The organism is Gimesia chilikensis (assembly GCF_007744075.1).
GTDB classification, from domain to species: Bacteria; Planctomycetota; Planctomycetia; order Planctomycetales; family Planctomycetaceae; genus Gimesia; species Gimesia chilikensis_A.
In genome coordinates, this window is sequence record NZ_CP036266.1 from 57672 (window position 1) to 519044 (window position 461373).

Genomic DNA, 461373 nt, shown 5'->3' on the forward strand with positions numbered 1-461373 from the left:
TCATTGGCCATCACTTTCATCGAATCGGGAGACCAGACAAAAAAATATTGTTGATCCGCCGGTTGCGATTCCTTATGGTTAATAATCGGAGAAATCCTGCCTGCTCGCATAGCCTACCTTAACAAGGGACCCACCTGATGAGAATCACAAATGTGCTGCGTCTGCTGTTTTTGTCTGGAGTCATTTTCAATGTCGTTCTGCCCGCGAAATCATCCGCCGCTGATCCACCCGCCCAGGGTACTTCAAAACAAATCGATCTGGGAGCAGACGTTTCACTGGAGGTCCTGTATATACCACCGGGCAAATTCATGATGGGCAGCACCCCGGAGGAAAAAGCCTGGGCGACCGGAATTGAAGGGGGCGCGACACCGGGCACCGTGCGCGAGTCCTACGAAGGAGAAAAGCCACGTCCGATGCAGGTCAAAGACGGTTTCTGGATGGGACGCACCGAGGTCAGCGTCGGCCAGTTCAAACGCTTTGTCGAAGAGAGTGGCTACGTGACCGATGCCGAGAAGCCGGATGGAGAAACGCAGGTCTTTGATCCCAACTGGAAGATCACGGCCAAAGCCCCGCCGCACCCCTGGATTTCGGTAAAAGGCAAAAGCTGGCGTGACCCGGGTTTTGGTTTTCCGCTCCGCGACTGCTATCCGGTGGTCTGTGTGAGCTGGAATGACGGCCGCGCGTTCTGCAAGTGGCTGACTGAGCGCGAGCGTAAAGCGGGACGCCTGCCGGAAGGTCTGGAGTACCGACTGCCTACCGAAGCCGAGTGGGCATATGCCTGTCGGGGGGGAAGTACCGAGAGCCACTATTTCTGGTGGGGCGATGATCTGCGGGATGGCGAAGGGCGTCTGAATATTTCCGCAGTCGACTTTCTACCCGGCCGCAACAAAATCTGGCCGCTGGCGAATGCCCCTTGGAGTGATGGCTTCGCGTTTGTCTCTCCCGTCGACCATTATGGCGAGATGGGACGTAACGGTTTCGGACTGGCCGACATGTGTGGCGGCGTCTGGGAAATCGTCCTCGATCATTTCGATCCCACGGGAGGCCATGAAGAAGTCTATCTGGTAGACCAGAATCGCCGCCCGGTCTGCCGGGGTGGGAACTACTACGACGTACCCGGCAATGCCCGCTGCGCCGTCCGCCTGGGACTCAAGAGTGATTATTATTCCGATTCCCGCGACGGCTTTCGCATCTGCCTGGGCGTACCCCGGGGGTAAGTTATCTACCTGCCATTTGCTGGATAGGAGCAGAGGATGCCTATAAGAATTCAGTTACAGGATCAGCTGTTTCCTGTCCAGACATTTTTTAATGCGATCGGTGACCATGAATTCTGGGACATAATTCATGGTCTCAAAAACCGGGTCAGCTATGGTTTGGATGTTTGTTTCTGTGAATTTCCTGAGTCTCTGGATTTTGATGAAGAGCCCTTTGAAGGTGTGCGTTTCCGGATCTATGAGGATGAGGTCATTATCACAGAAGCAGAATTCGAAAAGCTGCTTCAGAAGTTAGCCACCATTCAGGTCTGTCGGTTTCCCGATCAGGTTGATTTGTATCAAGCGTATTTTGTTCCTGAAAAGACCTGACGAATGAGGTCATAGAAACCACGCTGCCCTTACTGCTCCTGAGTCGCGTCGCACTTCTCCAGAAACGTTTTGAGATTTTTTACAGCGCAATTATCAGGGTCTGCAGTTTCGAGTGCAGGCTTCAACTGCTCACGGATCGTGCAAAGCTCTGGTGAGACCTCAATTCCGCGGCCAATGCGAATCAGCAGCAACTCCCTGGCTTCAAAGCGGATGGCTTCGCTCTGGTGGTTCATCAGTTCCAGTGCAGTGAGATCGACCTCAGCCGAAGGATGAAAGACGTTCCGGAGCGTGCTGATTGCGTGTAGTCGTACCTTGAGGCTTTTGTCATGGAGCGCCAGGTTACAAAGTGCGGTAATCAGTGGCTGACTGCTTTCCTGGTGAGAGCCAACATAGGCACCGGTTGCGCTGATGGTGATAAATCGGGTGTTGGTATTTTGGTGAGCCAGGTATTCCTGAAGTACCGGAATCGCCTCTGGGCCTGCTGAGCAACTCGTATCATAGGCCATTCTTCCCAATTGATTCTGTAGTTCAATTCGCAGAATCCAACTGGAGGGTGCCAGATGCCAGAACAGAAACAACGCCACAGGGGCTCCGATGATCAACAGCAGGCAACCCAGTCCGCTGCGATTGTATTTGAGGTAGAATTTTGATGGTTTCATCGGGGCACCTCGATCCACTGCAGATCGTCGGTTGCCAGATCGAGTGTGGCGACGGTGAAGACTTTCGCCCGGAACAGAGCGCCCGGGTTGATGCGGCGAGTGGTGCCTTCATGGAAGTCGTGGGGCTGGTGGGAATGGCCGGTGAGCAGGTAATCGGGTTCAGCGGCCAGCAGGGGTTTGAGATCGCGGCTGATATGACCGTGAACCAGGGCAATGCGTCTTTCGGCCAGTTTGACTTCGCCGCCCCAGCGCAGACAATGAACGTTCTGTTCCCGTGCCGCCTTTTCGAGTTGAGGGACAGAGTCGGCGTCGTGATTGCCAAAAGTAAAATAGAACGGGAGTACTGCGCAGGCAGAGACGATCTCAGGTGTTGCCAGGTCACCACAATGAAACAGCGCCTCGGCACCCGCTTCCTGCAGCAGCGCGACGGCGCGTTCGGTCCGCTCCAGGTGATTGTGTGAGTCTGAGAGGATGCCGATTTTCACTCTGTCTGTCCTCGGTTACGTCGACAGCGTGTGCTGCAGTACTTGACTTCCTCCCAGACGCGGGCCCACTTTTTACGCCAGGTAAAAGGCCGCCCGCAGGCGGCGCAGCGCTTTTGTGGCAGCTCTGACTTGCGGTGCGTCATGGGTAAAGGCCCCCGTTTCCAGAATTGATGATCTTACTGGATTCTAGGGGGCACCCCATGTTCAGACCAGTCGAAAATATCAGACGGGGCCATCAACGCAACCGAATTCAGACTGCTATCCTACAGGAGCTATTTACTGTCACGATCATGCACATGAGCCGGCGGAGCCGTGGCCTCGACTGCGACGAACGGTTCCAGGATCCGATAGCGGTGAACCGCATGTTTCGGCACCAGCCAGCTTTCGCCCGGGTTGAGCAGCAGCTTCTGGTCTTCCAGTTCCAGTTCAGCCGTCCCTTTGATGACGAATCCGACGACTTCATAATCCCGGCTCATCGGTTGCGGGTCGACCGATCCAGGTGATTCTTCCCAGAGTCGCATCGAAACCGAAACTCCGGATGCCAGGTATTTTTGTCCCATCGTTCCTTCGGGGGAATGGGCTGAGTCTACTTTTTTGACAGTGGTATCATTCATTTCTGAATTCCTTTCTGCTGAAATGGGCGTGAGCCACGCCAGTTGCTGACGCGGCTCACTGAAAGTGAAACGGTGTTGTAAAGCGGTTGGATGAAATCAGTCGCTTTTCACCACCAGTTCGTTATCAACGAGCAGGGCGCCCCCTTCGTAAGCGTTTTCGGTGGAAGCCCTTCTTTCGCTCCAGGAACTGACCTGCCCTTTGAGGGTCGCGATACCGTCATCCACGGAGACCTTGATCTTCTCGGAACTGACAAACGGACTCCACCAGAGCTCATCCTGAATGTCATTTTTAATTTCCTTATCCGACTGGTAAGGTGACCTGCGGTCATAGCGCACCAGGGCATCCTGATCGATGAAGAGATCATCAATGTAGGGATCGGAAACGTAGGGCCGCTGTTCCGCGACACTCAGGAAGTTTCTGACATCGACGATGCCGGGAACCCGTGACGCCAGATCATCGGCGCGGTTCTTTTCATACTGCGAGTCGACCTTCCCATACAGATACGCGGTGTCGTTCAGGACGGTGACATTAATGTCGAACCGTTCGATATAAGGATCGCGATAGAAGGTGTCGCGGACATCCGCGGCGATGGCTGAATCTTCACGGTTCTGATTGAACCTCGTTTTCAGCCGGTTTTCCACGTAGCTGACGCCCACCGTATTTTTCGCATCCCGGGCGGCTGCACGACGGGCTTTGAGGTTGTCGACCGTTCCCCGCAGGGTCACGGTACGGCCTGATACTTCGGCATCGACGTTGAAGGATTTCACACGTGGATCCCTCATTAAAGCATCCTGCACGGCGCTGCTGATTTCTGCTTCTGATTTGCTCACGAATTTATTGCCGCGCAGTTTTTCTTCATGTATCCAGGGATCGACTTCCAGATGTTCTGTGTCCACATCGTCCACGCCTGCGACCCAGGCATCGGCTTTCGCCATCCGTACTTCGGCAGCGCTACCGACAACCCCTGCGAGCTTCACCTGACCCTGATCGACGGTGACGGTAATCATGTGGTCGTTAATCTGTGAATCCCAGCGGAGGGTTTGCTGGACTTCTTCCTCTATTTCCTGGTCCGGACGTTCATCCTTGTAAAAGACGTGAATCTCTTCCTGCAGATCAACAACACCGCGTACTCCCTGGGCCACCTTCTTAACCAGATCCAGTTCCTGATACGATTCCACCTTTCCCGTCAGCTTGACAGCGCCTTCATTCACGCGGACATCAATCTCCCGGGCTTCCGTTGCTGGATCGGTACGCAGTGCCGTCTTGATATCCTTCTTGATAGCGGCATCTGTTCTGAGCGGCGAGGGTTTGACTTCAATCCGATTGACCACGGCCCGAACCCCTTTGACGGTTTCAGCAATCCGCACTGCCCGCTCCTTGGCCAGGATGTTATTGACCTGACCGGAGAGCGTGACGATGCCATCTTCGGTCTGGATGTCGAGCCTGGTCGAGACCACACCCGGGTCGAGCAGCATCTCATCACTGATCTTGTCACTGATGGTCTGGTTGGTCATTTCGGGTTCCGCTCTGACCTCACGGCGTGGAACGCATCCCACGAGGAAAGTCAGTGTCGCCAGAGCACAGAGCCAGGTTCTTCGCTGTCGAGGGTTGAGTAAAGCCATTGCTGCCTCCTTCTACATGCGAGTTTATGATACAGACTGCTTCTAGTGCTGATCGTCTCAGGCGTATTCAGTGGTGAAATCTGAGGCAAGAGAATCTGCCTGAGTGGGATTCGGTGAGAATGCACGCGTTGTTGTGTATCAAATGCCGCAAAACCTATGCCAGTGATGTACTGATCACGGCAGCGTTTGCGTCAAAGTGTTGGTAGTCAGGCAGGTAGAAAAATGTGCGTTTTCTGTGAGATACCGTTGCATCTGAATGCTCAGCCCCCGGTTTGCGCGGAGAGCCACCGATCAGTAAATTGATCTTCCCGTCCCCGTAGAGCATAATGAATCAACCAGACAAACGTTTTTTACCTTCCCGCTCAGAATGACCCACCGTACAGGACTCCGCTGATGAACTCACCCCGTTTACGTTCCCTGAAAATTCTATTGCCGTTGTGCTGCCTGCTCTTGCTGCTTGTGACCTCTGCCCGGGCTGAGCATGAGGGCAAGATTCAAATCCTGCTGCTGGGCGACAGCACAACCGAAGGCAGCATTCCCCGGCGGTTGAAACCGGAAGGACCGCATCTGGAATCGGTCATCGAACAGCTGCTGGCCGCGGAAGGTGATCTGCCGGCCTGTCATGTAATCAATTCCAGCTTGAGCGGCGAATACATCAAGCGGCTGTTTGATTCGGGCCGCTACGATCGAGATGCGGGCAAGTTGCCGGGCGTGGATTATATCTTCATCCGCTATGGGCTGAATGACCGGGCGAAGCGGGAAAACTTCACGGAGAACTTCCCCAAAGATTTCCATGCCCTGCTGGACCGTCTGCGCAAAGACCATCCTCAGGCGGTGCTGATTCCCATGACGGTGATTCCGTTTGCCAATGAAGAGGTGAGCAAAGAGATCAACGATCTGATATTCGGCGTCGCGAAAACAGAAGGGCTGGAAGTGTTCGATATTTTTCCACGGTATGCTGCTGAGCTCAAACAAGGCTTTAACATGCTCAATTACCGCCGGTATCCCGTGGAGAAAGTTCCCGAAAAATATCAGGCTCTGATCAAACCCTTTATCTCGGGAGGCCGGGTGGTCGTGATGGCTAATGAGCTCGATCCGATCCTGGGACATCTGCCCGGCTGGTATTCGGACCGGCACCCGAACCTGGCAGGTTATAATGTCATCGCTGACGAGACCGCGAAATATCTCGCACCCAAACTGCGGGCCCGCAAACCAGCGCAGGAATCAAAACAGTAATTCACCGAGGATCAGAGGAAACCGACGATGCGAAATTCGATGCCACGTGTTACAGCCAGCCTGATTTTGCTTGCGACTCTGTTTTTCATGGCGACACCCGGCGAATGCGGGCTCTCCGCGGGAGCAGCCACGGTCGATGTGACGCCGCCTACGTTGCCGGCGATTCAGAACGGGTTGTTTCTGGAACAGAATCAGGACAAAGTCCTGGATCGACTCAAAGCCCGCTGTTTTGTCCTGCAGAATGACCGGGCGGCGATTGCCATCGTCGTCGTCGATTCCTGTATGATTCCCCGCGATGTCTGCGAGCGGGCCAAAGTGCTGGCCAGTAAACAGACCGGCATTCCCATTCATCGGATGTTGATCGCCTCCACGCATACGCACTCTGCTCCCAGTGTGATGAACTTTTGCCTGGGCACCCGCAGTGATCCCAGTTACGAGCGTTTCCTGCCTCCGAAACTGGCAGAAGGGATTGCACAGGCATACGCCAACCTGGAGCCGGCACGCGTCGGCTATACCAGCATTGATGCACCCGAACATACGCACTGCCGGCGCTGGTTACATGACCCCGAGCAGTACGGCGTCGATCCCTTCGGCGATAAAACGGTCCGGGCAATCATGCACCCGGGCTATCAGAATCCCGCCTTCATCGGCCCCGCCGGCCCTGTTGATCCGGGACTGTCTCTACTCAGCATTCAGTCTGCGGATGGCAAACGACCCATTGGTCTGCTGGCCAATTACTCGATGCACTATTTCGGCGCGCGGGGCGGATTTTCGTCCGATTACTACGGCCGGTTCTGTAACGAGCTGGAACAGAAAGTCGGTACAAAAGGAGAGAAGCCGTTCGTGGCCGCCATGTCTCAGGGAACCTCCGGTGATCTGCAGTGGATGAATTATGGAGCGCCCCGCCGCACCGATTACTCGATCGACCAGTATGCCCGCGAACTGTCCGACATTGCCTGGAAGGCGTTTCAACAGATCGAGTACGACAGTTCCGAGTCGCAGCTGAAGATGGCGGAATCGTCGCTGCTCATCAAGCGCCGGCTGCCGAACAAGGAGCGGCTGGCCTGGGCAGACAAGTACAACCAGGCACGGGGCGAACGTCGTCCGAAATCGAAAGAAGAAGTTTATGCGGAACAGGCACAGTGGATTCACGAGCATCCACAGGAGCAGATCGTGCTGCAGGTGATTCGGATCGGCGACCTGGGGATCACGGCGATACCGAACGAAGTCTACGGGATTACCGGGCTCAAGCTCAAAGCCCAGAGTCCGTTCAAGCAGACCTTCAACATGGGGCTGGCCAACGGAGCCGCAGGTTACATTCCGCCTCCCGAACAGCATTACCTGGGAGGCTACACCACCTGGCCCGCCCGCACCGCCGGCCTGGAAGTTCAGGCGGAGCCGCAGATTGTCGACAAACTGCTGCAGTTGATGGAAACCCTGTCGGGTGAAAAACGTAAGCCGTTAACAACCGATTTCTACAACGACCAGCAACGAACAGCGATCAAGAAGGCCCGCGCGGAAGATAATAACCGGGTGAATCGTGGGGAGTGACTTATTTGCTACGGCAGTTTTTGGAATCAAATGGAAATGATGTCAGATTTGTCAATCACTCAAATGTAAGTGTACCTCATTGAGAGTTCAGGTTTGAGGCCAGTGATTTTCGAATGCCTGTTGTAGAACAGTGTCCTGACAGCACAGGGGGCACCATTCAGGGGGAGGATTGAGCTGTTCAATCTCGGCCCAGACTCCCTCTTTACAGCGTTCCCACTCCTCATAACTCCAGTCTAAACTTGAGATATAACTGGGAGATTCCCAGCGGGAAAAGACATCAATCCGCCTCTCGCGCACTTTTTTGCCCATACTCCAGCCGGATCTCATGAACTGACAAAAACTCCGCACGAGTGCTTCCATGAATGCTTCGCGCAGCTTTCCTTCTCGTTCAGCATCAAGGTAATAAACTTCGATGAAATGTCGCAGACAAATCGAATTCGCACCCTCTTCTCCTGCCGCTTTATGAATCATACCATACATTTTCCCGAAAGACATTTCCTGATGAGAAATCACATAGTCAAAGGCATGATCGTATCCCATCTGTTGAATGATATTTCGAAACCGGTCCTGCCAGCCTGGGCACCATGGTCCTGATAATGTCATGAAACCTCACAGAAGGAAATGATTAAGCAAAGAATGAATGTTGGCCATGATACTCGCCTGCAAGAATTAATGCCTGTTTTTAATGGACTTTCGTTTGTGTTTCCCAACTGAATACATCCCCTTCCGGCAGAGGTTGTACGCCCGAAAGCCGAAGCATATAAAGTACCTGGGCGCGGTGATGCATGCTGTGGGTGATGATGTGAGCCAGGGCGGTGCCGAACGGTTTTTCCTTGGGTGGGTCATTCAGGATGTCGATCCAGACCTCATCCCAGCCGTTTTCTGCTTTGACTTTACTGGCGATTTTCTGGAGCCTGGCTTCAGCAACGATGAGGCGACGCAGCATGCCTGAAACCGATTGAGTTGTTTGCCGTTCGATGGGTTCTCCTGCCATCAGTAACGACCAGATTTCCATATTGCTGATGATATGGTGCAAGGTGGCTCTCAAAGAGCGATGCCCAATGTCAAATTCCTGATCGAGCTGTTCGTCCGAAAGCGTTGCGCATATTTCCAGTAACTGACGAGTGGTCCAGGAATCGTGTCCCAGTAAGCGATCGAGCAGGTCCATGTTGTGGCGTATCCGGTGAAAGGAATATCATTTTCAGATCGGTTCGTCAAACGCTTTCGCGATCGAACCGGCCAGTTGTTCGAGGGAATAGAATTTCGTGGCGACGTCGCGGATGTGCGAGACGGTGGCGGATTTGATGAACATCATCTTTGCCAGGTGGCGCGAGTCGTTCTGGGTGCTCTCCACGCGATGCTGGCGGCGTTTGACATACAGCGCGAGGGCATGTTCCAGGAACTGCGTATTGGTGCGGGAGAGTTCATCGGCCAGAACTGCTGCAGACTCCATTGCCATTGAAGCTCCAATACCGGCGGTGGGGAGGAAGCCAGCTGCCGCATCACCCAGCAGCACCACGCGGCCGCGGGTCCACTCTTTGGCTCGCACGTCGGAGAGTTTCCAGAAGAAGAGATCTGAATTGTCATCGGGAAGCGACTCCAGGCAGGTCTCGACCAGTTCTCCCATCCCGGCGAACCGGTCTCGAATTCTCTGATTGCGACCCGGCCCCGGCTGACTGAAGTCGTCGGTCACCGGCGCGCCGGCATAAATGCCCGCGCCTTGAGTTGTGGGGTAGATCCCGAAGAAGCGGCCCGCGCCCCAGTGTTCGATGAAGGTTTCCTGCGGCACTTGATCCAGGCCGACCCACCAGACCCAGCCACCCCAGTTAGTGTGGTAATAAGGTTGATCGCCGAAGATCATCTGTCGCACCTTCGAATGAATGCCGTCGGCTCCGACGACGAGATCGAATGTTTCGGTTCGGCCATCGCTGAATGCAACGGTTGCCGTCTCGCCGTCGTCGTAAAGCGTATCCAGAGTGGTATTGAAACGGAGATCGAGATCGTCGATAGCCGAATGCAGGAGCTTGATCAACTGGGGACGCGTGCAACTCAGGTTGGGACCGAAGCGATCCGAGATCGGTGCCATCGACCAGTGCTTGACGAGTTCGCCATGATTATCGCGGACTTCGTAATGTCTGCATTCGAGAGTCTCGGCGGCGAACTGTTCATAGAGACCCAGGCCATGCAGCACCCGATAACCGAGGGGCCAGAGTCCCAGCATGTAGCCGGCGTGTTCAAAATCAGGGGCACGTTCGATGAGTGTGGGATGATATCCACGCTGTTTGAGCAGCGCCGCCAGCGTCATCCCTCCGATACCGGCTCCGACGATAAGTATTCGCATGGATTAACTGCTCCGAATGAGAGAGGAATCGGCCGGTGATTGAAACCGACCTATTTAGCCCGCTTCAAAATCATTTCATATGAGTACGAGTCATTGTAGCCTGAAGCGCGTCTGGCTGTCACAACTTCCCAGCCTTGTTCACCCAGGTCATCGAGTTCCTCAATGATGACGGAGTCTTTAGGGGAAACAATCTTATATTCCCACTGGACTGATGCAGGCATGTTGAGCCGGATACTCAGCAATTGAATGACAAGTATAGCAGCCACCAGTCCAATCAGCACGAATGTAAGTGAATTTGACCTGGAGGCAGACGCTGGTGCCTGGGGGACAGGCGTCTCCTCTTTCACAAAATCCTGAGGAGGCGGAGCGGCACTCGACTCCTTCACCACGGGTTGGGGAGACTGCCGAGGAGGGGCAGGTGGTTTGGCCTGGACCGTTCCCATCGTCTGACAGCTAAGGCAGCGAGCTTTTTTACCAATATATTCTTCGGGTGTTTCTTCGGTATGTCCGCATTCGGAACAGATAAAAATAGCCATCAGGATTCCTCTTTGATCTAAAACTCTTATGTGGTTATGAGTTTCAGTTTAGTTATATGTGCACAAGTGATCAAGCACTTTGGTCTGCTGATGTGGATATCCATTCCAATGACATTCATTTCCCTCCTGCCTCTTTTCTCCACGAATTAAGGGCTTCCCAAAATCAACAAGCTGAGTAGAAATAGTACGTTAAGATCTTATCTCTCCTCAGAAAGTCCACAGTATGCAAACATACCGCCACGAATTTCCGTCCGTTGAAGACTACCTGCACCACCGGGCCCCTTATTTGATGGTCGATGACATCCAGTCGATTTCGGACAGTGAGATTGTCACCTCCCGGCGAGTCACGGGTGAGGAGTATTTTCTGCAGGGGCACTTTCCGGGGGCACCCGTGGTGCCGGGAGCGATGATGCAGGAAATGACCACGCAATCCGCGGGTATCCTCATCGCGGCACGCTATAATCCGATGCCGGAATATAACACTCACGATCCGCACTTTAATGAGTATGCCCTGGGTGTGCTGGTCAAGGTGGAACAGGCCCGCTTTAAAGGCTTCGCCCGCCCCGGTGATCAGCTGGAAATCCGGGTGAATCTGAACGAGCGGTTGAGTGGGATCTTCGATTTCCGCGCGACAATCGCTGTCGGGGACAAGATCATCATGCGGAACCGCTTTCAGCTGACGAACATCGAATCCAGTGTGTTGACCGGTCCGGTCGGGGTGTAGCAGGCTGAGCAGAGTCTCTCAACGACAGGCAGCCAGCAGGCGCTGGGCGGTGGAATAAAACCAGAGACCGGCATCGTTGCGGAGCATGTGGGCTACTTCGCTCATGCCACGGAACTTTTCCTTGCCGATCTGGGTGCCGTTCAGCCGCTTTAACTCTGCTGCCAGGTAGGGTAGCGGAAACCAGTGTGACTGGTAGAAAGTTAACAGCTGTCGTCGCCACCAGGAGAGGTAGAATTCCTGGGTGACCACGTCTGCGACCAGGTAACTGATGATGAACGTAACGCCGTTAAAGAGCAGCAGACAACCTGCGATCAGCAGAATAGCGGAGATCGAGTCCGATTTATTCAGCGCGAAGAGCAGGCCGACGATAATCGAGACCAGGAAGATCAGCACGAAAGCCAGTGTGGGGATCTTCACCGCTTTGCGATACTCGGCGCCTTCCGTTTCGGCAAACAGTTGACCGGCCAGACGGTGAGTCTGTTCCGGTAAGGTCGCCGGATCATCGGGGGACCATTCGGTGTCGATGCGTTCGGAGACATCCGCGGCGATGGTCTCCCAGAGGTAGATCACGTTTTCACAACCCCGGCTGGGCACATTGAATTCTTTCAGCAGTTCATCCCTTTGTGAGACCAGCGTCTGCTGACATTCCAGAAACCGGCGGTCTGCAACCTGTTCGCTCTGGGTGCAGTAGTCGATGATGGTTTGATCGATGAGCTTTCTGATCGGTCCACCTTTTAAAAACTCCTCGCGCTGTTCCCGGTAGCTGCGAATCAGAAACAGGAATTCGTATTCGAGTTCGAGCCAGTACGACATCCGTTCGTGGTATTCGTCGATCTGGGCGAGAATCATGCGAATCCAGTCGGGGTCCGCTTTCCAGAGACCCGCTTTGAGCAGATGCACGTAGAAGACCAGCATATGATCGACTTCGTGATCGAGCAGGTTCGCTTCACAGGCCTCCAGAACCTGGCGAAACTGATTAAAGGGAACTTCCCTGAGCAGACGGTCCCAGGCGTTTTCCGTGAGATAGTAGAAACGGTCGTTACGAATGACCCGCGCCGTCTCGACCAGCAGCTTGCCCAAACCCTTAACGGTCTGGTCGGTCAGAAAATACTGGTGCAGCAGTTCAAACAGGGCCGGCTCTTCCGGATGGGCTTTCAGCCCTTTCAGCAGCCAGAAAGGAAACGACAGCTCCTCGTCAGTAATCAGATCCGAGATCAATGCGAGTGCATAATAATCGTAGGGGGTTTTGTGCGGCAGGGACTTGAGTTCCTCGTAGATGTCCGGCAGCGGTTCCTGCTGGACGCGTTCGTAGAGCTCGGGGAATTCAAGCAGCGGTGTGGACTCTGATTCCGACTCATCGTGATCGATGTCCGAGGGAGGCAGGATGGTCTGTTCGTCGGGAGGCTCCTGAGTCTGGTTGCCGGGAGCGGGCGGGGCTGACCAGTCAAACTGCGCCTGGGGTGGTAAACTGCCCGGATTCCGTGTTTCTCCATAGCGGAGTGCATCGTTCAACCTTTCGAAAGCGGCCCGGATCCGCTGGAATTCTTCGGGGCATTTCTCCGGCTTAAAGCGTTTGATCAGCGCGTTGTAGCTGCGTTTCAGGTCGCGCACATCGTAATCGCCGGACAGGGAAAAAAACTGTTCGGGGTCATCCGGTAACAGGTCCCACCGTGGTTCGTCAGATTCGCTCATGCCAGTCTCCGGAATCAGCCAGTGAGAGTTTCAGGAAGATAGAACAGCGCAAGCAGCAGGACCAGACCGATGGAGGCGATGATCAGGGCATACAGGACATTGACCGTGCGATTGATTGAAGACCGTTCCCTGCCCGAAACGGCGACCTGGTTCAACCAGTATTTTTCCAGTTCATAGAGTTCGGGGAATTGTTTTTGAACGACTTCCGCAATGCGCTGGTACTCGCGTGGTGTATTCAGATCAAGATCGGCCAGCTCTATGCTGGTGGACTCCCCATTACGAGTGCGGAGTCGTTCCGCCTCTTCCGGAGATGCGACCACCAGCTGAGTGAACTGATCGAAAAAATTTTCAAAGCAGGCATGGTGTTGTTGCAGACGTGCGAATTCGCCTTTGAGCCGGGCAACCTGTTGCAGGCGACTGACGGAAAAACCCAGTTCGGGAAATTCGTGGACATCCAGTTTCTCGAGCTCCGCCAGCAGTGATTGTGCATTGACCTGCCAGAAATTCCTGCGGATGGTCTCTAACTTTTTTCTTGCTCGCTGTTTGCGATCCAGAAAATTCAGATCCACATCAGCGAGGAATGGGTGCTCCGCCGAATGGGAATGCAGAAAGTGGTGCCGCCGTGCCAGAATTTCTTCGGTACAACCCAGGGGATTCATCTGCAACAGACGGCTGAGATAGTCCTGTTCGCTCTCGCGCGCTGTTGTCATGATTCGCGTTCCCGGCCTTCCTCTTCATCGTAGTGGAACCCCAGGGCTGCCAGGGAGGTTAACAGATTCTGACGTACGGAGTCGAAATATTCGCGATCGCCCGAAGACATCGCATGCTCGAACTGATCGATCATGGATTCCAGATCTTCTCGCTGGTAAGGGCTGACTTCGCCGATGACCCGCTCCGCAAAGGAGAGCAGATGCTGATTGCGCACATCGTCCCGCGGGTAAAATTTGAGCGCCTGCAACTTCTTCACGGCCGACTTGATCTCTTTACTGGAGGAGAGCCGGGCGTGTTGAGTGAGTATGAGCGTTGATTTCTTACCGGTTTCCGGGACGTAGGCTTCGACCTCCAGAATGCCGTTTAAGTCATACGTGAACCGTAGATGCACGGGTTTGCCGGCTGGTCCGGGGGGAATCCCTTTGACCTCCAGTTTGCCCAGGAAGAGATTGTCTTCGACTTTGCGCGATTCCCCCTGGTAGACGCCGACAGCAACCTGCCGCTGATTGGGTGAGACGGTAAATACTACTTCTTCGCGGGAGACCGGAATGGTGGTATTTCGATGAATCACGGGCAGGAAATAGCCGTCCACCTTTCGCTGGCCAAATTCCTTGATGACCTCCGTTCCCAGCGTGAAGGGACAGATGTCGGTCATCACCATGTCGTCGACGGCCTGGTCATCCTGGATCAACGCTGCCTGCACTGCAGCGCCGAGTGCCACAACTTCGTCCGGGTTATAAGAACAGAGAGGCTCGGTGTCGAAGAAGGAGCGCACAAACGAGCGGACCACTTCCATCCGGGTGGCACCGCCGACCAGGATCACGTCTGTGAATTCTTGAGGCGGAATCCGCGAATCCCGAACGGCCCGGGCGATGGGCCGCGAGAGCCGTTTGATTAATGGTTCGCTCAGTTTCTGGAACTGTTCCTGTGAAATCGTAATGACCGGAGACTGCTCGGTAATTTCGCCCTGCACATCAGGGAAACGAATTCTGGCTTCCGAAGCTGTCGCAAAGGCATGTTTAGCAGCCTCGCATTCCTGCTTGAGTCGTGCGACGAGCAGGGGGGCTTTCATTTCAGCCACCTCCAGTTGCATTTTCTGTGTGCTGAGTGTCCAGGCCAGAATGCGATCGGTAAAGTCTTCGCCACCCAGCATGCTCTCGCCTGCAGTGGAGATGATTTCCAGAGTTCCTTCGAAGACTTCCATCGCGGTGACATCGAACGTGCCGCCGCCGAGGTCGATGACAATCAGTCGCTTGTCGGCTCCTCGATCGTGAAAACCATAGGTGAGTGCTGCTGCCGTCGGTTCATTGATGATACGTCTGACATTCAGACCGGCCAGCTCTCCGGCCAGCTTGGTGGCATTCCGCTGATGATCGTTGAAATAAGCGGGAACCGTAATGATGGCATCCTCCACCGGGGTTCCCAGATAGGCTTCTGCATCCTGCTTGAGTGACTGCAGAACCAGGCTCGACATCTCCGGCGCGGTGAAGGTATGCGTGCCGATTTTCACGCTCTGCTCGGTCCCCATGAGTCGTTTGAAAACCCACGCACAGCGTTCGGGTTGCGTGACCCGCATCTCCTTGGCGGCAGCGCCCACGAGCACGCGATTGTCCTCCGAAACACTGATGACAGAAGGCGTCAGAAACGAGTTAAGGGCGTTAGGGATGAGCCTGGGCTGACCATCTTCAAAGACGGCACACAGGGAGTTGGAGGTTCCCAGGTCGATACCAATCATATGTGTCATGGCAAAAGAATCTATCTCGATAGCGTGTTGGAATCTACACGCGGATGTTGGAAACAGGATCACTGATTAACAGATTGTAATCTTCCGTTCAGGCTCTTTCCATACTCAATTCGGGCAACTTAAGAGACGGGTTCAATCTTCTGTAATGAGTTGGGTTAAATAGATTGAATGGACTGACACAGTTCGAATGGTCGAGGTTCTACAGGCCTGGCGACAATCACGATTTATTCCAGCGTGAGCGTGCCCAGGTCAACGGGGTCTTTGTTGCCCGACTGGTCCACGGGAGGGACGGTGAAGATGTGATTGATAAGATGACCAGGAAAGCCGGCTTTCTTCTGTTCGTAGCAGTGAGCACTTAAGGCGTAATTACCGGGCGGTACATCATCAATGCGGAAGGAACCGTCGGTAGCAATGCTGGCTTTGAAGTGGGGAGTTTCAGACAGCAGTTTTTCCTGATCTGCCGTGTATTGCTTATAAATCGCTTTCTCATCTGCATAGCGATTCGAAGCCTTCCAGTTTTTATACCAGGTCTGGTAATTCTGCGGATGCTTTTGCATTTCTTCGACAGCCAGCATCCCGGGAGGGGGATCGAGAAAACGATGTCCGTTAATCAGGGTGAATTGCCAGAGTACTTTCCCCTTGTGATTTGCGGGGGGAGCCAGTTTCCCGATCACAGGACGGCCCGTGCCACCCAGGTTCTGTGCGACTGTTTTACCTGCTTTGAAATCCAGCGGCAGCAGAATCGACGAGATCGGATCGGAAACGCCATCATTTACCATGAAACTGATCTCACGACCAAGATAGCCTCTACCTGGCCAGACGCGCTCAAATAGAAACTTGCCATCGGAGCCGGTACTGGTGCGATGTTGAATGGTGATACTGGGGCCATCATCTCCATAGGGGAAATAATTGTAGCTCTGGATCTCCAAAGGTACTTTCGGTGCCGGTGTCTTACCGATCTGGAACTGACCTTCGACCCGTGCCCAGGGAGTCAGTTTAAGTGGATCAGGGAGTGGACCGGAGTCTGATTTATAATGCGCGAAACCGGTCGGATGTGTGATGATTAACTGGAATGGCCCATTTGGGGCGGGTGTGTGAAAGCGTCCTTGAGCATCAGTGCGGACAAATGTGGCATAAGTGGAGTTCTCGCGAATGTCCCCGTTTTGAATGCGGATAAAACTGTCTTTCACTCCCACGGCGACTTTGGATTCTTTAGCGGGTTGGTGATCCGGAGTCAAAACCGTTGCTGCAATATCTTGTGCGGGCTCAAGTTCGAAGTCCACCTTGACGGTGCCTTCATCGTTTTTCAGCTGACGCGAAACGGCCACTCGATAACCGAGAGCCGCCAACTTGATAAAATGAGCCGGTTCATCTCGGGTGATTCGCACCTGGTAGCTGCCGCCCTGTGCTTCGAAAGCATCAGTTGTATTCCAGATCACACGGGATTGAGGGTGTGAGTCACGAAAGCCGGTGGTTACTTGAAACTTTTTGATCGGCTCTTTCGTTTGGGAATCGATGACACGTCCTGAAGCAACCAGCGCTTGAGGAGGAGTAAATACATATTCCTTCTCACGAGCTATCAACGTCTGTCGGCTGAGGGACATTCCACCTGGTCGGTAGATGTCGGCCTGGAATTCATCGACGGGTGCCTCATCCCATTCCCAGACGCCGTTTTTATCCGTGTATTGATGGACGTAGCTAAATTCAAAAAAGACACCGAGCCACGAGCCGCGCCACTGCTGGAAGAAGATACGTGCCCTGGGAATTCCCTTCCCCTGTTCATCAACCACGCGGACCCGGATTTTTCGACCTGGTACCAGTTTAAAATCAACCGGATCCATGTCGGGTTTTACCCGAACTTCCTGCACTTCCGGCGCACGACCTTTGGCTGAGACGACGACCCTGGTCAGACGCGGCTCACAACCGGTGAGTACATAGATTCCATGTTCGTCCGTGGTGGCTTTTCGAATGTCATTCATAAATTTCGTTCTGACGAGGGCGCCGGAAATGGGGGCACCTTTTTCGTCGGTCACACTACCTGTGATATCAAGGCCCCGCTGTAATTCGACTTTCGCAGAGGGCCCCCTGTTTTTCCTGACTTCGAATTGATCACGCGAGATGCGCTCTCTCCAGGGACTGAACTCCGGGTGATTGACGGAGAGAAAGACCTCTGATTCTGATTGAGGTACATAATGAAATTGCCAACGCCCTTTGGCATCGGTGGTGATCCTTGTGCCAACATATAATTCACTTGTATCACCGGGCCGTTTTTTATATTTCACACCGGGAGAAACCTGGGCACCTGCAATCGGCTTACCGGCTTCGTCTACCACAACGCCTCCCACCGACCAGCCTGCGTCGAGTTTTGCGGTAAACTTCCCAGGTATAGACTCAGGATGATTACTGGTACTCCAGCCGGCCCAGTAGGGGCCGAAGTCTGTTTTTTTAATACTGAGGTTGAATCGCTTCATCCTCTGCGGAATTTTGAAGAACAGTTCCCCCTGTTCGTTCGTTTGCGCGAAAGGACCGTAGGTCGCTTCGCGCAGAAATTTGCCGCGGACGATCTGCTCTGCTGTGGGCGAAGGATCGCTGCGAATTTCGACCGTCGCATGCGGCACTGGTTTACCGGTGGAGTCGACAACCGTCAGTTGAAACAGCCGTTCTGTGTCCTTGACTGCTCTTGTGTCCGTTTCCGGTTTCGTGTCTTGTGATTCAGTAACGGTCTTTTCAGGGGGTTGTTCCTGCTCTGCTGTTTGCGCCGTGGTGGAAGTCAGAAACAGAAACACCGGCAGGGACAGCATCAAGAACAAAAGGGTACAGAAGCCCACTCGCGAGACGGGCAGCGGTTCATGGAGCGGTTCTCCAAACAGGCGCGCCACGCGACGGCGGATTTCGGAAGGCGATTTGCCGGCAGCAGAGAGCGAGGTCAGCTGCGGTTCGGAAAGGCGGCTGCGATACGCCAGTTCCGCAACCCGGAGCAGGGCTGTGGAGTAGACGACGCGGGCTGTCTCGAGTGAACGGTGATCCTCGGCTTCAATCCGGCAGGTCATATCGTCACAACAGTATTCTCGCAGGAGACTGATTCGCTGGCTGAGATACCAGAGTGCGGGATTGAAAAAGAGGATGACCTCCGCCATGCGCTGCAGGAGATTGATCCAGAGATCATATCGTCTGATGTGAGCCAGTTCGTGGGTCAGAATCAGTTCCAGTTCACCGGCTGAGAGACTGCTGATGACGGACACAGGTAAAAGGATCGTCGGGCGGAGCAGGCCTGTCACCTGTGGAACGACGATCTGTTCGGCACAGGTCAGCGCGGGGCGGACCTTCAGGTTCCATTGTTCCGTCAGACGGGTGAGAAATTCCACGCAGGGACCTGTCGAGACTGGTGTGGCTGCGGCACGCACACGGGCGATGCGTAAATGGCCAGCCAGCAGTCGCAGCAGCATCAGCACAACGCCTGCCAGGTAGAATGCAACGAGCCAGGGAGTCAGTACTCTCCAGTCAAACGGAGTCGGTGTGATGAGGAGTCGACCTGTTGCCAGGGATGAAGTTGTGCGCTGATTCGGGGAATCGGCTGTCTCTGTGAATGAAGCCCGGGGCGGTACAGGCAGCGGCTCTGCTGGTAATTCCAGTTCCGGGCTGGCGGCAGGTAACCCGGAGGGCACAGACCCGGAGACTGCCGGGGTGCCTGACTGGCTGAGTTCAGCCTGATTGGTGTCCGTCACTCGCAGCCATTGAAAGTTGATCGGCAGCGAAAGGCAGGCCAGCACCAGTGCCGAAACATAAAGTGTATAACGCTGTTCCACGGCCAGCGATTTCCAGAGCCGGTCAATGCACCAGACCAGCAGGGCCACCAGGGTGATCTGCCAGAGGGAGTGCAACAGTGTCAGGCAGAGGCGGCTGCTTAATGTCGGATCGATCAGAGGGTGCCAGCTCATTCTTTCAGCTCCTTTGCCTTGCGCGTGATCAGCTTGCGGAGTTCGGCCAGTTCGTCGGAATCGAGCTCAGCCGTTTCGAGGAGATTCAGCACCAGGTCGCTGGAAGAACCGTCAAACACGCGGGTCAACAGATCTCCCATGATGCTGCCTGTGACGGTCTGCTTTTCCTGGGCCGGAGAGAACTGAAACGATTTACCGGCCTTCTCGCGTTTTACATAACCCTTGCGGTACATGATGTTTAAAATCGTGATCACAGAGCTGTGCGTCAAAGGGCGGCCGGCACTGGTTTCAAGTTGATCCCTGACTTCCCGCACCGTCAGCGGCGAAGTAGACCAGAGGATCTTGAGAATTTCCAACTCCAGATCGGTCGGATGTTCGGAGACGGGACGTGCCATCATTCTGCTCCCCGCAGGCAGGTCGAGTAGACCTGGTGAGTGATTCAGGAATTAATTTTAATTCGTTAAAAGATGGTAACTGCGGCAGAGCAGCCCGTCAAGAAGTGTTTTTAATTTATTAAAAGTTGTGTGCTGGCTGGAGCACAGGGAGTAACAGACTCATGCGCAGGGGATATGTCAGAGTTGCAGTTGCCTGGTCAGATCCCTGGCTGGCAAAAGCATACAGCTGAAATGCTTAACTACCGTTCTGGTCGGCGTTGCCCTCCAGATAATCTTTCACGTAAAGTTCCTGGACGATGACTTTGACTGCTGCCAGGAAGGGAGAGGCGATGATGGCTCCCAGAAAACCGAACAGGACGCCCATAATGGCCTGGAACGAGATCAACAGTGCAGGGGGGAGCGAGACCTGCTGCTTTTGAATCAAAGGGGTGATCACGTAACTCTCCAGCAGCTGTAGTCCGATATAGGCGGGGATCACGAGTGCTGCCGTAGTGGTGCCTTGTGGGAGCGCCACGAGGATTGCCAGAATAAAGGAGATCGCGGCACCAATATTGGGGATGAACGTCAACAGTCCAGTGAGGAACCCCAGCGTACCCGCCATGGGAACGCCGATCAGCAGCAGGACCAGCCAGGCACCCAGGCCGGTCACCAGCATCGAACCGAAGCGGCCGATCAGCCAGTGCCAGAGCGTGTCTCCCAGCTGGTTCATGAGTTGCCGGATCCGCTCGCGACGCTCTGGAGCAAACAGAATGACTACGCCGTCTCGATAGGTCGCAGGTGCTGTCGCCAGAAAGAGACCGACAAACAGAATCAACACCGAATTGACTACGAGTCCAAATGTCGTACGGAACATCTGGCCGACAAAGGAAGCCGCCTGTTTTGCAGGCTGCGCCAGTGAATTCAGATCGGTCTGCTGTGATTTTTCGGATTTCTTTTGGGGGGAGTCATCTGTCTGCTCAGGAGATTTCGAGTCTTCAGATGGACTGGAATCGTGTTTCTTCTTTTGTGAATCGGATGCAGGTAACAGTGACTGAGATAAATACGGGGTCGACTGAATCACGGATTTGACCGTCGTGTACTCTTCAGCCCATTTCTGAATTTTCTCTGTACCGCGTTCGATCTGTTGACTGGCCTCCTGCACCTGATGCTCGATCTGTACGAAGAATAAGGCAGTGGTTCCTGCGGAAAGCAGAACCAGGGTCGTCACGAGTAATGCCAGACTTCCCTGGTAAGGGATCGGTAAGACCCGGCTCAGACTATTACTGGCAAAGGTCAGAAAGACAGCGAACAGGACTGCCAGGAATAACGTTAAGATGATTTCCCAGGTGATGACCAGCGCAGCGGCTAAGACGACGACCACCACCAGAGTGGTGATCGTCCTGCTCAGCATCACTGCAGTTGATGAAGAAGCTTCGGGTTCTGTCATGGAACAGTCTATCAGGTACCACTGAAGGCTGGATTATCAACGACTACCCATTCATCGCCTGAATTCCAGGGGCCGCTGGAATCTTCACCCAGATCACCGGATTCTGTCGAGTCGTTGAAGTACTTGTCAACCCACTGGGAATCGGGTTCCAGTTCGCCGATTTCCAGCGGTTGCTTATCCATACTTTCCAGTGCCTGACCGAAGGCCTTAAGGTGAGTGATTTCCCGGGTCATCAGGAACCGCAGGGCATCCTTGGAACCTGGATCGTCAGTATGATCGATGAGGCGTTCATAGACGATCTTGGCCCGGGCTTCCGCCGCCATGTTGGAACGCAGATCAACCTCGAGCTGACCGGTCACGGCAATATAGTCGGAAGTCCAGGATGAGCCCTGCGAGTTACTCAGCGACACACCACCGCCACCGACCACTGCAATTAGTGGGTCGTCCAGAGCGGCATCTCCCGCTTTTCGTAACGGTTTCAGGTGCAAGCGGGCCAGCGCACCGATAACCTCCAGGTGGCTCAATTCTTCAGTACCGATATCCATCAACAGGTCTTTGCGGGCCGGGTCTTCGCAGTTCATACCCTGAATCGAGTATTGCATGGCTGCGGCCAGTTCGCCATTCGCACCGCCGAACTGTTCGAGCAGCATTTTCCCAAAGCGGGGGTCGGGATCTCCCACATCAACTTTATACATCAGTTTTTTAACATGATGATACATGCCTGGTCCTTTCGTAAATCGTGTCGATAACAGACTGATTACGGGGACAGCTTTGCAACCTACAGACTTGGGCGGGCCATCGCCGTCTGTCCCTCGAGTTCGAGATAATTCTAAGCAGAGATTCGCAAACTGCATGCCAAAGTGTACTGGAACCAGAGATTGTGACTCTGCCTCGACTTTCATTCATTCAGGTACAGTGACGATTAAAGAATCTTTGCAGTTGTCATCTGAAAGCGGTGCCTGACCGCGCAGCATGAACGCTGGGGAGTCAGTTTGATCTCGGAAAACAGACAACTCAGGGCTCTTCAGGAGTCTCTTTCAACTCTCGCGCCGAATCTACTGCATCGCTGGCGTCTTCCTGATCACCGCCATCCAGGTGCGGGCCTTCCTGGGTGACTGCGGCTTCAGGTTCGTGGCTTAATTCCACCAGCAGGGGAAAATGATCGGATCCGATGGAAGGTAGCGTACCGAGTTTCACAATGCGAAAATCATCCGAATGAAACAGATAGTCCAATGGGTAACGCCAGATTGAAGAGGTGGCGTCATATGTCGGATAGAGTCCGCGTCCTTTACGGGGATCGAGTAGACCGCTGACTTCCTGAAACAGGTTTGTCGTGCGTGACCAGCCGACATCATTCAAATCACCCAGCACGATAGCACTGGGGCTATCGCGTACTTCGCGTCCAACCAGCACGAGTTCGGCATCACGTTTGGTTGTATCTTCACCCGGACGGGGTGGATTAGGATGTACGGCAAACAGGCGTACGAACTGTCCTGAGGGAAGTTTGACGCGGGCATCGATCGAGGGGATCTCCTGCTTGATCATGGACCGGATGCGGGCACTCTCCAGGGGAAGCCGGGAATACACGGCGATACCGTAGGTATTTTCGAGTGGATGCGTTAATCGCCAGCCATAGGATTTTTCAAGGGGTTTCAGGTCGCGAATCCAGCGCGCGTTGACTTCACACAGCACGACGATATGCGGTTGTTCCTGCTCGATCAGAGACAGCACCGCTTCAGCGTTCTGGTTTTCCTGATAGACATTCGCCGTCATAATCCGCAGGCGGGTTTGCGGATCAGCAGACTCTGCCCACTCCACTTCATGGGGGGCGAAAGGCAGGTAGGGAAAGATCCAGAATAATTGAATGCTGCAGCTGATTGTCAGTAGGAAAACCCCTGTTTTTGCAGCAGTTTTATGCCAGAAGGGGAAGAGTACCAGCATGACGACGACATAAGCAAACAGCAGTTGTACGCGGGGAAAATCGCCGATGCGGACCCACCACCAGTCAACGGGAAGCAAGGGAAGCAACGCGGTCAACACCGCGACGCCGGCCAACAGGATGACGCACCGGTAAACCCACTTGCGAACGGGCGATTCCGTCGAGCTGCCAGAATGCTCTTCAGTTATTGTTTCGGTTGGGACCAATTTTTGATCTCCCTGTTGCTGGAAGACAATCATGCGTACTCGGGTTTACGATGCAGCGGCTGCGCGTTCCCGGGTATTCACATTGACGTTATCACTATGGTATAGCAATTCTGCCCCGACGACGTTCTCAAAAAACTCCGCTTCCAGTTTGACATCGGGATCTTCGGAATGCAGCACGGAAATGTCTCCCGTTGTTTCAAAGACGACAGCCAGAACATGTTCATAGTTCAGGGCGTTGGCTGCGCGGAGTTTCCCATACACGTCCGTCCGGGTGACGTTTGCTTTGCGAAGATTTTCTTCCACCATGGACCCGCCATGCATTAAGAGTAACGGTTGATTATCGATGAGTCGGCTGAACCAGTGAAATTTCTTTCTCGAGATTGCCAGCAGCCATTGCCCGACAAACAGCGTTGCCATTGCCGTCAGACTGATTACCAATGTGGGGTTCGCTGATGAGATCGTGGACGCAAAGATGGAACCGACGGCCAGAGTCATCGCAAAATCACCTGCCGACATTTTTGAGAAGCTTCTCAAGCCGGTAAAACGGGTATAGGCGATGATCACAGTATAAGTAATGAAACACGACAGCAGGACCATGGGAATTTCAGTCCACTGTGAAGTAACCCATTTTTCGAACATGGTTCTCGCTTTTCTGAGCTGAAACAGGGTGGAAATACAAAACGGATCTGTGACTCAGACTAAGCAGATTACGTGCCAAACTGATTTGGCTGCCATTCAGCGGTCAGTTGGATTCACTGTTCATAGACATAGGAAATCCGTTCGTTCTTGGTCTTTCCTTTGACGGTCCAGTCCAGATGCAGTGATTCGTTTTCGAGGTGCAGTGTGGCCGTATAGAGGTCTTCGCTGCAGACATGCGGCTCGATGGAATCCCAGCGATCGGCTGCGGTCTGTTGCAGATCAAACAGATACACCGGATTCGCATTTCCAAAACGCAAGTGCTCCAGCCGCAACTGTTTCTGTTCCGGATAGGCACACCAGCGATAGACATTTGTAAAACGCAGCGACTTTCCTTCCGGCGGTGACCAGTTTCCGGCTTCGTGAAAGAGCAGCGTCTGGTCATCGATTGATTCAACTAATACCGTGCCAACCCCCGTACCATTCCAGCCGCTACCGGAACCAAAGGATTGAGCCGTGAACGTCAACGAGTTAATTGATGACAGACGACTCCAGAGTTCTGACAGGTTGAGGTCGGCAGGCATTGGGAATAAAATCCTCAGCTGGATCAAGGGATGGTGGCGGTTATGAATCGATCAGGAAGTCGGGTATTCCTTTGAGATCATTGCAGAGAGCGTTGGACTCCGTCTCATCCAGATCTGTCAGCATGGTTTTGGCTCGGATGAACACCCGGCGGAGGACCTCGCACTGCTCGGTGTGCAGCCGCCAGTACGACTCAGGGACAGAGAGTACCGCGTTCAGCAGATCACCGGCGTAAAAGTGTCCCTCAGACAGCGGATCTTGATCAAGAGTTTCCAGTGCCAGTGGAACGAGGAAAAACAGACTGATCTTCTGGCCGATCATCATTCGCAGATTTTCGGTGGTGAAGTCTTGCAGGGGGACGCGTCGTAACCACATGCAGGTTTTGATCAGGCTGGAATCGGAGACCTCCGGTTCTCCCCAGTCTTCGCCTTCAAGTTCCTGCAGGCTTTTGCGACGGTCGAAGTTTATGTTCATCATTTCCTGCATTTACGAATAAAATTCGGCAGAAGCCAGCTTGCCGAATTCCAAAATCTACCCACGTTCAGTCAGTTTATCCCCGGCAACGGCAGTGAAAACGAACATCTTCTGTAAAACTGTGAGGTCCCCAGCCTTCATTAACGTAGCTGCTGCAGGTGAAGTGTTCAAACACCGTTTCAGAGAAATGGACCGATTTCTGATGACAACAAAGCCCCCAGTCCGCATTCCAGGGAGCAAAGAAAGCACAGCCACCACACTGAAATCCATTCTCATAGAGCTGGAGGCTTTCCGGATTAGCGGGCCAGTTTTCAGCATACTGTTGCGCAGATTTCTCGTTAGAGAATTCATTGATCACAAGCTTGTTTCGATTCATGGTATTCTCGCTGGCGGTTTTTGATGGAGCCTCTCTCTGAACTTGGAAGCTGTCGCTTTAAGCTCAGAGGAGACACAATCTGGAACTACGGGTTCGATTCTGCTGACCGGAAACCGCTCAGGGCTGCTGCCACCTGTGTAGCATTTCCCACAAATCCCAGGCCCGTCAGAACCTGCGCCAGCTGTTCTTTGAATCGGTTCAGTTCCTCCTCGGCAGCTGTGATGGCATTTCGTAGATCAGCGGGATCGACCATCCAGCGCGCCTCCGGATCATCAGACTCGTGCAGGTCACTCAGAACCAGCCAGGGCTGCTGAAATTTCACGGACAACCAGGGATGTCCGATCCACAGCATCTCCCAGGAGAGGCCTGTGTATCCGGCTGCGGTCTGCCAGCTTTCGAGATTACTGAGATCACTGCAGCAGGTGGGCAGGACGAGGATCCCATGCCGGTAAGCACTTAAAGCGAGACCTCCGCTCAAGATTGGTCGGGAATCAGCATCGTGCAGTTCCGCCAGCCCTCCGCAGTCTTCCAGGAAGACAGGCAGGGCTCGTGCCAGTTGTTCCGCGGTGATCTCAGAAGTGGCAACATAACAGGACCCGCGTTCAATGGGATTGAGTCCTTTGACGCCGGAGTCTGCCAGACAGCTCTTCCAGTATGGTTCCCATTCTGTGCACGCAGCTCCGCCATCGGGCATCTTACGGTCTTGCCTGGAAAAGTCCGTCGGAAAGAATTCAATGACCGGTGTCAGCTTGATTCCGTTTAATTCGATCAGGTTTGTCAAGTGCGATTCCTCTGTCATTCCGCAGCAACTCCCCACGGCCCTTCATCTCTAAAATGACAGACGCTCCCGCTGATCTGAACCGGATTGCATCGGACTCCTATTGTCGTCAGACTTTCTACTAACTGCTGCACGACTTGCCGAAGCTGCATTTCATTCTGGGCAACAATTCGCCATTGGCAGGTGTCTGGGTGCTCCTCATCACCGTTGTAAAGGAATGAAACAGCGACACCTTGCCCCAGGTCATGCCGAGTGAGTTCGCTTGGCCTGCTGGTCGCATCCGCGACAACTTCAGATAGCTCCCGGGTTTTGAATATTCTCATTACCGACTCCATTGCCGGATCCAGTTAATTATTGTGTCGGTAATTTCCAGCCAGCCATGACGGCGAAGCCGAACCTCCTAAAAAATGTATCGCACCGAGACAGCCCCGCCTCAACGAAACGCGCGAGATGCCAGTCGATGGTCGCGTATTGATCAATAGACATTCTCTGCAGGGCTGCAGTCCACTCCACATCGTCTGTTCCCAGTTCGCGCGCCTGTTCCTCATGCATTGCCCGATAAACGTCAGTGTGCCAGGGTGTCGGACCTGCTACCTGATCGGCGTTGATAAATATGCCATCGCTGATCAGTGCCTCGGAGACGCGATGAAAAAGACGGGCCTTTTTCTCGTCGGATAAGTGATGAATTGCCAGACTTGAAATGATTGCATCAAACGGGCCGGCTGGTAACGCTTCATCGAATGAGCCTTGTACCGCTGTGATGGAATACTTTTGCAGTCGAGTCTGTGCGACGTCGAGCATTTCTGCAGACTGGTCTAACAGAGTCATTTCAGCGGAGGGTGAGCGGCTCAGAATGAACTCGGAGAGAATACCGGTACCGCAGCCCAGGTCGAGGATCCGAGCCCCCTCGGGTATCGTCATCTCGACGAGTGTTGCAGCAGTTCCATAAAACGCGTCAAAGTCAGGCACGAGCCGCCTTCGCGGTTCATCATATGTTTGGGGATTCCAGGTTGATTGATGGTCCATTTTTTTCACAAATTCAGGTTAGAAGAAGCGAAAACTCGCAAGTTGCAGGAGAGACACTGGTTTCTATATTGTTCCTCGCAGAGATTTCAGTATCCATTATCACATGTTTTACTCAGGTGTATTTCTTTCAATGTCAATGATTCCACTATTCGCAGGATCTATGATTGCAGTGAATTCCGAATTCGGCAACCGAAGGTCAAAAGGGATGTCATCAATCGGAACCTCATAAGGGATGCCTCCGTCAGCCAGACCTTGTCCATACCCGATAAATACAGTCAGAAATCCGGGACGCAGACTGGCAAGCACTTTCGCAGGAAATTTGGAGGGGGTATCAAACTGACCACTCATTTTCACTCCTCGATAATCTTCACCAGAATACGCTCCCGCCGGCGGCCGTCAAACTCATAATAAAAAATATGTTCCCAGGGTCCCAGGTGGAGCTGGCCGTCGGTGATGGAGACGGACGCGGTGATGTGCATCGCGTTCCCCAGGCACATTGCATTACACAATGACTTTCTAGATTAAACAAGAAAACAGGAACTCCAGAATGTCTGACAATCATCTTCCAAAAGGGATTAAATTAGACTTCTCTTAACAATCGGGTCATATCCATACGGTTGAAGAATGTAACGGAATTCAAGACAAATGAAATATCTGAACCTTCAAGCCAAGAATTCCAGACTGTCTGTGCAGAACTGTATCCAGCGATAACGACGCATGTATATTCTTCATATCCAAAAATGGGGCCAAGTTGAACTAAATGATCTCCTTCATAAAGGCGTACTTCCAAGAGTGGACATCGTGTTTCTCCGACTGACCCGTGTCCTCTGAATATAAAAAAAGTATCTCTAGTACTTCCATCATTCGAGATACCGAAAGATCCAGACAGACCGGTATCATCGATATACGGCTTGTACCCTTGATTTACAGCATCTTGAAACAACGATTCGAGATCCTTCTCGATTGGCAAGCTTTCTGATTCTGACCAAAATCGTTTCTCCATAGCTCACTCCCCAATAATCTTCACCAGAATCCGCTTCCGTCGGCGGCCGTCGAACTCGTAATAAAAAATGTGTTCCCAGGGTCCCAGGTGGAGCTGGCCGTCGGTGATGGCGACGACGACTTCGCGGCCCATGATCTGGCGTTTGTGGTGGGCGTCGGCGTTGTCTTCGCCGGTCTGGTTGTGTAGATAGCCGCCGGAATTGGGGTCGCCGCCTGGATTGAAGGGGGCCAGCTGTTCCAGCCAGCGATCGTAGTCTTCATGCAGGCCTGATTCGTTATCGTTGATGAAGACGGACGCGGTGATGTGCATGGCGTTCCCCAGGCACATTGCATTACGCCATCTCTTTCATGACAGAGGGTGTCACGGAACCGGGAGGCTACCATGCTACTCCCCAATAATCTTCACCAGTATCCGCTTCCGCCTGCGACCGTCGAACTCGTAATAAAAAATGTGTTCCCATGGTCCCAGGTGCAGCCGTCCGTCGGTTATTGCAATGACAACTTCGCGTCCCATGATCTGGCGTTTGTGGTGGGCGTCGGCGTTGTCTTCGCCCGTGCGATTGTGCAGATACCCGCCGGTATTGGGATCACTGCCCGCATCGAAAGGAGCCAGCTGCTCCAGCCAGCGGTCGTAGTCGGCATGCAGCCCTGACTCGTTATCGTTGATAAAGACCGACGCTGTGATATGCATTGCGTTTATAAGAATCAAACCATCGGTAACACCACTTTCTTTGACCAGATCTTCAACATCTTGGTGGATAGAAACTATCTGTCGACGCTGGGGGATATCCATCCAGAGCTCTTTGGTTAGTGACTTCATTATGGCATCCGACTCCATATTATTTTGGTTTTTAAAATCTAAAGCATGAATTGCTTAATCATAACGATATAAGTATGTGGGGCTAGGTATGTACAACCGAAAAGCGGTTATCCCTGCCGCCTGCCCCATTTATTTAAAAGGGAACTGTAAAGGGGAAACAGAACATGATTAGACGGAAGAAAGTATCTGCCAAAAAGACGATCGAGCGAATATTCACACCTGGAGATGCCTCAAAGTATATCACCCATGATGGAATCCAACAGGGGGACCAGGTTGTATTGTACTGCCGAGTGTCCACGCGTCAGCAAAACCACAACGGTAATCTTGATGCCCAAGAGCAGTACCTAAGAAACCAGATGGGCAAGAGAGATGCAAAGGTCGTGCATGTAGTTAGATATGTAGGGTCTGGCTTTGAGCCACTACGTCTACCTTTAGCGGTAAGATTCGCTAAACAACATGGTGCCAAGATAGTTGCCCTTTCTACAGATCGTTTTATTCGCCATGAATCTTTTAAGTCAACAGGGTCAAAAAAGGCACGTAAACTCAGAGTAAATACACGTGGACTTGAAGATCTGAGAGAAATAGCAAAAGGCGTAGAACTGGTTACATTGCTGGATCCCAATGCAAGTTTAGAAGATTGTATAAAACTACAAAGCGAAATAGGGCAGCAGGCCAAATTTAATAAAGGAGGAAGGCCCTTGAAGCGAAAGCCGGGTTATAAGAAACAACGCCGTCTAAAATTTCTAGAAAAAGTAATACAACTACAAGAGCAGGGGAAGAGCATACGTGATATAGAAAAAGAACTTAAAATCCCTTCATCCACCGTGCATTCTTGGGTGTCCAGTTTTTTTAATGGAGACTAAAGTCAGTTGTTAATTTGTTCTAGGAAACAAGGGATATTTTTAAATCTAACTGTGTAATGAGCATAAATAACCCCTACTACAAGGTATTGGGGGACTAAAAGCCTACCTGCATCGCTTAAAAAAGTATTCAACATGAGTGGCATAGGGATTCCTATTTTTTTAGCCTGAAGTCTTCTTTGATTTCATATATGGGAACACTATTTAAACCAACATGCAAACAAGATCGGCCTTTTGATTCGAGAATTCCTTATCCTGAAAATCCTTTACACAATTGCGCAAAACGATTCACAACGCATACAGGACAGGCCGCTAGACACACAACACCACCGAGGATTGCACAGATGGACCCGTGACGCGTTTTAACCTTGTGAGATGACCAAGAGACAACGCGAGGTGCAGTACAGGGGCGAGGCCGCGTCTGTGTTTGACTTACGGACTTACTCGATGTCTGGTGATTAGCGACTATAGGTCTTCGCCTTAACCGATTTGTTCTTTGTTATTTTTTTCTGCGACCGCGAGAGGCCATCTCCTCCGTAACGATATCTACGTTTGCTATTGTTGAAAAGACGAGCGGAAACTTGAGCAACAGTTGGTCCGATTTCTTAGTGATGGCATCTTTTATGACTCCGGTCCACAAGTCATTGGGTAGATTGTCAGCCAAATATGCGTCCTCAGCTTTGTGGAGTGCTTCATCGCAGTTGCCCTCGCTGATGCCTGCTTGATAACGGAGATCGCTATGTTCTTCGGGAGGAATGTATCGGGGAGGGTATTCGAGGATATGGGACCAAACGAGACTGTCGATTACTGCCACAATGTCGCGAGGGTCAGCGTCAATGTCGTGAATGTACTTTCCTGTTTCGTTATGAACAGCAGGCTCGTCTTGGCCACACCAAATAACCTGGTCTTCACTGACGAGGTCATACAACCGCTGTTGCTTTAACGATGTTTTGGGGTCATCTGTGTATGTGCCATGAGAAAGTTCGATCGGACCACAAAATGTTCGTAGGTCGTATCCTTGAAGAGTCGACACTCGCACTCGAATCCTCCGTGAGATTTTAATTCAAAACACGCGGCGTTGGTGGCTTCACGTGCATCGAATTATTATGCTTTTTTTTTGCGTTTAACCACCACGCCTTGCAATTCGTTCAGCCAATCGGACACGGGAAGACCATAGTCGAGTACTAGATGAAATGAAGGATGTTCTAAGTAAGAGAGATAAGATTCTTGATTTAATCACTAAGAGTTTAATTACTGATTCGCAAGCCGAACAAAAACTATTAGATTTGAATGAACTTGAAGAAGAATTAAAACAACGAGCAGATCAGTTAGACATTCAAATAGGAAATCATCCAACAAAAGAAGAACTAAAAAGACTATCGCAATCCGCGGCACAACAATTTCGAAAGAGGGTAAGTGCTAAGGCAGTGGTAGCAAGAAGAAGTAAGAAGGGGATGACGTGGCAGGACAAACGGGAGCTTGTTAAACATGCGTTTGACGGTGATAGTTTAGACGGTCGACCTCATGGAGTTTATATCCACGTTATCGATGGCCAACAAAAAAATCGCAGAAAGCGTTGGAAAGTTATTCTGCATGGCCAACCAATGATCGAGGGCGATAGTTGTGTAACGCAATGTGCTTCGGGTTGACCAGGCACAGGCCGTCCTGGACGCCGCTTTCTGTGACCAGTTGTTCGACGTTTTTATGGATTGAAACGATCTGCCGACGGTGGGGGATTTCCATCCAGAGTTCGCGGGTCAGTGATTTCATAGTGTGTTTTGCTCCTGAAAGTTGGTTATGATGCTGACGTATCATAACGCATTTGGTGCCTGATGCGAATCAGGATCTAGCCGATGATCTGTTTGCGGAAAATTCCATTCGAAAGCCAGGTTTCAATATGCCAGATTCTCCCAGACAATTGCCAGTGGGCTTCAACTGGTTGACCTGTGCGATGCTGGCGCTGGTTACCAACCTGGGTTGTGATCAACAGGGGAATGCTCCTGAAACAGATTTAAAGCAGGGGGCCGTCCGGAAACCGGATGCCCGTGCTGCAGAACCAGGCGTGATTCCTGCACCGAACGCGGCGACGTCTCCTCTCCCACAATGGGAGACTCCCGAGGAGTGGGTGAAGCTGATGTCGGAAGCACGAAATCTTCCTCAAGCACAAAGTGGGAGGCCCCGTAGTTCAGGCCAGCCGAAGCAGGCCCGCAGGCCGATCACTGTGGGCAGCATGCTGGGACTGGATGAGGGGGAATCAGAACAGGAAACTGAGCCAGACCTGTTTCCACAGTATTACAATCTGGCTGCTACTGGCTCGAATGCTGAGTTCGACGGTACCATTCAGAAAGTGGAAGCAATTCCCGATGCGGGTCAGCGGGCGGTCGCTTATTGCGCGATTGCCCGGGCCTTGCTGGCTGAGGAAGCCTTTGAGCGGGCGAAACCCTGGCTGGTTGAAGGCGAGAAATTACTTCCGCAGTCTCGAGATTCCGCAGGGCATGAGCAACTTCTGCATCTGTATGCGAAAGCGTTTGCGCGGTCGGGAGACGGTAACAAGGCTGTCGAAGTGGCACAACAGATCGCGAATCTCGATCTCCGTGAAAAAACGCTGATTTCCATTCCAGGGCAAATTGCGAAAACCGGAGATGTCAAGCAGGCTCTGAACTTTGTCGAGACTATTCCAGATCGGAACTCTCAATCGCAGGCGCTCCGGCAAGTAACACTGGTTCTAGCCAGGTCAAATGCCTGTAACCTGGCGCTGTCGTTGACTGAGCAGATTACCAATGAGGAAATCCGATTCCGGGCACTGGAAGGGATTGTGCTGGAGCTCGCGAAAGCAGGCAGGGGCAAGCAGGCATTGGACGTCGTTCGGCAGATTCTGTTTTTACATCGTCGGCCCTGGTTTTTACGTGCACTGGCGAAATCGCTGGTGGGGACAGGCCATCTGAATCAGGCCCTCGAAGTGGCTCCATTGATTGAGGGTTCTGGTGAGCAGTCAACCTACCTGATGGAAGTGGCGATCGCGGTCGCAGAGCAGGGTAAGTCAAAACAGGCACTGGAGGTCGTGCAGCAAATCCCCCAGCGAGAGACGAAGGAGAACGCGCTGGCCAAGGTTGCTTCCGCGCTATTGAATGCAGGCGAGGCCGACGGTGCGCTCAAGGCGACACAGCGGCTTCAATATGACAATCAGAAAGTCCGCCTGTTGTACCGGGTCGCCTCCGCGCTTCATTCTCGGGGAGAGGATGCTCGAAAAATTGCGGTGCTCAAAGAGGCTGTGGCGGCCTCCCAACGGTCTGGTGAGAAGCCGCCTCTGTTTTCAGTGATGGGGGTTCTGTCGATGGAGACAATACCGACCGAACAGGGGACCTCGACTCAACTCAAATCGTCCTTTAGCCCTGAAGAGCGACAACTGGCAGAATACTTTCTGCAGGCAGCACAACAGAAAAAGTGACGACGGGAATTAAGTCGCTTAGCCCAGTTTCTCGTATGCTGAGAGAATCAGCTGTTCGGTTTCGTCCCAGTCGATGCATTCGTCTGTGACGGAGACGCCGTACTGGAGCTGGCTGAGATCTTCGGGCAGGCTCTGATTGCCGGCATGCAGATTACTTTCCAGCATCAGGCCGATGATCGTCTTGTTGCCGCCGACGCGTTGATCAATGACTTCGTTCCAGACTTTGCCCTGGTTGCGATAATCCTTATTGGAATTCGCGTGGCTGCAGTCAACCATGAAGCGGGGAGAGAGGCCGGCGGTTTCCAGGCTCTTTGCAGCTGCTTCGAGATGTTCCTGCTGGTAGTTCGGGCCGGAGCGACCGCCACGCAGAATGAGGTGACCCCAGGGGTTGCCTGTGGTGTTGACCACGCAGGTCTGACCTTCGGCGTCGATTCCCAGGAAACTGTGGGGACTCTGGGCGGCGAGCATCGCATTGAGCGCGACGTCCAGGCTGCCGTCTGTTCCGTTTTTGTAACCGACGGGCATCGAAAGTCCGCTGGCCATCTGGCGGTGCGTCGGAGATTCGGTCGTGCGTGCGCCGATGGATGCGATGGAAATCGCATCTGCGATGTACTGCGGAGTGATCGGCTCAAGCATTTCCGTGGCGGCCGGCAGTCCCAGTTCACCGATCTGCAGCAGCAGCTGGCGGGCGATTTTGAGACCTGAGGCCACATCGAAGGTGCCGTCCATGTGAGGGTCGTTGATCAGACCTTTCCAGCCGACGGTCGTCCGCGGTTTTTCGAAGTAGACCCGCATTACCAGGAACATGCGGTCTTTGACTTTCTCGGAAAGTTCTTTCAGTCGTTTGGCATATTCGATGGCGGCCTGGGGATCGTGAATGGAGCAGGGGCCGACAACGACGATCAGTCGTGAATCTTCACCCGAGAGGATATGCTTGATCTGTTCCCGTGATTCGCCGACGGTTTCTGTCACTTTGTCAGTGCGTTTGATGGTCTCTTTCAGTTCCTGAGGAGCAACCAGGCGAACCGAATCGATGATGTTGACGTTTTGAATGGGTAGCATCTTGTTTAAATCGTTTTCGTTTACTGGGGGAGAAGATTCAGTTTTGTATCAGTTTCAATTACAGAGCCAGCTGCTGTCGGATCAGTGAGACGACTTCTTCAGCCGTCAGCGGCGAGGCTTCGATTTTCAATTGTGCATATTGTTCATACAGTGGATACCGGCTGTCATACAGGTCGGCGAGGCTGGAACCCGGTTCGATCAGCACGCCCCGATCGAAGGCATCGACAAACCGCTGCTCCAGGATATCCGGCTTCACATCCAGCCAGACTATCGTACCAAGACCGGCCAGATGATGCATGGCTTCACTGCTGTAACAGACACTTCCTCCGGTAGAAATAACGGATCCTGCTGATTGAATCGATTGGATGTAGGCCGCTTCAATCGCGCGGAACCCTTCCGGGGAATGATCTGCAATAATCTCGGCCAGCCGTTTGGATTCGCCAGCCTCTATTAATGCGTCGGTATCCAGAAAGGGAAGGCCTGTCTGTTCAGACAGTAGTCTGCCCACCGTCGATTTTCCGGAGCCCGGCATGCCTGTCAGAACGACTCCAGTTTTGACAGGTTCGCTGTCGGCGGTCATGCGGGCACTCCCGGGAGAAAAAGGTGCACTCTCCAGGGTGATTTCCTGCGGACAGGGGCAACGAATGGCAAAATATAAAAAGTCGTATCTGTATACATTTCAAAGACTTCGGTTCGCTTCCTTCCCCGGAGCCTGGAAAAGTTTTAAAATCCAGGGAAAAGGAAAACAAATCATATCTCAAATCAGGTCTAATAGGAACTATGTGACAATTCAGGTGAGAATTAAATTGTGATTTTCCCCTGAAGGGTAACACAAGCATGGAACAGATGTTTGTATGAATTTCACAGGAATTTTACTTGTCAAAGATCCGGGCAGTTCTGTCAGGACAGTATCGTTAAGCTCTTTAGCGATAAGCTGAGTGTTTTCAAACGCCAGAAGAATCGAATCGGACCGTGGATAAACTGTCGCCAGCCAAATTTGCAGCGCAGATAAGATGCTGTGCCAATGATCTGCAGGATCATGGGGTGGACCGCCTGGGTCCGCTGTACGATTTGACATCGGAGCGATTGCTGCGCTATGCGGTGACAGTGACCCGCAACACTCCCGATGCGGAGGATGCGATTCAGGCGACCATGGTGCGGATTGCCATGCGACCCAAAATTCTGGCGACCGCTCAGCAGCCGTGGGCCTACCTGTTACGGGTGGCCCGGAACGAAGCGCTGCGGATTCTGCAGAAGCGGAAGCCGCTGCAGATCTTCGCCCAGTGCAGACAGCTCTGGTCGCGAGATGAAGAAATCGTGGAAGAGAATGATCAGGCCCAGGTGATTCGGCAGGCATTAAAGCGGCTGCCGACGAACCAGTCTGAAGTGGTGGTGCTGAAGATCTGGGAGGATATGACGTTTGCGGAAATTGCCAGTGTACTGGATGAATCGCCGAACACCGTGGCCAGTCGTTACCGTTATGCACTCCAGAAATTAGATAATTACCTGCGTCCCATGGCGCGTGAGGATATCAATGTTTGAATTTGAAGATCACCATTTTCTCGAAGAGCAGATACTCAAGGCCGGCCAGGGGGCGGTCCCCGCGCACAGCGATCATCGCCAGCGGGTACTGGCTGCCGCCCGCCATGCGGAAAATCGCAAGGTGCAGCGCAAAACGCTGCTGGTCTGCTGCACGCTGTTTCTGACATTCACACTGTTGTTTCTAACCCGGGATTCAGGAGCCGACCTGCGTGTCGCCTCCGATGCGGAATCCGGCTGGTCCCGTGCACTCTATTCCAAAGGGAGTCGTGTGCTGGGAATCTCGGCCGCCACACCCGGAGAAAAGAAAGTTCAAACCGATTGGAATACCGTGCAGGCCACACTCAAACAGTCCGGCGAATGGGGACTGGTTGACGCCGTCGTTCGTTTTCGGAATGAACGGGCCGGAACGATCGAGCAGATCTTTACTCGAGGCGATTGATGCAGGAGACCTTGTCCCAACAGTTTCAGGATCAACTGCCTGACAAAGCGGAAAATCATCCCGAGTATGTGACGGAGCTGGTCGATGTGATCTTAGGCCAGGCACAGGCTATCAATGCCAGCGACATTCATCTGCTGCCCACCGAAAACCGGATGCGGATGGACTGGCGCATTGACGGCGTATTGCACCATGTCGCTGACTTTTCCCAGGTGCTGGCGCCCCGGATCACAGCCCGACTCAAAGTGCTCTCGCAACTGCTCACCTATCGTACTGATGTTCCCCAGGAAGGGCGGATTCATCGGGATGGAGAGCAGGTGGTCGAGACCCGCATCAGCACCTTTCCGACCCTGTATGGCGAAAAAGTCGTCGTGCGGCTGTTCGTCGGTTCGGGACAATACAAACATCTGGAAAACCTGAATCTGCCGGAAGAGATTCTGAGCGAAATGCGAGGTCTGTTACGACAGACCGGCGGCGTGGTGCTGATGACCGGTCCTGCGGGAAGCGGCAAAACGACGACGATTTACGCCTGTCTGCGGGAGATCATTCGCGAGTCACGGGGGGCCCGCAGTCTGGCCTCTCTGGAAGATCCGATTGAAGTCGTGGTGCCCACCGTGGCGCAGTCGCAGGTCAATCCGGCAGCGGGTTTTGATATGGCACTGGGTCTGCGATCCCTGTTACGGCAGGATCCGGAAGTGATCATGGTGGGAGAAATCCGCGATCGCGAAACCGCCGAGACAGTCTTCCAGGCTTCGCTGTCCGGGCATCTGGTGATCACCACATTCCATGCAGGCAGCGCGACCGAAGCGGTCAGCCGCCTGTCGGATATGGGAATCGAACCGTATTTACTGCGGAGTGGTCTGCTGGCGATATTGAGTCAACGGTTGTTGCGTCGACTCTGCAGTTGTGCTCAACCATCACAGGCGGAAGAAGATCGACTGGGTCTGCCTGTCGAACAATGGAAAACCGCGACGGGTTGTGCAGACTGCGGACAGACCGGCTATCAGGGCCGCCTGGTTCTGACCGAAATGCTGCTGCCCGATCAGGGGGCCGTGGGGCAGGCGATTCTGGACCAGGTTGATGCGACCGAGTTGCACCGGCTGGCAGTTGAGTCCGGACTACGGACGCAGTGGAATCGTGCGCTGCGGGCCGTGAATGAAGGATTGACCAGTCCCGCGGAAGTCCGCCGTGTACTGGGTATCTCGCGGAGTGAAACTTAACGGTGCACCGGCAGCACTGATTTAGAGACATTGACTGAAATCGTTTCTGTCTGAAGAGAGTGTGAGCATGAACGCAAGAGACGATTCCGACGCCATACCGACACGGGAAACCCGCTTCGAGCTGGATGAGCTGATCGCCTTGAACGAGGAAATCATTTCACTCGTGCAGGCCGGGATTCCGCTGGAACTGGGGCTGCGGGAGATGGGCAACGAACTTCCCGACCGACTGGGAAAGATCAGTTCGGACCTGGCGGTGAAGATGGAGCGGGGCAGTACGCTGGCTGAAGCGATGAAATCCGAAGGCTCACGCTTTCCCCGCGTGTATCGGGTGATTGTAGAAGCGGGGGTCAAGTCGGGAAAGTTGACCGTGGCACTGGAGGAGATGTCCAACTATGCCTGGGAACTGTTTCATCTGAGGCGACAGATCGGCATGGCGCTGATCTATCCTTTGATTGTCTTCAGCCTGGCCTATGGACTGTTTCTGGTCTTCCTGTTTGAGATGCTGGCACGGTTCAATTCCGCGTATGAAGTGTTCCGCCTGGGTGAGACCCGCCCTCTGCAGGCATTGAACTTTCTGGAATCGACCATGATCTACTGGGCACTGGTACCCCCGCTGCTGCTGTTTGTGTTCGCCCTGATCTGGATGCGGACCCGCAGCTCTCAGTTATTGAATTTTAAAGGCACCAGTCGGCTGATCGGCTGGATTCCCGGCGTGAAGCGGATTGCCAGTTATTATCGTTACGGAAATTTTGCCGAGCTGATGGCATTGTTGATTCAGCAACAGATCCCGTTCTCGGAGTCGATAATACTGGCTGCTGAAGCGACCGGCGATGACCAGTTGGTTCAATCGGCAGAGCTGATGGCGGATCGACATGCCCGCTCGCAGCTGGAATCGGGGGAATCGGCGAAATTTTATGGCTGGCCTCCGTTACTGACCTGGTTATTAACGACCAAGAATCACGAGGGAGAATTAAGCCTCGCGCTGAAAAATGCTGCCGATATGTATCGGCGGAAGGCGGCTCATTATACCCGCTGGTTCCGCGTGATCTTTCCGATCTTCACGGGAGCGATTATCGGAGGTGGCACGGTTTTATGTTATTGTCTGGTATTATTTCTCCCCTTTACCGACATGCTTAAACAATTAGGGAACCCTTGAGGGTCATGACTGAGACAGTGACCAGATGCTACAGACAGCTGGACACAATGATTATGATGATTTGAGTGACGGGATGATTCTCCAATGAACTGGTATCGCTATCAGGGCGTTAATTTAGAAGGCAAGCTCATCAAGGGGCGGATTCACGCTGCCGACCGGGATGAAGTTGCCAGCCAGCTACAGGATCAGGGGATCAAAATTGAACGGATCGAGCTGGAAGAGGAAGGTGAACTGGCGTTTGCCGCCCGGGAAGCACCTGCCTCCGGCGCGACGACCAGGCTCTCCTCCCGTGATTTTGAACTCATCACCGATCATCTGTCCGATTTGACACGTGCCCGGCTCCCGCTCTCGTCGGGGCTGGAAGCGGTCTCTTACGAAATTGAAAACACTCGGCTGCGGACCGCGGTACAGGATCTGGCGACCCAACTGGAGTCAGGCGATGACCTGGAAACGGTGCTGGCCAATTCCAGGGCGCCACGCGAGCTCTGTGCCCTGGTGCATGCCGGCAGCCGTTCGGGCAAGATGAGTGAGATTCTGGCCGACTATGTGGCACATACCCGTCAGCTCTCCGAGATGAAAAGCCAGTTACTGATGGCCCTCTGTTATCCGCTGATTCTGATGTTTTTCGCTTCGTTAATGTTCCTGGCGATCATGCTCTGGATCATTCCCTCGTTTGAATCGATCTTCGTGGACTTTGGAATCGAGCTCCCCTGGGTAACCGATTTCATGTTTGAGGTCTCCGTGTTTATCCGAACGCAATGGTGGTGGTATCTGCCCGGCACGCTGCTTTTGCTGCTGGGCTCTGTCGCCCTGTTCCGAACGGAAAGAGGCCAGGCGCTGGGGCAGCGCATCCTGTTTCGGATTCCCCTGCTGGGGGGGCTGTTGAGTGGGATTTCCGTCTCCCGTTTCTCTCACTTGCTGGCACTGCTGGTCGATAATGACGTTCCGTTTCTGGAAGCACTCAAGCTGACAGGGGAGAGTTCAAACAACTATCAGATTCGCAAGGCCTGTCGCAAATTTTCCGACTCCGTCTCCTCCGGGGAGATGCAGATTGAAGCGTTGACCTCGTTGAAGTTATTTCCCGCTACGTTTCTGCAGACACTGGCGACGCAGTCAGGCAATTCGAATCAGAACAGTCCTCGCTACTCGGTTGAAATTCTGAATGCGCTGGCGGATATGCTGAATGGCCAGACCCGCGTGCGGATCACGTTCTTCGCGACCGTTGTGGAGCCGATGATCATCATTGTCTGTGCGATTACGATGGGCTTCCTGTTTTTATCCCTGCTGGCTCCGTTGTTTAAACTGCTGACGATGCTGTCCTGAGTGGTCATGCAGCATTGCATTTCAATCCGTTTTCCTGAGATTCATTTCTGTTAAAAAGCGACTTCCCGTTGATGAATAAGCCGTCCCGTTTTAATACTCTGAATCAGTTGTGGCGTTGGGGCAACCGTCCGCTCCTGCGTGGGCCACGCTTGCTTCCGGGACGTGTCACCCATTCACAGCAGATGGCGCTCTTGAGAATTCTGGCTGTGGCGACAGAGAAACAGCTGTCGTTGATCGATGTGCTTGAGACTTTCGAAAAAGACGTGCATGGCCGTTGGAGACTGCAGATTTCCCGACTCGTGGATTTGCTCCGCAGTGGAGTTCCCCTGGCGGATGCGATTGAAAAGGTGCCGGACCTGCTGCCAGCGAATGCGTTTTTCCTGGTGAAAGCAGGAGCGGAATCGGGCACGCTGCCCTCGGCGCTTTCGCTGGCTTCGGAAGTCTGCATGGCGGAACGGACTGAGCAGGTGCGGAGCCGTGCAGGCGTTCTGCTTTATATTCTGGCGGTCTTCCTGGTTGTCGCGCTGAACCTGTTATTTATCGGCTATTGGATCATCCCTAAGTTCAAAAAGATCTTCTATGATTTCGAAGTAGAACTGCCGGGCCTGACGCTGAATATTATTGAAGCCAATGACTTTGTCATTGAATATTTCTATGTTCTGCCTGTTGCGATTTTACTGTTGTGGATCATGCAGAAAATACTGATCCGCCGTGGCTTTCTGGAGAACGGCTGGCGTCCTGCGTTTGTCTATGGCCTGCTCTATCCGCGGGGCAGGGCACCGGATGTGCTTCGATTTCTGCACGTCACAACTGAATCGGGGCGCCCTTTAATGGGGGCATTCGAGACCCTGGCACACACTTCGAATAACCGACTGCTGGCAGAACGGTTTGAAGCAATACTGCAGGATGTTCACAAAGGCAACGACTGCTGGACGTCCCTGCATGATTATGGTCTGTTAACGCCCAGTGAGGTGCGGCTGCTGCAGTCGGCCCAGCGGGCGGGGAACCTGAGCTGGGCATTGAAGGCGATCGCGAAAAGCATCGAACGGCGGATAAATTATCGGATGATGCTGGTACGCGAATATCTGGAACCAGCGTTTATTGTAGGGCTGGGAGCCCTGGTTGGAATCATTGTGATTGGTTTGTTTTTACCATTGATCAGCCTGGTTCATCACCTGGCGTAATCCCACGGGCATGGGTTGCATAGTGCGAATACAGTATCGACAGAAACAGGATTACTCAGCGGTGACTCGGCCGAAGCTGTGTTGGCGTCGGGGATTCACGCTGATTGAAATGATGGTCTCGGGAGTTCTGCTGACTACCGTTTTCATGATTGTGGTGCCCTCGATTTACTGGGTCCATCGCGAACAGAGACAGTCCGAGCAGAGACAGGTCGCGCTGGTCGAAGTGGAAAACCTGATGGAACGGACCGCGGCTCTGCCATTTCCGGAGATGACCCAGGCGACAGTCGACAAGTTCGCACTCTCGGAGAGTGCCTTGCAGCAACTCCCTGACGCCGACCTGAAGATTCGCATCCAGGAGACGAAAGATTTACCGCTGATGAAAAAAATTCAGATTCAGCTGGGCTGGCGTGATCAGCGTGGTCTCATCCAGCAGCCTGTACGCTTAACTTCCTGGGTCTCCCCAAAGGGTAAGCAGTAATGCGACGACGTGGATTTATGATCTCGATCAGGCAGCACGGCATTCCCCCCGGAATATCCCTGGTGGAAGTCGTCGTGGCCATGGCGATTGCGACTGTGCTCATGGGGCTCAGCATGACCACGCTGCACACCATCATGCGGGCCGAGCGGGAATCGAGTCAGGCGGTCTGGCTGGGGGCCTCTTTCCAGCGTTTCTCAAGACTGTTCCGTGATGACATTCATGCTGCAGAATCAGTGCAGCTGGAACCGGAGAAAGTGGCCAACCCGAAAACACTGGTTATCCTGAAGCCGGGTGGGGAACAGATTACCTGGCGGATTGAGGAGTTCCGCATCGATCGCGTAGTCAGCCGGGAAGGGAAAGTTCTACACGAAGATATGTTCTATGTTCCCGCGGGAAGCGAGGCGCATTTTATCCAGCAGCAGCGGTTGAATCAGGCAGGCATCAGCATTCGGGAGACCGGTTCACCGGTCCTGCCGGACAAGGAGAGTGGGAACACGCAGGAGAGTCGCCCCCGAGCGGCTCACGAACTTGCCGTGCTCTCAACAATTGGTCGTAATTATCGGCTGACACAAATTTCTTTCGAGCAATCGGAAAAAGAAACAAACCAGACAAACTGACAGGTCAAACTCATGCAGAATATAGTCAATCGACAGGCTCCTCAGAGCCGACAGGCGACCCGTAAGGGTGCGGTCCTGATTCTGGTGATGGTCTGTCTGCTGATCGTCACCATGCTGCTGGCTTCCTTATTAAAGTCAGCCCTGATGCAACGTCGGCAGGTCATCCGGGAGCAGCTACGCGTTCAGGCAGAATGGCTGGCTGAGTCAGCCCTGGAGCGGGCCGTCGAACAGCGATTGAAAAACCCGAACTATAAAGGCGAGGTCTGGGAAATCAGGCCGGAAGATCTGGGGACCCGCTATGCTGCTTCTGCTGTGATTCAGCTCAAGCCGGCGGAGAAAACAGATCGGCTGTCGATTGAAGCCCGCATCCGCTATCCGGAAGACGAAACGTTCAGCGTCACCCGGACCCGAAAAATCATATTATAAGCGTTACTTTTTCTTTTGAATCGAATGTCATAGATCATGCTTTATAGAACATCATTGAAACTACAATCCGGGGAATTGAAATGAAGAACGAAGTTCCTTTCAGATTTCGCAGCGCCCGTGAACGGCGGCGACCTGGCTTCACCTTGATTGAGCTGCTGGTGGTCATCGCCATTATCGCGGTTTTAATCGCACTGCTCCTGCCTGCGGTTCAGCAGGCCCGTGAAGCAGCGCGACGGGTTAGCTGCAAGAACAACCTCGTCCAGATCAGCCTGGCGCTGCAGAATTACGAGATGGCGTACGAAATGCTGCCGGCGGGTGTCTATAACGATACCGGTCCCATCAAAAATGAACCCAAGGGGTATCACATGAACTGGCTGTCAGGGCTGATGCCGTATCTGGATCAGCCGGCTGTGTTCGAGCACATCGACTTCAAGCAGAGTGTGTATGCGCCCGCCAACAACGACGTCCGCGAAGTGGAGATGGTCGTTTTGCATTGTCCCTCCGACCCGATGAACTATTACACGTACGCAAGTTCTGAAGAGGGCGTCCCATTGTTTCAGACCAACTACGGTGCCTGTTACAACGGTACTGAAGCACCGCTGGACAGCGAGAATAACGGCGTGATGTTTCTCAACAGCAGTATCCGTTATGACCAGATTACAGACGGCAGTTCCAACACGATTTTTGTCGGCGAACACTTCTATACCAAAGACAATCTGGGGTGGTTATCCGGCACCTCCGCAACATTGCGGAATACAAGCTCTATCAATGGGGACAAACCGGGGAGAGACAACAGGTACACCCAACCACCCGGGTTGGAGCCGGATTCGGATGCTGATTCTGGGAAAGACAAAGGGGACCCGCTACTGAAGATGGGAGGCTTTGGCAGCTATCATGCGGGGGGCGCCCATTTCGGATTTGGAGATGGCAGGGTGCAGTTCATTTCAGAGAATATCGACGCGCCGCTGTTGCATCAGCTGGGAAACCGCGCGGATGGAAAGCTGATGAAAAAAGCGTTCTAACCCGCCGCGTGCATCAGCCACGGGGATGATACATCTGGTGTACCGCTTTGAGGCGACTGTGATCCACGTGGGTATAAATCTGGGTCGTGCGGATATTCGCGTGTCCCAGCAGTTCCTGCAGCGCGCGGATCTCGGCGCCGCCGGCCATCATGTGGGTCGCGAAACTGTGCCGGAGCGTATGCGGGCTGACCTCTTTACTGCAGCCGACCCGGGCCGCGTTTTTCTTGACGATGTTCCAGACCATGATCCGGGAGAGCTGTTTACCGCCTCGGCCCAGGAACAGTGCCTGCTCTGCCGGGTTGCGTCGGGTCAGATCGGGACGCTCATACTTGAGGTAGGCTTCCACGGCCGCCACCGCGACCGGGTTCAGTGAAACCATGCGTTCCTTGTTCCCTTTACCTACACAGCGTGCATAGCCTTCCGCCAGTTTGACGGAGTCCAGTGGGAGATTCACAATCTCACTCACGCGACAGCCGGTCGCATACATCATCGCCAGAATCGCACGGTCGCGGAGCGGATACTTATCGGCGTTGCAGGGAGCCATCAGCAGTTCGTTGACTTTCTCAGGGCTCAGGACTTTCGGCAAGTATTTCCAGAGCTTGGGAGAATTCAAGAGATCGGCGACGCTCTCTGCCAGGATTCCTTCCAGAACGAGATAGCGGAAAAACAGCTTGATTGTCACCAGGTGTCGCGAAACGGTCGTCGCGGCCAGTCGGCGTTTATTGAGGTGTTGCAGATACCCGCTCAGAAACTTCAGATCGACCTGGCTCAAGGGGCGGGAGGGCTGACTGCGGTACCAGTCCAGAAACTGCGTGATATCGGAGCGATAGGCAGAGACGGTGTTGGCCGCCATTCCACATTCGGCTTCCAGGTAATTCAGGAACGGTTCCAGATGCACGCCGGGATCGGCCGGTTTGCGAACCTGGAATTTTGAATTTGCCGGCGGTCGCTTTCGGGGAGGCATGCAAGTCCTTCGCTTCAGATGAGTCCAACGTCGCTGCTGCGCAGATGTCACTGTCTGCTACTTCATGTTTAACAGACGGCGCAGCGGGGACCAGAGGCTTTATCGGAAGGAAGCATCAGATGCCATGAACGCGGGGCCGGTTAGCGCAGTCCCAACGGTTGTAGCGGACAGTGGGCGGCGACGAAGGTCTGACCCTCTTCCATTTCGTCGAATAGCACGGTCACCATGCGTTTGCGGGCAAAACCGCTGATGCCCATGACGGTACCGACTCCGTACCGCGGATGACGCACCCGCATGCCCACCGAGAATCCCTGCGGGAGTTCGGCTGCTTCGGGGGTCTGCTTCAACAGGTCAGCCCCGGTCATCAGCAGAGGCTTTTTCTGGGGAGTCGCCGCCTTCAGTGCCTCGGTGTCGACCTCACCCCGTTTAACAGATTCGACGAAATCATCGAAATGCGAGCGGTGCTCACCCAGGAAATCGGTCATGTCTTTGACTTCGACATCGATCTCTTTCAGGAAGTCACTGGTGATCGTTCGCCAGGGACGCCCGCGCAGTGAGCGTTCGCGTGTCTGTGTCAGGTACAGACTCTGTTCGGCCCGAGTGATGCCTACAAAGAACAGCCGTCGTTCCTCTTCCAGACCATCACGGAGCTCTTCGCGGAGCACTCGCTCGTGAGGAATCAGATTTTGTTCGACGCCGATAATAAAGACGACCGGATACTCCAGCCCCTTCGCGGCGTGCAGCGTCATCAGTGTCACCTGTCCCGATTCCGCATCCAGCTGATCGGTGGCACTGGCGAGAGTACTGACTTCAAGGAACCCCTCCAGCGTCGTCTCGTCACCAAAGATCTGGTCGTACTTCCGGGCGGTGGAGACCAGTTCGTTCACGTTGGCGATCCGCTGTTGATCGTCTTCATCCGGACTCTCTTTCCAGCTGTCGATCATCCGGGTGCTGTCGATGACCACTTCCATCAGTTGGGCCACAGACCCGGTGTCGGCCAGTGAGAATCCGGAGATCATTTTAGCGAACCGGGCAACCATCGTCGCGGCCCGCTTGGACAGCGTCGAACAGTCTGCAGCCTGATGTGCGGCTTCGAGCAGACTGATTCCTTTCTCGTCGGCCCAGCGGATGAGTTTTCTCTGTGTGGTTTTGCCGATCCCCCGCAGCGGCTTATTCACGATCCGGCCAAACGCCACGCGGTCATCCGGATTGTTAATCAGCTTGAGGTACGCCAGCAGGTCTTTGACTTCGGTCCGTTCGTAAAATGCGACACTGCCTGCGAGCTGGTAAGGAATTTTATGACGGGCCAGCGCCAGCTCCAGTTCGCGGGAGAGCGAGTTCACGCGGTAAAAGATGGCAAAGTCGGTGTATTCAAATTCGCCCCGGTCGACGGCGCGGCGGATATGCAGGGCGATCTCTTCCGCCTCCTGTCGCTCGTCATTATAGGTGAGCAGTTCGACCGGTGTTCCCTCCGGGTTCTCGGTGAACAGCGTTTTGACTTTTCGTCGCTGGTTGTGCACAATCAGGCTGTCGGCGACGCGCAGAATTTCTTTCGTACTGCGAAAGTTCTGCTCGAGCCGAATCGTCTGACAGTCCGGGAAGTCGCGTTCGAACTGCAGAATGTTTTCGATCTTAGCGCCACGCCAGCCATAGATGGACTGATCCGGATCGCCGGTGACGCACAGATTGCGGGTATTCAGTGAGAGTCCCATCACGATCTGATATTGTGCCAGGTTGGTGTCCTGGTACTCGTCTACCAGAATATATTGATAACGTTCATCGAGGGTGGCTCGCAGTTCGGGCGAACCTTTAAGCAGGCTGGCAACGTGTAGCAACAGATCATCAAAGTCGACGGCGTTCGATTCGAGCAGCAGTCGCTGATAGACGGGGTAGACTCGTGCGGCGACCGCCTGCAGATGATCGCCGATCGATTCCTGAAACGCTTCCGCATATCGCTCTGCGGTGATCAGGTCGTTCTTCGCACGGCTGATCATGCCTGCCATCGTCGAGGGATTGTAGGCTACCGTGTCGATGTCCAGTTCATTAAGCACGTAACGAATTAGCTGTTGCTGATCGCTCGTGTCAAAAATCGAGAAGTTACTGTCGAGGCCAACGGCTCTGCCGTAGCGTCTCAGAATGCGGACGCAGAATTTATGGAAGGTCGAGATCTCCACGCGGATGCCGGGGATCAGTTGCTGGACCCGTTCGCCCATTTCATCCGAGGCTTTATTGGTGAAGGTGATTCCTAATATCTGATTCGCGGGCACGCCTGCCTGGATCAGCGAGGCAATCCGGTGAGTAATCACGCGCGTCTTTCCCGAACCGGGTCCAGCCAGTACCAGCAGTGGTCCCTGGTGATGGCTGACGGCAGCGTATTGTTCCGGTGTGAGGACCTGCTGAAAATCCAAGTCAAAATCCTTTTCAAGCGAAGCTGAATGGTTCCGTTTCTGAAATCATCAATGTAAGGGCAGGGGGCTCAAATTCCAAATCGAACCGTCAGTGATTCCCAGTTTTCACACTGAGAAAGAGTCTGTTTCGAGAGCAATTTGACATCTAATGCAAAAAATGCTTGAGAAATCAGGCCAGATTTAGAAATAATAGTGAACTTTCGTACGTTTTGTTAATGTTGTGAGTTCAAGGTGCTTTGGTTGATTGCACAATATTTGCGGGTCTACTAGACTGCGCTAAGATGGAATGATGATCTGGATCTCTCCTGAGTTAAAGCAGAATCAACCTCAGACTCTAACGATTTCAGGGACTGGGGAATATGCCCGGAGTTTTCAGCTCAAATTCGCTCCAATAAAAAACGCCAGATTTCGATCTGCGGAACATTCTATTTCTGGAAATTGCTTCCAGACAGGGTTTTGCAGGTTATGAAGCTGGTTTAGTTGAATGCCGGTTGGGATGTAGGAATTCAACACACTCCTGACCGGTAAATGACGATAAATTATTTTACAACGGTAGTTTCCACCACCACACGAGAGAACGCGGGCCTGACAGGCCCTGTTTCCGTTTAACGGTGGCCACCGTGATTCGAGTCCTTTTGCCGATGGAGTGCGATCAGACATGCTTCTCAAGGAATTCAAGCCAGCCAGAAAAAGCTCGCTTTATTATGGTATGGTCAGTTTTGCTGTACTGGGTATCGCCAGCCTCGCGCTGGTTGTCACAACCACTCTGGCTGTTGAAGATAAGAAGCCAGAAAAAGCGGATGTCGGACTGCAAGGCATCTTGCCAGCCGAAGTTCCTGAAGGAATTTCCGAGGCCCCCGAAGGTCTCGAGGGAAAATGGGCCAAGTGGAGCACACAGGTTTCTGACCTGCTTGTAAAACTCTACGAATCGGACCTGCCCGTTGCACAGCAGCAGGCAACTCTGAAGAGCCTGCAGGCGAAGATCGACGAAGCCAAGGGTCAGCCGGCCCTGGCTGAATACGCCAGCAGCCTGCAGCGTCGCGTTGATATCGCTGATGCCGCTCTGAAAACTTTGAACGTCAACATCGCAACGATCAAAGCAGCCCAGATGAAAGCCAGGCAGAACCAGGTTGCAGCTGCTGCTACAGCACTCAAAAAATACCTGGGTACTCTGCAGAATGGAAATGGCTGGGTCGACTACCTGCAGCTGAACCAGTTGCAGAAAGAGCTGAAAAACAGCTACTCTGAAGTCGAACTGATGGATCTGCTCAAGGCTCTGAAAACCAAATTCCAGAACCGGGGTGCTCTTGAAGATGCCGAACAGCGGAAGTTCTTCAACCGTGCTCAGTTCAAGGACCTGGAAAAATCGATCAACGCTTTCCTGGCAGAAGCCAAGCCAGGCAAAACCCAGATCAACAAAGGCAAGATTCGCGAACAACTCGCTGCCCTGGTTGAAAACCTGGAAGAATACGAAGTCACCCAGAACAGCAAGTATGCTTTCGAAGCCCGTAAAGCATACGCTCTGCTGCGTGAAGAACTGGAAGGTGGTCTGGAGCCGCTGACGACTGCTCTGCGGAATAACTACTTCAACTACAACCTGCGGGTTATGGTCGCTGAAGACTTCATGAACCGACTGATCAAAGACAGCACCTGCGAAACCGGTCCTGTTGTTGACTGTATCCTCGGTGCTTATGTTACCGGAAACCAGGCGACGACCACTGAAGTTGGCGTTGACTTCCAACCCAGCGATGCGACTCTGCGTTTCGCTCTGACTCTGAACGGTGTCACCAACAGTGAAACCTCCGGTCAGACCAGCCAGGCTACGATCTACACCTCTGGGCACCACCAGTTCTGGGGTGCAAAGGATATTAACTTCAACGGTGACCTGTTCACAACACAGCCCGCCTGGGTTGATGTGCAGGCCAATAACACCACTGTGGGTGCTTCCACCAAGCTGGATGGCATCCCGCTGCTGGCTGGCCTGGGACGCAAAATGGCATACCGCCGCACTGAAGAACTGCGTCCTGAAGCAGAAGCCATCGCTGCTCAGCGTGTTCGCGATCGGGTTCGTCCCCGCTTCGACGAAGAAGTTGACGAACGCATCACCAAAGCCAACGAGGAAGTCGGTCAGAAGTTCAACAAGCGTCTGCGTGACAACGGCCTGTTCCCGTCTGCCCGCAGCTATGCGTCTACCGATACTCATCTTTATGTCCGCACCCGTCTGATGGATACCGGAGAACTGGCCGCTAACTCGCCGCCACTCTCGATCGCTTCCGACGAGAGCGTTGTCCTGCAGATGCACGAATCGCTGATGAACAACAGCCTCTCCCGGATGAACCTGGAAGGCCGGAAAATCTCCGATCAGGATCTGATCACCGAGTTTGAAAAATCGATCGCCGATGTTCTGGGCCGCAAGGTCAAGCTGCAGCGTCCACCCGTTGATCCTGACAAAGGTCCCAACATTCTGGCATTCGATGATCATGATCCGATCCGGGTTAAGATCAGTGATAACACACTCAACCTGATTTTACGCTGTGGGTTTGAGCAGAAAGGCGAAACCGCCGTTCCGACTCAGGAAATCACTGTACCTCTCAGCTTCAAAGTTGAAGGCAATAAGATTTCCATCACACGGGGAACCATCAAATCGTCTCCCGTTGAGCGGCCCAAGAGCGTTGCTTCTCAGATCGCCCGCTCTGGCGTGGTTCGCAACAAAATGGAAAAGGCATTTCCGGATCGTGTTGAAGACGCACAGATTAAGGCCAAACTGGAAAACCGGACCGTTTATCTGCACATCAAAGATATTGTTGCCAACGATGGCTGGTTGACCCTGACCATCGGTAACGACCTGACCGTGGAGAAAAACGAGACAGAACTGCCACCACCAGTTGAGAAAACCGCTTCGGTTAAATAAACCATCGGTTTTCCACTGAGTTGAATTTAAGCCGGGAGGCGAATCATCTGGTTCGCCTCCCGTTTTTTGTGCGCGATACTCAATGCACAACTGCTGACCCGGGAAGACAAATTCTCTTGAGACCGATCAGTAGTATCGGCAGGGGCGCGAAGCGATCAAGGCCGGATTACGGACTTTCGATCAATAATCGATGTCGTCGGCTTCAATCGCCTCTTCCATGATCAGATCATACCGCTGGCTGGCGTCTTTACCGAACAGCTGGGAGAACGTTGCGTCGGCATCCAGCTGGCTGTCGATGTCGACTTTCAGGAGCACCCGCTTTTTGGGATCCAGGGTCGTCTCTTTCAGTTCCTTCGCGGTCATCTCACCCAGACCTTTGAAGCGGCCGATTTCGTATTTACGATTTGCCGGCAGAGACTCGATGATCTCTTCTTTCTGTACATCATCCTGGGCGTAATATTTTTCGTTCCCCACACTGATGCAGTACAACGGCGGCTGAGCCAGGAACAGTTTGCCCTGTCGGATCAATTCCATCATGTGCCGGAAGAAGAAAGTCAGCAGCAGTGTGCTGATGTGGTAACCGTCGCTGTCGGCATCCATCAGGAGGATGATGCGGTTGTAACGCAGGTTGCGAATATCGAAGTTCGCACCGATGCCGGTGCCCAGTGTTTCGACCAGGTCTTTGATTTCCTGGTTCCCCATGATTTTGGAGACGGCCAGCGATTCGGTATTCAGTACCTTACCGCGTAAGGGAAGCACGGCCTGAATGCGGCTGTCACGCCCCATCGCTGCGGTACCACCGGCGGACAGACCTTCGACCAGGAACAGTTCGGACTCTTCCGGCTTGTTGGACCGGCAGTCCAGCAGCTTGCCCGGCAGGGTCGACTTGCGGTTGGAGGGTGTCTTGCGTCTAACTTCTTTCTGGGCATCGCGGCTGGCCATCCGGGCCCGGGCCGCCAGAACGATACGTCCCACAACCGCGTCGGCGATTGAAGGGTTGTTGTTCAACCAGGTTTCCAGAAGCGGACGGACAATCCCTTCGACAAAGCCACTGACTTCCGGGTTATTCAGCTTCTCTTTGGTCTGCCCCTGGAACATCGGATCGTTATGGAACACCGAGATCAAACAGAGCACGCCTTCGCGGATGTCATCCGTCGAAATCTGGAGCCCCTTGTGCTTGATGTTATGCACGTCCATGTAATTCTTGACCGCCTTGGCGATCCCCGACCGCAGCCCGCTTTCGTGCGTTCCCCCGGCATGGGTGCGGATACCGTTCACATAACTGCGAACCTGCTCGTCGGTCGCGTCGGTCCATCTCAGGGCCAGTTCCACGCGAATATGTTCGTCTTCTTTTTCCGCGTAAAACAGTTGTTCGTGAACCGGCTTCTTCTGCTGTTCGGTTGCCAGCTTGTCCAGGTAACCACGAATCCCTTCCGGATGTGACAGTTCGTGTGTCTCTTTTTTGACTTCATCCCGGAACGTGATTTTCAGCCCGCCATGAATGAAGGCGATGTCTTCCAGATGCTGACGGATCGTATCGGCGTTGAAGTGCACACGGCGGAAAATGCTATCATCCGGGCGGAAATGGATTTCCGTTCCATGCCCGCGGAATGGTTTGACCTTCTTTACCGGGGTCGTCGGCTTGCCCTTTTTATAACGTTGCACATACTGGTGCCCGTCCCGGTAGACGGTCGCTACCATTTCCGAAGACAGCGCGTTGACCACTGATGAACCCACACCGTGTAGACCACCGCTGCGGGCATAGTTCTTGTCCGAGAATTTACCACCGGCATGCAGGGTCGTCAAAATCAGTTCCAGGGCAGACTTCTTGGTCTTGGAGTGCTTGTCGACCGGAATCCCACGACCGTTGTCTTTGACACTGCACGACGCACCATCTTTATGCAGCGTGACCACAATCGTGTCCGCTTCATTGGCCAGGTATTCGTCGACCGAGTTGTCCACGATTTCCCAGAGCAGGTGATGCAGTCCGCGAATGTCTACACCCCCGATATACATCGAAGGCCGTCTGCGGACCGCTTCGAGCCCCTCCAGAACTTCGATGTCATCAGCGGAGTATTTTTTAGCGTCAGATGATTTTGCTGCCGTTGCCATAATTTTACTGGTCGTCTTTTCTCAATGAACTTGTAATTGAATTGTTTGTCTGCTCGCGATGGGAACGTCGCCCCGCTGCAGGCTTATTCCTGTTCGATCTCGTCCCAGTCCACCACTTCAATAGGCGGATAGAGGATCTCGGCGAACCCGCTCCGCTGGCTGGTTTTGACCCCTTTACCGCCGCGGGATGTGACGCCGTACTTCATCTGGCCGAAAGTCATTTTCTTGCCACTGGTATTGATGACCCGCAGACAGTCGCTGGGCCGCGTGAGCTGCAGGGCACCCATGACGGAGTCCCCTTTTTCCAGCTTGATCCCTTTAACCCCTTTACCGGGATTCGAGAGCAGAGCTGCTTCTTCGATCTCGCAGTGTAACACACGGGCATCTTTGGTTGCGATAAACATCGTTTCCGCCTCATCCACCAGGCCGGCATAGACCACCCGGTCGTCTTTTCCGAGCCGACAGAATTTACGGCCCGCTTTCGTCGATGCCTGGCGGAACAGGCTGAACGAAATCCGCATGATCTGCCCCTTTTCAGTGACGATCAGCAGGTGCGGCGTAGGAATCGGCTCTTTCTTCGTCGCTTTATCTTCCGGTGTGAACCGGGCGTCTGTGGTAATCGCAGCCACCAGGCTCGCCCCATCCCCCATGCGGGCATGTTTTGAAAGCGGCTCGCCGTAACCCGAGGAAGCCGGAACCTGCTCGATCGGCAGCGTATAGGCGACACCATCGCTGGAGAAGAACACCACATGATCCAGGGTGCTTCCCGGTGCGACATCCAGCACGCTGTCTCCCTCGCGGACACGCGTCTTAGCGAGCTCTCTGGTATCGCCTTTGGTCTGCAGCCGTCCGACGCGCTTGATCCATCCCTCGCGGGTGACCACCACGTTCGTGTTTTCTTTGACGATATACGCCTGCGGATCGAACTCGGTGATTTCGTCCGAAGAACCCAGCTTCGTCTGGCGTTTCTCGGGGAATTCCTCGCCCAGTTCCTTCAGTTCGGTTTCAACCACCTTCCAGAGTCGTTTATCGGAAGCCAGGATCTTGCGAATCCGGTCCGCTTCGGCCCGTTTCTCTTCCAGTTCCTCGCGGATCGTATTGATTTCCAGTTTCGAGATGCGGTACAGCTGCAGCTCCAGAATGGCCATGGTCTGGATTTCATCCAGCGGAAATTCGGCCATCAGCTTCTGAGCGGCATCCTGTTTCCCGTTACTGGCACGAATCAGTTTCAGGGCTTTATCCAGCCCGTTGAAGATGATTTCGAAACCTTCCAGGATATGGATCCGGCGTTCCAGCTGTTCGAGCTGATATTCGAAGCGGCGGCGGACCGTAATGAAACGGAAGTCCAGGAAGTACTGTAACATCTCCCGCAGATCGCAACGGTGGGGGATCAGTACATCAGAATCATCGGGAACCAGGCAGGTCAGGTTGACGGCGAAGTTCTGTTCCAGGTGCGTGTGCTTATACAGGAAGGCCATTACCGTTTCAGGGTCGGCATCCGGCTTGATCTCCAGGACGATCTTCAGACCGTTCTTGTCGTCCGTTTCATCGGCGACATCCAGCAGCTGGGGCAGCTTCCGTGATTCGACAATGCCCCCGATTTCCGACAGCAGAGATCCGGTTTCGACGGCATAAGGTACCGAATAAACGATCAGCCGCTGGGCATTTTTCGAACTGGCTTTTTTGTCTGTATCGATCTTCCACTCGCCCCGGATCTTGATCGGTCCGCGGCCATCTTTATAGACATTGGTGAGAGAGCGTTTGTCCGTGACGATCCGGCCTCCCAGCGGGAAGTCGGGACCTTTAATGTATTTCATTAATTGGGCCACGGTCGCATCGGGATGATGAATCAGATGCGTGCAGGCTTTGACTACTTCGCCCAGATTGTGAGGTGGAATGTTCGTCGCCATCCCGACGGCGATCCCGTGTACTCCGTTAACCAGCAGGTTAGGGAAGCGGGCCGGCAGGACAACCGGCTCATTGCGGGTACCATCATAGTTGGGACGCATTTCGACGGTCTGGTATCGCAGTTCATTCATCAGATGCTCTGCGATGCCGGTCAGACGGGCTTCCGTATAACGGGCAGCAGCGGCCGGCAGACCCATAATCGAACCGAAGTTCCCCTGGCCATTGACCAGAGGGTTCCGCAGGTTGAAGTCCTGGGCCAGACGGACCAGGGCATCATACACGGAAGCGTCACCGTGAGGATGGTAGTTACCCGTCGTATCACCACAGATTTTAGCGCATTTACGGGGCTTCGCATTGGCCACCAGACGCAAGTCGTGGTACATCACATACAAAATGCGGCGTTGTACCGGCTTCAGACCGTCCCGGACATCAGGCAACGCCCGGGAAGTGATGACTGACATCGCGTAGTTCAGATAGCGACGTCGCGTGACCTCACTGATGGGAACATATTCAATACGGTCCGTTTCAACGCTGGCATTTCCGTTGGTGCCATTCTCTGCGCCGTTACTGGCTGATTTTCGTTTCGCCAAGAGTCTCTCCAAAAACTTCGATTACCCGTCCCGATTGAAGGTCAGCAGACGACCATCAGGTTATCGATCTCACGCGGGCTTATTATTCAGAATTCGGGTCATTCCCGCTGGTAGTTTAAGAAAAATGTGTCGGATTTTCTGTTTGTGAAAACATTGAGGATTGTATCTGTTAAAACGATTATTGAACAGATGAGGCCACTCGTAACCCGTTAAATAGACAATAATTCGGGAAAATAGGACGAATCGTCATCGTAGTTACAAAATGACTCATTCCGACGATTCCTGCCAGCCGAAATTTGGACTAGTGGCTTTCTTTTCGAGAGGGTCGCAATCTGGCGATTGAAACATACAAAATTGACCGGAACTCTGAAAAGTGAAAATTCATCTATTTCGGGGCTCGTTGCGGTCTTTGTGACATGACTCAGCCACAACGGGGAACCAGTACCGGTTCAGACACAAGACATTTGAACATTATAATTGACTGACGGAGGTCCGACGAGCCTTCGCCGCAGTCTCATTGGTGGATTAACCACAATAAAATCCAGGGAGGGATTGTTATGGCTCAGACGAGTCTGAAGGTAACCCTGCTCACAGGACTGTTACCGGCGTTTATTCTGATGGCGCCGGCACTACATGCTGCTGAGCCAGGTGCGGTCAATAATGCCGTTGTGCAGCAGGAAGTCCAGTCGAGTACGTCTAAATATAATCCGGTCAGCTGGTTCAAAAGAACATTCAGCCGCTCCAAGGATCGGTCGGCTGACATCAAGCAGGTCGCTCACGAACAGCAGGCAGCTCCCCAGCAGTCCAGCCAGAAAGTGTTCGTCAAGCGTCCTACTCTCGGACGTCGTGCTTCGGGATACGGTCCGATTCAGCAGGTCAGCAATCAGCCGCGGATCATTACCTCCACACCGGCTCCCTTTGACAATGCTGTCCAGGCACGACCCATCAGCCACGGACACTTCAAAGACCATAAACATTACAAAGCCGCTCAGCCCATGCCTTCAATGGCTGGTATGAACGTCCTGCCCGGATACCCGCAGCTGGGAGCTCCCATGTATCCCAGTCCCAAACCGGGGATTCCCGATTACGTCGGACGGACCATTATTACCAACCAGGCGTTCTCTCCGCATGAGATGCTCTATCCGCATGAGTACAACGCCATGTATGGCCCTTACTTCTACAACGTTAAAGGGGGCTGGATCTGGACTCCCTTCGGTATGCGTTCCCACGAACGGTGGGAACTCGAAGGTACCCGCGTCAACGTGAAGTACAAATCAGATTTCGGATTTTTCCCCAAGTTCATTCCTCCTATGGTGAGATAACGGCCTCTCACGGAGCGTTGTTGCAACCGGAAAACGTTTATCACGCTGAGCCATTCACTCAGAGATACGATCAGGAAGTTATAAAATGCACAAGTTAACTTATAAAATCGCAGGGCTCGTCGCAGTCGCCGGCATCGTGACGGTTCTCTCTGCTCAGGGCCTGCATGCAGGTGAGCCTGGCGGCCTGAAACTGAACCAGAAACAGGCTGCTCCCATCCAGCAGGTGGGCTACCTCAATGATAAATGTGGTTGCAAACACAACCATGTCTACTCCTATTCGAATGGTGCTACCTACTCGGGTGGTGGTGACTGTCCGCACTGTCGGACTTCAGCCGGCATCGGAAAACGCGGATCGCTTCGCGAATTCTTCCGTTGCAAATTCGGTTATTTCATTCCCACCGGCTGCGGTGGTAAAGGCTGTGCTCCTATCGGACACTACAAAATGACTTACGCCGTCGATCCTTACTACTTCGATGGTCGCGACGGACAGCTGTATGGTGCTCAGGGCTATGGCGTTCCTGTGGCTGTGCCTCTGGCTCCGACCGTACGTCAGACTTACAACTACGGATGGGGCGTTCCCTCCAGCCGCATTACTCCCATTTCTCGCATCGTTCAGTAATTTAAAACCCAGTAGCCTTTATCGGGTCCAGGAAGATTCACATGAAAATCTTAAGCGTGCAAAGCCTTGCGATTCTGGCAGTAACCGGCGTCATGCTCCATACTGTGACAGCAAGTGCTGAAGAGAAAACAACCGCCGGCGCGGGACAGATCCAGCAGGTCGGTCATCACGTGCGAGGTGGTGGCTACGGCTATAACTGCCCCCCCGGCTATTCCGACCGCTTTGACGGGGACGGCGTCTATCGCAATTACAACTCACGCGAAGGCTGGGCCTTCCTGAGAAAATGTCATACTTCACCCGGTCATGGCTGGTGCCCTCCTTCCGCTCAAATGATTCAACGCACCCCGGTGCAGTATCAGCGGTACTACTCGAACCAGTACATGGGACAGCCCGGCCCCACCGGACCGGCAAACTATCCGCAGATCTACATGCCCACCGATACCACTCAGCTCGGTTTCTACTACCAGAGTGTACCGACCTGGCAACCACGGGCCGGCATGATTCCGCCGCCACCAGATCCAAGCATGTACCACACACGTGACTGTCGTGCCTGCCGCGGACATGGCTGCAAGCACTGTCGCGGTCATAACCACTACGGACAGGGACCGGTTTACTACTCCACCGGTGCCCCCGTCGAAGCTCAGCCGGAAGCCGCTCCTCAGCAGCAGGAAGAAACTCCTGCTGTACCGCCAGAGCCTTCCAAGCTGAACCAGGCTTCTTACGAGAAGTAATTCTGAACCCCAATTCAGAAACGATTTCGTTAACATCAGACACCAGAGCCACTCCTGAACTTCAGGCAGTGGCTCTGGCTGTTTACCGGGGGTGCAAACCTGCTCTTGACGACACCCCGCCACCACGTATCCTCTTCCCCTTCTGGCTCGCGCGCGAGGCAGGTCCGCGATCACCGGAACACGTCGCACCAGTGACTCATCACCACCGGAATCACCCTCCATTTTCACCCCCTCTCCACTGGAACATCTCGCACCGCTGTTCTCTCTACAGTGAATAAACGCCTCAATGTTCAGGGCAATTCGAGACAGAACCGGGACGCAGCAGGACAAAATCCCGGACCAATCAGGACAAAATCCGGTCACACCAGGACAAAATTCTGTCTTGACGCCCCCGTCCCCTTCACGATGATGCAACAACATCAGACAGCCTCCCTCCTCTCCATCGTGAGCGGCAAAGCACTAGCTGCCGGTAATACGTTTGGGTAAAGACGGATGACAATACGACCTCGCCCAACAGACAATCCACAGTCAATCAAAACAGAGCCACGCAACATCACAACAGAACTTTCCCCACGCCAGAACGTAAAAAAATTGCACACCCGCATTCTACTCGATATCATCGCACAGACTGGAGATGAACAGTCCGCAGCATCTCACCAGACCGCTGTTCGTTAAGCACTACTTATACCGGCACCTCATCTCCCCGGGCTCAGGCACACCCGGGGTGGTGAAATGAAAACCTCGTTCCATCTTTTAAAAACGTCACACATCATGTCTCAGCTCATTACCGTTTTTCTACGTGCCTTGAACCGCGTCGGCAGATCGCCTTTCGCAATGCACTTACTCCTCCTGTCAATCACACTGCTGGCGCCCTTACAGAGTCGCGCCGACAACCCGCGAACTCCCCTCCAGCAGACAATCCAGGGCTCAGTGGTTGACGCACAGAATCAACCCGTCGCCGGGGCCAGGGTCTTCATCGAGTCGCGTGACTGGTTCGAGTTAGACCTGCCCAACCTCGAAACCACCACCGATGCCCAGGGACGCTTCAAGTTAACCGACGACCTCTGGCACATTCAGGGACAGACCCTGCAGGCCAGAGATTCGCAAAACAGGATGGCACAACTCTCTCTGCCCGGCCCTTCCTTAAGGGAACCGAAACGGCTTGAATTGAACGACCTCCGTCTACAGTTGACACCACCGAAGCGCATCGAGCTGGAAGTCGTCGATGCGAAAGGCAAACCGGTTCCCGCAGCCCTCACGGGCATCATGGACTTCGTGAAGAACTGGGGAACGGGCAAGACCGACAGTGCAGGAAAAATTACGTTTCAGATCCCCCCGGATGTCGATCTGAAATATGTCGCTGCCCTCCGCGATGGCTACGGGGCCGACTATTTTGTCTATACCACTCAGCGGGAAGCGAATTCTCCCCCGGAATTCAGACCGGATCCCAAGATTCCGAAGTTCCCCGACAATCCAGTGCGACTGACGCTCGCTGGCGCACAGCCCCTCAAAGTCAAGCTCGTATCAGCCGAGGGCCAGCCGCTGCCAGGTATTAAAATCGCCCCCTGGATTGCACACAAATCCGACCAGTCCAGGCCCATGCCTCTGCCCCAGATGTTCTACGCAACCCAGCAGATCACACAGACGACCGATGCCCAGGGCACCACCGTCTTCGCCTGGATCCCCCATTGGCAGAAGCAGCGGATGTATCTGGTTCTCGAAGAGAGGAAATATATTCCGCACCGCATCTTTTACGATCCAGCCAAAGACAAGGGCACCTTAACAGTCCAACTCACCCCCAAACCACCGGCGCCAGAACAAGACCGCAAACCCTGACCCAGGTCTGCCACCAGGCCATTTTCGTGTCTTTCGAGCATTTCGTGGTAGCAAAAAATCAAACTGGTTACCACGCACGTAATCGGTGGTAATCACAGACCTCAGGAAACAACACGCTTTCAGTTTTCAGGATTCTAAGTAGGACTATCTGAGTGCGATTAAGTGATGCTCACCGGTTTCGTCGTAACCGGTTCATTTTCACGCTTTTCGTGGTAGAAAATCGAAACCACCAGAAAAGATTTGAACCCCTGTATCCCATTCGCTATCATCAGAAGTGTCGGCAACGAACCGCGGGTAGCGTCTCAGATTCCCCCGGTCAGTGACACCACTCACGCCGACCAGCACACCAGCCGGGCTCAGGCACACCCGGGGATTGTGAACTGAGAAACCATTCTCTACTCCTCTCTCGCGAGTTCTGTTGCCATGGTCCATTCAACGCTGCTCAGTCGTTGCACATTCAATCGTTCACAAAATCGCGCCCTCAGATTCCTCTGCTCCCTGTTGCTGTTATCAACACTGCTGGCACCCGTCGTGTTACACGCCGCGGAGCCCGCTGAGGAGACCGAACTGACCATCAAGGGTACCGTCGTTGATGCACAGGATAAGCCCGTCGCCAACGCGCAGGTCTTGATTGATTTCTCAGTCCAGAGCTTCCCCGACAACTCCAATATTGAAACGCAGACCGACGCCCAGGGCCGGTTCACCTTAAAAGGCAAACCCCTTCGCTTGCGCGGTCAGACCATCCAGGTGAGTGCCCCCGATCAGCAGATGGCACATTTTCGTCTTCCCTGGCAGACCATCGAAGAGGATTCCTCTCTGAACAAGCTGCGCCTGCAACTCAAACCGCCGCGGCGTCTGGTCCTGGAAGTGGTGGATGGCGACGGAAAACCCTTGCCCGGAGCCACGACAGCCCTGCTCGCCAACTACCGTGGCTGGGGCTCGCAACAGACCGATCAGACCGGCAAAGCAACCTACCTGCTGCCTCAGGATCTGGAAATTGAAACCATCTTCGCGTTCAGCGACGGGCACGGTCTCGACTACCGGTCTTATGAACTCTCGCGCGAACAGTACGGCGATCAGCAGGCCAAACGGCCGGAAGTCCCCGACCATCCCATCCGCCTGACCCTGGATGGCACACAGCCACTGTCGATCAAAGTCGTTGATAGCGCCGGTAAGCCGCTGACCGGCGTCGAAGTTGCCCCCTGGTATCTCAAGAAAGAAGGTCAGCCCCGCGATGTCAATCTCTCGTATTTCTATAACCTGATTCAGGCGAAAACCGATCAGTCAGGCACGGTCAACTTCGACTGGATCCCGCACTGGCAACAGACGCCCATTACCATGTGGCCCCGCGGGAAAGGATACGCGCACCTCCGCACCATGTACGACCCGGAGAAAGACAAAGGCAAGCTGACCATGCGCCTGCAGAAACTCGTCCCGCTCTCGGGCAAGGTCTCCCTCCCCGATGGATCGCCGGCGGCAGGCATTCCGATTTCTGCATCCGGTGAAGGCTATATGATCGATTCCTTCCGCGGCACAACAACCACCGATGACCAGGGACACTATACCATTGAAGCTGCCCCCAACATGGTTTACCTGGTGACCGCCGGAAATGAGAAATGGGCCACAGCGCCCCAAACCGGCTTCGCCCTCCAGCCGGACCAGCCCCGTACCAGTCTCGATTTTAAGCTCCGCCCCGCCACCCGTCTCTTTGGTCGCGTCACGACCGGCAAAGACAATCAGCCGGTCGAGGGACAGACGATCTACTCCTACCAGTACGGTCAGGCCGCCCACAATATGAAAGACGTCGATCTGCCGAACCCGGAGAAGAGCCGGAAATCGGTGCGCCCCATGATCGTTCGGCGCACGACGACCGATAAAAACGGCGACTTCGAACTGTTCGTAGGCTCCGGCAAGTTCGATCTGCGCGGCCCGTCACAAAACAAGATCGAGAAGTTTGATATCACGACAGAGACCGAAAAAGAATTCAATTTCCATACCGTCCGTCCGGAGAAAGGCATCCTCAACGGCACAGTCGTCGCAGGCAATCCAGCCCAGCTCGTACCCGATGCTTCGGTCTCCGGCATTTATCGCCACGGTCTCGCAGGTCGTGACATGCAGGCCACGACCAACAAAGCAGGGAAGTTCGAAGTCGAACGTGAACTCCACAAGGTGGTCATCTATGCCCGCAACAAAGATAAAACGCTCACAGGCGTCGTGGAGATCGGACCGGACGACAAAACCGTGACCATCCCCCTCCAACCCTCAGGATCAGCCTTCGGCACTCTGATTGATGGCGCCAGCGGGGAACCCTTGAAAGGCCGCGAACTACAATACGGCGTCAGAGTCTATCTGGGCAAAGATCGTTTCTCTCCCTTCCGAACCGCGTATGGGGGCAAAGTGACCACGGATGATATGGGACGCTTTGAATTAAAGGATCTGGTCGTCGGGCAGAATTACAATCTCTCCCTGGTCATCCGTCCGGACAAGAATCCTGCCAATATCTCCTGGCGTACCGCAGGTGAAATCAAGGTGAAAGACAGCCAGCCGGTCGACCTGGGTGAAGTCGAAGTCAAACCGCCGTCCAAACCGTATGTCCCACCTACGCTCGACGAACGCATCGCTTCCGCGTTCGGCGTCACAGGCACGCCCCTCGAACGCTATCAAAAAAGCGAACGACTGGGCGGCCTCACCAGTCAGTATCCCATGCTGCTCTTCGGCGATCCCCAATCGAAAGCCATCAAAGAGTTGATGAAGCTCCGCTACGAAGACAAGGACGTTCGCAAAGAGCTCTATTCCTTCCTGGTGATGGCCATCAGTGACACGGGCGAAAAACGCGCAGCCGCCCAGGCCCTCGCCGACAAATGGAACCTCAAACTCGACCCGCAGCAGTTCGAACTGCTGGTCACAGACACGCACGGCAAACAGCTGGCCCGCATCACGCAGTCAGAACTCGCCGTCGATGGCAAAATCAATCAGGAGAAGCTGCTCAAGTTTCTCAAAGCCAATCAGTACCCGACCCGCGACGCGAACGAATTACTCGAAACCGCGCTCAAGCAGGCGAAGGAACAGAACAAACGCGTCATCGTGCAGGAAACCGCCACCTGGTGTGGTCCCTGTCGGCTGCTTTCCCTCTACCTGGATCGCGAACGCAAAATCTGGGAGCGCGACTACATCTGGATCAAGCTGGATCACCGCTGGACCGGCTCCAGTGAAATCATGAAGAAAATCCGCGCCGGCGCACAAGGCGGCATTCCCTGGTGGGCCATCCTCGATGCCGACGGCAAAATCCTGGCGACCTGTAATAACGACGAAGAGGACGGCCAGAACATCGGCTTCCCCAGCTCAACCAGCGGCCGGGAACACTACCAGAAAATGCTGGAGAAAACCGCAATCCGCCTCAACAGCATGGAAATCAACGAACTCGTCGAAGCTCTGAAAAAGAAAGACGACTGATCGTCGCCCCCTCAACGTTGATCAATCACATACGTAGGGGCGACCCTATGTGGTCGCCCGCAACCCCTGAACGACACACGAAGCTCCGTACTGAAAGCACGTCTCGCATGAAATATTCGAAATCGGTCACCTGGTTCTTCCTGCTGACAGCATTGCTGGCGCCGGTTGTATTACACGCAGCCGATGCTGACAACCAGCAACAGCTGACCATCAAAGGTGTCGTCATTGACGAACAGAACCAGCCGGTGCCCGACGCAAAAGTCTACGTCGACCATTACCAACTTGGACGGGATCGGATGGAAACGCGTACGGACAATCAGGGAAAGTTCGCTTTAAAGGCAACAGCGGCGCGTTTCAGTGGTCAGGTACTGGTCGTCATGTCTGATTCGCTTATGGCGCAATACCTGCTCCCCTGGCAGAACATCGCAGCTGATTCCTCGTTGCAGAATTTAAAGCTGCAAGTACGGCCCCCGAAGTTGGTCGAACTGGAAGTCGTTGATCAAAATGAACAGCCAATCGCAGCCGCCCACGCAGGTATCATGGATCACGACCATGCCTGGGGAACCGGGACTACGGATGAGCAAGGTAAGATTGCCTTTCAGGTGCCATATGATGTCGAGATCAAATTCGTCGGTGCGATCAGCGATGATCATGGTGCCGACTATCGAGCTTTTACTCTGGATCGGGATCAGTCCGGCGATCAACTTACAAAACCTCCCGCATTTCCCGATCATCCGGTCCGCCTCAAACTGGATGGCACCACTCCACTCAAGGTTAAAGTTCAGACACCCGACGGCAAGCCCCTGGCAGGTATCAAAGTTTATCCCTGGCTTCTCAACAAGCCGGGAGAGCCACGGGAACTGAATCTGGGTTCTCTCTTCTACGGCAACCATCTGCTCGAACAGACAACCGATGCCGAGGGGATTACCGTTTTCAAATGGATTCCCCATTGGCAGAAACAGCAACTGGTCATCTGGCCTCATACCGAAGACTATAACAACGTAAGAGGGACCTACCACCCTGCGACAGGCAAGGGATTGTTGACCATGGAACTCGATCAACTGGTTCCCATCTCGGGGCAGGTTCGTCAGGCAGATGGTACTCCTGCCAAGGGAATCACAGTGACTGCAGTCGGAGACGGATATCAGGCCGATACCTTCCGTGAATCCGTCACAACGGACGATGACGGACGCTATTCACTCAAAGTTTCCCCCTACATGGTTTATCTGGTCGTGGCAGGCAATCAGACACAGGCGTCAACCCCGCGGACTGACTTCGCGGTGATGCCAGAACAACCGGTGACCGACCTGGATTTCAAACTCCGTCCCGCGACACGCCTGTATGGACGCGTGACATTAGGACCACAACGGAAACCGGTGGCGGGGCAAGAAATTCATATCTTCCATCGCGGTCGTGGCTCAGTCAAACTTAAAGAGAAGCAGAAACCCTCTATCCAGGCTCGCACTTTCAGCGCACTTCCTAACATCGTGCATAGACTTACGACAGATAAAAATGGTACCTACGAAATATTTGTCGGTTCGGGTAACTTCACGGTGCGGGGGCCCTCACAGACGGAGAATCAGCGGTTTACCATCGGACAGGAGCGCGAAAAGGAAGTCAATTTTCACATGGAGCGCCCCGAGAAAGGATTTTTAACAGGCACGGTGGTGACGGGAAATCCTCCTCAGCCAGTACCCGATGCCAGGATTACAGGGATCTACCGTTCGCAGAAAGCTGGCTTCGGTTTGCAGGCGGTGACCGATGCCTCGGGCAAATTCAAAGTAGAGCGTGAATTGTTTAACACGTTGCTTTGTGCCCGCACCCGGGATCAAAAATTCGCGGGACTTGTCGAAATCGGTCCTGATGAGAAAACGGTTACCATTCCACTGCAGCTGGTCGGATCAGTCCGCGGTCAGTTGATCGATGAAGAGAATGATCAGCCACTCAAAAATCAGGAGCTCCAGTACGGCGTGGAAATCCGGATGGGGAAAGAATTTATCACCTATCGCAACGGTTTTGGGGAAACTCTGCATGCCGATGCAGCCGGAAAATTTGAGCTGAAGAAGCTGGTCGTCGGGCAGGAATATAAGCTGTCGATCATCATCCATCCCCAGGACAAGCCGCGCTCGACCCTCTATCGACGCGTCAAAGTGTTCACGCTCACTGACAGCCAGCAGTTGGACCTGGGAAAACTGAAAGTAAAACCGCGCTATACCCCCTACAAGCCACCCACCATCGACGAACGCATCGCTGCCGCCTATGACACCAAGGGGACACCTGAAGAACGCTACGCAAGCGCTGCAAAAATAGCGCGCCTCACGAATCAGTACCTGCTGATCCTGTACGGCGATCGCTCTTCAGAAGCCGTCCGGCAATTCATGACGCTGCGATATAACGACAAAGAGATTCGCAATCTCATGCCCAGTTTCCGGCTTCTGGTCAGCGAGGAGGGAGAAGCTAACACCCTGTCCGAAAAAGCCCGGGAGATCCAGAAAAATCTGGGGCTGGAATCAACTGCACCGCAGCCAGGTTTATTCATCTTCGATGCGCAGAGCAAACAACAAGCAGAAAGCAGCTTCGCCAAACTCTCAACCGACGGCAAAATCAATCAGGAGAAGCTGCTCAAGTTTCTCAAAGCCAATCAGTACCCGATACGCGACGCGAACGAGTTACTCGAAACCGCGCTCAAGCAGGCGAAGGAACAGAACAAACGCGTCATCGTGCAGGAGACCGCCACCTGGTGTGGTCCCTGTCGCCTGCTTTCCCTCTACCTGGATCGCGAACGCAAAATCTGGGAGCGCGACTACATCTGGATCAAGCTGGATCACCGCTGGACCGGCACGCATGAGATCATGAAGAAACTCCGCAACGATGCCCCGGGTGGAATTCCCTGGTGGGCCATTCTCGATGCCGACGGCAAAATTCTCGTTACGAGTAACAACGATCAAGACGAAGACCAGAACATCGGCTTCCCCAGCTCAACCAGCGGCCGGGAACACTATAAGAAAATGCTGGAGAAAACCGCCATTCGCTTGAACGATACCGAAATCAACGAACTCGTCGATGCCCTGAAACAGAAAGACGACTGATCGTCGCCCCCTCAACGTTGATCAATCATATTCGTGGTAGGGGCGACCCTGCGTGGTCGCCCGCAACGTGACCGAAAGCTATAATCGATTCCGTCGTTTCAAAAACCAGGGTGAGCCCGAATGCAATTCGGGCCGAGCGCAGCGAGCAGGCAACTGACAGTGTCTGCGCTCGAATTAAAAACAGGATCTCCCATGCGCTCACTCACCATGCCGACGCTTCTTTGCTTCAGCCTTCTCGTCTCCGTCACCTCCAGCCGGGCACAAAACAACCAGCCCTTTCCAATGGTCACCGCCGGCCAGTCGATTCAGGCGGCCCTCGATGCCCAGCCCGGGCGGATGCTCTTCCTCCCCGCCGGCGATTATGAGATCTCGGAAAAACTGGTCATCCGCAGTGATGGCAGTGGCCTGTTTGGTCCGGGACGCATTATTCAGACGAATTCCGCAGCTCCGTTCATCGAAGTCGAACATCGAAAGGGCGTCCAGTTTCGCGACCTCGTTCTCACTCGACCGGAGGATAAACAGACGACCGCCATCGAAGCCATCAACCTGCGCGACTGTCAGGATCTGGTCCTCGATAACATCACGGTCCTGAATCATCGCACCCGTTCCGGCGTCTTCTATCTGCTCAACTGTCGCAACGCCACCATCCGCAACTGCACGATCACGAATTACATGCGGATCGCCGTCGACGACCGCACCGCGTCCCCCGACTGGGGCTACGCCTTTCATTGCATCGACGGTACCGGCATCGTCGTCAACGCCAGCACAGGCACCCTGATCCAGGGCAATCGCATCACTGAAACCGAACTGCTGCCCACGCCGGAGGTGCAACAGCAGCACCAGCTCGGCCAGTTCGTCAAAAAGAACGAGACCAAAGGGACCCTCACCAGCCAGGAAACCTGGGAACGCGAATCGGTCAAAAACTGGCACCAGGGGTCGGCCATCATTGTCACTTCACCCACCGCCAGCGATCGCACGCAGATCCTGGGCAACACCATCGAAAACGGTGCACAGGGCATCGACCTGCACTCCGACCACGTGATTGTCGCACAGAACATCGTCTCCAACTGTTTCGTCGGCATGAAAGCGATGCACGGCTCCCGTAACGTGGTCATCATCGGCAACCAGTTCATCAAAAACGATCTCTGGAGTATCGGCCTGATGCCGGGCGCCGCCTCTCACGCGGCCCGTCAGGAATCACCCTCAGAGTCGGCCCGCGTCGATAACGGCGACGGTGGTTCGATCATCGCGAACAATATCATCTCCCAGTTCGGCTTCGGCAACGCCCACTGGATCTGGGGCAGTCAGGGCAATCCGATTCTGCTCGACGAAGGTCAAAAGCCAGACAACCCGCCATTGGCTGACGTGATTATCCAAGGGAACATCGTCCAGAATTCCGGCCGCTTCCACCCGGACAAAACAGAGCAGGGACCGCGCTACGTTTACGCCATCCGCATCGCCCGCAAAGCGACCGGCATTCATCTCTCGAATAACCTCTTCGACCCGGGCCGCGAAGGCATCAGCAATGTGGAGTTGAAGCCATAGACAGTCTGACCCGCATTTACGCATTCTCATTGAAGATAGACTGCACACCGAGGGAGTTGTTGCAGTGGCTGATTGAGCAGCAATCGATGTATCGTTCCTCAGAACTTCCCGACTCAGCGGGAAAGCCTGGGCTGTTGTGTACGGTGCTTCCCCGCAATGAGAAACACAGACTCGCAGTTCAACATAAGTATGGTATCGATCCGAACATCATTCTCTGGTGCGAAGTCGAAGAACACAAAGATCACGGCCTCGGTCGGAAGCATCTGGTCCAACTGGCCGTCTCCTTACTGGTCTGGAAGCGAACCTCGGGAGTGCTGGATCTGGTGCTATACAGTGTCGGCAGTAAATCGGGGGGAATCCTCTTATGCAGGGACAATCAGATCGATGCCGACTGCTCGGACTCGGACTGGGAGAAAACCTGGACCACCGCCTTTGACAAAGCCCGTCTACCGTTCAAACATCGCAGACTGCCCTCACTCATGACAGATTCCACACATGAATGAAGTGCACCATCCTCATGCAGATGTTAAATCCCGCTTCCACTTCTCAAACTTCTGGTAACCAGTAATACACCACAGTGTCTCACTGCAGCAGCGAATACCAGACGATGTTCAATCCCAGTTTCACGGCGTCTTCAGCCACATAGCCCGGGCAGGCGATGCGGTCGCCGTGTTCGATAGCGCAGCTCAGATCGTGGCGGCTATAGAGCACCGCCAGTCGACCGTCGATTTCAATCCCCTCGATTTCAGGAGCGATGCGTGTCACACGTTCCTCATTGGTTTTCGTCTGCAGATCAATCGGGTGACGGAAACGAACTTCCCGCAGCTCAAATCCGGTATTGCGCGAAAAGAGTTCGTGGTCGACGGGAATCCGTTTCAGGCGTTGGCCCGGAAACAGCTGTTTGGCCAGTCGTCGGAAACTCTGATCGAATTCGTCCGCTCCGCAACAGGCATCCGCAAACAGCACGCCCCCCTGCTTGAGGTAGGTGCGCAGCTTCTGCTGTTCGCCCTGATCGAGGGCGAATCCATACCGGCCATGCAGATAGAGCAGGGGATGGGCAAACAGTCGCTCGTCGGTCAATGGCAGCAGTCGCGGTTTCGTCGCGACCTGCACCGCAGACACCTGGTTCATCGCCTGTAGCAATTTCTGGAGAGCCCGCGGGGCAGCATCCCATTCGCCCGAATGACGGATGCGGGCGATGTTCAGCAGCCGATGTTCAACCCGCTCCGCGTCGGTCTGCTTCCGCTCGGATGCGGTGCGCGGCAGCTCACGGATCAACGTCCGTCCCGCCGCCAGGGCGCAGACATTCACGCCCGTCTGCAGCGCACGTGTGAGATACTTCTCGAACGGCGCAGACCGCTCTGCTCGCACCACCGACGACCATTTTTCCCAGAGACAGGTCAAGTCTTCCGGGGCATAGATAATCGCGGTTCGGCAGCCGGTCTCAGCCCCCCAGAGTTCCACCAGCGGTGCACCACTCTGGCGATCACTCAGCGGAAATTCGCTGCGATAGACGGGGTCTGATCCGTCCAGCTTCCGTAACTGCGTTTCACCTTCCGGATAAAGCCTCGCGACCAGCGACTGCATCGCCAGGTCCGGTGAAGGACTTCGGCAGCCTCCGACGGCAAACAGAAATCCGCCCTGCTGGAGATAGTCCCGCAACAGACGCGTCTGCGGTTCGGTCAACAGACCAGCGTCTGCAACATCGAGCACCACAACCGGCGCCAGTCCCAGATCCTCAGGCCCGGCCCGTTGCATGTCGATCGACTGCCAGGTCAATCGTTTCGGCCAGCCCTGGAGTCGACTGGTAAACTGCGCCAGGTTCCAGGCCGCCGCCGGCGTGTTATGTGCCGACCCCGGGAGGTCGGACTGATCCGCTCCCGTTCCCGTACCCCATTCCAGCCGACCGATGAGAATCGGCGTCAGTCCCCGCGCGAGGAAATGCAGGGCATAACTGGTCGCCAGGATCTCGCAGTCTTCCAGCAGAACAGGCGCCCCTTTCCAGGCGCCTGTAATCGGATTCTGATGTGCGACCAGATACGCTGCCCCCTCGGAATACCAGTCGTGCTGTTGTCCGGTACTGCTGATGAAATAACGACGGCCCGTGAGCCGACCCACCCGTTCCAGGCAGTAAAGATAATAGAGGTAGCCGACCGAACCATCGGCCAGCGGGTCGGTACTGGGATTGTGGGTCACTGTGAAATGATCACCCAGCCAGCGGCACCCCGCTTCAACCGCCTCATCGCGGAATGGCGGACCACAGCAGTCCGGTTGACCCACAGCATTCAGATCGGCCTGCGCGGCGCGGAGCCGATGCTGTGTCGAAACCAGGTACGCGATTCCCGCTGCAGTGATTCCGCCCCGGCTGTATTGGCTGTTCTGAGAACCCCAGCCCCCATCGGCACGCTGTCGCTTCAACCAGTGTTCTCGTGCCCGTTGCCAGGTCGCAGATTTCACAGCCACTCCCTGCTGCGCCGCTTCATACAGTCCCAGTGCCGCGTAGTGCGCGTAGTTCTCCTCTGTATTCCCAAAGCTCCAGGCACCGTCATTGGTGCCCTCGGAATGGCCGGACTCCAGTTTCTCGGTGAAACGCTTGAGCAACACGAGGTCCTGCGGTTCACCCGCGGTGGCCAGCGTCTCCAGCATCAAGGCGATTTCATGCGTCTTGACGGGATCCTGCTGACGGAGCCACTTCAACCCCCGCTGAATTTCCGGCGCTTCCGGCGTCATCCCAGCGTGGAGCAGGGCGTGCAGCGTGAAGCTCGTCAGTACCAGCGTCTGTTGCGGACGCGCTGTGAGTTGCCAGCTGCCGTCGTTCTGCTGTTGTTTCAATAAGTAGTGGCGCGCCTGTTCGATCGAGTTCAGCACCACATCCCGCGTAACCGGTTCCGCAGCCCGAACCGGGACAGACAGCGATCCCCCCGCCACCAGGCAGACGCATAGGAACAGAACAAACAAGCGAACAGCGGTAAAGCGATCAGGCATCAATACGAACCACGTGAAAGGTGACTGGCGACAGCTGGTCCGGCAGAAGAGGGGAAGTCAAAGCGGATATGCTAAGTACTATCCTAATTCTGAGTCAGGGGGAGCGTCAATGTGCGTTTCCTCCCTGAAATAGAGCCTCAAATCGACGCGGAACGCCGTTTCTAGGAAAATCTCAGTTTTTTTCCCGAAACCGCGTGAGATTCCAGACGGGACACCGCCTGAATGATATCAAGCCACTTTCAACCTTTTAGAACAGGATGTCAGAATTATGAATACGTCAGTCACCCAGCCTGCTGCTGAAATCGCCGCCTCGAACCGCAAAACACTGGTCATTCCGCTGCTCATCATCGCCATCGGCACCGGCTGGTTACTGACGACACTCAACATCGTGCCCGGACTCAACTGGATCTGGATTCTCGGCCTGGCAATCACCGGTCTGACCTCCTTCGCCGTCAGCGGAATCGACAAGTCCTCCGTCCTGATCGGCCCCTTCTTCCTCATCGCCAGCACCCTCTCCGTCCTGAGACAGATCGGCTACGTCACCTTCAATATCGAAATCCCGATCCTGGTGATCGTCATCGGCTGCCTGCTGCTCATCGCCCGCAGTCCTTCCATCCCACTGCCCAACTGGATGGTCTTCGATTCTACAGGCCACAGTGGAAAGTAAGCACAGCCTGTGTGCTGTTGCGTTGATTCCAGTAAATCACTTAATTTGTATATAAACATTAAACAAATGATGGTAGGAGTATACTCTATCGAGAAAGTAGTTCACTCCAGTCAAATGTGGAATACAAACGGTTGTGAAATGACTGACATGTTTCGTCTCGATTATAAAGTGCTCGCGATGGTTCTGGTTCTGCTGCCCGGAACATCCTCACTCGCAGCTGACCAGCGGCTTTCGACACTGATTCACAATGTGTCTGACCAGGAACAGCGTTACCAGAATCTGGAGTTCTATCGGCAGTGGAAACTTCAGTTGAAGCTACCCGGTTCGCTTTTAAAACAAAGAGATGACACGAATCTGTTTCGAGAACTCCAGCGCGATTCGCGGCACGTCTATCAGGACGGGTGCTTTACGATTCAGGAACAGATTTCAGCAGTTTCACTGACGGGTGTGAAATCCAGTCACAAGATTCGCATCAGCTATGGTGGCCAGCAGACGCGACTGGTGGAAGACGGCGTTGTCAGATTCGAACCGGGCAAAGATCTGAACTGGCCCTTACGCAAACCTCACGTCTTTCTACTGGATCGCCTGGTTGAAGAGCCGACCCTTTCCAGGTTGCTGACCAGTCCGACAGCCAGAGGGTATTTTCTCAGCATCGCTTATGAAACAGAAGAAATCATCAACGGCTTGAACTGTCACCGGATCCGCCTCGAAACCTGGGTCAAAGGCCAACAGCAGCATGATTTTATCCGGATCTGGCTGGCCCCGGAACGCAACTGGATCCCGATTCGCACAGAAGGCTACGCCCTGGGCTATAGTGATTCGATCCCGTTACAGATCAGCGAAATCACAGCGTGGCATCAACCGGCTCCCGGACTCTGGTTCCCGCACAAGATTCGGGACATAACCCATGATGAACAGTCCGCAGCACAGGGAAAAACAGTGATTTCGTATGAGAGTGAAACCTCACTGACGAATATCTCCTTCAGTCCAAAATTCGATCGCAAATATTTCCAGGAGGTACCGCTGCCGATGGAAATAGGATTACAGAGGGACCCGACAGAGTAATTGCTCAGACACTGCCCAACTGGATGATCTTCAATTCCACAGACCACAGCGGAGAGTAAGCTGCGAGCTCACAGCACAGGAATTCGGCTGGCGTACAGTAAATACCAGAAGAAGATCGCCGCCGCAAAGTTGACCGCATACGATATCAGGCAGAGTCGTGCTTGACCTGCCGGATATGGAATCGAACCGAACAATATCAGAAAAGCAAAGCCAAAACAGACACACAGCATGGGAACCAGCGAAATACAGGTATCCAGAGCAGGCAGGAGAGGTCGTACCGTTTCATAAGGACCCAGGAATCGCAGCCCGCCATGAAACAGGCAGAACAGAAACAGGGTCAACAAACACTGCAGATAGATCAGACCGCGTAACAGAGTCTGGGGATGCAGCAGCACCGCGCGGATTTTTCTGCAGAGTACGACGAGATGCTCCAGAGAAAACGGTTTTTGAGCCAGCAGAGTCTGCATAATTCGCATCCGAAATGAAGTAAGCCCGCTACCGTAAATCCTATCAATCAGTCTCAGACGATTCTATGGGAAATGTCTGAATCCCCGCAATATTCATTCGTCCTCCCGCGGGGCAGCGTGCTATCATAACCAGACCTGCGCTGAGTTATGAAATCTGTTTCAGGGAGGGAATCATGTTTCGGTTGCGCCGCTCTTCTGTCTGTCTCGTCTTGTTCACAATCATCATGCCGCCGCTCTGTCTCACAGATGCCGTTCAGGGTGAAGTCACGCGCGACAGTCAGGACTTTACAATCGAGGGCATCAAGTATCCCACCGGTAGTGAGATCGAAGTCATCGGGCCCCTGCTATATAAAGGTCGTCCAGACCGGAGTGATGTGAGAGGTGCCGTGCAGGGGACCTGGATCAATGGCAAGGCGAATCTGAATCAGGTGCGGTTTCATCTCGGCAGTGAGAAAAAGGGAGGTTGGCCGACCTATCAGGATATACAGGCACTCGAACGGGAAGCGTTTTACAAAGTACGCGGCCAGATCGTTGACGGGCGGATTGAAGAGGAAAGAACGTCCATCGTCCTGATTGTCAGGCATCTCGAAAAAATCGAACCCCGCCCGATCATGTTTGCCGATCTGGTTGATCGAAATACGACGTTTACAGGAACCGCTGCGGAGAATGGTACCTTCGTCACCGAACAGGGGCAGGCGAAGCTACAGGGTCTGGAGCAGTGGCCCCAGGCGGTGCAGGGCCAACAGGTCTTTGTCCGGGGCACACTCCGTCAGCAGCCGAACGGTTTTCAGATTGAACAGGCCATCTGGCATCCTGCCGATCTGGAACTACTGGTCGATAAGCCGGTTGCTCTGGAAGGAACTCTCTGGGATGAGAACCATCCCAGCTTTATGAAGTACGAGAAAGAGTTTCTCTATCTCTCATTTCCCCCCTCCCGCAGGGCAATGTTCCTGCAGAAATATCAGCACAGACGCGTTCCCGTGCGCGTCTCGGGCACGCTGGTCAGGGAGTCGCGTCCACCACTCAACTGGAACGGGCCCGATCTGGAAGCGCCATTTCAAGCCTGTTACGTCATTCGCGATGCACGGGTTGAATATCTGCTCCCGGCCGATTTTGAATATGACGAGTACAAAGCCATCTATTCCCGGCATCCTGTCAGTCAAGGGGTGCCGGAACTCGTGGCAGAATATCCCTTTCCCGGAAACCGACAGGAAGATCCTTCCGATGCACAGGATTTTGTCTGGCGGAATGAAGCGACGATACAATCTATTTTGACTGGTACGACTCTCCGGACGCGCAATGTCCTGACAGAGCGGATGCAGGATCCTCAACAGCCTGCAGAGTTACGTAAGATCTATGCAGCGATGCTGGCACATCTGAATGACCAGCGGGGAAGAGATTATCTGCTGAAGTCACTGGAGGATCGTAGTCCGGATGCATTCGATGATACGGTGTTCTGTCTCGGGACGTTTCCTTCACTGGGAACGGGAAAGATTTGCAGACAAACGGATCTGGATTGGGCTGAAGCTGCCATGGTGAAGTTAATGAGTGATCAGACTCTCATCAATATTTCAAAGTTTCACGGTCACGACTACCCGTACGGTGTTCATTTCGTAACAGTTGCCGATGCAGTCATGCTCTATTCAGAGATTCCGGCAATCATGGTGCAGATCAATTCTGCAGCAACCAGAAAAGCGTTAATGGATTACCAGTTTTCGGAGGTTTATCACAGTCGGGATTCTTACCGGAGTCTCAATCTGATCAATACCTGGCTCCATTCAACTGCATCGTTTACCGTGCAGGAACTGTCCATGCTGGAGAACAAACCCACAGGATCGATTGGCGGGGGATATGACCGGAAACAGATTTTATCAAGATATCTCAAACTGGAAAATTATTCTGTGCTGCAAAGATTCTTACAGGAAAAGGATTCCAGCGAATATTATGACGCGCTCCGTGAGCAGCTGACTCCCGAACTGGTACAAGCCCTGAAAACCCTGCTTCCGCAACTGCAGGGAGAGGCCCGGGAAATGGTAGAGTTGCTGCTGATCGTCAATGAACCGGATCCGGTGCCGCTGATCATTCAAAAGCTCGAAGCTTCCGCCTGGGAATCAAAGAATCTTGCTTTGTATGAACTGATTCGGCTGCAAGACCGACGTGCTGTCACGCCGCTGGTCCGTATTTTGCATACAGCTCCTTCAAATTATTTCACAGCCGATTCCTGGCACATCTCTGACCGTGCCCTGGATCGCGCTTTGAATGTGATTGCGCTGGCAGGGCCCTCCCGAGAAATTCATGAACTGATCGAACTCCTGTCCGTCGATCTTTCACGATTCGTAACGCACTCTGATCGCGCGTACTACCAGCAAAAAATCGCCCTGCGCCTGATCAATCTGACCGGTGTTTCCTGCGGCGTTGATCAGGCTGCCTGGCGTGCCTGGGAGCGGGCGGAATTGATGCCCATCAGCCCCGAAGTGCATGGACTTGTGGGCCAACCGTAAGCAGGTGCAAACCTACTTCGATTCCAGGTCGAAGTTGATCGTATTTTCGCCTGGTTCAACGGTGGCTTCCAGGGTGGTTTTCTTGTTGTATTTTTCGGGAACGGTTTCGCTACCCTGGTCGCCGAACGGATCGTTGGCTTCGTCGAGGGTTGAAATCTTGACACTGTGTTTGCCGGGGATCGCCCCCATTTCGTCGCGAATGTAAACCAGTTCGTAGGTGCCCGAGTCATCCGTTTTGGCAGCAGACGCCCGTCCGGCTTCCGGGTAAAACCGCACATTCGCATTGGGCAGCGGTTTGCCATCCATGGTTACCACGCCGGAAACCGTACCCAGCTCGGGCTGATCATCGGGGGCGCCACCACAGGCGGTCAGCAACAGGGAAAGTGTCAAACCAAACATCAGCAGCAGCGTGTGTTTTGTCATCTTGAAAATACTCTGGATTGAGATAGAGAAATCAGGGAACGACTGCAGTCCCGCTCGGGCTGCAGTAAAAGAGGCACAACGGCTTTCAGTTGAAAACCGTTGTGCTCAAGAAAGTAGATATCACGAAATTGGTGACGGGTGGTCGTCGAGGCAGGCGTGCTTAGAACTCGCCCAGTACCTTCCCGTCTTTTTCGTTATTCAGCCATGTGTAGGTATTCACATCGATGTTTTCCGACAGGAAACGGACCGAACCGTCACCCAGCATGACATGCACACCACCGACGTGGGGGCTCGACAGAGCAAACCGGTCGGCAGGGTCGCGGGCACCACCGTTGATGAAGTCATCCGGTGCGTTGTAGCCGATGAAGTAGACGTCTTCGGCTTGTAATCCCCGTTCCCAGCCCCAGGAGGCAGTTCGGGCACCGATCCAGAGTTTACCCATGAATTCATTACAGGCCGCACCACCACAACTGCCGGTCGAACCGGTCTCGTCCTGTGTGGTTACTTCGCCGACCAGAATCGTGTTGGTGGTTCCGTCGCGGAAGTCTCGGATCTGCAGCTTCTTGTTGACGCCCATCAGCAGACGCTCGGTTCCATAGTTGGATTTTCCATAGCTTCCCTTGTCGATATTGATGCCACCCATCGGATCGGAAGGGCAGTTATACACGGGGATTACGGTTTTGGCGGATGGGATAGATGTCGAACCGGTATAGCCGATGTGCCAGTTCATGGTGAAACCGTTGGTCTCGGTGCCGATCTGATTGTAGAGCGGAGTCTGATCCATGAAGGGCAGAATCATCGTGCCCCAGCCCAGACCATTCTTGTTGGCAGTTTCAGATGCGTCAGCCAGCGTCTGATCGCCGTCGATCCAGCCGGGAGGGAAGGTGCGGTGTGTGTCGTGATAGTTGTGAAAGGCAACGCCCATCTGCTTCAGATTATTTTTACAGGTACTGCGGCGGGCAGCTTCGCGGGCCTGTTGTACGGCTGGCAGCAAAAGGGCAATTAAGATAGCAATGATGGCGATAACAACCAGAAGTTCGATCAAGGTGAATCCACGCCAGCGAACGCCGCAGATCACACTACTGTTCCTCTTCATAAAGACATGACCTCAAATTTAATAGAAATGTAATTGGGAATTATTTGAGACGCTTCTTTATATTAGCCACACTGCCTGCAAGAATTCAATAATTTTGTTAATAAAGAAAGTGCTTCCTAAGAGAAATGTGTTTACTGCAGGAGGCTTGTACCTGTCAGGAGAAGGGGGACCTGGCGACTGCTTCAGCATTTCTCAGGTAGAAAATATAACGTAAGCCTTGATATATATAAGGTTACGCTTATTTGTGATCGGCCGGCGTCAGTTGACGCTGCGCACGACCGTGTCGGGGCTCCCGATCCAGGCAGGCCTGAAAGTCAGCCTGGGCTGCCTCCGTTTTTCCCAGTGCGAGCCGAATCAGACCCCGGTCATACCATATCTGGGGATCTGCGGGGTTCAGGCTGAGTGACTGATCGAGCAGGGCTTCCGCCTCTGCGAGCTGATTCTCGCGGTAAGCCAGCATCCCTTTGAGCCGCAAGGCCCGTGCGCGAGCCGCCTTACTTGCCTCCGCCTGGCCCGCCTGATTGAGGATGTCCGCAATCTGCTGATGCAGCTCCGGATCTTTGGTCAGCAGCGCCGCCCGCTGAGCCAGCTCTGCAGCCTGATCCCACTCGTCCTGCATCCCCAGAGACTGCGCCTGGTAGAGCAGTGTCTCGGCGTTGTGGATCTGCAGGTCGTTCAACTGCTGAATCGTCTTGCCGATCTGCTCGGGACGTTTTCGCTGCAGATTCACTTCCGCCAGCCGCATCAGGAAGATCGGATAATGGGTCGTGGGGCGGTTATCGAGCAGCGCGATCAACTGCTCCAGTTCGCCCGCCAGCTCATCCAGTGTGCCTCCCGAAATCCGCTGATTGAACTCTTCCACCCGTCGATCGATGCCATACTGCATTCGATAGGGCTCGATGAAATCGGAACCCGGATGCAAAGGGACTGAGTGCTGGGCCCGCGCCAGGGCGAGGGCACTCCGGTTGACCGCGTCCATGTCGCCTTGTCTGCGATATGCCTGCAGTTCCAGTTCCCGGAATTTGAGTGACTGGGGAACCCGCTGTAACGATTCCTGAATCAAAGGCAGCGCTTCCTCAATGCGGTCCGAGCGAATCAACAATTTGGCCAGCTGATAACGGGCCGGCAGGAAACCAAGGTTCTCGCGGAAGATCGCCTCCGCTTTGTCGGTCTGTTCCTCGCGCAGATAATTGCGACCGATTTCATAGCGGATCTGCATCCGCTCGCGATCGCCTTCGCGCCCTTCCTCTACGGTTTCCAGCAGACTCAGATACTTGTCGGTACTCTCCGAGGTTCGCCCGGTCCGTTCCAGGCAATATGCGATGCGGCTCTCGGCCAGTCGGCTCGCGGGCATCAGCCGGGCGACCTGTTCAAAACAGAGTGCCGCATGACTGTAATATCCCTGACCCAGTAGTGCTTCACCCAGCTGCATCCAGTCGTAAGGCGCATTATTTTTCTGCACCTGCGTGACCAGTGGTTCGACATCCTCTACAAACAAAGGATCCATCAGCCGCGTTTCGGGCAGCATCGGTTCCGGTCGTGCAGCCCGCTGGTAGAACAGATAACCGCACCAGGTGCCTTCAATGATCAATAGCAGCATCAATGCACGAAATAACATCAGCGTCCCCCCTCCGCACGTTGCAGCCAGGCCGAAACCCGTCCGATGCGATCAAAGGGTTTCCGCATATTCAGCGCACCGGCAGCGATGTCGGGCAAGCCGTCCTGGTTCAGGTCGCCCGTTGCAACCGTGACGAGGTGGATCGGCTCACTGTCGATCTGCCAGCTTTTAAAGTTCTGCTGACCGTCATTTTCCAGCCAGACCAGGCTCGCATTCCCCGGCGTGTACCAGTCGTTCGTCATACTCACCAGCACAACATCCAGGTCGCCGTCGCCGTCCAGGTCGGTCACATCCCCCGCATACGTGCCTCCCAGGTTTGAAATGCGGTGCTGCTTAAACTTCCAGTCGCCCGTGTTCTCAAACCAGTAACATCCGTGGTAGGGCTGTGGGTAGGCATCGAAATCTTCGAGGTTGTCGCCCGCGGGGAGAATCAGATCCTGATCGCCATCCTGGTCGAGGTCGGCGTGAATCAGACCGGCACTGCCCAAGTCCATATTGGGTGTCATCCACAGGGACCGGGTTTTGAATTTTCCCTGGCCCAGATTTTCAAAGGCCACGAGCTCTTCTTCTTCCTGCGAGACGATCGTTGCGATATCCAGATCGCCGTCCCCGTCGAAGTCCGCCACGGGAACATGAATCGTTCCCGGTGCCCGATGCAGCAGGTGATCCACAAACTGAAAGTTGCCCTGGTTCTCCAGCCAGAGGACTTCACCACGGTTGTAGCCGAAGACAGCCACAGCCAGGTCGAGGTCACCATCCTGGTCGAAGTCGCCCGGCTGCACATCGGCGACGCGGCGGACGTCATCCAGAATCACATGTCTGACAAAGCCGTCTTGCGTCTGTTCAAACAGCTCGACTTTGCCCACGACTCCATCATCGGGTTGAATATTGCCCAGCACCGAAATCACCAGATCCAGATCGCCGTCGGCGTCAATATCCACGGCGGTCGCATGCGCGGGCGCAGCCACATCTTCAATCAGCGTGCGCGACGTCTGGACTCCCGCTTGATCAATCGAGATCAGCAGCACCCGGTTATTGCCGGCATCGCAGGCGAGAATCTCGTTTTTTCCGTCCCCGTCAAAATCAAGAATCTGCACGTTGGTAATCAGGGGCAGTTCTTTTGACGAACCCTCCGCACTCGCGGTCTGCAGACTCCCGCTGCGATCGAAGTGCAGGGGGGACGCCGGGTACGAAGTGCCTCCCGTGTAGAGTTCGGGCAGACTCCCCAGCGGCGGAACCAGGGGTAAGACAAACCAGGTCGCCAGCGGCAGCAGAATGACGGCCACCAGCATCAGCAGCGTCAAACCAGTGCGGTCCGGAATATTCGGCTCTGGGTTCGTTTCGGGGGAAGGGCTGTTCTCGGCGGCAGACATAAGCTCGGGCAGGTCAACGCGGAAGGATTAATACGAGTCTAATATCGCGACCGTATTAGCGCTGCAGTCGCAATCATGGATCAATGCTAGTCCGCGCGCCGGGGAGTGTCAACAGGCGGTCCCGCGTCTGGCAAGCCCGAAATCGCGATCCCCCGCGAATTTGACAGACTGTGAATAGAATAGACTCGCGTATCATGTGGACTTATGTATGATAGAAATAGACCCTTTCTCATTGCACTTCTGCGGAGTTGATTTCCATGATGGTTCGCACTGTTCTGCTCGCCGGCTGTGTCAGTTTTTTCTGGACCGGACCTGTCCAGGCCGGGATGCCCAGCGTCTCACTCGACCTGACCGACATTGCCCAGCTGCGTCTGCAGTCCATCTCCTTCTTCCTGATGGTACTGCTGCTGAGCGCCCTGATTCTCAAGCTCTGCTGGAATCTGCTGGCGAAAGATTTCCCGAAACTGCCCCGCATCTCGTATAAAGGCGCGCTCGGAGTCTCGGTGCTCTGGGGGCTGATGTTCCTGTTTGTGTTGACGATGATCTCGGGCGCACGCGAACTGCTGACCCCCGGTGCCTGGGAAAAGAGCGGACGCACGTATCGGCTGGTGGAAGACAAACAACCGGACGACGCCTCCCTGGCAGCAGAGACCACACTCGACGAGCGACGCCGCAAGCTGGGTGAACTGCGGTCGGCACTCTTCATGCACGTCGCCACCCACCAGGGCAAATTCCCCAAGAAAGCAGACGAGACCACCTTCGCCGAAGAGTTCTGGCTGCAGCCCGGTCCCCTGCAGGCCCGCTACGGCTATGTCGCGGGCGACAAGCAAGCAGACCCTTCAGAGCCCCTCGCCTTCGAGCAGGCCATCTACGGCGACGATCAACAGCTGATCCTGTTCACCGATGGCGCCATCAAGGTGCTTCCCACCACCAAAGCTCAGGTTGTACTCAATGGAAAGTGAAACTGGAACGACAACCCGGAAAACGAAACGCTGGCCAAAAGTGCTGGTCGGGTTCCTGCTTGGCGCAGTCGTAGTGTCGGGCTGTCTGGGTATTCTGTTTCCGATACAGACCCTCTTCTACCTGGCTGGGGGATGGTTCCTCTTTTTAAAACGTGTGCTTCCCTCAGTGTCTGTTTCCCTCTCCGGGATCATCACAGCGTTTGCGTTTCTGGTTTTAATGGCGGTAATCATCCAGTTACTCGGCACTTTCCTGATACGCAATGTCAGAATGAAAACTGATATGACTCCATTATCCGGCTGGCGTATCCGCTGGACCGGTTTCTGTCTGCTGCTGCTCGTCGTCGCCTTTACGGGTGGGTTCGCCGTGGTTGGAGTAGCGCACCAGAGTGCCTGGATTGTGACGGCTTCGGAGGGCATCATCGGCTTAGCTTCAGGACATCGCGGGCCAGGTAGGAAAGAACGTTCCCAGAGAAAGCTCAAAAATATTGCATATGAGACGATCAACTTTGCATCAGGGGCAGAGGGGAATAGATTCCCGGGGGGAAGCATCTCATCCACCGGACTACCGTTGCATAGTTGGGAAACAGAATTGCTGCCTTATTTGGGACGTTTGAAATATTATCAGCAGATCGACAGGTTTCAGCCTTGGAATTCAAAAACCAATGCGAAACTGTTTCAGAAACCAATTCGGGAATTCCTGATGCCGGGCTCGGAATGGCCAGAACAGAATAATCAGGGCTTTGGTCTGTCTTATTATACCTTGAATAGTCACATCAGTGGTCTCAAGGAGCGTGCCAGCCTGAATCGCATTCCGGACGGGGTATCCAATACATTGCTCGGAGGCGAAGTCGTCAGTCAACTGCGTGCGTGGGGCGATCCCGTCAATTTTCGCGATCCCGCACTGGGCATCAATTCACATCAGGAAGGCTTTGGTGGTCCCTGGCAACAGCGGCGGGGGGCGAACATGGTCTTTCTCGATGGCAGTGCCCGCTTCATCAATGAAAATATCGACCCCGAAATATTGAAAGCCCTGGCGACGCCCCATGGTGGCGAGGATGTCAGCACGTTCCTGGAGGGGAGGTAATGCGATGATAACCGACCCGGAAACAGCAGAACCCGGATCCAAGGACTCAGAGCAGTCGACTCCACAGAAATCGGTAGACTGGATTGCGCGGGGGATCAGCGTCTTGACGCTGGCGGGATTCATGGCCTGCCTGGGAGTTATGTTGCCTTTCGTGATCGGCTTTCATCTCCTGTTCGGCTGGGTGGCCTATCTCAAACGCGTGATGAGTACGCAGACCCTGGTCGTCTCACAACTGGTCTGGTTGATTGTTTTTCTGGCGTTGATCGTCGTGACCCTGCATCTGCTGCTGAAACAGGGATATCGCTGGTCACAACGACTGCAGTCGGCCGATCCGGACGCCGCCCCCCTGAACTCCTGGCCTAAACAGTGGACCTGTTCGGTGTTGCTGTTTCTGTTGATCCTGGCCGGGAGCGGAGTGGCCGTGGTGGAAATCGGCCGACAGTTCTGGTCGATGACCACCGGCGATGAGAAACTTGTGACAGCCTATAATTCGTATAATGCAGCCAGACGTAGTGCTTCCAAAAACAATCTCAAACAGATCGGCCTGGCGCTGCATAACTACCACGACCTCCATGATCGCCTGCCACCCGGCGGAATTTTCAATCAGACCGGAAAGCCACAACACAGCTGGATGACGCAGATCCTGCCTTATGTAGACCAGGCACCTCTGTATAACAAGGTCGATTTTCATCAACCCTGGACCGCCGCGGACAATCGTGACATCTTTACTACAGAACTGGATGTTTATCAGATTCCCGGTCCCCGCTTGAACAGGAAAGAACCGGAGCTCCCCCACGGATACCAGCCAGCCGGATACGCGGCGAACGCACGTGTCCTGAATGTGAACTCGGGGCTGAACTTCAAAGAGATCAAAGACGGTCTTTCCAACACTCTGCTGGCGGGCGAAGTCAATTCGCAGCTCAAAGCCTGGGGCGATCCGACCAACTTCCGCGATCCGGCGCTGGGAATCAATGCTCACCCGCGCGGCTTTGGTGGTCCTTTCAAAGGCGGTGCCAATTGCCTGCTGGGAGATGGTTCGGCCCGTTTCATTAATGAAAACATCGACCCGGCCGTGCTTAAAGCACTCGCGACACCCAACGGCGGCGAAGACATGAGCCGTTTTCAGGAGGACTGGTAAAGCCATGTCGAACGAAACGAAAACCGTTCCCCGTCCTGCCCGCGGCCTGGGCTTCAAACTGCTGATTGCGGCTGGCTGCCTGATGATCCTGTTTGCGCTGCTGGTTTACTGTTTCTTCCTGCTGCTGTTGGGAGTCATCTATCCCTTCCGTGTCGGGTATCACCTGCTGGCCGGCTGGTATCTGTATCTGCAGCGCGTGGGGCACAGCTTGAGTCGTTCTCCTACGCAGGTCGTCTGGGGTGTTGTCATTCTCGTTTTCATGAGCGCCGTCCTGCATCTGTTATTAAAACGTGGCTATCGCCTGCGATTTCAGTCAGAGAATTCATCCGCCGCTGCGCAGACACAAACAGTCTGGCAACCACGGTGGACCTGTACCATCCTGGCGTTGTTGCTGCTGCTGTTGGGCAGCAGCTTTGCAGTGACCGAGCTGACACAACAGGTCTGGGCGCTGGTCACCAGTCAGGAACGAATCTCATTCGCGTTTGACAGTCAAGGCGGCTGGAAGCGTGAGCAGTCCGGCGATCAACTCGAAGAACTCGGGCTGGCGCTGCACAGTCACCAGGATGTCTATGGACACTTTCCGGCAGGGGGCACCTTCGATCAAACCGGTCAGCCACAGCACAGCTGGCTCACACACCTGCTCCCCTTCCTGGGGGAAGAGCGGCTCTATCGTCAGATCGACCTCGGCCAGCCCTGGTCAGCCGATGCTAATCGTCTCCCCTTTCAGCAGCCCTTGTACTACTGCCTGAATCCCGGTCTGCGGGAGACCTACCGCGGGGGAACCGAGGGCGAACCGACTTCCGCAGGCTACCAGCCCGCGCAATACGCGGCTAACTCGTATGTCATGAATGCGAATGCGGCGCCCGGTTTTCAGGAGATCAGTGACGGCAGTTCGAATACGCTGCTCGCAGGAGAAGTGAACGCGCAGTTCAAGGCCTGGGGCGATCCAACCAACTTCCGCGATCCAACGCGGGGCATCAACGCCGACCCCCATGGTTTTGGCGGTCCCTTTCAGGGCGGAGCCCAGTTTCTGATGGTCGACGGCTCCGTCCGTTTCATCAATGAAAACATCGATCCCGCCATCCTCAAAGCACTGGCAACACCCGACGGCGGCGAACCAGTGGGGGAGTATTAAGCGATGCAGGAAAACAGCGCCACCAGCAAAACGGAAACACAACCGTTGACTACACTGCAGCGGTTCTGGGTCGCGCTGGCAGGCGGCCTTATGTTGCTCGGTCTGACTCTCGGCCTGGGACTGTTCTTTCTGCCGCAGACAGTGTACGCACTGATGATCGGCTGGATCAGTTATCTCTGGCGCGTCGTGCCCACGTTGACCCTTTCAATTTCAGGGACACTCTGGTTCCTCTGCACCCTGAGTCTGTTCCTGATCGGAGTCCATCTGGTGGGTAGAAAACTGTATCGAGGAACGCCGGACACTGTGAAGCGGCCCGAGTCAACGACGGGCGTTTCGCGGTGGAGACTCCGTTGGACGGTGACCCTGGTCGGCCTGTTTCTGGTTCTGATCACCAGTGGCATCTGTCTGATTGGAATCTCGCATCAGCTATGGTGGATGGCCGCTGGAGATCAGAGAGCTCTACTCAGAGAGCGTCCCCTCTCCCTGTTTTATCCGGTTGCTTTCATCGAAGGTCAGAGACGTCGGGCTTCTCTCAGCCACCTCAAGCAGATCGGCCTGGGAATGCACAATTATCATGGGGAGCATCACCAGTTACCGATAGGGGCAACCGTCGATGCCACCGGCAATCCACAGCACGGCTGGGCGGCGCGGATCTTACCCTACCTGGACCAGCCGGATCTGTTCCAGCAGGTCGACTTCAATCAACCCTGGACGGCCGAGGAGAATCGTCAGGTTTTCGAAAAGCCGCTTCGTGTATTGGTGAATCCGGGCTTGAGCTACGACTTCAAACCAGGAGACATTCAACAGACTGATCGCTCAGGTTACAGGCCGGCACATTACGCGGCCAATCAACGACTGCTGGGCCTCAATGGCGGTCTGAGAATCCGCGACATCAAGGATGGCACATCACAGACGATCATGGGAGGGGAAGTCAAAGCGGGCATTCGAGCCTGGGGCGATCCCCTGAATATCCGCGACCCCGCGCAGGGCATCAACCAGGGACCTGGAACGTTCGCAGGGCCCTTTGGTCCCGGAGCGAATGTCTTAATCGCGGATGGCAGTGTTCGCTTCCTTTCCGAAGACATCGATCCGGCTGTGCTCAAGGCGCTGAGCACACCTGACGGCCGGGAAGTGCTGGAGGAAATTCCATCTCCGTCAGGAAACACGAAAGGAGGGCAGCGTGAGCACTGAATCAGAACCTTCTACCAAAGTACAGCGCGCCTCCCTGTCTGCCATGGCACTGGTGACGTTCTTTTTTCTGGTCTCTTGCGCGGGAATGGCTTTTCTCGTTCAGACACTGTTTCAGCTGGGAACCGGCTGGATTCCCTATCTGAAACGAACCCTGCCCACGCTGACGGTTTCGGCTTCCGGCGTGTTATGGTTTCTGTTCTGTCTGGCCCTCTTCGTAACCGGACTGCATCTGGCCTGCCGGGGTGTCTATCGTGGGAAACAGGAAACCGCGGCCGCAGAGGAGAACCAAGGCTGGCAACTGCGCTGGTCGTTCTCACTGGTGATACTACTGCTGGTTCTGGTAACCAGTGGCATCTGTCTGATCGGCGTTTCGCATCAACTCTGGTGGATGGCGACCGGAAAAGACAAGCTGGTGTATCAGGGGGGCATGACTGCCGCCCGTCGCTCGACTTCCAAAAATAATCTCAGGCAGATCGGTCTGGGCCTGCATCTTTACGAGGACGCGCATGACCGTTTACCCGACGGGGGTACTTTCAGCGAAACGGGTCAGCCTCAGCATGGCTGGGTGGCGCAGTTGTTGCCTTTTATGGATCAAGAAGACCTGTATCAGCAGATCGATTTCGACCAGCCCTGGACGGACGAGGTCAACCGTAAAGCTTACGAAACCAGGTTACCTATGCTGATGAGCCCGGGGATGATGTCTGATTTTATTCAACAGGAAGTACCGCGGGCAGACAATGATCGTTATCCACCCGCCCACTACGCCGCCAACAGCCGCGTGCTGGGTATCAATTCCAGAATGAGTCTGCGCGATATCACCGATGGCACTTCCAATACCATTTTCGCAGGGGAAGTCAGCGAGGGGATTCGTGCCTGGGGAAGCTCCCTCAACTATCGCGATCCCGCACGGGGGATCAATCAGCAGCCAGACAGCTTCGGCAGCCATTTCATTGTGGACAGCAAAACCGGTGCGCAAATGCTGTTCGGTGATGGATCGGTGCGATTCGTTTCTGATGACATCGACCCCGAAGTACTCAAAAGGCTGAGTACGCCTGCAGGTGCTGAAGTGACCTGCGAGGACTGGATGGAGGGGAAACCGGTGACAGGCAGGCAGAACAGACATGATTGAAATCGTCCGCATCCCGCATACGTATCCGCCACGACCGGAAGAAAAATATCGCTTTGAGGGATATTTCATCTTTATCGTCGTCCTGCTGATCGGCTTGCCGATGCTCTGCATGGTTCCGGTTCTACCTCTGCTCTATGTGTGCGAACGCTGGACCGGGCAGGAGAATCTGCTGCTGAATCGGCTGGTACTGCTCGGTGCCGCCGGCCTGGGTCTGGCGGGGGGATTCTGGTATCTGTTCAAACTCCGTGCCGAGGACCTGCAACGCTGGAAAACCAGGCAGGAAAGTCGCCAGCGGGATGCCGCGGATAGCGTGGCGGAACAGGTGACGATCCGCAATATCTACCAGTACTGGTCGGTCACATCCTACGAGCCTGCGGCCGGTTTTTTAATCCATACCCGCGAAGGTGAGTGGTTCTATCTGTTTGATCAACAACTGGATGATTTTGAAGAAGATGCCTTTCCCCGCAGCGAAGTCACGCTGCTGAGAGCCCCGCATTCCAGAACGATTCTAGAGATCAAGACCGCCGGGGATGAGGTCGATTTCGTGGATTTCGTAGAAGATGAATTCATTCATGAGCATGGCGGCGATCACGGGTTCGGCTCATTGGAGCCCACGGTCTGTGAGTCGCTAAAGCCCGACAGAGACCAATCAGAAAGGTGATACAAGACTGTGGTAGATCGTCTGCTGGCCATTGGTGATATTCACGGTTGTCTGACCGCGCTGGAACTGCTGCTAGACATGAACACACTCGTGGAAGATTAAACCGTTTCCCGCAGCTGGTAGAACGAGTTGACTGCCGGCTGACCGGTAAAATTGGGCCCCGCCTGATCCGAAGCACCGGCGTAACGACAGGGAAAGCGGATGTCTTGCTGTCCCGTGCAGGTCACCAGGTGTGTCCGCGAATGGTATTGAAAGAATCGTCGCCTCAGAAATTCCCGTTTGTCTGCAGTCGTCCATGTCCCTGCCACGGTTTGCAGATTCTCCAGATCCAGATGAGCCAGGAATTGGCCTTCGGAAGCAAGCCAGCCCGCGGCGCGGGCCAGTAGCGAAAGTTTATCGCCCACATAATGCAGACCATGCACGCAGGTAATCAGATCGAACCGTTCAACCGTATTCCAGTCATGCAGGGAGGCGGTCTGCAGACGAAGTGCATCACCAGCTTCGGGGGCAGGCAGAAACAGATTTACCAGATCGACGCCTCGAATCTGAACCTGTTCGCCCAGTCCCGCTTGTTGGAATTGTTCGTAAGCCTGAATCAAGGCCCGTCCCGATCCACAGCAGAGATCCAGCCAGCGTACGGTCTGTCCTGCCTGGATTTTTTCGGTCAGAAATTCGAGGGGATTGAGTTTCAGGTCGGCGGTGTAGCTGTTAGTCCCCGTGATTTCGCGTTCGCGATTCATGCGGCAGTTCGCAGCCACATCCGACCATTCAAGTTCTTCATTTGTCAGCAGGCTGCTTTTTTTCTCAGCGGTCATTTCTTAATCTGTGCTTCGAGTTCACGATACTCTTTTTTCAGATCGACATTACCAAGTTCGGGATAAAGCAGGCGGGTCACGCCGATCAGTTTTTTTGCGGCGTCCGTGTCGCCCGATTCATACAGGGAGCGAATTACATGCAGGCGTGCGTCGAGCCAGGGCACGGTGCCCGCTTTCTCGGCTGCTTCCAGATCGCGCCATTTGGGAATCGCCTGTCGCAGACATTCCTTGGTGCCACACCGTTCGAGCAGCAGTGCGACCTGCCTGATCAGCGCGGTGTCGCGGGGCGACTGTTTCAACAGGCTCTGGTAATACTCCAGGGCGCGGATCGGTCGATCGACGGCGAGATAGGCTTCCGCCAGGCAGAGGTCGAGCTGTCGTGCCTGTTGTGGCGTGAGTTCATCGCGACGAATGGCCAGCTTTTCGGCCGACTGCAGTTGCAGCATGCCCAGTTCCCTGCGGACCGACGGGCTGAGATCCAGGTCAATCTGCGAAACCCCATTCAATACGGAGAGCAGCTCGCTCGTTCCTGCATTCTCCAGGCTGGCTACCAGCGAACGTGCTTCAGACGGTTTTCCCTGACCGGCCAGCGCGATGATCTGCAGCCGGAGTGCCTGGCTGGAAATCCGATTCCAGCCCTGGATGGCCCGGGTCGTCTGGGCTACGCTCTCGGGCGATTGTTCGCTGTTCCGCTTCAGTTCTTCCGGCTTGGTCTCCGCAGTGTGGATGAGCAGATCCAGCAGACGATGCGCTTTGTCGTATTCGGGAGGCGAGTCGTTGAGATAGATCCGCGTCAACCGAAGTGCGATTTCGGACTGCGACAGCAGAATGGCGTCATCGCTTTCCTGGGGATAGCGTGCCAGGTATTTTTCCAGCACGTCCATCGCCTCCTGTCGCCAGGCACGCGTCGGTTTATCGAGGGCGGCGAGTCTGAGCAGAATCTGTTCGTAACAGCGGGCGACACCCAGGTGCGCATCGGCTGCTTTGGGATGATTCTCTGGAATTTCTGAATAGAGGACGAGCGCCTTGGAGTACTGCAGGCGGGACTCCTCCAGCCGGGCCAGCATCCAGCCGGCTTCGTAATAGGCCTTGTCCATCGAAAACATCTTGCGGACATTTTCCAGCGCGTCGGTATAAGCCAGGCGACGCGACTTGGTGCGGTTCTGCGAATAGAGCTGACCCAGGCACCAGGCGGAAAGCAGACTCGCATCGGAGGCTTTCGCCACCCCGCTGAAACGCTGTGCCAGCGACTGGAACTGCTCTGCTGCTTTCGCATACTCTTTTTGATTGAGCTGTAGCGAGGCACTGGTGAAACCCAGCTCGAAGGCCAGATCAGTCTTGCCTTCTTCAGCCGCCTGCTTGGCTGTTTTCTCGTAAGCGGTAATCGCTTCGGGAATTTTACCTTCCGCATAGAGCAGCTGGGCACGTTGCAGACTGTCTGACAATCGGCTGCCATATTCCTGGATCTGCTCCTGGCGACTGACCAGCAGCTTCGCCCGTTGTGACCAGTAACCCGGGTGGGCTTCGGCGAGTTGTGTGGACCTTTGTTGAATCTGTCGCCAGAGCTCGTCGGCGAGTTCCTGCTGTTGCTGATCGGCGGCGATGTGGTGCAGCTTCAGCAGGGCATCGATTTCCAGGAAGCCGAGCTCACTGGAGAAGTGTCCCTGCTTCTGTCGGTGCTGAATGATCTGGGTGGCTGCCTGCTGGGGCTTATTCTGGGCGAGCAGAATCCGCATCGATTCGAGAAACACAGACTCATCCAGATAAGGCGGGTGCTGGTCCTTGACCAGTCCCTGAATCGCACGCTCGGCGGCGTCAGCATCGCCTTCCAGTCGTTCGCATTCGATGAGCGCGAGTCTGCTATCCCAGGTGATCTTGAGAGTCGTCGCGCGGCGGGACAGCGGTTCCAGCCAGGTCCGTGCCGCTGAGAGACTCATTTTCCGTTTGGGACTGTCGGGGTGATACAGGCTGGCCAGCAGCATGTCGGCCCGTGCGATCAGCAGCTGATACTCAAGCAGGCTGTCCCGCACCGTGGCGACGGGGAGTACTGTAAAATCCTGTTTGGCGCCCGCTTTGTTGAGCAGTTTCTGAATCTGCTGTTCGGAGAGTGTCAGCTGACCGACGGCTCGATCCAGCGCGTCGATGGCGCTATCGCGAAGCGATTCATTCTGTGGTATCGCCTGTGATTGCCAGTAGAGCAGTGATGCCTGCAGAAAGGTAATCCGCGCGCGCTCGGCCCGAAACACAGGCAGGTCCGACCAGCGGGGATAATCGCGTTCGATCTGCGCAATGGTCTCCTCGGCCCGTTTCCAGAGTTCGGGTTGTTCGGCGGGAGTGGCAGCACTGGCGTGGGCAGCCAGCGTGCGAATGAGCTCGAGGGAATAACGGGCCCGCTCCGGATCAGAGAGACGCTGGCGGGACAACTCGTTCAGACAGAAGCCTTCTGCGATGCCAAACAGGTGGCGGGATCTGAGTCCTTCAAAATAGGTACGCGTCGGATCCTCAGCCTGGCAGAGACCATTGAGCGTACAGAGCAGCACGATCCCGTAGAGCCATCTGCAGAGCGCACCGGTTCTGCGCGGTGTATAGGCAGAGCGGGTGGCATGTGGTGATCGCTGCGGCATGAACTCAATCGAATTAGAACAGGGAAATCAGACGTGAGGACCGGCGATGGTGTTCCTTCTACAGGTCATCATATACGGAATGCTCCAGTTCTCCCAGAGCTGATTTTCTGCAGCAGACCTCCTTTAACAGTGGCTGCTTAATCGATTTTCGGGACTTTGGTATTCCGCGGCAGTTCCGGCAGAGTAATCAGGTCGGCACCGGCATTGGTCCGGTCCACGGCGGTGATCGTCGGGCTGCCATCAGTGGGTTGCGTGAACTGAAGTTGTGCGGTCTGCAGCTCGGCACAAGGTGACTTGATCAGTTTCTCACGATCGGCGAGCCAGGGGATGCGCATCTGCAGATTGTTGACATCGGAAGAGAGCCCCCAGATGTCTTTCCAGTCCAGCGCGTCGAGTGACAGTGCGCCGGTGGTTCCCTGCTGAGACTGAATCGTCCAGTAGGTTTCGAAGCGGTCAAAGTAATTGTTCGAACCACGCCAGGTCAGCAGCTTCTGACGGAAATCGTTCTCGTTGGTGTTCCCCTTCATCAGCACGAATGGTGCATCACTGCGTGAGAAGAAGATATTATTGCGGGAAGAAACATGCAGCGGAATCAGTTCGCGGGGAATCGAGCCGCTGTCCATCACCGCCAGACCGCGGCCCAGCAGGAACGTGGAGTGGTTCAGCACCAGTTCCAGGTGATCCCCTTCCATCGGTTTGTTACTGCAGCCGACCAGGTCGATCAGTGACTGACCAATCATCAGGGCCGAGTTCGTAATTTCCAGGCGGGTAGGGGCTGTCTCGCGCACCGAGAACGCCTGCCCGTCGCAACGGAGTACGGAGTTGATGATTTCGATGAACGTCGATTCTTTCACCGGGCGTTTGCCCATCATGGAATCATCGTCGAGGCCCTGGTTGATGGGCTCGTTCATTTCGAAGATGGCGACCTGCTGATTCGTATTGTTGGCACAGGTAACCGTCACCTGATGCAGGCGAATATCGTGTGCATTCTTGAGCGAGAAGATGGCCCAGGAATCGGTATTCAGATCTTTCACGTCGACCACGATACTCACATCAAACAGTTCCAGAGAACCGTTGGCGATGTGAATCATGTGTGTCTGATATCCTTCGGCAGGTTCTTCCACAGATTCAAACTGGAGAACCGGCTTGCGGTCTTTCGCGGCCCGGATGCGGACCCGTTTGTTGTTGATGTGAATCGGGGCTTCTTTGCGGACGCCTGTGAATCCCAGTTCGATGATGCTGCCATCTTCGGCAGCGGCACAGGCGGCGTCGAGTGTTTTGAAATCCTGGCCGGCGGTTCCATCCGGATTGATGATCGTGATCGCTGGAATCTCGATTTTCCGAAATTCGTTCGCGTCTTTCCGGGGGAACGGATCCGGTTCCGTCTCGGGTTTCACCTCGGGGGTGGGCGCCAGCGGAACCATGGTCTTCCTGGGTTCCGGAGTGTTGGACATGGCCAGTTGATTCTCGGGCTTGTTCTCTCGCAGGACCTTGTTCGTCACGGGTTTTTCGGTTTCGATCAGATCCTTGATGGAACCGGGGGCAGAGAGCAGGGGCATGTCGAAGATGCCGCCTAGTTCCTTACCGCCGGGTTCATCGAGATTCATCTGAGCCAGCGGAGTTTCGCTGCTGTTGTCAGCCGCACTGCTGTTTTTGTTGTTCGAACTGGTGCCGGTCGGCTGTTTCTCTTTGCCGGCGTCGGTTGATGTCGTCGAAGCGACCACAGGGTTCTCTGTCAGTGAGCCCACCATCGTCGTGTCGGGTTCGGGCAGAGGTTGACTGGCTTCGGGACTGATCACGTCTGATGCGTTGTCTGTCGTCGTGCCTTTGGTGCCTGCCTGGGGAGCCGGGTTTTGTGTCACTGTCACGGAACTGGGGTCGAGTGATGGATAACGGTCGAGCAGGATCACCACGATCAACAGCACAGCCGCAGTCGCGATCCAGCCGACATGCTTTTCCAGGAAGCTGAGTCGCGAATTCGTGGGGGATGTCCAGACCAGACCTTCGGGGTTCACGCCGCGGAGATCCAACTGGCCGGCAACCTGCATCAGGTGATACATCAACTCTTCGGGAGTCTGGAACCGTTCGTCCGGATCACTGGCCATCATCTTCTGTACGATAAGTGAGAGTTCGCGTGGAATCTGCTTGTTGATGGTCGCCGGGTCGGGAACGTTCTTGCCCGAGTGATCGAGCAGCTTCTGTAACACGGTCCCTTCGCCGTAGGGAGGTTCCCCGGTCAGCATGTGATACAGAGTGCAGCCCAGCGAATAAATATCGCTCCGCACATCCACGTTCCGGGGATCCTTGGCCTGTTCGGGTGAGATGTAGTCGAAGGTTCCCAGCGTGGTGCCGGCGGTGGTGAGGTCCGCGGAAGCGTTGTCGCTGTCCTTACGGGCCAGACCGAGGTCCACCAGTTTGGCGCGGCCGCCGGGCGTAATGATAATGTTGGATGGTTTAATATCGCGGTGAACCACGCCGGCCTTGTTGATGTGCTTCAGCGCTGAAGCGATCTGCAGGGCGTAGTTGACCGCTTCCGCAGCCGGCAGGATTCCGCGTGACTGAATGATCTCGCGGACGTTGGTTCCCTTCACGTATTCGAAGGCGATGAAGTTCAGACCCTGATCTTCGCCGATGTAAAACACGCGCGAAATATTTTCGTGGTCCAGTCGGGCCGCTGCTTTGGCTTCGTTCTGAAAACGTTTAACCGAACCTGCATCCCGGGACTGACCAGGGCTGAGCACCTTGAGTGCCACCACGCGATCCAGGCGGGTATCGATCGCCCGGAATACAGCGCCCATGCCTCCCCGGCCGATGCGCTCACGAATGACAAAATGTTCCAGTTCCATGCCGGACGGACTGGTTGTCTCGACTTCCACTTCGGGATCATCCGTGGTGGGAGGAAACAGGCGGTTCCAGATGGAAGAGCGGGCCATGTTAGGCTGTGAACCTGATTGCGGACGGTTCGCATCGGGAGCCGGGATCGGCTCCAGCGGACTGATGATGGTCTCCGGACCGTCACCCTGAGGAACCGGTCGCGCGAAGAACTCGGGCAGCGATTCCTGGCTTGTCATGGATCGTTCTGATTGAGAGTCGGAACTCATGATCTAAGGTTCACTTAAAAATAGCTTAAATTCAACGTTTGAGATGATATCGAAGGCTTTGCCGACCAGGCAACTGCGTTATCCAAATTCACAATGATTGTTGGAAAAGAATGCCCGCTCAGAGCGCCTCTAACGGCACCTGCTCAATCACAAATTGCGTCTGTTAATGCAAAATAAACTTAACCTGTTTCAAGATATGTGGTTAAGCGCTTTAAGTCGTGTTCGGACTCGATTCAGCTCGTATCAGACTCAGACTGGTATTAGTTAGGAAATGAATAAAAAATAAGAGCTGCATCTATTTTACGTGTTTGAGGCTCGATTCGTTCTGAGAAAAATCGGATTTCGGCGATTTTTCAACCAAATTCTCAGGAGGCGGTCTCAGTTCCCGCAGCAGACGAGGAGCAGCACGACTTGCAGAGTTGAGACGTTCTCCCGCAGAACAATGCGAAGACTCTCAAAGCAGACGCCGATAACGGCGAAGTTGGCTGGCCCGTCTGATATGCGATCAGAATTCAATAATCTTCGTTTTGTATTCCTTATGAAAGCCAACCTTATCGATCTTGAGGCCGAAGTTTTCCCCAATTTTGACCGCTTCACCCAGGCAGTAAACCTGGTTGTTGATATACATTTCCAGGGGATCTTCGCAAGCTTTGTCGAAGGTGATCAGCGAGCCCGGGCAGATGGAGAGCAGCTGGTTCATTTCGATTTTTTTGGATGCCAGTTTCACGATCGCCTGTACGGGCAATTTGGTGATGCGGTTCAGCGGGTTTTGACCACTGGACATCGCTGCCGCGGGAGCAGCCGCAGCATTCTGAGCAGACTGAGTGGCGGCCGGTTCAGGCGCCGGATCGGGTTCCGCGGATGCGGTTTCTGCAACTGGCACGTTCGTCAGGGGCCAAATTACAGGGATCACAGCACTCGGGCTCTGGCCGTCACTCTCTTCTGCTTCGGTTTCCGATTCACCCGGAAACACATTCATGCGCAGTAATGCTGCCCAATCGGCGGGAGCACCCTGCATGACTTCATTTAATAAACTCTCAACCGCGTAAGCTCTAAACTCTTCAGCTTCACCTGCATCCAGCGGGATCAGGTTCATGGACCATTCCATCGACAGCGTCTGCAATCGTGAAGACTGCGACTCTCCCGGGGACGTGTACCAGTCTGGTAAAGGCAGTCCTTCCGGGATCAGACCCAGCATTGCCTCGTCGCCAATGCGAAATAAGACAGCCAGTCCCGGCCCGCGAAATGTATCGTCCAGCTCTTCGGGAGACCACATGCCCGACTCACCCAGCTCGATTCGATAGCTGGTATCGAAACACTGATTGAGAGAATCGGAAATCGCGGCCATACTTTCACCCGCCTGGGCGAAAATGGCTTCGACATTCTCCTGGCTGAAGCCCGACATTTCTGCTTTACAAAGTCCTTTAAATTGATAACTTGTTCATCAACTCAGACACGTTGATGATTTTCAGGAATCAGGATTCCTTAGATCATACAATCGACTACTTAAAATTCAGTTCTTCACTCAAAATCGGCAAACCTCGCTCATTCGGAAAAGATTGACACCTTTTGAGCCCCGGAGAACAGATTATTTGATCTGCGCAGCCCCGATCCACGTTCCTGAACCTGCCCTTCAACATCAATTATGCCAGTCGCTGGCACTATTTAAGGATATCAGCATGCAATGCCACGAAGTTGACTACGAGATCTTTGGTTCCGACCTGCAGATTGTGGAAATCATCCTGGATCCGGGGGAATCGGTGGTCGCCGAAGCGGGCAGCATGAATTACATGGAAGACGGGATTCGCTTTGAAGCCCGTATGGGCGATGGTTCCCGCCCCGACGATGGGTTTTTGGGTAAACTGTTTAAAGCGGGCAAACGGATGCTTTCCGGTGAATCGCTCTTCATGACTCATTTCACCAATGATGGTCGGGGACAGAAACGGGTCGCATTCGCTGCCCCCTATCCCGGGAAGATCATCGCCATTGATATGAGTAAGATCGGCGGCACGATTACCTGTCAGAAAGACTCCTTCCTGTGTGCGGCACTGGGTACGGAAGTCACGATGGCGTTTAACAAACGCCTGGGCTCCGGCTTTTTCGGCGGGGAAGGTTTTATTCTGCAGCAACTCAGCGGCGACGGGATGGCGTTCGTGCACGCTGGTGGAACGGTCATCAAAAAGAAACTCCAGGGGGAGACGCTCCGCGTGGATACGGGTTGCATCGTCGCTTTCACGGGGGACATCGATTACAGCATCGAGAAAGCAGGGAACCTGAAATCAATGGTACTCGGCGGTGAAGGCCTGTTTCTGGCGACACTTTCGGGACATGGTACCGTGCTGCTGCAGAGTCTGCCTTTCTCACGGCTGGCAGATCGAGTGCTCGCACATGCGCCTTCCGCCGGCGGTTCATCCCGCGGGGAGGGCTCTGTCCTGGGAGGCCTGGGCGATATGTTTGGTGACAGCTGAGCCTGTCTTTACCGACGTTTGGAACTTTCACGGCAGACTGAAACACGGAATCAGGGGAAAGGAAAGGTGGCATGAATAGCAGACATAACCGAATGACCAATGTCGGCCGCAAGCTGGTGATGTTCCTCGGATTTCTTTTTATCTTCGTGGGTTACATTTTAGCTTACGAGAAGGGCCTGCCGCTGCTGGATCGCGCCAAAGCCAGCAAAACCTGGCCGACCGTGGAAGGGGTCGTTCTGGAATCGCGGGTCGAGTCACATCGCAGCAGCAACTCCAGTTCGTCAACTTACTCACCCCACGTCGTCTATCGCTACCAGGTGGAAGGGAAAGACTTTGAAGGGGAGACCGTCTGGTTCGGGAACGATGTCTCGACGTCCGACCGCACCATGTCGGAAGAGACGATCCGCAAATATCCCGTCAAGCAAAACATCACCGTCTATTACGACCCGGCGGATCACGCGATCGCGGTGCTGGAACCCGGGGTTTTTAAAACCACGTATTTCTTTTACCTGTTTGGCTGGCTGTTCCTCGGCCTGGGAATCCTGATGGCCAGCAGCGTTCTGTTCCGTTCCCTGTTACGCCTGTTTCGGGGTGGGGCAGAAATGCAGACACCGGCAGAGTCTGCCGGTTGACGGGCGATTCAGGCGGCAGGTGGAAATCTGGTCTTGCCTGAATGCGGGGACTGAGATATATCGCGTCTTCCTCTCTTTCCCCTCGTTCTCCCAGGCAGATCCTGAACATGTCGCTCCCAGACTCTCCGCTGAAGCTGCGTCCCCGGTTTTGGGGATTGCTGGCCAGCCTGCTGCTGACCTGTGCTACCGGCTGCGCAACGACTCCTTATGTCTACCAGCCGCCGTTGATCACAAGCCCGGAACTGGATTTCTCCGAGCAAGAGCCCCAGATTGTCCGCGGTAAACCACGGCCCGTGATTGATGGCATCGGCTGGGTCGTCAGCATTCCCGGGAAAGTTCTGCTCTGGGATCGCCGGATCGATAATCACAAGATCTCCCCCGAAACGGAAGCAGCTATCGCGGACTACCTGGAGAAAAACGGCCTCGATCAGGTTAAGGTACGCCTCAATGAATATGATCCGCTCGGCGAATGGAGGCGGCTCCGCAGGAACAAGGCCGTCGGCTGGGGCTGGCGGTATACTGCAGGCACGTTAACTGCGCTGTCTTACACACTCCTGCCCGGTCGCATCATCGGCGGTGATAATTACAATCCTTTCACGAACACGATCAGCCTCTATTCGGATCACCCCGCCGTCGCCCTGCATGAAGGAGGGCACTCCAAAGATTTTGGTACCCGTAAATGGAAGGGAACGTATGCTGTGGTGACGGCTATTCCCGGTGTCTCACTCTGGCCTGAAGCGATCGCTACCGGCGATGCCTTGAGTTATCTGGAAGCGGAACAGAATTACTCCGGAGAAGCGGATGCCTACGAAGTGCTTTACCCGGCGTATGCGACTTACATCGCCGGGGCTGCGACTCCCTTTCTGCCTTTTAGCGATCTATTGATCAAAGCGGGGGCTGTGATTCCCGGGCATCTGGTCGGACGCTGGAAGGCGCGCGAAGTCCAACAGGAAGCAGTGGCGCGCAAGCAATCCACGTCAGAGATTCAGCAGGTACACTGGGAAGAACCGGCCTCCCCCGCCGCAGCGGAGGGGAGTTCTGATCAGGGAGAGATTCAACAGGTCGGAGGGCCGTGAATCAGTTGGAAGGCACGATGGAGGGGCCGCCCAGTTGAGTCAGACGCTCAACCGGTTCATTACAGAGCGGATAACTGCTGGTTGAGGAATTCAGGATATCGGCCAGCGTAGTATCGCCGAAAGCCGTTTCCGTTTCCTTCATGGCGTCATCCAGCTTACGGTGCAGCGGGCATAAATTCGCACCGTGGCCTTTCAGTCCCAGCGGGCAGGTGGTAATGCGGCAGATCGGATCCACGGCGTTCACGACTTCCAGCAGGCTGAGTTCATCGGGACGCTTTACCAGCGAAATGCCACCCCCGATGCCACGCTGAGAATGCACGACACTGGACTGCCGCAGGCTTTGCAGCACTTTCGAAAGATACGCCTGGGGAACCTTGGTTGCCTTGGCGATTTGCTCGGTGGTGCAGGGGTTCGGAGCCTGATCCGCCAGGTGAACAATTGCTCGAAGTGCATATTCAACAGTCTGCGAAAACATAGGAAAGTCCTTATAGCTGATAATTGGACATTGATGTCTATTATCGGGTCTGATAGACTCAGTTTCAATCAAATTCTGATAATATTCAGAGTTCTTGTCAGTTTATTATAGGCGTCTCTTCGCAGAGGAAACCTGCATGAAGCACATTGATGAAGAAAAACTGGAAGTTGATCTGTCTTACCGGTTCCAGTATCTCGTGGAATTCATTGGGATTACGGAAGACGATCTGGGGGCCGTTCATGGTGCGGCGGGCATTCTGGCACCTCTGGTACCGGCCCTGGTTGATGCCGTATATGATCAACTCTTCACATATGATTGCACAAAACGACATTTCGTGCCACGCCAATCCGGGTATGAGGGGGAAATTCCCGAAAGCCTCGAAACGCTGACCCTGGACCACGAAATGATCCAGTTTCGCAAACAGCATCTGGCCCGCTACCTGGAATCGCTGGTCACCCGGCCTTACGACGCAAAGATGGTGGAATACCTGGACATGGTCGGCAAAATCCACACCCCCAAAGCGGGCAGCAAAGATCTGGATGTGCCCCTGGTGCAGATGAACGCACTGATGGGGTTCGTCTCAACTGCGCTGATCAGCACGATTCTGGGCCTGAATCTGGATCGTGAAACCGAAGTCAAAACCCTGGTCGCGTTCAATAAGCTGCTCTGGGTACAGAACGACCTGATCACCCGCCATTACCAGGCGTAGGGAAGGTGTGATATCGCGGAAGGACACCCATCTCGCGAAAGAACTAGCGGGTGGGCTTATTCCGCAGGTCCACACAGGCCAGGTTTCCGGCTGAGTCCCGGCAATAGAGTCGGCCGTCACTCAACACGGGGACCGTCCAGCATTGATGGTCGAGCACCTTGAAGCGGGAGATTTCCTTGAACGCTTCGGGGGTGGCTTCCGCGGTCACCAGCATCCCTTTATCCGAGAGGATAATCAGCTTGCCAGCGGCGATCAGCAGGGAACCGCAGCCGAAGCCCGCCTCCCGCCATTTGACTTTCCCGGTCTGATGATCCATGCAGGTCAGGCGTACGATGCGTCCCAGATTCGAGTTGCCGTCCATGCCGTATAAGTGTCCCTGGTAGAGCACACTGTTGTTGAAATGGTTCTTCAGATCCCGATTCGTGTAGCGGGACTTCAGCGTTTCATTGTCGAAGTCAAGCAGCGCACAGCCTTTGCCATAACCGGAAGATATGAAGATGGTCTGGCCATCGATGATGGGGGTGGTCGAATTCGTATTGAAGGGGGAAGGCCAGGCAAATGAAGCGACTTCTTTACCGTCCTCTTCACGGGCGATCGACAGACAATCGTTATTCAGAATTGCCAGGTATCGGGTGCCTTCATTCTCGAACGCGGCCGGCGTGCCATAGCCCGGCATGTAGGCTTTTGATTTCCAGATTTCCTTACCCGACTGTTTCTCCAGCGCGACCAGACGTCCCGCTTCGACATACAGGCGATCTCCGCGGATCAGCGGCGAACAGGTAAAGCCCCACTCGGGGATCTCCATGTCGTACACTTTCGGCAGGATTTTCTCCCAGACTTTCTTACCGGTTTCAATCTCAAAGCAGATCAAACGTCCGTCGCGACTGTTGGTATACAGGAACGCGCCGTCGATGGTGGGGGTCGCACCCGGACCGCCTGCATTCAGGTTGTCGATCAGTTCCGCGGGATACGATTGCTGCCAGATGACTTCGCCCGTGTCGGCATTCAGGCAGTAAACGGTTTCGTTGCCCTCTTTGTGCCCCATCGTGTAGATGCGGCCATTCGCTGCGGAGATTGAGCTGTAGCCGATACCCACATTTTTTCGCCAGGACACGTTCGGCGGCTCTTTGGACCAGTCGGCGCGCCAGTTGGTCTCCGGGGAGATGCCGTCATAGTTGGGTCCCAGCCAGTGAGGCCAGAAGCCAACCTGGGGAGTCGCCTTGGTCTGGGCGTCCTTAAACGAAATCTCCGTGATCACCTCGGGAAGTGGTTCTGCCGAGGAGTCCTGCGCTGCCTCTGCGCGTGGCGTCATCGATTCGGATGTCGCTTCACTGCACGCCCACAGGCTCAGGCCTGCCAGACAGAACAGAAACGGGGTGACTGACTTCATGGGTTTCTCCTTGATGCGAGTCACCCCATTATGCACGGGATCGACTTATTGGGGAATGTCAACTTTGATCCGCAGATCACGCAGCTGGTGCGGATCCACTTCCGACGGTGCACCGCTGAGCAGGTCGGCCGCTTTCTGAGTTTTGGGGAACGCGATGACGTCGCGGATGTTGTCGTTACCGCAGAGCAGCATCACCAGTCGGTCCAGGCCTAAAGCGGCCCCGGCGTGCGGTGGTGCCCCGTAACGCAGTGCCTGCAGCAGGAAGCCGAAACGTTCTTCCGCTTCATCGGCTGAGATCCCCAGCAGGTCGAAGACGGTCTGCTGGACTTTCTGATCGTGCACACGGACGCTACCGCTGGCTGCTTCATAACCATTGATGACCAGGTCGTACGACTGGGCACGCACCTTGGCAGGATCACTTTCAAAGTACTGCACGTCTTCATCAACAGGCTGACAGAACGGGTGATGCTCGGCGTCCCACCGCTGTTCGTCTTCGTTGTAGTTGAGCAGCGGGAAATTGACGACCCAGCAGCATTTGAAGTCACTCGGATCGTACAGCTTGAGTTCTTTACCCAGGCGGTTACGAAGTGCCGCCAGGGCAGCGGAGGTGACCGCACACTGGTCGGCGACGAAGAACAGCAGGTCGCCGACTTCGGCTCCCATCGCGTCCATGATCTTCTGTTTGTCTTCATCCGAGAAGAACTTGGCGATCGGAGAGTGCAGACCTTCGTCAGTCACTTTAAAGAACGCCAGGCCTTTGGCTCCGTATTCTCCCACGTATTCGGTCAGACCGTCGATGTCTTTGCGGCTGTAGTTGTCGGCGGCTCCTTTGGCGTTCAGGCCACGTACGCGACCGCCCGATTCCATGGTCTTTTTGAATACGGCGAAGTCACAGTTGCCAGCGATTTCTCCAATGTCGACCAGTTCCAGGCCGAAGCGGAGGTCCGGTTTGTCCGAACCGTATTTTTCCATCACGTCGGCATAGTCATACCGTGGCAGCGGCAGGGCCATTTCTTCGCCCCGCAGCTCTTTCAGGAAGGTCGCCATCAGCCCGTCGATCAGCGTCAGGATGTCTTCCTGTTCGACGAACGCCATCTCGATATCGATCTGGGTGAACTCCGGCTGACGGTCGGCACGCAGGTCTTCGTCACGGAAGCAGCGGGCGATCTGGAAGTAACGGTCGTAGCCCGAGATCATCAGGATCTGTTTGTAGATCTGCGGCGACTGAGGCAGGGCGTAGAACGCACCTTCATGCACGCGGCTGGGCACCAGGTAATCGCGGGCCCCTTCCGGTGTGCTGCGTCCCAGGATGGGCGTTTCGATTTCCAGGAACTGCAGGTTGTCAAAATAGTCGCGGGTCAGTTTCATCAGACGATGACGTACCAGCATCGCGTGCTGCAGACGTTCGCTCCGCAGATCGAGGAAGCGGTAGGTGAGCCGCAACTCTTCGTTGGGCAGTTCGGACGTACCCGGCTCGAACGGCGGTGTTTTACTTTTGTTGAGGACTTTGAGTTCATGCGCCCGGACTTCGATTTTCCCGGTGGCCAGCTTCTCGTTTTCACGGTCGTCCCGCAGCACGACTTCGCCGCTGACCTGGATTACATCCTCGGCACGCAGGGTACGAGCCAGCTCGTGCATCTCGGCATCACGATCCGGATTGAACACAATCTGGGTGACCCCGTAGCGGTCGCGGAGGTCGATGAAGGCCAGGCCCCCATGATCGCGACCACGGATGACCCAACCCGCCAGAGTCACAGTCTGTCCAACATGGTCTGTTCTCAGTTCGCCACAGGTATGTGTTCGTAACACCTTACTAAGTCCTTGGTTAGAAAACGTTCGTTCTCAAAAAAAGTTGTGTCGGGGAGCAGCAGGCTCCGGATATATATCGGGAACTGGCTGACAAAGTCAGTTCCGGCCGGCAGACTGATGCACGTTCCCGGTTCTGATCCACTCTGGGTGGGCCGGGTTCGCGCAACTGGTGCGCCGGGCTGAAATCAATGACGCTGATCTTATTAGAGCAGACCACCGCCCGCAATGAACAGCAGGCGGATACACCTTACCCCGCCGGTATCTTTTTCCGGATTGTCCGATTATTCAGACCTGAATACAGGAAAAAAGCTCCGGCGGGTGATGTTATGTGCAGTTATCGACGAAATCGCAGACGACCGAACAGACCGCGACGTGGTTGCGGCTGCTGAGCCGGTTGACATTCACAGTTATTTGCGGGAACTGCTTCCGTTTCCGGAACTGGTTTCATCTGGGGTTCAGCAGTCTTGGCGGGTGCTGCCGGCTTTTGAGGCGCGGCGGCAACTTTCTTAGCGGGTTTGGCAGCCGGTTTCTGCTGTGTCACTTTTTTCTTAGTCGCTTTTTTTTTAGTGACGTCCACAAACTGTTTGTAAGCGTCAGCCACGTGCCCCTGCTTGGTATCTCCCGAGTGAATGTAGAGACCGTATTTCAGGTTCATCTTTTCACCCGCTTTGAGGTGCTTGTGGTCGGCGGGCTGTTTCTTGTTGGTATAAGCGTGATCGCCGAACGGGCTGATGGTAAACAGACCGTAGTTCCGCACGTGGTAACGGGACTGCTTGTAGTTCTGAGGAGAATCCATCAGGGTGACGCCGTAAACTTTTCCGTTCAGCGGACCGTAGTAATCGATCCATTCGGTGGGCTTACCCCAGGTGTCTTTGGTCCCTTTGACGCCTTTGCTGTTGACGACCGAACCATCTTCTTTTTCACGCATGCCGTTGGGCAGACGAATTCCGAACAGGCCTTCTTTGGTGTCTTCGAAGACAACTGGTTTTGCACCTGCGGTAAAGGTGATGTTGTATGTCATCAGACGATTAGCGTAGATCGAGATCAGGGTATTTTCGGTAATGATCGGCTTGTTGTCTTCGCCGAGCCACTCGTTGGTAACTTTCATTACAGCCGGATTACCTGAGGCTTTGACGATTTTCACACCGGTGTTTTTGATTTTGCCTTTCTCGGCCCAGAAGTCGACGGTGTTGACTTCATCGACGGCGACCCAGATCCCTTTGTGGTGCGGGTGATCTTCGGGATCGACGAGCGAACGGGTAATCACGGTGCCGTCAGCGGCGCGGACCGGTGAGAAGAAGGGCTTTGGCAGGTCGGCACTGGTGTTGTAGGTCGCAAACGGTTTCCCATCGATGGTCACACTGAACTTGCTTCCATTTTTCTTGATGTCGACGGTACCTTCTGCGGCACTCACAGTGGTCGAGAGGCCGACAAACAGACAGAGTATGCTTAACACGGTTTTCACAGCGAAATTTCCTCAAAAAACAGTCATTCCTGAACGGTTTGTTAATTACTGTCAGTTATTGTGTCCTGAACGGTGTGACTGCGCCAAGTCGCAGGGGCAATTTCAGCGGTTTTTTCTCGAACTGAGGGGAAACACAGTTTGCGAATCACACTTTTAATCTGTTATTCTAGATAACTTGCGACATGTTGAATTTGTGGGCTCTCAGCTTGAAGACTTTTTAGAAACAATGACGAAACGAAGACGGACAAGTACAGAATCCAATTTGAAATCCTATCCCGAGAAAGCACGTTCACTCCGCAGTTTTGTGCCTCAGGATAAAGAGCCGGACTGGGAAATCTCACTCTCGGGAGATCTGGGAGACAAGGAATCCGATCTGGTAGCCAGGCTGGTTGACGTCCCGCGTAGCAGTCGGGGTACAATTTATTTCGACTCTCCCGGTGGTTCAGTCTATGCCGGTCTGACACTGGCCAGTCTGATCCGCTTGAGGCAGCTTAACGTGGCTGGCGTGGCTTTGGGTGAATGCTCTTCCGCTGCCATCCTGCCGTTTGCCGCCTGTAAACACCGCTTCGTTACCGCATACACCACGCTGCTGTTTCATCCGATTCGCTGGCAGAGCGAAGACGAGGTTCGCCTCGAAGAAGCAGCAGAGTGGGCACGACATTTTAAAGTACTGGAAACCGATTTCGATCGTCTCCAGGCACAGCTGTTTGGTTGCCGACAGAGCGTTCTCGATCGCTGGACGCGCCCCGGACGCTTCGTCTCCGGACAGGAACTGGCCGATGCAGGGCTGGCACAACTCATCGATCCTTTTTCCACCGAAGACCAGTGGAAGGTTATCGAGGCAAGATAGCGAATCTGTAGCAGGCAAGCAGCCGGGCTGACGGGAGATTGTTCGATCTCCGGGAACAGGAGCGGCGTGGCCTGCGTCATACAGACCGCGGGTCGCAGGGAATTAGTCGCTCTGCATGTTCCCTTGACCATTTCTAACCTGGAGGGAGTCCGATGAAGTCTACGAAGCAACTGAAAATCGTTCTGCTGGCAGTCGCCTGCGTCTGGGCCAGCACTTCGCTGGTACAGGCAGACAAGAAAAAATCGAAGTCTGAAGCCATTACCGTCGAGAAAATTCTGAGTGTCTCACACCAGCTGCAGAAATCCAAACCGCCTACGCTGATCCTGGATGTGGTGGGTGAGGTTCCCACCGGCGGTTACACCGACGTGCATCTTGATCGAGCCGTGTATGTCAAACCTCCCGAAGACGGCATTCAGGATTATTATCTTAAAGCCAATCCGCCGACCGGTATCGCGATTACGGTCATCTCGGAAGTCAAAGCCTCGGATGTCTGGACCGATCTGCCCGCCTGGGTCAAAGGAGTTCGCGTGCACGGTAAGAACCAGGGTGTCAAAGTCATCCACTTCGATCAGGGGCACGAAATGGAGCCGATTCGCAGAACATTTACCGGCGTCTCTTCGAAAGGCTCGTTTGAAGAAGCCCTCTCGACCGCGCTGGCCAAACTCAATCGCGCACTGGGTGAAGGGGGCGTGATGGATGCGACTTCCAGCTGGAAAGTCGTCCGTACCTCAGGCCAGACGGGTGGAATCGCCGGTTTGAATCAGATCAAGGTCGTGATCTCAGCCGAACGTCAGCCCCCCTGGCAGAAAGAGCAGTCCCGCAAGCAGGACCGCAAAATCAAACCGGTCGGGAAAAATCAATCGACCAGGGAAACTAAGCCTTTGGCGCAATAATCCCGGTTTCGGGACTGGAGGCCGTGGCGTAGAGCTTGCGGGGAATGCGTCCCGCCAGGTAAGCGTCGCGGCCGGCTTCAATTGCGTTTTTCATGGCTCGGGCCATGCGGACGGGATCCTGCGCGCCGGCGATACCCGTATTGAGTAACACGCCGTCACAACCCAGTTCCATGGCGATCGTCACATCGCTGGCGGTTCCCACGCCCGCATCGACAATCACCGGATAGTCCGGGTCGTCCTCTTTGAGGTACTCCAGACAGATGCGGATATTGTTCGGGTTCAGAATTCCCTGACCACTGCCGATCGGGCTGCCTGCCGGCATGACCGAGGTTGCCCCTGCGTCCTTCAGACGCTTCGCGGTGATTGGATCGTCGGTGGAATAGCAGAGCACTGAAAAGCCTTCGTCGACCAGTTGTTTTGTCGCTTCGAGTGTGGCGACCGGGTCGGGGAGCAGGGTTTTGGTATCGCCCAGAACTTCAATTTTGACCCAGTCGGCTCCCGGGTTTTCGAGGCCCCGCAGAATTTCGCGTCCCATCCGCGCGACACGCACGGCATCGTCTGCGGAGAAGCAGCCGGCGGTGTTCGGCAGGATCGTGTATTTATCGAGGTCGATGAAGTCCAGAATGTTCCGGCCGTCGGCGTCGATCAATCGCTCGCGACGCACGGCGACGGTAATCACTTCCGAACCACTGATTTCCAGGCTTTCCTGCATCAGTTCGTACGTGGTGTATTTACCCGTGCCGACGATCAGTCGGGAGTTCAGATGATGTGTGCCCAGTACCAGGGTCGATTCGGTATCGCCAATTGTTGCCATAATAGTTATCCACCGCCTACCAGCGTTACGATTTCCAGACGATCCCCGGCCTCCAGCTGACAGTTGGCATGTTCTTCACGGGGAATCAGGATCAGGTTCCGTTCAACAGCCAGATAGCGGGGCTGCAGTTCGAGCTGGGCCAGCAGTTCAGCCACTGTAAAAGCATCGGGAACCTCGCGGGGTTCGCCGTTGACCTGAATTTGCACCTGTGCAGCTCCCTGGAAGAATTTCATATCAGACGAAGCAAACGAGAGATCGCGGGAAATCTGATCTTTCTCAAAGATTGTTTGCAAAAAGCGAGTTTAGAAGTGATACTGCCAGTCGTCAAGGAATGGCCCGAATCTGTCAGCCGTTATTTCGCTTCGCAGCGGGATTCGCTTCTGAACAGAAGCTACCACGGCGGCCTCCCGCGGTCACTTTCCGGTTTTCATCGTTTCTTTACAAGTCGTTAATATACTTCTATATAACTGACGATGGATCAAAACCCCTTACCGCTGTTTGCTTATTTTCGTGGAGATCAGATCAGATGTCGTCGATGCGTTCCGTGTGTTTTCTCGTTTTCTGTGCAGGATTAACTCTCGTGTCAGCCGCAAATCCCCTCTCAGCCGTCGAAATTGTGGGACACCGCGGTGCCTCATTTGATGCCCCGGAGAACACGCTCTCCTCTGTGAACCTGGCCTGGGAACGCAACGCGGATGCCGTCGAAATCGACATCTATCTCACCAGCGATGGTAGGATCGTCGCCTTCCACGACAAGACCACCAAGCGGATCGGCGGACGCAATAAGGATGTGGCAAAACAGACGCTGGCAGAACTCCAGACCCTGGACGTCGGTGCCTGGAAGAATGCTCAATACCGCAACGAGCGGATTCCGACCCTCCCGCAGATTCTGAAAACGATTCCCGCAGGCAAGCGGCTGTTCATCGAAATCAAATGCGGCCCCGAAGTTCTGCCGCAGCTCAAGGCCGATCTGCAAGCGTCGGGCAAAGCAGCCGACCAGACGGCACTGATCGGTTTCGACTACGACACGATGCGCAAGGCCAAACAACTGATGCCCGGGCTCAAAGCCTACTGGGTCTTCAAAGTCAAGCAGAACAAGGTCACCCGTCGCTGGGAACACAACGCAGACTACTACATCCGCAAAGCCAAAGCAGCGAACCTGGATGGCCTGGATGTCGGCTATAACGGGTTCCTCACCGCCGATTTTATTCAGAAATCGGAAGCCGCCGGCCTGCCTGTCTTTGTCTGGACCATCAACGACGTCAAAGATGCGAAAAAGCTGGTAGAGATGGGGATTACCGGCATCACCACCGATCGCCCCGGCCTGATGATGGAAACACTCAAACAGGCAGAATAACGCCTGTTCCGGGTTCTCACATAAAGTCTCGTATTGATTTCCACTCTGGTTTGTTCGAAAATGGAATGAAGTCGCCCTTGAAAAGACGCACTTAATTCCAGAGGTACAAACCAGATGAAATCATGTTTCGCAACCCTGCTCGCGGGAGCACTGGCCCTGTCACTCATCACGACCGGTTCGCCTGCGTACTCACAGGAAAAAGAAACAGTAACGCTGCCGCAACAGGCCGTTGACTACATTCTCGATCTCCAGAGCGATGATTATCAGGTCCGCCAGAAAGCGACCCAGGAACTGCCTAAGTTTGGCGAACAGGTTGTGCCGCCATTGCTCAAGGTAACCCAGGGGGACAGCCTCGAAGCCGCGGTCCGCGCGATCCTCGTGATCGAACAGGTCTACATTCTGGGGAAAGCCAATTCGGTTGGACCTGCCGAAGACGCACTCGAGAAACTGACGAAGGCGAAAAATCCTTCGGTCGCCATTCGCGCCGAAGAAGCCATTGACCGGCATGCCGACATTCGGGAAAAACGGGCCGTCCGCGAAATCAAAAAAATGGGCGGCACGGTCAAACTCTGGACGCCTGAAGACATCGCCAGGACAGCACCGGGCGGCAGTGTGGAGCCCGGACAGGTACGTTATGTGGCCCTGGGCTCCAAGTGGACCGGAGGCGAAGACGGCCTGCGGTTCATCAAGCGGGTCCGGAAGTTTCCGGTGCTGTATCTGATCAAAGGACATCCGATTCCGGATGTCGCGATGGAAGATCTGATGCGGGCACTCCCCGCGACTCAATTCCAGACTCGCGACAGTGATGCCATGCTGGGCATCACCCACATGACCGGCATCCGGGACCAGGGGGGCTGTCTGGTCGGCGAAGTCTCCGATGGTCTGGCCGCTCAGAAGGCGGGGATCCGATCGGGGGACTTCATCCTCAAGTTCGACGACAAGCCGGTTGAGAACTTCGATGCCCTCGTGAAACTGATCGGGGGGAAATCAGCCGGCGATGTGGTACAAGTCGAACTGCTTCGTGACGGGATGATCAAGAAACTGCCCGTCACCCTCAGCAGCTGGCTCGACCGCTAAGCGTCACGACTCAGTTGTGTAACTCGCGCAGCAGCTCCAGGGCCGTCTGTCGGATTTTGGTCTCGGCTTCGATCTCCAGGTAACTGCTCCGCGCGGGCCAGGTTTCGTAACCGCCTAACGCATGCTGTGTGGGTGTGGGCAGATAACCGCTTGATCCATTGGCCAGTTCCATGGAGAAGGTGGCACCGAAAGGACTGCCCGCTTTGATCGCCAGCCCGGTTTCGGTAAAGACTTCACAGGGGAGACTGGCGATGCCCAGGTCGCCGATGCGAATGGCCTGCAGCTTGATGGTTTCCGTCGCCGGATACTTGTTGAGTTCGACCGCTTCGGTTGCGTAAATTTTCGACCAGGGGTGCACGGTTTTCTGTTTCGGATTCGCCAGGATCTCCTGTGCCCAGGCCAGGCGTTCCTCATCCGGCTTACGGATCGCCAGTTCAATTTCACGCTCGACCATCTCCACCGGAACCTTGCGCTGGTACTGCAGCTGTGCCAGGACCTTGATGGTCTGTTCGGCGAACTGCTTTCCCGATTCGTCAATCCATTCAAACGGCTGATACTTACGCTTGTCCTGTTTCATCACCGCACCCACATTCCCGCTGGTGCCGTTTGAGAGCATGCCCACAAACGGGGGATGGGAACCGTTCGACTTCAGTTTCTCTGCGAGATATTTCGCATACACACCAAAGTAATCCGCGCTGATTTCTCCCTTCCTGTAACCACCACAATAATGAATGCTCATATTACCCAACACTGCCAGTGGAGTACCGTCAGCGTGTTGCACGGAGAGAATCGAACACTGGGGGTCAATGTCAGCCGCGGGTTGAATGATCTGTTTGCTGCGTCCTGATACCGATTTGATCTGCTCCCCCGCGACACCAAACGGATTCAGCGAGACGCTCCCTTTCTCTGCGAGGAAACGCCGACACGCGGCATAGCGACCCGCATCGAAGGACCCCCAGGCAATCTGGGCCGGCGCGAGATTCTGCTCGGCAGTAATGATCGCCTCAGCCATCTTCTGGATCAGCGCCTGATAGTAGACATCGTCCTGCTCGCTCGCGCGGCCATAGGGAACGCGAGGCGCCGCATGTGTGTGCGTGCTGGTCATCAGCATTCGATTCACGGGCAGTCCGGTCTTCTCAAACACAATCTGCTTGGCCCGGTCGAAATAACTCCGTTCGACCATGCAGAGGTCATTCACGCAGATCGCAACCCGCGTGTTTCCATCGTCGAGGACCAGCGCGCGGGAGTAGATCCGGTCATGCACTCCTGTCACGGGACCATTCTTGGAAATCACGCCGTCCAGTGAAACGCCGGGTTCCGGGGTAATGTCGATTATCGCGGCCCCGGCACGCAGCGCCGCCTGTTCCGCGTAAACTTCATTCACACTGAGCGAAAGCATCACGAGTGCAGGCACAAATAACAGCAGAACAGAGAATCGCGAAATCATGACAGTCCTTTCCGAGGAGCTCAGAGGTCTTGTTTGATCATTCCTTGAGTGCGCATACCGGGGTGTGTTTCAAAGTATCGCCATCAGCAGAGAACGCTTAATCCTGTTTCTGCTCAGCGGCGTTGGCCCGTTCGTTGAGCCACTGTGCCATTTCGTTAGAGACGATGAAGGCCATCGCCCCGCCACGAGCGTCATTGCCGAGAATCGCCATGCGGTCGAGATAGCCGCGGAGGTTCTTCTGTTTCCCGGTCCCCGTGCAGACATCGACCAGGGTTCCGTTCGGCGCGACCCGGGTTTTGATCCCTTCCCAGGCTTTCTCGATGAGAGGCGTATAGACGCTTTCGTCCAGCCAGCCTTCCCGCACGCCACGAATCATGGCGAAGGTAATCATGCAGGTGGATGTCATTTCGCGGTAGCTTTCCGGATGATCGATCACCTGGTGCCACATACCCGTCGGATCCTGGTGTTTGCTGAGCGCCTCCAGGTGTTGACGATGTCCCTCCACGAACTGTTCCCGCAATGGCGAATGCACGGGCAGTTCGGTTAAGACCAGCGCCAGTCCCAGCGCGGGAAAACCATTTCCACGACCCCAGGCAGCATCGCTGAGGGGAGAATTCCGATAGATGCCGTCCGGTCGCTGATCCAGCTTCTGGATGAAGCGCCAGTGTTTCATCGCCATGTCGTAGTATTTCGAATCCCCGGTCAGCCGACCTACGACCGCGAGAATCGGGCATGACATGAAGACCGCATCGCTCATCTCGACATGGTGCGGCATCGACTCTTTCATCTTGCCTTGCGCGTCAAAGCCCAGATCCGCCGCCTGTTGGGCGTACTTGAGGTAATCCCGGTTGCCGGTCGCTTTGGTCAGCTCGGAAAAGAGCAGGTGACCGGCGATGACCGAGCCGCCCCCCTTGTTTTCGAGGGGCTGGGGATTCTTCTTCAGATACTCCTGTGTGATTTTCTCGACGTGCGGCAGACGACTCTGATCGTTCGTCAGTTCCCCCAGTCGAATCTGGCTGATGAGTGAAAGCACGGGCAGATACGAGAGTCGTCCCAGATCGTTGCCATACACTTTCGAGAGCTGCGTGGCGACCTGGATCGGCGTCCGCTGTTGACGCTGAATCAGTTCCTCACGCGCGGGAGAGGGCGCTGGAAACGATGTTTCCTTAAGTGCCTTGAGCAGTGTGGGGAGGAACGCAGACTTCTCTTGAGTTGAGACTTCCAGACCCAGGGCAGGGATCGGTCCGATCAGAGATGGGGACTCGGTATTCAGGGCCGCAGCCAGTTCCCAGCCGGTCTTCGCGGTTTGCACAGGTGACAATTGCGGCTGCAGTCCGCGCACTTCTTTGCGAGCGGTTTTCGGGATGAACCACTGTGATTGCTGACCTGCGCGGACATCAACCACCAGATCCGGGGCATGCATGCCGATCCACCGCCACAGGTATTGAACTTCCGGTTTCTGAGCATCGTGATAAGCAGGCCCCTGCGGTGGGTAACCTGTGGTCGGATCGCCGCCTGATGCATTTTTAGGTCCCTGTTGCAGTGCCCAGCCATCCGGATTGGCAATCGGGGCCGCGGAGAGTGAGAACTGTTTCCGCAGCGGTGCTGCTGCTTCGGATCCATAGAACCAGTTGACGGCATCAATCACCGCATCAACGGATGTCTGTGAACCGTCCAGTCCTCCGATCAGCAGGACGCGCGTTTTGTCTGTTTCAAAGTTCAGGTCATCGGCAGAGAACACGCAGGGAATCGGCGTCTCCTGACGAGTGACACCGAGAGCAGAGTGAATCAGTGCCTGCTGTTTTTTGAGAGACGCCAGTTGTTGCGCGACTTTGCCTTTGAAATCGACGGTCGATGATTCGGTTTTCTCATCGGCGGCGGAGACAACAGCAGCGGGCAGGGAGATCAGGGTTAACAGGCTGAGACACAGGGGCAGCAGGTGCGCGTTCATGGCAGGCAGGTTCCCGGCAGGTATGTTAAAGGGATGAAATTCGAGTTCGAGGAAGCTCTCACCCATTGTAAATCTGCAGGGAGTCAATTGCCAGCAGGGAATGCGATTGCAGTCTCTGAATTGATCATGAGAGAAAGGGTGGGCACGAATGCAATTCGTGCCGAGCAGAGCGAGCAGGAGGTCGCAGATCTGGCCTGCAAGTTAGAGTTGAACTGTCAACCAATCTGGATCAGACAACATCAGGTGCGTCGATTCACAATCCACCGTGCACTCTGCTACCTCCGGTTGCCTGCGGCAATCCCGGATTTTAACCGGGACCACGCAATTACTCTCTCAATGAACCGGGGTAGGGGTAGCCCTGTGTGGCTACCCGCAGAGCGAGTCTGTCTGCGTTTTGTAATTCGGATGGTTGAGAAAGCTGCCTTCGTGTCCATATGCCAGACAAACCTCGCCAGGCGGGCGGACACACAGGTACCGCCCCTACGTCTGATCTCGTAACACAATAAATAAAGAGATCGAATTACGGTTCCACCCGCACATGCAGCCGTGTCTCTGCTTTCACGCCATCCTCGCGGCTGCGTTCGACCTTCACCAGGTAATCGCCGGGTTTCTGATAAGTGTGTTTTGTGATCGCGTAACCATCTTCATTCAGCGGGTTCACATTACCGTCTGATTTGACCCGGACTTCAGGTGTGCCATCACCGAAGTCCCAGACCTCTTCGCCGAATGTATTGTTGAATGACCGGACCTTGAAGGTGATCGGTTCGCCTACTCTGTTCTTGAGCGAAGGCCAGTAGCTCGCATGAATCCGGGGCACGTAATGTTCTTTGTCTTTAGGATCCAGGACCATGACTTCCGCGAAATCATAATCGACGTTCCCCGCTTTGTCGGTGATCTTAAGCGTTTCACAATAGATGCCGGGAGAGTCATATTTGCGTTCGATCGCCGGGCCCCGTGTGGTCGTGCCGTCACTGAAGATCCATTCGTAATCAACGATGCTGGAATTAACACTGTAGGACTGTAATCCGCTCAGCATGACCGTGTCACCCGGCAGGACAATATGTTTGCGACGCGTATTTGCGACCAGTTTGGGATGGTACTGATTGCGGTAAGCTTCCCAGATGAAAGCGTAGCCTGCCTGGGTGCCCCACTTGCCCGAGGGTTGGCGGCTTTTAATTTCAAAGTGCAGATGCGACCAGCCGCCGCTGGCCCCTTTCTTTCCGAGGATACCGATCTCTTCGCCCTGTTTGATCAGTCGTCCCGGGCGGATGCGATCGTTGATTTGGTGCAGGTGGCTGTAACGGTAATACCAGCCCCGGGCATCCAGCAGATAGACGACGTCATACCGCTCCGCGACGGGTGTGTCTTTTTCATGACCGTTCAGCACGTCCGTTCCGGAAGAGACGACGATCGCATCGGTGGCCGCGATGACCCGCGTCAGTTTTTCGGCACCGCCGATATCCAGACCGCTGTGATAGTAAATCTTCGGCAGGATCTCATGTCCGCCGTCTACCGGTTCATTGTCGTACCAGGTGCGCGTGGCGAACCAGCGTTGATCGACGGGATAAATAAATGAACCTGGTTTGAGCAGCGGCGAACCATTCGGCCACAGGCGGAGCCGGGCATCCTTGTCGAGACCCCAGAATGACGGCGTGCCGTTGGAGTTGTAGCCACTGGTGATGGAACAGTCGATCTGCACTTTACCGATTGTCTGCGGCAAATTATACATGCCCGATTCCAGTTCGATGGTATCGCCGTCCACTTCCACGGTGACGATCGCACTGCGCACTGCGTTGCGGATCGGATCGCGAGTCTCCTTGAGGTCACAGAGTTTGACTTTGACCTGTTCCCCATTGCTGAGCGTGACCGTCGTCGTTTCACCCACATTCAGATCAACAACCCGCACGATCGGATCCAGGGCCGGTTTCTCTTCTGCAGCGTATATCGAGTGTCCTGACAGAGAGCTGCCGATAAGGATAAACAGAACGCAGAGCAGAGTACGGGGGGACAGATTCAGCATGGCGGGAGTCTCTCGTTATGGGGTCAACTTTCGGAGGAGGAACGCTGCTGGTCGGCGATCAGGCCGGCGATGAAACCAGCTTTGAAGCCTGCATTGATATTAACCACGGTCACATTCGCGGCACAACTGTTGAGCATGCCCAGCAGCGCCGTCAGGCCGCCCAGGCTCGCGCCGTAACCGACGCTCGTCGGCACCGCGATCACCGGGCAGGAGACCCAGCCACCGACCACTGAGGGGAGTGCCCCTTCCATGCCGGCAGCCACGATGATGGCCGAAACGTTCTGAATGCGGGGCAACTGTTCGATCAGGCGATGCGGTCCTGCGACGCCCACATCCACGATCAGGTCGGGCTCGTAGCCCATCCAGATCAGCGTTTCCATCGCCTCTTCCGCGACCGGACGATCGCTGGTGCCTGCGGTCAGAACCGTGATTTTGCCCTTGGTCAACTCTTCGTCGAAAGCAGCATCTTTTTCCGGGATGCGAATGGTCCGCGCCACCTGGTTGTAGATCGCCTGGGGAAACTGCTTGAGTACGGTCTCAGCCTGCTCTTCGGAAATCCGTGTGCCCAGGCAGCGCTGTTTTGATTCGAGCAGCAGCGTGAAGATTTCGACCAGCGCGGTGGACGTCTTGCCTTCACAGTAGATGACTTCGGGATAACCGCAGCGGGAACTGCGATCAAGGTCGATGTTCGCAGAAGAGAGCATTCCCGATTTGTGATGTCCCTGGCTCTCCGCCTGCTCGACCGCCTGTTCCACAGAGAGCGTTCCCTGTTTTACCAGTTCAAACAGTTGAGAAAGTTGATCATCCGCCATCAGAGTGCCTCTATTTCCAGTGAAAAAAGTCAGTGTATAAAGAAAGAGCAGGATGGCCGAAAGCGACCATCCTGCAAAATTGGTTTTGTGCCGCAGGGCACATTATAGATAACGGGGACCGAAGTCCGCGAGTCTTAGTCCTCTTTCTGTTTCAGATTCGCGATGACGTTGAAGTCTTCCAGCGTCGTGGTATCGCCCGTGCTTTCCCGACCGGCGGCGATGTCACGCAGCAGACGTCGCATGATTTTACCACTGCGGGTTTTCGGCAGAGCGGCAGCAAAGCGGATTTCATCCGGTGTCGCGACCACGCCGATCTGAGTTCGCACGTGCTGTTTGAGTTCGTTTTTCAACTCATCGCTGCCATCTTCTGTCGTCAGGGTGACGAAACAGCAGATGCCTTCCCCTTTGATTTCATGGGGGAAACCAACCACGGCTGCTTCCGCAACTTTGGGATGTGCCACCAGGGCGCTTTCAACTTCCATCGTGCTCAGACGGTGACCGGAAACGTTGATCACGTCGTCGATACGACCCATGATCCAGTAGTAACCGTCTTCGTCGCGGCGGGCACTGTCGCCGGCCAGATAACAACCTTCAATGGTGCTGAAGTAGACGTCTTTGAACCGCTCGTGGTCGCCGTACAGGGTTCGCAGCATGTGCGGCCAGGGTTGACGCATCACGAGCAGACCGCCCTGGTTGTCGCCCAGGCTTTCGCCTTCTGCAGTCACGATATCAGGCACAACGCCGGGCAGGGGAGTCGTACAACTGCCGGGCTTGGTCGCGGTGACACCGGGCAGTGGGCTCATCATGATGCCGCCGGTTTCGGTCTGCCACCAGGTGTCGACGATCGGACAGCGTTCCTGTCCGATGACGGTGTGGTACCACATCCAGGCTTCGGGGTTGATCGGCTCACCCACGGTGCCCAGCAGACGCAGGCTGGAGAGATCGTACTTGTTGGGCCATTCGTCGCCCCACTTGATGAAGGCACGAATCGCGGTCGGGGCCGTGTAGAAGATGTTGACCTGGTACTTCTCGATGATTTCCCAGAAGCGACCTTCATCGGGCCAGTTGGGAGCCCCTTCGTACATCACGGTAGTCGCACCGTTGGCCAGGGGGCCGTAGACGATGTAGCTGTGACCGGTGATCCAGCCGATGTCAGCGGTACACCAGTAGGTGTCGTCTTCTTTGAGGTCGAAAACCCACTTGGAGGTCATCATCGTTCCCAGCAGGTAACCGCCGGTGGAGTGCTGCACGCCCTTGGGCTTACCGGTACTTCCGGAAGTGTAAAGGATGAACAGCGGGTGTTCGCTGTCGAGTTCCACCGGATCGCATTCTGCGGAGACGTCTTCCATCAGGTCGTGCCACCAGTAATCGCGATCGGGAACCATATCGACTTCACAGCCGGTGCGACGGTAAACCACAACCTTTTCCACGCTGGGGGATTTTTCCAGGCTCTGGTCGACGGCTTCTTTGAGCGGGATATTCTTACCACGACGCCAGCCACCATCGGCGGTGATGACCAGTTTGGCCTGTGCGTCGTTGTTGCGGTCGGCGATGGCGTCGGCACTGAAACCGCCGAAGATGATCGAGTGAGTCGCCCCGATGCGGGAGCAGGCCAGCATGGCGATGGCCAGTTCGGGAACCATGGGCATATACAGGGTGACGCGGTCGCCGGTTTCAACGCCCAGCTTTTTCAGGCAGTTCGCGAACTTGCAGACTTCGCGGTACAGGTCCTGGTAACGCAGCACGCGGGTATCGCCCGGCTCGCCTTCCCAGACGATAGCGGCCTTGTTTTTCCGCCAGCTGTCGAGGTGCCGGTCGATGCAGTTGACCGAAGCGTTAATCTTGCCGCCCGTGAACCATTTGGTATCGGGCATCTCGCCTTCGAGAACCTGATCATAAGGCTGAGACCATTCCAGTCCCTGAGCCAGATCGCCCCAGAAACCGGCCGGATCGTCTTTGGCCCGGTTCCAGAGCTCTTCGTACTGTTCTTTGCTCGAAATATTGGCCTGTTCGACGAACTCGGCTGGCGGCGGAAATGATCGAGTTTCCTGAAGAACACTTTCAATGTTTTCGTTAGCCTGGTCACTCATCGTTGTCATTCCCCTTTGCTTTATTTGGCGAGCGAAATAAGAACCGAAAAATGCTAATCAACGACCTGAATTTTCAGGAGCGTAGATTCGATTCTCTCCCTGTGTCTTGAAGTCGAATTATTAAACAATGCTAAGTTAGCGATTTTAGGGTGCTGTTTTTTTGAAGTCAACAAACGGCCAATCGCTTCCTCTCAGAACGGAATTATGAAAGGTAACCACTTATCTAAGCGTCAAAACAGGGAAAATCAAGCAGAACGGGGTACGGAAGTCACTTTAAATCACCGGAAAGTAACGCAGATTCCCGAATTCTTCCCGAATCGGTCCCTTTTGACGCAGAACCGACCACTGGCGACTATTTGAACACCTTCCCAGAGGCCGGGAGCGGGAAATACAGCCGGATCAGCTTGCCTGCGACTCCATCAGGGCCCGTGCCTTCTGATAAGCGGCTTTCATTTCAGGCGAATCCTGTGTGTGTTCACCTCGAAAGACCATCAACAGACCGAGCCGCGGATGATCGCTGACATTGGGATCGCTGAAATGAATGGTCTGACAGTGATGGATCAGCACATCCCCGGCTTTCAGCAGTGCCGGCGTTGCTATTGCGGCATCAACGTCTTCCGCCAGACCGAACGAATTCCCTTTGACGCCTGATGGCGTATGTACCTGCAGTCCTGCCTGATGCGAGCCACCCACGTATTGTACCGGTCCGTTTTCCGGCGTGACCTCATCCAGGGCCACCCACACCGTAAGCACGTCCGGCGGTTCCTGGCAGAAGTAGGCATTGTCCTGATGCGGCGGTACACCCGAGCCGACTTTCGCCGGTTTGTTAAACGTCTCAACTCCCATACAGAGGGGCGTGCCGTTGACCAGGGCAGCGATCAGGGGCTGCAGTTGTGCTGCCTGCGGAAGTTCCGCGAAGAACGGATCGTGGATCTGCATCCGCCAGCAGTTGCGAATCGCGGTCCCGTCCGCTTCAAAGACCACATCGTTCTCAGGCACTCCGGGAACGACTTCCCGATTGTAGCGATCAACCGCAGCACGGATCCGGGCCAGCTGTTCGGCAGAATAGAATTCGGGAATGTGCACAAATCCCTGTTCCCGGTATTCCTGAACGATGGCGTCTTCAGTCATGGCTTTCTCCTCATAGGCAGCCTGGTCAAAATCAGCGCGCTTGCAAGATGCAGATCCCTTTCAATCTAATGAGTTGAAATCGGTTTTCCACGATTTTTTCTCAGATTCTGCAAGATGCCCTGAAACCGGTACCGGGATGCCGATACAGGAATCGCTTGTGTCGGAACATCAGAGAGGATCAGGCACTGCAGCCAGCTGAGAGTCAGCGGCGCATCAAAGTTTGGCGGTGACTCTGCTGGCGAAGCGGGCGGCGGGAAATTTCCTGCCAGTGGCGAATGTCAATTTCATACGGACCGTGTGGCCGATCGAAGCCGCCGTAATCCCGATGGTATTTTTCCAGCTTGCCGATCTTTTGATCGACGCGGAGCTCTCCCCGCCGCTGGCTCTTGGGAGACCGGCCCCAGACAATCTCTGAACCGCCTGCGGTGATCAGCCGGAAGATCAGATCGTCCAGCGAAATGGCTTCGCTCAGGCGGGGAGGCGCGGCGATTGCAACGATCTCCAGTTCCTTCCAGTGCGGCGAGAGTGCTTCGGCCAGCTGGGCAGCACCGGTGACGGTGACATCGCCCCAGGCATTTCCGGGAGGTCCGGCGGGAACCGATTCAATGCCGGTAATCACCGGGTAGCGACGGGCATCGGAGACCGAAAAGTCTTCCGGAGGCAGCAGGACGCCCGCGTTGTCGACGGGTAACAGTCGCTGTTTGAATTCCACCATCGCCGCCGGCTTACGGAACTGCAGCTCGACTTCAACCGTGCTCGTCTTGCGAACCGAGACCACTTTTTCTACCCAGGGATGTTTCTGGAATGCTTCTGCGACCTTGATGACCAGATCCCGATCGAGCAGCGAGACCTTCTCAGGCAGCTGATTGCGCTTGATTACCTGGTCGACCAGATCAATGGGGACGTAGTGGGGCGGGGCGGGAATCAGCGACAGACTGCGGGTTTCAATCTGGTACTGTTCCTGTTCTGCCAGATCAGGGAGCTGATCCTTGAGCTTCTGCGAAAAGAACCAGACGGTAATTCCCACCGCCAGAATCAATAGCACCTTGGGACGAAACAGCAGGCGGACCAGTCGCGCGGGGCTCAGTGCAGACCGTTCTTCGTCCAGCACGTCCTCTTCTTCTTCGATCTCTGCGATCTGTTTTTTAGCCGGGACTTTTTTCTTCGTCGGCTTCTTTTTAGATGCTTTGCGACTCATGGGCTCTGATTGATGTGTTCCATTCTGGTGCGCGCGACGCAGCCTCAGCGCACCGTCCCCTGCATTAACATTATCGCAATCTCAAGCAGCGCGAGTTGTGGCACACCACAGAAAAGTCCAAATTCCCGCTGGGCACAGGCCGTCTGGGTAAACTTTATCAGTTTTGCGGGCGGGTGGTGACTTTCGCCAGGCGGCTGAGCAGGACCCGTTCGCACAATTCGCCAAAGTCGAGACCCGCCTGAGCGGCTGCTTTGGGGACCAGCGAATGGTCGGTGAAGCCGGGAATGGTATTCACTTCCAGTACCCAGGGCTGCTGAAAGCGATCCAGCAGGATATCGACCCGGACGATGCCGCTCGTTCCCAGTGCCTGGCAGGCACTGACGCCCGTTTTAATGATCGACTGAATCACGTTCGTGGGCTGCTGGAATTCGAAGTGATACTGAGTCGAATCTTCCAGGTACTTGGCTTCGTAGTCGAAGAACTCGTGCGGCGTTTCGATCTGAATCAAAGGCAGCACGTCGTCGTCGACGAGGCTGACGGTCCATTCCGTACCCGCGATCGCCGACTCCAGAATGCCGAAGGAGTCATAATGAAAACAACGGGCCAGCGCCTGCGGCAGTTCTTCGGGCGATTTGACAATCGTCACCCCGAGGCTGGAGCCCTGGGCGTCCGGCTTGACCACCAGTGGATAACCCATGCTGCGGGCATGCTGTTCGATGCGCTGGGCATCGTCTGATTCGTGAATCAATACGTAGGAAGGCGTGCTCACATTCTGCTGAATGAAACGTTCCTTGGAGGCCGACTTGCTGAAGGCCAGCTTGGAAGTGGGCGCATCGCAACCGGAGTACGGAACACCTAAGCGTTCGAGTGTGGCCTGGATGGTGCCGTCTTCGCCATAAGTTCCGTGCAATGCCAGGAACACGACGTCGCAGGTTGACCAGTCATACGTTTCCAGATCGACCAGGGAAGGATCGACCGTCACCACCTGATGTCCTCGCGCAGTCAACGCGCGCGACACGCTCTCGCCACTCTTCAGGCTGATGTCACTTTCGGCAGATTCCCCGCCGGCAAGTACCACAATGTTTAAAGGGGTCGAGGGTTGTGCTGGTGAATGGCTCATCGGGTCGCCTCCTTGCTTCCGGCCACAATATCGCTTGGATTTTCAACGTTGAAATTCTGAGATCTTCAAAGATTCGCGGGATTCTAGCAGTTGGTCACCAATCTGCAAATGGTGATCTTCTAATAATAGTGAATGTTAAATCAGGCAAAGAAGGTGTGCTGGGGTGTGGTTTATTGCAGTAACCGAAAGGTCTTGCGCAGACCGCGATAAGCCTTTTTTCCCAGGGATTCCGGGGCAACCACGATTTTGGCCTGTCCGGAAGCGTGAATCACGGGTTGTTCGTTTGTCACATCCAGTTTGACCCGCACCAGGTAGGAAGTGCTGCTGAGCCGCCGCTTGCCCTCGGCATCGACTTCAGTAATCACCTCTTCCCGATGAATCAGGTTGGGGTGCAGATCTTCGAGATCGATCTCCGCGATGTCGTCGATCGTGCCTGTAATGACCTGATCCGGATATTCGTCGAGCAGAATCCGCACGGTCTGTCCGGCCTGTACATACTCGACGTCCTCCTGATCCACAATCAGGCTGGCCTCTAGCGCGCGGGGATTTCCCAGCGAACAGAGCCAGGTCCCCCGCTTTAGAAAGCAGTGCTGGTTATCCGCATCAAAGGGAGAGCCGACCCAGTCGGGCAGCTCCGCTGTATCGGCAGGTGCGGGTGTACGCGGAGCGGGAATCAAAGTTCCTTCCACGGGGGCAGTCAGGGTGAGCCGGCGTTGATCGGTGAGCCGTTGTGCGAGCTGGTCCTTGAGATCGGTCAGCTGCTCCTCGGCGGTGGGCAGTTCGCGGGCGGCATCGGGATCGTCGACCTGGCGCGTCTTGAGCGTGGTGATGCGAATCTGCTGTTCGCTGATCTGTCCTTTGAGCTTGAGAATTTCCAGATCGATCTGATCGTTCTGCAGGCGGGCAATGAGAGCCCCCGGTTCGACAATTGTTTGCGGCCTGGCGATGGAGGCGACAAACCCCGGGGACGTGACATAGACGTGCTTCGCGTCCTGCAGTTCAATCAACGCCGGGGCGGAGATGCGGTGCGGGAAGGGAATCAGCAGCAGCCCCATCAGGATCAGAATGACCAGTGCCGCACGCCGGACAAAGCGACCGCCGTCGATGCGGCCTGCGTTCGCGTAAGTCTGAATTTCCTTGATTCCGGATTTGACGGGCACGATCAGCATTCCCAAAAAGACAAAGGTTCCCAGGACCTGCGCGATGATTTCCAGGCCGTAGGGTTCCAGTACATAATAACAGACGGTCACAATCAGAAACACAACCAGCCAACGGTAAATCGCCGAGGCGACGCCGTAGGCAAACAGAAAACGCCGCAGCCGTCGCGGTTCGCGGAGCAGGGTGTCTGCCTTGTGTCCGAAGAAAAAATGATGCACGCGGTTGGAAACAATGGTCTGGGCCCGCTGCCTGAGGTTCGGCACTTCGACCAGGTCCAGCAGGATGTAGTAGCCATCGTAGCGGAGCAGCGGATTGCCGTTGAGCAGCAGTGTACTCACCGAACAGACGAAGACAATATTCAGACAGAGCGAATGAAACAGGCCGGGATACGTAAACCACCAGAGAAACACGCAGAGCGATGAGATGACCAGTTCTACGAGGATGCCCGCCGCGCTCACGATGATCCGGTGCCACTTCTGCGGCATCGTCCACGCATCGCTGACGTTGACGTACAGGCAGGGGATGAAGGCCAGCAGCATGACACCCATTTCGCGACATTCCCCGCCAAAGTGTCGGCAGGCGAGCGCGTGACCCAGCTCGTGCAGGATCTTGACCAGCGCCAGACTGACGCCGAGCAGAACCAGGTTCTTCGCTTCAAAAAAGGTGGTGAACTCGGGCAGTTGGGCGACAACAGCGTCGAAGTGTGTGAAGACGAGTGTCACGGCTGAGAGCAACAGCAGCAGCGTCGCCAGCAGAAACCAGGGAGTAAAACAGAGTGCCGCGACCGGCTGCAGCCAGGTCAGCAGTCGATGAGGGTCAACGCCCCGGAAGCGAATGGCCAGCGGATTCATCCAGCGGGCCCGCCGAGCCGCCTGCTGTTTCTGTGTCTGACGTTCCAGCAGGATTTCACCCTGCCCGAGGGCATCAGCCAGAATCAGACCCGCTTCGTGCAGTCGCGATAAGAAGCCCTGCAGGTGTGAGGCTTCCAGTTTCTGAGGCAGGAACTTTTTTTCGTACTGCCTGCGGATGCTTTCGAACGAGGCTACGCCATCCAGCTGTTTGAGGATGAAGTATTCCTCGTCCCTCAGCTGATAGTACTGGAGCGAAAACGGATCCTTGATGCCCCAGTACGTCTTGCCGCCAAACTGGAGCGGCTGCACCTGCAGGTCGGCCCGCATCCGCAGGTGCAGGGGCTGGTTCGAATAGTTCTGGGCACCGATAGACATGAGGGAGGACCGCCTTCTCAGTCGCGGAAGTTTATTGAATGATCAGCGAGGCACGCATGCCCGGTTTCAGTTTGAGGTCCGGGTTTTCAATGTCGGCCCAGACACGGGTCTGGTTATTGACCGCATTGATCTCGGGACTGACGAAGGAAATTTTGCCCTGGAACTTCTGCTCCTGCTTCGTGCCCGGGTTGACCAGCAGTACCACGGGACGGTCTTTCAGATCCCGTTCCTGCAGCAGTGACAAGTTGATCAATCCTTCTGCCCGCAGACGATCGAGCTTCAGCAACCGCATCACGGTTTCACCTGGACGCACCCATTCCCCGGTCCGGGTCATGATCTGCACGACCATCCCGTCAATCGGCGAGACCACTTTCCGCTTTTCCACAGCCAAAGCTGCGATCTCTTCCGCGTTCCGTTTCAGTTTCGCTTCCAGTTGCGCGGTCTTCGCTTCTTCGGTTGCCTGTTCGATTTCCAGCTCTGCTTTCTCTGCGGTCAACTGCAGACGATCCAGTTCGGTTTTCGAGATGCTCTTCGGATACTTCTGGATCGAATCTTTCGCCCGCTGCAGTTCCGCGTTCGCCACTTCATGCGATTTACGGGCGAACCGAAGATCGACGTCGTTCTCCGCTTTGAGCTGCGCGGTTTCATATTCCAGTTGTGCCTGCTTGAGCAGCAGCCTGGCTTCAGAGTCTTCAATCTGGGCCAGCAGGGCGCCCCGTTCGATGGTCATGCCTTCCCGGACTCTGAGGTTGGTCAACTGCCCGACTTCCCGCGCGGGGACTTCGACCTGCTCGATGACGGTCACCAGCACCGAGTCGATGCGCAGCGGCGCGTCCGTTGATGCACGCTCATCCGCGGACAGGGCCAGCGGCGCGGCGATTTGCAGACCAGCCAGGGTGGTGAACAAACAGATTGAGGCACACAACCGGTTCATGGTGATTCTCTTCCTTTTATCAGGAAAGCAGTGAGCTTGAATTCTGCTAACGTGAAACAAAGCACCGAAAACATACGTTTTCCGGCGGAATTGTCTCATATCACATTCACTGCTTAAAGACCATCTTAATCGGGGGCGGACCGCCCGACTGGAGGTAAACTGAGCAGCCTGGCGTGGAGAACATTGTCAGAATACCCTATTTTTTCCGATCCGCAATTGAGGTGACCACATTCCGTCCGTTAAGATCAGGTGGATGGGCCCTCCTTGTCTTACGTGAACCTCACGTATTTTGCCAGAAATCTTTCCCGATTCAGGTCGTCTGCTCATGACTCAACGTTCCACCGCTTGTTCTGCTCACATTGATTCCCGCCGCACTTTTTTGAAAACCGCCGGGGCCGCGGTTGCCGGCAGTTTTTTTGCTCCCGCAATTCTGGGGGCTGACGACAAAGCAGGCACTAAGCCGCCGCTTGTCGGAGAAGGCGCGTTTCAGTACGAAGTCACGCACGGGTGGGGCGGTACCCCGAAGCACATCAAGTGGGGAGAGACACACGGCGTCTGTGTCGACGAGGCCGGTCTGATTTATATCAAACATCGCTCCCGCGCAAAGACGCCCCTGGATGCCATCGTGGTGTTTGACGCCGATGGGAAATTCGTCCGCTCTTTCGGAAAGGAATATCACGGCGGCGGTCACGGCATTGATGTCCGCAAGGAAGGCAACGAGGAATTCCTGTATCTCTCTGATGTGAAGCACGGTATCGTTGCTAAAACCAGTCTCACAGGGGAAGTCGTCTGGAAGATTGGACGACCCGCTGCGCCCGCGCATTATCAGGACGCCAAACAACGCTACAGTCCCACCAACATTGCCTTCGCCCCCGATGGGGGATTTTATGTCGGCGATGGTTACGGCTCCCACTACATTCACAAATACACGAGCGACGGGAAGCCCGAGTTTTTCTGGGGAGGCAGCGGCACCGAAGCGGGCAAAATGAAAACACCGCACGGCATGTGGCTTGATACCCGCGATGGCACACCTAAGATCGCCGTCTGTGATCGGGCCAATCACCGGCTCCAGTATTTCAGCCTGGATGGTAAACACCTGGGCTTTGTCAACACGGTCAGTTTCCCGGCAGACATCGACATCCAGGGAGACATCATGCTGGTCTCCGATCTGCATGCCCGGGTGACCCTGTTCGATAAACAGAACCAGGTAATCACTCACCTGGGCTACGATCAGGACTGGACGAACCGCGTGCTGGATGGCTTTAAGATTCGCACGCAGCCCAAGCAGTGGGAAGCCGGTCGCTTCGTGCATCCCCACGATGCCTGCTTCGATCAGGTGGGTAATATTTTTGTCACCGAATGGGTCTCAACGGGCCGTATCAGCAAACTCAAGAAAGTCAGCTGAACCGCCTTTGACTCTAAAGTTCACACTCGCTTTAATCTCTTCACCCTGGTTGGAACCTGATGAATTTTTCTCACGAGTTCGATGAGCAGCGCTTCTTCGAAATCTGGACGGCAGTACGGATTGAGCGTCCCGTGAATTTCTCCCTGTTTACGTTTGGAGATCAGCAGCTTCCTTATTACCTGGTGACCGGCGCGCCCGAACCCGGGGCGACGGTCAAGGTCCGCAAAGGGGAAGTCCTGATCACGCGGGCGATGATCATCACTCCCGATTCGATGGAGCCCGAGTTTCGTAACTTTTTTGAAGAGCAGGAAGAGGCGGACCTGGCCGCGTTCCTGCTCTCGCGGACGGCAGGCTTTTCCAATCTGAAGTTCTCCAACACCAGCGGACCCGAACGGATCGTCAGCGACAGCGTCGAGGAAGCAGTCGACAAGCTGAATAAACAGCTGGACGACGAAGAGGAAGAGCACACCGCGATCCTCAGTGCACCGCCCGGCATGGGAGGCATCGCCATCATGCGTTACGCCGCCGAACGGGTCTGGGAGAGTGCCCCGGGCAACATTCAGGAATTACGCGAACGGGGTTTTCTCAATTAACGCGATCATTGTCATTTTGAATGTGGGTTGCACTTCTCGTGATGAAATCAGGCGTAGGGGCGGTACCTGTGTGTCCGCCCGCCTGGCGAGTTTCGACCGTTATGCAGGCATCGAAGGCAGCTTTCTCAAATATTCGTACTACCAAACGCAGACAGACTCGCTCTACGGGTAGCCACACAGGGCTACCCCTACGTGATAGAACATACTGCTGCAGGCAACAGGAAGCTGCCAGGGTCGACGCACACGAGTAGTTCCAGGATCTCTTTTACTTTTTCGGAATCTTATTGAGCGTATAGTAAGCCTGTGGATGCAGCAGTGACTGACCGGCTTTGTTCTTCACACCAGCGGCGACCAGTTCGTGCACATACAGCTCCCGCAGGTCGTTCACTTTGAGGTGGACCCGGGTGCCATCCTCCGAGACCGTGATCTGTTCAAGGGGGAGTTCCCGGTTCAGAATCTCGTCGCTGCCGTAAGAAGAATGATAAGTATAAGTGTAACTTTTCATCTGATACGACCGGGGATCCATCGCGGTTTTCGGATCGACGGGTTGCGTGAAGACCAGTTCGAAGCCGTCGGGTTTCGCCCGCATCTCCTTGATTTCAAAGGGCGTCTTACCCGTCCAGACCAGACGCTGTAAGCCGTAGGACGCCGTCCCGAGACTGCTCCAGCCCCGATTGGTCAGACCCACGAATACGCTGCCATCGGTTCCCTGTGCCAGACGCAGGACCGCAGAAGCGAAGCCTTCCCGGAAGGGGAAGCAGGCGCCCTGGTATTCGCCGTCGACCTGTTCCAGGAAGACGCGGTTGATGGCAGCCTGGGTGAATTCGCCGACAAAAAACTGACCATCGAACGGGCCGAATTTGCCGCCACTGTTATCGAGCATCACATCGGTCGTGGACTGTCCCGCTTTCTTATAAGGGAACCAGACCGCCGGTGGTTTGAGTTGCGGCATCTGTTTGATCGCCTCGGGCAAGGGGAGGCCGTTGGGAATCGCTTTCACACCCTGAATGGGTGAGCCCGGGAGGCCCATCGAGGCGAGTGCTTCCACATGATGAAAGAAGGCCCCTTTGCGCATGTGATGCAGCGTATTCGTGGCGACCCAGTTCCCCTGCTGATCGGTGTAGAACACATCGCCGGCCCGGTTCACACCAATTCCCGCAGGCGAACGCATGCCGGCGCAGACGGGAACCAGTTCTCCGTCGGGGGTGACCTTCATCCCCCAGCCGCGCCAGCGTCCCTGGGCAAAGCCGAGCGTCGGATCTTTGACGGCCCGGGCCTTGTGTTCTTTTTTCAGTCCCAGTCCGATATTGAGTGTCAGCCACAGGTTGCCCTCGTGATCGAGCTTTGGTCCGTAAGCGTATTCGTGGTAGTGCCCGGTGACGCCCCAGCCTTTGGCGATGGTCAGATATTCATCGGCGGTCCCATCGCCGTCGGTATCGCGAATCCGCGTCAGCTCGCTCCGTTGCACCGTATAGAAGGCGCCGTCTTTCCAGATCAGTCCCAGCGGCTCATGCAGGGCGGTGGCGAACCGTTTGTAAGTCACGTTTTTGGGTGGCTCGTCATAGACGCCGTCCAGAATCCAGATTTCCCCCTTGCGGATGGCAACCGCGATACGCTGATCGTCGAGGACCGCGATGCCGCTGACTTCCAGCACCAGGTCACCGGGGGCCGGCTTCCAGTTCTGTGAACGCGACTCGGTCTGCGCTTTGGGGGTCATGATGGAGACGATGCGGTAATAATCGTCTTCACTCTCCGCATACGCGTTGGTATCCGTCAGGACGCTGGTCAGACAGAGCAGCGTGAGCAGGCAGAAAATGTATTTTACCATTGGTATGTCACCTCAATCGTGGTGTCTTCTGTCAGGGGCACGGGGATCAGCCATTCGCTGAGCTTGTCCCGGGTTCGTTCTTCACCTGCTTTGGCGAAGGCTTCTGCAACGGAGACACGCAGGCCGTTTTCGTTTTGTCGCGTGCTCGGATCAACGGTTTTCAGGTTCTTCCCCGTCAGACTGCGGAACCAGAGCGTGCCGGCAGACTTGGCTTGTGAGCCGGCCTTGATGGTGAGCCGTCGTTTCAGTGTCTGTTTGGCAGTCGCTTCCAGGCGGTCTTCGATGTCGATTCCCTGGTAGCGGTAAAGAAACGTGGGTACGCCCTGCTTGTCGATGCGATAGCCTCGGAACTGCAGCGTATTCTCGCCCGGTTTGGATTCAGGCCAGGCTTCTTCTGTCTGTTTGAGGAACGCGACCGGTGGCCCTGAAGGAAACTGCATCAGTGCATCTCCCAGCGGATCTGCCGGTGGGGCAAAGCGGATGAACCAGGTTCCCTGTGCGTCGAGGAAGCGTCCTTTCCAGGCCAGGGCAGGGCGAACCTGTTCGGCGTCAAAGGCAACATGGACTTTCTGCGGGAAGCCCACGGCGATCGCATGTGTGCCTGCCTCTTCCATAAAGGTTCGCAGGATGATCGGTTTTTTGTCGGGCACCAGTTCGTAGTTTTTCGACTTGGCTGCGAGAATCTTTTCCGGCAGCGGCTGTTTGTCTCCCGCTTTCAGGTACGCCCAGATCGCGGCGATCTGTTGTTCTACATCCCCTTTGAGTACGTCCTTGTTCTGGCTCTTGCCATCAGGGAAGAAGGTTGGCATGCGGGTGCGCTCTTTGAGAGATGCGGGATCGAGCAGGAAGTCATGAAACCACTGGGCATGCACGCGGCTGGTGACCTCACCCAGGTCCGTACCAACCACACCAGGCATACTTTCGCCCCGGATCGGATGACACTGAATACAGCCGGTCTCCAGCATGCTGCGACCGGCGGGAGGCAGCTGCGCATGTTGAGGGAAGACATCGGCTTCAGATCGCTTTTGTGGACGATCGACTTTCTCAAACTGGTTGGGCAGCGCTGCAATCTCCTTACCAGGGAAGATCGGCATGCGGGCGTGCATGTGCGGTCGAATATCCCCTTTGCCTTTGAGAACCTTCGATAGCCAACCCTTCTGCAGCTTGAAGCCGATGCCTGTCAACGTGGGAGGAATCCGACCTTCATCACCCAGGTCGACATGGCCGGCGGTTTCAAAGTACGGTTTCCGGTTAAAGCCGACGCCACCCTGCTTATCGCGCTCATGGCAGGCATAGCAGTTGAACTGCAGGAGCTGAAAGGCCAGCTGGTTTGCTGCAGCTGGATTTTGTTTTTGCTTCAGAGCGGCGAGAGATTCTTTGATCGCGGTCTGCTGGAGTTCATCCAGAGGATAGGCGGGCATCTTCTGTTGGGGATTGTGAAAACAGCTGGCAGCGGCGGTCGGCTGTAACTGGCTCAGAGGCCGGGCAGAGAATGTCGGTTTCAACTGGTCGACCTGATGGCAGTTTACGCATCTGAGTTCGACGAACTGTTTCTTGCCGGCGGCGATCAGTTCTGCAGATTCACTGCTGGTAGCAGCTGTCGCGGATCCTGGTTGCTGATCTCGGAGCAGGTAGGCGGCGATGTCTGCTGCTTCCACGGCGGCGAGTTTCAACTGGGGCATGCGACCGGCGGGGCGCGTCTGTTCCGGATTGAGCAGGAAAAAAGTCAGAGCCTGTGGCGTGTACTTCGCCGTGAGATCCGGGTGCGGAACCGAATTCACCGGACGGACTGCTGCAGCGAGTCCGAGCTCTTTGATGTCTTCCGGATCGAGCTGGGCCAGGAGTTTGTCATTGGGCGAAATTTTGGTTTCGCCGGGTTCGTAGTTCGCATCGGTTTCATGACAGGCGACGCAGCCGACTTTGTGATAGAGTTCGCGGCCCCGCGCCACGTTCCCTTTGTTCCAGAATTCGTAGGGGACCGGATTGGCGCCGGTGGCTTTGATCGTGGGAAACGGTTTCTGTTGGGACATCAGAAACGCGGTCAGGGCCTGGATGGTGGATTCTTTTTCATTCGCAGGCAGACCGTGCAGGACGTCGGGCATCGTGGTGCCGGCTTTGGTGACATGCGGGGCGGACAGGAATTCTGTGACCCACTTCCGCTGCAGACGGTTGCCGACGCCATCGAGTCGGGGGCCGCCCTTGGGTTGCAGAGCAGACTGTGATGTGGGGTGACAGGCGGCGCAGCTCAGTTCGCTGATCAACAGTCGGCCTGCGGTCCCTTTCGGAAGTTCTGCATGACGTCCGAAGCGGTCGAAGCCGGAAACAAAGGGGGCTGGATCGGGAGCGGCAAGCAGGGAGTGGCCCATGATCAGGCACAAAAGTCCTGTCACCAGGCAGGTCCTTCGTTGATTCATTGAACGGTCTCTTTCTCTGTGGGCTGCAGTCGGGGCCGGTTCTCAATGTGATGCGCGAATCGCAACTGTAATTCAGGCAGGTACTTCGATCATAAAGCAGCGGCAGACCGGAAGCAATCAGAGAACGCGTTCATTTTGTATGGGTTTGCGTCGTGCCGGGCGGAGCGAGCGTGCTTTGACCGCGGGCCCAACCCTTTAGACGACTGAGACGCTTCGCGCCACGCAGAAAATATTCCTGGTTCAGTGACTCCAACTGTTCCTGTCGCAACCGGTCACGCGTGGTCTGCCAGTCGGGAGGGGAAGCGATGAACTGCAGGTCGCACATGGTTTCATAGATCGCATCGGCGATCAACTGATGGCCTTCGATACTGGGATGCACATGATCGACGAGCAGTTCGCTACCGGGAATGCCGTCCGGGGTTTTCTGTTCGAACAACCTGCGGGCATCGATGACGGGGACATCGTACTGTTGCGCCAGACGGAAGAGAGTATCGTGCATCGGTTCGAGCATGCGGAGCGGGCAGATGTCTTCCTCTTTGGCCTTGATGAACCAGCTGCGTGCGTCGTCGTACCGTTTCAGGTATTCACAGGTTTTTCCCACGCTATACAACAGGCTGGCGTGTGTGTCATCTATATTCAGGGCCTGTTGCCAGTAGTTCATTTTCTGCTCTGCCTCGTCCCAGCTGCATTCATCTGCGGACTTCCAGAGGGCATTCACCTCGTCGCGCTCTGCTGCGGTGAGGCGGGAAGCGAATTCGCTTTTAAAGGGAATGCAGTTTTTCAGATTGCTCACCGGATTGACCAGCAGCAGCGGAACGCCAGCCTGCTGCGCCAGCAGAATCATCTGACGCATGTTGAATTCATAGTGGACCATAATGGCCCGGCGATGTTCCGGATCGCGGTGGTACTGTTCCAGTCCCTGTCGAAAGTCGAGCAGCGCGTTGACATCGGTTTCGAGTACGTTTTCTGATTTTTCCGTTGCCTGCGTTCTCTGTTGTGAGTCGGGGAGCAGGCTTTGAATCACCGATGCCAGTCGCAGGTCCAGCAGGGTACTCTCGGTCTGCAGCAGCAGTTCGGGTTGATCTTTCAGACGGGAGTAGGAACGGTCTTCCAGAAATTCATTGTGTCCGCTGTAGACGATGAACAGGTCGGGTTCGTAGCGCAACGCTTCTCGCAGGATGGGCACCAGGCGATAGCTGGCATAAGAGACGCCACCACAGTTCACGACTTCAAAATTCCGCGTGGGGGCCGCGGCCTGCAGATTGATTTTCAGCCAGTTGGTAAAAGAGGTTTCGACGGCATACGGACGTCCCTGGACGGTCGATCCGCCGAGAACGAACACGCGGTAGGTGTTTTTTCCTTTGTTGACCGGGAACTGCTGCGGACGGAAGAAGTCGCTGCGGTCGGCTGAGGTCTGGTAAGTGGTTCCGTCAGCGTTTTTGACAAACAGGGTCGAGTCTTCGCTGAAAGAAATGAAAGGATCCTGGCTGTGCGGGAGTGGCTGAACGCCACCCAGGCGGAGCCCCCCTTCCAGCAGACCGATGAAGATGAGCCCCAGGAGCACCGCCAGCGTGCGAAACAGCACGGGGTGCCGAGACTTTGGCTGTGCGGGACGCGGTTCGGGTTGTGGATCGCCTGTCTGGTTCATCGGAGTGTTCTTGAGCGGCAGATGATGCAGGGACGCAGAAAAGCAGAGAGTTCCCTCATCGTACCCGACGACAAACCGTGGGTCCAGAACGAATGTCAGCAGGGGAATCCTTTCCGGCGCACAAAAAAGCGATGCCCCCGGGGGAGCATCGCCTGTGTGTTGCAGTGAAACGACTTCGGGAACCGGTTTGACTCTACTTGGATTCCAGATCGAAGTTCAGGGTATTGTCTCCCGCTTTGACTTCAGCAGTCAGTTTCGAGTTGGCGTTGAATTTGGCCGGGATCTGATCCTGGGTATCGTTGGGGGTCCCGGGTTCACCACGCTTGCTGATGCGTACGGTATGAGTTCCCAGTACTGCCCCCTGATGGTCCTTATTAAAGACTAGTTCGTAATGCCCGGAGGCATCGGTCGATCCGGTAGACAGAGTTCCGGTCTGGGGTTCAAAAGTGACACTGGCGCCCTCCAGCGGTTGTCCATCCAGTGTAATCGTTCCTGAGACCTGCCCCAGTTCGGGCACATCAGAATCCCCTCCCGAGCAGGCTGTCAGCAAACCGACCGTCAGGAGGAAGAAAACTCGTAAAACAGGTAGATGATAGAGCTGCATTATATTCATGCTTTCCTTAAAGACTAAAAATCGCTGATGACTTCACCACCGCCGATACTCGACAATGCTTTCTGTAAATTGAAGTCCACGTTTTCACTCAGGAATCGGACTGCTCCATCACCCATCAGGACATGGCATCCGCCGACATGCTCACTACCTGGAGAATACCAGATGACCCGATTGGTGCTGGTGTCGATCTGGTTCATCTTACGATAGCTGCCACTGACGGCTCCTGTTGCAACATAAGCAGACCAGAAAGGACCACGCAGATCACTATCTTTTTCGAGTGGAGTCTCCATCATGATCATCGTATTGCTGGTCCCGTCTTTGATGTCTCGGATGCGGGCAGCACCGTTATGGCCAAAGGCTGACTTTAAGGCTTTCGTATTATAAGCCTCGTAGGAAGTGCCCATATTATAGGTGGGATACATCACACTGTAGCTGGTCCGGTAGGCATTACGAACTGCATAAGCCCCGGAGGTAGTGGTATAAGGTCCCGGAGAGTGAGAGTCACTGGGGCAGAGGAAAACTACAATCTTTCGCTCTGTTGCCGTTTGATAGCCGCCACCCCCATGGGCAGGAGGACCATCTGCATTTCCGGTCGGTAAGGAGAAATTGATTTCGTTGTAAATCGCACTCTGATCAATGAAAGGTAAGAGAAACATGTAGGCAGTAAAATTACGCACTGGAGCACCTGATGGCATCCATCCAGAATCATATCCGCCAGCATTCACATCTCCCGGAGGAAAAACGCGGTGGGAATCATGGTAGTTGTGCAGCGCCAGTCCCAATTGTTTGAGATTGTTTTTGCAGGTTGACCGACGAGCGGCTTCGCGAGCCTGTTGAACTGCAGGTAACAGCAAGGCGATCAGAATCGCGATGATCGCAATCACCACCAGTAACTCGATGAGGGTAAAACCTCGTTTTGAATATTTCTTGAACTCAAGTGCCATGGTTCAGAATTCCTTCCAGTGATTAAGAAAAGATTAGTAAGAAATGAAAAAGAAATTTAAGCGCATTAATTATTCTAATCGGCCATTAGTCAGAATGGCAAGAACATTCTGTTGTAAATCCAATATGGATAAGGGATTTCTTATTTGAAGTGGAGCCAGGAGCAAGGAAAAACCAAACGGAGGCTTCGTATAGAAGAGAGGTAAACGCCTCGTTCTCCAGTAGTTACCAGAGAAAGATTCGGCGAGAGGAGGGTAACACTCAAGGCTGCGGAAGCGGCGTGTTACCGGGATTGCAGGTTGAGCGCCTGCTCGTCGAGCGCTTTCTGCAGCGTCATCGAGTAGGCCAGGTACTTGCGATCCAGTTCATCGTAGGAGAGCCCCGTCAGTTCCGGAAGGCTCTGCGCGTTGTTGCGAAGCCGCGAGTTTTCGCTGTAGAGTTGCGTCATCTGTTGAATGAACGCGTCCCGGTATTCTCCCTGGTTGGCGTGCATGAAGAAATGCGAGAGTCCCGACGCCTGGCTGTAGTTGGGGCTGATATTGGGACTGCCCTGAAAGGCGGTGCGTCCCATGGCGGCGAATTTTTCCAGGGGGACGTAATACTGGTCTTCCAGCAGACGATAGCGGGCCGCATTGAAGCGGATATGATTGGGATTTCCGGCTTTGAACTTCTTACCTTTTTTCTCGAATGATTCCATGTAGCAGGCGATGCCTTCGATGGCCCAGAAATGATTCTTTTCACCGACCTGTCGGCTGCCTCGACTGTTGCCGGTCTCATAGAACAGCTGATGGGTGGCTTCGTGATACAGCGTTCCCAGGTCTCCCTCCGCTTCCGGATTATAATAGAAGTGGGAGATGCGATCGCCGAACAGGTAGATGCCGTGGGTGAGAGCGATCTGGGGAATCTCTTTCTGCAGTCGCTGCAGATATTCCTGGCGGGTACTGTAATAGTGCATCACATGCTGTTGTTGATTCTGGCGGCGAAACGGATTGCGGGAGCCTTGAAACATTCTGCGCAGCTGTTCGGGAGTGTTGAAGAACCCGGCGAAGGTCTGATGGAAGTAGCGATAGAATTCTTCCATTTCCGTTGCGAGCTTCACACCCATTTCCAGGCTGTGATTCGTTTTGATCAGAAAGTGTTCGGTTTTGATTTCCCAGGCGTTACGGAAATCGCGGCGGATCTCGGCTTCCTGGGCGGCTGACATCCAGCGTCCGTTGACATAGCGTTCCCCGCGTTCATAACGGGCGATATGCGTCGTGGGGAGCCAGCCGAATTGAGGATGCCATTTCTGTCTGTGATCCTGCATCTCTTTTTCGAAAGGCGTCATCCATTCATCGCCGTTCCGCACGTATCCCAGGATCTGTCTGACCGAACGGTGATCCGGATTGTGGTAAGCGGTTTCCCGAATCAGGTCGTAGGCAAAACTGGGGAAGCCGGCATATAGCACTTTGCGGGAGAAGACGAACAGGTCGTTGGCCTGATCTTCCTGCAGGTTCTTTAATTTGAGTCGCCACATACGTTCCCCTGCAGGCAGACTGGCCGGCAGGTCTGGCTGAACTTCGCGGGGCAGCGTGTAGGAATCGGGATCAAATTCGCTCCACTCCTGGATGAGCGTCGCGATGGCCTCGGTGCCTTCGGGCTGCTGATTCTGCTGACAACTGGTTGCCAGTTGTTTGAGTTGATCCTGAAACTGATCCCGCAGTGCATTGTACTGCTTGTGGTAGACTTCCAGGGCCCGTGCATTCTGTGCCCATCCGGCGCCGGGGGTCAGTACAAGCAGAGCGCAACATAACAATAGCCCCTTGACCGCAGTTCGCAGGGAAAAGACAGTCTGCCGGCACTGACGGGGGAACTCCCCTGAAGGGATTGCAGCAGATTGTCGATTCACATCAGGCATGGTCTTCGGTGTTCCTTAGGGGACAGTTTAACAGGCTCTCTTAATACGATTTTAGGCGAGTCAGGCAGAGGAAAAAAGGAATTTATCGGCAATTTGAGGTGGGAACCGATCAGGGAAGTCCCTGTAACCCGGTTACGCCGTGTAATGTGACGCGATCGTAAGAGGGGGCGAATTCAATCTGCTGGGCCTGGTTAGGCGCACTGGGAGTTTTGCCGGTACGCGAATAGCGGCGGATCGTGGCTTTGCGATTGCCAAACGAACGCATCATGTAGAGGTCTTTGGATTCGTCATAGCTGATCGTATCCGCGCGGGCAATGAACGACTGGTTGGTCGGTGTCTTCTTGTTTTTGACCAGGGCGTTGCCTTCGAGTTCGGCGTTCCCCTTGGCCAGCATCGAGATGAATTTCTTCTTCTGTCCTTCAATGTCATGTTGAATCAGTTTCAGACTGTTGCTCCGCATCCAGCCTGCATTGGGAGGCAGTTGATCGGGGTTGATCGTATCCAGCGGACGTTTGACGCCCCCGTAGGTAATCTGCACGCGATCGTCGAAGGTGGTGCTCTGCTGCGAGACATTTCCGGACATCTTGCCGTTGAAGTCGATGCGGGTGTAATTCCAGCTGTCGGTATCGGTTTTCTGCGGCAGGTTGGCCTGCGAGACCCGGGATTCGGGATTGGATTCCTTGGAATTTTCACGTCGCCAGAGAATCAGCCAGCCGGGACCGCGGGCTTCTGCGTTACCGGTTTTTTTATCCACGTTCATCTGCCAGAAGCTGGCGCGACGGATACCGATCAGCCGGTTGTCCTGGTACTCGTTACTTTCCACTTCCACGCCGTCCCGACAGGTAATGAAGTGCACCGTCGGTTTCTGACCTTCGGGTTGTTTCTCGGTGAACGAGACCCGGTCGGAGAGGATGACTTCCATTTCCTGGCACCGCAGGCGATTGTCGCCCATGTTGGTACGAACCTTACCGAAGAAGTTCGCGGTGATGCCATCAAAGACCATTTCCTGATCCCAGTGAATTTCGAGCAGGTTCTCCTGGTCGTTACCCTGTTCCTGGACCTCACCGGTCAGACCACGTTCCTGGGTGATTCCCTCCGCGCCCGAGAGCAGACCGGCGGCTGATTTCTTGCCCCCTTTGACCGGGAGCAGCAGTAATCCTTTGCCCTGGACTTCCGCCCGGTTGGCCAGTCGATACAGGAAGATATCATCCCCTTCGATCTGGGATTCACCGCCATTGATTTTCGCCGGAGTGCCCATCACGTGCAGCACCTGGTCGTTTTCGCCTTTATTCTGAATGTGCATCTGGTTGCCGGTGATGTGCATCGGCTGTTTCTGCGTTTCATTCAGCTGTTTGACGGAGACGTTGCCTTCAGTCCAGACTTCAGAAACTTCGGCTTTGCCTGCTTCGTCTTTCTGCATGCGCAGTTTGATCAGGTCGGAGACGACCATTACCGGCTCAGGTTCTTTCTTTTCCGGGCCCAACGGAGCTCTGCCGCCCTGCTGGCCAGCCGGTGTGTCATCGACGGCAAACGCCGCCGGTTGGATCGCAGATTTCTGTGGTGCGACGGATTTGCTGACGGGGGCATTCGGAGCAGATGTCGGCACGGTGGCTTCATCGAACCAGACTTCCAGCCGCTTCGTTTTCCCGCGGAGCTGGGGACTGTAGATGGCGACGTCCTGTGTGGCGATCATCTTGTGCGGATCGACTTTCTGCGCGGTCTTTTTCGCATTCTCTTGACGATCCTGCTGCAGCATGTCTTTCTGTTTCAGTGCGCCCAGATCCCCTTTGAGCCAGAGACGAATCTGTTGTGCTGCCAGTGCAAATTCCTCAGCCGGCTGCCGGATGATACACTGCTGTTCCAGTTCCACCATATCGAGTTGTGTCTCGGGATCGCGCGATTTTTTCATCAGCTTTGCCCACTGGGCGGCGACGGTTAACTGGCCCGTACTCGGATCCACGTAATCCACCTTGCCGGCACCTTCACAGAGCACGGTTTCCACGCGTCCCTCATCATCCTGGTGGATGGTGATCTTGGGACACTCGAGTTTCGACGCCTGTTGATAAATTTCGACCGAGCGTTCATCGGTCAGCACGATCGTTTTTGTTGCTTCGTTATACGAGAGACGCGTCATGCGGCCTGAGAACTGGTTTTCCTGCGAGACCAGCGCAACATTTTCCCCTGTAGCGACGAGCTCCTGGAACTGCAGCTTCCCGGAAGCGTGGCCCGGTTTCTTATCTGCCTCCGGTGTCGGATTGTCGGGGTCTTCTTTTCTGACAAACTGGAGTTGCAGCTGATCGCAGTCCAGCGTATCCGCATGCTGAGGACCAGTGGGATGGTAGACGCGGACATCTTTATGGAATGTACCCTGGTTGGTTTCCAGGTTGAAAGTAAAGCTTCCAGCGCTTTTGACTTTGGCGAACCGGCTGCGGTTATTTGATGCGTGCTCTTTGTCCTGCTTCAGCGCCAGCTCCATATAGACATCGCGTCGCAGTACGATTTCGCGAATCCCGTCGGCTGCAGGTTTGAGTTCTTTGGGTTTCACGGCTGCGGGGATGAGCTTCATCTCAATGCCCCGCGCGCGACCGCGGTGTTCTTCGTAGGCGAAGCGGACTTCACTGTCGCTCCAGATGTTCATGGAAGATTCATCGTAGAAGAAGTTACGTCCGTAAATGATCAGGCCGTTGGGTCCTGTAATTTTTACAAAGCCCTCCAGCGAGCCTGCGATCATATGGCCCGGATCGGTCTGTTTGATACCAAACGGCTGCTCGAAGCGGATTAGTGCTTCTTCACTCATCAGTGCGAAGGGCTTTTCCGAATCCTTTTTCTTGGGATCGAACATCAGCATTGCGAATGGTTTCAGACGGGCGGCCCGTTTCTCCTCTTCCTGCTGCCAGCGTTCGGTGTAGATGAAGACGTTTTCATCCTTGAACTGGTAGCGGGCGTCGGCCGCCCAGGGGATTTCCGGCAGATACGTTTTGGCGTGCTCGTTATTGGCAGACGCGTATTCGGGAGACTGAAAGACCTCTTCGGGAAACTCCTGCCGCACGACCGTACCATTAATGACCTGTTGCAGGACCTGCGCGTAGACCAGGTACGACCCTGTCAGTGACAGCATAGTCACCCAGGTCAGCAGCGTCCGGTTGGCGATCAGGCGATCGAACAATCCATTCCTGTTATATCGAATGGTTGCGGTCATGTATGAAAGGGAATCGTTTCTTACTTAAGTGAGATGAACAGTCGAAAGGGAAATGAACTGATAAGGTGTTATCCCGCCTGGCGATCAACCGAGGCGGCTTCGGGTTGCCAGCCGATGACATCGGTAATGTCAATCAGACCGGCCAGCTGGTTTTGGCGATCGACCACGGGCAGCTCGCTCAGCTTACGTGCCTTGAGGAGATCGACGGCGGCCTGCAGTGAAGCATCGGCCTGAATGGTTGTGGGCTTAAGGGTCATCACTTCGCAGATGGGGCGGTCGAGCTGATCGTCGCGTCGTTCTTCCAGCAGACGGGCCAGGTCACTGTCTGTGAAGATGCCGGTAACGCGATCGGATTCATCGACGATGATCACGGCACCGCTCCGGCGGCCGGGAGAACTCAGTCGGACGAAGGCATCGCGAATGGACGTTGATTCCTGTGTCACCCGCACTTCGGCGCGGGGACGCATCACTTCGTTGATTTGTGTCAGTTGTCTGCCCAGGCTGCCGCCGGGATGAAAGGTGGCAAACTGCAGCGGCGTAAAACCGCGGGCCTTACTGATGACCAGTGAGAGGGCATCGCCCATCGCCAGCATCGCGGTGGTGGTGGTGGAGGGCGCCAGCTGATGCGGGCCCGCCTCTTTGAGATCGCCCAGGCAGAGTACGACCCGGGAAGCACGACCGAGGGTGCTGGTCTCGCGGGCGGTAATTCCAATGATGGGAAGATCCATTTTCTGAATGATCGGCAGGAGCCGACGGAGTTCTTCCGTCTCTCCACTGTTGGACAACGCCAGTACGGTGTCGTCCTGGTGCAGGCAACCGAGGTCGCCGTGAATCGCTTCCGCGGGATGCAGAAAATGGGAACGGGTTCCCGTCGAAGAGAGGGTGGCACAGATTTTCTGTGCGATCAGTCCTGCTTTGCCCATGCCGGTCATGATGACAGCTCCCGGTCGGGAGAGGATCAGATCGACGGCATCACAGAGTTCGGTACCCAGCGCGCTACCCATCTGGCGCAATGCCGCGGCTTCGCTGAAAATAATTTCGCGCGCATCTCGTAACTGATCAAACTGGGAAAACTCAATCACCGACCTTGCAGGCAGGGAACTCATCACGCCATTCCTTTATCGCATCCTTGCGGGCATGTGTGGGGGAGCGGGAGTATAAGGCGCTGCGAAAAACGGGTCAATCCGTTTTTATTCGGGTAGTGGGGCTGTAAGTGACCAGCCTGCAGCGGTTTATGATGAAAAGATTCCGCGGGACTCCGCTCGCTAATTTCAAAATCTCTGGCGAAGTACTTCGATCAACGGGCTTTGTTGCAGATTGATATCAGAGGACCTCGTATTTTCCGCTTGAACTTTTACAATGTAAGGTTCGATGCCGCACGCATTTCCCGGGTTCTTCTTATCGAGTTCGGGTGTCCAGATACTGGGCTCCCTGAGCTGAGACAGCATTGATTTTTACGATGAACCGGCGAAGATAGAAGCGGCGGATCGCTTTGCAGGGCTGCCGCTGATGCGTTGCAACCCTTGATTTCATCACCTGTTAGCTGACTGATAGTAGTAGACGAAACCCATGTTTGTTGATCGCGTTGATATTTATTGTAAAGCCGGAGACGGCGGAGATGGTTGTGCCAGTTTCCGAAGAGAGGCCCACGTTCCGCGGGGCGGCCCGAATGGTGGCGATGGCGGCAAGGGGGGCGATGTCGTCGTGCTGGCGGATGAAAACGTCAACAGCCTGGCGAATATTATTGGTCACAAGCACTGGAACGCCGAACGGGGCGGCCATGGTCAGGGGAGCCTGAAAACCGGTCGCAACGGGGAAGACATTGTGATCATGGTGCCTCCCGGGACACTGGTGCTCGACACCAAACGCGGGCACCTGCTGCGTGATATGAAAGAGACCGGCGACCGAGTGGTTGTCGCTAAAGGGGGCAAGGGAGGCCGCGGCAATCGGCATTTTGCTACCGCCACTCACCAGACGCCCCGTGAATTCGAGAAGGGGGGACCGGGAGAACAACGCGATATTTCCCTCGAATTAAAGCTGATTGCAGACGTCGGGCTGGTCGGGAAACCGAATGCCGGGAAATCGACGCTGCTCAGCCGACTCTCCAAGGCTCATCCGGAAATCGCCGACTATCCCTTCACGACCAAGTACCCGAACCTGGGACTGGTGCGGGTCGGCTTTGATCATCAGTTCGTGATGGCCGACATTCCCGGGTTGATTGAAGGTGCCCACGCGGGGATCGGGCTGGGACATGAATTCCTGCGGCACGTGGAGCGGACCCGGGTGCTGGTGCACCTGGTCGAGCCAGCTCCCATGGATCAGACCGATCCGATCGAGAATTACCGTCAGATCCGGGAAGAAATGCGGCTCTATGATGCGACGCTGATGGATCGTCCGGAAATCGTGGTTGTCACCAAATGTGAACTCCCCGATGCGGAAGCGGTCACCGAGCTGTTGTCTGAAGAACTGGGGCAGCCGGTGTTGCAGATCTCCTCTGCCACCGGAGAGAGCCTGGATCAGCTGGTCAGAAAGATCGTCAATACACTTCAGGACCTGGAAGACGAGGTTTAGCAGACGTGACTGCCGAACAGCCCCCGTCCGAAACCCCCGAACCCGAAACATCGAAACCGGAAACCGGGACTCCCCTGCCGAAAGAGGATCTGCCCACGCCGGGCGAAGTTCGCGTCCGGTTCGGCCTGTATGGGGCGGGAGTGATGATGGTGCTCTGCTTTATGTTCCAGGCATTTTTTCATGTGACGGGCAGTGAAACGCAGCGTATTACCGAGTTGGGGCTGATCATGCTGGCCGGTTTTATCGCGGGCTGGGTCTTCGCCCGGCTTCGCTTTTAAACCGCATTTTTGCCCCTGCTGAGGCGATTGTAATTTTTGCATTTCCCGCAGCGCGTCAGACGGATTTGCAATATCTACAAGCATTTCTGGTGAACATCTTCGGCACGCACCGGCGTGTTTCGAATTTTTTGGGAAATGCGTAAGCTGTATTCTGACAGCGTTTTAGCGAGTACGAAATCTAGCACATCCCGGTGGGTTTCTAAACTCAGCTTGCCATTGGTCTTTTCTTTGCAATAAGATCCTCTGCCTGTCACGACCCGCATCGGTCTGAATGGAATTCACCGATATCCGTTACAGGACCCCCGATCAATTCTCAATCCCCAATTCGAGTGATCGACCCAAAACTATCCCGTAACCAACTACCGAGTGTTTGTCAGTCGTCATCCCGCCGACGACTGCAACCAAAAGGAATTAGAGGGCATGGAAGCTCAACTCTATCGCTGTTGCGTACTATTGCTGGCTGCGTTTTTCTCGCTGGGTGCCTCATACAAAACCCCCAATTTTGTGACCCACGCACCGACTCCCGAAATTGCCAAACAGGTGGGTGATGCCGCCGAGGTGTATCGCAAAGAACTCGCGATTGCCTGGCTGGGACACGAACTCCCCAAATGGTATGCCCCCTGTCCTATTAAAGTCAAAGTTGGTAACTATGGTGCCGGCGGTGCGACCACCTTCTCGTTCGATCGTGGTCACGTGTTTGGCTGGGACATGCAGATCCAGGGTTCTCTGGAACGCATCCTCGATTCTGTACTGCCTCACGAAGTCAATCACACCATCTTCGCCTGTCACTTCCGTCGTCCGCTTCCCCGCTGGGCCGATGAAGGGGCTGCGACGATTGTGGAACACGAATCTGAAAAACGTCGTCAGCGACTGCTAAACCGCCAGGTGATGGGCACCAACAAACGCATCCCGCTGCGTCGTCTGCTCTCCATGACCGAATACCCCGAAGAGATGCAGCAGGTCCTGACACTGTATGCCGAAGGTTACTCCCTGGCAGACTTCCTGCTGCAGCGTGGTGGTCGCAAACGCTACCTGATGTTCCTGCAGGATGCCCATAAGAACGGCTGGGATGAAGCCGTTGCCAAAATGTATCAGTTCAAAAATGTGGATGAGCTGGAACAGAACTGGGGCAGCTGGATCATCGCCGGCAGCCCGGATCTGAATCAGCCCGCCGGTCAGCAGCTGGCCAGCAATCAGCCTGAGCCTGCTACCGAAAACAAAGACCTGGTCATCCGGTCGCAAAGTCCTGACCAGGAAGGACCACTCCAGAACGAAGCTGATTTTGCTGCCGCAGATCAGAACAATGCACTGCCTCTGGACCAGATGGCTTCCGAAGAGAATTCCCGTAGATCGCGGCCGCTGCCCATCGATTCCCGGGTTCCCTTCAGTGGCCGTCCTGCAGCCGGCAGTCAGCCTGCGGAAGACATCGCTCTGGTTCAGGAAAACCAGCGTCGTCCCCGGACTTCGCTGCACCAGGAATCACAGCAGCAACCAGCACGTTACGCTGCTCAACCGCAGCGGGCTGCGAACAACAGCCGACCTCAGCGTCCAGCAGCAAACCCCCGTTATCAGCGTGAACAGAGCCCGGGACGCGGAATCGATCTCGGTCAGTCCGCCGAAATCGACTTCTGATAACCGACCGGTTTGAATCAATCCTGAACGGTGTCGCTCAAAGCAAGTGACTCGTTCAGGATTTTTTTTGTGGTAGAACCGCTACCCGGTAAGAGTGATGCTCGCCGGTAGCCTCGAACGCCTGTGTGACTTCTTCCAGCGAATAGCTCTGATCGCAGAGTTTCTGAAACGGATATGTGTGCTGGTAGCGTTCGAGGAAATTCAGGGCATTCGCCAGATCGAGATCGACATAATTGTGAATGCCTTCGATCTTCAGCAGCCTGCGGACAACCTGTTCCGCGGAGACTTGCAGCGGACGGGCCGGATAGACCGAGCCGACCAGAATCATTGTTCCACCAATGTCCAGCGCTTCCAGACCGCTTTCGATCACATCGGGAACGCCGGTCATGTCGAAGACGAAGTCCACGCCCCGCCCCTGGGTCAGATGATGAACTTCAGAGTGCAGCGGCTGATCTTTTTTGACCAGGATCGAATGGGTCGCACCGAATTCCAGTCCGCGCTGGACGCGTTGCGGGTTGATGTCGCTGACGATGACAGAAGCAGCACCTCTGGACTTCGCCACGGCGGTTGCCGTAATACCCAGCATACCCGCTCCCAGAATCAGAACGCTCCGATTTTTGATCTCACCCGCCAGCCGAAAGGCGGCCATGACGGTCGCAGTGGCACAGTTGGCGGGGCTCGCAATCTGATCGGGGAGTGACGCGGGGACTTTGAAGATCGTGGTCCCTTTGACCAGGTGACAATGACTGGCCAGGCCGCCACTGAGGTAGTTCTCGTCAGTCAGTTTCTGGTGACCGTACTTGAACAGGCTCGTGCATTTCTGGGTCAGTCCCCGGCGGCAGTACTCACATTTCTGACAAGCGACCGCCACCGACCAGGTGATGCGATCTCCTGTGTTGACCGGCCGATTGAGAAAATCGACGGTATGATGTTCCGGATGCAGATCGACAACGCGTCCGACCATTTCATGTCCCAGGATGGTCGGGCAGGGAGTGGAACGCGTACCTTCGTAGGTATGCAGATCACTGCCGCAGATCGTGCAGCACAAGATCTCAACCAGGACTTCGCCAGGCTGGAGCCGGGGTTGTTTGACTTCAGTACGCTGCAAGGCAGGTGTGTCACCTGTCAGGATGATCGAGACGCAGGGATCGCTCATAATGCTGTCAATTACGTTTATCTAAAAGCCGTCAGAATCGGTCGCAGTTTCGGACGGGCTCTGAATATTATCCGGATACGAGAAGAACTCTCTTAATTAGAAAAGATATTTTTTTATAAACGGCCCGCATGAAATCGGAAAGTGTACCGATTTTCTTTTCAACTGATCTTAACCTGATGTGGTCTGTCCAGATGTAACCTGCATTTCAGCCAGGACCAGTTCGATCTGGGCGACCAGTTGCTCCATGTCCTCGGGGAAAACATGGCCGATGTTACCGATGCGGAACGTCTCCGCCTGGCTGATTTTACCGGGATAAATTACATACCGACGGCGTTTGAGTTCATCGTAGAAGTGGTTAAAAGAGAAGCCGTCGAATTCAGGATAGTAGAAAGAAGTGATGATGGGTGACTGCAACTCCCGGGGCAGCAGGGTGCGCAGTCCCCGCTGTTCCATTTCCCGGACGAGCGTCGTCTGATTTTCGACGAAGCGGGCATGCCGGGCGGTGATGCCCCCCTCAGCATCCAGTTCGTTCAATGCCTGCAGAAACGCATTCACGACATGCGTCGGGGAAGTGTAGCGCCATTTACCCCCCTTCTGTTCCATTTCGTTCCACTGATCATACAGATCCAGGCTCAGCGAGCGGGCATAGCCTTTCGTCTGTTCCAGCTTCTGCTGACGGGCAATCACGAATCCGAATCCGGGGACTCCCTGAATACATTTGTTGGCAGATGAAATCAGGTAGTCGATGTGAAACTCTTCCATCGTCAGCGGGATGCCGCCGAAGGAGGACATCGCATCCAGGATATAATCGCGACCTGCGTCCGCGACGATCTGACCCACTTCCCGGGCCGGGTTCAGCATGCCGGTGGTCGTTTCACAGTGTACCAGAGCCACATGCGTGATCGAGGCATCGTCGGCCAGGGTCTGGCGGATCTGATCCAGATCGGGGCTCTCGGTTTCCGGGCAGGAAATGGTGACGCGTGCAATCTTCAGGCAGTCGGCGATCTGGCCAATGCGATCGCCGTAGGCACCGTTGGAAATCAGCAGCAGTTTCCCATCAGGGGGTATGACCGAGCCGATGGTCGCTTCGACGGCAAACGTTCCACTCCCCTGCATCAGGACTGATGTATAACCGGGCCTGATTGTCGCCAGCTGCACGAGTCGTTCGCGGATTTCCACCACGTGCTGGTTGTAGTCCACATCCCACGTTGAGTAGTCAGCCAGCATCGCCTCGCGGACGGTTCTGGTTGTCGTCAGGGGACCGGGGGTCAACAGTAAGTAAGGAATATCAGCATCCATAGGGCACACTACCTGCTTCAATCTGGTCAATGATGGCGGACAGCCCCTCAAGTGTCGGGATGACAAAGTGAGCGCCTGCGTTTTTGAGTTTAGTTTCGGCAGCCTGTAATCGCTGCTGTTTTTCTTCTGGAGTGAGGGCCTCCAGTTCGGAGACACTCAGTCCCACTTCGCTGCCGGTCTGGGTCAGACCGACCGTCCAGGTGCCCGCATTCAGGCCCGCTTCGATATCAGGAACCGTGTCTCCGACTTTGATCACTGCGCGCGGGGGATAGACGCCGAGCGTTTCCATGTTGCGGTAGATCATCCAGGGGGCAGGGCGGCCTGCGGGGACCTCGTCGGCACACATGGAAAAGTCGGGAGAGTAACCCTGCTCGCGTGCGGACATGAGAATCGGGTCGGCCACTACGCGCGGGTAACCGGTTGTGGAACCGATTTTAATTCCCCGTTCCTTGAGTGGCGCGAGTGACGCACACAGGCCGGGGACCAGCTCGGTGTAGAGTTTTGCTTCCTCGATCTGCAGCGGCATGAACGTTTCATAGATCTGTTTCACATCGTCTTCAGACCAGGGACGCTGGTGGAGTGCTTCCCACTGGCTGGCGATTTCGTCGAGCTGGAACAGACTGCGGATATGATCCTGTTTATGCAGGCCCATCGGTCCGCGTGCCTGTTGCGGGGTGACCTCGACACCACAGGCCTTGAAGGCTTTGATGAAGGCGGAGATCGGGGCGAAACAGCCATGGTCGATGGTTGTGCCGGCCCAGTCAAAAATCACGAGTTTAATCTGTGTCGGTTGCATGCTGACTTTCAATCAGTTGAGGTCCACGGGATGCTCCAGCACCCGTTGGACAAAGGTTAAAAAATATTCCAGATCCGGCGTTGCCAAGCCGGGAATTTTGGCCGCTTCATCCCAGGTCCGCAGGCGGAGCGCTTCCTCGTACCAGGGATTGTTTTCAAACTGTTTCTGTTCGCGTGCATCGAAGGGACCGCCCTGCAGTTCCAGGCTCAACACGGAAGCGGGGGACAGGCGGGACAAGTATTCTTCGTCGGTGGCACAACGGTATCGTTTGGCATCCACGTGCAGGCGGATGGGTTCGGTGACCGCTTCCGGAAAGTGCTGCTTCAGCCAGGCGGCACCAATGCGTTCGTGCAGATCATCAATGCCCTGTATGGCACAGTCTGCGGAGTGCTTGTGCAGCAGGTGACCCACATCGTGCAGCAGGGCTGCGGTGATCAGTTCCGGTGATGCCTGTTCCTGCTCGGCTGCGGAGGCTGCCTGCAGGGCATGTTCCGTTTGTGAAACAGGTTCGCCGGCATACATGTCGTTGCCCTTATCCGCGAAGAGCGTACGGATCTCATCCAGAATTTCACGCGTCTCAACCAGGGGTGACATCGTTTGCCTCCGGGGGATTGATTTCGGACAGGGTTTGCGCCAGGTTCATTTCACGTTCCTGGATCATCCAGTAAATGACGCCGGCAATGATGGCGGTACAGCAGATGCCGGCCAGTCCGCCGAAGGCCATCTTCCAGCCGTAGTACTGGGCAATCATGCCGACCGTATGTCCGGACAGGATGGCACCCAGGTAGCCGGCGGAATCGACGAGTCCCGCGACGGTCGAACAGCCCCGTTTGCCTCCCAGGTCGATGGCCATCACGCCGGACAGGAAGGAATAGGGGGCCATCAGGAAAAATGCGACGAGTGACAACAGCGTTAATGCCAGGTAAGGCTTGCCGGTCACATCGACAGTGCTCAACAGGGCCAGCGAGAGCACGAGTAGAATCAGGCTGGGTAACACGACCCGACCGTGGCGGCCCCGCAGTCGATCCGAAAGAATTCCGGCCAGCAGGGCCGAACAACCGCCTACCAGCGGAAACAGCATGCTGCCCACCGCCGCCGATCCGATATCGAATTGTGCTACTTCATTCAAAAAGGTCGGTGTCCAGAAATTAAACGTTTCACGGACCAGCGTCAGGCTGAAGTTCATGACGCAGATCAGCCAGAACAGCGGACTGGCGACCAGGGGCTTGAGTACCTCTTTGATCGAAATCCGCTGCGCGTGGTTACCTTCTGCCCCAAAGACGTTGAGCGGGTTGGCTTCCGGTTCTTCCAGGCCGACATCGATGGGGCTCGACTTCAGGGTGAAGTACACGAAGACCGCGATCGCCGTTAATGTCCCTGCGGCGACAAAGAAGACGGTGCGCCAGTTGGCCATAAAACTGAGTGAACTATATTTCTCTCCGAGCATGATCAGGCTGCCGAGGTAGACGCGGGCGAAGGCATCGCCAAACAGAAACGAGAGCGAAAGAATGGCCATCACTGTTGCATGCCACTGGACGGGATACCAGCGCGATGCGGTTTTGACCAGAGCCACCCAGCCCATGGACTGCACAAAGCGGTTGCCGGCCCAGATGACGATGAACAGGGCCAGCCCGCCCGCCAGTCCGAAAAATACGGAAAACAGAATCGAACAGAGCATGCCCGTCAAAAACATCTGGCGACCGCCGAGAAAGTCGGCCAGGTAGCCGTTGATGATTTTTCCAAAGGCATACAGCATGACACCGACCGAGGCGACGGTGCCGATCTGGATTTTAGTGATGCCCAGACCGGTTTCTTCATCCAGCAGCAGTGGCGTGGCGACGGCCAGGTTAGACCGGCAGATGTAATATCCGACGTAGCCGAGAAACAGGCTCGTCAGAGTCATGAGCTGCCAGTTGCGATTGGGGTTCTTGGACATCAGGTGCTGCTTTTCAAAGAGAGAGTTGACCGATATTTTCTTTTGCCAGACCTGGTCCCGTCGTCATTCCTTTGCCGCCGATGCCGGTGAGAAGCTGAATGCGCTCGCCCTGCTGTTTGTGGAACAGGCCTGCAGACTTCTCCTCAGTATAAATGCCGCACCAGCGGTCTGTGACCTGAAAATCCAGTTTCATGAACATCTTTCGCGCATAATTTATGATGAGTTCTTCCACCTCAGCCGACATGCGTTCGGGAGGGGGATCGACCGAGTACGCATGCGAATCGCCGAGGATGAATTCGTTGTCCTGGTTCTGTGTCATCCAGATCTGAATGCCATGTTCCTGCAGCGTGGGTTCGGGGCCCGCCAGATTGATACCCTGCAAAAACTGAGCGTTCAGGAATGCGGGATACCTGGTCAGCGCGATTGGTGAGGCGATACTGGTACCCAGTGTGCGGTTTTCCGGATTAGAAATTTTGAGCATCTGCAGCTTGCAGTACTGCACGTTGCGTTCGATGTACGCTTCGGGAAACAGTGTCTGCAGATCAGCGCCGGAGCAGACAATCACCTGTTGTGCATGAAAGGTTCTGCCGTCTGCGATTTTGACCTGGCAGTGACTGCTCCGTTCCCGCACCGAGACCGCCGTGGTTTTCGGCAGGTAATCGCAGTCCGAGGTGCAGGCAATCCAGTTGATGAGTTCGCGAAAAAACTGGCCAGGGTCGAGTTGCAGATCCTGGGGGAAGAAGAGACTGCCCGTGCAGAATTCCGGATTCAGACAGCAGCTCGAACGGATGGTCTCCTCGGCGTTGAGGAACTTCGCGGGACAGAGAGTGTCCTGTTGCGTGTCAGCGAGTTGTTTCAGGAAGTCGGCTTCCGCTTCCGTGTGTGCCAGATACTGTGTGCCCGCCTGTCGCAGGGGGATCCCTAGCTGGCGGGTCAGCTCTTCGTAAATTTCCGAGGAAGCCAGAGCACGATCGCGCCAGATTCCGGGGGGCATGGCACTGGGAATGATCAGGCCAAAATTACGGACGGATGCCTGCTGGGGAAAGATGTCCCGTTCGATGAGCAGGGTTTTCCAGCCCCGCTGCATGGCAAAGTACGCATGAAACGCACCAAGTACGCCACCGCCGATGACGATGACATCATATTTTCGCTGGTAAGTTTGAGTCGACATGGTTTGCTATCAGTGAAGCCCGAACGAGAGAGTCGCTTGAGTTTCCCATCGGGTGAAGGTCAGGAAGTTCGCGGCCTGGCGGGCAGACAGGAACTCTACCCACCAGGCACTGTCAAACTTCAGTGTGCCAAACTTAAAGTTAAGTATTGCCAAGTATCGGGATCAGAGTGCAGAATACAATGATAATATACGCAGTTAAATTGACAATATTTACATGGGCTTCACGGGTTCTTTAACATTAGCTGACAGAGTGTCGGTTCATAGAACGCTGGTAACGCCAATACCTGTTTGTTGTAGAAGTCGTACGATGAGATTTCCTGAACGTCGAAAAATCGCACTCCTGATCCAGACCTCCAGCGACTGGAGCCGCCAGATCATTCAGGGTATTGCCGACTATGCTTTCGAGCAGGGGGGCTGGGACTTCTGGATTGAATTCCGGGGGCTCAAAGAACGACTGCAGATTCCCGCCTCGTGGCACGGGCACGGCACCATCTGTCGATTGACCGACGCACGCATTCGTCAGTCGATTATCGGGCGGCGTCTGCCCGCGGTGAACGTCTCCTGGTTGGGAACGCATTCCGCCCGCATTCCGAAAGTCGTTTCAGACGAACGCGCCTGTGCCCGCATGGCGGCGGACTTCTTCCTTAACAAGGGCTTTCGTTCGTTTGGCTATATTGGTGCCGACCCCAATCTGAAATACCCTCCCACCATTCAGCACGATTTTGAATCGGCAGTCAGCGAGGCAGGGGGCGTCTGTTATGATTTTCCTTATTACGAACTGACGAAGGAAGCCGACTACGAACAGCAGCAGCATCGACTCAAAGAATGGTTGCGGGAGCTGCCCAAGCCGGTCGCGTTGCTGGTCTGGTCGAGTAAAGTGGGACGCGAAGTGGCAACGGTCTGCGTGAACCATCATCTGGAAATCCCGGACCAGGTGGCGATCCTCAGTATCGAACACGACCCACTGATGTCGGCGCTGTCGCCGGTACCATTGTCCTGCATCAACCAGGGACCGCACGTTGTCGGTCATGCCGCGGCGCAGTTGCTGGATCAGATGATTCAGGGGCAGCCCGCGCCGAAGAGGCCGGTGCTGATTCCTCCCCTGTCCATCGAAGAACGGGCTTCCACAGATACGCTGTTCGCCGATGACGATCTGGTTCGCGAGGCGATCCAGCTGATTCGTCAGCAGGCACATCTCCCCCTGCAGGTCACCGATCTCACGCAGCGGCTGAATGTCTCGCGTCGTATTCTGGAACATCGTTTTCAGAAGGCCCTGCATCGCTCGCCGGCCAGTGAAATTCGCCAGGCGAAGCTGAACCGGATTACCCGCCTGCTGAGGGAGACCAACCTCACGATCTCGCAGATCGCGGAACGCTGTGGCTTTCAGCATCAGGAAGCGATGATTCGCATGTTCGGGCGCGAGATGGGCATGTCGCCCCGGGAATATCGTCAGTCGAGTCATACGCTGCGCTGAGTGTTTCCGGACGGTCGGCAATTCCTTGCGAATCTGACCACTGGTTTGATGGCGATGGGGAACCGCCGATGGTACGATCAAAGAAGAGCAACAACTCTGTTTTATATCCGCTGTTCTGTCTGAGGAAGATCACCATGATTTCAACGTTCTCACGTGTGTGGCTGCTGCTGGTTTTTACCACTCTGCTCGCGGTGCCTGTAACTGCTGCGGAAGACGATGCCGGTTCGATTTTTATCGAAGGCTATACGAATCAGTTGAGCTATCAGCCCGGCGAGAAGATTCAGTTCCACCTCAACAGTTCCGAACCGCAGTATTCGATTGAGATCACCCGCCTGGGAGCCGAGAACAAAACGGTTTATAAAGAGACGCGTCAGAACGGAGCCGCTCATCCCGTGCCTGAAGATGCTTCATCAAACGGCTGTCACTGGCCGGCGGCGTTTGAGCTGACGGTTCCCGATTCCTGGGCCAGTGGTTATTACAGTGTGCGTCTGGCGGTACGCGACGGGGGTGGTAAATTTATTCAGCGGAATTCCCGTTCGGCTGAGTCGAGCCTGTTTTTCATTGTCCGTCCCCAGCAGCCCGGCTCTCAAACGAAAATCCTGATTCAACTCTCGACCAACACTTACAATGCCTATAACAACTGGGGCGGCTCGAGCCTGTACAGCTACCATGGTCGCAATCATCTGCAGGGGCACCGCGTTTCGTTTGATCGTCCGTTGGCAGGTCAGTTTTCGAACTGGGAATATCCGTTCATCGCCTGGGCCGAGCAGAATGGGTACCAGTTGGACTACGCCGCCAACAGCGATCTGGAATTTCATCCCGAAATTTTGCAGCATTACAAACTGGTTCTCAGTGTGGGCCATGATGAATACTGGTCTGCCCCGATGCGCGATCATCTGGAGCAGTACATTAAACAGGGAGGCAATGTTGCCTTCTTCAGTGGAAATTCAGTCTGCTGGCAGGTGCGGAGTGAAGACGACGGTCGCGCCCTGACCTGCTGGAAACAGTGGTACAACCAGGATCCTGTTTTTCCGACGGACGATCACAGCACCCTGACCACGCTCTGGAGTCATCACCTGGTCAATCGGCCGGAAAATCAACTGACGGGCGTGGGCTTTCTGTACGGCGGCTATCATAAGAGCCACGGTCAGTTCATGGATGGTTCCGCCGCCTATCGCGTGCATCGTCCCGAACACTGGATCTTTGAGAAAACGGGGATCAAGCAGGGTGACGAATTCGGAGGGAAAGACACGATTGTCGGTTACGAATGCGACGGATGTCAGTTTGTGATGCAGGACGGTCTGCCTGTGCCGACCCATAAAGATGGCACTCCGAAGACCTTTCAGATCCTGGCGACCTGTCCGGCGAAATGGGCTCCCGGTGACAGCCTGTGGTACGATCGCTTCGAGAAAGACCGGGTCGGCGCCGCTGTGCTGGGGATGTATACCAACGGTGGGACCGTGCTGACGGTGGGGAGTACCGACTGGGCACACGGCTTGCGCGGGAAAGATCCGATCGTCCAGCAGATCACCAGGAACGTCCTCGACCGGTTGTCGAAGTGATGCCTAGTTCGGCAGGAGTCCATCGCGTTCTGAACGGTTGATACTGTAGAGCACATGCCGCTGCAGTGGATCATTGTCGGGCAGTCCGGGATGATCGAAGTTGTCGATATACGACATGCCGATTTTTTCCATCACGCGGCGGGAAGCGATGTTGGAGGGGACCGTGAATGAGACGATCTGTTTCAGGTTGCATTCATCAAAGCCAAAGTCGAGCACGGCGTGTGCGCCTTCCGTAGCGTATCCCTGGTTCCAGTAGGGGGTTGCCAGTCGCCAGAGGATCTCGATGCAGGGAGTAAAAAACGCGGTGAACTGGGGAACCGCCAGGCCGATGAAACCGGCGAAGGAAGTCTGGTCTTTAATTTCGACGGCCCATAAGCCGAAGCCATATTCTTCAAAGTGTGTTCGGATATCTTCCACCATCTGCACGCTCTGCTCGGAAGTCAGCGTGGATGGATAATACTGCATGACGCGTGGGTCTTTATTGAGCTCGACGAAAGGTGCGATGTCTTCCTCGCACCACCGTCGTAAAATCAGCCGAGTCGTTTCCACTGTTCTGGTTCCTGCAAGTTCATCAAGTTGTTTCAGTCGTGTAGTACTCTCTCTACGCAGACACCCGGTTTGTAACGGAGAAATTTCCGGCAATTCCCTTTTATTTCAAAAACAGGGTGCGTTTTTTATCGATATTGAAAGTCGCTCGTCCTTCTGTTCAAATAAATAAATATCATTTAAATATCACAATGCTCTCTCAAGGGCTCACATTCCGCTTGGAGTACATAGAGATGAAAATGTCTGTTTTTGGGGCAATGTTCGTAACTTTAACCCTCTACAGTACTAATTGTCTTCCGGCGGCAGAATCTAATGGAGAAACTTCTCTGATGAAGGTTCCCGGAGCCTGGGAAGACCAGCAGGCAGGGAAATATGCAGACCTGGACGGGTTCGCCTGGTATCGCTGCTACGTCAAAGTTCCCAATAACTGGGCCGACATGAATGCCCGTCCCCTCTGGCGGGATTCGGTGACACTCTCCATCGAAAAACTGGCGGATGCTCACGAAGTCTATATCAACGGGACGCGCATCGGTCAGATTGGAAAGTTCCCCCCGAACTTCGAAAGTGGCTTCGACAGTTATCAGCGCTACAAGGTTCCGCCGGGAACGCTCAAGCTGGGGAAGTACAATACGATCTCGGTCCGCGTTTATAACGAAGCAGGCCCGGGAGGTTTCCGGGGCGCACCTCCGATCCTGGCCGGTTACTTTCTGGAATGCGTGCTCAAAGGGGAATGGGAATTCCTGCCGGGCGATGATGTGAAATGGGCACTGACCGCCCGCGAGCAGAAGCCAGCCCATGCCGCTTTCGATGAGTTCACTCCAGCCACCTCGACACTCAAACGCTCTGCCAAACTTTCTCCGGGGCGACGCCTTTCCCCCGAGAAGTCGATGACGCTCTTTGAAACCGATGACGATGTGGCCGTGGATCAGTTACTCACCGAACCGCTGGTGGGGCAGCCGCTGTTTATGAGTTTCGATGAACGAGGGCGGATGTGGGTCGTACAGTATCGCCAGTATCCTTATCCCGCGGGACTCAAGGTGTTGAGCCGGAATAAATATTACCGAATGGAATTCGACCGGGTCTCCCCGCCGCCTCCCAACCACTTCCCGGGTAAGGACCGGATTACAATTCATGAAGATACCAACGGTGACGGCAAGTACGATGCACACAAGGTCTTTGCCGGCGATCTCAATATTGCGACGTCGGTTGTCAAAGGGCGTGGCGGGATCTGGGTCCTCAATCCACCTTACCTCCTGTTTTATCCCGACAAAGACAACGACGACATTCCCGATGGCGATCCGGAAGTTCGCCTGTGGGGCTTTGGTCTGTCCGATACACACTCGGCTCCCAACAGTCTGCAGTGGGGACCGGACGGCTGGCTCTACATGGTGCAGGGGAGTAACCTCGTTTCGCATCTGAAGAACACCGACAAGCCGGATGCGAAATCGATTTACTGTGAAGGGCCCGGGGTCTGGCGCTATCATCCCGAAACAGGGCGCTATGAATTGTTTGCTGAAGGGGGCGGCAATGCCTTCGGGCTGGAAGTCGATGCGGACGGCCGTGTTTATTCCGGCCATAACGGCGGAGGCACCCGTGGCTTCTACTATGTCCAGGGAGGTTATTACGAAAAGGGGACCGAGAGGAAGTACGGCGATGTGAGTAACCCGTATGCCTTTGGTCTGCTGCCTTTCATGAAGCATGCCGCTACGCCCCGCTTCAGTCACGCGCTGGTGAAATACGAGGGGGACACGCTGCCCGAGCGCTTTAAAGGGAAGCTGATTTCCGTCGATCCGCTGCACCAGTACCTGGTCCTCACTCAAGTGAATCAACTGGGGTCTTCCTTTCAGACTGAAGACGTGGGCTTTCCATTAAAGAGTACCGACCTGGGATTCCGTCCGGTGGCGATCTACACGGGACCTGACGGAGGTGTTTACATCGCTGACTTTTACGAAGAATTCATCGCGCATGGTCAGCACTACCAGGGACAGATCGATCCTAATTCGGGTCGCGTCTATCGCCTCCGCGGTAAGGATGCGGCGCCCCGCAAGATTGAGGACTTGAGTCAAAAGAGTTCACGGGAACTGCTGGATCTGCTCAAACATCCCAACGAATGGCACCGCCGCACCGCGCTGCGACTGCTGGGCGACCGTAAAGATGCGTCTGTGATTCCCACACTCAAACAATGGATCAAAGAGAACGATGGACACCTTGCCCTGGAGGCATTCTGGGCGTTGAATCTTTCGCAGGGCTTTGACGATGCCGTCGCGGAAGAGACATTGAAACATCCTCATCCCATGGTCCGCTTCTGGACGGTGCGTCTGCTGGGAGACGACAAAGTGGTCTCCAGTCATATTGGTGAGCAGCTGATTGAGGCCGCACGGAACGAACCGAATGCGGAAGTCCGCGGTCAATTGGCGGCAACCGCTCGACGCCTGCCTGCGGATCTCTGCCTGCCCCTGGTCGAAGCCTTGAGCCGTTACGAGGCAGACGTGGACGATCCGCATCAGCCACTGATGCTCTGGTGGGCCCTGGAATCCAGGTCGGTCTCCGATCGGGAACAGGTACTCGCCTTGTTTAAAGACAAACAGTTCTGGGAGCGTCCCCTGGTGCAGACGGCACTGCTGGAACGACTGATTCGTCGTTACGCGACCGCAGGCAGCCGAACGGATCTGGTCACCTGTGCGAAACTGTTCGAGCTGGCTCCCGATGCGAAATCACGCCAACTGCTGATGACCGGTTTCGAGAATTCGTTCAAGGGACGTTCGCTGGCCGGGCTGCCCGAGGCACTGGTTAAAGCCCTGGCGGATGCGGGGGGCGGATCGACGACGCTGCAGATGCGACTGGGAAACCAGGCCGCGATTCAGACGGCACTGGACGCGTTGAAGTCACCCGGCAAGAATCAGGCTGAGCTGCTGGACTATATTCAGGTGCTGGGTGAACTGCAGGAACCACAGGCCCGCCCCGTGATGCAGGCTTTATTGAGCAGTACCAAAAACAGCGATTTGCAGACCGGCCTGCTGGTCGCGCTGCAGAAATATCAGCAGCCGGACATCGCGGCGGTGATTCTCAAACGCTATCCGGTTTTTTCTGAAGCCGTACGCGAAGTCGCGTTGAGCACGCTCGTCAGTCGAAAGGAATGGACCCGCGACTTGCTGGCTGCGGTGGAAGCGGGACAACTGGACGCCCAGGCGATTCCAGAAGACCTGGTTCGCAAGATGACGATTCACCAGGATCCGCAGATCACAGAACACGTAGGTCGGCACTGGAAAGAGATCCAGGGCGCTTCGAACCAGCAGATGCAGGCCAGCATCGCCCGTATCTCAGGTGTGCTGGAGCAGGGCAGCAGTGATGTTTATCGCGGTAAGGAACTGTATCAGCAGAATTGTGCCAAGTGTCACGTGCTGTTTGGGGAAGGCAAACGCGTGGGACCGGAGTTGACGCAGTACAAACGCGACGATTCCCTGCGGATGCTGATGCACGTGGTGAACCCGAGTGCGGAAATTCGCGAGGGTTTTGAAACGTACCTGGTGATCACCGACGATGGCCTGGTGGTATCCGGTTTCCTCTACGATCAGGACAAACAGATTGTCGTGATCCGCGGGGCCGATGGTCAGAATGTGACCATCAAGCGGGAGAACATCGATGAGATGATCAAGCAGCCCAAGTCCCTGATGCCCGAAGGCCTGCTCGATAAACTCAGTGACCAGGAGCTGCGGGACCTGTTCGGATTTCTGCGGAGCAGTCAGCCGGTCTTTAAATAAGCGAGCTGTCCGGATCCGAAGTTTTCAGGGAGAGAACCGCGCGATGAGTTCACTCGCGTAGTCGAGTTGGGGAATCAGGCAGGGATGCTTGTACTGTTCGAAGCTGCCTCCCGGTTTCTGCTGACGCTCGGTCGCGAAACGCTGCCAGGTGCCCGGCTCGAGTGGGCAGGGGACCGGCGGTGCCAGTCGTCCGGACTGGCGTTTCTCGGCGTATTCACAATTGGATTCCTGCAGACGCTGATCAAAGTCGGCGAGCAGTCGCGTGAGCGTTTCATCCGTAAGCAGCGGAGATGCTTCGAATAAGAGCTGATAACAGGGGGGCTCGCCCCATTGTGGAATCAGCGCGAATTGTCCCAGTTCCAGCGCATGCTGCTGTGTTGCGCCACGGACGGCATCGACGACCTGCGACTCGGTGATCTTCTCGCCTGTCAGGTTTGAAATGTGTGCGCCTTTGTGGAGAAACGCGAGCAGGGGAGTGGACTGATAAAAGCCGGTGCAGCGCACGACATCACAGATATGGTAACGATAGAGACCCGAGGGGGTGGTCAGCAGGATATAGTAGTTCTGTCCCTCTTCCAGTTGATCCGCCGTCAGGATTTGCGAGGTGTTCAACGGGTCTTCCGCTTCGGGGACGAATTCGAAGAAGTGCGACGTGATATCCAGAACGCCGCTCGAGGTGCCTGAGTTGAGGGGAATCGTCATGCGTCCTTCGCTGGCCGAGAGACCATGATCACGGACCGGCAGATCGCCATAATAGGGTTTGAGCTGTGACAGGTAAGCACCGGCGCTGCCCCCCGTCCAGACCGCGAGTACGGAGAGTCCGGGCCAAAAATCGCGGGGATAGAGGTGTCCGGTGCGTTCAATGAGCTGTTCCAGTTCCCGCGCACGGCCGGGGTTCTTACGCTGCAGCCGCCGTTTCAGTTTTCCCAGGATCTGCAGGTCCATCTGAGCGGCTCCCGTCAGGCGTCCCTCGGCAATGTCGCTTACCAGCGATTCTTTTTCCTGGTCGGCGAACTGGGCGAGGTGGAGCAGGGTGCTGGGGTTGGCGGTGGTGAGCATGCCCACATGCCGGTCGGCGAGCGCGAGTCGCAGAGCGGTGTAATATTTCAGTTGCGGGTCATCGATGCGTGAGACGTCACCGGGAACGGTATACATCGATTGCACGACGGGACTCTGCATCGCTGCGACCAGGCCGCTGATATTACCGCAGGGGGTGCCACCAGGTGTGCGGAACTTGTCGAAGTTGCTGGTGAGCTGCACGATGTTCTGATACTTCAGTGGCGCGAAATCGTCATAGGTCAGGATGCCCCAGTTCTGCCAGCCCTGGCGATAGTCTTTGAGGAACGGGGCGGTGATCGGGATGAACTTGGAATCGGTGGTGGTGCCGCTGCTGAGCGTAAACATCAGCAGGCGATTCTCCGGGCCTAATAGCGCAGCGGTTTCCCCCTGTTTGACGCGTTCGATGTAGGGGCGAAAGAAATCGTATTCCGAAACCGGGAAGCGGGATTGAAACTCTGCAATCGTGCAGGAACCGTCCAGGTTGTACTGGCGGCTCAAATCGCTGGCAGCATTTAACTGCAGAATGCGCTGCAGCGTTGCCTGTTGGACCGAGCGACAGTCAGAGGTGCAGGCAAGGAATTCATGAGCGGCACGACGATAGCGTCGTCGCACGAAGGTTCCTCCGAAAGCCCGTAGCACATACAGGGCATGCATTCCTTGCTCCCCGGACGAAATGTTCTGCGCTCAGAAAAGGGTCCACGTGGAGGAGAGCCTGCCTGAAGAGAGAACTCTCCTCCTGCCAGATGGGACCGGACGATTAATCTTCGTCGTCGTCTTTCTTCTTTTTCTTCTTCTTGCCGATCGAGATTTTCTCGACGCGGACTTTGGGCAGACCCAAGGCGCCCTGGCCATCGGCCCAGCGGTCTTCGAACTTCAATTTCTCAATACGTTCAGCACGCTTCAAAACGTTGCGGGCACGGGTCAGCGAGCTTTTGCTCTTCAAACTTTTGTCGAGTGACACGGTGTCATCCCCTCTGAATAGATGTTATATCGAAGACGGTCATTTACTATGGAAATTGACCGTCAAAACTGGCATAGTGGTGTCTTATTCGCAAGAAGCGCTCTAGCAGCATGCTGGTCAAACGGACATTTGCCCGCGACGATTTGCGAAGCGACATATGGTAAAAGGAAATGTCAACGATTGCAACCGCTGCTAAATGAAACCTTTCAGCTGTTTTTCGCGAAATTCTGAAATTTCGCCCTGAAACCGGGATCGAGGGAGACCAGACCATTTCTTTGTACGATACAAATTTCACCCTGTTGGACTGGTCCATCGTCGTCTGTTACCTGCTCTCATCAATCGTAATTGGTTTGTGGGCCAATCGTTACGTCGGAAATCTCTCCGATTATCTCGTCGCCGGCCGCAAATTACGGCTTCGACTGGCCCTGGCCACCATGACGGGGACCGAACTGGGGCTCGTGACCGTGATGTACATGGCCGAACTCGGCTTCACCCAGCAGTACGCCTCCCTGTATCTCGCTTTTCTGGAGGCGGGGGCGGTACTGTTGATCGGTCTGACCGGCTTTGTTGTCTATCGGCTCCGGCAATCCTCGATCATGACGATCCCCGAATATTATGAACAACGCTACTCGCAGTCGGTGCGGGTGGTCGGGGCGACGGTGATGGTCGTCTCGGGCGTGTTGAACATGGGGCTGTTCCTCAAAGCGGGCTCTCAGTTTCTGACCGCGGTTTCCGGACTGCAGGATGAGATGTACCTCAAACTGATCATGACGGGGCTGTTGCTGCTGGTGCTGTTCTATACGGTGCTGGGAGGGATGGTTTCGGTGGTGATCACCGACCTGATCCAGTTTCTGATCCTGGGGACCGGCATGGTGATTGTGACCGGCGTGGTCTTCTGGTCGATCGGCTGGGACGGACTCTCGGCGATTGTCACCGAGCAGAACGGCTATTTTGATCCCTTCCATCCTGAGAATAAGTCGGGGAACGGGAATCCCATCGGCTGGCTGCAGATCGTGCAGATGGCGATTGTCATCGGTTCGGCCGCTCTGCTCTGGCCAACCAGCGCGGCTCGTACGCTCTCCTGTCAGAGTGCGGAAGTCGCTCAGAAACTCTATTCGCTGAGCTCCATCTCCTTTCTGGCGCGTCGTGCCCTGCCTGTATTCTGGGGGATCGGGACGTTTGCCTTTTTCGCCTCCCAGCCGGAACTGTTCCAGGAATTTCACCAGGCCGTGGAAACCAACGCCTCGATTACCTCACTGTCTGCGATGCCTCTGTTTCTGGCGAAAGTGGTGCCGACCGGCTTATTAGGGCTGGTGACGGCAGGCATGATTGCCGCCTTCATGTCGACTCACGACAGCTATCTGCTCTGCTGGAGTGGCGTGATTACCCAGGATATTATCGCACCTATCGCAGGGCCGATGAGCCAGCGTTCCCGGATTCTGACGACACGGATTGCGATCTTCGTGATCGGGGCGATGCTTCTGACCTGGGGACTCTGGTACGAAGTCAGCAGCGATCTCTGGGGGTACCTGGCCGTCACGGGAGCCGTGTATCTGTCCGGGGCGATTCCCACGGTGGTCGGTGGTTTGTACTGGAAACGGGGCAGCCGGGCCGGCGCACTGGCGGCGATCCTGGGAGGTCTGTCAGGATTGCTGGCGATGGGCCCCTGCGTGGATCTGATCAACAAACTGTTTGCGACCAGCTTAAACGGCACACACCTGACGCTGCTGACGTTCGCGTTTTCGAGCGTGGCATACATCGTGTTTTCACTGCTGATTCCCGATCAACGTGCTGAAACCAGTTCGAATGTCTCCGTCAATCCGGCTTAAACTGAGAGAGAAACGATTATGTACCTGTGGATGAGTATCTGGACTGCCTTACTCCTGATCAGTGGGCTGGCATTTCTGGTCGTACTGGTTTACGTCGTGAGTGGCGTCAAAGAGGAACTGAAAGCGACACTCAATGACCTGCGGGCCGACGTGAATGAATCACAGGCGCACGAAGAAATTCTGGATCGTCCCATCGAATAAGTCGATTTGTGCTGCGAAACCACACCCAGGACACGGTTTATAAACGGCTAAAAATTCGGGTTTTCCGAACAATTGACTGGTGAATCAGTTACGATCCTGCTATTTTTTAAACAAGGTCCGCAGAGCTTTTATGGCTGAATAGACGGGCTGTTGCTGTTTCCTGCTGGGAGTCGCGTCGCTCATGATGTGCCCTTTTTGTCGTGATGGTGAGACGAAAGTCATTGATTCGCGCTTGAGTCAACCTTTCAGTGTACGCCGCAGACGTGAGTGTCTGGCCTGCGGAAAGCGCTTCACGACCTATGAAAAGATTGAAGAATCCCCCCTCAAAGTCGTCAAGAAAGATGGGGCTCGTGTCCCCTTCGATCGGATGAAAATGGTCAAGGGGATTGAGACGGCCTGCTACAAACGCCCGGTCAGCCCCGATCAGATCGAATCGATCGTGGCCCAGATCGAAGCCGAGATCTATGAGAACTTCGATCGCGAAGTCCCCTCGCGATTCATCGGCGAGCGGGTTTCCACGGAACTGAAGAACGTCGACCAGGTGGCCTTCGTCCGTTTCGCTTCGGTCTATCGCAACTTTACCGATGCCAACGATTTCGTAACTGAAATCCAGCCCATGCTGCGAACCGACGATTAGTCTCGCTTCCGACCCGGGTGCCTAAGCGATGATCTCGGGAACCACGTTGCCGGCCACGCCGGTGATCCGCATGTCGAGCCCCTGGAATTTGAACGTCAGCCGCTCGTGATCCATACCCAGCAGATGCAGCAGGGTTGCGTGAAAATCATTCACGTGCATTGGTTTCTCGGCCACGTTGAAGCCGATGTCATCGGTCTTGCCGTAAGCGAATCCGCGTTTGACGCCGCCGCCTGCCATCCAGACGGTGTAGGCATCCTTGTGATGGTCGCGACCGGGTGATTTGCGGTCTCCCTGAACCATGGGAGTGCGGCCGAACTCGGCACCCCAGACGACCAGCGTGTCATCGAGGAGGCCCCGCTGCTTGAGGTCTTTAATCAGAGCCGCGATTGGTTGATCGACCTGCTTACATTTCTTCTTGAGCCCGTTGACCAGGTTACCGTGATGGTCCCAGCCCTGGTCGAACAGCTGCACGAACCGCACGCCCCGTTCTACGAGTCGTCTCGCCAGCAGACAGTTATTGGCGAAGCTCGCTTTGCCCGGCTGGGTACCGTACTGATCGTGGATGTGTTTGGGTTCGTTGGAAATATCCATCAGCTCGGGCACCGCAGTCTGCATGCGGTACGCCATTTCGTACTGGTTGATACGGGTCGCGATTTCGGGATCGCCGACATCCGCCAGCTGGACTTTGTTCAAATGATTCACACTGTCGATGATCCGTTTGCGGTCTTCGCCGGTCATCCCCTTGGGATTCGAGAGGAACAGCACCGGATCTCCCTGGGAACGGAATTCGACCCCCTGGTAAATGCTGGGCAGAAAGCCGCTGCCCCACAGGCTGTTGCCGGCACCAGCGACATTGCCGGTGATCAGTACGACAAAGCCGGGGAGGTTGCTGTTTTCCGAACCGAGGCCGTAGTTGACCCACGAACCCAGCGAAGGCCGCCCGAAGCGGGAGAAGCCGGTCTGGAAGAAGAGCTGTGCGGGGGCATGATTGAAGTGATCGGTCTTGAGCGAGTGGATCATGCAGAGTTCATCCGAGACCGACCCGAGGTGGGGCATCAGTTCGGAGATGGGGATGCCTGCTTCCCCCTGTCGCTGATAGGCAAACGGGCTGCCCATCAGTTTGGGTTGTTCGCGGATGAACGCCAGTCGCAGGCCTTCCCAGAGTTTGTCGGGAACCAGTTCGCCATCCAGTTCCTGCAGTTTTGGTTTCGCGTCGTATAAATCGAGATGCGAAGGGGCACCCACCATGTGCAGGAAGATCACATTCTTTGCTTTGGGCGTGAAATGCGATTCGCGGGCCGCCATCGGATTCACGGCGGTGGGGATGTTTCCCAGCAGGTCGTTCGCGAGCAGTGTGGTTAAAGCCGCTCCTCCGACACCCATGCCGGCCCGTTGAAAGAATTCACGACGGGTATAATTCAACAGTTGTTGCATGCGCTCGTTCATGATTATCCCTTGGTGATTGTTTCGTCGAGGTTGAGCAGGATGTTGGCAACGTACAGCCAGGCCGCCATGCGGGACGCGCCGACACCTTCGGGGCGGTCTTTTGCAGAGATCAGTTTCTGGGCTGCCTGGGGGTGGTCCTGGAAATGTTTCAGTTCCTGTTCGAAGACTTTTGTGAGGTGATCGACTTCCACATCCTGAGGCTGACGAGCTACACAGAGGCGGAACGCATACGCGATCCGTTCCCGGTCGGTCATGCCATCGTTCATACCGTGTGTTGCCAGTCGTCGGGCCAGGCCGGTGGCGATTTCAATATACGCGGGGTCGTTGAGCAGGGTCAGTGCCTGAAGCGGCGTGTTGGTGCGCGAGCGATTGATTGTGCAGGCACCCCGGTCGGGGGCATCGAAGTTCGTGAAGCTCGGATAGGGGGCACTGCGGCGCCAGATCACATACACGCCTCGGCGGAAGCGGTCTTCTGCAGTGGAGGTATTGTATTTCGGAGCATTGCGGCCCACGTGCCGCCAGAGTCCCTGGGGTTGTGGCGGATAGATGGGCGGGCCTCCCATTTTGGTAGAGAGCAGACCACTGATGGCCAGTGCGTTATCGCGAATGGTTTCCGCCGAGAGCCGCAGGCGGGGGCCGCGGGTCAGTAGTTTATTGTAAGGATCGGCTTCAAGCAGTTCGGGAGTGATCTTCGCTGACTGCTGATACGTGGCGGACATCACGATCAGTTTATGCACGTGTTTCATCGACCAGTTGTGTTCCATGAACTCGACGGCCAGCCAGTCGAGCAGTGCGGGATGCGTGGGAGGATCACCCTGACTGCCGAAATCTTCCTGGGTGGCGACGATCCCCTGTCCGAAGAACTGCGACCACCAGCGATTGACGGTCACACGGGCGACCAGCGGATTCTCCGGAGCGACAAGCCACTTCGCGAAGGCGAGCCGGTTGGGCGTGTCTTCTGCCTGGAGTGGATGCAGGGACTCAGGTGTCTGCGGTTTGACCTGGGCCCCCTTGTCGAGGAAGTTGCCCCGCTTGAAGATGTTGTTCATCCGGGGCTTGTCCATTTCGACCATCACCAGAGATGTGTCCGGCTCAAGAGCATTTAACTGCTGGCGAACCTGGTTCAACTGCTCGGTCAGAGCGGCGAAATCGGCATCCTGTTCCCGCTGGTAAGCGTTTAGTGCTTTGGTCTGTTTGGCAGTCCGTTTGTCGGTTTCCGTGTTCAGAATTTTACGGATGTTGTCGGGAACCTTGCTCCCCTCTTCGCTGTTTTCCAACAGGGCGAGCGTTGCTTCTTCCCAGGCCGGGTACCCGGTTTCGAGTTCCCTCTGTCGCTGATTGAGTTGCTTCTGCAGAGCCAGACGCTGTTGGGTCAGCTGATCTTTTTGTTGTTGAGCTGTTTTACTGAGGGGCACCATCAGCTTGGGGCCGGTGACATCAAAGGTCACACTTTTACCTACCTGCTTCACCTCCAGCGGCGTGTTATTGAAGAAAGCGAAGATCTGGTAGTAGTCCTGTTGTGTGAACGGGTCGTACTTGTGATTGTGGCACTGGGCACATTCGAAGGTGGTGCCGAGCCAGACCATGCCGGTGGTGTTGACTCGGTCGAAAATCTGATTGACGCGATTCTCTTCGGGATCGACGCCCGCTTCCACGTTACAGGTGGTGCAGCGATGAAAGCCGGTGGCGATTTTCTGATCGAGGCTCGCATTGGGAATCAAATCGCCGGCGATCTGTTGAATGGTGAACTGATTGAAGGGCATGTCCCGATTGAGGGCGTTGATCACCCAGTCCCGGTAGAGCCACATCTCGCGCAGCTGATCAGCCTGGAAGCCGTTCGAGTCCGCATAGCGGGCCAGGTCGAGCCACTGGCGGGCCCACTTCTCGCCGTAGCGGGGGGACTTGAGCAGGCTGTCGACATACTTTTCATAGGCGGCCGGTGAAGGATCTTTTTCGAAAGCAGCGACCTGTTCCGGAGTGGGAGGCAGGCCGATCAGATCCAGGGAAACGCGACGCAGCAGCCGGGCGGGTTCGGCCAGCTGCGCCTGTTGCAACGCAGGATTCTGCTGCTGCAGTTTCTCGACGACGAAGGCATCGACGGCGTTGTTCACGCGCGGCGTGCCTTTGAGTTTCGGCAGCGGTTGTTTCACGGGGGGCACGTAGGCCCAGTGTTTCGGTTCTTCCGATTCGGTGGGCCAGTCGGCTCCCTGATCGATCCACTGTTTGAGTGCGGCGATTTCCTGTGTGGTGAGACGCTCGCCTGCATCCGCGGGGGGCATCTGTTCGCTGTCGTCTTTTGACGCGACGCGATGCATGAGCACGCTCTGATCGCTTTTACCCGAGATGATGGCGGGCTCTCCGGAATCGTTTCGGAGCAGCAGATTTTTACGACTGGTCAGCCGCAGTCCCCCTTCGCGGGCATCGGGACCGTGACAGTCCTGACAATGTTTGACGAAGAGCGGGCGGATCGATTTCTCAAAATCAATCTTGGCACCGGCAGCCGGTTTGTCTGCGGGCGCTGGTGCTGCGCTGGCAGACCAGGTGCTCAGCGTGAGTGCACTGATCAGTGAGAGACCTGCGTAGAGAGCTCGTGGCACTTGAGAACCATACATACGCGTTCAATTCCTGACAGGCGGTAATTCCAAGGCTGTTGGCGACCTGGAAAGTGACCTGATGAGAAGATTGAAAGTAATGCCGGTCCGTCAGAACCGCCGATATCGGAGGGACGGTAGTCAGACACCACTGCCTGACGGGCTGAATGTGTTATCAGGGGAATGTGTTGTTGTTTCCCGGAGAGAGAATCAAGCTTTTAAGATAACCCGACCAGGGCCGGAATTCAAGTTTTTTCCCGGATTGCAGGAGATCTGAGAGAGGGGCAGCTGGCCCTAAGTTGTGGTTTTGAAAGTAGATAAATACTCGGCTTGTGGCTCACTCAACCAACTCCGGGTGGTATCGGATGTAATCCGATATTGCCGGAGGCAACAGGAGGTCGCAGGGGAGACTGGGACAGGTTCAATAATATGCCGATAGTCTGTCGTGAATTGTATGAGTGAGCTGTGACCTCCTGCTCGCTGCGCTCGGCCCGAATTGCATTCGAGCCCACCCATTCTTCTGGGGGAATACGAGCCAACAGAGCCACCGGATCGCACCTGCCCATCACGACTTGGCTTTCGCCGGTTTCTTTTTCTGTGGTCGTTTCATTTTGTGTGCGGACTTGCCTGCTTCGAAGATATCGACGTCGCCGTTGTTTTCCTGGGGGGCTCCCGGAGTCGAGCGTCCCCGGTCCACGTAGCTCTGCAGCAGGTCAGTCAGTTCTTTCACGACTTCGGGGTATTCGGACTGCAGATTTTTCTGTTCATTCAGATCCGCATTCAGATCATACAGCTGAATGGGAGGGAGCTGACTGAGATCGTCTTTCCCCGGCTTGGGGAAGCTCCAGCCTCCCGATCCGGGACAGAATTCCAGCTTCCAGTGATCTTTACGGATCGAGAAGGCCCCGCGAATCGAATGATGGACGGCGGCTTCGCGGACGGGCTGCGTGTCTTTACCTTCCAGTGCCGGCAGGATGCTGACGCTGTCTTCTCCCGCGTTATCGGGCAGCTTCGCACCGACGATGTCTGCGGCGGTGGCCATCAGGTCGGTCAGGCAGATCAGCTGATCGGAGTGCGTACCGGCTTTGACGCGGGCCGGCCAGTTGGCGATGAAGGGGACGCGATGTCCGCCTTCATAGATGTCGGCCTTGTGCCCCCGGAAGCGGTAGCTGGGCTGATGATCTTTGTCGGCCATCTCTTTGAAGTTGGCTGCGGGGGAGCAGCCGTTGTCTGCGGTGAAGATGACGAGCGTGTTTTCATGGATGCCCTGTTTTTTGAGTGCCTGCATCACCTGGCCCACGGTGTCGTCGACCTGCATGACGAAATCGCAGTAGGCGTTGATGCCGCTTTTGCCCTGCCATTCGGGTGTGGGCAGGATCGGTGTGTGCGGTGCATTGAGGGGGAAGTAGATGAAGAACGGCTTGCCTTTTTTAGAAGCGGCCGCGTGTTCGTCGATGATCTGGACGGTTTTCTCAGTGATGCGGGGCAGCACGTCGATGGCTTCGAAATCTTTGTGGGCGGGGCCATCCCGGAAGAAGGCCTTGGTGACAGTGGGGATGCCCTGGCTCTTGTTGTTTTCAATATAGACATAGGGGGGCATGTCGAGTGAGGCGCTGATGCCATAGAAATAGTCGAAACCGACACTGTTGGGGCCGTTCTGAATCGGTTTGGAATAATCGACGTCCCAGCCGGGATTGGTTTTTTTGTTATATGACTTCTCGGTGGCAATGCCGCCGTCTTTGAGTGTCCAGTCCATACCCAGGTGCCACTTTCCGACCGCGGCGGTATAGTAGCCATGCTGCTTGAGCATGGAAGGAACCGTCATGCGGTCCTGTTCAATCAGCCGCCGGGAGAGTCCCCAGAGCACGCCGCTCTTCAGGCGGGAGCGCCAGTTGTAGCGACCGGTGAGCACGCCGTAACGGGTGGGCGTGCAGACGGAGGAACTGGTATGGGCGTCGGTAAAAACCATGCCGCCGCGCGCCAGCTGATCCAGGTGCGGGGTGGCGATTTTACATTCCGGGTTGAGTGCCTTGATATCGCCGTATCCCATGTCATCCGCCAAAATGTAGATGATGTTGGGATCGTTTGATTTTTCCGCGGCGACGGCAGATGCAGTGCAGCAGAGCGTGGTCAATCCGCAGACAAATGCGAGCAGAGCAGAGAGAAACAGAAAACGCGTTGTGCGGGTTCTGGCAGATAAAGAGAGCGCAACGTTGGCAGACGGCATGGTTCATCCTCTGAGAATTTTTGGTGTGTTGTGTTTGCTTCAGTATCAACCAACGGGACCGCAGGGTCAAGCACATCGTGCTGTGAATCGGCTTTGCAACTGGAGAAGCGAGCAAGTCTTTAAAACCCGGTATTCGGGTACCAGCGGCTGTAATAATTTTCGCCCAGTCTGGTCAGGGGGATGGTGGTGGGTTTGAAGATGAGTGAGCCATCGCGGATGTGCTGGCGATGACCGAGTTTTGAAACGAGTGGCCAGTAAGGATGACGTCCCTTTTGCCAGGTGACGAACTGGTTCGGATCCCAGACGGCGATTCCGTCTGCCCCTTGTTCATTGTCCCGCGCGACCGACTTCAGCAGGCTGTCCGCACTTTCCATTTTCCAGCCGATATAGAAAGGGAAGATTTTCACATCGGTCCCCTCGGTGATGCGGGCGTAGTAAGCCGTGTCTCCTGATCTGGATTTCAGCCCGCTGGTATAATACGCGAACCAGGCGATGCCGATCTGGTCGATCAGTTTTTCATCAATCCAGCGTTCCACTTCCAGTCCGAACTTCCGATTATCTGCGGGGGTGGAAAATGTGGAAACGGCCAGTTTAAGGCGGCGACCGGGTGTGCCGCGCTGAGTCGCAACCTCATCCAGCAGCTTGCGAATTTTACGCATGAATTCCGTGACAATTGTCGCCCGCAGCTGGAGCACGCGCGGGTCGTCTTCGGCCAGCTGGCGGGGATCTTTTCCGTATTCTTTGATGAACCGCTTACAGAACGGTTCTTCCCATAAAATCATAGGCATGCCGCGATGAAAGAGAAAGCCGGCCCCGTCTGCGCCTCGCTGCAGTGCTTCGCGGTAGACTTCGATCAGATGATCCTGAACTTCCTCTGCGGCGTAGCTGAGATGCATGGTGGGCGTTCCGTCGTAATCGATGCAGCGCCATTCGGGATGGGCTTCATAAAATTCACTCATGAAGAACTCCTCCCACGGCGGTGCCGCTTTCCAGCCGGCAGCACGCAGGCAGATGAGGATTTCCGCCTGCTGACGGTGTGCTTCTTCCACAGCCACTTTCAGAGGATCAATTCCCTGCTGATGCAGATGGCGCACCGATTCGACATACTCGCGATCGACTTCCCGCGGGAACGTATCCAGCTGCGCCCCCATCAGGTTTCCTACCTGACTCGGGTGATGGACGAGATCCGCGCCTCCCACCTGAAACCACCAGGTCTTGAAATCACTGTCGCGGTAAGCAGAAAATGTCGCCGCGAGATCGGCGCGATTCTGAGGACGGAACGGGTGAATCCAGGTGTAGCCATCAAACGTGGCGACTGCGGTTTTGGTTTTCTGTTGAGTCCGATCAGCATTTAACCGAGCGACTTCCTCGTCGGTCAGCGGAATGGTTTTGACGTAATGGATCCGCGCCGGCATGTGATACACGGTAGAGAACTGTAAGTCGTTATTGGTCAGGTCTACGGTGCCCAGAAATACTTCTTCCAGCACATCCCGGCGTTGGGGACCCAGGTCGAGTCGATTACTCAGCCGGGTGTAAGCCGGGTCGCTGGTGAATTTCACTTCCACATTGTTTTTGGCGGGTCGGACGAGATCGGTAATCGAACTCAGTCCGATATAGACGGCGTGCCAGCCCTCTTTGCCGAGCTTCAAGGTCAGATCCGGCGCGGAAGACTCACGTCCGACCGAGATACATTTTCCCGAGAATTCAGCCGTCTCATATTCGAACACTTTCCATTTGTTATGCTGACGACGATTTGAAAGTGCGTCGGCCGGGAGGCAGCGAGTCAGGTCTGTGATACATTCTGCCTGCTTGAAGTTCTGCCACTGCTCAGAGTGGGGCCGGGGCAGCTGTTGTTGAGCAGACGTCGGTTCCGCAGCAGCCAGGTATGTTGCTGATGTCGAGAGGAGACTAAATAGCAGCGCGAACCTGAGGTGCCAGGAAAGATTATCACTCATAGCAGGGATCCTGTCTGTGAACAGTCTGTATGCGGGGGCAGTTACTTCAACGGTTTGATAAACAGATTGCGGAACTCGACGGGGTCGTTGTGGTGCTGCAGGGCGATGGGGCCGTTTGGAGGAATTCCCGGGAGCTGTGCGTTTTCGATAACGGTTGTTCCATTTAGAACCACTGATACGCGATCGCCGCGCATGGTGATCTCGAAGCGGTTCCACTGGCCGAGCGGACGGTCTGCGTTTTTGATGGGGATGCACGCGCGGCGGACTTCCGGTGGCATCGTCTTGTCGGTGCGGTAGCCGTTGATTTCGCCGGAACCGAGGACCTGGCTCCAGACGTTGAGCTGGGCTTTGGAACTGCCGCGGAGATAAATGCCGCTGTCACCGGCATCGAGGTGCGGGCGGGTGACGCGTTGGCGGGGATTGTCTGCCTCCATCAGGAAATCGCCGTTAAACAGCACGATGGGGTGTGGCTTCATTTCCGGTTCGGCTGACAGACGCCAGTCGACGATCAGGACAAAGTCTGCGAATTCGTCCTTCGTCCAGAGATCGCGGTCCGCCCGCTTTTTAGATTCGGCCTTGCCGTCGTAGTGGATCTCGCCGTCGTGGGCGACCCAGTGCCCCTTGTGTCCCGGCCGATGGTTCCAGCCGGCAAATGTGAGTCCGTCGAACAGTGATACGAAGCCTGCGTCCGCCTGGGCGACTTTTTCCGCTGGCGGGTTGCTCGAGGGCAATTCGCGAATGCGGATGTTGCGGAAATGCACTTCGGTGTGTTCTGCCTGCAGGCCGATATAGCCTTTGACGAGGCTCGTCTGTTTCGCACGCGTGACCACCTTTCCATTGACGGCCAGTTCCACCGTGCCGTTTTTGGTTGTGAGCACGTACCGGTTCCAGTATCCCGCTGGTCGACAGCGTTTTTCGAGGGGACGCGCCCGTGCGGTGGTCCCCTTTTTGTCGGGGTCGGTCAGTGGCACAAGCGAGGCCCCGCGGATTCCAAACAGACTGCCATGATCTTCGACGAGCAACTGAGCTTCGATGGCACGTGGATAGGGGGCCCCGATCTGCGGCAGAGCATCGGCGTGGAAGAACAGACCGGAATTCCCGGCCGTTTTCACGTGCAGGCACTCCAGTTCCAGCTCATAGTTTTCATACATCCGATCGGTGCGCAGGAAACAACGGGGTTCGCCCGTGCAGACAATCGCGGCGTCCCGAACCTGCCAGGTATCGGGCGCTCCGTTGACGTTGACCCAGCCGGTGAGATCCCGGCCGTTGAACAGTTCCGTTTCAGCAGCCGGTAACGAGGCTTGGAGGATACAAAGCGAGACGAAGCACAGGGCCAGCAGTTTCACTCCGGCGTTAATACGTACGTTGCACTTCATGCGTTCCTCGCCCTTTAGTTTCTCTCAAGCCTGGTGGGTGTCAGCAACGGTCAGCGATTGTCTTGATGGCGATGGTCTTTATGTTTGCGGAGGCTTGCCATCGATCCAGGGGCCGGCGAGCTTCTGATATTCGGGCGGGTACATCACGCTGCCGGTGTCTCCTGCGTGCCAGCCGGGTACGTGGCGGGGTTTGGCTTTGGCCTTGGAGAGTTTTTCCCAGCCGTCCGCCCAGCTGCTGTTACCGTCGCTGACCTGACCGTCGCGGTCGACATGGAACACCTTGCCTTCGCGGTAGCTGCGTACGGCCAGGTTGACGAGCATGACAGCGGCGGCGCCCAGTTCCGGATCGTTATTGACGGATGTGGGTTTACCCGAGCGGATGGCGTCGAGCCAGTTCGCGCAGTGCGTCGACACGATGTCGAGTTCCGTTTGCACGTGGAATGTCTCGGGTTTGAGATCGCTGTTGAGCGTGACCTGTGGTCGTTCGGGTACAAATTCGAACGAACACTTGCCGCTGTTGCCCGAACAGCTCTTGTCGAACAGCAGTAGTCCGTTGTGGCCGCGAATGATGTGATCCAGCTTGCGTTCTTCGCTGACCATGGTGCTGCTGACCAGCCCCTGCACCCCTTCGTGGAAGTCAGCGATGATCGATGCCACGTCGGTGACTTCACGATCGTCGTATTCAAAGAAGATCCCGCCGCCACCAACCACGCGACCGGGCTTGCGGAGCCCCGTGGCTTTCAGCATGCCGGTCACCCGATGCACGAACAGGTCGGAGAACATGCCGTATCCGAAGGCCCAGTAGCAGCGCCATTGTCCGAAGATCTCACGGTCGAAGGGCACGTCGGGATGAAAGCCTTCGTCCACGCCGAGGAAGCGACGGAAGTCGACCGTTTGTGGTGTCATTTCTTTGGTGATCAGGTTGTGCCGCGACATGCCGAACTTGCCGTTGCGGGCACACTCGGTCTGGAACTGGACGACTTTGCCCAGCAGGCCGGCGTCGATTTTCTCGCGGGCCATGTCCCAGACAGGCGCACTGGTCGACTGCACGCCGACCTGCATCACGCGGTCGCTGGCTTTCCAGGCGGCGACGACTTCCGCGGCTTCTTCGACCGTATGTGTCATCGGCTTTTCGCAATAAACGTGTTTGCCCGCGGCCAGGGCATCCAGCGTGATTTTGGCGTGCCAGTGATCGGGGGTGCCAATCACGACGGCGTCGATGTCTTTATCGCCCAGCAGCTCGCGATGATCGACGTGCGTGGTTGGCGTGACGCCGGTCTGTTCCTTGATGTAATCGACAAACCGCTGGCGATGCACCGAGTAGACATCGGCGACGGAAACGAGGTCAATGTTGTGACCCAGCTCACGGAGTTTGACGAGTTTCTTAGTGAGTGTATTGAAGCCGCGATTCCCTGCGCCAATCACGCCGATCCGCAAGCGACTGTTCGCGTCGGCTGCGCGTGTCTTTGTGGCTGCCGCCAGCAGGCTCGCTGCCGCTCCGGTTGTCGCGCTGGTCTTGATGAACTCGCGGCGTGATACGTTTGATTCCGTGGGTTGCGTCATTACTCGTTTCTCCAAACTACGGTTGAGCCAGTCCGCTGTTGCTGACCATGGATGAAAACGGGGCGATGCTGAATATAAATCAACTTCGATATGAATTCTTTCAGTATCAGGCAACCGGACCTCCGGGTCAAGTAATACGTGCAGGGAAGCACTGTTCGTATATTCTGGCAGTTGGTATCACGGCTGAGGCACTATGGCGAATCGCTGTTTGATCTCGCCGGCAGAATCCAGGGAGACAACACCAATATCACCCCGAACCTGAATTCCCTCTGCAGAGAATGTCGCCGGTTCATTTCCCTGGCGGCGATAGACGATTTCGCTACTGCCATCCGGTCGGAAACAGCGAAAAATCAGAGCGGCTTCGTCAGCCTGTTTCAGTTCGACACGATCAAGACACCATTTCTGGTCAGGACCGGCCGGGACGAGGATCCATGCGCGTGTCGTTGTTCCAGACGCTTTCCATTTGAAGACGGGAGTCCACATGGGGGCATGCGCATCTCCGACGACATGCCAGCCCTGGATGTGTGGTTCGGTCTGGCCGTGGATCAGTGCAACCTCCAGCCCCTCGGTGACCACGGGGATGATGCGGAGTGCAGCACCAGCGTCCCAGCAGTGAACCATTTTAGATTGATCGTCGACAACACCCGCGTGGTTTCGACGTGAATGGAACAGAGCCTCGTATCCATGCAATCCCTGGTCGGCTGGTTCGACGGTATCGATCACAACCCAGTACGATGTCGCGGGTGGGTTATCGCCTTTGATAAAGATGATCTGCCGCGTCTGCTTTCCTTCGATCCGTTTCTCCGGGGCGAACCATCCATGCGTATGAAAGCCTTCTGCGTAGTCAAAGTGCTCTGTGGTCTGCCAGCGTCTTTTTTCGGGGAGGTGTCCCTCGATTTCGTATCTGGGATACGTTCTGGCCTGGAGACCGCCATCGACCAGCAGCGTGTTGTAACCGCGTGTCGATCCTGTGTAAGCCGCAAAAGGGCCACCGGAGTACGAACCCCGTCCGCCGCTGGCCAGTAACTGATGACCGCCGTAATCCACATAGATGTTGAGCTTATCTTCTTTACCGTGACTGGCGCCGACCGGTCCGGCATCCATGAACAGGTAGCGGTGTTGCGGTCCCCAGCCGGTCCGCATTACAAAGTGTCCGGCATTGGGGAAGTAGATCGAGCGATACGCGGGCGGTTGCCCCTGTGCGCCTCTGGTCGCCATCCAGAGGAAATCGTCGCGGTGAGGGAAGAGCTTGTGGGCGCGTTGCATGTGGTCGTCGATCATGCCCCAGCCCCCATCGTTCATGTCAATCTGTCCCTGGTCGGGGCGGGAGAGAGCGATGGGATGCCGATACGCCAGTTCGAGTGTGTCCAGAAACTGCTGTGGGACGTCGCGCCCGACTCTGCGGTAGAGGGCGATCATGTTTTCGAGCGCCATCAGCGAAGCCCAGTTATAGCCGGTACTCAAGCTGACGTGACTTCCGTCAGCATGGAACTGTACCCGAAGGACTTCCTCCCAGCGTCGAACGGCCTCCTGTTCCCAACGCTTTGATTCTGCCAGTTCCGGGAGCATCAATGCGGTTTGCAGGAGTGCGACGCAGATGTGAGCTCCACCGTCATCATGGGCAGCGAAGCTGCTGGGGTTCATGATGAGCCGCGCCTGTCGGATGAATCCCAGCAGCATGTGGAAGTGGGCTGCGTCTGAGAAATCTGCTGATTTGCGAAATTCATCGTAGGCGGGCCACCAGGTCATCTCGCAGCGTCGACCGATGTTACTGGTGTTGAGATACCCCGGCTCAAACGTAGTCCCATCCATCCAGTTTAACTTGCCGATATCCGGATTCCGGGGATGTAAAAAGGGTTCCCGTGCCACCCAGTCCTGGACTTCGCGTGCGAAGCGGTCGACGTAGCGTTTGTCTCCGGTTTCCGCGTATGTTTTTGCCAGCGAGACCCAGTGGAAATGTCGCGTCAGGTGACCGTTGCATAAATCCCAGCGGATGGTGCCGTTCTGATCGACAAAGTGCTGCGTGTTCCCCGCTCCGTCGACGTAGGTCTTTGAGAAACTGAGGAAGGGACCGCGGGTGCCATAACGATCTTCCAGAACGGCATCGGCCACTTCACGGTAATTTGTGCCACAGTATTCCGGCTGGAACCCGGGGCCCTTCGGTGTGGTCCGGGTCCGCAGATGTTCCAGCAGCAGTTGGCCGGCGCGAGCGCGATCCTGTTGCTCGATTGCTGCAGCGACTTTCGAGAGTGCCGGGTGTGTCAGATCGAGTGCATCGAGAACGATGTCCCGCGGGGCGGGGTGAATGAATGACTCAAGATTCTGAATCTCCCTGACGTTCAATTTACTGAAAGTCGCGGTATTCTGACGCGGGGTCGTACCCCCCGTTACGGCATAGAAGCCGATATAGCCGGGGACCACTTTGCCTTTCTTCGTGAACTCAAAAACGGGACGATCCATGTGCTCGAAGTAAAAACGCAGTCTGGTTCCCTCTTTGACGGGCGAACAGAGAATGCGGAGTTGGTAACTCCCCGAGTGAGGGGTGAACTCCCACGGGCGCTGGTATTCTCGATGATCAATCCAGCCCGGTGGTTTAGGAGACGGTTCGCGGCGTGGCTCGTTGATGCCATCGATCCAGATGTCCCAGAAACCGCGGTGGGCCCCTTCGCGTAACTCGAAACGAATCTGTTCCGTTTTGGAGAAGGGGTCCTCTTCAGGGGTTTTGAGGCCAAACGTCAAACCAGCAATCGCCTGGAGATCACCGGCGGCGTGTTGTGTGGGATCAATGTGTGCTTCGACCAGAAACGTTTCGAAATCCGGTTGTCTGCTGTCGAGGATCAGGCTTTGCTGTCGCGTTGGTGTCCCTGCCTGAGTCGTGAGTTTCGTCACCGACTTACCGGACGATTCTGCTGCGCACTCATGCCTGCAGTGAAGCATCAGGGAAAATATGACAACGGTCACTAAGCCACAAAACGCTTTCACTGTACCATCCCCCTCGCTGAAGATTTGGTTGATCCAGATTGACAGAAATTGTATCGAGACATCATTAGATGCTCAATTCTACGGCTTTGAGACGGATACTCGCTATTTGTTCAGTTCACGCTGGACGAACCCGGGCGGAGTTTTCATAATGAGATGAATCAAACCTGCACCCGGATGTTTAGAAATGTGCAGATGTGACTAAGGCATCCGGTTGGGCAGAAAACTTCAGGATGCAGCGCACTCCATCCTGACAGTCACCGCGGGCACGGACTTACTGGAGAGACAGGATCATTCCTGTCTCACCAGGCAACGCATAACGAGATGGATCATGTATCAGAAAACCGGATGGCTCATCGGCCTCATGCTCCTGGTCGGGTGTGGCGAACAGCCGAAACCCGTTGAACAGACACAAACCACCGCCAGTCAGAAACCTGCGAGCCAGGTGTCTCCCAGTCAGGCAAAGCCTGAGCCAGCACCGGCGCAGGAACCTGTCACTCAGAAAGAGAAAACGGCGGCCCCCCAAAAGGACTCTAGCGGTGATGACTATGTCAAAAGAGTTGTTGCCGAGCATCAGGAGAAAACGTTCCAGAGGTCATTAAGCGAACTGAAGGCCAAGGATCGCGATCAGCGCGTGATGGCCGTTGCCATGATGGTCACGTCCAAGATCGACCCCAACCGTGTGGTCGCCGGTCTGTTGAATGTTGTGGATGACAAGGATGAACAGGTGGCAAATATGTCGCGGAAATACATCCAGTCACACACGTTTGAATCCAAAGGTCAGCTGGTCGATTTCTACGCAGACTGGTGTGGTCCCTGTCGGATGATGAAGCCGGTTGTGAAAGAACTTCAAGACGAAGGCTACCCGGTCATTCAGGTAGACGTCGATGAGAATCCGGATTTGAGTTCTCATTTTTATATCACCAGCATTCCGACGTTTGCACTGATTGTCGACGGATCGATGCGACAGCGCAGGATCGGCGTGGTCGATAAATCAGAATTACTGAAACTGCTGAAAGCGATTCCAAAACCAGATAAGCAGGATCGGGAGAAGGCGTATGTGACCGATCCGAAGCTGAAGGTATATGGCGCCCTGGTGACGATGCAGTCGGAGAACCCCTGGTATCGGTATGAGGCGAAGCAGCAGTTAAAGCAGGCATCTTTGCCGACGCTGATTGAGATCCTGCAGGATCCGGGGCAGCGCACCGTCTTTCGCGAATCGGTAATGCAGGTCCTCGAATCGTTCATGAAGTCAGAAGATCAGGCGACGCAGATCGTCAAGGTGCTGACGGAGATCATGAACGATCCGAAACAGTCGGAGGAACTGCGGGGCATGGCTGTGATCTTCCTCTCCCGCCACGATCCCGCACGCAGCGGTGCGCTCGATGAAAAACTGGTGGCCCTGTTAAAGGCATCCCGTTCCGAAGCGTTGCAGGCAGAGGTGGCAGAAGAAATTGGTAACCGGAAAATCAAGCAGGGATTGCCGGTACTGATTGATAAGGTGAAGCACCTGGATCAGGCTCCCGAAGATGTGCGCACTGCGTATATATTCGCGTTGGGACAATTTCGTGCCGCAGCAGATGCCGCGGTACCTGCACTGCTGACCGCCTACTCGAACTATCCTGATGAGAGCGATGCCATTTCCGAAGCGCTCGAGGAGATCTGTCCTGATTCCAAAGCGGCTACGGAGGCGTTGATCAAAGTGCTCGCGGAAGATGACGCAGAGGCCAGATCGCTGGCGGTCTCGCTGCTGGATCAGGCCGAGTATATCCGCACAGCCAGCAGTTCCCTGCAGAAACTGTTGAACGATCCCGATCCGGAAATCAGTCTCAAAGCGGCAAAACTGCTGGAAAAAATCGGCGGGGCGGACCAGAAGATTGTATCCGCACTCGTCAAACAACTGGATGAAGGGGAAGTGGACTGGGAAATCCGTTCCGCGCTGCGGACCGCCTGGCGATACTCGTATCCCGCATTGACCAAAATCATCTGCGATCCTCAGAGTACTCCCCAGGCCAGAGAGAATGCGATGTCGGTGCTCAGAGATTTTCATCATCGACCCAGTCCGGAAGAACAGGCTTTGCTGGAACAGGCTTTAGACCAGAAAGACCTGCTGACAAAACAGTGTGCCGCGATCATGCTGTCGTCCTCCGAATCTCAGCAGTCTCAGATCAATTCCCTGCTGCTGGAAGCAGTGAAGTCAGACAACGAGGGTGTGCGCCTGCACGCAGCCCGGGCCTTGGGCAGCCGTCGGAAGTCCCTTTCAAAACCGCAGCAGGAGCAGGCGAAAGCAGCATTACTGAAGCTGTTGAAGGAGTCCGATTCCCGCGTCAGTGAAGCCGCCGGGTCTGCCCTTGCCAATTTTGAGTTAACTGAGGATGAGTTGAAAACGGTGGTCGAATCCCTCGAGAATCCGGACTTGCAGTACTCTGTGATGAGTATTCTCAACAGGCAGAAAACACTGCCGGGCGCGGTCGTTCCCTTACTGACCGCGAAATTAGTGAGCGATGAAATCGATGAAGAACTGATCAATCAGCTGACTGCTGTTGTGAGTCGTGGAGGCAAGCCGGCTCTCAAAAGTCTGGAAGCGGTGGTCTCGAATACCGAGGTGGATCCGGAACGCCGCGCCAAAGTGATTCTGGCACTCAGCGAGGTCACGGCTGATGAACCAGAGCTCGTGAAATATCTTCAAGCATTTCTCAAGGAGAAACAGCCTGAACCATTACAGGTGGCGGCTGCGATTGCTGTGTCAGGTGAGGTCGAGGACAAGCAGTCCCTGGTGCCTCTATTACTGACTGGTGTGCAAAGTGAAAACTGGGAGATCAAACAGTTCGCCGGTGAGGCATTGACGAATATTGCAGCAGATTCGCCGGAAGCGCTCAAGCTGGTGCAGGCACAACTGAAAGAACTGGATCCAAAGCAGCAATCTGCAGTGCTGGTTCTACTCTGCCAGGACGAGCGACTGCGAGATCAATTCAGTTCGCAACTGCTCTCCCAGGTTCAAGGTATGGATCAGGAAACGGATGCCTACCAGCTGAGGGCGGCGATCAGCTACCTGGTCCGCGGCGACAGGGAGGGCACCGCGATCAACAAGTTGCTTGCCGAGCAGGATCAGGAGATCGTGCAGCAGACTTTACGCACCCTGGGAAATAATGCAGACGGCGTTCCTAAAGCCGTCCTGCCGGAACTGGAAGCGTTATTGAAAAACGCGCCACCGAAGACCCGGTTACTGGCGGCGCTGTGCCTGTTGAAAGCGGGGTCTGAGGATGAGGGTCTGCTGACGATCGTGCGAAACGCGCTGGACTCGGACGATGAAGAACTGAGTGAGCAGGCGGCCTATGGTCTGCAGATGGTCGGTACCTTAAATGAACAATGGACGCCGGTCCTGATGAAGTTAATGCAAAATCGGGATTACCGGCAGGCGTCCATTGAACAGTTGGGAGAGATGGGAGCTGCCGCGAAATCAGCAGTGCCGGCTTTGATTGATCTGCTGGGGACAGTCAGTTATTACGAGGATACCACTTATGCGCTGGGAGAACTGGGGTCGTCTGCTGCGGAAGCGATTCCGGCGCTGCGGAAGATGCTGACGAATGAGCGAACCATGTATGCGGCTGCTCAGGCGCTGGAGAAGATTGAAGAAGACCATCAGCCAACGATCGACATCTTGGCGAAGAACCTCGATCAACCGAATCTGCGCGGGGATGCTGCCTATAGCCTGGGAGTCTTTGCCGCGGATGCTCCCGAGCGGATCGAGCCTCTGTTATTGAAAGTGATCAGCGGCGAAAATCAGTATGACCGTGAAATGGCGCTGCGTGCCGCCGGCTCTTTGAAGTCTAAAGCGGTGGTCGCGATGCTGATTAAAGTACTGGAAGAAGACGACCAGGATCTGTCTGACCTGGCTGCGCTGTCGCTGGGAAAACTGGCGATTGAAGCGGAACTGGTGGTACCAGCCTTGCTGAAATCGATGCAGGACGCGGATGAACGGGTGCAATATGCCGCAGTGCAGGCCCTGGGTAAGTTTGGTGCCGACGCTGCACCTGCGGTGCCCGCTTTACTCAAAGCCTTGGATGACAAATCCATTCGCGTGGCCGCCGCTGGTGCTTTAGGCCGCATCGGCGCACCGGCGCAGGAAGCCATTCCCCGCCTGATCAAAATGCTGGATGATCCGCAAGAGCGGCGTGCAGCACTGGAAGGACTCAAGCAGTTCGGACCACTGGCAGAATCCGCTGTCCCCCGCTTGAAGGAACTGGAGCAGGAGTCCCGGAACTATGATCTGCGACTGGTCAAAGCGACCCTCAAAGCGATTCAGTCGCCGGAGGAAACCGGGGAGGAAAAGTAAAACGATTGTCTGTCCGGTTTGCAAAAGAGACGTGTTTCTGGTATCGATTGGGGTCTAGTATTTTCTTTAAAACATTCACTCATAAGAAGTAAGGAATGAAAGAACCTGTCGAGGGTACAGGAAGTCAAGCAGAACCGGGCCTGTCCAGTCTGTTGGCCCGCATTAAAAACCACAACGAATTTCAATCAGCTGCTGCCTCCACGCGACTGTCGATCATCGCCGCCTTGGGGAGATTGGGAGCTGCGGCTGATTCTGCTGTGCCTGATCTGCTCGCAGCTTACAAGTCACTGCCGGACGATGCGGAAGTCATCGCCCAGGCACTGAAACAGATCTGCAGGGACTCGAAAACAGCGCCAGTAGAACTTGTGAAAGTACTGGCCACTGATGATCTGCGGATCAGGGATCTGGCGGACGATCTGCTGACGGAGGCTGCCTGTCTCAAGAACGCAGCCGCGGATCTCCGGGCAATATTGAACGATCCGAACTCGCCGGTGAGAGACAAAGCTGCCTGTCATTTGCAGGAGGTTGGCAGCGACGACAGGCAACTGGTCTCAGTGCTGATCGAACTGCTGGATGAAGCGGAAACCAGCTGGGAGACTCAAGCTGTGCTGAAGTCTGCTTGGCTATATTCGCTCCCGGAACTGGTAAGGTTGATTTGTGATCCATCCAGGTCCCTGCGAAGTAAGCTGAGAGCAGCCGCAATCATTCTGGAAATCAACTGTATTAAGAGGATCAAACATCTGACCGATCGGTCTTTCCGGACTGTGGACAGGGCCGACCAACGTCTGCTGGAAGCGGCTCTGGAGGGAACAGATTCCTGGACGCGTTACTGTGCGGCCTGTGCACTTTCAGGTTCGGATTCGCGCCACCCGAAGATTTATGGCACGTTGATCGACGGGCTGCAGGCGTCGCAGGCGGAACTTCGTTGTTGCTGCCTGAAGGCGCTGGGCCGACGTAGGAATGAGCGGGAACAGGTGGACGCGAATGTGACCGCGCGCTTAATTGAGCTGCTGGAAGATCCTGATCCTGAAGTGGTCTCTGCCGCCGGCGCTGTGCTGTCGCAGTTACGTTTTTCTGCCGCCGACTGGATTGCGTTAATCGGGCTGCTGGAACAACGAGCGTTAAGCTACCGGGTATTGAGTTTGTTGCGGGAACAGGAAGAAGTGCCCGTAGTCGCTGTGACACCCTTGATCCATATTCTGTGTCACGGCGGTCTTGAGGGGGAGCAGGTCAGGCTGTTGATCGCCATACTCGTCAAGGCAGGACGCCCAGCCCTGGAGGCAATGCGCTCCGTGATACTCGACAGCAGTCTGCCTGGAAATGTACGTGCTGCTGTGTTGCGCGGCGCAGTAAAGATTGCGCCCGCGGAGCCGGAAGTGATTTCCCTGCTGTCCGGACTGTTGGAATCAGACGATCCCGAGTTGCGGATGTCCGCGGCTATTGAAATTGCGGACAAGATGGATGATAGCCAGCCACTGATTCCGCTGCTGGTGGCGGGGTTGCAGAGTGAAGACTACTCAATGAAACACTCCGCGCTGGAGGCTCTCAAAAAGATCGTGGCACATTCACCGACAGTGCTCGCTTCTGTCATTCCTCATTTGAATGACGTACCCCGTGAACAGCGTTTGATGCTGACGTTTTCTTTCTATCATGGTAATCAACAACATCCGGAACTGCGCAGGGTGATGCTGTCATTACTCCATGAAATGAACCAGGGGGAGGACGAACGGCTGACGTGGTCAGTCGTGCTGCGTGAGCTGATTTGCGTTGAGCCTGAATCATTTCTGCTGGAGCTGCTGGCGGATACAGATGAAGATCTGGTACAGGAAACATTGGTGGTGCTGGATGCTTCCGGTCTGTCGCTGTCAGATCCGCTGCGCGATCAGCTGGAACAGATTCTTTCAGGAGCGAATCAGAAGAGCGGGTTGCTGGCGGCACTAATTCTGTTCAAAGCGGATTCCCGTAATAATAGGCTGCGGATAATAATAAGCGAATTTTTAACGGGAGACGACTGGGAACTGTTTCAGGTCGCGATTGACGGATTAGAGAAAGTGCCTGCGCTCGATGCGAAATGGGCGCCGCTGCTGATCGATCTATTGCAGAAGCAGGAGGCCCGGTTCCTGGCCATCAGACAGCTGGGAACGATGGGAGCCGCCGCCGAACCGGCCATTCCGACATTGGTCGAATATCTGGATACCACCAGTTATTTCAAGGTCTGTGCAGAGGCCCTCCAGCAGTTGGGACGACTGGCTGCGCCTGCGATTCCTGTACTGCGAGCGCATCTGCAGAAGAAAGGGTCTCTCCGTGAGGCTTGTGAGGCACTGGCATGTATCGAAGAGGACCACCGTCCGACACTGGCGATCCTGACACAAAATCTGGAGCAACCGGATTTGCGTTCCAGAACCTGCCTGGGGCTGGCCTGTTTTGCAGAGGCCTTGCCGACGGAGGTGGAATCACTATTGCTGGAGGTTTTTCAGAGTAATGTGGAGTATGATCGGAGCGGGGCAATTCGTGGGCTGGGTTCCCTCAAGACTAAGACAGCCTGGCAACGGTTAGTCCAGGTGCTGGAAACAGAGAATCCAAGCTTATGGCCGATGGCGGCGTCTGCATTGGGAGAAATCGGACGGGAACCCGAGATTACGGTGCCACTTCTGATCAAGGTGCTGAATTCGGAGTCCTGGCAGGCCCGTCAGTCCGCCGCACATGCGCTGGGGCAATTTGGAGCAGCGGCTCAGTCCGCCGTACCGGACCTGATGACTACGTTAAACGATGCAAGGCACTTTTCAGCGGCCGCTGGTGCCTTGAGCGCGATTGGTGAGCCAGCGATCGCAGCCATTCCCTGCCTGGTAGAAATGCTGGACAACGGGGAGTATCGTTGTGAAGTACTGCGGGTGCTGACTCGGTTCGGTCCCTTGGCAAAAGCAGCCCTGCCCAGACTGAAGGAGCTGGAAGCAAATGTCTCCCGATGTGACCTGCCTAAGATCAGAGTCGTGATCGAAGCCATTGAATCGCCGGATTCGAATCTGTGATCAGGACAGATTGTGATGTGACATTCTTTCGTTTTGAATGGTAATTTCATTCTTGAGTTGGTTTATTCTTCGGCAATGCGGTTTTGATTTCGCGGGCGACCTGTTGTGCCAGTTTTTGGGAGCCGGCGGTTTTGAAGTGGACGTTTCCCGGGCCGGCCCAGAGGGGGGCTTCAAAGCCTGAAGCGAGTTTGTGAAGATCGTTGATTTTGATGCCGTGCTGTTTCATGATCTTTTCCGCGACCTCGTTGTATTTCAAATCGTCGCCGACGACGCGGCCCGCTTCCCCTTTCGGCACCGGCGTGGTGGTCGCCCAGATCAATGTGGCTCCCGTTTTTTCGAGTTGCTCCACCAGCGCTTCCAGATTTTTCTCGTACTGGTCGAGGGGGACCGAGATGGTGCCGTTCACTTTATCGCGGTGTCCCTGGGTTTTTGAATCGGGGTGCCGATAGCAGAGGTCGTGCAGGCCCCAGTTGAAATGGATCACGTCCCAGTCGGTTTTGCCCAGCCAGCGCTGGAGGTTTTTGAGACCCCGGTTTGTATCACCGCAGTTGGCTTTGACACGTTCGACGTTCGCGACCCCTTTCAGCAGTTCGATAGTGGGTTTGGTGTAACCGATGGAAATCGAGTCGCCGATAATCAGCACGCGGGGCAGGTTGGGATCTACTTTGGTTTCCTGTTTCTGTTCTGCTGTTGCGAGCGAAGTCAGACATAGAACCGTCAACAACGCTGTGAGAATTCGGCTGTGGTCGGTCAGTCGAGGCATCTGATGATCTCCTGAGGAAATGGTGTGCGAAGTCATCCAGTATCAGCGAGACGCGCAGGCGGGTCAAGCAGGACTTGTGAGAAATCAGAGTGACTGTTTTCCAATGAAATTAATTTCCTGCAGAAAACAGCGAACCCCTGCTGAACGTTCACTGTCTTTTATCGGCAACAGACGAGCGGTGTTTTGTCTGTGAACGAATTGATCTGCCTTGCGGGTGTGATGGATGCACGATGGTCTTCGGAACCATTAGACGGGGTTCGATTCCCTGGCGGGGTACTTGAGTAAAACTGACGCTGGAGCCAGATGGCCAGGCGACTGCCTGCAAAGCAGTTCTAAGTGGGTTCGACTCCCACCGGCGTCTTAAACCAGCCAACTGCCGATGCGGACTACATCTTTCTGTCAAAAAGAACCGATGTCTGTGTCATTCCTTCGTTGGCCGGTTTGTTGAAAATCCAACTGCCTGTCGGGATTACATTATGACGGTCCTAAGGTAGCTAACCTGGAGTGATCCAGGGAAGGTGAGCGCAACGGCATCTCTGTGAGATGGTCTGGCGCGTGTCGACTGACGGTTTCACATGCGACCGATCAGGACGGCCGAAGAGGCAACAATCTCGATGCCCCTTCGTTGGGTTTTAAAAAAAGACATGACCGACTGCCGATCTGGAGTACATGGCTTACGACCCGGGGGTTGTGGGTTCGAGTCCCACCAGCGCTATTTCGCAAAGCGAGTCGCGCCGTAGCTCAATGGTAGAGCACCGTAGAAACTCTGGTTCACCACTTCGTCGGTTGTATTTACTGTCGAAAGACGATCTGTCAGCAGACGGATCGCATGCATTCAAGGAGACCGAAACTTTGATCGTCGACAAGCCGAGACGCAAATAGCGTCACATGCAAACAGGACCGACTGCCGAAGGGGAGTACATAGTGATCTGTTAGTTGTGGGTTCGAATCCCACCAGCGCCGCGTGCAACCGCACAACACGTTGTAGCTTTAATGGTAGAAGCATCAGAAGAAAACTCTCTTTACACAACTTCGTCGGTCTTTCTTAAGCGACTCACTCGACTGCTGGAGTGGAGTACATGGTTTCGCTGGTTCAATTCCTGCCCGGCCCACTGAATATTTAAATCGGGGCCGGACCCTGGACTCCGCGTGCGCGCGGAGAGGCAGGGTGGGACTCTGCTCGAATACCTCGTCGAGTGCTTTTATTGAAGCTGCATTTAAGGGGTCTGGTCTCTTAAATAAGGAGACCAGACCCCTTAAATGCAAACTTTGCACAGGATCCGGCTGCCGTCAGTGGGGACTGATGCGTCTTTCGCCGGACCCGTTTTTTAAAGGAGGCTATGATGGCCAACAAGACTCTGTTTTCAAATCGCCAGAATCAGTATCCACGTGCGGACTCGCGTAACGAGGCCGGCGGTCGCGCTTATAAATTCGAGCCGAAGCATGCGCTCGCGCAGCTGGCGGCAACCGGAACGTTCAACAACGTGTTCTACGCCGGTGCGCAGACACAGCTGGATACTCTGCGGACGCTGATTGACCAGGTGGACGATGACCGCTACCTGGCACAGCTGGCCGTGTATGCGCGGGAGCGGGCCTGCATGAAGGACATGCCGGCAGCGCTGCTGGCGACACTGTCGACGCGGGACACCGAGCTGATGCACCGTGTGTTTGATCGCGTGGTTGACAACGGTCGTGTACTGCGGACGCTGTTCCAGATGATCCGTTCGGGTCAGTTTGGTCGAACCGGTCTGTCATCGAGTCTGCAGCGGGCGTTTCAGCGCTGGCTGAACGAGGCTTCGGTGGGTCGACTGCTGTCGGCTTCGATCGGTCACGATCCGAGCCTGCGCGACGTACTGCGACTGGCACGACCAACGCCTGTCGACAACGAGCGACGTGCGCTGTTCGGCTGGCTGACGGATAAGGAGCCTGCCAAGTGGGCACCGGCGACCGCAGCGGATCTGCCACGGCAGGTGCGACAGCTGATCGCGTATCGTCAGGCAGAGACTGACCAGGCGCAGGCAGAGATCGTTGAGAATCTGTCTGTGCGGTGGGATCTGCTGGCAGATGCGGCCAAGAGTCCACTGGTCTGGAAGGCGCTGGCCCGACAGATGGGACCACAGGCGCTGCGGATGAACCTGAATACGCTGCTGCGACACGACGTGTTCCAGGATGCGGCGCTGGTGGACTATGTGGCGGACCGTCTGGCGGACGCGGAGGCGATCCGTCAGTCGCGACAGTTTCCGTACCAGTTCCTGGCGGCTTATCTGAATGTGAGTGCCGAAGTGCCTCGCAAGATTCAGACGGCGCTGCACCAGGCGGCTGAGCTTGCCTGCGGTAACGTGCCGGAGCTGCCTGGTCCGGTCGTGATCGGTCTGGATACGTCCGGTTCGATGCAGTGTCCGGTTACCGGCTGGCAGCGTCGTGGCGCTACAAGTCGGATGACGTGTGTGGATGCTGCGGCACTGTTTGCGGCGGCTGTGCTGCGACGTAACCCGGACAGCGTGGTGATTCCATTCGATACCCGGCCTTACCAGGCCCGCCTGGATCCGTCGGACTCGATTCTGAGTCTGTCGGCACGGCTGGCGAAGTACGGCGGCGGTGGTACCGACTGTTCGATCCCGCTGAACGTGGCCAACACGAAGCTCAGCAAGCGTGCGTTCGCCGGCTGCGTACTGGTGAGCGACAACGAGAGCTGGGTGCGGAAGGGCCGTTACGGTTCGACCGGCGTGATGACCGAGTGGCAGCGGTTCATCGAGAACCAGCGGCGACTGGGCGTGACGGATCCGAAGCTGGTATGCATCGACATCCAGCCTTACGGTTCGTCACAGGCTCCGGAGCGCGACGACATCCTGAACATGGGCGGCTTCAGTGACGCGGTGTTCAACGTGGTGGCGTCGTTCCTGGGCAACGACGCCGGCCGGTTCGTCGCCGAGGTCGAGTCGATCGAAATCTGATCGGCTCGGTTGGTTATCTGGGATACCCCTGGTCTGAGAAATCGGGCCAGGGGTGTTTTGGGATCTGGTGATAGCCAATGATATGAGGGGAAACTCGATTGATTGTTTATGACTTGACTCAAGCTTCCAGATACCTTTTCCTGATCAGATCAGGAAATTAAAAAAGTGTTATGTCTATGGAAGAGAGTTATGATCCCGAAATCTGAACTTATCTTTGTTTATGAAGGATACTGGGGAGATAAGAAATTTGCGTTTGGTAGTACGGAAGAGGATGCTCTAAAAGCTCTAGAACGATGTTATGCTTATGGGGAGCCAGAAGAAGATCTTGAGGATCGACTAGGAACTCATTGGGCAATCGGCGATGAAAGTGAAGGATGGCGCATAGTACCTAGAGAAGTTAAAGTTCAACATATCGATGGTACAGTTTACGGGAGTTTTCCAAACAACCTGCCGGTCCATCTTTACTGGGACTGCCCATCCTGTGGGTATAACTGGGGAGATGACATATTAGCTGATACTAAATTTCCTCATTTAGTTTTGTGTAAACATCGAAAAAATTCAGGTCTGGAAGCTTCTTACTTTTTAGTTCATCTTAGTGAAGAAGATGGAGAAAAGTTAAAAGGAACTTGAGCAGAAAAAGTGTCTGGATTCGTTAAGCCCCGTAATGAGTGATGTGATGCCAAAACTCGTGAAGTCACAGACGAAGTGGTGTACCAGAGCGGGCGAGAGATAGACATGTTTCGGTAACAGTTCCCAGTACTAATATTGTGCAGACTATGATTTATTGAACCTTATTTCTGTCGCAGGTGGTTTTCTTCGGATTCTAATCCATCAAAGTCAGTCTTCCATCTTCGCTGGTATGGCTGAAGTGTGGATTCCCAACCATCGTTACACACATATTGAATTACAAACTCGCCATGAACATCGTCGCTCATTCGAACGGTTGCGGAGCGACAATAGAGTGACGCGAGCAGTTGGTCGAATCGTATTTCCCATTCATTCCAGTCTTCGATCAAAGACTTGAACGTCCCGGCAAACGAGACAGTGGAGGATTCGTAACCCGGCAATTCTGTTCCAAAGATATTTGTGAAGGGATATTTTGCATCAAAAGGACAAGCGTCAAATGCCTGACGATTTTCCTGGTTGAATTGGGGATCTAATTCGATGAACCCATAAACGATGGTCTTGCTACCCACGTGAATGCCTTCTTAACCGATGTGAAATGCTGTTGATGAAACAGGAGCTCTGACTATGCTCTATTGAAAACTCAAGTTGATCATAGAAATCGGGCCCGAGGTGTTTATTCTTGTGATGAGTTATCATGAGATATGAAAATAGCACAACTGTATTTTCCTCTCATCAAAAGAGTAAGAAAAGATGGATAGCGCATTACAATTTATCATTATGCTGAATACAGACTTAACTATTTCCTCAATTATCAGGCAAATGTCAGCAGGCTTAAGGGGAGCACGAGGGCGCAAAGTTAACTCAATTGACTTCGAAGGTAATTGGATCGAGATGTATCAAAATGATGATTACGACGAATCTCAGACAGAAACCGAAGATGGTTTTCTGTTTTATCGCTATCGTCTGGAGGCAACGCCTCTGAGTAAGGAAATCACATTGTCTCGGCAAATAAACACGACTAGAACGATCTGTCAGAACCTTCAACAACTGAAGGTCGACATTTTTCTTTGCGCAAACTTCGAAGACCAACTTCCTGAATTTAAGTAACACGCGACTAATTGTGAATGATAAACGCAGTAACGTTAATACTTGAATATTGAACTGATTTCTCTCAGTGGAAGACTCCATGCCTGGCGAAAACAATGATCTTCAACGGCAGTCAATAAAAACGCCCTGGTTCATTTTATGAGATATCTATGGTAGAGAATTATGATCCCGAAATCTGAACTCATCTTTGTTTATGAAGGATACTGGGGAGATAAAGTATTTGTATTTTCCAGTTCTGAAGAAAAAGCAGTGAAGGCAGTGAAGCGATGTCATGCTTACGGGAAGCCTGAAGAAGGTTATGAGTATAGATTAGGCGCACATTGGGCAATAGATGATGAAACTGAAGGATGGCGTATAGTACCGAGAGAGGTTGAAATCCAACATATCGGAGGAAAAGTCTACGGGAGCTTCGCAAATGATTTGCCTGTCCATCTATATTGGGAATGTCCACTTTGTCATTCCAAAACGGGAGAAGATATATCGACTGATATTACATTTCCTCACTTGGTTTGGTGTGAACATTATACTAATCCAAGTCTGGATGAATCTTATTTCCTAGTTCATCTTAGTGAAGAAGATGGAGAAAAGTTAAAAGGAACTTGAGCAGAAAAAGTGTCTGGATTCGTTAAGCCCCGTAATGAGTGATGTGATGCCAAAACTCGTGAAGTCACAGACGAAGTGGTGTACCAGAGCGGGGTGTAACGAGACAGCAAGGAAGTGAAGAAGTATAAGAGATCTAGTCCACTTATTTAGATTGTCGCTGCGGTCGAGTTGATCGAAGTCTGATCAGCTTAGTGAGTCATTAAGAGTGTTTCTCGTGTGTCACTACTTTGGCCAGATTCATTAGGTTCCATTTAATGAACGCCATGTTTTCATTTACGGTCAAATCAGATGCCTATCAATCCCTGAAGAATAAGGCTCGGCTGGAGTTGTATGACTCTGTGGATTATGCCCCCGCCGTGATCTCTGCAGTTTGTCGAGCGCTTTATGAAAGTGGAGCTTTTGAGTTTAAGCTTTGTTTTGGTGACGGGGAGGATATACTGCTGCCCATTGATTGTGAACTTTCAATATTCCTGGAGCAGTTGCCAGAGGTTATCTCTGCATCAAAGAATGAACACGTCCGTAGCTTTGTAATCCACTTTTTTGAACAAGGTTTCAACTTTGACGTATTAGTGCAAAAAAAGAATGGTCTCTATCGCGTGTCGTTTGATATGAGAGACTGCGATCATTCAGTGCATGAAGGTTATGACATCGAATTTTCACATTTTGAATCGATGTTGCAGGAGATTGCACAGATGTTTGTTGAGATTTCACTGGAAGTCTTTCCGAAGTTATCTGAGAATCAGGCACTGATTCAATGGAGAAGTGAAGTGGGAATCCAGAATGGAAACTCTGGAGAGTAGCTGTGTGTCTCCCTGATCCAAGTCATCCTATGGAACTAACCAGACCACAACTCGATTTACTGGAGCGACTGAAGTTGCGCTGCGTCAATCAAAGATTCCTGACACCTTTCCTGGCCCCGTCGTAGCACGTCTCATAGAGGCTTTAAACGACGACTTCTTTCACTTGCTTAATAGATGGAAGATTGACCCGGAACTCCTACCCAAACCATTTCCTCGATCAATTAGAGAATAGAATATGGATTCACAAGAGATAAACGATTGGATGAGTTTTTGTGAACACAAACGCTCTTTTGAATTAGACCATTTCTCAAGTATGTTTATGGAGCTATATCTTGAATCTCTTACTGAAAAAGAAAAGAGTGATCTAGAAACAGTGTTTAGCTATATCCCAAATAAATCTCGTATTCTCGATAAAATGTTTCGTTTAGATTTTCGAGCAGACGACAAAACTGAAAATGAAATTACAAATCTTGTTCTCCAAGATCTGAAAGAAAAACGGCGTATTATTGATTCTCCTTCCCTCATCCAAGCGATGGATTACGGTGTAAATGCTATTATGAGTGACGAAGAAAAGTTCGCGGAATATGCTGGATGTGAGCTGAATTGCTTATTTTATCATGATATGGCCAACTATTTTGTTCAACATTTGTCTAAAAATGATGTCAAATTCAGGGCTCTCAGTAATGCTTTCTATGGATTAGCCAGCAACGCACACCTCCAATGGGCTCTTACTTGTGACTTACTGAATCTTGATCTTAGCTTTGATAATTACTTTGAGCTGTATTTGATTGGAGTGGATTACGCAATTTCTGAAAAGGGGATTTATGTGATCAATTACAGAGAACTCATGGGAAACGAATGGGCATAAATGTAGAGAGAAAAGTTGTAGGACTCTTTTATAATTGACCTGACACCTTTTTTGGGCAATGAAATTCTCGAACCTGAATTCAATCAGCCAACTTCTGGGATGTACTCAACAAGGATTTAGATGCTGACAATCTCACTCAAAGAGTTCGCACTGACTGGTGAATTTGGACCAGTTAAAATTGGCATGCATCGGGATGCAGCCGTTGCGCTGCTGGGAAAACCGGGTGATGAGACTGACTTTGGTGGTGCTTCGAGTGGCTTTCTTTATGGATGGTATGAGTTTTTTTATGAAACTGATACGAAAGAAATCGAGGCCATACAGAATGATCATCTGCTGGATGGTGACCTGTTTGATTATCAGAACGAGCATTTCCAGGTCGATCCCTGGTTTTTCAAGGCGGGAAAAGAGTTTACTTTCCCGGAGGTTGTCGATCTCCTGCAGGATGAACAGATTCCATTTCGAGTTGTCAGACGCCACGGAACGGGCCCAGAAGTAATCGAATTTAAGAGTGGCGTTCATTTCGACTTTATAGAGGAATGTGACGCACAAACAGGGAAAGAGAGCGGTGAAAATGTTCTCCTGGCAATCAGATATTTTCCGCTTTATTCAGATTCCTATGAAGTGGTGTACCAAAGCGGGGGGGGTAATGAGTAAGAATCTTTTTACTCGATTTCATTATGGAACTAACCAGGCCACAACTCGATTTACTGGAGCGACTGCAGTCGGCACTTGACGGTCAGGCGGTGCAGGAATTCACTTATGAAACAGAGTACCTGGGCTATCTGCCGTATGGACAATATCACTGGCTGGCAGCGGCTGGCCAGCATTTACCAAGCGAGATTCTGGACGGCATGCTATTCTCAGATCTTGAGGCGCTGGAAAAAGCAGGGTACCTGCTGCGGGTGAGTGAGTGGCAAAATCCCGAAGACGATACGCACTCCAAAATTACGTTTGTGCTGCGTTCCGATGACGCTGATGTGCGAAGGTCTGTCTGAATTCAAGGTGAGATCTGCGTTCGTCATAACGACGATGAGCGTATTCACTTGACAATGGCGCGCGAATAGACAAAATTACACTCTCCCTGTCGTTAATGAATGAATCAGTTCGCATTTCGTTCAGTGCAGGCTGTCTTGTCAGAGGAGACTCCCCCATGTTTGCTGCTGAAGACGTCAACGGTATCTTTATCACGATGCATGTCGCAGACGAACAGGTGCTTTTCCTCCTGCTGACTGCAGACGGGACGGTCAACCGGATGGGGACCGGTTCTGAAGACAATACTGAAAAGCAGCTCTTCATCGATCAACGGTCGTCTGAAATGTTCGAGGCACTGAAGTCGCGGATCCAGCCCGAAACCACAGAATGGGAGGGGGGCTACGCCGATCCTGAACCCCAGGGCAAAACCTGTTGTCTTACCGTGGGTTTTATGAACGGGGACGGAGAGGAATCCGTCTGTAAATTCCAATATGGTTCCGAATCTCAAGGTCCGCCGCCGGATCTCTGTCAGCTGGTGATCTCCGCCATCGAGATTACGGAACCGTGGTACCAGGAACAGAAACAACTCACATCCGAAGGGTAATCTGCTGCATGCCTGAAGAAAACTGGCTCAATGACTCTGTTTTCACTGTCGAGAATTTTTTAACCCCCGAGGAGTGCCAGAAGTACATTCGCATCAGCGAAGATTTTGGCTACGAAGATGCACTGGTCTCCAGCCCGCGGGGCCAGGTCCTGCGGAAAGATCTCCGCAATAATGAGCGGGTGATGTTACAGAACGAAGAAATCGCCGCGTGGCTGTGGGAACGGGCCGGCGATTTTGTGCCGTATCAGTATGACGACCGGTCGGCGATCGGCGTTAACGAAATGTTACGTTTCTATCGCTACGATCCCGGGCAGCAGTTCAACTGGCACCAGGACTTTCCGTTCGAACGCGATAACGGCGAACAGAGCTATCTGACGCTGATCATCTATCTGAATGATGACTTCGAAGGGGGAGAGACCTCTTTCGAGGATTCCTATTCCGAGGAAATGTTCGATGAATTCAAAGTCGTCCCGCAACAGGGAATGGCGTTGTTCTTTGAGCATGCGATTCATCATAAAGGCGAACCGGTGACGCGGGGCCGCAAGTATGTGTTGCGTACGGATGTGATGTTTGCCGCCGAAGAGGCAGAGGCCGCGTACGATTATGAAGATGAGTACGACGCTGAAGATGATGATGAATGGTGATTCCAGGGGGAGCAGAATGCGAAACAGGCAATTCAGCATTATGCAGATCGGTTCCTGAAGTTCTTTTCAGTTTGAGTGAGAATCAGCTCCCACGACTCAGCAACCCGGCGGACTCAATCGAATCGACCGATTCGACTTTAGATAAAAGGTGACACTATGCCCAAGATGGAATTTGATTTCCAAGGTTTAATCCAGCTACTGGCCAAGAATCTGTATAGCGAAAAACGCGTCTTCATTCGTGAACTCATCCAGAACGCGCATGACGGGATATTGCGTCGTGAATCACGTGAACCCGATGGGTTTTCACCCCGGATCGATGTCGAAAGCCGACCAGACGAACTGCAGTTCATTATCCGCGATAACGGTCTCGGTATGGACTTCAACGATATCGGCGAGTACCTGGCTGTTATCGGCCGTGGCGCCACGCGTCTGGAAAAGGGGGACGTTACCGGATTGGTCGGCCAGTTTGGCATCGGCTTTCTGTCGGCGTTCATTGTGGCTGAGCGTGTCGAAGTCGAAACACGGAAGGTGGGGGACGACGACGGGTGGAAGTGGTCAAACAGCGGCACACAGGATTACACGGTAACCAAGGTCAGTAAGGACTCATTTGGAACGACTGTGACGGTCTTCCTGAAAGGGGAAGAGGACAAAGGGGTTATCCATCCGGAAGAAGTTGACAATGTCATTCGTAAATACGCCGACATGCTGAAAGTGCCGATTCATCTGAACGGCAGTCGCGAACCGATCAACCAGATGATCATGCCCTGGGAGCGTGACGATTTGAACCGGGAGACGCGTACCCGGGAAACACAAGACTATCTGGCCAAGACCATGGCCGACAGTCCGCTGGCGATTATTGATGTCGACATTGCGGACCCTGGTCCAACGCAAGGGGTCCTTTACATTTCCGATCAGCGTTCGCTGCCCAATCATGAACAGCCTCCGGGAAGAGTCAGGCTGTATCTGCAACGAATGTTTCTGTGTGAAACGACGGACCTGCTGCCGCCGTGGGCCCGGTTTGTCCGGGGAGTGATCAATACTTCCGCAATCACCCCCACCGCGGCGCGTGACAACTTTGTGCGCGACGAGGTCACCGATCGCATCAAAGAAGAATTCGGGCATCTCATCATTGAACAACTGCGCGAACTTTCGCTGGACGAGCCACAACGTTTCCAGAGAATCCTGAAATATCATGATATCGGCATCAAGGCTGCCTGCTACGAATACGATGAACTGTTCCGCAACGTGGCCAACCTGCTCGAGTGGCGGACGAATTGTGGTGGCAAGTCGAGTGAAGAGGAGAGCTATAGCGGCTTTTACTGGCGACGCCTGCCTGAAATTCTTTCGGCGCTGCCTAAGTCGGAATCCGGGCCCCAGGCGCTGCCCTGTTTCGCCACGGCGTTCTCGGCGAATCAGTATTTCAATATGGCGGAATCTGCGAACTCACTGGTGATTGACGCCAGTGGTCCCTTTGAAATGTTGCTGCTGGAGCAATACGCAAAGTTCAAAGATGTTTCTATCAAAATTATTCGCGTCGACCAGGTTGACGACCCGAACATCTTTCGCCACCTGGAAGAACATCAGGAAGAAGTTCGCTTTCAACGTCTGGCAACACGCATGGAACAGGTGGTCAAGCCCCGAGGGAGATCGATCCGTGTCGAGGCGCGGAAGTTCAAGCCCACAGAGCTGGCTGCACTGATTCGCACCACCGAGCGTTCCGAGATGCATCAACAGGCAGAGGATCTGCTGAATCAGCCCAATACTCCCCAGAGTATGCGTGAGATGGCGGAGACGCTGCTCCAGATGACCTCGGCAGAAGCAATGCGGCTCACGATTAATGCGGACAACAGCCTGATTCGTGATATTGCCGAACATCCCGAGTTGTTCGGCGAACCGGACGTGGATGAAATTCTCAGCGGAATCTACAACAATGCGATTCTCTTTAATCAAGATCTCTTAACGACGGAAAATACTCAGATTCTGAATCAGCAGATGCATCGGCTGTTAGTGAAACACTGGGAAACTGTGTCTGAGATGGAAGAGGCGATGATACTGCAGCCGGAGCGGGACCAGCCCAAGCTGGATGTGGTGCCTGCGAAAAATCCGGAGCGACAGCACCGCTGTGTCTTCATGGTGACACCAGAGGCTGCGGAGTTCGACGACGTCATCGACGCCGTCCGCACCGTTGTGGAAGACTACTGGAAATGTGAGTTACTGCTGGCTCGTGACCTGAAGCAGAAATCGACCGACGGTATTCGACGGCTGATGAATCGGGCTGACGCATTTATTGTCGAGTCCACGACCGGGCAACCGCAGGTGATGTTGGAAACCGGTGCGGTTCGCTTTGATCCTCGCTCACGTCCGTTTGTACTTCTGCGCGATGAGACGCACGAACTGCGAGAGGACATGCCCTTCGACCCGGGCGATCAGAATTGTATTGACTACAGCGGGCGGGCAGATAAAGCGCTGGCGGAGTATCTCGACCACGAAATGCAAAAAGATGTCAACGTCGCGCAGCTGCTTAAGGATTCTGCGCGGCAGCGTTTTCTTTCCCCCAGGCGGCTCATCGAGCTGTTTAAGCCTGTGACGCTGGATGCATTAATGGTTCGTACCCTGGTGAGCAGATTCCCTACCGAGGAGCGCTGGCGAAAAGTGACCGCGGAAGATCTCGCCGACTGCCTGGATGAACATAAGGGCTTTGCCAGCATACTTCTGGATAACGTCCACAAATCACTGAATTGAAGGCTGTCATCAATGGAACCGGAAGCATACATACTGATCGAACATGCGCGAGAAGCTTACAGACAGGGACGCTTTGTGGAAGCGGGAGTTCTGGCAGGTCAAGTTTGCAAGGATGCGAAGCAGGCCGGCCATGATGAAATGGCATTCCAGTTGGGCCTGTTCGAGGTACAAAGCCTGCTGCGTGCGGGTAAACCGCTGGGCGCATTGAATCGCCTGCTTACGATGGAGTCCTGGGAGGCGCCGCGTCATGAGTCTTTGTACCAAATGCGAGAAGAGACTTTCAATCTGCTGCGGCTTTACAATCCCGATCTGACGCAGTTAGAAACGCGGCTTGCAGAACTGGAGAGTCTTGCCAGAAGTGCTCTTGATGGAACTGTTTCCGACTTCCGGTTGTATGAATTTCTGTTTTTGGAAGATCAGGGTAAGGATGAGAAGGCCCTCAATGCCACAGAGCAGGCCTGGTCGGAACGCGGCCCGGCAACCATGAACCATGCGCACGCAACTGCTTCTAACAGCTGCCTGGCGAACCTGCGCCTGAATCGACGTTCGCAGGCCGAGGAATGGATCAAAATCATGAAGCGTGATGGCGAGACCGAATGCCTGGGATTTCGAGCCGATCTCGCGGACTCTCAGGCCGAGCTTGCCCTTTATGACGGTCGTGCTGAGGACGTGTTTCATCATGCACAGCAGCAACGTCGAGTCGCCATGGAATATGCGGATTTGACGCGCGTCCATGAGGCGATCGAAAAACAGGTTCGTGCGCGATTACTTGATGCAACAAACGGAGATCCGGGCGATCGCAGGTCCGGCGTGATAGACGTCCTCAAACAGGCTCTTCCCGGGAAACGCAGCGTTCAATTAGAGTTCACTTTCAGTCTGCTGATACTCGATATCCGGCTCGCCGCAGTGCGTTGGGCTGTGGGCATGCAACCGGCAGAAGATTTCTGGTATCAGTCACCGCAGGTCGTGGCCAGTGAGTTGCGCGTTGCGAAGGATGAAGTGATCCGTCGGATTGAGAAGGCCAAGGCTGCCATCCGACGTACGGACAAAATCGCTCGTCGAGTGGATCAGGCGTTTGGCTGTGACTGGAGACAGGCAGCGGTCAACAGCCGGAGAGAGCGGCTTCAGGAAGTGGTTTCCAATCTGGATTGAGGTCTGACTTCCGATCAACGGGGGTGATGAGGAGCCACACCCAGATTCAGTTCAGGCAGGTATAACATGAAAAAGTGCTGACGTTTTTTAATCCTTTTCAACGATGATAGCCCAACCATGGAACTCGAAGCAGACATTATTGATCGCCTGCGTGACGATTTTGATGAACAGCAGGCCCCGGCAGCGATCGCAGAACTTGTGGCCAGCGGTCAAACGGGTCGAATCGCCCGTTGCATTGTACACGCCGCTCATGGATCTATGGAGCGGTTGCGAGAACTGACAGTCTCTTTCCTGATCGCCTCGCCGGACGATTTCTGGATTTTGCCCATTGCCGATGTTGCCGACAGGCACGGATTTCGATTGACGGCTCTGGAGTCACGCCCGGCTACAGCTGGTCCGTTCGAATACACCTCTGACCGCAATGAAGGACTCGCGTGCTTCTCAAATGGCACTACTTATTTCGCGGTACAGAAACAGGATCGGGAATGGTCAATTTCTGCACCGGGACTCGATGTCCGTCCGTTTGGGTTGAAAAATACCTACGACGAAGAAGGATTAGGTATCCAGCTGGATGACTACCTTTCACGGAATCATACTGAAACAGGACCACTCTAAATGTGGAGTTACAGATTAAAATGCCCCTGTGGCTTCGTATCAAACGTTGAAGGTTATGGGAGAGACCTTTTTTCATCACCCGATTATTACGTTCCCGTTGTTGTGGATGGTGACGAAAAGTTACATCATATTTGTATCCAACCAAGGGAAGGTGAGTCCGAGGAAGAATTTGACGATCGTCTTCAATCTTCAATTGAGGAATGCTTTGCAGAACAATTTGGTGAGAATGCGACACTGATGACTGGATTGGGGATACGCGGCGACCAGATTGTGAAATGTCCGCGTTGTGGACAAAAGCAAGCAAAGTTTGATTTTGCTGGTTTCTAAAAAACTCCGCACGTGGGAGAAGCGAGCATGACACCAGAGGACTTGCTGGGTGAGCTTTCTATCAGAATCTACGAACCGCCGCTTACCGATATGCGCGAGGATGGTCGGATCTGTAATGCTGCGGATCCCGTGGCGGTGCTGATGCTTATCCTGGACTTTGATACTGAAGTTGCCATGAATGGGATCGATAATTTCATCGGCAACAGTAGCGGCAGGTATACGCGGGCAACCATTACCGCATTGCAGACGATTGGCGCTCAATCTCAGGCGGCTCTGCTTGAGAAAATTCTGGCGGTTGCGGATGAGGCCGGAATGACTCATGACGCGATCCAGGAGGATCGGTCAGGGCTCGACGAATTCGCCATCACTAGTTTCGAGAAACTGCATGGTGATAAATGGGATGCCGCCTCTGATGGCATCCAGACACTCGATGCGCAGATCGATTATTCCGACATGCTGGCCTGCGCAGAGTCGTATGCAGGAAATCACAGCGCCGTGCTACACCGGGCGCTGGGGATCATAGACGGCTGAAGCACGAGGTACGCGCGACGCAGTTTTTTTCCGTCGTGTGACTCAATGCTGCTCTACAACCCGGCCGCGGGAGTTCATTCAGAGGTCCTGTCTCGCGCACGAGCGACCTCCTCCCTTTGAGTTTCTACCCCTTCTCCGGATGGTCCCGGCTCATTGTCTCTTTGACAAAAGTTTGCCGATTCTACCCCCCATTGTGTTCCCTGAATGTTTCAGGGATTTGAAGTGAGTCTTTTTATTTAAACAGGAGATTATTATGCGACGTATTCCCAGATTCATTACTAATGATGAGCGTCTCGACGAGTACCGTTCCTTGCCGCTGGATGAGGCTTTAGCGCGGATTATTGCTGTCTGGCGGTCCCTGCCGGCACTGTACCGCGGACCGGGGCCCATTGGCATGAAAGAGATTCCGTTGGGATCTCAACTGGCCGACTGGCTTGTGTATGAGCATCCGGAAACCGAGCAGGCACTCTACGATCATCTGCAGGATGAGAGTGTCGTGTTGCGTGCCTACTGCGTTCATACGCTACTCAGGATGGGCAGTCGCCTGCTGCTGAAGGTGCCTGATACGATAACCGAGTGTCACGATAAGGTGACGCGCTGCTACGGTTGCAGTATCGTGCCTGCCCCTTTGTCTGACCTGTTCACCGACGAACTGGATAGTAACAGGCGCATGTTCGAAGGCGAAGACGCTGATAAACCGAGCGGCTGGTGGCATCACGAGTCAGAGCGGTAACAGACGGCATTCAGCAGAATGCGGATCTGAATCGATGAAAATCGTAGGCCCGGCCGGTTTCGCTGAAGTTCAGTCAGGAACCGCCGGGTCGCAGATCCTCAGTGATGTGTGCTGGTACGCTGCTCGGGTAATGACAGGCTCCGGTCACGTAAACTGCGTCATTTTGTCATTTTGAACACTAAATTTACCCAATATTAACATGTTTAATTGTACGGCAACATGTTCCTCAGTATAGTTTCGGTCCGGGTCATTTTTATAGTTGCCGATTTTCGGATTGGCGGCTGGCGTCGCCCTCACCCATCGGTATTTCAAGGCGGACACCTGGAGGCTGGCGCTGTGCGCACGCTCCAGTTCAGACCCGATTGATGTTGAATTATCTGCTTAAATTCATACCTGGAGGGGATCGATGTTCGCTTGTCACAAACAGAAGAACGGGGTGCAGCGTCGGGGTGGTTTCACCCTGATTGAACTGCTGGTCGTGATCGCCATTATTGGAATGCTGGTTTCGCTGCTGTTGCCTGCAGTGCAGCAGGCGCGTGCCGCCGCACGACGGACTCAGTGTAAGAATCATCTCAAGCAACTCGGAATCGCGCTGCATAGTTTTGCTTCGACTTATGACGGCGACTTTCCGATGATTGGAATTCACGAGGGGGACCCGGGCGAGTATCGTTCGTGGGCGGTCATCCTGCTGCCTTACGTCGAACAGGGAACCGTGTATGAGGCATTGAAGCAGACGCCGACTTACGATCTGAGTACGGTTTCGATTCCCGTTTATACGTGCCCCGATGACGGGTCTGCGTCAGGCAAGCCGGGGCAGCTGACGTACGTGGTCAACTTTGGTTATGCGGGGCGCAGTTCGATTAACGGGACGCCGATTGCGCCTGGATTTATTCAAAAGCCTGGTTATTCTCTTCCGAGCGTTCCCTTCAGTGTGATCGCGTCCAACCGCCATGATTCGGAGACGGCTGACGGCGGATGGGGTACGGGGATGTTCTGGTCTGATAAGCCGGTGAATGTCTCGGGCGTCAACGTGGGTGACGGCACTTCGAATACGGTGGCGATGACCGAAAACATCTATGCCGGGAATCTGGGAGAATCGGTGATCTATCCCGGAAACAGTACGCCGGTCTCTGGAAATCCCGGGTTATGTCAGGTTGCGTTCGGCATAGGCGATGACGGGATCTGGCTGGAAGGGGAATCGTCGGCCGGTAACGACACGGCGTCGCCGACGTCATTGAAGATCATCTCCACCGACCTGGAACGCTATGGGATCAATGCGGCTGTGTCGCATCCCGCGGGAGGATCGGAGGGGCTGATGCCGGCTCCCAATTCCCGACACACGGGTGGTGTGAACATGCTGTGGGTGGATGGTCGCGTGACGTTTGTGAGTGAGAACATCAATCAGGAAATCTACGCGGAATCGCTGACCTGGAATGGTGGCGACCAGCGGGGCAGAAGCAGCTCTCAGTATTGAGTGGCTATGCTGTCATGTTGTTCTCGTCGAGCCAGTCTTCAAGTTTCTCGTGTGCCCTGAATCAACCTGACCTCATGTGATCTGGAGAGATGCAGCGGTTAGAGGCGCACCGCCTGACTGGTGGATGGTGTGGATCATCAATCTGTATTCTTGAGTTGGTGATGATTCTCTCAAGAAAAAGCTTGCCAGTGCGATCAATGTGCAGTATTATCTGCACATTAGAGGAGGAAGTCCGATGTCGCGTTTTACACCAGGCGAACTTGCTGTGATGCAGATCCTGTGGGAACAGGGTGAGCTGAAGCCGAGCGAGTTGCAGGAGCATTTTCCGGAGCCGATTAAAAATCCGGCGCTGCGTTCCTACCTTGCGATCCTTGTCGAGAAGGGGCACATCTCACGTCGCAAGGTCGGTAAGGCTTACTATTACAAGGCGATCACGCGTCGCAAGGCGGCGTTTCGTTCGACGATTCGTCAGATAGTCGATGCTTACTGCGAAGGTTCCGCCAGGAAACTCATTCTGGATCTGATTCGCGCAGAGAAGCTGAGCCAGGATGAGTTACTGGAACTCAAACGGCTGGCCGATGATCCCCAGCAAAAATGATTCGGGAGGCGAAGATGTCATCCACCTTGAACTGGTTGATGGGCAGCAGTGATGGTTTATCAAATAGTGCCCTGCTGATTCTGATTCGATTGACGTTGATTCTGATGGTGGCCTGGCTCTGTCACTGTGCCTGCAGCCGCTGGAATCCCCGGCTGCGAATTTTACTGTGGCGGATGACGGCGGCCAGTCTGATAATCGTGACTGTTTTGAGTCTGCTGCCCTACCGACTGCAACTGGCACTGCTGCCTGCCGCCTCCCCTGTTGTGGAAGTGGATGAGGTCGTCGAACCTCCTGATCTGAATGAAACGGCTGCTGCCAGAGAGCTGACTGTGCCTGTGAGTGGTCCCTTATCCCGGGACATCGTGCTTTCTGACAGAGGGTTAACGCCGCTGAATGAGCGGCCGCCGATCGAGGACACCGCCGCCACGCAGGCGTCTATTGTTGAGAATGCGGGGACGCAGGAGACGGTTCTCACAGCAAGTTGGTTTCCCACTGGTTTGTTGGGTTATGCCTGCGTAATCTGGGCCCTCGGTGTGGCGCTGCTTACATTGAGCTGGTTGGGCGGCGTGCTCAGTCTCGTGGCACTCTATCGACGTGCGATACCGGTGCCTGCCGAAATTCAGGATCAGGCTGAGGCGATTGCTGCACAGCTCGGCTATCTGAAATCGATTGATGTCCGTTGCAGTGAGGAAGTGCAAACTCCCTTCATCGTAGGAGCATGGCGGCCCGGGGTATTAATACCGGTGCAACAATGCGCTGCTGCAGAACGCCAGGAATTACAGGCGTCTTTGGCACATGAGATCGCCCACTGCCGGGGGAATGACCTGCGCTGGCATCATCTTTTCACGCTGTTACAGATTCTGCTCTGGTTCCATCCGCTGATGTGGAGAACCCGCGTCGTGCATGCGGACGCCTGCGATGAACTCTGCGATTTAAAAGCCGCCGGCTATCTGGGGGATGACAAATTGTATGGGCGTCTGCTGGCGGGGCTGGCGTTACGCGTGGCAGAGCGAAACAGGAGTGCCGCCCTGGCGATGGCCCGCCGATCGCAGGTGCGCAAACGAATTGAAGCCGTGAGTCGCAACCGGGCCAGCAGGGGATTGAACCGCTGGCAGGCGGGCAGCATGCTGACGACGGCGGTCGCGATGGTGGTTCTCCTGGGAGTGGTGCGCATCAGTCGCGCCCAGGAACAGCCGTCAGAGGCTAAAGACCAGCCACAGACAGTGCAGGTCAAGGAGAGTGAGCAGGCTCAGGGCGTCAAAGAGACGCTCTCCGGAACCGGCGAACCGGGGGCGACGGTGAAGCTTTATCGTTATCCCGAAGGGTATGCCAAGCCTGTCTTTCAGGGAGAGACAACCATTGACGACCGTGGTCACTTTACATTTCAAGATGTGCAGATGCCTGGTGAGGGAGGCCGCTTGACCATGGTTGCCACCAAGGCTGGTTATTCGTCGGCGATGTGGTCGATGTGGCCAGAGTACCAACGCCCTAAGTTATCCTTGCGCATGAAATCAGACACCGCTGCCTTGAGCGGTACGATTACCGATGAGAATGGAAACCCGGTTGCTGATGCGGTGGTCACGCTACAGTCGTCTCAGTATCCGATACCGGGATTCCGTATGGCCAAAACCGACAGCCAGGGGCGGTACACCATTAAGGATCTGGCTGCCTGGAATTCAGATAAGTCGAACACAAAGTCCCCGTCGAACAAAAAAGGGTACACGGTCACGCGATGCTTGTTCCGGGTGCATCACGCAGATTATCCGATCACGATCGCGTCGTATTCGCAGCTTCCGCAAACCGTTGACGTTACATTGCATCCCCCGGCGATTGTGGAAGGGCAGGTGGTTGATCTGGTGACGGGAGAGCCGCTGGCCGATGTTGAGGTTCATGCGCAAGGGATCGCCCGGTATGGTGGTTTCACAACCAGGACGGATGCCAACGGCAACTACAAACTCCGCATGACGACTGATTATTACAATATCTGGGCCGTCGCACCGGAGCGGATGCCCCTGGCGATCAAAGCCCTGAAAGTGATGGAGGGACAGCGGCAGGCGGGCAGAGATATCCCGATGGCCCGGGGTGGCTATGTGACCGGGAAAGTGATTGATCCGGCGACGGACCAACCCATTGATGGCGACAAGCTGAAGATGCAAGTGGCCCATCATGGGCCGGCGCGACCGATGACCGGGGCCGCAGTCACTAGCACCAGAGTGCAAGCGGATGGAACCTATCGTCTGCACGTGGCGCCGGGACGAAACTACATTTACCTGATGAATGGGAGCTCTACCCCGGGTTATCTGAAAGTCGGCGATGGTCAGACGGTGCACCGTGATATTGTCATCGGTGAGCTGGCGGAGAAGCCGCAGGTTCCTGATCCGGACCTGATGTTGCGGGGTAAGTTAATGAGAGCCGCGTTAGTGGATGATCAAAGAGAGTCCCCACCTGCTGGCATCGAGGAGGATGAGGCAAAGTTGCCTCCCAAAGAATCCGTCGGAAAACTACTGGCGGAACTTAAAGAGCTGAACTCAGGGTCGGACCGGTTCAGCGATGAGTGGGCCAATCAACTGCGGAAGATCGCGGTCCTGGGACCTGACGTGGTGCCGGAACTGGTCGCGGAACTGGATCAGACGTCGGATGATATGCTGCTCCGCTGTCTCGGTTTTATCTTGCGTGCGATTGGCGACAAACGCGCGGTTCCTGGCCTGATCCGGGCAATTCCTAAAACGTTAATTCGCCCCGGTTCCGATATGGGTTTGCAGATTCGGGAAACGGATGTCGCACTGCTCAAGTTCATGCAACAGCACGACCTGAGTCAGCAACACAGAGGCAGTGAATATGGATTTGGGCGGCCTGTCCGCGAAATCTTTGGTGCCCTGGAGTCGCTGACCGGTCAGAATTTTGGTGATCAGGAACTGAATCACATCTTTCTAAATGAGTATGATTTCCCCAGTCAGAAACAGGCCAAGGCGGCGCTGTTCCACCAGGTTGCCGCACGTTGGGCGCAGTGGTGGGAGAAGCACGCACAGGAATTCACCGATGCCCCCGCGTTTTATCAAGTGAACCTGCCCCCGTTGCCTGCTCCGACAGCGACTGATTCCATTCCGTCCTCCGCGCTGTTGAAGACGAAGAGTGGTACGAGCGGCTGGGTGCTGCAGTCGATTCGTAGCGCACCGGAGGGGCTCGTGTTTTATGATCTCGATACGGGTCGGGCGACCGCATTGCCGAAACGCTGGCGTGATCAGAAACTGTCAGACGGTCTGTTTAAGGAAATCCGGGAATGGGCGGCCGGGCAGGGTTACGATATGCTGGGGGACGAAATCAAGGGAGAAGAGGGGCAGACTCAGTTTGTTCTGCGGCCCATCGGTCTCCGCACATGGGAGCTACCCAAGTCGCGGTGGAAAGAATCCTTGGAGCAGGCTTCCATCGACGCACTGCAGGCGGAAGGGCGCGCCAACCAACAGGATCTGCTGGTGAGCTTCGATCCGGAGACCAACCAAGCCAGACCGCTGGATACCGTCACGTTCTTCTACATCACGCGTGAAGGAACGCCGGGGATTCTGTATGTGGGGATCGAAGTCCAGGACGACAGTCTGAAGCCGGGTGGTTTTATGACTGGCGATAATGAGTTGAACCCGGTTGCCTTCCGTAAAGGCCGTCGGTTTGGACTGAATCGTCTCGTTACGGGAGCGAATTTATTCCGCGGGAGGTGAGACCGGTTCTTCCTCTTCTTGCTGGACGATGATTTTCGGGCGGAGCAGCAGGAAGGTGCGCGTCTGATCGGCGGTGGTCTTCTTGAAGACTTTCGCGTCGGCCGCATTGTCTGAAACGGGGACTCCTGTCTGGTTGGTCTTCTGCGCGACGAGTTCGATGAGGACGGCTTTGCCATCGGGGACGGTCGTGACGTAGGTCTGCAGTAGCTGAGGCTCGGACTGTTGATCGCTGACCCGCAGGTTAAGGCGGACTTCACGACGATCTGCGGAAATCACCGGCTGCAGATAGAAGGGACGTTGTAACGGATGCGGCTGACCTCCCGCAGTATACTCGGTCACATGGGCGGTGTAGCCGTTTAACAACGCAACTTCAGGCGGCTGGATCAGATTGGTGCGGCTGTGGTTTTGTGCTGCTTCCAGGAGCGACTTAACCTCTTCATCGTTGAGCAGGACTCCCCCCAGTGGACCTTTGTTCTGCTGAGTGCGGGCCATCAGACTGTTGGCATCCAGGTCGAGGCCCAGTCGTTCCCAGGCTTTGTCCGGCAGGTTTTCCAGGATGCGGGTTTCTACGGAAACGTGAAAATCCCGCTGCCGGCGGAGTTCTGTGAGTAAGGTTTCGATTTCCTGATGTGCTTCTTTCGACTGCCGGATGACGAGGCACATCGTGGGATCAAACGCACGAATCGAACCTGTGCCGCCGAGCCGCTCCCAATCGACAGGTTGCACCGAGGATTCAATGACTTCGATCAGCGAGTTGAAGTCGACCGAGTTTCTGTTGACGACCGGAATTGGTTCATCAGCGGAAACCGGACCGGTCATGGGAATGGGGATTACCAGGTCGGCGACCGGGTAGCTGACCACATAACGCTTTCCCTGGGCTCGCGTTTTGCTGGTGATTACAAGCACTTCGTTTTTGATTATGAATGCGAGATCCTGGGGTACTAACATCAGGTTGAGCACACTTTTCAACTTGATTCCGTCGACTTCCATGGAGATGGGCGTCTCAGGTGTTAAGCCGACTTCGTTCAGGCCCAGTGAATCGACGACGATATTAATACCAAAATCCTGAGCGAGTTTGCGCATGACATCGGACAGGGGTTGCTTATCGGTCTTTAAGGTAGCGGGCTTACGGAGTGCCTTCCAGATTGCGATTTCGGAGGGTGTCGCATTCGCTGGTGGCCTCTGGTTGGCGGAGTCACTTTCGGAACTGATAAAAGGACACCACCATACGCCATCCCGCTTTCTGGTGAGATCGTTTGCGTCAGGTTTACGAGCTGACAGTTTCGATTCCTGAGGCTCGGGTTGTGCCGCGAAGGAAGCCTGTTTAATCGGCTTGTCCTGCGGCTGTTCTGCAGGATCATCGGCGAGGACAAAGCCCTGGATTAACAGGAGTGTCAGCAGGGTCAGGGTTACTTGATATCGCATGGTTCGATTCCTTTCGCGAGAGCGCAGCCCCGGGGCGAGGCGATTGATTCCGTTCCTCATCAGCTCGATGCGGTGACAATTCGGGGCCCGCATGGGGCGCTGTCAGCCGGGGTGGGGCAGTTGCGTTTGCTGACAATTGTCTACTACCAGAGTCGCGGCACTCTAACTCGTGACCCCGAAATCTGTCAAGACGAACCAGTGGGGCGGCAGCGGGCCGAGGCTTATTCACACAGAAATGCAGACTCATCCTTGAAAAACGGCGAAGAATAAACGTAAATACACTATGTGGTTGCGGGTATTCTATCCGTCGCTTTTACGCCGATTTGATTCCAGACAAAAACGAGGTCGACCATGGATGAGAAGTATTTTTCCCGTAAGGCGTGCTGGCATACGATGGAGGGGCAACTGGTGGTGCACGACAGCTTCAGCGAACATGCGCCGCGGATGATCACGATGGAACCCTGGTATGCGGTGGTTTTCATGTCTGCCGATGGCGAACATACAGTCGGTGACTTTGTGATACAAATGGCTGCCCAGTACGAAGCGGGGGAACCGGCGGGGCTGCGGGAGCAGATTCACGAAATCATGGGCACCTTGATCGAGGAAGGAATTTTACGTCTGCATGAGGAACCAGAGCCGCTGCCAACCTACTTTGCGGAGGAGTACTTCGAGCAGGATGCGGAAATTCGAAACCAACAGATGCAGGCGGATGGTCTGATAGATTGAGCCTGCTATGAAAGCATTACCTGTTCTGCTTCTGTGTTGTTTTCAGCTGCTCAACAGCGGTTGTGGTGAACCTCAACTGGAACCTTTGAATTCTGCTATTGAAAGTTCTGCCATGCCGTCAGCCAGTACGCGTTGGTCAACCCGGGATCAGATCGCAGGCCTGCGAGTTCTGGAATACAGCGATATGGATGATGGGAAGCGTGCCGCCTGCAGGAGACGTGGACTGGATCCGGATCTGGATGCACAGGACATGTCCGAGGCGGAGAAAGAACGCTATGATAAGTTGAATCTGTCGCTGCACAAAAAAATGGAAGCCTGGGCCGAACGTCATTTTCATGACACGCCAGTTCCCGAAATTCTGCAGAAAGCAGGTCTCGAAGGAATCTCAGTCACTCCGTTCACTTACCAGAACTGGGACTGGTACGGTCCGAGCTATGAATGTTATATCATTGTCTGGGAGGACGAAGTGTCATCACAGACACTGGTCGAACTACAGGCCCTGCTGACCGGCGAACACAAGGACTGGTCCATCGTGGTCTGCACAACGCAAGATCCGCACTTCGATCCCGATTATTATGATATCGCGATCTTCTCGGATGAAGTTTTGATTCCCGAGGAAGCATTAAAAGGCCTGCAGTTTGACCGTTAAAATTGATTACACTTCATCCCTGACAAGGCATTCCCATGGCAAAAGCAGTTCGAAAGAAAACGAAGAAGGAGCTGGCAGAACCCGCTTTTCGCAAACGTATGTCGACACAAGCAGAGGTGTTGATGAGAGCTTATGCGGAATGCGAGAAGTTATCGCAAAAAAGACTTCAATTCATACTTGATGTGGCAGAAAATGCCTGGTTCAGATGCTTTGAACATAAAGATGATAATGCTGCTCTCGAGAAGGAGTCTCGCCGGTGGGCCAAACTGCGTCGGGAGTTTATTAAATCCGTTGAGAAGCCCAGGGAAATTCATTGCTTCACTTGTCACTTACAACGCTGATCGGGGATTGAAGCCTCTCATTCGGTTAATGAAGCATCCGTCGTGCGATGCGGGCACCGCCCTGCGACTGTTCTGGATCAATGATCCGGTCTACTTTTCCGATTACAGCACCATTTCTGAATGCCCCTATGAAGAAGAGCAGGATGCCATGAGATTGCTGCGGACGATCAAACTTCGATTTAAAAAGAATGACTTTCAGTCGAAAAAGATGTACTTTGACCCGGAGCCTTGGATCCAGGAAGATGATGTCGACCTTGAAGTTCTGCAGTTGCCCGCAGCCATGCTGCAGGCTGTCCCTGGAACGAAACGCGGTCGTCGATAATCATTGCGGTGTCCATTCATCATGCAATCTACCACAGTCAAGCTTTGTCAGAACAGGAGCCGGAGGAAAGTACATGCCTGACCGGCGGAATCATCGGGGGGCACATCCCCAGGATCGGTTGCTGTTTGCGCGCGATGCGGAGCCTGATCTGCGCCGGGCGACTTCTGATCTGAACTGGCTGTTGACTCGCGGGTATGCGTCGGTCTCTGCACTCAAGCTGGTGGGGGATCGTTATGCGTTGAACGCGCGGCAGCGGCTGGCGGTGGGCCGCTGTGCCTGTAGTGAGGAGGACGCGAACCGGCGGCAGATGTATCAGGTCGAGACGCCGGACCTTGCGGGAGCGGAACTGTGGATTGACGGGTATAACGTGTTGACGTCGCTGGAGGCGGCGCTTTCGGGCGGGGTCATTCTACTGGCCCACGATGGCTGTTTTCGGGACATGGCCAGTATGCACGGCAGCTATCGTAAAGTGGCCGAGACGATCCCTGCAATTGAGATCCTGGGCGAACTGCTGGCGGAGTGGAACGTTTCCAGTTGTCGCTGGTTGCTGGATCAGCCGGTCTCCAACAGTGGGCGTCTGAAAACGATGCTGCGGGAACTCAGTGAGGAGCGGGGCTGGAACTGGGAGATCGACCTCGTGCCTGACCCCGACCCTGTGTTGAGTGCTGCCGACCAGATCGTGGCTTCCGCGGACAGCCAGATTCTCAACCAGGCCGGGCGGTGGTTCAACCTGGCGCGGACCGCTGTCGAAGAGCGGGTACCCGAAGCGTGGGTGGTCGATCTGTCGGGTTGCTGATTTTTTCGTATCGGGTCGGATGCGGATCTGTTAGACTGGTGTTCGTACTTCTACTGCTGAGTTTTGGACCTGACTCTGTCCCAGAGTCTCCAGCGAGAAAGAGACCATCATGGCCAACTGGTATGTGAAACGTGGTGACCAGACAGCAGGACCCTTAACCCGGGAACGGCTGATTGAACTGGCGGCGCAGGGCAAAGTACAGGAGTCGGATCTGGTGAGAGAAGGGGAGGCGGGTGAATTCCGACCTGCGGGTCAGATACCGGGGCTCTTGCCGGCGGAGACAGTCAGCAGTGGGAGCTCCGACTTTGAACAGACGAGTTCCACTTCCTCTGGCCCGAAGAAAAACAACACAACGCTGATTCTGGTCCTCGCGATTCTGGGAGGCGGGGGCATTCTCGTGGTCCTGGTGCTGGTGGCTCTGCTGCTACCTGCCGTTGAGCAGGCGCGCGAAGCAGCCCGGCGGTCGACTTCCAAAAACCATCTGAAGCAGATCGGCCTGGCCATGCATAACTATCACGACACGTTCGGAGTGTTTACCCCGGGGGGGACGACCAACGTGGAAGGCAAGCCGAACCACAGCTGGCAGACATTCATTCTGCCCTTTATGGATCAGGCGCCGTTATACAATCGAATTAACATCCATCAACCCTGGACGACGCCGGAAAATCGCAAGCATTTTACCCAGGTCATTCCAGACTATCTGCATCCTTCCGTTGAGGAGACCGTTTCTCCAGACGGGTTGGCGCTGTCGCATTACATCGGGAACGAACTGTTGCTGGAGACCAATGGGAACACACGGTTTCGTGATATCACCGATGGCGCCTCGACTACGATCATGGCGATTGAATCGGGAGAGGGCTTCAAGCCGTGGGGCGATCCGACCAATATCGATCATCCTGCCAACGTGATGCGAGAGGGGAGGAAGACGTCGATGGTGGGGGGTAATCATGTGCTGCTCTCCGACGGAGCGGTGCGATTTGTTTCGGAGAATATTGATCCGGATGTGTTAAAGGCGATGAGTACCCCCAACGGTGGTGAGGCCATCGGTGAATTTTGAGCGAACGTCAGACAACCAGTAAGAGAAGAAAAAGGCAGGTCTCAACTTAATGAGACCTGCCTTTTTTGTTTCAACGCTGTTTCGAATGCCTGTTCGATAATCGCTGGCTCTGGCCTCTCCTTTTTTCAGAATTGTGCATTTCCGCCGCCAAGTTTGCGCTGTGCTGACGCTTGAGAGGTTGAGCACTGTTCGTCAACTGACGTCAGTATTCCCCCTTTCGTCTTTGCCTGACACATGGTTTTGCAGTTTGAATAATGAGGTATCTCTATGAATTCCAGTGATTTATGTCAGAGGTTGCGCGTTTCGGAATCGCAGTTTCGCAAAATCTGCCAGCACCTGAAGATTGCGGCCGCCGATGATATCCAGAGGACCTTTACGCCCCGGGAGATTCAGCGGCTGCAGCATTTTGTAGAGACGCGACGGTCTGCGGCTGGAAAGAAAAATGCGACAAAGATCAAAAGCAGAACACCGTCCCGCGATTCAACAACGCCCCCCAAACCGACGCCATCTGAGAAACCACGGGTTGTTGAGCAGACCGTGTCGACAAAACCTGCCCCCGCTGAAAAGTCGGTTGAGACCACCGCGTTACCAGCCCGGACCAGTAGTGAGCCAGAGTCGAAGACGCCCGAAGTGGTTGCCGGTCTGCCGGAATCCGAGACGGCCACAGTTCTGCTGCGGGCAATCGCATATGTGATCGATGCACTGCTGACGCTGATCCTGGCACCGCTGGTGTTGATTCCGATTCTGGGGCAGATTCTCATCGGCCTGATGCTGTGCTGCTACTGGCTGTTCCGCGATGCGGCAGGGGCCAGTCCCGGGAAACTGCTGCTGGGATTACAGGTGTCAAATAACAGTGCCGACCCGGCAAGGGTCGGGCCGCGAATCTTGCGAAATATTCCGCTGTGTATCGGGCCGTTCCTGTTTTGTATTCCGATAATCGGGTTCGTGATTGGCGTGCCGGTCGCCATTCTGGTGGTGCTGACCGAAGTGGGGATGTTGCTGATCACGGGGAGACGGATCGGCGACTTGCTGGGTGATACTTCGATTAAAACCGTTCCCAAGGTCAGACTGGTCAGTGAATAGCAAGCAGCCCGTTGCCTGTTGACTGCTGCCGATTCAGTCTGGTTAAGAAATCGTTGAGAATCAGTTTTATTCCGGGGTGCAGATGTGCATAATGAGAGAGACTCTTCCAATTCTGTCTACCGATCGAGATCTCTCAGGATACGGGCATGCGCAACTCGGAATACCAGCGACTTCTCAACGAATCGCTGCAGGGCAACCAGGAGGCGATCGGGCAATTACTGGATCGCCACCGGCCCTATTTGAAATTCATCACGCAACGGGCGCTGGACGGTCGTCTGCAGGCACGCGTGGATGATTCGGATATCGTGCAGCAGACCTGTCTGTCGGCGCTGCGGAACTTTCAGCAGTTCGACGGGAAAGAAGAGGCGCAATTTGTTGCCTGGTTACAGAAGATCCATGAACGGAATATTCAGGATACCATCCGTCGACACGCGGGCGCAGAGAAGCGAGCCGTGGGTAATGAGGTCGCGGGCTCGCGTCTGGAGGGGCTGTTTCACCTGGAAACCCTGAGTCCCTCACAAAGGGTGATGCAGGCGGAGGATGCGGTGCGGCTGGCTGAAGTGCTGGCGTCGATTCCCGCAGACCAGGGGGAAGCGGTGCGGTTAAGGCACATTGAAGGCTGGTCGCTGGCGGATCTGGAACACCACTTTGGTCGTTCGGAAACGGCGGTGGCCTCCCTGATCAAACGCGGGCTCGAAAATTTGCGCAAACGACTCAACGGTGATGCCTGAGTCCGTGAGAGAGTCGGCCCTCTACCGTCGATAGAAGAGGTGTGAGGATAGAGTTTTCTTCGTGCTTTCTGCTAAACTGAAATCATGTCTGAAACCGGATGGATGAAATTGTTCTCTCGGCGGCTGCTGAAATGGTTCGAGTTTGCGGTGAACTGGCTTAAAGGTCGTGAACCGCTGCTGCTGGTCTTTTTTCTGATTCTGGCCGGCTCTACCTGGGCGTTCATTGAGCTCACCGACGAGGTGCTGGAACAGGAGACCCAGGCATTCGACAAGTGGGTCATCCGTTCGATGCGACGGGCCGACGATCCGTCGATTCCCATCGGGCCGCCCTGGGTGCAGGAGATGGGCCGCGATCTGACTGCGCTGGGGGGCGTGGCGACGCTGGTCTTCTTTACGACGGTTGTGGCAGGCTATCTCTGGATCGAAGGGAAAAAACGGGTGATTCTGTTATTGCTGTTCGCTTCCCTCGGAGGGCTGCTGCTCAGTTCTGCGCTCAAGCATTTCATCAGTCGACCCCGCCCGGATGTGGTGCCGCATCTTTCGTATGTTTATACCAGCAGCTTCCCCAGTGGCCACTCGATGCTTTCGGCGGTGATCTATCTCACGCTGGGGGCACTGCTCGCGTCGGTGATTCAGCAGACCCGGGTGAAGATTTACGTGCTCTGTGTGGCGCTGCTGCTGACGCTGTTGATCGGGCTCAGTCGGATTTACCTCGGCGTGCATTACCCGACCGATGTGATTGCCGGCTGGACCGCGGGGCTGGCCTGGGCGCTGTTCTGCTGGATTCTCGCCCGCTGGTTACAGCAGCGGCACCGGATTGAAGATGCCAGTCAGACCTCAGAATCTGCTGTTGCCGACACCGAGATCTGACTGTCCGTCGATCAGGCGACTTCCGGAATGCCTGCGTGCATCAGTGGCCGGGGACCGGAGGTGGGCCAGTGAAAACGGCGCTGGTCTGCGGGGATGGGGACGTCGTTGATGCTGGCTTCGCGGCGGCGCATGAGTCCTGCTTCGTCAAACTCCCAGAGTTCATTTCCGTAGGCGCGGAACCATTGGCCGTCTGCATCGTGATACTCGTACTGAAAGCGAACGCCGATGCGGTTTTCCGAATAGCTCCACAGCGATTTGACGAGCCGATAATCGAGTTCCCGCTCCCATTTGCCGGCGAGGAATTCCCGGATCTGGTCGCGTCCCTGCAGAAACTGATCGCGGTTCCGCCACTCGGAATCCGGGGAGTAGGCCAGGGAGACCGTTTCAGGGTCGCGGCTGTTCCAGGCATCTTCCGCAGCACGGACTTTGGCGGTAGCGGTGGCGAAATTGAACGGGGGTTTGATGGCAGTCATGTGTGTCTCCTGTGTTGGGTTGAAGCTGTTGTAAACAGACAGGTCTGTATAATATATCCTAAAAAAGAGAACGAGGCGGACCTCATTCGATGGCGTGGGTATTTGATATCAGATAATTCATATAATGCACGAATATCGCTAAAGACATCTGACCGGGTCGAATGTCCTGCGGCTGGTTTGTCTTTGCAGTGGTCGCGTGTCTGAATAATCAAAGTATACAGATCTGTCTATTTCTGTCAAGGGGGTGAATTCGGGTTTCCTGTGGAGATTATTTTCGTGGTGTCTTACTCTCTGGGGTTATGAGTCTGTACTGCTGGTTTGCTGCGGTGTGATGTGAAGTGTAACAGGGGATGATCAGTCCCGGCATCTATTCATATGGACCTGAACCCTGTTGTGTACGTAGAATGCTCGCCTTACTCCGGTTTCTGGATGAAAGAAAAATCACAGTCTGTTCTCAAGGAGGAACGATGTTGTTGAGTTATGGACGCTACCGGAATCGATATATTTCAGGGTTCTCAATCTTATTCATTTGTGTTGCCGCCCTGTTTTGGGGAGAGCATTCCGCACAGGAACCCGTCAAGGCAGCGGCGGAGCAGTCTGAGGAAGAGGAAACCGGCTTTCTTGCGCTGCCCTCTGAATTCAAGCAGCCTCAGATTGAAACCATACTGATGAGCAAAATAGAGAGCCCCCCAAGGCGAATCGTCAGTGGATCGAAATTGATGAAAAGCTGGCCAATCAGTTGTGGACTCATTTGCGGTCCGCGCGTCTCAGTGAAGATGAAGAGTCTCAAATGTTTCCGCCTGGGACGCTCCCCCAATTTGCGCCTCCCTGCTACGACGCGATTGTTATTTTCAATGATCGAGAAAAAATGAATCTGGTCATGACTGCCGGTATCTCGGAGGTGCACGTTGATTCCAAAGAGAGATTGTGGCCGGTAATTCTGCTGCGGTACGATAAAAGTTTAGTCACGCGTCTCGATCAGATCTTCTTTCCTGGCGATCAATAAAGCTCTGGTTGATGACCGGTGTTCAGCTTTATCATTCCTGAGCAAGCCGGGCAGAGGGCCGCTTGTCCTGGCGGATGTGGGGCGTATAATGCCGGGAACATTCCCATTGCAGGACGACCTGCATGTTTTTCCCGTCGGCGGGGACGACCCTGCCACAGCAGTGACAGGTGCGTTATGGCATGGGTGATTCTTTTTGTGGCGGCGGTGCTGGAGATCGGCTGGGCGGTCGGGATGAAATACACGGATGGTTTCACACGGTTGTGGCCCAGTGTGCTGACCATCGGCATGATGGCGGCGAGCATGTTCCTGCTGGCCCTGGCGGTCCGCACGATTCCAGTGGGCACCGGTTACGCGGTCTGGACGGGGATCGGCGCATTAGGGACGGCGGTGCTGAGTGCCTTCCTGTTTGGTGAACCGGTCACGATTTGGCGCGGGCTCTGTCTGGTGTTGATCGTGGGTGGCGTGCTGGGGTTGAAGCTTTCGGCTTCGTGAGTGGCGGGCGGTATCCTGCAAGCAGAGATTCTCTTTTTGACATCTCAGCAAACTTCATGGTATGATCATGTGATCGCTACTTTCCCAGTCAGGAGACAGTCATGTCAACCGGTTATCCCCCAGAGATTCTCAAGTTCATCGAAGAAGAAATGGCCAGCGGTCATTATGAAGATGAAAGCGCCCTGGTTACAGAAGCGCTGGAGGTCTTTCGGGAGTTGAAGCAGAGACAGGCCGAGCTGAAGCAGCAGATTCAGCAGTCTCTGGAAGCCGAGAGAGAAGGCCGGGTGATGCCCCTTGATATCGATGCAATCGTTTCAGAGCTGGAATCGTATTGTTAATAATGATTGGCTTTCGGTTTTGCTGTGTTGTGTTTTTCTGATGTTCTCATGAGTGCTCTGCGACCTCCTGTTCGCTGCGATCACCCCGAATTGCATTCGGGGATACCCGGTTAATTTGAGCGGAATGGCGCTAGCCACCGGTAATTGGGATCCGCGCTGGAGAATATTACCGGCGGCTAGCGCCTTGCCGCTCAGTTGGTGTTGGTGTCCGGTCTAAATAGTAAGCCAAAAGTGGCACCTAACGCGGACCGAAATTCAATCGGGGCTTACAGCTGGATCTGACTCCTATAGAACTTTTCGATTTTGGTGATCACCATTCCGTTCCAGATTCATGTCATTGCTTCACAAGATGCTTTCGGGCCATTCGATTTGCTCATCCTCGATCCACTGAATTCGTGGTGAAGGCTCTTCTGGATGATTTAAAAAATCTTCGACTGCTAACCAGGCATCGTCAGCAGATAGAAAACAACCGACTGGATACGTCAAGTCATCTAATTCTGTAAATTCAGCAAGCCTGTTTTTGTCGCGCAGAGAAAAGCAGCAATATTCAGGACAATTCGTCTTTAAATTATCACAGGTCAGTTGCAGCAGAAATCCAAAATCTGACCAATGTATAATGACAAGCGAATAATCTTTGTCAGCTTCAGATCGATAAGTTAAAACCCCATCTCCTTCCGCATCCCAGATTTCCGGTTTGTAATCCTGAAAATATTTCTTCCACTGATCAGGCTCACAACTACCGTTGGCAAAAGTCATAAACGTATTGTGAAAGCCTGTCATAGAACTATTTTAAACCTTTCCTGTTTGTTGCGCTTACCCCGAAGTGCTCTGGAAAACCTGTCATCAAAAGCAATTTCGTTGACAATCCGTTTTTCCAGAGTGGCAATCACGATACGTTTTTTGATTACTCATACGAGTTGGGCCTGCTCCTCTCAGATTAAAGTTGCTGACAGAGTTTCATAGTCTGGTTCAAGATCTTCTCGAAACTCATCTGAGGTATTTCTTCAATATCAGTCCCATCACTATTGTGATCAACAAAGATCCGCTCGGGACGTGAAATCGAAATCAGAAATGATTCCACTTCCAATCCTGATCCGAAGCAAAAGTATTTCCCGTGGTAACAGGAGTTTGCCTGGATCCATTCCTGTGTCAGGGGGAAGAACCCCCGAATCTCGAGGATGCCCCTGGCGTCAGTAATTTCGACAGGGGTGACTTGTGCCAGCAAGTCTTTACATTCATAAAGCGACTTCAGCCCGTTGGGGACCTTAGCTCCATAATACGCTGCAAACGCAGCGAAATCGGGAGATCGAAATTTCTCCTGCAGTTGTGCCCTGTGTGTCCTGCGATAACCTTCGTAGTCAAAATTGTCTGTCATAGTTGATTTCCCGGTTTGCATTCAATGCGCTTCGCTTCAGGACTGCTCCTTTTGGTCCTCGTTGTGTGAACCCCAGTAAAACATGGGAACTGATCAGAGGATAGACCGTGTGTAGTTCAGCAGCAGATCGTGGCAATTGATTTCTGAGCCGGATCGGCGTTGAAAATCGATGATATCCTCTAAATGTTTGAACTGTAATTGACTGTTGAGTCGCAATAGAGATTCAGATTCATGATTTCCCTGCTTAAGGTGTTGTGCGCCACCGAGGTCCTCAACGAGATAGAAAAACAGATAAGCCAGAATGCCCTGTTCGCTTCGCGCGATTACTGTCAAATCCTCCAGATCATCATAGTCAATTTCCACGAATTCTTTGTCCCGAAGAGCCAGCAGACTGAGCTCACATTCCCAGAGAGGAACAATCTCTGGAGCCGATTCCCCATCCCAGGTGGCCGGCAGGGGACCGCCCGTCTCACTCGACGCATAGCAGTATAAGTCTGAAGTATGGCAGCGATATGCTAACTGCTGATCAACTACTTCCCCCAGGCTCAATTCGCGCAAACCAATTTTCAAGACTTCCAGTCTCTTTGATCGAAGATGTAGCGAAATAATGGGCATGCTTTATTCCCGGGGAGTAATTTAACAGGGTTAGTTTCAATGGTTCTGATGGTGAAGTCCTGGGGATGCAGCCTTTCTGGCGTTTCGATGCAAGATCATTTACCTCCGAAGGCCTGGCCGTCTTCGCGGAGGTTTTGCAGTGCGCGGTCGACGATGCGGCGGAACTGCTGTTCCAGTTCGTGGATGTTGCGTTTGTCATCAGGGAGCATCATCCAGCACAACATCAGTGCCTGACGGACGGACTGGTCTACCTGCGCCGGGCTGAAGAGATCGCGCATTTTGTCGAACGATTCCTCGTCGTCGGGGTTGAATGCCTGAAAGACCATGGGGGTTCTTCCTACTAAATAGTTGAGGTGTAAAGTGCCGGCGCTGCTGTCACAGTTTGCAACCTGTGTTTTACTGTTCAGAAATGGGAGGAGTCTCCTGATCCAATAACTCCAGGGCTTTAGAACAATTGGGATATAAATTGACCAGATCTTTGATCAGTTCTCGAATGCTTTCCGTTTTGTCGGCTTTCTCCAGAATGTATTCCGGGATGATTTCGAGATAGTCAAAGGCGGTTGACATTCTCCTGTCACCAGCCATACCTGCATTGTTTTCCATCGAGACAAAAAATACGTGAAGCGCATACATGGCATGCCGGTATTTATCTTCTCTGATCATGGCATCCCTCTCGATCTGACCCAACTTCAATAAAGGTGGTTCCTCTTCGTCAAATGCGTCCAATGCCCTGGTGCTCATGCAGTCTACCTGTACGGCATTGATGATGAGCTGCCGAATGGCCTCTGTTTCATCTTGATTACTCGCTAGAAGAAGGGGGAGGTCTTCAAAAGTCTTCAAGAAATCCGCGAGTTCCCTGTGATTCGTTTGAGTCGCTTCCGATTTCATTTGAACGATTATTGTATGCAGCGCATACATAAGTTGCGGGAGTTTCTTACTGTCGAACATCGGTCACAGCCTCAGACATCAGAATCCTTGAGATGGGGTACGGGTTCTAAAGGAAGTTGCCATCTGCTTACAGCGTGTCGGCATCACCAGGAGAGTGCGCTTTCCTACAGCTTAACGATTTTCAGCTACGGGGGTGAGTTTCTTTTTTGTAAAATGGGGGATTGGTTTTCTCGGAAGACGCTGAGTTGATCTACCACGAAAGACACGAAAAGCACGAAAGAGGGGGGCGGGAAATTCGAATAAAAGGGGGAGTGGATGAAATCCGGTAGTGCTGCAGGCGACAGGAGGTCGTTGTGTGGTGGCTGGCTGGTGATGCGTTGTGTCCTCCTGCTCGCTGCGCTCGGCTTGAATTGCATTCGGGCTCACCCGATTCTGTTCGTGGAATATCATAGAACATGTTTCTTCATTCGGATGTTTTATACCAAACTCGTTTCAACCGGGGCTAATGCCCTGCGGCTAATTTCTTTTTCTGCTTTGACGCTGGTTAGCAATGGGACGATTCTGATTTTTAAGTATGGATACCGGTGGCTGATGCCTTGCTGCTTATTTTTATTGGGGGTGGTGATGTTGATGTTGGATTTTGTTGAACGGCGTGTGGGGGTCAAGGGGGATTCGGGTTTTGAGTTTGTTGCGAGTTCCTTTGAGATGGGGGTGAGTGGTCACTCAAATGCTGTGAGAGTGCTCCGAAATGATTTGAAATTATACGGAACAATGGGAACCGGTTCAGTTTGTGTCGGTGAAAACCGGGGGAAATCGACGGCGATTCAGGTGCTGCTGGGTCACTGGTGGGCGGTGTTCCAGTGCTCGGATCATCCGCCTCGCGCGCAAAGCACATTTGCGACAATTTATGATTCGGGAGACGCCGATCAAGGGCAATCTTTTCAGTGAAAACAGGTGATGGTCAGTCGTGCACAAAGCTCATCAGTGATGATGGACGTGGGAGGCGACCTGTCTCATGATGACGGACGGAGTCCGGGAAAATTATCTCAAAAAAATCCGGAGTGGGTTCCTGGCGGGACGACCGATTTTCTTAAGTTTGTATATATATGACATAAGTATCTTGATTACAGGATGTTAGTAGAGATGGATGACAGACCAGGGGGTTCAGGAGAGATTAATCGGCCCCAACTCGTTTCTGGGTTTCAGATTAGAACAAGTGCAGAGACTCAATTGACGGTCCCCTGCAGGGCTCGCTATTGTGGAAGAAAACGCCTGGATGTTGAGACGCGGGCGACCACTGCTCCGCGTCTGGCGTACTCGCTCTACTACAAAGTTTCTGAAATATCGGAAACGATTTCCCGCCTCGTATCGTAGTAAAAACGGTACCACTCCCCACGAAGCTAATCAAACTGAAAAGGAAGATGGAATGCGACTTTGTCTGGTAATTGCCGCTCTGATTCTGTGCAATCTGCATTCGACAGTAAGGGCCGACAAACCTTTTGAACTCAAGAAAAACGAACGCATCGTGGCGGTCGGAAACGCGCTGGCAGAACGGATGAATCTGTTCGGGCAGTTCGAGACCCTGATGCAGACCCGGTACCCCGAGAAGGAAATCATCTTCCGGAACTTCGGCTGGCCTGCAGATGAAGTGGGAATTCAGCAGCGTCCGAGTAACTACACCACGATCGATGATCCGCTGGAAGTCTTCGGACCGGAAACGTTTTTCTGTTTCTTCGGTTTCAACGAATCGTTCGCCGGGGATTCGAAAGAGAGCCTGGACGCCTTCAAGCAGAACTACCGGAACTACATCGCCGAACAGACAAAGCGTTTCACCAAAGATGGCAAACAGCCGCGGTTTGTGCTGATCAGCCCGATTGCCTTTGAATCGACGGGCGATCCGCTGCAGCCTTCCGGTGAAGAAGAGAACAAGAACCTGGCCGCTTATACGGCTGCCATCAAAGAGCTGGCGGAAGAAGACGGTCACCGTTTCGTCGACCTGTTTACGGAAACGAAAGCCAAATTCGGTGCAAAGCCGGGTAACCAGTATACGGTTAACGGAGCGCATGCGAATGAGCAGGGTTACCGGGTCATTGGTCAGCTGCTGGACGGCAGCCTGTTCGTCTCAGAGCATCCACTGGGGATGGGGACGTCGAAGTTCAATGAGATCCTCAAATGGGTGAATGACAAATCGTGGTTCCACGCACAGGACTACCGGATGCTGAATGGCTGGTATGTCTATGGGGGCCGCCGTACCTGGGACATGGAAACATTTCCGGGCGAATATCAGAAGATTCGTAAGATGGTCGCCGTGCGTGACCGCTATATCTGGGAGATGGCTGCGGGGGGCGAAGTACCCGATCAGCCGGACGATTCGAAGACGGGTGAAGTTTTCATTCCCGAAACGATGTTCGGCAGCCGCGATGAACGCTTCCGCGAAATGCGCGAGCCGAAAGAGCTGAAGTATCCGACGCCGGAAGAGTCGATCGAGATGATGACCGTTCCCGAAGGGTTCAAGGTCGAGCTGTTCGCATCCGAGCGGGAGTATCCCGAACTGGCGAATCCGAACCAGATTGCCTTCGATAACAAGGGCCGTCTGTGGGTTTCCTGCATGGCGAACTATCCACAGTGGATGCCCGGTGCAGGGAGACCCAGTGACCGCCTGCTGATTTTTGAAGATACCAACGGCGACGGTAAAGCCGATAATTGTACTACGTTCTACGACAAACTGATCTGCCCGACCGGATTTGAATTCTGGAACGGCGGCGTACTGGTAGTTGATGAGCCGCGAATTCTGTTCCTGAAAGACACCGATGGCGACGACAAGGCCGATGTGGTCCAGCAGATTGTCGACGGGATTGCGACCGATGACACGCACCATACAGTGGGTGCCTGGGAATATTCGAACGGCGGTCTGTTACACATGCTGGAAGGGGTTTCGCTGTCGACGACGCTGGAAACACCTTATGGTGCCTTCCGCAACAAGGACACCGCCGGCTGTTATACGCTGGATCCCCGTACGTTGAAATTCCGTCACTTCCGCACGCCCGGCTACGGAAACCCGTGGTGCCTGGTATTCGATCAGTGGGGTAACGGGATGGTTGGTGACGGAACCAACGCCAAGCAGCACTGGACGAGTCCGCTCTCCGGTCTGGAGGTCAACACGCGGCGTACGCTGGAGCCTAACTTCGATAACCAGGGAATGCGTCCCGCGGTGGGTAACGAATTCCTGATTTCGCGTCATCTGCCGGAAGACGTGCAGGGCCAGTTCATCTATGCCTGCGTGATCAACATGCACGGCATGCCGCGATTCAATCTTCGTGATCAGAAAGATGGTTCGGGTTTCGAAGGGGAACGCGTGGAAGACCTGCTGTCTTCGACCGACATGATTTTCCGTCCTGTCGATCCGAAGATCGGTCCTGATGGCGCGGTCTGGTTTGGAGACTGGTGTAACGCATTGATTGGTCACATGCAGTACTCACAGCGTGACCCGAACCGCGATCACAAGCATGGCCGCGTTTATCGTCTGGTCAATACGAAGAAACCGCTGCTCAAGCCGGTGACACAAGCCGATAAGTCGATTGAAGAACTGTTGGAGCAGTTGAACGCCTACGAACTGCGGACCCGTTATCGTGCCCGTCGCGAATTGTGGGACCGTGATCGGGACCAGGTTCTGGCGGCTGTGAACAAGTGGGTCGAAGGTGTGGATGATCCGAAGCAGCTCTGCGAAGCGATGTGGCTGCAGGAGAGCTTCCGTGCCGTGGATACCAAACTGGTCGATCGGATTCTGGCGAGCGATGTCTACCAGGCACGTGCTGCCGCGATTCATACGCTGGTCAATGAAAAGGATCGTCAGCCGCAGTTGAAAGAATACCTGGCGAAAGCCGTTAACGACCCGAACCCGCGGGTACGAATGGAAGCCGTCCGTGGTCTGAGCTTCTTCGGAACCGTAGAAGCGACTCAACTGGCGCTGCAGGCTGCCAATCATGAGATGGATTACTGGATCGATTACACGCTGGAGCACACGCTGCATGCGTTGAAGCCGGCCTGGGAAGTGGCGGAATCGAAGCCCGATTTCCTGGAAGGTTCATCCACGGCCGCGAAGAAATATCTCGACCGTTATAAGAAGATGACCGGACCGGGCGGAGCGGCTGTGAAACCGCTGGAGATTGCCGGTTCCGAGGAAGCCTCGGACAGCAAACGTAAAGCTGCGATTCGTGATCTGGCCAAGATGAGTGGCGGTAATTACGAGCGGGGCGAAGGCGTGTTCAAGCAGGTCTGTTCTGCCTGTCATATGGTGGGTGACCTTGGTAAGAAGTTCGGTCCTGACCTGAGCGACATTGGTCAGCGGGTGAGCAAGATCGAGATGATGACTTCGATCCTGATGCCCAATGATAAAATTTCCAAAGGTTTCGAGACGGTCGCGATTGTGACGATCGAAGGTGAAGTGCATACTGGCTTCATCCTGGCCGAAGACGAGAAAATGATTTCGCTCGGTCTGGCGAAGGGGAAGAAGATCGACATTCTCAAAGACGACATCGAACTGCGTAAGCCGATGAAGTCGAGTTCAATGCCCGAGGGATTGATCAAGACGATTGCCCCGATCGAGTTTCTGGACCTGGTGGCCTATCTTTCCCGGCAGCGGCAGATCGCCGCAGTAGAGGATCAGGAGGGCTGGATCAGTGCGAAGCAGAAAACAGTCAAGCTGCGGAAGAAGAATGGCTTCAAAGAGATCTCCCGCGATGCTGCTCTCAAGTTTGGCGGTAAGTTCGGGAACGAGACCTGGAACAAGGACGCGTATCTGTTTCTGACCGACGTTCCGGCGGAGCGGTTTGATTTCGCGTTCCATTCCGATCTGGATTCCGAGTCGCCTTACGTCACGATTCGGCTGAAGGACGATTCTGAAATCCGTTCGATCTGGTTGAAGAACCGGAAGGGACTGCAGGAGCGGGCCGCAGGTCTGACGGTGTGGATCTCTTCTGACGGGACGAATTTCGAGAAGGTCTGGACGGCTGAGAAAGTGCAGCCCGAGTGGACCATCGATCTGCCCGAAGGGACACGTGCGAAATTCGTCCGCGTGGGCCTGGAAGGGGAAGGGACGCTCCACCTGCATCAGGGCGCGATTTTCGGTCGATAAGGCTGAAAAGGCGGAACTTTTCTGCCGCTGTGGTGCTCAATATGATTAGATGATTTCTCCCCTGGTCTGGGTCTTCAGATCAGGGGTTTTTATTGGATTGACGGGTTTTATGAAGATTGCGATGAACCGGCTGTCTGGCGGATTCGTTCGCGTGAAAGGGCCGCTTAGCGAAAGATCGTTCCACTGATTGTCTGAGTTTGTGGAATTTGGGCGCTGTGCATCCTGTTTTTACCTTTTCTTTTTCGGGTGACTGCCGTTAGTATGTGTGGTATATACTTGTATTGCATGGAGGCGAAAAACAGGCACATCTGACGGTAAAGCAGGGAAAAAACGGATCTCACTGTTAAAAAGTGGAGAATGTTGTTCCTTCCGCATTACTTTTTGACTAAATTCAAGTCCCTATCGTATCTCATTTTAGCATTATTTCAGGCCAGATATTCGGGTCTTTCCTGTCGCAGGATCAGTCCCGGTTTTGAGGTGCAACAGCGTGAAATCTTTCTGGGCATATTTATTGATTCTGTTGAGCGTGTTATGCGTCTCGGCAGAGTTGCAGGCTCAACCCGTTGTCGAGGGCGATAACGGGAACGATTCTGCAGCGCGGACACCTGCGAATACAGGGCAGGTAGGAAAGTATCCCCCGATCCCGATCCGGTTCTTCAGGGGCAACGGGCCTGCGACCTCCTCGCAGGGGTTTTATTTCAACTTCTGGAAGATGCTGTTTGTCTGCCTGCTGTTTCTGTTGTGGGCGAAAACATCTTACTGGGTGGACGATGACAGCAGGGCGTTGAAGTGTAACACGGAATTCTGGAGTTCGCTGATTCTGGTAGCCGGTGCGCTCGGATTTCTGCTGGTGTTCTGTATGCCGAATTTCATTGTCGGTTTTCTGGTTCTGGCAGCCGCCTATGCGGCGCCGCTGGGGTTCTATATCAATGAGCGGAATGCCAAAGTGCCTGCTTCCAGCAAGGTGATGACGCCCGATCATATTCGCAAGCTGACTTTACGTTACCTCGCACGGATGGGAATCCGCGTGGGGGGCAAGAAGACCCAGGAAGCCGCGATGGGGCCCGATATCCGTTTTATCGGGAAATCAGCGACGGGGCGGGGTGACGATCCCAGCAGTTCGCGTCGGGTGGAGAATTCGCGTGGGTTCCTGGCAGCGAAAGAGCTGATTCACGATGCGATCATGCGTCGCGCCACCGACGTGCACCTGGAGCCGAAAGAGGATGAATACGGGGTCCGCCTGCGTATCGACGGGGTGATGTATCCCACCGAAGGCTTTGACCGTTCGATTGGTGAAGCGGTACTGAATATTTTCAAAGTGCTTGGTGCCATGGACATCACGGAGAAACGTCGTCCCCAGGATGGTAGTTTCCGTGCGATCATGCCAGACCGGGAGATCGATTTTCGTCTTGCCAGCCAGGGGACCCGTTACGGCGAAAAGATGAGTCTGCGTATTCTGGACCAGACGAACTCAATCGCTTCACTTTCGGAACTGGGGCTGCGGAAACAGATCGTCGACAAGATGAGCTCAATTGTCAAGCAGCCGCACGGCCTGTTCCTCTGCTGTGGTCCTACCGGTGCCGGTAAATCGACGACCTTGTATGCCGCTTTGCACGAAATTGACCCTTACCAGCGAAACATCATTACCATTGAAGACCCGGTGGAATACCGGATTGAGAATGTTTCGCAGATTGAAATCAACCAGAAAGCCGGCCAGACCTTTGCCGAGTCGCTGCGGAGTATTCTGCGTCAGGACCCGGACGTAGTCATGATCGGCGAAATTCGAGATGCCGAAACCGCGCGAATTGCCTGTCAGGCCGCGAATACCGGTCACATGGTGTTCTCCACGGTTCACGCCAACGATACCTTTACCGCTTTGTACCGTCTGATCGACCTGGAAGTCGAGCCGTTCATGCTGGCCAGTTCGCTGTCGGCACTGTTGGCTCAGCGTCTGGCGCGACGTCTGTGTCCGGACTGTAAAGAGGCGTATCAGCCCAATCCGGAGTTCCTGAAAAAGGCGAATCTGCCGCCGGATAAGGTAAAAAGTTTTTATCGTCAGCCGAAGAATCCGGAGATTGTCTGTCCGACCTGCGGCGGTCTGGGCTACTTCGGACGTATCAGCGTGGTGGAGCTGCTGGAATTCAACGAGCGGATGCGGGATATGATTCGCGACGATGCCGGCATGTCCCAGTTGAAAGCACAGGCCCGTAAGAACGGGATGCTGTATATGAAAGAAGAAGGCCTGCGGCTGGTAGTCAAAGGCATTACCTCGATTGATGAATTACTGCGTGTCGTGAAGTGATCTTCGACGAGCAGAGGTTGATCCCGGGTTGAGTGCCCGTTGAAACGCGATTCAGTTCAGTTTGGATTTATAACCATGATTGATATTCTCTTGCTGGCGATTCTGGGAATTGTAACCTGGTGTGTTGCCAGCGAAGGCGCCTGGGGAGCGGGGTTCATTTTTGTCTCCGTGCTGTTGTCCGGGCTGCTGGCAATGAATTTCTTTGAACCGCTGGCCACGTTCATGTCCGGCAATGTGATTGGCTCTGGTGCCTGGCAACAGCGGTGGGACAGTATTGCGCTGATCGGGTTGTTTGTCGGATTCATATTCCTGTTTCGCGAGGTGACCGTACGGATTGCGCCTGCGTACATGCAGGTCCATCCCCTGGTGCACGAGATTGGTCGCTGGGGTTTCGCAGCACTCACCGGTTACATCACAATGGCGTTTCTGTTGACTGCCCTGCATACTACGGCATTGCCGCGAGAATTTATCGGTTTTACTCCAGAACGTCAGAACCTGTTTGGAGTGGTTGCCCCCGACCGCCAGTGGCTGGGTTTCACCCAGTACGTGTCTGAGAAGTCGATGCGGAACGGTGCCCTGGGGCATATCTTCGATGGTCCCGAGTACCCGCTGCCGAATCATCAGAATCGGGTCTGGCCTTCATTTCCGATTCGCTACGCTTCACGCCGGGCCAGTGGGACGGGGGCTGTTGCTCCGCCGCCGGTCTCCAAAGATAAAGCAGATCGCTCGTTCTAGCCCGAGGCTTCCGGGCTGAGCGTGATCTAAACGGTGCGGGGTCTTAATCATCCAGTTTATGGAAGAGGTCGACCAGCTGCGGTATGAAGCGTTCAAAAGCTCGTGCGCGGTGGCTAAGGTGCTGCTTGACGATGGGGGCCAGCTCGCCGAACGTTTTGTGCAGCTCGATGATCTCGAAATAAGGATCGTAGCCGAAGCCGTTTTCGCCGCGTGCTTCGTCTGTCATTCGTCCCCGACAACGGGCTTCGACCTGCAGGCAAATCTCCCCCTGGGGATTGGAGAGGGCCACGTTACAGATGTAGGCGGCGGTCCGTTCGGGCAGGGGAACATCTTTGAGTTCCTCCAGCATTTTGGCGTTGTTTTTTTCGTCGGTCGCATTCTCCCCACTATAGCGGGCCGAATAGATTCCGGGCGCTCCGTCTAACGCGTCGATCATCAGCCCGCTGTCTTCGCCGATGGTCCACTCGGAGATTGCCTGTGCGGTTTCGGATGCTTTCTTGGCAGCGTTCTCTGCGAAGGAATGGCCGTCTTCAACGACCTCCTGCGCCTGGGGAAAGTCGGCGACACTCTGAACTTCGATACCATGCGGTTCGAGCAGTTCGGCGATTTCGCCTGCTTTTTTCTGGTTACGACTGGCGAGCACGATGCGTGGGTAGTGAGACATGAATGAGCTGGATTTCACTGCTGAAACGGAAGAAGAAAACGTTGTCCGGCTCATTCTGCCTGCGGTCGCTGTGAACCACTGCGCAAAAAGAAGCCTTCCCGATGTCTGGCACTTTAGCAGGCCTGACTGACAGAGGGAAGGCAACAGGATGAATCGATTATCCGTTGTTTTGTTAGCGGGACTTGGGGGTCTGCATCAGCATCGGTTTGGGATCGAAGACCCAGGAAGCCGACGGTGGTGCAGAGGGGGTGCTGCCGGGAATCACGAAGTATTCCGCAGTCATGGTCTCCACACCGGTTTCCGGATGCGGCTTCATTTTGGAGCCGAAGAGTTTAGCGTATTCCTTGATCCGGGGATCGTCGGCAGAGTCAAACGAACCGACGGTCACAATGGAACGGTACTTTTCGTGTAAAACGTACGCATCGATATTTCGGGGGGCACCCGCAGGGAAGCCATAGCTTTTCGCGTTACGTAATGCTTTGGCCAGTGACCAGGCATTTTCGGCAGCCCGGTCCAGGGCGTTGCTGACTTTCAGAGTATCATTGGCATTTTGAAAGCGGGAAGTCGCGGTCTGGGTGACGGAGTTACCGTAGAACGAAGCCACGACCAGCGAATATTTACCCTGATTCTTCAGCAGCGAGTATTCGATACCCGAGTTCAGTTTGGCGATCAGTGGATCCTGTTTCCGCTGAGCAACTTCCTGTGGAGAGAGCAGCGGATTGATCGTGAGGAACGCACCGCTTAACGGTCCGGGCTGGCCGGGAGTCTTTTTATAAACGCCGTTTTCGGTGATGACTTTAGGATGGAAGTTCTTGATGTACTTCAGAGTTTTCTGAGCGACATCGTCTTCGCTGTCGGAATAGTTACCGGCGATCACGGAGATCATGGCCCGCTGGGCAGCGTAGCTGCGGCGTTCTTCCCGGCCGAGACGATCCAGCGTGTTGAAGCGTTGGATAACAGCTTCCTGGCTGAAGGTATAAGCGGGAATTCCCCGTTTACGCAGTTCGAAGACCAGTTCGTCGGCTGCTTCCTGGGCGGACAACCCTTTGGAACGCCTGCTTTCAGGAATATCACGCAGGCTGGCGACCATGATCATCCAGGGCCCATGCCGTTTGGTAAGCTTGTACTTCTTGCCTTTCTCAGCTTCAATCCGTGCGTGCGCTTCCGGCATGACAGCTGTCGAAAAGACAATAGCGGTGAGTAAAATGATCAGGCTTTTGCTAAGCAGTTGCGTGGTCCGCATATCAGTATCCCTTCTGAAAGCGTCCGAACCGGTTGGAATTTTAAGGCTAGCGGGCGGAGATTCCACTGCATCCTGAGCGCGAATCGGTACCCGTGTTACAGACTTTGGTCGTGAAGATGTTGAGATGACTCAGACATGTGCGGGGGAGTCTAGCAGTTCTGCAAAATTGAGTCCAGAGCTGATTTCTCTCGTCTCACAGGGGGCTGGTTCTTGAGAGAATCAGCGGGATTTCACTCACAAAGTCAGAAAAAGATTCCCCTGCCTGCCCGAAGAAACATATAATCTAAGTGTAAACAAGATAATAAGATAAGGTGGAGGGTGAGGGACTCAGAACCTCACTGTGGCGGCGTCTTAGCAGGAAAGCAGACATGCGTGTACTCGTGATTTCGGACATTCATTCCAACTGGGCGGCTCTGTCTTCGCTTCAGGAAGAATTCGATTATTGTCTCTGTATCGGCGATCTGGTGGATTATGGCACCGACCCGGTGCCCTGCATCGAATGGGTGAAGCAGCATGCGACCGCCTGTGTGCGGGGGAACCACGATCACGCCGTCGCCCAACGAGTGGAAGCCAAGGGGTCGACCGGATTTCGAAAGCTGGCCTGTTTCACGCGTCCGCTGCACTGGGACCTGCTGGATCGGGTACGTATGAAATACCTGGCGCGGCTGCCGATCTCACAACAGATCACAATTGAAGGGGTAACCTTCTACCTGGTACATGGAACCCCCCGCGATCCCCTGGATGAATATCTGGGTGAAAACGAAGCGGGCTGGAGGTCACGTCTACAGGGAATCAATGCGAATTTTGTCTGCGTGGGGCATACCCATCTTCCGTTCCATCTCGATCTGGGAGACAAGCAGGTGATTAACCCGGGCAGCGTGGGACAGCCTCGCGACGGGGACCCGCGTTGTTCCTATGCGATCATTGAGGACGGTAAGGTGACTCTCAAGCGGCAGGAATATGATATCGAGGCCGCGATTCGTCAGATGGAAGCGGCCGGCCTCTCCGGAGAATCACTGGAGCTGGGCGCCAGCGTTCTCCGGAATGGACGAATGACTGCAGAAGCGAGTCAGAAAGAGTGACCGCTTAGGCCTGAGGCTCGGTCATGCTCATCGGGTCGAGGGCTTCTTTCAGAGTCTCTGCAGGCAGGATTTCCTGCTCGGTGCAGAGCTCACGAATCGTCTTGCCTGACTTGAACGCTTCCTTGGCGAGCGCAGATGCTTTCTCGTAGCCGATATGTGGATTCAGGCTGGTCACCATCGACAGGCTGTTTTCCACGGCCGCGTTGCAGGCCTCTTCGTTGGCTTCCATGTTATCCAGACAGAGCTTCACGAATTCGTTGCAGGAATTCGCCAGCAGGTGCACGCTTTCCAGGGCGGTGAAGCCCATGACGGGCATCATGATATTCAACTGGAACTGACCGCCGGCGGCTCCCGACATGGTGATGGTCTGGTCGTTGCCGATCACGCGGGTGGTGGCCTGCATCATGCTTTCGCACATGACCGGGTTAACCTTGCCCGGCATGATCGAGCTGCCCGGCTGCAGGTCGGGGATTTTAACTTCATAGAATCCGCAGCGCGGACCCGAGCCGAGCCAGCGAATGTTGTTAGAGACGTTGAACAGAGTGGTGGCGATGGTTTTCAGTTCGGCGTGGCATTCAACCAGACCGTCGCGCTGGGCGTTGCCTTCGAAGTGGTCGACAGCTTCGACGAAAGCGATTCCCGTCAGCTTCGCCAGTTCTTCGCTGACCCGTTTGCCGAATTCGGGGTGCGTGTTGATTCCGGAACCAACCGCCGTTCCACCGACGGGCAGTTCATAGACGGCTTCCGCGGCTCGTTTGGCTCGCCCGATACTCAGTTCCAGCTGACGGGCGAAGCCGCCAAATTCCTGGCCGAGTCGCAGAGGTGTGGCGTCTGCCAGGTGAGTCCGTCCGATCTTGATGATCTGGTCCCAGGCTTTCGCCTTTTCTTTCAGGCTGGCAGCCATCTTTTCCAGACCGGGGATCAGCTGTTCGTGAATGCTGGTCGCGACAGCGACGTGAATGGCGGTTGGGAAGGTGTCGTTGGTGCTCTGTCCCATATTCACGTGATCGTTGGGATGCACGGATTTATCTGCGGCGAAGCGGTCTTCTCCCAGAATTTCAATCGCCCGGTTGCTGATCACTTCGTTGACGTTCATGTTGCTCGAGGTTCCCGAGCCGGTCTGGTAGACGTCGATCGGGAACTGATCGTCGTATTTGCCTTCGGAAACTTCGGTGGCAGCTGAGACCAGGGCCTTGATCTGTTCGTCATTGAGGGGATTCTTACCCGTGCCTGAGAGTTTTCCCAGATCGCGATTCGCATGTGCGGCGGCCAGCTTAACCTTGCCCATGGCGTGGATCAGGCTGGGGGGCAATGTGTTCCCGGAGATCTGAAAATTCTCAACGGCCCGCTGTGTCTGTGCGCCATAATACGCTTCTGCGGGAACCTGCACTTCGCCCATTGAATCACGTTCGGTTCGAAACCCCGACATGGTTTGTTTCCTGTCACTAAGAGAGTGTAAATATTGTCTTCACGTAAAAAAGCCGGTGATCTGTCAGCAGAACACCGGCCTCAATTTTAGCAAGTTGTACCGTTTTCTCAATTGCCCCGCCACCTGGGCGGAAATTTGCTTACGGCAGCGGCTGGGAGCTGCGGAGGTAGCTGAACAGGTCCTGGATTTCCTGATCCGAAAGCTTGTCGAGCAGCCCCTCGGGCATCAGCGATTTTTTCTGGGGCAGCATTTCGTCGATGTTGTCGCGTTCGACGGTGATGCTCTGGCCGTCCGCACTGCGGATGACGATCACATTGTTGTCCTGGTCTGCCAGGAAGCCGTTCACTACCCGTCCGTCATCAGTGACAACCAGATAGGTTTCGAAACCTTCCCGGATTTCATTGGACGGATTGACAATGTTGACCAGCATGCGGCCCACGTCGTCCCGTTTGAAGGACGTCAAATCGGGGCCGATCTCACCGCCATCGCCGAACAGTTTATGGCATTTACCACAGTGCTTCTGGAAGAGCTTCTCACCCGCGTAGCGATCGGGCTCTGCCTGACTGGCGAGCAGCATCTTCTGGTGCGCTGCGATCTGTTGCTGCATCTGTTCGGTGGTCGCACCCGCGATCGAGCCGAAGTGTTTCTGAATCAGATTGCTGATGCCATCATCGCTGAAGACTGTCATCTTGCGGGCGGTTTCGACGGGGACTGTTGTCTTGTTAATCTTGCCGGCATCGATGGCCTGCAGGAAATCCTTCGCCCATGCTTTACGAATCGTAAGCAGGGTCTGGGCGGCACTCCGCAGATCGTCCGACATATTGGGATAGAGGTTAGTCACTGTTTTGCCGATGGTGTCGTCCGGGTATTGCTGCAGGGCGCTGATGGCTGCGATCTGCATCTGCAGGTCACTTGAGTTGGAAATGATATCCAGCAGGACGGGGACGCAGGCAGGAACTTTGACTTCACCAAAGATCTGAATCAGGTCGAGTCGCTTCTGGTTATCTGCTTTGGAATCCGCGACGATCTTCAGCGCTTTCTGGATAGCCTCTTTGTCACCCTGTCGCAGACCCAGGGAGATCGACTGTCCGCCATACTTCGACATGGCGGCGACCAGCTCTTTGGGGAAGCTGGCCGTGGAGCGTCCCTTCATGGCGGTTTCGAAGCCGGACATCAGAATTTCGGCGTGTGATTTTTCAGGAGCCAGCTCGAGCAGTTTCGCACAGACCAGTAGATCGTTACGCGAGCCAGTCGCGGCGAAGCGGCGCATGATCCGCTCCAGAATGTATTTCTCCACGAGTGGCGACTGCCAGACTTCCGGTTTTGCGAAGTACGCCAGCAGGGCGTCCCGGTCTTCATTGACCCGTTTTTCCAACGACCACCAGAGGATCAGCGGGATATGTACGTCGTCCAGATCTTCCGAGCGAGTGAGCAGGTTAAAGGCGATCGGCAGTCCCGGATCGGCGGGAAGCCGTTTCGACGAACTGGCCAGCTGGCTGCGGACCTGAACGTGAGGCTCGGTGAGTGCCAGGGCGATCAACTGTTGTCCGATTTCGGGAGAGACCCGGTGGTCATCGCAGAGCAGGCGAATCGTCCAGGCCCTGACGAAGGGGTCAGAGTGTTTGAGCGACTTCGCTGCGACCGCTTCATCAAAGCCGCCACTGAGGTTCAGCGCCCAGAGTGCTTCCAGTGCAGACTGGCCGTCGGTTTCGAACAGCTTCTGTTTCAGGGCGGGGATCACCGAGGCATCCTTGCGGTCGCCGAACAGCCGTAGTGCCTGTTGACGGAACCAGCGGTTGGGATGATCGAGCACCGCGATCAGTTCTTGAGATGACTTCTTGCCCAGGTCAAACGGTGCCAGCGGCCTGGCATCTTTCGCTGTCAGCCGATAGATGCGGCCGTCCCCTTTTTCGACCTGCCCCGAGTAATGCTGTCCGTGGGCAATCTGATGTTCGTACATGTCGCAGAAATAAATTGCACCGTCCGGGCCGAGTTTAATGTCGACGGGGCGGAAGCGTTTGTCGGTGGTCGCGACCGGACGTTGCAGGTCTTCGGTCTGGTAGGATGAACCGTCGGCAGTGACTGCGCTTTCTACCACGCGGCCCTGCAGAGGTTCGATGCCAAACAGGTGCCCCCAGTACTTTTGGGGCAGTGTCTCGGCTTCGTAGATAATGAAGTTATGCGTGAAGCGGGGAACCTTGGCATGCTTCATGGCCTGAAAGTAGCCGAAGGCGTAAGGGTTCGAGAGGGGGCCGTGTTTGCCAAACCCTTTCTGGTAATAGCTTCCCTGGGTGTAGTGGAAGCCGCGTGTGTTACCGCCGTTATGGCCGGAGTAGAGACGTCCCTTATCGTCGATCTCGACGCCGAACGCATTGCCGCCCCCTTCCGCGAAGATCTCGTAAATTTTCTTTTCGGGATGATAACGCCAGATCAGCTGGCCGAGCGTCTGGATGGCTTCGCTGTCTTTCTGTCCCGGCTTTTTCACTTTACCGGAGACGGTACTTCCCTGAGAGGAATAGAGCCAGCCGTCCGGTCCCCAGCGGAGACTGTTGACGACCGAGTGGGTATCTTCCAGGCCGAAACCTTCGAGGTGCACAACGGGATCGCCGTCCGGTACATCGTCGTTGTTTTTATCCGGATAGAACAGCAGGTAAGGCGGGTTCAAGACCCAGACGCCGCCCCGTCCTTTGACGAACGAAGAGGCGATGTTCAAATCGTCGAGAAAAACAGAATGTTTGTCATACTTGCCGTCACCGTCGGTATCTTCGTGAATGGTGATCTGGTCGTCTCCCTTGTCGCCGTGCGGGGGAGGCAGGGGGACTTTGTCGTAGACGGCCCGGTGGTGTTTATCTTTACTGAGGATTCGCAGTCCCTCAGGGTAAGGGTACTGCAGATAGTTGATGACCCACATCCGTCCCCGCTCATCAAAGTTGAGGAAGATGGGCTGTTTGACATTTGGCTCGGCCAGCACCTGTTCGAGCTTGAGATCTTCCGGAACGGTGAATTGTTTCAGCGAGTCGGCGGGACTGAAAAATTCGCCTCCCGTATTATTAGGCGGCGGTGTCGGAGGAGCCGCCTGGCTGACGACGTAGAGAGAACCGGAGGCGAGGATGGTGAGCAGTAAGAACAATCGCAGTTTCATTGTTCCCGTTCCTTTGATTACAAATTTCGCGGATCCTGATTCACAGGGAATGAACAGGGCAGGAGTTCAGGTGAGAAGATTCCGGGATTTTTAAAGGAAATTCAGAATCTGACTATCAGTCTGAGGGGAGAACAGGCCAAAATCAAGTAAACCATGGTGATTCCCCGGGGATTCTCTGATTCTCACAGGGGAACGCCGGTCGTCATGCTTGCATTACGACGAATCTCCGAGTTTGTTGAATCGCGGTCTGTTCTTTTTTGAAAATCATTCGCACCAGGAACCTGCTGCCATGCTGAAATCTGTGACATCGATACTGCTGTTGTGCCTGCTCGTCTGTGACACGCTCCCGCTTTCTGGAGCAGAGCCGAAAGAATCGCACCCGGTCCCCAGGACTGTGGCTCCCGGTGCCGAGTTAGAGGAAGAGTATGCTGCGAAAGCCTTCTTTGAGGGCCCCGTCTGGGATCCCGTGGGGAAGAAGTGGTACTTCACTTCGTTTGTGGACAAAGACACCAAGATCCTACGTCTGGACGGGGAAGGGCAGGCGCGCATCTGGCTGGATAATACCAAAGGCATCAATGGCACCTATCTCTCCAACGAGGGGAACATGCTGGGAGCGCAGGCCTACGGTCAGCACGTGATGAGTTACGGCTTTGGTGAATCGGGGCCGAGTGAGACCACCGTGATTGCCGCGAACCCGCAATGGAATCAGCCCAATGATGTCTGTCAGACTCCGAATGGAAATATCTATTTTACCGACCCGGATTTCAAGAACCGGAAAACGAGCGCTGTCTACGTTAGAACAACCGATGGTGCTGTGAAGAAAATCATTACCGAGATGCCGGTGCCGAACGGAATTATCGCGTCGAATGACGGCAAGACTTTGTATGTCGGCGACAGTCATGAGAAACTGTGGCGGAGCTATCCCATTCTAGAAGATGGCACGGTCGGTGAGGGCAAAGTCTTTTTCAATCCGGAGACCGCACGTCAGGATTCGCCCGACGGGATGAGCATCGATGCCGAAGGGAACCTGTATCTGTCAGGGCGGGGCGGTGTCTGGGTGGCGAGCCCTGAGGGGAAATCGCTCGGACTGATTCCCGTGCCTGTCTTCTGTTCGAACGTCAGCTTCGGCGGCGAGGATGGCAAGACTCTCCTGCTGACCTGCTCCAACAAGGTTTACAGCCTGAAAATGAAAGTCCCGGGTGGCCAGTACCGCTGAGTCCAAAGCAACACAGGGTGCTGCCTGGTGAGACAGCACCCTGTAGTCTGGTCTGATTGATGATGCAGCCAGCGATTACAGAATCGCGGCGCCTTTGACGTCGATCCCTTTGAGGGTCATCTTCAGTTCTTCCACGTTCGGTGAAATTTCGAACGCGTCGGCACGACTGATGAACTCGCGGTCGATGAAGCCTTTGAGGCTGTCGTTGAACTGCTGCATCCCTTCGTCTTTACCGATCCGGATGGCGGCGGCCAGCTTTTCGTCCTGCTCTTCCAGTACCAGCTTACGCACGGTCGGGTTGAAGGTCATGATTTCCACAATCGGCACACGACCCGGTTTATCGACGATGGTTTTCAACAGTTTCTGGGCCACGATGGCACGCATGTTGAAGGCCAGCGAGCCGCGGAGTGCTTTGTGCATGTCCTGTGGGAAGAGGTCGAGAATACGACCGATGCAGGAAGGAGCGTTGGATGCGTGAATTGTTCCAAACACAAGGTGCCCCGTTTCCGCAGCATGGATCGCTGTCGAGAATGTTTCCATGTCACGCATTTCCCCCACCAGCATGATGTCGGGGTCCTGACGCACGGCGTGTTTCATCGCGATTTCGAAGTCCTTTACATCGATCCCGACTTCACGCTGGTTGATCAGACACTTGTTCTGCGTATACACGAATTCGATCGGGTCTTCGATCGTCAGGATGTGTTTGCGGTAGTGGTCGTTGACCCAGTTCAACATGGATGCAATCGTCGTACTTTTACCACTACCCGTCACCCCGGCCAGCAGAACCATGCCCTGGTCGAACTTACATAGTGACTCCATCACGGGGGGCAGGAACAGCCCTTCAAAGTTGGGAATCGAGCGTTCAATTTTACGGGAGACCATGCCGGGAAAGCCGAGCTGAATAAACAGGTTCACACGGAAACGCCAGGCTTCGCCTTCATGCTCGACGACGTAGGAAAAGTCGGCTCCCCCTTCGTCGTGGAAGATTTTCTTGTTGCGTTCATCCATCATAGGATCAAACAACGCCATCATCTGATCTCGGTCGATCGGATCCATCTGCAGTTCGCGGAGAGTACCCTTCACACGCAGGATGGGCGCTTTACCAACCTGCATGTGCAAGTCGGAACCGCCGTGCTTGATCAGCTGGCGGAACACTTTATCAACTTCATTTTCAGCACGCCCGGTGATCGGGGAGATCTCTTTTGCTTTCGCAGGAACGGTTGTCGCCATTAACAAACTCCACTAATCTCATATTCGATTTCACTGCAAGAGCCTGCAGCATTGTTGACAGGAATGACTGTTCTGACATGTGGTCACGATTTCGGGCCAACGGGCCAAAATCAGTGCCTGCAGCAGAAGCCGCTATTACTATTTTGAAGACTCTCAAGGAACATGCAAGCTCCTTTTATCGTGATACCGGTAAATTTGTCACTCTGATGAGGCCCTCGGTTGATCTGGAACGGCTGTCGGTTACGACCGTGTGAGTGAAACTTCGCTTTTGAAACGGATCGGAATTCCCCGCTCAGCCAGATAGTGTTTGGTTTCGTCAACAGGATGGGTGCCATAATGGAAAATACTGGCGGCCAGCGCTGCACTGGCTTTCCCTTCGGTTAAGATTTGATATAAGTGTTCAGGGCAGCCGGCACCACCACTGGCGACGACCGGAATGGAAACCGCTTCCGCGACGGCCTTGGTCATCGGTAAATCGTAGCCGTCTTTCGTACCATCTGCGTCCATCGATGTGAGGACGATTTCCCCCGCACCCAGTTCTTCAACTCGTCTGGCCCACTCGATCGCTTCCAGTCCGGTGGGAACGCGTCCGCCATTAACGTGTACTTCCCAGAATTCCTGTCCGTCTTTCTCTACCCGCTTGGGATCGATATTCACCACGATACACTGGCTGCCGAATCGCAGGGCCGCCTCGCGGATCAGGTCCGGATTTTTCACAGCCGAAGAATTGATGGATACCTTGTCACAGCCCGCATTCAGCAGGGCGCGAATGTCTTCCAGCGTGCGGATGCCCCCGCCGACAGTGAGAGGCATGAAGATGACTTCGGACGTGCGACGCACGATATCCAGGATGATGTCACGTTCTTCATGGCTGGCGGTAATATCCAGGAAGACCAGCTCGTCGGCCCCCTGTTCTTCGTAGCGGGCAGCGACCTCGACCGGATCGCCGGCGTCCTGCAGATTAACGAAGTTGACCCCTTTGACGACCCGTCCCGCATGCACATCGAGACACGGAATAATGCGTTTAGCCAGCATGAAATTACCTGGAATGATTCAGACAGTTGTGATGGGAACTGACAGGTTTTGTTCCCGTTGCATTGTAGATTAAACGACTGTGCCCCGTTTCGGTAGCCTGCAGAAGCGAATAAGCCACTGACTCTCCAGTATCAGTTCTCTCTGAAACTGTCGTCTCAGTGTTAATGGTGGTGCTGATTCTCTGTCTTTAACCCACTCGACCGCTTTCGGGTAATCGCTGTTTCACGCCACGATGGCAGCAGATTTTCTAAACATACTATACAAACGGTGGTTATCTGAATTTGTATAGATAAGAGATTGACAGGCTGAGTTCACGGTCTCTAAACTAAACCTTATTAATCATTTGTATATTAATGTACTGATGATTGATGTTGTCGTTCGGCGCTGCGGCATTATGCCCCCGCGACTTCCTTTCATGAGATCTTTCGATCCGAAGCCGGGGCCTGGTGAATTCAATCAGGTCTCAGTTGTTCGACCGTCCTTTCATTTTCTTTATCTAAAAAAAGGAGCAAAGACATGAGACGTCATCAATGGCAAAGACGAGGTTTTACCCTGATTGAGTTGCTGGTGGTGATTGCCATCATCGCGATCCTGATTGCCCTGCTGCTACCGGCAGTCCAGCAGGCGCGCGAGGCGGCACGCAGAAGCACCTGTAAAAATAATCTCAAGCAGATGGGCCTGGCACTCCATAATTATCATGAAGCCTTTGGTTGTTTTCCTCCGGGACAGATTCGCGGCTGGAATGGTACTGTCGAACTGGGAAGCGGTGCTTCCTGGGGGGCCTTGATTCTACCCTACATGGATCAGGCACCGCTGTATAACAAACTCAATTTTAACATCGGAATCTATGAGGGAACCAACAAAACCGCGATCAATGCTGTTTCCGGTTTAAGTATTGTGCTGTGTCCCAGTGATACTGACCGGGCTCCGACACGCAGCATCCATTCTTCGAGTACGCCCAACTATATGAGCTCAATCCCGAGCACCAGTTATTTCGGCAGCATCGGCGGTTTCCAGAATGGAGACAGTACAGATCCCCGGCTTTCCGGTGGCTTTTTCACCTATGATCGGGCACGCCCCACCAAGATTGCCTCCATCAGCGATGGGACCTCGAACACGATTGCCGTCGGTGAAAAGTCTTACCAGGTCTGGACCGGTGGCTCATGGCTGGGCGTGCAACATAATACCTATCAGACTTCGAGTCCGGGGAATGATACCGCCTGCTGCCAGGACTGGTACCTGGGAGCGGGGATCTATCCGATGACCAATCAGCTCACTCCCGGTCTGGGCAGCACGAACTGGCGGTATGGCAGTGTGCATACGGGCGGCGCACATTTCCTGATGGCTGATGGAGCTGTACGTTTCATTTCCGAAAACATTCAGCACATCGTTTCTACCCGCAGCGCTTCTACCTGTGCCACGAATAACTGTGGTTGTGAATGGAGCAATGACGCCAACGCTTGCGCGCCAGGTGCACCAGGGGGCTGGAATGACAAAGCTTATCTCGGTAATCACTTTGGCATCTATCAGCGGCTGCATCACAGAAATGATGGATTGACCCTCGGCGATTTTTAATCAGGAACTGACTAAAACGAGGAGTACCTGTTTCGAAAGGAGAAACCATGCATCTGAAAAAAATCAAACGCAGCTGGAATCTGATTCCCCTGAGTCTGTTCTGTCTCTGTCTGTCGCTTTCAGCGTGTGCTGACAAAACGACTGCAGAATACACCCAGCCTGATCCCGGACTGAATGCTGAAGAGTCCAGCGCCCAGATGGATCAGGGGGGCAAATAGCAGTCTTCGATCTGCGGAGCGTTCCCGTTTTGCAGCAGATTCTGGAATGGACTCCCACAGTTAGCATGACGAATTGTCGGGGAGAGTGAGATGGTCATTTCACTCTCCCCGCTGCTTTACCATCACAGACTCTCTGACCTCCATGCTGGTGAAATCATTCGCCATACACCCTCTCTCGATCTGTCGTCATTGTTCTGTCAGCGCAGACAAACTTTTCCGTCTGCAGCGGTCAGGTGTTTTGTCATAATCGATCGCGCAGTGGTAAGCGTTATTTAGTATTCCATTCTAATTACCAAGATAATGCGCTAATCGGGATTGACTCCCTTTCCATTCAGGGTAACCTGAAAGTAATTCGAATCTCAGATGACTGGTGAATAGTTGATTCGAAGACCATCCATAACCCACCTTCGGGGCGCTCCTGAACTGTCGTTTCCACATAACACAGGACCGATGCCCTGACTACTAGTTCCTCCGCTACACATTGCATTCTCTATTCCTGCGCTGAAAGAAAATGCCTGCACGGAACGACCCAGAAACGAGTCACCCTATGCTGCATGACGCTCCAGGCAAAAGCTTGATCATTGTCTGGCTGCGACTTCATACCATTTCTTGATAGATCCGAGACTGGAGACCGACATGAAACAACGCACAACCTTGCGCGGTTTTACTCTGATTGAACTTCTGGTGGTGATTGCCATCATCGCGATTCTGATTGCCTTGTTACTCCCCGCTGTTCAACAGGCCCGTGAAGCCGCCCGTCGCTCTACCTGTAAAAATAACCTGAAGCAGATCGGACTGGCTCTGCATAACTATCACGACACGCACCAGCTCTTCCCGTATGCAACCGCGAACCCCGGTAACTGTATCCCAGCAGACCCGAATGCCACGATCACCAATCATACCGGCTGGCTCTACCTGCTCCCTTTCATGGATCAGGCGAACCTCTACAACCAGTTCAATTTCAGTGCGGCGACCGGGCAGCATAACAAAACCTCGAATACCCTGGCCGGCGGTAGCTCGATCACTACCGGGAATGCCCAGCTGGGAACGAACATCATTCCGATTCTGCTTTGTCCCTCAGATGATGGCGGCTCGACCTATTCGGGGGCTGATACGAATTATGGCACCGGCGTAGCCAACTCGGCCCGCACCAGTTACGGGTTCAGTGTGACCACTGGTGAGTACTGGGGGGGGAACTGTACCTACTGGGTGAATGAAAGCAAAACCAACCGCACCATGTTTGGTGCGAATTCCAAGTGCAAAATCCGCGATATCAAAGATGGAACCAGCAACACCGTCGCGGTTGCTGAGACGACCCTGGATGTCGATGACGGCGAGTGTCAGATCTGGGCTGCCTCTTCACATGTGGGGATGGGGGTCATGCTGAAAGCCAGCCGGGGCATCAATGAATTTCGCTGCTGCACCTGGCGAACTCCTCCTAATGCTCAGTTTCAACCAGGACGCCTGGGAGAATGGGGAGAGCCGGGCAGTACCCATACCGGTGGAATGCACGTTCTGCTGGCGGATGGCGCAGTCCGGTTTATCAGCGAAAATATCGATACCAACACGCGTCTCAATCTGGCCAATATCTCTGATGGGAATCCCCTGGGAGAATTTTAAGAGTCATTTAAGCTGATTTCGACGGGTCGGTTGATTCAAATCCGGCCCGTCGTGATGCATAGGCCAATTTGCATGTGTTTACATTTCTGACGCGGGTTACACAAATCTGGTTGACAGGGAATTCTCCCGAACTCAATAATTATTAAAGCTAAATATTAAAAGGTGTTTCCCTTGCGGGTAATTAATTGAGATTTTTAAATCTCCTTTATTTTTGATCGCTACATCAACACCTGATGAGTGTTTATTTAATTGTCTTATTCAATTCGACTCCGAATTGTAGTCATCTCTTTTAGTCGTTTTTTTTCGTTCCTTTCTCTTATTTAACTGGAGACACCCAATGCGACAGAAATTATTCAAGCGGGGCTTCACCTTGATCGAACTGCTGGTGGTGATTGCCATCATTGCGATCCTGATTGCTCTGCTCTTGCCGGCGGTACAACAGGCGCGTGAAGCAGCCCGCAGATCAACGTGCAAAAACAACCTGAAGCAGATCGGTCTGGCACTGCACAACTACCATGACACCCATCGCGTATTCCCCTATGCCACTGCCAATCCTGGTACCTGCACAACCGCAGGTGGAGCCACTATCACGAACCATACCGGCTGGCTTTATCTGCTGCCTTTCATGGACCAGGCAAACCTGTATAACCAGTACAATTTCAGTGCTGCCACAGGATCACGAAACGATGTCAGCGGGACGCTGGCAGGTGGAGGCGCGATTGCCAGCGGGAATGCGGTTCTTGGTACGAATGTCATTCCGATCCTGATCTGCCCTTCTGATGATGGCGGGGCTCAGTATGCTCCTGCCAGTACAGCCTACGGAACCGGAGTTGCCAATTCCGCGCGCACCAGCTATGGCTTCAGTGTGACGAACGCCCACGACACGGGGGCCTGTAATCTCTGGACTTTGGAAGGTAAAACCTCACGCGCCATGTTCGGGATCAGCTCAAACTGTCAGGTTCGTGATGTCAAAGATGGTACCAGTAACACAGTCGCTGTCGTAGAGACCACACTGGATGTCGATGATGGTGAATGCCAGTCCTGGGCGGCTGCGTCGCATGTAGGTCTGGGGACCAATTTCAAGTCAAGCCGGGGTATCAATGAATTCCGTTGCTGCACTTGGAGAACTCCGCCTATGCAACAGTTTCAGCCTGGCCGTCTTGGTGAATGGGGCGATCCCGGCAGTACCCATGTGGGCGGGTTGCATGTGTTGATGGGTGACGGTGCTGTTCGATTTGTCAGTGAAAACATCGATACGACGACTCGTAATAATCTGGCGAATATCTCTGACGGAAACGTTCTCGGAGAATTCTAATTTTAATTTCCAGAGTCAGACCTGGTTGTTCTCCTTCTTCCCTCAACCGGATGAAGGAGGACCGTCTTTTTCTCCTCTTCAGGGCGAAAATTAGATGAGCAGGATCTGAAGCGATGTGACTGAGAATAACCAACGACGAATTCCCATCCGACAAGATTGAAAGAAAGATGTATGTTGAAATTGAATAGACAGATGGCCGTTCTGCTGATGACGGTCGGCTTACTGAGTGGTTGTGGTGGTCACACTTCAGAGGTTCCCGATGATCTTGTCCCCGTTACGGGGACCGTAAAACTGGATGGCGAGCCGAAGGCGAATATTACCGTTATCTTCAACCCGGGAAAGAAGACCTCCGGAACGGGTGGGTATGGTGTGACTGATCAAGATGGTAAGTACACGCTGACTCACCGCAGCAATAAGCCTGGAGTAGAACCGGGAGAGTATGTTGTCACTTTCTCTATGATGGGCCTGCCAGACGGAAGTCCCATTCCTGAAGGGAAAGATGCGGCCGATGTGGGGGCAGTGCAGTTACTGCCCGAGAAGTACACGAATCCCAACCGTGAGATGAATCTGACCATCGCTACGGTGGCAGCGCCCTCTGCAACTCTGGATTACGAAATTAAATCAAAATAAAGTTCGCAATCAAAAATGCTTCAATTTTGAACGGTCTGGAGCAAGTTTACAGCAACAATGAATTTCAGGGAGGTTGGTTCCAACCTCCCATTTTTTATGGCTTTAGAGAATAATTCCTATTCACCAGCAAGCGTTGTCGACTGGGGTACTGGTTGTTCTATATGCGAGCAGGCAAGGCTGGTTGACTTTGAGTCCAGAGGGATGCGTTTCACACTTCTGTCAACGAAATGTCGAAAAAGTTAACGAACCTCAGAAAAATGATTGACATATTGAAAGCCCCAATAACATAATAAGAATTATTAATCATCTCTTCATATCTAGTTTCAGAGATGAAATTCCCTTCTGACTTTAAAATCGTCTAATCATAAATTCGTTTTGTGTTGTTTCAGTATTCACTAAGTTCTTAGTGTCGGCACATACAATTTCATGCTGTGTGATTGTTGATTCGTCGTTCTTTTCAGCTTCTATTTCATGTCCAGAATCAGTTAGACAATTGCGCATTTTAAAATCTGTTTGAGCCCGCACTTAAGCGTATTTATACCTCATTTCTTTTTCTTTTTTCCGGAGGTGGAAAATGCTGCAGCTCAAAAAAAGGCGTGCGTTCACACTGATCGAATTGCTGGTCGTCATCGCGATTATCGCAATTCTGATCGCTCTCTTATTGCCTGCCGTTCAGCAGGCCCGTGAAGCAGCCCGTCGCTCGACTTGTAAAAACAATCTGAAACAGATTGGACTGGCCCTGCACAACTATCACGATGCACACAAGGTATTTCCTTATTCTGTGTCGCATCCGCATAGTATTACGTCAGGATCCGCCAGTACTGCGTTTGGCCTGAATCATCGTGGATGGTTGATGCTGTTGCCTTACATTGATCAGGCAAACCTCTACAACCAGTTTAACTTCAGCCTGGCAGCCAGTACCGGGGCTCCGTCTGCGAAGCCTGTACCTGGCAATATTCTGCCTGGGGCAGCCGGCAATGCGAACGATCAGGTGATCTCGAAGATCATTCCTGCATTCATGTGTCCTTCCGATGACAATGATACGCACTATCGTACGACAAGCAGCGCTCATTACTCAATCGCACCTGGTAGTTCCACTCAGACTGCGGCTTACACGAACTACGATTTCAGCACAACTCGTACATCCAGTTCCGCCAGCAACTGGCTGCTGGAAGGTCGGACGACCCGTCGGATGTTCGGTATCAATGCCTGTGCTCAGATTCGTGATGTCAAAGACGGAATGAGTAACACAGTCGCTGTCGCCGAAACAATCAGATGGACCTTCAACGGGGTATCGCAGACGTGGGGCCACGCGAAATGGGTGGGCCATGGTGTCGACCTGACTTACGGTAACGGTATCAATTACTGGAAATGCTGTTCCTGGTACTCACCACCAAATGTCAGTGGAACCGTGGGCCGATTGGGTGACTGGTCTTCCGTGGGCAGTTTACACACCGGTGGGGCCCATGTCTTAATGGGCGATGGTGCAGTTCGCTTTGTTAGTGAGAACTTGGATGCCACCACTCGTAATCGGCTTGCCTACATTGCCGATGGAAACCCGATTGGTGAATTCTAAACCAGGCGGTGCAACTATCTGTTAACCTGATTATGAAGAGGGCCACGGGAGGACGTTCCTTCGCCCGTGGTCTATTTTCTACTCATCTATCTTCAGATCCCTCTCAATCTACATTTGATCTACCGACAGGACTGGATATTAATCTGATGCTGAAATATCGACTACTTTTGAGCTGTTTGCTTCTCTGCCTGACAGGATGTGGTGGTGGAGGTGGCGACGAATCGACCCTTGATGTTTACCCTGTGAACGGGACTGTGACTGTAGACGGAAAGCCATTGCCTTCTGTGACAGTCTTTTTCATGCCTGCGGAAGGAACCTCAGGATTAGGTGCAGGCGGGGTGACCGATGAAACAGGGGCTTTTACTCTGAAGTATAAAGATGACCGGGACGGTGTTCCTGAAGGGACTTATCGAGTCCTGTTTTCCCGCCTGGTCAAACCGGACGGCAGTTCCATCGGAAACGATGAGATCGCGATTGATGTGGGCGCCGTAAATCAAATCGCAGATATCTATAACGATCCCGAGAAAACACCAGTTTCTGCCACGGTTGGCAAGACGAATGAACCTTATAAATTTGAAGTCAAAAGCAAAGGGAAATGATCTTTAAAAGATTACCTTGCTTTATCTAATAGATAAGGTTCGACAGCACTGGTCCCCCTTGTAAACAGGGCAGTCCCGTTGGGGATTGTCCTGTTTTCATTTCTATCTATCAACCGAAAGTAAAAGTGAGTTCATTGGCTTTTCCGGAGTTCGATAGGTGATCGTTAGAGGCACATGTCAACTTCATGTAGACCATATTGAAATGGGTGAAGCTGGTTTCAGAAGGCGAGTTCAGGGGAAATAGATTGTTAGCGCACAGTGACCGGAACTGCAGCTTGCAATTCGAGTTTTGAAAGCATGTTGTCAGTGACAATGACTAATCGATCGACAGATCAAAGTCGATGACATTTTCCCCGTCAGTGACCTCTGCCTGAAGCTCCGTCTTGGTATTGTACCTGGCGGGGATCACTTCTTTGCCGGTTTTTTTCGGCTTGGGTCGGGCGCGTCTCATGGTGACATCAGCTTCAGATTCGGCTGGAGGAGTCGAAATGTCGATGGTGTCGGCTGAATCCATGCTGGCGAAATCCGTGTCAGCATTGACTCCGGCCATTTCTCCCAGTGGTTGTCCCGTGGTGATCCTGACGGAATGTTTGCCCACGATAGCGCCGGGCGAATTTCCCAGATAAGTCAGGTCGTAATTTCCATTGCTGTCCGTTCTGCCTGTCGAAGGATTACCCTCTGCCGGCTTGAAAACCACGATGGCATCAGCCAGGGGCTCTCCATTCATTGTGACCAGCCCGGTCACTTTGCCTAGTTCTACATCAGATCCACCAGAGCATCCCAGGCAGCAGGTCAAGATAAGCAACAGGCAGGGTTTTAGTGACATCCTTAGAATGCAGGTCATGTTGTCTTCCCTCGCAAATTCGCTGAAAGTCTTATTCTTGTGTTGTGTTAGGGCGTAACGATGAAAAAAAGAAGTCCCGGTTTTACCTGAGGGTAAAACCGGGCGCTGGTTCGTCTTTCATTAAATAGTCAGTGAAACGCTTAGAATTCCCCAATCACATTTTTGTCGTTGATGCCTGCCAGATAGACGAGCAGATTTCCGTCAATGTTTTCACTGATAAATCTGACACCGCCATCTCCCAGCAGGAAGTGACAACCACCTTCATGAGAACTGCTTAATGACCAGGCATAACGCAGTCCGTCGTTGTTGTTGATCCCGTTGATCAGATAAATTGTAGATGGGTCTGGTGTTGCAGAGGCACCCTGCCAGGTACGCACCAGGGCAGTATGCCAGGGCCAGTTGCCATAATTGCCTGCACTGGCATTCGTAGTGACAACAGAAGTCCCCATCCAGACCCCTCCTGATCCCCGGTCTTCCGTGGTGCGTTCGCCAACCATAATGACGTTACTGGGACCATCCGTAAAATCACGCAGGCGTCGGGCTGTATGATTATTGAATGCGCCGTTATAGCATCGTCCTGTGCCGCTGGTGGGGTTGATGTCGCAGGGAGAGTAAATTCCCGGATAGTTGCTCTTGCCGTAGGAACCAATGTTGGTATTGATACCGTTATCCATCGGGTCAGAAGGGCAGTTGAGGGGGGGGATCGATGTTTTGACCAACGTGGGTTGCAGTAATGTGCCTGAGGAATCACGCCAGGCGGCATCGAAGTTAATCTTGTTGTACAAGGGGGTCTGGTCCATGAATGGAAGCAACATGACGGTCCAGGCCAGATAGCTTTCCGTGGGGATGTCATCCGCTGCAGTACGACGACTTTCAACGTGCATCTGTGGGAAGATACGGTGTGTATCGTGGTAGTTATGCAGCGCGAGGCCAATCTGCTTGAGATTGTTTTTACAGGTCGAGCGACGGGCAGCTTCACGGGCCTGTTGAACTGCAGGGAGCAGTAGTGCGATCAGGATCGCAATAATCGCGATCACGACCAGCAATTCAATCAGGGTAAAGCCTCGTTTCTTTTGTGTGAGTCGTTTCATCTTCACCTCCGGAGATTAAGTGGATTAAGAGAAATATAGGACTTCTCTTACTCTTATCCGGAGCTCATCCAGCCTCAGAGTGAAGCGAAAATCAGCGTACACAACACGAAATACGAAAGAAAGGAGATCGAACTATGCGAACGCAATTTTCAGACAGGAATTCAGAGCGACTTGAGAGTTCAGACAAGAGTAAAGAATATATATTACGCCACATTAACTGCCAGAATTGACAGGAAAAGTCTCACTTTTTAAGGGGCGATTGCCCTGATGAATGGAATATAGGTCCGTTCATTAAAGAACAGATTAAAAATTTGTCAACAATTTTTTGAAAAATCAAAAACGCTCAATCCAAATCGCGACGGCTATCTTATGTGATTACATGCGTTTATAAATCGTCGATTTTTTTTGAGGTTTTCTCCTCATCGTTAAGCATGCACCAGATTACATTTCGTATGACAGACTTCTCATCAACATTCAAGGCAAACCACAGTGCGCAATCCGTTGAGAACACAAATGTCTCTACAGAATTGATCACGAGCGATCGGTCATTTGTCTGGAAAACTACAAATTCAAAAGCACTCCGCTTGAACAGGCAATCTGCATCGAGTCCAATCAAAGGTAGTAAAACAGAGGCCGGTAAAAAATTAACAACATTGAATAATGTCTGGCCTGAAAAATAAACAAGGATTAGAAAGCAGGGATAACAATGAGTAGTCGCACAGTGATCTGGAAGTTTGTAATGGCAGGTCTGTTACCGATCTCATTTCTGGGTGCTGCTGAGCAATCAGCCGATTCACTGGTGAAGCAAGGCAAAGCCACACGTGCGCTGCAGCTGCCTCCTGCAAAAGATAACCCCCGCAACAGTGAAGGGGACTTCATTACCCTCAAAGATGGTCGCATCCTGTTTGTCTACACCCATTTTACCGATGGCGCCGCCGATCACTCTTCTGCTTACCTGGCCGGACGTTACTCCTCTGATGGTGGTAAAACCTGGACCGCAGAGGATGAAACGATCATGCCGAACGACGCGCAACAGAACATCATGTCTGTTTCACTGCTGCGTCTGCACGATGGTTCGATCGCGCTGTTCTACCTGCGGAAGAACTCCATTCATGATCTCCGACCGGTGATGCGGATCAGCCGTGATGAAGGAGCTACCTGGAGTGAAGCGACCGAAATCATTCCTGCATCAGAAGTCGGTTACTATGTCATGAATAATGATCGGGTGATTCAGTTACAGGATGGTCGACTGGTACTGCCTTTAGCGTTGCATCAGAATCTGCCTGGTTCGAACCGCTTCAATCCCAATGCCCGTTTTCTCTGTTACTATTCTGATGACCTGGGAAAGAGCTGGCACCGCGGCCAGGCAGCTGAAGTCGAGACGCAACCCGGCAAGAAGCAACCTTACATGCAGGAACCGGGAATCGTTCAGCTTAAAGACGGAACGGTTATGGGGTTCTGCCGCACGAATGGTGGCAGCCAGTATGTGGCCACATCGAAAGATGGGGGAAAAACATTTTCCACACTCAAGCCCTCGCAGATCATCTCCCCTGTCTCACCCGCGTCGATCGAGCGTATTCCCTCCACTGGCGATCTGCTGCTGGTCTGGAATAATCACAAGGACATTCGTCCGGAGCTCCGCGGTAAGCGTACTCCCCTGACGATCGCCATCTCAAAGGATGAGGGGCAGACCTGGGAACTCGTCCAGAATGTAGAAGACAATCCCAACGGGTGGTACTGTTACACTGCGATAGAATTTACAAAGGATGGCGTGCTGCTCGGACATTGTGCCGGAGACCGAACTAAGAACAACGGTCTGGCAGAATCTCAGATTACTTTGATTCCCCTCTCGGCGATTTACGGAAAAGACTAACGGTGCTAAGCAGGGTCAGTTGTCTGAAAGTGACAGGCAGCTGGCCGATAGCGCAAGCGCACTCAGGCGATTCCTGATTTAGGTCGAATTTCTCTTGAACTTACAGGCTGCTTACGGGAGACTAATTGATTAAGAGTGTTTATTAATTCCCTGTATCGTTTCGGAGTTCATCATGCCTGCATCGTCCGTATCCCGCCGTCAGTTTCTCGGAGCCGCACTCGCTACTGGATTGGGATCAGCTGCGACTGGAAAGCTGGCCGCAGGTCAGAAGCCAGCGGTAAACGATCCGCGGGCCACCGATGGCGATCAACGGTTTGAACCGAACTGGGACGAGCGACTGTCGATCTCCGTGGGAACCGACAAAGGGGACATCGTAGGCAGCAGTGACAAAGCGTTGCAGGCCGCCATCGACTATATCGCCGGCAAAGGGGGCGGTACGGTTCAGATCCTGCCCGGCACGTTCACATTGCGTAATGCCCTGCATCTGCCCTCTCATATCCGTCTGCTGGGAAGTGGCCCCGAGACGATCATCACCAAAGGCCCATCGGAAACGGTGGCGATTTCTGAAGACTCGGACTGGTACGATCAGGAGATCACACTGGAGAAGTCGGCCGGTTTCCAGGTAGGCGATGGTGTCGTGCTGGTCACAAAGAATCCGAGTACCGGCGGACAGGATGTCATAAAACGCACACTCGTGGCGCGCTCGGGAAATCGTTTCAAGTTGAATGATGGTCTGCGGAAAAATGTCTGGCTTTCCGGAAAGCCGACGGTTGCTTCACTGTTCCCGCTGCTGGCCAGCGAATATACCCGCGATGTTGTGATCGAAAATCTGACGCTGGACGGCAATCGGAAAAACAATACCAACCTCAACGGCAACTACGGGGGTTGCATCTTTCTGCAGGATTGCAATCGCTACTCAATTCGGAATGTCACCGCGCGCAACTACAACGGGGACGGCATCAGCTTCCAGATCTGTCACGATGTGAAAGTCGAAAACTGCCACAGTCATGATCACGAGGGACTGGGCGTGCATCCCGGCTCCGGTTCACAACGCCCCCTGATTCAGAATAACCGCTTCGAGAACAATCATATTGGACTGTTCTGGTGCTGGGGTGTGAAATACGGACTGGCCGAAAAGAATCAGCTGACGGGAAATGATATCGGCATCTCTATCGGTCACAACGATACCGACAATGTGATGCGTGAGAATATTGTCGCCGACAGCAAGCAGGTGGGGATTCTGTTCCGCAACGACGCCCGCGGCAAGAATTTCTGGGCGAACCGGAATACCGTGGTCAAAAATCAGATCCTCAACAGCGGTGCCGCGAATGGTGTGGCCATTGATATTACGGGCCGCACTTCGGATCTGGTCATCAAAGAAAACCTGATCAGCGAGCAACGCCAGCCGATGCAGCGGACCGGGATCCGCATTGGTCCGGAGGCAGGCAAGATAGAGCTGGCAGACAACAAGATTGAGGGCTTCATGAAGTCGATTGACGATCAACGTCAGGCGACCTGAGCACTCTGATCCCCGTTGGAATCAGAGTGCGCGGCCCGTTGTTTACTTGTTGGCGGCGATTTCTTCCGACTTCATGACTTTGCCGATCTGCTTGACGGCCTGCCGCAGTCGCTGGGAATTCTCGACGATGGCCATCCGCAGGTAGCCTTCGCCGTCTTCACCGAATCCACGTCCGGGGCTGACAGCAACGCCTCCTTCGTCCAGCAGTTTCATGGCGAAGTCGATTGAGCCCATCTGTGCCCAGGGTTCTGGAATCTTGGCCCAGATGAACATGCCGGCTTTTGGACGTTCAATTTCCCAACCCAGGCGTTCCAGGCCATCACAGAAGACATCCCGTCGCTGCTGGTACTCGGCGGCGATACTGTCGACGGCGGCTTCACAGTGCCGCATGGCGACGATGGCTGCAATCTGAACCGGCTGAAACAGGCCGTAGTCGTAGTAGCCTTTAATGGTGGAGAGTGCCCGCACCATTTCCGAGTTGCCTGAGCAGAAGCCGATACGCCAGCCAGCCATGCTGAAGCCTTTACTCATAGTTGTGAATTCAACGCCGACGTCTGTGGCACCGGGAGTAGCGAGGAAGCTGGGAGCCTTATAGCCATCGAAGCAGATGTCGGCGTAAGCGAAGTCGCTGATCACCATGAAAGAGTACTTGCGGGCCAGGCGGACCAGCTCGACATAGAAATCCTGTTCAATGACGGTCGCGCTCGGATTGTGGGGGAAGTTGACCACAACGACCTTGGGTTTGGGATACAGGTGTTCGCAAGTGTAAGCGATGTTCGAGAGGAATTGATCCGGCTCGCGGACGTCGAGTTCAATCACGTTACCTGCAGCCAGCATCACGGCATAGACGTGGACCGGGAACGAGGGGGACGGCACGATGGCAGTGTCCCCGGGGCCCATCAGTGCCAGGCACATGTGGCTGAAGCCCTCTTTAGATCCGATACAGGTCACGACTTCGGAGTCGGGATCGAGTCGGACACCATATTTTTTCCAGTAACGGGCCGTCACTTCTTTTCTCAGGTTGGCAATTCCGTTCGCGACTGAATAGCGGTGGTTCCGCGGATCAGCGAGTGCTTCGGACATTTTCTCAACGATCAGCGGATCCGGCGGGTCTGTGGGATTCCCCATACCCAGATCGATGACATCGATTCCCGCCACCCGTTTCTGGTATTTCAGCTTGTTAATTTTTCCGAAAAGGTATGGGGGTAAACGCTTTACTCGTTCAGCAACCGGGATGGTAAAACCGTCATCTGAAGAGGGAACTTCGGATTCGCCACGCATAATGAAAACACTACCTGTAATACATGGAATATTTGTCTACTGTCATCCAGGGGCTGTCTGTTCCATTCGCTTCCACCGGAGGCGATGGCCCTGGCCTGACCTCTGCCATTTTACGCGATTGTCCTGAAAAATGCGCCTGCGGAATATGAGTAATTTTTCACAGAACGCAGCAGGACACGAAAAAACGCGTGTCAGTAAGGCAGGACTGACACGCGCCGGGGTGAACTGGTTCTCTTACAGGAGAATATTCAGGCCGAATCCACTCTTAGCGAGTCGGACGGTTCAGTCCCTGTGTGGGGCTGGGAATGGCCTGCTGTACCGGATTCTGTCCGAAGTTGGTCCCCGATGTCTGGGAAACACCACCGGTCACGGTGTTGGTAATGTAATTGTCGACACGGGTTTCTTCTTTCAGCTTGGCGAAGACCCGGGCAACAGCTTCCTGAGTCTGTTCTTCAGTCAGCTGTTCGATCAGCTGGCTTTTGACTTCCTCGATGTTGGTAACGACCGGATCGGTGTGTCCTTCGCACATCAGGATGGCATACCGGCTGGGACCGATCTGAATGATTCCGGAGATTTCGCCTTCTTTCAGTTTGAAGGCTGCTTTCCAGAGACTTTCGTTATCAGAGTACTGTGGGATCGGCTGGATAGCACCACCCAGGGCACGGCTGTTAGGTTCGATGGAGAAATCGCGTGCTTTGCGTTCGAAGTCGGCGGGGTTCCGTTTCACGTCATCCCAGACTTTCTGAGCGCGGTGCAGGTTGTCCATCATGATCATGCGGGCTTTGACCCGGGGGCCGTAATCGCGAACGAAGGCTTTCTGGACTTCAGCCTGTGTCAGGTGAGTCTGCTGCCCGGCCAGTTTCCGCAGGGCCAGCATCGGCCAGATAACATTACGGCGATACTGGCTGGGGTTCATTTTCCGTTCTGCCTGCAGCATGTCGTACCAGGTTTTGGTATCCAGGTTGAAACGCTTGGCGATTTTCTCGACTTCAGCGTGAACTTCAGCCTGTTCAACAGTCACGCCGGCTTTTTGACAAGCCTGTTCGATGACGGCACGGTTGATTACGTTTTCCAGAACTTCCGGACCATACAGGGCGATACATTCGCGGGCCAGTTCATCTTCGGTGATAACGACACTGCCGACTTTCGCAACGGGCTGGCTGCGAACGGCGGGCTGGTTACCTGAGAGGCGTACTTTGCCAGCGGATTTGTCTTCTCCGGCAGAACCGGTTTTGGCGTTGAAGGTCTGGAAAAAGAGGACGCCAGCGAGAAGAACCAGTCCGGTACCGGCTGCGAAAAAGATGATTTTCCGTTTTGATTTAGTCTTGGTCTGGGTCGCATGCGGGTTTGGGGTTGGTTCGCCCATTGCTTAAAATCTCCATTTTTGTATCCGACGCGAGTGGATCATGTGATTGCCTGAGTTCACCCCCACCGGCTCTCCTGGCCGGGTTCCAGGATCCTTTGGGTCTGCGGATCGCGAGGAAACGTTTGCGGAGTCATCAATCACGTTGATACTGATTCGTCAGAAGATTTACGAAACTTCCTTGTCTCAAGCTCTACCATAAGAGCGCGGCGGAAATGTAAAACTTTCAACGAAACAGGTCAACAGCAATTTATTGGAGCGGAAAAGCAGGTGTTTTTTCACCTTTTTCACCAGAAATATCGCTGTTTTTTGAGCCAAAAGTCATCGGTGTGCGTTTTTCTGCACAGGCACTACTGGAGTCGATTCCAGTCTCGAATCAGAGCGAGGACAGCGTCGGGCAGGATTTTTGCTCTGTGAGGCGCCTGATTCGAGAATATTCAGTCGGTCAGCGATTTCTTTGATTGCGGGCCAAGTTGACAGAGGGGTACAATCAGGTGAGCGGCCCATTCGTGGCCCGCGATTCTCATTGACCTTTCAACCGATCAGATAAATTAAACAGCGAGAGAGCAGACAGGGGAGATCAATATGGGATTCTGGATGGATAAATTGCGGGGAGAGCTGGTCGATATCATCGAGTGGATCGATGATTCCAAGCATACCCTGACCTGGCGTTTTCCCCGGTATCAGAATGAAATCAAAAATGGAGCCGAGCTGATCGTACGACCGGGGCAGATGGCCCTGTTTGTGCATCGCGGACAGGTGGCCGACGTCTTCGAGCCAGGCCATTACCAGCTTACAACAGACAACCTGCCGATTCTGGCAACGCTGCAGGGCTGGAAACATGGTTTTAACAGCCCGTTTCGATCCGAAGTCTACTTCGTCAACACGACTCAGATCACAGACCTGAAGTGGGGAACTCCCAATCCGATCATGCTGCGGGACCCGGAATTCGGACCCATCCGTCTGCGGGCATTCGGGAATTATTCGCTCAAAGCCAACGATCCCCGGATTCTGGTCAAGGAACTGGTGGGCACCGATTCCGAGTTTCATTCCAACGAAATCAATGAGCTCCTGCGGTCGATCATCATCAGTTCCTTCGCTGATCTCCTGGGAGAGTCGAAATACGCGGCCCTGGATCTGGCTTCCAAATACACCGAAATTTCGCTCGAGTTGAAAAAGCTGGTCAACGAACGCATTGACGATGAATACGGGCTGGAAGTGCCCCAGATGCTGATCGTGAATATCTCCCTGCCGGAGAGTGTCGAGAAGGCGCTCGATACGCGAACCAGCATGGGAGTCATCGGCGATATGAACCAGTTCCAGCAGTACCAGATGGGGCAGGCGATGCTCTCAGCTGCCGAGAACCCCGCCGGAGGTGGCGCTGCGGATGGGATGGGACTGGGCATGGGTTTTGCGATGGCCAACCGGATGATGCAACCCGGAGGAGCCGGTGCACCCGGACCGATGTCGCCACCCCCTCCACCGCCGGCAGCCTGGCACATCGCTGCGAACGGGCAGTCGCAAGGGCCGTTTGCGCTGGAAGTCATTTCGGACGGAATTGCCAAGGGGCAGATCACCGCCAACACCCAGGTCTGGTCAGCCGGCATGTCGGGCTGGTTACCTGCGGGGCAGGTTCCCCAGCTGGCGGCACTCTTCCAGGCAGCTACACCTCCTCCACCGCCGCCAGCCAGTTAGCAGAGAAGGTGCAGTCAGCAGGCCATGCATTGTAGATTCCACAGGCACGGGAATGATTCCCTGCCGCGAGACCGGAGGCGGGTGTTCGCGTGAGAGTAGCACACATTATCACGCGAATGATCATCGGCGGTGCGCAGCAGAATACGCTTTACACAGTGGAAGATCAGTATCGGGATTACGGCGACGAGGTTTCGCTGATCACCGGACCGACCACCGGTCCGGAAGGCACACTGATCCCCCGGGCCGAGCAGGGGGGCTTTGATTTACAGATCATCCCGCATCTCCTGCGCAGCATCAGTCCGCTGAATGACTGGCTGGCTTACAGGGAATTGATCGCCGCCCTGCGCGACTATCAGCCGGACCTGGTTCATACTCACAGTTCGAAAGCGGGCATCCTGGGACGCGCTGCCGCCTGGCATCTGAAGCTGCCCTGCGTGCATACCATTCATGGCGCCGCCTTTCACTTCGGTCAGTCCCCTTTGAATTATCATGCTTACATTGCTGCTGAGAAATGGGCGGCCCGCCGCTGCGATCGATTGATCAGCGTCTGTGATGCGATGACCGACCAGTATGTCGCCGCCGGCATTACAACACCTGACCTGTGCGATACCGTTTACAGTGGGATGGAAGTCGAACCGTTTCTCACACCCCCGCGTCCACCAGAAGAGGTCCGGCGGGAACTGGGAATTGAACCTGAGCACATTGTGATCGGCAAGGTCGCGCGGCTGTTCCATCTAAAGGGGCACAAGTACCTGATTGAAGCGGCCCGGCAGGTGGTCGATGCACAGCCGCAGGTTCGGTTTCTATTAGTCGGAGATGGAATCTTACGGTCAGAATTCGAGCAGCGCATCGCTGAGTTGGCGCTGACTGAGAACTTTATCTTCGCCGGTCTGGTTCCCCCGGAACGGGTTCCCGAACTGATCCATGCGATGGATATCGTGGTGCATACCAGTGTCTGGGAAGGACTGGCGCGGGTGTTGCCTCAGGGGCTGATTGCCGGTAAGCCGGTGGTCTCGTATGACGTGGATGGGGCGCGGGAAGTTGTGATTCCAGAACAGACCGGTTACCTGTTGCCTGCAGAATCGATTGAGCCGCTGGCCCAGGCGTTAACGGAACTGGCTGCAGATCCTGAGAAACGCGTTCGCTTCGGACAGACGGGCCGGGAGCGGTTCACGGATCAGTTCCGTCACGAGACGATGACCCGCCGATTGCGTGAAATCTATCAGCGGGTCCTCGATGATCGTGAGCAAAAGAAGTAGTCGGCGACTACTTCTGAATCAGCACATTGACACCCTTTTTATTCGACAGCACGATATCGGGCCGTCCGTCGCCGTTGAGGTCGGACATTGAGAACTGGGTGCCGACTCCTGTGTCATTTCCGGCTTCAATTTTGTGTGGAATGAACTGAGGGGCTTTGTTCTTTTCACGCTTGATCTCATACCAGTACATGACGACCGGTTCCTTACCACCCGGATCTTTGCCGTTATGTGCGAAGAACCGTTTCCCGGTCACCATGTCGTTCTGGCCATCACCATTCATGTCGATGAAATGCATGGCGTGGGTCTGTGAATAGCTTTTGTCGATCAGGTGCGCCTTGAACTTGGGTGAGTCACCACCGTCCAGGTTTTCGAACCACCAGACGCCGAACGCATGGGCAGAGCTGCCGATGATGTCGTTGTCGCCATCCATGTCGAGGTCCTGCACGTACAGGTCAGCCATCTTTTCCGGGGCTTCTCCGGTCGCGGTAAGATTGAAAGGATGAAATTCCCAGAGACCTTCGCCCAGTGTTTCCGGGGCTTCCCACCAGCCGTGCGGGATGAGCACATCCTGGCGACCGTCGTTGTTAAAATCACCGACACCCAGACCGTGGTAGTATTTGAACGTTCCGTTGACCATCGGATCGCCGGGTTTGCTGATCGGAATGAAATCCCACTTCTTGGTCGCCTGGTCAGGGGAGGGAATCTCGATGTAACCCATCTGTTTTTCGGGCTGTGAACCGAAGATGAGTTCGGGTTTTCCGTCGCCTGTGAGGTCGGCGAATTTGGGAGTTTCATTACAGATGCTGTGCCAGATCAGGTGTTCTTTCCAGTGACCGGGTTTGTTCTTCGGGTTTTCGTACCAGTAGAACTCCTTGCCGGGAAAGCTGACGTAGATGAAGTCGGTCCAGCCATCCTGGTTGATGTCATAGGCGAAGTTGCAGAAGCTGTCGCTGTAGCCGACGCCCGCTACGAATTTACCGGGCTTACGGACTTCATGCATTTTCCAGTCGGGGGCTTCATACCAGACATCACCGGCGATGACATCCATCTTACCGTCTTTGTTGACGTCAGCCGCGGCAGAGCCTTCCGAACGGAACGCCGCATCGAGTTCCTGACGCTGCCAGGTTTCCCCGGCTGACAGACTGGTTGTGCCTGTCAACACGACCAGCAGGGCGGCGACAGAAAAGAAATTCCAATGACGAAAGACTGGCTGAAGCATATGCATTATTGTTTTCCCGTTGTTAACTTGCGAACGCGATAAGTTTCACTGTCACCAATATAGACATTGCCTTGAGGGCCGACATAAACGCCGTGTGGACGCGCCATGCGGCAGTTGGCGGGATCTCCATCAGGACCATCTCCCCGTTTGCCGTCACCGGCAGCGGTTTCAATTGTTCCATCTTTTTTACGAATGACGCGGATGGTGTGACTCTCTGTATCCGCCAGGTAGATATCTCCATTGGGGGCGACAGAAATCCCTTTGGGACCGGAGAGTGTGGCTTTTTTCGCCGGTCCGCCGTGTCCCGTATATCCTTTTTTACCAGTGCCTGCAATGTGATGTAAAGTCCCATTGTCCAGATCGATGCGGTAAACCATATTCCCTTCCCGCAACGCGAGATACAGTGAACCTTTGCCTTGCCCGTCTGCAAAAAAGTCCAGTGCGCGAGGACCATTCAGCGGTGTGCCTGAGACCGGTGCACCATCGGGAGTCGGCTTGCGTGCTCCCGTTCCGGAGAACGTAGACACAATGCCTGTCTTCAGGTCGACGCGACGAATGCGATGATTGCCGATATCGCAGATATACAGGTTGTCATCGTTATCCAGAGCGATTGAGTGGGGGCGTGAGAAAGTGGCTTTGGTGGCAGGGCCTCCATCACCTGAGAAACCTTTTTCACCTGTGCCTGCGACGGTCGAGATTTTCCCGGTTTTCGCATCAACGCGGCGGACGATGTTGTTGACCATTTCCACGAAGTACATGTTACCTGCTTTGTCAAAACGCACTTCATAGGGCTCATTCAGTTTGGCTTCCAGCGCGGGGCCGCCGTCTCCGCTGTAGCCTTTCTTTGTTGAACCGGCGACGGTTGAGATCTTGCCTGTCTCTTCGTCGATGCGGCGGATGACGTGTCCTTTGATTTCACAGACATAGAGTGCCCCGTCCGGACCAAGCGTCAGTCCGTAGGGTTCTCCCACTTGTGCTTTGACTGCGGGGCCACCATCGCCTGAGTGCCCGAGCTTGCCGGTTCCGGCAATGGTTTTAACAGTCTGAGCAGACAGCGGTACTGCGGCGATGCAGAACAGCACGAGCAGTGGAATGAAGTGCAATCGTTTCATGGTGTCGTTTCCTGGGTGTTTAATTTGAAGCGCCCGGCAGGTCATCAAACGGACGCTCCGGGTCATCGTGTTTGAAAACAAGATACCGACCGGCATTCGGGTTCTGTTTTAACAGCTCGGCCGGTGAAATCAGGGCACGGCCTTTTCCCTGCCTGTCGATAACCATCACTTTTACCCCCTCTGCGTGGTCCTGCTGTTTGAAAAACTGATCGAATAAAACATTATCCGGTGTCCCTTTTTCATCGAGGACGACGACGTATTCTGCAGAAGGTTGGGGGACAAAGGGACGTTCTTCTGCGCACCCGGTGTTGAGCAGGCAGAGTGCCAGCAGCGAAAACAGGCGACGCATTATTGAACGCCTCCCATCTCGGAATCCAGTTTATCTTTGTTGTTGAACAGGATATTACTGTCCATCGGACCGAACCAGCCGAGCTGATATTTCTTGGGATCTCCACCGTAGGCAGAAGTACCTGTACCTGACATGACGGTTGAGGTTACACGTCCATCTGCCCAGCCGATGTTGGCAATGGTTCCCGTGTGTCGGAAATGAATCGAAGGATCGGGACGCCCCGATGTTTCCTTGAAAGTGGGAGGTATCGGAGGTGAAGAGGAAGGCGAGCCCCAGTTATCGACAAAGAATGGGGGTTCGATAAAACTGTACTCGATAATATGCAGATCGGGAAAGCCCTGAGCTAAAGCAGCATCCGCGAAAGCAACGGTGCGCGCCAGACTACCGATTTCATGCATTCTTGTCGTAACCTGCGAAGCCAGTTCATAAGTATTTTTCCAACTGGTCCCTCCCACGTAAGCCTGGTTGTAACCGTATCCGCCTGCGCCGCCCTCGAATGCATTGGGTACTGTTCCATGTTCGCCAAAGTTACCAAAGGTGGGGCACTTTTTAATGGCTGCGTTCTGCTCCAGGTAGGGAGCCAATGGTCCCAGATGTGGCTTAAACTTCGTGGTCCCATTGGACGTCACTCGTTTTCCATGCCAGCGTTCCTTATTTCCATTAATATAATCAGCTGCATCTGCGGCAGCAGGAGGCCAGTAGCCGCTGTTGGAATCCGCATACATATGACAGGCCAGTACGATCTGGCGCAGATTGTTTTTACACTGGGCCATGCGGGCCGCTTCGCGCGCCTGCTGGACGGCGGGCAGTAGCAGGGCCACCAGAACGGCGATAATTGCGATGACAACGAGAAGCTCAATCAGAGTAAAGCCGCGTTTGCGTGCCTGTAGCGCAGATTGAGGAGTTTGCGGGGGGTAAGGTGAGCGGGATTGGGGAAACAGCATTCGTTCGGTTACTTTTTGGTTAGAGTGAAAGTGAGAATCGTTCAAAACATTCACTCACATTCTAACCGACTCAGGCCGTAAAAGTCTTGCCTGTGGGCAGACTTCAGGCGCAGGAAACCGATTTTTTCGGGATTACGCAGAGCGAGGGGCGGGAATTATTCCGTTCCGGCGTCGGTCTGGTTCTGTTTCGCGATGATTTCGCGCTCTTTCTTGAGGCACATAAAGATGAATGTCCCCGAGATGGCGGCCTGGGCGATCAGGTAGACCAGAATGTCAGGTCCGTTCAGAACAATACAGGCTCCGAAGGCGATCACGAAAAGAGCGATTAATCGATGAAGCAGTGACATAGTCCAACCTTGCTTAAATTCGCAGAATGGAAACGCGTGGCTTTGGTTCTGGTTAAGTATAGTGCTGTATGATACATTGATCAATTCAGATTTGATAAGCAAAACAAGGAACTTTGCTGAACACAGCCAGGTTCGGAACAGGGAATTTCCCTATCGTTTGGGAGCAGGAGCACATGACCAGCGTCGCGGACATTCAGGATTATTTGATCAACCTGGCACCACCAGAACTGGGCGAAAGCTGGGATAACGTCGGATTGCTGACGGGAGATCCCACTTTCAAGGTCGAGAAAATCCTGACCTGTCTGACACTCACGCCGGATGTCGCTGCCGAAGCGATTTCAGCCGGAGCGAATCTGATTGTCAGTCACCACCCGATTCTGTTTCGTCCCGTGCAGCAGATCACCGCGGCGACTGTTGAGGGAAAAATGCTGCTCGATCTGATCCAGGCACGAATCTCGGTTTACAGCCCGCATACCTGCTACGACAGTGCAGAGCGGGGCATCAACTGGCAACTGGCCAGTCTGCTGGGGCTGGAAAACATCGGGATTCTGAGACCACAACCCGGCTCGGAACCAGCAGCAGAAGCGCAGGGGGCGGGGCGGTTTGGTGATTTGCCCGCCGAATTCTCACTGGCACAGCTCAATCAGTTGATTAAACAGGCTTTGAAAGTTGAGAATCTGCAGTTTGTAGGAGATCCGGAGATGCGGGTCCGCCGAATGGGAATTGCCTGTGGTGCAGCCGCTGAGTTCCTCAAAGATGCACACAAACATGAATGCCAGGCGCTATTAACAGGAGAAGCCCGGTTTCATGCCTGCCTGGAAGCCCGTTCCCGTGGGATGGCACTGATTCTGCCGGGGCATTACGCCACTGAACGTCCCGCGATGGAGCAGATGGCCGAACTCCTGCAGGAGCAGTTCAGGGATCTGAAAATCTGGGCCAGCGAAGTGGAATCGGATCCACTTGGCTGGGACTGCGACGGAGAGTCGGCCTGACAGAAGTACTTGATTTCGGTTGTTCCCGGTGGTGGTTTGTATATTCGGAGTGGGTTGCCATTGACCTGATCGGCAGATTTCGCCATTATCCCACCTCTCTCTGTCGTATAAATTCTCTTATTTGACACACTTGATGAACGGAAAACCGCTCGCGTGTGTCCTGATATCAGTAAAACTCGCTTACATAGACCCAAGTAATTTAATTTCAATGTCCAAAGAGAAAACCAACCGTTTTGAAGCAGAACGGATCAAAAAATTAGAGAAAATTCAGTCCCTGGGACTCGATCCCTGGGGACAGCGGTTTGACGGTCATATTCCGATTGCAGACGCACGCGATCAGGCTCCCGCGGAATCGGGCGTTGATGGCGAAGACGTGCGGATCGCCGGGCGGATCATGCTGCGGCGCAAAGCCGGTAAACTGCGGTTTTACGATATCAAAGACTGGACTGGAAAAATTCAGCTGCTGTTCTCGCGGGGCGACCTGAGCGAAGAACAGTGGGAGCTGATGGGCCAGCTCGACCTGGGCGACCTGATCGGCATCGATGGCTGTCTGCGTCGGACTGAGACCGGAGAAATCTCCGTGTTCGTCAAAGAGCTGACGGTGCTCTGTAAATCTCTGGCGCAGCCTCCGGAAAAACATCACAGTGTCAAAGACGTTGAACTGCTGCTGAGACAGCGTTCGCTCGATCTGATCTATACCGAAGGCGTGCTGGAAAAGATGCTGAAGCGGAGTCAGATCATCGATTCCGTCCGTCAGACACTTCGCAGTCATAAGTTTCATGAAGTGGAAACACCGGTACTGCACGCGGTTGCCGGTGGTGCAGCGGCACGTCCCTTCATTACACATCATAATACGCTGGACATCGAGCTTTACATGCGGATCGCCCTCGAGCTGCATCTCAAGCGACTGATGGTTGGTGGCGTAGAGCGTGTGTATGAAATCGGGCGGGTGTTTCGCAATGAAGGGATTGACGCCACTCATAATCCCGAATTCACCATGATCGAAATTTACCAGGCCTACGGTAATTACGAAACGATGATGGATTTGACTGAAGCCATCGTCACCGACGCCGTCAAAACGATCAGCGATACCATGGTACTGCCCTGGGGCGAAGACAAGACCATCGACTTCAGTGGTCCCTGGGAACGAAAAAAGTACTACGACCTGGTTCGCGAGCATGCAGGCTGTGATCCCCACGATCCGGCTGCAGTAGCAGCGGTCGCAAAGCAGCATGGCATTGATACAGAGAATGTGCACCCGGATGTGGTGCTCAATGAAGTGTTTGAAGCAACCTGCGAAGAACATCTGACCGGTCCGGTTTTCGTGATCGACTACCCGGCCTCCATCTGTCCGCTGACCAAGCGACAGAAGGACAACCCGGAGATCGCAGAGCGGTTTGAGCTGTTTGTCCACGGTATGGAACTGGCCAACGCTTATACCGAGCTGAACGATCCCCTGCTGCAGGAAGAACTGTTTAAGACACAGCTGTCGGGACTTTCCGAAGAAGACTCGATGGCGAAAATGGATACAGATTTTATTAAGGCGTTGAAAGTCGGTATGCCGCCGGCCGGAGGATTGGGGATTGGCATCGATCGCCTCGTGATGTTGTTGACCAACAGTCACAGCATTCGCGATGTGATCTACTTCCCGCTGCTCCGACCCGAAGGACAGCCGGCACCGAAAGAGTAAACCAGGGATGTGACCGGCACCAGCGGATTGAGTGTCGGCGAGAACCAGCCAAAGGATTGGCCCGATGTATAAATCATTACTTTGCCTGCGATATTTGAAAACGCGCTACATTGCGCTGGCCAGCATCATCAGTATGACGCTTGGTGTCGCGACGATGATTGTCGTCAACAGCGTCATGGATGGTTTCAGCACCGACATGCGAACCCGCTTGCGGGGGATCCTGGCGGATGTGATCGTGGAAACCAACTCGCTTGATGGCGAAGAGAACACGCAAGAGCTTAAAGACCGCATTCAACGTGCGGTGGGTAACGACATCGAAGGCATGACAGCCACGGTGGAAATTTACGCCATGCTCAGCGTGCAGTACGGTTCTCAGTGGCAGAGCAAGCCGGTCACCCTGATCGGCATCGACCCGGCGACGAAAGCGACTGTCGGTCCGCTGGCCAAATATCTGATGCATACCAAAGAGGGAACGGTACCTGACTGGAATCTGTCTCCCGAGGCGATGGCCTACCGTAAGGAGTGGACCACCCGGGCTCAGTGGATGGTCGATCGCTGGAATCACAATCCCCCGCCACTGGAAGAAGCAGATGAGGGCAACGAGCAGGTCTCCTTCGAGGAGTCCGTCCCCCTCGAGCCGGAACCGGAACCGAAGTTTGCCCAGGATTCCGGAGAGTCCCCCTTCGATGCGGCTGCTGAGCCAAAGGGCAGTGCACCCCAGTTTGCGGAGCAGCAGGGGAAAGCCATCAATCCTTTCAGCCAGTTTGATAAAAAAGAAGCTCGGGATCCGAGCGAACCTTTGAAGGCTCGCGTTTATATTGGTTACGGTCTGGTGAGTTTCCCTTACGAAGATCCAGAGACCGGCGAAACGAAAATGTTTCAGATCGTCAAGCCGGGTGATGATATCAAAATCAGTACTGTCACCGCCGGGCATCCACCTGAGCCAACACACTTTAATGCGACCGTGGTCGACCTGTTTAAGAGTGACATGAGCGAGCACGACAGCAGCCTGGTGTTCTGCAACCTGGAATACCTGCAGGAAGCCCGCGGGATGATTTCTCCTGAGAGCGGCGAACGGTCGATTACATCGATTCAGATCAAGCTGAAAAACCAGGACGATGCGGCGATGGTCGTCAGCAAGCTGGAAGAAGCCCTGCCTGCCAGTCAGTTCAGGATACGTACCTGGGAAGACAAGCAGGGACCACTGCTGGCCGCTGTAGAAGTGGAATCGGCGATTCTGAATGTGCTGCTGTTCCTGATTATTGCCGTTGCCGGTTTCGGCATCCTGGCGATCTTCTTCATGATCACGATTGAGAAGACTCGGGATATTGGCATTCTCAAAGCGCTGGGTGCCAGCTCGAACGGTATCATGTCGATCTTTCTGTCTTACGGCCTGGCATTAGGTCTGGTGGGCAGTGGTGTCGGAGTGATCGTGGGGCTGCTGTTTGTTGAATATATCAATGAGATAGAAGGGTTTATCACGTGGCTCACCGGGAGGAAGGTCTTCGATCAGCGGATCTATTACTTCCCGGAAATTTCGACGCACGTCGAGCCGATGATGGTCTTCTGGGTGGCGGTCGGGGCGATGGTGATCGCGGTTCTGGCAAGTATCCTGCCGGCCCGCAAAGCGGCCCGCTTCCATCCGGTCGAGTCGCTGCGTTACGAATAGCCGATGGTTGACTTCCCCTTCAGTCCGCGACAGGTTCTGAACCAGAGTTACTAATCCGTTTTAATCGAGTATGAACTCATGACCGAGACGATTTCCATGCCTCATCCACAGTTATCAGCAATCGCCATCGAAAAAGCATACCGGAAAGACAAGCACAAGGTGCCTGTGCTGCGGGGCATCGATGTCGACGTGCAGAAGGCCGAGTTCCTGTCGATCGTGGGGCAGTCCGGTTCTGGTAAAAGTACCCTGATGCATCTGTTCGGTCTGCTCGATTCCCCGGATATCGGGGAAATTCACCTCGAAGGTCAGCGGATTGACGATCTGCCCGATCACGCCCGCGACCAGATCCGTAACCGGGTTTTCGGCTTCATTTTCCAGTTTTATCATCTGCTGCCCGAGTTGAACCTGCTGGAAAATGTGCTCTCGCCGCTGATGATCCGCTATTCTACCTGGGAATACTGGAAGCAGAAAAAACAGTTCAAACAGGATGCGCTGGAGATCATCGAAAAGGTCGGTCTCTCGCACCGTATCAAGCACCGTCCCTCGGAAATGTCGGGCGGGGAAATGCAGCGGGCCGCGATTGCCCGGGCCCTGATTGCCAAGCCTCAGATCCTGCTGGCCGATGAACCGACGGGAAATCTGGACAGCAGCACCGGCAAAGAAATTATGGACCTGCTCACCAGCTTGAATGAGCAGGATCAGCTCACTATTATCATGGTTACGCACGACAACGCGATCGCCGCTCAGGCGCATCGAACAGTTCGTCTGACGGAAGGCCAGATCGAGGTTCTGGGCAAATCTCATCCCACCTCGGCATCAGCCTAGATACAAACGGTCAGTATCTGCTGTTCGGGTTGAACCGCTGTCGCCTGCGTAGTGTCCATGGCATACGCATAGCGTATGATGCTTCTGTCTGAAATGGATTTCGCCGATTCCTCGCACAGGATGGAAAGTCCGCCAAAACCTGCCAGCTGCGTTCTGGCCCAGTTTGAGAATGGTACCCGAGTCACATGTCGCTCCAAGTTTATATTGACGGAAAACTGCTTCCCAAGGAAGAGGCGAAAATCAGTGTCTTCGATCATGGTCTGCTCTACGGCGACGGTGTCTTTGAGGGGATTCGGGTTTACGGTAAAAAAGTCTTCCTGATGCAGGAGCACATCGACCGTCTCTATGAGAGCGCACTGGCGATTCGCCTGGAGATTCCGCTCTCCAAGGAAGAGATGATCAATGCCGTCAATGAGACTGTGGCCGCCAACGGCATTGAAGATGGTTACGTGCGACTGGTAATCACACGCGGTGCGGGTTCTCTAGGTCTCGACATTCGTCGTACCAGCAACCCGCAGGTGATTATCATCGCCGACAATATCTCCCTGTATGATCCGCAGCTGTATATCGACGGTTTGAAGATCATCACCGCAGCGACGATCCGCAACCATCCGGCAGCGCTTTCCTCACGTGTGAAGTCGCTGAACTACCTGAATAATATCCTCGCCAAAATTGAAGGGACTGACGCCGGCTGCATCGAAGCTCTGATGCTCAATCACAAAGGGGAAGTGGCGGAGTGTACCGGCGATAATATTTTCATCATCAAGAACGGCGTACTCAAAACGCCGCCCGTAGATGCCGGCATCCTGGAAGGGATCACCCGCAACGCGGTAATCAAACTCGCTGAGGAGTCGGGAATCAAGGTCGAGCAGTCCCCCTTCACGCGGCATGACATTTTTGTCGCCGACGAATGCTTCCTGACCGGTTCTGCAGCGGAAGTCATCCCGGTGGTGGCTCTGGACGGCCGCGAGATCGGGACAGGCAAGCCAGGACCGATCACCAAAGATCTGAATGAAAAGTTCAAACAGCTGACGCGCTCCTGAACTGGAGAAGGTTCTTGCAGACGGTAACGGGTCTGGTAGGATAAGAAAATACCACTCTCTGCGGTCGGATTGCCGGGGAGTGGTGTTTCATCTAAGAAGCGACTTTTCTACCCGTCTGTCCTGTCAGGAACCGATCTGATGCGAAAATGCTGCCAGACCGTTGTCGGCCTGTTGTGTGTGTCTCTGTTGTTCTGGTCACTCAGCAGCGTGCAGGGAGAGCCTGATAAGTCCGCGTCCACAGCCGGGGTGAAAAAATCCGCCTCCCTCCCACCGGAGATCAAGCAGGCTCTGTCCGAGTTCAACTCGTTGATTGGCGGCTGGCGGGGTGTGGGAATGATCAAACGTAATTCCCGGAAAGGGGCCTGGTCTGAGAAGGCGGAATGGGTCTGGAAATTTGACCCGCAGCAGTCAGGCATCGCTTATGAAGTTGAGGATGGCAAATTTCTGAAGTCGGCCCTGTTGTCGTACGATCCGGAACAGAAGAACTATCAACTGGCGACCATCCTGCCCGATGGTACGAAACGCGATTATACAGGCGCGCTGCAGAAAGACACACTGGTACTCGAATCTCAGCCGGATGCGGAGGGGGCCGTCTATCGGATCTCGATCCGCAAGCTGAATGAGAAGCGGACTCTGGTTCTGTTTGAACAGCGGAACCAGGGGCAGTCATTCTATTATCGACTGGCGGAAGTCGGATATACCCGGGCCGGTACGCGGCTGGCAGCCTCGGGGAGCGGCGGTCCGGAGTGCATCGTCACCGGTGGTGCCGGCACGATTGCGGTCAGCCACAAAGGCAAGACCTACTATGTCTGCTGCAGTGGCTGTAAGCAGGCGTTTGAGGACGATCCCGAGACCTTCATCGCAGAAGCGAAGCAGAAAGCGGAAGAACGCCGGAAGCAGTCGCAGTCTCGCTGATTAGAAGTTTTCCAGCGACGAGCCCAGTTCAGTGGGAGCAGAATCTTCAGCTGGTTCTTCGAGAACGACCTCGTTTTCTTCCAGGTCCGTACGGGGCAGGGGAATACGTTCACCCTGTTCCGCTGATTTGGACATCGGGTTCAGCCATTTCGGGAGCCGGGAGAAGCGAGAGGGCTCTTCCGATTTGGTCTGCAGAATAGCAGGTTCCAGTTCCACAGGCTGGTCCTGAGAGACAGTCTGGATTTTCGCTGGATGGTTGTCTTTCCGGGTGTAAAACTCCAGACCGAAGAATGGAGATCGCCCGTTGCTGTCCATCTGGAAAACCTTGTTTCCCAGACCCTGGCAGCCCGTCTGTGTACTCATGAGGAGTCCACTGATGCAGAGAACTCCCAGTAATCGCAGCCCATTCATTGCTTGACTTATTCCATCCTTGTCCAAGTCAATTCTGATTTATATCTGACTCCGGTGATTACGCTCAGCGCAATACCAGCCTGTATCGTCATCGGCTGTCGGAGGCCTTCAGATTTGATATTTTCCCCAGATCGATGTTTTCCGGGAGAAAATAGTTCCTGCGGAGTCATCCAGACTCAGCAGTTTACAGATTTATTCCTGATCGGCTTCTTTTGCCAGTCGACTTTCGATTTCCTCAGCCGTTTCTACGGGAGGTTCGCTCTGTTTGGGCACATCACGAAAGCCGAGCGTGCTGGTGATCGGGCCATCCGAGCCCATCTGACAGCCTGTCCAGGTCAGGCCGCTCAACAGCAGGCAACATGTTGTCAGGTGTAATTGTCTACGCATTGGGATTCCTTTCCCAGTCAATTAGAAACAATACCCCCAGGTAATTCGGGCGCGTTTCATAGCAGGAATCCGGTTTTGTGTGAAGAGGGATTTCAACTCCTCACCTTTTCGGCACGCACTTTTCGACTGTTTTGGGGCCCTGTTGCCGATTCGCCACGTGTTGCATTGAAACAACATCGCGCTAACTGACCTGATAACAGCGGGTTAAGGCCTCGCTGCTCCTCGCCCCTCAGATCGTGTTGATTTTTCACCACAGCCCGCTCAGACGGTGTGCCGCGTGCCGCAAGAATTCTTTCAACGGGAGGACTATTTTTATCTCCTTATATTTCAACAGGTTGTGATCACTGCTGTGAACAGTTTGTAAAAACTTTTTTACGCTCCGGCGCGTTTGGTATTCAGCTTGCTTTACATCCCAGTATCAACTTTGAAACGTTGACTCGATGCAAACAACTTTAAATCAAACAACTTTGGAGACCACAACTATGAAAAACATCCTCAACCAACTGATCAACGACGAAGCCGGTTTCATTGTTTCTGCAGAACTGGTTCTGATTTCCTCGATCGCCGTACTGGCCATGATCGTCGGACTGTCTGAAGTCGCTAATAACGTGAACCAGGAACTGGAAGATGTCGGATCCGCTTTCTCCAGCATCAACCAGACTTATAACCTCTGCGAAGTCTCAGGTCACAAAGGGGAACTCAGCGGCAGCAATTTCCGTGACTGCCCCGACTTCTGCTCAGGTCAGTGGGACATCTACTAAGCCTGACGCTCTGAAAACAACTCTACCCGAAACTGCTTTCTTTCCGAAGACGACCGCCTGCGGGGATTCACCACCCCTGCAGGCATCCGGTCACCCGAAACAAAACCAAAATCTCTTAATCTCTGGAGTCTGTGAACATGAATAGTGTGCTGATCCGTTTCATGAACGAGGAGGCGGGCTTTATTGTCTCTGCCGAACTGGTACTGATCTCAACGATCGCCGTCCTGGCGATGATCGTGGGGCTAAGTGAAGTCGCCCATGGTATTAACCAGGAACTGGAAGACGTCGGCTCGGCGTTTGGCCGCATCAATCAGAGTTTCTATGTCGCAGGGGCACATGGCCACAAGGCCTGCACGGACGGCAGCAGTTTCCGCGATCAGGCGGACTTCTGTGACGGCGAGAATGACATCGTCTGTGATCGTCCGCCTCGCAGCGAAGGGAACGGCTACTACTATTAAGCGATCGCGGAACAGTAGTTCTGCTCACAGATACTGTTTCCTCAACGGGAAGCAGGCATGCATCGAGGCGGAGGTCTCCACTTCAGGCACCCTGATCAGCGAATCTGGTCAGGGTGCTTTTTTTATGCGCGGTGCAGATCAGGTGATCCAGGAGCGGCTCTGATGAGGCTGAGCTGACTGCTCGATTTGATGCGGCGGATGCACGATCGGACCCGACTGTGGCTGACGGGGCTCCTGGGGTGTGCTTTCCAGCAGACGTTCCATCAGCTCGTACCAGGATTCCCGGTGAATTTCGAGGACCTTGATGGCGTTATTGATATAGCTGGCTTCCTGTTTCACATCGGCATGATTCAGGTTTTCGTACACGAACACGAACAACGCCTTGAGCTGTTCGATCATTTCGGGCTGTTGACCGGAATCGAGTCCACCGATCAGTTCGGCAACCAGATCGCGACTGCGGTCCAGGGCAAAGTGAGCGTGTTCAAACTGTCTCGATTCTGTGGCCTCCAGGGCTTTTCGAGCAAAACGCAGTGCCCCGTCGACCACCATCAGATGCAACTGGTGTGGTTTCGCGGTTAGAACCTGATTCTCCAGGTAGTCATTACCATTCATCTCCTGTTGGCCCTTCGTTATTTAGTTCTTCAGTCGTTTTTAATAATTAGTATTACTTATCGGATGATGCATTAAGCCTGTTCAAAGCGGTTTGCTGAGAGTTCAGCTGATTCACTATCGTTTCCTGCAGAGTGAACTGCTCAATCAGGCGTTGTCGTCGTGCTTCCAGAATCTCGTTCAGTTCCGCAACCCGGGTGTTGAGAGACAGGGCAGAAGCCTGGAGTGAATCTGTTTGTGCTTTCAATGTGCCGGTGAACGGGTCAGTCATTGAGGTGATGACTTCATCCATCACCACAGCAAAGCCATGATCTTCCTGCTGGAAGAATTCCGTGATCGCAGTGGGGTCGTCGGCCAGCTTCTGATCCAGCGTGCTTTCTTTGAGTTGCAGTTTGCCGCTGCTGTTGAACACAATCCCCAACTCGGACAGGCTCTTGATCGAGTTGTTGCTGACGGAAAGTTTTTTCGTCAGCAGACCTTCCAGTCGGGAAGTGATGTTAAAGATCAGGCTGTTCCCGTTGAGAACCCCGCGCTGGTTTGTCTCTGGATCAAAGCCTGTCAGGCTATCGGTCGCATCGACAAAACTGTTGTAGGAGTTCACGAAGCTCTTGATCGTTGTTTTGATGCCGGATGTATCGCGGGCCACATTGATTGTGGACGGTGCGTCTCCGACCGAGAGCAGATCGATTTCCAGTCCGGTGATGGCATCATCGAAACTGTTGGTCGATGAAGTCAGCAGGAAGGATGTCTGGGGGTTACTGCCGATGCGGATCAACGCGTCTTTGGCTTCGACGGAGGTCGAAAACCCGAAATCATAGTCGCTTTCCAGAATCAACTCGCCGCCTGCACCACTGCGTGAAGATGTGATTGACAGCCGCGATGAATTAAAGGCGGTTCCGTCGTCGATGATCGTAGCGGAGGCCACTCCAGAGGCATTGAACTTCTCGGCGATGTCTGCCAGGGTGTCGGTTGCTTCGATGGAAATTTCCGTGGTTTGCCGACTGGTAATGCCGGTAGTTCCGGAACCCAGAATACCCAGACTGGCTGCGACCGAACCTCCTGAAACTTCTTCGATCTTTACATCAAATGAACTGCCGCCGGTGCTTTCCACGATGAATCCATCGCCGGTGTCGTTCAGGCGGGCATTGATCTGAGCGCCCGCGGTCCCTGCGGCATCGTTGATTTTTGTGAGCACATCGCCGATGGTTTTGGTCGTCTCCGGGTCGGACAGGTCGACTACGAAGCTGGTACCGTCGCGGTCGATAATGCGAACGCTGCCCGAAGGGATCTCGATGCCGTTTTTACCATAGGTCGACAGCGAGGTATTCTGATTGATGTACCGCAGGTCTAGTGAGCCTGAGTCGACCGTATGTTTGTTATCTGCCAGCAGTGTGTCGATTTTGAGTGTGCTCGCGAGATTGCCACTCACGTCCTGAATTTCAATCGATGTACCCGAGGTGGCGGAAGTATCCTTGATGGAAATACCGGTTCCCGCCTGATTCAGACTGGCTTCAATCTGAATACTGCCGTTGCCATTGATGAGATCGATTACCTCGTCCAGTGTTTTTGCGGAAGAGAAATCGATCGTCGCATTTCCTCCCGCCCCATCTTCGATGTATACCGACCCGGCATTTAAAACCGGTCCCCCGGACTGGACTCCCCCATTCAGACTTCTGAGCAGGACCGAATTCAACCCTCCGCTGAGTGTGCCCGTGATAACGCCGCCAGTACCTGTCGTTTCGATATCCAGTTCCCGAGCCGCCAGTGATCCATTCAGCGCACTGACGGTGAAGGATCCTGCCCCGCCGGTGTTGTCGGTCAGGGTCAGTTGTCCGTTACTGGAGACGGCTGCGGTAATATTACCACCGTTGGAAGCATGGTTGTTGATCAGATCGACCACGTCGCCAACCGACTGAGCTGTATCCAGGTTGACATCAAAGGTACTGCCGTCCGAAGCAAGGATCTGAAAATCATCCAGGCCGCTGACGGTTGTAATGCCGTTACCGTCGTTGATTTGTGACAGTTTGAATTCTTCGGTGATGCGGTAAACAGAATCACCGTCAAAAGAGGGACCAACGACGGATTTCAGAATTCCCAGGTCGGCAGCTGTTTTTCCGCCAGCCACTTCACTGATTTTCAGGGTTCCCGAACCCGAACTGGTATCGCTGATGACCAGGTGATCATTCTGAATGCTGGCAACCACCGATGTGGCTGACTGGTTGATCTGATTGACGACATCGTCAATGGTCAGTGTCTTGGAAAGATCGACGATTTCGGTCTGACCGTCACGGTCTGTGATCCGAATGCTGCCGCGCTGCACTCCCGCGCCGTTGTTGAGTTCTTCCAGTAACCTGGACTGATTCAGTTCCCCGCCGTTGGAAATTGTAATCGTGGTCGCGGTCCCGATGGGGGTGGTGTCAGTATCGGGGAAACCATCGGATATGACTTGGTGGTTAGTGGCGGTCTGCAGACCCTGTAACTGGTAAGTGGCTGCGGTGGCGGTGCTGTTGGCAGCGACGCTGAACTGCTGGGTATCAGAGCTGGTGGCCTTCAGGGTTTCGAAGGTGCTTTTCAGATTCAGTTTCTGAGTCGCGGTCTTGAGAGTCAGCAGGTTGGCTTCGAGGGTTTTGATGCCCCCTTCCGTCGCTTCGAACGCCTGCGCACGGCTGGACAACTTCACCAGCGCATTTTTCTGCACGCCGATGATCGCATCTACTATCTCATTGATATTTAATCCGGTTGCCAGACCGACACCGGAACTGATGCCTGACATGTTAGTAAATCTATCTGATTCTACTGAGTTTCGTCGTTTCCAAAATTGTCCGCGCAGGGGTTACTACAGACTCACAATATTTATCGGTTAGTTAAAACCTGCTGCTTGAGTCGGCCTGTTGAATCTCAGCCCGCAGCCTCAGAATCCCGGGAAGGTTGAGGGATTGTGAGGTTTGTGCTGCTTTGCTTATTCAATGATGGCATACGACAGCGAAGTTGCGAACGGGAAGCGTTTGAGTCTGAGATTAGGGAGTCCCAGAGTTTCCATCGCTGCCAGAGTTTCACCCGGGAACAGGTCCATGTTGAGTTCGTCGAAGGCGATAATCGCTCCTTTGGGCATCCGCGGGATCAACAGCTCCAGTGCCACTTTTGTCGGTTCATACAGGTCGGCGTCCAGGTGTAAAAGTGAAACGACCAAGTGCTGATTTTTTTCGAGGTACTCAGGCAGAGTCACACTGATATCGCCTTTCACCAGCTCCACCTTGGAAATATGGTTGAGGTAGCGGGTTGAATCGTAGAGTTCGACTGCTTTCTGAATATCCTCCATGGCGTTTTCTTCCGACTTGAAACCGCCGACTTCCAGATGCTCACTGGTGCCTGAGGTGTCCTTGTCACTCAGGGAAGGGAAGCCTTCAAAGGTGTCGAAGCCGATGATTTTTCGCAGGTAGTTAACCGGTTCCAGAATTGCGCTGAAGTGTGCCCAGGCCATGAGACTGGCACCGCGGTGCACGCCGAGTTCCACTACAGAACCATTCACCTCCAGCTGCTGCTGAAAAATTTCATAACGCGCCAGCAGTTTGGTGATTGACTGCCGGGAGACATATTTGGTGAACGCATCCAGCTTGTTCAGATTGGAACCGACGCCGGATTCCCAGTAACGCTCAACCGCGTTTAGTGCGTCCAGGTCGCTGGTAGACTGATTCTGTGATTCACCAACATTGCCCCGTAACAGGCCTTTTTTATCTGCCATTTCGATTCAGCTTAATTTACAAGAGTATGGTTATGAGATGAAGTGGCCTCTGCATGCGTTGCTTCATGCCGTCAGGAAGCGGTTCGTTGCATGGCTTTGCGGGCGTGTGTGATTTCTTTGATTCGCCAGCCATCCTTCAGAAACTGCGGGTCACGCAAATCGCGGTAGCGTAGGTTTAACACGAAGCGGACATGCTCGGACTGGTTCTTACTGGGTGTATGTGGTGTCAGGCTGTGAAACAGCAGAACATCGCCGGCCTCCAGAGCGGTCGGCACGACACGGTCAAATCCCTGAACTACATCGGGGGGGAGTGAGTGCCATTTCGTTCGAATACCGTGATCATGTTCGTCATGGGGAACCGGTGGTTTCTGATGTTCTCCCAGTGCGAAAGTCAGACTACCGTTCCGGTGGTCTGTGTTCTGCAGCGGCGCGTAAAGCGTGATCGTCGACCAGGGGCCCTCGTTGTAGTACCAGTCCTGGTGCCATGAGGCCAGGTGCCATTCCGCATCGGGCATGCTCATCAAAATGATATAGCGGTCATGGATGGAAATTTCAGGTGAGAGTAACTGTTGCAGCAGTGACATCAGTCTGGGATGAGTCCCGGACGCGTGCAGGGAAGGTGCAGCGTTCATTGCATCATAGAGAATGCTCTGAGCGCCGGGGCAGCGCTGTTCAAGCTGCTGCAGGCGATCGCTGATTTGCGCGATCTGGCTGGCATCTTCCTGAACTTCGAGTCCGTAATGCTGTTCGAGCAGGCTCAAGCGACCTGACAGCTCGGTACACATTGGTTGCAAATCCGCAGGGGCAAATAACTGTTTCACCAGCAGCACCCCCTCCGCCGCGTACTGTTCCAACTGTTGATCAGAGAGTACGTAACCGTCTTGTGGGCAATCCAGTGTGCATAATTGATTTACGGGTAACATGTTGACCATCCCTGGAATAATGCAAGAATGAAATTTTATTCCGCGTAACCGAATTGAGTGACCAGCGGTTTAAAAAACCGGTTAACCATCGCCTGTTCCGACTGGGACAGGTCGTCCCGCCATTTACCGATTCGCAGGGGCTGTACAACCGAAGTCTCTGTGGTGTGTTCCTGGTCGATGCGAACAGACGCTCCTGTGGTGGTTTCGCCTGTTGCAAGGGCTGCAGGCTGGGTAGCGAGTTCACGGACTTCTTCAGCGATGCGGGAGACGGCATCCAGTTTCAATAGAATTCCCAGCTGGGTTGCCATCTGGAAGATGAGCGCGTCCGCGTTTTCAGCGATATGTTCGTAGGGAATGACCATGATGCCTGGTAGTGGCAGGGCATGGTGAATTTCCTGGTAAGCGGAGACCGTGGCCTCAACTGCATCGGAAAAGGATGCCTGCTGCAACTCCATCGATGTACAGACGACGTCGCGGGGATCCCGGTAATGATAGAAGGGGCGGACTGCATCCTGTTGCGCGGCCTGAATCGCCTCTTCAGTCAGCAGGTCGAACTTCAAGATCATCCGCTCGTGAACATTCATGGTGCCGATGATCTGATTCAAATCTTCGATAGACGTCGGTTCCTCTACCTGGAACGTATAGTTCTGACTTTCCCAGATTTTTTTGAAGACAGCCTGTGACCAGTCTGTACCTGAATTGGGGATGCCGAAATTGAAGATAATCATGCGTCAATCCTGTCTCAGAGCGAGTCTGAAAAATAACTGCTTACTGGTTGAGATCTGCGTCGAGCGAGTCGAGCTTGCGTTCCTTTTGTGCCAGAAACCGGGGACGGGGAATCTGGGATTCTTCGCGGGTTTCTTCACGACGATAGGGATGATTGTCATCGAAATAATTAATCAGCTGTCCCTGGTATTCAATCAGAATCGTTTTGCAGGGAATCTGGTTACGCTGGATTTCGAGAACGATATCAGCGGCCCGCCACTGTGTGGCGATCAGAATGACATCGACCGGGTGATCCAGCAGCCAGTCGCGGAAATGAATTTCCTGACCTGTACCCGGAACGAACGTGCCGACTTTGTTCATGTCAGAATCGATGACAGTCGGGAAACGCTGCATGTCCAGCTGGTGCTGATTGATAAAGGCGGCTGCTTTGCCGGTTCCTCCCCAGATCGCGGTTTGCAGACCGGAGTCGGCCAATTCTTCAAACTGAACTGCCAGTTGAGCAGCGGACTGCCGTGCTTTTTCCTGGAAGGCGACTGCCTGGCGTGCCAGTTCGACCTGATGTTTCTGAGGCTCGAAGCTGGCCATGCCGTAAATCACTTCGCCGTTGTAGCTGGTTTCAATCAGATCCACGTGGGTTGCACAGCGGGTCAGTAAGCGTTCCAGAGACTGGGAAGTGAAGTGAGAGTTGTGTTCGTAAAAGAAGTCGACCGTGCGTCCCGCATCCAGAACACCGTCGATACAGGGGACTTCGATAAACAGCCGTGTCGCACACTGGGCGACATTTGCTGCAAAGGCGACTTCCTGTGCAAAACCCAGCGGATTCATCAAATGTTCAAATACGTGTCGACTGATGATCAGATCGGGCTGCAGTTCTGCCAGGTGTTGACCGGGCTCGAACAGCATGGTCCGCGCTTCAATCAGTCCCCCCTCGGTTTCGATTTCCGCGTTGGGATCGAAGCCGATGAACTTTCCGGAGGGGATTTTCTTCGCCAGCGATCTGATAAGGTGTCCTTCCCCGCAGCCGATTTCCACCACGGTCGGATTTTCAGGCAGGCTGGCAGCGATCAGATCAGAGACCTTCTGCAGATGTTCCGACCAGATGGCTCCCTTGTTAAACATCAGGTTGGGTTTGTCCGAATAGGGCACCTTGGCGTAATCAAAAGCCGCATTCGAGATATGGCCACAGTCTACGCATCGCATGAAGTCGTGGGGTAACCGTTCCATGGCCTGTGCATCCGAGGTGCTTTGAGGCCAGGCCAGTGTCGTCAGGGGCAGCAGACCGCCATCGAAAAACTGAACCGCGATGTGGTATCCACAGGCCGGGCAGGTGTAGTTCCGCATAGCCGAGTTGAGAATATTTGAATGGTCAGTCGCTTCTGACTGTTGAGGTACAGCATCCATGCCGAGGTCCTTTTCCGTGTCCAAACAGGTCTGTGCTGATGAAGGAGAATGTTCCGGAATCGTATTTTGCAGCGCGGTTTCGAAGAAAGATTCCATTTCGCGGACCGTGCTGATGTCTTCAAAGATAAGATGACTTTTAGCGAGAATTTTGAGGCGGAGCTGATCGCGAAAGGCTTCATCGCAGCCAATGCGACAGGCCAGTTCGATGTACTCCTCGATCGAAGAGACAATACAGTCTTCGAGTCCCATTTTTTTGTAAACCGCCAGCATACCGCGTCCGCGCATGTAGCGGGCGGGCAGAGTGACGACGGGCGTGCCGATTGCCATAGACTGATAAGATGTGTTGCCACCCCCGAAGTGCAGCGGGTCGAGCAAGACGTCAGAAATGTAGATCAGATTCAGGAAGTCCGGCGTCGACATCCCGCGCAGGAAGAGGATGCGATCTACCACGTCGGGGAACGTTCTCTCGAAACGCGCGACGAGCAGGTCTTTCCATTTCGAAGTCTGGTCGCGAATCATCACGATTCGCGCCTGGGGATCTTTTCTGAGGATGCCCGCCAGAACCTGATCGAATTCCGGATGAATCTTGAACAGTGTCTGCGGACAGGCATAGACGTGATCGTCATCGGACAATCCGAACGCAGCCCGTGGTTTGATTTCTTCAGGCAGCCCGGGGCGGTAATAGTAAGAAGGCAGACTTTTGAGCCGGACCAGCTGCTCTGTGTAATGTTCGTCAGCGTCTTCGGGTTCAATCAGTTCGCTGGAAATGAAGTAATCGATTGTTTTCAAGCCGGTTGTAATGGGATGACCCCAGGTAACGCATTGCACGGGGGCATGCCGCGTCGTTGCCAGCGAGAAGATAAACGGGTCCATACCGATGTCGGCATAGAAGAGGACATCCAGTTCCAGGCTTTGCAGTACCTGGCTGGCCTGCCTCAAATCGACTCCCAGAAAGACATATTCATCCGAATGATTTCGGATTTCTTTCGCGGTATCGTCCGTATGTTTCGTGGGAGTGATCGTGATCACATGATATTTTTCCCGATCGAAATTGCGAATGATGCCTTTCATCAGAGAGCCGATAGTGTGATTGTAGAACAGACTGGAAATGAATCCGATTCGGATGCGTCCGTCTCTGTGGACAGTCGGTTCTTCGGGGGACCAGCTGAGAGTGTTCCTGATCTGGTACAGCTCTGCCATGCGTTCAATAATCGGACGATCATTGAATCCCTGGTACGCGAGGTAGAATGTTCCAGGCGTGAGTTTGATCGAAGTGTCGATGCAGACATTCTCCACATGTAGTGCTTCGATTTGCTCTTCGAACGACTCCCGTACTTCCTGGATCGCTTCCAGAGAGGCGGGGATCGGAGGCAGCAGACTTGCCAGGGCGAGCTTGTATTCGGGAAGCTGATTGAGTTCGTATGCCTTTTCCAGCGCCTCCCGGGCTTCTTCAAACATTCCCATGGTCTGGTAAACTGTAGCCAGATTGCAGTAGGACGGCACATAGGTGTCGTCATATTTGACGGCTTTGAGGAAACTCTTGAGTGCTTTTTTGACTTTCCGCTGCTGGTTCTGGACATGACCCTGGTAGTTCCAGAGCACCGCGTTTTCCGGATGGTGTTCCAGGCCGGCGGCAACATGTTTTTCCAGTTCTCTGTTACGCAGCTGTCGGGAATAGAGTTCCAGCAGGTTTAGTCGTGACTGCAGGTGTTCCGGTTCGAGGGCCACCAGCGATTCAAAGTAACCGACGGCAGAACCAATTTTGTTCTGTCGCATCCGGACGGAGCCCATCCCGAACAGAGACGCTGTATTGGTGGGGTCGCTTTGATAGAGACTCTGGAAAATATCATAGGCATAGTCGAGATCACCGATCGTAGCGACCAGTGAACCGAGATGAAAAGCGGCACCGGGATGGTTTGGGTGTTTGCCGAGGACTTCCCGGTACACGATCATAGCATCCTGAATCTGCTTCGATTCTTCCAGTGCTTTTCCGATATGGAACTGGATCTCGATGTTGTCCGGGTTGAGGCGCAGCGCTTCACGAAAACAGGAGAGTGCCTTCTCAAAGTTTTCCTGTTCCGCGTACAGAATGCCCAGGTTATTGAGGATCTCCCAGGAATCCCGCTGTAAGGCGGCTGCTTCTCTCAGGATCTGAATGGCCTGCTCATTTCGGTTTTGTGCTGAGAGGAAGACGGCATAGTTTTTAAGTGTATCCAGGTTTCCGGGGGCGAGTTCCAGAGCCGCCTGATATTCAAATTCTGCTTCAGGATCTTCGGCTTTCGCCAGGGTGTTCGCCAGATTGAAATGCGAGAGATGCAGTTGCGGTGCCAGTTCCACGACCTGGCGGCAGGTCGAAATGGCTTCTTCGAGCTGATCTGTTTCTGCAAGCAGATTGCCCAGGTTGATCAATGCTTCCCGATAGAGGGGCTTGAGTTCCAGCGCACGCCGGTATGCCTGGATGGCCTGCTCCTGTTCTCCCGCCAGCGTCAGGGTGATAGCCAGATTGTACACAAATGCGGCATTTTCTGGTTCCAGCTCCCGCGCACGTTCGTAGTTTCTGATGGCGTCGTCCAACCTGCCTAGTCCTTTGCAGGCAGCGCCGCGGTTGGAAAAGAACGAGCCGATCCCATCGTTCTGACAGATGGCACGGGTGATGAAATCGATGGCTTTCTCAAACTGTTGCAGGTGGAGATACACTACACCCAGCAGATGTAATGCGTCGACCTGTCCCGGGTCATGCTGCAGCACCTCGCGGTAGAGTTGCTCTGCCAGAGGCAGGTTCCCCGCCTGATGCTGCTTGACTGCAGTATTCAGTAATTCCTGAGGTGAAGGCATGACATCTTCTTTCAATCATGAAGCTGATTGAAACAGTTTTCAATCTAAGCTGAGACTGGCAGCCTGATCTGGAGGGGCAGGCTGAGTTTTCTGGTTATTCTGTCTGTATCGGCTGAGCTGGGGGGATAGATAAGCAGTTTCTTGGGCCAGAGGCAAATCAGCCTGAAACAGGGGAAAAGACTCTTTTGCTGGAGGAGGAATAGGTGGGATGGGGAAATGAGAAAAGCACTATCCGCCTTGCGATGGATAGTGCTTTTCTGTTTCGTATCAGATTGTTTTCAGTCGGTAATCGACTTACTCAGGGCTTATCTGAGCAGACTCAATACCTGCTGTGGGTTCTGGTTGGCAATCGAGAGAACCGAAATACCAGCCTGGTTCAGAATCTGAGCTTTGGTCATGTTTGCGGTTTCGACAGCGAAGTCGGTATCCACGATCTGACTACGGGCTTCGGAAATGTTTTCCAGAGCCACACCCAGTGATGAAACGTTGGTTTCGATCACGTTTTTCTGAACCGCACCCAGACGACCACGGAGAGTCGATACACGGTTGATCGATTCTTCGATGATGTTTACCAGGTCGGAACCGGGAACAGAAGGACCGACGTCCAGGAGGCTCTTACCACCGCCCGAACCGATTTCGAACAGCTTACCGGAAACACCACCCAGACGGGCTGTGTTAACCGCTTCGATTCCAATACCAATCTGACCAGCGGCAGAGACGTCCTGACCGATCTGGAACAGCGAACCACCTCCGGTGATGGTGAGGCTGGCCGTGTTGTCAGCCACGTTGGCAGCTGCGGTGAAGGAGAACGAAGCGTCGAGCTGCTGCGAACGGATGTTGGCAGTCAGACCGGAACCCTGGGCAACCTGCCCGTTGATCCGAGTCACGATGTCCGAACCAATGGCACGCTTCAGGGCGTTGCCGTCGGTGATGTTGTCTACTGTGTCGAAGGTACCGTTGAGTACATTCACATCGACGAATTCATCAGCACCGTAGTTGTCAGCACTGAAAGTCAGGTAAGCGTTTGTTCCGCCGGACAGGGCAGCAGCAGCTTCCACTTCGACGACACCTGAACCATCACCTTCTGCGGCAGTGGAGATCAGTGCATTAGCGTCTGCGTTACCATCGAGCAGTGATTTGATCGATGTTGCATTGGATGTGATCGTACCAGTACCGTTTGTAGCCAGACTGACTACAATCGTAATATCAGTGTTGGTATTATTGAATGTGATGTTAGCAGCGGCACTGTTGGAAGACGGGTCAACAAACTGAACGCGGATATTCTGTCCGGTATCGCCGAGAACACTGTCTGAAGTCCGGGCATCGGTGAAGGTCAGACCGGAGTTCGTAGCGTTGGCATTGTTGAAGGACAGATTGCTGGCAACCTTGTTGGTTTTCGTTGCAGTCACACCGGTAATGTCACTCACGCCGTTCACAGCGTCTCGGACGTTATCCAGTGAGCTGGAAGCACCCAGGAACAGCACCTGGCTACCGCTCTTACCACCCACTTCGATGGTGGTTGCGCTGGCCAGACCGCCGTCAACAGCACTGTAATCCAGGCTGGCCTGAGTGGCAGCGGTTACAACTGTGGCATCCAGAGTGATGGTGCTGCTGGTTCCGAATACGGCTTCGTTGACCTGGTAGTCAGACAGTTTAGCAGCATCGGTGGCAGAAGCCTGTGTACGGAAAGCTTTGCTTCCATCGATCAGCTTGTCGCCAGCGAATGAGGTGTTCGCTGAAATACGGTTGATGGCTGATAACGCTGTATCGATCTGGAGCTGATTCGCTTCGATTTCGTCCTGAGACAGAGCGCCTTTGTTCAAACCTTCCTGAACCAGACCACGAACCTGGTTCAGCAGGTTGGTGACTTCGCCCAGAGCCGAGTCAGCGGTGGCAATCACGTTGCTGGCACGGTTTGAGTTTTTGATAGATTGTTCAATCGCGGAAACCTGTGAACGCAGGGTTTCACTGGCAATCAAACCGGAGGGGTTATCTTTACCAGAGTTAATTTTCAAACCGGTGGACAGACGGGTCAATGAGGTGTCCAGCAGGTTGGTAGACTTATTCAAACTACGTAAGCCTCTCAGCGCGGCTACGTTAGTATTAATTCGTGTCATGGCAAACAGCCTTTCTCACTTGTAATGAAAGCTCCCTAGGGGTTTTCAAGGTTAGAGCTACTATATGATTCAGGTTCTCGAGCAGTGCTGAAACCGCCCGCAAACATTAGTTTTCGTTCCTGTCATATCCGAGAAATGTGGATCAATGTCATCTGTCGTGACAGGATGCCTCGAACTGATGTGGCTTATCTTTCCATAACAAAACCATTCCAGATTCAGATGATGCAATGAATGTACAGAGGGAAACTGCGCATTCACGCTCCTTAACTATCGGAATGTTACTTTGGGTAAATTAAGCGACTCTGGTGTTTTTTTGAAAATAAACCGATCTCTCCGTTTTCCCATGCAGGAAGGGATGACCTGTAACTGTTATCCGATCCTTCATCAAAAGTTCGGCTGCACCTGCCTTAACGTGAGAGAGGAAAATGGTGATCATGACAGGCGAAGCGACAGAAAGACCGAGTCAGTCGTCATGATCGTTACGTTTTACCTGACAGGACGTTGCCTCGGCGGCGAAACGGGCAGGGTCGGGCTAACCGTCATGTTTTGACAGTCTGCTCGATAACCGACTCGGCTCAGCTTGATCTGAATAGACTTTCAGAGGGGAGAGAGAGTCAGTCGTTCAGCGAGTGACAGGTGCTGCCGGCTCGTGTTGATTTCCTTCTCAAGCGGATGGCAAAGTTGTCGTTATGAAACACCAGGAGGTATCCTCTGCGCGATGCCGGAAAAGACTCAGGGCCGGGAACGACTCTGGTTGGTGTTGTCTCGATGATTCCGCATGCCGGATTGAGGGAGTGACTCGCGCGAATTGGGGGAGCGCGGATTGACTCACTTACCGGTCGCGCTGATCGCAACAATTGCCAGTAGTTCGTTGGTCATTTAATTACAGCGAGAGAGGAATCATTAATCTGTTTCCAGGCAGATTGCGTTTGCGTTAATGCGAATCACGTTCAAAGGCGAAGGTGACAACTTTTTATGCCTGCTGTCGCAGAGTTATTGATTATACGGGTTAATGCTGATTCTTCTGATGAATGCAGGTCGTAACAAATGAACTTAGTTCGCACTCTCACTGAAACAGTTCATGCAAAAAGTCTTTGCTTATTGCTCAAGATCGCTGATCGGCAATGACGATCCATTTTTCATATCTTACCAAAAGCGAATCCGCAACCGCAGGTGGTTGAATAGTCAGACAGATGATGTCGCAACGGTTGATGGAATAAATAAGAAGAATCATAGTTCACCTGCACCGGTCCATTCGCTTGCCAGGATTAAAACATCCTCAGCAGACCATAATCATAAATCGCATACCTTAGGGAGCAGCATCGCATGCCTTTGTGTCCCCAACACATCAGTCAGCAGGTTAAGGAAGCCCATTCACGATTAGGAGGATCACTTGTAAAAATTCAGAAAGCCCGTCATGACTCAGCAGTTGAATCTGAAAATCTGAAATCCATGTTCCAGTCCTGGGAACAGAAGTGGATGCATCGTCGCGAACTGATTGCCAGCCGTATCCAGACCATTGAAGCCCAATTAAAAGAACTGGCGGAATCTGAGCTGCCCATGCCCCAGTTTACCATTTTTGACGATCCCGGGGAGTAACCCCGGGGCACTGTTCCCTGTGCCTATGCACTTCTAAGCTGGTGCACGACCCTGCTGATCCGGCGGATTGCTTCCTCGATTTCCTCATTTGTATTGAGGAACGAGAGACTCAGCCTGAGAGCAGACTGATAAACCGGCTCGGGACAGCCCATTGCCAGCAGAACCGGAGCGGGATCCCGGGAACCGCTGGCACAGGCACTGCCCAGGGAACAGGAAATGCCCGCCAGGTCCAGGGAGATCAGCAGCGCCTCCCCGTCCAGTCCAGGGAACGAAATATTCAATGTGTTCGGTAACCGGTGCTCCAGCGAACCATTGATCACGACCGGCGGGCAATGCTCCTGCAGGCCCTGTTGCAGGCGATCGCGAAGGGCGGCCATCTGTTCTGATCGCTGTATGTGATCGCGGATGGCACACTCCAGTGCCCGCGCCATCCCTGCGGCCAGGGCAACAGGTTCGGTTCCCGCCCGCTTGCCCCGTTCCTGGTGACCGCCGGTGATCTGGGGGAGTAATCGGGCATTCTCTTTCACGATCAGTGCACCCACGCCTCGTGGCCCATGAAATTTGTGAGCTGCCAGACTGACTGCGGTAGCGCCGGAATCGTGGAAATGGAACGGGATTTTTCCAATCGCCTGCACGCCGTCCAGGTGCAGGGGAATCCGGTGTTTCTCGCAGAGTGCTGCCAGCGGAGCAACATCCTGAATGACACCGGTTTCATTATGAGCCAGGATCAGAGTCGCCAGTTGAATCTGCTGCCAGTCGAATTCTTCCAGAGCAGCGACATCAATCCGACCATCGGATTCCAGGGGGATGACTCTCTGCCTGATACCCCGCGGCGCCAGTCTGCGGATGGTATTGACGGTCGCCGGATGCTCTCCCGCGGAGAGTGCAATTTCACCCGCCGTCCCGGGGAGGAAACCCTGGATTGCGAGGTTGATCGATTCGGAGCCTCCGCTGGTAAAGATGACTTCCTGGGGATCAGCGCCCACCAGTGAGGCCAGCAGTTCTCGGGCATCTTCCAGGACGCGTCGCGACTGACGTCCGTCTGCATGGGCGCTTCCCGGATTGGCATAGTGAGTCCGGTATTCCGTAGCCACCAGGTCAATGACTTCATCCAGCGGTGGTGTGGTCGAGTTGTTATCCAGAAAAATCCGTTGTGCAGCGGGAATCGACATGACGGGCCTGTATTCAGGTTACCTGTAACATCAGGCAAAAATGGAGACGTACTCTCGTATTGTTTTACTTAGCGGTGTTGAGCCGTGCTGATTGTCTGATCTCAGCCTTTGGCTGCTTCCTGGGCCTGAACTTTCAGCTGATTGGGAACATGTTCGATCAGCATATCAATAATATCGTCGGTACCCAGTCCCTGGCTGTCGGCCTGGAAGGTGGTCACGATCCGGTGCCGCAGGACAGCGTGCGCCACCGATTTGATGTCTTCGGTGGAGACATGGAAGCGGCCTTCCAGAATGGCCCGGGCTTTTGCTCCCAGAATCAGGAACTGACCCGCACGCGGACCGGCCCCCCAGGACAGATATTCTTTGACGAATTTCGGAGCCGAATCTTCCCCGGGACGTGTAGCTCGTACCAGATCGCGGGCATAGACAAAGACATGCTCTGCGACAGGTACTTTCCTGACGACCTCCTGCAGAGCGAGAATCTGACGACCGGTGAGAGCCGCTTCCAACTCGGGTTTCTGATTGCCGGTGGTCTGCTTGAGAATCATCAGTTCTTCGGCAGCCGTGGGGTAATTCACCACGACATTGAACATGAAGCGGTCCAACTGTGCTTCGGGGAGGGGGTAAGTGCCTTCCTGTTCGATCGGGTTTTGTGTTGCCAGTACGAAGAAAGGTTCGGGGAGTCGGTAGGTATTGGAGCCTACGGTGACATGGCGTTCCTGCATCGCTTCGAGCAGGGCGGCCTGTGTTTTGGGAGGCGTTCGGTTGATTTCGTCAGCCAGCAAAACATTTGTAAACAGCGGGCCCTGCATGAACTGGAAGCTGCGGTGACCGGTTTCGGGATCGTCCTGCAGCACGTCGGTACCCGTGATGTCGGAGGGCATCAGGTCGGGAGTAAACTGGATGCGACGGAACGAGAGATGCAGAATTTTGGCGATGGTGCTGACGAGCAGGGTTTTGGCGAGCCCCGGTACTCCGACCAGCAGACAGTGACCGCGGCTGAAGAGTGAAATCAGGATTTCGTCGACCACTTCGGTTTGGCCGATGATTACTTTGCCGATTTCGTCGCGCATTAACAGGTAGGCGTTCGCCAGACCTCGAATGGCCTGGGTCTCCAGATCTCGTTGTGCGTCTTCGTCTTCCTGAACCATCAGATGCTCATCAGGGTTGGTCATGTCCACCACAGCCTTATCAAGAAAAATCCAAACTGCTATAAACGCTGTTTATTGTTTATACTTATCAGTAGAACCGATTGGAAGGGGCCGTTTGTCACCTCAGCCCGGTCGGGCGAGATCAGGCCTGGCAGTTCTGATCGGGTTTGATTGTTAAGTACTGCTATTATCCTCATTTAGATCGAAAAAGCGAGTAAAAACGTGTCCCAGTCTCAAGTAGCTTATCTCGTATTTGATGTCGAAGCGATCGCCGATGGGGACCTGATTTCCCGGGTCCGTTATCCGGGCGAGGGGCTCTCACCCGGGGATGCACTGGCGAAATATCAGGAAGAGCAGATTGAGGCAACGGGCAGCAACTTTATTCCGGCTACATTTATGCTGCCGATTTCCGTGGCGGTGGCCAAGCTGTCAGCCGACTATCGTCTGCAGGATTTGACGGTGCTGGATGCTCCCGAATATCGCCCACACGTGATTACGGGCAAGTTCTGGCAGGGCTGGCGGCATTATGGACAGCCGACGTTCGTCACCTTTAACGGCAGGGGCTACGACCTGCCGGTGCTGGAACTGGCCGCATATCGCTATGGAATTGCATTACCGGAATGGTTCAACGTCGACGCCCGCAGCTTCGATCAGTCACGTAATCGTTATAATACGAACGCGCACATTGATCTGATGGACACGTTTACCAACTTCGGCGCTGCCCGCATGACGGGCGGGCTGAATCTGCTGGCGAATCTGATCGGCAAGCCGGGCAAGACCGGTATCGACGGTTCCAAGGTGCAGGAGATGTACGATGCGGGTCAGGCAGATGAAATTAATGACTATTGTCGTTGTGATGTCCTGGATACCTACTTCGTATTCCTCAGATCACGGGTGTTGACCGGTCATTTGAGCCTGGAACAGGAACAGGACATCGTTACCGAGACTTACCGTTATCTGGAACGCGAGGCAGCGGAAAACGAAAGTAAAGCGTATCAGCATTATCTGGAGCACTGGGGTGACTGGGAGCCCCCCGCGGAATAACGGCTGATACGATTTTATTTCGCGTAGTGCACCTGGACGTCCGACAGCAGAAATTCAGAGATACGATCATTCCTGGTCTCACTGATGCGGATGGGCAGGGCCTGTCTGCTGCTGAATTCCAGTTCTACACTTTCCCAGTCGGGCCGGGGAGCATCCGGATGTGGCTTGAGTTTCAAGGTGACAAACCAGGGAGACGCTGCTTCGGCGGACTCTGCATCCAGCTCAATGGTGAATGATTCGATCTGAAATGATTTCTGGTCGACATCAATCAACCAGCCGGGCAGTACTTCCTGCAATGCCTGTTTTTCACTGGCCCGCGATTCTGAAGTACTGCGGTAAGTCGACAGCACCTTCCCGTCAGTTTGTCGCTGATTTCGTTTGAAGATGGTAATACCGTTACCAAGCCGTACAGAATCGATACGGGATGTTTCTGTAATCCAGCGCGTCACCAGCTTCTCGATCTGCAGGCGTTCTGTTGGATTTCGTTCGGTGTCATTATCACTGGTAAAGGCAACCCGTTTGATCGGGGACTGACCCGCTGGCACCGGTTGTGCAGCGGGGAAAACCGCTTTCGCGACGGTCTGTCTGACGAACTGCGGTTCCGGGCTGGTGTGAATCCGAGTGGTCGGAGTGACTTTCAACGCCGTCAGCTCAATCGAGGCGAACCGGTCTTTCTGGGCTGACTCTCGTGTCAGGAACGTCAGTGATTCCGGCAGCATGGAGCGGGCGTTAATCTGGATTTCAAAAGGGCGACAGAGTCGGCGCGTGAGTGCGTCCTGTGGTTGTCCCTGCAGGACAATTCTGCTCTGAGACTGACTCATCAGCTTCCAGCGGTATTCGGTTTTCAGTTTTTCGAGGGAAACCGGTTGTTGAAACTCGGAGAACAGTGCGAGTTCGTGGCCACTGAAATATGCCTGGTTCTGCTGTTTGAACTGCTCGACCGCGGACTGCGGTGTGACCGGAGACAAAAAGCGCGAAGCGGCTGACCATTGGGTGAGAATGGTGTTTACCGGAGTCTGCTCCTCGGCGGCACGAACATGCGCAGAAGAGACTACCAGCAGGATGAGGCTGTACGTAAAGAAGGGATGACGATGCATCGCTGAACTCTTAGAAAATCAGGGAAAATGAGACTGTGAGAGGGGCAGGGGACATCAGAGGTGCTGACAGAGATGAGCCGAAATGTAGCACAAAGGTGGAATTGCGGGAACGGCAATCTGCGTTCAGTCGCTGGCAAAAAAGACTCGCTGAAAGACTCGCTGCGCGCAGTGTCCCTAAGGTGTTCGGATATAGAGGCTTAGCGGGACCGTTGTGTCACGGTTTAACGGAGGCAGGTTTCTTCTGAATCTGCTGAACAAGCTTGCGGAAGTCGGGCAGATTCTGCAATTCTGCCAGATCGGGATCTTTCTGCATCCACTCGGCATCGTCAAATCCGAGTTGGGAAGAGAGAGCCAGGTAGTGGATCGCTTTTTTCTGATAAGCGGCGATCTGCTGTTGGACAGCGGGAGTTTGGGGCTGGTCTTTGAGGTTGACCAGCGCCCGACCGAACACGCAGGCAACGTTATAGTGGAACAGGGCGTTCTGCTCGAACTTTTTCAATTGACTTTCGACAAACTGAATCGCTTTGTCTTCCTGGTGATTATAGACCATGCAGATCGCCAGTCCGGTGATAGCCTGTGAATCGTGCTTATCCAGTTCGAATGCATTCTGAAAATCTTCCTGGGCTGCCTTCCAGTCCTGCTTCATCAGGTGGGAATGTCCGCGACCCGTATAGGCCTGTAGCAAAACGCCCTCAGTTTTCTCGTTCGCCTGATCAGCCTTTTTCTCCGTTAGCAGGACCCGGTTGAAGACCTGGATTGCCTGGTCCCACTGCTCGGCATTGTTGTAAGTCTGTGCCTTGATCAGGTAGAGACTCATGTTGTTGGGGTCGACATTGATCGCGGCGTCACAGGCAGCGATGGCATCGGCCAGCTGTTTCAGGTCCCGATAGATGTAGGCCTTGGTGATATGGGCATAGATCGAATTTTTGTCGACTTTCAGGACATCGTCGCAGGTTGCGATTGCCTGGTATTCCCGATTGAGTTTGCGCAACAGGCTGATTTTTTCAGAATAGGATTTCATGTGCCGGGGGTTGGCTTCGATGGCACGGTCAAACGTTTTAATGGCTTCGTCAGGACGATTCAGGGCGATCTCAAGATCGGCTTTGAAGCCGTAAATCGACATGAGTTTGGGATTCACTTTGATGCAGGCGTCGTAGGTCGCGAGTGCCTTGTCATCCTGTTTCATGCGGGAGTAGTGTGAAGCCAGAACGGTGTAACCGTAGGGATCCTGAGGCGCAATTTCGATGGCCTTCTTCAACTCTGCCAGGGCCGCCTCGAATTTGTTTTGATTGCTGTAAAGTAACCCCCGGGTGACGTAGAGACGGGCGTAGATGTTGTCGACTTCCAGGCCCTGTTCTACGACTTTCAGACCGGCGTCGTACTCTTTCATGGTGTTCAGAGTATTGGCTTTGGCCAGATAGGCTGGTACGAGCAGCGGGTCGATGCTGATCGCGGTATCGTAGTCCTCAACGGCTTCCTTATACTCTTTGCGACGATGTGCCTGTTCGCCTTTTTTGAGATAGTGATTTCCCGGGGAACGCTGATAAATGTTCTCCAGCGCAGACTGAGCAGCCCGTTTTTTGTCGGCATTGGTTCCAGCGATTCGGGCATCCATGATGGTGCGGCGGGCTTCGGGAGTGCCGATGTTGGCCAGGGCTCCGAAGATGGAACCCCAGGTCGACGACTTGGTTGTTTTGGTCAGACCCTCTGCGAGAATCTCGACCGCTTTATTGGAATCGGAACTTCGCAGGCCGGAGACGGCGCCGTTCACGATCGAATGATTGCTGTCGTCCAGTGCCTGCCTGGCGAGTTCAAAGAACTGGGGCGATTCCAGTTTCTGGAGCGTGGAGAGGATCAGCAGTTTTTCGGTCTGCAGGGCACCGGGGTAATACTTAACAAACCGGTCCTCGACGGATTCATCACCGATGGAAGCCAGCGTTTTGATGAGCAAGACCTTCAGGCCGGCGTCCAGTTTGTCTTTTTCCAGGTGTTGAAACAACAGGGGAATCGCCCGCGGATCTTTCATGCGGTCGATGAAGCTGAGCATGTCTCCTGTGGGCAGTGACTGCTGCATCTGCTGCAGGACATATTCCATGGCCAGGGCTTCACTCGCATTGTCCTTACGTTTGATTAATTCCTTGAAAGCGACATTGCGAATTTCTTCTTCGGGGGACTTAAGGGCGTCGCTGAGGACTTCGAACAGGCGGGGGTGCCCGTTCAAAACCAGTGCCCGGATGGCCGCCTCACGCAGCTCCCGGTTGTCGCTGTCCAGAAACTCGTAAATCGCGGCGCCCCACTCAGGACGGGGATTACGGGCAATGACTTCGATGATGATTTTCTGTGACGCCGGGGGATGCGATTTCAGGATCTTCAGCAGCGCCTGTTGTCCGCCTGCATAACGGGACTCAGCCAGGCTGGCGATGGCCATCTCAAACTGGGGACCGGGTGGCATCTGCGCGACTTCCACCAGTCGTTGGAATGCCCGTGGATCACCCAGAAAACGCAGGGCGTACAAAGCCGCTTCCTGGACGCGGGGGTTCTCGTGGGAAGTCAATTCGAGCACCAGGGGGAGTTCTGCATTGGTCAACTGTCGCCCGCCGCTGATCAGGGCTGCGGCTTTGATGGCTGGGGAGCCGGTGCGGATCTGCTCGGCGATTTTATCGCGGGAGAGGACTTCCAGGGCGCTGTCCAGCGCTGCATGGATGGCTGCTTCTTCCGTTGCATGTGTCACCCGGGGAGCAGTCCCGCCGAGGTAGGGGACTGTGATATTTTTAAACGCTTCGCCGGCGAGGTGCAGTTCCGTAATGACAGACGGAAACAGGGGGAAGGGAACACCCAGGACGGCGTTCGACCCCAGAGAAGCGGCGATGCGGGGCAGCCATTGGCTGATGTCGTGTTCAATTTCCACCTTATCTTTGGGGAAGTAGAGTACGAAGCGTTTCACGTTTTTCAGAGTCAGGTCATCGACGACTTTGACAAGGGCGCCGATGTTGATGCTGTTCAACTCTCCGGTGATGGTCAGTTCTGCCAGGCAGCGACTTGGGCCCAGCAGTTCGACCTGGTAATCCAGTTTGCCCTGCTCGAAGCGATTGACGTTCAACGCCAGTGGCTGCTGGTCGACGGTCGTCCGAAATTCGATCTCCGGTGTCTGGGTGCCTCCGGGCAAATCGCCCAGTACAATCCAGAGGCCACCTTCTTTACCGGGGGGGACGACGACCTCATCTTCAAATTTCAATTGTCTGAGCAACTGACGCTTTTTTCCCAGTAAGACACTTTGGCTATTGAGATTTGAGGGTAATCCAGCGAACGGATGAGGTTGGCCATCGACGAATGCTTTCACCTGCGCGCGTTGCAGTTTAACCGGCTGCGTCGTGTCGTTGACCAGGGTGAGTTGCGTCAGTAAGTATTGATACTCGTCCGGACCCCGATTGTTTCGGGAACCTTTGAGTGATTGATCCAGGGTTAAGAACAGTTTCGTTTTTTCAGAGACCAGCGGCTGATGCGCCGGTTTCTGGTTACGGGTTTTTAAGCGGTCCTCGATTTCCCCCAGTTGCTGGCGGACCCGGGCATTGGTTCGTTCCGATTCTTTCTGTGGGCTGTCCGATTGAGGAGCCCGGGCGGACTGTGCGTTGACCAGAGGCGAACAGAGCAGGAACGCAATCAGGCTGCAGACCACCGTGCGGGACAGATCGAATCGAATGGGCATACTGTGTTACTCCGCTTAATCAGACGATCACTTTGCCGGCCCGGATTTCGATCCAGGTTTTGATTTCCGACCCGGGGGGCAGCACCCGCAGTCCGGTTTCCAGCGCTTTTTCGGTAAGGTTGAGGGCGTTGGTCACACAGGTGTAAGGTTCCAGGCAGATGCAGTTCCGCTCGGGCGGTGTGAATACGACAAGCTCGGTGAACAGACTGTCGTAGTCCTGGGTGAGGACCAGACCCGCCTGCTCGTCCATAATCAGGCATTCATATTGATCGATGTCTTCCGGCAAGCCGCTGAGGATGTCGTCGGCTTTTAACTGGTCGAACCAGGCGCCCTCACGTAAATCGTGTGCGGGCTGAATCGGCTGCTTGTCTCCGGTGGGCAGGCAGTCAGACAGAATCCACTCTTCGGTAGCCGGCGACTCGATCAGGCAGTTCTTCGGATCTCCCTCTGCGGAGAGCGGCACCTTGAAGTAGGGATGAGTGCCCAGTCCCCAGGGAATGGGGGTGTCGCCCGGATTCCCGATGCGGAAGTCGGCCCGCAGGGTGGCCCCTTTGACTTCGTAGCGGACTTCAATAAAAGCATCGCCGGGCCAGCAGGGGAGGCGGTGTCTGCCATCAATGCTCAGCTGAAACTGGGCGATGGCGAAGTTTTCTTCGTGGGCAATCACTCGCCAGGGGAGGTCCAGGCAGAAACCATGAATGGCGTTTCCTGTTTTATCGTGATAGGTTGTTTCGGGGGGGAGTTCATATGCGGTTCCCTCCCACTTGAAGCGACCTCCGGCGATCCGGTTCGGGAAGGGGAACAGGATCGGAATCCCGCTGCTGCTGGGGCGTTGTTCTCCGGTCTCGAACTCGGGATGGGAGTCGATCACGTCGATGCATTGACCGTCGACCATTGCGTGGAACTGGTAACAGTTAAATCCCAGTTCGGGCAGGATGCGAGCGGTGGAGCCGGTTTCCGGATCGGTAATTATCAGGGGCGTCATGTGTCAGAGTCGTTTCGTTTCCAGGTGTTATATGTGGTGTCGACTGGGTTGGCAGTTCGTTTCAGTTCCATTCGGGATGGGCGGTTTCCTGTGGAAGAAAACGTCGTTCTTCCATCGCCCGGCCGTGCAGCGTGTCCCACAGATCGTAGGGATCAATTTCGAAAATGTCTTCCGCGGTTGCGGGGGTTGTGAGCCAGTCCATCCGGTCGAGTTCAGATTCCAGTTGCGATGGTGCCCAGCCGGCACAGCCGAAGAAAATGCGGAAATCCAGATTGGGATCCCCTTCGGAGATCCGCCAGACCACCTGCTCGAAGACCTCGGGGCTGCTGCCCATGAACAGGCCGGGAACGATGGCGTCTTTGGCTTTTTCCAGATCGCCGGCATTATGCAGGGCAAACATACCGTTCGGTTCTACAGGACCGCCCATAAAAACCAGATCTTCCAGCTTGGGCATGTCAAAGTATCTGGAGAGCGCATTAGTGATTGAGAACGAGGATGGACGGTTCACAATCAGACCGGTGGCACCCTCATTGTTATGTTCTACGATCAGCACAACGGAACGGTAAAAATTCTGATCATTCAGTTTCCGGGTGGCGATTAAAAAGTGTCCCTTTAACGATTTCAGCATAAAGCGAATGTTTCTCCTCTGGTTCAGAACTGAATTCCGGACGGTCCGGGAAAATCTCCTCGAGTGAACAGGTAGCATTATATCTGGACAAAAGCTGAAAAAACAGAGTTAGATTTGAGACCCTCCAGCGCCCTTACCGTGTCCAAGCAATAATCTGCGGGTTAGGCAGATTATGCCCCGATCTGTGGGGGAGGCCCCTCATTCGCAGAATTTTCATAAAAACAGTATTTCAACTTGAACAGATGTAGGGTAACCTGTAAGTAGAGTTTGATCTGTTAAATAATGCGCTGACTTTATGTATTCTTGATGCGGGCGGTTTTATCACGATGAATACGAAACAAAAACTCTCTCTGCTGGCCTGTCTGCTCTGTACGCTGTTTCTCTCACAGTCGCTGCAGGCAGAAGAAGAAAGCTACGAGCGCTTCACAGTGCGCACCTGGAACTTCCGGGATGGCTCGGAGGCAAAAGGGAAGCTGATCGTGGTGAAGGGCCCCCAGGCCACGCTGCGTCTGGATGGTCAGGGAACCGTGCGCGTTTCCTTCGATAAGTTGAGCGTCAAAGATCTAAACTGGCTCTATGAGTATCATAAACGCCGCAATCAGTTGAGTTTTCTGCCGGAAGAGTACCGCAAAATTCACACGGAGTCCTCACTCCCGGAAACGAAGAGCGCACCTCCTGCGAAGACAGAACCTGAGCCTGCCCCCGTGGAAAACAAGCAATCCATGGAGCCGGATAAGAAAACGGCGACAGAGCCTGAGGCAGGCGGAGAGTCGTATAAACCATTTACACTCCGCGAGTGGAGTTTCAAAGATGGCAGCAGCTTTAAAGCCAAATTTGTCTCTATCAATCCCCAGCAGATCCAGTTGATCAAAGAGTCGGGCGAACTGACGATGGTGCCTCTGGATCAGTTAACCATCAATGATATGAAGTGGCTGTTCGAATATCATCGCCGAAATAAACTGCTGGGGTTGTTACCTCCAGCAATGCAGGAGCAAGCTAAAGCACTGGCGGCACAACTGGGGCTGCCTGCGGAAATGGAATCACCGGCGGCCGCGATGACCGAACCGGGAACACCTGCAGCCGCGGATGACGATCCAAATGTGATTAAAGCGAATACGGAAATTGATCCTGAACTGGTAGCCGTGTTGTCTGATTACCGGTTCTGGTCCGACAAAAAGGGACAGAAGTCTGAAGCCCGATTTGCAGGGCTGGAAGGCCGCGAAATCCGCTTTACACCAAGTCCCGGCTCGAATGCGGGGATCGGAATTATCAGCATTCCCGTGGGAACCCTGAGTGATGAAGATCTGGAGTTACTACGCGAAGCACTGAAGATGCATGGGCGGATGTCCGAACTTCCCCTGGCCTATCGCGAACCCTTTGATTCCAGTCTCTCAGCACGCAAGCTGAAACAGATGTTGCGCGTCAATTTCCACCGCAAATGGACCGACGTTTCCGGCAATTCAGTCGCCGCTTCCTACATCAAAATGGAAAATGGCAACATCTCTCTCTTGATCACGCAAAGCAACGCAGTTCAGGAATTCCCTTACGATAAGTTTTCCGAAGAGGATCATAAATACGTTCAGGAACGCCTGCAGAAAGAAGTGGCAGGTCAGTTCTTTCCCGAAAATGCAGAGACCACGCTGACCCCGGAAGAGCAGCAAAAAGAATTTCGTGTCTGGACTGACCGTAAGAATCGGCAGCTTAAAGGGAAATTCGTGCGACTCGCCTATGGCGATTCGGTCGCTGTATTGAATACAGGAACAAAAGAAGAACTGTTCATCACGGAATTCTTCAGCGACGGCGACTTAAGCCTGATCAAACCCCGGAAGCAGCAACAGCCGGATCAACTGGCGATGAACGAAGGGGGGATACCTGGAATTCCTGGTGCCGCCATGCCCGGCGCTGCCATGCCTGGTTCCGCGATGCCAGGGCCCGGTGGAATGAATTTCCCCGGCATGCGTAACCCGGCGATGCCTGAACCTGGTTCGATGATGCCTGCAGAGCCGGCAATGGCGAATCCTGCGATGGAACCTAATCCGGCTATGGAAATGTCAGCCAACATGATGGCGGAAAATTCCGCACGGAATCCCGGATTGCCTGAGCGTCCTGTCATGCAGAATACTTTCGAATGTGAACTGTGTGGTAAAACCCATACCTCGGAAAGCCTGTTGTTTGAACAATGTCCGCACTGTGGTGTGAAGCGGGGGGACATGATCTACCAGTGCGGTCGATGTAACAGGAAGTTCAAATCAGAAGGTTCCGGACTGACGGCCCCCTGTCCCTACTGTAATCCGAATCAGGGACGCAATGAGGTGGCTGCGAACTCGAATGCCGGTGGACCAGGTGCTTCGGGTGACTCGGGGGGATCATCGGGCGGTCATGTTAGTGGTCGTTCCGCTTACCGGACCGGGCGACTGGTGGGCAAACTGTTTTTCTGGGGTCTCGCATTTCTCGGCTTTATTGGTGGTGCCTTGAAAATGCGTGGTTAACAGACAGACCTGATTACAAACAAAAACGCGGACGCCTCATAAAGAAGCGTCCGCGTTTTTTTGTGAGTCTCGGCCTGGGATCAGGGGCGTTCATTTAACACAGGCAGCTCTTTGGAAGTCTGCATCTGTTGAGCCGATTCCGGATCGACGTAGTCGCTGTGGCAGGAGGCCTTGTCCTGGTCGCCGGTCATTTCTTTCTTGACCTTGGAGGCCAGCTTGTGAATCTGGTCTGGACTGAGCACGCCCCGTTTTTCCAGAATCTCCTTTTGTTCTGCAGTCAGCGGCAGTGATTTCTTTGCTTTATCCCAGGCATAATCTTCCGATTTGCCCGACATGAACTCCTGAATTTCCTTGGAGATTCGCACGCTGCACCAGTCGTGTCCGCACATCGCACAGAAGTCGGTATCGACGTCGAGGTCTTCGTCGTGCAGAGCCCGGGCGGTGTCCGGATCGAAGCTGAGTTCGAAGTGCTTTTCCCAGTTGAGGGCAGCGCGGGCTTCGGTCAGTTCGTCGTCACGGTTGCGGGTACCGGGAATTCCCAGGGCGACGTCGGCTGCGTGGGCAGCGATCTTGTAAGCGATACAACCCTGTTTGACGTCATCTTTCTTGGGCAGACCGAGGTGCTCTTTGGGAGTCACGTAGCAGAGCATGCTGGCCCCGTGGTAACCCGCGGCGGTCGCACCGATACAGCTGGTGATATGGTCGTATCCGGGGAAGATATCAGTAACCAGGGGACCCAGTACATAGAACGGAGCTCCGTGACAGAGTTTCCGCTGGACCTTCATATTAAATTCGATCTGGTCGAAGGAAATATGACCGGGGCCTTCGATCATGACCTGCACCCCTTTTTGCCAGGCACGCTCGGTCAGCTCACCCAGGACGCAGAGTTCTGCCAGCTGAGCCCGGTCGGATCCGTCGGCCAGACCACCGGGTCGCAGACCGTCACCAATCGAGAAGCTGACATCGTATTCCCGCATGATGTCGCAGATGTCATCCCAGAGGTCGTACATTGGGTTCTGTTGTTTGTTGTGGAGCATCCACTTAGCCAGCAGCGATCCACCGCGGCTGACGATGCCGATCAGACGCTGGGCCACCAGTTCGAGGTGTTCCCGCAGGACGCCGGCATGAATGGTGAAGTAGTCCACACCCTGTTTGGCCTGGTGCTGCAGCATCTGCAGGATGCTGGCGTGATCCAGGTCTTCCAGACGCCGGGCGATGATCATGGAATAGATGGGCACCGTACCGATGGGGACGGTGCTGTTCTGAATAATGGCCTGACGGCAGCCGTCAATATCGCCACCGGTGGAGAGGTCCATCACGGTGTCGGCACCCCATTGCTGGGCCCATTTCAGTTTTTCGATTTCTTCATCGGTTCCCGAGGAAACGGGGGAAGCGCCCATGTTGGCGTTGACCTTGGTTTTGGATGCACGACCGATGGCCATGGGATCGAGCTGATAGCCCAGGTGGACCTTGTTGGCGGGAATGATCATCCGGCCGGCAGCGATTTCATCGCGGATCTGCTCTGCGGTCAGGTGCGGCTCCCGTTCAGCGACCCGTTCCATTTCCGGGGTGATGGTGCCACAGCGGGCGAATTCGAGCTGGGTGACCGGCAGAAAGTCAGCCGGAGGCGTCCAGGCATCGGCGGTTTCGTAGTTCTCTTCAAATCCCGGTTTCAGCTCCCAGCCGGCGGGCATGAAATCCCAGGCGGTTTTGTCTGACGCTTCCGGCATTCCCGGGGTATCGGGAGAGGAGAAAGTCAGGGCACCTTTGACTCCAGGGGCGATCTGGGGAGGATTAGCGAAACTTCCCGGGTTGGTCTGCTGGCCCCGCGTGGAGGGGTTTCCGCCAATGGGTGGCAGTGAGTACAGCAGGTCATAAGAAGAAGAGGAGTTGGTCATACTATTAGCATCCTTACAAAATCTGATGCGGTCATTGAGTCTGTTAGATAGTCTGTCAGATTCTGGGCGAATCCGGATCAGAAACGAGATCTGCCAGCAGTTCTACTGCCTCGAACGGGAAATCGTCTTGGTTTCTGGAGTATATAGTAGTGACCTGACGGCTTTTTTCAAACTGACTGGATGATAAGTCTGTGTGGTTTCCCATTGAAACGTGCATTGGTTATCATCTGGTCTGTTGAAAAGTAGCTCCAGACAACACATTTCTCTTTGAAAAAACAGATCAGGATCCGCACCCGGGTCCCATGAATTAAGGTTCGACATGCAGTACGACGTTTATGGTGTGGGTAATGCTCTCGTTGATATTCAGGCACGTATTTCCGATGCCACGCTGGAAAAGCTGGGTTATGCCAAAGGGATTATGACCCTCGTCGATGAAGAGGCACAGCAGAAAGTGCTGGGCGAGCTGGATGGTGCACCGCTGTCACAGTGTGCGGGTGGTTCTGCAGCGAATACGATTCTGGGAATCGCCGACTTCGGTGGAAAAGCGGCCTATGCGGGTAAAGTAGGCAGCGACATGCTGGGCGAATTCGACCTGGCAGACATGCGGAAGCTCGGGGTGACGATCGAAGTTCCTCCCGCCGCCGAAGGACAGACCGGAACCTGCGTGGTGCTGATTACTGACGACGCACAGCGGACGATGCTGACCAACCTGGGGGTCTCTGCGACACTCAGTGTGGAAGACATCAACGAAGAACACATCAAGCAGTCAAAATATGTGTATGTCGAGGGTTACCTGTTCACGGGAGAGACCCAGAAGAAAGCCGCCTATCGCGCGATCGAACTGGCCAAGAAGCATAACGTGAAGGTGGCATTCACCGTCTCCGACCCGTTCCTGATTAACCTGTTCCGGGACGAGTTCCAGCAGCTGATTGAAGGTCCCGTCGACCTGCTGTTCTGCAATCTGGAAGAAGCCCGCAGCCTGACCGGCGAACATGACGCCGTCGACTGTGCTCACGTGATTCATCACCACGTTCCGAACCTGGCACTGACGCTGGGCGGCGACGGTTCAATTCTGATGCACGAAGGCAAAGTGATTCCCATCGAAGGAGTCGAGACAGACGCCATCGATACTACTGGTGCCGGTGACATGTACGCTGCCGGCATTCTGTATGGCATTACCAACGGTCTGACCTGGCATCAGGCCGGGCACCTGGCCTCCCATGCAGCCGCCCGCATTGTCTCGCAGCTGGGCGCGCGACTGAAGAATCCTTTCACCGAGGATGAAATCAAGGAACTGCTCAGTTGATATGAAGCAAAACCATTACCCCCTCTTCGTACGACGCGATCTGGACGGTTTTTTCGCGCTGATGATCGACAACCTCGTGCAGCTGCTGCTGATTGTGGCACTGTGTGGATTGTGTGGGATCAGTGCCGACTCGGAAATTTTGCTGCAATACATTCTGCCCGGTGCTGCCCTGAGTATCCTGGTGGGAAATATTTTTTACGCCTGGCAGGCACATCAGCTGGCGAAAAAAGAGAATCGCACCGATGTGTGTGCACTGCCTTATGGGATTAACACGCCGTCGCTGCTGGTCTATATCTTCTTCGTGATGGTGCCCGTCTATCAGCGGACCAACAGCGCGGAAGCAGCCTGGCAGATGGGGTTACTGGCCTGCTTCGGGAGTGGCGTGATTGAATTCCTGGGGGCTTTCGTGGCGGACCGGGTTCGCAAGGTGACACCCCGGGCGGCCCTGCTGTCGACCCTCGCGGGAATCGCGATCGGGTTTATCTCGATGACCTTTATGCTGAAGATCTATCAGCGGCCCATGATCGCGATGCTGCCGGCTGCGGTCGTGCTGCTGACGCTCTTTTCCAAGACGAAGCTTCCGTTTCACATGCCGGGCGGATTGCTGGCGATCATCGTGGGAACCATTTGCGCCTGGGTTCTGCCGGAAGTGATCCCGCAGTTGATGGAAGGCGCGCCGATGAGTGTCGAGGCGATTAAAACCTCCTGGGATCAATGGGGCTGGTATCCTCCTCACTTTGCAGGTGGCGCCCTCTGGGAACTGCTCAAACAGCCGAGTGAGTGGGTGGGGTACATGTCGGTGATTTTTCCGATGGGCCTGTTCAATGTCATCGGCAGTATGCAGAACATCGAATCTGCAGAAGCGGCCGGCGACAGCTATCCTGCGAAGCCTTCGATGCTGGCCAACGGTGCCGGGACGATTGTGGCTTCGCTGCTGGGCAGCTGTTTTCCGACGACGATTTATATCGGTCACCCCGGCTGGAAAGAGATGGGATCGCGGGCCGGCTATTCGACGCTGAACGGAATCTTTTTCATGTTGATCTGTCTGACAGGGACGACCGGTGTGATCAGCAACATCATTCCGCTGGAAGCCGGGATCGCGATTGTGCTCTGGATCGGAATGGTCATCACGGCCCAGGCGTTTAATGCGTCTCCGTCGCGGCACGCTCCCGCCGTGGCGCTGGGGTTATTTCCGGCGATCGCAGCCTGGGGCATGACGGTGATGCAGGGAACACTGCTTGTGGGCGGAGGAAAAAATCTGCAGGAGATTTTGACTGCGAATCCATTTACCGAGGTGAATGGATTTCTGATGAACGGCATGGTGGTGATGGAGCGGGGTTTCATCTTCACCTGTATGATTCTGGCGGCCATCTGTGCCTGCCTGATTGATGGCAAATATCGATCGGCGGCGATCTGGTCTGTCATCGCGGCGATCTTCGCGTTTCTCGGTTTAACGAGCGCTTACGAAGTTGTGGGGAACGACATCCACTTCCGCCTGGCGTTTACCGAAGGGACTAAAGAGGCACTCACTTTCAGTGCCACGGGCATTGGTGTGGGCTACCTGTTGTTCGCGGCGACCTTCCTGATTCTGGGTGGGATTCGCGACGCAGAGCCACCCGTCGAAACGGAAGAAGAACCCAATCCCCGGATAGAACCGGGGCACTGACGGGCGCGCGGAAGTTCGCTCATTCTGTGGTTGTTCCGCGGCCTGTTGTTGGTTGGATTAAGGCTGTGTCGGTGCTTCGTAGATGCGCACGTTGCGGAACTGGCTTTCGGCCCGGGCGATCACATCTTCATCGGCGATGAAGTGCAGGTAACGGTATTTCCCGGTCAGATAGCGGCCTACGCGAATCCGGAACCGTTTCCAGCCCGTTCCCGAATAGGTATTGAACTGCTGGCCGATGTGTGACCAGGCTTCGTAGCCGTAGATCTGGAACGTGTGGTTTTCCCGGTTGTATTCCCGGTCGGTATCGAAGCCGAACCCGTGAATCTGTCCCTGATGAGAGGAACGGAAATCGAACTCGATGACCGTGTTGGGAGTGATTTCCCGGTTTACTTCCACACTCTTCCAGGCGTTGCCCCACAGGCGAATGCCTTTGCCGTTTTCAATCAGCTGATAGTCGGTGGGCAGCTCGTACTGGCCATCCTGAAAACTGTAAGGCTCAATCTTCGTGGAAGCGAAGTCAATCGCCGGGATATCACCGGGAGGATCAGCGACAGAGAACTGGCTGCGGGCCGGAAAGGTTTCCTGGTCTGCGACCAGCCGATTCTGTTCCCGTCCCTGGCTGTTGAACACAATGGCCTGACCGGCTTCGACGAGGATCGGCTGATCGGGCACCTGTTCCTGGTCGATGTCTTCATCGGGGCGGGAGAGTGAGCGGGTCACCTGCACGCTTCCGTCGAAGACGTGCAGTTCGGATTCGTTATCCGGATTGACGGCCAGACCGAAGTTGGCGGCCTGCGAGAGGATTGTCAGGTTGGCCGTGGTGAGAGTGAAATCATGATTGCGTGATGTCCCGACGACAGCCAGTCGACCCGATTTCAGATAAGCGCGGCTGTCTGAATTGAGGCCCAGTTCAGCGGGACCTTCCAGTGCAATCGTGGTGCCTCCCAGAAAGTCAATCAGGGCACGGCCCGATTTCAGCTTGAGCCAGCCGGGGACGAGGGGCTTACTGACATCCTGGGTCCACTCGGTCCGTTCCCAGACAGCGTCGTGTTCCTCAATGATCATGGCAGCGGGAACACCATCGCTGGAATCGATTCGCGCGATGGCCTGCGCGGGCTGGCTCTCCATGAGCAGCAGCATGGCCAGACAGACGCAGACGGCCAGGGTGGCAGCGAGTGCATACCGGGTGAAGGCCAGCTGTTTGCGGGTCGAAGCGACTTTGAGATCCTGTGCAGGCTCGGTCTGGGTGATGATTTCGGGAGTACAGAATTCCTCGGGAAGTGGTTCGGTCTGTCCCTGTTCCCACTGCAGCATGGAATCGAGATTCATCATCTCCAGGTAGAGTTCGCGTGACGCCTCATCGGACTCGAGTCGTTTTAGAAACTCCTGACTTTCTTCCTCGGTGAGCAGACCGTCGAGGAAGGCAGAAATGATTTCTTCGGGGTCTTTCCGATCCCCGTCAGGATGTTGTGAATTTTGATTCATGACAGACTATTCTCCCTGCTCGCTGGCAAGTGATTTCTGAACGCACTCATGTAAAAGTTGTCGAATCCGGTACAGCATCTGAGAAACAGCGCCCACGGAGCGGCCCTGTTCCTCGGCGATGGCCTGGACTGACCCGCCTGCAGCATAGCGCTGCTGAATCAGGCGGCGACTTTGTTCCGGCAGCTTGGCCAGACATCGGGACAGTACCCGCTGCATGTCTTTGGAACCTGCCAGTTTTTCTTCATTCTGTTTGGCCAGCATGGATACCAGCTCTACGTTAAACACCATCGAATCCCGTTTGTTATCGCGATAATAAGCCAGAACCTGAAAGTAAGCTACTTTGCAGGCCCAGGCGACGAAGTTGGAACCCGGTTCGAATTCTTCACTGCGCCGCCAGAGCACCAGGTTGGTTTCCTGCAGGACATCCTGGACCGCTTGAGTGTCGGGCAGCAGCGAACGGATATAGGCGTATAGTTTGCTCTGATGCGCTGTCAGCAGTTGAACAAAATTTTCCGTCTCTTCCGGCTTCAAGTCGGGCGCTTTCAGGATCAATGCTATCGGTAACGTCATGATTCTTAGAGTTTCTGCATTAATATACCAGATTACAGAGAATCTCACCAAAAGAGGGGCATTGCCTCAAAAATTTCATAAATTGAAGCATATATGTATTATTCCGCATAAGATCGACGGGGCGACCGGTATATTAGACCAGATCACGTTTTAAAACGCTGTGACTTCTCACCTTGAGAACTGATAATCAGGAATTGCCCGCAATGAACTACCTGGCATACGTTAAGCGCTCTCTGTGCCTGTTGAGTCTCACGCTCGCTCTGCCCCTGGCGGCGAATCTGTCTTTTGCTGACAAGCAGAACGGTGGTACGTCTACCCCCAGCAGCTATCGGGAGCTGATTCTCGCGGATCAGCCGGCGCTCTACTGGGATTTCACAAAGCCTGCATCGGAAGGCGGTTATGTCAGTGTGACCGCTGACGACAAACAGTCAAAACCGTTATCGGCACTGGTTCGCGGGCAGGCCCCACAGGCTGCAGCCGGTCCCCGTCCTTCCGAGTTTCCATTGTTTGACAAACAGAACCAGTCTGCCCGATTCAAGGCGGGCGATGGTTTTCTGCGGGTCGTCGATCCGGGCGAAGAGAGTCCACTGGACTTTGCAGCCGGGGATGAGATGACGATCGAGGCCTGGGTGAATCCTGCGTCGATCAAAGCGGGCCGCTTTCTCTACATCATTGGTAAAGGGCGAACGAACCGCAAAGGGGTTGCTGCGGACAATCAGAACTATAGTCTGCGTCTAACGGGTTCGGAAATCAGTTTTCTGTTTTGCACTCAACCTGAAAAGCAGGGAGAGAAACCGACTTATCACCGTTGGACTTCCACCGGCGCAGGCCTCAGTGCTCTGAGCTGGCATCATATCGCGCTGACCTACCAGTTCAGCAAAAAACAGAGTCTGCAGGCTTACATCAATGGTCAGCCCGTGAAAGGGAAGTGGGATGTGGGCGGCGATACCAGTCGGCCCCCCGTGGTTGATAACGACGAAGTCTGGATCGGCTCTTCCATGGGCGGCTCTGTTTACAGTTCGTTTGATGGTCTGCTGGATGAACTGGCCGTCTATCGTAAAGTGCTTTCAGCCAAACAGATTGCAGCACACTTCAAATACGTCGCGCCGGAAGTAAAGATCGACTGGACCGCGGTTCCCAGTGATCGCGTGCAGGTCGAGATTCACGAAGGCATCCCCAATAAGAAGTCCTGGCAGTTTCGTCCGCCCCGGCTCGCGGAAACTTTCACGGTGCCTCACTTCGCATTGATTGAGATTCCCAACCGCTATTCGGAAAAGGGCGTGAAAGTCGATCGTCCCGATCCCTTCCTGGTTCGCGCGATGTCCAACCTGGTGATTCCCGCGGGGAAGAAGCGGATCCTGGTGCGGGCCCGCAATGGATCGCGATTGTATATTGACGAGATGCTGGTCGCAGAAACGGGCTTTCATAAGATTACCAATAGTGGCCACGACAAAGTTTATGATGTCGACCTGAGCCTGGCCCCGAACATTCGGCCGCTGCACCGGGGCGATCAGGAGAAGGTGATTGAATTCACAGGAGACGGTAAGCCACACCGCGTGCGGTTTGAAATGATTGTCGGCGGTTCGCGTCATCGGCCCGACTTTGGTGAGACGGCGGTCTTCATCGGCGATCCTGGAAAAGACTTCCAACTGCTGACTCCTTCCGATCAGGTGGTGATGTTGACCGATGCAGACTGGACTGCGTTCGAACAACAGTATCGGTATGACCTTATCGCCGTGAATGCAGAGCGTCGCCGAAGCGTTTCAAACAAAGAGGACCAGTACTGGAACTGGCGACACAAGCTGGCGAAAGAGGAAGTACTCAAACAGCCTCAGGTCAAAGTCCCAGCGGCAGCGAAGGGTCTGCGGGCCAACAATGCCATCGACTACTTCATAAACCAGCGACTGTCGAAAGAAAATGCAAAACAGTCTGCACCGCTGAGCGATCTGGCTTTTCTGAGACGACTGTCACTGGATACGACGGGGACTGTTCCCTCACCTGCACTGGTGCAAGAGTACCTGGCTCAGAAGCCGGAGAATCGTCGTAGTTTCGCGATCGAGCGGCTGCTCCACGATCCCGCCTGGGCAGACAGCTGGGTTGGATACTGGCAGGATGTGCTGGCAGAAAACCCGAACATTGTTAACCCGACATTGAACAACACCGGACCATTTCGCTGGTGGATTCATGAATCCTTCTATGACAATAAACCATTCGACCGTTTCCTGACCGAACTGGTGATGATGGAAGGCAGCAAATACTTTGGTGGTCCTGCGGGGTTTGAGATGGCATCGCAGAACGATGCCCCCATGGCGGCTAAGGCGCATATTATCGGCCAGGCCTTCCTCGGCTTGAACATGAAGTGTGCCCGCTGTCACGATGCCCCGTTCCACGACTTCAAACAACGGGATCTATTCAGCCTGGCAGCGATGCTCAAGCGGTCTCCACAGGGTGTGCCTAAGACCAGCTCGATTCCTGGCTTCGATCCCAAGTCGAACTCGATGCTCGTTTCAGTGACTCTGTTACCAGGCGAGAACGTAACTCCGGAATGGACGTTTGAAGAACTGGTCAAGCCGGGCAAGTTCCCGGAGGACTATCTGAGATCCGAGAAAGATACCCGCGAGAAACTGGCGGCGATTATTACGTCTCCTCAGAACGAGCGGTTTGCCAACGTGCTTGTCAACCGGGTCTGGAATCGCTACCTGGGCCATGGTCTGGTAGAGCCGGTCGATGACTGGGATGGCCAGGAGCCGTCGCATCCTGAGCTGTTGAAGTACCTGTCACAACAGTTCGTGTTACACGGTTATGACATGAAGCAGCTGGCCCGGATGATTTTCGAATCGGACCTCTATCAGCGACAGGCTTCGACAGATCGCGCCACGGTTCAGGCACTCTTGGATACAACTTACAATTTCTCATCGCCGGTATTGCGGCGGATGGAAGCAGAACAGATTGTGGATTCGTTGTTCGCGATTTGTGGTAAGCCTCTGGACGCCGGTCCGATGTGTATCGACATCGACGGGGCGCGTCACTATCACAACTCGCTTGACCTGGGCATCCCGCGACGGGCCTGGCAGTTTACGTCTCCCTCGAATGAGCGCGACCGGCCCAGCCTGGCACTCCCCTTCGGTCAGCCTTTCATCACGCTGATGAAAACATTTGGCTGGCGGGACACGCGTCAGCATCCGGTTACCGTCCGCGAATATGCTTCGACGGCGCTGCAACCGGCCATCCTGGCGAATGGTTTGCTGGGGCAGCGGTTCACGCGTCTGTCGGATGACAGTGACTTTACGGAACTGGCGCTGCAGGAGCAGTCGCTGGAAGCTTTGATTCAGAAAACATTCATGAAAACTCTCACGCGAGAACCGACGACGGAAGAGCTCGCGCTCTTCACGGATCTGCTACAGTCCGGATATGCAGAGCGGATGAACCCGGGGGCTGAGATCGTCAACCGTGAGCGTCTGCCGCGCAATCTGGTGAGCTGGTCGAATCACGTCAGCCCGCGGGCCAATGAAGTCAAGGTCGAGCTGGAGGTTGCCGTCAAGAAAGGTGATCCGCCGACACAGCGACTGAAGGACGACTGGCGGAACCGTTACGAGGATCTGCTCTGGTCACTGCTGAATTCGCCTGAGTTTCTGTTTCTGCCCTGACAGGAATGTGTACACGTGATCTTGCAGGCGAGATATCCCTGTTATTCAGGGGTTTCCCTCAAAAATTTCATAAATTGGACAATCAATATATAATTAAGCGTGAGATCGACATGATGTCCGGTATAGTAATCTGGATCACGAGTTAAATCCTCGTGGCATGCTTGTGTACAGTACGTTTGTCAGTGCCGGCAACTCCGGTTTCTGATGAATCTCGCCTGCTGTGACGTCTCAATTGAGAACCTGATATTCTGGAATTGCCCGCTATGAACCACCTGGCATACATTAAGCGTTCCCTGTGCCTGCTGAGTCTTTCGCTCGTCCTGCCTCTGTTTGCGAGCCCCGCTCACGCTGAAAAAGAAAAACCAGCCAAAGCCAAGCCGACCAGTTACCGGGAAATGATTCTGTCGAATCAGCCGACCCTCTATTGGAACTTTGAAGCCTCCCTACCGGAAGGTTATCCCAGTGTCGCGGCTGATAAAAAGCAGCCCTTGAAGGCCCTGGTCCATGGTCAGTCTCCCAAGTCGGCTGCCGGCCCTCGTCCTTCTGAGTTTCCACTGTTTGACAACAAAAACAACGCCGCTCAGTTTAAAGCTGGCGCTGGTTACCTGCGGGTTGTAGACCCGGGGGAAAAGAGTCCGCTGGATTTCACTGCTGGCGACTCCATCACCGTGGAAGCCTGGATCAATCTGAATTCAACAGACGCTGGTCGTCACTACTATATCATTGGTAAAGGTCGCACCAACCGCAAAGGAGTTGCCCGGGACAATCAGAACTATGCACTGCGGGTGACCGGTTCGGAGATCAGCTTCCTGTTCCGTGGCAAGCCCGACAAAAAGGATGTGAAGCCCGACTATCATCGCTGGACTTCCACCGGTGCGGGGATCAGCGCTCACAACTGGCATCATGTCGCAGTGACTTACACTTTCGGCAAAAAGAAAAGTCTGAACGCGTATGTCGACGGTCAGTCGGTCAAAGGTAAATGGGACATGGGCGGCGATACCACCTACGCTCCCGTCGTCGACAATGACGAAGTCTGGATCGGTTCCTCCATGGGAGGTTCGGCCCGCAGTTCGTTTGATGGTTTGATGGACGAGCTGGCCGTGTATCGCAAGGTGCTGCCCGCGAAAGAAATTACCGCACACTTTAAATATGTCACTCCCAAGCCGACCATCGACTGGACTTCAGTTCCCAGCGATCGCGTGCAGGTCGATATTTACGAAGGGATTCCGAACAAGAAGTCCTGGCAGTTCCGTCCGCCTCGTCTCGCGGAGACCTTCACTCAGCCTCACTTCACCCTGATTGAAATTCCCAACCGGTATTCGGAAAAGGGTGTGAAAGTTGATCGTCCTGATCCTTTCCTGGTACGGGCGATGTGCAACCTGACGCTGCCTAAAGGGAAGAAACGAATCCTGGTACGGGCCCGTAATGGATCGCGGTTGTATATTGATGACAAGCTGGTTGCTGAGACCGCTTTTCATAATATTTCCGGCAGTGCTCACGGTACTGTCTTTGATGTTGATCTGAGTCTGGCCCCGAATATTCGTCCGCTGCACCGTGGGGATCATGAAAAAGTGATCGAGTACACGGGAGACGGCAAGCCGCATCGCGTGCGGTTCGAAATGATTGTGGGTGGTTCGCGTCATCGTCCGGACTTCGGTGAAACGGCTGTCTTCATCGGCGATCCCGGTAAAGACTTCCAGCTGCTGACTCCCTCTGACAAAGTTGTCATGCTGACCGATGAGGACTGGCTGCCGTTCGCACGTCAGTACCGTTACGATCAGATTGCCATCAACGCAGAGCGTCGTCAGGCGGCCTCGAAAAAAGAAGCCGAGTACTGGGACTGGCGGCACAAGCTGGCGAAAGAGGAAGTACTCAAGCAGCCTCAGGTCAAAGTGCCTGCAGCAGCGAAAGGTCTGCGGGCCAACAACGCCATCGATCACTTCATTAACCAGCGTCTGTCCAAGGAAAATGCCAAGCAGTCTGCACCGCTGAGCGATCTGGCTTTCCTGCGTCGGCTGTCACTCGATACAACGGGGACAATTCCTGCGCCCGAACTGGTGAAAGAGTACCTGGCACAGAAGCCGGAGAATCGTCGCAGTTTCGCGATCGAGCGACTGCTCAACGATCCCGCCTGGGCTGATAACTGGGTCGGATACTGGCAGGATGTGCTGGCAGAAAATCCGAATATCGTTAACCCGACATTGAACAATACGGGACCATTCCGCTGGTGGATTCACGAATCCTTCTATGATAACAAGCCCTTTGATCGTTTCCTGACCGAACTGGTAATGATGGAAGGCAGTAAATACTTCGGCGGTCCTGCGGGCTTTGAAATGGCTTCGCAGAACGATGCCCCCATGGCGGCCAAAGCGCACATTATCGGTCAGGCCTTTCTCGGCTTGAACATGAAGTGTGCCCGCTGTCACGATGCCCCGTTCCATGATTTCAAACAACGGGATCTGTTCAGCCTGGCGGCCATGCTCAAGCGGTCTCCGCAGGGTGTGCCTAAGACCAGTTCGATTCCCGGGTTCGATCCCAAGTCGAACTCGATGCTCGTTTCGGTGACTCTGCTGCCGGGCGAGAACGTGACGCCGGAATGGACGTTTGAAGAACTGGTCAAGCCCGGTAAATTCCCCGCGAATTATCTGCGCTCCGAAAAAGATACGCGTGAAAAACTGGCGGCGATTATCACGTCTCCTCAGAACGATCGGTTCGCCAATGTGCTTGTGAACCGAGTCTGGAAGCGTTACCTGGGCCACGGTCTGGTGGAACCCGTCGATGACTGGGACGGTCAGGATCCTTCGCATCCTGAGCTACTGAAATACCTGTCCCAGCAGTTTGTGCTGAACGGTTACGACATGAAGCAGCTGGCGCGGATGATTTTCGAATCGGACCTCTACCAGCGCGAAGCGTCGACTGATCTGACCACCGTACAGGGGCTGTTTGATACCACTTACAACTTCTCATCGCCGGTACTGCGACGGATGGAAGCAGAACAGATTGTAGACTCATTGTTCGCGGTCTGTGGTAAGCCACTGGACGCCGGCCGGATGTGTATCGATATCGACGGTTCCCGCGATTACCACAGTTCGCTCGACCTGGGTACGCCGCGTCGGGCCTGGCAGTTTACGTCTCCCTCAAACGAGCGTGACCGGCCCAGCCTGGCACTGCCTTTCGGTCAGCCTTTCATCACGTTGATGAAAACGTTTGGCTGGCGGGATACGCGACAGAGTCCTCAGACGGTTCGCGAATATGCCTCCACAGCTCTGCAGCCGGCGATCCTGGCGAACGGCGTACTGGGGCAGCGGTTTACGCGTCTGTCGGATGACAGTTCCTTCACGGAACTGGCGCTGCAGGAGCAGTCGCTGGAAACTCTGATCAACGAAACGGTAATGAAAACACTCACACGCAAGCCGACGGCCGAAGAGCTCAAACTGTTCACGGAGCTGTTGCAACCCGGTTATGCAGAGCGGGTGAATTCCAGTGCCGAAATCGTGAGCCGCGAACGTCTGCCACGTAACCTGGTAGGCTGGTCGAACCATCTGAGCCCGCGGGCGAATGAAATCAAGGTGGAGCTGGAGGCCGCGGTGAAGAAAGGTGATCCGCCAACGCAGCGTCTGAATGACGACTGGCGGAACCGTTACGAAGATATGCTCTGGTCGTTGTTGAATTCGCCCGAATTTATCTTTGTCCCTTAACGACTACTGCTGATTAGAACGATAAACGAATAACACGCTTTGATCTTTTCAATAAAGAGTGAATCATGAACGAATTTCAGTCAACACGTCGCGATTTCTTAAGACAGGCTTCCGCCACCGGTCTGGCGGCTTCCGCTCTGGGAACTTCCTGGCAGCAGTTACTGGCCTCGGAAAAACATGGTACGAAACCGCACGGTTCCAAAAAACTGGCGATGCCCGTCGGTAAAGCGGAACACTGCATCATGATCTGGCTGGGCGGTGGTTCCTGCCATATCGATACCTGGGATCCCAAACGCAAAGGCGATCCGAAGGCCAAGAAAGCGGGTTCCTATTACGACCCGATTCCGACCGCCATCAAAGGGACCGAGGTCTGTGAGCATCTTTCCAAGTGTGCTCCCATTCTGGACCGGTTCAACATTGTCCGCAGTGTGCACCATGAAGTGATCGACGAGCACGCTGCTGCCACCAACCGGATGCACACGGGGCGTCCCACAACCGGAACGATTACCTATCCGTCTGTCGGGTCTGTCGTCGCTCATCAGCGCGGAGCCGTCAGTGATATCGCTCCCGCTTATGTGCTCATCGGTTATCCTAACGTGACCCGTGGCCCCGGCTTCCTGGGCAGCAAGGCCGGTTATGTCTATCTGACTGACACAAACGCCGGCCCCAGCGGTTTCACCCGTTCTTCACGTGTGAACCAGAGTCGTCAGGATCGTCGTGAACGGCTCCTGACTAAGATGCGAGCCGATTACCGTCAGAAGAGCATTGGCGGACAGACGATTCAGGACTACGATCAATCTGTGGCAGAAGCACTTCGCCTGTCCGGTCCTGAATTCATGAAGGTCTTCCAGCTGGACAACGAAAAGAGCGACCTGCGGAATTCGTACGGCGGCGAATTCGGTCAGCGGTGTCTGCTCTCGCGTCGTCTGATTCAGTCCGGCGTGCGTTTCATCGAAGTCTCTCACAACCTCAACTTTGTGAATGGGACCGGCTGGGATACACACAATGACGGGCAGCTGAATCAGCATCTGCTGATCAAGGAACTCGATTCCGCACTGTCAGCTTTGGTGCTGGACCTCGAACAGCACAAGCTGCTCGACAAAACACTGATTGTCGTGGCTTCCGAGTTCGGTCGTCCGGCCCGCTTCGATTCGGGCGGAGGACGCGGTCACCAGTCGAAAGCTTTCAGTGTTGTGCTGGCCGGCGGTGGTCTGAAGAACGGGATGACCATTGGCGAAACCAACGAACTGGGCGAAGAAATCGTTTCCCGCCCTGTCTCCGTACCCGATCTGCACGCGACAATTTACGCCAGCCTGGGCATTGATCCTTCTGAAGAACTCTACGCAGGCGACCGTCCGGTGCCGATCACCGACATGGGCGATCCTGTACGCGAGCTGTTCGGTTAAGCGTCAGCTGGCTTGAAAACAGTAACAGCGAGTTGTCACCCAAGGGATGGCAACTCGCTTTTTTTTGTACATGAGAAATGAATTATGACAGCAGACTGATCAGTTCATTTTTCCACAGTGATTTTCGCAGCTGGTAATGCCTGTTTGAGAAGGTTCAGATTGGTGTCTGTGATGTCGGTTCGAATTAAGCGTATCTCTTTCAGCGTTTTCATTTCTGATAGTCGATTCACCCCTGCATCAGTAAACGGGACATCAAAAATCCAGAGTATTTTCAAACTGTCGAAGTACTGCAACGTGTTCAAGATTGCCTGTTCAGAGTTTGACGGACTTCCCAGCAATAGTTCCTGTAGTTCGGGAAACGCCTGGAGTTGATCTAAGCTGGCATCGTCAATTTCTGTCAGATGAATCTGAAGTGTGATCAGCTTATTCAAGGTTGATAAGCCGTCTAATGCCTGACCCGTGATTGAAGTTTCAGCAAGCGAGAGCCGGGTTAATTTCGGGTATTGTACGATATCTTTGATGATTTCATCATTCAGGCTGCGGTTATTATTGAGGTACAAAGCATTCAGCTGGAATTGATCATTTAATGCTGCGATTCCCTGACTGGTGATTTTTGTGTCAGCCAGATAGAGGTTTTGCAGATCGTCAAACTGATTGATGGTTGCGATACTCTTGTTCGTGATCGGATTCGCATTGAGCAAAATCGACTGCACGGAAGTCAGTGGTAAAATATTGGGAAGTGTTGCATCTGTGACTTCACACTTGCTGAGAATGATGGTGGTGACTTCAAAGGGTTCTGATGGTAAGTCTGTGACGCGTTCTATGGTTTGACCATTGCTTGTTCTGATTCCCCCACCTACTGAAAAAATCCACTCAATTGCTGCTGCTTTAGTAGTTGCGCTGGGCACTGGTTGCGGGGGCGTGGTCGGGCTGTCTGTTTTGACGGTGGGCGTTTCAGGCGTTTGGGGTTGGTGCTCTGCGTTGATTGGTTGCGCTCGCAGGACTTTCTTTTCCTCTTCGGAGCGTGGTTTCTGGTAGGCAAACCACGCCATGATGAGAAAACCTACCAGAATGACGGACGTAATAGCCAGATAACGCTCCAGCAGCCCACTACCTTCTCCCGCTGGCTGATTGGAATCGGGATCGAGATTGTGTCCACTCTGATTACGTTTCTGTTTACGGACAGCCCGCGTGACCTGCTGATCATATACTTCGCGGAGTTCGGGACTCAGCAGGGTCAATTCCGCTTCATCGATTTCATACAGGAGTTGATTTGCAACTTTACGATGTGGACCGTGAAGATTCTCTTCGATGATAGATCGTTGCCTTTGTGCGGCTGTTTCGATAACTTCGCGATCCGTTTCTTTCGTGGAAATCCCCAGGAGCTGGTAGTAATGTGGTGGTTGTTGTTCCGGGGGGATTCCCAGCCATTTATGATATGCGTCGAAAGACATGCGAAAGACCTGAAGAGTAAGTATTAATCAACTGGAAGTGTTTATCTTCTTATTTCGGGGCGGGTGAGTAGGCTGACCAGGCAACTGTTCATATGTTGTTGTCGGATTGTAAGGCTGCTTACAGGGAGAGTCAATAAGGAGTGAATCAATCGACCGTACCTCAACAGATTCCACCTCTTGAGTCAGATTCAAGACGAAAACTCATTTGAGACAGACTGGAATTCAGGAAGTAGAAGTGTATCCTTGGGGCAGGAGCATTAACCGCTGGAATTCCATAGAAGGTCTGTTGCATGTCTACCCGGCCCACTCACCATTACCTGATCGTCGTGGCTGTGATTCTGTTTATCGGAATCCTGGCTTTGTTTCTGACCCTCCAGCCGGGAGGTGGTCCGGTGGGAAGTGGACCCATTTCATACGACGAAGCGCAGCAACTCTTGCGGCTCAAAAATGAGGGGATCGCTTACCTCGAAAACGAGCGTTACGCCGAGAGTGACCCCCTGCTGGAGCGGCTGACCGAAGAACTGCCTGGCGATGTGATCGGCTTTCAGAATCTGACGATCTGTCGGCTGCTGCAACTGACTCCCGAAAAACTGGTCGATCATCAGTCGGGGAAACAGCTGGCTGACCAGGCGCAGGCAACGGTAGCGCAGTTGATCAAGATTGCTCCTGAATCGAGTGCCAGCTATGTCCTTTCAGCCCGCATTCAACTGGCGCTGGGAAATGAGCCCAAGGCGGAAGAGGCATTGCAACAGGCGCTGGAAAAAAGTCCCGAGTCTGCAGCGATCTGGTTTGAGTTGTCCCAGTTGCAGAAACAGAACGTGAAGCCCGAGCAACAGGCGCTGGCGAATGCGTCTTTGAAGCGTGCGTGGGAACTGCAGCCGGACAACCTGTTTCTGGCGATCGATTATCTGCAGGTCGCCGCTGTGGAGAAGTCAGAGCAGGCGAAAGCCGTCTTCGAACAGGTCAAACAGCTGGCTGCGCCGCTGGCGGAAAGCGTGAAAGATCATACCCGGCTGGATTTGAATGAGGTCATCAAGGCGTCTCTGCAGGCGATCACAGACGGGAAATGGAATCTCGTCACCCGTAATGCCCGCGTGCTCAGAAATGTGTTAATCGCCGAGGATCTGGTCAAAAGCGATCGCCGTCGGGTTGAACAGAATCCGCTTGAATTTGTGATCCCCGATTTTCCGCCTGCTTTTTATGCGGCTGTCGAGTGGCCCGCTCAGGAGAAACCGCTGTCGGTGAAGTTTGCCGAACCCCGGGCGATTGAGTTCAATGAAGACGTGTCGGCTGACATCAGGGATCTCAAGATCGCGGATTTCGACCTCGATGGTAAACCCGATCTGATCCTGCTGACGGCGGAGCGGGTGCAGGTATTTCAACAGGGAGAGGACGGCCGCTGGTCAGTGATGACCTCTGCAGCAGCGGAGGGGGGCTTCCGTGAAATTCATGCCGTCGATCTGGATGGCGATGTGCAGCAGTTCGCTCCATCGCCGGCTGGTGAGAAAAAAGAGGAGCCCCAGACAATCGCCGCTATCTCGCCGGCCCGGGATGCCGATCTCGATCTGGTGCTGGTAGGAAAAGCCGGGATTCGCGTCCTGGAAAATCAGGTAGATGATAAAAAAGGAATACGAAAACTGGTTCACCGACCGCAGGCCGATTCCCTGGATACATTGTCCGATGTGCTGACGGTGAATTTTTCTGACCTGGATCACGATGGCGATCTGGACCTGGTTGCTTCAACCGGGATGGGGATTTCGCTCTGGTCGAATCGGGGGAATCTGTCATTTCAGGATATCAGTACCAATTCCCAGCTGCCGCCTGCGGATCTGGCGGCAACTTCGATTGTGCGCGTGGACTGGGACCGCGATGTCGATCTGGATCTGATTCTCTGCAGCAGAACGACCCGGCAGGCAGGATACCTCGAAAACCTGCGACATGGTCGCTTTCGCTGGCGGACATTTTCCCAAGTTGAATCAGAGAACGGCCCCACGGCCAATCAGTTTGAAGAGTGCGTACTGACCGACTTTGACCGGAACGGTTCCTGGGATCTGGTGGGCTTGCAGCGTCAGGCTCTGGTGCTGGCGGGAACCCGGTTGCTGGGGACAGGAGAAGTGCAGGTTGATTCGGTACAGCAGATCCGGGAGATGAAACTGCCTGATATTCAGGGCACCCTATTACAGACAGGAGATCTGAATAATGATGGCGTGCTGGATGTGCTGGCGTCAGGCGGAAACGGCTTACAGTTGTTGTTAGGGACGGCCGAGCATCGAACCGAACAGACCGCTTATGTGACCGACGAAGCGATTATCAGTGCGGAGCCGATCCAACTGTTCCGCGTAGCGGATCTGAACCAGGATGGCAGCCTGGATGTGATTACTGTTGAAGCAGGGGAAGTGATGTTCCTGCAGAATCAGGGGAACGATAATCACTGGATCGATGTCTCACTCCGTGCGGAGCAGGTCAAAGGGGAGGTGAAGTCCGCCAGTGGTCGCGTTAATCATTATGGTGTGGGCAGTCTGGTGGAACTCCGCAGCGGTGCGATTTATCAACCGCAGATTGTGGCGGGACAGTCGACGCATTTCGGACTGGGAAAACAGTCGGTCGCGGAGGCGATCCGTGTGTTGTGGACGAATGGGATTCCAGTCAACATCATTAATGCGAAAACTGATCAGCGGTTTTACGAGAAGCAGACCCTGATGGGGTCCTGTCCCTATCTTTATACCTGGGACGGAGAGCAGTTCACGTTTTATACAGATCTGTTGTGGGCGGCGCCGATTGGCTTGCAGTTCGGAAAAGGGATCGTGGCTCCGAGTCGTGACTGGGAATTTCTCAAGATTGAGGGCGACCGGCTTCAGGAGAAAGAGGGTTACTATGAACTGCGGATTACGGAAGAGCTCTGGGAGGCGGGTTACTTCGACCTGATTGAACTGACGGCCGTCGATCATCCGGCGGAGGTGGAGATCTTTTCCAATGAAAAGGTGGGGCCACCCGATCTGGCTGCATTCAAGATTCATGCGGCGCGCGAAACACAAACACCGGTCGGGGCCGTCAATCATCGCGGACGGGATGTCCTGCCGGAGATACGAGACGTAGATGACGTGTATGCGAAGACGTTCGACGAAAAGCACCGTCAGGGTTTAACCGAAGTGCATACGCTCGAACTGGATTTGAATACCGCAGCGGTGAAGCAAGCGAAAACGCCACGCATCAAGCTGTTCCTGACAGGCTGGCTGTATCCAACGGACACGGGGATTAACCTGGCGCTCGATGAGAATCCTGCGCTGCCTTCGCCACGACCTCCATCACTGGCAGTGCCGGATAACAGCGGTGGCTGGAAAACGATCCAGCCGTTTATGGGTTTTCCGGGTGGCAAGACGAAAACGATTGTTGTGGACCTGGCAGATCAGTTTCTGACGGATGACTATCGCGTACGGATTGAAACCAACATGGAATTCTACTGGGACCAGATCTTTTTCACGGTCGACGAGAGTCCGGCTGAGTTCATGACACACGTCTGTCCCCTCGAAACTGTGGACTTACAGCACCGGGGTTTTTCAACGCCGATCATCCACCCGGGGAATGGTCCCGAGCGGTACGATTATCAGAAGCTCACTGAGCAGATTCAGTGGCCGCCGATGCAGGGGGGCTTTACCCGTTATGGGGATGTGAAACCGCTTGTGGAAAAAGCAGACAACCGACTGGTGATTCTCGGGGCCGGTGATGAGATGCGGCTGCGATTTCGCGTTCCCGCTGGTCCCCCGCGTCCGGGCTGGAAGCGGGACTTCATTCTGCATAATGTGGGTTGGGACAAGGATGCGAACCTGCATACGATTCTGGGCCAAGCGGTGGAACCGCTGCCATTCCGGGAGATGCGCAGCTATCCGTATCCGACCGAGGAATATCCTGAGGGATCTGTACTCAAGTCTGATCGGGAGCAGTACCATACCCGTCGGCAGGACAGTGCCGCTTTCTGGAAACACTTGTCCCGTCCCTGAAGTTTTCAGAAGTGCATTTGCCCGCGGCCTGCGGTAAGATACGAACTGAACTTCATTTTTATTCAAGCAGGTATTGATTCACGATGCAGATTTTCGTTCAGACGTTTTCCTTACTACTGCTGTTACTGGTCTCCACTCACGCTGGTCTCGCAGCAGAGATGTCATATCCACTCTCCGTTGTCGCAGCTGAGAAAGGTCCCGTTTATGTCGCGGACCGCAAGCTGCCTGGTATCTGGAGTATTCAGGACGGGAAAGTCAGCGAATTTTTCAAAGGCTCCAAGGTGTTTCGGACACCGCTGAATGCGGTGCGGTGCGTGACCCTGGATGACCAGGGACGTGTGCTGGCAGGCGATTCCTCGACACGCGAAGTCTACCGGTTTGCTAAAGCGGACGCAAAGCCCGAAGCCCTCACTAAAGGGGGAATTGGTATCCCGATGGACGTAGTGGTGACCAAAGCCGGCGACCTGCTGGTCTCCGACCTGGAACTGCATCGAATCTGGAAGGTGCCTGCAGCAGGTGGTAAGCCGACGCTGTTTGCGGAAGTCAGTGCACCGCGAGGCCTGGCTCTGGATCAGGAAGAGAACCTGTGGGTTGTTTCAGGAACAGCAGACCAGTTGCTGAAAGTGACTCCGGATGGGAAAGTCAGCATCGTCGTGAAAGGGCGCCCGTTCAATTTTCCTCACGATGTCGTCGTTCTGGATGATGGCACAGCCGTAGTCAGCGATGGTTACGAAAAGGCGCTCTGGAAAGTGACGCCCGATGGCAAGGCTGAAAAATGGGTCTCTGGTGAACCTTTCAAGAATCCAGTCGGGATTGCGGTGCAGGGAAAGAATGTGCTGGTCGCTGACCCGTATGCGAAAACCGTATTCTCTGTGGATCCGGAAAAGCAGGTCACGGACCTGGTTAAGAAACAGGACTGAGCTCACTCTGATTGAGCTGACCTGGATCCCTTGTTCCACCAGATGGAAAACCATTCGCCCTGATCGACCTGGTCTGTTTCGCGGGCTTCGAAGTTACCCACGGCCAGGTCGGGCTTGCCATCGCCGTCAAAGTCGCCTGCGGTAATCACCGGATGCTGTCCCCGGGAATAATCGAGCGGGTGAGGCACAAACTGGCCGGGTTTCGTCTGTTCGTACCAGACGATTGTGTTGCGACGTTGATCGTAGTTCCAGGTCATGGTACAGGCGGCGAGATCGATGTCGCCATCCTGGTCAAAGTCGCCATGGGTGACGCCATACGCGCCTGTGAGTGGGGCGAGGTGATGTGGCTTGAACGGAAAGCGACCCTGGTTTTCCAGCCATTGCACGGAGTGACTGGGACGCAGCTCGAAGCTGTCCATCGTGTCGCCGTTGGTATAGAGCAGATCCAGATCCCCGTCCTGATCGAGGTCCACCAGGTCGATGCACGATGAGCCGTAGGCGGGGTCGGGGGCCTGGAAGATGGTTTCGGTGCGAAACTGGCCTTGTCCCTGGTTGAGAAAAGCGACGATGGTTTCATGTTCCTGCGAGAAGAGGGCGACAAAGTCGGGCAGGCCGTCCTGGTTCCAGTCGGTGATCAGCACATGGCTGGCGCCGTGGCGGGGATCGAGTACCTGCAACCGATATTTGAGATCGTCTGTTGCTGGCGAGACATTTTCCAGATAGAGCAGACGTCCAGTTTTGTGCCAGCCAAACTCGGCGACGATCAGGTCAAGATCTCCGTCGGCATCGAAGTCGGCAGCTTTGGCGTCAGCAACCCGTCCCAGTCCTGCCTGGAGTGACTGCTGTCGATAACTGTCTGATTGCGGATCGAAGAGCAGGGCTTCGACGGAGCCCCGGTCGTGGTCTTCCGGCCCGAAACTGCCCAGGTCGGCGATGAGGTAATCGTCGTGCTGGTCTCCGTTGAGGTCGATGCGTTCAATGTGAGCCGGATGGTGTAGTTTGGCCAGCGGTTCGAATAAGGGCTGTCTCTCTGAAAAGCGGATGCGACCGACACGTCCGGAACCCAGATCGGTGAGCAGCAGTTCGTGAGGTGTCTTGCCAGCGACCCAGTTGAGATTCGAAACGCCGGGCAGGGGATCGTCGTCGAGACGGGGAAAGGGTTGCCGCTGAAAATCAACCGGGCCGGGGGCGAGGTTCTCGATTTGTGAAGGCAGCTCATGTTGTTCGGGCGCCAGCGCCTCAAAGTAACGGATGACTTCGGGCATCGGCGGGACGCGCAGGCTCTGATTGGGGGACTGTTCGTAGTGCGCGTATTCGCGGGGAATCTGCATCCGCCAGGCAGCTTTGGTCAGCACACCCGGATCGGGACAGGCATGACAGTGGCCACAGAAATTTTGGATTTCCGTTTCAAATTCCGTGTGCCGTGTCTCTGTCGTGAAGGTGTCCTCGGGAGGCGAGGACGATTCCTGTTTCCCGCACGCCATGAGCAGTGCGAGAAACAGAAAACAATAACTGCGGGCCGGCATTACTGTGCCTGCTCCTGCTGTTCCAGAATCGGTCGCAGTGCTTCTTCAAAGGCGTCGGCCTGACGGAAGAAGCCCAGGTCGGTGGGGTGAGAACTGTCGACGGTACCTTCAAAATCATCGCCGAGTAGATTGTCTCCTTCCAGGTAATAGAGGTTTTTGACGCCTTCTTTTTTGAGCTGCTCGTAGCCCGCTTTGAGTGCTGCGCGGCTGGTACGGTGCCGTTCCTGACTGCTCGGTTTGAGATAAGCGTTGGTGTAGGTCCGGTCTTCGACCAGCAGGATTGGCGTTTCGGGATGCGCGGCCCGCAGCGTTTTGACGAGAGGGACCGTCTCTTTTTTGACGGTATCAGCGGTGACGTTGGGGAGGCAGTCCATGATGAAGACGCTGGCATCGAGCTCGGCTACGAGTTTAGCGACTTCCGGTTCCATGCGGCCGTTCCCCGAGAAGCCGAGATTGATCACCGGGCGATCGAGACGGCGACCGAGGATCGCGGTGTGGACCATTCCAGTGCGTGAGGCACAGCCTCCCTGAGTGATGGACGTTCCCCAGAACACCAGCGGTTTATCTTTGCCTGCTTCGCGAGCGGGTGCTTTCCAGAGCTGACTGGATTCAGGAATGCCAATCTCCACCGATTTGACACCGTTATACAGGGGCAGGTAGAGCATGTATTCCCGTTTGCCGGGGATGATACCTGTAACCAGCGTGGCGGTTGTTGTCTGCTGAGCAGGACGACCAACGCCGAGCCAGCGCCATTTACCCGATTCGGTTTTGACATAGAGGTCCAGGCCGCTGACGCCGGTGGCTGCCATGTGGTTCATGGCCAGCGAAGCGGAAGTGAGCGTCCATCTGGCTTTGATCGTGGTCGCATCGGTGACGAAGCGAACGGCCATGCCGGCGGAGTGTTTGGAGAGTGACCAGACCGGAGGACGGACGACGCCTTTGGCTTTTTGGGGCAGGCGATCGTAAAAGCTTTCCGTGTCGGTCCAGCCTTTGCCTTCCACATCCAGGTTCTGGATATCAAACCAGTGGGTTTTGTCTTTTTCGTCCGTGGTAAAATCAGTTAACGGCTGATCGGCGGCCTGCAGGATTGTTGCCGATGCCAGCAGACAGACCAGGGAAAAGACGCGCAGCCAGATGGTTCGTTGATTCACTCTCATTGCTGTTCCTGTTTATGCTCTTAGATGCGTAAAAGATGGTTGTTGTTTCACCATCTTAACAGGAGCCAGCGGGAAAAAGAAAGCGGGGGTCGAACGATTGCCGGTTAGAATTCGCCGATGACTTCGCCGTTCATCCGGGTACCCAGTGCCCTCCAGATTTCCAGCGAGATGTTTTCACTGATCGTGCGGACGGACCCATCGACGAGCACCGCGTTCACAACCCCTGTATGGAAACTGCGGGAGGTGATAATCGCGTAGGTGGGGGAACCGGCGGATCCGTTCTTCCCTTCCTGCCAGGAGTTGAAATCGGCGTCGTACTCAGTGCCGCCACTGGTGTAAGGAACGTAGGTGTTGGGATTCATGGTCACGGTAAATCCGGTGTGGTGCACTCGCCCATCGGGCCATTCGGTGTGCCCGGTATTGGTTTTAAAGTCGGCTCCTGAAGCTACGATGGTGGCCGCTTCGGAAGCCGTGCCGGGAATGGTTGTCGTCGATGGACCGCCGTTGCGGGTGTAGGGCTGCCAGCCTTTGACTTCGGCTGCGAGCAGTGTGTTACTGGTACCGTCGGTGAAGCTGGCCATGGTCAGGCTGGCGTTCGGATAAAAGGCGCCGTTGCCGCTGCTGCCGTTCGTGGGATCAAAGACGAACCAGGTTCCGTAGTTAAATCCGTAGTTGGTGGGATAGAGTTTAACTTTTCCGCCACCGGGGTCACGGACTCTGTCACTGTTGGGATCACTGGGGCAGGCGTAGACGGGAATTTTCAGTCCATCAATGGCGGCCTGGAAGTCCCAGGCGGTCGAGAGATCGACATTGTCGTAGAGGTTGCCTTGTTCCAGCATGGGGAGAATCCGACCATGCACGCCCCAGGAACCATTGTTGCCTGTGGAAGTCACGGCAAGATCGACACTGGCGCCGGGAGGCAGATAGCGATAGCTGCTGACATAATTATGGATCGCGAGCCCCAGCTGTTTCAGGTGATTCTTGCATTGGGTACGACGCGCGGCTTCCCGGGCCTGTTGAACGGCGGGTAAGAGAAGGGCAATCAGGATCGCGATGATGGCGATCACCACTAGAAGTTCGATCAGGGTAAATCCACGGCGGGGACGCATAACGGTGTTTCCAGCTTACTTTGTACGGCGGGTAGTGAGAAGCACAATTCTATGGATGAACTGCAGGCAAAGAATATACCAAAGCCTTGTATTTCACTGACTTTGCTGCAAGTCCAGGTGTTTGAGCGTGAATAAAATGGCTGAAGCAGGAAGAGGTGTCGCACTGAGCGACACCGGAGTCGTTTCAAGCGACATTGCGATTGGTGAATTCTGGCACCGAGCGGGGCCCCGGTTCTAAAAAACGAGGTTGTCAGAGTGGTTTCAAAGTATTTTATGATCCCTGTTTCTTCTAAAATGGGAGGAAACTCTCAACTCTGATTTTACATGTGCAGGAAAGTTCCCGTTATGCGCTGGCCGTTACGGTACCAGATTTTGATTCCGATGGTCGGCATCATGGTGTGCGCGATTGTGGGTGTGACTTTATTGCATGCCTGGCTGGCGACGCATCAGATCAAGGTACAGGTGCGGGATCAGTTTCGGCAGATTGCGCATACGTTGAACGATGCGACATTTCCGCTGACCGTGGCGGTGTTAAACCAGACGAAAGGATTGTCGGGAGCCGACTTTGTTCTTGTGGGGGCGGAAGACCAGGTGCTCTCGTCCACGCGTCCCGACTTTACTCCCGCTCCTATACAGGGGACGCCTCCCAGCTGGGATGAGCTACAGATTTCGGACGTGATTGAAGCCGGGGATGCTCCTTTTTTTCATTCCGTGGTGAAACTGCAACCCCGGATACCAGGGGCAGGCGTACGTTACCTGCATATTTACTATCCGGTACGTCAGTATCGTGAGGCGATTGCCAATGCCGTTTATCCGTCGTTGATTGCCGGAAGTATTGCGCTGATTGTAGTCGCGATTCTGGCAACGGTGATCGCTGCCCGTGTGACACGGCCGTTACAGCGTCTGGACCGTAAAGTGGTACAGATTGCCCGGGGAGATTTCCAGCCGATGATCCTGCCGGAACGCGATGATGAAATTCGCGACTTGAGTACCTCGATCAACCAGATGGCGGAACTGCTGGGGGATTACGAAGACGAAGTCAAACGTAGTGAGCGGCTGAAAACACTGGGGCAGTTGCGGGGGGCGATTGCTCACCAGCTCCGGAATGCGGTGACCGGGTGCCGGATTGCGCTGGATCTGTATCTCCGTAAATCCCCCGAATACCAGGAAGACGAAACGCTGCAGGTTGCGAACCGTCAGCTGTGTATGATCGAGCAATACCTGCAGAGCTTTCTGGAGAACAAGGGGGGGCACTTCTCCAGTTTTGAGCCGGTCTGCCTGAATGAGCTGGTGGCGCGGGTGGTCAGTCTGGTGGATCCGACGGCGCGGCATGTGGGCATCGCTTTGAAGGATGAAACCGGTTCTGAGCCTCTCGTAGTGGAAGGGGACGCGGAATCGCTGGAGCAGTTGATTTCCAATCTGGCGCTCAATGCGATCGAAGCTGCGGTTGCTGTGCAGGAAGCGCAGGGCATCTCGGGAGAGGTTTGCGTCAGGTTATTCCCAACAGGGGAAGAGTCTGTTACTTTGGAAGTGTCTGATACGGGCCCCGGACCGGAGTCGTCGATCGTAAATAAAATGTTTGAACCGCTGGTGACCGCCAAACGTGACGGGACCGGCCTGGGTTTATTTGTGGCCAGAGAGATCGTGCAGAATCACGGCGGCGAGATCCTCTGGGAACGGCGTGAGGAGCGTACCTGTTTCATGGTCGAGTTGCCTCTGGTGCAGACGGAGAAAGCGTGTGTCGAAACTATTGATCGTTGATGATGAAGAATCCATCTGCTGGGGGCTGAGCCAGTTGGGCGAAAGCCACGGCCACGAGGTGATGATGGCTTCAACAGCCGAACAGGCATTGAGCCTGGCGGAGAAAGACCGCCCCGATGTGGTGGTGATGGATGTGCGTCTGCCCGGCATGGATGGGCTGACGGCGATGCAGGGACTTTACGAGCGGATTGGTCCAGTGCCTGTGATTGTGATTACCGCCTATGGTGATCTGCAGACCGCTGTGGAAGCGGTGCGAAACGGAGCGTTTGACTATATCGTAAAACCATTTGATCTGGCTCAGATGGAGCAGGTGCTGGAGAAAGCGGTCAAGGAAGCGGGACGCGAAGAGCTGCAACCGGGTGAACCGCGACAGCTGGAAGGGCTTGTGGGTTCAACACCTGAGATGCAGCTGGTCTTCAAGTCAATCGCGCTGGTGGCGGCTTCGGATGCGAGTGTGATGCTCACGGGAGAAAGCGGGACCGGTAAGGAAGTGGCGGCGCAGGCGATTCACCGCTTCAGCGATCGTGCTTCGGGACCGTTTGTCGCCGTGAATATTGCTTCGCTCAGTGAGAGCCTGGCGGAGAGTGAACTGTTCGGTCATGTGCCGGGGGCGTTTACCGGCGCGGAGTCGGGGCGGATGGGTTTTCTGGAACAGGCCAACGGAGGTACGCTGTTCCTGGATGAAGTGGCCGACATCCCGCTGTCGATTCAGATCAAACTGCTGCGGGCCCTGGAAGAAGGTGAAGTACTGCCCGTGGGTTCGACGCAGCGCGTGAAGACGAATTTCCGTGTGATCACCGCTTCGCATCGGAACCTGGAATCGCTGATCAAGCGGGGCAAGTTCCGCCACGATCTTTATTTCCGCCTGTGTACGTTTGAGATCGACATTCCCCCCTTGCGGAAGCGGGTGGGAGATATTCGTCTGCTGGCCGAGTTCTTTCTGGAACGCTTTGTGGATCGGCAGACGGGGATGCAGCATCGGCTCACCGCAGAGACGATTACCGAACTGGAGCGTCGGCCCTGGTATGGCAATGTGCGCGAGTTACGCAATGCGATCGAACACGCAGCCTTACGGGCGCGGGGCGGAACGATTCTTCCCGAAGATCTGCCTGCGCCGGTATCGCAGTCCTTTCTGGGTCTGGATGAGTCTCAAGCCGGTTCGGATGCGGAGATCAACGAGCTGCTCAAGCAGTGGGCCGAACAGCAGTTTCTAGATCCGGAATCTGCGGCCGGGATTTATGAGAAACTGCTCACCCTGGTTGAGCCGCCGGTGATGGAAGTGGCTTTGGAAAAATTTCATGGGCAATGTGCGCCCGCGGCCCGCTGTCTGGGCTTGCATCGGACTACCCTGAGTAAGAAACTGAAACAGTACGACATTGAAAACAGCTGACACTGAAATCCTGAGGTGAACCTGCATGAGACTGATGACGCGCTCCCTGATTCTGCTGGCTTTGATCTTAGTGGCTGGTCCCGGTTTGCAACTGAGGGCTGCCGAGAAATCCAAACCGCTCAACTTCGTCTTCATTCTGGTGGACGATCTGGGCTACATGGATGTGGGCTGCAATAACCCGGATACCTTTTACGAAACGCCACACATTAACCGGCTCGCGAAGTCCGGCATGCGGTTCACCAATGGTTACGCTGCGAATCCGGTCTGCAGTCCCACGCGATACAGCATCATGACGGGTAAATATCCAACCCGCGTGGATGCGACGAATTTCTTTTCCGGGAAACGTGCGGGTAAGTTTCTGCCGGCTCCCCTCAATGACCGGATGCCTCTGGATGAAGTGACGATTGCCGAAGCACTCAAGGAGCACGGATACTCCACGTTCTTTGCAGGGAAGTGGCATCTGGGACCGAGTGAAGAGTTCTGGCCGGAGAAACAGGGTTTTGACGTCAACAAGGGAGGCTGGTCGCGCGGCGGTCCTTATGGAGGCAAGCGATACTTCTCGCCTTATGGTAATCCGCGGTTGAGTGATGGTCCGGATGGCGAGCATCTGCCCGATCGTCTGGCGACGGAGACGGCGGAGTTTATCGACGCGCATCGCGAGCAGCCGTTCTTTGCGTATCTCGCTTTCTATTCGGTGCATACCCCGTTGATGGGACCCAATGCACTGGTCAAGAAATACAAAGAGAAGGCGCAGCGACTGGGGCTGGAAGGCAAAGTCGAATTTGTTGACGAGGAACAGGTCTTCCCCACAGACCAGAAGCGAAAGGTGCGGATTCTGCAGAAGCATGCCGTGTATGCGGCGATGGTGGAATCGATGGACCGGGCCGTGGGGAAAGTTCTGCAGCAACTGGAGGCATCTGGCGTGGCGGATAATACCGTGGTGATGCTGACGGCCGATAACGGGGGTCTGAGCACCTCGGAAGGATCGCCGACTTCCAATCTGCCTCTGCGGGGCGGTAAGGGCTGGTTATATGAAGGAGGGATTCGCGAGGTCTTTCTGATTCGTTGGCCGGGAGGGGGAAAGCCGGGAAGTGTCTGTGACGAGCCTGTCATTACTACCGATTTCTACCCGACAATTCTGGATCTGGCCGGGTTGCCTTTAAAGCCGGAACAGCATCTGGATGGTGTGAGTCTGAAACCATTCCTGCAGGGCGAAGAACCTCTGAAGCGGGAAGCGTTGTTCTGGCATTACCCGCATTATTCCAATCAGGGCGGGATACCCGGTGGTGCAATCCGGATGGATGACTGGAAACTGATCGAGCGTTTTGAAGATGGACAGGCCCACCTTTACAATCTGAAAACCGATGTGGGAGAGAAACAGGACCTGGCAGCGGCAGAGCCGGAACGTGTGAAAGAGATGCGTCGTCGATTGCACCAGTGGTACACCGAAACCGATGCGAAGTTTCTACAGGCCAAGCCCGGGGGACCGGAGCCCTGGCGTCCCGAAAAATAAAAACGTTGGAGAGGGAGCCGTTCCTGAGCGGGGCCACAGTGAGGCGCGGTATCCTGTATTGTAACTGTTTGATAAGGGGTTCATGAAAAATTCAAATTTGACCGAACTGGTTGGGAATTCTTGATATGTAGTCCTTTTATTTCCCTCGGATCTGCTATAATCGAGCTGTCACCCGACGTCAGTGATATCGCATCTACTTTTCGATGTCTCCGTTGAATTCTGCATTTCCCCGATCAAACTCTAATGATGATTGAGATAGTCGTATGGCACAGTCCACGCTGCCGGAACAGAGCGAAAAATACGTTCAGAAGCTAAACCTGTTGAGAGACAATCTGAGCGGCGTGATCCGGGGCAAATCTGAGAGCATCGACATGATGATGGTCGCGCTGCTTTCCAACGGTTCTGTGCTGATGGAAGATGTGCCCGGGACTGGAAAGACGACGCTGGCCAAAGCACTGGCCCGTTCGCTGGATGTTCCTTTCAATCGTGTGCAGTTTACGCCCGACCTGCTGCCGACCGATATCCTGGGATCATCAATCTATAACCCGGTAGACGGTACTTTTCATTTTCGCCAGGGGCCGATCTTCTGTAATATTCTGCTGGCTGATGAAATTAACCGGGCATCGCCCCGTACGCAGTCCGCGCTGCTGGAAGCGATGAGCGAATCGCAGGCGACGATCGAAGGCGTCCGGTATGAACTGCCTTCCCCGTTCTTTGTGCTGGCGACGCAGAACCCCGTTGATTTCCACGGAACCTATCCACTGCCGGAAGCGCAGCTGGACCGCTTTCTAATTCATCTGCAACTGGGATACCCGGATGCGGAAAATGAAATGGAGATCCTGTTCGCCCAGTCGACAGAGCACCCGGTCGATCATCTGGAGCGGGTGTTGAACCACGAAGAAGTGGTTCGGATGCAGGAGCAGGTCAAGACGGTGCATGTCGAACAGAGTGTTGCCCGCTACATGATTGATCTGGTCCAGGCGACGAGAAACGATCCGCGGTTGAAGCTGGGCGTGAGCCCCCGTGGTTCTCTGATGTTGTTTCGGGCGTCCCAGGCGATTGCCTATCTGAAATCGAGAACCTACGTGCTGCCGGATGATGTGCAGCAGATGGCAGACTATGTGCTGGCGCATCGTCTGATTCTGACATCGAAAGCAAAATACAGCAGTATCACCAAAATGGATGTGGTGTCCGATATTGTCAGCAAAGTGAAAGTTCCAAACTAACCGGGAAACACGTTACCAGAGTATTCCTCTGCCGGAGCGGGAGTGTTGCTGATTCCTGCGATGGCAGTCCAGTCATGTTGAATCCGTTATGCACGTCTCGGAATACGATCCTTATTCGCCCACGATTCGCAAGAAAGACTCGTTCACCAACCGGCTGCTGCTGGTGCGGATGCACAAGCATTACTGGTATTACCGGGTGACTTATCCCGGAAAGGTGTTACTGTTCGGTTTCTTCCTGTCGGGCATTGGTACGATTTCAGTGTCGGTGCCGATTTATAATCTCTTCAGTATTCTGATGGCATTGATCCTGGTAGACGGGCTCGCTTCCTGGTTTTTTCGTCCCCGCTGTGAACTTGAGGGGGACTTCCCCTCACAGACGACGGCCGGACAGCCAGCGGTGGGACACTTTACAGTGACGAATCGGGGTTGGCTGCCCGTGTATGATATGGCGGTCGCTTTCCGCTGGCTGGAGAAGCCACTGGCCCAGATCGACCGGGATGATACTTTGAATTACCTGCCCAAAGGCGAATCGGCCGAGGTGACTGTTACCATCGACGCACCGCAGCGGGGCTTTTATGCATTACCCAAGCTGGGCGTACACACGCTGTTTCCTTTTCATCTGAACCGGTCGGGGAGTGCAGCACTGCCGGGGAAATCGCTACTGGTGCTGCCTGCGTTTCATAAGCTGACGAGTGTGGATTTACCGGTGGGGAGCAAGTTTCAGCCGGGCGGAATTGCGTTGACATCCAACGTGGGGGAATCTCCCGAGTATGTGGGCAACCGCGAATATGTGCCGGGTGAACCGGCGCGGCGACTCGACTTTCGCTCCTGGGCGCGACTCGGTAAACCGGTGGTTCGCGAATACCAGGAAGAATATTACTGTCGCATCGCGCTGATTCTGGATACCTATATGCCGACGGAACCCTGGCTGAAGCGGAAGTGGAAATCACTGGGGCAGCGGACCGGGTTGGGAACTCCCACCGCGGAGACGACGAATGTGCTGGAAGCGGGGATCAGCCTGACGGCATCGATAGCGGATGCACTGGCGCGGGGTGAGTATCTGATCGACCTGTTTGCGGCGGGACCGGAGTTGTATGTGTTTCGAGCCGGTCGGCATACGGCCCATTTTGATAATGTGCTGGAGATTCTCTCCTGCGTCGATCGTTGTCCCGACGATCCATTCGAGACGATCGGACCTGCGGTATTTGAAGAGCTGTCGAATGTCTCGACGGCGGTCTGCCTGTTCCTGGACTGGGATCATCAGCGGGAAAAGATGGCGCGGGCGGTACTCGATTCCGGCGCGAGTCTGAAGACGATTATCATTCATGACGGTCCGACAACGGTGCCTTACAACGCAGACGAATTCGGCGAAGCATATCATTTCACACCTGAAGAGATCGCACGCGGAAAGGTGGAAACGATATGAATGCGCAGCGGACGATTGCTTTCACGATGCTCAGCCTGGAATGTGCGACGTTTTCGATTCTCTCGGAGACGCTGTTTTTCTCCTTCAGCATCATCGTGCTGGCGGCGCTGTCGTATTTCTCCGTATTGCGTTACTCGTTTTCCAAACGGCAGGTATTCTGGGTTACCAGCGCTCTAGCGGTGCTGTTTATTGTGAAGTACATGCTCTATCAGCATGATTTTACCCTCGACCGGCTGGCGATTCGCACACCGCTGGCCTACGCGGCGGCACAGTTCGTGATGACGGTGCAGTTGCGGCAGCTGTTTGACAGTCACTTCGAACCGTTTCTGCCAGCCTCATTTCCACTGCTGGGAGTGATCGTTTTCATTCTGACCGGCGATATCCTCGTGTATGGATCGAAGGGGCTCTACTACCAGGTGCTGGTTTTCAGCTATGCACTGCTGACGGGCGTTTATTTCCAGATCGGACATGCGGCACGTAAACCTCGAGAAACCGAACGCTCTCTCTGGTCCGTCTATGTCATTCGAGCCGGGTTGTTTGCAACGATCTGGCTGCTGGGCTGGCTGACAGCCACGGGTATGGACCGCTACGAACGGGAACTGGATCAGCTGTATTACCGGCTGATTGAACCCCGCACAGCCGGTATCGCTTCGCGGGCCGGGTTCTCGACCATTTCCCGGCTGGGAAGCATGACGTCTCACTTTGACCAGGGAGCCGATCAGATCCGGTTACGGGTCAAGTCGACCGATGAGCCGGGCTATTTCCGCGGTCGGGCATTCGTCCAGTTTCTGAATTCGGAATGGCATTCGGAAGTGGGGAGTCATAATGTCCCGATCATTGCGATGCCTCCGGCGGGGGTGCGGGCCAGTGTTCCCGATGATGGTACCTGGTTTCTACTGGGGCAGGCGAAGTCACCCAACTGGATTGAGTACCAGGTCTGGTCCCAGGATCCGGGTCATATCTTTGCACCGCTGAATACGCCGCTTGTGTACGCCTTCGCTGACAGTATTCAGTTCGACAGCCAGGAAGTGCTGACTTCGCGGACGATGGCCAGTGGCTTTCCTTATTCGGTCTTTTATCCCCGTCAGCTGCTGCCACAGCGTCCCGAACACGATGCAGCGCTGCAGCGGTTGTTGCAGTTGCCGGATGAGATCGACCCCGCAATCAAGCAACTGGCGGAAGATGTGTTCGCGGGCTGTGAAACTTCCGAGGCAAAGATCCAGCGGGTGCAGGCTTACTTCCAGAACAACTATGAGTATGAACTGGGAATTAACGTACCGTACGGAGAAGACCCGTTGACCTACTTCCTGCGGGAGAAGCCGGCGGCCCATTGTGAATACTTCGCTTCGGGGACGGCTCTGTTGCTCAGACTTGCGGGCGTGCCCTGTCGTTACGTTACGGGATATGTGGTTCGCGAACGGAATGCCTATGATCAGTTCTGGGTCGCTCGTAGCCGTCATGCGCATGCGTGGGTGGAAGCCTGGGATGATAATCGGGGCTGGGTGACTGTCGAATCGACGCCGTTCGCCGGGCAGCCGGAGTTCGAAACACCTGGTTCGGCACGTCAATACTGGGAATCGTTTATGGGACAGTTCTCCCGTCTCAAGATGGCTCTGCAACAGGGGCAGTGGATCCTGGCGATGTCGGAAGCCCAGTTGCCTCTGCTGCTGCTGGTGGGTGGTGTGGTACTGTGGTTCCTGGTGCGATGGGGGTTGCATCTGGTCCTGCGACAGCTGAAAACGCGTGCGGAGTTTCGCGAGAATCCTTTACATATTCAGGAGTTACATCGCCTGCTGTCTCAGATGGATCGTCTGCTGGCCCGCAAACGTCTGGTTCGTGAGCCTGGGGAAACGTTGATGCAGTTTTCCCGTCGGATTCAGAATCAGGAGATCTCCCACTGGTATCAAACCTATGCCAGCAGCCGGTTTATGCCGGAAAATGAGTCGCTGCAGGAGCAGATCAGCCAACTGCGGTCGCAGCTGCAGGAAATCCGCAGTCGGAAAGCCTCTGTCTGACCGGGAAAGCGGCAGATTTTGCCTGTAAAAACGGGGTTGGCAGACTGCGAGCTCCGGGCTAGAATCCGCCCCTCATCTCTCAAATCTCAAACTATTTCCAAAAGACTACATCAGTTTTCAAAGACGGACCGGGCGTTCGCCTGTATTTGCATGCGCGTCTGTCTTTGACACTTCCTTTACCAGAAACGGGATTCTCTCAATGAAAGTTCTCTCCAAAGCACTCCTCATCGTGATTCTTCCGAGCCTGTCTCTGTTTGCCACCGGGTGCGATTTGTTACCGCACGCGTTTCATCCCAGTCAGTGGCATAAACTGAATCGGCAGCCGGCACCACGGCAGGATACTTACTTCTCTGTCCCCGACCATATTCCGGAGCGGGACTTTCCTCATCAGACAGAGAACGACAAATAAAAAATGGCCAGCGGGCTGAAGGCAGTGACAGATACGGAAGCCTGATCGGGCTTACTGAGACTTCGCTGCTGAAAATGTCTGACGGTCGAGCACATCACCTTTGAGGTTTTTCAGCTCAGCCGTCATGGTGCCTGCTGCGCGGTCGCAGGTGAGCAGCAGGTAGCTATCCTGTCCGGCGAGGAATTTCGAATGCGGGTCCGGGTACTTTGTGCCTGTGCCACTGAGTGAGGTGTTGTAACAGGTCAGGCCGTCCACCTCGGCCCGCTCGGCGAAATAGCCGAAGCCGGTGACGCAGAGCGTTCCCCGTTGAAAGAGCTTGTGCCAGTCTCCCTTGAGCTTACCCCGCATGGTGGCGTTGCTCTCATTATACAGGGTTACGGTGAGACCGGGATTGGTCTGCGTGAGCTGTTCGTACCAGCGATACTGTTCTGAGTCGTGACCAAACGGATGACAGGTCTGCCAGGTGGTGCCGAAGTCAGACGTGTGGTTGAAGTCGAGGGCGATCAACCGCAGGTCGAAATCCGGGAGATCGAAGTGCCACTTCCATTCTTCGCCGGGTAACGCGAAGACGCGGCGGAACGCGGTTGCTTCGACATCGTAGACGGCGTGTGCCGGGGGCTGCTGACCTCGGGGATGCGCTTCGCGGTCATGATTGCCGAGTACCGGCATGAAGGGAGTCGAGCGGAACAGTTGCGGGTATTTGCCGATGAGCTGCAGGTAGGGCTCAATGCATTCCGGTTTCCCGGGGCCGCAGGTCTGCCAGAGATTGCGGATGTTGTCGCCGGCGGTGAGTAGCAGATGTGCATCGTCTTTTTGCAGCTGTGACAGATCGGGTTGTGACTGCCAGTCCGCGGCGACCGCGATGCGCAGGACATCGGTGGGAAACGCTTTGAATGTCGCGAGCGGCGACTTTTGGGTTCCGGTCTGGACTGAGTAATGGTAGACCGTATCGCGCTGAGGCAGCGGGATCTCGACATGATGCAGTCTTGCGTTACCCGGTTGACTGATGGTCTGCAGGGAATCTGGAGAGGTGCCGAAGTAAACCACGGAGTCGCCGGGCTGGTCGCTGTACCAGTTGACCACAATTCGATCGGGGCGATGATTGTTGCAGGTCAGCCAGATGCGTTCGATGTCGGCTGCGGTGACCGTGAGGGGAACCAGGAAGAGGCTGAGCAGGAATGCGGATAATCTCATGGAAGTCTCGTGTGTGGGAGGTCGATCGTTTCAATATGGATTAGAAGTCAGTGTAGGCTGAGATACAACTAGATGCCATGTTGGCTTTGATTGTAACGTGCGAATACTGATCTTTTGTGTTGGCGGTGTTAAAGTTGTTTATTTATCGTGGTCGCGAGATCCAACAACGCGGATGCGGTTCGCGTAAGAGTAAACAGCCCTTGAATCCTGCTGAAGAATTGGCATTTTTAAGGATGAATGCCGCTTTTAGACAGGAAATGCAGGGTCAAGCGGTCTAAAATTACGTTCCCGGAGGCAGCAGAGGCCCGGCAGTGCCTCGATTTTTTTGATGAAACGATAGATGCGGTGCTCGATTGCGTTCCCAGGCGACTGATTCAACTGAGACAAACACGAAGACAACGGCGCGAAAGAAACGTCTGCTGGTGGTCGGTCTGATCCTGCTGGGCATCGTGGGCAGTGCGCCTTTCTGGGGGCAGGGATTGTGGGTCGATTTTTGTCAGCAGCGGGCGGGAGCAAATCTGCTTGCACGCGATCCGGAACGAGCCCTGGAGTGGATTGCCTCTGCGGAGCGGTATGCAGCTGAGAATCCCCGGACGACGCTGCTGAAGGCACGTGCTTTAAGGAAGGCTCACGATGTGGAAGGCGCTTATACTGCGTTGAAAAACTATTTCGAGCTGGCAGGCGCCACACCCGCGTTTGAACAGGAGCAATGGTTGCTGAAAGCGCAGGTGGGAGATAATTCTGACCTGCAGATGCATCTGGGTAAAATGCTGATCGAGCCAACCGGAAGTATTCAGGATATCTGCGAGACCTATGCCAACAGCTGTATTCTGAACTATCAGTTCGACGATGCCTTGAAGATCCTGCAATTGTGGGAAGCGGACTTTCCTGACGATCCGCTGCCCAATTTCATGCGGGGAAAAATGTATGAGCACAATCTCGCCTGGAAGGAAGCCGGGGTCGAGTATGAGTCTTCGCTGAGCAAGGATCCCGGTTTTGCGCCGGCGGCTTACAGTCTGGGGCGCATTCAGTTGACGCTGAAGAAAACGGAGCAGGCATTGGAGTATTATCAGCGGGCCGTTGAGAGTGCAGATCAGCCGGGACCGGCCCAGGTGGGAGTGGCCCGTTGTCTGCGGTTGCTGAACCGGAATGCCGAGGCGAAAGCGTTGTTGCAAGAGGTGCTGGCGAACGAACCTGAGGCGCTCCAGAAAGCTTATCAGGCTTTGGGGGATCATAAAGCAGCGGCGCTCTCGGAGCCGCAACTGGAAATGGCCAGGCTGGAACTGGGGGCGAAGAATTACGAAGCGGCACTCAAGTGGCTGGAGCCGGCAGCGGAGGCAAATCCCCTGGACCTGGGAATTAAGAACTCACTGGTGCAGGTCTACAGCCGTCTGGGACGCAAGGAAGAAGCACGCGAATTGGGGCAGGTCGTCAAGGAGACCAATGAAGTTCTGGCAGAGATTCCCAAGCTATTGGATCAGGTACAGGTGAATCCGGGGGATGTGGCACTGCGGTTTGAAATTGGTCGAAAGTACCTGAAGTACGTTTCGGAGGAGCAGGGCGTTGTCTGGCTGAACAGCGTGCTGAGTTACCAGCCGAATCACCGGGGTGCCCACCAGGAACTGGCAAAATACTATGAGCAGAACCTCTCCCGCGGTCCCAACTTTGAGCGACTGGCCAGGCTGCATCGGCAGCGGGCAGAGGAACTGGCGGGCCACGGCGAGAACCGGGATGTGCCTGTCAGCACCAATGAGAATAATCCGCAGGCGACACCTGTCGAAGAGCCTGTTAAGGCGAGTCAGCCATGAATGTAAAGTCGATGATCTCCCTGTTTCAATCCGGACGGTTTTGCTGGCTGGTGCTGCTGACGCTGTTTGTCGGCTGTCAGTCTGATACGGAGTCGGTCAAGTCGAGCACGAACTCCACCCAGGAAGGAACGCAGGCATCGAGCCCCGCAGAGGGAGTGGCACCTGTGTTTCGAGATGTCTGGCCGGAGCTGAAGCTGGACTTTACTTATCGCAATGGACGCGAAGCGGGAGAGCTGGCGATCCTGGAAACCATCGGGGGCGGTACCGCGATCTTCGACTATGATCGAAATGGTGAGCAGGATCTGTTCTTTCCTGGTGGTGGAACGTTTGAGAATAAGAGCACAAAGGGTTATCCATCCGTGCTGCTGAGGCACACGGGGGATTTTCAGTTTGAAGATCGAACTGTTTCGGCGGGACTGGATCTGGCGGCGTTTTACAGCAATGGTTGTGCTGTGGGCGACTATGACAACGATGGTTTTTCCGACCTGCTGGTGACCGGCTATGGCGGTTCGGTGCTCTGGAGAAACCTGGGAGACGGAACCTTTGAAGAGGTGGCTGTCGATGCAGGTGTGCGTGACTGTTTCATGGGGACGAGTGCCGGCTGGGGGGACCTGAATGGTGACGGTCTGCTGGATCTGTATCTGACGCAGTACGCGGACTGGTCGTTCGAAAATAACCCACCGTGTGAACTGACTCCGGGCGTACCCGATGTCTGTTCGCCTCATTCTTTCACAGGCAAGAAAGACAAGGTTTATTACAGCAAAGGGGACGGCACCTTTTACGATGCGACCGAGGAAGCGGGCCTGGTACCGGAGGGCAAAGGATTGGGTGTGTTGCTGGCAGATCTGGATAATGATGCGGATCTGGACGTCTATGTGTGTAACGATACGGTCGAGAATTTCCTGTACCTGAATGACGGGAAAGGGAAGCTGGAAGAGGTCGGCATCATCAATGGTGCCGCCGTCGATGATGGAGCCACACCGAATGGAAGCATGGGGGTGGACATCATGGACTATAACCACGACGGTCTGCCTGATCTGTGGGTGGCGAATTATGAGAAAGAGGCGTTTGCCCTGTATCGCAATGACGGGGATGCCCAGTTTCTGCACGTGAGCAACGATACGGGAGTGACCTCGATTGGAACCCTGTTTGTCGGTTTCGGGACCGCCTGTGCGGACTTTGATCTGGATGGGGATGAAGACGTAATGGTGGCCAACGGGCATGTCGCGTACTATTCGACCCACTCACCGTTTCGGCAGAAGCCACTTTATCTGGAAAATCGGGACGGACGTTTTCTGCAACAGGAGTTCTCTGGCGACTCATATCTGGGGCAGGCACACACCGGCCGGGGCCTGGCAGTTTCCGATTTAAATCAAGACGGGAAGCTGGATGTCGTCATATCTAATTTTTACGATCCTCCGGCAATTCTCAGAAATGAGACAGAGGGTTCAGGCTCCTGGGTTGCCGTGCGTCTGATTGGTATACAGAGCAATCGAGACGCGATAGGAGCACGGCTGGTGCTGCATACTTCAGCCGGCGATCAGGTCAGACAGGTCAAGGGGGGCGGCAGTTATCTGTCTGCCAATGACCTGCTGGTGCACTGGGGAGTACCTGAGGGCGTAAGTGTCGACAGTTTAGACATTTACTGGCCCTCTGGGATTCAACAGACGCTGAAAACCGTGAATCAGCGCGAGATTAACCAGATTCTGGAGCCGACTCCCTGATTCGTTAAACTGGTGCTGAATGTCCAGAATAGCTCGTATTGGCTCGGCTCACCGCTATCGTCAGCAGGCTGGGATGCACTGAACGGTGTGTACGCAAGTCTCTAATCTTAAATAAGTTAAGTAAATCAAAATTCGTACAAAAACAGCGTCTTTGGTCGATACATAAGTGTGAAGAGATTGTTTTATATTGAAGAAATTATAGAATAGAGGGTCCAGGAGAGCCTTGAGGGCTCCCGGACTTTAAGTCCCTGGCACACCAGACCTCTGTCTTACGTCTGGATAGCTCATGTTGCCAGTTATTGTTTTTTAAAGTGCTCATTTTTTCTATTTTCTGCAGGAGAGTGTTGATGAGAGTCTTCCAGAGAAGACGCGCATTCACGCTGATTGAGTTGCTCGTCGTGATCGCGATTATTGCCATTTTAATTGCCTTGCTGCTGCCAGCGGTGCAGCAGGCGCGTGAGGCCGCCCGTCGGTCGCAGTGTAAGAACAACCTGAAACAGTTCGGGCTGGCTCTGCACAATTACCATGAAGCCCATGGCTGTTTTGGTCAGATGACCCTGTCGTCTTACTATCATGGCAGTTCACCCGGAATTAAGCCGTGGACCGGTTTCAGCCAGCAGGCGATGCTGCTTCCCTTCCTGGATCAGGCCAACATCTACAACCAGTTTGATTTCCAGTTCTCTTGTGAAGAAGCACCGAACACCAACAATCGGAATGCAGGTATCGGCGTTTTCCGTTGTCCGTCCGATCCTCGTTACACTAATTATGGTGAAGGCTCTCTGAACTACTACATGTCGGTAGGTCCCTGCATGGGGTGGGCAGTAACTCCCGGTTCCCAGGTAGGATTTTCCCGGTATTCACTGGTAACGCGTATTTCTGACATTCTGGATGGAACTTCCAACGTGATTGCTATGAGTGAGCGAATCGTCGGAACCAACAATTCAGGAGTGTTTAATATCAATGGCGATGTGAAACGCGATGCTCCAGACTTTCCGGGACCGAATGGTAACAACACTACATTTCCATCCCAGACAGATCTGAATGCTCATGGCACTTCATGTGCCGCGGTAACTAACTTCTACTATCATCGTGGTTCTCGCTGGATGCGGGCTGATGAGTGTTGGTTCAACACTTGGAATGTACCAAACTCACCCAATCAAGACTGTAGCACGGGGAATGGAGGCCATGCCGGCGGTGATGCACCTGCAGCGCAGGCCCCCCGTAGCCGACATACTGGTGGTGTACATGTACTGATGGCAGATGGCTCTGTGCATTTCGTGTCGAATAACATCGACACAGATAAATGGCAGCAACTAGGCGGTATTGCTGATGGTGCCGCTGTCAGTATCAACGAGTAGTCCGATTTCTGACATCGCTTAGCGATAACGAATCCTCAGCCCGGCAATTTTCGTTGCCGGGCTGTTTTCTTTCGATATAATCGGGCATGAACTCACTTCAATTGCCCTCCAACATTCAGAGAAAGGTAGAGTACCATGTCGAAGCTGGGGCCCTTATGTCTCGCGCTGAGTTTAATTTTCACGGGCTGTGGTGGAGGAGAAGGAACCGGTGAAACCTCTTCCGCAAATCAGGAGACTCCACCCACACAGGATCTGTCCGCTGTGAAATCGACTTTGAACGATATTGCACAATCAGGTGAAGTTAACAGTGCCTTTTATGGGATTCCGGAAAGCCTGGAACAGGCTGGCAAACCGGAGCTGGCGGAAGAAGCGAAGAAACTGGGTTCTTTGAAGAGTCCGAGCCAGATTAAAGCTGCCGCGAAAAAACTGGCAGACAAGCTCTAAACGCTGGTCGCTTGAAGCGAATTGATAGTAACTTAGAACCTTCGGCTTAACGGGTCGAAGGTTTTTTTACGTACGCAGGTTCTTGAATCCGTGCGTAAAAAAGGGAGTCGACAAACGGTCGACTCCCTGGGTATGAACTGTCTGATTAAATCAGACTAAACTTTGGGTTCCCAGCCGGGTTCGTATTCACGTCCCCAGAAGGTCATGGCATCTTTATCATCAATGATGTGCCCGTTGGTCGTATCGCACTGCAGGGTACGTCCGGTGCGGTGGGCGATGTTACCGAGATGGCAGAGCAGGGTACTTTTGTTGCCGATTTCGATTTCAGCGTTGAGGTTCAGCGGCTCGTTATTGCGGATGGCATCCACAAAGTTCTGAGCATGTTCGCTCATGCCCTGGTTGCCGTCAACTTTCTTGACTTCCTTATCTTTCGCATCCAGAACTGTGTAACCGCCGGAGGTACCGAGGATCAGGTTCCCTTTGCTGCCGAAGAAGATCACGAAATCATTCTTGTGACGGTTGCAGCTGGTTCCCTGCCAGGTGATCTGCTTGCCGCCATCAAATTCAAAAGCGACGACATGTGTGTCGGGAGTCTGCTGATCGTCGCTGTAGAAGTAACGACCACCGCTGGAAACTACGCGGTTAGGAATTTCTGCACCCAGACCCCAGCGACAGAGGTCGAGCGAATGCACGCCGTTGTTCCCCAGTTCGCCGTTACCGTATTTCCAGAACCAGTGCCAGTTGTAGTGAATCAGGTTGTCCACGTACTTCTGACGGGGCGCTGGTCCCTGCCAGAGGTCGTAGTTCAGTTCGGGAGGCACAGCAGCCGGTTTTCCTTTGCCGATGGAACCGCGGGCACTCCAGTAGTAGGCCCGTGCCAGGTGAACATCACCGATGATGCCTTCTTTGAGCTGCTGAATGCCTTCCTGAATGGATTCACTGCTGCGACGCTGGCTTCCCATCTGGACGGCTCGTTTGTTTTTGCGAGCAGCCTCGACCATCATTTCCCCTTCTTTGGGGTTGTGGCAGCAGGGCTTTTCAACGTAGACGTGCTTGCCGGCTGAACAGCCGAGAATCGTACCAGGAGCATGCCAGTGGTTGGGAGCAGCGACGATCAGAGCGTCCACGTCTTTGTCGTCGAGGATTTTGCGGAAATCGCCGATGGCCTGTGGTTTCTTTTTCGTGGCTTTTTCCACGGTCTGGGCTGCTTTGCCGGCACGGGTGTCATCCGTATCACAGACGTACTTGATTTCGACCCCATCCAGGGCACCAAAAGTTTTCGCCAGGGCCAGACCACGCTGCATCCCCATGATGCCGATGGTAACTTTCTCACTGGGGGCTTTGTTGGCGGCGGACAGAATCGCCGGGGCGGTGATGCCGGCAGCGGTGGCAGCTGCGGCAGTCTGTCCCAGGAAAGTACGACGATTGACGGAATCGGACATAATCTCTTTCTCCGTAGAATAGACTTAAAAGCGGTATGCTAAAGGCAGGATGTTAATATGACAAACCGTATTCTAGTCGCTTTTCAGGCCAAATAACACAGTAAAAACCGCGCAGCGGCCTATTTCTTAAAAAAGCTAACAATCTCTTGTGCTGTCGCGGTTTACCGTTAGAGTGCGGATGAACGCATCAGGCTTTGCGAATGTAATGAGCGGCGTAACTGCGGACTTCCTGCCCGTTGAGGACATGGAACATACGAAGCTGCTGGATGGTTTCCTGGCTGAAGCGGCCCAGAGGGACGTGGATCAGTTTTTTCTGGTAGCGTTTGGCGAGGCGCTTCCAGCCGATGCCTGGCGGCGATTCGCTGAGCAGGGCGATATGCGATTCTTCGCTGTAATGGCAGGCAGCGACGAGCAGTCGTTCTTCGAGGGTGTCGACGAAGTCGAAATTGACTTCATTCCAGATGTCATACACCGGTCGGGGTGGAAAGAGGAACATCGCGCCTCCGTAGGTGGAGACGCCGATTCCCGGTCCGACCATTTCCTGACGGTAGTCGGTGGCGAAGAAGGCCAGCGTCGATTCGTCCTGGTGTTCTGCATGCCAGGTGAGGCGGTAGGGATAATCGCGCGGGTCCGCCGGGGAGTCAAAGAGCATGATCACGCAATCGAGTCGACCGCGACTGGGGGGAAGCACTTTGACGTGGATCTCACCCGTGTGCCAATTGCGGAGGGTTTCGCGGAGATCGAGACCGTCTTTCATACTGGTTGTGAATTTTTCGGTCCGGGCCAGATCGACGCCGAGCAGGTTCAAGGCGTGGTCTTTGACGCTGGTGCGGAACTTTTCGATGGCGACATCTTCGGGCGGCCAGCTGCACTGCTTAAAGGGATTCCATTTCATCTCCCATTCGTTCTGCTGCGGTTTGGGTGGCCGGGGAACCAGCTGACAGCTGCGCCAGGAAATGGGATTGCCGGGCAGGCGGTTGCTGAGTTCGACCGTGGTACCATTGGGGAGCTGGGCCTGTTCGATGCCGAAGCGGAGTGTTTCGAACGGAAGTAAGTGCACGAACGGGTATTCGCGGGCGGTCTCCGCGATCTGGATCGCGTACTGATCGCCGGCGACCTGTTGAGCGGCTTTGACCAGCGTATACAGGTCGGGAGTCATGCGGCGTTCGATGAGCGAGAGGTTTCGCACATAGCGGAAATAGACCGAGAGCAGTTTGGGGGTAATCTTGCGTCCCCGGGATTTGAGTTCGACTTTGTAACGGTCCCGGGCGGTGAGTGCAAGTTCCTTGATGCCGTCGACCGAGAGGTTTTCATCGTCTTCCAGTTCAGAGCGGGCGGCTTCATAGAGCCCCGTGATGTAAGGAAGTTCCCCCAGCATGAACAGCAGCGTTTCGGGGTCGGCTGTATAAATGGAGGTGTCGTTGACCTCTTCGTCTTCGACTTCGAGGGGCAGTTGATCGATGTAGGCGTCGTGAATCCAGGGCCAGTCAGACAGCGAGCAGACCAGCAGGATTGATTTGTATTTTTTCTCCAGTTCCCGCAGGCGATGTGCCATCATTGTGCAACGGTCGAGGGGCTGTCCCTCGGGCAGTTTGCTGAGCGCGGGCAGGACGGCGGCGGAAAACTTTTCGAGGGGCACCTTCTTCAGTGCATAGGGATCCGGGAGGACGGCGGACATACTCTCGAAACGCTGTGTTTCCAGATCGATGAAGTGCCGGTCGATGTGTTCCATCATCGCGATGCGGAGTGCGGCGATGACCCCCTGGCAGGGATCGATGGGCACGTAGCTGTACATCTTCTGGTTGTCTTCGTCGTCCTCATCCTGCTCCCAGGGTGGTGCTCCGGAAATGGGGGGCTCTTCCTGCAGGACCGCGGTGATACTGGGGAGAAAGGTAATGGCCCGTTCGACATCTTCCTGAAACGAGGCGGGCAGTGGAACGGCGAGGCAGTCGAAATCGTTGTTAAGCATCACGCGACGGACTTCGATCGCGAAGTCGCCACTGCCGTGAATGAGGGGCAGCACGGAGATGCTTGGGCTGATCTTCAAAAAACTGGAATGAGGGGCTGTCATGTTGCAATCGTCCAGTTTCTCAAGGGACCGGAGTCAGTTCGCTGGGATCCGTGACGAGATCAGCGGGTCCATTTCCAGTCGGGGGTCTGTTTCAGGTTGACCACACACTCTTCCGGCCACTCGCCCTGATACAGTTTCACAATGTTGTGAGCCGCCATCGCGTAAGCATCACGGTGCGATTCCTGGTCCAGTCCGCCGATGTGACAGCTCAACAGTACATTGTCCATCTTGATCAGGGGACTTTCAACAGGCAAAGGTTCTTTTTTGAAGACATCGAGACCGGCGGCGCGGAGATGTCCCGACTGCAGGGCTTCGATCAGGGCGTCTTCGTCGACGAGGCCCCCGCGGGCAGTGTTGATGAGGACCGAGCCCTGTTTCATTTTGGCCAGCGAGTCCTTGTTGATCAGGTCGACAGTTTCGGGAGTGACGGGGAGGTGCAGCGTGACGTAGTCTGACTGGGCCAGCAGATCGTCGAGGCTGACCAGTTTGATGCCGTGCTGATCGACGAACTCCTGATTGGCGAAGGGGTCGTAGGCGAGAACGTGCATGCCCATGCCGATCGCGCGGGTTGCGACTGCCTGACCGATGCGACCGAGGCCGACGATCCCGATGGTGCTGCCCCAGACGCGGGGAGTCAGAGCCCGTTCCCATTCACCGCGGCGGACTGCCTGGTCCTGGGAGCGGGTGAGTCGGGCGACGCCCATCAGCAGCGCGAAAGCCTGTTCGGCGACCGAGTGATGATTCACTCCCGGAGTGATGGTGACTGCGATGTCCAGATCGTCAGCGGCTGCCAGATCGACGGCGTCGAAGCCGACTCCATAGCGGGAGACGATTCTCAGGTCGGGCAGTTGTGCGAGTACTTCGCGGGAATAGATTTCTGCACCGGCCAGAACGGCATCGTAGCCCTGAACCTGTTCGACGACGCGGTGGGGTTCCTTGCGGAGATCGACGTCAGTCGGGACGGTGTCCACCTCGAAGCCTGCAGCCTGCAGGATTTCAAAGTGCGGACCGAATTCACACATTTTGGCAGTACAGATGACGCGAGGCATGTTTCCGTTTCTTCTTCTAATACAGGTTTCGGAGATGAATAACCGTACTGTTACTCTAGCGAATCCCGTGGTTGGCTGACAGTCAGCCGGAAGGAAAAACGGAAGGCCCGCGAAGAGTCGGCATTTAATAAAAGCGTTCAGCCCGTTTGACGAGTTGGGGATCCCGATCGCGGATGAGAGTCAGGTATTTTCGGGCCCGGGCGGCGGTAGTGGCGTCGGGACCGCCGTCCGAGGGATCGGAATAACGGGAAGCGACCAGCAGGTAGCGGATGATGGCCTGGCGGATACCTTTGTAGTCGTACCCTTCGGCATCGTAAAGAGAGACGAGTCGATCCATAACGGTCCAGTCCTGCCAGCGCGCGAGGTCGGCAATGACGAGGTCAGCCAGTTCCGGACGATTGAGCAGCATCCGCATGGACTGTCGCAGGCGTTCGGGGGGAATCTGATAACGTCCCTTACCGTACGTCCACATGAACGAGACCGCTTCGCGGGCAGCGAAGAGTTCGTTGGGCGATGTATTCTTCTGCTGGAACTTGGAGCGCTCCAGGTGGTCCAGTCCTTCGCTGCCGGTGAGCATCAGGTAGCCGGACATCAAGCCGCCGATGCCCGAGCGGAGCCCTTGTGCCTGGACGTTGATTTTATCTTCCATGAAGTCGATGTCATCTTCATTTCCGCAGAGTCCCAGCATGAGACCGTATAAGCCGAGGCGAGGCGCGGGCGTCGATTTGCTGCTCAGCCAGTGGTGCAGCTTTTCGCGGGGGAGTTGTGGTGTCAGCGGGACGATGTCTTCAAAGGGGGCGTTAGCGAATTCCGCGAAAGCATCGTTGGCGATGATCATATCCTGATGTTCGAGGAACTTCAGAAAGTACTGCAGCCTTTCGGTGGTCGGTTTCTGCAGCGAGGGCGCCTGCATGACGTACGCATAGCTGGCAGGGGTGATGGCTGTCGGGTTTTCCCAGAGGGGCTTGGGTCCGTGAGTTCCGGTGAGCAGGAACGGGCCGCCAGGCTTGCTGAAGTGATAGTGGTTGACCGTGATCAGCGAACCTTTTTCGTACTGAGTGCCCTGCGACTGTTTAATGACCTTCAATACTTTGAAGACCGTGTGTCCCGGCTTCTCGATGGTGCCGGTATCGCCTTCGACCCATCGGACCAGACAGGCGGTGTGGGCGTGTGTGAGCTTTTCGGTCAACGGGACAGAGGCCCCGGGGCAGAACGGACAGGCGGCGAGTTTCGTTGTCAGTACTGTGATCAGCAGGCAGCAGAACAGCCCAGGCCATCCGTGGCAGGGTCGGATTCGATTCCGGTCGGTCATACCAGTTCCTTCTGGTAAAAATGTCAGTCAGTCTCGGTCAGTTCCTGCTGTTGAGCGCGACTGCAGGAACGTCGTCAGCTTCTCAGTGCGAATTACTTCAGGAAGAAGAAGCGTTCGGCACTTTTGACGGTCTTGGGATCTTCTTCGCGGAGCTTGGCAAGAAGTTCCTTGGCTTTTTCCGTCGTGGCGGCATCGGGGCCACCGCCATTTTTGTTTTTCCCTTTGGAGGCGACGAGCAGATAACGCACGATGGCCCGTTTGATGGAGGGAATGTTGTAGTCTTCGGCGCCGTACATTTCCATCAGGCGGTTCATGACGCTCCAGTCATCCCAGCGAGCGAGGTCCGCGACAACGAGGTCGGTCAGTTCAGGGCGATCGAGGAGCAGTCGCATGGATTTCCGCAGGCGTGCCTTGTCGATGCGTCCGTCGCCATAGGTCCACATGAAACGCAGAGCCTGCATGGCGGCGTAGGTTTCACTGAAGGCGACATCCTTGGGGACGAACTTGGATTCGTCGATTTTATCGAGCCCGTCCGATCCGGTGAGCAGCAGGTAGCCGGAGATGACGCCGTCGATCCCCAGGCGGAAGTCTTTGGTGGGTTCATTGATTTTCTTTTCCATGAACTCCACATCTTCACCCTGGCCACAGAGTCCCATCAGCAGTCCGTAGAGACCGATGCGGGTGACGGGGGTTTCGGGATCGGAGAGCCACTTGCGGATTTTTTCGCGGGGCATGTCTTTGGACAGCGTGGCGATATCTTCGTAGGGGGCGTTGGCGAATTCGGCATAGGCGTCGTTCGAGATCATCTGGTCCGGGAATTCCAGGAACTTCAGGAAGTAACGCAGACGCTTGGATGTTTTTTCTTCCGGCGGTGGTGCCTGGGAGACGTAGTGGTAGCTGGTTTCGGTGACTTCGATCGGATCGCCCCAGTCGACTTCTGCGCCCTTGGTGCCCAGCAGCATGAACAGGTTGCCTTTCTTGCCGGGACGATGGCGATTGATGGTGATTTTATCGCCGACTTTGAGCTTGTCCTTATCTGACTGGCGGATGATCTCTTTGACTTCGAAGACGGTTTTACCCGCTTTTTCGAGGTCTCCTTTCTCGGCTTCGATCCACTGGACGAGCACGGCGACGTCTGACTGAGACAACTGTTCGGTCAGGGTCAGCGAGGGAGCGGAGCAGAAGGGACAGGCCTGGGCCACAGGTACCTGGGCCAGCAGGATCAGTCCGCAGAGCAATCCCATGACGGTGCGTTGTTTGAGGATGCGATGTTGGAAGAAATTTGTCAGACGATTCATGAGCCAGACCTCGTGGCGGTAGTTAACAATTTTGTAAAACGCGTTTTGTTTCCGTAAACATTTATTATTGATCGATGACGATGGCGTCGTCAATCAAGTAGATCCGCTCCAGTTCTCCGTCGATGGTTTCAGCCTTGATGTGGAAGACGCCGACCACGTCGAAGGGGCGGTTCAGAATGTAGTCTGTTGTGACGCCGTCCTTGAGGAGTACGGGGAACAGGTCGTAGATTTTCGGGTTCTTGCCGAAGCAGCAGATCTGGTTGTCCCGGGCGAGGAGGAAATACTCATTGCCGGTCTGCTGGAACGGGGGATACATGAAACCGCGAATGCGAATTCGTTTGCCGTTCAGATCCTTCAGCCACTGAGGCATGAGCTCGGGGGCTTCGGGAGTGACCGGTTCCATATTCATGACTTTGAGCAGGTCGATGTCATCGTAGCTGACCTGCAGGGCATCGTTGGGTGCGACGTGTCGGAAGGATTTGTTTTTGACCAGGATCTTGACTTCCCGCGGTTCCATTTTCGCCGTCTGCTGCTGTTCCTCTTCCGGAGTGAGTGCCCGGAGGCTCGGATCGGGACGCTGCGCGATCAGGGGGAGGAATTCGTCGGTGGCATCGACGGCGGCAGTGGTTTCCGTGGGGGCCGGTTTGGCTGTGGTTCCGGTCTCCAGTGGCATCGGTTCAGCCGATTTGACTGCGGAGGTCTGGGTAATGGTTTCCGGTTCGGGTTCTACCGGCTCCGACTGTTCTGGAACCGTTGCGGCGACCTGTTCGGGCTGGTTGTCAGCGGCGTCTTTCTGCTCGGGGGATTTGGCATCGATCTGTTCGCTGTATTGACGGTACTCGGTCTGGTCTGATGAATTGCAGCCGGCTCCCCAGAAGGTGAGGCTGCAGAGGGTGAGGATTATCAGACTGACTGGTGAGTATCGGGTGGGATTGTGGTGGGCCTGCACGTGATCAAACTCCTGATGATCGGGTGGTTGCACCAACTTCTGGATAAAGTTGATAATGGCTCAGACTGTGAATCAACCTGAGCCATTCAAATTCGTAACGAGGTAATAAACGCGTTGGTCTGGGTCTCCGGTGTTTTCAGGCGGGTGTCTCTGTGTGGTTGTCTGTTCGTTTATCTGTAGGAAGTACGAGCCTGTTCGAAGTGGGTCCCCTTCAGCTGGTAGACCGGACGTAATTCACCGGCCTGGGTCGGGGCTTCTGCGACGAATTCACCGGCAACGGAAACGAGACCGGAATAGAAGTCGGCCCGATTCTTACCCTGCATTTCGACCAGGATCATATCTTTCACGTCGGGCTGGCCGCCGAAGCAGCACTGGCCGTTATCTTTAACCAGAATGAAAGACTGCAGGTCTTCGGTCTGGCGTGTGGGGTACATGTAACCTTTGACGAAGACTTTCTGCTTGTCCATTTTGAGTACGTCGGGATTGACGCTGGTCACGCCATCTTTCTGGACGAATTCTTTGGCCGAAATGTCGGTGGCGAAGTTGATGCGCTGGTAGCCTTCGGGAACTTCGTGTGCATAGACGAAGGACTGATAGCTGATGCCGGTGCCCAGGAAGAAGGTCGACAGCATGAGGCCGGCACGGGCCACCATTTTGCCGCCCAGTTCACCGCCAGCCCGGCGGATATTGAACATACTGATCAGCGAGACCACGATACCGAACACGGCCACACCCAGACCGATGATCCCGAACAGGGCGATAAAGGAGAGCAGCCCCAGTACCAGGCCCACGACAGCAGTCGGGGGAACCGGCTTGTAGGAAAACTCATCCTGACCTTCGAAGGAATTTTGCAGCGAGTGATTGGAGCCATCAAGAACTTGCGACATCTTGCAAGGCCTTTCAAAATTCAGCAGAAATAAACAGGGAATACAGTTAATTATCGCAGAATCACAGGTTGCCCGGCCAGAACAACTGGCTGAAGTTCAGAACGGGGTCTGGATTTTTTACTATCATATCAGGGAGGAGGGATGAGAACATCCCTGAAATCATCCAGAACCGGTCAGAAAATTCTGAAGTTCCGGGTAAAGTGAGCCTGACTCTGTAGATCCCTTGCTGAGCGACAGGCAGAATGCTCCCTGAAACCAGTCCTTTATAATAGTATATACGGGATCGCGTCGATTTTCGTTGAATTTTTATCAATCTTAACTTAAAGCGGGGCCCGCCAGGATGTCATGTGCCGCAAGGCTATGTCAGGAAACAGTTTATGGCTGTGTTTCAGGTGTTGTGGCAAAAAGGGAAAACTGCCGAATGGAGGGCCGGATTGGGCGGAGGTCACTCCCCGATCAATGTTCCAGACAGCTGAGTACTTCGACGCGGTAATCTTCCAGACCTGGTACCGAGAGCCCTCTGACCTTGGCGCCGTCATCCCAGCGGCGGAGAAGCACAGCCGTATGATGGAAGGGCTGGCTTTCGAACCGTGCCACTTCCTTGTCGCTCATCAGCCCTCCCTGCAGGGCGAAGCTCCTCTGCGAAGCGAGTGACAGGCCATTGAAGTAATCGGGTTCGACGGTGCAGAGATAGCGCTTGGCGGGGACGTGCAGAAAGATCGGATCGGTAATCGCTCTGCCGAAAAACGGTTCCAACTGACGGGCGCCGACCGTTTCGTGTTCCCAGTCTTCGGAGAGGAAATCGTCGTGTGCCTCATGCTCGTTCATCAGGAAGTGGCCGATATCGTGCAGCAGGGCAGCGGTGATCTGTTCCATGCTGGCCTGACTGCTGCGGGCGAGTTGTGCGGCCTGCAGAGCATGTTCCAGTTGCGTGACTGCTTCATCGTAGTAGCTCTGTCCCTGTACCTGCATCAGTTCGAACAGGCCGTCGACTCGCTGGTCGGGAGTTTTTTCGAGTGAGAGGACATCGTGCAGGGAGATTTCGATTTTTTCTTTCATGACCGTTCCACAGGCTTTCCGTTAAAATGGCCGATCTTACTGATCTGTAGTTTCTCGGCGCTGGTTTGTCCGATTTCCGCTAATGAACGTCGTTTATCTGCGTAGTATGCTTCACGCCGGTCTCCCTCCGCGAGTGCGTTGTAGGTGAGGTAAAGCGTGCGGCGCGGTTGCTCTGTTTTGTTGGGCGGACTTTTATGGGGAGCGTATGAGCTGAAGAACAGGGCATCACCCGGCTGCATGGGCACCGGTTCCCAGTTCAGCGTTAAAGCGAACTCGGGTTCGATGCAGCCGTGTTCATCCAGGTGCAGCAGTCCCTGGCGATGCAGATCGGGGGCGAAGAACAGGCAGCCGTTTTCCGGAGTGGCCGCGTCGATGGCGATCGAACAGGTGATGTGATTGTGGATGAACTCGTAAGCGGGGGCATCCTGATGCGGGGCATAGCCGCCTCCGCCCGGATACTTGTAGTTGATCTTTTCTTTGTAGAGGACCGCCGGTTCGCCTATCAGGGAGCCGGCGTATTCCGGAATCTTGCCTGTGGTGAGCAGCGATCGGATGCCGGTGTGGAAGTCGAGCAGATACTCGGTGCGGGCGAGACGAATGCCGGCGGGAGTCTGTTCGAAGTGGTGCATCCACTGGTCATCGCTGGCGGGCCATTCGCTGATTTCCTCGACCCACTCCTGCAGATTCCGGGTTTCATCGGGTGTGAGGAAGCCGGGCAGTTTGAGGTAACCGGTCTGCTGCCACTGGTCCTGTTGTGCGCGGGTAATGCTGATAGTCATGATACGATGCCTGTATTGGTGCCTAAGCGATTGTCGGTTTCGAGTTTGAGCTGCGGTGCCGGCGCGGGTTGGCTGACCGACTGTCGCAGGTGGAAGTAACGGATGACGTACAGGGTGCCTGCGATGGAGAGGGGCGAGATGATCAACGCCAGCCAGAAGAGCAGGGCGACGAAATCGAGGTTGTTTGCGAATACCAGATTGACGGTGGCCATTAAAATAACGGTGCTGAGATAGCCTGCGAAATCGCCAAGGTAGAGCAGGTAGCCGACATTGCTCTTATAGCGGAGCATGGCGATGACCCGTTCGTAAATCGTGGTGTGAAAGAGGACATACGGGACGTAGAGGCTGATGCCGATCAGCACCATGAACTGAAACGCTGCCTGTTCGGTCCAGCTGGTGGTGCCCCAGTAGTAGAGCGTAGTGCCCAGTGCGGTCGCGAAGCCGATTCCTGTCAGGAGCATGCCTGTGAAAAAGGCGCGATAGTTCGCTCCAATAAAGACGGCAATCGCACTGAGGGCGACGACCACCGCGGCGACCAGGGTTTCGGACTGCGCGAAGATGGCCGGTTTTTCGATGCCGAACCCGGACCAGATTTCGGCTGCGTAATCGTCGCGGACGCTGCGGAACAGCGTGAGGAGAACCATCAGCAGGATCAGCACGGTCAGGCCGCCGGCGTGGTTTCGAAAAAACTGGCGTCGTTCTGCACCATTGAAGGGGGAGCGAACCGCACGAGCCGAGATGTCACTTTCTCCGGGGGGCGGGATCTGCTGCAGCATCCAGACACCTACCAGAAGTGGCAGCCAGAACAGGCCGCCTGTGGCGAACGGCATCCAGAATTCCGACACGCCGTAGTTCTGCATCAGGACCGCACCGACGGTTTTGACGGTACCCGAGGCCATGATGAAGCTGGCACACAGGCCGGCGGCCATGGCTTCGGTGACGCGTCTCCCCTCCAGAAATGCGAAGACACATCCAAAGACCATGCCCAGCGGCAGCCCGTTCAGGAACAGAAACAGCGGTTTGAGCCAGTAGGGAGCGACGGCGTAGGGGAGCAGCGCCAGATGTGCGATGGCAATCAATGAGAGAATCATGGTAGCGCGGCGGTTGGCGGTCATCTCGGAAATGACCTTGATGCCGATCAGTTTGGAGAGAGCGTAGCCGCTGATTTGCGCGAACAGGAGAATGACTTTATAGCCGAGTCCCCAGAAGACGAGGTCTTCATACTGGGCCACCGTAAACGGTTTACGGAAGGCGTACATGCAGAAATAAGTCGTAAAGGCAGCGATCACAGACCAGAGGGTCAGAACCCCCTGGTGACTCTGTTCCAGACGCGTCGAGATGTACCGTGATCGAAATCGCATGGAGCGTCTTTTCGCGAAGCTGATGTCGGACAATGAATCAGCTTCGAGATGGTACAGTACACGCGTGAAGGACTGATGACGGGGATGTGAATAGCCGATGAAGGGCTGGTGTCACAGTGGCCCCGGTCGTCAAGCAGGATCAGGTATCACTCAAAGTACTGGCGACGTCGGTGCGGTAGGCGGTCATCGCGGGGATGAAGCCGACCAGTGAGGCCAGGACGATCAGGATCGGGAGCAGGACCAGTTCCAGTGAGTTGAAGGCCAGAGGGTTAATCAGCAGGCCGCTACGAGCTTCAATGATCGGGGCGGCGACAAAGACCAGTCCGTGACCGAGCAGGATACCCAGGATCCCCCCGCCGAGACAGAGCAGGACCGATTCCGACAGAATGATGGCAAAGACTGTCGTACGGCCGGCACCCAGGGCACGCATGATGGCGATCTCCCGTTTACGGTCGGCCATGGAGTTGTAAATACTGACGAAAATACTGACTCCGGAGACGATGATGATCAACGAGGTCAGAACGACCAGCATCGTGCGGACATTGCCGACAATGTTCTGCATTAACCAGCTGATCTGCCTGATCGGATTGACGGCCATGGCCTGGTTGGCTTCCTGCAGTTCGGATTGAAACTTGATCGTGGAGAAGCCGCGGAGGCGGTCGCCTTTCATCTGGACCAGAATCGCGGTGACTTCTTTCTGGGCATCAGGCACTTCGTGATCATGGCCATGGCCGTGATCGTGTCCGCTGTGATCATGGTGATCGTGAGCCGCCTGTTCTTTCATGAGTGCTTTCAGTTTTTCTTCATCGAGTTTTTCGCCGAAGAAGGCAGCTTCCCGCTTGAGTGCTTCATCCAGTGGCTTTTCGTGTCCAGAGACCTGGTAGAAGCCGCGCAGGTTGACGAAGACGGTGCGGTCGTTGGGCGTACCGGTAGGCGCGAGGATGCCGACGATCTTGAATTTTTCATCGTGCACATGGCCGGCTTCTGCCGACCCGTGAATCAGCTGAAATTCATCTCCCATTTTCCAGTTGTTCTGCCGGGCGACGGCAGAGCCGATGACGGCATCCCAGGTGCCAGGCAGGAATTTGCCATCCTTGTTGATGCGGAAGTGCCGACCGGGGATGTATTCCAGAGCGAAGTAGCGGGGAATGGTACCGACAATCGGAAAGCCACCTTTCTGGGTGACATCACCAATGGCGAAGGGGATGGCTTCTTCAATACGGGGGTCTTTTTTGATCTCTTCGTAATAACGGTAGGGGAGATTTTCAATCGGGGCACCGACGCGAAATACGGTGCTCAAAATGAGCTGCAGCTTGCTGCCCTGGGCACCCACGACCAGGTCATAGCCACTGGCCGTCTGGTTAAACATCTTGTCGATGATTCCGTTGATGACGAGCACGGAGACTAAGAGCGTTACACCCAGTGCCACGCTGAGGGCGGTCAGTGCAGAGGCGAGGCGACGTTCTTTGATACTTTTCCAGGCGATGGTCAGTGTATTCATGATAGAAAGCTGCTTTGTGTATGGTTCGCAAAGGGATGACGATTCACTGAAACAGGAAGTCCGCTCAGGTCGTCACGATGGCTTTGTTGAAGTCGGAGAGGGTTTCAACCCGTTCAAACTGGCTGGCGACTTCCTGGGAGTGTGTCACCAGCAGCATGGCGATCTGGTGCTGAGTGCAGGCGTCGCGGAGCAGTTTGAGAATGGTTTCCTGATTGCCGACATCGACGTTCGCCGTCGGTTCGTCGGCCAGCAGCAGTTTGGGTTGATTGGCCAGGGCACGCGCGACGGCGACGCGCTGCTGTTCCCCGACGGACATCTGTTTGGGGCGGTGATTCAGGCGATGCTCGAGCCCCACGAGGGCCAGCAGTTCTTTCGCCCGGTCGCGGCTCGCTTTTTTTCGCGAGAAGCTCATGCCGAGCAGGACGTTTTCCAGGGCCGAGAACGCGGGGAGCAGATTGAAGGTCTGGAAGACGAAGCCGATGCGTTCGGCGCGAAAGCGGTCGCGGACGACTTCGGGCATGGAGGCGATTTCGGTTCCCGCGATGGTGACTTTCCCACTGTCGGCGGTGGTAATGCCGGAAATGACGTTGAGCAGTGTCGATTTCCCCGAGCCACTCTCGCCGATGAGAACAACCTGTTCCTGTTCTTTGACTTCAAAGCGTTCGATATCCAGGATGGGGAGTGTCGAGCCATCCGGTTCGCGGTAGCTCTTTTTGACATTTTCCAATAGCAGGGACATGCTGACCTCGTCTGATGGGAATCTGGCCACGCCGCAAACCGTGGTTCCGGCGTCGGGCCGTATAGTTTGTTTTTGCAAATGTTATGCAATTAGCCGGGTGTTGCCTAGGGTTGTTCTGTCAAATCTTCCTGATTCCTGCGGAACTCAGGGAACCGCGGGTCGGATCTTAAACAATTATTAATATATGACTTACGTCTCCCCGGTGGCAAGTCGGTTTTCACAGAATCGCCGTAGGCTTAATCAGGGGGATTTGCTATAGTCCCGACTCTCTGATTTTAACCGAAGCGTATCCGTATTGTGAATCAAGGATGATGGCAAGATGCGAAGTCGTAACCGGGGTCGATGGATTACTCCTTTTCGTTTCATCATGGTAACTGGACTGGGAATTCTAGGGGCGGTCGCCTGGAAGATGGATCTGCTGCCTTTCCAGGTGAGCAGTGCTCCTACAGGCGCGCTGCACGAACAGGAGACTGCAGGCAAGTCGTCCGGCAAGACGACTGTGCAGCCGGAAGAATACAAAGAGCCCGTCCTGGAAGAAGCCACGATTCAGGCACAGTCGGAGCCGCCTGCGGAGGAACTCTCAGACGGGGATGACAACCAGCGGCTGTTCCGCAAAAGCGAAGTGGAGATGCCCCGGGTTTACACGCGTACGTTGAACGGGGCGATCGTGGAAGCGGAGACCTCCGTCGATCCACTGTTCGCGGAAACCGAGCCTCCGGCCCAATTCAAAGGGTCCGCCCGTCCTGTTGAGCGGCTGCCCGAACCGACGGCTGCCATGCCTGAGCCCAACGCACCCGCGAAGCTGAATCCTCCCGAGGGGATCAAGCGGGCCAGCAATCCGGTGATCAAGACTGCGAAGCATGCCAGCTATAAAGAAGAGATTGGTGGTGAGGCTGCCAAACAGGCCGTACCCGATCTGATTGCGATTGACGAACTGATTTCACAACGGAAAATCATCGAGGCTCACAAGCGACTGTCCAAAATTTACTGGGATCAGCCCGAGGTCTATCCGGTCATTAAATCACGTATTGAAGAGACGGCGCGGATGATCTATTTCGCACCGCAGCCGCATTTCATGAAGCCTTACGAGATCGAACCCGGCGACCAGCTGCGGAAAGTCGCACAGCAGTACGGCATCACCTGGGAATACCTGGCGAAGCTGAACCAGATCGATCCCAAGCGGATTCGTCCGGGGCAGAAGCTCAAGGTCATCAAAGGGCCCTTTCATGTGTTCGTTGATTTGAGCGACTTCACACTCACGGTGCATTCGCACGGTTACTTCGTCAAACGCTATACGATTGGTACCGGCAAGGATCATTCGACGCCGACCGGCAAATTTGTCGTTAAGGACAAGCTGGTCGATCCGACGTATTACGGTCCGGATGGTGTGATTGCCAATGATGATCCGACCAATCCCCTGGGCGAACGCTGGATTGATATCGGCGACAGCTATGGAATTCACGGCACCATCGATCCGGCATCGATTGGCAAAGCGGAGTCCAAAGGTTGCGTGCGGATGCAGAATGACGATGTGGCCGAGGTGTACGATCTGCTGGGTGTTGGCTCGGAAGTCGTGATTCGCCCCTGATTTCAGAGAGATTCGCGTCAGCTGGGAATTCTTTGCCTGCAGTCCGTTTGAATGTTGAATTCGACCCTGTAGAATACGTGTGTTTGAGCCGGTCCGCGGTGTTTTTATTAAACATTGTTTATGCGAACGGACCGTGGCGGCTTCTGATTTGAGCACATCACACATTCAGGGTAGAGAAGAGAGCATTCATGTTTGATCGCGAAAAGCTGATCGAGTTGTTTCGGGAGCGGGCGTTAAAATTCGGCGATTTCACGCTGGCTTCAGGTAAGAAGAGCACCTATTACCTCGACGGCAAACAGGTGGTCCTGCATTCACACGGTCTGCGTCTGGTGAGTGCCGGCCTGCTGGAAATGCTGGACGATGTCGAATTCGACGCGATCGGCGGCATGTCGATCGGCGCTGATCCGATTGTCGCGGGTGTGCTCGCGGTTGCTGCAGAGCAGGGCCGAGCGCTGAACGGGTTTATGGTCCGCAAAGAACCCAAGGGGCACGGTACCAACAAATATGTCGAAGGCCCCGTGCAGCCTGGTGACAAAGTGGTGATCGTGGATGACGTCATCACGACCGCCGGCAGTGCACTGCTGTCCGTCGACCGGGCCGAAGAGTTCGGTTGCAAGGTTGTGCAGGCCCTGGGAGTTGTCGATCGTCTGCAGGGGGGCGCTGCCAACTTTGAGAAACGCAACATCCCCTTCAAAGCGTTACTCTCAATCCGCGACTTCGGTATCGAGCCGCCTGCGGAAGATCAGTGATCCCCCTCTCAATTTATCCACTCTGACGAAAGCGTGATCTCTCATGACAAACTTCATTCGCTACGACGATTCCGCCGCCCGCAAGCTCATTGATGAGAAGTGGTATGAAGAACTGCAGCCGGCCCTGATGGCGGCCCGGGAAGAAATGTTGAAAGACATTGAACTGCTGGGCAGCGATGCGATCCCTGCGGACAAGCAGCCTCTGGATGCGGGTTTTCAGAACCTGCCTCAACAGTTGCTGGACGAATACGAGTCCCAGGGAAGCGAGAGCCTGCTGGGACGCATCGAAGCGAAAGCACAGGAACTGCGTGAGCAGTCGGACCGGTTTGTCGTGCTGGGGATCGGCGGTTCTTACATGGGGATGCGGGCGCTGTTCGAAGCGTTGTGTCATCCCCTGCACAATGAACTGACCCGCGATCAGCGAGGCGGCGTGCCGCGCCTGTATTTTGAAGGGAACAATGTCGACAACGATTCGATTACGGCATTGCAGGAGCTGTTAAAGACGAGTTGCCTGGATCCTAAGGATGTACTGCAGCGGTGGAGTATGACCGTCATCAGTAAATCCGGGGGAACTCTGGAAACCGCCCTCGGCTTCCGCCTGTTCCGCGAATCACTGGACGCGTATTACGGAGCCGATTCCGAAGAGAGCCGGTCTTTAGTGGTGCCGATCACCGGGCTGGAAGGAAAGCTGCGGAACTTCTCCAATCATAAAGGGTATCCGGAAGTCTTTCCGATTCCCGACAATGTGGGCGGCCGGTTTTCGGTCTTCACGTCGGTCGGTCTGTTCCCGGCTGCCGTGCTGGGCATTGATCTGAAAGCGTTGCTGCAGGGGGCCGCGGACATGACGCGTCTGTTCAACTCACAGCCGATGGGGGACAACCCGGTGCTGGATTACACGGCGACCTGTCACCTGTTTGAGCGGGAGAAGAACGTATCGATGCGGATCCTTTCGACCTGGGGCAAGCGTCTGGAAGCGCTGGGTCTGTGGTACGATCAGCTGCTGGCCGAAAGTCTCGGTAAAGAAGAGAAGGGCGCGACGCCGCTGACCGTGGTCAACACCCGCGACCTGCACAGCCGGGGACAGCAGCACCAGGAAGGTGTGCGTGACAAGCTGATCACCAACGTGATTGTCGAGCGTCCGGACAGCGAGCCAATCTCCGTGCCTGTCGTTCCCGAAGAAGAAAATCAGGATCAGCTGAATAAGCTGAAAGGCAAAACGGTTCCCGACGTGCTCTCTGCGGCGATCGAAGGGACCAACCAGGCTTATGCCGACGTGCATCGCCCGACGGCGGATCTGATCCTGCCGAACCTGGACGCCTATACGGTCGGCCAGACCCTGCAGATGCTGATGCTGGCGACGGTGCTCGAAGGCCGGTTGATCAATATCAATCCCTACGGGCAGCCGGGTGTGGAAGCCTATAAGAAGAACATGCAGGAAGTATTGAGCCGCTAAGGCGACATTCAGAGCAGTACTAATATAGAGAACGCCCCGGATCAGGCAGACACTGGTCCGGGGCGTTTTTGTTCAGTTTTGATTTCAGGGGCCGCTTAGCTGGGGACTTCCTGATTTTTGTCGATGGGGACGCCGATCATCTGGCCACTGAAGACCATGCTGTTGTTGACGAGTCCCTGGAAGTTGAATTCTGCCCGTTTGCCGGCACGGATGCGGGCCAGCTGAGCCATAATCACCAGTCGCTGATTGGGGAAAACGGGGCTGCGGAAGCGAACATCGTTCATTCCGCCGAAGCCGAGGAAGTCGCCTCCCAGCAGTTTGAACTTGCGGGCATAGAAGCCGGCCAGTTGAGCGGAACATTCACAGAGGATGACGCCGGGCATCAGGGGGAAGTCGGGCATGTGGCCACGAACCCAGAATTCGTCTTCGGTGACATCTTTGAAGCCGACGATGCCATGCTTTTCATTATCTACATGGACAATCCCCGTCAGCTGCTCCATTTCAAATCGCTGAGGATTGATTTCTCTGATGTCTTCGATTCCAAAAATCGGGTTTTCAAAATCGAAGTCAATTCCTTCATAAAGCAATTTGGGAGGCATGGTCTCTCTTCTCCAATAAGGGCGTCAATATCTGAGGTACGACCCTGGTTCCCTTTCAGGGCCATCAGGTGCAGGAAATGTATATAGTCAATGGGTTTAGGTGTCAGACGGGTTGGTTCATCCAGGTGGAAATGCGAGCCCGGTATCTGATAAGCCAGAAATATTAGCAGAATCGGTGGAATATGTTAATCGAGGATTTCAGCTATTTGGCTCAAATTGGTGATCAACCTGTCAGGTTTGGTATCAGGGCTTCTGACTTCTGCTTTGCTGGCGTGAATGCTGAGTGAATCGCCGGCAAACAGGGCGGTTTTCATCCCGAAACTCCGGGCGATCGCCAGGTCATCGGGGATGCGGGAGCCGACGTGCAGAATTTCCTCAGGGGGGATGCCCTGCTGATCGAAGCGTTCAAGGAGTGTCTCGTACAGACTGGCCGAGGGTTTTCGGACTGTTTTGCGATAAGAGAAACAGAAACATTCCTGCGTGAACAGCTCGGACAGGGGCGGAAGTGTTCCCTGAGTGCCTAATGACCGCAGGAGTTGCACCAGAGTGAACGGCTGGGCATCCGCAAACAAAGCGACTTTCTTGCCGTACTGACTGAGCTGGCAGAGTGACTCCAGGGCATTGGGCATGGGAGCGATTCCCTGCAGGCTGGAGTGGAAGAAGTAGGCGACCTTCAGACTGAAGTCGTCGAGGTTCCCGTAAAAGGATTCGTCGAACGTGTATTCGTTTTTCTGCAGGCGTTCGATGAGCAGTTTCCAGAGGTCGGCGGAGTTGATTTCCGGCTTTTCCCCTTTGGCGACCTTTCCGCCGAGTTGCTGGTCTTCGAGCAGCGAGCGGTATTGGGAGAGCATGTATTCCCAGGGGGCCCCCGGTTTGCGGGACATGCTGTTCCACATATTGAACTCTTTGATTGTCTTATCGAGGGCGATCTGCATGCGGAGCTGTTGTTGATGGTCGAACAGAAGTTCGCCGTCGGTGATGTGCAGCAGGGTGCCATAGATACTGAAGGTGATCGCGGAGATGCGTTTCAGCGGTTTTAGAAAGGGCGTCGCCTTGGGGGTTTCCAGCGCGGGAGCCGTGGGCCAGATCAGATCATCCCGGTTGGATAACCAGTCAGCGTATTCTTGAAGAGTCTGCGGCATAAGGGTTGTATTTCAGATCGTATATCGAGTCAGCTGTCGCTGGAAGCAGCTGACATTCAGAAACCAGAACGGGCCTGTCGGGAATGTGATGAACGATTCGGTGAATGCCGTTGTAAACTCTGCCTGGGAGATGAATTTGACAGACAGACAACCGGAATTCAATGTGATCTTAGACGGGTGGATATGGACAGGGCAAGCGAAAAGGCAAAAATCGGTTGGCTTCTCCGGTGAACAGGCTATGAGGCCGCAGGAAAAAAAGAACCAACACTGATCGATATATCCGTCGTAATAGAGACGACAGTTCCAATACATTGAACCAGAGACGGGTTGCTGTTGTCATAACGGTTATCCGCTCGGAGCAGGCTTACCCCGGGGAAAATCAGCGGAACCTGATACGAAAACTCAAGTCACCCCAGAAATAAGGTTCACATCTTAAGCATTTCCCCGGGACGTATTAAGTGCCTGTTTTACAGGGCATTAGAGCATAATATCCCTCACAGCTGATTCTTCCGTACCAGCTATTCCGAGTGTCTCTGTCACTACTGCACTCTCTCTTGTCAAAGAACTTAAAGTCCTCACGGCAGTTTCGTCGATGCAATTAGGGCAGACGGTTGAAACCGGAAAGACGTAAAAACCACGTCGAGCCAGTCAACACCAGTTTGAATGGTTCAATCCGATCAACAGTCTGTAAGGGGGGAGAGGACAAGACGGATCTAGTCTGACGAACTGATCTGAATGGTATTGCGATTGTCATTCAGTCCGACCCCAAAAGTATTACGTACCAGATCCCAAATTTCCTTAAAATTAAAGATTGGCATTTTGAAACAGTTTCTGGAGATGCTGTCTCCAGAGACAAACCCCGACCCAAGACTACACAGGTTACAACGTGAACTGACTGGCCAGGATAGCCGCAAACTGTAGTAGGGGTTAAAGCAGAAGAAAAGTAACCTTTCTTCGACGAGATTTGCCAAGCATGTGATTGGAGAGCCCGCAATGAAAACGATCTTCACTACTGGCCAAGTAGCAAAGATCTGTAAGGTTGCACCCCGCACGGTTAGTAAGTGGTTCGACTCTGGACGCCTGAGAGGCTACCGGATCCCCGGTTCTCAGGACCGCCGAATCCCACGTGAGCACCTTATTCGATTTCTTAAAGAACACGGCATGCCATTAGGCGAACTGGAAGACGAAGCGATGGGCAAACTGCTGCTCGTCGGTGCCGATACCCAGGTTCGAGCCAGCCTTGACGATCTGATGGCAACAGAAGACTTCAAAATTGAATACGCCGTGAGCGGTTTTGAAGCCGGTATCCAGGCAGAATCACTGCACCCCGACTGCGTAATCGTTGATTTCGCCATGGGTCGCAACGAAGCTCTGATGATCGCACAAAACCTGCGACGCAACAAAGACTACACCGACTCTGTTCTGATTGCCCTGCTGAGCGATGAAGACAACGCCAGCGGTTTCGACAGAACACTGTTTAACGAAACTTTCCGGAAACCATTTGACGCTGCATTGCTGGCCGAACGGATTCGGACCCTGGTTGGACGTAAAAAGCAGATCGCCTAATAGACCGGGCAGGAATGCCTTAAGGTGAGATTGCCAGGGACGTGTAGTTCTCGATATTATGGACGGTGTCGAGAGAACGGCCCGCTGGCCAACCAGAACAATCGCAAAGGGATTTGCTGGTTTGCGTGAACGACTAAACCCGGCCAAGAGGTAACACTCTTGGTCGGGTTTTTTTATTGCGCCCCGGAAGTAATGTCACCATGAATCAATCCACAACACAAGCGCCGCTGAGCACCCGCGAGAAACTGAAGCCCGCCGCCTGGTATGCGCTGCTGGCCTGCCTGGCATTTCTGCTGGTGGCGGCCCGCCTGGACTGTGCCCAGGATCTGTCGCTCACCGGTCCGGGCCCCGGGATGACGGTCGACGAACCGTTCAACGTGGGGCAGGGTGTGTTCCTGGTGCGTGCGATTCGCGTCTATGGGCTGGGTATCATCGCCCCGGAGAGCCTGCGGGAGATCTTCGAACATGAGAACTATCTGCCCGATCATCCGCCGCTGGGACGTCTGTTGATTGGCATCGCCCATGAAACGGTGGCGGGGCTGGCGGGAGAGGGAGAGCGACCGTTCGTGGTGACCTATGGTCGCTACGCGTCGGCACTCTGTTTCGCCTGCCTGGTGTTCGTGGTGGGCTGGTTTACCTCTCAGCGGTCCGGTCATTTCGCGGGCGTAGTGGCTGCTGTCGCGCTGATCGCGCTGCCCCGGGTGTTCGGACATGCGCATCTGGCGGCACTGGAGACGGTGACGGCGCTGTTCTATGTGACCGCGGTGCTCGCGGTGATCCGGTTCTGGGATACTACGGAACCGCCGACCGCGAAGCGGGCCTGCCTGACCGGTATTCTGCTCGGACTGGCGCTGCTGACCAAGATTCAGGCGGTACTGATTCCGATTCCCGTGATCATCTGGGCGCTGTGGAAGTGGCGTCTCAAGGCGATCAAGCCGCTCCTCTGCTGGGGAGGTGTGGGTGTGCTCGTCTTCTTTGCGGGCTGGCCATGGCTCTGGTTTGATCCGGTCGGGCACCTCAGTGAATACCTGGGACGAACCACGGGCCGGGCTGCCATCTATATCGATTACTTTGGAACGAAATACGCCGACCGCGATGTTCCCTGGCATTACCCCTGGGTGATGCTGCTGGTGACGATCCCACTGGGTTTGCTGGTACTGGCGTTGATTGGTGGCTGGAAGACGGGCCGCCGTTCAGAGGCAGAGCGTGAGCAGCGATCCAGCGGTGGAGTGCTGCTGATCGGTTCGCTGCTCTGGCCACTCATGCTGTTTTCCTGGCCCGGGATTACGGTCTACGACGGCGTGCGGTTATTTCTGATGGTCTTTCCCATGGCGGCGATTCTGATCGGTGTGGGGGCAGCACAGAGCTGTGAGTGGCTGCAGCAGCAATTTTCCATGCGAGTAGCCCGCACTGCGGTGGGACTGCTGATCCTGACGCAGGCGTATGCTGCATTCGCTTTCAGTCCCTGCTGGCTGAGTTATTACAGCCTGCTGACAGGGGGACTGCAGGGAGCGAACGCACTGGGGATGGAAGTCACCTACTGGGGCGATTCCATCACCGCGGACATGCTGCACGATGTGGTGGAGCGGGTGCCCGAGAATTCGTATCTCCAGCTGGCACCGATCCTGCATCCGGCTTACATACAGATGCTACAGGAGACGCCGGAAGTGAAACGGAAGGGGATCAAGCTGATCCCCTTCGATTCCGAACGTCAGGGCGTTTCTGAATATGTGTTGTACTTCCAGCGGAAGCCTTACCTGCCGGAAGAACTGCAGCCACGTGAGTCCGCTGCGTGGCAGACCGAGATTGCCGTCGTGCGGAAGCAGGTGCCTTTAGCACGGCTGGTGCGACTCAATCCGCCCCGCTGAAGTCTTATTGATCCAGGGGCAGTGAAGGGTGGAAACCCGGGATCTTGCAGGGGATGCGATACAAACCGCTGCCTGCGGTGATGTAGAGCGTCGATGCATCCTTGCCGATGCCGAACGTGCAGTTGGTAGGCATTTCCGGCGTGGGGATGTAGGCCAGTTCTTTGCCTTCAGGAGAGAAGACCACGATGCCATACCGGCTCTCGGCGCGAAAGGCGGCGTAGACGTTTCCTTTCTGATCGACGGTCATGCCGTCAATGCCGGTCTCTTTCGAACCGAAGTCGGCCAGGACTTTTTTCTTACCCAGAGAACCATCGGCCTTGATCGGGAAGGCGTTGAGGGTCATCCGTTTTTTGGGGTTTTTCGGAGGAACTTTCTCGAGTCCAGAGAGACCGTTGTTGGTTTCTGCGACGTAGAGGGTTTTGCCATCCGGGGAGACGACGACGCCGTTGGGTTTGGTAATGTCGGTCGTGGCCCGCTGGACGGTTTTCTTTTTCGGGTCATAGCGGAAGACGCTCATGTGATCGAGTTCGAGTGGTTCGAATCCGACGTAACGGGGATCGGTGAAATAGACCCAGCCTTTGGGGTGGATTACCAGGTCGTTCGGTGCGTTGAATTTCTTGCCTTCGAATTTGTCGACCAGGCAAACGGGTTTGCCTGTTTTGGAGATCCGCGCCAGGCACTGTTTGCCGTTGTTGGCACCACAGGCTGCGAGCAGTCGTCCCTTCTGGTCGATCATGAGTCCGTTGCTCTGACCACTGTCCGCACTGAAGACGCTGGTCTTACCGGTTGTGGGATCGAAGGTCATGATTTTGCCTTTACCGCCGGCGAAGTTGATATCGCTGAAGTAGATCAGCCCGTCAACATCGACGCAGGCTCCTTCGGTGAAGCCTTTGTCGACCCAGAGGGTTTCGACTTTGGCATCCGGGGAGACGATCGACGCGTCGCCGCTGGGGGCGGCGGTTTCAGCAGAGACCCGGGAGCCGGTCAGTCCGGAGATGACGATTCCCAGTACAAGAACGTGTTGCCAGTGGATCATGGTTTGTTCCTCTTCTGTAACTGTGAGAGCAGGTCGAGCGAATGAATGAGCACAGCGAGCGGACTTTGATCTAACTTAAGACGCGGGTTCCTCGGCGGTTTGTGTTACGGGGGCTTGTGAATTATTGCGTACGAGCCAGAGCGAAGGCACCGCGAGGACGGCACCGGCGGTCGGGCCGATGAGATAGAGCCAGAGTGATTCCAGATGGCCGCTGACCAGGGCCGGGGCCAGGGAACGGGCCGGGTTCATCGAGGCGCCGCAGATCGGGCCGGCGAACATGGCTTCCAATGCGATCACGGCGCCAATCGCGACACCGGCGAGGATGCCGGTCTCTTTCGCGCCGGTACTCACGCATAAGACGACGAACATCAGGATCCAGGTGAGGACCGCTTCCAGTATCAGCGACTGGATCTCCGTGCCTGCAGGCAGGGTCATGCCGTAGTTGGTCAGGCCCGGGAACGTGATTTTCAACAGCAGGCAGGCGGCGAGGGCGCCGATGACCTGGCAGATGATATAGGGGAGCACCTGGTTGCCCGGGAAGCGTTTGCCGACCCAGAAGGCGATCGTGACAGCGGGGTTTATATGTGCGCCGGAGATTTCGCCGATGGCGTAAATAATCGCGGTGACAACCAGGCCGAAGACCAGGGCGATGCCGACGTGCGTCACGGTTCCCTCGGAAACCTGGTTAGTGACAATGGCGCCTGCGCCGCAGAACAGCAGAATGAAGGTACCGAAGATCTCCGCGAAGTATTTTTGCATCAGTGGTCGTATCCCGTGGGTGATTTTTAAAGGGGCAGTGGTCGTTTAATCGTTTTTCGGTCGAGGTGGATTGAGCCAGTGTCCGGAAGGATCGGAGCCGGCGACAATGACACCTTTGGCGTTCCAGTCCATCCCGGCGCGGACGTCTGCGGCACAATAGCGGAGAGTAAGTCCACAGCGGCGGCGGTCGGACTGGTTGGCTTCGGAACCGTGCAGGAGCAGGTCGGAGTGAATCGAAATCTCGCCGGCTTTCAATGTATCGTCAACGGGAGCGCCGTACTGTTCGGGATTGTCGATGGTCTGATTGAGTACGTTGTCTTCATGGGAACCGCTGGGGCGGTAGGTCATGTGTCCGTAGTGATGACTGCCGGCGATGAACCGCATGTTGGCGTTTTCCGGGTCGGCGTCATCGATGGCCAGCCAGACCGTGACCGCCTTAGAGGGGGACAGCGGCCAGTAACTGGCGTCCTGATGCCAGGAGACGGCCTTCCCGTCATGGGGCATTTTGCAGAAGAAATGCGATCCCCAGGCAATCACGTTATCGCCGAGCAGGTCTTTGACATGGGCGACGATCCTGGGATGGGTGAGCAGATCGTAGACTGTGCCGTACTTCATGTGGGCGGTGCTTATCGAGTAGCTGTTCCCACCCGCGGCGATGACCTGCTCCAGCAGTCGATCAAAGTATTCGCGGTTGGCGATGACTTCCTGGTCGTCAAAGATGCGAATGCCACGGAGGAAGCCGTCACGGTTGAAGTCTTCGATCTGTGCAACCGTCAGCAGTTGCGGATCAGCAGTGGTGGAAGGATAAAACTTGAGATCGCGCTCAAGTTGAGACAGTTCTTCTTCGAGGGGGACTGCCTTGAAGTCTTTGGAGTCAGCCATACCGGTTCTCGTCGTGTTTCAAGAGAATGAATGAGTCGCTGTTTCAGCCGGCGGAAGTGCCGGTTCTCCCACGGGAGAGATCAGAATTCATTGTAAATCGGAACAGGTCGGGGAACAACTTAGAAGTGGAAGTTCACGAGGATCGAGGTAGAACGGGGCGAATAGGGCTCCCATCGTCAGGTAACCGGGGATGTATTTAGTCATCAATCAGGTCGGGTGGCCTCGAATGGAATTCGAGGTTGTCGGAGACAACAGGAGGTTGCGGTGTACGTGTTCTGTTGTGGGAGGTTGTGCCTTACTTCAGGGAAAAAGGTAGGTGTCTTTGTTCTGCAGAGATCGATTTTTCTGAGACCTCCTGCTCGCTGCGCTCGGCTCGGATGATATCCGAGCCCACCCTTTCTATTGGGGGCCTGGATGGAGCAGTTGGTGCTGCTGAGTGAGAATGTGTCTTTGCAAACGGGAAGAACCGTGGCTAACATCCTGCAGCTAATTTTGAATTGCCGCGCAGTCGAAAGGGTTGTTGCAAGTGTCTACGACTTGCTGGCTGCTTTATCCGTTTTGGTTTTGGCCGTCGTGGTGGTGGTTGTGGTCGCTTTGCGGCTGGCGGCACTGGCGGCGAGCCCCTCGGCGGAGATCAGGTGCACGAGGTCCTGGGCATTCTGGTCCATCTCCATCACGAGTCCATCCACGCGGCCGGCCAGGTACATGTACATGATCAGCGAGGGGATGGCGATGCCCAGACCGAAGGCGGTAGTGAGCAGGGCCATCGCGATGCCAACGGCCAGTTCTTCCGCTTTGCCCATCGCACTGCTGTTGGCGATTTCGTTGAAGGCCTGGATCATACCGATCACGGTTCCCAGCAGACCCATCAGGGGGGCGACCGTAGCGACGCCGTTGATCACGCGGAGGTGTTTACGAAGTTGTGAGAGCTGACGTTCGCCGCCATCGATAATGGCCTGTTCGACTTCGACACTGGGCTTGCCCCATTTTCGAACGCCGTGCGCGAAGACCGAAGCGATCGGGCTCGGGTTTTCCTCACACAGTTTGAGGGCGGAGCGTGCGTTGAGCTTGCCGTCCCGCAGCAGCTTGAGAAAGCGGCTGACAAAATGCCGGGGAATGACGCGACCAGAGCGGAGAATCACCAGGCGTTCGATGATGAACCACATGGAGATGATGGAGGCGATCACGAAGGGGAGCAGGAAGTAGCCCATCTCTTCGATGATGTCTTCCGGCGTGGAAGGGATCACCTGCCGTTGTTTGACGGCGGCCACCGATTCGGGCAGGGGACCGTCGGGATCCGCTGCTTCCACGAGTTGATCTCCCCGCTGTTCGACGACTTTGGGCAGTCGCTCCTGGGCCGAGGCGAACGGGGAGAAGAGGACCAGCGTCACCAGGAGTGTCACGACCAGACTGACCAGTCGTCGAGAGGGACTCTGGACCGCGAGATCGGGAGTAGAGAATTCCTGTGGACTGTGGAAGAGTTTGATCATGAACCAGGGGTATCGCTGTGTAATGACTAATAAACCGGCCCGGAGCTTAGCCGGATCAACCGGAAGAGAGGCGCGGGATTGGATGAACCTGACTTACCCGGAATGGGGAATTCAGGTCGTGCTCTAGTTTACGCGAGATGCAATATGGCGTCGAGTCTGGATTGGGATTTCCCGCAGTTGGATTTCCTGATGCACGAACTTTGGGAACAGGCAGACAGTGTCCGTCAGGTGCCGGCCCGGGGCTGGACCTGCTGGATGCGTTCTTTGACGCGGGCGGCCAGTTCGTGTTCCGGGAAACGCTTCAAAAAGTCCTGATATGTTTTCAGCGCCTGTTTCCATTCCTTCAAAGCTTCGTGGCACATGCCGGCCTGAAACAGGGCCGGGGCCTGCCATTCGGGGAATTTATATTGAATATCGACCTGCAGATAGGCGAGCAGGGCTTCCTTGAATTTCTCCTGGATCATCAGGGTTTCAGCGAGCAGGAACTGGCATTTAGCCGCGGTTTCGGTGCGGCGGCTGTTTTCCGAGTCGATGATCTTCTGGAAGACTTTGCGGGCCTCATCGAATTTGGCCTGATTCTTCAGGCTGCGTCCCAGGACTTCTTCCGCCTGGTAGAGGAAGGGGCTCTCCGGGTCCCAGCTGCGGAACTGGTCGACGGTTTTCTGGACTTCCGCATATTTTTTCTGCCGGAAGTAGGTCTCAGCGAGCAACACCCAGACCCGTGGATACCAGGGACGGTCGCCCAGCTGTTCGGTCTGTTCTTTGGTTGTCAGGGTCAGCAGTTCTTTCTGAGCCGCTTCGACCTGGTTCAGGTACAGGGCGGCTTCCGCCTGGTGGAAACGGGCGAAGGCCGCGTATTCATTCTGGGGGAACCGCTTGAGCAGATCCTGGCTGAACTTCTCGACCTCTTTCCATTTCTGCTGTTCCAGATTGATTTCGATCAACCGGTAGAGGGAGACTTCCTGCACCTTCTGATCGGAATTTTCGGAAGCCTGCAGGGCGTCGAATTCTTTCGCGGCGGCATCGAGTTTGCCGGCAATGAGATCGCTTTCGGCGAGGCTCAGACGGGCATTGTCAGCCAGTTCGCTGTCCGGGGTCTCTTTGACGAGTCGGCGGAAGATCGCGTCTGACTCGTCGAACATTTCGGCTTCATAATTGATGAGTGCCCATTCATCGAGGATCTTATCCAGGTTGTCGGGCTTGGGGAATTTCGTCAGCAGGGCTTCGTAGGCCTTGTTGACTTCATCGATTTTTTTCAGCTGGAACAGCGTGCGGGCGGCCTGCAGTCCCGAGAGCATCGCATAACGCGAGGGGGCGAACTGCTTGAGGGTCTGTTGATAAACGTCGACTGCGGGCTGGAGCTTCTGGTCGCTTTCCAGGCTGCGGCCCTGCATGTAGGAGGCTTCCGCGGCCAGCGGGTTCTTAGGGAACTCTTTGGTGAACTGTTCGAAGTGTGTTGCCGCCGCGGGGAATTCATTCAGCTGAAACTCACTCCAGGCGAGACCCGACAGGCCGGCCGGGAATTCGGGAGAGGTCGCACCGCGCTCCACAATCTCAGCGAAGAACTTCTTCGCACGGCTCCACTGCTGGTTTTCGTAATTGCGTTCGGCCAGTTGTCGATAGGTCTGGATCAGCAGATCGAGATTCGGTTTGCGTTTTTCCAGTTCGGCCAGGTACTGATCGACTTCCGCGGGCTTGTTGTTTTTGGAAGTCAGGATAATCAGGTTTGCGAGGATCTGATCGTAGCGAGGTTCATTGGGGAATTGCTTAAGATACGTTTTGGCCAGCGACTCCGCTTCCGGGAATTTCTGCAGCGAGTTGAAGTTGTTGCTCTGCAGGATCAGGGCGTCCGCGTATTCGCTGGTGGTTTTGTCGGTGTTCGTGTCATCGAGGTACGGTTTCAGAACGTCGATCGACTTCTGGTATTCTTTCAGCTTCTGATAAGTCCGCGCGAGGTACAGTCGGGCCAGCAGTTGTGTGTTCTCAAGCTTGCTCTGGTCGAGTACGTTTTGAAAGTGTTTGACGGCGGCCTGCAGATCTTCGGGCTTGCCCTGGGCATCGCTGATGCGTCCTTTGAGCAGTTCCTGATGCAGGCGGAGTCCACTTTGGGGATACTCTTTTTCAAACCGGGCAGCGAGTTGAGCGGCTTCTTCGAGTTGATCGCTGAGCAGGGCGGCTTCGATGGCGAAGTGCAGGCTGTCGTCAGCCAGCTCACTCTGAGGCGACTGCTTGACCAGTTCCAGGAACAGGGTTTTGGCCTGAGCCTGTTTACCGCTGCGGAGCAGGGCGTCGGCCAGTTGATAGTTGATTAAGGGCTGCTGAGCGGACGAAGGTTTGGCTTTCTGGGCCTGTTCCAGCGCGGTGATGGCTTCCGAGAGCTGACCGGCGGCTTTGAGGCTGACCCCTTTCCAGTAGAGGGCATTGGCGGCCTGCGCGGGATCTTTGGCGACGATGTCGAACTGTTCCACGGCCTTGTCGTACTGTTTCAGATCGTAAAAGGCATAGCCGGCATTCAGGCGAGCCGTGATGCCCAGGGGACTTTCGGGGAATTTGGTGGGCAGTGCCAGAAAGGCATCCGCGGCTTGTTGGAATTGTCCGCGATCAAAGAGTGATGTGGCCAGTGCCATCTGGGCGTCGCTGGCCCGGGAATGGGTTTTCTGACTGGCGATCTGCAGGAAGCGTTTCTCTGCTTCCTCGGGTTGTTTGTTCTGCAGGTAAGCGGACGCGAGACCGAACTGGGCGTCCTGCGACATGGCGCCTTCCGGGTGCCGATCGAGGGAACGCTGGAAACTCTTGATCGCCAGGTCGGCTTTCCCCTGCCGGAGCAGCGCATCCCCGAAATAGGCATAGGCCCATTCTTCGAGGGCGTGATTGGGGTAGCGTTTGAGGAAGTCGGTGAACTCGGACTCGGCTGCTTTCAGGTCATCGAGCAGGTAACTGCACTCGGCGACGCGATACAGAGCGTCGGGGAGATTTTTATTCTGGGGATACTGCTTCACGAACTCCCGCAGAATGTCGCGGGCTGCTTTATACTTCTGCTGATTGACGAGCGTGAGCCCCAGGTAGAATTTTGCCAGGGGCACGTTTTCGTGGTTGGGGTACTCCTTGAGGTACTTCTGAAACGTCTCGGTCGCCAGTTCCCAGCGGTTCTGCTTGTAGAGGCCGATGGCCAGCTGAAATTCATCACTGGCTTTGTCGGCCCGGACCAGGGTGGTCGGGAGCAGGCAGAGGCAGAGTAAAATCAGGGCGAACCTGCGGAGGGAAAAGGCATCAAAGGAAGGGAGCCGGAAACGTTGATTCATCATATTGAAATCGTCTGATCGGTCTTAATTAAGGAATCGTGAACACGCTCCCATCTTATCGTGGGAGTTCAGGCCGAGGCAAGCGGGCATCGCGAAAACTGCTTGTTCCCCGACGAAAACCCGCTCTTGAGGCTGTATTCTGCGCAGAAATATCCCCGTAACCCAACTGTCGATCCTTGGTTATCGACTGGTGTTCAGACTACGGGGAATCGGCGGACGGACGAACCGGGATCAACTGCCCTGGAAATGCTGGTCGGCGAAGTTGAGGTACTGTTCCCAGTCGAAGTCGGTCACATCGTGTTTGCCGGTGCGGATGTGGTAACCCATCTGCTTCTGGACGGGTTCGTTAATGCCGGGCATCTTGTCTGCACCGAAGCCGGAGGTGCCAAGCAGCTTGTAGACGGGCTCCGCATATTTGACCGAGAGGAATTCTCCCTTGGGATCGGCCCAGCGGTCTTCAACGGCACTCGCGACGTAGACGGGGCGGGGTGCGATCAGTGAGATCAGCATGTGTTGATCGACGGGGAGATCGTTTTCCTTGTCGATGTACTTATTGAAGTTGTCACAGAACCAGTGCGGGAATGCGTTGTTGATGACGTGCAGCGTTTCGCCGAAGCGACGACGGCTGAGGGCGGCACCGCCACATCCGGAGTCGTTAGAGATGACGAGGGCGAACCGTGGATCCTGTGCGCCGGCCCAGAGGGAGGTTTTCCCGAGACGGGAGTGTCCCATGACGGCGACTTTGTTCGCGTCGATCTGTTTGTCGGTTTCGAGGTAATCCAGGGCGCGGCTGAGTCCCCAGGCCCAGGCAGCGATCGTGCCCCATTCATCGGGCGCGGGTTTCTGTTTGGAATTGTAGAGGGCGTGCACGCCGTTCTTGAAGCCGTCGTCATAGTCGGGATCGATGTCGCCGCAGTAGATGGCGACGAGTCCGTAGCCACGATCGATGATCTTTTCGATGGGCCAGCGGGACGATGATTTGCCCCGTGAGTCTGCGGTGGCTTTATGATCGACGATGCCTTTCTCTTTGTTGGCCCGCATCCAGTGGTCGTTGAGTTTGACGTCTGTCTCATCGGTGATGGTGTGGTTGCCGTAAAAGTTGAGACCCATGAAGACAGGGACCGGCTTGGTGGCTTTGGCGGGGAGATAGATCAACAGATCCATCCGCGGTTCTTCTTTCTTGCCCGAGAAGTAGACCGAGACTTCTTTCCGGATGGCCTTGCCGCCGAGGGCATCGTTCTTGACGGAGGTGACTTCAAACAGCATGTCCTGGGGGGCTGCGGGGCTTTTGCCGTAGACTTCGGTTTCGAAGAGCTCCAGAATTTCGGGGCGGCGAACCTGCTGCCACTCCTCCGCTGAGTCGACCTTTTTTCCCTTGCTGGTAACAAGCGGGTCGGGGAGCTTGAATTCCGGGACCTGGCTTTCATCGTAATTGGGTTTGGGACGCTGGGCGTGGGCGGCGGGAGTCAGCAGCAGCGTAAGGCTGAGCAGGAACAGCAGACGTTTCATGGTGAGGCGGCCTTTATATTCTGGTGGGTCATCGATTGTGAGTTAAGAGGTTACTATTCTCAATCGTGCCGGTTTCCGCAAGGATTGGCAATATGAAACCGGCGGTGGACCGCGAAAGATACGAAATTTTATGAACCATGGTCGTAATGGAAAAATTTATGAACCACGAAATGCACGAAAGACACGAAAATTTTGGTGTATTTCTTTTGGTTATTCAGGATGATTGCGAAGCAAGTGTTTGATCTTTGATTCGATGATTCAGGCCCGCAATTGACGTCATGTGTCGAACACAGAAATCAAGCGAGATCATTAAAGGAGAGGTGAAACTGAAGATCAGCTTCCTTAGCTGTTTCTAATGCTTGAAGAAGACTGTCAAAAAATATGATTAACCGACTGGTGGAATATTTTGTCTGCTTCTTAAGGATGCGTCTGCGTAACTCGCCAACTAATTCAATCGCATCCTGTGGTTGAAACCACTCTTCAAGATTGTCTTCGTCATTTTTGTCTTTTTCCTCCATCAGTTCATGTTCCAGTAAATAAGCCTGATCTGCTGAAAAGAAGTCTTCAATAAAATTACAATCTAACTGGTTACACATATTGAATAAGTCTTTTCTAAATCGTGAGTAAAATCTCGCATCTTCGAGATTTCCCCAGTCAGCCCCGTTAATGCTCTGGCTGAATTTGATATAGATTTCTGATCTCAACAGTTCTATCCTTTTTTCAATGCTTTATAGGAACCGCGAAGGATACGCAAAAAAAACTTCAAATAGGGAGTTGTGTAGCAGCTGGTTTAGAATGAACCAAATCGATCGTAACTGGCGATGACATGACCGTCGCGAAACTTCACTGCATAAGTGGTGTGTTGATAGCGTGGCCAGCCGAGATAATATTCCGGGCTGTCCTCAAAGGCGAAGTGCTGCGCCGGCTTGCCCAGGATTTCCTCGACTTCTGACCTGGTTTGTCCTCGTTCAATTTTCTCAAACCGGGCATGGAACTCGGGGGCGGTATGCCAGTAGAGAGTCAGCGCATCTCGAAAGTGCCACACTGTTGAGATGAGGATGACAACGAGCGTCGCTGGAATCAGATATCGCGGCTTGAGTCTGGTTTGCATGGTTCTCTGGTGGATTGAAATTCGTGATTTCCCTTACACATTGTGACATTTCCTGTTGGTAATCGTGTCGTATTCCGCGAGGATTAGCAATATGAAATCGGGTTGGGACGGGAAAAGTTCGAAATCTGGGAACTGTAAAAGTTATGAATATTATGATGAACCACGAACAGCACGAAAGACACGAGAATACTGCTGTGTGATATACTATTGAAAATCAAGGAATACTCAGTGATTCCAGTTTTTTGATGACATCATTGTATTTCGCGGAGACAAGTCCGGCCCTTGGGTGGTACCGGAATCCGGAGTGTTCACGACCTGCAGCTTTCAGTGCCTGTTCGGCATGGCTGCGGGCCGATTCTACATCATCGGTATCAGCGGCAATCAAGGCGTGGGTGGTGTGCCAGAGAAATTCGTCCAAGGGTAACTCCAGGTCGGAGGCTGCCAACTGCAATAATTCACTGGCGCGGTTGTAGCAGTCTTGAATCCCGCCCGTGGCAATCAAGTAAGGGAGATTGTGTCTCGCACGACTCTGCACGTTGGGAAACTCGGCCTCGCGGGCAAGTGCGTCTTCATAAGCGACCAGTGCCTCCTCAATGCGGTCGAGTGACAGTAGTGCTTCGGCTCGTGTGCCGTGAGCCCATGCTAGAAATAAATCATCATATTCAAAGTAGCGATCAAGTAATTTAAGGGAGACCTCGGGATGAGTTTCTACCAGTGTGGTTGCCTGGATCCGGAGGTACTGAGCCTTATCTCGTGCTCGCGTCAACTTTTCATTGAAAGCACGTTCAATTTCAGCGTTCCAGGTTGTGTTTCGATACCAGTCATCGTTCATTTACACGAGATTCTTCGTCAAAATGGTAGAAATGGTTTTTATAATTTGAAAGTATGATTCTGTGCAGCAAGGTCGAGTCTTTCTGTATCCTGCCTCGGATCGAATCCCAGCATCGATTCACAAAATGTGATCTTTCTACTTTGCAAGCGTGATCAATTTCGCCACGATTGGCAATATGAAATCAGAATCAGATTGGAAAAGCTGGTTGTTTCTTTATCCGCTGCTGCAGGGGCTGGGCGGCGTGGGGTGGTGGTGTCTGTTGCTGGCGGTGCCGGAAAGTCGTGTGCTGTTTCTGTCGGAGACGCTGTCGGAGCGGGTGCTGCTGGCGTTCTGGCTGCCGGACGGGGTGGTGTTTGTGGGCGGTTCTTTTGTGCTGGCGTATGGTCTCTGGCGGCAGCGCTGCTGGGCGGGGCCGGTGTTGTATTTTCTGACGGGCGGCATTACTTACGTGAGCCTGTACTGTCTGTCGCTGAGCCTGGCGACGCAGGGGGGCTGGCTGGGAACCTGTCTGATGCTGGTGTGTCTGGGACTGATGCTGCTGGTTGTTTTTCTTGCAAAACGTTTTTGATGATAGATGTGAGGATGTGATGGGTGAAGATCGGGTTTATTTCCTGGGATACGAAAATGAACAAAACAGAGAGATTCGTGATGGTCTGCGGAAGCTGATGATCTCCGGTTGCACATTGACTGAACTCATCCATTTTGTTGAATCACGCTTGGGAAATGATATTGATCATAGAATTATTAAACGCTATTTGAGCGATGCTTTTGATGTGTTCGTCCGGAATTTTAAGAATACGGATAAAATGAAGCATCCACTTGAGCTGTCGATATTGACTTCGGCATTTATTACTCAGATTGTTGCCAACAGAGATGAATGGCAACCTGTGAATGATCGTCAAGATTGCTGGATGGACCACATTTACTCACAACCACCATTGGATGTTGAAGATTCAATACCGTTTAGTCTATCCAAGGAAGGTTGGGAGTCGCTTTCTGCTACGGATCAAGAAGCCCTTCATTTAGCGCGTCGAAACAGTGAAGAAACTGGCTATCGATCAGTCGTTCTTTCTGTGCTCTGTGAACAGCTGCAATTCCAATTGCGTGAGCTCAAAAGCCAGGATTCTTTGTAAGATTAATGCTGTGAGGAAGAAAGCCGGGGATGTTCAAGATCACGTTTCGACCGACGCGGGCTGAGACGCCACTGTGGTGGCTGCTGCTGAAGATTGTGCTGCAGACGGTCGTGTTCTGGACGCTGTTTCTGCTGGTGATTCCGGCGGGGCTGATCTGGCTGGAAGGGACCCTGGGCTGGCCGGCGTTTCGGTTCGACGGGCAGCGGGTACTGGGAGTGATCCTGTTTGTGCTGGGGGGGAGCCTGGGGCTGACGAGCGGGGCGACGATGGGCATTTATGGTCGCGGGACACCGGTCCCTTTCGATACGGCACGGCAGCTGGTGGTGGCGGGACCGTATCGGTTTGTACGGAACCCGATGGCGATTGCAGGGCTGGTGCAGGGGGCCGCCGTGGGTTTGTATTTTGGTAGCGGGCTGGTTCTGGCGTACGTGGTAGTGGGCATGGTGCTGTGGAATATTTGTGTGCGGCCGGTGGAGGAACAGGACCTGGAGACGCGATTCGGGGAGGCGTTTGTGGAATATCGCCGGGAGGTGCGGTGCTGGGTGCCGCGATGGAAGGGGTATCGAGTGGTGGGTAAATAAAAGGAAATTTGTATGAACCACGAAATGCACGAAAGACACGAAAGACTGCTGGGGAGGATTTGACTCGTAAGAGAGGCCATTAAGATTTTGGGAAATCAACCGGTTGATGTTGATCGTTTGTTGCCGGGTTAAGAAGATGGATTGCTGATCTGGCATGTGTCTGAATTCGATTTTATGATCATTAATCGCTGCAACGAACAATGTATCTGGGTAGAACCGTTTCTTTCCCTTTTTTCGAACCTGGGAAATAGTGTAATGCCATACACGGCTGAGCAGTTTCAATATTTCGAGCAGTTGATCAGGGGGGAAGCTGATATCAGCTGGCGCGCCTGGTGGAAACGGAATGAAGCGACGCTGAAAGTGCAGTTGCCACGGGCAGAATATCTGCGGATCAAGTTTGGACTGATTGAGTACGCTTTTAAGCTGTTGCAGGAAGCGGGGGTCGATATTGAATGGGGACCGGCGGCGTCTCGCGAGCACTACTATGCAAGACTGCATGAATCAGTGCTGGATGAAAAGGGGCGTCCCTCGGCTGAGTTCCAGCGGCAAAAGTACCAGGGTGCGTTACGGGACTTGAAGGCGGGAGATCAGGAAAAGGCTCAGAGGAAGATGAAAAGGATCATCAGGCAGGCGTTGAAAAACCGCGAAGAATATGAGTGTGAAGAACTCTGTGACATCCAGTTTGATGGAGCGCAGATGCTGGCCAGTGGCATTGATGATGAAATTAAGCTCGGCCTTGCTCTCACCCGAGAGATCGCCAGCCTGGATGACACCGATGATATCATCGGTGTGCCAATTCGGTATGCTCGAGACGCGTTGGCGAAATACGAAGGTACCTGATGAGGGCGGGGATTCTGGTGCTGACGAGTCTCTTCTGTCAGTATCCTGCTCGCTGCGCTCGGCCCGAGTTGCGTTCGGGGCGACCCGTTGAGGAACCTCGAAAAACGCGAAAGATTCGAAAAATTGTGAGCGGGATGGGGGCTGGACTCGAAAACTGCTTGATCAGTCATCCTCTTCTGTCTTTTCGAACTCGCTGGAGTGGGTTTGCGAATTTTTTCTGATGAGTTCTTCGAGGCTTGTGATTCCCATAAAAGCGGGCATCGCGCCCATTGATTTGTCGGTAGGAATAAATACGACAGAAGACTTCCCCTCGAGGCAGATTTCATAGAGCATATTCATAGATCGCAGTTGAAGGGCAATGGGATTGTCTGCGTATTTTTTGGAAGCAGCGATAATGGCATCGGCAGCCAGTTGTTCCGCATCAGCCAGGATCACACGTGCGCGTTTTTCGCGTTCCGCAGCCGCTTCGCGAGCGATGGCATCTTCCAGCTCTTTGGCAACAATGACGTCCTTGATTTCTACAGAAATCACGGTCACTCCCCATTTGGAAACGAATCCGTCAATGTGCTCTTTCAGCCGCTTTCCGATTTTGTCCCGTTCGGCGAGGAGCTCGTCAAGATTGGATTTCCCTACCATGTCCCGGATCGAGGATCGCGCGCTAAGCTGTGTGGCTTTATGGTAGTTATCGACGTTCAAAACGCACGCCTTGGGATCCATCACCTGGTAGAAGAGGATCGCATCCACTTCTACCGGAATGTTGTCTTTCGTCAGCCCTACCTGCATGGGGACCGTGTAGGTGATAATCCGCAAGTCGATCCGGTAGAGAACACGCGTGACGAGGGGGATGTAAAAGTATAAACCGGGCTCAACCATCCGGTAAAACTTCCCGAGGAAAAACAGGGCGTGACGCTCCCATTCTTTCACTGTACCAAAGAAAAACATGTGCATTGTCCTGGATGGAGGAAGCCGACATGGAGCCAGTTATGAAAGTGCGCCACATGAAAAGCGGCAGGTCTCAAAGGTGCTGTTTCTCTTATCATCCCCGAGTTCTGATGACTTAACAACTGCTTTTTAACAGATTAACGATTTTCCACGCAGTGGTTAAGTATTTTTCTGTAATACCGTTGAATGACGGTTTTGTGGAACCACGAAATGCATGAAAAGTTGTGGGCGGAATGGCGTTCGCCACCGGTTCTGGGATCGGCGTCAACCTTTTCTACCGGTGGCCAGGTAGCGTTTCTTATTTCGGATGGTCTATACCAAAGTCGTTTCAACCGGGGCTAATGCCCTGCGACTCATTTTCTGAGAGCATTTGCTGCGATTCATTCTGTCGGGTGGCCTCGGATGTAATCCAAGGTTGTCATGAGACAACAGGAGGTTGCGGAGCACGCGTTCTGTTATAGGGAAACGTACCTCATTATTCTGGAATGGAAAAGGTTGGTAACTTTGCTCTGTGCTGATCGATTTCTCTGAGACCTCCTGCTCGCTGCGCTCGGCTCGGATTTTATCCGAGCCCACCCGTCGTTCTTTTTTACCCGCGGCTGGCACCTTGCCGCTCGGGGTTGGTGGGGGGACTGTGATTCCCTTTAGGCGTTGGTACTGGTGGATTGTCGCCAGGCGGGCGACCACATGGGTTCGCCCCTACAACTCAAGGGTTGGGTTCCTTGTGATGAATTGATCTGTTGCTCTGACAGTTTCCTGTTGCCTGTCGGCAATCCCGGATTGCATCCGTGACCATCCGTGGGCACTGATTGGGGCGATTACTCGCCGAAGTGTTGTTTGAGGAAGGCGAGGCTTTTGTTGTTGGACCAGCGGTGGCCGCCTTGGAAGAAATCGGCGTCGATGTTTTCTTCTGCTCCTAAAACCTGGTAGACCTGCTGCAGTTTTTTGTAGCCCTGGCGGGCGGCGTCGATGGGGAAGATTTTGTCTTCGATGCCGTTGATGAGCAGGACCGGGCGGGGGGCGTGCAGGGCGACGACGTCGGACATTTCGCCGAACCGCATCATCTCGGGCATACACTGACACAAGCAGTGCGGCATGGCGTAGTAGGAGGCGCGGTAGGTTGAGAAGGCGCCGGCGATCATGGTGAGCTTGACGCGTTCGTCGAGGACGGGGAGGTACATGGCGGTGGCTCCGCCGCCGGAGAGGCCGGCGGCTGCGATGCGGTCCGGATCGACTTCGTCCTGTGTCTGCAGGAAGTCGATGACGCGCATGGCGTCCCAGCTGCGCTGGCCCTGCGGGGTACTGCCGATGAGGAGGGCGTTCATGGTCATCTGCAGACAACTGCGTTTGGTGTGTGAGACGCCGCGATCCTGGTCGCCGGCGGTTTCGTTCCAGCCCCGCATGACGATGGCGGCGGAGACGTAGCCGTGCTTCGCGAAGTAGACGGCGTAGTCGAGTTCGCTCTGGCGGGTCTTTTCTTTGTCGGCTTTGGTTTTGCCTTCATCGATGTAGGGGATGATGCCGCTGTGTCCGTGCATGCAGACGATCGCGGGGACTTTTTTCTTTAAGTTGTGCGGGACGAAGTAATAGACGGGAGCCCAATAGGCGGCTTCGGTGCGGATAAAGACTTTGTGGCGGGTGAAGGTGTCGAACTCTTTCTTTTCGGCCCACTTGACTTCCAGGGGGACGCGCTCGGGCATTTTACCCAGGATGCGGGTGACGGTCGGATGAAACTGTTTCCGCCAGGCTGCGTGCTCGGTTTTGTTTGTGGCCTGCCAGGCCTGCAGCGGTTCCATGGCGTTGGCGAGTTGCTGGTAGCTTTCGGTGACGGTATATGGTTTCTCGGCGGGGTCGCGTTCTGCTGCGGTTGCCGGAGTGATCAGCAGGCTGGTCAGGAGGGTGACGAGCAGGCTGCGGGTGAGTGTTTGCATGAGGTTTGACCGTTGTTCAAAAACAGGGGGCGGGTGACTTAGTGTATCATTCTATTACAGGGGAACGCTGGGGGAAGGTCAAGGGGGAGAATGGGGGTGAGGCTCGATCTGGGGTTTTCTGAACCACGAAATACACGAAAGGCACGAAAAAATTGTGTGCATTCGTCACCGCCTGATAAGGGAGAGTGCTCATTCGAGTGGTGACTGATGTGAGTGCCTGGTGTGTATCTCGCGTGAGGGGGGCGGCTGTGTAGAATGCAGGCCGGTTTACGTTGTGAGCGGAATGGCGTTCGGCATTGACTCTCGATCAGCATCAACCTTTTTACCGGCGGCTGGTGCCTTGGCGCTCACGGTTGGTGGGTGGGCTGTGCTTTCCTTTGGGTGTTGATACCGGTGGTGTGTCGCCAGGCGGGCGAACGCATGGGTTCGCCCCTACGACAGACAGGGGGTTGGTTTCGCTGTTGAGCGGTTGTTCTGTGACCTCCTGTTGCCTGTGGCAATCCCGGATTTCATTCGGGGTTACCTATTTTCTTTACCGCGAAAGGCACGAAAATATTTTGTGCGAGGTCAGCACAGTCTGGCGAGCCGACTGTGGCACCCGTTGTGTAATTTGTTTTTTGAGAGGTTGTCATGTTGAGAACGAAATTCGTGAACCGAGACAGGGAGGCCAGGACAGAATTTTGTCCCGATGTGGCCGGATTTTGTCCTGGTGTGTCCAGGTTTTTGTCCCTGTGTGACCGGAGTTTGTCCTGGTCTGCCGTGAACAATATGTGGGAAACATTTTGCATGAGTTCTGTTTGCTCCAGTGAAAACCCGGTGAATAGCGGCGGGGATTCAGGTGCTGTTGCGTCAGTGGTGTCTGGTGTTCCGGTGCACGCTGACCTGCCTCGCGCGCGAGCCAGAGGGGAACAGCATACGATTCGGGAGGGGCGGTTCAAGGGGAGTTTGTGCAGTAAATACGGGTAAAATGAGCACCTGATTGCGGGGTTCATGTCAGGGGAAACGACAAATAAGTTCCTCAATCTCGTATTTCTGGTATATAATGGCTAAGATATTCGCTTCGAACCGAGAACTGTCTGAATCTTCACAACTGACATATATCGGCACTATGGGGTGCCTGGATCTGATTTATGAAACATCTGTCTCAAGCAGAAGAAATTGAGGAAATCCGCCAGCTGGTGCGGAAGAGTGGCCTGCGGAGTACGGCGGCCCGGATTACCGTGATCCAGTTTTTGCGGAAGGCGAAGTCTCCGCTGACGCACGCCGAGATTGCAGAAGATCTGACCCCCATGGGCTTTGATAAAGCGACCGTGTATCGCAACCTGATTGACCTGGCGGATGCAGGTCTGGTGAAACGGACCGAGCTGGGCGATCATGCCTGGCGGTTCGAATTACGGAACCCGGATGAGCCGGAAGATGCAGAGCATCCGCACTTTGTCTGTACGGAATGCGGCAGTGTTTCGTGCCTGCACGATGTGGATTTCAAGACTCCCAAGAACAAGCAGTGGGCGGCGGTCGGTAAAGTGACCGAGATCCTGCTTAAGGGAATCTGCAGCGAGTGTGAAGAGGAAGAGTGAGCGCTGGTCAGTGGTCGTGCTTGTGCTCGTGGGAATGCGAGTGACCGTCGTCTGATTCTTCCGCGTGCGAGCCGTGGTTGTGAACGTGTTCGGGTTCGAGAAAGCCGATGCCGTACGCGAGGGCGATGCCGAGCAGGAGTACGAACGAGAGTCGGAAGCGGTTATGCGAATGGAATTCCATTTCCGGCAGCAGGTCGCCCAGCGAGATACAGATAAAGACGCCCGCGGCGAAGGCCAGGGCACAGCCGATGATGATGTGCTGGTTATCGGAAAACTGCTGTACTCCGAGGAAGAAGAGCAGGGCACCGAGGGGGCACATCAACGCGAAGCCGATGTTGACGGCGTTTCTCCAGCCGGCAGACCAGCCACCCGCAGCCATCAGCGATGTGATCGAAACGGCATCTAGTGGTTTGTGTAGTGCGATCGCCAGAAAAGTTCCGAGGCCGAACAAAGAGAGAAAGACTTCGTGGTGTTGCTCGGCTATGATACTGGCGCCGAGAGCGAGCCCGTCGATCAGTGTGTGCAGGGCCAGGCCCAGGGCGATGCCGACCCAGCTCAAATGATGCGAGTGGGCATGCGTGTGCGAATGGACCGGCGCGTGCGCGTGATGCTGATCGCAGTCGTGATCGTGGTCATGGTCATGTGTGTGTCCTTCTTCTTCGAGTTCCACGGTACCGTGCTGGTGAAAGTGGAAGGTTCTCAGCAGGAAGAAGAGCGTGATGATGCCGGTCATCATCCACCAGACGGCGCGGTCAATCGATCCCATTTCGGCGACCGCGTGTGGCAGAAGATGAAAGACGCCGATGCCCAGCATAAGTCCGCCGACAAAACTGATGAGCGTTTCCATGCGGGTGTGTGTCAGTTTGACAAACGAGGGGAGCCAGCCTCCCATTAAGGACGAGAAGACAATCAGCGCGCAATAGATGCCAAGCAGTGTGTATGACCAGCCGGTGCCGTTGTCGGAAGCCGGTTCTGTCGTGGATTCCTCAGTGGCGGTGCTGGTCGTTTTTTCCGGGTGCGGGTGAGTGTGTTCGGCAGCCGCGGCCTGGGTGGGGCGCGAGGTGAAAAAGCCGGGCGCTACCAGGAAGGTGACCAGGGGAATCGTGAGCAGCAGAAAGGTCAACCGCACGTCGTTTTTGAGGTGTGACAGGGGTTTCATGGGATCAGAACAATCAGCATTGAGCGTGAACTTGAAGCGGACTTAGCGGGAATGGAATTCTCTATCGGCGTTCAAGTATTGTAATAGCAAATAAATTGCGATTGAATTTAGCTTTTACGATGAATCAAGACAAGAGCCGTCCCGTGTTGATTGGGGAAGTTTCTGAACTTCTGCACCGCGGGTCAGGGGTTGGGGAGGCGATTCGGAGCAGATCCCGCTGTACGGAGGGTTTTACCCCGGTTTGAGGCACTGTTTGCAGGCTCGAAGCAGCGTTTCCTTAAGTGGGTTTATTAAAGGGATGTGCGACTCCACTAAAGATAAGTGCAGTTATTGCCTCACTTTACCCTGTTAAACTCTTCCGGTTAGGGGTTCTGTTCGGAGTGTTCCTGGGGTGCGGCCAATTGTGAAGCGTCTTAACAGTTTCTTAATATTTGCTTCAAAAAAGATCCGCCGATAAGCGAATACAGGATCACGTTGTTTTTACAGGCATGTGGAAATACGGATTAATTAGTAAAACCGCCTGGTAAGGAAGCCGGGCCTTGAACATCAGGGATGAAGATGCGCACATTCATTAAGACTGCAGGTTTCCTGCTCTTACTGGGGACACTGTTTCGTACAACCAGTGTCTTTGCGGAAGATGCTCGAATCGATTCTGCTCAACTGGAGCGCCTGCTGGACCGTTTAGAAGCAGCGGAACAGCGGATCCAGGAGCTGGAGCAGAAGAAGGAAGAGCCTAAGCAGCAGACACCACCGCCCGCCCCGACTTCCCGGATGGCGCCTCCTCCTCAGCTGGAAGCAGCAAGTGGGGGACTGGACGATTCCGAGCAGCTATTGATCAACAACTTCTACGATGAAGCGGGAGACAACGCTCTGGAGAGCCGCCTGTCGACTCTGGAAGAGGACTGGAAAAAGTTCTCCGAATCAGAGCAGGCCAAGAAAGCCGAAGATGCCGCCAAGCCGACTACCTTGAAAGTCTTTGGTCGTATTCACCTGGATGGCTGGAACTTCTCTAACAGCACTCCGGGGATCGACTCCTTTAATGATCCGACCGACCCGACCGATCCACAGAACCGTGTTGGATTCCGTCGTGTGCGTATCGGGGTGTCTGGTAAAATCAAAGACAACATGCTCTACAAATTCGAGTATGACTTCGCCGATCCTGGTGACCCCGCGTTCAAAGACGTTTACATGGGATGGGACGACCTGCCGGTCTTTCAGACACTGTTGATTGGTAACCAGAAGCGTCCGCTGGGTATGGACCACCTTAACAGTAGTCGTTACAACTGGTTCATGGAACGTCCGCTGGTGATCGAAGCGTTCAACCAGGATGCACGTCGTCTGGGGATTTGTGCCTACGGCGTTTCGGATGATGAGACCTGGAACTGGCGTTACGGTATCTTCAACCTGGAAGATATCTCGAAAGACGGGGCGTACATTGGCGACGCAGGTCAGTATTCGATCAACGGTCGTTTTGCCGGTACTCCCTGGTACGATGAAACCTCGGGTGGTCGCGGTTACCTGCACCTGGCTGTCGCCGACATGTGGGCCAAGCCGGATGGCGATCCGAGTGCGACCGCTTCGAACAACAACGAAGCCCGTTTCCGGACCCGTCCTGAAGCCCGTACCAGCAGCCGCTGGATTGACACCGGTGCGATTGCAGGAGCCGAATGGTTCAACACACTGGGCTTCGAAGCGATGTTGAACATCGGATCTTTCGGGGTCGTCAGCGAATACCAGGTGACTCATGTGGGCCGCGGTTCGCAGGGATCTCAGCTGACGTTTGAAGGTGCTTATGTCGAGGCTGGTTACTTCCTGACTGGCGAATATCAGCCGATCGACCGCAAGTCTGGAACCATTGGCCGTGTCAAGCCGCTGGAGAACTTCTTCCTGGTTCGTACTTGTGACGACGAAATCGGTGGTGGCTGGGGTGCGTGGCAGGTTGTGGCCCGTTACTCCTACCTGGACCTGTCTAACGGAAATATCACCGGTGGTGATGAAACCAACTTCACCTTTGGTATGAACTGGTGGTGGAACTCTCACTCACGTGTGCAGTTCAACTACATCCATGCTCAGATTGATGACCGTGGTCCGATCAACGGATATACCGGCGGTCGATCCGACATCTTCGGTGCCCGGTTTATGGTGGACTTCTAAGCCAGGTTCCAACTCAGCGACTATCAATATTTGAAAATTAAAATCTCAGGAAGTGAGAATTATGAAATATTTAGCAATCGTTGTGCTGGCAGTCACGGTCAGCCTGTCGGGGGGAACTCAGAGTTCAGCCGGAAACGGCGCCCCCTGTTGCGACAAAGCAAACGGTGCGTGCGGCAGCTGCAACAGCTGTAACAGTTGTTCTCAGGGTTGTAAGACCTGTCGGCTGTACGTCGAAACGCTAAAAGTGAAGAAGCATTGTTTCTTTACTGAATGCAAAGATATCTGTATTCCACCCGTGCGGTTTCCCTGGCAGAAGTGCTGCGACCTGAAGTGCGGTAAGGTCAAGACCGTGCGTGTGCTGAAAAAGCACGAATACAAGTGTGATAAATGCGGATACAAGTGGACGGTGGAAGATCTCTGCGGGAACTGCAACAGTGGTGCCTGCGAGGCCATGCCTCCCGCTCCTGCGAAGTCAGCCCAGGCGCAGCCTCCGCTGGCACCAGCGACTTCAATCAGAAAACGGTAATCTGATTGGGTGAACAGGTTCCGTTTCTGACGAGGCCTGTGACAATGAAGTCAGATCAATACGCCTCCTCGGTCTCAGTACGCGAGGAGGCGTTTATCTGTTGGCGGGCCAGCTTGATGGAAAATGATTTCATGCGATCTTTGATGCTTTCAATCAGGGCCAGTTCTGGCATAATTAAAGAGCGTCAGCCTGGTGCCGCTCAGATGTTCTTTCCCTTCCTGATTGTTGAGTGACAGCATGATCTGTATTTCTGTAACTCCCGAATCCCGTAACTTTGCCAAGGTCGATATCCTGAATGCAGCCGCACAGTGCGACCTGGTAGAACTCTGCCTGGACCGGTTGATTAAGACGCCCGATATCGGCGATCTGATCTCAGGTTTCGAAGTGCCGATTCTGGTTTCCTGTCGGCATTCCGAGGAAGGGGGGCAGTTCAAAGGCACGGAAGCGGAGCGGGTTCAGCTGCTCAAGCAGGCGATCATCGCCGAGCCGGAATACATTGAGCTGGACCTGGAAACAGCGCGACAGATTCCCCGCTTCGGCAAGACCAAACGGGTTATCACTTACACGAGTCTGAAAAAGCCGCTGTCACAGGTCGATGATATTTTCGACGAAATAGAAGACGCGAAAGCCGACGTGATCAAGTTTACCTGGCCGACGCCGACACTGCAGACCGCGTGGCCTCTACTGGCGGCGATCAGTCAGAAGCGAGAGATTCCCGTCGTCGGACTGGGACTGGGGGCAGCGGGGATTACGTTTTCTCTGCTGGGCACGAAATACGGTTCTCCCTGGATATACGCGGCCCTGGAAAAGGGGATGGAAGTTTTCGAGGGACAGCCGACGGTCGCGGAGCTCAGCGAAGTGTTTCATTGTCAGCGTATCTCGGCCAAGACCCGTTTCATTGGTGTGGCGGGGCTGGGAGTGACAGAACGGCGGACAATTGAGGTCATCAATAAAGCCTCTGAAACACTGGGGCTGGATTATGTCTGTCTGCCGCTGGTGATCAACGACTTCAAGCAGGTGCATAAGATGCTGGGGATTCTCAAAATCCGTTCGCTGGTAGTCAGTCCGCGTATGGGAGAATTCATTTTGCCTCTGGCCGAACATCTGGAAGAGTCCTCACAGAAGACCGGTTATGGGGATCTGCAACTGAATCAGCCGGATGGCTGGCATGCTTACGATACCGTTCGACGGAGTGCGATCCGGAGCCTGGAGACAACGCTCGGAGCAAGCACTGATGGAGACAGTTCTGTCTTTCAGCGGAAGAACATTCTGGTACTGGGACAGGGCGGACTGACGAAGGCCATCGTCTACAGTCTGACGCAACTCGGTGCTGTGGTAAGTGTCACTTCACCCAACGATCGTGCGGCGCAGGGAATCGCGAAGACGTTTGATGTGCGGTATGTGCCGTTTGCAACGATCTATGACACGCTGTGTGACATCGTGATTCAGACCGATCCTGAATTGCAGCTGGGACCCGGCAAGTTGAATTTCAATCCCTCCTATCTCCGCGAGACCATGACGGTGATGGATATCAGTCATCTGCCCGAGGAGACAGAGTTGATCCGTGAGGCGGAGAACCGGGGCTGTGAAGTGGTGTCGGTGGATGAAGTCTATCGTCGGCAGTTGAATCAGATTTTCAAGGCGATTACCGGCCAGGAAATTCCGGACGAGATCTTCACCAGCCGCAGTGAATACACGCGGTGAGGCGGGTTGCCTCGTCGCGTTAGTTTGCCTGGTTGCGGTTGGCAGCTGGGAGCTTGAGTAGACGCAGGCCGTTGAAAATCACGAGCAGTGAAGCACCCATGTCGGCGGCGATCGCAGCCCAGAGAGAGGCGTGATTGACGGCCATCAGGATCACGAACAGAACTTTAATGCTCAACGCGAAGATGATGTTTTGACGGATGATATTCAGCGTGCGGCGTGAATGATGAATCAGCCAGGGGATTCGAGTCAGGTCGTCAGTCATCAAGGCGATATCAGCCGATTCAATGGCGACGTCACTACCTGCGGCCCCCATGGCGATCCCCAGGCTCGAACGTCCCATGGCGGGCGCATCGTTAACGCCGTCACCAACCATGGCGACATGTTCGTATTCATTGACGAGGGACTCAATGACGGTGAGCTTGTCTGCCGGAAGCAGCTCTGCATGCACCTGATCCAGACCGACCTCCCGGGCGACGGCTTGCGCGGTGCCCTGGTTGTCACCCGTCAGCATGACCAGTTGCTCAATCCCCGCGGCGTGCAGATCGCGAATGACGGTCGCAGAGGTGTCACGCACGCGGTCTGCCAGCGCGATGAAGCCACAGACGTGTGTGTCGTTTCCGACCACGACGACGGTCTGTCCGCTGGTCGAGAGTTCCTCCAGCTGCTGATGCACTTCGGCTGTTTCCTCTTTGCGTTCTTCCAGGTAACGATGTGAGCCGAGCCAGAAATTTCTGCCGTTGAGTGTAGCGGTAGCCCCTTTGCCCTGGATGATCTGATAGTCGTCCGCGGGCTGATAAGCGACGTTCCGCTCAGTGGCCGCTTCCAGGATAGCCAGGGCGAGGGGGTGGTTGCTGTGTGCTTCCAGGGCCGCAGCGCGTTCGAGCAGTTCGGCTTCGGTGTGTCCATTCAGGGGAACGATTTTTGTGACGACCGGCTTCCCCTGCGTGAGCGTTCCCGTTTTATCCAGAGCCAGAGCGCGGAGTCGGGAAGGCGTTTCCACGAAAACGCCTCCTTTGATGAGTACGCCGTTACGGGCGGCAGCAGCCAGCGCCGCGACGATACTGACGGGTGTCGAGATAACCAGGGCACACGGGCAGGCGATGACCAGCAGGACCAGGACGCGATACATGGCATTGTGCCAGCTGACCTGCAGGAGTAATGGCAGGCTCACCAGCACCAGCAGTGCGAGCACCATGACGATGGGTGTGTAGATCCGGGCGAATTTCTCGACCCAGAGTTCGGAGGGAGACCGCTTCGACTGGGCTTCCCCCACCATGCGAATAATCTGGGCGAGGACAGTGTCCTCAGCCGGCTTAGTGCTTTTCGCTTCCAGCAGACCATCGCCGTTGATCGTGCCGGCGTAAATTTCGTCGTCCGCCTGTTTGCCGACGGGCACCGATTCGCCGGTGATCGGCGCCTGGTTAACGTCACTGATCCCCTTGATGACGGTGCCATCCAGCGGAATCTTTTCGCCGGGACGAATCAGAAACACGGTGCCGACCGAGACGGTTTCTGCGGCAACGGTGATTTCATTCCCTTCCGCATCCCGGACGCGGGCGATGGGCGCGGACAGGTCCATCAGAGCAGCGACCGCTTTGCGGGCGCGACCCACGCTCCAGGCTTCGAGCAGTTGTGAGAACGAAAACAGGAACGCAACCGCGGCCGCTTCGAACCACTCGTCGATGAACAAGGCTCCCAGTACCGCGACGCACATCAACAGGTTCATGTCGGGACGCAGACGCTTTAAGGCAAACCAGGCTTTGGGTAGCACGAACCAGATACCGCTCAGCATGGCTGCCAGGTACTGGATGCGCACAGGCAACGGCATGAAACCTCCCACGGCTTCTTCCGCGCCGAGTGCCGCAGCGAAGCTGCCCGCCAGAATGACGTGGGTCACGAATGCGGAGACCAGCATGATGCCACTCACGCTGGTCAGCAGGGTTCTGCCGTGACGCTTCCAGAAGGAGGCCGAGGCCTTTTTTTTGTCGGGCTCCCAGGGTTCAGCCTGCATGCCGGTCTCACGGACGGCGGCAATGATGGCTTCGCCGGTAACGGGTTCCGCATTGAGGGTGACCGTCATCCTGCGATTGAGGATATCGAAAAACAGGTGATCTTCGCCTCCCACCAGAGGAGAGAGCTCCCGCTTGAGGATCGTGACTTCCTCGGCGCAATCCATATCCTGTATCTTGAAGATGAGCTCGGTTGATTCCTGTTTCATGCAGCGGGACATTCAGAATGAAGGGATGTAGGAAGATCTGATTCTGTTGTTTCAATCATAGCACTTGAGGAATGCAAACAAAAACTTCGGTTTTTTTTCTTCGCAAAATTCCTGAAAAGGGATAAGATCCTGCTCAGATATAAGGAATAACAGGACCCCGATTCAAACAGCCGCTGTATGGAAGGACGACAATGAGTAAGGACTATCTGGGCGCCAGGCAGAAAAAACTGATTTCACAGATCAAGCGGATCGGGGCCGAGGCCTTGCTGGTGACCAGTGAGACGAATGTTACGTATTTAACCGGTTTCAGCGGTGATTCCAGTTATCTGCTGATTGGCAAAGATCAGACTGTCCTGATCAGTGATGGACGATATACCACGCAGCTGGAAGAGGAATGCCCGGGACTGGATGTCCACATTCGCAAGCCGACCGAATCGATGATCGTGGCCCTGGAGCAGGTACTGAAAAAGTCGCATCTGACCAAAGTGGGACTGGAAAGCCATGTAGTGACCTGCGATCTGCTGGACGCATTGACCGGAATTACACCGGCTATCCAGTGGAACCCGGTTTCGAATGTGGTGGAAGAACTGCGGATGGTCAAAGATGCCTCCGAGATCCAGGAGATCCGCGAAGCCGTCGATCAGGCGCAGCGCGGCTTTGAAGTCTTTCGTGCCCTGCTGACCAATGAGATGACCGAACTGCAGGGAGCGCACGAACTGGAACATGCGATGCGGCGGTTTGGTGCGCGACAGGCGGCCTTCGATCCGATCGTGGCTGTAGGCGAGCGATCGGCTCTGCCGCATGCGATCCCCACGGAGAAGCTGATTGGCGAATCTCCGTTTTTGCTGGTGGACTGGGGGGCGATGACACAGAAAGGGTATCGCAGCGACCTGACCCGCATGATTATCCGAGATCGGGCTCCCTCGAAACTGAAGAAGGTCTACAATACGGTGCTGCAGGCTCAGCTGGCCGCGATTAAAGCAATTAAGCCTGGGGTGCTCTGTAAAGACGTCGACCAGGTCGCGCGGAAAGTCATCAACAAGGCCGGCTTCGGCAAACAGTTCACGCACAGCCTGGGACACGGCATCGGTCTGGACATTCACGAAGGCCCTCGACTGGGGGGCAATGTCGAGACCGAACTCAAGCCGGGGATGATTGTTACGGTGGAACCGGGCATCTATCTGCCGGGCTGGGGGGGCGTCCGCATTGAGGATGATGTGCTGGTGACCCGGAGCGGACATGAGGTCTTGACCAGTGTTCCCAAGGATTATGAGTCGGCGCTGGTTTGATTTTGCGAGAAGCCTATTACAATGTACATGGGCAGGCAGGCCTGCGATCCATTTTCGAGTGGCGTCAGAAGTTCTCTGATCGTAATAAGTAAGAAAAACTGACGTAAGTCTCTTATTTAAAAGGGTTATGGATGTTGAGGCTCTGCCTGATTTTATTGCAGAAACTTCCCGGTTGCGCTTGGTATTCTCGGGGGTTTTGGCTTAGAATCTCTCCCAACACAAGTCAGACAGGGTAGATAGTGCGCGCAATCAGTGAATGCGATCCTTTCCCGGCATCAATTTGATTCTTCAAGAAACCGGAACGCACCGCTGGCAGCAGTGAGCGTTGAATGCCCTCATTACAGCAGGCAAAGCACGTGCAGCTTGAGAATATGAAATAAGGTAGGTCAATGGCAAAGAACGAGGTGCCGAAAGGCGAGCCTTTCGATTTGGAAAAACTTCAGACACTGTTTGAAATGATGGAAAAGCACGGATTGACGGAAGTCAATCTGAAGCGGGGCGAAGAAACCTGGAAGCTGCGTCGCGGTCCCCAGGAAACCATTTCCATGGTTCCTGCAACGCACGCTGTTCCTCAAGCGGTTCCGCAACCCGTTGCAGCGGCTCCTGCCGCTCCGGCGCCGGCACCTCAGGAAGCAGCTCCTGCTGCTGATTCGGGTCCTGCCATCAAGAGCCCGACCGTGGGGACATTTTATTCCTCACCCAGTCCCGATGATCCACCGTTCGTCAGTGTAGGATCCAAAGTCAGCGCTGATACGATTGTCTGCATTGTCGAGGCGATGAAGGTCTTCAATCAGATTCCCGCCGAGCTCAACGGTACCATCAGCGAGGTTCTGGTCAAAGATGGTGAAGCGGTCGAATTCGGCCAGCCGCTGTTCAGAATCAGCCAGGGCTGAGGCCTGTTGTCGTACCATTGTCGCCGGTCGCGATCGGAATGTCAGATGTAGGATCCTTTTACCAAGTCAAAACATATGTTTCAGAGAATACTGGTTGCCAACCGAGGAGAAATCGCACTGCGGGTGATTCGTGCCTGTCGTGAGATGGGCATTGAGACAGTCGCGGTCTTCAGTGAAGCAGATCGTGGTGCTCACTACCTCTCACTGGCTGACGAAGCCTACTGTATCGGACCTGCTGCAGCGACCGACAGTTACCTGATGATCAACCGGATTATCAGTGCTGCTGAAATCGGTAACGTGCAGGCGATTCACCCCGGCTACGGGTTCCTGGCAGAAAACGCGCATTTTGCGGAAGTCTGTCGGAGCTGTAATATCGAATTCATCGGACCTCCCCACGAAGCAATGGCACAGCTGGGCGATAAAGTCTCGGCCCGTGAAATTGCCAAGAATGCCAACGTACCTGTTTCACCGGGTACCGAAGGTCTGGTCACCGACGAAGCTGAAGCCCTGAGGGTGGCCCAGGAGATTGGTTATCCCGTTTTGATCAAAGCTACCGCCGGCGGTGGTGGTAAAGGGATGCGAGTCGCCCGGAATGACATTTCGCTGAAAGCCGGTCTGAAAGCAGCCGCTGCTGAAGCGGAAGCCGCTTTCAAAAACGCCGGCGTTTACATTGAGAAATACATCGAGAATCCACGGCACGTGGAAGTCCAGATCCTCGCGGACAATCATGGCACGGTACTCCACCTCTGGGAGCGGGACTGCAGTCTGCAGCGTCGTCACCAGAAGCTGGTGGAAGAGAGCCCGGCTCCGAACCTGCCTCAGTCGGTTCGCGAAGAAATCTGTAAAGCGGCCTGCCGCCTGATCGAAGAAGCCGGTTATACCAATGCTGGTACGGTCGAATTCCTGGTAGGGCCGGATAACCAGTTCTACTTCATCGAAGTCAATGCCCGTATTCAGGTGGAACATCCTGTCAGCGAAGAGGTGACGGGCCTCGACCTGATCAAGCAGCAGATCCGTGTTGCGGCAGGCGAAAAACTGGAGCTGAAACAGAAGAACGTTCCCTGTAATGGCTCCGCGATTGAACTGCGTATCAATGCCGAAGACCCCGACAACGATTTCCGGGGTTCGCCGGGTAAGATCACCAAACTGCGCGTTCCATCAGGTCCCGGGGTGCGGTTTGATTCGCATATCTATGAGGGCTATACCGTCGGCCCTTATTATGACTCCCTGATTGGCAAGCTGATCGTGCATCGGCCGACACGCGAGGAGTCACTGGCGTGTATGCGTCGATGTCTGGATGAGTTCGTCATTGAAGGGATTAAAACGACAATTCCTCTGGCGAAGAAGATCTTCAATCATTCGGCCTTTATTGAAGGTAAAGTCGATACCACGTTCATCGAACGTACCTGGTAATCGCCGGCCGGTTGAAGTTGATGATCACGGATGGTTCTGTATTGTGACAGGCTCGTGGAAACTGCGTTCGCGGTTCTGCAGAGAGAGTCCCCTGGTGTCAGAACGAATCTGGAGATCAGACCGAAGTTCGCTCATCTCTAGTTGTGGTATGGTACATTTTTGAGCCTCAGTCGCTGACCGGAGGCCTTACTTTTACGAACAGATAACAGGAAGAATAATGAGAGTTGGTATTTTAACTGGTGGTGGTGACTGTCCTGGTTTGAACCCGGTAATCCGCGGTGCCGTCCGCGTGATCTGCAATGCTGGTGGCGAAGTCTACGGCCTGCTGGAAGGCTGGCGGGGCGCCATTGAAGGCAACTACATCGAACTGAATTCGGAAAACACTGACGACATCATTTTCAAAGGGGGAACCATCCTCGGTTCTTCCCGTACGAACCCTTACAAAAACGAAGCGGAAGATGTTCCTAAAGTACGCGAAACCTTCGAGCGTCTGGGCCTCGACTGCCTGATCGCCATCGGTGGTGATGACACTCTCGGCGTCGCGAACAAACTGTGGAACGATTACAAGCTGCCCGTGATCGGCTGTCCCAAGACAATCGACAACGACTTGAGCTCCACCGATGTAACCTTCGGTTTTGACACTTCCATCAACATCGTCATGGAAGCCGTTGACCGTCTGCGGACTACAGCCGAATCGCACCGCCGGATCATGGTTGTCGAAACCATGGGGCGTCACGCAGGCTGGATCGCGCTGTTCTCCGGGCTGGCAACCGCCGCCGATTACACGCTGGTTCCCGAAGTGCCCATCGAAATGGATCGCATGGTCGACGTTCTGAAAAAACGTCGCGCTAACGGCAAGATGTACGGCATCATCATCGTCAGCGAAGGTGCACAATTCAACGAAGAAGAAGGCGTTGTCACCCAGGATGGTGAAGTCGACGACTTCGGTCACGTCAAGCTGGGCGGCATTGGTGAAACCGTTGCCAAGATGATCGAAGACCGGACCGGTTTCGAAACCCGTCACGTGACCCTCGGTCACCTGCAGCGTGGTGGTTCTCCCAGTGCAGCAGACCGCGTACTCGGAACCCGTTGCGGCGTTCACGCCGGCTGGCTCGCGCTGAAGCATCACTTCGGTTACATGGTGGCTCTGCGGGGTACTTCCATCGTTCCCGTTGCTCTGGCTGACGCTGTGGGTGAGATGCGTGCCCTCGAGAAGAACTTCCTCGAAGAAGCAGAAGTCTTCCTGCAATAGTCGCCCCGTTCGATCAAACGAATTAAAGCTAAGGCGCTGGCAACAGCGCCTTTTTTAATGCGCGGACAGTGAGTTGTCGAACCCACTGCACAGACTACTGTCATAGAGCGAATTACTTAACAATCTTATCTATTGGCTATTCCGGTCTTTCACGCTAGCTTCCCATCCCCCCGGCTGTTTAAGATAGGAATATAAATTCATACCGGCTGTTTCAGCTGCGCCTGCCAACATCACAATCCACGGTACATAACGACTTCGAATCATCTTCCCGGAGGGACAAATGACGTCACAGCGCTTGTTTCGTATTCACACCTCACTCTTCTGCTCTCTGATTTGTCTGATACTGGCAACGCCCCAGTTGCTCCAGGCGGAGGACAAAGGGTTTCAACCAATCTTTGATGGCAAGACTTTGAAGAACTGGGACGGCGATCCCCGTTTCTGGTCTGTTAAAGATGGCGCGATCACGGGAATCACCACGAAGGACAATCCGACGCAGGGGAATACCTTCATCATCTGGCGTGGAGGTGAGCCTGGCGATTTCGAACTGAAACTGCAGTACAAAATCATCGGACATAATTCAGGAATTCAGTATCGCAGCTTCCCTATTAAAGGCGCAGACAAGTGGCGGATCGGCGGTTACCAGGCGGACATGGAAGCCGGCGATAAATATTCGGGAATCCTCTACGGCGAAAAGTTTCGCGGCATTCTCGCACTGCGGGGCGAGAAGACCGTGATCGGCAAGAACCACAAACCCAAGGTGGTCGGTTCTGTCGGCGATACCGATGAGATTCAGAAGCACATCAAAAAAGAAGACTGGAACGACTATCACATCATCGCCCGCGGTAATCATTTCATTCACAAGATCAACGGCATTACCACCGTCGACGTGACCGACAATGATGTCGACATGCGACGCGACAAAGGGCTGATTGCACTGCAGTTGCACGCCGGCCCTCCGATGGAAGTGCAGTTCCGCGATATTCAACTCAAAGAGCTGCCGGCCTCCAGGGAGACGTCATCCACTGATGGCGCTAAAAAAAAAGTCGTCCTGATCGCCGGTAAAAAAAGTCACGGTTACGGGGCACACGAACATCGTGCCGGCTGCATGCTGCTGGCTGAGGCTTTGAATAACAGTGGTTTGAATATCGAAGCGACCGTGGTCACCGAAGGCTGGCCGAAAGACGCTTCGATTCTGGATGACGCTGATTCCATTGTCATTTACTGCGATGGGGGTGGCCGCCATCCTTACAACGAGCACCTGGACGAACTCGACGAACTGGCAAAGCAGGGCGTGGGGATGGTTAACATTCACTATGGTGTGGAAGTTCCCAAGGGGAAATCCGGGGACGCCTTCCTGCGCTGGATCGGCGGCTATTTTGAAGAGTGGTGGTCGGTCAATCCGCACTGGACCGCCGACTACAAAAGTCTGCCCTCACATCCGATTGCGAATGGCGTCAAACCATTTTCCATCAACGATGAATGGTACTACCACATGCGGTTTCAGCCGGAGATGAAAAACGTCGATCCGATCCTGACCGCAGTGCCTCCCAAAGAAACACTCAAACGTCCCGATGGGGCTCACAGCGGTAACCCGGCTGTGCGGAAAACCGTCGGACAGCCTCAGCACATGGCCTGGGCCTATGAGCGTCCGGACGGTGGTCGCGGCTTTGGTTTTACCGGCGGTCACTTTCACTGGAACTGGGGCAACGATGATTTCCGGAAACTGGTGCTGAATGCCATCGCCTGGTCTGCCCGGGTGAAGGTACCAGCCGATGGGGTGGCTTCGGCTCCGGTAACCCTGGAGCAGCTGGAAGCCAACCAGGATTATCCGCAGCCGGATAACTTTAACCCCGCACGCATCAAAGCCCTGCTCGCTCAGTGGAATCAATAGGCGAGTTTTTCTGCAACAGAACACCGATTTGAGACAGCTACTGAAATAACATAAGGAAACTGACTCCATGAACTACCGTTGGCTTGCCATTATTCCGGCTCTTTTTTTCTCAACCTCTCTGACAGGCTCCTCACTGTTCGCGCAGTCGGAGCACGAAGCCGATCAGGCCGTGCCCAACCTGACCGTGGCACCGGGGCTGAAGGCGACATTGTTTTCCTCCGAACCCCGTATCAGCAGCCCCTCCAGCATGGACGTCGATGCACAGGGCCGCGTCTGGATCTGTGAAGTCGTTAATTACCGTGCCGGGATCCGCAACATCCCCACCCGCGAAGCCGGGGACCGGATCGTTATTCTCGAAGATACGAATGGCGACGGCAAAGCCGATGAGTCGAAAGTGTTCTACCAGGGAAATGACATTAACGGTTCACAGGGAATCTGTGTGCTGGGGAATAAGGTCATCGTGGCTGCCTCTCCCAATGTCTTCCTGTTTACCGATGAAGACAACGATGGCAAGGCCGATAAAAAAGAGCTGCTCTTCAAAGTAGCGGGGGGCGAACATGACCACTCAGCGCATGCGTCGGTCTTCGGCCCGGATGGTCGGCTGTACTGGAACTTCGGCAACGAAGGGGGGCAGGTCTTCGATGCGGCCGGCAAACCAATTCTGGAACGCGATGGTCGCCCCGTGCTGGATAACGGGAAGCCTTACTGGGGCGGGATGGTCTTTCGTTGTAACCTGGACGGCAGCGATTTCGAGGTACTCGCCCATAACTTCCGTAATAACTATGAAGTGACCGTCGATTCCTTCGGTACCCTCTGGCAGTCAGACAATGACGACGATGGTAACCGTGGTGTCCGCATTAACTACGTGATGGAATTTGGTAACTACGGCTATCTCGATCAGCTGACCGGGGCTCGCTGGAAAACCCCGCGGACCGGCATGCACGAGGAAATTCCCCTGCGTCACTGGCATCTCCGCGATCCGGGTGTCGTTCCCAACCTGCTGCAGACCGGCGCCGGTTCCCCGACCGGGATCTGTGTCTATGAAGGTGCTCTGCTGCCGGAGAAATACCGTAATGAAATCATTCACTCTGACGCCGGTCCGAATGTGGTCCGCGCGTATCCAGTGAAAAAAGAGGGCGCCGGTTATGAAGCCGAGATTGCCAATATTATTACCAGTGAAAAGGACAAATGGTTCCGTCCCTCTGATGTGTGTATCGCCCCCGATGGTTCTCTGTTTGTCGCAGACTGGTACGATCCGGGCGTTGGCGGACACCGGATTGGTGACCAGGAACGCGGTCGAATTTTCCGCATTGCCCCTCCGGATGCGAAATACCAGTTTCAGAAACTGGATCTGAGCACCATCGAAGGCGCGATTGCCGGCATCAAGAGCCCCAATGTCGCGACCCGTTATCTTGCCTGGAACAAGCTGCATGAACTGCAGGCGGAGGCACAGCCACAACTGGAAGAACTCTATCAGTCTGACAACCAGAGGTTCCGCGCTCGCGCCCTCTGGCTGTTGGCTGGTATTGAGGGAAAAGCCGGAGACTATGTTTCTCTGGCGATCAAAGATAAGAATCCCGATATCCGCATCACCGGATTGCGGGCGGCACGTCGTTACAAGCTGGATGTGATTCCCCTCGTGAAACAGCTGGCTCACGATGACTCGCCCCAGGTACGCCGCGAATGTGCGATTGCCCTGCATCACAGTAAATCGCCCGCAGCACCGGAACTCTGGGCAACGCTCGTCGATCAGTACGACGGGAAAGATCGCTGGTATCTGGAAGCACTCGGGATCGGCATGGACGGGCAGGAAAAGAAGTTCATGACCGCCTGGCTCAAGCAGGCGGGCGATAACTGGAATACCCCGGTCGGTCGAGATCTGCTCTGGCGATCTAAAATTCCGCTGGCGATTCCGTACCTGGTGAAAATCATTGAGGATCCCCAGACGCAGCAGGCAGCACTGCCGCGCTACTTCCGTGCCCTGGATTTCATCCCCGGTAAAGAAAAGAACGAAGCCGTCGCCGAACTGTCTCTGTTCAAAGAAGACGGGAATCAAAAACGGGAAACCTACATCATCGCGGAAGCTTTATCGCGGATGTCGGCGAATGTCGTCACCAGCGATAAAAAATATCAGCAGGCACTGAACCAGGTGATCGACAGCAGCCGGGGGACTCCCGAGTTCATCAAACTGGTCGAAAAGTTCAAAGCGAAGGAATTCTATCCTGAACTGGTAAAGCTGGGCAGCCATTCCGGCAAGTCGCAGACCGCCGTCGATGCGATTCGTGCGGCTCTGACTCTGAAGCAGAATGCCCTGATTCAAAAAGCGCTGAGCAGCAAGCGGGATAATGAAAAAGAACAGAATGAGAAACTGGACCTGATCTGGGCGCTGGGAAATACCGCCCATAATGGTGCCAATAAGATTCTGCTCTCAATTATCCAGGACCCGGAGGAACCACTGGTCGATCGACGCGAAGCCGTCAGGGCGGTGGCGAAATCCCGTCCGGGAGCGCACGCGTTGCTGGATCTGGCGGAGAAGGGCAAAGTGGATCCCCAGCTGGAACAGACGGCTGCCGCTGCCATGTCTTCCACCATTATGAAGGATGTCAAGGAACGGGCTGCAAAGCTGTTCCCCGCACCTCCCACCCGGAACAACAAGCCTCTGCCACCGATCAATGTGCTGGCGGGCATGAAGGGGGATGTGGTCGATGGTCGAGTGATGTTCAACACCAAGGGGACCTGTGCCAAGTGCCACGTGGTAAATGGCATGGGGAAAGAAGTCGGCCCGGATCTCTCCGAGATCGGCAAGAAGTTGAGCCGCGAGGCGTTGTTTGAATCGATCCTGTACCCCAGTGCCGGGATCAGTCATAACTTCGAAGCGTACACGGTGATTCTGGTGTCGGGTAACGTGGTGAATGGTCTGCTGGTCAATAAAACCGACGACGCCATCACGATCAAGGATGCCGAAGCCATTGCCCGTACCTTTAAAATGGATGACGTCGAAGAAGTGATTCAACAGAAAGTCTCGCTAATGCCGGCCGATCTGCAGAAGGTACTGACGGAAGAAGAGCTGATCAACATCGTCGAATACCTGACGACGCTCAAGCAGGCCAAGCCGATCAAAAAGGCCAGTCTGTAAGCGCGTCGGACAACGATTGTGATTCATGTGATGTTTCCCGGCTCTGGGATCGACCACAGCCGGGCAGATCAGCGTGGGAGTATACGCTCGAGTAGAGTTAGCTGAATTATCTGGAGAAATTCATGATCAGCAGGTGGCTGCGATTTCTGTTATGGCAGCCTTATGCACTGCTCTGCCGCCGGTTTCCTCTCTGGCCGTTCCAGGTCAAGATTACGCAACCGGTGGAATATGTGACCTGTATTCAGATCGACAATTTACTCACACGTACGCTGAGCCGGTTCAGTGGTGGCTATGATTACGCAGTCTGTTACCTGGTTGACGAAACACTGCTGATCGACACCGGGTTTCCCTGGGCCCGTCGGAGTCTGAAACAGACGCTGCAGAAACTGGGTGTTGTGGAAACGATTACGACCGTCGTGAACACGCATTATCATGAAGATCACACGGGCAACAATGATCTGTTGGTGGAGCTGTGCGACGCGCAGGTTCTCGCGCATGCGGATGCGATTCCGGAGATCCGCTTTCCGGTGGAGTTGCGCTGGTATCGCAGTTTCCTGTTTGGTCCTTCCGCCATCGCGGATGCTCAACCCGTTGGAACTTCGATCAGTACGGAGCACACGCGGTTCGAGGTCATCGAAACTCCCGGCCATTGCCCCGGGCATATCTGTCTGTTCGAGCCGGAGCGGAAGATCCTGTTCAGCGGCGATCTCTATATCGCAGCCGACCTGGACAGTCAACTGGGAGACGCCGACGGTCCGAAGTGGATCGCCAGCCTGGAACAGGCGATCCAGCTGCGCGCCGAATGGTTGTTTGATGCGCATGGAACAGTTCTGAAAGGAGCCGAGGCCGTGGAGCAGCACTTGAGCCGCAAACTTGCGTTCCTGCAGACGATTCGCGATCGCGTTTATGAATATGCCACGCACGCACAGACGATTGAGGAGCTGACGCGCAAGGTCTTCGACCAACGTGGTCTGGTCGACTTTCTTTCATTTGGCGAAGGCTGGCTGTCGCTGATTACCGGTTCGGACTTCTCGCGGAGTAATATCGTCAAATCGTTTTTGAGAGAGAAATTCCAGCAGGAAGCATCTGCATCGCTGATTGAAGAACTTGAAAAAGAAGCAGGTGAACCGCGGATTTCCTCTGCTTAAGCTCAACAATCCCGGGAGAAGGGTTTAAGATTGTTATGAGGCCGTCGCGTTTTCCGGGCGAGATTCAACAATCAATCGTGAGCAGGTGAAATGGTTCCAGCTGAACGTTATCGTGAAATCGAAGTCAGTGGTTCTCCCCGCGAGATGGGCAGGCAGTTGGGAGAAGCTGCTGCTGAAGAGGTGCGGGCTTTTTGTGCTGTGGCGCTGGAGCGTCTTCAGGAGACGATGCAGGTCAGCCCGAAACAGGCTCAGGCTCTGGCGGAAGTCTGTCTGCCTGTTGCGAGGGAATATAGTCCCGATTCCGTAGAGGAACTTGAGGGGCTGGCCGAAGCCGTTGCTGTTCCGCTGTGGCAGATCATGCTGTTACAGATCCGGAATCAGTTCACCCCGGAACCGGATGCGGGCTGCACTTCGCTGAGTGTGCCGGACCCTTCCGGCAGGGGAGCGATCGTGGCTCAGAACTGGGACAATGACCCGGCTCTCGATCCGTTCACCATCATGTTGACGCGTCGCCCGACGGGGAAGCCGGCGCTGATGACGTTAACACAGGCCGGGTTGATTTCTTACATCGGGTTCAATTCAGAGGGCATTGGTGCCTGTCTGAATTCCCTGCCGGCCCCCAGTCGCGCACACGGAGTACCGCACTATTTCACGCTCCGAGAACTCTATGAAGCAGACAGCCTGACAGGCGCGGTGGAGGCGATCCAACGGGCCGAGCGGGCGATTCCCGCGAACATCATGCTGGCGACTCCCGAAGGACCTGCGAACCTGGAAGTGACGATTGACAGTGTGCAGGCCTTAAGACCGGATGAGACAAGCTGGATTACGCATACCAATCATTGTCTGCATCCGGAGTTTTGTCACTACAATGCTGAGTTTCCGGAACTGATCGGTTCACACCCGCGTAAGGCGCGGATTGATGAATTGCTTCACGCCAGTTCCGCTGATCCGGGAGTCGCAGAGATCAAAACCGCTCTCTGCGATCATCAGGATTATCCACGATCGATCTGCAGGCATCTCAACGACGACCCCGATCATGGTTACTGGCAGACCGTGTTTTCCGTGATCATCGAACCGGAGCGGCAGCGAATGCATGTCTCGCGTGGTACTCCCTGTAACCAAAGTTATGAAGTGTATCAGCTTTGAGCTCAAAGCGTTCGTTGCTTAAATCTGGTAAGCGATGTCAGAAGTCAGGATGCTTTGCTCGCTCTCTGTTTCATTGAGAGATGCTAAGATTACCTCGATCAATATTTTACGATCAATGGGCTTCGTCAGGTATTCGTCGCAGCCTGCATCCAGACATTTCTGGCGATCACCGTTCATGGCGTGTGCTGTCAACGCGATGATTGGTATCTGGAAACCAGCGTCTCTTAATTGCCGGGTCGCACTGTAACCGTCCAGAACCGGCATTTGCATATCCATCAGGATTACATCAAAAGGCTCACCCTGTGATTCGGCTGCTGTCGCCTGATCGATTGAGAGCTGACCATTTTCTGCCAGGCTGACGTCCGCCCCTGCTTTTTTCAGCAGGAAGGTGATCAGCCGCTGATTGTAGAGGCCATCTTCCGTCAGCAGGATCCGATACCCTTTGAGCGGAGTGCCCGGCAGCGCCTCGGAGGATGCGTCTGCTTTTTCATTGGTAACTGGTTTGGGGGTGTTGGTTTCTTGTTCAATCAGCGGTACCTGCTCCAGGGAGCCGGTACCGACTCGGATGGTAAAGGTGCTACCCTCGCCGTGGGTACTGCTGACAGAAATCGATCCACCCAGCAGTTCTGCCAGGCGTTTGCTGATGGTCAGACCCAACCCGGTCCCTTCAAACTTACGCGTCATGGAATCATCGGCCTGGGTGAAAGGATTAAACAGGGTTTTCAGACATGAAGCAGGAATACCGATTCCGGTGTCGATGACTTCGAACTGCAGCTGAGGTGCCTGCTTAGAATCATTCAGCAGACGCGTGACGACTTTTACGGAACCGGTTTCGGTGAATTTAATCGCATTGCCGATCGTATTGATCAGAATCTGTCGCAGGCGTGTGGGATCAGTCTGGATCGTTTCAGGAATGGGGCCCTCAATCTGAAATTCCAGCGGCAGTGCTTTGGCGACCGCGCGGACATTCATCAATGAAGAGACATTATTCAACAGTTCGTGGGGCGAGCAGGCAATCTGTTCGACTTCCATTTTTTCAGCTTCGATTTTGGACAGGTCCAGAATGTCATTGATGAGTCGGATCAGGTATTCGCCATTCTCCTTCACGGTCTGCGCTGCTTCCACATTTTCAGGAGCGGAGACGTTCTCGAGCAGGATATCGTTGAATCCAAGAATGGCATTCATGGGCGTGCGGATTTCGTGGCTCATGTTGGCGAGGAATGCACTTTTGGCGCGGTTGGCGGCTTCTGCATGTTCCTTGGCGCTGCGTAATTCACGGGCCTGCATTTCCAACTGGTGATTGGTTTCCGAGATTTTCTGATTGGCGAGATGCAGTTCGCTGGTCCGTTTCTGGACCTCTGATTTAATCAGGGATTTTGTTTCCTCGAGAGCCGCTCTCTGACATGCCATCGCCCGCATTTCACGCGTGTTCTGTTGAATGGCAATGATCAGGAAGATGTCTTCGAATACAACCCACGCACCATGTTCGACAATCCGCCAGGGGCTCGCAGTCAGTGCGCCAAAGACCGCCTGGGGGTACAACAGCCCGAATGCGGTATGGTCAATGACAACGACTGTGGTCGCCGAGATCAAAACGCGCCAGTCCCGGTAAAAGGCCAGGAACGCCAGGGAACCAAAAATGTGGAAGTGAGTTTCAATTCGCCCGCCACTGAGGTGGATCAATAAAGATGACGTCAACATCTGGCTGATTGCGATCACGTGCCGGGTGAGGACGCGGCCCGGATGAAACCAGGCCAGGAAGACGGGGAAGCAGGTAATCAAACCGCCCAGGATGACAGCCGCCCAGACATGCAGGTGGGTCTGATTTAAATTACCAATCCAGGTATACGGGGTCACCAGGCAGGCAGCTCCGATGGCAGCCAGCCATTGGATAATCATCAGAACTGCGAACAGACGGTCAGTCCCTTGACAGAGCTGCTGACGATGCTCGTTGAACAGTTCTTCTGCTCGTTGTGCGAAATCAGGTTGGCAGGGTTTGTTGAGAATACTGAGTTTCATTATTTATCCTCCTGTCGGCATGTCTTTTCCCGTCCCAGCAGGGGGCAGCCGAAGGTGTATGTCTGATGCGACTCTGAGTTGCCTTGAGAGAGATAATCAAGCACTGCACTGCTGCCGCGGTTGGCTCCCGTGTGTCCCCGTGATCCGGTGATGCCCCCGTGGAAGACCAGTTCTCCCCGAGTGTCATACAAGGCGACATATCCGGAGGTCGTGGCACCAAACAGTCGGGCTGCCTGGCCATCCAGATCGCTGCTAACGGATACTCCGGGAATTGCTGCCGTCGCTTTCCAGAGATCTGTTTTTTCCCAGTCCTGAGGAAAGTTCGCCGGCTTATAAAATTCGACACGTGCATCCAGCCGTTCAGGGCCGTATGCCATAATCTGTTCCAGTTCGCTGATGCTGGCCCGCGTACAGGGGCAGCGGGGGTGCGCAAACATGACCAGGGTAGGGCGGAATGCATTCCAGGTGGTCTGACTTTCTGCCGGCCACTGAGTCGGTGAATGCGATACCGCACCGGGAGTCGTCTGATAACTCCAGAGAACACCCATCACGGAGAGAATCAGTCCTGCCCAGACGATTGTCAGACAGGGAATGAGATACCGGTTCCCGGTCCGTCTGGAAGGGAGGGATTTCAAACCGAGTGGTTTTTCAATATGCCAGATACTGGAGATATTCATCAGGTCAAATCGATCCTCTGTAGAGAAGACTGGTCAGGGACGTTACGACTGAGGTCTCTGCAGGCTCCCCACCGGGAATCTGTACCGCAGCGAAGAAAACATAAGTTGAAATCTGTGGCGCGCGGGTGGAATCAGCTTAAAAACTGATAAAACGATCCGATATCTGCCTCAGGCTAATGTATAGACTTCACAACCGGTAGAAATCAGTTGAAATAAGGAGGAATTCCCATGCAGTTTTCAGGGGAGTAAGCTGAGAGATCGCTTGGGATTGCGTGAATTCTGAACAGGGGGATTTCCCTCAAAAAATATTCACATACTTTAAAAAGGTCGCTCGGAATTGCCGGGTGACTCAATCTGAGTTTTAACCCTCCAGTCCTGTTCGAAAAATGGGGAGCGAGACAGCCTGTCGAGAGCTGATTTCCATTCAAAGAGGCAGAGATTGCCGACGACATTCGTTTGAGGATTGTTTCGATTTGAGGAGTTGTATCGAGGTGGGCTTTGTGTATTAGGATGAATCTGTCCGAAATTTTTTAATCTGTTTGACAGCCGTTCTCGAGGGCGGGACGATTGAGCCAGTTCTTCTCTTCAAAACTTGATAGCTGGAATAAGAAGTCATGGCAACAGAGCGACAGTTAAGGGACAGACAACAGAGAAATCTCCTCGGAGAACTGAATGAAAAGACCGGTAGAGCTGTGGGGGCCATGTCTTTTGTGATTTGCTGTTTACTTCTGTTGAGCGGATGCCAGGGGCAGCAGAGTCTCGATCCTCGCACAGCGGCTGAGCAAGGAGATGCGGAAGCGCAAAACAATTTAGGAATCATGTACACACTCGGAGACGGCGTCGAACAGGATTTCGGTCAGGCTGCAGAGTGTTTTCGTCGTGCTGCCGAACAGGGGTACGCTGAAGCACAAAACAATCTGGGGGTCAGCTATCGTGATGGCAAGGGGGTTGAAAAAGATTATCATCAAGCAGTCAACTGGTTTCGCAAAGCGGCAGAACAGGGTTTACCCAAAGCACAATTCAATTTAGGGATCATGTATACCAACGGTAATGGAGTCAGGAAGGATTATGCTCAAGCGGCAGAATGGTTTCGGTCAGGGGCTCAGCATGGAAATCCAGAATCGCAGACCTATTTAGGAATCTTTTACCGTGATGGAATGGGAGTTGAGAAGGATACTGCTCAGGCGACAGAGTGGATTCGGAAGGCAGCCAGACAGAACCTGCCCCTGGCGCAACACAATTTAGGATTCATGTATGCAACGGGTAACGGCGTCGAGCAGGATGATGCTGAGGCGGTGAAGTGGTATCGCAAAGCGGCTGAACTGGGAAATGCCGAAGCCCAAAATAATTTAGCCATGTGTTACCACAACGGAAAAGGTGTGGAGCAGGATCTGAGTCTGGCAGCAAAGTGGCTCCGCGAAGCAGCAGAGCAGGATCTGATCAGTGCGCAATTCAATCTGGGCTACATGTATGCAGAGGGAGAAGGTGTTGAACAGGATCTAAAGCGGGCCGCGGAGTGGTATCGTAAAGCCGCGGAACAGGGAAATCAGGCAGCAAAGCAGGCATTAGAGAATTTAGAAAAGAGCCGGTAGGAGAATCCCGTTTCTAACCGGCAAGATGGCATGAAAAAAGGACTCAGGGTGCGATAACCCTGAGTCCTTTTTGTTTTTAGTGCCCAAGAGAGGACTCGAACCTCCACGGGGATTACCCCCACTAGCCCCTCAAGCTAGCGCGTCTGCCAATTCCGCCACTTGGGCTCGGCTGCAGATGCTCTCAATTACCTGTACAGGTGCCTGAAAACAGTCTGAATGTCGAGGATTTCCCAGTATAACAATCCGGGTGGGACCATCAAGGGAAGCGGAGGCCAATCTCGGGGTGAAAATGCGGGGATTTTACGAAAATGGACCTGCAATGAGTTCAAACTACCCTCCCCGTATAATCTGCATTTTTGTAAACTACGCCCCGTTTTCGACCGTCGCAACAGCGTTTCTCCGTGGAATACGGAAGTCTGGCTGTTTCCGACACCCTGAATCGATTCGAACAAGGATGTCCGATGCTGATTTTCAACCGCCGGAATACTCATATCACCCTGAGCGTGCTCTTCCTGCAGAGTCTGCTTGCGCTCTGTCTGCTGGCTTCACCTGTCTCGTTACAGGCAGACACAGGAACCGGGGCGGCAGGTTCGCCTCTGCTCGACGATGCCAACCTGCATGCGGTACAGTTTCTGGGTTCCAAAACCGGTTGGGCAGTCGGCGATCGGGGCGTGATTCGCAAGACCGTCGACGGCGGACAGAGCTGGCAGTTTGTGCCGAGCCCCGTGGATTGTCCGCTGAGACATATCTGTTTTGTCACCGACCAGATCGGCTGGATCGCCGGTGGAGGGACGGCCCCTTACGGTCATTTAAACCAGGGCGTCCTGCTGTTTACCAAAGACGGAGGTAAGACCTGGACCGAACTGATCCAGAAGCGATTACCGCGCCTGCATTACGTGCGGTTCTTCGGCATGCAGCAAGGGGTCGTGGTGGGAGACACCTCGGTCCAGCATGCGACCGGCGTTTTCAAAACAGAGGACGGAGGCCAGACCTGGCAGGATATCACAGGTCACGAAGCGGACGGTTATCGCAGTGCCGCCTTCTTCGATGAAGAGACCGGAGTCGTGGCCGGCAACCGGGGGCATCTGACCCTGGTCGGGGGTGGCGCCGTCATGCCGCCACGCTTTCCACCACAGGGGCTGCGTGGTATTCAGAACATCAATGTCCCGTTGACTTCACCGGGCTGGATGGCCGGCGATGGCGCCATGTTACGAAAAACGACTAATCGCGGTCTGGTCTGGGAAATGCCTGCAGGGGCGCTGCCCGATCCCTTAAAAGATTTTACCGATTTCAAAGCCGTCGAAGTCCGCGGTGAGCGAATCTGGGTCGTCGGCGATCCGGGATCGGTGATCTGGCATTCCAGAGACGGAGGCCAGACCTGGCATCAGCAGTGGACGGGACAGAGTCTCCCCCTCTCATCGATTGATTTCGTCGATGATCAGATCGGCTATGCAGTGGGGGCACTCGGTACCATCTTACGGACCAGTGACGGTGGGATGACGTGGCAGTCGAATCATGCGGATGCCCGTCGTGTGGCTCTGATGTGTGTGCATGCCCAGCCCGAACAGATCTCGTTTGAGATGCTGAGTAAATATGCGGGCGATCAGGGTTACCGCAGCATGGTTATGCTGCCGATCCGTCGTGACCTCGGACCGGAGGGGCCCCGATTTCAGGATCTGGATCTGCGACTCGGCGAAGCGGTCGTCAGTGTCGGGGCTTCTGTGGGACGACAGGACTGGCGGTTCCCTGTCGATATTCCTGAGTTGGAACAGAATGCTGATCGCCTGATTGCAGAATGGAACAAACATACGGAAGGTCGGCTGGCTGCGGTCACGCTGAGTCGCTTTGTATCGCAGTTGCGTACCTGGCGACCCGACGTATTGATCATCGATCAGCCCCAGGGAAAGGATGCTGCGTCCACTTTGATGAAAGATGCGATGCTGCAGGCCGTCCGTTATGCCGCCGATGGCTCGCGATATCTGGAACATCGTGAGCAGGCGGGATTGAACCCCTGGAAGGTTAAAAAGGTCTTTCTGCGCTTGCCGCCGGGAAGTTCGGGACATGTCTCGGTTGAGGCGGACGAATATCTTGCGCGTCTGGGCCTGACGGCTGCGACCGCGGCTTCGTCCGGAAAACAGATTCTCGGCAAGGAAGTCACCGGCGAAGAGAGTCGCTTTGTGTATCGGCAGATCGATGTTGACGCCGTTGAGGGAGCAGGGGCACCGTCCGTGATTTCGGGGGGAAGCCTGTTTGCGGGGATTGGTATCGCACCGGGTTCCGCGGCACGTCGAAAACTGTCAGAGATCAACGTTGAAGATGAAGAACGTAATCGGAAGCTGGCCGAACGTCAGCGGAACCTGAAAGCGATTGCTGCGAAGCTGATTGCTGATCCCCAGTATTCCGCACAACTGGTATCACATTTGAAAACGATGACACAGGGCATGTCTGAACGGCAGGCGGCGTTGCAGCTGGAGCAGCTGGCTCAGCAATACATCGATCACCAGGATCTGGACAAAGCCGAAGCGACCTGTCAGGAACTGGTCGAGCAGTATCCGCGTCAGCCGGAGGCCGTGCGGGCGATGCTCTGGCTGTTCCAGCTCTGGTCGAGTGAAGAGATCGCCTGGCAGAGAAATAAAAATGTGCCCGTGGAACGCAGTCGGTCGACTAACTCACCCGGACAGGTGACCGATCAGGTGCAGAACGCTTCGCAGTTTTCGGATCCTTCAACCGCCTCGCTGCTGGAGACCGTGCGGCAGGTAGGTCAGCTGAATACAGGGGCGCCCCAGAACTGGCGGACCCAGACCGCTGAGAACTGGAAGAAGCAGGCCCTGGCGGCGGTGCGCTGGTTCCAGAAATACGCGCCTGCTTTTTATGAGACGCCGGAAGTCCAGATTCCCCTGGCGTCGCTGTATCGTCTGATCGGTTCACATGGCAAGGCCGACGATATTTTCCGCAATTACCACACTCCCGCGGCGAACGAGTCGTGGAAAAAGATTGCCAAAGCGGAAAACTGGTTACTGCATCCGGCCAGTGCCCCGCCACGTCCGGTGTATCTCTGTAAATTCACCAAGACGCGACCGATCCTGGACGGCGTGTTGTCCGATGAATGCTGGCAGTCCGCAGACGAACTACACCTCTCCGCGAATCCTGCGGAGAACGGGGGAGACCCGGATGCGATTGGCGCCAACCCGCTGGACCGTCCCTTTGTACTGATGTCTTATGACCGGGACTACCTGTATGTGGCCGCCAGTATTCCAGTCAGAGACGAACTGGAATATCCTGCAGCTCCCGATTCGGGGCGGACATACGATGCGGATCTGCAGCAGCAGGATCGCCTGGCTTTCGCGTTTGATATCGATCGGGATTACACGACTTACTATCAGCTGGAAGTCGATCACCGCGGGTGGACGCGTGACAGCTGCTGGATTGATCAGAGCTGGAATCCCCGCTGGTACGTGGCGCGCGAGAAAGACAAGCGCCACTGGCGGACCGAGTTCGCGATTCCATTACAGGAACTCGTACCACAGACACAGCTCAAACGCAGCACCTGGGGCTTTTCGGTCGTGCGGATTCTGCCTGCCCTCGGTCTGGAAGGCTGGAATTATCCCCTGACGACGTCTCCCCGTCCCGATACGTTCGGGCTGATGAAGTTTGAATAGACGCGCAGTCGGGAATCGTCACAGTCGCCACTTTTCTCTGATGCTCTGCGTTTCACGCAGCATTCGATTCGCTTATGATGACGTCGATTAAGAATCGATGGGACAATCGGCGGTTGAGTTGCCGCTGGTCAGCAGAGCGAACAGTTTTGAAAGAGAAGATGGAGCGGCGATGGGTTACCTGATTGGCATGGACGAAGCAGGCTATGGTCCGAACCTGGGACCGCTTGTGATTACGGCCAGTTTATGGGAAGTCCCCGGGGAACCGCGCGACTTCGATTTCTGGTCGGCACTGGAATCTGTCGTTTCCAACAGTCGTCCCCGCCGTAATTCTGAATTGCTGCACGTCGCCGATTCCAAGGAAGTCCACTCGTCTGCCAAGGGGCTGGGGCCGCTGGAACGTTCGATCTTTCCTTTCCTGCAGGTGGTCAATGGCTTCGATCAGGTGGATTCACTGGGGAAACTCTGGCGGTTGCTGATTGCTTCTCCCGCGCATCTGGACGCCATTCAGGAACATCCGTGGAATGGAGATGATCGGTTTGCACTGCCTACGGCCGTTGAACCCGAGGGGACGCGCGACTCACAACAGAAGCTGCAGGCGGCACTGGACGCAGCGGGCATCCAGCTTAAGGCACTCTGCTCGGAGATTGTGTTGCCCGAACGCTTCAATCACTTATGCAGAGAGTATGGCAGCAAAGGAGTGATGCTGACGCGGCTCTGTATGCAGCTGTTGACACGCGTCTGGGATCGGGAGAGTAATGAGCCCACGCTGATTATTGGAGACAAGCACGGGGGGCGGAATCGCTACGATGAATATCTGGATGAGATCCTGGATGGCGAAATGATCTTCCGCGTGGAAGAGTCGACAGCACGGAGTATCTATCGTGTGGGGGCCACCGAGATTCGCTTCCAGACCAAAGCCGAGGCGCATTTTCCGGTCGCGGTTTCCTCGATGGTCTGCAAGTACACCCGCGAAGTGATGATGGAACTGTTCAACCAGTTCTGGTCGGAACATGTGCCGGACATCAAGCCGACGAAAGGCTATCCGGTTGATGCGCGACGTTTCAAAAGTGAAATCGCGGCTGCCCAGGCTGAACTGGAGATTTCCGATCAGATTCTGTGGCGCGGTCAGTAATTACTCGGTGGCTTCTGAATCTGCAGACTCAGTCGCCGGGAAGAAGCGACTGGTGGCAATTCCCACTACGAAGACGGTCGTGGCGCCGATGAGCGTGTACCAGGGCCAGGCGACGGTGCCCTTGATGATGAAGGCGACATAGAGCACGGTGGCCAGTCCGACGAGAAAGCCGAGCAGGGCAGAAGCCTGCGAGGCCCGCTGACTGAACGTGGCCAGGAAAAAGATCCCGAGGATCAGGCCCGTAGAAATGCCGGCGATGGCCAGCACGTTTCCGACGACGCTGCTTTCAATCGACTGGCTGGCGATCCCCACGAAGATCTGCGCGAGACCGAAGAGAACCGTAAACACACGACTGAGGGCGACCAGCTCGGACTGCTGTTTTTTCTTCGAGGTCAGCGGTAAGTAAAAGTCGTTGACCAGGGCACTGGTGGTTGAGCTGAGGGAACTGGAGAGGGTCGACATCGCGGCTGCGAAGACGGCGGCCAGCGTGAGCCCTTTAATCCCCTTGGGCAGGTTGTCGATGATGAAGGTGGCGAACACTTCATCGGGCTTCTCGAAGGGCGTGGCTGGCGGGAAACTCTGATAGAAGGCCGCCAGGCCAATACCGAGGAGCAGAAACAGAGCGAACTGTAAGAAGACCACGAAGCCACTGAATCCGAGCGCCCGGGCCGCATCGCGCTGATTGCGTGCACCGAGGTACCGCTGGATCATCAACTGGTCGGCACCATGGGTGGCCATCGAGAGGAACATGCCGCCGACCAGTCCGGCCCAGAACGTGTAAGTCTGAGAGAGGTCCCACTGGAAATCGAACATGGTCCATTTGTGATTCGCCACGGCGAACTGCTGATAGTCGGTCCATCCCCCGGGGAGTGCTTCGAGGATGACATAGAACGCGAACAGGGCGCCGGCGATATAGATCACGAATTGCAGGCAGTCGTTCCAGACGACCGATTTCATCCCCCCCAGACAGGTATAAATGATCGTGCCGATACCGATGACAACCACGCAGGCAGAGATGGGAATTCCGACCACTTTCTCCAGCACGAGCGCGGTCAGGTACAGGCGGAGTCCATCCGCGAGGGTACGCATCACGATAAAGGTCAGCGAGGCCAGGCGTTCGGTTTTGCCGCCGAACCGTTTTTTGAAGACTTCGTAAGCGGAAAAGATTTCACCCCGGAAATAGAGGGGAAGCAGAAACAGGATCACCAGGAAGCGTCCCACAATATAGCCCAGAGGAAGCTGCAGAAACTGGAGGTTACCGTCCGGCTGATAAGCGATGCCGGGCACACTCAGAAAGGTGACGGTGCTGGTCTCTGTGGCCACGATGGAGCCGAGGATGGCCCACCAGGGAAGCGTTTTTCCGCCGAGCAGATAGTCGGACAGATCTTTCTGCTTGCCGCCCACCCAGGATCCGAACCAGACAACGCCTGCCAGGTAGAGTCCCAGGATGATCAGATCGATATTTCCGATGGCGATGTTCACAGTGCAACCCGTTATATTGGAACGTGTGATGATTGGCAGAACGCGTGACAGGAACTTCAGGGGGCACAATTTCCAATTCCAGTGGAGTTTGGCGAAGTGCATCCTTTCGGGATTCAGAATCCCGGTTATCATAGTAGCTGTCCGCTTCCAATTCGAACAGGCAAAAGATGATGTTAGAGCATTTAACGACCGAACAACGCAACCCGGCATCCGACAAGATTGATGCCATGAGCAGTCTGGAAATCGTGCAGCTGATGAATGCTGAAGATGCCGGCGTGGCGGCAGCCGTCGCGAAAGAATCGGAAACGATTGCCGCTGCCGTCGATCTGATTGCCGAAGCGTTTCGACGGGGAGGTCGACTGGTTTACATCGGCGCAGGAACCTCGGGGCGACTGGGAGTGCTGGATGCCAGTGAGTGTCCGCCAACGTTTAACAGTCCGCCCGAACAGGTAGTCGGGTTAATTGCAGGGGGGCGAACTGCACTGACGAATGCCGTCGAAGGGGCCGAAGACCATCCCGAGTTCGCCATCGCCGATCTGCAGGAACTGGGGCTCAGTCAGGATGATGTCCTGGTCGGAATCGCCACCAGTGGTCGGACGCCGTATGTGATTGCCGCTTTGCAGTACGCGCGAGAGCAGGGGGCCGCTGCCATCGCGTTTACCTGCAATCAGGAGAATCAACTGGCGGATGTGGCCGATCTCACCATCTGTCCGGTGGTCGGTCCGGAAGTCGTTACGGGTTCCACGCGTCTCAAGGCGGGGACGGCAACCAAAATGGTGTTGAACATGTTGACGACCGGGGCCATGGTGCGGATTGGTAAAACGTATGGCAATCTGATGGTCGATCTGCGGGCCACGAACAAGAAACTGATTGACCGCTCCATTCGAATATTGATCGCGTTTACCGATCTTCCGCGTGACGAAGCCGAGACGGTACTGGAAGCCTGTCATGGTGAATTGAAAACTGCGATCGTGAGCGTGAAACGGAATGTGTCTCCCGAACGTGCAGAGGAGCTGCTCAAGCAGGCGGGCGGTCATCTGCGACGGGTACTGGATGCAGCCGAGTGAACTTGAGTCCGTCGCTGGCAGGGCAAATCCCCTCTGAGGAATTCACGGTATGACCGGATTACAGTCCCGACAACTGGCACTGGGCATCGACGGTGGTGGCACCAAAACCGTGGCAACTCTGGCTGTGGTGACGGACGCAGAAAATTTTCACGTCGTTGGACGGGGAACGGCGGGGGCTTCCAATCTGAACGCGGTGGGCCTGGATGCGGCTGCTGTTGAATTGCAACGGGCAGTCGAGCTAGCGTTTCAGTCTGCTGGTGCAGAACCGCACACGGTGTCTGTATTCTGTATGGGTATGGCGGGAGCGGGACGATCCGCCGAGCAGCATGCCTGGACGGAATGGGCGGTTGAAAAGCGGTTCGCGGAGGAAGTGGTCGTGGTCACCGATGCCGAGACGGTATTGGCAGCGGGAACTCCGGCAGGGACCGGAGTGGCATTGATCGCGGGAACCGGTTCGCTGGCTTTCGGGAAAGGGGCCGACGGTACTCAGACGCGCGCCGGGGGCTGGGGATATCTGTTGGGGGATGAAGGGAGTGGCTATCAGCTGGCGATCGCGGCGATCAAGGCGATCCTGCGGGCGGTTGACGGACGGGGGCCGGAGACGGTTCTACAGTCACGATTTCTAAAGGCCTTGAATTTGAATGCTCCCGAGGAGCTGATCGGTTTTCTCTACCAGGATCCGGGAGACCGCGGTCGGATCGCCCGGCTGTCAGGCCTTGTGTTTGAAGCCGCTATGGATGAGGATGCGGTGGCCCGTTCGATTGTGGATCAGGGCGCGCAGGAACTGTCTGAGCTGGTACTGGCGGTGGCGCAGCGGTTGCATTTCAAAGCAGACGCGTATGCGCTGGCGCTGACTGGTGGGATATTGTTGCATCAACGCGATTACCGGGTCTCTCTGCTCGAACGTCTGGCAGAGCAGCAACTGGCTCCCGCGACCATCGAGTGCGTTGAAGATCCGAGTCTGGGTGCCGTGCGGATTGCCGTCCGTTTGCTGGGATAATGTGTTGGGTTCTGGCTACGCTTCCGGGAACTGATCGGGGATCTGCAGCTGTTTTACCGAGTAGGGTGAGCATTGCTGTTTCCAGCCGCCGTCGATGGTGACGGAGGTTCCGGTGAGGTAGCTGGCGTCTTCTCCGGCCAGCATGACAATGCTGTGGGCGATTTCCCGCGGATGTGCCCAGCGTCGTAAAGGGATCATGTCTTCGGAAGCCTGGCGGATTTTCGTGGCGGTGGCCTGCTGGTCAACGGCGATATCCTGTCCCATCGCGGTGTCGATCGCGCCGGGATTGACGCTGAGTACCCGAATGCCTGCAGGGCCATAGAGCGTGGCCAGTTCGTAGGTCAACGAATCGAGGGCCCCTTTGGCTGCGACGTACGCTGGACTGATCCCGGCTGCCATCTGAGACTGGATGCTGGAGACGTTGATAATCACTCCCTCTCCGCGGGCTTCCATGTGGGCTGCACACCATCGTGAGAGGAACGCGGGGGCGGTCAGGCAGACGCGCAGGGTCTGTTCCCAGCTGGCGAGTTCAATCTTCCGCATGGTGGTGATTTCCCGCCAGGCAGCATTATTGACCAGGACATCGATGCGTCCCCAGGCGGAGATACATTGTTCGACGGCAGACTCTGCATACTCCAGATCTGCGAGGTCACCGGTGCAGATGATATATTGACGGCCTGCATCCTCGATGCGTTTGGTGATGGGGTTGAGGTCTTCCGAGGGGAGGGCGAGCAGGACGCAGTCATAGCCCCGTTCGGCAAAGCGGACGGCGGTCTCCCCGCCGATGCCTCCCGCGGCTCCTGTGATCATGGCAACCGGTTGCGGGTTCATGGCGAGTTCCTTTCCGTCTCTGGTTTGGATTGCTGAGGTTTCAAAGCGTTGTGGCATGCTTCAACTGGCGCTGTGATCGGTTTCGAGAATTACCACCAGCCATTCGTTCTGCTTCACATAGGGGAGCGTGCGGATTCCCAGGACCACGCCGGTCTGACTGGCTTTGATGCTGGTGATTTCATCTCCCAGTGGCGAGCAGATGGTTCCCAGGGTGTCTCCTGCCTGAACGGTATCCATTAACTGGATCGCTGGTTCAAAAAAGCCCGACACGGGGGCACTGTTATGCAGTTGCAGGTGGCCACTCTGATCGCGGTTGTCTTCGATCTCGTACTGAATTGGCTGTTCGGGAACGGGTTCGTTCCGCATGCCGAGGGCAGACATCACGTGTAGACAGCCTGCGGCATAACCGGAGACGGCGGTGGCGTTGCACTGGCTGCCGCCTCCCCATTCGGCATAGATCGCAGGCACATTCGCGTCGCGGGCGGCAGACAGGGAGCGTCCTTCCAGCGTGGCGGTCGTGCCCCAGACAACGGGCAATCCGAAGGCGCGGGCCATCGTGCGTTGTGTTTCCAGGATGGCTGGATCGGAGTGCAGACAGTAGCCGGAGAAGGGGGCCAGGTCAGAAATCACGCCTCCCGTGTGCAGGTCAATCAGATAGTCGGCTGACTGAATCAGCTGCGTGGCCTGATGGGCAATCTGTTCGGTGATGGAACCGTCGGGCGCGCCGGGAAAGGTGCGGGCCAGATCCAGATCATCCGGACCACAGCGCTGGCAGCGTTCGTATGCGGGTTGATTCAGTACCGGCACCAGCGTGACTTTGCCGCTGAATTCAGCGGGTTTGAGCAGGGTGATCAGTTTGCGAATGGCGGCCATGGGTTCGTATTCATCGCCGTGTACGCCGCCGAGGATCAGCAGATGCGGTCCGGGTTGCTGGCCTGTGATGACAGTCGATTCAATGGGGGGCAAACTCGACATGGGGGTTACTTCAAGTGAGAGTGAGTTCGAGTGGTGAGCGCCAGGATCAGGATTTTGGTTCAGTTTTCCATTCAATTTTGGCCGTGGAACGCAGCTTCTGCAGCGTTTGATCGTAGAGTTCGCGGGAGAGCGTCTGAAAGAGTTCGCCACGCACGTCTTCCAGACTGAACTGGCCAGGGTGTTTCTTATTCAACGTGATGAGGTGCATGCCAAAGGGGGATTGGAAGGGTTCACTGATTTCACCTTCTTTGAGGGGGAAGACCTGTCTGGTGAAGACCAGCGGCATTTTTCCCCGATACGCGGAGGTGACCAGTTTGCCTCCCTCTGTTTTGCTGGGGGCCTGCGAATACTGGGCGGCAGCTTCGGCGAAGCTCAGCTTGCCGGACTGGATCTGATTCCGCAGATCCAGCAGCTTCTGTTTCGCTTGATCGATTTCCGTTGTGGACGCGTTGGGGGAGAGTTTCAGAAGAATTTGACTGGCTTCGACGCGGGTGCCATCCAGCTCTTCACGATGAGCGTTGAAATAAGCCTGCATTTTTTCCGGTGTGATTTCCTGTCGGGCATAGAGATTCCAGGCCAGCGGCAGGGCAATCGCAGCGCGGAGCTTTTCGGGAGTGAAGCCCATTTTCGTGAGTACCTGCTGCGGATTATCGCCTTTCTTGCGGATGAAGTTCTCGACTTTGACGACACTTTCATCCAACTGTTTCGGCGGGACTTCGATTTTCTGCGCTTTCAGAAATTCCTGGATCAGACGTTGATTGATCAGCTGCTCCAGCAGTTGCTGACGGAGAGCCGGCGGTGCATCGGTGATGCCACGTGAGAGCAGGGCAAATGAGAGGTCAGCCTCAGTCACCGTCTGGCCATTGACGGTCGCGAGCACCTCGTCGGCTTGTGTTGCAGCGCGAAGCGGTTGTCCTGCGGTGAGGCCCAGAAGAGCCAGGCAGAGGAGATATGTGAAAGAGTGACGGCGCGGCGATGACATCGTGATTGCTTCCTGCAAAGGGCGAAACGAACTCAGATCGAAGAAGATTCCGGAGGGGAATCGCCTTAGTGAAATGAGTGTGGTGAGGATATTATTGCATTTTCGAACCACGCTGTCAGTGTGAATCGGGCGGCGAAAATTATGAAAATCAAAGTTGGACTCCTGAAGTCAACTGTCTAAAATCAAGTCAACCTGAAGCAGCAGAGGAGCTCATTGGATTTTCCCGGCTGTGTGGGGCATTCAATTCCATACTCATTTCTTTTTTACTCTTGAACAAGGGGCCCGCGCATGTGGTCAATCCTGGCTCAGAAAACGTCGACGGTTTCCGAAGATCCTGTGGCAAAGGCAAATGAACTCTGGCACACGGTCAAAACATTCCTGGCGACCCAGGGGCTGCAGTTCGCGATTAATGTGGTTGTGGCGCTGGCGATCTTTGTGGTGGGGAAATGGATTGCCAACATTTTGAGCCGGTTCTGTAATCGTCTGATGAAGCAGGCGAAGGTCGATGAGACACTGGCCCGGTTTCTGTCGAATATTGTTTACTCGATTCTGCTGGTCATCGTCGTTCTGGCGGCGCTGTCGGAATTGGGGATTAACACAACCTCTCTGGCAGCGGTTCTGGCTGCAGCCGGTTTTGCGGTGGGGATGGCCTTCCAGGGAACGTTGAGTAATTTTTCTTCGGGTGTGATGCTGATCCTGTTCAAGCCGTTTCGGGTGGGGGATTACATTGAAGCGGCCGGGACGGCGGGTGTGGTTGAGGAGATTCAGATCTTTACCACATCGATGCGCACCGGGGATAACATTGCGATTGTTGTGCCCAACAGTCATATCACATCTGGCAACATCCGCAACTTCTCCATCAAGGAGAATCGCCGCATCGATCTAGTGATCGGGTGTGGCTATGACGATGACCTCAAAGCGGTCAAAGCCTTTCTGGAAGAAGTCGTGAACGGGGATGAGCGGGTTCTGGCCGATCCTGCACCGGTGATTGCCGTCAATGAACTGGCTGACAGCAGTGTCAATTTCGTCGTGCGTCCCTGGGTTAAAAATGCCGACTACTGGGCCACTCGCTGGGATCTGACCGAACGGATCAAGCTCGGCTTCGATGAGCGTGGCTTTACGATTCCTTATCCCAGCCGGGATGTGCATCTTTATAATGAGAGTGCAACCGGCGTGGAATAGCGAGGCGATTCCGGTCCTTCCTCGGGAGCTAAGTCTGCTGCAGGGTTGGTTTTTTCATTCTGCAACTGCCCCGGAAATCAGCCGGTTTTAAAAATCAGGTCCCACTGAAGTTCCGTGGTTGACGTAGTAAATCCGTGGTTCAGGAAATGCGGCTGAAAGCTGTCTTTCGCAGGGTCGTTTTCCGGCTTCAGTAACGAAATCGGGGGGCTGGTCCGGTCGTAACGATTGTGGGTTCGTTATCTGACTTGGATATCCGCTTTTAATAGTTATCCCTCCACACTTCAGTTCAAACTGCATTTATATTTAATTAACCTGATAATTGGTGGAATTACTTACCTTTCTCCGAAAATTTCAATTTCTCAAGTGTTGTTGAGCGCAACTCGTTAGTTCACAAATAATACCCGGTTGATCATGTGTGGTAGATTTCAACTCAAGCAGGCCCGAGTTGTCTTCTATGTGGTCAGCCGGGTCTGTTTGTTCAGTTGTCGCACTTGGGACCCTTCCTGAGTTTTATATCTGAGACTCCAGCTCGAAAATCCCGCAGATGAAAAAATGAATACCTTCTTTTTGGTTCGCGTTTGTAATTACGAAAAGATTCCGTATCATATAAAATTACTGCGGCAGGACGATTCAGAACCCTGCATCAAGTGCTCTCCAGGATCGCCAGTCTGATCAGAGCCGGATCTCACTTATAGTAATGATTACCGAGTGAAATTTAGATTCATTTCGACGACCCGTCGTTGTACATTCCATTTCTTCCTTAATACGTAGAGTGACTATGCAATCCCCACACCGACCGAGCTTGTTACGAAAAATGAACGTTCGTAAGGTTTTGGAAGTTATCCAGAGCCAGGGAACATTAACTCGCGCTGATGTCATGCGTTGTTCTGGAATCAGTGCTCCTACTGTTTCCAAGGCGGTAAGTGCCCTGCTGGATGCGGGGTTGCTTGAGGAACGTGAGACAGCGGAATTTTCGGTGGGTCGTCCCGGCAAGCTGTTACAGTTACCGCGATTCAGTGCCCAGGTGATTGGCGTGGTTCTGGACTGGGATTATTGTTCAATCGTGGCCTCCGGTCTGGATGGTTTTCTGCACGAAGAAAAGCTCGATCAGTTCAAAACTCCTTCGTCGTATGAAGATCTGATTAATATCATTTCCCAGAAAATCATGGACCTGGTTAAGAAGGAGGAGATTCCTGCCCTGGGTGTCGGGATCACCGTGCCTGGTCTGGTTAACAGTAATGATGGTCGCATCTTCCTCGCGTCGAACCTGCACATTGTAGACGGACAGGCACCCGCGGTAGATATTGCTGCGAAGACTAATCTGGAATGCATCCTGGTGCAGAAATCCACCTCGTTGTGTCTCTCTGAAAAAACCTATGGTGCCGGCCAGGATCTGGAAGACTTCATCAGCCTGGACGTGACATCCGGTTTCGGTATGGGGGCCTTTACCGGCGGCCAGCTGCTGGATGGTCAACATGGTCTGGCGGGAGAAATCGCTCACATCACCGTCGAACCCCAGGGAGGACGTGTTTGTGGTTGTGGTAACCAGGGCTGCCTGGAAACCGTCGCGACCGACATGGCTTTGACTCATTATGTTTCGAAGCGGGTTGGCAAAGAGCTCGACTTTGATGCGATCAAAGAACTCGTGAAGCAGGGCGAACTCGATATTACACCGGAACTGGATCGCACGATCGAGTTCCTGGGAATCGGGGTGGCGGCTGCGATCAACATTTTCAATCCCTCGAATATCTTCATTTCCTCGCGGCTGTTTGATCTGCAGGACGATGTCTTCAGCAGAATGTGTGAACTGGCCAAGAATCGGGCTTTGAAACCTTCTTCCAGTTCTTGCGAGATTGAACGCTCGAAAGGGAATAAGTACCTGGGCGCTGTTGCCGGGATTATTAACCATCTGGCAAACGGTCTGGGACCGCGGTTGACCTAGAGTTGTGTCGAACCGCTGCGGAAGGCGCTCATCTGGAAGGGAACAGGGGTATGTCACCCTCGGCAGACGATCTGGCCCGGGAAGCGATTCGCGAATTCCAGCACCTGCTCGCGCAGTCGTTACGCAAAATCCGTCATTGTCTGGGTCAGTTGAAGCAGGAGCAGATCTGGTGGCGTCCGGAGCCGGGCCTCAACAGCATCGGAAACCTGATTCTACATCTGTCCGGAAATCTCAATCAATGGGCGGTGGCCGGCATTACTGGAGCCCATGATGAGCGTCAGCGGGAAGCCGAGTTTCAGGCCGAACAGAGCCACAATCGCGACGAACTGTTGTCTCTACTGGAACAGAGCGTCGAACGTGCGAACGCGGTCTTCCAGACGCTGTCTGCTGCTGACTTACTGGAGTCGCGGACGATCCAGGGCTTTTCCATCTCCGTGCTGGGGGCCATTGCCCATACGGTGCCTCATTTTGTCGGGCATACGCACCAGATCATTTATCTCACCCGGCTGCAGCTGGGGGAAACATACCAGTTCGACTGGTCCCCGGATGCAGAGCGAAACGGCGTGCCGATTTGAACCATGCGAAAACTGATTCAGAACGTGCCCGGTTTATTTTTTGGTAACCGTTAACACGCTACAATACCTGCTGACTGTCAGTATGTTGTTATCTGATCCGGGGTAAGGTTGTCATGTCTCGTAAGGCGAAACGAGCGCGAAAAAACACATCGAAACGGGAAACTGCTCAGGCTGAGAAGCGGGCTGCTGTCTCGAGTGTTCCTGCCAGCAGTCAGGAATTAGCGGAACCGTCGCCGGGGATTTCACGCCACACCTGGCTGTTTCTCTCCCTGCTGCTGATCTGGTCGTTTCTGGTTTCCTGCTTTCCGATGCGGAATATGGATATCTGGTGGCACCTGAGAACCGGAGAGCTCATTCTGGAGCGGGGGACCGTTCCTTATTTCGACTGGTTTACGTTCGTGGACTCTGATCGGCCCTGGATCGACATGCACTGGGGCTTCCAGTTGCTGGTGACCTGGCTGTATCACTGGGGCGGCGTCAATTTACTGATCCTCAGCAAAGCCTTCTGCCTGGCGTTGACGGTCGGGCTGGGCTGGTTTGCCGGTGGTCGGTTTTTGCCCCCCTGGGGGAAAGCCTTGCTGTGGATTCTGCCGGTGATCTGTCTTTCCGGTCGTTCGGTCGTGCGTCCGGAAATGCTTTCGCTGGTCTATCTGGCAGCCTGGATGCTGGTTTTGAACCGGGCTGCGGCGCGTCCCCAACTGTTGTGGCTGATTCCGTTACTGGCGTTGCTCTGGGTCAACAGTCATGCGCTGTTTGTGCTGGGGCTGGTCGTCAGCGTATTGTGGGTGATCGATCATCTGGTGCGCGGCTGGGCGCGGGGTCGCTTTGGGCTGGAACCGGCTGCGACGGAGCTGACTGGTGTGATGTTGATTCGCATCGCCGTGCTAACGGGAATTGCCTGCTTTTTGAATCCCTATTTCGAGCAGGGAGTGCTGTTCCCCCTGACGCTGTATGAAAAGTTTTCGGTGGACCAGGCCTTCTATTCCGTACGCATCGGTGAATTCCAACCGCCCCTGGATTTTATCAGACAGCATGGACTGAAGAATTTATTTCTGGCATCACAGGTGTTACTGGGAGTGTTGACGCTGGCCAGTTTTATTCCGCTGCTGATCAACAGACGGATCAACGTGTTTCGGTTATTGGTATTTGCTGCGTTCACACACCTGGCTTTCAAGGCCTCGCGGAATACCAGCATCTTTGCGCTGATCTCGGGGATTGTACTCTGTGACAATCTTTCGGACTGGTCCCGTTTCGGGATTGCTCTGTTCGGGAAGTCGGCGTCTGACGCTGCTGAGGGAACGCGTCAGTTATCTCGCGGATCGCTGGTTTCTGCGGGGATATTTCTGTTCCTGTTTATCAGCCTGTTTACCGGGTACTGGCATGCGTGGGGTGGTGAAGGGAAACGACTGGCGCTGGGAGAGGCGGAAGCCTGGTATGCGCATGGCGCCTCGAAGTTTGCAGGACAACCGGGGATGCCGGACCGTGCCTACATTTCCAACATGGGACAGGCGGCGGTTTACATTTATCATAACGGGCCCGAGAAGCGGGTATTCTTTGACGGACGTCTGGAGGTCAACAGCCAGCAGACGTTTGAATGGTACGAGCAGATCAAACAGCAGATGATGCAGGGGAGTACCGACTGGGCCTATTTGCTGCAGGATGAGAAGGGCCAGCTACCCGCGGTGATTCTCGACAGTCGCTATTCCCGGAATGAAATTATGGGAATGGCTGCGAATCCGGGCTGGATGCTTGTGTTTGCCGACCAGGCGGCTGCGGTCTTCCTCGATCGACAGACTGCGGAGCGATTGAAATTACAGCCCGCGGATCCCAGTCCCCTGGCTTATCCTCCCGGCATGAAAGTCCGCGAGTAAGCACACCTGAATACCGTCTGTTTTCTGATCCAGGAAAAACTGAGGGACGTCCGGGATGATGCTTGCAAATCAATGTCACTCAGGGGACATTAGATGAAATGAACAATTCTTTTCGTCAACAATGCTGACGCGTTGACACTCCAGAGAACCTTTACGCAGGGGAAACATCATGAAATATCCGAAGATCAGCTATCAACTGATCCGCCTGGCAGCAGTCTGTCTGTTGCTGCAGGCAACTACGCTTTTATCAGCTCAGGAAGCGGAACAGAAGACGCATCAGGCGCCGCTGTCAAAGATGGAATTGCAGACCGGCGATTCCATTGTCTTCCTGGGAGACAGTATTACGCATCAGTGCCTCTACACCCAGTATGTAGAAGATTTCTTTTACACCCGTTATCCGAAAATGCGTCTGAAGTTTCATAATGCCGGCGTGGGTGGTGCCAAGGCGTGGGATGCCCTGGCTCGTTTTGACCGGGACGTCGCCGCCTATCATCCCAAGTATGTGACCGTGCTGCTGGGAATGAACGATGGCCGCTATCAGCCCTTCAATGATGAGATTTTCAAGACCTACTATGATGACATGAAAGAGCTGATCAGCAAGATTGAAGGCATTGGTGCGACTCCGATCCTGATGACGCCGACCATGTTCGACGCCCGGGCGGCCCGCATGGGAAAACGCCCGCGGGATCCGGCTTCGGTAGAGCTGTATAACTCGGTTCTGGCGTATTATGGAACCTGGCTGCGTGAAGTTGCTACCGAATCAGGCTTCGGTTTTGTAGACATGTACGGACCGTTGAATAACATCACGATTGCGGAACGTCAGAAAAATCCCCAGTTCACGATCATCAGAGACGCCGTGCATCCCGATGCGCCGGGACAGGTGGTGATGGCGTTTGCCCTGCTGTCCGACATGAACGTGCAACGACAGGTTTCGCGGATCACCGTCAGTAAAAAAGCCAACGGTGAGGCCACCTCGACAGCGCGAGGGGGTAAGCTGTCTGATCTGAAATATTCAGACAACGGCGTCTCCTTCACCTGGTTGGCTGACAGCCTGCCCTGGGTGGTGCCCGCTGAGGCGAAGCTGGGTGCAGAGCTGACGAAACTGGGGCATCGGATGAGTCAGGAATCGCTATCGATCCATGACCTGCCCCCCGGCCGGTATGAACTGTCTATCGATGGGGAAGTCGTGGGACAATACTCCAACACGACCCTGGCCCGGCATGTTGAACTGCAGGGAAATCCAAAGACGCCTCAGTACCAGCAGGCGATGCAGGTCGCGTTGTTGAATAAGGAACGCAATGACGGCCCTGTGAAAAACAAACGCAACACCTGGCGGGTGTTCCAGGCGTATGCCCGGATGAAGCGGGAACTGGACGCACAGGGAGATCAGAAGGATCAAAAAACGGTGGCAAAGCTGGCAGAGCTGGACAAACGCCTGGCCGACCAGGATCGTGTGATCCAGGAGAGCGAAGCAGCTGCGAAAGCCCTGGAAGATAAGATCTATGAGATCAATCAGCCTGAGGCCCGGAAGTATGTTCTGAAGAAGGTGACCGCTGCTAAGAAAAAGTAAGCGACGCTGACATCAGAACTTGATTCGAGATGTTATAAAACAACAGGCAGCCCGGGTGTAAAAACCTGGACTGCCTGTTTTATTTTGCGCTGGTTGCGGTACTGGTTACCGTCTGCTTACAGGAAGATGATCGTCAGCAGGATTGAAAGTGGTAACAGGAACAGACAGCTGTAAACCATATAGCCAAAGAAGCTGGGCATCCGAATGTTGTTCTTTTCAGCGATCGCTTTGACCATGAAGTTGGGACCATTGCCGATATAGGTCATGGCTCCCATGAAGACGGCTCCCAAACTGATGGCAACCAGCTCAATTTCACTGACGCCGGCAACCATGGGAGGACTGCCGCCCGCAGATTTGGCCGTTTCAAAGAAGACGACATAGGTCGGAGCGTTGTCCAGGAAGCTGGAGAGCGTCCCTGTGGCCCAGTAGAACTTCGCAGGCGAATCAATGCCCAGCGAGGCACCGTAGACATTCAGGATCTGTACGGGAGCCTGCATGCAGATAAAAATACCGACGAACAGGGCGGCGACTTCAACGATGGCTTCGTAATTGAAGGAGTTCTGCTCGCGAATACTTTTTGAAGTTGTGAGCAGGGAAATGCCTGCCAGGGCAAACATGCAGCCTTCACGGAAAAAGTGAGGTGCACTCCAGCTGGTACCCGGGACCGTTTTGGAGGGGTCCAGCAGTGCGACGCAGAAGATGACCATCAGCAGCCAGAGGAAATTGATACCCCCTTTGAGTGCGAAAGGTTCAGGATCTTCCGGAACGGCTTCCACCCTGGCTTTGTTTTCTTTGCGATAGCGGACGGTGTCGAAGGCAAAATAAACGGCCAGCAGCATGCCATTCATGGCGAGCCACTCAGGCCAGAGCGTCAGCGTCCAGGTAAAGGGGACACCTCTTAAAAAGCCCAGGAACAGGGGCGGGTCACCAATGGGTAGCAGACAGCCGCCGGTGTTACAGACAACAAAGATGAAAAAGATGACCGTGTGTGCCACATAGTCACGTTTGGCATTCGCTTTCAGCAGAGGGCGGATCAGGAGCATGGCGGCGCCTGTGGTTCCGATGAAGCTGGCAATCGCGCCACCGATGGCGATGATGCCTGTATTCAGAATCGGTCGTCCCACCAGATGGCCGTTGAACGCGATGCCGCCACTGATGACATACAGAGAAAACAAGAGGGCGATGAAGGGGATGTATTCCCCGAGAATCGCATTCTTGAGGACGACGACGGCAGCAGGGAACCCGGGAGCTGACAGCTCGTGTGTGCCGTGATCGACGACGCCGTGTCCGTATAGGAATGTGTAATAGAGCAGGGTCACCAGACCCAGGCTGACCGCGACCAGAAACCGGTTTTTATTGTGTTCCCACCACTCTTCCGTTTTATGAATCAGGGGTAGAAAAGCGATACACAGCAAAAGCGCGGCGAACGGAATTACACTATAAAAGGCGGGAGGTTCGGCATGACCATGATGTTCCTCGTGAGGTTGTTCAGTCGTGGCCACAAAAGAGGTTGCTTCCAGTTGCGCGTATGTATCAGCGATTAAGTTCATCTCAATCGCCCTCCGTTACTTGGGGATTATGAAAAAATGGGTTAAAGCGCGAAAATCCGTTTTCATGTAGAACGGTGATAACAAGAGCTCAGCTTGCTAACTGGCGTGTGGTCAACTCGGGATTATGGCAGGAACCGACCCTGTGTACAACTTCCACGTCGGCAGGATTTCACAAATTGAATTTATGAATTTGCGAATTCACTGCGGCGTTCTTCCATCGGAGCCGCACTGGCTTTGAATTCCGACAGATACAGCTTTACCAGCTCCGCTGTCTCTGCACTTTGCAGCATCTCCAGCGAGATCAGCGTTTTCCCCAGAACGATCGGCGGTTCGATCTGTATTGCGAGTAGATAAGCCACCTGCTCGCGGGTGAGCAGCTGCCTCTGGATGGCGATTTCCCCGAATCGCTGTCCATTTTTCTGCTGTGCTTCGAGTATCTCTGCGACCTGGTTACTGGTCAGCAGTTTTTCATTGACTGCCAGTTCACCGATTTTCGTCTGTGTTTCCTGTTGAGGGCACTTCAAGAGTGCTTTGGAAATGGTCGGGATATCAAAGATTTTCTTGGTAACCAGCCAGCGACTGAAGCGGCTGCGTTTGACCAGCTTCTGCAGCTCGTTGTCTTCCTGGCTGATGATCGAGCGTACGTGAACCTGGTTCCGGCCATTCTCTTTCGAGTTGTACATTGCTTCGTCTGCTTCTGCGATCAGGCGTTCTCCGAAGCCTGTCATGTCGCGTGGAGGGATCCCAACCACGGCACCCAGGCTGGCGGTAACGGGTACGCGTTTGCCTTCGAATTCAATCACTTCGTTTTCGATCAGCTTCCGCAGACGTTCCGCGAGTTCATGAATCCCGTTTTCAGTAGGATTGTTGACCATGATGACGAATTCCTCACCACCGTAGCGGCAGAAGACATCAGAGCGTCGCGTGGATTCACTGGCAACTTTGGCAACACGCTGCAGAACCAGGTCACCGAACTGGTGACCGTAGGTGTCGTTCAGACTTTTGAAGCGGTCGATGTCGGAGAAAATGATTCCGATTGGCTGGGCAGAGCGGGCACAGCGATGCAGTTCTTTTTCGAAATATTCGTTGAAGTAGCTGCGGTTGTAGGTTTTGGTCAGCGGGTCGTGAATCGCTTTGCTCTGCAGCTGTTTGTTTTCGGATTCCAGTTTTACCTTCTGCTCTTCGATGGCAGCCTGGCGGGCGAAGGCCTGAGTGGAATCGACCTGGGCTTTCATGGTCAACTGCACCAGTTGTTCGTTGGCTTTGGCCATGATTTCATAAGGCGATTCGATGTCATCCATGTTGACCTGGAAGATCTGAGCAGCCTCTTCAAAGCGGTACTTGACCTCTTCCAGGAACCCGTGCAGATCATCCATGGGCATGTTGTAGAACTCTGCCATCAACTGCTGCAGTCGCTGTAATGCGAGACCGCTGTTGGGGGAGCAGAAGTAATCACCAATGGCGGCCGAAGCAGAGATGATGATGATCAGGTTAAAGTTGGGATCGGACTGGAGGGCCTTTAATTGTTCGAATGTGTCGTGATGATGTTCGATGGCGATCTGGAACTGTTCGGACATCTGCCAGCGTTCCATCATTTTTACGCCGACTTCAGTATGGTTGATTCCCAGGACTTCGGTTTCGACTTCAGCTGTTGTGCGCTGCTGAGTTTCAGCCTGCTCAAGCACAGGTAACAGGTCATTGGGGATCGAGCGGAGCATGGCCAGGTGCCCGATATCCTGCAGGAGTCCGATGAGGAAGCTGTCGTATTTGAGTTCGTTACCCAGTCGGGTTGCTAATAACTCGGCGGCGGCAGACTGGATAATCGATTGTTTCCAGTACGAGTCGTAGCGTGACTTCAGGGGACCCTGTGTGATAGCTGCTTCGGAGAGCGAGAAGCTCAGCGCCAGCGACGTAACCACCATGGTTCCCAGCAGGGGGACGGCCCGTTCGATGCCTTTGCACTCGGATCGCAGCCCGAAGAAGGACGAGTTACTGGCCTTGAGGATTTTGGCTGTGATCGCGGGGTCTGCCTTGATGGTGTCAATGACATCCTTGATATCAGTGTCCGGATCCTTAGACAGGTCCAGCAACTTTACTGCGACGGCGGGTAGAGTAGGTAATTGATCCGACGACCAGATTTTTTCAGGAGAAATCATGTAAGACGACCTTCAAGGAATTTTAATCAGTCTGGCTGAAGTCATTTTTTAAACAGAGTATGCCCTGCCTGCCTGGGCAATATTCTGTGAACCGATTTTTTCACAGTCTGGCAACCTGACTGCTCAACGAGCCTCAGGCATTCGAGGTAACCCAGCGTTCCAGCTTGCTTTTGAGGCTGTCGGGAGTGAACGGCTTCACCAGGTAATCTGAAACACCAGCCTGGATTGCAGTCACAACACGTGCCCGTTCGGCTTCGGTGGTAATCATGATGACGGGAATGTCTTTGTTCCGCTGACGGATTTCTTTCAGCAGTTGTAAGCCATCCATGTTAGGCATGTTCCAGTCGCTGAGTACGATATCGAACTGATTGCCCACAAAGTATTCCAGGGCCTGAACCCCATCTTCTGCTTCAGTAACGTCTTCAATACCCAGTTTCGACAGACAGCGCTTCTGGATAGTTCTCATTGTTCCTGAGTCGTCTACGAGTAAAACTTTCATCGGACTGGCCTCTTATATTTAAAGTTGTTTGGCGAGTTAAAACAGAGTTTAATCAGTGGTGGATCTATCGATCAGAGAAGCCTGCTTCGATAGAGAACGCTCCGATTTCTGATTCAAAGGAGATACAGATCGGCGACACATTGGAAGGGTAATGTACGGTATGACCTTTCCCGGTGATGATGTTTGGAATACTGATGGAAGCTTCCAGATGTTCCAGTTGTGCCTTGGCAGAACCGGCAATCATGTTGGCGAGTTCACATACAGCATCACAGACTTCGTCGTTGATTTCTTCAGCCGTGATTCCCAGCATGCGGTCCAGCACGCCTTTACCAACGCTTTCGGACAGGCTCAAAACCAGCGTGCCGGCTGCCTTTCCTGAGATACCGATGACGGCACTCAATTCGTGTTGTGGGATCACGTCCTGTTTTAAACTCAGACCGGTCCGTTTGGGGGTGCAACCCAGCATCATTTCAAAAACGGAAATCGTGGAACTGATGATCGGGTTCACAAATTCGGCAGTGAGTTCAGATTTACTGAGGGTTGGAGATGATGTCATTCTCAAATTCCTGCTTCTTCAGAATCGATCACAGAGGGCCCGATTCCGTTGCGATGTGGTACGAAAAATTATTCTCTTAAAACTCAGTGTCCCTGGAGTGCTTGACCATGTCGCTTCCACATCGGTCAAACGGGGAACTGAGACTGTCATGTGAGTATGCATTTAGAACATAGATCACGGAAAATCAGATGTGCTAAAATATCAACATCGGATTCATGAGAAAAAACTCGACCCGCAGGCAACATTTCCGGGTTTGACGGCTGTAACGAATATCTCGCAAACACCCCCCGGATAAAAGCAGTGAAATCCCTCCTTATTGAGCGACAGTACGGGGAGGGAGATTCCTGACTGCACAGATTCGCGTCGCAGGAAATTCAAAGAAGCCCTTACGCATCAGGCAGAAACGTGACCGCGAAGCGTCATTTCTTAATAAGAGGAACAAAACGCCTGTTTTCAGGTATGAAAGGCGATAATCGTCGGAATTCGCACAACCGAATCTCTGGTATTTCCAAAAACAAAAATATTGTTATTGAGCCATTAAACATAAATCGTTTACGATATGTTTAATGGCATTCGTCGTAGTGGTTTTCACCTATTCGACAGGCCCACTTCCAACTGAAAAACGTCAGTTTTCACATCTCGTTCACTGAACTTGATTTTTTCAGTATTCAAAAACAGAAAGAAGTGCAGTACAGTTTACTTTGGTGCTGATATAAATATCTAGATACCCACTTTTCAAAGTGTTCAAATCTAATGTCTCATTCTATCAATCAAGAGCAGGTCGATTTTGCTCAGCATGTTCGAACAACTTGTCATCGCTTAAATAACTTCCTGACCATTTTACAGTGTCAACACGAGCACCTGGCGGGATTACCCTCCAGCCAGCTGGAACCGGAACTGTCAGTCGTTCTGCAGGATCTGGAACCTCTGGTTGACACTGCGGCTAACGATGTACTGGAACTATCCAAACAATGTAGAGATTTTCTGGAAGGAGTTACACATCCAGATACAAGTCAGAAATTAGATTGAACCGTTCAGTTTATTGATATCTAATCATTTCTTTTCTCGGGGGCCAGAATGTTAACTTCCACTGATCTGATTCGAATTGTCCTGGTGGACGACCACATGATGCTGGTTGATTCACTGGTATCACGCTTTCACAGAGATACCCAGATCGAAGTCGTCGGAACGGCGACCAATGCGGATGAAGGGTTGTCGCTGATTCTGGAGACAGAACCGGATGTGGTCATTCTGGATGTCGAACTGCCGGGACGTGGCTCGTTTGACATTGCTGAGGAAATCAGCTCCCGACTCAAGAACACCAAAATGATTTTCCTGACAGGTTATCTGTCAGACATCTTCATTGAGCTGGCATTACGAGTGAATGCCGTCGGCTACCTGCTCAAAGGGGAGCCGATTGAATCATTGATCCATGCGATCAAGAAGGCCTCCCGTGGGGAATACTGCTTCTCTCAATCGGTCCAGGAAAGGCTCGTTTACGATCATAAAAAGAACCGCTACTCGATCCAGTCACAAAGCATGCTGACTTCTTTGACTTCACGTCAGATCGAAGTGCTGCGGCATCTGGCACGCGGTAAGAGCGTGAAAGAAGTAGCCCGGTCGATGCATCTGTCTGAAAAATCGATCGACAGTCACAAGTATCGGATCATGCACAAGCTGGGCATTCACGACCGCGTCGAACTGGCTCGCTATTCCATTCGCGAAGGATTGACACTCCCTTAGTGTCTCCTGGCGGGAACTCCCGATCAGGATTGGATCGGCCCTCGCTCTGCAATCAGGCGATCGAGGGTCTCCAGTTGTGAATCCGAGAGTTCAAAATTCATCACTTCCGCATTTTCCTGAATCTGCTCCGGACGTTTGGCACCACATAAGGCACATGTGATGCCGGACTGCTGGATTGTCCAGCGGATGACGATCTCTGCAATCGAGTGTTCCCATTCCGTGGAAAGCGTGCGGAGTTCATCCAGGAAGTCCTGGTTCTTTTCCCATTCCGCTCCATGAAACATGGGATATTTCTGTCTGCCGTCCTGTGGATCGAACTGATGATCCCGCGCGAGCTTGCCGGCGAGCAGACCTTTCATCAAAGGCCAGTACGCCATCACCGATACCTCGTTGTCTCTGCACCAGGGGAGACGATCCAGTTCGATGTCCCGCTGCAGCATGTTATAGCGGGGCTGATAGGCGGAGATCGGGCAGACCGCATGAAATTCCTGTAGTTGTTCCAGCGTGAAGTTGGAGACGCCAACGGAGCGAATCTTGCCCGCTTCGCGCAGTTCGTTGAACGCGGCTGCAGATTCACCGACCGGGATTTCCGGATCGGGGCCGTGCAGATAGTGCAGGTCGATGCGGTCGGTGTTCAACCGCTGCAGGCTCTCATCGCATTCCTGTATGATACGGGCGGGGGAGGCGTCGCGGACCTGTTTCCGGTCTTCCCAGTGGATACCCCCTTTGGAAGCGATGACAATCTCGTCCCGCTTCTCTCCCAGGGCTTTGGCAATCAGTTTTTCGCTCTCGCCGTCGTATCCGTAGCAGTAAGCGGTGTCAAAGAAGTTGATGCCTGCATCGAACGCGGCCTGGAGCGTAGCCAGACTGGCCTCTTCGGTGACATCCACGCTGGTAACCCCGGAGATGGGCCAGCAGCCCATGGCGATGGGGGTGATCTGGATGTCTGTCTTGCCGATGGTGCGTAACTGGCTCATGCTGTTTGATCCTTCCGCGTGTGTAAGTTTCTGCAGTGCCCGGGTTCTGAATAGCACTTGTGGTCCTCATCATTTAAGATAACAGGCTCTGGTGTCAACCATTGTTCCGCCTTTCCTGTTTCAAAAGAGTGAAGAGCGTATCCAGCATGTGTGCCCGTTTTTTCCTGTTTTCGCCTGACGAAGAAATCAAGCGGCTGTTTCAGATGGTGTCATTTCCGCGGATTTCCCCGCGTTACAACATCGCTCCTTCCCAGCCCGTGCTGGCGATAACGAATGCTGGTGCGGAGCTCGAGGTCCGGCATTTTCAATGGGGTTTTATTCCCGCGTGGTCCAAAGATCCGCAGCCGGGACAGGCGATGATCAACGCCCGTTCGGAAACCGCCGCTTCAAAACCTTCGTTTAAAAACGCCTTCCGTTACCGTCGCTGCCTGATTCCTGCAAATGGGTTTTATGAGTGGAAGAGTGCCGGCAATCGTTCGAAGCAGGCGATGTGTGTGCGTCTCAGTGAGGAACCGCTGTTCGCGATGGCTGGATTGTGGGAACAGTGGAGCAGTCCGGACGGCAGCGAACTGGAGACCTGCAGTGTGTTGACGACCGCTGCCAATTCATTGCTGGAAGGCATTCATCCGCGGATGCCGGTGATCCTGCGACCGGAACAGTACAGCAAATGGCTGAGTGCCGACACGACGCCGATCCCGCAGCTGGAAACTCTGCTGCAGACTTATCCTGCAGACGAGATGCAGGCCTACCCGGTCAGTTCCTTCGTGAATCGGGTGGCCAACGATTCCCCCGAATGCATCGAGCCGATCCGCGAACAGAAAACGCTGTTCTAAAATGTCACCGAAGGGGGCGCGAACAGCGAGAGGACCGGCTGGATCTCTTCGAAGTGTGCGAACAGGTAATCGGGTTTGCACTTTTCCAGTTCTTCGAGGGGATAGACGCCGGTGGCGACCGCAATGACCTGGGCACCGATGGCGCGGGCACAGGTGATGTCGCTCGGGGTATCGCCGATGACCCAGATGGTCGCCTGCGTCAGGAGCTCGGGAGCATGACGCAGCTGAATCTGTCGGACCGCTTCATGGGCGACGTCGTTACGGTCCGCGTGATGATCTCCGTAAGCACCAAATTCGAAAAAGTGGTGCAGATCGTAATGCGTCAGTTTCTGATGCGCGCCCTGCTCAAAATTTCCGGTCAATAAACCCAGATCGACATGCTCGTGTTCGGCCAGGGTATCCAGAATGTCGCGGATGCCCGGCAGCACGCGTCCCTGGCGCGTCTTCAGATTGGACGCGAGCAGTTTGAGATAGCCGGCTTCGAAACGCTTGCGGTTGGTACTGGTGTTTTCGATCTTAAAGTATTCAAACAGATCGACCATGATCGAGTGATCGGTGCGGCCGGCCGTCGGGATGCCCTCAATGGGGGCGGAGACCTGAAATTCGTCTTCCAGCATGTGCAGGATCGAATGCTGACCGGCGCCGCCGGAGTCAATGAGCGTACCATCAATGTCGAACAGGCAGATGTGCATGATGCGTCAGGGTTTCTGTGAAAGAATAAGGGGCTGTTTTGTCTGCCCTTATTCTATACACCCTGGATAGCTTCTGAAATGCGGTTGACGTGTGCAGGTGCACCATTAATTTCACGTTGTGCCCTGCGGATCACTTCAGCGTCGATTTCGTTCAGATTCTGTTCATATCCGGCGAGTAGTGCCAGATCGCAGATTTGATTGATCCGGGTCGGGAATCCGTGTGTGGACCGGTGAATTTCTTTAATCGCATCTGTGGTGAAGACCGAGTCGGCACAACCGGAGAGGCTCAGGCGATGCTGAATATAATTTTCGGTCATTTCCGAATCCAGTGCCGTCAGTTCGATCGACAGATCGGAAATCTGTGCGGCACGCTCGGCCTGGGGCGAGCTGGCTTCGTCCATCGTCAGCACCAGAGAGAGACTGGGGAACTGCTGATTGCCGGTGTGCAACAGACGCTCGACGGCGTGCAGTGCTTCCAGGCGGCTCAGATCAACGTGATCCAGCAGCAGCAGGAGTCGACCCTGGGTGAGTTGCATGCCGGTCAGACAGTCGGTGAGCTGTCTCCAGAGCTGAGGCAGTGGGGTCTCATGGGCAGGGCCGAGACGCAGTTGGGCACAGAGCTGCCAGAGAAACTCTTCTTCTCCGAGTCCCAGCAGGTCCAGGTATTCACACTGACAGGAACTGCGGGTCAGAATCTGCTGGCAGGCTTTTAACGTGAGTGACTTTCCGGTGCCGGAAGGACCGCTAAACAGACTGCATTTTTTCTGTTCCTCTGCCACGAACAGCAGACGGGCCAGGGCCTCTTCATGGAGTTCACTTTCAAAGAACAGTGCCAGATCCTGTTGTTGAGAAAAGGGTGCTTGTGACAAATTCCAGAAGTCGTAGTACATGATTGAAGTTGACCCGATGAAAATGATGTTTGAACAGAATTGCTCAGATTCTCTGGTCCCGCTGTTACGGAATCCTGCCTTATTGTTAAAATCGGCCAATGACTACTATCGGCATGACCGAACCGTGGCTGCTGAGTTCATTTTCCTCAACTTGCGTAAATTAAAGCCGCACAGTCTCTTCTTCGATCAGTGATTTCTTGAGAAACATTCATGACGCATCGTTTTTTTTATGAAGGTTCTTTGGACGACGCGCTCCTCCAACTGGACGGGAGCGAGGCCCATCATCTGCTGCACGTGTTACGGATGAAGGTGGGGGATGAGGTCCTGCTGTTTAACGGCACCGGCATCGAAGCCGAGGGGCAGATTGAGAAAACGGGGCGGAAAACGGTCGATATCAAGGTGGTGCGTCGTCACGAAATCGAGGCTGAGACACAGGTTCCCCTGATTCTGGCGACCGCGGTTCCCAAGGGAGATCGCTTTCGCTGGCTGGTCGAAAAAGCAGCCGAGCTGGGCGTCACCAGGCTCGTCCCCCTGACCACGGAGCGGAGCAGCGTCGATCCGGGTGAGAACCGATTGAAAAAATTACAACAGACGATTGTGTCCGCCGCGAAACAGTCGGGCCAGATTCGATTGATGGAGCTGGCCCCGGTGCAGCCGTTGAGCGACTTCCTCAAGGAGATCGACCCGGCAGAGCAGCAACTGCTGATCGCCGATCCACAGGGAGTCGCGTGGACGGAACTGAATCTGTCTGGATCGGAGGCATCCGCAGCCGGTGTTGTGATTCTGATCGGACCCGAAGGGGGCTTTTCTGCTGAAGAAGTTCAGGCGGCGGAGGACGCCGGAGCGCAGGCGGTTCAGATCAACGCGGGAATTCTGCGGATCGAGACGGCAGCGCTCCTGATGGCGGGCCTGGTTCGCTTGCCGTAAGTTCCGGGTTATTTAAACAGGTAGCCCGAGCGCATCAGCAGTACGAAGCTGTAGATGACGACGCCCGCGACGATCAGCGAGCCGAAGTTCAACAGCTTGCGACCGGTCTCCATCTTTTTGCGGGCCACGATCTGGGCAATCACCGTCACCACCGCCACCAGGGAGAACTTGAAGTAGACCATCCCCCGGATGCCCCAGTGGGCAATGAAATAGTTGGCCAACTGGTTGGACTCGCGGAAACTTCCGGTGACCAGCAGCAGGTAGGTCATAAACACATCCAGTGCATTGACCAGGATAAAGATGCAGGTCTCCCGTTCCAGGGGAAGTTGATTCCCCAGGAACGAGCGGCCTGACTTTTTTTCATTGGGTGGCGGATCGGTTTCTTCCATGATGGCGTCTCATACGACCTGATAGGGTATCGTGGAACGAATTCCTTCAAATCAGCTTGCGCAGCTGTTTGATGTAGCCGGGAATTGCTTCTTTGGGTGGTTCATCGGCTTCATACTCCAGGACGATGAAGTTCTTGTAGTTTGCGTCCTTGAGAATTTTCACGATCCGGGGAATGTCGGCCGGTTTTTCTTCCCCACGGGCACCCATCTCGACTTTGATCTGGGCATTGATGGCCAGGGGCGCGATCTTTTCCAGGTCTGCGTAGGGATGTTCGGTGCGGAAGTTACCGCTGTCGAAGTTCACGCCAAAGTTAGGCGATTTGTTGATGCCATCGATAATCCGCATCATCTGTTCCGGGGTGGAAGTAATGCCGCCATGATTCTCCAACGCGAGGCTGACGCCTTTCTGTTCCGCATACTTCAGCGATTCGTTAATCCCTTTCTGGCACATCTTGATGGCTTCTGCTTCGTTGCCTCCCTTGGGAACCCGACCGGCGAAAATCCGGATGACGGGCGCGCCCAAAATAGCGGCGTAGTCGATCCAGTTGCGGGTCATTTCCAGCTGTTCGTCGCGGGCATTGCCTTCCGGCAGACAGAAGTCGTTGCCGATGGCGGTGCCGGAGACTTCCATGCCCAGAGAGCCGACGAGATCCTTCGTCTCTTTCAGATAGTCTTCACTGACCGGGTTGGGGAAGTAGTAGCTGGTCAGCTCGCAGCCATCCAGTTTCAGCTCGCCACAGTAGCGGACGAAATCCATGATATCCATGGTGGCGGGAGTTTTGCGTTTGCGGGGCGTAGGCCAGTATTTCTGCAGATCCCGATTGAAGGAATAGGCGGCCAGACTCAGTTTCAGATGTTCGGGAGCCGTTTTTTTCTGAACACCGGCGGACAAAACGGTGTCTGTGAACAAAGAACCTGCTGCGAGGGCACCGAAACCGGCCAGAGAGGCTGATTTCAGAAATTCGCGTCTGCTGGTTTCCTGGTTGAATTGGGTCTCTGAAGGAACTGCCATTATGTTTACTCCCGGTCTGAGCCGTATTTTAAGTGTAGAAATTCGGATTGTTCTGGGGCGGATTCTAAGCCCGTCCATTTTGACAAATCGAGGACTGTAAAGAAACCCTCGATCTCAAAAACAGGCAGAATTGCAAAGTTTCCGAGGATAGCTAAACTTACTCTATTCTTGTAGATATCACTGACAGCGGACCTGTCTGTCTGTTACCCTGTACGACCGGGAAAACGTTTCCAGGCTGTTGAATTTTAAATCTTTGACCGGGCCCGTGTGCCCAACGAATCAGGAAGACCGGATACCATGCCTCGCTATGACGCCAAGCGGATTGAAACCAAATGGCAAGCCTATTGGGACCAGCACGAAACCTTCAAAACGGGAGACTTTGTTGAAGGGAAAGACAAGCTGTATGTTCTCGATATGTTTCCCTATCCGTCGGGCGATGGCTTGCACGTGGGGCATCCAGAAGGTTACACCGCTACCGATATCGTCTGTCGTCATGCCCGCATGCAGGGGAAGCAGGTCTTGCACCCGATGGGCTGGGACGCCTTCGGCTTGCCCGCGGAGCAGCATGCGATCAAAACCGGTACCCCGCCGCGGATCACCACGCAGAAAAACATCGATACCTTCCGCCGCCAGTTGAAGATGCTCGGCTTCAGTTACGACTGGAGTCGTGAGTTCTCGACGACCGATCCCGATTACTTCCGCTGGACGCAGTGGATCTTCCTCCAGTTGTTCGATTCCTGGTTCGACAGTGAATGCAAGTGGACCGGGCCGGATGGGAAAGAACGCACGGGGCGGGCTCGCCCCATCAGCGAATTGCCGATTCCTGAAAAAGTGCAGGCCGCGGGAGCAGAAGCGGTCCGCCGCTACCAGGATCGTCAGCGCCTCGCTTACCAGCATGAAGCACCGGTTAACTGGTGCCCGAAATTGGGAACCGTGTTGGCGAATGAAGAGATCATCGATGGCAAGAGCGAGCGGGGCGGCCATCCGGTCGAGCGGGTTCCCTTGCGGCAGTGGATGTTGCGGATCACCAAATACGGCGATCGTCTCGTGGACGGGCTCGAAGGTCTCGACTGGTCCGATTCGATCAAGTCGCTTCAGACCAACTGGATTGGCCGCAGTGAAGGGGCCGAGGTCGATTTCTTTATCGGCTCGGGAGAGGCCAGCGAGGATCTCGACGCCGCGTTCTTTGCCTGGAAGACCCGACGCAGTGGCGAGGGCTTCCCCGAAGATCAGGAAGCCGACGTGTTGCGGGTTTACACGACCCGACCGGACACGTTGTACGGAGCCACCTACATGGTGTTGGCGCCCGAGCATCCGTTCGTGGATCGTTTGACCTCCGACGAACAGAAGGCAGCGGTCGACACCTATCGCAAACAGGCGGCCCTCAAGAGTGATCTCGACCGAACCGATCTCGCCAAGGAGAAGACAGGCGTCTTTACCGGCAGCTATGCGGTCAACCCGGTCAACGGGGCGCGGGTGCCGGTCTGGATTGCGGACTACGTCTTGAGCAGTTACGGCACCGGTGCGATCATGGCGGTTCCCGCGCATGACTTGCGCGACTGGGAATTCGCAGTGGAATTTGATTTGCCGATCATCGCAGTTGTCGAACCGCCTGCGGATTACACTCCTTCCAAAGACGAACAGGCGCTCGAAGCCGAAATCGACGGTCAGAAACGCACGCCGTTCTCCGGGTTCGGAACCGCGATTAATTCGGGGGCCTTTGATGGCACGCCGACGGCTGACTTCAAGAAACAGATTACCGCGGACCTCGTCAGTCAGGGTGTGGGCAAAGGGGCCGTCAATTACCGGTTGCGGGACTGGCTCTTCAGTCGTCAGCACTTCTGGGGCGAGCCGTTTCCGATCTGGCATGAACTCGATGCGGACGGCAACATCACCGGTTTGATGCGGGCCGAGGCGGCGGAGAATTTGCCCGTCGAACTTCCCGAGTTGAAAGAATTCAAGCCGACGGGAACGCCGGAACCGCCGTTGTCTGTTGCCCCTGAAGAGTGGTTGTACAAAACCGACGCGGACGGTACGCGCTTGATGCGGGAAGTCAACAGCATGCCGCAATGGGCGGGATCCTGCTGGTACTATTTGCGGTATGCCGATCCGAAAAACGGGGAGCGGTTTATCGATCCCGAGATTGAAAAGCAGTGGTTGCCCGTCGATCTCTACATCGGCGGTGGTGAGCACGCGGTGTTGCACTTGCTCTATGCCCGTTTCTGGCATCAGGTGTTGTTCGACCGCGGTTATGTGACTTGCCCCGAACCGTTCCAGAAGCTCGTAAACCAGGGGATGATTCTCGGCGATGTCGAGTTGACCGGCTTCCAGAAAGCCGACGGCTCCTGGATCTCCGCGAAAGACGTGGAAGAATCGGATGAGTCCGACACAAAATGGGCCATTAAGAACTCAGGTGAACCAGCCACGCCGATCAAACTCGAATCGGAACAGGTAGAAAAAGCGGGCGAAGATTTCGTGCTCGTGGGTGAACCGGAGATCTTCGTCAACAGCCGCGCGCATAAGATGTCGAAGTCGCGAGGCAATGTGGTTAATCCCGACTTTGTGGTGGACGAGTACGGTGCCGACTCGTTGCGGATGTACGAAATGTTTATGGGGCCGCTCGAAGCGACCAAGCCCTGGAGCATGAGCGGCGTGGACGGCGTCTGTCGTTTCCTCGGTCGCGTCTGGCGATTGATCATCGACGAACGTGCCGAAGAGTTGCAGTTGAACGAGAGCGTGACCGACGCAGATCCTTCGGAAGAGCAGTTGCGGATTTTGCACAAGACCATCAAGGCGGTGTCCGCAGATATCGAGAAGCTCTCGTTCAATACGGCGATCAGCCGCATGATGGAATTCGTGAATGCGATGGGGCAGCAGAAGACGCGTTCGCGTTCGGTGCTCTCTGATTTCCTCCTGTTGCTCTCCCCGTTCGCACCGCACATCGCCGAGGAACTCTGGAGCATCCTCGGTCATACCGAGTCGCTGGCTTACGCCGACTGGCCGCAGTATGACGAAGCGTTGCTGCAGGAATCGGTGGTCGAAGTGCCGGTGCAGGTGAATGGAAAATTGCGATCCAAGATCTCAGTAGCCGCCGATGCGGACCAGGCAGCGATGCAACAGGCCGCGGAGCAGGACGAGACCATCGCCAAATACCTGGAAGGCAAGACGATCGTCAAAGCGGTTGTCATTCCCGGCCGGTTGATCAACTTTGTTGTGAAGTAAGCGGCGGCGAACCGGAGAGCAGTCAGAGGCAGACTTTCAGCTGAGCAGGTTCCGCTGGAGTAGCGGGATCTGCTGCGCTGTTGTTGCGGCTGTGGGGAGAAAGATCTGCCCCTTTATTATGTCTCTTGGAGAGTCAAGTGAACCTTGTAGAGTATGTTAAATCTGGAAATGCAGATTTAGTCAAATCCTATTTCGATGCAAATACGTCAATAAATCGAGATGAATTATCTTGGGCTTTATTACACTCTATGTGTGGGGAAAGTACTCTTTTTGAGAATTCGAAGCCAGAGGATTCTACGATTACAGAAATACTTCTTGAAAATGGAGCCGAGCCTGATTACATCCTTAAGTACAAACTCTCACCTTTATTGGCTGCGATTGAGTATTATCAACCTGAAAAGGTTAAACTACTCATCTCTTTTGGAGCAGATGTTAATATTCCAGACAAAGATGGAAATCTTCCGCTTAAATATGCGGTAGGAAGTGAGTTTGATTTTGCCGATCAGATGTCTGTGCCTATTAAAATGGATATCTCCAGAATTTTATTTGAGGCAGGCGCTGACCCAAACCTTAAAGATGGTGGTGACCAATCCGCCTTAGAGTATGCTGTCGAGTTGGGATATGAAGTTGCAATTGAGCTTTTTAAGAAAAAATAGGTTGGTACGAAAACGGTTCCTGGCACCTCAAATCTCTCCTTTTTTCGCGACCAGGAAGTTGAGCAATGTATGACCAGGAATCGTTTCTTAGTATGGACCTGATGGAGGAGGTCTTTGCTAAGTTTGATTGGCCAGAACCGTATCTATTCGAAGACGATTTCGACGGAATTAATGTTGCCTTTCCCCTGAGCAACTTCTTCTTTACCGAGTCACTAGACGGCGATATTACTGTCGAATTCCTTACAGAAGATACGGGACAAGAGGCAGGGCTTCATTTGGGGCATGCGCTATTGGTATTTGTGCCTGTGTCGGATCGTGGGAATGAGCCGATCACTCCTGGTCTCATCGGAAATGAATTGCCATTTCGCTCCGAAGAGAAAGCACGAAATGGGATTTACAATGCATGCACAATCATGCTGACCCATCTGCGTACTGTGATCGAAGGGGATTATTCATGGGTACAAAAATACGTCGAGATGCGAGATAAAAAGCGTACTAGCTCGGAGTAAAAAGATGACAGGAACCAGATACGAGCCCTGAATGCGGCTCCTGGCACCTTTTGTCTCTTCCAGCAACTTCAAAGAGGTGATCCATGCGTGATGCGCAGGCTTATGCGTCGCCTGAGGTTGACGCCAACAACACTTCACGGTCGTTTCTCAAGTTGTTCGCCGTAGTGGCAGTGGCATTCCTTGCCGTGGTCGTCTCTGGTCTCGGGATCACCGGATCGTACACAGAAATCTGGGATGGCGGCTATCCGTACGTTGCTTGCGAATTCACGTTCCACGACACTGACGGCAACCCTGTCAGCGGCGTACAGCTCGAAGTCATCCGTGAATCCGGCGTTGTACGGCACCACTGGCCGATCGATGATTTCTACATCGGGCGCGTGCCTGTGTCTGACAAAAACGGCAAACTCATCTTCCACTGTTGCGGCCACAGTTATGGTGGCACGTGTCACACGTACTTTCACGTCATCAAAATCGGTGATTGTGGTGCCCCGGAATACACATGTAACTTCCTGCACAACGGCAAACTGGTTGCGTCCGTTCCCTTCAATGATCTGGCCTTCGCGCCTGAATCACAGTCCACAAGGCAGGGCCGTACGGTTCGTATCCCGACACCTGAGCAGGTTTACGGCGGTGCTGCGATTCCCGCAGTAGATGATTTGCCCGAAGTGACAAGAGAATTCAAAATTGTCACTCGTTCCATCATTGTTCAAAACTCGGAAGGTCACGTAACCAGGCTATGAACCGAAGCACTTATTCACGCGGCAATCGAAATCAGAGTTTTTCGACTGAAAACGGGTTCCTGACACTTTTGCCTCTTCAAGATATGGCGGTCAGTTTCGCTCCTTCCACACACCAACACAGATCTTTCCGATGCAGAGGCCGATACCGATGGGCAGCACGGTGATTACCGACCAGAACGTCTTGGGCATTAGCGTGACAAGTAAGCCGATGATGAGCGAAAAAAAGATGGCTTCACCGATGTTTTCAGTCATGAATACGCCCAAGACGGCGGCAATCCCCGCGATGCAGGCTGCGATGGCCGCAGCCTGTGGTAATAGCCAGAACGAGCAGATGCCGAACGCGCCGATCGCAGCCACCAAGAATGCAACCGTGTAGACACGCCATGATGGTTCGGGATGCTCAAACTGTTTTTCGGAGTCAGTCATGCGCGAGCTAACGATTGATAGGCAGAATATGATTCAGTCTGTCAATCTAGCAGGAGTTTTGTCTAATATCAATTAAAACTGGATGGGCTTGCGTTTGCAGCGGAATGATACAGAATAACAAACAGTGTCAGGAACAAATCGTGGCAAAGCAAATCAGGAGCGGATAAATGCTTGAGGGGCTGGCGGACCTGTTTGAAACTGAGATCAGAACGACATGCCGACGGTATGATGAGCTGGCCCCTCAGGACCCGCTGATCGGCATCGGTCTGATGTGTGACGACGGGATCAGCAGTTTTGCCTCGTACCTTCTGTCCGCATCAATGCTCCCAGCAGAGGCGGCAGCGGATTTCCGGTTTAATCCGCTGGACTGGGAACCCTGCAGCGAGATACGAGAGTTGGCCGAGGTCAATCTGCGCCTGCAACAGGTTAAGAGTGAAGTCGATGATTCGAATTTTCCACAATACGCGCGTCGTGTATTTGACGCCTGTATTGAAGCACTGGCTCGACTGAATTTACACGATCGATACGGCTCGGAATTGTTCATTACCATGGGCGGCGTTGATCCGACAGACCTTCTGGAGCACGAGGAATACCGCTTTGTGGAACGGGTGAATCGTCCTGCTACTTATGAGGCCTGGCTGCGTGATTACGCCTAGAAGTAATAGACTGGCCCTTCTTGTGTCCGATCGTGCAACCATTACGGGTTAGCCTGTGAGTTGTCTTTGGCATTTGTACTTGATGACCTTCAAGACCGCATCGCGCCAGGCCTCGTAATCATTTACCAAGTTATCCGACATATTACTGTAGAAGTCGGCGTATTTCCATGAATATCGGTCGCCGCGTTTATTAAAGTGCGGTCCCCAGCCGGTTGTGTTTGCCCAGTCCGCGAGTTGCTGACCCCATGCCCGCTGAGTCCACGCGTGAATTGTGCCATCGGCAACACGGATGAAATGGTCGTTTGTGAAATCCATCCCCTGAATGATGAGTTGTGTTTCAGAGAGGAAGGGATGCAATGATGAATCGAGATCAGCGTCATCTGTGGATTCGTATTGTTGTTGAAACGCATCCCAATCACGAAGCAGTTCGAGAATGTTGTTGTACGATAACGGCTGTGATGTTGGGCGAAACGCACCAGCCGGCAAAATGGAATCGGTGCAAAATTCGTGAAGAATTTCGATGCCGTGTGTTTGCTCGATTTGTTTGAGAATATCGGCTGCGGTATCGATGGCGGACGGATTTGCCGCCACGTCCATTACAGCCTCGACGAAAGGCAATGTGTGGTCGAGTGTTAAAGGTAATCCGGTCGTCACCATTTCACCCTATGTGCCTTTGCTGCATGACTTGAATCAGACTGAGTTATTTCAATATCACCCATTGAGGGTAGAATCAGTAAAAGTCTGTTCAAGCAGGGGTGAATAGTCAAGAGAAATATGAGGGAGTCGCATTGAGCAAAGGGATTAGACTGAATGACTCAAATCAGGGCAATTGGATTTCCGTACGACGCTCTCCTGGATAAAAAAGAGAGCAGGTATCTTGATTGAGACCTTTTGTGATTCCCCGAGTTGGGAAATAAATACAGGAAAGTATCATGACAGAAAAACGTGGTGTCTTGTCGCTGTGGGTATTCAGGAAAATACGAGAAGACTTGGATGACTCAATTCTGGAAGAAGAATTTGGAGTTGATGATTATAATGAAGAATTGCTTGAACTCGGAGGTTCGGACGATTGGGAAGAGACACCACTTCGAGATGTTCTGTCAGAGATCTCTCTATCCGAGAGCTGGTCAGACCAGGCTGTTGAGAAGGCAAGTAAACTCGGTATCACAAAATGCCGAAAGGCATTCATAATCCTCAATTATAACTACAACCCCAAAGTTGTTACCAAGCTACCCGATGATCCTGTTTTCATTGGATCTTTCAAGTTCAATTATTAATACGACTGCCCAATGCTATTCAAGGGCTCCCCAAATGACAGACGATCGGCGAATAATGTTAGACGCCTGGAGTCACGATTGGCGAGCGTTCACGTATGAGAAACTCAGGGAGCGGGGAATGTCGGACAGTAAAAGGTGTCGGTCTCTTTTATTATAGATTCCTGAACCCTTTATTCTTCTTTTGTCAGCTTTATGAGGTTGACGGAAAAAACCACGACAGAGATTGATACTGTATCCGAATACCGTCTTCATGAGTCGCGAAACTCATTGTAGGGATATTCAACGTACTTTTGGGAACGAATGTTGGCGCTGGAAAGCCGTCGAGAATGCCCATGCTCAGGGTGAGAGACTGTAAGCTTAGATGGTTGTTTGCACCACAGTCTGGGCAGACGACTACGAGCCACCTGTTGGCTGGCAACGAACGTTTGGTGTTATCAAGCCAGTCTCGTAGTGTAGATTGGGCGTTGCATTGCGCGCAGGGCAGTACTTGATCGATTGTTGTCTTATGAGTGAGCCAATCTATTGCATCGGTCGTGGCAGCCTCATACGTGTGGAACAGGCAATTGTGATCCGGCGATTCGATCGTTCCGCGCCAGTATTCGACCCAAAAACCATCGTCCGTGGCCGAGAGCTCGATACTGCGATCGTTGCCGCTAGCAAATACAAATCGTGCTACACCATCACCACGCACCGTCGCATCAGGAGCAACGGCAGCGAGCCGGTTTGCTGCGGAGTTCAACTCTGTTCGGTACTCGTCGATTAGAACCCACCTTGATACATAACTTATTATTCAATTCCATGGACTTGACCGGATAAGATGCTGATATGATACCATCAGAGAATATCAGTTCAAGAAATCAACGCATTGCAGGACTCTCTATTTAAGAGTCGCTCGTATCTTGGGGACGAGTACTGTTGGACCTGTTTTACCGGTAAGACGTTGTTGGTTTATAATAATAAGAGCTCATCCCTGATGGCCATCAATATCGGGACAGTAAAAGGTGTCGGGCTCTTTTATTATAGATTCCTGACCCCTTTATTCTTTCTCAGCAAAATCGACTGAGCAAATTGATCATCCCGATATCCATCAGTCACTAGAAGCAAATCTCTCTGGGATTGATGATCTGGCATGAAGTAATACAGGAATTTAAAAGCGGGAACGATATCCTGAAACATTAAAATATCACTTGCGAGATATTCGATATCGTGGAAATTTGCTTCGATGTCTTGTTGCGAGATCACAGGGATGCTCCTTGAGCGCTTTCCTGATGTAACTGAAAGAAGAGAATCAATTACAGGAGTTGAATATGGTTGAGATGCTCCTGCTTACTCAAGCCGTGTCCCTTCAGCTTAACGATTTTCAGCTACAGGGATGAGTTTCTTTTTTGTAAAATGCTTCGTTTGGTCTTTGTCTGGGGTTCCCTGGGGAGTCTGTATTGAAATCTCAGTCGCCAGGCGGGCGGACACATGGGTCCGCACCCTACGGTTTGGGGTGGGGGACTTTGTTGTGGATTGAACGATTGAGCTGAGATTTCCTGCTCGTTGCGCTCGGTCCGAATTACATCCGGACTCACTCTTTTTCTTTTGATCTGGGATGGTCGCTCGGGGACTGTTGGCTATCCAATAATCCCATTCAAACGTCATCGAAAAAATAATCAGTCCTGTCAACGAATTGCTTTCAGGTGCAAAGGTAGTCGACTTCGATATGCTTGAAGTCGAGAGCCAAAAGATCTTGTTCCGGCAGTGAAAAAATGATTTCATCAGAGCATTCACCAAAACTTGCGAGCATCTGGTAACTGCTCAAGAGCTCCCAGTGGAAGAGCGGAATACCGAAAAACTGGTGGGTTCCATCCGCATGATCACAGTTGAACTGATGAGCGATTTCTCTCAGTTCTCTGTCATTTAAGAATAAGGCTTCAGGTAGCGAGTACCCCTGGCAAAAAGAGAATTGTCGTGGATAGAGATGTCGTTCATGAAAGTCATCTCCCCAACGAGTATCGCGCACGATCTTTGCACGTTGAAACCCGGTGAGATCGTCAAAGTAAAAAACAACGGATTCTTTGCCATCGTCTGGGTAACCCCCGGCGTCGTGATAGAAAAAAGACAACAGGCCAGTCTCTGGTAAATTATGGGGCAACTGAAATTGTGCCAGATCACGAAAATTCAACTGTCCCAGAAACCAGCAGGGACCATCCTTCGTCATCGGCCATGCAAAATCGGGCGGCAGATCCGGGGCGCCGCAGAATTTGGACCGACAGACTGCGATTTCAGATTCATCAACAGGTTCCGTCTCGCCAAGCACACAGGGTACCAGTTGCGACACCAGTTCGTCGACCCGTTCGGGGAAATGTGATTCGATGTATTGTCGATGATTGTTCATAACGCCTCCGATTACTGATAAGGGTAACCTTAATGGATGAGATAATAGCGACCTGCGTCCCTGTTGTGGTCCCTGTTTTTGGCGGCTTTGTTGTGGATTGAACGATTGAGCTGCGATTTCCTGCTCGCTGCGATCGGCCCGGATTACATCCGGGCTCGCCCCTTTTATTTTGGTCTGCTGCATGTGGAGGGATGTGTTCGCTCAGTCGATTTCATCCGCTATTTCTTCGTCAAAACGGTCGTAGTAAAACGTGAATCAAACCACGCAAGCTATCCCAGCGATCTCGTGGGGGTAATTCAGTGTCGCCATAATAGATCCGCAGATATTGCTGTTGCCCTGAGGCAACGATCGAATCCGCCAAGTCGTCTAACACATCTTCCGAGGCATCTGAAACGAGCTTCGATACTTTGTAAACAAGCTCCGTTTGAGCTTCCTTGTACGCAGCATACTGACGCACGATCTCGTCTTTTTCCATCGTCATCAGGGCTGCATACAGTCGATCAGCGACTCCTCCCACACGATCAATGAAGCCCCAGAATGACGGATCAATTTCTGTGGTCAGATTAAATTCCATGCTCTTTTATGCCCTCCGGGATGATCACCGCACATTTAACTCTTCTGCCAGTTTGTTGTATCGGTTCCAAAGCTGATGGATCTGTTCTTGCTGTTGTTCACATTTTGCTTCGATTGCAGCCACGTATTCAGTGCTGACTCCATAGGCTTTGCCGATGGTTCTTACATAGTCTGGAATCGCATCAGCGATATTCTGGATATGATTCCGGTTTAGAGAAGTAATTGAAAGAATCGATGCGTCCGCTTGCGCTAATTCAGACATGCACTGCAAAAATAAATTAATAAAATACCTGACATACAACTTATATGACAAATATCCTTCTAAGTTTTTCTCTTCTGCTTTGTGAGTCAGCAATGATGTCAGACAAAGGGTCTGGGCAAACTCCTCACAAAAATCGTCAGCGATTCTCTGGAATAATTCGCCTACATCACAGAACTCTTTCTCTTTTTGATTCGGCTCAGCTTTGGCTATCATGCGTTCGACTTCACTATCACAATTTAAAAGTTCCATTGCGATAATTTCTGCTTGGTCCAGAAACGAACCGTCAAACGAATCTTCTGAGCGTATTGCCTTAATGATACGATCGTGCGCACTCTCATCTACATAACAGACATGCAGGATATCATCTCCTAAACAAAACAATAAATACGTCACATTCGTTGCTCTTTTAAAAGCCAGGAGTTCTTCTGCCATGAGGATTTACCGCTAATAAGGGACAAGACAAACTTGTCAGGAGATAAAAAAGGAGCAGTTCTTTATTTACGTCGGCACACTTTGATCCACAGCTTGTCGGAAGCCCGCGGCGTTTAAGCCTTCACCAGCCAGTCAGGACTGTTGTTGTGCATTTGCTGAATCCGTAATTGGTTGCGGACGGCTCATTGTCGGTTCAACTTAGTTTCTGAAGCTCGAAGCTTCCAATAAAAGTCAAAGGAGAATCTGTGGGCCATTCTTCAATCTGTAACTCTTGTCTCAAAAGCGTGACTACACAATTTGCTGCTTTAATTCCCAATTTATCAGCAGCAGTAACAACGGCATCTGAATAGGTTTCTGCATAAGCTAAGGGGCGCAGGAGTTCGGCTGTGGGGACTGGAGCTGCAAGGAGATTGCCTCCCAGGAGTTCACTATCGTAGTAGTACTCGCCCATGTCTGACGCGAACTTATTCAGTGGGCCATCCGTTTCGATATCCTCATCAATGACGTATTCGGCAAGTTGAGCTTCCGTTAAATTACCCATCCATACTGAAACGGTATTATCTTTTTCAATCAACATAACGCACTCCGATTATCACCCTGGTAAGATCATCGTCGAGCTAACGGCGTAAGTCAGGGGGCACCCCAATGACTATTGTTGCACAAAACATGGAGCAAATCACTGGATCCACAATCAACAGACTGGTGAAGATATGTTTGCGAACTGCGAGTATGAAACATAAGCGACATTAACGACAGGTGACAGCGAGATAGTCAGCAGGATGCTTTCTGAGTGATTTCATTCAAAGAGTATCTGCAGAAAGTAGCAGGCTGTGAATCAGGTCGAGTTCTAATTATCTTCTTCAGGCTTCTTCCAGCGTGTTAACTGTTCCGTCATTGTGATGGTGAAGTATTTATAATCTTTAGCACGAATCTTATCCACATTGAGATTTTCTGCTGCATATAGCTTCCGTCCCTTATGTTCTGCATAGAATATCCGTGTCGGGAGATCTTCTCGTCCTTCTGTAAAATTAATGATGCCGTCTTGATTCGTCCTGCCCCCAATCACGCACTCCCAAGGGGATTCGGACATAGGTCCATACAACCCTGCATGGGCATCAGCCACCGGCTTGCCAGATGCATCAACAAGACGAACTGCAAAGCCAGATGTATTCTCCATTGCCCCAAATGAACGAAGGGGCTTCAGCGAGATAATAAAATCGAGTGGTGCAGGATCCTTTTCCGGGGACAGTTTTGAGATCAGGGTTTCCTTCCCATAGACGACAACCTTGACTTTACCCTTTCGAGTCAGTCGTGGATTCGGATCGGACCGTAGTTCTGTGATCTGGCTATCATACTCTATTTCAAATGTGCTGTTATCGATTTTGTGAAGCTGACCTTTGAAAATAATCTGAGAGTCCTCGCCGAGCGTTGATCTCATAAAAAATGGTCGCTCAGGGATCACGCTAAATTCCAGTGTTCCTTTCATTTTTGTTGCCACAGTATTGGCAGCACAAACAGGCTGCACACGAAGTAAATAGTCTTCGGCCTGCAATCTGCCTCCGATGAATACAATCAATATCAGGAAGAGAGATATGTTCTTAGGCATTTCTTTTTCTCCATGGTACTTAACGGGTCTGGTCCACTGCTGTTCGGCACTGTTCATGCTACCTGGTAAAATCATCACGAACAGAGAGGTTTCGGGACAGAAAAAGTGTCCGGAACCGAATGCGGGTTTTTAACACTGCTTTCGCAAACCGTTTCTGTTCAGCTTAACGATTTTCAGCTACAGGGGTGAGTTTCTTTTTTGTAAAATGGTTGGTATGGTCTTTGACTGGGGTTCCCTGGGGAGTCTGCATTGCAGCCACAGTCGCCAGGCGGGCGGACACATGGGTCCGTACCCTACGGTTTGGGGTGGGGGCTCGGTTGTGGATTGATCGATTGAGCTGTGATTTCGTGCTCGCTGCGCTCGGCCCGGATTGCATCCGGGCTCACCCTTTTTACTTTTCCGTTCTGCCGAGTCAGATCGTCCGATGACAATTAACTTGATGGTTATACTCTGTAAAACCGTCAGGGAAATGGCTCAAGATCGCGCTGTTTATCGCAGAAGAAGTTCCAAATCAGGTCGCTGAGTTTTCAATGGAGCAAGTTCGTTTACATTGATGTTCGCTGGGATGATGAGCGTTTTCAGATCCGGAAGCATTCGCAACTGATTCAAACCGGCTGCGGTGATCCTGGTATCATGAATGTCCAGGACTTCCAGACTCCACATGGCAGTCAGTTCTGAGAGACCGGCGTCGGTAATTGGATTCCCCCACAGCGACATCCTTTTGACATCCTTCAGAATCCCAATTTCATCGAGTTGTTGATCGGTGATTCCGGTCTCTGCCAGATAGAGGCGATCAATATTTCCAGCCCAGCGAAGTTGTTTGATGAGGTCGTCGGTAACCGGATGACCTTCGAGATGCACGTAGGTGATCCCGCTGAATTGAGCCTGTTTGATTTTCGCTCCTGCGGCTTTCAGTTGCTCTGAAATCTCTTTGAGCCGTTTTGTGGGGTCGTCATACTTTTGTGGTTTTGCCTTGGAGGTTGGGGCGAGATTGGGGATGTCGTGCTGTGGTAACTTTCGTAGTTCTGCTTTCAGGTTCAAGTCGTCCGCAAGCGATTGAGTGAGTGCTTTGCCGACCGCCTGCGGCCTGGTGATCGAATCAGTGAAGTCGGCTCCATAACTGACTTGTAGCGTCCCCGGGACTCGACTTGTTGCGCGGCGTAATCCACCGGGCGATCCGTTCACGAATCCGGATTTCGTTTTAATCAGCCAATCATCAGAGCCGTAAAAGAGGAACAATTCTGCCTCCAGATCACCAGTCAGAGTCTGTTCAAAGCCGACAGAGTCACTGACAGTCTCCACCGATTGACGTGGAGGTCCTGGTGAACCTGCGATGAGAAGTTGGCCGGGGTGAAAGAGAACTCCAGGCCACTTGCTCAGCGAAGTCGCACGCGAGTAAAGGGTCTCATTTTCTTCCAGATCGAAGAAGCTCAGCTTGCCGCGACTCGGAATGTATCCGGCAATGCTGCCATTCCTGTTCCAGAAGAGATGTTGCCCGGGTAAGTCGGCGCGGTGTTGTTCGAGATCGTCAATTGCCAGTAAAGAAGTCGTGTATTGCATAGTCGAACCGTTGGCTGGCAATTTGTTTCTGATCAACTTATAGGAAGTTGCTGTAATCAAATTCCCTGACGGATTAACGCCGCCGACTCCGATTCCTGAATCAGGAAACATCCTCGTTTGCAGCGACCCTCCAGTCCTGGCATCGATTACTCTGATCTCGTCAATGCCGGCACTTCCATCGTTGCCTGGTGTCAGTGCAGCGACGATTTTCGATTCGTCTGAGTTCCAACCGGCGTAGATGACTGCTTTGCTCGATCTGGCATAGTCTCGTTCAATTTTACCAGTCTGAAGATTCCAGATGAGAATCCCTCCACCGTTTCCGTCATACCAGTCTCCCACTGAGATAAGCACGTGTTTCCCAGCTTTAGAAAACTGAGCAGACGTGAATGCCCCTTCAAAGTAAGAGTCTCCTTTTTCTCTTTGCAGTGATTGCAGGACCTCGCCTGAGGTCAGGTCCATGATTCTTAATTCATTATCCCGAAGAAGTACTTTGTCTTCAGTGGGATGAAAAGAGCCATAGTCGATATTCTTCAAATGATATTTCAACTCCCCCAGTTTCAGATCCCAGATGGCGCTGGGTTGCCCCGGATTCCCCCAGCCTGATTTGCCTGTCAGCAGCCAGCGACCTGATGGCGAGAATGCCAGGGGAAGATGGTATGCTGCCGCAAACAACGACGTCTGGGTGGGGATCTCAATCGTAGGAGAATCGGGTAGCGGGCCATGCAGGCTTATGGTTTTCTGCGTCGAATCAACGTGCAACCGCCAATGATTCCTTGTGACCCACCAGCGATTGTCTGTTGATGACTGATAGGTCGGCCATTTCTCTTTGGGAGGGGCTTTTTCATGCCGATCCAAGGGCCAGAGTTCCACTTTTCCCTGGGGGTAATTCAACAAAATCTCATCATTCACAAAGTCGGCATCAAGTGCAGTTCGTGGAATAGAGAGCAAGGGAAATACCGTCGCTGTCTCCCAGACGATCACACGCGGTGTGTACCAGAATTCGCCTGATCCTATGGTGAGAAATCTGCTGCCATCGTCGTTGAACTCAACGGTGCGAATTCTAATGGGAGAACAGAACCGCTGTTGTACTTTCCCTGTTTTTAAATTCCACAGAATTCCAATGTTACCAGAACCTGCTAACAAGAATTGTTGATCAGGTGAGAGCTTCGCTGCGCTGATTTCTCCCTCTGTCGGAAATTCGTTAAGAGTTTCGCCTGTTTCCAGATTCCAGACACGAATCGTTTCTGGTCCGCAGGAAGCGACGAAAACTGGCTGCCCGTTGTTGATCAACAGGATGTTGGAATAATTAGAGTATTTATACCTGGTGAGGTCGATATCGCGTATGACTTCTCCATTCTGCTTATTCAACAGCCTCACCATCTCTGATGACTTCAATAACACGCGACCGTTTTGCAAGAACCTTGCAGAGAAATTTCTGGTGTTGAACGGATACTGCCGCAACGCGAGTCCCGTTTTGACATCCCACAAAACAGCACTTGCCTGATGTCTCGTCAGCAGATGTCCTGATTCAGAGTCATAGTCGTCAACACGATCGGCAGATGCAAGCCCCCATTGCTGAATGAAGAGTTCCTGTTCCGCAGCGCAAGAATTCCTTGCAAGAGTGGCGATGAACAAAATTAAGCTGATTTCCAGAGTACGATTCCAGGAAAGCATCTCACACTCCATGAAAATAAATGTAGTGCCATGTCGAGCTTGAAATCTCATATGACAATCTATGTCCGCTGCTCTATTGATGAATTTTGGGATGATGGCGATCACGGGAGTGCGACAACAGAGCACATAACAACACTCCCCGCCCTTAATTTCAAACTTGACGAAGCACCAGATTGAGATCCATTCTTTGTTGGTGTGCAATGCTCAATGCGGTTTCTGACGCAGACCCATTCTCTGGACAGATAATATGACAGGAACAAGATCGGGCTTTCGAACACTGCTTTCGCAATCCATCTTCCTTCAGCTTAGCAATTTTCAGCTATAGGGGTGAGTTTCTTTTTTGTAAAATGGTTGGTTTGGTCTTTGAATGGGATTCCCTGGGGAGTCTGCATTGAAGCCTCAGTCGCCAGGCGGGCGGATACATGGGTCCGTACCCTGCGGTTGGGGATGGGGGACTCGGTTGTGAATTGATTGATTGAGCTGTGATGTCCTGCTCGCTGCGCTCGGTCCGGGTTTCATTCGGGGTGAGCCGGTTCTGGATTTGGGTGCGTGCTGGCGATCATGGTTTCAACCGGGGCTAATGCCCTGCGGCTAATTGGTTTTTATTGCAGTCCGGGTTCCTTACAAGACGGGGGCAGGATTGCTTCGGCTGCTGTTCATTTCCGGTTTGGGGTGGGTGGTTCGAACGTGGCTTGATTTTGATAGCTGTGACCTCCTGCTCACGGGGCTCGCCCCGAATTGCATTCGGGGTTACCCGGTTATTTGAACTGATTTCCTGAACTTCAGACTTTTGTTGTGATGTTGTGTGATCTTGTTGAATGGCGTGCGGGGGTCAAGGGGAATTGTGCTTTGATTCTGATTTGAAAGGGGGGGAGTTGCTGGTGAGTGTCGCGCGAAATGCTCTGAAAGTGCTCCGAAATGATTTGAAATTCTACGAGACATCGGGAACCGGTTCCGTTTGTGCTGGTGAAAAACTGGAAAAATCGACGGCGATTCAGGTGGATCTGAGTCACAGGTGCGTCGTGTTCCAGTGCTCGCATCGTCCGCCTCGCGCGCGAAGCACAATTGCGATAAATTACGGTTCGGGAGGAGCCGATCAAGGTCAAACTGTTCAGGGAAATGGAACAGAAGGGAACTGGAAATCGTGAGGTTGTTCTCAAGCCGACTGACGGGGACGCCTAACGGACGTCTTCCCGTCGGTAGAGGGGTTCGCTGATGCCGGTGGCTTCGTCGACGGACCAGGGGAGCCAGGTCAAGGCGACTTCGTTGATCATCAGGTCGGATTTGCGGGGGCGGACGAGGTACTCTTCGATTTCGAGGTCCTCGGGACGGATGGGGGCTTCGAGCTCATCCAGTTCCTGCTGGAACTCGGCTTCGAGCTCCTCGTATTTCTGCTGCTGGACTTTGAGGGCTTCCTGGGCACGTTCGATGTCGTCGTATTCCTTAGCGGCGCGACCGACGCTGCGGGCCGCGGTGGAGGCTTTGCGGACGTTCGTCGCGCTGGCGATTTTACGACCCATGATGGCACCAAAGATGGTGGTGCCAATGGAGAGGAAGGAGCTCATTTTTTTGTCGCTGTACTGGGACTCTTCGCGGGCAACGCGTTCTTCTGCAGTGCGAATGCGATTCTGGATGGTCTCGAGTTTGGAAGCGTATTTCGCGCGGAGTTTTTCGATCTGCAGATCGCGTTCTTCGCGCAGGAGTAGTTTGAGCCGGGCGCGGAAGTCGGCTTCGGTTTCGTCCGGATCGGAGTAGAGTTTGGGATCGGCGCTGAACCAGAGTTTCAGCGGACGTTCCTGGTAGAGGTAGTTCTTCAGATCTTTTTCCCAGGTGGTGTATTTTTTGTTGCGAGTCAGAGCGGTGTCGACGCCGGCGAAACGGGCCTGGTCTGCGGGCTGGTCCTGGTAGTCGAGATCGCCGACGGGGATGGGGGTGGCCTCTTCCCAGAGGCTCTCGGGGACATCGCCGGTGAGGGAGATCAACAGAGCGACATCCTGCCAGAGGTCGAATTTCGATTTGGCATCGGCATAGCGGAGCTTCGCCAGGCCGAGCACGCCAGGCCGGTAGACCAGTCTGCTCCCCTGGGGGAGCATGCTGGAGGCACGGAAGACGCGTTGTTTGATGTCGGGGGGGATCAACGGTGGCTGATCGGGCTCGGCTGCGGTTGTGGGTTCGGCGGTGCTCGGGGCGCTGGTGACCGTGGTTAGGGTTTCGTCGGCGAGCGCCTGCTTGCGGGGATCCATGAGGGTCTGGATCTGTGTGCGTGTCAGGGGGCCACGGAGGTACGAGAGGGCCCAGCGGGTGTGGAAGACGACAGGGGCATCTTCATGAACGTTGTGCAGCAGGAAGACGCGGCTACCGAGGTCGGAGAGGATGGCTTCCATCTGCTGACGGTGGAACTGGCTGCCTGCGGTTCCCGATGCGCTTTCCAGGCCGTCCAGCACGCGGGCCTTGTCTCGCTCGGTCTGCAGACGACCGATGAACCAGGTGCCTGTATTGGAGAGCCCTTTGTAGTCGAGGTCGACGGGGTTCTGGGTAGAGAGGACGACGCCCAGTCCAAAGGCGCGGGCCTGTTTGAGCAGGGTCAGCATGGGCGTTTTGGAAGGGGGATTCGCGGTCGGGGGGAAGTAGCCGTAGACTTCGTCCATGTAGAGGATGGCGCGGAGGCTGGACGTTCCCGACTGGCTGCGGACCCAGGCCAGGACTTCGTTGAGCAGGACGGTGACGAAGAACATCCGCTCGGAATCCGAGAGGTGGGCGATGGAGAGGATCGAGATGCGTGGCTTGCCTGCGCGGGTCGTCAGCAGGTTGGCGATGTTGAGTGCTTCGCCCTGCATCCAGGCCTCGAAGCCGGGGGAGGCGAGCAGGTTGTTCAACTGCAGAGAGAGGGCCATCCGGTCTTTGGCGGGGTAGAAGGTTTCCAGGTCGAGGAAGCCGATCTTGTCGAACGGGGGCGCCTGGATTTCCTGGATCAGGCTGGCGACCGAGAGGTTGCGTTTCTCTTTCCAGGCCTGGTTGAGCAGATTGGAGATCAGAATATGTTCGCGGCTGTTGATCGGGTCGGCATCGATTTTGAGCAGGGCCAGCAGTCCGGAGACGGCGGAGAGGATCCGATCCCGCAGGGCGTCGCTGTCGTTGAGGACCGCATCGCTGGGGGCGTCAAACGATTTGAGGACCGAGATGGGCAGGCCAGCGCTGCTGCCCGGGGTGTAGATGGCCATGTCGACAGCGTCACGGAGCCGGGCGATGCGGTCGGCGTCCTGCTGCCAGTCGGCGAGGCCTTTCTTCCAGAGGTCTGCGGTTGCGCGGGCGTATTCATCGGGTGTCTTTCCCTTGCGGACCGCTTCGCTTTCTTCAATCCAGGGACGGAAGTCGGCTGGTTTCAGATCGGGGAAGTTGAGCAGCAGGTTGCCGAGGTCCCCCTTGGGGTCGATGGCGATCACGGGAATGTCGTCGATGGCGGCTTCTTCGAGCAGCGAGAGACAGAGGCCCGTCTTGCCACTGCCCGTCATGCCGACACAGACCGCGTGGGTCGTGAGGTCTTTGCTGTCGTAGAGGACGAGGTTGTCGGTGAGCGACCCGGTGGGGAGATCGTATTCTTTACCGAGGTAGAAGGCGCCTAGTTTCTCATAGGGTTGGTCAGTCATGGCACACCGTGATGGGCAACGGGAAGTGTGATCGGGAAGGCTCGCTGTTCCAGGGAGCTCTGATTGTTAATAGCGTAGCAGGCCGCGATCGAGAAATCACGTTTTGTCCGTGAACTTCTCAGAAAATGCAGTCTGCTCGGGGGCCTCTTCATCGGAGACGACGGAGAAACATTCCGAGACCTCAGTGGGGATGCGGCAGGGGGAGAGGGACTGGTAATTCACGAAGGCCCAGTTGGTCTCGGCTCGGACGAGCAGTTCGGAATCAGCGGGACGGATGATGCGATATTTGCGCAGGGATTTGACTTTCTGCAGATTGGAGATCCAAGTTTGCACGATGATTTCCTGATCGACGAACGCGGGCTGCAGGTATTCGATGAAGTGACTGCGGGCGACCCAGCCGATTCCCTGTTCGCGATAGCGGCGGGCGGGCCAGCCGTTGGCACCGGAGTGAGCGACAGCGGCGTCCTGCAGCCATTTGAGGTAAACGACATTGTTGACGTGGCCCAGCCCGTCGATTTCATCATTGGTCACCAAATGATGGTATTCATAAATACGATGCATGGAATTTGTATCCCGGAATATGGTATGGTATCAGCAGAGATGAACTGAAATGCTGTTGGACGGGTTTATTGAATTACTGATCAACAGTGTAATTGAAATCAACAAGAATGGAATCGGAGTTCCATGAATAATTCTGCGTCACTCCCGCTGGTAATTGGTTTAGGTGAATTACTCTGGGATTGTTTTGGTGATGACCGCCGACCGGGCGGGGCACCTGCGAATGTCGCTTTTCAGGCTAATCAACTGGGATGCAGGGGGACCGTAGTTACGCGCGTCGGCCAGGATGATCTGGGGCGGGAACTGCTCGATTTTCTCAAAAAACAACAGCTCTCCACGGATTACGTGCAGGTCGATGAGAACTACCCGACCGGAACGGTGACGGTGGAGTTCACCGACGCCAACGATCCGCAGTATACGATTCATGAACAGGTCGCCTGGGATCATCTTGACTTTACCGCTCCGCTGGCGACACTGATGGGCGACGCCCGGGCCGTGTGCTTCGGAACACTGGCGCAGCGCGATGCCGACTCACGAGAGGCAATTCATCAGTGCCTGGCAGCGACCAGCGATGACTGCCTGGTCGTCTACGATATTAACCTCAGGCAGAAGTATTACGATCGGGACTGGATCGAGCGATCACTCAAAGCGGCCCGCGTCGTGAAACTGAACCAGGATGAGGTCGAGGTTCTGTCGGAACTCTTGGGAGTCTCTCAAGACGACCTGCAAAAATTCGCGGATCAGCTGCAGGCAGATTACGGAGTCGAGGCGATCTGTATTACCCGTGGCTCACAGGGATGCCTGATCTACGCGGAAGGCGAAGTCTATGATATTCCCGGGACACCAGTCGAAGTGGCTGATGCGGTGGGAGCCGGCGATGCGTTTACCGCTGCTCTAATTTCACGACGCCTGCTGGGTTGGTCCTGGGATCGGGCAGCATTGTTTGCCAATCGTGTGGGAGGCCTGGTGGCCAGTCAATCCGGGGCGATGCCGGTGTTGCGGGACGAGTTCGAGCAACTCAGCCAGGAAATCAAAAACAGTTAAGCGAGCTTAATCAGTTTCATTTTATTGAATTCAGTCAGATAAACTTAAGGAAAGATTTGATGTTACGTATCACCCTCTTCGCGTTATGCCTGTTGCTGCCCTGCCTGGTGGGATGTACCAGTGAAACTCCCACGGCCGGCGATGCTGAAGTTCCCGAAGCAGCTGGCGAAAAGCCGGCCACCTCGGATGCCGAAAATTTTCAGGTTCTCTTAAACACCACCAAAGGTGACATCCTGCTGGAAGTGCACCCCGCCTGGTCACCCCGTGGTGCAGAGCGGTTCAAGAAGCTCGTCGAAGAAGGTTTTTACAACGATGTGGCTTTCTTTCGCGTGATCGACGGCTTCATGGCCCAGGTCGGGATTCAAGGTGATCCCGCCGTGCATGCGAAGTGGGCCGATAACAATATCATGGATGATCCCGTGGTTGAGTCGAACAAACGCGGGTATGTCTCGTTTGCGAAAACCGGACTGCCGGATTCCCGCTCCACCCAGTTCTTCATCAACTTCGGCGATAATTCCAATCTGGACAACATGGGCTTTTCTCCCTTCGCGAAGGTGATTAAAGGCATGGATGTCGTCGATTCACTCTACAATGGTTACGGTGAAGGGGCTCCCGGAGGAGCAGGTCCCGATCAGATGCGGCTTCGTGCTCAGGGCAATGCCTATCTGAAACAGCAATTTCCGATGCTGGACTACATCAAAAAAGCGACCGTTGTTGGCGAGAAACCGGCTGAGGGAGAAGCGAAGCCCGAAGCTGAGAAAGCGGAAGGTGAAAAACCAGCCGAGAAAGAAGGGGCAGAAAAACCGCCTGAAACAAAGGCTGAGGAAAAGCCCGAGGAGAAAAAAGAAGCAGCAGCCAAACCGGAGAAAGAGGCTGCTGCTGAAAAGAAAGAATAAGGCTGCGACAGATCAGTCGTTGACCGGCATCCGGACAAACGGAGAGCGGATACAGGTAAGCTGTTCCAGTTCCCGGCTGGCTGCCTGGAAACGACCTTCGGTGGTCTGGTGAGTCATGATGACCAGAGGCACAATCGGATAGCTTTCGTTTGGATCGACTTCTGGTGCCTCATGCTGGACCAGGCTGGCGATGCTGATTTCATGATCGCCCAGCACGTTCGTAATATCTGCCAGAACGTGCGGGCGGTCTTCTACATTCAGCCGCAGGAAGTAGCGACGTGAAATCTCTTCACGCGGCATGATCTTGATATCGTGCCGGGGATTCCACAGGTCGAGCCTGGGGAATGTAATTGCGGCTCTTCCGACGGCGACATCGATCAGATTCGCGACGACTGCGGAGGCTGTTGCCATCTGTCCGGCTCCCATTCCGGAGAGCCAGATCTTGCCGACTGCATCGCCTTCGAGGGCGATTTTGTTGTAGGCGTCTTCGACATGGGCCAGCGGATTGTCGTTGCGGATCAGCGTCGGCTGGGCATGCATTTCCAGTTGACCGTCGATCAGATTAGCGACCGCCAGCAGTTTAACCGTGTAGCCAAGTTCGTCGGCGTATTTCAGGTCCGCCAGGGACAGCGTATCGATTCCCTGTCGCAGAAACTGATCCAGGCTGACCTTGATACCCAGTGAGAGCTGGACGAGGATCCCCAGTTTCTGGGCTGCATCGGTGCCATCGACGTCCATTGCAGGGTCGGCTTCCGCGTAGCCGATTTCCTGGGCACTTTTGACGGCGTCATCGTAGCTGACATCGTGGGAAAACATCTGAGTCAGGATGTAGTTGCTGGTGCCGTTCAGAATCGCTTCGATAGAAGTGATCTGGTTGGCGGACATCGCCTGGGTAACTGTTTCGATCAGAGGAACACCGCCGGCGACGGCTGCTTCAAAGCAGATGCAACGGCCCAGTTCCCGGGCACGCTGATAAAGGCTTTCCCCTTTTTCGCAGAGCAGGGCTTTGTTTGCGGTGACGACATCTTTACCGCTTTCCAGGGCACGCAGCATGATGTCGTAAGCGGGATCAATTCCCCCCACCAGCTGGATGATGACATCGATGGAATCGTCATTCAGGACAGAGTCGATATCGTCGGTCAGGACACCCTCGGCCAGCTCAATATCGCGGGGCCGGGAAAGATCGCGAACGACGGCCCGTTTCAGATGAATCGGACGCCCGGCGCGGGTGGTCATCTGATCGGCTCGTTCCAGAAGAATTTTTGCGACACCGCTACCAACGGTTCCCATGCCAATAATGGCGACGTTTAACGGAGAAGACGACATTCCTGATTCCTGAGGCTTTCTGGTGCGTAGACTTTCAGCGGGGATGTTGATTATTCGTCTCGTAATATAGACGGTTGAGAGAGCCAGTGGAACCATGGCCCGTAAATTCAGCACAAATCGAGCAGAGGAACAGAGGGAATATGTCGATTATGCGGGAGCAGGTGACAAGATTTGAGTGCGGGAGAGGCTGGAAAAGCAGGGGCAGGCTAAGGGGCTGGAACCGAATGATCAGTCACAGTTGATGAGTTCTTTGGTGCCGACAAAATTTTTCCAGCATTCATATTTCGCCTGTTTCACCTGCTGCAGGAGTACCGGGTTGCGGCTGGGCTTGGCCGGTTTCTGAAGAAGTTTCATACCGGCTTGGGTCGGGGTGCGGCCCCCTTTTTTGGTGTTACAGCGACGACAGGCGCTGACAATGTTTTCCCAGCTCATGCCGCCGCCATGCGAGCGGGGGACGACGTGATCCAGGCTGAGCTGTTTGACGTTGAATTTCTTCTGGCAGTACTGACAGCGATAACTGTCGCGGATGAAAATGTTACGTCGATTGAACTTGATGGTATTGTTGGGGATGCGGTCATAGCGGAGTAACCGGACGACGCGGGGAACCTGGATTTCGTAATTGACGGTGAGGATCCAGTCTTCGAGTTCGCTGCGTTCGTTGAACTCCGAACGTAATCCACTGATTTCGATCCAGGAGCTGAAGTCGTAGTTCATGAAGGTGCCGTCTTCGACACTGATGACCTCAGCGATATCTTTGCTGAGCAGGCAGAAGGCCCGCTTGGCAGAGATCACGTGGACTGGCGAATAAGTCTTATTGAGCGCCAGTACGCTCGCCTGCATGGCACTCGAGAGCGCCTTCCCGGAACTTGCTGAAATCATACGCCGCCCACCCTCCAGAACTCTGAACAAGGTTATGGCAAACTTTGAGGTACTATAAGAACCGAAGCGACTTAAGTAGATTCAACTATTCGAATTGTCGGGAATGATAACCTAACAGATTCCGCAGTCAATTGGAATTTGAGGAATAAACTCAATTAGGCAGGTACGTACCTCTATCGCAGATATTTTATGCAGGAGGGACCCTGGGGTTCAAATACTTTCCCGGGACTAGGCGGATTTTTAGCAGAAAAGGCTGAGCCGCTTCATCGGCTTAAAAACGAACTGATGAAGCGGCTATGAAGCCTGTATAAGCTTACTGCAACCAGGAGAGGGGAGCAGTGGCTGGTGGCATTTTGATGAGTTTCACGCAGGAAACATCTTTGTGGCTGGAGACTTCCGCGATGGCTTCGTCAGGAACATCGCCGTCCACGTTCAGCACAGCGATTGCTTCACCACCGGGCTGATTCTGGAGACGTCCCAGAGCCATGTGAGCGATGTTGACTTTGTGATTGCCGAGCACGGTGCCGATATAACCGATCAGGCCGGGCACGTCATTGTGACGGTAGATCAGCAGGTTGCCATCGAGATAGCCATCGAGGTAGAACTCGTCCAGTTTGGTGAGACGCAGGAAGTCCTGGCCAAAGATAGTACCGGCGGCGGAAAACTTGCCATCCTCAGTCTCAACGGTTGCAGAGATCAGGGTGGAAAGCGTGCCGACTTCGGTGGACTTGTCTTCCGAAATGTCGATGCCCCGATCTTTGGCGAAGACGGTGGCATTCACGATGTTGATTTCGGCCTCGAATGAATGAGAGAGCAGGCCGGCAGTAAAGCTGGATGTGATCAGCTTGGTCTGTTTTTCGGCGACTTCGCCACGGTACTGGATCTGTACTTTTTTGAGGCTGCCTGAGGTCTGCTGTGACAGGAACAGTCCCAGGCGATGTCCCAGTTCAATGTGCGGTTTGAGGTCCGCCATTTCTGCACCGGAGACCGGAATCATGTTGATGGCGTGCCGGATTTCGTTCTTCGTCAGGAAGTCAGTGATGATCTCGGCTGCTTCCAGGGCGACCATCTCTTGAGCTTCGTCTGTCGAAGCACCCAGGTGAGGTGTGGCCAGCATGTTGGGAGCGTCGATCAGGCGACGGTTTTCCGGCGGCTCCTGGGTGAATACGTCACAGGCAGCGCCGGCAACTTTGCCAGATTCCAGAGCATCTGCCAGATCGTCTTCGTTGATGATTCCACCGCGGGCACAGTTGATGATTCTTACTCCGGGACGCATGGTGGCGATCCGTTCGGCGTTGATCAAATCACGGGTTTCGTCAGTCAGCGGAGTGTGCACGGTCAGGAAGTCACAGTGCTTGACGATCTCATCGACTTCTTTGTAAAGCTCGATGCCAAACTCGGCGGCACGTTCGGCTGACATGAACGGGTCGTAGCCGATGACTTTCATTTCCAGTCCCTGTGCCCGCTGGGCGACAGAGAGACCGATGCGACCCAGACCGATGACGGCCAGAGTCTTGCCGGCGACCTGGGTTCCGGTCAGTTTCTTGCGTTCCCACTTGCCTTCTTTCATGGTGGCATAAGCGGGACCGATGTTCCGGGCGAGGGCCATCATCAGGGCGATAGTCTGCTCGGCGGTACTGGTGGTGTTTCCGGCGGGGGTATTCATGACGATGATGCCCTCGCGAGTCGCAGCGACGCGGTCGATGTTATCGACACCGACTCCGGCCCGGACGATGGCTTTCAGACGGGGCTGCCCCTGGAGAATCTCTTCAGTCAGCTTGGTGGCACTGCGAATGATGATACCATCAGCGGACTTGAGTGCTTCCCGTACTTCTTCCGGCGAGAGGCCGGAACGAACGTCAACTTCGATTTCCGGGTTGTCTTCGAGGATTTTGAGACCAGCTGGCGAAAGATTGTCCGTGATCAGGACTCGGTACATGGAATTCACTCACTTATTCAAAATAAGGGATACAGGGCAGGGGAGTCACAATAATCCCCTCATGATACAGAGGTATCGTCCCTTAGCATAGTTCGCCAAAAAATAGCGCCAAGGCAAATGACACTGCAAACTGGGGAAATCAGCAAACAGTTTCAGCACCCCGGGTGTCTGATCCGTTTCTCTGTAACTGAAGCTGCAATTTCCTGCTGAAAAGCAGATAACCGGCCTCAAAACGGGTATGATATTCTGTGCACATTTTACCGTTGGTTATCCGAATTACTATTTTTGAGAATACATCGAAGAAGTGACATATGAGACGTACTATCCTCAAGATCCTGGTCGTCGTTCTCCTGATCTCCCTGCCGGTAATTTTGCATCAGACCTACCGCTGGATGACCGCCTTACCGGACCGGATCACCATCGCCGCCGGTCACCCGGAAGGGCGTTATTACGGGGTCGCAGAACAGCTCAAAGCGAGGTTGCAGGAACAGTTACCGATTGAAGTCGAGATCCTGCAGACAGAGGGCTCGCTGGAGAATATGAAGTTGTTGAGATCAGGCAAAGCCGATCTGGGCTTTTACCAGCCGGGGGCTGAGTATGTGCTGATCGAACGCAAGCCCGGGCCCGCGGCTCCCAGGCAGGCTGGCCCGGTTGAGACGGACGAAATCTGTTTCATCGCCAATCTGTTTTCCCAGGCCGTGCATGTGATTGTACCTCTCAATTCTGAAGTCAGAAATGTGAATGATCTGAAAGGCAAACGGGTTGCGATCGGGCAGCCGGGCTCAGGCGATCTGGCTGCCAGCTTGCCTTTGCTGGAGCATCTTCAGCTGGACCTGGATGAAATCAAGCCTGCCTATCTGTCGTATCTGGAGATTGAAGAGGAGTTTGGTGAGAAGAAGCTGGATGCCGCTATCGTGACGGTGGGAGTAGAAGCGCCGCTCTTACAGAAACTGCTGCAGACCGGTCAGTATCGACTGCTCGAAATTCCGTATATCGGTGCCCTGACGCGGAGGGAAACTCAGTTCTATCCGTATGAGATTCCGGCAGGCATGTATTCCCGAAAGCAAAGCGTCGTTCCCGAGCGGAATCTGCCCACGGTCGCCTGTGGTGCTCTGCTGTTGACCAGGGAATCGGTTTCGGACGATCTGATTACCGAGGTAACAACACAGGTACTGCATCAGAATTTTTCCCGACAGGTGCATCTGAATGAGCTGTCCGCCAAGGGGCAGACCTTCGCCCGTGAGAACCAGGGGTTTCCGATGCACGACGGGGCAGATCATGTTTACAATCCCGAGCTCAAGCCGTTTATGAATTCCGAATTCGTCGAGGCGACCGAAGGGATGCGTTCTTTCATCGTGTCCATATTGATTGCCGGTTACCTGCTGTTCCATTGGTTCCGGAAACGCCGTGAAAAATCGAAAGAACATCGGCTGGACAGCTACATCAGGCAACTGGTTGAAATCGAGAATCAGCAGATGAAATTCGATGGCAATAAACCGCAGGATGGTCCGGCACTCATCGCGTTGCTGGATGACGTAACCAGCCTGAGACAGCATACGCTGAAACAGTTTTCTGCCCACGAGTTGAATGAGGATCGGGCGACAGATGTCTTTCTGGAAATGTGTCACGCATTGAGTGACAAAATTAACGCGAAACTTTTAGGCTGGAAAATTGACCGGCTGGGTGAGAAGATAAAGGACGATTGAACTCTTTTTCTGTTGCCGTTTAGACAAGGCTACCCGCCCGGAAGTTGACTATGCTGGCTAATGCCAACCTGATTAATGTGTTACTCCTGCTGGCGGTCATGTTCGTCGGCTACCTGTTTGTGTTGATCCCGATTCTGATCTATTACGCGATTCAGCACATGCGGTCTCCCCAGCTGATCCTGATGCCCGAGGAGGAAGCCTGCGATTACTATACCGGTAAATGTGGTTCGGAATCGGAGTGGGCCCGCTCCCGCCAGTTTCAGGAAGCCGGCGTTTATCGCTGGCAGCAGAATTTTATTCTGGTGTGGGAACACGTCGAGAGTGCCACCTATTTTCAGGTGACTCTCTCTCCTTACGGGCGGTTCCACAATTTCACAACCCTGTTTGTGGATGACTATTCACTGCTGACTGCCAATGACCGGGAGTCGCTGATTTTTCCCGCGCCGCCCCGCCGTTTCGTGCAGTCGTTCGGCATCGAACAGATCGAGCCCTTGTATGAGAAGCATGCCTCAGCGGTTGAGGATCTGATTCGGATCAAACACCTGGAACTGTGTCACGAGTTTCCCGAGTTTGAGGAATCCTATCTGGCAAGCATGCAGCGGCAGCATGAGTACGTGCGGTCAGTGATGTTTTATCCGGTGCGCGGAATCTGGTGGTATCACATCGATCGGCGGTCCCGGTTTAACCGTCCCATCGATCTGCAGCAGGCGGTGCTGGACAACTGAAGTCGTTGTGAATTACTTGCTGAGTTCCCAGAGACCACGGTGAATAATCCAGCCTTCCTTGCGTTTTTTTCGTTCGAAGCTGGTCTGGAA

At 54.4% G+C, this 461373-nt stretch carries 367 protein-coding genes, 2 tRNA genes and 3 pseudogenes (2 of these 372 running past the window's edge); 181 read left to right on the forward strand and 191 right to left on the reverse strand.

Features of this window, described 5'->3' with window-relative positions:
* Window positions 1–4: the 5' portion of a hypothetical protein gene (locus HG66A1_RS00245; RefSeq protein ID WP_145179687.1), read on the reverse strand. Its footprint begins 455 nt before the window's first position; 4 of the gene's 459 nt are visible here — the first part of the coding sequence; its start codon is at window positions 2–4; its stop codon lies off the left edge, out of view.
* Between the two features lie 133 nt (window positions 5–137).
* On the opposite strand from HG66A1_RS00245, the gene HG66A1_RS00250 reads away from it, so the two are divergent.
* Entirely contained in the window at window positions 138–1217 is a 1080-nt protein-coding gene (locus HG66A1_RS00250) for a formylglycine-generating enzyme family protein (RefSeq protein WP_145179690.1), read from the forward strand.
* 36 nt (window positions 1218–1253) lie between these two features.
* Window positions 1254–1583 carry a ribonuclease toxin immunity protein CdiI gene (locus HG66A1_RS00255; RefSeq protein ID WP_145179692.1) on the forward strand — a complete coding sequence of 110 codons (330 nt, stop codon included), beginning with the start codon at window positions 1254–1256 and terminating at the stop codon, window positions 1581–1583.
* Window positions 1584–1612: 29 nt separating this feature from the next.
* Here the strand turns inward: HG66A1_RS00255 and HG66A1_RS00260 are convergent, their stop codons facing one another.
* From HG66A1_RS00260 to HG66A1_RS00280, 5 genes are all read right to left on the reverse strand, one after another.
* Window positions 1613–2242: a HEAT repeat domain-containing protein gene (locus HG66A1_RS00260; RefSeq protein ID WP_145179694.1), complete on the reverse strand. Its 630-nt coding sequence runs from the start codon at window positions 2240–2242 to the stop codon at window positions 1613–1615.
* Window positions 2239–2727, reverse strand: coding sequence for a metallophosphoesterase family protein (locus HG66A1_RS00265; RefSeq protein ID WP_145179697.1), 489 nt, complete (start codon window positions 2725–2727; stop codon window positions 2239–2241). Before HG66A1_RS00265 ends, HG66A1_RS00260 begins: the two co-directional genes overlap by 4 nt.
* A complete protein-coding gene (locus HG66A1_RS00270) occupies window positions 2724–2870 on the reverse strand; it encodes a DUF2256 domain-containing protein (protein WP_145179698.1) in 147 nt (48 codons plus the stop codon). The genes HG66A1_RS00265 and HG66A1_RS00270 overlap by 4 nt, the downstream gene beginning before the upstream one ends.
* Window positions 2871–2999: 129 nt before the next feature.
* Window positions 3000–3341: a cupin domain-containing protein gene (locus HG66A1_RS00275; protein WP_145179700.1), complete on the reverse strand. Its 342-nt coding sequence runs from the start codon at window positions 3339–3341 to the stop codon at window positions 3000–3002.
* 96 nt (window positions 3342–3437) lie between these two features.
* A complete protein-coding gene (locus HG66A1_RS00280; RefSeq protein ID WP_145179702.1) occupies window positions 3438–4964 on the reverse strand; it encodes a BON domain-containing protein in 1527 nt (508 codons plus the stop codon).
* 393 nt (window positions 4965–5357) lie between these two features.
* On the opposite strand from HG66A1_RS00280, the gene HG66A1_RS00285 reads away from it, so the two are divergent.
* Window positions 5358–6200: an SGNH/GDSL hydrolase family protein gene (locus HG66A1_RS00285; RefSeq protein ID WP_145179704.1), complete on the forward strand. Its 843-nt coding sequence runs from the start codon at window positions 5358–5360 to the stop codon at window positions 6198–6200.
* Window positions 6201–6227: 27 nt separating this feature from the next.
* Window positions 6228–7751 (forward strand): neutral/alkaline non-lysosomal ceramidase N-terminal domain-containing protein, encoded by a 1524-nt coding sequence (locus tag HG66A1_RS00290; protein WP_145179706.1) that lies wholly within the window; start codon window positions 6228–6230, stop codon window positions 7749–7751.
* Between the two features lie 87 nt (window positions 7752–7838).
* Here the strand turns inward: HG66A1_RS00290 and HG66A1_RS00295 are convergent, their stop codons facing one another.
* The 4 genes from HG66A1_RS00295 to HG66A1_RS00310 all read right to left on the reverse strand — a co-directional run bounded on the left by HG66A1_RS00295 (window position 7839) and on the right by HG66A1_RS00310 (window position 10628).
* Window positions 7839–8354, reverse strand: coding sequence for a hypothetical protein (locus HG66A1_RS00295; RefSeq protein ID WP_145035403.1), 516 nt, complete (start codon window positions 8352–8354; stop codon window positions 7839–7841).
* A 79-nt stretch (window positions 8355–8433) separates the two neighbouring features.
* Window positions 8434–8919: a DinB family protein gene (locus tag HG66A1_RS00300; RefSeq protein WP_145179708.1), complete on the reverse strand. Its 486-nt coding sequence runs from the start codon at window positions 8917–8919 to the stop codon at window positions 8434–8436.
* Window positions 8920–8952: 33 nt separating this feature from the next.
* The gene (locus HG66A1_RS00305; RefSeq protein ID WP_145179710.1) at window positions 8953–10092 is read right to left on the reverse strand and encodes an FAD-dependent oxidoreductase; all 1140 of its coding nucleotides are present in this window, start codon (window positions 10090–10092) and stop codon (window positions 8953–8955) included.
* A gap of 50 nt (window positions 10093–10142) precedes the next feature.
* Window positions 10143–10628 (reverse strand): DUF4177 domain-containing protein, encoded by a 486-nt coding sequence (locus tag HG66A1_RS00310; protein WP_145179712.1) that lies wholly within the window; start codon window positions 10626–10628, stop codon window positions 10143–10145.
* Between the two features lie 223 nt (window positions 10629–10851).
* On the opposite strand from HG66A1_RS00310, the gene HG66A1_RS00315 reads away from it, so the two are divergent.
* Entirely contained in the window at window positions 10852–11352 is a 501-nt protein-coding gene (locus HG66A1_RS00315) for a 3-hydroxyacyl-ACP dehydratase FabZ family protein (RefSeq protein ID WP_145179714.1), read from the forward strand.
* A gap of 18 nt (window positions 11353–11370) precedes the next feature.
* Here HG66A1_RS00315 and HG66A1_RS00320 read toward each other — a convergent pair whose 3' ends face one another.
* The 19 genes and pseudogenes from HG66A1_RS00320 to HG66A1_RS00410 all read right to left on the reverse strand — a co-directional run bounded on the left by HG66A1_RS00320 (window position 11371) and on the right by HG66A1_RS00410 (window position 29097).
* Window positions 11371–13044, reverse strand: coding sequence for a hypothetical protein (locus tag HG66A1_RS00320; protein WP_145179716.1), 1674 nt, complete (start codon window positions 13042–13044; stop codon window positions 11371–11373).
* A 14-nt stretch (window positions 13045–13058) separates the two neighbouring features.
* Window positions 13059–13754 (reverse strand): hypothetical protein, encoded by a 696-nt coding sequence (locus HG66A1_RS00325; protein WP_145179718.1) that lies wholly within the window; start codon window positions 13752–13754, stop codon window positions 13059–13061.
* Window positions 13751–15499, reverse strand: coding sequence for an Hsp70 family protein (locus HG66A1_RS00330; RefSeq protein ID WP_145179720.1), 1749 nt, complete (start codon window positions 15497–15499; stop codon window positions 13751–13753). The genes HG66A1_RS00325 and HG66A1_RS00330 overlap by 4 nt, the downstream gene beginning before the upstream one ends.
* Before the next feature lie 224 nt (window positions 15500–15723).
* Entirely contained in the window at window positions 15724–19437 is a 3714-nt protein-coding gene (locus HG66A1_RS00335) for a carboxypeptidase regulatory-like domain-containing protein (RefSeq protein WP_145179722.1), read from the reverse strand.
* Window positions 19434–19835, reverse strand: coding sequence for a BlaI/MecI/CopY family transcriptional regulator (locus HG66A1_RS00340; protein ID WP_232106723.1), 402 nt, complete (start codon window positions 19833–19835; stop codon window positions 19434–19436). The genes HG66A1_RS00335 and HG66A1_RS00340 overlap by 4 nt, the downstream gene beginning before the upstream one ends.
* Window positions 19836–20067: 232 nt before the next feature.
* Window positions 20068–21258: an AI-2E family transporter gene (locus HG66A1_RS00345; RefSeq protein ID WP_145179724.1), complete on the reverse strand. Its 1191-nt coding sequence runs from the start codon at window positions 21256–21258 to the stop codon at window positions 20068–20070.
* A gap of 17 nt (window positions 21259–21275) precedes the next feature.
* Window positions 21276–21977, reverse strand: a pseudogene (locus HG66A1_RS00350) (manganese catalase family protein); the annotation flags it as partial.
* A 295-nt stretch (window positions 21978–22272) separates the two neighbouring features.
* The gene (locus tag HG66A1_RS00355; protein WP_232106724.1) at window positions 22273–23403 is read right to left on the reverse strand and encodes an endonuclease/exonuclease/phosphatase family protein; all 1131 of its coding nucleotides are present in this window, start codon (window positions 23401–23403) and stop codon (window positions 22273–22275) included.
* Window positions 23404–23448: 45 nt separating this feature from the next.
* Window positions 23449–24042 (reverse strand): DUF421 domain-containing protein, encoded by a 594-nt coding sequence (locus HG66A1_RS00360; protein ID WP_145179730.1) that lies wholly within the window; start codon window positions 24040–24042, stop codon window positions 23449–23451.
* A 113-nt stretch (window positions 24043–24155) separates the two neighbouring features.
* Complete coding sequence (locus HG66A1_RS00365) at window positions 24156–24623, reverse strand: DUF6314 family protein (RefSeq protein ID WP_145179732.1); 468 nt, start codon at window positions 24621–24623, stop codon at window positions 24156–24158.
* Window positions 24624–24663: 40 nt separating this feature from the next.
* Window positions 24664–25098 carry a contact-dependent growth inhibition system immunity protein gene (locus HG66A1_RS00370; RefSeq protein ID WP_145179734.1) on the reverse strand — a complete coding sequence of 145 codons (435 nt, stop codon included), beginning with the start codon at window positions 25096–25098 and terminating at the stop codon, window positions 24664–24666.
* Window positions 25099–25171: 73 nt separating this feature from the next.
* Window positions 25172–25471 (reverse strand): hypothetical protein, encoded by a 300-nt coding sequence (locus HG66A1_RS00375; protein WP_145179736.1) that lies wholly within the window; start codon window positions 25469–25471, stop codon window positions 25172–25174.
* 85 nt (window positions 25472–25556) lie between these two features.
* Window positions 25557–26270: a hypothetical protein gene (locus HG66A1_RS00380; protein ID WP_197996916.1), complete on the reverse strand. Its 714-nt coding sequence runs from the start codon at window positions 26268–26270 to the stop codon at window positions 25557–25559.
* A 330-nt stretch (window positions 26271–26600) separates the two neighbouring features.
* Complete coding sequence (locus tag HG66A1_RS00385) at window positions 26601–27275, reverse strand: class I SAM-dependent methyltransferase (RefSeq protein WP_145179740.1); 675 nt, start codon at window positions 27273–27275, stop codon at window positions 26601–26603.
* A gap of 108 nt (window positions 27276–27383) precedes the next feature.
* Window positions 27384–27623, reverse strand: coding sequence for a hypothetical protein (locus HG66A1_RS00390; protein WP_145179742.1), 240 nt, complete (start codon window positions 27621–27623; stop codon window positions 27384–27386).
* A 2-nt stretch (window positions 27624–27625) separates the two neighbouring features.
* Window positions 27626–27772 carry a YjbQ family protein gene (locus tag HG66A1_RS00395; protein ID WP_409999490.1) on the reverse strand — a complete coding sequence of 49 codons (147 nt, stop codon included), beginning with the start codon at window positions 27770–27772 and terminating at the stop codon, window positions 27626–27628.
* A gap of 83 nt (window positions 27773–27855) precedes the next feature.
* Entirely contained in the window at window positions 27856–28278 is a 423-nt protein-coding gene (locus HG66A1_RS00400) for a hypothetical protein (protein ID WP_145179744.1), read from the reverse strand.
* 3 nt (window positions 28279–28281) lie between these two features.
* Window positions 28282–28605, reverse strand: a pseudogene (locus HG66A1_RS00405) (secondary thiamine-phosphate synthase enzyme YjbQ); the annotation flags it as partial.
* Window positions 28606–28662: 57 nt separating this feature from the next.
* Entirely contained in the window at window positions 28663–29097 is a 435-nt protein-coding gene (locus tag HG66A1_RS00410; RefSeq protein WP_145179748.1) for a secondary thiamine-phosphate synthase enzyme YjbQ, read from the reverse strand.
* Window positions 29098–29261: 164 nt separating this feature from the next.
* Here HG66A1_RS00410 and HG66A1_RS00415 point away from each other — a divergent pair, with 164 nt between their 5' ends.
* Window positions 29262–29960: a recombinase family protein gene (locus tag HG66A1_RS00415; RefSeq protein WP_145179750.1), complete on the forward strand. Its 699-nt coding sequence runs from the start codon at window positions 29262–29264 to the stop codon at window positions 29958–29960.
* Between the two features lie 496 nt (window positions 29961–30456).
* Here HG66A1_RS00415 and HG66A1_RS00420 read toward each other — a convergent pair whose 3' ends face one another.
* Complete coding sequence (locus HG66A1_RS00420) at window positions 30457–30990, reverse strand: hypothetical protein (RefSeq protein WP_145179752.1); 534 nt, start codon at window positions 30988–30990, stop codon at window positions 30457–30459.
* Between the two features lie 160 nt (window positions 30991–31150).
* Here HG66A1_RS00420 and HG66A1_RS00425 point away from each other — a divergent pair, with 160 nt between their 5' ends.
* A complete protein-coding gene (locus tag HG66A1_RS00425; protein WP_145179754.1) occupies window positions 31151–31606 on the forward strand; it encodes a hypothetical protein in 456 nt (151 codons plus the stop codon).
* Between the two features lie 248 nt (window positions 31607–31854).
* Complete coding sequence (locus tag HG66A1_RS00435; protein WP_145179756.1) at window positions 31855–33405, forward strand: tetratricopeptide repeat protein; 1551 nt, start codon at window positions 31855–31857, stop codon at window positions 33403–33405.
* A gap of 18 nt (window positions 33406–33423) precedes the next feature.
* Here the strand turns inward: HG66A1_RS00435 and HG66A1_RS00440 are convergent, their stop codons facing one another.
* Window positions 33424–34467, reverse strand: coding sequence for a 3-deoxy-7-phosphoheptulonate synthase (locus HG66A1_RS00440; RefSeq protein WP_145179758.1), 1044 nt, complete (start codon window positions 34465–34467; stop codon window positions 33424–33426).
* Between the two features lie 58 nt (window positions 34468–34525).
* Window positions 34526–35047 (reverse strand): shikimate kinase, encoded by a 522-nt coding sequence (locus HG66A1_RS00445; RefSeq protein WP_145179760.1) that lies wholly within the window; start codon window positions 35045–35047, stop codon window positions 34526–34528.
* A 464-nt stretch (window positions 35048–35511) separates the two neighbouring features.
* Here HG66A1_RS00445 and HG66A1_RS00450 point away from each other — a divergent pair, with 464 nt between their 5' ends.
* From HG66A1_RS00450 to HG66A1_RS00495, 10 genes are all read left to right on the forward strand, one after another.
* Window positions 35512–36009, forward strand: a complete 498-nt coding sequence (locus tag HG66A1_RS00450) for an RNA polymerase sigma factor (protein ID WP_197993746.1) — start codon at window positions 35512–35514, stop codon at window positions 36007–36009.
* Window positions 36002–36448, forward strand: coding sequence for a hypothetical protein (locus HG66A1_RS00455; protein WP_145179762.1), 447 nt, complete (start codon window positions 36002–36004; stop codon window positions 36446–36448). Before HG66A1_RS00450 ends, HG66A1_RS00455 begins: the two co-directional genes overlap by 8 nt.
* 11 nt (window positions 36449–36459) lie before the next feature.
* Window positions 36460–37665 (forward strand): GspE/PulE family protein, encoded by a 1206-nt coding sequence (locus HG66A1_RS00460; protein ID WP_232102099.1) that lies wholly within the window; start codon window positions 36460–36462, stop codon window positions 37663–37665.
* Between the two features lie 67 nt (window positions 37666–37732).
* Window positions 37733–38821 carry a type II secretion system F family protein gene (locus tag HG66A1_RS00465; protein ID WP_145179767.1) on the forward strand — a complete coding sequence of 363 codons (1089 nt, stop codon included), beginning with the start codon at window positions 37733–37735 and terminating at the stop codon, window positions 38819–38821.
* Between the two features lie 84 nt (window positions 38822–38905).
* Window positions 38906–40144: a type II secretion system F family protein gene (locus tag HG66A1_RS00470; RefSeq protein ID WP_145179769.1), complete on the forward strand. Its 1239-nt coding sequence runs from the start codon at window positions 38906–38908 to the stop codon at window positions 40142–40144.
* Between the two features lie 71 nt (window positions 40145–40215).
* Window positions 40216–41328, forward strand: a complete 1113-nt coding sequence (locus HG66A1_RS00475; protein ID WP_145179771.1) for a type II secretion system F family protein — start codon at window positions 40216–40218, stop codon at window positions 41326–41328.
* 61 nt (window positions 41329–41389) lie between these two features.
* On the forward strand, window positions 41390–41806 hold the full coding sequence (locus HG66A1_RS00480) for a prepilin-type N-terminal cleavage/methylation domain-containing protein (RefSeq protein WP_197996917.1): 417 nt from the start codon (window positions 41390–41392) through the stop codon (window positions 41804–41806).
* On the forward strand, window positions 41806–42423 hold the full coding sequence (locus tag HG66A1_RS00485; RefSeq protein ID WP_145179776.1) for a type II secretion system protein J: 618 nt from the start codon (window positions 41806–41808) through the stop codon (window positions 42421–42423). The genes HG66A1_RS00480 and HG66A1_RS00485 overlap by 1 nt, the downstream gene beginning before the upstream one ends.
* A gap of 12 nt (window positions 42424–42435) precedes the next feature.
* Window positions 42436–42849, forward strand: coding sequence for a hypothetical protein (locus tag HG66A1_RS00490; protein WP_145179778.1), 414 nt, complete (start codon window positions 42436–42438; stop codon window positions 42847–42849).
* An 80-nt stretch (window positions 42850–42929) separates the two neighbouring features.
* Entirely contained in the window at window positions 42930–43871 is a 942-nt protein-coding gene (locus tag HG66A1_RS00495; protein WP_145179780.1) for a DUF1559 domain-containing protein, read from the forward strand.
* A 13-nt stretch (window positions 43872–43884) separates the two neighbouring features.
* Here HG66A1_RS00495 and xerD read toward each other — a convergent pair whose 3' ends face one another.
* Both xerD and HG66A1_RS00505 read right to left on the reverse strand, forming a co-directional pair.
* Window positions 43885–44835: a site-specific tyrosine recombinase XerD gene (xerD, locus tag HG66A1_RS00500; RefSeq protein ID WP_145179782.1), complete on the reverse strand. Its 951-nt coding sequence runs from the start codon at window positions 44833–44835 to the stop codon at window positions 43885–43887.
* A 140-nt stretch (window positions 44836–44975) separates the two neighbouring features.
* Complete coding sequence (locus HG66A1_RS00505; protein ID WP_145179784.1) at window positions 44976–47243, reverse strand: ATP-dependent helicase; 2268 nt, start codon at window positions 47241–47243, stop codon at window positions 44976–44978.
* A gap of 658 nt (window positions 47244–47901) precedes the next feature.
* On the opposite strand from HG66A1_RS00505, the gene HG66A1_RS00510 reads away from it, so the two are divergent.
* Entirely contained in the window at window positions 47902–50154 is a 2253-nt protein-coding gene (locus HG66A1_RS00510; protein ID WP_145179786.1) for a coiled-coil domain-containing protein, read from the forward strand.
* Window positions 50155–50334: 180 nt separating this feature from the next.
* Here HG66A1_RS00510 and HG66A1_RS00515 read toward each other — a convergent pair whose 3' ends face one another.
* On the reverse strand, window positions 50335–52266 hold the full coding sequence (locus HG66A1_RS00515) for a type IIA DNA topoisomerase subunit B (protein WP_145179788.1): 1932 nt from the start codon (window positions 52264–52266) through the stop codon (window positions 50335–50337).
* A gap of 83 nt (window positions 52267–52349) precedes the next feature.
* Window positions 52350–54764, reverse strand: coding sequence for a DNA topoisomerase (ATP-hydrolyzing) subunit A (locus HG66A1_RS00520; RefSeq protein ID WP_145179790.1), 2415 nt, complete (start codon window positions 54762–54764; stop codon window positions 52350–52352).
* Between the two features lie 557 nt (window positions 54765–55321).
* Between HG66A1_RS00520 and HG66A1_RS00525 the strand changes: the two genes are divergently transcribed.
* The 8 genes from HG66A1_RS00525 to HG66A1_RS00560 all read left to right on the forward strand — a co-directional run bounded on the left by HG66A1_RS00525 (window position 55322) and on the right by HG66A1_RS00560 (window position 67862).
* Window positions 55322–56086 carry a hypothetical protein gene (locus tag HG66A1_RS00525; RefSeq protein WP_145179792.1) on the forward strand — a complete coding sequence of 255 codons (765 nt, stop codon included), beginning with the start codon at window positions 55322–55324 and terminating at the stop codon, window positions 56084–56086.
* A gap of 85 nt (window positions 56087–56171) precedes the next feature.
* The gene (locus HG66A1_RS00530) at window positions 56172–56705 is read left to right on the forward strand and encodes a hypothetical protein (protein ID WP_145179794.1); all 534 of its coding nucleotides are present in this window, start codon (window positions 56172–56174) and stop codon (window positions 56703–56705) included.
* A gap of 41 nt (window positions 56706–56746) precedes the next feature.
* Entirely contained in the window at window positions 56747–57436 is a 690-nt protein-coding gene (locus tag HG66A1_RS00535) for a hypothetical protein (RefSeq protein WP_145179796.1), read from the forward strand.
* A gap of 834 nt (window positions 57437–58270) precedes the next feature.
* The gene (locus HG66A1_RS00540; protein WP_197996918.1) at window positions 58271–59272 is read left to right on the forward strand and encodes a carboxypeptidase-like regulatory domain-containing protein; all 1002 of its coding nucleotides are present in this window, start codon (window positions 58271–58273) and stop codon (window positions 59270–59272) included.
* Window positions 59273–59695: 423 nt separating this feature from the next.
* Window positions 59696–62725 (forward strand): carboxypeptidase regulatory-like domain-containing protein, encoded by a 3030-nt coding sequence (locus tag HG66A1_RS00545; RefSeq protein WP_145179800.1) that lies wholly within the window; start codon window positions 59696–59698, stop codon window positions 62723–62725.
* Window positions 62726–62832: 107 nt separating this feature from the next.
* Window positions 62833–65814, forward strand: a complete 2982-nt coding sequence (locus HG66A1_RS00550; RefSeq protein ID WP_197996919.1) for a carboxypeptidase regulatory-like domain-containing protein — start codon at window positions 62833–62835, stop codon at window positions 65812–65814.
* A gap of 192 nt (window positions 65815–66006) precedes the next feature.
* Window positions 66007–67359 (forward strand): right-handed parallel beta-helix repeat-containing protein, encoded by a 1353-nt coding sequence (locus HG66A1_RS00555; protein ID WP_197996920.1) that lies wholly within the window; start codon window positions 66007–66009, stop codon window positions 67357–67359.
* An 86-nt stretch (window positions 67360–67445) separates the two neighbouring features.
* On the forward strand, window positions 67446–67862 hold the full coding sequence (locus HG66A1_RS00560; RefSeq protein WP_145179803.1) for a hypothetical protein: 417 nt from the start codon (window positions 67446–67448) through the stop codon (window positions 67860–67862).
* 79 nt (window positions 67863–67941) lie between these two features.
* On the opposite strand, the gene HG66A1_RS00565 is transcribed toward HG66A1_RS00560, so the two are convergent.
* Window positions 67942–70344, reverse strand: a complete 2403-nt coding sequence (locus HG66A1_RS00565) for a DUF4159 domain-containing protein (RefSeq protein ID WP_145179805.1) — start codon at window positions 70342–70344, stop codon at window positions 67942–67944.
* A 268-nt stretch (window positions 70345–70612) separates the two neighbouring features.
* On the opposite strand from HG66A1_RS00565, the gene HG66A1_RS00570 reads away from it, so the two are divergent.
* Both HG66A1_RS00570 and HG66A1_RS00575 read left to right on the forward strand, forming a co-directional pair.
* Window positions 70613–71011, forward strand: coding sequence for a hypothetical protein (locus HG66A1_RS00570; RefSeq protein ID WP_145179807.1), 399 nt, complete (start codon window positions 70613–70615; stop codon window positions 71009–71011).
* A 147-nt stretch (window positions 71012–71158) separates the two neighbouring features.
* Window positions 71159–72076 (forward strand): outer membrane lipoprotein-sorting protein, encoded by a 918-nt coding sequence (locus tag HG66A1_RS00575; protein WP_145179809.1) that lies wholly within the window; start codon window positions 71159–71161, stop codon window positions 72074–72076.
* A 68-nt stretch (window positions 72077–72144) separates the two neighbouring features.
* Here the strand turns inward: HG66A1_RS00575 and HG66A1_RS00580 are convergent, their stop codons facing one another.
* Window positions 72145–72543, reverse strand: a complete 399-nt coding sequence (locus HG66A1_RS00580) for a hypothetical protein (protein WP_145179811.1) — start codon at window positions 72541–72543, stop codon at window positions 72145–72147.
* 173 nt (window positions 72544–72716) lie between these two features.
* Here HG66A1_RS00580 and HG66A1_RS00585 point away from each other — a divergent pair, with 173 nt between their 5' ends.
* Window positions 72717–75044: a hypothetical protein gene (locus HG66A1_RS00585; protein WP_145179813.1), complete on the forward strand. Its 2328-nt coding sequence runs from the start codon at window positions 72717–72719 to the stop codon at window positions 75042–75044.
* Between the two features lie 12 nt (window positions 75045–75056).
* Here HG66A1_RS00585 and HG66A1_RS00590 read toward each other — a convergent pair whose 3' ends face one another.
* From HG66A1_RS00590 to HG66A1_RS00605, 4 genes are all read right to left on the reverse strand, one after another.
* Window positions 75057–75467 carry a carboxypeptidase-like regulatory domain-containing protein gene (locus HG66A1_RS00590; protein ID WP_145179815.1) on the reverse strand — a complete coding sequence of 137 codons (411 nt, stop codon included), beginning with the start codon at window positions 75465–75467 and terminating at the stop codon, window positions 75057–75059.
* 160 nt (window positions 75468–75627) lie between these two features.
* Window positions 75628–76563: a DUF1559 domain-containing protein gene (locus HG66A1_RS00595; RefSeq protein WP_145179817.1), complete on the reverse strand. Its 936-nt coding sequence runs from the start codon at window positions 76561–76563 to the stop codon at window positions 75628–75630.
* A gap of 238 nt (window positions 76564–76801) precedes the next feature.
* Window positions 76802–78181 (reverse strand): tetratricopeptide repeat protein, encoded by a 1380-nt coding sequence (locus HG66A1_RS00600; protein WP_145179819.1) that lies wholly within the window; start codon window positions 78179–78181, stop codon window positions 76802–76804.
* On the reverse strand, window positions 78181–79554 hold the full coding sequence (locus tag HG66A1_RS00605) for an FG-GAP repeat domain-containing protein (RefSeq protein ID WP_145179821.1): 1374 nt from the start codon (window positions 79552–79554) through the stop codon (window positions 78181–78183). Before HG66A1_RS00605 ends, HG66A1_RS00600 begins: the two co-directional genes overlap by 1 nt.
* A 257-nt stretch (window positions 79555–79811) precedes the next feature.
* Between HG66A1_RS00605 and HG66A1_RS00610 the strand changes: the two genes are divergently transcribed.
* The 7 genes from HG66A1_RS00610 to HG66A1_RS00640 are packed head-to-tail and all read left to right on the forward strand — an operon-like array spanning window position 79812 to window position 86854.
* Window positions 79812–80516: a hypothetical protein gene (locus HG66A1_RS00610; RefSeq protein ID WP_145179823.1), complete on the forward strand. Its 705-nt coding sequence runs from the start codon at window positions 79812–79814 to the stop codon at window positions 80514–80516.
* Window positions 80506–81600, forward strand: coding sequence for a DUF1559 domain-containing protein (locus HG66A1_RS00615; protein ID WP_197996921.1), 1095 nt, complete (start codon window positions 80506–80508; stop codon window positions 81598–81600). The genes HG66A1_RS00610 and HG66A1_RS00615 overlap by 11 nt, the downstream gene beginning before the upstream one ends.
* A 4-nt stretch (window positions 81601–81604) precedes the next feature.
* A complete protein-coding gene (locus tag HG66A1_RS00620) occupies window positions 81605–82738 on the forward strand; it encodes a DUF1559 domain-containing protein (protein ID WP_197996922.1) in 1134 nt (377 codons plus the stop codon).
* A gap of 4 nt (window positions 82739–82742) precedes the next feature.
* On the forward strand, window positions 82743–83873 hold the full coding sequence (locus tag HG66A1_RS00625) for a DUF1559 domain-containing protein (RefSeq protein WP_145179829.1): 1131 nt from the start codon (window positions 82743–82745) through the stop codon (window positions 83871–83873).
* Between the two features lie 3 nt (window positions 83874–83876).
* Window positions 83877–85064 carry a DUF1559 domain-containing protein gene (locus tag HG66A1_RS00630; protein WP_145179831.1) on the forward strand — a complete coding sequence of 396 codons (1188 nt, stop codon included), beginning with the start codon at window positions 83877–83879 and terminating at the stop codon, window positions 85062–85064.
* On the forward strand, window positions 85054–86193 hold the full coding sequence (locus HG66A1_RS00635) for a DUF1559 domain-containing protein (RefSeq protein ID WP_145179833.1): 1140 nt from the start codon (window positions 85054–85056) through the stop codon (window positions 86191–86193). The genes HG66A1_RS00630 and HG66A1_RS00635 overlap by 11 nt, the downstream gene beginning before the upstream one ends.
* Window positions 86186–86854, forward strand: coding sequence for a hypothetical protein (locus HG66A1_RS00640; RefSeq protein WP_145179835.1), 669 nt, complete (start codon window positions 86186–86188; stop codon window positions 86852–86854). Before HG66A1_RS00635 ends, HG66A1_RS00640 begins: the two co-directional genes overlap by 8 nt.
* A gap of 98 nt (window positions 86855–86952) precedes the next feature.
* On the opposite strand, the gene HG66A1_RS00645 is transcribed toward HG66A1_RS00640, so the two are convergent.
* From HG66A1_RS00645 to HG66A1_RS00660, 4 genes are all read right to left on the reverse strand, one after another.
* Window positions 86953–87669 (reverse strand): class I SAM-dependent methyltransferase, encoded by a 717-nt coding sequence (locus HG66A1_RS00645; RefSeq protein ID WP_145179837.1) that lies wholly within the window; start codon window positions 87667–87669, stop codon window positions 86953–86955.
* Window positions 87666–90293, reverse strand: a complete 2628-nt coding sequence (locus HG66A1_RS00650) for a tetratricopeptide repeat protein (protein WP_145179839.1) — start codon at window positions 90291–90293, stop codon at window positions 87666–87668. The genes HG66A1_RS00645 and HG66A1_RS00650 overlap by 4 nt, the downstream gene beginning before the upstream one ends.
* Window positions 90294–90430: 137 nt before the next feature.
* Window positions 90431–93364, reverse strand: coding sequence for a serine/threonine-protein kinase (locus HG66A1_RS00655; RefSeq protein WP_197996923.1), 2934 nt, complete (start codon window positions 93362–93364; stop codon window positions 90431–90433).
* A gap of 535 nt (window positions 93365–93899) precedes the next feature.
* Window positions 93900–94799 (reverse strand): FliM/FliN family flagellar motor switch protein, encoded by a 900-nt coding sequence (locus tag HG66A1_RS00660; protein ID WP_145179843.1) that lies wholly within the window; start codon window positions 94797–94799, stop codon window positions 93900–93902.
* 268 nt (window positions 94800–95067) lie between these two features.
* Here HG66A1_RS00660 and HG66A1_RS00665 point away from each other — a divergent pair, with 268 nt between their 5' ends.
* From HG66A1_RS00665 to HG66A1_RS00675, 3 genes are all read left to right on the forward strand, one after another.
* On the forward strand, window positions 95068–95862 hold the full coding sequence (locus HG66A1_RS00665; RefSeq protein WP_409999491.1) for a TIGR00266 family protein: 795 nt from the start codon (window positions 95068–95070) through the stop codon (window positions 95860–95862).
* 71 nt (window positions 95863–95933) lie between these two features.
* The gene (locus HG66A1_RS00670; RefSeq protein WP_145179848.1) at window positions 95934–96494 is read left to right on the forward strand and encodes a DUF3592 domain-containing protein; all 561 of its coding nucleotides are present in this window, start codon (window positions 95934–95936) and stop codon (window positions 96492–96494) included.
* Between the two features lie 107 nt (window positions 96495–96601).
* Entirely contained in the window at window positions 96602–97570 is a 969-nt protein-coding gene (locus HG66A1_RS00675; protein WP_145179850.1) for a hypothetical protein, read from the forward strand.
* A 1-nt stretch (window position 97571) separates the two neighbouring features.
* Here the strand turns inward: HG66A1_RS00675 and HG66A1_RS00680 are convergent, their stop codons facing one another.
* Window positions 97572–98045, reverse strand: coding sequence for an RrF2 family transcriptional regulator (locus HG66A1_RS00680; protein ID WP_145179852.1), 474 nt, complete (start codon window positions 98043–98045; stop codon window positions 97572–97574).
* 136 nt (window positions 98046–98181) lie between these two features.
* Here HG66A1_RS00680 and HG66A1_RS00685 point away from each other — a divergent pair, with 136 nt between their 5' ends.
* A complete protein-coding gene (locus HG66A1_RS00685; protein WP_145179854.1) occupies window positions 98182–98754 on the forward strand; it encodes a protoglobin family protein in 573 nt (190 codons plus the stop codon).
* Between the two features lie 43 nt (window positions 98755–98797).
* Here the strand turns inward: HG66A1_RS00685 and HG66A1_RS00690 are convergent, their stop codons facing one another.
* The 3 genes from HG66A1_RS00690 to HG66A1_RS00700 all read right to left on the reverse strand — a co-directional run bounded on the left by HG66A1_RS00690 (window position 98798) and on the right by HG66A1_RS00700 (window position 103418).
* Window positions 98798–100144, reverse strand: a complete 1347-nt coding sequence (locus HG66A1_RS00690) for a PQQ-binding-like beta-propeller repeat protein (RefSeq protein WP_145179856.1) — start codon at window positions 100142–100144, stop codon at window positions 98798–98800.
* A 45-nt stretch (window positions 100145–100189) separates the two neighbouring features.
* Window positions 100190–101953 (reverse strand): aspartate--tRNA ligase, encoded by a 1764-nt coding sequence (aspS, locus tag HG66A1_RS00695; RefSeq protein WP_145179858.1) that lies wholly within the window; start codon window positions 101951–101953, stop codon window positions 100190–100192.
* A 334-nt stretch (window positions 101954–102287) separates the two neighbouring features.
* Window positions 102288–103418 (reverse strand): PmoA family protein, encoded by a 1131-nt coding sequence (locus HG66A1_RS00700; RefSeq protein WP_145179860.1) that lies wholly within the window; start codon window positions 103416–103418, stop codon window positions 102288–102290.
* A gap of 262 nt (window positions 103419–103680) precedes the next feature.
* On the opposite strand from HG66A1_RS00700, the gene HG66A1_RS00705 reads away from it, so the two are divergent.
* The gene (locus tag HG66A1_RS00705) at window positions 103681–104268 is read left to right on the forward strand and encodes a ClpP family protease (protein WP_232106726.1); all 588 of its coding nucleotides are present in this window, start codon (window positions 103681–103683) and stop codon (window positions 104266–104268) included.
* Window positions 104269–104420: 152 nt separating this feature from the next.
* The gene (locus tag HG66A1_RS00710) at window positions 104421–105161 is read left to right on the forward strand and encodes a hypothetical protein (RefSeq protein ID WP_145179862.1); all 741 of its coding nucleotides are present in this window, start codon (window positions 104421–104423) and stop codon (window positions 105159–105161) included.
* Here the strand turns inward: HG66A1_RS00710 and HG66A1_RS00715 are convergent.
* Both HG66A1_RS00715 and thiS read right to left on the reverse strand, forming a co-directional pair.
* The gene (locus tag HG66A1_RS00715) at window positions 105142–105975 is read right to left on the reverse strand and encodes a thiazole synthase (protein WP_145179864.1); all 834 of its coding nucleotides are present in this window, start codon (window positions 105973–105975) and stop codon (window positions 105142–105144) included. The genes HG66A1_RS00710 and HG66A1_RS00715 overlap by 20 nt on opposite strands.
* Window positions 105976–105980: 5 nt before the next feature.
* Window positions 105981–106181 carry a sulfur carrier protein ThiS gene (gene thiS / locus HG66A1_RS00720; protein ID WP_145045928.1) on the reverse strand — a complete coding sequence of 67 codons (201 nt, stop codon included), beginning with the start codon at window positions 106179–106181 and terminating at the stop codon, window positions 105981–105983.
* A gap of 374 nt (window positions 106182–106555) precedes the next feature.
* Between thiS and HG66A1_RS00725 the strand changes: the two genes are divergently transcribed.
* A complete protein-coding gene (locus HG66A1_RS00725; RefSeq protein ID WP_197996924.1) occupies window positions 106556–107332 on the forward strand; it encodes a glycerophosphodiester phosphodiesterase in 777 nt (258 codons plus the stop codon).
* A gap of 114 nt (window positions 107333–107446) precedes the next feature.
* Window positions 107447–108409 (forward strand): PDZ domain-containing protein, encoded by a 963-nt coding sequence (locus HG66A1_RS00730; RefSeq protein WP_145179868.1) that lies wholly within the window; start codon window positions 107447–107449, stop codon window positions 108407–108409.
* Between the two features lie 10 nt (window positions 108410–108419).
* Here the strand turns inward: HG66A1_RS00730 and HG66A1_RS00735 are convergent, their stop codons facing one another.
* The 10 genes from HG66A1_RS00735 to HG66A1_RS00780 form a co-directional block, all read right to left on the reverse strand.
* The gene (locus tag HG66A1_RS00735) at window positions 108420–109856 is read right to left on the reverse strand and encodes a neutral/alkaline non-lysosomal ceramidase N-terminal domain-containing protein (RefSeq protein ID WP_145179870.1); all 1437 of its coding nucleotides are present in this window, start codon (window positions 109854–109856) and stop codon (window positions 108420–108422) included.
* A gap of 97 nt (window positions 109857–109953) precedes the next feature.
* Window positions 109954–111873, reverse strand: a complete 1920-nt coding sequence (locus HG66A1_RS00740) for a glycoside hydrolase family 88 protein (RefSeq protein WP_145179872.1) — start codon at window positions 111871–111873, stop codon at window positions 109954–109956.
* A gap of 454 nt (window positions 111874–112327) precedes the next feature.
* Window positions 112328–113827, reverse strand: a complete 1500-nt coding sequence (locus HG66A1_RS00745; RefSeq protein WP_145179874.1) for a PKD domain-containing protein — start codon at window positions 113825–113827, stop codon at window positions 112328–112330.
* A gap of 23 nt (window positions 113828–113850) precedes the next feature.
* Window positions 113851–114639 carry a nickel pincer cofactor biosynthesis protein LarB gene (gene larB / locus HG66A1_RS00750; protein ID WP_145179876.1) on the reverse strand — a complete coding sequence of 263 codons (789 nt, stop codon included), beginning with the start codon at window positions 114637–114639 and terminating at the stop codon, window positions 113851–113853.
* 134 nt (window positions 114640–114773) lie between these two features.
* Window positions 114774–116729 carry an acetate--CoA ligase gene (gene acs / locus HG66A1_RS00755; protein ID WP_145179878.1) on the reverse strand — a complete coding sequence of 652 codons (1956 nt, stop codon included), beginning with the start codon at window positions 116727–116729 and terminating at the stop codon, window positions 114774–114776.
* 399 nt (window positions 116730–117128) lie between these two features.
* Window positions 117129–117860: a phytanoyl-CoA dioxygenase family protein gene (locus HG66A1_RS00760; protein WP_145179880.1), complete on the reverse strand. Its 732-nt coding sequence runs from the start codon at window positions 117858–117860 to the stop codon at window positions 117129–117131.
* Between the two features lie 202 nt (window positions 117861–118062).
* Window positions 118063–119058, reverse strand: coding sequence for a cell division protein FtsQ/DivIB (locus HG66A1_RS00765; protein ID WP_145179882.1), 996 nt, complete (start codon window positions 119056–119058; stop codon window positions 118063–118065).
* A 157-nt stretch (window positions 119059–119215) separates the two neighbouring features.
* Window positions 119216–120178 (reverse strand): D-alanine--D-alanine ligase, encoded by a 963-nt coding sequence (locus tag HG66A1_RS00770; RefSeq protein WP_145179884.1) that lies wholly within the window; start codon window positions 120176–120178, stop codon window positions 119216–119218.
* Window positions 120179–120348: 170 nt separating this feature from the next.
* Entirely contained in the window at window positions 120349–122562 is a 2214-nt protein-coding gene (locus HG66A1_RS00775) for a site-2 protease family protein (RefSeq protein ID WP_145179886.1), read from the reverse strand.
* Between the two features lie 31 nt (window positions 122563–122593).
* On the reverse strand, window positions 122594–123496 hold the full coding sequence (locus HG66A1_RS00780; RefSeq protein ID WP_197996925.1) for an efflux RND transporter periplasmic adaptor subunit: 903 nt from the start codon (window positions 123494–123496) through the stop codon (window positions 122594–122596).
* A gap of 325 nt (window positions 123497–123821) precedes the next feature.
* Between HG66A1_RS00780 and HG66A1_RS00785 the strand changes: the two genes are divergently transcribed.
* Entirely contained in the window at window positions 123822–124901 is a 1080-nt protein-coding gene (locus tag HG66A1_RS00785; RefSeq protein ID WP_145179890.1) for a peptidase, read from the forward strand.
* A 59-nt stretch (window positions 124902–124960) separates the two neighbouring features.
* Window positions 124961–125494: a hypothetical protein gene (locus HG66A1_RS00790; protein WP_145035597.1), complete on the forward strand. Its 534-nt coding sequence runs from the start codon at window positions 124961–124963 to the stop codon at window positions 125492–125494.
* 265 nt (window positions 125495–125759) lie between these two features.
* Here the strand turns inward: HG66A1_RS00790 and HG66A1_RS00795 are convergent, their stop codons facing one another.
* From HG66A1_RS00795 to HG66A1_RS00830, 8 genes are all read right to left on the reverse strand, one after another.
* Complete coding sequence (locus HG66A1_RS00795) at window positions 125760–127322, reverse strand: hypothetical protein (RefSeq protein ID WP_145179892.1); 1563 nt, start codon at window positions 127320–127322, stop codon at window positions 125760–125762.
* Complete coding sequence (locus HG66A1_RS00800) at window positions 127316–129736, reverse strand: c-type cytochrome (RefSeq protein ID WP_145179894.1); 2421 nt, start codon at window positions 129734–129736, stop codon at window positions 127316–127318. The genes HG66A1_RS00795 and HG66A1_RS00800 overlap by 7 nt, the downstream gene beginning before the upstream one ends.
* A gap of 130 nt (window positions 129737–129866) precedes the next feature.
* Window positions 129867–131384 carry an SGNH/GDSL hydrolase family protein gene (locus tag HG66A1_RS00805; RefSeq protein WP_145179896.1) on the reverse strand — a complete coding sequence of 506 codons (1518 nt, stop codon included), beginning with the start codon at window positions 131382–131384 and terminating at the stop codon, window positions 129867–129869.
* Window positions 131385–131577: 193 nt separating this feature from the next.
* A complete protein-coding gene (locus HG66A1_RS00810) occupies window positions 131578–131997 on the reverse strand; it encodes a carboxypeptidase-like regulatory domain-containing protein (RefSeq protein WP_145179898.1) in 420 nt (139 codons plus the stop codon).
* Window positions 131998–132011: 14 nt separating this feature from the next.
* Window positions 132012–132941, reverse strand: a complete 930-nt coding sequence (locus HG66A1_RS00815) for a DUF1559 domain-containing protein (RefSeq protein WP_145179901.1) — start codon at window positions 132939–132941, stop codon at window positions 132012–132014.
* Between the two features lie 281 nt (window positions 132942–133222).
* Window positions 133223–134836: a DUF1570 domain-containing protein gene (locus HG66A1_RS00820; RefSeq protein WP_145179903.1), complete on the reverse strand. Its 1614-nt coding sequence runs from the start codon at window positions 134834–134836 to the stop codon at window positions 133223–133225.
* A gap of 109 nt (window positions 134837–134945) precedes the next feature.
* On the reverse strand, window positions 134946–138035 hold the full coding sequence (locus HG66A1_RS00825; protein ID WP_145179905.1) for a hypothetical protein: 3090 nt from the start codon (window positions 138033–138035) through the stop codon (window positions 134946–134948).
* 68 nt (window positions 138036–138103) lie between these two features.
* Complete coding sequence (locus tag HG66A1_RS00830; RefSeq protein WP_145179907.1) at window positions 138104–139141, reverse strand: SIS domain-containing protein; 1038 nt, start codon at window positions 139139–139141, stop codon at window positions 138104–138106.
* A 463-nt stretch (window positions 139142–139604) separates the two neighbouring features.
* Between HG66A1_RS00830 and obgE the strand changes: the two genes are divergently transcribed.
* The 3 genes from obgE to HG66A1_RS00845 all read left to right on the forward strand — a co-directional run bounded on the left by obgE (window position 139605) and on the right by HG66A1_RS00845 (window position 142516).
* Window positions 139605–140606: a GTPase ObgE gene (obgE, locus tag HG66A1_RS00835; protein ID WP_145179909.1), complete on the forward strand. Its 1002-nt coding sequence runs from the start codon at window positions 139605–139607 to the stop codon at window positions 140604–140606.
* Window positions 140607–140611: 5 nt separating this feature from the next.
* The gene (locus HG66A1_RS00840) at window positions 140612–140884 is read left to right on the forward strand and encodes a hypothetical protein (protein ID WP_145179912.1); all 273 of its coding nucleotides are present in this window, start codon (window positions 140612–140614) and stop codon (window positions 140882–140884) included.
* Between the two features lie 420 nt (window positions 140885–141304).
* The gene (locus tag HG66A1_RS00845; protein WP_145179913.1) at window positions 141305–142516 is read left to right on the forward strand and encodes a hypothetical protein; all 1212 of its coding nucleotides are present in this window, start codon (window positions 141305–141307) and stop codon (window positions 142514–142516) included.
* A 55-nt stretch (window positions 142517–142571) separates the two neighbouring features.
* Here HG66A1_RS00845 and HG66A1_RS00850 read toward each other — a convergent pair whose 3' ends face one another.
* The 6 genes from HG66A1_RS00850 to HG66A1_RS00875 all read right to left on the reverse strand — a co-directional run bounded on the left by HG66A1_RS00850 (window position 142572) and on the right by HG66A1_RS00875 (window position 148874).
* Entirely contained in the window at window positions 142572–143672 is a 1101-nt protein-coding gene (locus tag HG66A1_RS00850; RefSeq protein ID WP_145179916.1) for a zinc-binding dehydrogenase, read from the reverse strand.
* 168 nt (window positions 143673–143840) lie between these two features.
* Window positions 143841–144971, reverse strand: a complete 1131-nt coding sequence (phnW, locus tag HG66A1_RS00855; protein WP_145179918.1) for a 2-aminoethylphosphonate--pyruvate transaminase — start codon at window positions 144969–144971, stop codon at window positions 143841–143843.
* Complete coding sequence (gene phnX / locus HG66A1_RS00860) at window positions 144961–145767, reverse strand: phosphonoacetaldehyde hydrolase (protein ID WP_232106727.1); 807 nt, start codon at window positions 145765–145767, stop codon at window positions 144961–144963. The genes phnW and phnX overlap by 11 nt, the downstream gene beginning before the upstream one ends.
* Window positions 145768–145779: 12 nt before the next feature.
* Complete coding sequence (locus HG66A1_RS00865; protein WP_145179924.1) at window positions 145780–146361, reverse strand: phosphonate degradation HD-domain oxygenase; 582 nt, start codon at window positions 146359–146361, stop codon at window positions 145780–145782.
* On the reverse strand, window positions 146345–147703 hold the full coding sequence (locus tag HG66A1_RS00870) for an MFS transporter (RefSeq protein ID WP_145179927.1): 1359 nt from the start codon (window positions 147701–147703) through the stop codon (window positions 146345–146347). The genes HG66A1_RS00865 and HG66A1_RS00870 overlap by 17 nt, the downstream gene beginning before the upstream one ends.
* A 13-nt stretch (window positions 147704–147716) precedes the next feature.
* Complete coding sequence (locus tag HG66A1_RS00875; RefSeq protein ID WP_145179930.1) at window positions 147717–148874, reverse strand: TIGR03364 family FAD-dependent oxidoreductase; 1158 nt, start codon at window positions 148872–148874, stop codon at window positions 147717–147719.
* Between the two features lie 307 nt (window positions 148875–149181).
* Between HG66A1_RS00875 and HG66A1_RS00880 the strand changes: the two genes are divergently transcribed.
* Window positions 149182–150348 (forward strand): xylose operon transcription regulator XylR, encoded by a 1167-nt coding sequence (locus HG66A1_RS00880; protein WP_197996926.1) that lies wholly within the window; start codon window positions 149182–149184, stop codon window positions 150346–150348.
* 134 nt (window positions 150349–150482) lie between these two features.
* A complete protein-coding gene (locus tag HG66A1_RS00885; protein ID WP_145179936.1) occupies window positions 150483–151910 on the forward strand; it encodes a N,N-dimethylformamidase beta subunit family domain-containing protein in 1428 nt (475 codons plus the stop codon).
* A gap of 3 nt (window positions 151911–151913) precedes the next feature.
* Here the strand turns inward: HG66A1_RS00885 and HG66A1_RS00890 are convergent, their stop codons facing one another.
* Window positions 151914–152459, reverse strand: a complete 546-nt coding sequence (locus tag HG66A1_RS00890) for a GNAT family N-acetyltransferase (protein WP_145179939.1) — start codon at window positions 152457–152459, stop codon at window positions 151914–151916.
* A gap of 326 nt (window positions 152460–152785) precedes the next feature.
* Here HG66A1_RS00890 and HG66A1_RS00895 point away from each other — a divergent pair, with 326 nt between their 5' ends.
* On the forward strand, window positions 152786–156217 hold the full coding sequence (locus HG66A1_RS00895; protein ID WP_232106728.1) for a PVC-type heme-binding CxxCH protein: 3432 nt from the start codon (window positions 152786–152788) through the stop codon (window positions 156215–156217).
* Between the two features lie 24 nt (window positions 156218–156241).
* On the opposite strand, the gene HG66A1_RS00900 is transcribed toward HG66A1_RS00895, so the two are convergent.
* Both HG66A1_RS00900 and HG66A1_RS00905 read right to left on the reverse strand, forming a co-directional pair.
* Window positions 156242–157930, reverse strand: a complete 1689-nt coding sequence (locus HG66A1_RS00900; RefSeq protein ID WP_145179945.1) for a GH3 auxin-responsive promoter family protein — start codon at window positions 157928–157930, stop codon at window positions 156242–156244.
* Window positions 157931–158033: 103 nt separating this feature from the next.
* A complete protein-coding gene (locus tag HG66A1_RS00905; RefSeq protein WP_145179948.1) occupies window positions 158034–158237 on the reverse strand; it encodes a small basic protein in 204 nt (67 codons plus the stop codon).
* Window positions 158238–158512: 275 nt separating this feature from the next.
* Between HG66A1_RS00905 and HG66A1_RS00910 the strand changes: the two genes are divergently transcribed.
* The 3 genes from HG66A1_RS00910 (at window position 158513) to nrdR (ending at window position 160904) form a co-directional block, all read left to right on the forward strand.
* On the forward strand, window positions 158513–160066 hold the full coding sequence (locus tag HG66A1_RS00910) for a sodium:solute symporter (protein WP_197996927.1): 1554 nt from the start codon (window positions 158513–158515) through the stop codon (window positions 160064–160066).
* An 18-nt stretch (window positions 160067–160084) separates the two neighbouring features.
* Window positions 160085–160267 carry a hypothetical protein gene (locus HG66A1_RS00915; RefSeq protein ID WP_145035649.1) on the forward strand — a complete coding sequence of 61 codons (183 nt, stop codon included), beginning with the start codon at window positions 160085–160087 and terminating at the stop codon, window positions 160265–160267.
* Window positions 160268–160448: 181 nt separating this feature from the next.
* Entirely contained in the window at window positions 160449–160904 is a 456-nt protein-coding gene (gene nrdR / locus HG66A1_RS00920; protein WP_145179956.1) for a transcriptional regulator NrdR, read from the forward strand.
* Window positions 160905–160925: 21 nt separating this feature from the next.
* On the opposite strand, the gene HG66A1_RS00925 is transcribed toward nrdR, so the two are convergent.
* The 7 genes from HG66A1_RS00925 to HG66A1_RS00950 form a co-directional block, all read right to left on the reverse strand.
* Entirely contained in the window at window positions 160926–162350 is a 1425-nt protein-coding gene (locus HG66A1_RS00925; RefSeq protein WP_145179961.1) for a DUF1501 domain-containing protein, read from the reverse strand.
* Window positions 162351–162352: 2 nt separating this feature from the next.
* On the reverse strand, window positions 162353–164962 hold the full coding sequence (locus HG66A1_RS00930) for a PSD1 and planctomycete cytochrome C domain-containing protein (protein ID WP_145179964.1): 2610 nt from the start codon (window positions 164960–164962) through the stop codon (window positions 162353–162355).
* Between the two features lie 544 nt (window positions 164963–165506).
* Complete coding sequence (locus HG66A1_RS00935) at window positions 165507–167168, reverse strand: sulfatase family protein (RefSeq protein ID WP_145179967.1); 1662 nt, start codon at window positions 167166–167168, stop codon at window positions 165507–165509.
* Window positions 167169–167287: 119 nt separating this feature from the next.
* The gene (locus HG66A1_RS00940) at window positions 167288–169123 is read right to left on the reverse strand and encodes a hypothetical protein (protein WP_197996928.1); all 1836 of its coding nucleotides are present in this window, start codon (window positions 169121–169123) and stop codon (window positions 167288–167290) included.
* 41 nt (window positions 169124–169164) lie between these two features.
* A complete protein-coding gene (locus HG66A1_RS31785) occupies window positions 169165–170499 on the reverse strand; it encodes a DUF1080 domain-containing protein (RefSeq protein ID WP_197996929.1) in 1335 nt (444 codons plus the stop codon).
* Between the two features lie 78 nt (window positions 170500–170577).
* The gene (locus tag HG66A1_RS00945) at window positions 170578–172062 is read right to left on the reverse strand and encodes a Gfo/Idh/MocA family protein (protein ID WP_145179970.1); all 1485 of its coding nucleotides are present in this window, start codon (window positions 172060–172062) and stop codon (window positions 170578–170580) included.
* A gap of 177 nt (window positions 172063–172239) precedes the next feature.
* Window positions 172240–174951 carry a heparinase II/III family protein gene (locus HG66A1_RS00950; protein ID WP_197996930.1) on the reverse strand — a complete coding sequence of 904 codons (2712 nt, stop codon included), beginning with the start codon at window positions 174949–174951 and terminating at the stop codon, window positions 172240–172242.
* Window positions 174952–175372: 421 nt separating this feature from the next.
* Between HG66A1_RS00950 and HG66A1_RS00955 the strand changes: the two genes are divergently transcribed.
* Window positions 175373–179377 carry a HEAT repeat domain-containing protein gene (locus tag HG66A1_RS00955; protein ID WP_145179976.1) on the forward strand — a complete coding sequence of 1335 codons (4005 nt, stop codon included), beginning with the start codon at window positions 175373–175375 and terminating at the stop codon, window positions 179375–179377.
* Between the two features lie 95 nt (window positions 179378–179472).
* A complete protein-coding gene (locus tag HG66A1_RS00960; RefSeq protein ID WP_145179980.1) occupies window positions 179473–182406 on the forward strand; it encodes a HEAT repeat domain-containing protein in 2934 nt (977 codons plus the stop codon).
* A 46-nt stretch (window positions 182407–182452) separates the two neighbouring features.
* On the opposite strand, the gene HG66A1_RS00965 is transcribed toward HG66A1_RS00960, so the two are convergent.
* On the reverse strand, window positions 182453–183169 hold the full coding sequence (locus HG66A1_RS00965; protein WP_145179983.1) for an SGNH/GDSL hydrolase family protein: 717 nt from the start codon (window positions 183167–183169) through the stop codon (window positions 182453–182455).
* Window positions 183170–183458: 289 nt separating this feature from the next.
* Between HG66A1_RS00965 and HG66A1_RS31790 the strand changes: the two genes are divergently transcribed.
* The 3 genes from HG66A1_RS31790 to HG66A1_RS00975 all read left to right on the forward strand — a co-directional run bounded on the left by HG66A1_RS31790 (window position 183459) and on the right by HG66A1_RS00975 (window position 186753).
* A tRNA-Cys gene (locus HG66A1_RS31790) sits at window positions 183459–183530 on the forward strand.
* A 982-nt stretch (window positions 183531–184512) separates the two neighbouring features.
* Window positions 184513–186123, forward strand: coding sequence for a TROVE domain-containing protein (locus tag HG66A1_RS00970; RefSeq protein ID WP_145193635.1), 1611 nt, complete (start codon window positions 184513–184515; stop codon window positions 186121–186123).
* Window positions 186124–186312: 189 nt separating this feature from the next.
* Window positions 186313–186753: a hypothetical protein gene (locus tag HG66A1_RS00975; RefSeq protein WP_145179986.1), complete on the forward strand. Its 441-nt coding sequence runs from the start codon at window positions 186313–186315 to the stop codon at window positions 186751–186753.
* A gap of 161 nt (window positions 186754–186914) precedes the next feature.
* On the opposite strand, the gene HG66A1_RS00980 is transcribed toward HG66A1_RS00975, so the two are convergent.
* A complete protein-coding gene (locus HG66A1_RS00980; protein WP_145179989.1) occupies window positions 186915–187319 on the reverse strand; it encodes a hypothetical protein in 405 nt (134 codons plus the stop codon).
* Window positions 187320–187500: 181 nt separating this feature from the next.
* Here HG66A1_RS00980 and HG66A1_RS00985 point away from each other — a divergent pair, with 181 nt between their 5' ends.
* From HG66A1_RS00985 to HG66A1_RS01065, 17 genes are all read left to right on the forward strand, one after another.
* Window positions 187501–187857, forward strand: a complete 357-nt coding sequence (locus HG66A1_RS00985) for a hypothetical protein (protein ID WP_145179992.1) — start codon at window positions 187501–187503, stop codon at window positions 187855–187857.
* Between the two features lie 162 nt (window positions 187858–188019).
* Window positions 188020–188460, forward strand: a complete 441-nt coding sequence (locus tag HG66A1_RS00990) for a hypothetical protein (protein ID WP_145179994.1) — start codon at window positions 188020–188022, stop codon at window positions 188458–188460.
* Between the two features lie 254 nt (window positions 188461–188714).
* Window positions 188715–189260, forward strand: a complete 546-nt coding sequence (locus HG66A1_RS00995) for a hypothetical protein (RefSeq protein ID WP_145179997.1) — start codon at window positions 188715–188717, stop codon at window positions 189258–189260.
* 235 nt (window positions 189261–189495) lie between these two features.
* On the forward strand, window positions 189496–190128 hold the full coding sequence (locus HG66A1_RS01000; protein ID WP_145179999.1) for a hypothetical protein: 633 nt from the start codon (window positions 189496–189498) through the stop codon (window positions 190126–190128).
* A gap of 183 nt (window positions 190129–190311) precedes the next feature.
* Complete coding sequence (locus HG66A1_RS01005) at window positions 190312–190782, forward strand: hypothetical protein (protein WP_145180001.1); 471 nt, start codon at window positions 190312–190314, stop codon at window positions 190780–190782.
* A gap of 23 nt (window positions 190783–190805) precedes the next feature.
* Window positions 190806–191123, forward strand: a complete 318-nt coding sequence (locus tag HG66A1_RS01010) for a hypothetical protein (protein WP_145180003.1) — start codon at window positions 190806–190808, stop codon at window positions 191121–191123.
* A 155-nt stretch (window positions 191124–191278) separates the two neighbouring features.
* Window positions 191279–191704: a hypothetical protein gene (locus HG66A1_RS01015; RefSeq protein WP_145180005.1), complete on the forward strand. Its 426-nt coding sequence runs from the start codon at window positions 191279–191281 to the stop codon at window positions 191702–191704.
* An 8-nt stretch (window positions 191705–191712) separates the two neighbouring features.
* Complete coding sequence (locus HG66A1_RS01020; RefSeq protein ID WP_145180007.1) at window positions 191713–192348, forward strand: prolyl hydroxylase family protein; 636 nt, start codon at window positions 191713–191715, stop codon at window positions 192346–192348.
* Between the two features lie 156 nt (window positions 192349–192504).
* Complete coding sequence (locus HG66A1_RS01025; protein WP_145180009.1) at window positions 192505–195090, forward strand: ATP-binding protein; 2586 nt, start codon at window positions 192505–192507, stop codon at window positions 195088–195090.
* 12 nt (window positions 195091–195102) lie between these two features.
* Window positions 195103–196242 carry a hypothetical protein gene (locus HG66A1_RS01030; protein WP_145180011.1) on the forward strand — a complete coding sequence of 380 codons (1140 nt, stop codon included), beginning with the start codon at window positions 195103–195105 and terminating at the stop codon, window positions 196240–196242.
* A 117-nt stretch (window positions 196243–196359) separates the two neighbouring features.
* Window positions 196360–196857, forward strand: a complete 498-nt coding sequence (locus tag HG66A1_RS01035) for a hypothetical protein (protein WP_145180014.1) — start codon at window positions 196360–196362, stop codon at window positions 196855–196857.
* Window positions 196858–197184, forward strand: coding sequence for a hypothetical protein (locus HG66A1_RS01040; RefSeq protein WP_145180016.1), 327 nt, complete (start codon window positions 196858–196860; stop codon window positions 197182–197184).
* Window positions 197185–197211: 27 nt separating this feature from the next.
* Window positions 197212–197715, forward strand: coding sequence for a DUF4375 domain-containing protein (locus tag HG66A1_RS01045; RefSeq protein WP_145180019.1), 504 nt, complete (start codon window positions 197212–197214; stop codon window positions 197713–197715).
* A 253-nt stretch (window positions 197716–197968) separates the two neighbouring features.
* Complete coding sequence (locus tag HG66A1_RS01050; RefSeq protein WP_145180021.1) at window positions 197969–198448, forward strand: hypothetical protein; 480 nt, start codon at window positions 197969–197971, stop codon at window positions 198446–198448.
* A gap of 406 nt (window positions 198449–198854) precedes the next feature.
* On the forward strand, window positions 198855–199922 hold the full coding sequence (locus HG66A1_RS01055) for a DUF1559 domain-containing protein (protein WP_145180023.1): 1068 nt from the start codon (window positions 198855–198857) through the stop codon (window positions 199920–199922).
* A 235-nt stretch (window positions 199923–200157) separates the two neighbouring features.
* The gene (locus HG66A1_RS01060; RefSeq protein ID WP_145180025.1) at window positions 200158–200520 is read left to right on the forward strand and encodes a BlaI/MecI/CopY family transcriptional regulator; all 363 of its coding nucleotides are present in this window, start codon (window positions 200158–200160) and stop codon (window positions 200518–200520) included.
* A gap of 14 nt (window positions 200521–200534) precedes the next feature.
* Window positions 200535–204233 carry a M56 family metallopeptidase gene (locus tag HG66A1_RS01065; RefSeq protein WP_197996931.1) on the forward strand — a complete coding sequence of 1233 codons (3699 nt, stop codon included), beginning with the start codon at window positions 200535–200537 and terminating at the stop codon, window positions 204231–204233.
* Here the strand turns inward: HG66A1_RS01065 and HG66A1_RS01070 are convergent.
* Window positions 204216–205658 carry a hypothetical protein gene (locus HG66A1_RS01070; protein WP_145180030.1) on the reverse strand — a complete coding sequence of 481 codons (1443 nt, stop codon included), beginning with the start codon at window positions 205656–205658 and terminating at the stop codon, window positions 204216–204218. The two genes, HG66A1_RS01065 and HG66A1_RS01070, sit on opposite strands and share 18 nt — an antisense overlap.
* Window positions 205659–206009: 351 nt before the next feature.
* Between HG66A1_RS01070 and HG66A1_RS01075 the strand changes: the two genes are divergently transcribed.
* The 9 genes from HG66A1_RS01075 to HG66A1_RS01110 all read left to right on the forward strand — a co-directional run bounded on the left by HG66A1_RS01075 (window position 206010) and on the right by HG66A1_RS01110 (window position 212233).
* Window positions 206010–206384, forward strand: coding sequence for a hypothetical protein (locus tag HG66A1_RS01075; RefSeq protein ID WP_145180032.1), 375 nt, complete (start codon window positions 206010–206012; stop codon window positions 206382–206384).
* Between the two features lie 7 nt (window positions 206385–206391).
* Window positions 206392–207033 (forward strand): hypothetical protein, encoded by a 642-nt coding sequence (locus HG66A1_RS01080; RefSeq protein WP_145180034.1) that lies wholly within the window; start codon window positions 206392–206394, stop codon window positions 207031–207033.
* A gap of 35 nt (window positions 207034–207068) precedes the next feature.
* On the forward strand, window positions 207069–207374 hold the full coding sequence (locus tag HG66A1_RS31795) for a hypothetical protein (RefSeq protein WP_197996932.1): 306 nt from the start codon (window positions 207069–207071) through the stop codon (window positions 207372–207374).
* Between the two features lie 28 nt (window positions 207375–207402).
* Complete coding sequence (locus HG66A1_RS31800; RefSeq protein WP_232106730.1) at window positions 207403–207696, forward strand: DUF4274 domain-containing protein; 294 nt, start codon at window positions 207403–207405, stop codon at window positions 207694–207696.
* 73 nt (window positions 207697–207769) lie between these two features.
* The gene (locus HG66A1_RS01090; protein WP_197996934.1) at window positions 207770–208492 is read left to right on the forward strand and encodes a DUF434 domain-containing protein; all 723 of its coding nucleotides are present in this window, start codon (window positions 207770–207772) and stop codon (window positions 208490–208492) included.
* A gap of 109 nt (window positions 208493–208601) precedes the next feature.
* Complete coding sequence (locus HG66A1_RS01095; RefSeq protein WP_145180040.1) at window positions 208602–209549, forward strand: DUF1559 domain-containing protein; 948 nt, start codon at window positions 208602–208604, stop codon at window positions 209547–209549.
* 267 nt (window positions 209550–209816) lie between these two features.
* Window positions 209817–210632 carry an RDD family protein gene (locus HG66A1_RS01100; RefSeq protein WP_145180042.1) on the forward strand — a complete coding sequence of 272 codons (816 nt, stop codon included), beginning with the start codon at window positions 209817–209819 and terminating at the stop codon, window positions 210630–210632.
* Between the two features lie 146 nt (window positions 210633–210778).
* Window positions 210779–211363, forward strand: coding sequence for a sigma-70 family RNA polymerase sigma factor (locus tag HG66A1_RS01105; RefSeq protein ID WP_145180044.1), 585 nt, complete (start codon window positions 210779–210781; stop codon window positions 211361–211363).
* A 102-nt stretch (window positions 211364–211465) separates the two neighbouring features.
* On the forward strand, window positions 211466–212233 hold the full coding sequence (locus HG66A1_RS01110; protein ID WP_145180046.1) for a phosphatase PAP2 family protein: 768 nt from the start codon (window positions 211466–211468) through the stop codon (window positions 212231–212233).
* Window positions 212234–212244: 11 nt separating this feature from the next.
* On the opposite strand, the gene HG66A1_RS01115 is transcribed toward HG66A1_RS01110, so the two are convergent.
* Complete coding sequence (locus tag HG66A1_RS01115) at window positions 212245–212706, reverse strand: DUF1348 family protein (protein ID WP_145180048.1); 462 nt, start codon at window positions 212704–212706, stop codon at window positions 212245–212247.
* Window positions 212707–213496: 790 nt separating this feature from the next.
* Between HG66A1_RS01115 and HG66A1_RS01120 the strand changes: the two genes are divergently transcribed.
* From HG66A1_RS01120 to HG66A1_RS01130, 3 genes are all read left to right on the forward strand, one after another.
* On the forward strand, window positions 213497–213712 hold the full coding sequence (locus tag HG66A1_RS01120) for a hypothetical protein (RefSeq protein WP_145180050.1): 216 nt from the start codon (window positions 213497–213499) through the stop codon (window positions 213710–213712).
* 174 nt (window positions 213713–213886) lie between these two features.
* Window positions 213887–214204 (forward strand): DMT family transporter, encoded by a 318-nt coding sequence (locus HG66A1_RS01125; protein ID WP_145035713.1) that lies wholly within the window; start codon window positions 213887–213889, stop codon window positions 214202–214204.
* 101 nt (window positions 214205–214305) lie between these two features.
* Entirely contained in the window at window positions 214306–214542 is a 237-nt protein-coding gene (locus HG66A1_RS01130; RefSeq protein ID WP_145180052.1) for a type II toxin-antitoxin system ParD family antitoxin, read from the forward strand.
* A 342-nt stretch (window positions 214543–214884) separates the two neighbouring features.
* Here the strand turns inward: HG66A1_RS01130 and HG66A1_RS01135 are convergent, their stop codons facing one another.
* The 5 genes from HG66A1_RS01135 to HG66A1_RS01155 form a co-directional block, all read right to left on the reverse strand.
* A complete protein-coding gene (locus HG66A1_RS01135) occupies window positions 214885–215298 on the reverse strand; it encodes a hypothetical protein (RefSeq protein ID WP_145180054.1) in 414 nt (137 codons plus the stop codon).
* Window positions 215299–215479: 181 nt separating this feature from the next.
* Window positions 215480–215917 (reverse strand): hypothetical protein, encoded by a 438-nt coding sequence (locus HG66A1_RS01140; RefSeq protein WP_145180056.1) that lies wholly within the window; start codon window positions 215915–215917, stop codon window positions 215480–215482.
* 93 nt (window positions 215918–216010) lie between these two features.
* On the reverse strand, window positions 216011–216532 hold the full coding sequence (locus HG66A1_RS01145) for a hypothetical protein (RefSeq protein ID WP_145180058.1): 522 nt from the start codon (window positions 216530–216532) through the stop codon (window positions 216011–216013).
* A 95-nt stretch (window positions 216533–216627) separates the two neighbouring features.
* Complete coding sequence (locus HG66A1_RS01150) at window positions 216628–216858, reverse strand: hypothetical protein (protein WP_197996935.1); 231 nt, start codon at window positions 216856–216858, stop codon at window positions 216628–216630.
* A 70-nt stretch (window positions 216859–216928) separates the two neighbouring features.
* Entirely contained in the window at window positions 216929–217480 is a 552-nt protein-coding gene (locus HG66A1_RS01155) for a hypothetical protein (protein WP_145180060.1), read from the reverse strand.
* A 255-nt stretch (window positions 217481–217735) separates the two neighbouring features.
* Here HG66A1_RS01155 and HG66A1_RS01160 point away from each other — a divergent pair, with 255 nt between their 5' ends.
* From HG66A1_RS01160 to HG66A1_RS01175, 4 genes are all read left to right on the forward strand, one after another.
* Window positions 217736–218368 (forward strand): hypothetical protein, encoded by a 633-nt coding sequence (locus HG66A1_RS01160; RefSeq protein ID WP_145180062.1) that lies wholly within the window; start codon window positions 217736–217738, stop codon window positions 218366–218368.
* Between the two features lie 328 nt (window positions 218369–218696).
* Complete coding sequence (locus tag HG66A1_RS01165; protein WP_197996936.1) at window positions 218697–222554, forward strand: PVC-type heme-binding CxxCH protein; 3858 nt, start codon at window positions 218697–218699, stop codon at window positions 222552–222554.
* Window positions 222555–223041: 487 nt separating this feature from the next.
* The gene (locus HG66A1_RS01170) at window positions 223042–224856 is read left to right on the forward strand and encodes a GspE/PulE family protein (RefSeq protein ID WP_232106731.1); all 1815 of its coding nucleotides are present in this window, start codon (window positions 223042–223044) and stop codon (window positions 224854–224856) included.
* A gap of 75 nt (window positions 224857–224931) precedes the next feature.
* Window positions 224932–225591, forward strand: coding sequence for a CvpA family protein (locus HG66A1_RS01175; protein WP_145180064.1), 660 nt, complete (start codon window positions 224932–224934; stop codon window positions 225589–225591).
* A gap of 43 nt (window positions 225592–225634) precedes the next feature.
* Here HG66A1_RS01175 and rdgB read toward each other — a convergent pair whose 3' ends face one another.
* The gene (gene rdgB / locus HG66A1_RS01180; protein WP_145180066.1) at window positions 225635–226255 is read right to left on the reverse strand and encodes an RdgB/HAM1 family non-canonical purine NTP pyrophosphatase; all 621 of its coding nucleotides are present in this window, start codon (window positions 226253–226255) and stop codon (window positions 225635–225637) included.
* A 172-nt stretch (window positions 226256–226427) separates the two neighbouring features.
* Window positions 226428–227498, reverse strand: a complete 1071-nt coding sequence (locus tag HG66A1_RS01185; RefSeq protein ID WP_145180068.1) for a hypothetical protein — start codon at window positions 227496–227498, stop codon at window positions 226428–226430.
* A 368-nt stretch (window positions 227499–227866) separates the two neighbouring features.
* On the opposite strand from HG66A1_RS01185, the gene HG66A1_RS01190 reads away from it, so the two are divergent.
* Window positions 227867–228580: a metallophosphoesterase family protein gene (locus HG66A1_RS01190; protein WP_145180070.1), complete on the forward strand. Its 714-nt coding sequence runs from the start codon at window positions 227867–227869 to the stop codon at window positions 228578–228580.
* Window positions 228581–228584: 4 nt separating this feature from the next.
* Here HG66A1_RS01190 and HG66A1_RS01195 read toward each other — a convergent pair whose 3' ends face one another.
* Window positions 228585–230009, reverse strand: a complete 1425-nt coding sequence (locus tag HG66A1_RS01195) for a class II fumarate hydratase (RefSeq protein ID WP_145180073.1) — start codon at window positions 230007–230009, stop codon at window positions 228585–228587.
* Between the two features lie 139 nt (window positions 230010–230148).
* Complete coding sequence (locus HG66A1_RS01200) at window positions 230149–233151, reverse strand: PVC-type heme-binding CxxCH protein (protein ID WP_145180075.1); 3003 nt, start codon at window positions 233149–233151, stop codon at window positions 230149–230151.
* Between the two features lie 289 nt (window positions 233152–233440).
* On the opposite strand from HG66A1_RS01200, the gene HG66A1_RS01205 reads away from it, so the two are divergent.
* A complete protein-coding gene (locus tag HG66A1_RS01205; RefSeq protein ID WP_145180077.1) occupies window positions 233441–234367 on the forward strand; it encodes an SMP-30/gluconolactonase/LRE family protein in 927 nt (308 codons plus the stop codon).
* A gap of 75 nt (window positions 234368–234442) precedes the next feature.
* Here HG66A1_RS01205 and HG66A1_RS01210 read toward each other — a convergent pair whose 3' ends face one another.
* Entirely contained in the window at window positions 234443–235597 is a 1155-nt protein-coding gene (locus tag HG66A1_RS01210) for a type IV pilus twitching motility protein PilT (RefSeq protein ID WP_145180079.1), read from the reverse strand.
* Window positions 235598–235674: 77 nt separating this feature from the next.
* Between HG66A1_RS01210 and HG66A1_RS31805 the strand changes: the two genes are divergently transcribed.
* Complete coding sequence (locus tag HG66A1_RS31805) at window positions 235675–235851, forward strand: hypothetical protein (protein WP_197996937.1); 177 nt, start codon at window positions 235675–235677, stop codon at window positions 235849–235851.
* Here HG66A1_RS31805 and hisF read toward each other — a convergent pair.
* Window positions 235838–236632 (reverse strand): imidazole glycerol phosphate synthase subunit HisF, encoded by a 795-nt coding sequence (gene hisF / locus HG66A1_RS01215; RefSeq protein ID WP_145180081.1) that lies wholly within the window; start codon window positions 236630–236632, stop codon window positions 235838–235840. The genes HG66A1_RS31805 and hisF overlap by 14 nt on opposite strands.
* A gap of 516 nt (window positions 236633–237148) precedes the next feature.
* Between hisF and HG66A1_RS01220 the strand changes: the two genes are divergently transcribed.
* From HG66A1_RS01220 to HG66A1_RS01245, 7 genes are all read left to right on the forward strand, one after another.
* Window positions 237149–238207 carry a DUF1559 domain-containing protein gene (locus HG66A1_RS01220; protein ID WP_145193641.1) on the forward strand — a complete coding sequence of 353 codons (1059 nt, stop codon included), beginning with the start codon at window positions 237149–237151 and terminating at the stop codon, window positions 238205–238207.
* A 47-nt stretch (window positions 238208–238254) separates the two neighbouring features.
* Window positions 238255–238425, forward strand: a complete 171-nt coding sequence (locus HG66A1_RS31810; protein WP_155364457.1) for a hypothetical protein — start codon at window positions 238255–238257, stop codon at window positions 238423–238425.
* 636 nt (window positions 238426–239061) lie between these two features.
* A complete protein-coding gene (locus HG66A1_RS01225) occupies window positions 239062–240045 on the forward strand; it encodes a DUF1559 domain-containing protein (protein WP_145180083.1) in 984 nt (327 codons plus the stop codon).
* Between the two features lie 337 nt (window positions 240046–240382).
* Window positions 240383–241360: a DUF1559 domain-containing protein gene (locus HG66A1_RS01230; RefSeq protein ID WP_145180085.1), complete on the forward strand. Its 978-nt coding sequence runs from the start codon at window positions 240383–240385 to the stop codon at window positions 241358–241360.
* Between the two features lie 171 nt (window positions 241361–241531).
* The gene (locus HG66A1_RS01235; protein ID WP_145180087.1) at window positions 241532–241990 is read left to right on the forward strand and encodes a carboxypeptidase-like regulatory domain-containing protein; all 459 of its coding nucleotides are present in this window, start codon (window positions 241532–241534) and stop codon (window positions 241988–241990) included.
* 574 nt (window positions 241991–242564) lie between these two features.
* On the forward strand, window positions 242565–243566 hold the full coding sequence (locus HG66A1_RS01240; protein WP_145180089.1) for a DUF1559 domain-containing protein: 1002 nt from the start codon (window positions 242565–242567) through the stop codon (window positions 243564–243566).
* A gap of 146 nt (window positions 243567–243712) precedes the next feature.
* Entirely contained in the window at window positions 243713–244165 is a 453-nt protein-coding gene (locus tag HG66A1_RS01245) for a carboxypeptidase-like regulatory domain-containing protein (protein ID WP_145180091.1), read from the forward strand.
* A 316-nt stretch (window positions 244166–244481) separates the two neighbouring features.
* Here HG66A1_RS01245 and HG66A1_RS01250 read toward each other — a convergent pair whose 3' ends face one another.
* Both HG66A1_RS01250 and HG66A1_RS01255 read right to left on the reverse strand, forming a co-directional pair.
* On the reverse strand, window positions 244482–244991 hold the full coding sequence (locus HG66A1_RS01250; protein WP_232106732.1) for a carboxypeptidase regulatory-like domain-containing protein: 510 nt from the start codon (window positions 244989–244991) through the stop codon (window positions 244482–244484).
* A 158-nt stretch (window positions 244992–245149) separates the two neighbouring features.
* On the reverse strand, window positions 245150–246100 hold the full coding sequence (locus HG66A1_RS01255; RefSeq protein WP_145180095.1) for a DUF1559 domain-containing protein: 951 nt from the start codon (window positions 246098–246100) through the stop codon (window positions 245150–245152).
* Between the two features lie 706 nt (window positions 246101–246806).
* Here HG66A1_RS01255 and HG66A1_RS01260 point away from each other — a divergent pair.
* Window positions 246807–247973, forward strand: a complete 1167-nt coding sequence (locus HG66A1_RS01260; RefSeq protein WP_145180096.1) for a sialidase family protein — start codon at window positions 246807–246809, stop codon at window positions 247971–247973.
* Between the two features lie 172 nt (window positions 247974–248145).
* Window positions 248146–249492: a right-handed parallel beta-helix repeat-containing protein gene (locus HG66A1_RS01265; protein ID WP_145180098.1), complete on the forward strand. Its 1347-nt coding sequence runs from the start codon at window positions 248146–248148 to the stop codon at window positions 249490–249492.
* Between the two features lie 42 nt (window positions 249493–249534).
* Here the strand turns inward: HG66A1_RS01265 and HG66A1_RS01270 are convergent, their stop codons facing one another.
* A complete protein-coding gene (locus tag HG66A1_RS01270) occupies window positions 249535–250773 on the reverse strand; it encodes an aminotransferase class I/II-fold pyridoxal phosphate-dependent enzyme (RefSeq protein ID WP_145180100.1) in 1239 nt (412 codons plus the stop codon).
* Between the two features lie 265 nt (window positions 250774–251038).
* Window positions 251039–252139 carry a peptidylprolyl isomerase gene (locus tag HG66A1_RS01275; RefSeq protein WP_145180102.1) on the reverse strand — a complete coding sequence of 367 codons (1101 nt, stop codon included), beginning with the start codon at window positions 252137–252139 and terminating at the stop codon, window positions 251039–251041.
* A gap of 582 nt (window positions 252140–252721) precedes the next feature.
* Between HG66A1_RS01275 and HG66A1_RS01280 the strand changes: the two genes are divergently transcribed.
* The gene (locus tag HG66A1_RS01280; RefSeq protein ID WP_145035768.1) at window positions 252722–253831 is read left to right on the forward strand and encodes an SPFH domain-containing protein; all 1110 of its coding nucleotides are present in this window, start codon (window positions 252722–252724) and stop codon (window positions 253829–253831) included.
* An 89-nt stretch (window positions 253832–253920) separates the two neighbouring features.
* Window positions 253921–255090, forward strand: coding sequence for a glycosyltransferase family 4 protein (locus HG66A1_RS01285; RefSeq protein WP_145180104.1), 1170 nt, complete (start codon window positions 253921–253923; stop codon window positions 255088–255090).
* A gap of 7 nt (window positions 255091–255097) precedes the next feature.
* Here the strand turns inward: HG66A1_RS01285 and HG66A1_RS01290 are convergent, their stop codons facing one another.
* From HG66A1_RS01290 to HG66A1_RS01310, 5 genes are all read right to left on the reverse strand, one after another.
* Window positions 255098–256315 (reverse strand): FG-GAP repeat domain-containing protein, encoded by a 1218-nt coding sequence (locus HG66A1_RS01290; RefSeq protein ID WP_145180106.1) that lies wholly within the window; start codon window positions 256313–256315, stop codon window positions 255098–255100.
* Window positions 256315–257421: a hypothetical protein gene (locus tag HG66A1_RS01295; protein ID WP_145180108.1), complete on the reverse strand. Its 1107-nt coding sequence runs from the start codon at window positions 257419–257421 to the stop codon at window positions 256315–256317. The genes HG66A1_RS01290 and HG66A1_RS01295 overlap by 1 nt, the downstream gene beginning before the upstream one ends.
* A 19-nt stretch (window positions 257422–257440) precedes the next feature.
* Window positions 257441–257770 (reverse strand): hypothetical protein, encoded by a 330-nt coding sequence (locus HG66A1_RS01300; protein WP_145180111.1) that lies wholly within the window; start codon window positions 257768–257770, stop codon window positions 257441–257443.
* On the reverse strand, window positions 257770–258714 hold the full coding sequence (locus HG66A1_RS01305; protein ID WP_145180113.1) for a type II secretion system protein: 945 nt from the start codon (window positions 258712–258714) through the stop codon (window positions 257770–257772). The genes HG66A1_RS01300 and HG66A1_RS01305 overlap by 1 nt, the downstream gene beginning before the upstream one ends.
* A 155-nt stretch (window positions 258715–258869) precedes the next feature.
* Window positions 258870–259061: a hypothetical protein gene (locus HG66A1_RS01310; protein WP_145035781.1), complete on the reverse strand. Its 192-nt coding sequence runs from the start codon at window positions 259059–259061 to the stop codon at window positions 258870–258872.
* Window positions 259062–259234: 173 nt separating this feature from the next.
* On the opposite strand from HG66A1_RS01310, the gene HG66A1_RS01315 reads away from it, so the two are divergent.
* The 6 genes from HG66A1_RS01315 to HG66A1_RS01340 all read left to right on the forward strand — a co-directional run bounded on the left by HG66A1_RS01315 (window position 259235) and on the right by HG66A1_RS01340 (window position 266195).
* Window positions 259235–260053: a Nif3-like dinuclear metal center hexameric protein gene (locus HG66A1_RS01315; RefSeq protein ID WP_145180115.1), complete on the forward strand. Its 819-nt coding sequence runs from the start codon at window positions 259235–259237 to the stop codon at window positions 260051–260053.
* A gap of 208 nt (window positions 260054–260261) precedes the next feature.
* Entirely contained in the window at window positions 260262–261743 is a 1482-nt protein-coding gene (gene lysS, locus HG66A1_RS01320) for a lysine--tRNA ligase (RefSeq protein ID WP_145180117.1), read from the forward strand.
* A gap of 64 nt (window positions 261744–261807) precedes the next feature.
* On the forward strand, window positions 261808–263412 hold the full coding sequence (locus tag HG66A1_RS01325; RefSeq protein WP_145180119.1) for an ABC transporter permease: 1605 nt from the start codon (window positions 261808–261810) through the stop codon (window positions 263410–263412).
* Window positions 263413–263490: 78 nt separating this feature from the next.
* Window positions 263491–264237, forward strand: coding sequence for an ABC transporter ATP-binding protein (locus HG66A1_RS01330; RefSeq protein WP_197993760.1), 747 nt, complete (start codon window positions 263491–263493; stop codon window positions 264235–264237).
* Window positions 264238–264422: 185 nt separating this feature from the next.
* Window positions 264423–265280, forward strand: coding sequence for a branched-chain-amino-acid transaminase (ilvE, locus tag HG66A1_RS01335; RefSeq protein ID WP_145180122.1), 858 nt, complete (start codon window positions 264423–264425; stop codon window positions 265278–265280).
* Window positions 265281–265418: 138 nt separating this feature from the next.
* Window positions 265419–266195 carry a TRASH domain-containing protein gene (locus HG66A1_RS01340; RefSeq protein ID WP_145180124.1) on the forward strand — a complete coding sequence of 259 codons (777 nt, stop codon included), beginning with the start codon at window positions 265419–265421 and terminating at the stop codon, window positions 266193–266195.
* Here HG66A1_RS01340 and HG66A1_RS01345 read toward each other — a convergent pair whose 3' ends face one another.
* Both HG66A1_RS01345 and HG66A1_RS01350 read right to left on the reverse strand, forming a co-directional pair.
* The gene (locus HG66A1_RS01345) at window positions 266196–266558 is read right to left on the reverse strand and encodes a hypothetical protein (RefSeq protein ID WP_145180126.1); all 363 of its coding nucleotides are present in this window, start codon (window positions 266556–266558) and stop codon (window positions 266196–266198) included.
* A 240-nt stretch (window positions 266559–266798) separates the two neighbouring features.
* Window positions 266799–266993, reverse strand: coding sequence for a hypothetical protein (locus HG66A1_RS01350; protein ID WP_145180128.1), 195 nt, complete (start codon window positions 266991–266993; stop codon window positions 266799–266801).
* 482 nt (window positions 266994–267475) lie between these two features.
* Between HG66A1_RS01350 and HG66A1_RS01355 the strand changes: the two genes are divergently transcribed.
* Together HG66A1_RS01355 and HG66A1_RS01360 are read left to right on the forward strand one after the other, a co-directional pair.
* A complete protein-coding gene (locus HG66A1_RS01355) occupies window positions 267476–267754 on the forward strand; it encodes a Flp family type IVb pilin (RefSeq protein ID WP_145180130.1) in 279 nt (92 codons plus the stop codon).
* A gap of 137 nt (window positions 267755–267891) precedes the next feature.
* Window positions 267892–268212: a branched-chain amino acid aminotransferase gene (locus tag HG66A1_RS01360; RefSeq protein WP_145180132.1), complete on the forward strand. Its 321-nt coding sequence runs from the start codon at window positions 267892–267894 to the stop codon at window positions 268210–268212.
* Between the two features lie 138 nt (window positions 268213–268350).
* Here the strand turns inward: HG66A1_RS01360 and fliS are convergent, their stop codons facing one another.
* The 7 genes from fliS to HG66A1_RS01395 all read right to left on the reverse strand — a co-directional run bounded on the left by fliS (window position 268351) and on the right by HG66A1_RS01395 (window position 280565).
* Window positions 268351–268824, reverse strand: coding sequence for a flagellar export chaperone FliS (fliS, locus tag HG66A1_RS01365; protein WP_145180134.1), 474 nt, complete (start codon window positions 268822–268824; stop codon window positions 268351–268353).
* Window positions 268825–268876: 52 nt separating this feature from the next.
* On the reverse strand, window positions 268877–271594 hold the full coding sequence (fliD, locus tag HG66A1_RS01370) for a flagellar filament capping protein FliD (protein ID WP_145180137.1): 2718 nt from the start codon (window positions 271592–271594) through the stop codon (window positions 268877–268879).
* A gap of 186 nt (window positions 271595–271780) precedes the next feature.
* Window positions 271781–272563: a class I SAM-dependent methyltransferase gene (locus tag HG66A1_RS01375; RefSeq protein WP_145180139.1), complete on the reverse strand. Its 783-nt coding sequence runs from the start codon at window positions 272561–272563 to the stop codon at window positions 271781–271783.
* Window positions 272564–272634: 71 nt separating this feature from the next.
* Window positions 272635–273486 carry a phytanoyl-CoA dioxygenase family protein gene (locus tag HG66A1_RS01380; protein ID WP_197996938.1) on the reverse strand — a complete coding sequence of 284 codons (852 nt, stop codon included), beginning with the start codon at window positions 273484–273486 and terminating at the stop codon, window positions 272635–272637.
* 35 nt (window positions 273487–273521) lie between these two features.
* On the reverse strand, window positions 273522–274214 hold the full coding sequence (locus HG66A1_RS01385) for a hypothetical protein (RefSeq protein ID WP_145180141.1): 693 nt from the start codon (window positions 274212–274214) through the stop codon (window positions 273522–273524).
* Window positions 274215–274254: 40 nt separating this feature from the next.
* Window positions 274255–278448 (reverse strand): tetratricopeptide repeat protein, encoded by a 4194-nt coding sequence (locus HG66A1_RS01390; protein WP_145180143.1) that lies wholly within the window; start codon window positions 278446–278448, stop codon window positions 274255–274257.
* 305 nt (window positions 278449–278753) lie between these two features.
* Window positions 278754–280565 carry a flagellin gene (locus HG66A1_RS01395; RefSeq protein WP_145180145.1) on the reverse strand — a complete coding sequence of 604 codons (1812 nt, stop codon included), beginning with the start codon at window positions 280563–280565 and terminating at the stop codon, window positions 278754–278756.
* 1326 nt (window positions 280566–281891) lie between these two features.
* Between HG66A1_RS01395 and HG66A1_RS01400 the strand changes: the two genes are divergently transcribed.
* Window positions 281892–282164 (forward strand): hypothetical protein, encoded by a 273-nt coding sequence (locus HG66A1_RS01400; protein ID WP_145035816.1) that lies wholly within the window; start codon window positions 281892–281894, stop codon window positions 282162–282164.
* Window positions 282165–282187: 23 nt separating this feature from the next.
* Here HG66A1_RS01400 and HG66A1_RS01405 read toward each other — a convergent pair whose 3' ends face one another.
* Both HG66A1_RS01405 and HG66A1_RS01410 read right to left on the reverse strand, forming a co-directional pair.
* Entirely contained in the window at window positions 282188–283336 is a 1149-nt protein-coding gene (locus tag HG66A1_RS01405) for a cysteine desulfurase family protein (protein ID WP_145180147.1), read from the reverse strand.
* Window positions 283337–283437: 101 nt separating this feature from the next.
* On the reverse strand, window positions 283438–284511 hold the full coding sequence (locus tag HG66A1_RS01410) for an AAA family ATPase (RefSeq protein WP_145035820.1): 1074 nt from the start codon (window positions 284509–284511) through the stop codon (window positions 283438–283440).
* A 198-nt stretch (window positions 284512–284709) separates the two neighbouring features.
* On the opposite strand from HG66A1_RS01410, the gene HG66A1_RS01415 reads away from it, so the two are divergent.
* On the forward strand, window positions 284710–285531 hold the full coding sequence (locus tag HG66A1_RS01415; RefSeq protein WP_145180149.1) for a 3'-5' exonuclease: 822 nt from the start codon (window positions 284710–284712) through the stop codon (window positions 285529–285531).
* 14 nt (window positions 285532–285545) lie between these two features.
* Here HG66A1_RS01415 and HG66A1_RS01420 read toward each other — a convergent pair whose 3' ends face one another.
* The 4 genes from HG66A1_RS01420 to HG66A1_RS01435 form a co-directional block, all read right to left on the reverse strand.
* Window positions 285546–286628, reverse strand: coding sequence for a hypothetical protein (locus HG66A1_RS01420; RefSeq protein ID WP_145180151.1), 1083 nt, complete (start codon window positions 286626–286628; stop codon window positions 285546–285548).
* Window positions 286629–286842: 214 nt separating this feature from the next.
* Window positions 286843–290334 (reverse strand): HEAT repeat domain-containing protein, encoded by a 3492-nt coding sequence (locus HG66A1_RS01425; protein ID WP_145180153.1) that lies wholly within the window; start codon window positions 290332–290334, stop codon window positions 286843–286845.
* Between the two features lie 19 nt (window positions 290335–290353).
* Window positions 290354–291319, reverse strand: coding sequence for an aldose 1-epimerase (locus HG66A1_RS01430; protein WP_145180156.1), 966 nt, complete (start codon window positions 291317–291319; stop codon window positions 290354–290356).
* A 61-nt stretch (window positions 291320–291380) separates the two neighbouring features.
* Window positions 291381–291947, reverse strand: a complete 567-nt coding sequence (locus tag HG66A1_RS01435; RefSeq protein ID WP_145438402.1) for a YqgE/AlgH family protein — start codon at window positions 291945–291947, stop codon at window positions 291381–291383.
* 326 nt (window positions 291948–292273) lie between these two features.
* On the opposite strand from HG66A1_RS01435, the gene HG66A1_RS01440 reads away from it, so the two are divergent.
* Window positions 292274–294436: an SHD1 domain-containing protein gene (locus HG66A1_RS01440; RefSeq protein WP_145180160.1), complete on the forward strand. Its 2163-nt coding sequence runs from the start codon at window positions 292274–292276 to the stop codon at window positions 294434–294436.
* A gap of 80 nt (window positions 294437–294516) precedes the next feature.
* Here the strand turns inward: HG66A1_RS01440 and thiC are convergent, their stop codons facing one another.
* Window positions 294517–296334: a phosphomethylpyrimidine synthase ThiC gene (thiC, locus tag HG66A1_RS01445; RefSeq protein WP_232102105.1), complete on the reverse strand. Its 1818-nt coding sequence runs from the start codon at window positions 296332–296334 to the stop codon at window positions 294517–294519.
* Window positions 296335–296653: 319 nt separating this feature from the next.
* Here thiC and HG66A1_RS01450 point away from each other — a divergent pair, with 319 nt between their 5' ends.
* Window positions 296654–297640, forward strand: a complete 987-nt coding sequence (locus HG66A1_RS01450) for an adenosine kinase (RefSeq protein ID WP_145180162.1) — start codon at window positions 296654–296656, stop codon at window positions 297638–297640.
* A 1-nt stretch (window position 297641) separates the two neighbouring features.
* Window positions 297642–299306 (forward strand): NCS2 family permease, encoded by a 1665-nt coding sequence (locus HG66A1_RS01455; protein ID WP_145180164.1) that lies wholly within the window; start codon window positions 297642–297644, stop codon window positions 299304–299306.
* A 57-nt stretch (window positions 299307–299363) separates the two neighbouring features.
* On the opposite strand, the gene HG66A1_RS01460 is transcribed toward HG66A1_RS01455, so the two are convergent.
* Window positions 299364–300791, reverse strand: a complete 1428-nt coding sequence (locus HG66A1_RS01460) for a hypothetical protein (protein WP_145180166.1) — start codon at window positions 300789–300791, stop codon at window positions 299364–299366.
* Window positions 300792–300797: 6 nt separating this feature from the next.
* Window positions 300798–301361 carry a sigma-70 family RNA polymerase sigma factor gene (locus tag HG66A1_RS01465; protein ID WP_145180168.1) on the reverse strand — a complete coding sequence of 188 codons (564 nt, stop codon included), beginning with the start codon at window positions 301359–301361 and terminating at the stop codon, window positions 300798–300800.
* A 203-nt stretch (window positions 301362–301564) separates the two neighbouring features.
* On the opposite strand from HG66A1_RS01465, the gene HG66A1_RS01470 reads away from it, so the two are divergent.
* The 3 genes from HG66A1_RS01470 (at window position 301565) to HG66A1_RS01480 (ending at window position 310112) form a co-directional block, all read left to right on the forward strand.
* Window positions 301565–305008: a DUF1553 domain-containing protein gene (locus HG66A1_RS01470; protein WP_145180170.1), complete on the forward strand. Its 3444-nt coding sequence runs from the start codon at window positions 301565–301567 to the stop codon at window positions 305006–305008.
* Window positions 305009–305271: 263 nt separating this feature from the next.
* The gene (locus tag HG66A1_RS01475; RefSeq protein WP_145180172.1) at window positions 305272–308706 is read left to right on the forward strand and encodes a DUF1553 domain-containing protein; all 3435 of its coding nucleotides are present in this window, start codon (window positions 305272–305274) and stop codon (window positions 308704–308706) included.
* Between the two features lie 65 nt (window positions 308707–308771).
* Window positions 308772–310112, forward strand: a complete 1341-nt coding sequence (locus HG66A1_RS01480; protein ID WP_145035847.1) for a DUF1501 domain-containing protein — start codon at window positions 308772–308774, stop codon at window positions 310110–310112.
* Window positions 310113–310216: 104 nt separating this feature from the next.
* On the opposite strand, the gene HG66A1_RS01485 is transcribed toward HG66A1_RS01480, so the two are convergent.
* On the reverse strand, window positions 310217–311566 hold the full coding sequence (locus HG66A1_RS01485) for a hypothetical protein (RefSeq protein WP_145180174.1): 1350 nt from the start codon (window positions 311564–311566) through the stop codon (window positions 310217–310219).
* 290 nt (window positions 311567–311856) lie between these two features.
* On the opposite strand from HG66A1_RS01485, the gene HG66A1_RS01490 reads away from it, so the two are divergent.
* Together HG66A1_RS01490 and HG66A1_RS01495 are read left to right on the forward strand one after the other, a co-directional pair.
* Entirely contained in the window at window positions 311857–315564 is a 3708-nt protein-coding gene (locus tag HG66A1_RS01490) for an FG-GAP-like repeat-containing protein (protein ID WP_145180176.1), read from the forward strand.
* 83 nt (window positions 315565–315647) lie between these two features.
* On the forward strand, window positions 315648–316484 hold the full coding sequence (locus HG66A1_RS01495; protein ID WP_145180178.1) for a hypothetical protein: 837 nt from the start codon (window positions 315648–315650) through the stop codon (window positions 316482–316484).
* Window positions 316485–316486: 2 nt separating this feature from the next.
* Here HG66A1_RS01495 and HG66A1_RS01500 read toward each other — a convergent pair whose 3' ends face one another.
* The 3 genes from HG66A1_RS01500 to HG66A1_RS01510 form a co-directional block, all read right to left on the reverse strand.
* Window positions 316487–318010, reverse strand: coding sequence for an FG-GAP-like repeat-containing protein (locus HG66A1_RS01500; protein WP_145180180.1), 1524 nt, complete (start codon window positions 318008–318010; stop codon window positions 316487–316489).
* Window positions 318010–319167 (reverse strand): SGNH/GDSL hydrolase family protein, encoded by a 1158-nt coding sequence (locus HG66A1_RS01505; RefSeq protein WP_145180182.1) that lies wholly within the window; start codon window positions 319165–319167, stop codon window positions 318010–318012. The genes HG66A1_RS01500 and HG66A1_RS01505 overlap by 1 nt, the downstream gene beginning before the upstream one ends.
* Before the next feature lie 104 nt (window positions 319168–319271).
* Window positions 319272–320276 (reverse strand): DUF1559 domain-containing protein, encoded by a 1005-nt coding sequence (locus tag HG66A1_RS01510; protein ID WP_145180184.1) that lies wholly within the window; start codon window positions 320274–320276, stop codon window positions 319272–319274.
* A 345-nt stretch (window positions 320277–320621) separates the two neighbouring features.
* Here HG66A1_RS01510 and HG66A1_RS01515 point away from each other — a divergent pair, with 345 nt between their 5' ends.
* The 7 genes from HG66A1_RS01515 to HG66A1_RS01545 all read left to right on the forward strand — a co-directional run bounded on the left by HG66A1_RS01515 (window position 320622) and on the right by HG66A1_RS01545 (window position 330016).
* Window positions 320622–322037, forward strand: coding sequence for a sensor histidine kinase (locus tag HG66A1_RS01515; RefSeq protein WP_197996939.1), 1416 nt, complete (start codon window positions 320622–320624; stop codon window positions 322035–322037).
* Window positions 322015–323427: a sigma-54-dependent transcriptional regulator gene (locus tag HG66A1_RS01520; protein WP_145180188.1), complete on the forward strand. Its 1413-nt coding sequence runs from the start codon at window positions 322015–322017 to the stop codon at window positions 323425–323427. Before HG66A1_RS01515 ends, HG66A1_RS01520 begins: the two co-directional genes overlap by 23 nt.
* 34 nt (window positions 323428–323461) lie before the next feature.
* Window positions 323462–324940, forward strand: coding sequence for a sulfatase (locus HG66A1_RS01525; RefSeq protein WP_409999492.1), 1479 nt, complete (start codon window positions 323462–323464; stop codon window positions 324938–324940).
* A 263-nt stretch (window positions 324941–325203) separates the two neighbouring features.
* Entirely contained in the window at window positions 325204–326166 is a 963-nt protein-coding gene (locus tag HG66A1_RS01530; protein WP_145180192.1) for an AAA family ATPase, read from the forward strand.
* Window positions 326167–326254: 88 nt separating this feature from the next.
* Window positions 326255–327592, forward strand: coding sequence for a DUF58 domain-containing protein (locus HG66A1_RS01535; protein WP_145180194.1), 1338 nt, complete (start codon window positions 326255–326257; stop codon window positions 327590–327592).
* Window positions 327589–329607 (forward strand): transglutaminase-like domain-containing protein, encoded by a 2019-nt coding sequence (locus tag HG66A1_RS01540; RefSeq protein ID WP_145180196.1) that lies wholly within the window; start codon window positions 327589–327591, stop codon window positions 329605–329607. Before HG66A1_RS01535 ends, HG66A1_RS01540 begins: the two co-directional genes overlap by 4 nt.
* A 199-nt stretch (window positions 329608–329806) precedes the next feature.
* Window positions 329807–330016 carry a hypothetical protein gene (locus HG66A1_RS01545; protein WP_145035879.1) on the forward strand — a complete coding sequence of 70 codons (210 nt, stop codon included), beginning with the start codon at window positions 329807–329809 and terminating at the stop codon, window positions 330014–330016.
* Window positions 330017–330067: 51 nt separating this feature from the next.
* On the opposite strand, the gene HG66A1_RS01550 is transcribed toward HG66A1_RS01545, so the two are convergent.
* Window positions 330068–331210 (reverse strand): metallophosphoesterase, encoded by a 1143-nt coding sequence (locus tag HG66A1_RS01550; protein WP_145180198.1) that lies wholly within the window; start codon window positions 331208–331210, stop codon window positions 330068–330070.
* A 353-nt stretch (window positions 331211–331563) separates the two neighbouring features.
* Between HG66A1_RS01550 and HG66A1_RS01555 the strand changes: the two genes are divergently transcribed.
* The 4 genes from HG66A1_RS01555 (at window position 331564) to HG66A1_RS01570 (ending at window position 336544) form a co-directional block, all read left to right on the forward strand.
* Window positions 331564–333018 (forward strand): tetratricopeptide repeat protein, encoded by a 1455-nt coding sequence (locus HG66A1_RS01555; RefSeq protein WP_232106733.1) that lies wholly within the window; start codon window positions 331564–331566, stop codon window positions 333016–333018.
* A complete protein-coding gene (locus tag HG66A1_RS01560; RefSeq protein ID WP_145180202.1) occupies window positions 333015–334742 on the forward strand; it encodes a CRTAC1 family protein in 1728 nt (575 codons plus the stop codon). Before HG66A1_RS01555 ends, HG66A1_RS01560 begins: the two co-directional genes overlap by 4 nt.
* Window positions 334743–335089: 347 nt before the next feature.
* Complete coding sequence (locus HG66A1_RS01565; RefSeq protein WP_232106734.1) at window positions 335090–336100, forward strand: DUF1559 domain-containing protein; 1011 nt, start codon at window positions 335090–335092, stop codon at window positions 336098–336100.
* A 135-nt stretch (window positions 336101–336235) separates the two neighbouring features.
* A complete protein-coding gene (locus HG66A1_RS01570; protein WP_145180206.1) occupies window positions 336236–336544 on the forward strand; it encodes a hypothetical protein in 309 nt (102 codons plus the stop codon).
* 155 nt (window positions 336545–336699) lie between these two features.
* Here the strand turns inward: HG66A1_RS01570 and HG66A1_RS01575 are convergent, their stop codons facing one another.
* From HG66A1_RS01575 to HG66A1_RS01630, 12 genes are all read right to left on the reverse strand, one after another.
* Window positions 336700–337986: a Gfo/Idh/MocA family protein gene (locus HG66A1_RS01575; RefSeq protein ID WP_145180208.1), complete on the reverse strand. Its 1287-nt coding sequence runs from the start codon at window positions 337984–337986 to the stop codon at window positions 336700–336702.
* Between the two features lie 187 nt (window positions 337987–338173).
* Window positions 338174–340057 (reverse strand): hypothetical protein, encoded by a 1884-nt coding sequence (locus HG66A1_RS01580; protein WP_145180210.1) that lies wholly within the window; start codon window positions 340055–340057, stop codon window positions 338174–338176.
* Window positions 340058–340116: 59 nt separating this feature from the next.
* Window positions 340117–341106: a phosphoglycerate dehydrogenase gene (locus HG66A1_RS01585; RefSeq protein ID WP_145180212.1), complete on the reverse strand. Its 990-nt coding sequence runs from the start codon at window positions 341104–341106 to the stop codon at window positions 340117–340119.
* A 124-nt stretch (window positions 341107–341230) separates the two neighbouring features.
* Window positions 341231–342418 carry a hypothetical protein gene (locus HG66A1_RS01590; protein WP_145180214.1) on the reverse strand — a complete coding sequence of 396 codons (1188 nt, stop codon included), beginning with the start codon at window positions 342416–342418 and terminating at the stop codon, window positions 341231–341233.
* A 92-nt stretch (window positions 342419–342510) separates the two neighbouring features.
* Entirely contained in the window at window positions 342511–343716 is a 1206-nt protein-coding gene (locus HG66A1_RS01595; RefSeq protein ID WP_145180216.1) for a hypothetical protein, read from the reverse strand.
* Window positions 343717–343780: 64 nt separating this feature from the next.
* On the reverse strand, window positions 343781–344698 hold the full coding sequence (locus HG66A1_RS01600; RefSeq protein ID WP_145180218.1) for a hypothetical protein: 918 nt from the start codon (window positions 344696–344698) through the stop codon (window positions 343781–343783).
* Window positions 344699–344835: 137 nt separating this feature from the next.
* Window positions 344836–345552: a DUF4190 domain-containing protein gene (locus HG66A1_RS01605; RefSeq protein WP_145180220.1), complete on the reverse strand. Its 717-nt coding sequence runs from the start codon at window positions 345550–345552 to the stop codon at window positions 344836–344838.
* 456 nt (window positions 345553–346008) lie between these two features.
* Window positions 346009–346611: an HD domain-containing protein gene (locus HG66A1_RS01610; protein ID WP_145180223.1), complete on the reverse strand. Its 603-nt coding sequence runs from the start codon at window positions 346609–346611 to the stop codon at window positions 346009–346011.
* Window positions 346608–347390, reverse strand: coding sequence for a phytanoyl-CoA dioxygenase family protein (locus HG66A1_RS01615; protein WP_145180225.1), 783 nt, complete (start codon window positions 347388–347390; stop codon window positions 346608–346610). The genes HG66A1_RS01610 and HG66A1_RS01615 overlap by 4 nt, the downstream gene beginning before the upstream one ends.
* Complete coding sequence (locus HG66A1_RS01620; RefSeq protein WP_145180227.1) at window positions 347387–348751, reverse strand: DUF5690 family protein; 1365 nt, start codon at window positions 348749–348751, stop codon at window positions 347387–347389. Before HG66A1_RS01620 ends, HG66A1_RS01615 begins: the two co-directional genes overlap by 4 nt.
* A gap of 139 nt (window positions 348752–348890) precedes the next feature.
* Complete coding sequence (locus HG66A1_RS01625) at window positions 348891–350252, reverse strand: ABC transporter permease (protein WP_145035909.1); 1362 nt, start codon at window positions 350250–350252, stop codon at window positions 348891–348893.
* Window positions 350253–350316: 64 nt separating this feature from the next.
* The gene (locus HG66A1_RS01630; protein WP_145035911.1) at window positions 350317–350991 is read right to left on the reverse strand and encodes an ABC transporter ATP-binding protein; all 675 of its coding nucleotides are present in this window, start codon (window positions 350989–350991) and stop codon (window positions 350317–350319) included.
* A 319-nt stretch (window positions 350992–351310) separates the two neighbouring features.
* Here HG66A1_RS01630 and HG66A1_RS01635 point away from each other — a divergent pair, with 319 nt between their 5' ends.
* The 3 genes from HG66A1_RS01635 (at window position 351311) to HG66A1_RS01645 (ending at window position 354781) form a co-directional block, all read left to right on the forward strand.
* On the forward strand, window positions 351311–352579 hold the full coding sequence (locus HG66A1_RS01635) for a L,D-transpeptidase family protein (RefSeq protein ID WP_145180229.1): 1269 nt from the start codon (window positions 351311–351313) through the stop codon (window positions 352577–352579).
* 188 nt (window positions 352580–352767) lie between these two features.
* Window positions 352768–353328: an orotate phosphoribosyltransferase gene (gene pyrE, locus HG66A1_RS01640; protein ID WP_145180231.1), complete on the forward strand. Its 561-nt coding sequence runs from the start codon at window positions 352768–352770 to the stop codon at window positions 353326–353328.
* Window positions 353329–353371: 43 nt separating this feature from the next.
* Window positions 353372–354781 (forward strand): glucose-6-phosphate isomerase, encoded by a 1410-nt coding sequence (locus tag HG66A1_RS01645; RefSeq protein ID WP_145180233.1) that lies wholly within the window; start codon window positions 353372–353374, stop codon window positions 354779–354781.
* A gap of 95 nt (window positions 354782–354876) precedes the next feature.
* Here HG66A1_RS01645 and HG66A1_RS01650 read toward each other — a convergent pair whose 3' ends face one another.
* Complete coding sequence (locus HG66A1_RS01650; protein WP_145180236.1) at window positions 354877–355380, reverse strand: 3-hydroxyacyl-ACP dehydratase FabZ family protein; 504 nt, start codon at window positions 355378–355380, stop codon at window positions 354877–354879.
* Window positions 355381–355565: 185 nt separating this feature from the next.
* Window positions 355566–356522, reverse strand: a complete 957-nt coding sequence (locus HG66A1_RS01655; protein WP_145180238.1) for an HAD family hydrolase — start codon at window positions 356520–356522, stop codon at window positions 355566–355568.
* 993 nt (window positions 356523–357515) lie between these two features.
* Between HG66A1_RS01655 and HG66A1_RS01660 the strand changes: the two genes are divergently transcribed.
* Window positions 357516–358088, forward strand: coding sequence for a helix-turn-helix domain-containing protein (locus tag HG66A1_RS01660; protein ID WP_044238118.1), 573 nt, complete (start codon window positions 357516–357518; stop codon window positions 358086–358088).
* Between the two features lie 200 nt (window positions 358089–358288).
* Entirely contained in the window at window positions 358289–359956 is a 1668-nt protein-coding gene (locus HG66A1_RS01665; RefSeq protein ID WP_145180240.1) for an ArnT family glycosyltransferase, read from the forward strand.
* A gap of 4 nt (window positions 359957–359960) precedes the next feature.
* Here the strand turns inward: HG66A1_RS01665 and HG66A1_RS01670 are convergent, their stop codons facing one another.
* From HG66A1_RS01670 to HG66A1_RS01710, 9 genes are all read right to left on the reverse strand, one after another.
* Complete coding sequence (locus HG66A1_RS01670; protein WP_145180242.1) at window positions 359961–360992, reverse strand: SMP-30/gluconolactonase/LRE family protein; 1032 nt, start codon at window positions 360990–360992, stop codon at window positions 359961–359963.
* A gap of 75 nt (window positions 360993–361067) precedes the next feature.
* On the reverse strand, window positions 361068–361751 hold the full coding sequence (locus tag HG66A1_RS01675) for an MIP/aquaporin family protein (protein ID WP_145180244.1): 684 nt from the start codon (window positions 361749–361751) through the stop codon (window positions 361068–361070).
* Window positions 361752–361796: 45 nt separating this feature from the next.
* The gene (locus tag HG66A1_RS01680; protein WP_145180246.1) at window positions 361797–362633 is read right to left on the reverse strand and encodes a phytanoyl-CoA dioxygenase family protein; all 837 of its coding nucleotides are present in this window, start codon (window positions 362631–362633) and stop codon (window positions 361797–361799) included.
* A gap of 530 nt (window positions 362634–363163) precedes the next feature.
* Window positions 363164–364123 carry a MotA/TolQ/ExbB proton channel family protein gene (locus HG66A1_RS01685; RefSeq protein ID WP_145180248.1) on the reverse strand — a complete coding sequence of 320 codons (960 nt, stop codon included), beginning with the start codon at window positions 364121–364123 and terminating at the stop codon, window positions 363164–363166.
* Window positions 364124–364347: 224 nt separating this feature from the next.
* A complete protein-coding gene (locus HG66A1_RS01690) occupies window positions 364348–367428 on the reverse strand; it encodes a tetratricopeptide repeat protein (RefSeq protein WP_145180251.1) in 3081 nt (1026 codons plus the stop codon).
* A gap of 228 nt (window positions 367429–367656) precedes the next feature.
* Window positions 367657–368934 carry an acetylxylan esterase gene (locus HG66A1_RS01695; RefSeq protein WP_145180253.1) on the reverse strand — a complete coding sequence of 426 codons (1278 nt, stop codon included), beginning with the start codon at window positions 368932–368934 and terminating at the stop codon, window positions 367657–367659.
* Window positions 368935–369230: 296 nt separating this feature from the next.
* The gene (locus HG66A1_RS01700) at window positions 369231–369638 is read right to left on the reverse strand and encodes a hypothetical protein (protein WP_145180255.1); all 408 of its coding nucleotides are present in this window, start codon (window positions 369636–369638) and stop codon (window positions 369231–369233) included.
* An 86-nt stretch (window positions 369639–369724) separates the two neighbouring features.
* The gene (gene bamE, locus HG66A1_RS01705; RefSeq protein WP_145180257.1) at window positions 369725–370045 is read right to left on the reverse strand and encodes an outer membrane protein assembly factor BamE; all 321 of its coding nucleotides are present in this window, start codon (window positions 370043–370045) and stop codon (window positions 369725–369727) included.
* 214 nt (window positions 370046–370259) lie between these two features.
* The gene (locus HG66A1_RS01710; RefSeq protein ID WP_145180259.1) at window positions 370260–370877 is read right to left on the reverse strand and encodes a hypothetical protein; all 618 of its coding nucleotides are present in this window, start codon (window positions 370875–370877) and stop codon (window positions 370260–370262) included.
* A gap of 175 nt (window positions 370878–371052) precedes the next feature.
* On the opposite strand from HG66A1_RS01710, the gene HG66A1_RS01715 reads away from it, so the two are divergent.
* The 4 genes from HG66A1_RS01715 (at window position 371053) to HG66A1_RS01730 (ending at window position 373431) form a co-directional block, all read left to right on the forward strand.
* Window positions 371053–371445: a hypothetical protein gene (locus tag HG66A1_RS01715; RefSeq protein ID WP_145180261.1), complete on the forward strand. Its 393-nt coding sequence runs from the start codon at window positions 371053–371055 to the stop codon at window positions 371443–371445.
* Window positions 371429–372010: a hypothetical protein gene (locus HG66A1_RS01720; protein ID WP_145180263.1), complete on the forward strand. Its 582-nt coding sequence runs from the start codon at window positions 371429–371431 to the stop codon at window positions 372008–372010. The genes HG66A1_RS01715 and HG66A1_RS01720 overlap by 17 nt, the downstream gene beginning before the upstream one ends.
* A 29-nt stretch (window positions 372011–372039) precedes the next feature.
* Entirely contained in the window at window positions 372040–372591 is a 552-nt protein-coding gene (locus HG66A1_RS01725; RefSeq protein WP_145180265.1) for a methyltransferase family protein, read from the forward strand.
* Between the two features lie 255 nt (window positions 372592–372846).
* Complete coding sequence (locus HG66A1_RS01730) at window positions 372847–373431, forward strand: hypothetical protein (RefSeq protein ID WP_145180268.1); 585 nt, start codon at window positions 372847–372849, stop codon at window positions 373429–373431.
* A 162-nt stretch (window positions 373432–373593) separates the two neighbouring features.
* Here HG66A1_RS01730 and HG66A1_RS01735 read toward each other — a convergent pair whose 3' ends face one another.
* Together HG66A1_RS01735 and HG66A1_RS01740 are read right to left on the reverse strand one after the other, a co-directional pair.
* The gene (locus tag HG66A1_RS01735; RefSeq protein ID WP_197996940.1) at window positions 373594–374373 is read right to left on the reverse strand and encodes an SPFH domain-containing protein; all 780 of its coding nucleotides are present in this window, start codon (window positions 374371–374373) and stop codon (window positions 373594–373596) included.
* An 818-nt stretch (window positions 374374–375191) separates the two neighbouring features.
* Window positions 375192–376304 carry an alpha/beta hydrolase family protein gene (locus HG66A1_RS01740; protein ID WP_145180271.1) on the reverse strand — a complete coding sequence of 371 codons (1113 nt, stop codon included), beginning with the start codon at window positions 376302–376304 and terminating at the stop codon, window positions 375192–375194.
* Between the two features lie 1130 nt (window positions 376305–377434).
* On the opposite strand from HG66A1_RS01740, the gene HG66A1_RS01745 reads away from it, so the two are divergent.
* On the forward strand, window positions 377435–377881 hold the full coding sequence (locus tag HG66A1_RS01745; RefSeq protein ID WP_145180273.1) for a Fur family transcriptional regulator: 447 nt from the start codon (window positions 377435–377437) through the stop codon (window positions 377879–377881).
* Window positions 377882–377888: 7 nt separating this feature from the next.
* Here HG66A1_RS01745 and HG66A1_RS01750 read toward each other — a convergent pair whose 3' ends face one another.
* Window positions 377889–379040, reverse strand: coding sequence for a ZIP family metal transporter (locus HG66A1_RS01750; RefSeq protein WP_145180275.1), 1152 nt, complete (start codon window positions 379038–379040; stop codon window positions 377889–377891).
* A gap of 558 nt (window positions 379041–379598) precedes the next feature.
* Between HG66A1_RS01750 and HG66A1_RS01755 the strand changes: the two genes are divergently transcribed.
* The 3 genes from HG66A1_RS01755 to HG66A1_RS01765 all read left to right on the forward strand — a co-directional run bounded on the left by HG66A1_RS01755 (window position 379599) and on the right by HG66A1_RS01765 (window position 383424).
* Window positions 379599–381194 carry a porin gene (locus HG66A1_RS01755; protein ID WP_197996941.1) on the forward strand — a complete coding sequence of 532 codons (1596 nt, stop codon included), beginning with the start codon at window positions 379599–379601 and terminating at the stop codon, window positions 381192–381194.
* A 61-nt stretch (window positions 381195–381255) separates the two neighbouring features.
* The gene (locus HG66A1_RS01760; RefSeq protein ID WP_145035980.1) at window positions 381256–381720 is read left to right on the forward strand and encodes a hypothetical protein; all 465 of its coding nucleotides are present in this window, start codon (window positions 381256–381258) and stop codon (window positions 381718–381720) included.
* Between the two features lie 237 nt (window positions 381721–381957).
* Window positions 381958–383424 carry a type I 3-dehydroquinate dehydratase gene (locus HG66A1_RS01765; protein WP_145180279.1) on the forward strand — a complete coding sequence of 489 codons (1467 nt, stop codon included), beginning with the start codon at window positions 381958–381960 and terminating at the stop codon, window positions 383422–383424.
* A gap of 19 nt (window positions 383425–383443) precedes the next feature.
* On the opposite strand, the gene HG66A1_RS01770 is transcribed toward HG66A1_RS01765, so the two are convergent.
* Window positions 383444–385642 carry a heavy metal translocating P-type ATPase gene (locus HG66A1_RS01770; protein ID WP_197996942.1) on the reverse strand — a complete coding sequence of 733 codons (2199 nt, stop codon included), beginning with the start codon at window positions 385640–385642 and terminating at the stop codon, window positions 383444–383446.
* A 191-nt stretch (window positions 385643–385833) separates the two neighbouring features.
* Between HG66A1_RS01770 and HG66A1_RS01775 the strand changes: the two genes are divergently transcribed.
* The 8 genes from HG66A1_RS01775 to HG66A1_RS01810 all read left to right on the forward strand — a co-directional run bounded on the left by HG66A1_RS01775 (window position 385834) and on the right by HG66A1_RS01810 (window position 397810).
* Window positions 385834–386931 carry a M24 family metallopeptidase gene (locus HG66A1_RS01775; protein ID WP_145180281.1) on the forward strand — a complete coding sequence of 366 codons (1098 nt, stop codon included), beginning with the start codon at window positions 385834–385836 and terminating at the stop codon, window positions 386929–386931.
* Window positions 386932–387320: 389 nt separating this feature from the next.
* Window positions 387321–387824 carry an acetyl-CoA carboxylase biotin carboxyl carrier protein gene (gene accB / locus HG66A1_RS01780; RefSeq protein ID WP_145180282.1) on the forward strand — a complete coding sequence of 168 codons (504 nt, stop codon included), beginning with the start codon at window positions 387321–387323 and terminating at the stop codon, window positions 387822–387824.
* Between the two features lie 75 nt (window positions 387825–387899).
* Window positions 387900–389237 carry an acetyl-CoA carboxylase biotin carboxylase subunit gene (gene accC / locus HG66A1_RS01785; protein ID WP_145180284.1) on the forward strand — a complete coding sequence of 446 codons (1338 nt, stop codon included), beginning with the start codon at window positions 387900–387902 and terminating at the stop codon, window positions 389235–389237.
* Window positions 389238–389454: 217 nt separating this feature from the next.
* Entirely contained in the window at window positions 389455–390489 is a 1035-nt protein-coding gene (locus HG66A1_RS01790) for a 6-phosphofructokinase (protein WP_145035990.1), read from the forward strand.
* A 280-nt stretch (window positions 390490–390769) separates the two neighbouring features.
* Window positions 390770–392380, forward strand: a complete 1611-nt coding sequence (locus HG66A1_RS01795) for a DUF1080 domain-containing protein (protein WP_145180286.1) — start codon at window positions 390770–390772, stop codon at window positions 392378–392380.
* 67 nt (window positions 392381–392447) lie between these two features.
* Window positions 392448–395516: a PVC-type heme-binding CxxCH protein gene (locus HG66A1_RS01800; RefSeq protein WP_145180288.1), complete on the forward strand. Its 3069-nt coding sequence runs from the start codon at window positions 392448–392450 to the stop codon at window positions 395514–395516.
* Between the two features lie 122 nt (window positions 395517–395638).
* Window positions 395639–396664: an MBL fold metallo-hydrolase gene (locus HG66A1_RS01805; protein WP_145180290.1), complete on the forward strand. Its 1026-nt coding sequence runs from the start codon at window positions 395639–395641 to the stop codon at window positions 396662–396664.
* A gap of 90 nt (window positions 396665–396754) precedes the next feature.
* Entirely contained in the window at window positions 396755–397810 is a 1056-nt protein-coding gene (locus tag HG66A1_RS01810) for a C45 family autoproteolytic acyltransferase/hydolase (protein ID WP_145180292.1), read from the forward strand.
* An 18-nt stretch (window positions 397811–397828) separates the two neighbouring features.
* On the opposite strand, the gene HG66A1_RS01815 is transcribed toward HG66A1_RS01810, so the two are convergent.
* Together HG66A1_RS01815 and HG66A1_RS01820 are read right to left on the reverse strand one after the other, a co-directional pair.
* Window positions 397829–399829, reverse strand: a complete 2001-nt coding sequence (locus HG66A1_RS01815; RefSeq protein WP_145180294.1) for an ATP-binding protein — start codon at window positions 399827–399829, stop codon at window positions 397829–397831.
* Entirely contained in the window at window positions 399829–400506 is a 678-nt protein-coding gene (locus tag HG66A1_RS01820; protein WP_197996943.1) for a hypothetical protein, read from the reverse strand. The genes HG66A1_RS01815 and HG66A1_RS01820 overlap by 1 nt, the downstream gene beginning before the upstream one ends.
* A gap of 701 nt (window positions 400507–401207) precedes the next feature.
* Here HG66A1_RS01820 and HG66A1_RS01825 point away from each other — a divergent pair.
* Window positions 401208–402098, forward strand: a complete 891-nt coding sequence (locus HG66A1_RS01825; RefSeq protein ID WP_197993770.1) for a tetratricopeptide repeat protein — start codon at window positions 401208–401210, stop codon at window positions 402096–402098.
* A gap of 80 nt (window positions 402099–402178) precedes the next feature.
* Here HG66A1_RS01825 and HG66A1_RS01830 read toward each other — a convergent pair.
* A tRNA-Leu gene (locus HG66A1_RS01830) sits at window positions 402179–402263 on the reverse strand.
* 296 nt (window positions 402264–402559) lie between these two features.
* On the opposite strand from HG66A1_RS01830, the gene HG66A1_RS01835 reads away from it, so the two are divergent.
* Window positions 402560–405757 carry a YCF48-related protein gene (locus tag HG66A1_RS01835; RefSeq protein WP_145180298.1) on the forward strand — a complete coding sequence of 1066 codons (3198 nt, stop codon included), beginning with the start codon at window positions 402560–402562 and terminating at the stop codon, window positions 405755–405757.
* Window positions 405758–405926: 169 nt separating this feature from the next.
* A complete protein-coding gene (locus HG66A1_RS01840) occupies window positions 405927–406889 on the forward strand; it encodes a hypothetical protein (RefSeq protein ID WP_197996945.1) in 963 nt (320 codons plus the stop codon).
* Here HG66A1_RS01840 and HG66A1_RS01845 read toward each other — a convergent pair whose 3' ends face one another.
* On the reverse strand, window positions 406890–408371 hold the full coding sequence (locus HG66A1_RS01845) for a sodium:solute symporter (RefSeq protein WP_232106735.1): 1482 nt from the start codon (window positions 408369–408371) through the stop codon (window positions 406890–406892).
* Between the two features lie 167 nt (window positions 408372–408538).
* Here HG66A1_RS01845 and murQ point away from each other — a divergent pair, with 167 nt between their 5' ends.
* Both murQ and HG66A1_RS01855 read left to right on the forward strand, forming a co-directional pair.
* Window positions 408539–409438: an N-acetylmuramic acid 6-phosphate etherase gene (gene murQ, locus HG66A1_RS01850; RefSeq protein WP_232106736.1), complete on the forward strand. Its 900-nt coding sequence runs from the start codon at window positions 408539–408541 to the stop codon at window positions 409436–409438.
* Between the two features lie 49 nt (window positions 409439–409487).
* Window positions 409488–410438, forward strand: coding sequence for an N-acetylglucosamine kinase (locus HG66A1_RS01855; RefSeq protein ID WP_145180303.1), 951 nt, complete (start codon window positions 409488–409490; stop codon window positions 410436–410438).
* A 15-nt stretch (window positions 410439–410453) separates the two neighbouring features.
* Here HG66A1_RS01855 and HG66A1_RS01860 read toward each other — a convergent pair whose 3' ends face one another.
* Genes HG66A1_RS01860 through HG66A1_RS01870 form a run of 3 tightly spaced genes read right to left on the reverse strand, consistent with a single transcriptional unit; the run spans window position 410454 to window position 413226 of the window.
* On the reverse strand, window positions 410454–411269 hold the full coding sequence (locus tag HG66A1_RS01860) for an SDR family NAD(P)-dependent oxidoreductase (protein ID WP_145180305.1): 816 nt from the start codon (window positions 411267–411269) through the stop codon (window positions 410454–410456).
* Window positions 411270–411329: 60 nt separating this feature from the next.
* Window positions 411330–412244, reverse strand: a complete 915-nt coding sequence (locus HG66A1_RS01865; RefSeq protein ID WP_145180307.1) for a succinylglutamate desuccinylase/aspartoacylase family protein — start codon at window positions 412242–412244, stop codon at window positions 411330–411332.
* A 46-nt stretch (window positions 412245–412290) separates the two neighbouring features.
* Complete coding sequence (locus HG66A1_RS01870; protein WP_145180309.1) at window positions 412291–413226, reverse strand: peptidylprolyl isomerase; 936 nt, start codon at window positions 413224–413226, stop codon at window positions 412291–412293.
* Window positions 413227–413514: 288 nt separating this feature from the next.
* Between HG66A1_RS01870 and HG66A1_RS01875 the strand changes: the two genes are divergently transcribed.
* The 5 genes from HG66A1_RS01875 (at window position 413515) to HG66A1_RS01895 (ending at window position 420366) form a co-directional block, all read left to right on the forward strand.
* Entirely contained in the window at window positions 413515–414408 is an 894-nt protein-coding gene (locus HG66A1_RS01875; protein ID WP_145180312.1) for a mechanosensitive ion channel family protein, read from the forward strand.
* An 814-nt stretch (window positions 414409–415222) separates the two neighbouring features.
* Window positions 415223–416350, forward strand: coding sequence for an ROK family transcriptional regulator (locus HG66A1_RS01880; protein ID WP_197993772.1), 1128 nt, complete (start codon window positions 415223–415225; stop codon window positions 416348–416350).
* 50 nt (window positions 416351–416400) lie between these two features.
* Window positions 416401–416925 (forward strand): DUF1572 family protein, encoded by a 525-nt coding sequence (locus HG66A1_RS01885; protein ID WP_145180316.1) that lies wholly within the window; start codon window positions 416401–416403, stop codon window positions 416923–416925.
* A 113-nt stretch (window positions 416926–417038) separates the two neighbouring features.
* Complete coding sequence (locus HG66A1_RS01890) at window positions 417039–418796, forward strand: hypothetical protein (protein ID WP_145180318.1); 1758 nt, start codon at window positions 417039–417041, stop codon at window positions 418794–418796.
* A gap of 169 nt (window positions 418797–418965) precedes the next feature.
* Window positions 418966–420366 carry an SGNH/GDSL hydrolase family protein gene (locus HG66A1_RS01895; protein ID WP_145180320.1) on the forward strand — a complete coding sequence of 467 codons (1401 nt, stop codon included), beginning with the start codon at window positions 418966–418968 and terminating at the stop codon, window positions 420364–420366.
* Between the two features lie 116 nt (window positions 420367–420482).
* On the opposite strand, the gene HG66A1_RS01900 is transcribed toward HG66A1_RS01895, so the two are convergent.
* The 5 genes and pseudogenes from HG66A1_RS01900 to HG66A1_RS01915 form a co-directional block, all read right to left on the reverse strand.
* The gene (locus tag HG66A1_RS01900) at window positions 420483–421916 is read right to left on the reverse strand and encodes a sodium:proton antiporter (RefSeq protein WP_145180322.1); all 1434 of its coding nucleotides are present in this window, start codon (window positions 421914–421916) and stop codon (window positions 420483–420485) included.
* A 182-nt stretch (window positions 421917–422098) separates the two neighbouring features.
* A complete protein-coding gene (locus HG66A1_RS32740) occupies window positions 422099–423082 on the reverse strand; it encodes a diguanylate cyclase (protein WP_409999493.1) in 984 nt (327 codons plus the stop codon).
* Window positions 423083–423463: 381 nt separating this feature from the next.
* Window positions 423464–424072, reverse strand: a pseudogene (locus HG66A1_RS32745) (HDOD domain-containing protein); the annotation flags it as partial.
* A 133-nt stretch (window positions 424073–424205) separates the two neighbouring features.
* Window positions 424206–424571, reverse strand: coding sequence for a response regulator (locus tag HG66A1_RS01910; RefSeq protein WP_145180326.1), 366 nt, complete (start codon window positions 424569–424571; stop codon window positions 424206–424208).
* A 64-nt stretch (window positions 424572–424635) separates the two neighbouring features.
* A complete protein-coding gene (locus HG66A1_RS01915) occupies window positions 424636–425127 on the reverse strand; it encodes a chemotaxis protein CheX (protein WP_145180328.1) in 492 nt (163 codons plus the stop codon).
* A 1077-nt stretch (window positions 425128–426204) separates the two neighbouring features.
* On the opposite strand from HG66A1_RS01915, the gene HG66A1_RS01920 reads away from it, so the two are divergent.
* Window positions 426205–426870: a response regulator transcription factor gene (locus HG66A1_RS01920; protein WP_145180330.1), complete on the forward strand. Its 666-nt coding sequence runs from the start codon at window positions 426205–426207 to the stop codon at window positions 426868–426870.
* Between the two features lie 23 nt (window positions 426871–426893).
* Here HG66A1_RS01920 and HG66A1_RS01925 read toward each other — a convergent pair whose 3' ends face one another.
* Entirely contained in the window at window positions 426894–427847 is a 954-nt protein-coding gene (locus HG66A1_RS01925) for an aldo/keto reductase (protein ID WP_145180332.1), read from the reverse strand.
* Between the two features lie 146 nt (window positions 427848–427993).
* Here HG66A1_RS01925 and HG66A1_RS01930 point away from each other — a divergent pair, with 146 nt between their 5' ends.
* The gene (locus HG66A1_RS01930; RefSeq protein WP_145180334.1) at window positions 427994–428680 is read left to right on the forward strand and encodes an SOS response-associated peptidase; all 687 of its coding nucleotides are present in this window, start codon (window positions 427994–427996) and stop codon (window positions 428678–428680) included.
* Here HG66A1_RS01930 and HG66A1_RS01935 read toward each other — a convergent pair.
* Both HG66A1_RS01935 and HG66A1_RS01940 read right to left on the reverse strand, forming a co-directional pair.
* On the reverse strand, window positions 428677–429372 hold the full coding sequence (locus tag HG66A1_RS01935) for an HAD family hydrolase (RefSeq protein ID WP_145180336.1): 696 nt from the start codon (window positions 429370–429372) through the stop codon (window positions 428677–428679). The genes HG66A1_RS01930 and HG66A1_RS01935 overlap by 4 nt on opposite strands.
* 53 nt (window positions 429373–429425) lie before the next feature.
* The gene (locus HG66A1_RS01940) at window positions 429426–430262 is read right to left on the reverse strand and encodes an ExeA family protein (protein ID WP_145180338.1); all 837 of its coding nucleotides are present in this window, start codon (window positions 430260–430262) and stop codon (window positions 429426–429428) included.
* Window positions 430263–430472: 210 nt separating this feature from the next.
* Between HG66A1_RS01940 and HG66A1_RS01945 the strand changes: the two genes are divergently transcribed.
* On the forward strand, window positions 430473–431189 hold the full coding sequence (locus HG66A1_RS01945) for a 16S rRNA (uracil(1498)-N(3))-methyltransferase (RefSeq protein ID WP_145180340.1): 717 nt from the start codon (window positions 430473–430475) through the stop codon (window positions 431187–431189).
* Window positions 431190–431197: 8 nt separating this feature from the next.
* Here the strand turns inward: HG66A1_RS01945 and HG66A1_RS01950 are convergent, their stop codons facing one another.
* Together HG66A1_RS01950 and HG66A1_RS01955 are read right to left on the reverse strand one after the other, a co-directional pair.
* On the reverse strand, window positions 431198–431578 hold the full coding sequence (locus tag HG66A1_RS01950; RefSeq protein WP_145180342.1) for a DUF5658 family protein: 381 nt from the start codon (window positions 431576–431578) through the stop codon (window positions 431198–431200).
* Window positions 431579–431624: 46 nt separating this feature from the next.
* Complete coding sequence (locus tag HG66A1_RS01955; protein WP_145180344.1) at window positions 431625–432590, reverse strand: sugar phosphate isomerase/epimerase family protein; 966 nt, start codon at window positions 432588–432590, stop codon at window positions 431625–431627.
* Window positions 432591–432887: 297 nt separating this feature from the next.
* Here HG66A1_RS01955 and leuS point away from each other — a divergent pair, with 297 nt between their 5' ends.
* The 4 genes from leuS to HG66A1_RS01975 all read left to right on the forward strand — a co-directional run bounded on the left by leuS (window position 432888) and on the right by HG66A1_RS01975 (window position 437717).
* The gene (gene leuS / locus HG66A1_RS01960; RefSeq protein ID WP_145180346.1) at window positions 432888–435812 is read left to right on the forward strand and encodes a leucine--tRNA ligase; all 2925 of its coding nucleotides are present in this window, start codon (window positions 432888–432890) and stop codon (window positions 435810–435812) included.
* 137 nt (window positions 435813–435949) lie between these two features.
* Entirely contained in the window at window positions 435950–436468 is a 519-nt protein-coding gene (locus HG66A1_RS01965; protein ID WP_145180348.1) for an ankyrin repeat domain-containing protein, read from the forward strand.
* A gap of 65 nt (window positions 436469–436533) precedes the next feature.
* Window positions 436534–436977 carry a hypothetical protein gene (locus HG66A1_RS01970; RefSeq protein WP_145180350.1) on the forward strand — a complete coding sequence of 148 codons (444 nt, stop codon included), beginning with the start codon at window positions 436534–436536 and terminating at the stop codon, window positions 436975–436977.
* A gap of 83 nt (window positions 436978–437060) precedes the next feature.
* A complete protein-coding gene (locus tag HG66A1_RS01975) occupies window positions 437061–437717 on the forward strand; it encodes a hypothetical protein (protein WP_145180352.1) in 657 nt (218 codons plus the stop codon).
* 90 nt (window positions 437718–437807) lie between these two features.
* Here the strand turns inward: HG66A1_RS01975 and HG66A1_RS01980 are convergent, their stop codons facing one another.
* The gene (locus HG66A1_RS01980) at window positions 437808–438143 is read right to left on the reverse strand and encodes a hypothetical protein (protein WP_145180354.1); all 336 of its coding nucleotides are present in this window, start codon (window positions 438141–438143) and stop codon (window positions 437808–437810) included.
* Between the two features lie 167 nt (window positions 438144–438310).
* On the opposite strand from HG66A1_RS01980, the gene HG66A1_RS01985 reads away from it, so the two are divergent.
* Window positions 438311–438799 carry a DUF4303 domain-containing protein gene (locus HG66A1_RS01985; protein WP_145180356.1) on the forward strand — a complete coding sequence of 163 codons (489 nt, stop codon included), beginning with the start codon at window positions 438311–438313 and terminating at the stop codon, window positions 438797–438799.
* A gap of 48 nt (window positions 438800–438847) precedes the next feature.
* Here HG66A1_RS01985 and HG66A1_RS01990 read toward each other — a convergent pair whose 3' ends face one another.
* Window positions 438848–439456 carry a hypothetical protein gene (locus HG66A1_RS01990; RefSeq protein ID WP_145180358.1) on the reverse strand — a complete coding sequence of 203 codons (609 nt, stop codon included), beginning with the start codon at window positions 439454–439456 and terminating at the stop codon, window positions 438848–438850.
* 275 nt (window positions 439457–439731) lie between these two features.
* Here HG66A1_RS01990 and HG66A1_RS01995 point away from each other — a divergent pair, with 275 nt between their 5' ends.
* Window positions 439732–440076, forward strand: a complete 345-nt coding sequence (locus HG66A1_RS01995) for an immunity 22 family protein (RefSeq protein WP_145180360.1) — start codon at window positions 439732–439734, stop codon at window positions 440074–440076.
* Between the two features lie 1678 nt (window positions 440077–441754).
* Here HG66A1_RS01995 and HG66A1_RS02005 read toward each other — a convergent pair.
* The 8 genes from HG66A1_RS02005 to HG66A1_RS02040 all read right to left on the reverse strand — a co-directional run bounded on the left by HG66A1_RS02005 (window position 441755) and on the right by HG66A1_RS02040 (window position 452771).
* Window positions 441755–442639, reverse strand: a complete 885-nt coding sequence (locus HG66A1_RS02005) for a DUF1963 domain-containing protein (RefSeq protein ID WP_145180362.1) — start codon at window positions 442637–442639, stop codon at window positions 441755–441757.
* A gap of 46 nt (window positions 442640–442685) precedes the next feature.
* Complete coding sequence (locus HG66A1_RS02010) at window positions 442686–443030, reverse strand: hypothetical protein (RefSeq protein ID WP_145180364.1); 345 nt, start codon at window positions 443028–443030, stop codon at window positions 442686–442688.
* Window positions 443031–443054: 24 nt separating this feature from the next.
* Window positions 443055–443723: a hypothetical protein gene (locus tag HG66A1_RS02015; protein WP_145180366.1), complete on the reverse strand. Its 669-nt coding sequence runs from the start codon at window positions 443721–443723 to the stop codon at window positions 443055–443057.
* A gap of 193 nt (window positions 443724–443916) precedes the next feature.
* Window positions 443917–444300 carry an immunity 22 family protein gene (locus HG66A1_RS02020; protein WP_145180368.1) on the reverse strand — a complete coding sequence of 128 codons (384 nt, stop codon included), beginning with the start codon at window positions 444298–444300 and terminating at the stop codon, window positions 443917–443919.
* Window positions 444301–444570: 270 nt separating this feature from the next.
* Window positions 444571–445386, reverse strand: coding sequence for a hypothetical protein (locus HG66A1_RS02025; protein WP_197996946.1), 816 nt, complete (start codon window positions 445384–445386; stop codon window positions 444571–444573).
* 432 nt (window positions 445387–445818) lie between these two features.
* Window positions 445819–448257 (reverse strand): WD40 repeat domain-containing protein, encoded by a 2439-nt coding sequence (locus tag HG66A1_RS02030; protein ID WP_145180372.1) that lies wholly within the window; start codon window positions 448255–448257, stop codon window positions 445819–445821.
* Between the two features lie 1484 nt (window positions 448258–449741).
* Window positions 449742–452210, reverse strand: a complete 2469-nt coding sequence (locus HG66A1_RS02035; protein WP_145180374.1) for a helicase HerA domain-containing protein — start codon at window positions 452208–452210, stop codon at window positions 449742–449744.
* A gap of 96 nt (window positions 452211–452306) precedes the next feature.
* The gene (locus tag HG66A1_RS02040; protein ID WP_145180376.1) at window positions 452307–452771 is read right to left on the reverse strand and encodes an acyl-CoA thioesterase; all 465 of its coding nucleotides are present in this window, start codon (window positions 452769–452771) and stop codon (window positions 452307–452309) included.
* 123 nt (window positions 452772–452894) lie between these two features.
* Between HG66A1_RS02040 and HG66A1_RS02045 the strand changes: the two genes are divergently transcribed.
* On the forward strand, window positions 452895–453812 hold the full coding sequence (locus tag HG66A1_RS02045; RefSeq protein ID WP_145180378.1) for a carbohydrate kinase family protein: 918 nt from the start codon (window positions 452895–452897) through the stop codon (window positions 453810–453812).
* A gap of 59 nt (window positions 453813–453871) precedes the next feature.
* Window positions 453872–454708, forward strand: coding sequence for a peptidylprolyl isomerase (locus tag HG66A1_RS02050; RefSeq protein ID WP_145180380.1), 837 nt, complete (start codon window positions 453872–453874; stop codon window positions 454706–454708).
* A 12-nt stretch (window positions 454709–454720) separates the two neighbouring features.
* On the opposite strand, the gene HG66A1_RS02055 is transcribed toward HG66A1_RS02050, so the two are convergent.
* The 3 genes from HG66A1_RS02055 to serA all read right to left on the reverse strand — a co-directional run bounded on the left by HG66A1_RS02055 (window position 454721) and on the right by serA (window position 458852).
* Window positions 454721–456034: a homoserine dehydrogenase gene (locus tag HG66A1_RS02055; protein WP_145180382.1), complete on the reverse strand. Its 1314-nt coding sequence runs from the start codon at window positions 456032–456034 to the stop codon at window positions 454721–454723.
* A gap of 228 nt (window positions 456035–456262) precedes the next feature.
* Complete coding sequence (locus tag HG66A1_RS02060; protein ID WP_145180384.1) at window positions 456263–456913, reverse strand: HNH endonuclease; 651 nt, start codon at window positions 456911–456913, stop codon at window positions 456263–456265.
* Window positions 456914–457226: 313 nt separating this feature from the next.
* On the reverse strand, window positions 457227–458852 hold the full coding sequence (gene serA, locus HG66A1_RS02065) for a phosphoglycerate dehydrogenase (protein ID WP_145180386.1): 1626 nt from the start codon (window positions 458850–458852) through the stop codon (window positions 457227–457229).
* 311 nt (window positions 458853–459163) lie between these two features.
* On the opposite strand from serA, the gene HG66A1_RS02070 reads away from it, so the two are divergent.
* Window positions 459164–460558: a TAXI family TRAP transporter solute-binding subunit gene (locus tag HG66A1_RS02070; RefSeq protein ID WP_145180388.1), complete on the forward strand. Its 1395-nt coding sequence runs from the start codon at window positions 459164–459166 to the stop codon at window positions 460556–460558.
* Between the two features lie 50 nt (window positions 460559–460608).
* The gene (locus HG66A1_RS02075; RefSeq protein ID WP_145180390.1) at window positions 460609–461283 is read left to right on the forward strand and encodes a hypothetical protein; all 675 of its coding nucleotides are present in this window, start codon (window positions 460609–460611) and stop codon (window positions 461281–461283) included.
* Window positions 461284–461295: 12 nt separating this feature from the next.
* On the opposite strand, the gene trmB is transcribed toward HG66A1_RS02075, so the two are convergent.
* Window positions 461296–461373, reverse strand: the 3' portion of a protein-coding gene (trmB, locus tag HG66A1_RS02080; RefSeq protein WP_232106737.1) for a tRNA (guanosine(46)-N7)-methyltransferase TrmB. The gene runs 555 nt beyond the window's last position; the window shows 78 of its 633 coding nt (coding positions 556–633); the start codon falls outside the window, past its right edge; the stop codon is at window positions 461296–461298.

What these genes read in the sequence shown, in the direction of transcription:
- HG66A1_RS01910 (WP_145180326.1), bottom strand. Translation starts at nt 424,571, where the DNA reads ATGAAAGTTTTACTCGTAGACGACTCAGGAACAATGAGAACTATCCAG.
- HG66A1_RS00775 (WP_145179886.1), bottom strand. Translation starts at nt 122,562, where the DNA reads ATGTCTATCGGTGCCCAGAACTATTCGAACCAGCCCCTGCACCTGCGG.
- HG66A1_RS00400 (WP_145179744.1), bottom strand. Translation starts at nt 28,278, where the DNA reads ATGGAGAAACGATTTTGGTCAGAATCAGAAAGCTTGCCAATCGAGAAG.
- HG66A1_RS01680 (WP_145180246.1), bottom strand. Translation starts at nt 362,633, where the DNA reads ATGGCTGACTCCAAAGACTTCAAGGCAGTCCCCCTCGAAGAAGAACTG.
- HG66A1_RS01040 (WP_145180016.1), top strand. Translation starts at nt 196,858, where the DNA reads ATGTGGAGTTACAGATTAAAATGCCCCTGTGGCTTCGTATCAAACGTT.
- HG66A1_RS01505 (WP_145180182.1), bottom strand. Translation starts at nt 319,167, where the DNA reads ATGAGAGTGAATCAACGAACCATCTGGCTGCGCGTCTTTTCCCTGGTC.
- lysS (WP_145180117.1), top strand. Translation starts at nt 260,262, where the DNA reads ATGTCCAAAGAGAAAACCAACCGTTTTGAAGCAGAACGGATCAAAAAA.
- HG66A1_RS01650 (WP_145180236.1), bottom strand. Translation starts at nt 355,380, where the DNA reads ATGCCTCCCAAATTGCTTTATGAAGGAATTGACTTCGATTTTGAAAAC.
- HG66A1_RS01575 (WP_145180208.1), bottom strand. Translation starts at nt 337,986, where the DNA reads ATGTCCGATTCCGTCAATCGTCGTACTTTCCTGGGACAGACTGCCGCA.
- HG66A1_RS00415 (WP_145179750.1), top strand. Translation starts at nt 29,262, where the DNA reads ATGATTAGACGGAAGAAAGTATCTGCCAAAAAGACGATCGAGCGAATA.
- HG66A1_RS01890 (WP_145180318.1), top strand. Translation starts at nt 417,039, where the DNA reads ATGTCTCGTAAGGCGAAACGAGCGCGAAAAAACACATCGAAACGGGAA.
- HG66A1_RS00960 (WP_145179980.1), top strand. Translation starts at nt 179,473, where the DNA reads ATGAAAGAACCTGTCGAGGGTACAGGAAGTCAAGCAGAACCGGGCCTG.
- HG66A1_RS01250 (WP_232106732.1), bottom strand. Translation starts at nt 244,991, where the DNA reads ATGTCACTAAAACCCTGCCTGTTGCTTATCTTGACCTGCTGCCTGGGA.
- HG66A1_RS00535 (WP_145179796.1), top strand. Translation starts at nt 56,747, where the DNA reads ATGAAAATCTTAAGCGTGCAAAGCCTTGCGATTCTGGCAGTAACCGGC.
- nrdR (WP_145179956.1), top strand. Translation starts at nt 160,449, where the DNA reads ATGATGTGCCCTTTTTGTCGTGATGGTGAGACGAAAGTCATTGATTCG.
- HG66A1_RS00470 (WP_145179769.1), top strand. Translation starts at nt 38,906, where the DNA reads ATGAACTGGTATCGCTATCAGGGCGTTAATTTAGAAGGCAAGCTCATC.
- HG66A1_RS00445 (WP_145179760.1), bottom strand. Translation starts at nt 35,047, where the DNA reads ATGACCGCCGACAGCGAACCTGTCAAAACTGGAGTCGTTCTGACAGGC.
- HG66A1_RS00765 (WP_145179882.1), bottom strand. Translation starts at nt 119,058, where the DNA reads ATGAGTCGCAAAGCATCTAAAAAGAAGCCGACGAAGAAAAAAGTCCCG.
- HG66A1_RS01635 (WP_145180229.1), top strand. Translation starts at nt 351,311, where the DNA reads ATGCGAAGTCGTAACCGGGGTCGATGGATTACTCCTTTTCGTTTCATC.
- HG66A1_RS01190 (WP_145180070.1), top strand. Translation starts at nt 227,867, where the DNA reads ATGCGTGTACTCGTGATTTCGGACATTCATTCCAACTGGGCGGCTCTG.
- HG66A1_RS00465 (WP_145179767.1), top strand. Translation starts at nt 37,733, where the DNA reads ATGAACGCAAGAGACGATTCCGACGCCATACCGACACGGGAAACCCGC.
- HG66A1_RS01350 (WP_145180128.1), bottom strand. Translation starts at nt 266,993, where the DNA reads ATGCGTAGACAATTACACCTGACAACATGTTGCCTGCTGTTGAGCGGC.
- HG66A1_RS01950 (WP_145180342.1), bottom strand. Translation starts at nt 431,578, where the DNA reads ATGGAAGAAACCGATCCGCCACCCAATGAAAAAAAGTCAGGCCGCTCG.
- HG66A1_RS00735 (WP_145179870.1), bottom strand. Translation starts at nt 109,856, where the DNA reads ATGATTTCGCGATTCTCTGTTCTGCTGTTATTTGTGCCTGCACTCGTG.
- HG66A1_RS00990 (WP_145179994.1), top strand. Translation starts at nt 188,020, where the DNA reads ATGATCCCGAAATCTGAACTCATCTTTGTTTATGAAGGATACTGGGGA.
- HG66A1_RS00615 (WP_197996921.1), top strand. Translation starts at nt 80,506, where the DNA reads ATGGAAAGTGAAACTGGAACGACAACCCGGAAAACGAAACGCTGGCCA.
- HG66A1_RS01220 (WP_145193641.1), top strand. Translation starts at nt 237,149, where the DNA reads ATGAGACGTCATCAATGGCAAAGACGAGGTTTTACCCTGATTGAGTTG.
- HG66A1_RS00605 (WP_145179821.1), bottom strand. Translation starts at nt 79,554, where the DNA reads ATGTCTGCCGCCGAGAACAGCCCTTCCCCCGAAACGAACCCAGAGCCG.
- HG66A1_RS01300 (WP_145180111.1), bottom strand. Translation starts at nt 257,770, where the DNA reads ATGCGTCGCCTGTTTTCGCTGCTGGCACTCTGCCTGCTCAACACCGGG.
- HG66A1_RS00540 (WP_197996918.1), top strand. Translation starts at nt 58,271, where the DNA reads ATGCACTTACTCCTCCTGTCAATCACACTGCTGGCGCCCTTACAGAGT.
- HG66A1_RS01580 (WP_145180210.1), bottom strand. Translation starts at nt 340,057, where the DNA reads ATGACAGCCCCTCATTCCAGTTTTTTGAAGATCAGCCCAAGCATCTCC.
- HG66A1_RS00790 (WP_145035597.1), top strand. Translation starts at nt 124,961, where the DNA reads ATGAATTTTTCTCACGAGTTCGATGAGCAGCGCTTCTTCGAAATCTGG.
- HG66A1_RS01290 (WP_145180106.1), bottom strand. Translation starts at nt 256,315, where the DNA reads ATGCATATGCTTCAGCCAGTCTTTCGTCATTGGAATTTCTTTTCTGTC.
- HG66A1_RS00995 (WP_145179997.1), top strand. Translation starts at nt 188,715, where the DNA reads ATGAACGCCATGTTTTCATTTACGGTCAAATCAGATGCCTATCAATCC.
- HG66A1_RS00370 (WP_145179734.1), bottom strand. Translation starts at nt 25,098, where the DNA reads ATGATGAACATAAACTTCGACCGTCGCAAAAGCCTGCAGGAACTTGAA.
- HG66A1_RS01875 (WP_145180312.1), top strand. Translation starts at nt 413,515, where the DNA reads ATGTGGTCAATCCTGGCTCAGAAAACGTCGACGGTTTCCGAAGATCCT.
- HG66A1_RS01260 (WP_145180096.1), top strand. Translation starts at nt 246,807, where the DNA reads ATGAGTAGTCGCACAGTGATCTGGAAGTTTGTAATGGCAGGTCTGTTA.
- HG66A1_RS01760 (WP_145035980.1), top strand. Translation starts at nt 381,256, where the DNA reads ATGAAATATTTAGCAATCGTTGTGCTGGCAGTCACGGTCAGCCTGTCG.
- HG66A1_RS01385 (WP_145180141.1), bottom strand. Translation starts at nt 274,214, where the DNA reads ATGATTATCTTCAATTTCGGCATCCCCAATTCAGGTACAGACTGGTCA.
- rdgB (WP_145180066.1), bottom strand. Translation starts at nt 226,255, where the DNA reads ATGTCTCACTACCCACGCATCGTGCTCGCCAGTCGTAACCAGAAAAAA.
- HG66A1_RS00555 (WP_197996920.1), top strand. Translation starts at nt 66,007, where the DNA reads ATGCGCTCACTCACCATGCCGACGCTTCTTTGCTTCAGCCTTCTCGTC.
- HG66A1_RS01630 (WP_145035911.1), bottom strand. Translation starts at nt 350,991, where the DNA reads ATGTCCCTGCTATTGGAAAATGTCAAAAAGAGCTACCGCGAACCGGAT.
- HG66A1_RS02040 (WP_145180376.1), bottom strand. Translation starts at nt 452,771, where the DNA reads ATGCATCGTATTTATGAATACCATCATTTGGTGACCAATGATGAAATC.
- fliS (WP_145180134.1), bottom strand. Translation starts at nt 268,824, where the DNA reads ATGAATGGTAATGACTACCTGGAGAATCAGGTTCTAACCGCGAAACCA.
- murQ (WP_232106736.1), top strand. Translation starts at nt 408,539, where the DNA reads ATGATGTTAGAGCATTTAACGACCGAACAACGCAACCCGGCATCCGAC.
- HG66A1_RS01915 (WP_145180328.1), bottom strand. Translation starts at nt 425,127, where the DNA reads ATGACATCATCTCCAACCCTCAGTAAATCTGAACTCACTGCCGAATTT.
- HG66A1_RS01795 (WP_145180286.1), top strand. Translation starts at nt 390,770, where the DNA reads ATGACGTCACAGCGCTTGTTTCGTATTCACACCTCACTCTTCTGCTCT.
- HG66A1_RS00810 (WP_145179898.1), bottom strand. Translation starts at nt 131,997, where the DNA reads ATGAATATAATGCAGCTCTATCATCTACCTGTTTTACGAGTTTTCTTC.
- HG66A1_RS01165 (WP_197996936.1), top strand. Translation starts at nt 218,697, where the DNA reads ATGTTGAGACGCGGGCGACCACTGCTCCGCGTCTGGCGTACTCGCTCT.
- HG66A1_RS00315 (WP_145179714.1), top strand. Translation starts at nt 10,852, where the DNA reads ATGCAAACATACCGCCACGAATTTCCGTCCGTTGAAGACTACCTGCAC.
- HG66A1_RS00545 (WP_145179800.1), top strand. Translation starts at nt 59,696, where the DNA reads ATGGTCCATTCAACGCTGCTCAGTCGTTGCACATTCAATCGTTCACAA.
- HG66A1_RS01225 (WP_145180083.1), top strand. Translation starts at nt 239,062, where the DNA reads ATGAAACAACGCACAACCTTGCGCGGTTTTACTCTGATTGAACTTCTG.
- HG66A1_RS00620 (WP_197996922.1), top strand. Translation starts at nt 81,605, where the DNA reads ATGATAACCGACCCGGAAACAGCAGAACCCGGATCCAAGGACTCAGAG.
- HG66A1_RS01295 (WP_145180108.1), bottom strand. Translation starts at nt 257,421, where the DNA reads ATGAAACGATTGCACTTCATTCCACTGCTCGTGCTGTTCTGCATCGCC.
- HG66A1_RS00395 (WP_409999490.1), bottom strand. Translation starts at nt 27,772, where the DNA reads ATGTGCCTGGGGAACGCGATGCACATCACCGCGTCCGTCTCCATCACC.
- HG66A1_RS01020 (WP_145180007.1), top strand. Translation starts at nt 191,713, where the DNA reads ATGCCTGAAGAAAACTGGCTCAATGACTCTGTTTTCACTGTCGAGAAT.
- HG66A1_RS00335 (WP_145179722.1), bottom strand. Translation starts at nt 19,437, where the DNA reads ATGAGCTGGCACCCTCTGATCGATCCGACATTAAGCAGCCGCCTCTGC.
- HG66A1_RS00270 (WP_145179698.1), bottom strand. Translation starts at nt 2,870, where the DNA reads ATGACGCACCGCAAGTCAGAGCTGCCACAAAAGCGCTGCGCCGCCTGC.
- HG66A1_RS01130 (WP_145180052.1), top strand. Translation starts at nt 214,306, where the DNA reads ATGTCAACCGGTTATCCCCCAGAGATTCTCAAGTTCATCGAAGAAGAA.
- HG66A1_RS01030 (WP_145180011.1), top strand. Translation starts at nt 195,103, where the DNA reads ATGGAACCGGAAGCATACATACTGATCGAACATGCGCGAGAAGCTTAC.
- HG66A1_RS00360 (WP_145179730.1), bottom strand. Translation starts at nt 24,042, where the DNA reads ATGTTCGAAAAATGGGTTACTTCACAGTGGACTGAAATTCCCATGGTC.
- HG66A1_RS01405 (WP_145180147.1), bottom strand. Translation starts at nt 283,336, where the DNA reads ATGTCGATTCCCGCTGCACAACGGATTTTTCTGGATAACAACTCGACC.
- HG66A1_RS01925 (WP_145180332.1), bottom strand. Translation starts at nt 427,847, where the DNA reads ATGAGCCAGTTACGCACCATCGGCAAGACAGACATCCAGATCACCCCC.
- HG66A1_RS00640 (WP_145179835.1), top strand. Translation starts at nt 86,186, where the DNA reads ATGATTGAAATCGTCCGCATCCCGCATACGTATCCGCCACGACCGGAA.
- HG66A1_RS01945 (WP_145180340.1), top strand. Translation starts at nt 430,473, where the DNA reads ATGACGCATCGTTTTTTTTATGAAGGTTCTTTGGACGACGCGCTCCTC.
- pyrE (WP_145180231.1), top strand. Translation starts at nt 352,768, where the DNA reads ATGTTTGATCGCGAAAAGCTGATCGAGTTGTTTCGGGAGCGGGCGTTA.
- HG66A1_RS00870 (WP_145179927.1), bottom strand. Translation starts at nt 147,703, where the DNA reads ATGTCCAAGAACCCCAATCGCAACTGGCAGCTCATGACTCTGACGAGC.
- HG66A1_RS00850 (WP_145179916.1), bottom strand. Translation starts at nt 143,672, where the DNA reads ATGAGCGATCCCTGCGTCTCGATCATCCTGACAGGTGACACACCTGCC.
- HG66A1_RS02010 (WP_145180364.1), bottom strand. Translation starts at nt 443,030, where the DNA reads ATGGAATTTAATCTGACCACAGAAATTGATCCGTCATTCTGGGGCTTC.
- HG66A1_RS00435 (WP_145179756.1), top strand. Translation starts at nt 31,855, where the DNA reads ATGCCAGATTCTCCCAGACAATTGCCAGTGGGCTTCAACTGGTTGACC.
- HG66A1_RS00525 (WP_145179792.1), top strand. Translation starts at nt 55,322, where the DNA reads ATGGCTCAGACGAGTCTGAAGGTAACCCTGCTCACAGGACTGTTACCG.
- HG66A1_RS01865 (WP_145180307.1), bottom strand. Translation starts at nt 412,244, where the DNA reads ATGTCGAGTTTGCCCCCCATTGAATCGACTGTCATCACAGGCCAGCAA.
- HG66A1_RS02055 (WP_145180382.1), bottom strand. Translation starts at nt 456,034, where the DNA reads ATGTCGTCTTCTCCGTTAAACGTCGCCATTATTGGCATGGGAACCGTT.
- HG66A1_RS31795 (WP_197996932.1), top strand. Translation starts at nt 207,069, where the DNA reads ATGGCAAAAGCAGTTCGAAAGAAAACGAAGAAGGAGCTGGCAGAACCC.
- HG66A1_RS01245 (WP_145180091.1), top strand. Translation starts at nt 243,713, where the DNA reads ATGCTGAAATATCGACTACTTTTGAGCTGTTTGCTTCTCTGCCTGACA.
- HG66A1_RS01045 (WP_145180019.1), top strand. Translation starts at nt 197,212, where the DNA reads ATGACACCAGAGGACTTGCTGGGTGAGCTTTCTATCAGAATCTACGAA.
- HG66A1_RS31800 (WP_232106730.1), top strand. Translation starts at nt 207,403, where the DNA reads ATGAAGCATCCGTCGTGCGATGCGGGCACCGCCCTGCGACTGTTCTGG.
- HG66A1_RS01900 (WP_145180322.1), bottom strand. Translation starts at nt 421,916, where the DNA reads ATGAACTTAATCGCTGATACATACGCGCAACTGGAAGCAACCTCTTTT.
- HG66A1_RS00935 (WP_145179967.1), bottom strand. Translation starts at nt 167,168, where the DNA reads ATGCCGTCTGCCAACGTTGCGCTCTCTTTATCTGCCAGAACCCGCACA.
- HG66A1_RS01860 (WP_145180305.1), bottom strand. Translation starts at nt 411,269, where the DNA reads ATGAACCCGCAACCGGTTGCCATGATCACAGGAGCCGCGGGAGGCATC.
- HG66A1_RS01840 (WP_197996945.1), top strand. Translation starts at nt 405,927, where the DNA reads ATGGGTTACCTGATTGGCATGGACGAAGCAGGCTATGGTCCGAACCTG.
- HG66A1_RS00680 (WP_145179852.1), bottom strand. Translation starts at nt 98,045, where the DNA reads ATGTTTTCGCAGACTGTTGAATATGCACTTCGAGCAATTGTTCACCTG.
- HG66A1_RS01710 (WP_145180259.1), bottom strand. Translation starts at nt 370,877, where the DNA reads ATGAACGATGACTGGTATCGAAACACAACCTGGAACGCTGAAATTGAA.
- obgE (WP_145179909.1), top strand. Translation starts at nt 139,605, where the DNA reads ATGTTTGTTGATCGCGTTGATATTTATTGTAAAGCCGGAGACGGCGGA.
- HG66A1_RS00510 (WP_145179786.1), top strand. Translation starts at nt 47,902, where the DNA reads ATGCTTCTCAAGGAATTCAAGCCAGCCAGAAAAAGCTCGCTTTATTAT.
- HG66A1_RS01970 (WP_145180350.1), top strand. Translation starts at nt 436,534, where the DNA reads ATGTATGACCAGGAATCGTTTCTTAGTATGGACCTGATGGAGGAGGTC.
- HG66A1_RS01330 (WP_197993760.1), top strand. Translation starts at nt 263,491, where the DNA reads ATGACCGAGACGATTTCCATGCCTCATCCACAGTTATCAGCAATCGCC.
- HG66A1_RS01730 (WP_145180268.1), top strand. Translation starts at nt 372,847, where the DNA reads ATGCCATACACGGCTGAGCAGTTTCAATATTTCGAGCAGTTGATCAGG.
- HG66A1_RS01510 (WP_145180184.1), bottom strand. Translation starts at nt 320,276, where the DNA reads ATGCGTCCCCGCCGTGGATTTACCCTGATCGAACTTCTAGTGGTGATC.
- HG66A1_RS00805 (WP_145179896.1), bottom strand. Translation starts at nt 131,384, where the DNA reads ATGAACCAGACAGGCGATCCACAACCCGAACCGCGTCCCGCACAGCCA.
- HG66A1_RS01080 (WP_145180034.1), top strand. Translation starts at nt 206,392, where the DNA reads ATGAAAGCATTACCTGTTCTGCTTCTGTGTTGTTTTCAGCTGCTCAAC.
- HG66A1_RS01665 (WP_145180240.1), top strand. Translation starts at nt 358,289, where the DNA reads ATGAATCAATCCACAACACAAGCGCCGCTGAGCACCCGCGAGAAACTG.
- HG66A1_RS01390 (WP_145180143.1), bottom strand. Translation starts at nt 278,448, where the DNA reads ATGCCTTCACCTCAGGAATTACTGAATACTGCAGTCAAGCAGCATCAG.
- accB (WP_145180282.1), top strand. Translation starts at nt 387,321, where the DNA reads ATGGCAAAGAACGAGGTGCCGAAAGGCGAGCCTTTCGATTTGGAAAAA.
- HG66A1_RS00785 (WP_145179890.1), top strand. Translation starts at nt 123,822, where the DNA reads ATGACTCAACGTTCCACCGCTTGTTCTGCTCACATTGATTCCCGCCGC.
- HG66A1_RS01010 (WP_145180003.1), top strand. Translation starts at nt 190,806, where the DNA reads ATGGAACTAACCAGGCCACAACTCGATTTACTGGAGCGACTGCAGTCG.
- HG66A1_RS01110 (WP_145180046.1), top strand. Translation starts at nt 211,466, where the DNA reads ATGAAATTGTTCTCTCGGCGGCTGCTGAAATGGTTCGAGTTTGCGGTG.
- HG66A1_RS01160 (WP_145180062.1), top strand. Translation starts at nt 217,736, where the DNA reads ATGAAATCCGGTAGTGCTGCAGGCGACAGGAGGTCGTTGTGTGGTGGC.
- HG66A1_RS00425 (WP_145179754.1), top strand. Translation starts at nt 31,151, where the DNA reads ATGAAGGATGTTCTAAGTAAGAGAGATAAGATTCTTGATTTAATCACT.
- HG66A1_RS01955 (WP_145180344.1), bottom strand. Translation starts at nt 432,590, where the DNA reads ATGGCAGTTCCTTCAGAGACCCAATTCAACCAGGAAACCAGCAGACGC.
- HG66A1_RS02070 (WP_145180388.1), top strand. Translation starts at nt 459,164, where the DNA reads ATGAGACGTACTATCCTCAAGATCCTGGTCGTCGTTCTCCTGATCTCC.
- HG66A1_RS01585 (WP_145180212.1), bottom strand. Translation starts at nt 341,106, where the DNA reads ATGCCTCGCGTCATCTGTACTGCCAAAATGTGTGAATTCGGTCCGCAC.
- HG66A1_RS00310 (WP_145179712.1), bottom strand. Translation starts at nt 10,628, where the DNA reads ATGGCTATTTTTATCTGTTCCGAATGCGGACATACCGAAGAAACACCC.
- hisF (WP_145180081.1), bottom strand. Translation starts at nt 236,632, where the DNA reads ATGCTGGCTAAACGCATTATTCCGTGTCTCGATGTGCATGCGGGACGG.
- HG66A1_RS00495 (WP_145179780.1), top strand. Translation starts at nt 42,930, where the DNA reads ATGAAGAACGAAGTTCCTTTCAGATTTCGCAGCGCCCGTGAACGGCGG.
- HG66A1_RS00570 (WP_145179807.1), top strand. Translation starts at nt 70,613, where the DNA reads ATGAATACGTCAGTCACCCAGCCTGCTGCTGAAATCGCCGCCTCGAAC.
- HG66A1_RS01055 (WP_145180023.1), top strand. Translation starts at nt 198,855, where the DNA reads ATGTTCGCTTGTCACAAACAGAAGAACGGGGTGCAGCGTCGGGGTGGT.
- HG66A1_RS01280 (WP_145035768.1), top strand. Translation starts at nt 252,722, where the DNA reads ATGGGATTCTGGATGGATAAATTGCGGGGAGAGCTGGTCGATATCATC.
- HG66A1_RS00325 (WP_145179718.1), bottom strand. Translation starts at nt 13,754, where the DNA reads ATGACAACAGCGCGCGAGAGCGAACAGGACTATCTCAGCCGTCTGTTG.
- HG66A1_RS01990 (WP_145180358.1), bottom strand. Translation starts at nt 439,456, where the DNA reads ATGGTGACGACCGGATTACCTTTAACACTCGACCACACATTGCCTTTC.
- HG66A1_RS00585 (WP_145179813.1), top strand. Translation starts at nt 72,717, where the DNA reads ATGTTTCGGTTGCGCCGCTCTTCTGTCTGTCTCGTCTTGTTCACAATC.
- HG66A1_RS00515 (WP_145179788.1), bottom strand. Translation starts at nt 52,266, where the DNA reads ATGGCAACGGCAGCAAAATCATCTGACGCTAAAAAATACTCCGCTGAT.
- HG66A1_RS00740 (WP_145179872.1), bottom strand. Translation starts at nt 111,873, where the DNA reads ATGGGTGAGAGCTTCCTCGAACTCGAATTTCATCCCTTTAACATACCT.
- HG66A1_RS00820 (WP_145179903.1), bottom strand. Translation starts at nt 134,836, where the DNA reads ATGCCTGATGTGAATCGACAATCTGCTGCAATCCCTTCAGGGGAGTTC.
- HG66A1_RS01305 (WP_145180113.1), bottom strand. Translation starts at nt 258,714, where the DNA reads ATGCTGTTTCCCCAATCCCGCTCACCTTACCCCCCGCAAACTCCTCAA.
- HG66A1_RS01495 (WP_145180178.1), top strand. Translation starts at nt 315,648, where the DNA reads ATGCAGATTTTCGTTCAGACGTTTTCCTTACTACTGCTGTTACTGGTC.
- HG66A1_RS02060 (WP_145180384.1), bottom strand. Translation starts at nt 456,913, where the DNA reads ATGATTTCAGCAAGTTCCGGGAAGGCGCTCTCGAGTGCCATGCAGGCG.
- HG66A1_RS01425 (WP_145180153.1), bottom strand. Translation starts at nt 290,334, where the DNA reads ATGCCCATTCGATTCGATCTGTCCCGCACGGTGGTCTGCAGCCTGATT.
- HG66A1_RS01940 (WP_145180338.1), bottom strand. Translation starts at nt 430,262, where the DNA reads ATGTACTACGACTTCTGGAATTTGTCACAAGCACCCTTTTCTCAACAA.
- HG66A1_RS01560 (WP_145180202.1), top strand. Translation starts at nt 333,015, where the DNA reads ATGAATGTAAAGTCGATGATCTCCCTGTTTCAATCCGGACGGTTTTGC.
- HG66A1_RS00780 (WP_197996925.1), bottom strand. Translation starts at nt 123,496, where the DNA reads ATGAACCGGTTGTGTGCCTCAATCTGTTTGTTCACCACCCTGGCTGGT.
- HG66A1_RS00490 (WP_145179778.1), top strand. Translation starts at nt 42,436, where the DNA reads ATGCAGAATATAGTCAATCGACAGGCTCCTCAGAGCCGACAGGCGACC.
- HG66A1_RS00485 (WP_145179776.1), top strand. Translation starts at nt 41,806, where the DNA reads ATGCGACGACGTGGATTTATGATCTCGATCAGGCAGCACGGCATTCCC.
- HG66A1_RS00365 (WP_145179732.1), bottom strand. Translation starts at nt 24,623, where the DNA reads ATGCCTGCCGACCTCAACCTGTCAGAACTCTGGAGTCGTCTGTCATCA.
- HG66A1_RS01765 (WP_145180279.1), top strand. Translation starts at nt 381,958, where the DNA reads ATGATCTGTATTTCTGTAACTCCCGAATCCCGTAACTTTGCCAAGGTC.
- HG66A1_RS01770 (WP_197996942.1), bottom strand. Translation starts at nt 385,642, where the DNA reads ATGAAACAGGAATCAACCGAGCTCATCTTCAAGATACAGGATATGGAT.
- HG66A1_RS02035 (WP_145180374.1), bottom strand. Translation starts at nt 452,210, where the DNA reads ATGACTGACCAACCCTATGAGAAACTAGGCGCCTTCTACCTCGGTAAA.
- HG66A1_RS00760 (WP_145179880.1), bottom strand. Translation starts at nt 117,860, where the DNA reads ATGACTGAAGACGCCATCGTTCAGGAATACCGGGAACAGGGATTTGTG.
- HG66A1_RS01620 (WP_145180227.1), bottom strand. Translation starts at nt 348,751, where the DNA reads ATGCGATTTCGATCACGGTACATCTCGACGCGTCTGGAACAGAGTCAC.
- HG66A1_RS00975 (WP_145179986.1), top strand. Translation starts at nt 186,313, where the DNA reads ATGATCCCGAAATCTGAACTTATCTTTGTTTATGAAGGATACTGGGGA.
- HG66A1_RS00900 (WP_145179945.1), bottom strand. Translation starts at nt 157,930, where the DNA reads ATGCATGCCCTGTATGTGCTACGGGCTTTCGGAGGAACCTTCGTGCGA.
- HG66A1_RS00280 (WP_145179702.1), bottom strand. Translation starts at nt 4,964, where the DNA reads ATGGCTTTACTCAACCCTCGACAGCGAAGAACCTGGCTCTGTGCTCTG.
- HG66A1_RS00650 (WP_145179839.1), bottom strand. Translation starts at nt 90,293, where the DNA reads ATGCCGCAGCGATCACCACATGCCACCCGCTCTGCCTATACACCGCGC.
- HG66A1_RS01310 (WP_145035781.1), bottom strand. Translation starts at nt 259,061, where the DNA reads ATGTCACTGCTTCATCGATTAATCGCTCTTTTCGTGATCGCCTTCGGA.
- HG66A1_RS00295 (WP_145035403.1), bottom strand. Translation starts at nt 8,354, where the DNA reads ATGACATTATCAGGACCATGGTGCCCAGGCTGGCAGGACCGGTTTCGA.
- HG66A1_RS01740 (WP_145180271.1), bottom strand. Translation starts at nt 376,304, where the DNA reads ATGCAAACACTCACCCGCAGCCTGCTCGTCACCCTCCTGACCAGCCTG.
- HG66A1_RS00685 (WP_145179854.1), top strand. Translation starts at nt 98,182, where the DNA reads ATGAAGCACATTGATGAAGAAAAACTGGAAGTTGATCTGTCTTACCGG.
- HG66A1_RS01455 (WP_145180164.1), top strand. Translation starts at nt 297,642, where the DNA reads ATGAAGCAAAACCATTACCCCCTCTTCGTACGACGCGATCTGGACGGT.
- HG66A1_RS00250 (WP_145179690.1), top strand. Translation starts at nt 138, where the DNA reads ATGAGAATCACAAATGTGCTGCGTCTGCTGTTTTTGTCTGGAGTCATT.
- HG66A1_RS00815 (WP_145179901.1), bottom strand. Translation starts at nt 132,941, where the DNA reads ATGGCACTTGAGTTCAAGAAATATTCAAAACGAGGTTTTACCCTCATC.
- HG66A1_RS01535 (WP_145180194.1), top strand. Translation starts at nt 326,255, where the DNA reads ATGCACGTCTCGGAATACGATCCTTATTCGCCCACGATTCGCAAGAAA.
- HG66A1_RS00550 (WP_197996919.1), top strand. Translation starts at nt 62,833, where the DNA reads ATGAAATATTCGAAATCGGTCACCTGGTTCTTCCTGCTGACAGCATTG.
- HG66A1_RS01115 (WP_145180048.1), bottom strand. Translation starts at nt 212,706, where the DNA reads ATGACTGCCATCAAACCCCCGTTCAATTTCGCCACCGCTACCGCCAAA.
- HG66A1_RS00630 (WP_145179831.1), top strand. Translation starts at nt 83,877, where the DNA reads ATGCAGGAAAACAGCGCCACCAGCAAAACGGAAACACAACCGTTGACT.
- HG66A1_RS00710 (WP_145179862.1), top strand. Translation starts at nt 104,421, where the DNA reads ATGAAGTCTACGAAGCAACTGAAAATCGTTCTGCTGGCAGTCGCCTGC.
- HG66A1_RS00675 (WP_145179850.1), top strand. Translation starts at nt 96,602, where the DNA reads ATGTCGCTCCCAGACTCTCCGCTGAAGCTGCGTCCCCGGTTTTGGGGA.
- HG66A1_RS01920 (WP_145180330.1), top strand. Translation starts at nt 426,205, where the DNA reads ATGTTAACTTCCACTGATCTGATTCGAATTGTCCTGGTGGACGACCAC.
- HG66A1_RS00730 (WP_145179868.1), top strand. Translation starts at nt 107,447, where the DNA reads ATGAAATCATGTTTCGCAACCCTGCTCGCGGGAGCACTGGCCCTGTCA.
- ilvE (WP_145180122.1), top strand. Translation starts at nt 264,423, where the DNA reads ATGTCGCTCCAAGTTTATATTGACGGAAAACTGCTTCCCAAGGAAGAG.
- HG66A1_RS00915 (WP_145035649.1), top strand. Translation starts at nt 160,085, where the DNA reads ATGTACCTGTGGATGAGTATCTGGACTGCCTTACTCCTGATCAGTGGG.
- HG66A1_RS00965 (WP_145179983.1), bottom strand. Translation starts at nt 183,169, where the DNA reads ATGCCTCGACTGACCGACCACAGCCGAATTCTCACAGCGTTGTTGACG.
- HG66A1_RS01530 (WP_145180192.1), top strand. Translation starts at nt 325,204, where the DNA reads ATGGCACAGTCCACGCTGCCGGAACAGAGCGAAAAATACGTTCAGAAG.
- HG66A1_RS01065 (WP_197996931.1), top strand. Translation starts at nt 200,535, where the DNA reads ATGTCATCCACCTTGAACTGGTTGATGGGCAGCAGTGATGGTTTATCA.
- HG66A1_RS00655 (WP_197996923.1), bottom strand. Translation starts at nt 93,364, where the DNA reads ATGACAAGCCAGGAATCGCTGCCCGAGTTCTTCGCGCGACCGGTTCCT.
- HG66A1_RS01035 (WP_145180014.1), top strand. Translation starts at nt 196,360, where the DNA reads ATGGAACTCGAAGCAGACATTATTGATCGCCTGCGTGACGATTTTGAT.
- HG66A1_RS00575 (WP_145179809.1), top strand. Translation starts at nt 71,159, where the DNA reads ATGTTTCGTCTCGATTATAAAGTGCTCGCGATGGTTCTGGTTCTGCTG.
- HG66A1_RS01150 (WP_197996935.1), bottom strand. Translation starts at nt 216,858, where the DNA reads ATGGTCTTTCAGGCATTCAACCCCGACGACGAGGAATCGTTCGACAAA.
- HG66A1_RS01420 (WP_145180151.1), bottom strand. Translation starts at nt 286,628, where the DNA reads ATGCATCGTCATCCCTTCTTTACGTACAGCCTCATCCTGCTGGTAGTC.
- HG66A1_RS00375 (WP_145179736.1), bottom strand. Translation starts at nt 25,471, where the DNA reads ATGAATCGAAACAAGCTTGTGATCAATGAATTCTCTAACGAGAAATCT.
- HG66A1_RS00595 (WP_145179817.1), bottom strand. Translation starts at nt 76,563, where the DNA reads ATGAAGAGGAACAGTAGTGTGATCTGCGGCGTTCGCTGGCGTGGATTC.
- HG66A1_RS01655 (WP_145180238.1), bottom strand. Translation starts at nt 356,522, where the DNA reads ATGCCGCAGACTCTTCAAGAATACGCTGACTGGTTATCCAACCGGGAT.
- HG66A1_RS00285 (WP_145179704.1), top strand. Translation starts at nt 5,358, where the DNA reads ATGAACTCACCCCGTTTACGTTCCCTGAAAATTCTATTGCCGTTGTGC.
- HG66A1_RS01870 (WP_145180309.1), bottom strand. Translation starts at nt 413,226, where the DNA reads ATGTCATCGCCGCGCCGTCACTCTTTCACATATCTCCTCTGCCTGGCT.
- HG66A1_RS01645 (WP_145180233.1), top strand. Translation starts at nt 353,372, where the DNA reads ATGACAAACTTCATTCGCTACGACGATTCCGCCGCCCGCAAGCTCATT.
- HG66A1_RS00800 (WP_145179894.1), bottom strand. Translation starts at nt 129,736, where the DNA reads ATGAATCAACGAAGGACCTGCCTGGTGACAGGACTTTTGTGCCTGATC.
- HG66A1_RS00560 (WP_145179803.1), top strand. Translation starts at nt 67,446, where the DNA reads ATGTATCGTTCCTCAGAACTTCCCGACTCAGCGGGAAAGCCTGGGCTG.
- HG66A1_RS01265 (WP_145180098.1), top strand. Translation starts at nt 248,146, where the DNA reads ATGCCTGCATCGTCCGTATCCCGCCGTCAGTTTCTCGGAGCCGCACTC.
- HG66A1_RS02075 (WP_145180390.1), top strand. Translation starts at nt 460,609, where the DNA reads ATGCTGGCTAATGCCAACCTGATTAATGTGTTACTCCTGCTGGCGGTC.
- HG66A1_RS00885 (WP_145179936.1), top strand. Translation starts at nt 150,483, where the DNA reads ATGATTTCAACGTTCTCACGTGTGTGGCTGCTGCTGGTTTTTACCACT.
- HG66A1_RS00580 (WP_145179811.1), bottom strand. Translation starts at nt 72,543, where the DNA reads ATGCAGACTCTGCTGGCTCAAAAACCGTTTTCTCTGGAGCATCTCGTC.
- HG66A1_RS01835 (WP_145180298.1), top strand. Translation starts at nt 402,560, where the DNA reads ATGCTGATTTTCAACCGCCGGAATACTCATATCACCCTGAGCGTGCTC.
- HG66A1_RS00260 (WP_145179694.1), bottom strand. Translation starts at nt 2,242, where the DNA reads ATGAAACCATCAAAATTCTACCTCAAATACAATCGCAGCGGACTGGGT.
- HG66A1_RS00715 (WP_145179864.1), bottom strand. Translation starts at nt 105,975, where the DNA reads ATGGCAACAATTGGCGATACCGAATCGACCCTGGTACTGGGCACACAT.
- HG66A1_RS01135 (WP_145180054.1), bottom strand. Translation starts at nt 215,298, where the DNA reads ATGACTTTTGCCAACGGTAGTTGTGAGCCTGATCAGTGGAAGAAATAT.
- HG66A1_RS02050 (WP_145180380.1), top strand. Translation starts at nt 453,872, where the DNA reads ATGTTACGTATCACCCTCTTCGCGTTATGCCTGTTGCTGCCCTGCCTG.
- HG66A1_RS00300 (WP_145179708.1), bottom strand. Translation starts at nt 8,919, where the DNA reads ATGGACCTGCTCGATCGCTTACTGGGACACGATTCCTGGACCACTCGT.
- HG66A1_RS01515 (WP_197996939.1), top strand. Translation starts at nt 320,622, where the DNA reads ATGCGCTGGCCGTTACGGTACCAGATTTTGATTCCGATGGTCGGCATC.
- HG66A1_RS01525 (WP_409999492.1), top strand. Translation starts at nt 323,462, where the DNA reads ATGACGCGCTCCCTGATTCTGCTGGCTTTGATCTTAGTGGCTGGTCCC.
- HG66A1_RS02025 (WP_197996946.1), bottom strand. Translation starts at nt 445,386, where the DNA reads ATGAACAGTGCCGAACAGCAGTGGACCAGACCCGTTAAGTACCATGGA.
- HG66A1_RS01360 (WP_145180132.1), top strand. Translation starts at nt 267,892, where the DNA reads ATGAATAGTGTGCTGATCCGTTTCATGAACGAGGAGGCGGGCTTTATT.
- HG66A1_RS01340 (WP_145180124.1), top strand. Translation starts at nt 265,419, where the DNA reads ATGCGAAAATGCTGCCAGACCGTTGTCGGCCTGTTGTGTGTGTCTCTG.
- acs (WP_145179878.1), bottom strand. Translation starts at nt 116,729, where the DNA reads ATGAGTGACCAGGCTAACGAAAACATTGAAAGTGTTCTTCAGGAAACT.
- HG66A1_RS01545 (WP_145035879.1), top strand. Translation starts at nt 329,807, where the DNA reads ATGAAAGTTCTCTCCAAAGCACTCCTCATCGTGATTCTTCCGAGCCTG.
- HG66A1_RS01995 (WP_145180360.1), top strand. Translation starts at nt 439,732, where the DNA reads ATGACAGAAAAACGTGGTGTCTTGTCGCTGTGGGTATTCAGGAAAATA.
- HG66A1_RS01725 (WP_145180265.1), top strand. Translation starts at nt 372,040, where the DNA reads ATGTTCAAGATCACGTTTCGACCGACGCGGGCTGAGACGCCACTGTGG.
- HG66A1_RS31810 (WP_155364457.1), top strand. Translation starts at nt 238,255, where the DNA reads ATGCATCTGAAAAAAATCAAACGCAGCTGGAATCTGATTCCCCTGAGT.
- HG66A1_RS00795 (WP_145179892.1), bottom strand. Translation starts at nt 127,322, where the DNA reads ATGGTAAAATACATTTTCTGCCTGCTCACGCTGCTCTGTCTGACCAGC.
- HG66A1_RS00530 (WP_145179794.1), top strand. Translation starts at nt 56,172, where the DNA reads ATGCACAAGTTAACTTATAAAATCGCAGGGCTCGTCGCAGTCGCCGGC.
- HG66A1_RS00320 (WP_145179716.1), bottom strand. Translation starts at nt 13,044, where the DNA reads ATGAGCGAATCTGACGAACCACGGTGGGACCTGTTACCGGATGACCCC.
- HG66A1_RS01120 (WP_145180050.1), top strand. Translation starts at nt 213,497, where the DNA reads ATGTTTCCGCCTGGGACGCTCCCCCAATTTGCGCCTCCCTGCTACGAC.
- HG66A1_RS00865 (WP_145179924.1), bottom strand. Translation starts at nt 146,361, where the DNA reads ATGTCACCCCTGGTTGAGACGCGTGAAATTCTGGATGAGATCCGTACG.
- HG66A1_RS01815 (WP_145180294.1), bottom strand. Translation starts at nt 399,829, where the DNA reads ATGAAACTCAGTATTCTCAACAAACCCTGCCAACCTGATTTCGCACAA.
- HG66A1_RS01475 (WP_145180172.1), top strand. Translation starts at nt 305,272, where the DNA reads ATGAACCACCTGGCATACATTAAGCGTTCCCTGTGCCTGCTGAGTCTT.
- HG66A1_RS01140 (WP_145180056.1), bottom strand. Translation starts at nt 215,917, where the DNA reads ATGACAGACAATTTTGACTACGAAGGTTATCGCAGGACACACAGGGCA.
- HG66A1_RS01820 (WP_197996943.1), bottom strand. Translation starts at nt 400,506, where the DNA reads ATGAATATCTCCAGTATCTGGCATATTGAAAAACCACTCGGTTTGAAA.
- phnW (WP_145179918.1), bottom strand. Translation starts at nt 144,971, where the DNA reads ATGGATGCTGATATTCCTTACTTACTGTTGACCCCCGGTCCCCTGACG.
- phnX (WP_232106727.1), bottom strand. Translation starts at nt 145,767, where the DNA reads ATGCAACCGACACAGATTAAACTCGTGATTTTTGACTGGGCCGGCACA.
- HG66A1_RS01145 (WP_145180058.1), bottom strand. Translation starts at nt 216,532, where the DNA reads ATGCCCATTATTTCGCTACATCTTCGATCAAAGAGACTGGAAGTCTTG.
- HG66A1_RS01435 (WP_145438402.1), bottom strand. Translation starts at nt 291,947, where the DNA reads ATGCTGAAATCGTTAAAGGGACACTTTTTAATCGCCACCCGGAAACTG.
- HG66A1_RS01105 (WP_145180044.1), top strand. Translation starts at nt 210,779, where the DNA reads ATGCGCAACTCGGAATACCAGCGACTTCTCAACGAATCGCTGCAGGGC.
- HG66A1_RS01500 (WP_145180180.1), bottom strand. Translation starts at nt 318,010, where the DNA reads ATGCCGGCCCGCAGTTATTGTTTTCTGTTTCTCGCACTGCTCATGGCG.
- HG66A1_RS01125 (WP_145035713.1), top strand. Translation starts at nt 213,887, where the DNA reads ATGGCATGGGTGATTCTTTTTGTGGCGGCGGTGCTGGAGATCGGCTGG.
- HG66A1_RS00940 (WP_197996928.1), bottom strand. Translation starts at nt 169,123, where the DNA reads ATGAGTGATAATCTTTCCTGGCACCTCAGGTTCGCGCTGCTATTTAGT.
- HG66A1_RS01735 (WP_197996940.1), bottom strand. Translation starts at nt 374,373, where the DNA reads ATGTTTTTCTTTGGTACAGTGAAAGAATGGGAGCGTCACGCCCTGTTT.
- HG66A1_RS01980 (WP_145180354.1), bottom strand. Translation starts at nt 438,143, where the DNA reads ATGACTGACTCCGAAAAACAGTTTGAGCATCCCGAACCATCATGGCGT.
- HG66A1_RS01090 (WP_197996934.1), top strand. Translation starts at nt 207,770, where the DNA reads ATGCCTGACCGGCGGAATCATCGGGGGGCACATCCCCAGGATCGGTTG.
- HG66A1_RS01805 (WP_145180290.1), top strand. Translation starts at nt 395,639, where the DNA reads ATGATCAGCAGGTGGCTGCGATTTCTGTTATGGCAGCCTTATGCACTG.
- HG66A1_RS01185 (WP_145180068.1), bottom strand. Translation starts at nt 227,498, where the DNA reads ATGCGGACCACGCAACTGCTTAGCAAAAGCCTGATCATTTTACTCACC.
- HG66A1_RS00475 (WP_145179771.1), top strand. Translation starts at nt 40,216, where the DNA reads ATGAATAAGCCGTCCCGTTTTAATACTCTGAATCAGTTGTGGCGTTGG.
- HG66A1_RS01745 (WP_145180273.1), top strand. Translation starts at nt 377,435, where the DNA reads ATGAAACATCTGTCTCAAGCAGAAGAAATTGAGGAAATCCGCCAGCTG.
- HG66A1_RS01100 (WP_145180042.1), top strand. Translation starts at nt 209,817, where the DNA reads ATGAATTCCAGTGATTTATGTCAGAGGTTGCGCGTTTCGGAATCGCAG.
- HG66A1_RS01485 (WP_145180174.1), bottom strand. Translation starts at nt 311,566, where the DNA reads ATGTCTTTCGACGCATATCATAAATGGCTGGGAATCCCCCCGGAACAA.
- HG66A1_RS00670 (WP_145179848.1), top strand. Translation starts at nt 95,934, where the DNA reads ATGAATAGCAGACATAACCGAATGACCAATGTCGGCCGCAAGCTGGTG.
- HG66A1_RS01060 (WP_145180025.1), top strand. Translation starts at nt 200,158, where the DNA reads ATGTCGCGTTTTACACCAGGCGAACTTGCTGTGATGCAGATCCTGTGG.
- HG66A1_RS01985 (WP_145180356.1), top strand. Translation starts at nt 438,311, where the DNA reads ATGCTTGAGGGGCTGGCGGACCTGTTTGAAACTGAGATCAGAACGACA.
- HG66A1_RS01490 (WP_145180176.1), top strand. Translation starts at nt 311,857, where the DNA reads ATGTCTACCCGGCCCACTCACCATTACCTGATCGTCGTGGCTGTGATT.
- HG66A1_RS01255 (WP_145180095.1), bottom strand. Translation starts at nt 246,100, where the DNA reads ATGAAACGACTCACACAAAAGAAACGAGGCTTTACCCTGATTGAATTG.
- HG66A1_RS00660 (WP_145179843.1), bottom strand. Translation starts at nt 94,799, where the DNA reads ATGTCGGGCTTCAGCCAGGAGAATGTCGAAGCCATTTTCGCCCAGGCG.
- HG66A1_RS00970 (WP_145193635.1), top strand. Translation starts at nt 184,513, where the DNA reads ATGGCCAACAAGACTCTGTTTTCAAATCGCCAGAATCAGTATCCACGT.
- HG66A1_RS01465 (WP_145180168.1), bottom strand. Translation starts at nt 301,361, where the DNA reads ATGACGTTACCGATAGCATTGATCCTGAAAGCGCCCGACTTGAAGCCG.
- thiC (WP_232102105.1), bottom strand. Translation starts at nt 296,334, where the DNA reads ATGACCAACTCCTCTTCTTCTTATGACCTGCTGTACTCACTGCCACCC.
- HG66A1_RS01855 (WP_145180303.1), top strand. Translation starts at nt 409,488, where the DNA reads ATGACCGGATTACAGTCCCGACAACTGGCACTGGGCATCGACGGTGGT.
- HG66A1_RS00440 (WP_145179758.1), bottom strand. Translation starts at nt 34,467, where the DNA reads ATGCTACCCATTCAAAACGTCAACATCATCGATTCGGTTCGCCTGGTT.
- HG66A1_RS02005 (WP_145180362.1), bottom strand. Translation starts at nt 442,639, where the DNA reads ATGCAGCAGACCAAAATAAAAGGGGCGAGCCCGGATGTAATCCGGGCC.
- HG66A1_RS01895 (WP_145180320.1), top strand. Translation starts at nt 418,966, where the DNA reads ATGAAATATCCGAAGATCAGCTATCAACTGATCCGCCTGGCAGCAGTC.
- HG66A1_RS00770 (WP_145179884.1), bottom strand. Translation starts at nt 120,178, where the DNA reads ATGAGCCATTCACCAGCACAACCCTCGACCCCTTTAAACATTGTGGTA.
- HG66A1_RS31785 (WP_197996929.1), bottom strand. Translation starts at nt 170,499, where the DNA reads ATGAAGTGCAACGTACGTATTAACGCCGGAGTGAAACTGCTGGCCCTG.
- HG66A1_RS01315 (WP_145180115.1), top strand. Translation starts at nt 259,235, where the DNA reads ATGACCAGCGTCGCGGACATTCAGGATTATTTGATCAACCTGGCACCA.
- HG66A1_RS01750 (WP_145180275.1), bottom strand. Translation starts at nt 379,040, where the DNA reads ATGAAACCCCTGTCACACCTCAAAAACGACGTGCGGTTGACCTTTCTG.
- HG66A1_RS00385 (WP_145179740.1), bottom strand. Translation starts at nt 27,275, where the DNA reads ATGGACCATCAATCAACCTGGAATCCCCAAACATATGATGAACCGCGA.
- HG66A1_RS01880 (WP_197993772.1), top strand. Translation starts at nt 415,223, where the DNA reads ATGAACGTTCGTAAGGTTTTGGAAGTTATCCAGAGCCAGGGAACATTA.
- HG66A1_RS01685 (WP_145180248.1), bottom strand. Translation starts at nt 364,123, where the DNA reads ATGATCAAACTCTTCCACAGTCCACAGGAATTCTCTACTCCCGATCTC.
- HG66A1_RS01210 (WP_145180079.1), bottom strand. Translation starts at nt 235,597, where the DNA reads ATGGCGACAACCGTTCCTGCGAAAGCAAAAGAGATCTCCCCGATCACC.
- HG66A1_RS01325 (WP_145180119.1), top strand. Translation starts at nt 261,808, where the DNA reads ATGTATAAATCATTACTTTGCCTGCGATATTTGAAAACGCGCTACATT.
- HG66A1_RS01025 (WP_145180009.1), top strand. Translation starts at nt 192,505, where the DNA reads ATGCCCAAGATGGAATTTGATTTCCAAGGTTTAATCCAGCTACTGGCC.
- HG66A1_RS00455 (WP_145179762.1), top strand. Translation starts at nt 36,002, where the DNA reads ATGTTTGAATTTGAAGATCACCATTTTCTCGAAGAGCAGATACTCAAG.
- HG66A1_RS00645 (WP_145179837.1), bottom strand. Translation starts at nt 87,669, where the DNA reads ATGACCGCTGAGAAAAAAAGCAGCCTGCTGACAAATGAAGAACTTGAA.
- HG66A1_RS01715 (WP_145180261.1), top strand. Translation starts at nt 371,053, where the DNA reads ATGAAATCAGAATCAGATTGGAAAAGCTGGTTGTTTCTTTATCCGCTG.
- HG66A1_RS00930 (WP_145179964.1), bottom strand. Translation starts at nt 164,962, where the DNA reads ATGTATGGTTCTCAAGTGCCACGAGCTCTCTACGCAGGTCTCTCACTG.
- HG66A1_RS00625 (WP_145179829.1), top strand. Translation starts at nt 82,743, where the DNA reads ATGTCGAACGAAACGAAAACCGTTCCCCGTCCTGCCCGCGGCCTGGGC.
- HG66A1_RS00610 (WP_145179823.1), top strand. Translation starts at nt 79,812, where the DNA reads ATGATGGTTCGCACTGTTCTGCTCGCCGGCTGTGTCAGTTTTTTCTGG.
- HG66A1_RS01810 (WP_145180292.1), top strand. Translation starts at nt 396,755, where the DNA reads ATGGTTCCAGCTGAACGTTATCGTGAAATCGAAGTCAGTGGTTCTCCC.
- HG66A1_RS00330 (WP_145179720.1), bottom strand. Translation starts at nt 15,499, where the DNA reads ATGACACATATGATTGGTATCGACCTGGGAACCTCCAACTCCCTGTGT.
- HG66A1_RS00825 (WP_145179905.1), bottom strand. Translation starts at nt 138,035, where the DNA reads ATGACCGCAACCATTCGATATAACAGGAATGGATTGTTCGATCGCCTG.
- HG66A1_RS01605 (WP_145180220.1), bottom strand. Translation starts at nt 345,552, where the DNA reads ATGTCGCAAGTTCTTGATGGCTCCAATCACTCGCTGCAAAATTCCTTC.
- xerD (WP_145179782.1), bottom strand. Translation starts at nt 44,835, where the DNA reads ATGCCTCCCCGAAAGCGACCGCCGGCAAATTCAAAATTCCAGGTTCGC.
- HG66A1_RS01430 (WP_145180156.1), bottom strand. Translation starts at nt 291,319, where the DNA reads ATGACGCCCCTGATAATTACCGATCCGGAAACCGGCTCCACCGCTCGC.
- HG66A1_RS01345 (WP_145180126.1), bottom strand. Translation starts at nt 266,558, where the DNA reads ATGAGTACACAGACGGGCTGCCAGGGTCTGGGAAACAAGGTTTTCCAG.
- HG66A1_RS00845 (WP_145179913.1), top strand. Translation starts at nt 141,305, where the DNA reads ATGGAAGCTCAACTCTATCGCTGTTGCGTACTATTGCTGGCTGCGTTT.
- HG66A1_RS01230 (WP_145180085.1), top strand. Translation starts at nt 240,383, where the DNA reads ATGCGACAGAAATTATTCAAGCGGGGCTTCACCTTGATCGAACTGCTG.
- HG66A1_RS00955 (WP_145179976.1), top strand. Translation starts at nt 175,373, where the DNA reads ATGTATCAGAAAACCGGATGGCTCATCGGCCTCATGCTCCTGGTCGGG.
- HG66A1_RS01240 (WP_145180089.1), top strand. Translation starts at nt 242,565, where the DNA reads ATGCTGCAGCTCAAAAAAAGGCGTGCGTTCACACTGATCGAATTGCTG.
- HG66A1_RS00565 (WP_145179805.1), bottom strand. Translation starts at nt 70,344, where the DNA reads ATGCCTGATCGCTTTACCGCTGTTCGCTTGTTTGTTCTGTTCCTATGC.
- HG66A1_RS01235 (WP_145180087.1), top strand. Translation starts at nt 241,532, where the DNA reads ATGTTGAAATTGAATAGACAGATGGCCGTTCTGCTGATGACGGTCGGC.
- HG66A1_RS00305 (WP_145179710.1), bottom strand. Translation starts at nt 10,092, where the DNA reads ATGCGAATACTTATCGTCGGAGCCGGTATCGGAGGGATGACGCTGGCG.
- HG66A1_RS01275 (WP_145180102.1), bottom strand. Translation starts at nt 252,139, where the DNA reads ATGGGCGAACCAACCCCAAACCCGCATGCGACCCAGACCAAGACTAAA.
- HG66A1_RS00600 (WP_145179819.1), bottom strand. Translation starts at nt 78,181, where the DNA reads ATGTTATTTCGTGCATTGATGCTGCTATTGATCATTGAAGGCACCTGG.
- HG66A1_RS02015 (WP_145180366.1), bottom strand. Translation starts at nt 443,723, where the DNA reads ATGGCAGAAGAACTCCTGGCTTTTAAAAGAGCAACGAATGTGACGTAT.
- HG66A1_RS01470 (WP_145180170.1), top strand. Translation starts at nt 301,565, where the DNA reads ATGAACTACCTGGCATACGTTAAGCGCTCTCTGTGCCTGTTGAGTCTC.
- HG66A1_RS00275 (WP_145179700.1), bottom strand. Translation starts at nt 3,341, where the DNA reads ATGAATGATACCACTGTCAAAAAAGTAGACTCAGCCCATTCCCCCGAA.
- HG66A1_RS01755 (WP_197996941.1), top strand. Translation starts at nt 379,599, where the DNA reads ATGCGCACATTCATTAAGACTGCAGGTTTCCTGCTCTTACTGGGGACA.
- HG66A1_RS01625 (WP_145035909.1), bottom strand. Translation starts at nt 350,252, where the DNA reads ATGAATACACTGACCATCGCCTGGAAAAGTATCAAAGAACGTCGCCTC.
- HG66A1_RS01070 (WP_145180030.1), bottom strand. Translation starts at nt 205,658, where the DNA reads ATGCGATATCAAGTAACCCTGACCCTGCTGACACTCCTGTTAATCCAG.
- HG66A1_RS00830 (WP_145179907.1), bottom strand. Translation starts at nt 139,141, where the DNA reads ATGAGTTCCCTGCCTGCAAGGTCGGTGATTGAGTTTTCCCAGTTTGAT.
- HG66A1_RS01380 (WP_197996938.1), bottom strand. Translation starts at nt 273,486, where the DNA reads ATGTTACCCGTAAATCAATTATGCACACTGGATTGCCCACAAGACGGT.
- HG66A1_RS01540 (WP_145180196.1), top strand. Translation starts at nt 327,589, where the DNA reads ATGAATGCGCAGCGGACGATTGCTTTCACGATGCTCAGCCTGGAATGT.
- HG66A1_RS01935 (WP_145180336.1), bottom strand. Translation starts at nt 429,372, where the DNA reads ATGCACATCTGCCTGTTCGACATTGATGGTACGCTCATTGACTCCGGC.
- HG66A1_RS00345 (WP_145179724.1), bottom strand. Translation starts at nt 21,258, where the DNA reads ATGACAGAACCCGAAGCTTCTTCATCAACTGCAGTGATGCTGAGCAGG.
- HG66A1_RS01975 (WP_145180352.1), top strand. Translation starts at nt 437,061, where the DNA reads ATGCGTGATGCGCAGGCTTATGCGTCGCCTGAGGTTGACGCCAACAAC.
- HG66A1_RS01825 (WP_197993770.1), top strand. Translation starts at nt 401,208, where the DNA reads ATGTCTTTTGTGATTTGCTGTTTACTTCTGTTGAGCGGATGCCAGGGG.
- HG66A1_RS01050 (WP_145180021.1), top strand. Translation starts at nt 197,969, where the DNA reads ATGCGACGTATTCCCAGATTCATTACTAATGATGAGCGTCTCGACGAG.
- HG66A1_RS01595 (WP_145180216.1), bottom strand. Translation starts at nt 343,716, where the DNA reads ATGAATCGTCTGACAAATTTCTTCCAACATCGCATCCTCAAACAACGC.
- HG66A1_RS01885 (WP_145180316.1), top strand. Translation starts at nt 416,401, where the DNA reads ATGTCACCCTCGGCAGACGATCTGGCCCGGGAAGCGATTCGCGAATTC.
- HG66A1_RS00945 (WP_145179970.1), bottom strand. Translation starts at nt 172,062, where the DNA reads ATGACGCAACCCACGGAATCAAACGTATCACGCCGCGAGTTCATCAAG.
- HG66A1_RS00895 (WP_232106728.1), top strand. Translation starts at nt 152,786, where the DNA reads ATGAAGGTTCCCGGAGCCTGGGAAGACCAGCAGGCAGGGAAATATGCA.
- HG66A1_RS00290 (WP_145179706.1), top strand. Translation starts at nt 6,228, where the DNA reads ATGCGAAATTCGATGCCACGTGTTACAGCCAGCCTGATTTTGCTTGCG.
- HG66A1_RS01660 (WP_044238118.1), top strand. Translation starts at nt 357,516, where the DNA reads ATGAAAACGATCTTCACTACTGGCCAAGTAGCAAAGATCTGTAAGGTT.
- HG66A1_RS00745 (WP_145179874.1), bottom strand. Translation starts at nt 113,827, where the DNA reads ATGCTGAATCTGTCCCCCCGTACTCTGCTCTGCGTTCTGTTTATCCTT.
- HG66A1_RS01155 (WP_145180060.1), bottom strand. Translation starts at nt 217,480, where the DNA reads ATGTTCGACAGTAAGAAACTCCCGCAACTTATGTATGCGCTGCATACA.
- HG66A1_RS02045 (WP_145180378.1), top strand. Translation starts at nt 452,895, where the DNA reads ATGAATAATTCTGCGTCACTCCCGCTGGTAATTGGTTTAGGTGAATTA.
- HG66A1_RS01375 (WP_145180139.1), bottom strand. Translation starts at nt 272,563, where the DNA reads ATGGCAGATAAAAAAGGCCTGTTACGGGGCAATGTTGGTGAATCACAG.
- HG66A1_RS01200 (WP_145180075.1), bottom strand. Translation starts at nt 233,151, where the DNA reads ATGAAACTGCGATTGTTCTTACTGCTCACCATCCTCGCCTCCGGTTCT.
- HG66A1_RS01410 (WP_145035820.1), bottom strand. Translation starts at nt 284,511, where the DNA reads ATGACCAACCCTGATGAGCATCTGATGGTTCAGGAAGACGAAGACGCA.
- fliD (WP_145180137.1), bottom strand. Translation starts at nt 271,594, where the DNA reads ATGTCAGGCATCAGTTCCGGTGTCGGTCTGGCAACCGGATTAAATATC.
- HG66A1_RS01205 (WP_145180077.1), top strand. Translation starts at nt 233,441, where the DNA reads ATGCTGAAATCTGTGACATCGATACTGCTGTTGTGCCTGCTCGTCTGT.
- HG66A1_RS01570 (WP_145180206.1), top strand. Translation starts at nt 336,236, where the DNA reads ATGTCGAAGCTGGGGCCCTTATGTCTCGCGCTGAGTTTAATTTTCACG.
- HG66A1_RS00925 (WP_145179961.1), bottom strand. Translation starts at nt 162,350, where the DNA reads ATGAACGAGCGCATGCAACAACTGTTGAATTATACCCGTCGTGAATTC.
- HG66A1_RS00410 (WP_145179748.1), bottom strand. Translation starts at nt 29,097, where the DNA reads ATGAAGTCACTAACCAAAGAGCTCTGGATGGATATCCCCCAGCGTCGA.
- HG66A1_RS01790 (WP_145035990.1), top strand. Translation starts at nt 389,455, where the DNA reads ATGAGAGTTGGTATTTTAACTGGTGGTGGTGACTGTCCTGGTTTGAAC.
- HG66A1_RS01775 (WP_145180281.1), top strand. Translation starts at nt 385,834, where the DNA reads ATGAGTAAGGACTATCTGGGCGCCAGGCAGAAAAAACTGATTTCACAG.
- HG66A1_RS01590 (WP_145180214.1), bottom strand. Translation starts at nt 342,418, where the DNA reads ATGACCGACCGGAATCGAATCCGACCCTGCCACGGATGGCCTGGGCTG.
- HG66A1_RS00255 (WP_145179692.1), top strand. Translation starts at nt 1,254, where the DNA reads ATGCCTATAAGAATTCAGTTACAGGATCAGCTGTTTCCTGTCCAGACA.
- HG66A1_RS01550 (WP_145180198.1), bottom strand. Translation starts at nt 331,210, where the DNA reads ATGAGATTATCCGCATTCCTGCTCAGCCTCTTCCTGGTTCCCCTCACG.
- HG66A1_RS01670 (WP_145180242.1), bottom strand. Translation starts at nt 360,992, where the DNA reads ATGATCCACTGGCAACACGTTCTTGTACTGGGAATCGTCATCTCCGGA.
- HG66A1_RS01015 (WP_145180005.1), top strand. Translation starts at nt 191,279, where the DNA reads ATGTTTGCTGCTGAAGACGTCAACGGTATCTTTATCACGATGCATGTC.
- HG66A1_RS00875 (WP_145179930.1), bottom strand. Translation starts at nt 148,874, where the DNA reads ATGTCGACTCAAACTTACCAGCGAAAATATGATGTCATCGTCATCGGC.
- HG66A1_RS01800 (WP_145180288.1), top strand. Translation starts at nt 392,448, where the DNA reads ATGAACTACCGTTGGCTTGCCATTATTCCGGCTCTTTTTTTCTCAACC.
- HG66A1_RS01675 (WP_145180244.1), bottom strand. Translation starts at nt 361,751, where the DNA reads ATGCAAAAATACTTCGCGGAGATCTTCGGTACCTTCATTCTGCTGTTC.
- HG66A1_RS01395 (WP_145180145.1), bottom strand. Translation starts at nt 280,565, where the DNA reads ATGACACGAATTAATACTAACGTAGCCGCGCTGAGAGGCTTACGTAGT.
- HG66A1_RS01005 (WP_145180001.1), top strand. Translation starts at nt 190,312, where the DNA reads ATGCATCGGGATGCAGCCGTTGCGCTGCTGGGAAAACCGGGTGATGAG.
- HG66A1_RS01460 (WP_145180166.1), bottom strand. Translation starts at nt 300,791, where the DNA reads ATGAATCAAAATTCACAACATCCTGACGGGGATCGGAAAGACCCCGAA.
- larB (WP_145179876.1), bottom strand. Translation starts at nt 114,639, where the DNA reads ATGGCGGATGATCAACTTTCTCAACTGTTTGAACTGGTAAAACAGGGA.
- HG66A1_RS01270 (WP_145180100.1), bottom strand. Translation starts at nt 250,773, where the DNA reads ATGCGTGGCGAATCCGAAGTTCCCTCTTCAGATGACGGTTTTACCATC.
- HG66A1_RS00690 (WP_145179856.1), bottom strand. Translation starts at nt 100,144, where the DNA reads ATGAAGTCAGTCACCCCGTTTCTGTTCTGTCTGGCAGGCCTGAGCCTG.
- HG66A1_RS01075 (WP_145180032.1), top strand. Translation starts at nt 206,010, where the DNA reads ATGGATGAGAAGTATTTTTCCCGTAAGGCGTGCTGGCATACGATGGAG.
- HG66A1_RS00340 (WP_232106723.1), bottom strand. Translation starts at nt 19,835, where the DNA reads ATGATGGCACGTCCCGTCTCCGAACATCCGACCGATCTGGAGTTGGAA.
- HG66A1_RS02020 (WP_145180368.1), bottom strand. Translation starts at nt 444,300, where the DNA reads ATGTTGATTGAAAAAGATAATACCGTTTCAGTATGGATGGGTAATTTA.
- HG66A1_RS01930 (WP_145180334.1), top strand. Translation starts at nt 427,994, where the DNA reads ATGTGTGCCCGTTTTTTCCTGTTTTCGCCTGACGAAGAAATCAAGCGG.
- leuS (WP_145180346.1), top strand. Translation starts at nt 432,888, where the DNA reads ATGCCTCGCTATGACGCCAAGCGGATTGAAACCAAATGGCAAGCCTAT.
- HG66A1_RS01440 (WP_145180160.1), top strand. Translation starts at nt 292,274, where the DNA reads ATGAATACGAAACAAAAACTCTCTCTGCTGGCCTGTCTGCTCTGTACG.
- bamE (WP_145180257.1), bottom strand. Translation starts at nt 370,045, where the DNA reads ATGCAAACCAGACTCAAGCCGCGATATCTGATTCCAGCGACGCTCGTT.
- HG66A1_RS31805 (WP_197996937.1), top strand. Translation starts at nt 235,675, where the DNA reads ATGTGGTCACGATTTCGGGCCAACGGGCCAAAATCAGTGCCTGCAGCA.
- HG66A1_RS01690 (WP_145180251.1), bottom strand. Translation starts at nt 367,428, where the DNA reads ATGATGAATCAACGTTTCCGGCTCCCTTCCTTTGATGCCTTTTCCCTC.
- HG66A1_RS01610 (WP_145180223.1), bottom strand. Translation starts at nt 346,611, where the DNA reads ATGAAAGAAAAAATCGAAATCTCCCTGCACGATGTCCTCTCACTCGAA.
- HG66A1_RS01565 (WP_232106734.1), top strand. Translation starts at nt 335,090, where the DNA reads ATGAGAGTCTTCCAGAGAAGACGCGCATTCACGCTGATTGAGTTGCTC.
- HG66A1_RS01400 (WP_145035816.1), top strand. Translation starts at nt 281,892, where the DNA reads ATGCCTTTGTGTCCCCAACACATCAGTCAGCAGGTTAAGGAAGCCCAT.
- HG66A1_RS00880 (WP_197996926.1), top strand. Translation starts at nt 149,182, where the DNA reads ATGAGATTTCCTGAACGTCGAAAAATCGCACTCCTGATCCAGACCTCC.
- accC (WP_145180284.1), top strand. Translation starts at nt 387,900, where the DNA reads ATGTTTCAGAGAATACTGGTTGCCAACCGAGGAGAAATCGCACTGCGG.
- HG66A1_RS01450 (WP_145180162.1), top strand. Translation starts at nt 296,654, where the DNA reads ATGCAGTACGACGTTTATGGTGTGGGTAATGCTCTCGTTGATATTCAG.
- HG66A1_RS00390 (WP_145179742.1), bottom strand. Translation starts at nt 27,623, where the DNA reads ATGAGTGGTCAGTTTGATACCCCCTCCAAATTTCCTGCGAAAGTGCTT.
- HG66A1_RS01355 (WP_145180130.1), top strand. Translation starts at nt 267,476, where the DNA reads ATGAAAAACATCCTCAACCAACTGATCAACGACGAAGCCGGTTTCATT.
- HG66A1_RS01000 (WP_145179999.1), top strand. Translation starts at nt 189,496, where the DNA reads ATGGATTCACAAGAGATAAACGATTGGATGAGTTTTTGTGAACACAAA.
- HG66A1_RS01615 (WP_145180225.1), bottom strand. Translation starts at nt 347,390, where the DNA reads ATGACTATCAGCATTACCCGCGCACAACAGGACCAGTGGCAGCAGACC.
- HG66A1_RS00380 (WP_197996916.1), bottom strand. Translation starts at nt 26,270, where the DNA reads ATGACAGAGGAATCGCACTTGACAAACCTGATCGAATTAAACGGAATC.
- HG66A1_RS00985 (WP_145179992.1), top strand. Translation starts at nt 187,501, where the DNA reads ATGGATAGCGCATTACAATTTATCATTATGCTGAATACAGACTTAACT.
- HG66A1_RS00590 (WP_145179815.1), bottom strand. Translation starts at nt 75,467, where the DNA reads ATGACAAAACACACGCTGCTGCTGATGTTTGGTTTGACACTTTCCCTG.
- serA (WP_145180386.1), bottom strand. Translation starts at nt 458,852, where the DNA reads ATGTACCGAGTCCTGATCACGGACAATCTTTCGCCAGCTGGTCTCAAA.
- HG66A1_RS01695 (WP_145180253.1), bottom strand. Translation starts at nt 368,934, where the DNA reads ATGAAACGTCTGCTGTTCCTGCTCAGCCTTACGCTGCTGCTGACTCCC.
- HG66A1_RS01480 (WP_145035847.1), top strand. Translation starts at nt 308,772, where the DNA reads ATGAACGAATTTCAGTCAACACGTCGCGATTTCTTAAGACAGGCTTCC.
- HG66A1_RS01195 (WP_145180073.1), bottom strand. Translation starts at nt 230,009, where the DNA reads ATGTCGGGGTTTCGAACCGAACGTGATTCAATGGGCGAAGTGCAGGTT.
- HG66A1_RS01175 (WP_145180064.1), top strand. Translation starts at nt 224,932, where the DNA reads ATGATTGATATTCTCTTGCTGGCGATTCTGGGAATTGTAACCTGGTGT.
- HG66A1_RS01095 (WP_145180040.1), top strand. Translation starts at nt 208,602, where the DNA reads ATGGCCAACTGGTATGTGAAACGTGGTGACCAGACAGCAGGACCCTTA.